At 66.7% G+C, this 452198-nt stretch carries 391 protein-coding genes, 3 rRNA genes, 1 other RNA gene, 6 pseudogenes and 3 riboswitches (2 of these 404 only partly in view); of the genes and pseudogenes, 227 read left to right on the forward strand and 174 right to left on the reverse strand.

Annotated elements, in window-relative coordinates; translation table 11 throughout:
- The 3 genes from ACZ75I_RS01635 to rrf (ACZ75I_RS01645) all read left to right on the forward strand — a co-directional run.
- Positions 1 to 2654: ribosomal RNA gene (locus tag ACZ75I_RS01635) — 23S ribosomal RNA — on the forward strand; it begins 224 nt to the left of the window's first position.
- A 125-nt stretch (positions 2655 to 2779) separates the two neighbouring features.
- A 5S ribosomal RNA gene (rrf, locus tag ACZ75I_RS01640) occupies positions 2780 to 2894 on the forward strand.
- A 131-nt stretch (positions 2895 to 3025) separates the two neighbouring features.
- Positions 3026 to 3140 (forward strand): 5S ribosomal RNA (gene rrf, locus ACZ75I_RS01645).
- Between the two features lie 315 nt (positions 3141 to 3455).
- Here rrf (ACZ75I_RS01645) and ACZ75I_RS01650 read toward each other — a convergent pair.
- Positions 3456 to 5165 (reverse strand): M28 family metallopeptidase, encoded by a 1710-nt coding sequence (locus ACZ75I_RS01650; protein ID WP_472958596.1) that lies wholly within the window; start codon positions 5163 to 5165, stop codon positions 3456 to 3458.
- 86 nt (positions 5166 to 5251) lie between these two features.
- Positions 5252 to 5914, reverse strand: a complete 663-nt coding sequence (locus ACZ75I_RS01655) for a DUF4097 family beta strand repeat-containing protein (RefSeq protein WP_134969460.1) — start codon at positions 5912 to 5914, stop codon at positions 5252 to 5254.
- 95 nt (positions 5915 to 6009) lie between these two features.
- Between ACZ75I_RS01655 and ACZ75I_RS01660 the strand changes: the two genes are divergently transcribed.
- Positions 6010 to 7308, forward strand: coding sequence for a murein hydrolase activator EnvC family protein (locus ACZ75I_RS01660; RefSeq protein WP_180869246.1), 1299 nt, complete (start codon positions 6010 to 6012; stop codon positions 7306 to 7308).
- 108 nt (positions 7309 to 7416) lie between these two features.
- A complete protein-coding gene (locus ACZ75I_RS01665) occupies positions 7417 to 8877 on the forward strand; it encodes a S41 family peptidase (RefSeq protein ID WP_134969257.1) in 1461 nt (486 codons plus the stop codon).
- Between the two features lie 60 nt (positions 8878 to 8937).
- Here ACZ75I_RS01665 and ACZ75I_RS01670 read toward each other — a convergent pair whose 3' ends face one another.
- Complete coding sequence (locus tag ACZ75I_RS01670) at positions 8938 to 9630, reverse strand: rhomboid family intramembrane serine protease (protein WP_005414994.1); 693 nt, start codon at positions 9628 to 9630, stop codon at positions 8938 to 8940.
- Positions 9631 to 9855: 225 nt separating this feature from the next.
- Between ACZ75I_RS01670 and ACZ75I_RS01675 the strand changes: the two genes are divergently transcribed.
- The 3 genes from ACZ75I_RS01675 to ACZ75I_RS01685 all read left to right on the forward strand — a co-directional run bounded on the left by ACZ75I_RS01675 (position 9856) and on the right by ACZ75I_RS01685 (position 13077).
- Positions 9856 to 11283, forward strand: a complete 1428-nt coding sequence (locus ACZ75I_RS01675; RefSeq protein ID WP_058981503.1) for an outer membrane protein transport protein — start codon at positions 9856 to 9858, stop codon at positions 11281 to 11283.
- Positions 11284 to 11417: 134 nt separating this feature from the next.
- Entirely contained in the window at positions 11418 to 12017 is a 600-nt protein-coding gene (gene pnuC, locus ACZ75I_RS01680) for a nicotinamide riboside transporter PnuC (RefSeq protein WP_061480368.1), read from the forward strand.
- Positions 12004 to 13077 (forward strand): AAA family ATPase, encoded by a 1074-nt coding sequence (locus tag ACZ75I_RS01685; RefSeq protein WP_180869243.1) that lies wholly within the window; start codon positions 12004 to 12006, stop codon positions 13075 to 13077. Before pnuC ends, ACZ75I_RS01685 begins: the two co-directional genes overlap by 14 nt.
- Before the next feature lie 118 nt (positions 13078 to 13195).
- On the opposite strand, the gene putA is transcribed toward ACZ75I_RS01685, so the two are convergent.
- On the reverse strand, positions 13196 to 16414 hold the full coding sequence (putA, locus tag ACZ75I_RS01690) for a bifunctional proline dehydrogenase/L-glutamate gamma-semialdehyde dehydrogenase PutA (protein WP_180869241.1): 3219 nt from the start codon (positions 16412 to 16414) through the stop codon (positions 13196 to 13198).
- Between the two features lie 272 nt (positions 16415 to 16686).
- Between putA and ACZ75I_RS01695 the strand changes: the two genes are divergently transcribed.
- From ACZ75I_RS01695 to ACZ75I_RS01720, 6 genes are read left to right on the forward strand one after another with little or no spacing between them, the layout of a single operon-like run.
- The gene (locus ACZ75I_RS01695; RefSeq protein WP_021202927.1) at positions 16687 to 17163 is read left to right on the forward strand and encodes a DUF2244 domain-containing protein; all 477 of its coding nucleotides are present in this window, start codon (positions 16687 to 16689) and stop codon (positions 17161 to 17163) included.
- A gap of 11 nt (positions 17164 to 17174) precedes the next feature.
- A complete protein-coding gene (coxB, locus tag ACZ75I_RS01700) occupies positions 17175 to 18131 on the forward strand; it encodes a cytochrome c oxidase subunit II (protein WP_472958597.1) in 957 nt (318 codons plus the stop codon).
- Positions 18132 to 18190: 59 nt separating this feature from the next.
- On the forward strand, positions 18191 to 19798 hold the full coding sequence (ctaD, locus tag ACZ75I_RS01705) for a cytochrome c oxidase subunit I (RefSeq protein ID WP_072169019.1): 1608 nt from the start codon (positions 18191 to 18193) through the stop codon (positions 19796 to 19798).
- An 8-nt stretch (positions 19799 to 19806) separates the two neighbouring features.
- Positions 19807 to 20043 (forward strand): hypothetical protein, encoded by a 237-nt coding sequence (locus tag ACZ75I_RS01710; RefSeq protein ID WP_180869238.1) that lies wholly within the window; start codon positions 19807 to 19809, stop codon positions 20041 to 20043.
- The gene (locus tag ACZ75I_RS01715) at positions 20040 to 20630 is read left to right on the forward strand and encodes a cytochrome c oxidase assembly protein (protein ID WP_180869236.1); all 591 of its coding nucleotides are present in this window, start codon (positions 20040 to 20042) and stop codon (positions 20628 to 20630) included. Before ACZ75I_RS01710 ends, ACZ75I_RS01715 begins: the two co-directional genes overlap by 4 nt.
- A gap of 13 nt (positions 20631 to 20643) precedes the next feature.
- Positions 20644 to 21519: a cytochrome c oxidase subunit 3 gene (locus tag ACZ75I_RS01720; protein WP_005407793.1), complete on the forward strand. Its 876-nt coding sequence runs from the start codon at positions 20644 to 20646 to the stop codon at positions 21517 to 21519.
- 20 nt (positions 21520 to 21539) lie between these two features.
- On the opposite strand, the gene ACZ75I_RS01725 is transcribed toward ACZ75I_RS01720, so the two are convergent.
- Positions 21540 to 21758: a twin transmembrane helix small protein gene (locus ACZ75I_RS01725; RefSeq protein ID WP_049416782.1), complete on the reverse strand. Its 219-nt coding sequence runs from the start codon at positions 21756 to 21758 to the stop codon at positions 21540 to 21542.
- Positions 21759 to 21815: 57 nt separating this feature from the next.
- Here ACZ75I_RS01725 and ACZ75I_RS01730 point away from each other — a divergent pair, with 57 nt between their 5' ends.
- The 4 genes from ACZ75I_RS01730 (at position 21816) to cyoE (ending at position 25269) form a co-directional block, all read left to right on the forward strand.
- On the forward strand, positions 21816 to 22532 hold the full coding sequence (locus ACZ75I_RS01730; protein WP_072169022.1) for an SURF1 family protein: 717 nt from the start codon (positions 21816 to 21818) through the stop codon (positions 22530 to 22532).
- 95 nt (positions 22533 to 22627) lie between these two features.
- The gene (locus ACZ75I_RS01735) at positions 22628 to 23197 is read left to right on the forward strand and encodes a hypothetical protein (RefSeq protein WP_069140018.1); all 570 of its coding nucleotides are present in this window, start codon (positions 22628 to 22630) and stop codon (positions 23195 to 23197) included.
- 10 nt (positions 23198 to 23207) lie between these two features.
- Complete coding sequence (locus ACZ75I_RS01740) at positions 23208 to 24371, forward strand: COX15/CtaA family protein (RefSeq protein ID WP_472958598.1); 1164 nt, start codon at positions 23208 to 23210, stop codon at positions 24369 to 24371.
- Positions 24372 to 24375: 4 nt separating this feature from the next.
- The gene (cyoE, locus tag ACZ75I_RS01745) at positions 24376 to 25269 is read left to right on the forward strand and encodes a heme o synthase (RefSeq protein ID WP_061480359.1); all 894 of its coding nucleotides are present in this window, start codon (positions 24376 to 24378) and stop codon (positions 25267 to 25269) included.
- A gap of 145 nt (positions 25270 to 25414) precedes the next feature.
- Here the strand turns inward: cyoE and ACZ75I_RS01750 are convergent, their stop codons facing one another.
- From ACZ75I_RS01750 to rpsU, 6 genes are all read right to left on the reverse strand, one after another.
- Entirely contained in the window at positions 25415 to 26386 is a 972-nt protein-coding gene (locus ACZ75I_RS01750) for a bile acid:sodium symporter family protein (protein ID WP_472958599.1), read from the reverse strand.
- Between the two features lie 28 nt (positions 26387 to 26414).
- Positions 26415 to 26915, reverse strand: a complete 501-nt coding sequence (locus ACZ75I_RS01755) for a protein tyrosine phosphatase family protein (protein ID WP_134968966.1) — start codon at positions 26913 to 26915, stop codon at positions 26415 to 26417.
- Positions 26916 to 26942: 27 nt separating this feature from the next.
- A complete protein-coding gene (gene dnaG / locus ACZ75I_RS01760; protein WP_346476680.1) occupies positions 26943 to 28682 on the reverse strand; it encodes a DNA primase in 1740 nt (579 codons plus the stop codon).
- 61 nt (positions 28683 to 28743) lie between these two features.
- The gene (locus ACZ75I_RS01765; protein ID WP_134968964.1) at positions 28744 to 29664 is read right to left on the reverse strand and encodes a YihY/virulence factor BrkB family protein; all 921 of its coding nucleotides are present in this window, start codon (positions 29662 to 29664) and stop codon (positions 28744 to 28746) included.
- A gap of 105 nt (positions 29665 to 29769) precedes the next feature.
- Entirely contained in the window at positions 29770 to 30213 is a 444-nt protein-coding gene (locus ACZ75I_RS01770) for a GatB/YqeY domain-containing protein (RefSeq protein WP_005415013.1), read from the reverse strand.
- A 133-nt stretch (positions 30214 to 30346) separates the two neighbouring features.
- Positions 30347 to 30562, reverse strand: a complete 216-nt coding sequence (gene rpsU, locus ACZ75I_RS01775) for a 30S ribosomal protein S21 (RefSeq protein WP_002808376.1) — start codon at positions 30560 to 30562, stop codon at positions 30347 to 30349.
- 166 nt (positions 30563 to 30728) lie between these two features.
- On the opposite strand from rpsU, the gene tsaD reads away from it, so the two are divergent.
- Positions 30729 to 31754, forward strand: coding sequence for a tRNA (adenosine(37)-N6)-threonylcarbamoyltransferase complex transferase subunit TsaD (gene tsaD / locus ACZ75I_RS01780; RefSeq protein ID WP_049426946.1), 1026 nt, complete (start codon positions 30729 to 30731; stop codon positions 31752 to 31754).
- Between the two features lie 33 nt (positions 31755 to 31787).
- Here the strand turns inward: tsaD and ACZ75I_RS01785 are convergent, their stop codons facing one another.
- Entirely contained in the window at positions 31788 to 32453 is a 666-nt protein-coding gene (locus ACZ75I_RS01785; protein ID WP_472958600.1) for a hypothetical protein, read from the reverse strand.
- A gap of 359 nt (positions 32454 to 32812) precedes the next feature.
- On the opposite strand from ACZ75I_RS01785, the gene folB reads away from it, so the two are divergent.
- From folB to ACZ75I_RS01805, 4 genes are all read left to right on the forward strand, one after another.
- Entirely contained in the window at positions 32813 to 33166 is a 354-nt protein-coding gene (gene folB / locus ACZ75I_RS01790) for a dihydroneopterin aldolase (protein ID WP_088496626.1), read from the forward strand.
- A gap of 91 nt (positions 33167 to 33257) precedes the next feature.
- Positions 33258 to 34529, forward strand: coding sequence for a mechanosensitive ion channel family protein (locus tag ACZ75I_RS01795; protein WP_472958601.1), 1272 nt, complete (start codon positions 33258 to 33260; stop codon positions 34527 to 34529).
- A 128-nt stretch (positions 34530 to 34657) separates the two neighbouring features.
- A complete protein-coding gene (locus ACZ75I_RS01800) occupies positions 34658 to 36832 on the forward strand; it encodes a glycoside hydrolase family 3 N-terminal domain-containing protein (RefSeq protein ID WP_472958602.1) in 2175 nt (724 codons plus the stop codon).
- 128 nt (positions 36833 to 36960) lie between these two features.
- Complete coding sequence (locus tag ACZ75I_RS01805) at positions 36961 to 37515, forward strand: hypothetical protein (protein WP_472958603.1); 555 nt, start codon at positions 36961 to 36963, stop codon at positions 37513 to 37515.
- Positions 37516 to 37579: 64 nt separating this feature from the next.
- On the opposite strand, the gene ACZ75I_RS01810 is transcribed toward ACZ75I_RS01805, so the two are convergent.
- Positions 37580 to 38749 (reverse strand): PQQ-dependent sugar dehydrogenase, encoded by a 1170-nt coding sequence (locus ACZ75I_RS01810; protein WP_472958604.1) that lies wholly within the window; start codon positions 38747 to 38749, stop codon positions 37580 to 37582.
- 168 nt (positions 38750 to 38917) lie between these two features.
- Here ACZ75I_RS01810 and yiaA point away from each other — a divergent pair, with 168 nt between their 5' ends.
- Complete coding sequence (gene yiaA, locus ACZ75I_RS01815; RefSeq protein ID WP_061478553.1) at positions 38918 to 39370, forward strand: inner membrane protein YiaA; 453 nt, start codon at positions 38918 to 38920, stop codon at positions 39368 to 39370.
- Between the two features lie 107 nt (positions 39371 to 39477).
- Here yiaA and ACZ75I_RS01820 read toward each other — a convergent pair whose 3' ends face one another.
- The 6 genes from ACZ75I_RS01820 to ACZ75I_RS01845 form a co-directional block, all read right to left on the reverse strand.
- The gene (locus tag ACZ75I_RS01820) at positions 39478 to 39801 is read right to left on the reverse strand and encodes a hypothetical protein (protein ID WP_472958605.1); all 324 of its coding nucleotides are present in this window, start codon (positions 39799 to 39801) and stop codon (positions 39478 to 39480) included.
- A gap of 110 nt (positions 39802 to 39911) precedes the next feature.
- Complete coding sequence (locus tag ACZ75I_RS01825) at positions 39912 to 41213, reverse strand: APC family permease (protein ID WP_061478555.1); 1302 nt, start codon at positions 41211 to 41213, stop codon at positions 39912 to 39914.
- On the reverse strand, positions 41210 to 41971 hold the full coding sequence (locus ACZ75I_RS01830) for a L,D-transpeptidase family protein (RefSeq protein WP_472958606.1): 762 nt from the start codon (positions 41969 to 41971) through the stop codon (positions 41210 to 41212). Before ACZ75I_RS01830 ends, ACZ75I_RS01825 begins: the two co-directional genes overlap by 4 nt.
- A 15-nt stretch (positions 41972 to 41986) precedes the next feature.
- On the reverse strand, positions 41987 to 42835 hold the full coding sequence (locus ACZ75I_RS01835) for a MurR/RpiR family transcriptional regulator (RefSeq protein WP_472958607.1): 849 nt from the start codon (positions 42833 to 42835) through the stop codon (positions 41987 to 41989).
- Positions 42836 to 43439: 604 nt separating this feature from the next.
- A complete protein-coding gene (locus ACZ75I_RS01840) occupies positions 43440 to 44534 on the reverse strand; it encodes a dipeptide epimerase (protein WP_012478950.1) in 1095 nt (364 codons plus the stop codon).
- A complete protein-coding gene (locus ACZ75I_RS01845; RefSeq protein WP_472958608.1) occupies positions 44531 to 45970 on the reverse strand; it encodes a C40 family peptidase in 1440 nt (479 codons plus the stop codon). Before ACZ75I_RS01845 ends, ACZ75I_RS01840 begins: the two co-directional genes overlap by 4 nt.
- A gap of 132 nt (positions 45971 to 46102) precedes the next feature.
- Between ACZ75I_RS01845 and ACZ75I_RS01850 the strand changes: the two genes are divergently transcribed.
- The 9 genes from ACZ75I_RS01850 to hglS all read left to right on the forward strand — a co-directional run bounded on the left by ACZ75I_RS01850 (position 46103) and on the right by hglS (position 57012).
- Positions 46103 to 47575, forward strand: coding sequence for a transglutaminase-like domain-containing protein (locus ACZ75I_RS01850; protein WP_472958609.1), 1473 nt, complete (start codon positions 46103 to 46105; stop codon positions 47573 to 47575).
- A gap of 51 nt (positions 47576 to 47626) precedes the next feature.
- Positions 47627 to 50650 (forward strand): TonB-dependent receptor, encoded by a 3024-nt coding sequence (locus ACZ75I_RS01855; protein WP_472958610.1) that lies wholly within the window; start codon positions 47627 to 47629, stop codon positions 50648 to 50650.
- Positions 50651 to 50706: 56 nt separating this feature from the next.
- A complete protein-coding gene (locus ACZ75I_RS01860) occupies positions 50707 to 52260 on the forward strand; it encodes a serine hydrolase domain-containing protein (protein ID WP_472958611.1) in 1554 nt (517 codons plus the stop codon).
- The gene (locus ACZ75I_RS01865; protein ID WP_346476669.1) at positions 52193 to 52906 is read left to right on the forward strand and encodes a M15 family metallopeptidase; all 714 of its coding nucleotides are present in this window, start codon (positions 52193 to 52195) and stop codon (positions 52904 to 52906) included. Before ACZ75I_RS01860 ends, ACZ75I_RS01865 begins: the two co-directional genes overlap by 68 nt.
- Before the next feature lie 209 nt (positions 52907 to 53115).
- Positions 53116 to 53487 carry a hypothetical protein gene (locus ACZ75I_RS01870; protein WP_049413267.1) on the forward strand — a complete coding sequence of 124 codons (372 nt, stop codon included), beginning with the start codon at positions 53116 to 53118 and terminating at the stop codon, positions 53485 to 53487.
- A gap of 232 nt (positions 53488 to 53719) precedes the next feature.
- Positions 53720 to 54136: an EF-hand domain-containing protein gene (locus ACZ75I_RS01875; RefSeq protein ID WP_019662197.1), complete on the forward strand. Its 417-nt coding sequence runs from the start codon at positions 53720 to 53722 to the stop codon at positions 54134 to 54136.
- An 84-nt stretch (positions 54137 to 54220) separates the two neighbouring features.
- The gene (locus tag ACZ75I_RS01880; protein ID WP_346476668.1) at positions 54221 to 54970 is read left to right on the forward strand and encodes an HAD family hydrolase; all 750 of its coding nucleotides are present in this window, start codon (positions 54221 to 54223) and stop codon (positions 54968 to 54970) included.
- A gap of 31 nt (positions 54971 to 55001) precedes the next feature.
- Positions 55002 to 55490 carry a hypothetical protein gene (locus ACZ75I_RS01885; RefSeq protein ID WP_061478564.1) on the forward strand — a complete coding sequence of 163 codons (489 nt, stop codon included), beginning with the start codon at positions 55002 to 55004 and terminating at the stop codon, positions 55488 to 55490.
- Positions 55491 to 55650: 160 nt separating this feature from the next.
- Entirely contained in the window at positions 55651 to 57012 is a 1362-nt protein-coding gene (gene hglS, locus ACZ75I_RS01890) for a 2-oxoadipate dioxygenase/decarboxylase HglS (protein WP_180869204.1), read from the forward strand.
- A gap of 136 nt (positions 57013 to 57148) precedes the next feature.
- Here the strand turns inward: hglS and ACZ75I_RS01895 are convergent, their stop codons facing one another.
- Positions 57149 to 58663 (reverse strand): acetyl-CoA hydrolase/transferase family protein, encoded by a 1515-nt coding sequence (locus ACZ75I_RS01895; RefSeq protein ID WP_021202957.1) that lies wholly within the window; start codon positions 58661 to 58663, stop codon positions 57149 to 57151.
- Positions 58664 to 59047: 384 nt separating this feature from the next.
- On the opposite strand from ACZ75I_RS01895, the gene glnE reads away from it, so the two are divergent.
- Positions 59048 to 61843, forward strand: coding sequence for a bifunctional [glutamate--ammonia ligase]-adenylyl-L-tyrosine phosphorylase/[glutamate--ammonia-ligase] adenylyltransferase (glnE, locus tag ACZ75I_RS01900; protein WP_472958612.1), 2796 nt, complete (start codon positions 59048 to 59050; stop codon positions 61841 to 61843).
- Between the two features lie 704 nt (positions 61844 to 62547).
- Here the strand turns inward: glnE and ACZ75I_RS01905 are convergent.
- The 6 genes from ACZ75I_RS01905 to ACZ75I_RS01930 form a co-directional block, all read right to left on the reverse strand.
- Positions 62548 to 63108, reverse strand: coding sequence for a queuosine precursor transporter (locus tag ACZ75I_RS01905; protein ID WP_005415040.1), 561 nt, complete (start codon positions 63106 to 63108; stop codon positions 62548 to 62550).
- A 76-nt stretch (positions 63109 to 63184) separates the two neighbouring features.
- On the reverse strand, positions 63185 to 63697 hold the full coding sequence (locus tag ACZ75I_RS01910; RefSeq protein WP_072169048.1) for a hypothetical protein: 513 nt from the start codon (positions 63695 to 63697) through the stop codon (positions 63185 to 63187).
- A gap of 32 nt (positions 63698 to 63729) precedes the next feature.
- Positions 63730 to 64233 (reverse strand): hypothetical protein, encoded by a 504-nt coding sequence (locus ACZ75I_RS01915; protein ID WP_072169049.1) that lies wholly within the window; start codon positions 64231 to 64233, stop codon positions 63730 to 63732.
- Between the two features lie 19 nt (positions 64234 to 64252).
- On the reverse strand, positions 64253 to 65104 hold the full coding sequence (locus ACZ75I_RS01920) for a DUF2145 domain-containing protein (RefSeq protein ID WP_472958613.1): 852 nt from the start codon (positions 65102 to 65104) through the stop codon (positions 64253 to 64255).
- Between the two features lie 48 nt (positions 65105 to 65152).
- Positions 65153 to 65383 (reverse strand): hypothetical protein, encoded by a 231-nt coding sequence (locus ACZ75I_RS01925; protein WP_005415044.1) that lies wholly within the window; start codon positions 65381 to 65383, stop codon positions 65153 to 65155.
- A gap of 209 nt (positions 65384 to 65592) precedes the next feature.
- Positions 65593 to 66582, reverse strand: coding sequence for a mitochondrial fission ELM1 family protein (locus tag ACZ75I_RS01930; protein WP_472958614.1), 990 nt, complete (start codon positions 66580 to 66582; stop codon positions 65593 to 65595).
- 126 nt (positions 66583 to 66708) lie between these two features.
- Here ACZ75I_RS01930 and ACZ75I_RS01935 point away from each other — a divergent pair, with 126 nt between their 5' ends.
- Together ACZ75I_RS01935 and ACZ75I_RS01940 are read left to right on the forward strand one after the other, a co-directional pair.
- Positions 66709 to 67299, forward strand: a complete 591-nt coding sequence (locus ACZ75I_RS01935; RefSeq protein WP_005415046.1) for a malonic semialdehyde reductase — start codon at positions 66709 to 66711, stop codon at positions 67297 to 67299.
- 86 nt (positions 67300 to 67385) lie between these two features.
- Positions 67386 to 68093, forward strand: coding sequence for a YceI family protein (locus ACZ75I_RS01940; protein ID WP_329889576.1), 708 nt, complete (start codon positions 67386 to 67388; stop codon positions 68091 to 68093).
- 197 nt (positions 68094 to 68290) lie between these two features.
- Here ACZ75I_RS01940 and ACZ75I_RS01945 read toward each other — a convergent pair whose 3' ends face one another.
- Positions 68291 to 68692 carry a hypothetical protein gene (locus ACZ75I_RS01945; protein WP_180869196.1) on the reverse strand — a complete coding sequence of 134 codons (402 nt, stop codon included), beginning with the start codon at positions 68690 to 68692 and terminating at the stop codon, positions 68291 to 68293.
- Positions 68693 to 68889: 197 nt separating this feature from the next.
- On the opposite strand from ACZ75I_RS01945, the pseudogene ACZ75I_RS01950 reads away from it, so the two are divergent.
- Positions 68890 to 69216 (forward strand): annotated as a pseudogene (locus ACZ75I_RS01950) (hypothetical protein); the annotation flags it as partial.
- 159 nt (positions 69217 to 69375) lie between these two features.
- Here ACZ75I_RS01950 and ACZ75I_RS01955 read toward each other — a convergent pair.
- Together ACZ75I_RS01955 and ACZ75I_RS01960 are read right to left on the reverse strand one after the other, a co-directional pair.
- On the reverse strand, positions 69376 to 70173 hold the full coding sequence (locus ACZ75I_RS01955) for a siderophore-interacting protein (protein WP_472958615.1): 798 nt from the start codon (positions 70171 to 70173) through the stop codon (positions 69376 to 69378).
- A gap of 60 nt (positions 70174 to 70233) precedes the next feature.
- Positions 70234 to 70794: a PadR family transcriptional regulator gene (locus tag ACZ75I_RS01960; protein WP_180869192.1), complete on the reverse strand. Its 561-nt coding sequence runs from the start codon at positions 70792 to 70794 to the stop codon at positions 70234 to 70236.
- Positions 70795 to 71341: 547 nt separating this feature from the next.
- On the opposite strand from ACZ75I_RS01960, the gene aceE reads away from it, so the two are divergent.
- Positions 71342 to 74029, forward strand: coding sequence for a pyruvate dehydrogenase (acetyl-transferring), homodimeric type (aceE, locus tag ACZ75I_RS01965; protein WP_012478970.1), 2688 nt, complete (start codon positions 71342 to 71344; stop codon positions 74027 to 74029).
- 69 nt (positions 74030 to 74098) lie between these two features.
- Complete coding sequence (locus ACZ75I_RS01970; RefSeq protein ID WP_472959037.1) at positions 74099 to 77083, forward strand: RNA-directed DNA polymerase; 2985 nt, start codon at positions 74099 to 74101, stop codon at positions 77081 to 77083.
- Positions 77084 to 77344: 261 nt separating this feature from the next.
- On the opposite strand, the gene ACZ75I_RS01975 is transcribed toward ACZ75I_RS01970, so the two are convergent.
- From ACZ75I_RS01975 to ACZ75I_RS01985, 3 genes are all read right to left on the reverse strand, one after another.
- Positions 77345 to 78229 carry an HNH endonuclease gene (locus ACZ75I_RS01975; protein ID WP_472958616.1) on the reverse strand — a complete coding sequence of 295 codons (885 nt, stop codon included), beginning with the start codon at positions 78227 to 78229 and terminating at the stop codon, positions 77345 to 77347.
- Positions 78230 to 78852: 623 nt separating this feature from the next.
- A complete protein-coding gene (locus tag ACZ75I_RS01980; RefSeq protein ID WP_472958617.1) occupies positions 78853 to 79221 on the reverse strand; it encodes a hypothetical protein in 369 nt (122 codons plus the stop codon).
- Positions 79222 to 79706: 485 nt separating this feature from the next.
- Positions 79707 to 79922, reverse strand: coding sequence for a hypothetical protein (locus ACZ75I_RS01985; protein WP_472958618.1), 216 nt, complete (start codon positions 79920 to 79922; stop codon positions 79707 to 79709).
- A gap of 170 nt (positions 79923 to 80092) precedes the next feature.
- Between ACZ75I_RS01985 and ACZ75I_RS01990 the strand changes: the two genes are divergently transcribed.
- The 10 genes from ACZ75I_RS01990 (at position 80093) to ACZ75I_RS02035 (ending at position 90342) form a co-directional block, all read left to right on the forward strand.
- Complete coding sequence (locus ACZ75I_RS01990) at positions 80093 to 80737, forward strand: DUF1629 domain-containing protein (protein WP_472958619.1); 645 nt, start codon at positions 80093 to 80095, stop codon at positions 80735 to 80737.
- Positions 80738 to 80835: 98 nt separating this feature from the next.
- Positions 80836 to 81477 carry a DUF1629 domain-containing protein gene (locus ACZ75I_RS01995; protein WP_472958620.1) on the forward strand — a complete coding sequence of 214 codons (642 nt, stop codon included), beginning with the start codon at positions 80836 to 80838 and terminating at the stop codon, positions 81475 to 81477.
- A gap of 87 nt (positions 81478 to 81564) precedes the next feature.
- On the forward strand, positions 81565 to 82209 hold the full coding sequence (locus tag ACZ75I_RS02000; RefSeq protein ID WP_472958621.1) for an imm11 family protein: 645 nt from the start codon (positions 81565 to 81567) through the stop codon (positions 82207 to 82209).
- Positions 82210 to 82582: 373 nt separating this feature from the next.
- Positions 82583 to 83215: a DUF1629 domain-containing protein gene (locus tag ACZ75I_RS02005; RefSeq protein ID WP_472958622.1), complete on the forward strand. Its 633-nt coding sequence runs from the start codon at positions 82583 to 82585 to the stop codon at positions 83213 to 83215.
- A 270-nt stretch (positions 83216 to 83485) separates the two neighbouring features.
- A complete protein-coding gene (locus ACZ75I_RS02010; RefSeq protein WP_353761487.1) occupies positions 83486 to 84115 on the forward strand; it encodes an imm11 family protein in 630 nt (209 codons plus the stop codon).
- A 422-nt stretch (positions 84116 to 84537) separates the two neighbouring features.
- Positions 84538 to 85170 carry an imm11 family protein gene (locus ACZ75I_RS02015; RefSeq protein ID WP_472958623.1) on the forward strand — a complete coding sequence of 211 codons (633 nt, stop codon included), beginning with the start codon at positions 84538 to 84540 and terminating at the stop codon, positions 85168 to 85170.
- 34 nt (positions 85171 to 85204) lie between these two features.
- Entirely contained in the window at positions 85205 to 85510 is a 306-nt protein-coding gene (locus ACZ75I_RS02020) for a hypothetical protein (RefSeq protein ID WP_472958624.1), read from the forward strand.
- 130 nt (positions 85511 to 85640) lie between these two features.
- The gene (locus ACZ75I_RS02025) at positions 85641 to 86288 is read left to right on the forward strand and encodes a DUF1629 domain-containing protein (RefSeq protein ID WP_472958625.1); all 648 of its coding nucleotides are present in this window, start codon (positions 85641 to 85643) and stop codon (positions 86286 to 86288) included.
- Positions 86289 to 86315: 27 nt separating this feature from the next.
- Positions 86316 to 89660 (forward strand): XVIPCD domain-containing protein, encoded by a 3345-nt coding sequence (locus tag ACZ75I_RS02030; protein WP_472958626.1) that lies wholly within the window; start codon positions 86316 to 86318, stop codon positions 89658 to 89660.
- 7 nt (positions 89661 to 89667) lie between these two features.
- Positions 89668 to 90342, forward strand: a complete 675-nt coding sequence (locus ACZ75I_RS02035) for a hypothetical protein (RefSeq protein ID WP_472958627.1) — start codon at positions 89668 to 89670, stop codon at positions 90340 to 90342.
- 236 nt (positions 90343 to 90578) lie between these two features.
- Here the strand turns inward: ACZ75I_RS02035 and ACZ75I_RS02040 are convergent, their stop codons facing one another.
- Entirely contained in the window at positions 90579 to 90920 is a 342-nt protein-coding gene (locus ACZ75I_RS02040; RefSeq protein ID WP_472958628.1) for a hypothetical protein, read from the reverse strand.
- A gap of 118 nt (positions 90921 to 91038) precedes the next feature.
- On the reverse strand, positions 91039 to 91329 hold the full coding sequence (locus ACZ75I_RS02045) for a hypothetical protein (protein WP_472958629.1): 291 nt from the start codon (positions 91327 to 91329) through the stop codon (positions 91039 to 91041).
- 335 nt (positions 91330 to 91664) lie between these two features.
- Here ACZ75I_RS02045 and ACZ75I_RS02050 point away from each other — a divergent pair, with 335 nt between their 5' ends.
- The 4 genes from ACZ75I_RS02050 to ACZ75I_RS02065 all read left to right on the forward strand — a co-directional run bounded on the left by ACZ75I_RS02050 (position 91665) and on the right by ACZ75I_RS02065 (position 95571).
- On the forward strand, positions 91665 to 92591 hold the full coding sequence (locus ACZ75I_RS02050) for an XVIPCD domain-containing protein (protein ID WP_180869166.1): 927 nt from the start codon (positions 91665 to 91667) through the stop codon (positions 92589 to 92591).
- On the forward strand, positions 92588 to 93223 hold the full coding sequence (locus ACZ75I_RS02055) for a hypothetical protein (protein WP_180869164.1): 636 nt from the start codon (positions 92588 to 92590) through the stop codon (positions 93221 to 93223). Before ACZ75I_RS02050 ends, ACZ75I_RS02055 begins: the two co-directional genes overlap by 4 nt.
- 2 nt (positions 93224 to 93225) lie before the next feature.
- Positions 93226 to 94239, forward strand: a complete 1014-nt coding sequence (locus ACZ75I_RS02060; protein WP_472958630.1) for an XVIPCD domain-containing protein — start codon at positions 93226 to 93228, stop codon at positions 94237 to 94239.
- 186 nt (positions 94240 to 94425) lie between these two features.
- On the forward strand, positions 94426 to 95571 hold the full coding sequence (locus ACZ75I_RS02065) for a YncE family protein (protein WP_472958631.1): 1146 nt from the start codon (positions 94426 to 94428) through the stop codon (positions 95569 to 95571).
- Between the two features lie 68 nt (positions 95572 to 95639).
- Here the strand turns inward: ACZ75I_RS02065 and ACZ75I_RS02070 are convergent, their stop codons facing one another.
- On the reverse strand, positions 95640 to 96032 hold the full coding sequence (locus tag ACZ75I_RS02070) for an XVIPCD domain-containing protein (protein ID WP_072167701.1): 393 nt from the start codon (positions 96030 to 96032) through the stop codon (positions 95640 to 95642).
- Positions 96033 to 96107: 75 nt separating this feature from the next.
- Complete coding sequence (locus ACZ75I_RS02075) at positions 96108 to 96587, reverse strand: nuclear transport factor 2 family protein (protein ID WP_472958632.1); 480 nt, start codon at positions 96585 to 96587, stop codon at positions 96108 to 96110.
- Positions 96588 to 96814: 227 nt separating this feature from the next.
- Between ACZ75I_RS02075 and ACZ75I_RS02080 the strand changes: the two genes are divergently transcribed.
- Positions 96815 to 97627, forward strand: a complete 813-nt coding sequence (locus tag ACZ75I_RS02080) for an alpha/beta fold hydrolase (RefSeq protein WP_472958633.1) — start codon at positions 96815 to 96817, stop codon at positions 97625 to 97627.
- A 293-nt stretch (positions 97628 to 97920) separates the two neighbouring features.
- Here ACZ75I_RS02080 and ACZ75I_RS02085 read toward each other — a convergent pair whose 3' ends face one another.
- Complete coding sequence (locus tag ACZ75I_RS02085; RefSeq protein ID WP_180869154.1) at positions 97921 to 98601, reverse strand: hypothetical protein; 681 nt, start codon at positions 98599 to 98601, stop codon at positions 97921 to 97923.
- 134 nt (positions 98602 to 98735) lie between these two features.
- Between ACZ75I_RS02085 and ACZ75I_RS02090 the strand changes: the two genes are divergently transcribed.
- Complete coding sequence (locus ACZ75I_RS02090) at positions 98736 to 99380, forward strand: hypothetical protein (RefSeq protein ID WP_346476650.1); 645 nt, start codon at positions 98736 to 98738, stop codon at positions 99378 to 99380.
- A 63-nt stretch (positions 99381 to 99443) separates the two neighbouring features.
- Entirely contained in the window at positions 99444 to 100412 is a 969-nt protein-coding gene (locus tag ACZ75I_RS02095; RefSeq protein WP_472958634.1) for a polysaccharide deacetylase family protein, read from the forward strand.
- A gap of 3 nt (positions 100413 to 100415) precedes the next feature.
- Here the strand turns inward: ACZ75I_RS02095 and ACZ75I_RS02100 are convergent, their stop codons facing one another.
- From ACZ75I_RS02100 to ACZ75I_RS02110, 3 genes are all read right to left on the reverse strand, one after another.
- On the reverse strand, positions 100416 to 101336 hold the full coding sequence (locus tag ACZ75I_RS02100; protein ID WP_346476649.1) for a class I SAM-dependent methyltransferase: 921 nt from the start codon (positions 101334 to 101336) through the stop codon (positions 100416 to 100418).
- Positions 101337 to 101543: 207 nt separating this feature from the next.
- Positions 101544 to 102182, reverse strand: a complete 639-nt coding sequence (locus ACZ75I_RS02105) for a hypothetical protein (RefSeq protein ID WP_346476648.1) — start codon at positions 102180 to 102182, stop codon at positions 101544 to 101546.
- Positions 102183 to 102317: 135 nt separating this feature from the next.
- Positions 102318 to 102737: a hypothetical protein gene (locus ACZ75I_RS02110; RefSeq protein ID WP_180869142.1), complete on the reverse strand. Its 420-nt coding sequence runs from the start codon at positions 102735 to 102737 to the stop codon at positions 102318 to 102320.
- Between the two features lie 90 nt (positions 102738 to 102827).
- Between ACZ75I_RS02110 and ACZ75I_RS02115 the strand changes: the two genes are divergently transcribed.
- On the forward strand, positions 102828 to 103112 hold the full coding sequence (locus tag ACZ75I_RS02115) for a hypothetical protein (protein ID WP_164262268.1): 285 nt from the start codon (positions 102828 to 102830) through the stop codon (positions 103110 to 103112).
- Positions 103113 to 103198: 86 nt separating this feature from the next.
- Here ACZ75I_RS02115 and dmeF read toward each other — a convergent pair whose 3' ends face one another.
- Positions 103199 to 104161: a CDF family Co(II)/Ni(II) efflux transporter DmeF gene (gene dmeF / locus ACZ75I_RS02120; RefSeq protein WP_472958635.1), complete on the reverse strand. Its 963-nt coding sequence runs from the start codon at positions 104159 to 104161 to the stop codon at positions 103199 to 103201.
- A 50-nt stretch (positions 104162 to 104211) separates the two neighbouring features.
- Between dmeF and ACZ75I_RS02125 the strand changes: the two genes are divergently transcribed.
- A complete protein-coding gene (locus tag ACZ75I_RS02125; RefSeq protein ID WP_061478603.1) occupies positions 104212 to 104496 on the forward strand; it encodes a metal-sensing transcriptional repressor in 285 nt (94 codons plus the stop codon).
- Positions 104497 to 104573: 77 nt separating this feature from the next.
- Here the strand turns inward: ACZ75I_RS02125 and ACZ75I_RS02130 are convergent, their stop codons facing one another.
- The gene (locus ACZ75I_RS02130; protein ID WP_180869129.1) at positions 104574 to 104945 is read right to left on the reverse strand and encodes a MerC domain-containing protein; all 372 of its coding nucleotides are present in this window, start codon (positions 104943 to 104945) and stop codon (positions 104574 to 104576) included.
- Between the two features lie 69 nt (positions 104946 to 105014).
- Between ACZ75I_RS02130 and ACZ75I_RS02135 the strand changes: the two genes are divergently transcribed.
- The gene (locus ACZ75I_RS02135; RefSeq protein WP_065197339.1) at positions 105015 to 106340 is read left to right on the forward strand and encodes a GTP-binding protein; all 1326 of its coding nucleotides are present in this window, start codon (positions 105015 to 105017) and stop codon (positions 106338 to 106340) included.
- Between the two features lie 187 nt (positions 106341 to 106527).
- Here the strand turns inward: ACZ75I_RS02135 and ACZ75I_RS02140 are convergent, their stop codons facing one another.
- Positions 106528 to 108135: an ABC-F family ATP-binding cassette domain-containing protein gene (locus ACZ75I_RS02140; protein WP_472958636.1), complete on the reverse strand. Its 1608-nt coding sequence runs from the start codon at positions 108133 to 108135 to the stop codon at positions 106528 to 106530.
- Positions 108136 to 108388: 253 nt separating this feature from the next.
- Complete coding sequence (locus tag ACZ75I_RS02145) at positions 108389 to 109288, reverse strand: LysR family transcriptional regulator (protein WP_346476645.1); 900 nt, start codon at positions 109286 to 109288, stop codon at positions 108389 to 108391.
- A gap of 227 nt (positions 109289 to 109515) precedes the next feature.
- Between ACZ75I_RS02145 and ACZ75I_RS02150 the strand changes: the two genes are divergently transcribed.
- Both ACZ75I_RS02150 and ACZ75I_RS02155 read left to right on the forward strand, forming a co-directional pair.
- Positions 109516 to 110694 carry a serine hydrolase domain-containing protein gene (locus ACZ75I_RS02150; RefSeq protein WP_346476644.1) on the forward strand — a complete coding sequence of 393 codons (1179 nt, stop codon included), beginning with the start codon at positions 109516 to 109518 and terminating at the stop codon, positions 110692 to 110694.
- Positions 110691 to 111875 (forward strand): MFS transporter, encoded by a 1185-nt coding sequence (locus tag ACZ75I_RS02155; protein ID WP_180869120.1) that lies wholly within the window; start codon positions 110691 to 110693, stop codon positions 111873 to 111875. The genes ACZ75I_RS02150 and ACZ75I_RS02155 overlap by 4 nt, the downstream gene beginning before the upstream one ends.
- A gap of 274 nt (positions 111876 to 112149) precedes the next feature.
- Here ACZ75I_RS02155 and ACZ75I_RS02160 read toward each other — a convergent pair whose 3' ends face one another.
- Positions 112150 to 113766, reverse strand: coding sequence for an EAL domain-containing protein (locus ACZ75I_RS02160; RefSeq protein WP_472958637.1), 1617 nt, complete (start codon positions 113764 to 113766; stop codon positions 112150 to 112152).
- Positions 113767 to 113994: 228 nt separating this feature from the next.
- Here ACZ75I_RS02160 and cycA point away from each other — a divergent pair, with 228 nt between their 5' ends.
- Positions 113995 to 115368, forward strand: a complete 1374-nt coding sequence (gene cycA, locus ACZ75I_RS02165; protein ID WP_005415083.1) for a D-serine/D-alanine/glycine transporter — start codon at positions 113995 to 113997, stop codon at positions 115366 to 115368.
- A 211-nt stretch (positions 115369 to 115579) separates the two neighbouring features.
- On the forward strand, positions 115580 to 116356 hold the full coding sequence (locus tag ACZ75I_RS02170; RefSeq protein WP_088496303.1) for a lytic transglycosylase domain-containing protein: 777 nt from the start codon (positions 115580 to 115582) through the stop codon (positions 116354 to 116356).
- A gap of 97 nt (positions 116357 to 116453) precedes the next feature.
- Here ACZ75I_RS02170 and ACZ75I_RS02175 read toward each other — a convergent pair whose 3' ends face one another.
- Positions 116454 to 117974, reverse strand: a complete 1521-nt coding sequence (locus ACZ75I_RS02175; protein ID WP_472958638.1) for a tetratricopeptide repeat protein — start codon at positions 117972 to 117974, stop codon at positions 116454 to 116456.
- Positions 117975 to 118140: 166 nt separating this feature from the next.
- Between ACZ75I_RS02175 and ACZ75I_RS02180 the strand changes: the two genes are divergently transcribed.
- Entirely contained in the window at positions 118141 to 120222 is a 2082-nt protein-coding gene (locus ACZ75I_RS02180) for an NHL repeat-containing protein (protein WP_180869114.1), read from the forward strand.
- Here ACZ75I_RS02180 and ACZ75I_RS02185 read toward each other — a convergent pair.
- A complete protein-coding gene (locus ACZ75I_RS02185; RefSeq protein WP_472958639.1) occupies positions 120200 to 120607 on the reverse strand; it encodes a YciI family protein in 408 nt (135 codons plus the stop codon). The genes ACZ75I_RS02180 and ACZ75I_RS02185 overlap by 23 nt on opposite strands.
- 745 nt (positions 120608 to 121352) lie before the next feature.
- Between ACZ75I_RS02185 and ACZ75I_RS02190 the strand changes: the two genes are divergently transcribed.
- The 13 genes from ACZ75I_RS02190 to ACZ75I_RS02250 all read left to right on the forward strand — a co-directional run bounded on the left by ACZ75I_RS02190 (position 121353) and on the right by ACZ75I_RS02250 (position 133809).
- Positions 121353 to 121766 carry a YciI family protein gene (locus tag ACZ75I_RS02190; protein ID WP_061478614.1) on the forward strand — a complete coding sequence of 138 codons (414 nt, stop codon included), beginning with the start codon at positions 121353 to 121355 and terminating at the stop codon, positions 121764 to 121766.
- A 67-nt stretch (positions 121767 to 121833) separates the two neighbouring features.
- Positions 121834 to 122256 (forward strand): VOC family protein, encoded by a 423-nt coding sequence (locus ACZ75I_RS02195; protein WP_061478615.1) that lies wholly within the window; start codon positions 121834 to 121836, stop codon positions 122254 to 122256.
- Positions 122257 to 122289: 33 nt separating this feature from the next.
- Complete coding sequence (locus ACZ75I_RS02200; RefSeq protein WP_005415091.1) at positions 122290 to 122700, forward strand: VOC family protein; 411 nt, start codon at positions 122290 to 122292, stop codon at positions 122698 to 122700.
- A gap of 22 nt (positions 122701 to 122722) precedes the next feature.
- Positions 122723 to 123079, forward strand: a complete 357-nt coding sequence (locus tag ACZ75I_RS02205) for a DUF1428 domain-containing protein (protein WP_134969091.1) — start codon at positions 122723 to 122725, stop codon at positions 123077 to 123079.
- Positions 123080 to 123124: 45 nt separating this feature from the next.
- The gene (locus tag ACZ75I_RS02210) at positions 123125 to 124390 is read left to right on the forward strand and encodes an RNA polymerase sigma factor (RefSeq protein WP_472958640.1); all 1266 of its coding nucleotides are present in this window, start codon (positions 123125 to 123127) and stop codon (positions 124388 to 124390) included.
- 106 nt (positions 124391 to 124496) lie between these two features.
- Entirely contained in the window at positions 124497 to 125693 is a 1197-nt protein-coding gene (locus ACZ75I_RS02215) for a hypothetical protein (protein ID WP_061478617.1), read from the forward strand.
- Positions 125684 to 126784: a hypothetical protein gene (locus tag ACZ75I_RS02220; RefSeq protein ID WP_061478618.1), complete on the forward strand. Its 1101-nt coding sequence runs from the start codon at positions 125684 to 125686 to the stop codon at positions 126782 to 126784. Before ACZ75I_RS02215 ends, ACZ75I_RS02220 begins: the two co-directional genes overlap by 10 nt.
- Positions 126785 to 126882: 98 nt before the next feature.
- Positions 126883 to 127560 (forward strand): hypothetical protein, encoded by a 678-nt coding sequence (locus tag ACZ75I_RS02225; protein ID WP_005415096.1) that lies wholly within the window; start codon positions 126883 to 126885, stop codon positions 127558 to 127560.
- A gap of 16 nt (positions 127561 to 127576) precedes the next feature.
- Positions 127577 to 129229 carry a CsgG/HfaB family protein gene (locus ACZ75I_RS02230; RefSeq protein ID WP_472958641.1) on the forward strand — a complete coding sequence of 551 codons (1653 nt, stop codon included), beginning with the start codon at positions 127577 to 127579 and terminating at the stop codon, positions 129227 to 129229.
- Between the two features lie 367 nt (positions 129230 to 129596).
- The gene (locus ACZ75I_RS02235; RefSeq protein ID WP_472958642.1) at positions 129597 to 131246 is read left to right on the forward strand and encodes a M28 family metallopeptidase; all 1650 of its coding nucleotides are present in this window, start codon (positions 129597 to 129599) and stop codon (positions 131244 to 131246) included.
- A gap of 164 nt (positions 131247 to 131410) precedes the next feature.
- On the forward strand, positions 131411 to 132670 hold the full coding sequence (locus tag ACZ75I_RS02240; RefSeq protein WP_061478621.1) for a sensor histidine kinase: 1260 nt from the start codon (positions 131411 to 131413) through the stop codon (positions 132668 to 132670).
- Entirely contained in the window at positions 132660 to 133430 is a 771-nt protein-coding gene (locus tag ACZ75I_RS02245) for a LytR/AlgR family response regulator transcription factor (protein WP_134968927.1), read from the forward strand. The genes ACZ75I_RS02240 and ACZ75I_RS02245 overlap by 11 nt, the downstream gene beginning before the upstream one ends.
- A 34-nt stretch (positions 133431 to 133464) precedes the next feature.
- Positions 133465 to 133809: a hypothetical protein gene (locus ACZ75I_RS02250; protein ID WP_472958643.1), complete on the forward strand. Its 345-nt coding sequence runs from the start codon at positions 133465 to 133467 to the stop codon at positions 133807 to 133809.
- A 39-nt stretch (positions 133810 to 133848) separates the two neighbouring features.
- Here the strand turns inward: ACZ75I_RS02250 and ACZ75I_RS02255 are convergent, their stop codons facing one another.
- A complete protein-coding gene (locus ACZ75I_RS02255) occupies positions 133849 to 134463 on the reverse strand; it encodes a hypothetical protein (RefSeq protein ID WP_005415104.1) in 615 nt (204 codons plus the stop codon).
- A 309-nt stretch (positions 134464 to 134772) separates the two neighbouring features.
- Here ACZ75I_RS02255 and ACZ75I_RS02260 point away from each other — a divergent pair, with 309 nt between their 5' ends.
- Positions 134773 to 135702, forward strand: coding sequence for an oxygenase MpaB family protein (locus tag ACZ75I_RS02260; protein WP_472958644.1), 930 nt, complete (start codon positions 134773 to 134775; stop codon positions 135700 to 135702).
- Between the two features lie 110 nt (positions 135703 to 135812).
- On the opposite strand, the gene ACZ75I_RS02265 is transcribed toward ACZ75I_RS02260, so the two are convergent.
- On the reverse strand, positions 135813 to 137924 hold the full coding sequence (locus ACZ75I_RS02265; protein WP_472958645.1) for a M13 family metallopeptidase: 2112 nt from the start codon (positions 137922 to 137924) through the stop codon (positions 135813 to 135815).
- Positions 137925 to 138100: 176 nt separating this feature from the next.
- Between ACZ75I_RS02265 and ACZ75I_RS02270 the strand changes: the two genes are divergently transcribed.
- A complete protein-coding gene (locus ACZ75I_RS02270) occupies positions 138101 to 141163 on the forward strand; it encodes a bifunctional diguanylate cyclase/phosphodiesterase (protein WP_472958646.1) in 3063 nt (1020 codons plus the stop codon).
- Between the two features lie 37 nt (positions 141164 to 141200).
- Here ACZ75I_RS02270 and ACZ75I_RS02275 read toward each other — a convergent pair whose 3' ends face one another.
- Complete coding sequence (locus tag ACZ75I_RS02275) at positions 141201 to 142082, reverse strand: LysR family transcriptional regulator (protein WP_472958647.1); 882 nt, start codon at positions 142080 to 142082, stop codon at positions 141201 to 141203.
- 96 nt (positions 142083 to 142178) lie between these two features.
- Here ACZ75I_RS02275 and ACZ75I_RS02280 point away from each other — a divergent pair, with 96 nt between their 5' ends.
- The 3 genes from ACZ75I_RS02280 (at position 142179) to ACZ75I_RS02290 (ending at position 145176) form a co-directional block, all read left to right on the forward strand.
- Positions 142179 to 142589: a DoxX family protein gene (locus ACZ75I_RS02280; protein ID WP_472958648.1), complete on the forward strand. Its 411-nt coding sequence runs from the start codon at positions 142179 to 142181 to the stop codon at positions 142587 to 142589.
- 31 nt (positions 142590 to 142620) lie between these two features.
- The gene (locus ACZ75I_RS02285) at positions 142621 to 143409 is read left to right on the forward strand and encodes a dioxygenase family protein (RefSeq protein ID WP_472958649.1); all 789 of its coding nucleotides are present in this window, start codon (positions 142621 to 142623) and stop codon (positions 143407 to 143409) included.
- 117 nt (positions 143410 to 143526) lie between these two features.
- A complete protein-coding gene (locus tag ACZ75I_RS02290; protein WP_472958650.1) occupies positions 143527 to 145176 on the forward strand; it encodes a Na+/H+ antiporter in 1650 nt (549 codons plus the stop codon).
- A gap of 148 nt (positions 145177 to 145324) precedes the next feature.
- On the opposite strand, the gene ACZ75I_RS02295 is transcribed toward ACZ75I_RS02290, so the two are convergent.
- Entirely contained in the window at positions 145325 to 145573 is a 249-nt protein-coding gene (locus ACZ75I_RS02295; protein ID WP_005415112.1) for a DUF3297 family protein, read from the reverse strand.
- Between the two features lie 90 nt (positions 145574 to 145663).
- On the opposite strand from ACZ75I_RS02295, the gene ACZ75I_RS02300 reads away from it, so the two are divergent.
- On the forward strand, positions 145664 to 146206 hold the full coding sequence (locus ACZ75I_RS02300; protein ID WP_061478630.1) for a DUF6630 family protein: 543 nt from the start codon (positions 145664 to 145666) through the stop codon (positions 146204 to 146206).
- 94 nt (positions 146207 to 146300) lie between these two features.
- On the opposite strand, the gene ACZ75I_RS02305 is transcribed toward ACZ75I_RS02300, so the two are convergent.
- From ACZ75I_RS02305 to msrB (ACZ75I_RS02325), 5 genes are all read right to left on the reverse strand, one after another.
- On the reverse strand, positions 146301 to 146576 hold the full coding sequence (locus ACZ75I_RS02305) for a DUF4031 domain-containing protein (protein ID WP_180866828.1): 276 nt from the start codon (positions 146574 to 146576) through the stop codon (positions 146301 to 146303).
- Between the two features lie 13 nt (positions 146577 to 146589).
- Positions 146590 to 147084, reverse strand: coding sequence for a hypothetical protein (locus ACZ75I_RS02310; protein WP_049440119.1), 495 nt, complete (start codon positions 147082 to 147084; stop codon positions 146590 to 146592).
- Between the two features lie 97 nt (positions 147085 to 147181).
- Positions 147182 to 148120 carry a flagellar motor protein MotB gene (gene motB / locus ACZ75I_RS02315; protein WP_308141428.1) on the reverse strand — a complete coding sequence of 313 codons (939 nt, stop codon included), beginning with the start codon at positions 148118 to 148120 and terminating at the stop codon, positions 147182 to 147184.
- 3 nt (positions 148121 to 148123) lie between these two features.
- Positions 148124 to 148978, reverse strand: a complete 855-nt coding sequence (gene motA / locus ACZ75I_RS02320; protein ID WP_005407915.1) for a flagellar motor stator protein MotA — start codon at positions 148976 to 148978, stop codon at positions 148124 to 148126.
- A 90-nt stretch (positions 148979 to 149068) separates the two neighbouring features.
- On the reverse strand, positions 149069 to 149536 hold the full coding sequence (msrB, locus tag ACZ75I_RS02325) for a peptide-methionine (R)-S-oxide reductase MsrB (protein ID WP_005415117.1): 468 nt from the start codon (positions 149534 to 149536) through the stop codon (positions 149069 to 149071).
- Between the two features lie 140 nt (positions 149537 to 149676).
- Here msrB (ACZ75I_RS02325) and ACZ75I_RS02330 point away from each other — a divergent pair, with 140 nt between their 5' ends.
- Positions 149677 to 150048, forward strand: coding sequence for a classical arabinogalactan protein 4 (locus tag ACZ75I_RS02330; RefSeq protein ID WP_180866822.1), 372 nt, complete (start codon positions 149677 to 149679; stop codon positions 150046 to 150048).
- Positions 150049 to 150191: 143 nt separating this feature from the next.
- Positions 150192 to 150371, forward strand: coding sequence for a lana protein (locus ACZ75I_RS02335; protein WP_180866820.1), 180 nt, complete (start codon positions 150192 to 150194; stop codon positions 150369 to 150371).
- A gap of 111 nt (positions 150372 to 150482) precedes the next feature.
- On the opposite strand, the gene ACZ75I_RS02340 is transcribed toward ACZ75I_RS02335, so the two are convergent.
- On the reverse strand, positions 150483 to 150962 hold the full coding sequence (locus ACZ75I_RS02340) for a winged helix-turn-helix transcriptional regulator (protein ID WP_472958651.1): 480 nt from the start codon (positions 150960 to 150962) through the stop codon (positions 150483 to 150485).
- A gap of 149 nt (positions 150963 to 151111) precedes the next feature.
- Here ACZ75I_RS02340 and ACZ75I_RS02345 point away from each other — a divergent pair, with 149 nt between their 5' ends.
- Together ACZ75I_RS02345 and alr are read left to right on the forward strand one after the other, a co-directional pair.
- A complete protein-coding gene (locus tag ACZ75I_RS02345) occupies positions 151112 to 152416 on the forward strand; it encodes a D-amino acid dehydrogenase (RefSeq protein ID WP_180866818.1) in 1305 nt (434 codons plus the stop codon).
- Positions 152395 to 153462 (forward strand): alanine racemase, encoded by a 1068-nt coding sequence (gene alr / locus ACZ75I_RS02350; protein WP_180866816.1) that lies wholly within the window; start codon positions 152395 to 152397, stop codon positions 153460 to 153462. Before ACZ75I_RS02345 ends, alr begins: the two co-directional genes overlap by 22 nt.
- Before the next feature lie 88 nt (positions 153463 to 153550).
- On the opposite strand, the gene ACZ75I_RS02355 is transcribed toward alr, so the two are convergent.
- Positions 153551 to 154114, reverse strand: a complete 564-nt coding sequence (locus ACZ75I_RS02355) for a DUF3016 domain-containing protein (RefSeq protein WP_472958652.1) — start codon at positions 154112 to 154114, stop codon at positions 153551 to 153553.
- Positions 154115 to 154358: 244 nt separating this feature from the next.
- On the opposite strand from ACZ75I_RS02355, the gene ACZ75I_RS02360 reads away from it, so the two are divergent.
- Complete coding sequence (locus ACZ75I_RS02360) at positions 154359 to 156347, forward strand: hybrid sensor histidine kinase/response regulator (protein WP_005415123.1); 1989 nt, start codon at positions 154359 to 154361, stop codon at positions 156345 to 156347.
- 43 nt (positions 156348 to 156390) lie between these two features.
- Positions 156391 to 156684, forward strand: a complete 294-nt coding sequence (locus ACZ75I_RS02365) for a DUF3247 family protein (protein ID WP_472958653.1) — start codon at positions 156391 to 156393, stop codon at positions 156682 to 156684.
- Between the two features lie 126 nt (positions 156685 to 156810).
- On the opposite strand, the gene ACZ75I_RS02370 is transcribed toward ACZ75I_RS02365, so the two are convergent.
- Positions 156811 to 157074, reverse strand: coding sequence for a hypothetical protein (locus tag ACZ75I_RS02370; RefSeq protein ID WP_005415125.1), 264 nt, complete (start codon positions 157072 to 157074; stop codon positions 156811 to 156813).
- A 158-nt stretch (positions 157075 to 157232) separates the two neighbouring features.
- Between ACZ75I_RS02370 and ACZ75I_RS02375 the strand changes: the two genes are divergently transcribed.
- Genes ACZ75I_RS02375 through ACZ75I_RS02385 form a run of 3 tightly spaced genes read left to right on the forward strand, consistent with a single transcriptional unit; the run spans position 157233 to position 159675 of the window.
- The gene (locus tag ACZ75I_RS02375) at positions 157233 to 158297 is read left to right on the forward strand and encodes a class I SAM-dependent methyltransferase (RefSeq protein ID WP_134968958.1); all 1065 of its coding nucleotides are present in this window, start codon (positions 157233 to 157235) and stop codon (positions 158295 to 158297) included.
- Positions 158294 to 158995, forward strand: coding sequence for a pseudouridine synthase (locus tag ACZ75I_RS02380; protein ID WP_111201840.1), 702 nt, complete (start codon positions 158294 to 158296; stop codon positions 158993 to 158995). Before ACZ75I_RS02375 ends, ACZ75I_RS02380 begins: the two co-directional genes overlap by 4 nt.
- Positions 158992 to 159675, forward strand: coding sequence for an HAD family hydrolase (locus ACZ75I_RS02385; RefSeq protein WP_061478640.1), 684 nt, complete (start codon positions 158992 to 158994; stop codon positions 159673 to 159675). The genes ACZ75I_RS02380 and ACZ75I_RS02385 overlap by 4 nt, the downstream gene beginning before the upstream one ends.
- A gap of 128 nt (positions 159676 to 159803) precedes the next feature.
- On the opposite strand, the gene fabB is transcribed toward ACZ75I_RS02385, so the two are convergent.
- Together fabB and fabA are read right to left on the reverse strand one after the other, a co-directional pair.
- Positions 159804 to 161012: a beta-ketoacyl-ACP synthase I gene (fabB, locus tag ACZ75I_RS02390; RefSeq protein WP_472958654.1), complete on the reverse strand. Its 1209-nt coding sequence runs from the start codon at positions 161010 to 161012 to the stop codon at positions 159804 to 159806.
- Positions 161012 to 161527: a 3-hydroxyacyl-[acyl-carrier-protein] dehydratase FabA gene (fabA, locus tag ACZ75I_RS02395; RefSeq protein WP_005415130.1), complete on the reverse strand. Its 516-nt coding sequence runs from the start codon at positions 161525 to 161527 to the stop codon at positions 161012 to 161014. Before fabA ends, fabB begins: the two co-directional genes overlap by 1 nt.
- Before the next feature lie 190 nt (positions 161528 to 161717).
- Between fabA and dinB the strand changes: the two genes are divergently transcribed.
- On the forward strand, positions 161718 to 162815 hold the full coding sequence (gene dinB, locus ACZ75I_RS02400; protein ID WP_472958655.1) for a DNA polymerase IV: 1098 nt from the start codon (positions 161718 to 161720) through the stop codon (positions 162813 to 162815).
- Positions 162816 to 162994: 179 nt separating this feature from the next.
- Here the strand turns inward: dinB and ACZ75I_RS02405 are convergent, their stop codons facing one another.
- From ACZ75I_RS02405 to ACZ75I_RS02415, 3 genes are all read right to left on the reverse strand, one after another.
- Positions 162995 to 164242, reverse strand: a complete 1248-nt coding sequence (locus ACZ75I_RS02405) for a chymotrypsin family serine protease (RefSeq protein ID WP_472958656.1) — start codon at positions 164240 to 164242, stop codon at positions 162995 to 162997.
- Positions 164243 to 164495: 253 nt separating this feature from the next.
- Positions 164496 to 165407, reverse strand: a complete 912-nt coding sequence (locus ACZ75I_RS02410; RefSeq protein ID WP_472958657.1) for an MBL fold metallo-hydrolase — start codon at positions 165405 to 165407, stop codon at positions 164496 to 164498.
- 65 nt (positions 165408 to 165472) lie between these two features.
- Positions 165473 to 166111 carry an NAD(P)-dependent oxidoreductase gene (locus ACZ75I_RS02415; RefSeq protein ID WP_180866796.1) on the reverse strand — a complete coding sequence of 213 codons (639 nt, stop codon included), beginning with the start codon at positions 166109 to 166111 and terminating at the stop codon, positions 165473 to 165475.
- A gap of 108 nt (positions 166112 to 166219) precedes the next feature.
- Here ACZ75I_RS02415 and ACZ75I_RS02420 point away from each other — a divergent pair, with 108 nt between their 5' ends.
- From ACZ75I_RS02420 to gph, 3 genes are all read left to right on the forward strand, one after another.
- Positions 166220 to 167149: a LysR family transcriptional regulator gene (locus ACZ75I_RS02420; RefSeq protein WP_472958658.1), complete on the forward strand. Its 930-nt coding sequence runs from the start codon at positions 166220 to 166222 to the stop codon at positions 167147 to 167149.
- Positions 167146 to 167937 (forward strand): class I SAM-dependent methyltransferase, encoded by a 792-nt coding sequence (locus tag ACZ75I_RS02425; RefSeq protein ID WP_061478644.1) that lies wholly within the window; start codon positions 167146 to 167148, stop codon positions 167935 to 167937. The genes ACZ75I_RS02420 and ACZ75I_RS02425 overlap by 4 nt, the downstream gene beginning before the upstream one ends.
- Before the next feature lie 64 nt (positions 167938 to 168001).
- On the forward strand, positions 168002 to 168670 hold the full coding sequence (gene gph / locus ACZ75I_RS02430; protein ID WP_472958659.1) for a phosphoglycolate phosphatase: 669 nt from the start codon (positions 168002 to 168004) through the stop codon (positions 168668 to 168670).
- Between the two features lie 91 nt (positions 168671 to 168761).
- On the opposite strand, the gene btuB is transcribed toward gph, so the two are convergent.
- Positions 168762 to 170603 carry a TonB-dependent vitamin B12 receptor gene (gene btuB / locus ACZ75I_RS02435; protein WP_472958660.1) on the reverse strand — a complete coding sequence of 614 codons (1842 nt, stop codon included), beginning with the start codon at positions 170601 to 170603 and terminating at the stop codon, positions 168762 to 168764.
- Positions 170604 to 170718: 115 nt separating this feature from the next.
- Positions 170719 to 170941: riboswitch (cobalamin riboswitch) on the reverse strand.
- Positions 170942 to 171098: 157 nt separating this feature from the next.
- Here btuB and ACZ75I_RS02440 point away from each other — a divergent pair.
- A complete protein-coding gene (locus ACZ75I_RS02440; RefSeq protein ID WP_180866780.1) occupies positions 171099 to 171677 on the forward strand; it encodes a histidine phosphatase family protein in 579 nt (192 codons plus the stop codon).
- Positions 171678 to 171766: 89 nt separating this feature from the next.
- Here ACZ75I_RS02440 and ACZ75I_RS02445 read toward each other — a convergent pair whose 3' ends face one another.
- On the reverse strand, positions 171767 to 172129 hold the full coding sequence (locus tag ACZ75I_RS02445; RefSeq protein ID WP_053498035.1) for a TfoX/Sxy family protein: 363 nt from the start codon (positions 172127 to 172129) through the stop codon (positions 171767 to 171769).
- Entirely contained in the window at positions 172126 to 172608 is a 483-nt protein-coding gene (locus tag ACZ75I_RS02450; RefSeq protein WP_004140850.1) for a GAF domain-containing protein, read from the reverse strand. The genes ACZ75I_RS02445 and ACZ75I_RS02450 overlap by 4 nt, the downstream gene beginning before the upstream one ends.
- A 68-nt stretch (positions 172609 to 172676) precedes the next feature.
- Here ACZ75I_RS02450 and bioD point away from each other — a divergent pair, with 68 nt between their 5' ends.
- Entirely contained in the window at positions 172677 to 173360 is a 684-nt protein-coding gene (gene bioD / locus ACZ75I_RS02455) for a dethiobiotin synthase (RefSeq protein WP_061478648.1), read from the forward strand.
- 78 nt (positions 173361 to 173438) lie between these two features.
- Here the strand turns inward: bioD and ACZ75I_RS02460 are convergent, their stop codons facing one another.
- The 4 genes from ACZ75I_RS02460 to msrB (ACZ75I_RS02475) all read right to left on the reverse strand — a co-directional run bounded on the left by ACZ75I_RS02460 (position 173439) and on the right by msrB (ACZ75I_RS02475) (position 178158).
- Positions 173439 to 174890, reverse strand: coding sequence for an aminotransferase-like domain-containing protein (locus ACZ75I_RS02460; RefSeq protein WP_180866778.1), 1452 nt, complete (start codon positions 174888 to 174890; stop codon positions 173439 to 173441).
- 171 nt (positions 174891 to 175061) lie between these two features.
- Entirely contained in the window at positions 175062 to 175799 is a 738-nt protein-coding gene (msrA, locus tag ACZ75I_RS02465) for a peptide-methionine (S)-S-oxide reductase MsrA (RefSeq protein ID WP_346476273.1), read from the reverse strand.
- A gap of 14 nt (positions 175800 to 175813) precedes the next feature.
- The gene (locus ACZ75I_RS02470) at positions 175814 to 177583 is read right to left on the reverse strand and encodes a cytochrome c biogenesis protein DipZ (protein WP_346476272.1); all 1770 of its coding nucleotides are present in this window, start codon (positions 177581 to 177583) and stop codon (positions 175814 to 175816) included.
- Positions 177584 to 177585: 2 nt separating this feature from the next.
- Entirely contained in the window at positions 177586 to 178158 is a 573-nt protein-coding gene (msrB, locus tag ACZ75I_RS02475; protein ID WP_005415145.1) for a peptide-methionine (R)-S-oxide reductase MsrB, read from the reverse strand.
- A 145-nt stretch (positions 178159 to 178303) separates the two neighbouring features.
- Here msrB (ACZ75I_RS02475) and ACZ75I_RS02480 point away from each other — a divergent pair, with 145 nt between their 5' ends.
- Together ACZ75I_RS02480 and ACZ75I_RS02485 are read left to right on the forward strand one after the other, a co-directional pair.
- Complete coding sequence (locus tag ACZ75I_RS02480) at positions 178304 to 179023, forward strand: response regulator transcription factor (RefSeq protein ID WP_111097235.1); 720 nt, start codon at positions 178304 to 178306, stop codon at positions 179021 to 179023.
- Positions 179020 to 180489, forward strand: a complete 1470-nt coding sequence (locus ACZ75I_RS02485; protein ID WP_154350184.1) for a sensor histidine kinase — start codon at positions 179020 to 179022, stop codon at positions 180487 to 180489. Before ACZ75I_RS02480 ends, ACZ75I_RS02485 begins: the two co-directional genes overlap by 4 nt.
- Here the strand turns inward: ACZ75I_RS02485 and ACZ75I_RS02490 are convergent.
- Positions 180486 to 181832 carry an ATP-binding protein gene (locus ACZ75I_RS02490; protein ID WP_346476271.1) on the reverse strand — a complete coding sequence of 449 codons (1347 nt, stop codon included), beginning with the start codon at positions 181830 to 181832 and terminating at the stop codon, positions 180486 to 180488. The genes ACZ75I_RS02485 and ACZ75I_RS02490 overlap by 4 nt on opposite strands.
- Complete coding sequence (locus tag ACZ75I_RS02495; protein WP_004141029.1) at positions 181829 to 182518, reverse strand: winged helix-turn-helix domain-containing protein; 690 nt, start codon at positions 182516 to 182518, stop codon at positions 181829 to 181831. The genes ACZ75I_RS02490 and ACZ75I_RS02495 overlap by 4 nt, the downstream gene beginning before the upstream one ends.
- Before the next feature lie 349 nt (positions 182519 to 182867).
- Between ACZ75I_RS02495 and asnB the strand changes: the two genes are divergently transcribed.
- Positions 182868 to 184769: an asparagine synthase (glutamine-hydrolyzing) gene (gene asnB / locus ACZ75I_RS02500; protein ID WP_472958661.1), complete on the forward strand. Its 1902-nt coding sequence runs from the start codon at positions 182868 to 182870 to the stop codon at positions 184767 to 184769.
- Positions 184770 to 185525: 756 nt separating this feature from the next.
- Here the strand turns inward: asnB and ACZ75I_RS02505 are convergent.
- Positions 185526 to 185873, reverse strand: coding sequence for a phasin family protein (locus ACZ75I_RS02505; protein WP_061480483.1), 348 nt, complete (start codon positions 185871 to 185873; stop codon positions 185526 to 185528).
- Between the two features lie 116 nt (positions 185874 to 185989).
- A complete protein-coding gene (gene queD / locus ACZ75I_RS02510) occupies positions 185990 to 186352 on the reverse strand; it encodes a 6-carboxytetrahydropterin synthase QueD (RefSeq protein ID WP_472958662.1) in 363 nt (120 codons plus the stop codon).
- A gap of 191 nt (positions 186353 to 186543) precedes the next feature.
- On the opposite strand from queD, the gene ACZ75I_RS02515 reads away from it, so the two are divergent.
- The 3 genes from ACZ75I_RS02515 (at position 186544) to ACZ75I_RS02525 (ending at position 192152) form a co-directional block, all read left to right on the forward strand.
- On the forward strand, positions 186544 to 189183 hold the full coding sequence (locus ACZ75I_RS02515) for a TonB-dependent receptor (protein WP_472958663.1): 2640 nt from the start codon (positions 186544 to 186546) through the stop codon (positions 189181 to 189183).
- A 74-nt stretch (positions 189184 to 189257) separates the two neighbouring features.
- Complete coding sequence (locus tag ACZ75I_RS02520) at positions 189258 to 191852, forward strand: M14 family zinc carboxypeptidase (RefSeq protein ID WP_472958664.1); 2595 nt, start codon at positions 189258 to 189260, stop codon at positions 191850 to 191852.
- A 96-nt stretch (positions 191853 to 191948) separates the two neighbouring features.
- Positions 191949 to 192152 (forward strand): hypothetical protein, encoded by a 204-nt coding sequence (locus ACZ75I_RS02525; RefSeq protein WP_346476267.1) that lies wholly within the window; start codon positions 191949 to 191951, stop codon positions 192150 to 192152.
- Between the two features lie 230 nt (positions 192153 to 192382).
- Here ACZ75I_RS02525 and ACZ75I_RS02530 read toward each other — a convergent pair whose 3' ends face one another.
- On the reverse strand, positions 192383 to 193804 hold the full coding sequence (locus ACZ75I_RS02530; RefSeq protein ID WP_049414254.1) for a DEAD/DEAH box helicase: 1422 nt from the start codon (positions 193802 to 193804) through the stop codon (positions 192383 to 192385).
- Between the two features lie 620 nt (positions 193805 to 194424).
- Here ACZ75I_RS02530 and ACZ75I_RS02535 point away from each other — a divergent pair.
- Together ACZ75I_RS02535 and maiA are read left to right on the forward strand one after the other, a co-directional pair.
- Positions 194425 to 195414 carry a fumarylacetoacetate hydrolase family protein gene (locus tag ACZ75I_RS02535; RefSeq protein ID WP_472958665.1) on the forward strand — a complete coding sequence of 330 codons (990 nt, stop codon included), beginning with the start codon at positions 194425 to 194427 and terminating at the stop codon, positions 195412 to 195414.
- Positions 195415 to 195428: 14 nt separating this feature from the next.
- Entirely contained in the window at positions 195429 to 196097 is a 669-nt protein-coding gene (gene maiA / locus ACZ75I_RS02540) for a maleylacetoacetate isomerase (RefSeq protein ID WP_346476265.1), read from the forward strand.
- Between the two features lie 44 nt (positions 196098 to 196141).
- Here maiA and ACZ75I_RS02545 read toward each other — a convergent pair whose 3' ends face one another.
- The 3 genes from ACZ75I_RS02545 to ACZ75I_RS02555 all read right to left on the reverse strand — a co-directional run bounded on the left by ACZ75I_RS02545 (position 196142) and on the right by ACZ75I_RS02555 (position 200124).
- A complete protein-coding gene (locus tag ACZ75I_RS02545) occupies positions 196142 to 197602 on the reverse strand; it encodes a UdgX family uracil-DNA binding protein (RefSeq protein WP_472958666.1) in 1461 nt (486 codons plus the stop codon).
- On the reverse strand, positions 197583 to 198866 hold the full coding sequence (locus ACZ75I_RS02550; protein ID WP_329844423.1) for a putative DNA modification/repair radical SAM protein: 1284 nt from the start codon (positions 198864 to 198866) through the stop codon (positions 197583 to 197585). The genes ACZ75I_RS02545 and ACZ75I_RS02550 overlap by 20 nt, the downstream gene beginning before the upstream one ends.
- A gap of 130 nt (positions 198867 to 198996) precedes the next feature.
- On the reverse strand, positions 198997 to 200124 hold the full coding sequence (locus ACZ75I_RS02555) for a PilT/PilU family type 4a pilus ATPase (protein WP_049416904.1): 1128 nt from the start codon (positions 200122 to 200124) through the stop codon (positions 198997 to 198999).
- A 121-nt stretch (positions 200125 to 200245) separates the two neighbouring features.
- On the opposite strand from ACZ75I_RS02555, the gene ACZ75I_RS02560 reads away from it, so the two are divergent.
- From ACZ75I_RS02560 to ACZ75I_RS02580, 5 genes are all read left to right on the forward strand, one after another.
- Positions 200246 to 200611, forward strand: a complete 366-nt coding sequence (locus ACZ75I_RS02560) for a DUF4398 domain-containing protein (RefSeq protein WP_005415160.1) — start codon at positions 200246 to 200248, stop codon at positions 200609 to 200611.
- Positions 200608 to 201492, forward strand: coding sequence for an OmpA family protein (locus tag ACZ75I_RS02565; RefSeq protein ID WP_472958667.1), 885 nt, complete (start codon positions 200608 to 200610; stop codon positions 201490 to 201492). The genes ACZ75I_RS02560 and ACZ75I_RS02565 overlap by 4 nt, the downstream gene beginning before the upstream one ends.
- Positions 201493 to 201816: 324 nt before the next feature.
- Positions 201817 to 202053 carry a YdcH family protein gene (locus ACZ75I_RS02570; protein ID WP_005407964.1) on the forward strand — a complete coding sequence of 79 codons (237 nt, stop codon included), beginning with the start codon at positions 201817 to 201819 and terminating at the stop codon, positions 202051 to 202053.
- Positions 202054 to 202354: 301 nt separating this feature from the next.
- Complete coding sequence (locus ACZ75I_RS02575; protein WP_049416902.1) at positions 202355 to 203725, forward strand: pyridoxal-phosphate dependent enzyme; 1371 nt, start codon at positions 202355 to 202357, stop codon at positions 203723 to 203725.
- A 123-nt stretch (positions 203726 to 203848) separates the two neighbouring features.
- Complete coding sequence (locus tag ACZ75I_RS02580) at positions 203849 to 205021, forward strand: cystathionine gamma-synthase (RefSeq protein WP_180866745.1); 1173 nt, start codon at positions 203849 to 203851, stop codon at positions 205019 to 205021.
- A 78-nt stretch (positions 205022 to 205099) separates the two neighbouring features.
- Here ACZ75I_RS02580 and ACZ75I_RS02585 read toward each other — a convergent pair whose 3' ends face one another.
- The 18 genes and pseudogenes from ACZ75I_RS02585 to ACZ75I_RS02670 form a co-directional block, all read right to left on the reverse strand.
- On the reverse strand, positions 205100 to 208048 hold the full coding sequence (locus ACZ75I_RS02585; protein WP_472958668.1) for an FkbM family methyltransferase: 2949 nt from the start codon (positions 208046 to 208048) through the stop codon (positions 205100 to 205102).
- Positions 208045 to 209361, reverse strand: a complete 1317-nt coding sequence (locus ACZ75I_RS02590; RefSeq protein ID WP_180866741.1) for an ABC transporter ATP-binding protein — start codon at positions 209359 to 209361, stop codon at positions 208045 to 208047. The genes ACZ75I_RS02585 and ACZ75I_RS02590 overlap by 4 nt, the downstream gene beginning before the upstream one ends.
- Positions 209351 to 210169 carry an ABC transporter permease gene (locus ACZ75I_RS02595; protein ID WP_180866738.1) on the reverse strand — a complete coding sequence of 273 codons (819 nt, stop codon included), beginning with the start codon at positions 210167 to 210169 and terminating at the stop codon, positions 209351 to 209353. Before ACZ75I_RS02595 ends, ACZ75I_RS02590 begins: the two co-directional genes overlap by 11 nt.
- Before the next feature lie 73 nt (positions 210170 to 210242).
- Positions 210243 to 210644 (reverse strand): GtrA family protein, encoded by a 402-nt coding sequence (locus ACZ75I_RS02600; protein ID WP_180866736.1) that lies wholly within the window; start codon positions 210642 to 210644, stop codon positions 210243 to 210245.
- Positions 210641 to 212527: a hypothetical protein gene (locus tag ACZ75I_RS02605; RefSeq protein ID WP_180866733.1), complete on the reverse strand. Its 1887-nt coding sequence runs from the start codon at positions 212525 to 212527 to the stop codon at positions 210641 to 210643. The genes ACZ75I_RS02600 and ACZ75I_RS02605 overlap by 4 nt, the downstream gene beginning before the upstream one ends.
- Positions 212527 to 213819: an NAD(P)/FAD-dependent oxidoreductase gene (locus tag ACZ75I_RS02610; RefSeq protein ID WP_180866731.1), complete on the reverse strand. Its 1293-nt coding sequence runs from the start codon at positions 213817 to 213819 to the stop codon at positions 212527 to 212529. The genes ACZ75I_RS02605 and ACZ75I_RS02610 overlap by 1 nt, the downstream gene beginning before the upstream one ends.
- A gap of 55 nt (positions 213820 to 213874) precedes the next feature.
- Positions 213875 to 215893: a hypothetical protein gene (locus ACZ75I_RS02615; protein ID WP_472958669.1), complete on the reverse strand. Its 2019-nt coding sequence runs from the start codon at positions 215891 to 215893 to the stop codon at positions 213875 to 213877.
- A gap of 93 nt (positions 215894 to 215986) precedes the next feature.
- Positions 215987 to 216931 carry an NAD-dependent epimerase/dehydratase family protein gene (locus ACZ75I_RS02620; RefSeq protein ID WP_180866728.1) on the reverse strand — a complete coding sequence of 315 codons (945 nt, stop codon included), beginning with the start codon at positions 216929 to 216931 and terminating at the stop codon, positions 215987 to 215989.
- 1 nt (position 216932) lies between these two features.
- Positions 216933 to 217175 (reverse strand): annotated as a pseudogene (locus ACZ75I_RS02625) (short-chain dehydrogenase); the annotation flags it as partial.
- A pseudogene (locus ACZ75I_RS02630) lies at positions 217172 to 217300 on the reverse strand (FAD-dependent oxidoreductase); the annotation flags it as partial. The pseudogenes ACZ75I_RS02625 and ACZ75I_RS02630, both read right to left, overlap by 4 nt.
- 125 nt (positions 217301 to 217425) lie before the next feature.
- Positions 217426 to 219558 (reverse strand): hypothetical protein, encoded by a 2133-nt coding sequence (locus ACZ75I_RS02635; protein ID WP_180866726.1) that lies wholly within the window; start codon positions 219556 to 219558, stop codon positions 217426 to 217428.
- A gap of 268 nt (positions 219559 to 219826) precedes the next feature.
- Positions 219827 to 220771, reverse strand: coding sequence for an NAD-dependent epimerase/dehydratase family protein (locus tag ACZ75I_RS02640; protein WP_180866725.1), 945 nt, complete (start codon positions 220769 to 220771; stop codon positions 219827 to 219829).
- Position 220772: 1 nt separating this feature from the next.
- A complete protein-coding gene (locus ACZ75I_RS02645; protein ID WP_180866724.1) occupies positions 220773 to 221504 on the reverse strand; it encodes an SDR family oxidoreductase in 732 nt (243 codons plus the stop codon).
- A 2-nt stretch (positions 221505 to 221506) separates the two neighbouring features.
- The gene (locus tag ACZ75I_RS02650; protein ID WP_180866723.1) at positions 221507 to 222820 is read right to left on the reverse strand and encodes an FAD-binding oxidoreductase; all 1314 of its coding nucleotides are present in this window, start codon (positions 222818 to 222820) and stop codon (positions 221507 to 221509) included.
- Positions 222817 to 224214: a UbiA family prenyltransferase gene (locus ACZ75I_RS02655; protein ID WP_180866762.1), complete on the reverse strand. Its 1398-nt coding sequence runs from the start codon at positions 224212 to 224214 to the stop codon at positions 222817 to 222819. Before ACZ75I_RS02655 ends, ACZ75I_RS02650 begins: the two co-directional genes overlap by 4 nt.
- Before the next feature lie 141 nt (positions 224215 to 224355).
- The gene (locus ACZ75I_RS02660) at positions 224356 to 225324 is read right to left on the reverse strand and encodes a lysylphosphatidylglycerol synthase transmembrane domain-containing protein (protein ID WP_180866720.1); all 969 of its coding nucleotides are present in this window, start codon (positions 225322 to 225324) and stop codon (positions 224356 to 224358) included.
- Positions 225324 to 226262: an electron transfer flavoprotein subunit alpha/FixB family protein gene (locus tag ACZ75I_RS02665; RefSeq protein ID WP_472958670.1), complete on the reverse strand. Its 939-nt coding sequence runs from the start codon at positions 226260 to 226262 to the stop codon at positions 225324 to 225326. The genes ACZ75I_RS02660 and ACZ75I_RS02665 overlap by 1 nt, the downstream gene beginning before the upstream one ends.
- The gene (locus ACZ75I_RS02670; RefSeq protein WP_014035896.1) at positions 226262 to 227008 is read right to left on the reverse strand and encodes an electron transfer flavoprotein subunit beta/FixA family protein; all 747 of its coding nucleotides are present in this window, start codon (positions 227006 to 227008) and stop codon (positions 226262 to 226264) included. Before ACZ75I_RS02670 ends, ACZ75I_RS02665 begins: the two co-directional genes overlap by 1 nt.
- A 263-nt stretch (positions 227009 to 227271) precedes the next feature.
- On the opposite strand from ACZ75I_RS02670, the gene rfbB reads away from it, so the two are divergent.
- The 5 genes from rfbB to ACZ75I_RS02695 all read left to right on the forward strand — a co-directional run bounded on the left by rfbB (position 227272) and on the right by ACZ75I_RS02695 (position 232258).
- Positions 227272 to 228327: a dTDP-glucose 4,6-dehydratase gene (gene rfbB, locus ACZ75I_RS02675; protein WP_180866716.1), complete on the forward strand. Its 1056-nt coding sequence runs from the start codon at positions 227272 to 227274 to the stop codon at positions 228325 to 228327.
- A gap of 14 nt (positions 228328 to 228341) precedes the next feature.
- Positions 228342 to 229229, forward strand: coding sequence for a glucose-1-phosphate thymidylyltransferase RfbA (gene rfbA / locus ACZ75I_RS02680; RefSeq protein ID WP_180866714.1), 888 nt, complete (start codon positions 228342 to 228344; stop codon positions 229227 to 229229).
- Positions 229226 to 229783, forward strand: coding sequence for a dTDP-4-dehydrorhamnose 3,5-epimerase (gene rfbC / locus ACZ75I_RS02685; RefSeq protein WP_180866711.1), 558 nt, complete (start codon positions 229226 to 229228; stop codon positions 229781 to 229783). Before rfbA ends, rfbC begins: the two co-directional genes overlap by 4 nt.
- Positions 229780 to 230670, forward strand: coding sequence for a dTDP-4-dehydrorhamnose reductase (rfbD, locus tag ACZ75I_RS02690; protein ID WP_164284186.1), 891 nt, complete (start codon positions 229780 to 229782; stop codon positions 230668 to 230670). Before rfbC ends, rfbD begins: the two co-directional genes overlap by 4 nt.
- Before the next feature lie 199 nt (positions 230671 to 230869).
- Positions 230870 to 232258 (forward strand): hypothetical protein, encoded by a 1389-nt coding sequence (locus ACZ75I_RS02695; RefSeq protein ID WP_180866709.1) that lies wholly within the window; start codon positions 230870 to 230872, stop codon positions 232256 to 232258.
- Positions 232259 to 232270: 12 nt separating this feature from the next.
- On the opposite strand, the gene ACZ75I_RS02700 is transcribed toward ACZ75I_RS02695, so the two are convergent.
- Together ACZ75I_RS02700 and ACZ75I_RS02705 are read right to left on the reverse strand one after the other, a co-directional pair.
- Positions 232271 to 233674 carry a mannose-1-phosphate guanylyltransferase/mannose-6-phosphate isomerase gene (locus ACZ75I_RS02700; RefSeq protein WP_164284183.1) on the reverse strand — a complete coding sequence of 468 codons (1404 nt, stop codon included), beginning with the start codon at positions 233672 to 233674 and terminating at the stop codon, positions 232271 to 232273.
- A 12-nt stretch (positions 233675 to 233686) separates the two neighbouring features.
- Complete coding sequence (locus tag ACZ75I_RS02705) at positions 233687 to 235033, reverse strand: phosphohexomutase domain-containing protein (protein WP_180866701.1); 1347 nt, start codon at positions 235031 to 235033, stop codon at positions 233687 to 233689.
- 139 nt (positions 235034 to 235172) lie between these two features.
- Here ACZ75I_RS02705 and ACZ75I_RS02710 point away from each other — a divergent pair, with 139 nt between their 5' ends.
- Genes ACZ75I_RS02710 through ACZ75I_RS02720 form a run of 3 tightly spaced genes read left to right on the forward strand, consistent with a single transcriptional unit; the run spans position 235173 to position 237175 of the window.
- Positions 235173 to 235907 (forward strand): CoA transferase subunit A, encoded by a 735-nt coding sequence (locus ACZ75I_RS02710; protein WP_095378653.1) that lies wholly within the window; start codon positions 235173 to 235175, stop codon positions 235905 to 235907.
- Position 235908: 1 nt separating this feature from the next.
- On the forward strand, positions 235909 to 236541 hold the full coding sequence (locus tag ACZ75I_RS02715) for a CoA transferase subunit B (protein WP_180866699.1): 633 nt from the start codon (positions 235909 to 235911) through the stop codon (positions 236539 to 236541).
- 46 nt (positions 236542 to 236587) lie between these two features.
- Complete coding sequence (locus ACZ75I_RS02720; protein WP_180866697.1) at positions 236588 to 237175, forward strand: alpha-ketoglutarate-dependent dioxygenase AlkB family protein; 588 nt, start codon at positions 236588 to 236590, stop codon at positions 237173 to 237175.
- A gap of 15 nt (positions 237176 to 237190) precedes the next feature.
- Here the strand turns inward: ACZ75I_RS02720 and ACZ75I_RS02725 are convergent, their stop codons facing one another.
- The 5 genes from ACZ75I_RS02725 to ACZ75I_RS02745 all read right to left on the reverse strand — a co-directional run bounded on the left by ACZ75I_RS02725 (position 237191) and on the right by ACZ75I_RS02745 (position 241803).
- Entirely contained in the window at positions 237191 to 238216 is a 1026-nt protein-coding gene (locus ACZ75I_RS02725; protein ID WP_180882374.1) for a glycosyltransferase family 2 protein, read from the reverse strand.
- Positions 238217 to 238284: 68 nt separating this feature from the next.
- On the reverse strand, positions 238285 to 238926 hold the full coding sequence (locus tag ACZ75I_RS02730; RefSeq protein ID WP_180866693.1) for an ABC-type transport auxiliary lipoprotein family protein: 642 nt from the start codon (positions 238924 to 238926) through the stop codon (positions 238285 to 238287).
- Positions 238923 to 239849, reverse strand: a complete 927-nt coding sequence (locus ACZ75I_RS02735; RefSeq protein ID WP_005415199.1) for an MlaD family protein — start codon at positions 239847 to 239849, stop codon at positions 238923 to 238925. The genes ACZ75I_RS02730 and ACZ75I_RS02735 overlap by 4 nt, the downstream gene beginning before the upstream one ends.
- A 3-nt stretch (positions 239850 to 239852) precedes the next feature.
- Complete coding sequence (locus tag ACZ75I_RS02740; RefSeq protein WP_180866691.1) at positions 239853 to 240680, reverse strand: ABC transporter ATP-binding protein; 828 nt, start codon at positions 240678 to 240680, stop codon at positions 239853 to 239855.
- 1 nt (position 240681) lies between these two features.
- Positions 240682 to 241803 carry an MlaE family ABC transporter permease gene (locus ACZ75I_RS02745; protein ID WP_180866689.1) on the reverse strand — a complete coding sequence of 374 codons (1122 nt, stop codon included), beginning with the start codon at positions 241801 to 241803 and terminating at the stop codon, positions 240682 to 240684.
- 92 nt (positions 241804 to 241895) lie between these two features.
- Between ACZ75I_RS02745 and ACZ75I_RS02750 the strand changes: the two genes are divergently transcribed.
- Positions 241896 to 243155: a threonine/serine exporter family protein gene (locus ACZ75I_RS02750; RefSeq protein ID WP_046428410.1), complete on the forward strand. Its 1260-nt coding sequence runs from the start codon at positions 241896 to 241898 to the stop codon at positions 243153 to 243155.
- 109 nt (positions 243156 to 243264) lie between these two features.
- Here ACZ75I_RS02750 and ACZ75I_RS02755 read toward each other — a convergent pair whose 3' ends face one another.
- The 3 genes from ACZ75I_RS02755 to ACZ75I_RS02765 all read right to left on the reverse strand — a co-directional run bounded on the left by ACZ75I_RS02755 (position 243265) and on the right by ACZ75I_RS02765 (position 246540).
- Positions 243265 to 243648: an H-NS histone family protein gene (locus ACZ75I_RS02755; protein WP_005415203.1), complete on the reverse strand. Its 384-nt coding sequence runs from the start codon at positions 243646 to 243648 to the stop codon at positions 243265 to 243267.
- Between the two features lie 221 nt (positions 243649 to 243869).
- Positions 243870 to 245573: a proline--tRNA ligase gene (locus tag ACZ75I_RS02760; RefSeq protein WP_180866687.1), complete on the reverse strand. Its 1704-nt coding sequence runs from the start codon at positions 245571 to 245573 to the stop codon at positions 243870 to 243872.
- A 589-nt stretch (positions 245574 to 246162) separates the two neighbouring features.
- Positions 246163 to 246540 (reverse strand): DUF4124 domain-containing protein, encoded by a 378-nt coding sequence (locus ACZ75I_RS02765; RefSeq protein ID WP_154350210.1) that lies wholly within the window; start codon positions 246538 to 246540, stop codon positions 246163 to 246165.
- 80 nt (positions 246541 to 246620) lie between these two features.
- Here ACZ75I_RS02765 and pssA point away from each other — a divergent pair, with 80 nt between their 5' ends.
- Genes pssA through rimI form a run of 3 tightly spaced genes read left to right on the forward strand, consistent with a single transcriptional unit; the run spans position 246621 to position 248391 of the window.
- The gene (gene pssA / locus ACZ75I_RS02770; RefSeq protein ID WP_134972900.1) at positions 246621 to 247397 is read left to right on the forward strand and encodes a CDP-diacylglycerol--serine O-phosphatidyltransferase; all 777 of its coding nucleotides are present in this window, start codon (positions 246621 to 246623) and stop codon (positions 247395 to 247397) included.
- Positions 247394 to 247897 (forward strand): hypothetical protein, encoded by a 504-nt coding sequence (locus tag ACZ75I_RS02775; RefSeq protein ID WP_180866685.1) that lies wholly within the window; start codon positions 247394 to 247396, stop codon positions 247895 to 247897. The genes pssA and ACZ75I_RS02775 overlap by 4 nt, the downstream gene beginning before the upstream one ends.
- The gene (gene rimI, locus ACZ75I_RS02780; protein WP_069139459.1) at positions 247894 to 248391 is read left to right on the forward strand and encodes a ribosomal protein S18-alanine N-acetyltransferase; all 498 of its coding nucleotides are present in this window, start codon (positions 247894 to 247896) and stop codon (positions 248389 to 248391) included. Before ACZ75I_RS02775 ends, rimI begins: the two co-directional genes overlap by 4 nt.
- Positions 248392 to 248436: 45 nt before the next feature.
- Here the strand turns inward: rimI and ACZ75I_RS02785 are convergent, their stop codons facing one another.
- The 4 genes from ACZ75I_RS02785 to ACZ75I_RS02800 all read right to left on the reverse strand — a co-directional run bounded on the left by ACZ75I_RS02785 (position 248437) and on the right by ACZ75I_RS02800 (position 254279).
- Entirely contained in the window at positions 248437 to 249258 is an 822-nt protein-coding gene (locus tag ACZ75I_RS02785) for an EamA family transporter (RefSeq protein WP_134709453.1), read from the reverse strand.
- Positions 249259 to 249391: 133 nt separating this feature from the next.
- On the reverse strand, positions 249392 to 252220 hold the full coding sequence (locus ACZ75I_RS02790; protein WP_472958671.1) for a valine--tRNA ligase: 2829 nt from the start codon (positions 252218 to 252220) through the stop codon (positions 249392 to 249394).
- A 72-nt stretch (positions 252221 to 252292) separates the two neighbouring features.
- Entirely contained in the window at positions 252293 to 252718 is a 426-nt protein-coding gene (locus ACZ75I_RS02795) for a DNA polymerase III subunit chi (protein ID WP_005415211.1), read from the reverse strand.
- 82 nt (positions 252719 to 252800) lie between these two features.
- Positions 252801 to 254279: a leucyl aminopeptidase gene (locus ACZ75I_RS02800; protein ID WP_180885670.1), complete on the reverse strand. Its 1479-nt coding sequence runs from the start codon at positions 254277 to 254279 to the stop codon at positions 252801 to 252803.
- 104 nt (positions 254280 to 254383) lie between these two features.
- Here ACZ75I_RS02800 and lptF point away from each other — a divergent pair, with 104 nt between their 5' ends.
- Positions 254384 to 255466, forward strand: a complete 1083-nt coding sequence (gene lptF, locus ACZ75I_RS02805) for an LPS export ABC transporter permease LptF (RefSeq protein WP_472958672.1) — start codon at positions 254384 to 254386, stop codon at positions 255464 to 255466.
- Positions 255463 to 256569, forward strand: a complete 1107-nt coding sequence (lptG, locus tag ACZ75I_RS02810; RefSeq protein WP_134972845.1) for an LPS export ABC transporter permease LptG — start codon at positions 255463 to 255465, stop codon at positions 256567 to 256569. The genes lptF and lptG overlap by 4 nt, the downstream gene beginning before the upstream one ends.
- Before the next feature lie 90 nt (positions 256570 to 256659).
- Here the strand turns inward: lptG and ACZ75I_RS02815 are convergent, their stop codons facing one another.
- Positions 256660 to 257151, reverse strand: coding sequence for an RDD family protein (locus ACZ75I_RS02815; protein ID WP_242893116.1), 492 nt, complete (start codon positions 257149 to 257151; stop codon positions 256660 to 256662).
- A 56-nt stretch (positions 257152 to 257207) separates the two neighbouring features.
- Between ACZ75I_RS02815 and xerD the strand changes: the two genes are divergently transcribed.
- Together xerD and ACZ75I_RS02825 are read left to right on the forward strand one after the other, a co-directional pair.
- A complete protein-coding gene (gene xerD / locus ACZ75I_RS02820; RefSeq protein WP_472958673.1) occupies positions 257208 to 258185 on the forward strand; it encodes a site-specific tyrosine recombinase XerD in 978 nt (325 codons plus the stop codon).
- Positions 258186 to 258285: 100 nt separating this feature from the next.
- On the forward strand, positions 258286 to 259071 hold the full coding sequence (locus ACZ75I_RS02825; RefSeq protein WP_180866671.1) for a thioredoxin fold domain-containing protein: 786 nt from the start codon (positions 258286 to 258288) through the stop codon (positions 259069 to 259071).
- Positions 259072 to 259192: 121 nt separating this feature from the next.
- On the opposite strand, the gene ACZ75I_RS02830 is transcribed toward ACZ75I_RS02825, so the two are convergent.
- Complete coding sequence (locus ACZ75I_RS02830; protein ID WP_472958674.1) at positions 259193 to 261292, reverse strand: glycosyl hydrolase family 18 protein; 2100 nt, start codon at positions 261290 to 261292, stop codon at positions 259193 to 259195.
- An 893-nt stretch (positions 261293 to 262185) separates the two neighbouring features.
- Between ACZ75I_RS02830 and purL the strand changes: the two genes are divergently transcribed.
- The 17 genes from purL (at position 262186) to pncB (ending at position 290840) form a co-directional block, all read left to right on the forward strand.
- Positions 262186 to 266070 carry a phosphoribosylformylglycinamidine synthase gene (gene purL / locus ACZ75I_RS02835; RefSeq protein ID WP_472958675.1) on the forward strand — a complete coding sequence of 1295 codons (3885 nt, stop codon included), beginning with the start codon at positions 262186 to 262188 and terminating at the stop codon, positions 266068 to 266070.
- Between the two features lie 439 nt (positions 266071 to 266509).
- Complete coding sequence (locus ACZ75I_RS02840; RefSeq protein WP_472958676.1) at positions 266510 to 274414, forward strand: ESPR-type extended signal peptide-containing protein; 7905 nt, start codon at positions 266510 to 266512, stop codon at positions 274412 to 274414.
- Between the two features lie 158 nt (positions 274415 to 274572).
- Positions 274573 to 276426 carry a S8 family peptidase gene (locus ACZ75I_RS02845; protein ID WP_472959038.1) on the forward strand — a complete coding sequence of 618 codons (1854 nt, stop codon included), beginning with the start codon at positions 274573 to 274575 and terminating at the stop codon, positions 276424 to 276426.
- 136 nt (positions 276427 to 276562) lie between these two features.
- Positions 276563 to 278284, forward strand: a complete 1722-nt coding sequence (gene gspE / locus ACZ75I_RS02850) for a type II secretion system ATPase GspE (RefSeq protein ID WP_053499707.1) — start codon at positions 276563 to 276565, stop codon at positions 278282 to 278284.
- Positions 278285 to 278308: 24 nt separating this feature from the next.
- Positions 278309 to 279529 (forward strand): type II secretion system protein XpsF, encoded by a 1221-nt coding sequence (gene xpsF / locus ACZ75I_RS02855; protein WP_472958677.1) that lies wholly within the window; start codon positions 278309 to 278311, stop codon positions 279527 to 279529.
- A gap of 49 nt (positions 279530 to 279578) precedes the next feature.
- Positions 279579 to 280022 carry a type II secretion system major pseudopilin GspG gene (gene gspG / locus ACZ75I_RS02860; protein WP_005415225.1) on the forward strand — a complete coding sequence of 148 codons (444 nt, stop codon included), beginning with the start codon at positions 279579 to 279581 and terminating at the stop codon, positions 280020 to 280022.
- A 6-nt stretch (positions 280023 to 280028) separates the two neighbouring features.
- Positions 280029 to 280523 carry a type II secretion system protein XpsH gene (gene xpsH / locus ACZ75I_RS02865; RefSeq protein ID WP_049417201.1) on the forward strand — a complete coding sequence of 165 codons (495 nt, stop codon included), beginning with the start codon at positions 280029 to 280031 and terminating at the stop codon, positions 280521 to 280523.
- Positions 280520 to 280939, forward strand: coding sequence for a type II secretion system protein XpsI (xpsI, locus tag ACZ75I_RS02870; RefSeq protein ID WP_061478437.1), 420 nt, complete (start codon positions 280520 to 280522; stop codon positions 280937 to 280939). The genes xpsH and xpsI overlap by 4 nt, the downstream gene beginning before the upstream one ends.
- Positions 280936 to 281568 (forward strand): type II secretion system protein J, encoded by a 633-nt coding sequence (locus tag ACZ75I_RS02875; RefSeq protein WP_180866655.1) that lies wholly within the window; start codon positions 280936 to 280938, stop codon positions 281566 to 281568. Before xpsI ends, ACZ75I_RS02875 begins: the two co-directional genes overlap by 4 nt.
- Positions 281565 to 282428: a type II secretion system minor pseudopilin gene (locus ACZ75I_RS02880; RefSeq protein ID WP_099486231.1), complete on the forward strand. Its 864-nt coding sequence runs from the start codon at positions 281565 to 281567 to the stop codon at positions 282426 to 282428. Before ACZ75I_RS02875 ends, ACZ75I_RS02880 begins: the two co-directional genes overlap by 4 nt.
- On the forward strand, positions 282425 to 283570 hold the full coding sequence (locus ACZ75I_RS02885) for a PilN domain-containing protein (RefSeq protein WP_061478434.1): 1146 nt from the start codon (positions 282425 to 282427) through the stop codon (positions 283568 to 283570). The genes ACZ75I_RS02880 and ACZ75I_RS02885 overlap by 4 nt, the downstream gene beginning before the upstream one ends.
- On the forward strand, positions 283545 to 284258 hold the full coding sequence (gene gspM, locus ACZ75I_RS02890) for a type II secretion system protein GspM (RefSeq protein WP_061478433.1): 714 nt from the start codon (positions 283545 to 283547) through the stop codon (positions 284256 to 284258). The genes ACZ75I_RS02885 and gspM overlap by 26 nt, the downstream gene beginning before the upstream one ends.
- Positions 284248 to 285036 (forward strand): hypothetical protein, encoded by a 789-nt coding sequence (locus ACZ75I_RS02895; RefSeq protein ID WP_472958678.1) that lies wholly within the window; start codon positions 284248 to 284250, stop codon positions 285034 to 285036. Before gspM ends, ACZ75I_RS02895 begins: the two co-directional genes overlap by 11 nt.
- A 9-nt stretch (positions 285037 to 285045) precedes the next feature.
- Positions 285046 to 287247 carry a type II secretion system secretin GspD gene (gene gspD / locus ACZ75I_RS02900; RefSeq protein WP_061478431.1) on the forward strand — a complete coding sequence of 734 codons (2202 nt, stop codon included), beginning with the start codon at positions 285046 to 285048 and terminating at the stop codon, positions 287245 to 287247.
- Between the two features lie 621 nt (positions 287248 to 287868).
- Positions 287869 to 288720 carry a glycosyltransferase family 2 protein gene (locus tag ACZ75I_RS02905; protein ID WP_061478430.1) on the forward strand — a complete coding sequence of 284 codons (852 nt, stop codon included), beginning with the start codon at positions 287869 to 287871 and terminating at the stop codon, positions 288718 to 288720.
- Entirely contained in the window at positions 288717 to 289556 is an 840-nt protein-coding gene (locus ACZ75I_RS02910; RefSeq protein WP_472958679.1) for a glycosyltransferase family 2 protein, read from the forward strand. Before ACZ75I_RS02905 ends, ACZ75I_RS02910 begins: the two co-directional genes overlap by 4 nt.
- Positions 289557 to 289661: 105 nt before the next feature.
- Positions 289662 to 290840 carry a nicotinate phosphoribosyltransferase gene (pncB, locus tag ACZ75I_RS02915; protein ID WP_019661015.1) on the forward strand — a complete coding sequence of 393 codons (1179 nt, stop codon included), beginning with the start codon at positions 289662 to 289664 and terminating at the stop codon, positions 290838 to 290840.
- Between the two features lie 10 nt (positions 290841 to 290850).
- Here the strand turns inward: pncB and ACZ75I_RS02920 are convergent, their stop codons facing one another.
- Complete coding sequence (locus ACZ75I_RS02920) at positions 290851 to 291216, reverse strand: hypothetical protein (protein WP_049414538.1); 366 nt, start codon at positions 291214 to 291216, stop codon at positions 290851 to 290853.
- Between the two features lie 459 nt (positions 291217 to 291675).
- Here ACZ75I_RS02920 and ACZ75I_RS02925 point away from each other — a divergent pair, with 459 nt between their 5' ends.
- The 8 genes from ACZ75I_RS02925 to ACZ75I_RS02960 all read left to right on the forward strand — a co-directional run bounded on the left by ACZ75I_RS02925 (position 291676) and on the right by ACZ75I_RS02960 (position 305345).
- Complete coding sequence (locus ACZ75I_RS02925) at positions 291676 to 292215, forward strand: fimbrial protein (protein WP_005415238.1); 540 nt, start codon at positions 291676 to 291678, stop codon at positions 292213 to 292215.
- Positions 292216 to 292300: 85 nt separating this feature from the next.
- On the forward strand, positions 292301 to 293029 hold the full coding sequence (locus tag ACZ75I_RS02930; protein ID WP_472958680.1) for a fimbrial biogenesis chaperone: 729 nt from the start codon (positions 292301 to 292303) through the stop codon (positions 293027 to 293029).
- Positions 293030 to 293121: 92 nt separating this feature from the next.
- Positions 293122 to 295686: a fimbria/pilus outer membrane usher protein gene (locus tag ACZ75I_RS02935; RefSeq protein WP_472958681.1), complete on the forward strand. Its 2565-nt coding sequence runs from the start codon at positions 293122 to 293124 to the stop codon at positions 295684 to 295686.
- On the forward strand, positions 295677 to 296711 hold the full coding sequence (locus ACZ75I_RS02940; protein WP_061478426.1) for a fimbrial protein: 1035 nt from the start codon (positions 295677 to 295679) through the stop codon (positions 296709 to 296711). Before ACZ75I_RS02935 ends, ACZ75I_RS02940 begins: the two co-directional genes overlap by 10 nt.
- 266 nt (positions 296712 to 296977) lie before the next feature.
- The gene (gene wecB, locus ACZ75I_RS02945; RefSeq protein ID WP_472958682.1) at positions 296978 to 298162 is read left to right on the forward strand and encodes a non-hydrolyzing UDP-N-acetylglucosamine 2-epimerase; all 1185 of its coding nucleotides are present in this window, start codon (positions 296978 to 296980) and stop codon (positions 298160 to 298162) included.
- The gene (locus ACZ75I_RS02950; RefSeq protein ID WP_472958683.1) at positions 298159 to 300360 is read left to right on the forward strand and encodes a hypothetical protein; all 2202 of its coding nucleotides are present in this window, start codon (positions 298159 to 298161) and stop codon (positions 300358 to 300360) included. Before wecB ends, ACZ75I_RS02950 begins: the two co-directional genes overlap by 4 nt.
- 6 nt (positions 300361 to 300366) lie before the next feature.
- On the forward strand, positions 300367 to 302514 hold the full coding sequence (locus tag ACZ75I_RS02955; protein WP_472958684.1) for a glycosyl transferase family protein: 2148 nt from the start codon (positions 300367 to 300369) through the stop codon (positions 302512 to 302514).
- Entirely contained in the window at positions 302511 to 305345 is a 2835-nt protein-coding gene (locus ACZ75I_RS02960; protein ID WP_472958685.1) for an NfrA family protein, read from the forward strand. Before ACZ75I_RS02955 ends, ACZ75I_RS02960 begins: the two co-directional genes overlap by 4 nt.
- Here ACZ75I_RS02960 and ACZ75I_RS02965 read toward each other — a convergent pair.
- From ACZ75I_RS02965 to ettA, 3 genes are all read right to left on the reverse strand, one after another.
- The gene (locus tag ACZ75I_RS02965) at positions 305339 to 306343 is read right to left on the reverse strand and encodes a DUF4434 domain-containing protein (RefSeq protein WP_472958686.1); all 1005 of its coding nucleotides are present in this window, start codon (positions 306341 to 306343) and stop codon (positions 305339 to 305341) included. The genes ACZ75I_RS02960 and ACZ75I_RS02965 overlap by 7 nt on opposite strands.
- An 83-nt stretch (positions 306344 to 306426) precedes the next feature.
- The gene (locus tag ACZ75I_RS02970) at positions 306427 to 307743 is read right to left on the reverse strand and encodes an NCS2 family permease (protein WP_061478420.1); all 1317 of its coding nucleotides are present in this window, start codon (positions 307741 to 307743) and stop codon (positions 306427 to 306429) included.
- 182 nt (positions 307744 to 307925) lie between these two features.
- Positions 307926 to 309590, reverse strand: a complete 1665-nt coding sequence (gene ettA, locus ACZ75I_RS02975; RefSeq protein WP_005415249.1) for an energy-dependent translational throttle protein EttA — start codon at positions 309588 to 309590, stop codon at positions 307926 to 307928.
- 252 nt (positions 309591 to 309842) lie between these two features.
- Here ettA and ACZ75I_RS02980 point away from each other — a divergent pair, with 252 nt between their 5' ends.
- The 6 genes and pseudogenes from ACZ75I_RS02980 to ribD all read left to right on the forward strand — a co-directional run bounded on the left by ACZ75I_RS02980 (position 309843) and on the right by ribD (position 314606).
- Positions 309843 to 310322 carry an RcnB family protein gene (locus ACZ75I_RS02980; RefSeq protein WP_346476234.1) on the forward strand — a complete coding sequence of 160 codons (480 nt, stop codon included), beginning with the start codon at positions 309843 to 309845 and terminating at the stop codon, positions 310320 to 310322.
- A 186-nt stretch (positions 310323 to 310508) separates the two neighbouring features.
- Positions 310509 to 311762: a serine hydroxymethyltransferase gene (gene glyA, locus ACZ75I_RS02985; RefSeq protein ID WP_057494411.1), complete on the forward strand. Its 1254-nt coding sequence runs from the start codon at positions 310509 to 310511 to the stop codon at positions 311760 to 311762.
- Between the two features lie 67 nt (positions 311763 to 311829).
- A complete protein-coding gene (locus tag ACZ75I_RS02990; protein ID WP_061478417.1) occupies positions 311830 to 312249 on the forward strand; it encodes a hypothetical protein in 420 nt (139 codons plus the stop codon).
- A gap of 27 nt (positions 312250 to 312276) precedes the next feature.
- Positions 312277 to 312728 (forward strand): annotated as a pseudogene (locus tag ACZ75I_RS02995) (hypothetical protein).
- A gap of 149 nt (positions 312729 to 312877) precedes the next feature.
- A complete protein-coding gene (nrdR, locus tag ACZ75I_RS03000) occupies positions 312878 to 313399 on the forward strand; it encodes a transcriptional regulator NrdR (protein WP_019661036.1) in 522 nt (173 codons plus the stop codon).
- A 121-nt stretch (positions 313400 to 313520) separates the two neighbouring features.
- Entirely contained in the window at positions 313521 to 314606 is a 1086-nt protein-coding gene (gene ribD, locus ACZ75I_RS03005) for a bifunctional diaminohydroxyphosphoribosylaminopyrimidine deaminase/5-amino-6-(5-phosphoribosylamino)uracil reductase RibD (RefSeq protein ID WP_180866633.1), read from the forward strand.
- Between the two features lie 35 nt (positions 314607 to 314641).
- Here ribD and ACZ75I_RS03010 read toward each other — a convergent pair whose 3' ends face one another.
- The 3 genes from ACZ75I_RS03010 to ACZ75I_RS03020 all read right to left on the reverse strand — a co-directional run bounded on the left by ACZ75I_RS03010 (position 314642) and on the right by ACZ75I_RS03020 (position 316790).
- Positions 314642 to 315016 carry a hypothetical protein gene (locus ACZ75I_RS03010; RefSeq protein WP_180866631.1) on the reverse strand — a complete coding sequence of 125 codons (375 nt, stop codon included), beginning with the start codon at positions 315014 to 315016 and terminating at the stop codon, positions 314642 to 314644.
- A gap of 114 nt (positions 315017 to 315130) precedes the next feature.
- A complete protein-coding gene (locus tag ACZ75I_RS03015; protein ID WP_180866629.1) occupies positions 315131 to 316015 on the reverse strand; it encodes a hypothetical protein in 885 nt (294 codons plus the stop codon).
- A 151-nt stretch (positions 316016 to 316166) separates the two neighbouring features.
- Positions 316167 to 316790, reverse strand: coding sequence for an outer membrane beta-barrel protein (locus tag ACZ75I_RS03020; protein ID WP_472958687.1), 624 nt, complete (start codon positions 316788 to 316790; stop codon positions 316167 to 316169).
- A 300-nt stretch (positions 316791 to 317090) separates the two neighbouring features.
- Positions 317091 to 317236: riboswitch (FMN riboswitch) on the forward strand.
- Between the two features lie 74 nt (positions 317237 to 317310).
- Here ACZ75I_RS03020 and ACZ75I_RS03025 point away from each other — a divergent pair.
- The 5 genes from ACZ75I_RS03025 (at position 317311) to thiL (ending at position 321213) form a co-directional block, all read left to right on the forward strand.
- Entirely contained in the window at positions 317311 to 317913 is a 603-nt protein-coding gene (locus ACZ75I_RS03025) for a riboflavin synthase (RefSeq protein WP_472958688.1), read from the forward strand.
- Positions 317910 to 319010 carry a 3,4-dihydroxy-2-butanone-4-phosphate synthase gene (gene ribB / locus ACZ75I_RS03030; RefSeq protein ID WP_472958689.1) on the forward strand — a complete coding sequence of 367 codons (1101 nt, stop codon included), beginning with the start codon at positions 317910 to 317912 and terminating at the stop codon, positions 319008 to 319010. Before ACZ75I_RS03025 ends, ribB begins: the two co-directional genes overlap by 4 nt.
- 171 nt (positions 319011 to 319181) lie before the next feature.
- Positions 319182 to 319649: a 6,7-dimethyl-8-ribityllumazine synthase gene (gene ribH / locus ACZ75I_RS03035; protein WP_005415267.1), complete on the forward strand. Its 468-nt coding sequence runs from the start codon at positions 319182 to 319184 to the stop codon at positions 319647 to 319649.
- Complete coding sequence (gene nusB, locus ACZ75I_RS03040) at positions 319646 to 320125, forward strand: transcription antitermination factor NusB (RefSeq protein WP_072167837.1); 480 nt, start codon at positions 319646 to 319648, stop codon at positions 320123 to 320125. The genes ribH and nusB overlap by 4 nt, the downstream gene beginning before the upstream one ends.
- A gap of 125 nt (positions 320126 to 320250) precedes the next feature.
- A complete protein-coding gene (gene thiL / locus ACZ75I_RS03045; RefSeq protein ID WP_472958690.1) occupies positions 320251 to 321213 on the forward strand; it encodes a thiamine-phosphate kinase in 963 nt (320 codons plus the stop codon).
- Between the two features lie 189 nt (positions 321214 to 321402).
- Here the strand turns inward: thiL and ACZ75I_RS03050 are convergent, their stop codons facing one another.
- The 3 genes from ACZ75I_RS03050 to ACZ75I_RS03060 all read right to left on the reverse strand — a co-directional run bounded on the left by ACZ75I_RS03050 (position 321403) and on the right by ACZ75I_RS03060 (position 323591).
- Complete coding sequence (locus tag ACZ75I_RS03050) at positions 321403 to 321813, reverse strand: hypothetical protein (protein WP_472958691.1); 411 nt, start codon at positions 321811 to 321813, stop codon at positions 321403 to 321405.
- Between the two features lie 485 nt (positions 321814 to 322298).
- Positions 322299 to 323021, reverse strand: coding sequence for a fimbrial biogenesis chaperone (locus ACZ75I_RS03055; RefSeq protein WP_472958692.1), 723 nt, complete (start codon positions 323019 to 323021; stop codon positions 322299 to 322301).
- A gap of 54 nt (positions 323022 to 323075) precedes the next feature.
- Entirely contained in the window at positions 323076 to 323591 is a 516-nt protein-coding gene (locus ACZ75I_RS03060) for a fimbrial protein (RefSeq protein ID WP_061478407.1), read from the reverse strand.
- Positions 323592 to 324010: 419 nt separating this feature from the next.
- Here ACZ75I_RS03060 and ACZ75I_RS03065 point away from each other — a divergent pair, with 419 nt between their 5' ends.
- The 6 genes from ACZ75I_RS03065 to ACZ75I_RS03090 all read left to right on the forward strand — a co-directional run bounded on the left by ACZ75I_RS03065 (position 324011) and on the right by ACZ75I_RS03090 (position 334574).
- Positions 324011 to 326545, forward strand: coding sequence for a fimbria/pilus outer membrane usher protein (locus ACZ75I_RS03065; protein WP_472959039.1), 2535 nt, complete (start codon positions 324011 to 324013; stop codon positions 326543 to 326545).
- A gap of 38 nt (positions 326546 to 326583) precedes the next feature.
- The gene (locus tag ACZ75I_RS03070; protein WP_346476229.1) at positions 326584 to 327093 is read left to right on the forward strand and encodes a fimbrial protein; all 510 of its coding nucleotides are present in this window, start codon (positions 326584 to 326586) and stop codon (positions 327091 to 327093) included.
- A gap of 32 nt (positions 327094 to 327125) precedes the next feature.
- Positions 327126 to 328121: a fimbrial protein gene (locus tag ACZ75I_RS03075; protein ID WP_346476228.1), complete on the forward strand. Its 996-nt coding sequence runs from the start codon at positions 327126 to 327128 to the stop codon at positions 328119 to 328121.
- Between the two features lie 125 nt (positions 328122 to 328246).
- Positions 328247 to 329161 (forward strand): fimbrial protein, encoded by a 915-nt coding sequence (locus ACZ75I_RS03080; RefSeq protein ID WP_472958693.1) that lies wholly within the window; start codon positions 328247 to 328249, stop codon positions 329159 to 329161.
- A gap of 254 nt (positions 329162 to 329415) precedes the next feature.
- A complete protein-coding gene (locus tag ACZ75I_RS03085; protein ID WP_472959040.1) occupies positions 329416 to 332358 on the forward strand; it encodes an autotransporter family protein in 2943 nt (980 codons plus the stop codon).
- Between the two features lie 194 nt (positions 332359 to 332552).
- A complete protein-coding gene (locus tag ACZ75I_RS03090; protein ID WP_180866612.1) occupies positions 332553 to 334574 on the forward strand; it encodes an acyltransferase family protein in 2022 nt (673 codons plus the stop codon).
- Positions 334575 to 334802: 228 nt separating this feature from the next.
- On the opposite strand, the gene ACZ75I_RS03095 is transcribed toward ACZ75I_RS03090, so the two are convergent.
- From ACZ75I_RS03095 to ACZ75I_RS03110, 4 genes are all read right to left on the reverse strand, one after another.
- Positions 334803 to 336188: an FAD-binding oxidoreductase gene (locus ACZ75I_RS03095; RefSeq protein WP_472958694.1), complete on the reverse strand. Its 1386-nt coding sequence runs from the start codon at positions 336186 to 336188 to the stop codon at positions 334803 to 334805.
- Positions 336185 to 336766, reverse strand: a complete 582-nt coding sequence (locus tag ACZ75I_RS03100; RefSeq protein WP_472958695.1) for a metal-dependent hydrolase — start codon at positions 336764 to 336766, stop codon at positions 336185 to 336187. Before ACZ75I_RS03100 ends, ACZ75I_RS03095 begins: the two co-directional genes overlap by 4 nt.
- A 109-nt stretch (positions 336767 to 336875) precedes the next feature.
- Positions 336876 to 337244 (reverse strand): YraN family protein, encoded by a 369-nt coding sequence (locus ACZ75I_RS03105; RefSeq protein WP_180866607.1) that lies wholly within the window; start codon positions 337242 to 337244, stop codon positions 336876 to 336878.
- Entirely contained in the window at positions 337234 to 338955 is a 1722-nt protein-coding gene (locus ACZ75I_RS03110; protein ID WP_188218669.1) for a penicillin-binding protein activator, read from the reverse strand. The genes ACZ75I_RS03105 and ACZ75I_RS03110 overlap by 11 nt, the downstream gene beginning before the upstream one ends.
- A gap of 81 nt (positions 338956 to 339036) precedes the next feature.
- Between ACZ75I_RS03110 and rsmI the strand changes: the two genes are divergently transcribed.
- From rsmI to rnpB, 4 genes are all read left to right on the forward strand, one after another.
- Positions 339037 to 339855, forward strand: coding sequence for a 16S rRNA (cytidine(1402)-2'-O)-methyltransferase (rsmI, locus tag ACZ75I_RS03115; protein WP_472958696.1), 819 nt, complete (start codon positions 339037 to 339039; stop codon positions 339853 to 339855).
- A 333-nt stretch (positions 339856 to 340188) separates the two neighbouring features.
- Entirely contained in the window at positions 340189 to 340893 is a 705-nt protein-coding gene (locus ACZ75I_RS03120) for a DUF6058 family natural product biosynthesis protein (RefSeq protein ID WP_472958697.1), read from the forward strand.
- A 118-nt stretch (positions 340894 to 341011) separates the two neighbouring features.
- Positions 341012 to 341821 carry a PDZ domain-containing protein gene (locus tag ACZ75I_RS03125; protein WP_346476222.1) on the forward strand — a complete coding sequence of 270 codons (810 nt, stop codon included), beginning with the start codon at positions 341012 to 341014 and terminating at the stop codon, positions 341819 to 341821.
- A gap of 79 nt (positions 341822 to 341900) precedes the next feature.
- Positions 341901 to 342252, forward strand: an RNA gene (gene rnpB / locus ACZ75I_RS03130) — RNase P RNA component class A.
- An 88-nt stretch (positions 342253 to 342340) separates the two neighbouring features.
- On the opposite strand, the gene ACZ75I_RS03135 is transcribed toward rnpB, so the two are convergent.
- Positions 342341 to 342820, reverse strand: a complete 480-nt coding sequence (locus tag ACZ75I_RS03135; protein ID WP_005415283.1) for a DM13 domain-containing protein — start codon at positions 342818 to 342820, stop codon at positions 342341 to 342343.
- A gap of 282 nt (positions 342821 to 343102) precedes the next feature.
- Positions 343103 to 343891: an NRDE family protein gene (locus ACZ75I_RS03140; protein WP_061478397.1), complete on the reverse strand. Its 789-nt coding sequence runs from the start codon at positions 343889 to 343891 to the stop codon at positions 343103 to 343105.
- A 369-nt stretch (positions 343892 to 344260) separates the two neighbouring features.
- Between ACZ75I_RS03140 and ACZ75I_RS03145 the strand changes: the two genes are divergently transcribed.
- The 15 genes and pseudogenes from ACZ75I_RS03145 to lpxC all read left to right on the forward strand — a co-directional run bounded on the left by ACZ75I_RS03145 (position 344261) and on the right by lpxC (position 361059).
- Positions 344261 to 344662 (forward strand): division/cell wall cluster transcriptional repressor MraZ, encoded by a 402-nt coding sequence (locus tag ACZ75I_RS03145; protein ID WP_008266948.1) that lies wholly within the window; start codon positions 344261 to 344263, stop codon positions 344660 to 344662.
- A 14-nt stretch (positions 344663 to 344676) separates the two neighbouring features.
- Positions 344677 to 345645 (forward strand): 16S rRNA (cytosine(1402)-N(4))-methyltransferase RsmH, encoded by a 969-nt coding sequence (rsmH, locus tag ACZ75I_RS03150; RefSeq protein WP_049468237.1) that lies wholly within the window; start codon positions 344677 to 344679, stop codon positions 345643 to 345645.
- Positions 345642 to 345905 carry a cell division protein FtsL gene (gene ftsL / locus ACZ75I_RS03155; protein WP_005415286.1) on the forward strand — a complete coding sequence of 88 codons (264 nt, stop codon included), beginning with the start codon at positions 345642 to 345644 and terminating at the stop codon, positions 345903 to 345905. The genes rsmH and ftsL overlap by 4 nt, the downstream gene beginning before the upstream one ends.
- Positions 345902 to 347746 carry a peptidoglycan D,D-transpeptidase FtsI family protein gene (locus ACZ75I_RS03160; RefSeq protein ID WP_069139504.1) on the forward strand — a complete coding sequence of 615 codons (1845 nt, stop codon included), beginning with the start codon at positions 345902 to 345904 and terminating at the stop codon, positions 347744 to 347746. Before ftsL ends, ACZ75I_RS03160 begins: the two co-directional genes overlap by 4 nt.
- Positions 347743 to 349251: a UDP-N-acetylmuramoyl-L-alanyl-D-glutamate--2,6-diaminopimelate ligase gene (locus ACZ75I_RS03165; protein WP_154350229.1), complete on the forward strand. Its 1509-nt coding sequence runs from the start codon at positions 347743 to 347745 to the stop codon at positions 349249 to 349251. Before ACZ75I_RS03160 ends, ACZ75I_RS03165 begins: the two co-directional genes overlap by 4 nt.
- Positions 349248 to 350642, forward strand: coding sequence for a UDP-N-acetylmuramoyl-tripeptide--D-alanyl-D-alanine ligase (locus ACZ75I_RS03170; protein WP_346476219.1), 1395 nt, complete (start codon positions 349248 to 349250; stop codon positions 350640 to 350642). The genes ACZ75I_RS03165 and ACZ75I_RS03170 overlap by 4 nt, the downstream gene beginning before the upstream one ends.
- Positions 350632 to 351717, forward strand: coding sequence for a phospho-N-acetylmuramoyl-pentapeptide-transferase (mraY, locus tag ACZ75I_RS03175; protein WP_061478394.1), 1086 nt, complete (start codon positions 350632 to 350634; stop codon positions 351715 to 351717). Before ACZ75I_RS03170 ends, mraY begins: the two co-directional genes overlap by 11 nt.
- Position 351718: 1 nt before the next feature.
- Positions 351719 to 353038 (forward strand): putative lipid II flippase FtsW, encoded by a 1320-nt coding sequence (gene ftsW, locus ACZ75I_RS03180; RefSeq protein ID WP_346476218.1) that lies wholly within the window; start codon positions 351719 to 351721, stop codon positions 353036 to 353038.
- Positions 353035 to 354123: an undecaprenyldiphospho-muramoylpentapeptide beta-N-acetylglucosaminyltransferase gene (gene murG, locus ACZ75I_RS03185; protein ID WP_346476217.1), complete on the forward strand. Its 1089-nt coding sequence runs from the start codon at positions 353035 to 353037 to the stop codon at positions 354121 to 354123. Before ftsW ends, murG begins: the two co-directional genes overlap by 4 nt.
- 40 nt (positions 354124 to 354163) lie before the next feature.
- Positions 354164 to 355600 (forward strand): UDP-N-acetylmuramate--L-alanine ligase, encoded by a 1437-nt coding sequence (gene murC / locus ACZ75I_RS03190; RefSeq protein WP_472958698.1) that lies wholly within the window; start codon positions 354164 to 354166, stop codon positions 355598 to 355600.
- Complete coding sequence (locus ACZ75I_RS03195) at positions 355597 to 356559, forward strand: D-alanine--D-alanine ligase (RefSeq protein WP_061478390.1); 963 nt, start codon at positions 355597 to 355599, stop codon at positions 356557 to 356559. The genes murC and ACZ75I_RS03195 overlap by 4 nt, the downstream gene beginning before the upstream one ends.
- Positions 356556 to 357233: pseudogene (locus ACZ75I_RS03200) on the forward strand (cell division protein FtsQ/DivIB); the annotation flags it as partial. The gene ACZ75I_RS03195 and the pseudogene ACZ75I_RS03200, both read left to right, overlap by 4 nt.
- A 68-nt stretch (positions 357234 to 357301) precedes the next feature.
- Positions 357302 to 358537 carry a cell division protein FtsA gene (ftsA, locus tag ACZ75I_RS03205; RefSeq protein ID WP_005408083.1) on the forward strand — a complete coding sequence of 412 codons (1236 nt, stop codon included), beginning with the start codon at positions 357302 to 357304 and terminating at the stop codon, positions 358535 to 358537.
- A gap of 169 nt (positions 358538 to 358706) precedes the next feature.
- Positions 358707 to 359942 (forward strand): cell division protein FtsZ, encoded by a 1236-nt coding sequence (gene ftsZ / locus ACZ75I_RS03210; protein WP_005415297.1) that lies wholly within the window; start codon positions 358707 to 358709, stop codon positions 359940 to 359942.
- A 205-nt stretch (positions 359943 to 360147) separates the two neighbouring features.
- The gene (lpxC, locus tag ACZ75I_RS03215) at positions 360148 to 361059 is read left to right on the forward strand and encodes a UDP-3-O-acyl-N-acetylglucosamine deacetylase (RefSeq protein WP_061478389.1); all 912 of its coding nucleotides are present in this window, start codon (positions 360148 to 360150) and stop codon (positions 361057 to 361059) included.
- 281 nt (positions 361060 to 361340) lie between these two features.
- On the opposite strand, the gene ACZ75I_RS03220 is transcribed toward lpxC, so the two are convergent.
- Complete coding sequence (locus tag ACZ75I_RS03220) at positions 361341 to 361790, reverse strand: DciA family protein (RefSeq protein ID WP_049413132.1); 450 nt, start codon at positions 361788 to 361790, stop codon at positions 361341 to 361343.
- A gap of 12 nt (positions 361791 to 361802) precedes the next feature.
- Between ACZ75I_RS03220 and ACZ75I_RS03225 the strand changes: the two genes are divergently transcribed.
- From ACZ75I_RS03225 to ACZ75I_RS03235, 3 genes are all read left to right on the forward strand, one after another.
- Entirely contained in the window at positions 361803 to 362759 is a 957-nt protein-coding gene (locus tag ACZ75I_RS03225) for a M23 family metallopeptidase (RefSeq protein ID WP_472958699.1), read from the forward strand.
- Positions 362760 to 363026: 267 nt separating this feature from the next.
- Positions 363027 to 365759: a preprotein translocase subunit SecA gene (gene secA / locus ACZ75I_RS03230; RefSeq protein ID WP_472958700.1), complete on the forward strand. Its 2733-nt coding sequence runs from the start codon at positions 363027 to 363029 to the stop codon at positions 365757 to 365759.
- 101 nt (positions 365760 to 365860) lie between these two features.
- The gene (locus tag ACZ75I_RS03235; RefSeq protein WP_346476215.1) at positions 365861 to 366814 is read left to right on the forward strand and encodes a Nudix family hydrolase; all 954 of its coding nucleotides are present in this window, start codon (positions 365861 to 365863) and stop codon (positions 366812 to 366814) included.
- A 102-nt stretch (positions 366815 to 366916) separates the two neighbouring features.
- On the opposite strand, the gene ACZ75I_RS03240 is transcribed toward ACZ75I_RS03235, so the two are convergent.
- Both ACZ75I_RS03240 and metF read right to left on the reverse strand, forming a co-directional pair.
- A complete protein-coding gene (locus ACZ75I_RS03240; protein ID WP_154350235.1) occupies positions 366917 to 367501 on the reverse strand; it encodes a DUF4124 domain-containing protein in 585 nt (194 codons plus the stop codon).
- A gap of 40 nt (positions 367502 to 367541) precedes the next feature.
- Entirely contained in the window at positions 367542 to 368369 is an 828-nt protein-coding gene (gene metF / locus ACZ75I_RS03245; RefSeq protein WP_005415304.1) for a methylenetetrahydrofolate reductase [NAD(P)H], read from the reverse strand.
- A 203-nt stretch (positions 368370 to 368572) separates the two neighbouring features.
- On the opposite strand from metF, the pseudogene ACZ75I_RS03250 reads away from it, so the two are divergent.
- The 3 genes and pseudogenes from ACZ75I_RS03250 (at position 368573) to ACZ75I_RS03260 (ending at position 371270) form a co-directional block, all read left to right on the forward strand.
- Positions 368573 to 369471, forward strand: a pseudogene (locus ACZ75I_RS03250) (alpha/beta fold hydrolase).
- Positions 369472 to 369495: 24 nt separating this feature from the next.
- Positions 369496 to 370542: a sensor histidine kinase gene (locus tag ACZ75I_RS03255; RefSeq protein WP_049413147.1), complete on the forward strand. Its 1047-nt coding sequence runs from the start codon at positions 369496 to 369498 to the stop codon at positions 370540 to 370542.
- Positions 370539 to 371270, forward strand: coding sequence for a LytR/AlgR family response regulator transcription factor (locus ACZ75I_RS03260; RefSeq protein ID WP_061478383.1), 732 nt, complete (start codon positions 370539 to 370541; stop codon positions 371268 to 371270). The genes ACZ75I_RS03255 and ACZ75I_RS03260 overlap by 4 nt, the downstream gene beginning before the upstream one ends.
- A gap of 6 nt (positions 371271 to 371276) precedes the next feature.
- Here the strand turns inward: ACZ75I_RS03260 and ACZ75I_RS03265 are convergent, their stop codons facing one another.
- On the reverse strand, positions 371277 to 372785 hold the full coding sequence (locus ACZ75I_RS03265) for an amidohydrolase family protein (RefSeq protein WP_180866587.1): 1509 nt from the start codon (positions 372783 to 372785) through the stop codon (positions 371277 to 371279).
- 136 nt (positions 372786 to 372921) lie between these two features.
- Here ACZ75I_RS03265 and ACZ75I_RS03270 point away from each other — a divergent pair, with 136 nt between their 5' ends.
- Positions 372922 to 373479, forward strand: coding sequence for a DUF3228 family protein (locus ACZ75I_RS03270; protein ID WP_005415306.1), 558 nt, complete (start codon positions 372922 to 372924; stop codon positions 373477 to 373479).
- Between the two features lie 75 nt (positions 373480 to 373554).
- Here ACZ75I_RS03270 and ACZ75I_RS03275 read toward each other — a convergent pair whose 3' ends face one another.
- From ACZ75I_RS03275 to ahcY, 5 genes are all read right to left on the reverse strand, one after another.
- Positions 373555 to 374040 (reverse strand): hypothetical protein, encoded by a 486-nt coding sequence (locus ACZ75I_RS03275; RefSeq protein WP_180866578.1) that lies wholly within the window; start codon positions 374038 to 374040, stop codon positions 373555 to 373557.
- Positions 374040 to 374513 carry a Cys-tRNA(Pro) deacylase gene (gene ybaK / locus ACZ75I_RS03280; protein WP_061478380.1) on the reverse strand — a complete coding sequence of 158 codons (474 nt, stop codon included), beginning with the start codon at positions 374511 to 374513 and terminating at the stop codon, positions 374040 to 374042. The genes ACZ75I_RS03275 and ybaK overlap by 1 nt, the downstream gene beginning before the upstream one ends.
- A gap of 110 nt (positions 374514 to 374623) precedes the next feature.
- Positions 374624 to 375985 carry a peptidoglycan-binding domain-containing protein gene (locus ACZ75I_RS03285; protein WP_258009404.1) on the reverse strand — a complete coding sequence of 454 codons (1362 nt, stop codon included), beginning with the start codon at positions 375983 to 375985 and terminating at the stop codon, positions 374624 to 374626.
- 49 nt (positions 375986 to 376034) lie between these two features.
- The gene (locus tag ACZ75I_RS03290) at positions 376035 to 376823 is read right to left on the reverse strand and encodes a lysozyme inhibitor LprI family protein (RefSeq protein ID WP_472958701.1); all 789 of its coding nucleotides are present in this window, start codon (positions 376821 to 376823) and stop codon (positions 376035 to 376037) included.
- 259 nt (positions 376824 to 377082) lie between these two features.
- A complete protein-coding gene (ahcY, locus tag ACZ75I_RS03295) occupies positions 377083 to 378528 on the reverse strand; it encodes an adenosylhomocysteinase (protein WP_049414067.1) in 1446 nt (481 codons plus the stop codon).
- A 36-nt stretch (positions 378529 to 378564) separates the two neighbouring features.
- Positions 378565 to 378648, reverse strand: a riboswitch (S-adenosyl-L-homocysteine riboswitch).
- Positions 378649 to 378768: 120 nt separating this feature from the next.
- On the opposite strand from ahcY, the gene ACZ75I_RS03300 reads away from it, so the two are divergent.
- Together ACZ75I_RS03300 and ppc are read left to right on the forward strand one after the other, a co-directional pair.
- A complete protein-coding gene (locus ACZ75I_RS03300) occupies positions 378769 to 381285 on the forward strand; it encodes a S9 family peptidase (RefSeq protein ID WP_472958702.1) in 2517 nt (838 codons plus the stop codon).
- A 247-nt stretch (positions 381286 to 381532) separates the two neighbouring features.
- On the forward strand, positions 381533 to 384244 hold the full coding sequence (ppc, locus tag ACZ75I_RS03305; RefSeq protein ID WP_472958703.1) for a phosphoenolpyruvate carboxylase: 2712 nt from the start codon (positions 381533 to 381535) through the stop codon (positions 384242 to 384244).
- 67 nt (positions 384245 to 384311) lie between these two features.
- On the opposite strand, the gene ACZ75I_RS03310 is transcribed toward ppc, so the two are convergent.
- Both ACZ75I_RS03310 and metK read right to left on the reverse strand, forming a co-directional pair.
- The gene (locus tag ACZ75I_RS03310; RefSeq protein ID WP_005415314.1) at positions 384312 to 384818 is read right to left on the reverse strand and encodes an acyl-CoA thioesterase; all 507 of its coding nucleotides are present in this window, start codon (positions 384816 to 384818) and stop codon (positions 384312 to 384314) included.
- A gap of 140 nt (positions 384819 to 384958) precedes the next feature.
- Positions 384959 to 386170 carry a methionine adenosyltransferase gene (gene metK / locus ACZ75I_RS03315; protein WP_005408103.1) on the reverse strand — a complete coding sequence of 404 codons (1212 nt, stop codon included), beginning with the start codon at positions 386168 to 386170 and terminating at the stop codon, positions 384959 to 384961.
- Between the two features lie 334 nt (positions 386171 to 386504).
- Between metK and olsF the strand changes: the two genes are divergently transcribed.
- From olsF to ACZ75I_RS03330, 3 genes are all read left to right on the forward strand, one after another.
- Positions 386505 to 388220, forward strand: coding sequence for a bifunctional ornithine lipid synthase OlsF (gene olsF, locus ACZ75I_RS03320; RefSeq protein ID WP_472958704.1), 1716 nt, complete (start codon positions 386505 to 386507; stop codon positions 388218 to 388220).
- Positions 388217 to 389017, forward strand: a complete 801-nt coding sequence (locus tag ACZ75I_RS03325; protein ID WP_180866568.1) for a UDP-2,3-diacylglucosamine diphosphatase — start codon at positions 388217 to 388219, stop codon at positions 389015 to 389017. Before olsF ends, ACZ75I_RS03325 begins: the two co-directional genes overlap by 4 nt.
- Before the next feature lie 119 nt (positions 389018 to 389136).
- A complete protein-coding gene (locus tag ACZ75I_RS03330) occupies positions 389137 to 390204 on the forward strand; it encodes a metal-dependent hydrolase (protein WP_472958705.1) in 1068 nt (355 codons plus the stop codon).
- A 57-nt stretch (positions 390205 to 390261) separates the two neighbouring features.
- On the opposite strand, the gene ACZ75I_RS03335 is transcribed toward ACZ75I_RS03330, so the two are convergent.
- The 5 genes from ACZ75I_RS03335 to ACZ75I_RS03355 all read right to left on the reverse strand — a co-directional run bounded on the left by ACZ75I_RS03335 (position 390262) and on the right by ACZ75I_RS03355 (position 395166).
- Positions 390262 to 391089, reverse strand: coding sequence for a methyltransferase domain-containing protein (locus ACZ75I_RS03335; protein WP_061478371.1), 828 nt, complete (start codon positions 391087 to 391089; stop codon positions 390262 to 390264).
- Between the two features lie 63 nt (positions 391090 to 391152).
- Entirely contained in the window at positions 391153 to 392148 is a 996-nt protein-coding gene (gene dusB / locus ACZ75I_RS03340) for a tRNA dihydrouridine synthase DusB (protein ID WP_111200860.1), read from the reverse strand.
- 147 nt (positions 392149 to 392295) lie between these two features.
- Positions 392296 to 392727, reverse strand: a complete 432-nt coding sequence (locus ACZ75I_RS03345; RefSeq protein WP_061478370.1) for a hypothetical protein — start codon at positions 392725 to 392727, stop codon at positions 392296 to 392298.
- A 149-nt stretch (positions 392728 to 392876) separates the two neighbouring features.
- Entirely contained in the window at positions 392877 to 393842 is a 966-nt protein-coding gene (locus tag ACZ75I_RS03350; protein ID WP_010481872.1) for a ribokinase, read from the reverse strand.
- A gap of 25 nt (positions 393843 to 393867) precedes the next feature.
- Positions 393868 to 395166, reverse strand: coding sequence for a NupC/NupG family nucleoside CNT transporter (locus ACZ75I_RS03355; protein ID WP_072167869.1), 1299 nt, complete (start codon positions 395164 to 395166; stop codon positions 393868 to 393870).
- Between the two features lie 193 nt (positions 395167 to 395359).
- Between ACZ75I_RS03355 and ACZ75I_RS03360 the strand changes: the two genes are divergently transcribed.
- From ACZ75I_RS03360 to ACZ75I_RS03380, 5 genes are all read left to right on the forward strand, one after another.
- Positions 395360 to 396331: an aldo/keto reductase gene (locus ACZ75I_RS03360; RefSeq protein ID WP_180866559.1), complete on the forward strand. Its 972-nt coding sequence runs from the start codon at positions 395360 to 395362 to the stop codon at positions 396329 to 396331.
- A gap of 287 nt (positions 396332 to 396618) precedes the next feature.
- Complete coding sequence (gene hemP, locus ACZ75I_RS03365) at positions 396619 to 396813, forward strand: hemin uptake protein HemP (RefSeq protein WP_005412278.1); 195 nt, start codon at positions 396619 to 396621, stop codon at positions 396811 to 396813.
- Between the two features lie 153 nt (positions 396814 to 396966).
- Positions 396967 to 399159 (forward strand): TonB-dependent hemoglobin/transferrin/lactoferrin family receptor, encoded by a 2193-nt coding sequence (locus ACZ75I_RS03370; RefSeq protein ID WP_472958706.1) that lies wholly within the window; start codon positions 396967 to 396969, stop codon positions 399157 to 399159.
- Positions 399160 to 399163: 4 nt separating this feature from the next.
- On the forward strand, positions 399164 to 399763 hold the full coding sequence (locus ACZ75I_RS03375) for a ChuX/HutX family heme-like substrate-binding protein (RefSeq protein WP_180866549.1): 600 nt from the start codon (positions 399164 to 399166) through the stop codon (positions 399761 to 399763).
- Positions 399764 to 399835: 72 nt separating this feature from the next.
- Positions 399836 to 400771: a DUF6607 family protein gene (locus tag ACZ75I_RS03380; RefSeq protein ID WP_346476207.1), complete on the forward strand. Its 936-nt coding sequence runs from the start codon at positions 399836 to 399838 to the stop codon at positions 400769 to 400771.
- A 101-nt stretch (positions 400772 to 400872) separates the two neighbouring features.
- Here ACZ75I_RS03380 and ACZ75I_RS03385 read toward each other — a convergent pair whose 3' ends face one another.
- Both ACZ75I_RS03385 and ACZ75I_RS03390 read right to left on the reverse strand, forming a co-directional pair.
- The gene (locus ACZ75I_RS03385) at positions 400873 to 403386 is read right to left on the reverse strand and encodes an ABC transporter permease (RefSeq protein ID WP_472958707.1); all 2514 of its coding nucleotides are present in this window, start codon (positions 403384 to 403386) and stop codon (positions 400873 to 400875) included.
- A complete protein-coding gene (locus tag ACZ75I_RS03390) occupies positions 403383 to 404030 on the reverse strand; it encodes an ABC transporter ATP-binding protein (RefSeq protein WP_088497863.1) in 648 nt (215 codons plus the stop codon). Before ACZ75I_RS03390 ends, ACZ75I_RS03385 begins: the two co-directional genes overlap by 4 nt.
- A 75-nt stretch (positions 404031 to 404105) precedes the next feature.
- Between ACZ75I_RS03390 and ACZ75I_RS03395 the strand changes: the two genes are divergently transcribed.
- The 3 genes from ACZ75I_RS03395 to ACZ75I_RS03405 all read left to right on the forward strand — a co-directional run bounded on the left by ACZ75I_RS03395 (position 404106) and on the right by ACZ75I_RS03405 (position 406976).
- Complete coding sequence (locus ACZ75I_RS03395; protein ID WP_180866534.1) at positions 404106 to 404750, forward strand: arylesterase; 645 nt, start codon at positions 404106 to 404108, stop codon at positions 404748 to 404750.
- Positions 404751 to 404837: 87 nt separating this feature from the next.
- The gene (locus ACZ75I_RS03400; RefSeq protein ID WP_002811889.1) at positions 404838 to 405551 is read left to right on the forward strand and encodes a response regulator transcription factor; all 714 of its coding nucleotides are present in this window, start codon (positions 404838 to 404840) and stop codon (positions 405549 to 405551) included.
- A gap of 153 nt (positions 405552 to 405704) precedes the next feature.
- Complete coding sequence (locus ACZ75I_RS03405; RefSeq protein ID WP_154350247.1) at positions 405705 to 406976, forward strand: sensor histidine kinase; 1272 nt, start codon at positions 405705 to 405707, stop codon at positions 406974 to 406976.
- A 93-nt stretch (positions 406977 to 407069) separates the two neighbouring features.
- Here the strand turns inward: ACZ75I_RS03405 and ACZ75I_RS03410 are convergent, their stop codons facing one another.
- Positions 407070 to 407771 carry an SGNH/GDSL hydrolase family protein gene (locus tag ACZ75I_RS03410; RefSeq protein WP_134969204.1) on the reverse strand — a complete coding sequence of 234 codons (702 nt, stop codon included), beginning with the start codon at positions 407769 to 407771 and terminating at the stop codon, positions 407070 to 407072.
- 212 nt (positions 407772 to 407983) lie between these two features.
- On the opposite strand from ACZ75I_RS03410, the gene ACZ75I_RS03415 reads away from it, so the two are divergent.
- From ACZ75I_RS03415 to ACZ75I_RS03455, 9 genes are all read left to right on the forward strand, one after another.
- A complete protein-coding gene (locus tag ACZ75I_RS03415; RefSeq protein WP_061478360.1) occupies positions 407984 to 408379 on the forward strand; it encodes a diacylglycerol kinase in 396 nt (131 codons plus the stop codon).
- A gap of 30 nt (positions 408380 to 408409) precedes the next feature.
- Complete coding sequence (locus ACZ75I_RS03420) at positions 408410 to 409159, forward strand: TerC family protein (protein ID WP_072167878.1); 750 nt, start codon at positions 408410 to 408412, stop codon at positions 409157 to 409159.
- 262 nt (positions 409160 to 409421) lie between these two features.
- Complete coding sequence (locus tag ACZ75I_RS03425) at positions 409422 to 410582, forward strand: MFS transporter (protein WP_472958708.1); 1161 nt, start codon at positions 409422 to 409424, stop codon at positions 410580 to 410582.
- A gap of 561 nt (positions 410583 to 411143) precedes the next feature.
- Complete coding sequence (locus ACZ75I_RS03430; protein ID WP_005415338.1) at positions 411144 to 411764, forward strand: LemA family protein; 621 nt, start codon at positions 411144 to 411146, stop codon at positions 411762 to 411764.
- A 3-nt stretch (positions 411765 to 411767) separates the two neighbouring features.
- Entirely contained in the window at positions 411768 to 412637 is an 870-nt protein-coding gene (locus tag ACZ75I_RS03435) for a TPM domain-containing protein (protein WP_472958709.1), read from the forward strand.
- Positions 412637 to 413131, forward strand: a complete 495-nt coding sequence (locus ACZ75I_RS03440) for a TPM domain-containing protein (protein ID WP_005415340.1) — start codon at positions 412637 to 412639, stop codon at positions 413129 to 413131. Before ACZ75I_RS03435 ends, ACZ75I_RS03440 begins: the two co-directional genes overlap by 1 nt.
- Before the next feature lie 51 nt (positions 413132 to 413182).
- Positions 413183 to 414070 carry a prolipoprotein diacylglyceryl transferase gene (gene lgt, locus ACZ75I_RS03445; RefSeq protein WP_180871116.1) on the forward strand — a complete coding sequence of 296 codons (888 nt, stop codon included), beginning with the start codon at positions 413183 to 413185 and terminating at the stop codon, positions 414068 to 414070.
- Positions 414067 to 414861: a thymidylate synthase gene (locus ACZ75I_RS03450; RefSeq protein ID WP_180871114.1), complete on the forward strand. Its 795-nt coding sequence runs from the start codon at positions 414067 to 414069 to the stop codon at positions 414859 to 414861. Before lgt ends, ACZ75I_RS03450 begins: the two co-directional genes overlap by 4 nt.
- 5 nt (positions 414862 to 414866) lie before the next feature.
- Positions 414867 to 415358: a dihydrofolate reductase gene (locus ACZ75I_RS03455; protein WP_472958710.1), complete on the forward strand. Its 492-nt coding sequence runs from the start codon at positions 414867 to 414869 to the stop codon at positions 415356 to 415358.
- Positions 415359 to 415444: 86 nt separating this feature from the next.
- Here ACZ75I_RS03455 and ACZ75I_RS03460 read toward each other — a convergent pair whose 3' ends face one another.
- The 10 genes from ACZ75I_RS03460 to ACZ75I_RS03505 form a co-directional block, all read right to left on the reverse strand.
- Positions 415445 to 416074 (reverse strand): DUF1287 domain-containing protein, encoded by a 630-nt coding sequence (locus tag ACZ75I_RS03460; RefSeq protein ID WP_180871109.1) that lies wholly within the window; start codon positions 416072 to 416074, stop codon positions 415445 to 415447.
- Positions 416071 to 417096, reverse strand: coding sequence for a symmetrical bis(5'-nucleosyl)-tetraphosphatase (locus ACZ75I_RS03465; RefSeq protein ID WP_180871107.1), 1026 nt, complete (start codon positions 417094 to 417096; stop codon positions 416071 to 416073). Before ACZ75I_RS03465 ends, ACZ75I_RS03460 begins: the two co-directional genes overlap by 4 nt.
- Before the next feature lie 15 nt (positions 417097 to 417111).
- Positions 417112 to 417495 carry a Co2+/Mg2+ efflux protein ApaG gene (gene apaG / locus ACZ75I_RS03470; protein WP_008268668.1) on the reverse strand — a complete coding sequence of 128 codons (384 nt, stop codon included), beginning with the start codon at positions 417493 to 417495 and terminating at the stop codon, positions 417112 to 417114.
- 13 nt (positions 417496 to 417508) lie between these two features.
- Positions 417509 to 418312: a 16S rRNA (adenine(1518)-N(6)/adenine(1519)-N(6))-dimethyltransferase RsmA gene (rsmA, locus tag ACZ75I_RS03475; protein WP_134969481.1), complete on the reverse strand. Its 804-nt coding sequence runs from the start codon at positions 418310 to 418312 to the stop codon at positions 417509 to 417511.
- The gene (gene pdxA / locus ACZ75I_RS03480) at positions 418309 to 419289 is read right to left on the reverse strand and encodes a 4-hydroxythreonine-4-phosphate dehydrogenase PdxA (protein WP_180871105.1); all 981 of its coding nucleotides are present in this window, start codon (positions 419287 to 419289) and stop codon (positions 418309 to 418311) included. Before pdxA ends, rsmA begins: the two co-directional genes overlap by 4 nt.
- Positions 419290 to 419292: 3 nt before the next feature.
- The gene (locus tag ACZ75I_RS03485; protein WP_111201127.1) at positions 419293 to 420636 is read right to left on the reverse strand and encodes a peptidylprolyl isomerase; all 1344 of its coding nucleotides are present in this window, start codon (positions 420634 to 420636) and stop codon (positions 419293 to 419295) included.
- Positions 420633 to 423113: an LPS-assembly protein LptD gene (gene lptD, locus ACZ75I_RS03490; RefSeq protein WP_472958711.1), complete on the reverse strand. Its 2481-nt coding sequence runs from the start codon at positions 423111 to 423113 to the stop codon at positions 420633 to 420635. The genes ACZ75I_RS03485 and lptD overlap by 4 nt, the downstream gene beginning before the upstream one ends.
- 89 nt (positions 423114 to 423202) lie before the next feature.
- Positions 423203 to 424141 (reverse strand): histone deacetylase family protein, encoded by a 939-nt coding sequence (locus ACZ75I_RS03495; protein ID WP_472958712.1) that lies wholly within the window; start codon positions 424139 to 424141, stop codon positions 423203 to 423205.
- 9 nt (positions 424142 to 424150) lie between these two features.
- Positions 424151 to 424705 (reverse strand): cob(I)yrinic acid a,c-diamide adenosyltransferase, encoded by a 555-nt coding sequence (locus ACZ75I_RS03500; RefSeq protein WP_061478346.1) that lies wholly within the window; start codon positions 424703 to 424705, stop codon positions 424151 to 424153.
- 8 nt (positions 424706 to 424713) lie between these two features.
- Complete coding sequence (locus ACZ75I_RS03505) at positions 424714 to 425298, reverse strand: hypothetical protein (RefSeq protein WP_005415353.1); 585 nt, start codon at positions 425296 to 425298, stop codon at positions 424714 to 424716.
- 109 nt (positions 425299 to 425407) lie between these two features.
- Between ACZ75I_RS03505 and ubiH the strand changes: the two genes are divergently transcribed.
- Together ubiH and ACZ75I_RS03515 are read left to right on the forward strand one after the other, a co-directional pair.
- Positions 425408 to 426616 carry a 2-octaprenyl-6-methoxyphenyl hydroxylase gene (gene ubiH / locus ACZ75I_RS03510; protein ID WP_472958713.1) on the forward strand — a complete coding sequence of 403 codons (1209 nt, stop codon included), beginning with the start codon at positions 425408 to 425410 and terminating at the stop codon, positions 426614 to 426616.
- Positions 426613 to 427794, forward strand: coding sequence for a UbiH/UbiF family hydroxylase (locus ACZ75I_RS03515; protein WP_180871096.1), 1182 nt, complete (start codon positions 426613 to 426615; stop codon positions 427792 to 427794). Before ubiH ends, ACZ75I_RS03515 begins: the two co-directional genes overlap by 4 nt.
- Before the next feature lie 68 nt (positions 427795 to 427862).
- On the opposite strand, the gene ACZ75I_RS03520 is transcribed toward ACZ75I_RS03515, so the two are convergent.
- From ACZ75I_RS03520 to ACZ75I_RS03545, 6 genes are all read right to left on the reverse strand, one after another.
- The gene (locus tag ACZ75I_RS03520) at positions 427863 to 428261 is read right to left on the reverse strand and encodes an EF-hand domain-containing protein (RefSeq protein WP_472958714.1); all 399 of its coding nucleotides are present in this window, start codon (positions 428259 to 428261) and stop codon (positions 427863 to 427865) included.
- A 64-nt stretch (positions 428262 to 428325) separates the two neighbouring features.
- Positions 428326 to 429393: a 23S rRNA (cytidine(2498)-2'-O)-methyltransferase RlmM gene (rlmM, locus tag ACZ75I_RS03525; protein WP_134969208.1), complete on the reverse strand. Its 1068-nt coding sequence runs from the start codon at positions 429391 to 429393 to the stop codon at positions 428326 to 428328.
- Positions 429377 to 429937 carry a nucleoside deaminase gene (locus ACZ75I_RS03530; protein WP_472958715.1) on the reverse strand — a complete coding sequence of 187 codons (561 nt, stop codon included), beginning with the start codon at positions 429935 to 429937 and terminating at the stop codon, positions 429377 to 429379. Before ACZ75I_RS03530 ends, rlmM begins: the two co-directional genes overlap by 17 nt.
- A gap of 97 nt (positions 429938 to 430034) precedes the next feature.
- A complete protein-coding gene (locus ACZ75I_RS03535; protein ID WP_346477209.1) occupies positions 430035 to 430757 on the reverse strand; it encodes a DUF6348 family protein in 723 nt (240 codons plus the stop codon).
- A gap of 48 nt (positions 430758 to 430805) precedes the next feature.
- Positions 430806 to 431459 (reverse strand): hypothetical protein, encoded by a 654-nt coding sequence (locus ACZ75I_RS03540; RefSeq protein WP_472958716.1) that lies wholly within the window; start codon positions 431457 to 431459, stop codon positions 430806 to 430808.
- A 43-nt stretch (positions 431460 to 431502) separates the two neighbouring features.
- Entirely contained in the window at positions 431503 to 433251 is a 1749-nt protein-coding gene (locus tag ACZ75I_RS03545; protein WP_111008393.1) for a glutamine--tRNA ligase/YqeY domain fusion protein, read from the reverse strand.
- A gap of 197 nt (positions 433252 to 433448) precedes the next feature.
- Here ACZ75I_RS03545 and ACZ75I_RS03550 point away from each other — a divergent pair, with 197 nt between their 5' ends.
- Both ACZ75I_RS03550 and msrA (ACZ75I_RS03555) read left to right on the forward strand, forming a co-directional pair.
- A complete protein-coding gene (locus tag ACZ75I_RS03550; protein ID WP_061478337.1) occupies positions 433449 to 433712 on the forward strand; it encodes a putative signal transducing protein in 264 nt (87 codons plus the stop codon).
- A gap of 30 nt (positions 433713 to 433742) precedes the next feature.
- A complete protein-coding gene (gene msrA, locus ACZ75I_RS03555; RefSeq protein WP_032953954.1) occupies positions 433743 to 434408 on the forward strand; it encodes a peptide-methionine (S)-S-oxide reductase MsrA in 666 nt (221 codons plus the stop codon).
- Between the two features lie 640 nt (positions 434409 to 435048).
- On the opposite strand, the gene ACZ75I_RS03560 is transcribed toward msrA (ACZ75I_RS03555), so the two are convergent.
- The 5 genes from ACZ75I_RS03560 to ahpC all read right to left on the reverse strand — a co-directional run bounded on the left by ACZ75I_RS03560 (position 435049) and on the right by ahpC (position 440012).
- Complete coding sequence (locus ACZ75I_RS03560; RefSeq protein ID WP_072167897.1) at positions 435049 to 436005, reverse strand: transaldolase; 957 nt, start codon at positions 436003 to 436005, stop codon at positions 435049 to 435051.
- A 50-nt stretch (positions 436006 to 436055) separates the two neighbouring features.
- Complete coding sequence (gene rnk / locus ACZ75I_RS03565; RefSeq protein ID WP_049414505.1) at positions 436056 to 436460, reverse strand: nucleoside diphosphate kinase regulator; 405 nt, start codon at positions 436458 to 436460, stop codon at positions 436056 to 436058.
- Between the two features lie 123 nt (positions 436461 to 436583).
- Positions 436584 to 437546: a LysR substrate-binding domain-containing protein gene (locus tag ACZ75I_RS03570; RefSeq protein ID WP_049414506.1), complete on the reverse strand. Its 963-nt coding sequence runs from the start codon at positions 437544 to 437546 to the stop codon at positions 436584 to 436586.
- Between the two features lie 85 nt (positions 437547 to 437631).
- The gene (gene ahpF, locus ACZ75I_RS03575) at positions 437632 to 439224 is read right to left on the reverse strand and encodes an alkyl hydroperoxide reductase subunit F (protein ID WP_061480131.1); all 1593 of its coding nucleotides are present in this window, start codon (positions 439222 to 439224) and stop codon (positions 437632 to 437634) included.
- Positions 439225 to 439448: 224 nt separating this feature from the next.
- Complete coding sequence (ahpC, locus tag ACZ75I_RS03580) at positions 439449 to 440012, reverse strand: alkyl hydroperoxide reductase subunit C (RefSeq protein WP_049436466.1); 564 nt, start codon at positions 440010 to 440012, stop codon at positions 439449 to 439451.
- Between the two features lie 355 nt (positions 440013 to 440367).
- Here ahpC and prmC point away from each other — a divergent pair, with 355 nt between their 5' ends.
- The 3 genes from prmC to ACZ75I_RS03595 all read left to right on the forward strand — a co-directional run bounded on the left by prmC (position 440368) and on the right by ACZ75I_RS03595 (position 443056).
- Entirely contained in the window at positions 440368 to 441225 is an 858-nt protein-coding gene (prmC, locus tag ACZ75I_RS03585; protein WP_061480130.1) for a peptide chain release factor N(5)-glutamine methyltransferase, read from the forward strand.
- A 48-nt stretch (positions 441226 to 441273) separates the two neighbouring features.
- Entirely contained in the window at positions 441274 to 442215 is a 942-nt protein-coding gene (gene pip / locus ACZ75I_RS03590; RefSeq protein WP_134970571.1) for a prolyl aminopeptidase, read from the forward strand.
- Positions 442216 to 442459: 244 nt separating this feature from the next.
- Positions 442460 to 443056, forward strand: a complete 597-nt coding sequence (locus tag ACZ75I_RS03595; protein ID WP_472958717.1) for a hypothetical protein — start codon at positions 442460 to 442462, stop codon at positions 443054 to 443056.
- 220 nt (positions 443057 to 443276) lie between these two features.
- On the opposite strand, the gene ACZ75I_RS03600 is transcribed toward ACZ75I_RS03595, so the two are convergent.
- Complete coding sequence (locus ACZ75I_RS03600) at positions 443277 to 444161, reverse strand: LysR family transcriptional regulator (RefSeq protein WP_472959041.1); 885 nt, start codon at positions 444159 to 444161, stop codon at positions 443277 to 443279.
- Between the two features lie 105 nt (positions 444162 to 444266).
- On the opposite strand from ACZ75I_RS03600, the gene ACZ75I_RS03605 reads away from it, so the two are divergent.
- Positions 444267 to 445679: an MFS transporter gene (locus ACZ75I_RS03605; protein ID WP_180868692.1), complete on the forward strand. Its 1413-nt coding sequence runs from the start codon at positions 444267 to 444269 to the stop codon at positions 445677 to 445679.
- 73 nt (positions 445680 to 445752) lie between these two features.
- Here ACZ75I_RS03605 and ACZ75I_RS03610 read toward each other — a convergent pair whose 3' ends face one another.
- Genes ACZ75I_RS03610 through ACZ75I_RS03625 form a run of 4 tightly spaced genes read right to left on the reverse strand, consistent with a single transcriptional unit; the run spans position 445753 to position 448607 of the window.
- The gene (locus ACZ75I_RS03610; RefSeq protein ID WP_180868694.1) at positions 445753 to 446550 is read right to left on the reverse strand and encodes an N-formylglutamate amidohydrolase; all 798 of its coding nucleotides are present in this window, start codon (positions 446548 to 446550) and stop codon (positions 445753 to 445755) included.
- Complete coding sequence (locus tag ACZ75I_RS03615; protein ID WP_061480126.1) at positions 446543 to 447097, reverse strand: NUDIX hydrolase; 555 nt, start codon at positions 447095 to 447097, stop codon at positions 446543 to 446545. The genes ACZ75I_RS03610 and ACZ75I_RS03615 overlap by 8 nt, the downstream gene beginning before the upstream one ends.
- Positions 447094 to 448029 (reverse strand): 5'-3' exonuclease, encoded by a 936-nt coding sequence (locus tag ACZ75I_RS03620; protein ID WP_180868696.1) that lies wholly within the window; start codon positions 448027 to 448029, stop codon positions 447094 to 447096. The genes ACZ75I_RS03615 and ACZ75I_RS03620 overlap by 4 nt, the downstream gene beginning before the upstream one ends.
- Positions 448026 to 448607 (reverse strand): nitroreductase family protein, encoded by a 582-nt coding sequence (locus ACZ75I_RS03625; RefSeq protein ID WP_061480136.1) that lies wholly within the window; start codon positions 448605 to 448607, stop codon positions 448026 to 448028. The genes ACZ75I_RS03620 and ACZ75I_RS03625 overlap by 4 nt, the downstream gene beginning before the upstream one ends.
- Before the next feature lie 331 nt (positions 448608 to 448938).
- On the opposite strand from ACZ75I_RS03625, the gene ACZ75I_RS03630 reads away from it, so the two are divergent.
- The gene (locus ACZ75I_RS03630; protein WP_472958718.1) at positions 448939 to 451260 is read left to right on the forward strand and encodes a DUF1631 domain-containing protein; all 2322 of its coding nucleotides are present in this window, start codon (positions 448939 to 448941) and stop codon (positions 451258 to 451260) included.
- A gap of 51 nt (positions 451261 to 451311) precedes the next feature.
- On the forward strand, positions 451312 to 452198 hold the 5' portion of the coding sequence (locus ACZ75I_RS03635) for an NAD(P) transhydrogenase subunit alpha (RefSeq protein ID WP_111201060.1). The gene runs 193 nt beyond the window's last position; 887 of the gene's 1080 nt are visible here — the first part of the coding sequence; the start codon lies at positions 451312 to 451314; its stop codon lies off the right edge, out of view.

Below are 452198 nucleotides of genomic sequence, written 5' to 3' on the forward strand. Positions count from 1 at the left end.
GAGATTCCGTAAGTAGCGACGAGCGAACGCGGACTAGCCCTTAAGCTGATTTGGTTCTAGGAAAACACTCTGGAAAGAGTGGCCATAGAAGGTGATAGCCCTGTATCTGAAAGGGCCATTTCAGTGAAGACGAGTAGGGCGGGGCACGTGAAACCCTGTCTGAACATGGGGGGACCATCCTCCAAGGCTAAATACTACTGACCGACCGATAGTGAACCAGTACCGTGAGGGAAAGGCGAAAAGAACCCCGGAGAGGGGAGTGAAATAGAACCTGAAACCGTGTGCGTACAAGCAGTAGGAGCTCCGCAAGGAGTGACTGCGTACCTTTTGTATAATGGGTCAGCGACTTACTGTTCGTGGCAAGCTTAACCGTATAGGGGAGGCGAAGGGAAACCGAGTCTGATAAGGGCGCATAGTCGCGGGCAGTAGACCCGAAACCGGGTGATCTAGTCATGCCCAGGGTGAAGGTGCGGTAACACGCACTGGAGGCCCGAACCCACTCCCGTTGCAAAGGTAGGGGATGAGGTGTGATTAGGAGTGAAAAGCTAATCGAACCCGGAGATAGCTGGTTCTCCTCGAAAGCTATTTAGGTAGCGCCTCATATGTATCCTCTCGGGGGTAGAGCACTGTTATGGCTAGGGGGTCATCGCGACTTACCAAACCATTGCAAACTCCGAATACCGAGACGGACTGTATGGGAGACACACGGCGGGTGCTAACGTCCGTCGTGAAAAGGGAAACAACCCAGACCCACAGCTAAGGTCCCAAATTTTGTGCTAAGTGGAAAACCATGTGGAAAGGCACAGACAGCCAGGAGGTTGGCTTAGAAGCAGCCACCCTTTAAAGAAAGCGTAATAGCTCACTGGTCGAGTCGGTCTGCGGGGAAGATTTAACGGGGCTAAGCACAGAACCGAAGCTTGGGGTGCATACTTTGTATGCGCGGTAGAGGAGCGTTCCGTAAGCCGTTGAAGGTGGATTGAGAAGTCTGCTGGAGGTATCGGAAGTGCGAATGCTGACATGAGTAACGATAATGCGGGTGAAAAACCCGCACGCCGAAAGCCCAAGGTTTCCTTGCGCAACGTTAATCGGCGCAGGGTGAGTCGGCCCCTAAGGCGAGGACGAAAGTCGTAGTCGATGGGAAGCAGGTTAATATTCCTGCACCTCGCGTAAGTGCGATGGAGGGACGGAGAAGGTTAGGTGTACCAGGCGTTGGTTGTCCTGGGGAAAGGCGGTAGGTTTGGATCTTTGGCAAATCCGGGATCCTTTAAGACCGAGCACCGAGACGAGCCTTTATGGCAAAGTCACTGATACCACGCTTCCAGGAAAAGCTCCTAAGCTTCAGCTTACGCAGACCGTACCGTAAACCGACACAGGTGGGTAGGATGAGAATTCTCAGGCGCTTGAGAGAACTCGGGTGAAGGAACTAGGCAACATGGCACCGTAACTTCGGGAGAAGGTGCACCCTTTTTGGTGGCTCGTGCGAGCTATAGCTGAAGAGGGTCGCAGTAACCAGGCCGCTGCGACTGTTTATCAAAAACACAGCACTCTGCAAACACGAAAGTGGACGTATAGGGTGTGACGCCTGCCCGGTGCTGGAAGGTTAATTGATGGGGTCAGCCGCAAGGCGAAGCTCTTGATCGAAGCCCCAGTAAACGGCGGCCGTAACTATAACGGTCCTAAGGTAGCGAAATTCCTTGTCGGGTAAGTTCCGACCTGCACGAATGGCGTAACGACAGCGGCGCTGTCTCCACCCGAGACTCAGTGAAATTGAAATCGCTGTGAAGATGCAGCGTTCCCGTGGCAAGACGGAAAGACCCCGTGAACCTTTACTATAGCTTTACACTGAACGTTGAGTTCGTCTGTGTAGGATAGGTGGGAGGCTATGAAACCATGGCGCTAGCTGTGGCGGAGCCATCCTTGAAATACCACCCTGTCGTGCTTGACGTTCTAACCTGGGCCCATTATCTGGGTCGGGGACCGTGTATGGTGGGTAGTTTGACTGGGGCGGTCTCCTCCTAAAGAGTAACGGAGGAGCTCGAAGGTACGCTCAGCGCGGTCGGACATCGCGCACTGTGTGCAAAGGCATAAGCGTGCTTGACTGCAAGATCGACGGATCAAGCAGGTAGGAAACTAGGACTTAGTGATCCGGTGGTTCTGTATGGAAGGGCCATCGCTCAACGGATAAAAGGTACTCCGGGGATAACAGGCTGATACCGCCCAAGAGTTCATATCGACGGCGGTGTTTGGCACCTCGATGTCGGCTCATCACATCCTGGGGCTGTAGTCGGTCCCAAGGGTATGGCTGTTCGCCATTTAAAGTGGTACGCGAGCTGGGTTCAGAACGTCGTGAGACAGTTCGGTCCCTATCTGCCATGGGCGTTGGAGATTTGAGAGGGGCTGCTCCTAGTACGAGAGGACCGGAGTGGACGAACCTCTGGTGTTCCGGTTGTCACGCCAGTGGCATTGCCGGGTAGCTATGTTCGGAAGCGATAACCGCTGAAAGCATCTAAGCGGGAAGCGCGCCTCAAGATGAGATCTCCCGGGGCACAAGCCCCCTGAAGGAACCATGTAGACTACGTGGTTGATAGGTCAGGTGTGTAAGTACAGCAATGTATTGAGCTAACTGATACTAATGATCCGTGCGGCTTGACCATATAACCTCAAGTTGCCTTGGCTTTACGACAGCGTCGTAAGAGCATCCAAGTGCACGCTACGTCACAAGAACTATGCGAGGCTGGCGCCTTGTCCCCAGGGACGAGTGCGACACTCCAAAAGCCTCCCTGGTGAAATTAGCGCTGTGGAACCACCCGATCCCATCCCGAACTCGGAAGTGAAACGCAGCTGCGCCGATGGTAGTGTGGCTCAAGCCATGCGAGAGTAGGTCATCGCCAGGGTTTACACCCAAAACCCCGCTGCTGACGCAGCGGGGTTTTTCTTATTAAGTGAAGGCATTGCTTTTCTGGATACCTTCCGCCCAAGGGCAAGATCGCGAAGCTGGCGCTGCAAGCGCTGCTGCAACCGTCTCCCTGGTGAAATTAGCGCTGTGGAACCACCCGATCCCATCCCGAACTCGGAAGTGAAACGCAGCTGCGCCGATGGTAGTGTGGCTCAAGCCATGCGAGAGTAGGTCATCGCCAGGGTTTACACCCCAAACCCCGCTGCTCGCGCAGCGGGGTTTTTCTTTGGGCGCAGGAATACAGGTAGTGCCGGCCGCTTGCCGGCAACCCGATGGCGTTACATCGCCCGCTAGATCCACGCCCTGCGTGGATGCCCTCTGCGAGGAAGCATGGCGCAACCAAGGTTGGCCGCTACGAATCGATTGCCGGCCAGCGGCCGGCACTACCGGCAGATCCACACCAATCGTGGATCTGCCGCCGACGGTATGCAAAAGAAAAGCGGCGCCCCGTGGGGCGCCGCTCTGCTCTCAGCAGTCCTCAGTCGAGCATGGCCCGACTTTACTTGGCCGAAGCCTTGTCCTTCATCATCGCGTCGCGGGCCGCCTTGAACGGGTTGCCTGCATACCAGTTCGGCCAACGATCACCACCGGCCAGTTCCTTGCCCACGCCGTACATCAGCTGCAGGTCTTCGACGGCGCCATCCAGTTTCCAGGTGGCCGCGTCGAACTCGTCCTTCGGGCCATGGTAGCGGTTGGCGCCGTAGTCCGCCGCGGCCTTGCGGCCCGCTTCCACGCCACCCTCGCGCAGGTCCTCGCCGCCATCGGCGTACAGGGCCGGCACACCGGCCTTGGCGAAGTTGAAGTGATCCGAGCGGAAGTAGAAGCCGCTTTGTACCGAGGTCTCACCGTGCAGCGTACGGTCCTGGGCGGCGGCCAACGGCTTGAGGATGTCCTCCAGCTCCGAGCTGCCGAAGCCGGTGACGGTCACGTCCTTGGCACGGCCGGCCACCGACATCGCATCGATGTTGATCACACCGGCGATCTTGTCCAGCGGGAAGGTCGGATGGGCGACGTAGTACTTCGAACCCAGCAGGCCGGATTCTTCCAGGGTCACGGCCAGGAACACCACCGAACGCTCCGGCTTCGGGTCCTGGTGGGCCATGGCTTCGGCCACTTCGAGAATACCGGCGACGCCGGTCGCATTATCGACGGCGCCGTTGTAGATGTTGTCGCCGGTCTCGCCCTCATGCTTGCCCAGGTGATCCCAGTGCGCCATGTACAGCACCGCCTCGTCAGCGCGCTTGCTGCCCGGCAGCACACCCACCACGTTGCGCGAATGCTTCTGTGCGATCTGGCTCTTCAGGTCGACCGCAGCGGTGGCCTTCAGCGGCACCGGCTTGAAACCGCGCTTGCTGGCGTCCTTGTAGGCCTGCGCCAGGTCCAGGCCGGCACCGGCGAACAGTGCCTTGGCCGCGTCGGCGCTCAGCCAGCCCTGCACCGGGATACGCGCTTCCGGGTCATCCTTGGCCGGCAGGTCGTACTGCGGGCCCGCCCAAGAGTTCTTCACCACGTCCCAGCCGTAGGAGGCGCCGGCGGTGTCGTGCACGATCAGTGCAGCAGCGGCGCCCTTGCGGGCGGCTTCCTCGAACTTGTAGGTCCAGCGGCCGTAGTAGGTCATGCGTTTGCCGTCGAACAGCTTCTCGTCCTCGACGTGGAAGCCCGGGTCGTTGACGAACATGACGACCGTCTTGCCTTTCCAGTCCTGGCCGGCGTAATCGTTCCACTTCTGCTCCGGCGCATCGACGCCATAGCCAACGAACACCAGGTCGCTGGCATCGACCTTTACCTCGGCCTGGCCGGTGCGGGTACCCACCACCATGTCGGTGCCGAACTTCAGCTCGGTGGTCTTGCCGCCCTGGGTGATCTTCAGCACGGTCGATTCGTCGGCCGTGGTCTCGGTCATCGGCACATCCTGGAACCAGCTGTCGCCGTTGCCGGGCTGCAGGCCGATGCGCTGCATCTGGTCGCGGATGTAGTTGACCGTCAGCTCTTCGCCCTTGCTGCCCGGCGCGCGGCCTTCGAACTCATCCGAGGCCAGCGTCTTGACCATCTCGGCGAAGTCGCCGGCATTGATCTCCGGGGAGAACGAATGGGCGGCCGGCTTCGCCGCAGGGGTGTCGGTGGCCGGCGCGGCGGCGGGCGTGTTTTCGCCTTTGCAGGCACTGAGCGCGGCCGCGGCGGCCAGGCACAGGAGGAGTTTGCGGGGCATCGTCGATTCCTGGAGAACAAAGGGCGGCCGCACCTGATGCGCGACCGGTAACAGTGAGTATTACCGAACCGGCAGGTCCGGCGGGTTCAGTCCGCCGGGGCGGTATCGGTGTCGAACGGGATTGGCTCGGCGCCGGTCACCGGGCCGATGCGAGCGGAGCGATGCACGTACAGCACCACTTCGCGTTCGAACTGCAGGGGGCCGGTGACCACCGCATTCGGGCCGATGATCACGCGCGGCTTGCGGCTGGCGGTCAGCGAGACACTGAAGTTCGGCTTGCGCACATGCACACCGCCGCTGACCTGCGAACCGATACCGACGGTGATGTCACCATTGACGGTCTCCACATCCTTGCCGACGCGGCTCTCGACCAGGCCGATGCCGCCGTTGACGGTCTCGACGCCGCCTTCGATCTGGCTGCCGCGATCGCTGAAGATGCTGCCATTGACCGTGCTGACACCGCCGCTGGCAATCACTTCGCGCCCCAGGCGCACACCGCCGTTGACCGTTTCGATCTTGCCGGTGCGGGCGCGGTCGGCGACCTTCACCCCGCCGTTGACGGTGTCGATGCTGCCGGTCTCGACGCCCTCGCCGACGCGGATGCCGCCGTTGACGGTGTCCAGCTTGCCATAGCGTTGACCGGGTTCGGCGCTGATGCTGCCGTTGACCTTGCTGATGTTCTCCTGCGCACAGACCGGCCCGGTGGCCAGCAGTACGCCCAACAGCAGCGGAATGGAAAGAGTTTTCATGGCGACCTCGATGGATGTGCGGCTGGCAGGCCGCGTGCGGAGATGTCACCATTCCCCGGTAGCCCCCGCAACTGCCTGAAGTCACTGGAAAGCCCTTGCGCGACAATGCCTTCCCATCACGCCGACATCACATCGCCGCTGCCCGCGGCGGTCGCTGCCTGCTGCTGGGGCTGGCGTTGGCGCTGGCCCTGCCGCTGCCCAGTGGTGCGCAGACCACCCGCGAGACCGAGCGCAAGCTGCAGAAACTGCGTACCGAACTGAAGGGCGTGGCGCAGGAGCGACGGCAGATCGAGGGCCAGCGCGGGCAGGCATCGCGGCAGCTGCGCGAGGCCGACGAGAAGGTCGCCCGCACCGGCCGTGCCCTTGCGCAGACGGAAGCCGCGCTGCGCGAGCAGGGCCGCGCCCTGGCCGAAGCCGAGCAGCGCCGCAGCGCGCTGCAGGGCAACCTGGCCCAGCAGCACCGCGAACTGGCCGGGCTGTTGCGCGCGGCGTATCAGCTGGGCAACCACGCACCGCTGAAGCTGCTGCTGTCGCAGGACACGGTGGCCGATGCCAACCGCGCCCTGGCCTACCATCGCTACCTGCAGCGCGAGCGTGCGCAGCGGATCACCACGCTGACCGCCGACCTGAAGGAACTGGAAGCGCTGCAGGCGCAGATCGCCGAGCGCAAGCAGAAGCTGCAGGGGACGCAGCAGGACCAGAAACAGCAGGCAGCCGCCCTGGAAGCGGACCGCCGCGATCGCGCAAAGACCGTTGCCTCGCTGGAAGAGCGCTTCAAGGACCAGCGCGAGAAGGAACAGGCACTGGGCCAGGACGCCAAGGCACTGGAAACGCTGCTGGCCAACCTGCGTGCCGCTGCCGCGCGGGCCGAAGCCGAGCGGCGCGCCGCTGCACGCCGGGCCGCCGCCGAGAAAGCCGCTGCCGAGCGCGCCGCACGTCAGGCCGCCGCGCAGGGCCGTCCACCGCCGCCCACCAAGGTTCCACCTGCGGTGGCGTCGGCACCGGCGCCGAAGGTCGGCGGCCTGGGTTGGCCGTTGTCCGGCAACCTGCTGGCCCGCTATGGCGGCAAGCTGCCCGATGGGCGCACCAGCAGCGGTGTGCTGATCGGCGCGCCAGCCGGCAGCACGGTCACGGCCGTGGCCGATGGCACCGTGGTGTTCTCCGACTGGATGACCGGCTACGGCATGATCCTGATCGTCGACCACGGCAACGGCTACATGAGCCTTTACGCGCATAACGACACCCTGCTGAAGGATGCTGGCGCGCGGGTCAGCCGCGGCGATGCCGTGGCCAAGGTCGGCAATTCCGGCGGCCAGGGCGTCACCGCGCTGTACTTCGAGCTGCGCCGTGGCGGGCAGCCGGTCAACCCGGACAGCTGGCTGCAGCGGCGCTGAATCCCGGCCCGCCGGATGCGGGCCGGATTCAACGGGAATTTAGCTGTGCTTCGCGCATAATCGGTGCATGTGCCTTGGGCACCATGCCACCGTCGACAGGAGTGATCCATGCGCGCAGCCCGTACCGCCACCCTCTTGCTGGCCCTGTTGCCAGCGCTGTCCTGGGCGCAGCAGACCGCGCCCGCCCCGAGCCAGGAAACCAGCGGGCAGGCAGCGAACAGCGAGGAGGCGGTGACCTCGAAGGTGCCGCTGGAGGAAATCCGCCGTTTCGTGGCCGTGTACAACGCGGTGCGCGCCGCCTATGTCGACCCGGTCGATGACAAGAAGCTGATGCAGTCAGCCGTGCGTGGCCTGCTGCTCGACCTTGATCCGCACAGCACCTACTTCAACAAGGAAGACGCGCAGGCCTTCGACGAGCAGGCCAACGGTGCCTACGAGGGCATCGGCGTGGAGCTGCAGCAGCAGCCGGACAACGCCAGCATGAAGGTGATCGCGCCGATCGACGACACGCCGGCAGCCAAGGCCGGCATCCTTGCCGGCGATTTGATCATTGCCATCGACGGCAAGCCGATCAGCGCGATCGATGCGAGTGAACCGCTGCGCGGCCCGGCCGGCAGCAAGGTGGTGCTGACCATCGTGCGTGACGGCAAGCCGAAGCCGTTCGATGTCAGCCTGACCCGCCAGACCATCCGCGTGACCAGCGTGCGCAGCCGCCTGCTCGAGCCGGGCTATGGCTATATCCGCCTGAGCACCTTCCAGGCCGATACTGGCTCGGACTTCCAGAAGCACGTGCAGCAGCTGCAGAAGCAGTCCGGTGGCCAGCTCAAGGGCCTGGTGCTGGATCTGCGCAGCAACCCGGGTGGCCTGCTGACCGCTGCGGTGCAGGTGGCCGACGATCTGCTCGACAAGGGCAACATCGTCAGCACCCGCGGCCGCATCAGCATCAGCGATGCCCGGTTCGACGCGACCCCGGGCGACCTGCTGAAGGGCGCACCGGTGGTGGTGCTGGCCGATGCCGGTTCGGCCAGCGCCTCGGAAGTGCTGGCTGGCGCGCTGCGCGACAACAAGCGCGCCCGCGTGGTGGGCAGCCGCACCTTCGGCAAGGGCTCGGTGCAGACCGTGCTGCCGCTGGACAACGGCGATTCGGTGAAGCTGACCACCGCGCGCTATTACACGCCCAGCGGCAAGTCGATCCAGGCCACCGGCATCGTGCCGGATGTTGAGTTGAAGCCCGCCGCTACGTCGGCGGAGGATGCCCTGCCGGCCAGCCTGAGCGATTACAGCGAAGCGACACTGCCGGGCCATCTGCGCGGCGACGACGAAGGCACCGAGGGCTACCACGCCGGTGCGGTGCTGCCGGGCGACGGCCCGATCAACGACGCGCTGGCCGAGCTGAAGAACCCGGGCTCGGTGGCCGCACGGTTGAAGGCCGAAGCCGCGAAGGCGGATGCCGCCAAGCCCGCGAAGGCCGCTGCGGCGAAGCCCGAAGCCAAGCCGGAGCCGAAGGTCGAACCGAAGGCAGACAGCACGCCGGAAGCCAAGCCCGCTCCTGTGCCGGCCAAGCCTTGATTCCTGGTCTACGAACGAGCGGGTGAGCGTGGAGCCGGCCAGCGGCCGGCTCTACCTGGATCAGAAGCCGTGCCGCTTGCGCAGGCGGCGCGCGATCGCGGCGCGTACATAGACCCCGTACACCACGCCGAACACGAAGCCGCCGATGTGCGCCCACCAGGCCACCATGCCGAAGCTGGGGCCGATGTGGGCGAACACCACCTGCAGCGCCGCCCAGACGCCGATCAGCAGGTACGCCGGGGCGCGCACGAACTCCAGGAACAGGCCGAGCGGGATCACCACGCCCAGCCGCGCGCCTGGGAACAGGGCCAGATACGCACCGATCAGGGCCGACACCGCGCCGCTGGCGCCGATGATGATCTGGTCCGGGCTGCCCATGGTGTAGATCGCGACCAGGTTCGACACTGCGCCGCCGACCAGGAACAGCAGCAGCAGCCGCCACGGCCCCAGCACCCGCTCGGCGGGCAGGCCGAAGATCAGCAGGAACACCAGGTTGCCCAGCAGGTGTGACCAGTCGGCGTGCAGGAACAGGGCGGTGAACAGGCGCAGCACGCTGCCGTCCTGCAGCGTCGCCCACCAGTCCAGCGGGCGGGTCAGGCCGGTGGACAGGGCGCCCCAGTCCAGCCAGAGGCTGCCGCGGGCATCGTCCGGACGCGAGATCGACCACAGGAACGCCAGCCACAATGACGCGAACAGCACGGGCGTGGCCCAGCGCAGGGCCGCCTTCTTGCGGGACGGGAGCGAGACGAACATGCCAATAGCCTAGCGTGCGGCCACTTTCAGTGGGGACGGTCCTGTTCAGCTTTTGAGACGAAAAAACCGCCTGCGCTGTTATTGTTTCATTAACAGCTCTGGGTAATACTCGCATACGGCGTCGTATGTCGGGAGGGGAATCCGGCGCGCTCCGATGGGTCCCAGGACCCGGCGGGCGCAGGCGCACTCAGAGCACCATCACCGCTTACCGGAGAGAGAACTACGATGCAAACTGCTTCCACCATTGCCCGACTGACCCTGCTGGCCGTCGGCGTTGCCGGTGCGCTGGCCGCCGCCGATGCCAATGCTGCCGCCTTCCAGCTGAAGGAAAACAGCGCCAAGGGCCTGGGCCGCGCGTTCGCCGGCTCCACCTCGACCGAAGGTGACGCCTCGGTCATCGCCACCAACCCGGCCTCCATGCGCCTGCTCGACGGCACCCTGGTCCAGGGCGACGTCAGCGCCATCAGCTTCGGCGCCAAGTTCCGCGGCCAGGGCCAGTACGGCAACGGCGCGCCGATTTCCGGTGGCAACGGCGGCGACGCCGGCATGATCGCCCCGGTTCCGGCCGCGTACTTCCACGTGCCGTTCGGCGAGAACGACAACATGCACTTCGGTGCGTCGCTGACCGTGCCGTTCGGCTTCAAGACCGAATACGACCGCGACTGGGTCGGCCGCTACAATGGCGTCAAGACCGAGCTGCAGGCGATCGACCTGGGCGTGGCGTTCTCCTATGACGTCAACCCGTACCTGTCGTTCGGTGCTTCGGTGTTCGCCGAGCGCCTGAACGTCGACCTGACCAGCGCTGTCGACACCGGCACCGCGATCAACGCCAGCGCCCAGCGCACGGCTGCGGCGCGTGTGCTGGCTGCCGGCGGCACCGCTGCGCAGGCCGCTGCTGCCTCGCGCCAGGCTGCCGTGGCCATGGCCCAACAGGGCTTCGCCCCGGGCACCGCCGATGGCTACCTGCGCATCAAGGGCGACGAAGTGTCGGTCGGCTACACCCTGGGCATGACGGTCACCCCGGTGGAAGGCACCAACATCGCCTTCAGCTACCGCTCGAAGGTCGAGCACAAGATCACCGACGGCAAGGCCGACTTCACCATCCCGCAGAACGCTGCCGCCTTCCTGGCCACTGCCGCCCCGGGTACCTTCATCGACAGCAACGGCCGCGCCACCATCACCCTGCCGGCCAGCGCCACCATGGGCTTCACCCATCGCGTGAACGACCAGTGGCAGATCATGGCCGAGGTCACGCGCACGGCGTGGAGCAAGTTCGACCAGGTCACCGTCGACTATGACTCCAACCAGCCGGACAGCGTGCTGCCGTTCCACTACCGCGACACCACCTTCGCGTCGATCGGTACCGATTTCCGCGTGAACGACAAGCTGACCCTGCGTGGCGGCCTGGCGTACGACCAGACCCCGACCACCGACGCCCACCGTGACGTGCGCGTGCCGGACACCACCCGCAAGTGGCTGTCGCTGGGCCTGACCTACGCCGCTTCGGACAAGATGGAATACAGCGTGGGTTACACCCACCTGTTCACCAAGGATCCGAACATCACCTCGACCTCGGCCACTGCCAACACCGTGACCGGCAAGTACAAGGTGAGCGGCGACGTGCTGGCGGCGTCGATGCAGTACAAGTTCTGATTCGGGCGATTGCCTGAAGCAGTACGAGGAGAGCCCCGCGCAAGCGGGGCTTTCTTTTTGCGGAGGGTATCCACGCATGGCATGGATCTGTTGGTCCGACGACGCAGGGCGTGGATCTACGCGACAATGGTGCGATGAACCTGTCCGACCCGAACTTCCAGCTGGAGCTGGCTGCCAACATCGCCGTCGCCGGCTCGATCCTGCTGGCTGGTCGCAACAACGTGCACACCTGGTGGTTGGGCATCGTCGGCTGCGCATTGTTTGCGGCCGTGTTCGAGCGCTCGCACCTGTATGCGGACATGGTGCTGCAGTTCTTCTTCATCGCCATCAGCGTACTGGGCTGGTGGCAGTGGCTGCGCGGCGACCATGGCGCGCCGCTGCCGATCACTGCGCTGCGGCCGCGTGCATGGGCCTGGCTGGCGCCGCTGGCGGTGGTGGCCACGTTCGGCTACGGCTGGATGCTGACCCGACTGACCAACGCCTATGCGCCTTACATCGATTCGGCGGTGCTGGTACTGAGCGTGATCGCGCAGATCCTGATGATGCGGCGCAAGCTGGAATCGTGGTGGGTGTGGCTGCTGGTGAACACCGTGGCAGTGCCGCTGTACTACAGCCGTGGCCTGCATCTGACCTCGATCCTCTACATCGGTTTCTGGATAAACGCGCTGGTCGCCCTGCGCCATTGGCGTCATCTGATGCGGACCGAGGCCAAGGCAGCCGATGCCGCCGCCTGAGCGCGTCGCGCGCGGCCTGGTGGTGGGCAAGTTCTGCCCGCTGCACCTCGGCCACGAACGCCTGATCGACTTCGCCGCTACGCGCTGCCGGCAGTTGCTGGTGATCGGCTGGTCGCAGCCGGGTTTCCCAGGCTACAGCGCCGAGCGTCGCGAGCGCTGGCTGCGAGCGCGCTTCCCGCAGGCGACGGTGGCGGTGCTTGATGACGCGCGGCTGGTAGCATTGTGCACGCAGCACGGTTTGCCCGTGCGCACGCTGCCGCACGACAGCGACAGCGAACACGTGCAGCGCGAGTTCACCGCCTGGCTGTGCCAGCACCTGTTCGGTGGCCCGGTGCAGGCGGTATTCACCGGCGAGGACTACGGTGACGGCTTCGCGCAGGCGCTGGCCACGCACTTCGGTGGGCCGGTACGCCATGAGCGGCTCGAACGCGCATTGGACGTCGGGCAGGCGTGCGGCACCCAGCTGCGCGCTGATCCGCATGCGCACCGCCATGGTCTCGCACCGGAGGTGTACGCCGGATACGTGCAGCGCGTGGCCTTCATTGGTGGCGAGTCCAGTGGCAAGACCACGCTGGCGCGGGTGATGGCCGAGCGCCTGCAGACCGCCTGGGTGCCGGAGTATGGCCGCACGCTCTGGGAGCAGCAGGGGGGCGACCTGATGCCGGACGATCTGCTTCGCATCGCAATGACCCAGCCGCAGCATGAAGACAAGGCTGCGCGGCGGGCGCATCGCTGGCTGTTCTGCGATACCACGCCGCTGGTGACGCTGGGCTACAGCGGCTGGATGTCTGGTACGGCGCCGGAGGCACTGCGGCAGGCTGCATTGCGGCCATATGACCTGCTGTTCCTGTGTGCGCCGGATATCCCTTTCGATCAGGACGGCACTCGGGTGGGCGAAGCCTTCCGGGCGCAGCAGCATGCGTGGTACGTGCGCGAGCTGCAGGCGCGGGGCGTCGAATACGTGCTGCTGGAGGGCGATCTGGAAGCGCGCACCGCGCGCGTGCAGGGCGAGCTGGCGAAGCGTGCGGACAACCGGTTCAGTGTCGCCCTGCCTCTGTAGCGCCGAGCCCATGCTCGGCTGCGCCAGGAAAGCCGAGCGTGGGCTCGGCTCTACAGGAAGCAAAACACAAGAAACCCCGCGTTCGCGGGGTTTCTTGTTTGCCGCACCAAGCAGGCGATCAGTCGCCCAGGGTCAGCAGCGAGGCGTTGCCGCCGGCGGCGGTGGTGTTCACCGTCACCGTCTTTTCGGTGGCAAAGCGCAGCAGGTAGTGCGGGCCGCCGGCCTTCGGGCCGGTGCCGGACAGGCCCTGGCCGCCGAACGGCTGCACGCCGACCACTGCACCGATCTGGTTGCGGTTGACGTACACGTTGCCGACGTGGACGCCGTTGCTGATGCGGTCAACGGTTTCGTCGATGCGCGAATGCACGCCCAGGGTCAGGCCGTAGCCGGTGGCGTTGATCTGGTCGATCACCGCGTCGAGCTGGTCGCCCTTCCAGCGGATCACGTGCAGGACCGGACCGAACACTTCCTTCTGCAGCTGGCCCAGGTCCTTCAGCTCGTACGCGCGCGGTGCGAAGAAGGTGCCGTGGGCGGTTTCGGCGGACAGCTCGGCGGCGGCGATCAGGCGCGCTTCGCGGTCCATGCGCTCGGCGTGGTCCTGCAGGATCTTCAGCGCGTCGGCATCGATCACCGGGCCGACGTCGGTGGACAGCAGGCCCGGGTTGCCAACCTTCAGCTCCTTCATCGCGCCGGCCAGCATGGTCATCACCTTGTCGGCGATGTCGTCCTGCACGAACAGCACGCGCGCGGCCGAGCAGCGCTGGCCAGCGGAGGTGAAGGCCGAACCGATCGCGTCCTTGACCAGCTGTTCCGGAAGTGCCGAGGAGTCGGCGATGAAGGCGTTCTGGCCACCGGTCTCGGCGATCAGCACGCCGATGGCGGCGTCACGCGCGGCCATCGCACGGTTGATCACACGGGCGGTCTCGGTGGAGCCGGTGAAGGCCACGCCGGCCACGCGCGGGTCGGCGGTCAGCGCCGCACCCACGGTGGCGCCGTCGCCCGGCAGGAACTGCACCACCTCGGCCGGCACGCCGGCATCGTGCAGCAGCTTCACCGCGTAGTAGCCGATCAGGTTGGTCTGCTCGGCCGGCTTGGCGATGACGCTGTTGCCGGCGGCCAGAGCAGCGGCGACCTGGCCCAGGAAGATCGCCAGTGGGAAGTTCCACGGGCTGATGCAGACGAACACGCCGCGGCCGTGCAGCTGCAGCTCGTTGGACTCACCGGTCGGGCTCGGCAGCTTCTCGGCGTGGCTGAACTGCTCGCGCGCCTGCTTGGCGTAGTAGCGCAGGAAATCCACGGCTTCGCGCACTTCGGCGATGCTGTCGGGCAGGCTCTTGCCGGCTTCCTTCACGCACAGCGCCATGAACTCCGGCATGCGCGCTTCCAGCTGGTCGGCGGCGTGTTCGAGGATGGCGGCGCGGCTGGCGGCCGGGGTGCGGTTCCAGGCCGGCTGCGCGGCTACGGCATTCGCCAGCGCCTTCTGCACGGTAGCGGCATCGGCGGCCATCCACTGGCCGACCACTTCGCGGGTGTCGGCCGGGTTGGTCACCGGCAGCGCGGCGCCGGCCGGGTTGGCACCCGGTACCAGCGGCGAGGCCTGCCAGGGCTTCACGGCGGCGTTGAGCTGCTCGGCCAGGGCGCGCAGTTCGTTGTCGTTGGCGAGGTTGGCGCCCATGGAGTTCTTCCTGTCGTGGTTCTGGCTGCGCAGCAGGTCAACCGGCAGCGGGATCTTGGGATGCGGAATCGATTCGAACGAGGCGACCATCTCGACCGGATCGCGGATCAGGTCGGCGATCGGCACGCGCTCGTCGGTGATGCGGTTGACGAAGCTGGAGTTGGCGCCGTTTTCCAGCAGGCGGCGCACCAGGTACGGCAGCAGGTCTTCATGCGAACCGACCGGGGCGTACACGCGGCAGGGCAGGTTCAAGCGGTCGGCCGGCACCACTTCGGCGTACAGGTCGTCGCCCATGCCGTGCAGCTTCTGGTGCTCGTACACGCCGCCGTTGGCGATGCTGCGCACCGCCGCGATGGTGTGCGCGTTGTGCGTGGCGAACATCGGGTAGATCGCGTCCGCATGGGTGAACAGCCGCTTGGCGCAGGCCAGGTAGGACACGTCGGTGTTCTGCTTGCGGGTGAACACCGGGTAGCCCGGATAGCCTTCGATCTGCGCACGCTTGATCTCGGCATCCCAGTAGGCGCCCTTGACCAGGCGCACCTGCAGGCGGCGGCCGGCGCGGCGCGCCATGTCGGCCAGGTGGTCGATCGTGTAGGGCGTGCGCTTCTGGTAGGCCTGCACGACCACGCCGAAGCCATCCCAGCCAGCCAGCGAGGCGTCGGAGAACACCTGCTCGATGATGTCCAGCGACAGTTCCAGGCGATCGGACTCTTCGGCGTCGACGGTGCAGCCGATGCCGTAGCTCTTGGCCAGCTGTGCCAGTTCCAGCACGCCCGGCACCAGGTCCTTCAGCACGCGCTCGCGCTTGGCGTGCTCGTAGCGGGGGTACAGCGCCGACAGCTTGATCGAGATGCCCGGGGCGTTGTTGACGTCGCCGTCCGGGCGGCCGCCGCGGGCCTTGTGATCACCGCCGATGGCGTGGATCGCGCGACGGTAGTCTTCCAGGTAGCGAAGTGCGTCCTTCATGGTCAGCGCGCCTTCGCCGAGCATGTCGAAGGAGTAGCGGTAGCTGGCGTTGTCGCCCTTGTGCGAGCGCGACAGCGCCTCGCTGATGGTGCGGCCCATGACGAACTGGTGGCCCATGATCTTCATCGCCTGGCGCACGGCCAGGCGCACCACCGGCTCACCGACGCGGCCGACCAGGCGCTTGAACGCGCTGGGCGCATCGGCGCGGGTGGCGTCGTTCATCTGTACCAGCTTGCCGGTCAGCATCAGGCCCCAGGTGGAGGCGTTGACCAGCACCGAATCGCTGCCGCCCAGGTGCTTTTCCCAGTCGGCATCGGCCAGCTTGTCGCGGATCAGCTTGTCGGCGGTGTCCTGGTCCGGAATGCGCAGCAGCGCTTCGGCCACGCACATCAGCAGCACGCCCTCTTCGCTGCCCAGGTCGTACTGGCGCATGAAGGCTTCGATCGCGCCCTGGTCCTTGGCACGCACGCGCACGCGGCCGACCAGGTCGGCGGCCAGCGCCTGCACCCTGGCCTGTTCCTCGGCGGGCAGGCGCGCCTGCGCCAGCAGCTCACGCACGTGGCTGGCCTCGTCCTTCAACCAGGCATCGGTGATGGCCTGGCGGAACGGGTTGGGGGGCGCCGGCAGTTCCGGCGACAGCAGCGCGCCCGGACGCGGGGCGTCGTGGGCGGCAGGGGAGGAGGAAGGTGCGTTCATGCCGGTCCGGCCAGTGGAAAACTTGGCGATTTTAATCATTTTTGCGGCCTTCGGAAGTGCCCTGCAGACCTTCATGAAGGGCTGATAGCTACTAACGGTGGTGGATTCGGCGTGTTCAGCAAACCCGGCAAGATTTGTGCTGAATTCGTCATTCGTGCCGCCGACCTCATGCTGTGTTGCAGCATCGGAAAAAGTGTGAATGCACCCTTGCTACCGGCGAGAGGGCGGGGCTACCATCGAGACGTTTCCCGCGGCAGGAACGCGGTTGCGACATGATCGAGGTGCTTCCAGCTCCGGATGGGTCAGGTACGCAGCTGCGGCTGCGTCCCCCACGGGCGCTCGATGCCCGGCAGTTCGTCCTGTTGTTCACCGTGTTGTCGGGTGCGATGTGGCTGGTGTCCGCCCTCGGGTGGTGGGCCGGCAATGCATTCGCCCCCCTGTTCGCGCTGCTGTACAGCCTGGTGCTGGCGGCGGCGCTGCGTGCCTTGTGGCGCAGCGGTGAACGGCAGGAGGAGATCCGGGTAGTGCCGGCGTACGTGGAGGTCATCCCCGTACCCGGTGGATCGCCGGTGTTCCGGGCCCACCCGCACTGGGTGCGCCTGCTCACCGACGATGAGAGGGTCCGGCTGGCATCCAGCGGCCGGCAGGTGGAGGTGGGGAGTTTCCTCGCGCCGGCCGAACGCCAGACGCTCGCAGAGACACTTGAAAGCTTGCTCGCCGCCAGCGATGGCGGCAACCGACGACGCTAAGGGTCTAGGCAATGAAGCAAAGCAGCAGGTGGGGCACGAAGTGCGTGAACGCGGTCGCCGCGATGCTGGCGACCGGGGGACTGATTCCGGCGTCGGCCTGGGCCCATGCGGCCGATCCCAAGCCGTGGCAGCTGAACATGGGCAAGGGGGTGACCCAGACCTCGCGCCTGGCCTGGGAATCGAACAACCTGTCGTTGATCATCTGCATGGTGATCGGCGTCATCGTGTTCGGGGCGATGGCCTACGCCATCTTCAAGTTCCGCAAATCCAAGGGCGCGGTCGCGGCCACGTTCAGCCACAACACCAAGGCCGAGATCATCTGGACGGTGATCCCGGTGATCATCCTGATCGTGATGGCATGGCCGGCCACGGCCAACCTGATCAAGATGTACGACACCCGCGATGCCGAGATGACGGTCAAGGTCACCGGCTACCAGTGGATGTGGAAGTACGAATACCTCGGCGAGAACGTCACCTTCACCAGCCGCCTGGATCGCGAGTCCGACCGCGTGCGGCAAAGTGGCATCGTGCCGACCCGTGAAAGCCATCCGCACTACCTGCTGGACGTCGACAACCGGCTGGTGTTGCCGGTCGATACCAAGGTGCGTTTCGTCATCACCTCCGACGACGTGATCCACGCCTGGTGGGTACCGGCGCTGGGCTGGAAGCAGGACGCCATCCCCGGCTTCATCAACGAAGCCTGGACCAGCATCGAGCAGCCCGGGGTGTACCGCGGGCAGTGCGCCGAGCTGTGCGGCAAGGACCACGGCTTCATGCCGATCGTGGTCGAGGCGGTGTCCAAGGAGGACTTCAAACAGTGGCTGGCGCAGCGCAAGCCGGCGCCGGCTGCCGAACCCGCTCCCCCTGCGGCACCTGCAGAACCGGCTGCCCCTGCGATCGAAGCACCGGCGGCACCTGCTGCTGCCGAAGCCGGCAACGCACCTGCGGTTGCGGCCAGCGGCGCGTGATGTAAAGCCCGCGGCCGCTGGCGGCCGTGGTGACAACCGATTCTGAGAGGTGTTTTGCAATGGCGCACTCGGCAGTTGGGCACGACGATCACCATCATCACCAGAGCTTCTTCGAGCGTTGGTTCTTCTCGACCAACCACAAGGACATCGGCACGCTGTACCTGGGTTTCAGCTTCATCATGTTCATCGTCGGTGCGGCGATGAGCGTGGTGATCCGCGCCGAGCTGGCGCAGCCGGGCCTGCAGTTCGTCAAGCCCGAGTTCTTCAACCAGATGACCACCGTGCATGCGCTGGTGATGATCTTCGGCGGCGTGATGCCGGCGTTCGTCGGCCTTGCCAACTGGATGATCCCGCTGCAGATCGGTGCGCCGGACATGGCGCTGCCGCGCATGAACAACTGGTCGTTCTGGTTGCTGCCGGTGGCTTTCAGCCTGCTGCTGCTGACCCTGTTCCTGCCCGGTGGTGCGCCGGCCGGTGGCTGGACGCTGTATCCGCCGCTGTCGCTGCAGGGCGGCTACAACGTGGCCTTCAGCGTGTTCGCCATCCACGTGGCCGGCATCAGCTCGATCATGGGCGCGATCAACATCATCGCCACTGTGCTCAACATGCGCGCGCCGGGCATCGACCTGCTGAAGATGCCGATCTTCTGCTGGGCCTGGCTGATCACCGCCTTCCTGCTGATCGCGGTGATGCCGGTGCTGGCCGGTGCGGTGACCATGCTGCTGACCGACAAGTTCTTCGGCACCAGTTTCTTCAACGCCGCCGGTGGCGGTGACCCGGTGATGTACCAGCACATCTTCTGGTTCTTCGGCCATCCCGAGGTCTACATCATGATCCTGCCCGCCTTCGGCGTGGTCAGCGAGATCATCCCGACCTTCAGCCGCAAGCCGCTGTTCGGCTACCAGGCGATGGTGTACGCCACCGCCGCGATCGCGTTCCTGTCGTTCATCGTCTGGGCCCACCACATGTTCACCGTGGGCATGCCGCTGGGCGGCGAGATCTACTTCATGTTCGCCACCATGCTGATCTCGATCCCGACCGGCGTGAAGGTGTTCAACTGGGTCAGCACCATGTGGCGGGGCTCGCTCACCTTCGAGGCGCCGATGCTGTGGTCGGTGGCCTTCGTCATCCTGTTCACCATCGGTGGCTTCTCCGGCCTGATGCTGGCCATCGTGGCGGCCGACTTCCAGTACCACGACACCTACTTCGTGGTTGCGCATTTCCACTACGTGCTGGTGACCGGCGCGGTGTTCGCGCTGATCGCGGCGGTGTATTACTGGTGGCCGAAGTGGACCGGGCGCATGTACAGCGAGAAGTGGGCCAAGGTGCACTTCTGGTGGTCGATCGTGTTCGTCAACCTGCTGTTCTTCCCGCAGCATTTCCTCGGCCTGGCCGGCATGCCGCGCCGCATTCCCGATTACAGCGTGGCCTTCGCCGACTGGAACCTGATCAGCTCGATCGGTGCGTTCGGCATGTTCGTCACGCCGTTCATGATGGCCGCGATCCTGCTGTCCTCGCTGCGCAACGGCGAGAAGGCCGAAGCACGCAGCTGGGAAGGTGCACGCGGGCTGGAGTGGACGCTGCCATCGCCGGCACCGGCGCACACCTTCACCACGCCGCCAACCATCCGTCCGGGGGATCTGGCGCATGACGACATCACGCATTGAGGTGAGGCATGCATAACGAAAGCCCACTGCAGGCCTGTAGAGCCGAGCCATCCTCGGCTGACGAAAAGCAGCCGAGCATGGCTCGGCTCTACAACTACGAAGAGCAGCCGACCAGCGGTCGGCTCTACCAGGGCGGAAGCATCGAACAGCAGCGCCAGCGTGCCCGGCGCACGGCGATGTGGGTCGGCGCCATCGCGGTGCTGGTCTACGTCGGCTTCATCCTCAGCGGGGTGATCGGCCGATGAGCGAGGCACCGGCCAGCACGCCGTCACCCAGTGCCGGGCTGCCGCGCCTGATCGGAGTGGCAGTGGCGGTGTTCCTGCTGACCTTCTCGCTGGTGCCGCTGTACCGCATTGCCTGCGAAAAGGTATTCGGCGTGCGCCTGGAACGCGGCCCGGGTGGTGAAGCCAGTACGGGTGCTGCAGCTGGCAAGCGCACCGTGCGGGTGGAGTTCGATGGCGGCGTCAATTCGCGCCTGCCGTGGTCGTTCCATCCCGAGCAGCTGACCATGGACGTGGTGCCCGGCGAGCTCAACGAGGCGCTGTACTTCGCCCGCAACGACAGCCAGCAGGCAGTCGTTGGCAGCGCGGTGCCTTCGGTGGCGCCGGCCCGCGCGTCGGGCTTCTTCAGCAAGACCGAGTGCTTCTGTTTCACCGCGCAGACGCTGCAGGCCGGCGAGAAGCGCGACATGCCGGTGCGCTTCATCGTCGATCCGGACCTGCCGCCGGAAATCAAGACGATCACCTTGTCCTACACCTTCTACCGCAACGACGCACTCTCGGACCGGTTGGCCCCTGCGGCCACGTCCGAAGGCGCGCACGCCGCACCCTGACCCGGATACCGACATGGCCCAGACACCGACCGACGCCAACGTGTACTTCGTCCCGGCCCAGAGCAAATGGCCCTTCGTGGGCTCCATCGCGATGATGGTGACCATGGTGGGCGTGGCCAGCTGGCTCAACGATGCCAGCTGGGGGCGCTGGACGTTCTACATCGGCATTGCGATGCTGGTGCTGACCCTGTTCTGGTGGTTCAGCGACGTGGTGCGCGAATCGCAGGCCGGCAACTACAACCACCAGGTCGATGGCTCGTTCCGGATGGGGATGATCTGGTTCATCTTCTCCGAGGTGATGTTCTTCGGTGCGTTCTTCGGCGCGCTGTTCTACACCCGCAACCTGGGCCTGTCGTGGCTGAGCGGCGAAGGCCGCGGAGTGATGACCAACGAGCTGCTCTGGCAGGGCTACTCCGCCGGATGGCCGACCAATGGCCCGGCGGCGATCGGTGGTGCCTTCCAGACCATCCCGGCCTGGGGCCTGCCGCTGATCAATACGCTGATCCTGCTCACCTCCGGCGTGACCCTGACCATCGCCCATCACGCGCTGAAGGCCGGCAACCGCCGCCAGCTGCTGATCTGGCTGGGCCTGACCGTGGTGCTCGGCCTCGGTTTCCTGACCCTGCAGGCGGAGGAGTACATCCACGCCTACAAGGAGCTGAACCTGACGCTCGGTTCGGGTATCTACGGTTCGACATTCTTCATGCTGACCGGCTTCCACGGCGCGCACGTGCTGCTGGGCACGATCATGCTGATCGTGATGTGGCTGCGTTCGGCCAAGGGACACTTCACCCGCGACAACCATTTCGGTTTCGAAGCGGCCGCGTGGTACTGGCACTTCGTCGACGTGGTGTGGCTGATGCTGTTCCTGTTCGTCTACGTGCTTTGACCACGCACGCATCGGTGGCCTCAGCCGCCGACGCCGTGCGGCTTGATCCAGCCCATGTAGATGCTCACGATCACCAGTACGATCAACGCCACCGACACCGCGATGCGACGTGTCAGTGCGTTGACCGTGCGCTTGGTCTGGCCGCGGTCGACCAGCAGGTAATACAGGCCGGCGCCCAGGTTCCAGACGATGACGATCAGAAACGCGATTACCAGCAGGGTCTTCAGCGAATCACTCATGCGCGGCTCGAGGGCAGGGTGGGTGCGCCTATCTGACCGCGTTTGCGCGGACTTGTCATGATGCGCCAGCACACACGCGTGATCGGATGGTTGCTGGCCGTGCTGGCGATGGCCGGTTTCACTGCATTGGGGCTGTGGCAGCTGCAGCGCATGCATGCCAAACAGTCAATGTTGGATGCGCAGGGGCCAGCGGTGGCTCAGGCGCTGCCGCTGGCACAGGCCCTGGCAGCCCCCGGCGCGTTGCACGGTGTGGCCGATCACGGTCGCTTCCTGCCTGGCGTGGTGCTGCTGGACAACCAGACCCGGCATGGCCGTGCCGGCGTAAAGATCTATCGCCCGTTCCGCAGTGACGAAGGCAGCGTGCTGCTGGTCGATCTTGGCTGGCGCGCGCTGCCGCCGGATCGCACGCTGCCGGACATACCGGCGCCGCCTTCGCCGGTGGCGGTGCGCGGGTTGCTGGCGCCACCGCCTTCGGCGGGGCTGGTACTGGGCCCGGCGTTCTCCGCCACCGGTGAGGCCGGGCGCTGGCTGGCCAGCCGCTTGCCGGCCGAGGGCCTCGCCGCAGCGCTGGGCCTGCCAACGCTGCCCGAGCGGGTCCTGCGACTGGACCCGGCGCTGCCCTTCGGCGACGAGCGCGATCTGGACCTGCTGCCGAACACGCTGCCGCCTCAGCGACACCTGGGCTACGCCGTGCAGTGGTTCGGCCTGGCCCTGACCGTGCTGGTGGTGGCGCTGGTGCTGGAGCGGCGCAGGAGACGGCCCATCGCCCGGTAGTGCCGGCCGCTGGCCGGCAATCCCCGGATTCCCGGATGCCGGCCAGCGGCCGGCACTACCGGCATCGTTTACCCAACCATGAGAAAATGCCCCGCATGAACACTGCTACGTCCCCGCAGGCGCGCGGCTCCGGCCGCCGGACCCTGGTGCTGCTGTTTGCCGTGTTCTTCGGGGCGATGGCGCTGGCCGCGGTATTGCGCTTCTCCGGCTGGCAGCCCACCGGCCACCGCAATGCGGGACAGCTGCTGAAGCCGCCGGTCGATCTGCGCCAGCAGGCGCCGACCCTGGCCAGCGGCCAGCCCTATCCTTGGAACCCCGAGGCCCGCACCTGGCGCCTGCTGGTGGCGCCGGCCGGTGCCTGCGACGCGCAGTGCGTCACTTTGTCGCAGGGGCTGGGCAAGGTGTGGCAGCTGTTCGGCCATAACGCCGATAATGTCGAGATCCTGTGGCTGGGTACGCCACCGGCGTCGATCGCCTCGCTGCCCGCGCTGCGGCCGCTGGCTCCGTCGCCAGCCCTGCGCGCGGCGTTGCCGGGCGTCGATGATCCGGCGGGACTGCCGGTCTACGTGATCGATCCGAACGGCTTCGTGATCATGCGCCATGCCCCCGGCAGTGACCTGGGTGGCCTGCGCAAGGACATGGCCACGTTGCTGAAACTGAAGTGAGTCCCGTTTGATGAGCCTTTCCGCGCGTCCGGCGCTGCACCGCAATTTCCACCGCCTGGCGTGGTTCGCCATGATCATGACCGCGAGCACGATCATGTTCGGCGCGTTCGTACGCCTGTCCGATGCCGGCCTGAGCTGCCCGGACTGGCCGACCTGCTATGGCCAGGCCACCTGGCCGCAGCACGTGGAAGAGACCATCGGCCACCCGGCGGCGGAGATCCGCCCGCTGGAGACCCACAAGGCCTGGCGTGAGCAGGTGCACCGCTTCCTGGCCGGCGCACTGGGCATCGAGATCCTGACCCTGGCCCTGCTGGCCGCGCGCAAGCGCCGCTTTGGAACCACGGCAGTGGTGACCGCCTGCGTGCTGGTGGCCGCTGGCATACCGCTGTACATGATGGGCTGGCATGGCACCGCCAGTGCATTGGCTCTGATCGGCGAGGCGATCCTGCTGATCGCCGCGCTGCGCTGGAGCAACATCGATCTGGCACGCGCTGCACTGCTGACCCTGGCGGTGGTGATCTTCCAGGCCCTGCTGGGCATGTGGACGGTGACCCTGCTGCTCAAACCCATCGTGGTGATGGGCCACCTGCTGGGCGGCATGCTGATGTTCGCCCTGCTGGCCTGGATGGCCTGGCGTGCGACGTACATGCCGATCACCCTGGCCGAGGCACCGAAGCTGAAGTGGCTGCTGCGCATCGGCCTGGCGGTGCTGGTCACCCAGATCGCACTCGGTGGCTGGGTCAGTGCCAACTACGCGGCGCTGGCCTGCGGCGGCGGCAGTGCATCGCTGGACAACTTCCCGCGCTGTGCCAACCAGTGGTGGCCGCAGCACAACTTCGTCGAAGGCTTCACCCTGTGGCGTGGCATCGGCGTGGACTACGAAGGTGGCGTGCTGGATGGTGCTTCCCGTATCGCCATCCAGATGGCGCACCGCCTGTTCGCGGTGGTGGTGGCCATCTACCTGCTGTGGCTGGGCGTGCGCCTGTTCCGGTTGCCGAGCATGCGCGGCTGGGCCAGCGCGCTGATCGCGCTGCTGGTGCTGCAGGTCACCCTCGGCATCCTCAATGTGAAGCTGGCGCTGCCACTGGAAGTGGCCGTGGCCCACAACGGCGTGGCCGTTGCCCTGTTGTTCGTGCTGGTCAGCCTGCTGGCCCGCCTGCGCGCCCCGGACTGATTCCATGTTTTCCAACTACCGCCAGTACTGGGACCTGACCAAGCCCAAGGTCGTCGCCCTCATTGTCTTCACTGCCCTGGTCGGCATGGTCCTGGCTATTCCGGGCGTGCCCAGCTGGGAGCAGGTGCGCGCCGGCCTGCTCGGCTTCCTCGGCATCTGGCTGGCCGCTTCGGCGGCCGCCGCGATCAACCAGTTGCTGGATGCGCACATCGATGCGCAGATGGCACGCACGTCGTGGCGCCCGCTGGTGGTCGGCAAGGTCAAGCCATGGCAGGTGCTGGTGTTCGCCGGCGTGCTGATCGTGCTGTCGATGACCATCCTGGTGCTGTGGGTGAACCTGATCACTGCAGTGCTGACCTTCGCCTCGCTGATCGGCTACGCGGTGATCTACACCGTGTACCTGAAGCGCGCGACCTCGCAGAACATCGTCATCGGTGGCCTGGCCGGCGCGATGCCGCCGATGCTGGGCTGGGCTGCGGTCACCGGCATGCAGGGCTCGTCGGACTGGGCGTACTCGTCGCTGCTGGTGCTGATCATCTTCATCTGGACGCCGCCGCACTTCTGGGCGCTGGCGATCTTCCGCCGCGAGGACTATGCCAAGGCCGAGATCCCGATGCTGCCAGTGACCCACGGCGTGGTGCACACCCGCAAGCAGATCATGGTGTATTCGGTGGTGCTGGCGCTGGTCTGCCTGCTGCCGTACCTGGTGGGCATGAGTGGTGCGTTCTACCTGGGCGGCGCGATCGTGCTCAACGCGGTGTTCCTCTGGTATGCCTGGCGCATGCTGAACCCGCCGGACGAGCTGTTCTCGATGAAGATGTTCTACTACTCCATCGTCTACCTGATGGCGCTGTTCGCCTTCCTGCTGGTCGACCACTGGATCCTGCCCTGGTTGTGAAGCGCCACCGGTAGAGCCGAGCCCATGCTCGGCTGAAGGGGGATTGGAAGAGCAGCCGAGCGTGGGCTCGGCTCTACAACAGATCCACGCCATGCGTGGAGTGTTCAAGCAGATCCACGCCATGCGTGGATGTCTCCAGGTCGGGTCAGGGCGCGCGCTTCGCATACCGCTGCGCGATCACGCCGCAGACGATCAGCTGGATCTGGTGGTAGATCATCACCGGCAGCACGATGGCGCCGAGGCTGCCGCCGGCGAACAGCACCTTGGCGATCGGCACGCCCGTGGCCAGGCTCTTCTTCGAGCCGCAGAACACGATGGCGATCTCGTCCTCGCGGTTGAAGCGCAAGCGGCGGGCGATGAAGGTGATCAGCGGCATGGCGATGCCGAGCAGCACGGCGGCCACGACCGCCACGGCCAGCAGCGAGAGCAGCGGCGTCTTGCTCCACAGGCCTTCAGTCACCGCTTCACCGAACGCCGAATACACCACCAGCAGGATCGTGCCCTGGTCGGTGTAACGCAGCAGCGCGCGCTGCTTTTCCACCCAACCGGCAATCCACGGCCGCAGCAGGTGGCCGGCCACGAACGGCACCAGCAGCTGCAGCATGATGCCGCCGATCGCATGCAGCGGGTCGTGCACGCCACCGGAGGTGCCCACCAGCGCGGTCAGCAGCAGTGGAGTCAGGAATACGCCGAGGATGCTCGACAACGAAGCACTGCACACCGCTGCGGGCACGTTGCCATGCGCCATCGAGGTGAACGCGATGGACGACTGCACGGTGGAGGGCAGGGTGCACAGGAACAGCACGCCCAGGTACAGCTCCGGGGTCAGCAGCCAGCCCGATAGCGGCTTGAACATCAGCCCCAGCAGCGGGAACAGGAGGAAGGTGCAGGCGAGGATGGTCAGGTGCAGCCGCCAGTGCAGCATGCCGCCAATGATCGACTCGCGCGGCAGGCGCGCGCCGTGCAGGAAGAACAGCGCGGCGATGGCGACGGTGGTGACGTCATCAAGGACGATGGCGGCGGCGCCCTTCATTGGCAGCAGCGAGGCCAGGCCAACCGTGCACAGCAGGGCGAGGGTGAAGTTGTCCGGTCGCAGGCGCGACCACCAGCGGGTCATGGTGGGCAGAGTCCTTGGTGCGGAGAGTTCAGGGCGAGATGACCGGCGTGGCCAGGCGTTGGCGGGTGGCGGCTTCCAGCGAGGTCAGGCCAGCACGCTGGCCCAGCTGAAGGGCCTGTTCGGGGCTGGCATGTTCGTAGCGTGCGTTGACCAGGCCGAGCACGGCGCCAGCGCGGTTGCCGGACGCACAGTGCAGCAGCACCGGCCCCTGGCTCTGCCGCAGGGCCTGGTGCACGGCGTGCACGTTGGCGGCATCGAGCCCCTCGGCACCGGCCACCGGAATGCGCACGTAGCGCAGGCCCAATGATTCGGCAACGCGCGTTTCGTCGAAACCCCGGTCCTCGCCGGGCTGGCGCAGGTCGATCACGGTGCGCACGCCCTGCGCGGCAAGTTCGCGCAGTTGTGCGGCGGAGGGCTGGCCGCCGGCATACAGGCCCGGGCGGACTTCATTGAGCGGGCCATCTGCGGCCAGGGCCGCCAGTGGCAGGCAGAGCGACAACAACAGCAGGCAGGGCAGGCGCAGCAGCATGGTCTTCTCCGTGAAAACGTCCTGCCGCTACAGGCGCAGTCCGGCGCGGGCCTTCAGCAGCTCGCGCAGTTCGTATTTGTCAGTATCGTCCAGGCCCTGCTGGCGCTGCTTTGCCAACAACTCCTCCAGACGTTGCACCAGCAGCTGTTTCTCCAGCTGCGCCACGGCATCGTGCAGTTCCTGGGTCCAGCTGGCCTCGGTGCCGGGCAGCGTCTGAGCGGCCAGCGTATGCAGCGACGCCTGTTCCTCGCGGCCGTCGAAGTGTTCCAGCAGGGCGCCGGTGCTGATGTCCGGGCGCTGTTCGACCAGCCCCAGCAGTTCCAGCAGCAGCTCCACGCCCGGCAGTCGCAGGCCCTGGAAGTGATGCTTGCCGCCCAGGGTCAGCGCCAGCGACGGCTGCTGCAGCAGCACGGCGATCGCGCCGCGCACCAGGCTGCGCTTGGCCACCGGCTGGATCGTCCGCTGTGGCTGGCGTTGCGGCATCGGCGCGCGCGTGGCCTGGGCAGTGCCACCGAGGCCGGTCAGCTGCGCCAGCTGCTGCTTCATCAGGTCGCCGAAGGCACCGTCGGGAATCTGCGCCAGCATCGGCTTTGCGCGTTCGGCCAGGCGCGCCTTGCCGTCCAGCGTGCCCAGGTTGATCTCGCGGGTCAGTTCATCGAAGAAGAACTGCGACAGCGGCGTGGCCTGCTTCAAGCGCTCGTTGAAGGCCTCGGCGCCTTCCTTGCGCACGATGGTGTCCGGGTCCTCGCCATCGGGCAGGAACAGGAAGAAGGCCTGGCGGCCATCCTTCATGCGCGGCAGCACCGACTCCAGGGCCTTCCAGCCGGCGCGGCGGCCGGCGGCGTCGCCGTCGAAGCAGAAGAACACGTCCGGTGCGTTGCGGAACAACAGCTCGGCGTGGTCCGGCGTGGTCGCCGTACCCAGCGTGGCCACCGCCTGGGTGACGCCGAACTGGAACAGCGAAACCACGTCCATGTAGCCCTCGACCACGATCAACCGCTCGATCTTCTGGTTGGCCTGGCGCACCTGCCACAGGCCGTACAGTTCGCGGCCCTTGTGGAACAGCGCGGTTTCGGGCGAGTTGAGGTACTTGGGGCCGTCGTCCTTCTCGAACACGCGGCCACCGAAGGCGATCACCCGGCCACGGCGGTCGAAGATCGGGAACATCACCCGGTCGCGGAACTTGTCGTAGACGTGGCCGCGGTCGTTCTTCGAGAAAAGGCCGGCGCGGTCGAGCAGCTTCATGCGGCGCTCGTCCTTGCCGAGCGCGTCGCGCAGGCCGCTGTAGCCGTCCGGCGCGTAGCCGATCTGGAAGCGCGCGCGGTTCTCTTCGTCCACGCCACGGCCATCGAGGTAACTGCGTGCCTTGTCGCTGCTTTCCAGGTTCTTCTGGAAGAACCGGGCGGCGGCATCCAGTGCCGAATACAGCTCGCGGCTGTCGTCCTGCTGCTGCGGGCTGCGCGGATTCTCGTTGCGCGGCACGTCCATGCCCGCGCGCTTGGCCAGTTCATCCACCGCGTCGAGGAACTCGAGGCGGTCGTAGTTCATCAGGAAGCTGATCGCGGTGCCATGCGCGCCGCAGCCGAAGCAGTGATAGAACTGCTTGGTCGGCGAGACCGTGAACGAGGCCGAGCGCTCGTCATGGAACGGGCAGCGTGCGGCGTATTCCTTGCCCTGGCGCTTCAACGGCACGCGGCTGCCCACCACCTCGACGATGTCGGTGCGGGCCAGCAGGTCGTCGATGAAAGCGTCGGGGATACGGGCCATGGGCAACAGGGCAGGGCGCGGTGCAGGACCACGCGACGGAACCGGGGGCGGTCGGCCTAGTTTACCCCCTGTCGGGCACCTGGCTGGCGGTTGCCGGATCAATGCCGGCGGCGGCCAGGTGATGACGCGCGCGCAGGCGCTCATCGATCACCGCCGTCATCAGCGCGCCAACAAAGAAGACCACAGTCGCGTAATAGATCCAGACCAGCGAGATCACCAGCGCGCCCATCGAGCCGTAGGCACTGCCGGGGGCCACGGTGGCGATGTAGACGCCGATGCCGTAGCGGCCCAGTGCGAACAGTGCCGAGGTGATGACGCCGCCGATGAAGGCCTGGCGCCACGCCACGCGACGGTCGGGCAGGTAGTGGTACATGAAGGCGAAGCCGACTGCATACAGCAGCAGGCTCGTGACGTACCCCAGCGCGGGGAGGATCGAGGGCAGTTGCGCGAAGGCCACCTGCAGCACCGTGGTGGCGGTCATCGACAGGATCAGCAGGAAGCCCAGGGCCAGCACCACGCCGAACGAGAACACACGCTTGCGCAGCCAGGCCTTGATGCCCTCCAGGCGCTCGCCACTGGTGCGGAAGATCAGGTTGAGCGCGTTCTGCAGCTGCGCGAACACGGCGGTGGCGCCGACGAACAGCAGCAGCGTGCTCCACAGCCCCGCCAACGAGCCGACGTCGGGCTGGTTGTCGGCGTTCTTCAGGACGGTTTCGGCCACCGTAGCCGCGCTGCTGCCAGCCACCGAGCTGATCTGGCCGATCAGCGCCTGCTGTGCCGGTGGGTACAGCGAGGCGGTCAACCACAGCAGCAGCACCAGCAGCGGTGCCATCGACAGCAGGGCGTAGAAAGAAACGGAGGCGGCCTGGGTCAGCACGTCGACGTCGATGAAGCGCTTGGCCACCGCCATCGGAAAGCTGTCCTGCAGGCGCTTGAGGTACTTGTGCAGGGACACGGGAACGTTGGGCTCGGGTTCAACCATGGGTGTGGTTGTAGCAGGCGGCCAACGAAGGTGCGGTGAAGCGGGTGCATCAATGGGGTCAGAGCCCTTTCGCGTTGCGAAAGGGATCCGACCCCGTGTGCCGGATTACGCCAGCTGCTGCTTGACCAGCTTGGACACCAGGCCCATGTCGGCCTGGCCAGCGAGCTTGGGCTTCAGTGCGCCCATCAGCTTGCCCATGTCGGCCGGGCCGGAGGCGCCGGTCTCGGCGATGGCGGCCTGGATGGCGGCCACGATCTCGGCTTCGCCCATCTTGGCCGGCAGGTAGGCTTCGATGACCACGATCTCGGCGCGCTCGATCTCGGCCAGGTCTTCGCGGTTGGCCGCTTCGTACTGGCTGACCGAGTCCTTGCGCTGCTTGACCATCTTGTCGAGCACGGCGATCACGGCGGTGTCATCCAGCTCGATGCGCTCGTCCACTTCGCGCTGCTTGATGGCGGCATTGATCAGGCGGATCACGCCCAGCTTGTGCTTCTCGCCCGCCTTCATGGCGGCCTTCATGTCTTCGGTGAGCTGCTGCTTCATGCTCATGAGGAACCTCGTGGTGGTAGGTGGGGCGGGGCGGATGCCCGAACCCGGAAACGCAAAAAGCCGGCGACGCTCGCGCGTGCCGGCTTCGGCTCCATCGCGACGGGCAGGCCCGCCGCAATGAAGATGCGTCCGATCAGTACAGGCGCTGACGCTTGGTGACGTCGCGCGACGAGCGGCGCAGCTGACGCTTCACAGCAGCGGCGGCCTTGCGCTTGCGCTCCTGGGTCGGCTTTTCGTAGAACTCGCGCTTGCGGGTTTCGGCCAGCACACCGGCCTTTTCGCAAGTGCGCTTGAAGCGGCGAAGAGCAAACTCGAAGGGCTCGTTCTCGCGGACTTTGACGCTGGGCATGGAATCTCCGGGACACAGTAGAACCGGGTCACGCCCGGCGAGCCGCACATTATAGCGGCGAATCGACAAACTGCAAGCGACCAACCCTGAATACGGGCCGGCGGTTCGATAGCAGTGAGATCTGCACGTTCCCCGAGGGGACGGCAGGGGCGTCATAATAGCAGGCATGCGAGTCCTTGGCATCGAATCTTCCTGTGATGAGACCGGCGTGGCGGTGTATGACACCGACCTGGCCGGCAGCGCGGCCCTGCGCGCCCATGCGGTCTACAGCCAGATCGCCCTGCACGCCGAATACGGTGGCGTGGTGCCCGAGCTGGCCAGCCGCGACCACGTCCGCAAGCTGCTGCCGCTGGTGCGCCAGACCCTGGCCGAAGCCGGTCTGGGTGTAGGCGACATCGACGGGGTGGCCTACACGGCCGGTCCCGGCCTGGTCGGCGCGCTGCTGGTCGGCGCCGGTGTGGCCCGGTCGCTGGCCTGGGCGCTGGAGGTACCGGCCGTCGGCGTACACCATATGGAAGGCCACCTGCTGGCTCCGCTGATGGAAGACGACCCGCCGGAAGCGCCGTTCGTGGCGCTGCTGGTGTCCGGTGGCCATACCCAGCTGGTGGCGGTGGATGCGATCGGCCAGTACCGCCTGCTGGGCGAGACCCTGGACGATGCGGCCGGCGAGGCCTTCGACAAGACTGCCAAGCTGATGGGCCTGCCGTACCCCGGTGGGCCGCAGCTGGCCAGGCTGGCCGAGCAGGGCACGCCGGGCGCGTACCGCTTCGCGCGTCCGATGACCGACCGCCCCGGGCTGGATTTCAGCTTCTCCGGCCTGAAGACCCAGGTCCTGATGGCCTGGCGCGACAGCGACCAGAGCGAGCAGACCCGCGCCGACATTGCCCGGGGCTTTGAGGACGCGGTGGTCGAAACCCTGTCGATCAAGTGCGAGCGCGCGCTGGAAGCGGCCGGGACCAACGTGATCGTGGTAGCCGGCGGTGTAGGTGCCAACAAGCGCCTGCGCGCCCGCCTGCAGCAGATGGCCGAGCGCCTCGGCGGCCGCGCCTGCTTCCCGCGGCCTGCACTGTGCACCGACAACGGCGCGATGATCGCCTTCGCTGGGGCGCTGCGGCTGCAGGCTGGCCAGCACAGCCCGCCGAAGGTGGATGTGACTCCGCGCTGGGACATGGCGACCCTGCCGGCGGTCTGAGCCGGTGGCGCCGGGCCACGCCCGGCGGACGCTTTACGGACGACCAGCCAACGGCGAGGCCGCCAATACCGTCGTTGCCCGCTCATGGCGCTGTAGCCACCCCAGGGTGTGCGGGCAGCGCGCATGGATCAGCCGCCCGATCGCGGCGAGGTCAGCGCCGATGTCGCGATCCAGGATGGGTTCGTGGTGGGCGATGCGGTTGCGCAGGTGGCGGATGCGTCCGATATCCGCATGGATGGCTTTCCTGACGGCACTGGGATGAGCAGAGGGAGCATGCTGCAGAACCCTGCTGAGCGCGGGTATCCAAAGCGTGGAGTCGAAGCGACAGGTGAAGAGCTGCTGCCAGAACACCATCGGCAGGTTGGCGACGATCCCAGGTGTATCGGTTACGCGGCTGGCAAGTTGTTCCAGTGCCGTGCGCGGAGAAGTACTGGATGAGGTTGGCAGCCTCCGTCGGAAGGCACCATTCCAAGGCCAACGCGGACCATGCTGCCTGGCGAGCACCGCTGCAGCGGCGTTGCGGGTGACCACTTCGCACAGATGGACCGGCATCATCAGAGCACTGCACATCCGCATGTTCCACAGGTACAGGGATTCGGCTGTGACGTCGGGGCCGCAGGTCGATGCGATTCTCTCGTAAGTGGACAGACGCTCCGCTGACAACGCGCGCCGCAGTACATCGTATGGAGCCATCGTCATGTGCGGTGGTGAAGGAGGGATCGATGTTCGCGAGAGTGGGCGGCGGCGACCATCAGGGAACGTCGTTGTCCGCGCGGCTGATTTCCTGCGTTTTGCCTCGGACGAATACCTGACCTGCCCTGTCGGAATTGGCCTTGACCGACGATCTGGTCCTTGCCTACTCTACGTGCCTGCGCCACCGGGACTCGCGGCTGGATTTCAGCTCCCCCCGGGGACAAACGGTAGTACCAAAGGGCCCTGCTAGTGGGGCCCTTTGTCTTTTCTGGAGCCGCGTCCCTGCCGGCCGCCCACCGCCCGTTCCGGGCAGGCTCACCGCCGTGCCGTTACCATGGCCGCCTGTATTCGTGCCGGTAACCGCAATGGACAAGGTTTTCATCGAAGGGCTGACGATCGACGCCCTGATCGGGATCTACGATTGGGAACGACGGATCCGCCAGGACCTGGTGTTCGACCTGGAAATGGGTTTCGACAACCGTCGCCCCGCGGCCACCGATGACATCGCCCACACCCTGAACTACAAGGCGGTGAGCAAGCGCCTGGAGCAGTTCGTGCGCGAGTCGGAGTTCGGCCTGGTCGAGACACTGGCCGAGCGCTGCGCGCAGATCGTGCTGGACGAATTCGACGTGAAGTGGCTGCGCCTGAAGCTGAGCAAGCCCGGCGCGGTGCGCGGCGCGCGCGCGGTGGGCGTGATCATCGAACGCACGCGGGAATGACCCGGTAAATCCGGCCGCTGGCCGGAAACCCCGGTTGTGCCGGCCGCTGGCCGGCAACCTTGGCAACAACGAAACAGACAGGAGACAACTGATGGTGGACGCGGTGGTGGCGGTACAGTGGCTGGAACGGCTGCAGAACACACTGGAACCCTATCCCGGCGCCTACCTGGCGTTGATGATCTCGGCGCTGCTGATCGCCGCTGGCCTGGCCAATTGGGTGACCAAGCGCATCCTGCTGCGTGGCCTGCGGCGCCTGTTGCAGCGCCTGCCAGGTGCCGAGTCCGGCCGCGGCAGCCACTTGATGCGGGTGATTTCGCGCCTGTCCAACGTGGTGCCCAGCCAGGTGATCGCCTCGGGCATCACCCTCATCCCCGACCTGCCGCCCAGCCTGGTCAACGTCATCATCAAGCTGTGCATCGTGTGGGCCGTACTGACGGTGTCGATGGCGTTCTCGCATGCGCTGGACGCGGCCAACAGCCTGTACGAGCGCAAGCCCGATGCGCGCAACAAGCCGATCAAGGGCTACCTGCAGGTGGTCAAGATCGTGGTGTTCGTGGCCGCCGGCCTGTCCATCGTCGCCACCCTGCTTGGGGTGAAGCTGGGCCCGCTGGTGACCGGCCTGGGCGCGGCCACCGCAGTGCTGATGCTGATCTTCCAGGACACCATCCTGTCGCTGGTGGCCAGCGTACAGATCAGTGGCGATGGTCGCGTGCGCATCGGTGACTGGATCGAGATGCCCAGCCAGAACGCTGACGGTGATGTGATCGACATCGCCCTGCACACCATCACCGTGCAGAACTTCGACAAGACCATCACCACCATCCCGACCAAGAAGCTGGTGACCGAGTCGTTCAAGAACTGGCGCGGCATGCAGGAGGCCGGTGGCCGCCGGATCAAGCGCGCGCTGTACCTGGACCAGCACAGCGTCGGTTTCCTCGACCACGGCGACCTGGCCTTCCTCGGCGAATTCGCGCTGCTGCGTGACTACCTGCGTGAAAAGGAGCAGGAACTGGGGCAGTGGAACGGGCGCCTGCGCGAGCAGGGCGTGGCCGAGGTCAACAGCCGCCGGGTGACCAACCTGGGTACCTTCCGTGCCTATGTGGAGCGTTACCTGCGCAGCCATCCGGGCATCCATACCGACATGACCCTGCTGGTGCGGCAGCTGCAGCCCACCACCGAAGGCCTGCCGCTGGAGCTGTACTGCTTCACCCGCAGCACCGCCTGGAGCGAGTACGAGGCCGTGCAGTCGGACATCTTCGACCACCTGCTGGCGATTCTGCCGGCGTTTGGCTTGCGGGTGTTCCAGGCCTCCAGCGACGCCATGTTGATGGCCGGGCAGCGCCAGTTGGCCGGCTCGGAGTAAGCTGCGGTGCCCCCAGCGGGACCATACGGGCCCCGCTGTTGGCTGAAACTGAACGAAGAAACCTCTCGCCAAATGGCTCGGGATCGCTAGAATGCCGGGCTTGTAAACGTTTTCATCAAGGACTGCCGGTGGCCTCCGATCGCATCGAATCCCTCATTGCCCAGATGACCGTCGAGGAAAAGGTCGGCCAGCTGGGTGTCTTCGCGGACATGGTCCGCCCGTTCGCCCCGGACGTGAACCCGGAAGCCAACGTGCGCAATGCCGACCAGGTGCTGCAGCAGGTGCGCGAGGGCAAGGTCGGCTCGCTGTTCAATGGCGTGGGCGCCGAGTTGGGCCGCCGCATCCAGCAGGTCGCCACCGAGGAGAGCCGCCTGGGCATCCCGGTGATCCTGGCCGCCGACGTCATCCACGGCATGCGTACCGTGTTCCCGATCCCGCTGGGCGAGGCCGCCAGCTTCGAGCCGGACCTGGCCGAGCGCACGGCGCGCGCCACCGCCATCGAAGCCACCGCTGCCGGCCTGCACTGGACCTATGCCCCGGCCGTGGACATCGCCCGCGACCAGCGCTGGGGCCGTGGCGCCGAAGGCGCCGGTGAGGACGTGGTGCTGGGTTGTGCGTTCGCCGCCGCCCGCGTGCGTGGCTTCCAGGGCAGCGACCTGCGCGCCGCCAATTCGCTGCTGGCCACGCCGAAGCACTTCGCCGCCTACGGCGCGGTGATGGCCGGCATGGAATACAACATGGTGGACATCTCGCCGCAGACCCTGCGCGATGTGCACCTGCCGCCGTTCAAGGCCGCCTTCGAGGCCGGCGCGATCACCGTGATGTCCTCGTTCAACGACATCAACGGCGTGCCGGCCAGCGCCAACGCCGAACTGCTGACCGACATCCTGCGCGGCGAGTGGAAGTTCCCGGGCGTGGTGATCTCCGATTACACCGCCGACATGGAGCTGGTCGCGCACGGCTACGCCGCCGACGACCGCGATGCCACCGCCAAGGCGTTCACCGCCGGCCTGGACCTGAGCATGCAGAGCGGCTTCTACGCCGAGCACCTGCCGGGCCTGGTCGAGAGCGGCGAAGTGCCGATGGCGGTGCTGGATGAAGGCGTGCGCCGCATCCTGTGGCTGAAGGAGACCATCGGCCTGTTCGACGACCCGTACCGTTCGCTGGACCCGGCGCGCGAAGCGGATACCTCGCATATCGCTGCGCATGACGAACTGTCGCGCGACGCCGCGCGGCGTTCGATCGTGCTGCTGAACAACCGTGACAACGTGCTGCCGTTGCAGAAGACCGGGCAGAAGATCGCGCTGATCGGCCCGTTCGTGCAGGACCGCGAGAACATCGAAGGCTGCTGGACGCTGTTCGGCGACAAGCAGCGTTACGTCGACCTGGAAACCGGCGTGCGTGCCGCCATCGGCGACGAAGCGCTGCTGGAAATCGTGCCGGGCTGCGAACTGGAAGCGGCCATTCCGGGCGGTACCGAAGCGGCGGTGGCTGCCGCGCTGCGCGCCGATGTGGTGGTGCTGGCGCTGGGCGAACCGCAACGCTACAGCGGTGAAGCACAGTCGCGTGTGGAGATCACCCTGCCGCCGGCACAGCAGGCACTGGCCGAGGCTGTGGCGATGACCGGCAAGCCGCTGGTGGTGCTGCTGCGCAATGGCCGCGCGCTGGCGCTGCAGGGCGCGGTGCGCAATGCACAGGCCGTGGCGGTGACCTGGTACCTGGGCACCCAGACCGGCCATGCCGTGGCCGATGTGCTGTTCGGCGACTACAGCCCGTCCGGTCGCCTGCCGGTCAGCTTCCCGCAGGTGTCCGGCCAGCAGCCGTACTTCTACAACCACCCGCGTACCGGTCGACCGGAACTGCCGACCATGTCGGAGTTCAAGGCCCGCTGGCGCGAGATTCCGAACGAGCCGCTGTACCCATTCGGCCACGGCATCGGCTACACCACCTTCGCCTACGGCGTGCCGCAGCTGAGTACGGCACAGCTCGGCTGGGACGACACGCTGACCATCACCACCACGCTGACCAACAGCGGTGATGTGGCCGGGGAGGAAGTCGTGCAGCTGTACATCCACGACCGCGTGGCCAGCCGCGTGCGTCCGGTGCGCGAACTGAAGGACTTCCGCAAGGTGGCACTGCAGCCGGGCGAGTCGACCGACGTGGTGTTCACCCTGACCCGCGAGCAGTTGGCGTTCACCGGCCGCGATGGCGTGCTGCGTGCCGAACCGGGCCAGTTCGACCTGTGGGTCTGCGCCTCGTCGGCCGCCGGCGAAGCCGTGCAGTTCGAACTGCTGAAGGCCTGATCAGAAAAAGGGGACGGAGGGGATTAAGTCGTTTGTGCCACTAACGACTTAATCCCCTCCGTCCCCTTTTTGTTGCCGTCACTGTGGCGGCGCTACCATCGTGTTTCCTGTTTCGACGGAGTACGCGTATGCGCCGGATGGCCTACCTGATTCCCGCTCTGCTGCTGGCGGCCTGTTCGCAGCCTGAGCCCCCGGCGCAGCCTGCGGCGGATGCGCCGCCGCCGATGGAAGCGAACGCGGCAGCGACGCCTGTCGCTGAACCGGCGGCGCCGGCTGCCGAACCTGCCGCCGCCGCACCGGCTGCACCGGCCGCGGAGGCGCCCGCCGAGGACGCGCGTGCGCGCATCGAATCGCTGCTCGGCGATGCGGCGCAGTTCGAGAAGGTCTTCAACGCGTTCAAGACCGCCGTGGTCGGCGGTGATCGTGCTGCGGTGGTCGAGCAAGTGCGCTTCCCGTTGAACATCAGCGACGGAAAGAAGATCACTGGCCCCGGTGAGTTCCAGCGGAACTACGAGAAGATCATTACCCCGGCGGTGGTCAAGGCAGTGTCCGGGCAGGACTTCGGCAAGGTCTTCGTCAACCAGCAGGGCGTGATGATTGGCGATGGACAGGTGTGGTTGAACGGAACGTGCCTGGACAAGGCCTGCACGCAGACCGAGGTGAAGGTCATCACCATCCAGTGAACGCAGACGGCCCCGCACGCGGGGCCGTCGCGGAAAAACGTGCCGGCCAGAGGCCGGCGGCACCTCATGCCTTCGGCGTCAGCTTCAGCAGGCGCGCCTTGCTGCCGTCTTCCAGCAGCCACAGGGCGCCATCCGGGCCCTGTTCCACTTCGCGGATGCGCTCGCCCATGTTGAAGCGTTCGGCTTCGCGCGCGCTGTCGCCATCAAAGGCCACGCGCACCAGCGAGGTCGACGACAGGCCGCCGATGAAGCCGCTGCCCTTCCACTGCGGGAACAGGCTGCCGCTGTAGATCACGAAGCCGGCCGGCGAGATCACCGGCGTCCAGCTCACCTTCGGGGCGGCGAATTCCGGCCGGGTATCGTGGTCGGGAATCGGGCGGCCGTCGTAGTGGTCACCGTTGGAAACGATCGGGTAGCCGTAGTTGGCGCCGCGCACGATCAGGTTCAGTTCGTCGCCGCCGGCCGGGCCCATCTCGTGCGCCCACAGCTTGCCGTTGGCATCGAACGCCATGCCCAGGATGTTGCGGTGGCCCAGCGACCACACCTGTGCGGCAACCCCGCCCTGTGAGGCGAACGGGTTGTCGGCGGGCAGGCTGCCATCGTCGTTGAGGCGGATGATCTTGCCGAGGTTGCCGCCCATGTCCTGGGCCGGATCGAACTTCTGGCGCTCGCTGGAACTGATCCACAGCTTGCCGTCCGGGCCGAAGGCGAGGCGATGCCCGTAGTGGCCCTCGCCGCTGACCTTGGGGCTCTGCCGCCAGATCACCTTCAGATCCTTCAGCTGGCCGGCGCCGTTGGCATCCAGCGCCAGCGTGGCCCGGGCCACGGCCGCACCGCGGGTATCCAGCGTGCCTTCCTCGGCATAGCTGAGGTAAACGACGTGATTCCGGGCAAAGTCGGGGTGCAGGATGATGTCGCCGAAGCCACCCTGGCCACCGTAGGCGACCTTCGGAACGCCGGTGATCTCATGCTTCTGGCCGCTGGCCAGATCCAGGTGCTGCAGCTTGCCGCGCTTCTCGGTGACCAGGAGGCTGTCGTCAGGCAGGAAGGTCATCGCCCAAGGCTGGTCAAAACGGCTGACTTCGGTGGCGGTGAACGGACGCTGGTCGGCGGCGGAGGAGGCTGCGGGCGCTGCGGTCTGGGCGCCGTTGGCGCCAGGATCGGCGGCGTTGCAGGCGGAGGTGGCGAGGATCGGCACGAGGCCGAGGGCGAGCAGCAGGGGCGTACGGGTCATGGGTATCTCCAGGGCGGGGATGCGGATGGCCGGGCTGCCCCTTGTATACCACCGCAGCCGTGACCGTCGTGGCCCGAAGGTCCTGCGCCCCCTGTGCGACGGCGGCGGGATCGTCTAGGGTGGGCACGCCCGGGCAAAGCATGCCCGTCTGCCTGCCAAGGACCTGCAATGAATACTGCCATGCCTCACAAGCCCTCCACCGCCTTCATCGCCGCCTCGTGGGTGGCCCTGCTGCTGGGTGCGGCGGCGTACCTGATCGGCCTGTTCAATGCCACGATGGCGCTCAACGAGAAGGGCTACTACCTGACCCTGCTGCTGTTCGGCCTGTTCGCGGCAGTGTCGCTGCAGAAGAGCGTGCGCGACCGCGTCGAAGGCATTCCGGTGAGTGGCCTGTACTACGCGCTGTGCTGGTTCGCGTTGCTGTCGGCGCTGCTGCTGCTGCTGGTCGGCCTGTGGAACGCCACGCTGGCACCCAGCGAGAAGGGCTTCTACGGTATGGCGTATGCGCTGTCGCTGTTCGGTGCAGTGGCTGTGCAGAAGAACACCCGCGACCTGATCGCCGCCGGTGGTGGCGAGCGCAAGCGCAGCGCGATCGTGCCGCCGCTGCCGGAACAGGAATGATCGATCCGGTGTAGAGCCGAGCCATGCTCGGCTCAGTCGAGCATGGCTCTACGTTACAGACGTGGTGCGGGAGCCGAGCGTAGGCTCGGCTCTACAGCAGCCTGACGCTATCGCTTCAAGCGCGGATCTGCCAGCTGCGCTTCGTCCCAGCCGCGGCGCACGGCGTTACGTGCCTGCGCCCAGTCCAGGCGACTGCGGCCACGTTCGTTGGCCCAGCGCGATTCCAGTTCGGCTTCGACCTGATCGTACGCGCGGATCATGTCCTGCGCCCGCGCGGCGTGGCCGATCCGGTAGGCCGGCTCGTAGTCCTCGAAGAACAGCTGGTCGTCGTAATACGGCTCGGCGGTGTAGCGCTCGCGCCAATAGTCGCTGACTGCGTCGCGCGGCGTGCTGTCGTCCGGTACGCGGCCGGGAATCTGGTACTCGGTCATGGAAGGCTCCGTTGTGGACGAAGCCTGATCGTGCCTGTGTGGCGGTTAACGGCCCGGTCCGGCAGCGTGATCGCCAGATCAATCCGCCGGGCCTGTTGCGGCGTTACCGATCATCCGGCGTCGGCGTCCTTGCGCGGCAGCTTGTAGATCACCGCGCCGATGGCAAATGCCACCAGTGCCGCGGCGATGTTCTGCCAGCTGGCACTGGCGAACAGGGCCAGGCACAGCAGCAGCGCCAGCACCGGAATCAGCGGGCCACCGGGCAGCTTCAACGCACCTGGGCGATCCGCGTAGCGCTTGGCCAGCACCAGGACGGCGGCAGCGGTGCCGATGTAGGCGAACAGGCGCGTGGTCATCGACAGCAGGGCGAGCTGCACGAACGAACCGGACAGCGCCAGTCCGAGCGCGATCAGGCCCTGGCACAGGATCGATGCGGCCGGCGTATGGAAGCGCGGATGCACCTGCGCCAGGATCTTCGGCCCGTAGCCATCGCGGGCCAGTGCGAACAGGAAACGCGGACCCATCATCATCGTGTTGCTGTTGGTACCCAGGATGGAGATGGTCGCGCCGATGGTGAGGATCAGTGCCAGGGCCTCGCCGCCGAAACCGGCTGCGGCGTCGGCCAGCGGCGTGGCCGAGCTGGCCAGGCCGGCCAGCGTACCCTGCGCCACCACCTGCACCGCGCCATAGATGACGGTGACGGTGATGATCATGGTGATCAGCGCGAACGGAATATCGCGGCGTGGATTGCGGTACTCGCCGGCGGCGGCCGGGATGTTCTCGAAGCCGGCGTAGGCGTACAGCAGCAGCAAGGCGGCCTCGCCCATCCGTTGCAGGTCATGCGGGTCCGGGCGCTGGCCGGAGAAGGCCAGCTGTGGATCGATATAGAACGCGCCGACAGCCACGAACAGCAGCAGCGGCAGCATCTTGCCGATCACCAGTACCACGCCGGTGCGCGCGGCCGAGCGCACGCCGATGATGTTGACGCCGGTCAGGAAGCCCAGCGACACCACGATCACCGCGATGCGGCCCATGCCGGCGCCGGCCCATGGCCAGAAGCGCGCGACCGCATCGGCCAGCGCGTTGCTGAGTGCGGCCGCCGAACTGATGCGGGTCAGCCAGATCATCCAGCCGATCTCGAATCCGGCGAAGCGGCCGAAGGCCTCGCGTGCGTAGAGGTAGCTGCCACCGGGTTCATCGAAGTAGCTGGCGGCCTGCGCGTAGCACAGCACCAGCAGCGCGACGACGATGCCAGCGGCGACCACGCCCCACAGACTGAAGGGGCCGAGCAGGGCGACGGTGGCGGCCGGCAGCAGGTAGATACCGCTACCGATCACATCGTTGATCGACAGGCCGACGATCTGCCAGCGGCTGACCGCGCGCTGCAGCTGTGGTTCGTCCTGCGCGCTCAACGGGCGTCTCCGCTCAGCGCGGGCAGCTGCCACTGGGCCTGCAGGCGTGTGTATTCGGCGCGCGGCAGCAGCACGAAGCGCGGCGTATCCTGCGGCCGCAGCCAGTCCAGCAGCGCCTGCATGCGTGCTTGTGGCATGGCGGTACAGCCGGCGGTGGCCTCGCCGGGCGTGCGCCACAGATGGGCGAAGATGCAGCTGCCCTTGCCGGGCTGGTTGTCCGGGTTGTGGGCGATGACGAAGCCCTCCCGGTAGCGCACGTCGCCCTTGTTGTGCAGGTCCAGCCGCATCGGCTCGGTGGAGCCCTTGACCGCTGCGCTGCCGACCTTCTTTTCATCAACGATGCGGTTATAGAACGGCGAGCTGGGCACGTCCATGCAGTAGTTGCTGTCCAGCATCGGCTGGTAAGGCATCGCGGTGCCGGGGCGTGTGACGGCATAGCCGAACGCGCTGCCGAGCGCGAACACGCCCGCCGGGCTGCGGCCATCGCCTTCCTGCTTCTGCGGGCCGTCGGCCTGCGCCGGGTGCAGGCCCAGGCCCCAGGCACTGCCGGTGCGGCCAAGCGCCACCGGGAACGCCTGTCCATGTGCGTGCCAGCCCTTGCCATCGCGCACATAGGCCTGCAGCTGCCCCTGGGTACTGTCCCAGCCCTCGCTGGTGACCACGATCAGCTGGCGCGCGCCATCCAGCGGCGCCGCGTGAACGGACACCGTCGCAGCAAGCAGCAGCGCAGTGGTAGCGAGGCGAACCAGCGATTTCATCAACAGGTGCTCCGGTCAGGAATCCAGCAGGTGGTCGATCCGCTCCAGGTTCACCGCCAGCTGCTGCTGGCGGTCCGGATTGGTGTGGCAGAGCAGCACGAACAGGAAATCGAGCAGGGCGTGCATGGCGCTACGGTACAGCAGCTGCGCGACCTGCGGCGTGCGGTCGTGCGCGCAGACCACCAGTGCCGCATCAGCATGCGCGCGTAGCGGATTGGCAGTGTGGCGGGTAATGGAAATCACCTTGCCACCCATGTCCTGGAACTGCCGCGACAGCTGCGAAAGCTGCGGCAGGTTGCCGAATTCGGAGAACACCAGCAGCACATCGCCGGGGCGTGCGGCCGACAGGTTGGCCAGCATCAGGATCGGGTCGGTGTGCGGCACCACCAGCAGCCCGAGCAGCGACAGCCGCATGGCGAACTCGCGGGCATACAGGCCATCGTCACCCAGGCCATGGACGAACAGCTTGGGTGCGCTGTCGAGCAGCTGTACGATGCGCTCGATCTCCCCGCGCGGATTGGCCTGGCGTGTTTCCTCCTCGGCCTGCGCCTTGCTGCGGCGCAGGGCCTCGCCCAGGCGCAGGTAGTCATCGCCGCTGTCGGGTTCGCTGGGCAGCTGTTGTGGATCGGCACCGGCGCGGGCCACGTCCTGGCCGATCGAGTACTTCAGGTCCGGGTAGCCCTTGAAGCCGAGCTTCTGGCTGAACTTCACCACGCTGGACTGGCTGATGCCCAGCGCACTGGCCAGCTGCTGCGACGAGTAGTCGCGCAGCAGGTGGGCGTTGTCGAGGATGAAGTCGGCGATGCGGCGCTCGATGGCAGACATCTGCCCGCGCTCGGTGCGGATCTTCAGCAGGGGCGGCATGCGGGGTGTCCGAGGGGCGTGCGTTGGAGCATAGGGGAACGCGTTGCGGTTGGCAGCGTAGAGCAGGTCATGGAGTGGGTCGGGCGGGTGGGGTTTGCAGGGGACGCCGTGAATCCGTCCATGGAGGCTTGGCCGCGCTTGCTCGTTTGCGCTGTCCTGCGCAAACGGCAAGACCGGGGTTGGGCGTCCTGCCCAACCCGCCCGAGGCATGCCTCGGGCCCATGGCGCGGACACCCCTGCAAGCCCCACCCGCCCGACCCCGGACAGATCGCGCGCGTGCCAGCCGCGAAGGGGATACGGGGTAGAGCAAAAGCACCCACGCATGGCGTGGATCCACGGGATGCAGTTGTTGCCTTTGACGTTGAGTCCGCCTTCAAGCGAGCCGAGCACCGCAGGTCCGGCGAGGGCGAAGAGGCGCGGGTGTCTGAGCGCAGCGAGTTCCGCGCCGTCCCTCGGCGGACCGAGGAGCGCAGGGCACCGACGTGCGCAGCACGTCGGCTCGCGGCCGGCGGAGCGTTTCTTTTGGTTACTTTTCTTTTCGCGAAAAGAAAAGTAACGCCCGAACCAAAGTCGGTTTTACGCCAGGCCAGCCGCAAGGCAGGGGTCACCCCAGCATCTCCAGCCCACGCACCTCAGTAATACCCAGCCCCGGCACGTCGCTGATGCTGATCTCCGATTCGTTGAAATGCACACCACCGCTGACCGGGTCGAACTGGCCCAGCGAGGGGCCGTCCAGATCAACCTTGGTGATCACATCGCTCTTGGCCACGGCCAAGTGCACAGCCGCAGCCACGCTGATGCTCGATTCGATCATGCAGCCGATCATGCACGGCACGCCGTAGATGCCGGCGATGTCGGCGATGCGGATCGCGTTGGACAGGCCACCGGTCTTCATCAGCTTGATGTTGATGATGTCGGCCGCGCGCTGCTGGATCAGGTCCATCACCTGGCTGGGGCTGAACACGCTTTCGTCGGCCATCACCGGCGTGTTGACGCGGTCGGTGACGTACTTCAGGCCGCTGATGTCGGCGGCCTTCACCGGCTGCTCCAGCAGCTCCAGTACCACGCCGGCTTCCTCCAGCGTGCGCATCGCATGCACCGCCTGCTTGGCGGTCCAGCCCTGGTTGGCGTCCAGGCGCAGCAGGGCGCGGCCTTCCACGGCGGCATGGATCGCCTTGACCCGTTCGATGTCCAGTCCGATGTCCTTGCCAACCTTGATCTTCAGCGACTCGAAGCCGCGCTCGATCGCCGACAACGAATCGGCCACCATCTTGTCGATGTAGTCCACGCTGATGGTGATGTCGGTGGTGATCACCGGGTCGCCGCCACCGAGCATCTGGTACAGCGGGGCACCGTGCAGCTGCGCCCACAGGTCGTACAGCGCGATCTCCACCGCGGCCTTGGCGCTGGTGTTGCGCTCCATCGCGGTCTGCACCAGCGTGCACAGGTGGTTGAGGTTGACCACGTCCTGGCCGATCAGGCGCGGTGCGATGAAGTGGCGGATCGCTTCGATGATCGAGCCGTGGGTATCACCGGTGATCACCGCTGTAGCCGGTGCCTCGCCGTAACCGGTGTGACCGGTGTCGGTGCGGATCAGCACCACCACGTCTTCCACGGTCTCCACCGTGCGCAGCGCGGTCTTGAACGGTGTCTTCAACGGCACGCGCAGCATGCCCAGTTCGATGGCGGTGATCTTCATTCAGGAGTCTTGGCCCGCAGGCGCTGGATGTTGGTGATGCGGTCGATGTAGCGGACGGTGTCGCTGGCCATCATCGGCTCCAGCGGCGTGACCGAAACACCATTGAGATGGGCCTGCACGCGCTTGCCGTCGGTACCGAACCAGCTGCCGCCTGCCGTATCGTGGATGACCCAGGTGCGGCCGTCGACGTGGCCGATGGCCATCATCACATGACCGGGAATGTAGACCAGGTCGCCCACCTGCAGGCGGGTGACGGCACGGTCGCGCACCGCCTTGCCGTCCTTGCCGGTGAACGGCAGGCGATCCAGCGCCGGACTGACCGCCTGCGCGCTGGTATTGCGTGGCAGCAGCACGCCGAAGCTGCGGTAGATCTCGGAGACGAAACCGCTGCAGTCGCGGGTGTCGTAGTCGTGACCCCAGCCGTAGCGCTCGCCCAGGAACTTGAAGGCCTGCTGCAGCAGCAGGCGCGGGGTCAGCGGCAGGTAATCGGCGGCGGTGTCCTGCGAGCGCGGCAGCAGCGCCGGCACCAGCTTCAATCGACCATCGGCTTCCCGCACCGGCAACTGCACCACCCACGAGGCGTGGGCCTGCTGGCCGTTCACCGGGTCGGCGGCGGGCCAGTCGGCCAGCACCGGCAGGCGCACGCCCATGTCCAGCTGCAGGCGCGAGACGCGCGGCTCCTCCGGGGTATAGGCGGTCTGTGCGGTGGCACCGGTGACGATCCGGTACGGTCCCTTCGCGCCGTAGCCGAGCACCGTGGCCTTGTCGCCGCGGGCAATCGCGTCGGCTTCGATCCACGCGCTGTAGCGCTCGCTGTGCACGAACAGCCAGCGGCCGTCGGCACTGCGATGGACCACGGCGACCTTGTCACCGGGGAATAGTGCCGATTCCTGGAAGCGGTCGATGTCAGTGTCACCGACGCTGCTGAAGACGCGCTCGCGGGTGGGGAAGGTGCGCAGCGCGGCACGCTTCACCACCAGCCCATACTGCGCTGCCACCTGTGTGGGAATCGCATCGAGGCCGAGGTTGGCTTCGATCGCGCTGCGCAGCGCGGGTGCGATCGCCTGGCCCTTGTCGTTGTAGAGGGCGCGGGTGGGCCAGCTCGACAGCGCGGCGATGCTGGCACGCACCGCCGCCGCATCAAGCTGGGCGGGCAGTGTGGCGATGTCCTGGATGTGGCTGTCCTGCGCCCGCATCCGCGCGTTCTGTGCTTCGATCTGCGCGCGATCCAGAATCGGCGCATCGGCGTTGTCCAGGCGCGCGGCCCAGTACTGCGGGGTCAGATAGGCCTCGTGCAGGCCGATCACATAGGGCAGCGGCGCACCCGGGTCGGGCGGTGGGGCCGCCTGTGCAAAGGCCGGAGCGGCCAGCAGGCACAGGGCCAGGGTCAAGCGGCGCGGCCAATGCCGGTGCCGTTCGCGGAAAGCCAGGCTCATGCGGTGCACACCCTCCTCGAATGCCTGTTGGAATATTTATTCCTTTTGGCCCCGAAAGCAAGAATAAATTATTGACCAACATCCCGGCCCGTGTTACACAGCCGTTACCACCCGCGCTGGGGAAGTGTCGCTGTGGATCCTGCCGTTCGCAAACCGCGTCTGACTGCCGCCGCCGGCCTGAGTGCCGCGCTGCTGCTGTGGGTGTCGGCCACGCAGGCGGCAGACGGGCGCAGCAACCAGCAGCGCGCGCGAGGAGTGCAGGTGATCGACCTGATCGACAGCGGCCGTTTCCGCGACGCCGAGGCGCTGCTGGCCACTACACCCGCCGCCACTGACGAGGCGTTCCAGCGCGAGCGCATGCGCCGCATCCGCCTGGATTTCGCCCTCGACGAAAACGCCGCCAAGGACGCCGTACGGCGCGGCATTCCCGATCTGACCGACGAGGAATTTGCGCGCTGGGACCAACTCGGCCTGATCGAGCATCTCGATATCGATGGCGAGCGTTGGTACTTCAAGCGCGCACCCTCGAACCTGTTCCTGCTCAGCGACGAAGCACGCGCGCGTCGCCGCGCGGATGCACCGATGCCGCCTCCGGGCCCCAACGAAGTGCTCAATGCCCACCACGCAGGCGTGGTTGCTGCGGCCGAACAGAGTGGCCAGGCGTCGGTTCTGCCGAAGCGCTATGAATTCACCCAGTCGCTCACGGTGAAAGCCGATGTGGTGCCCGCCAGTGAAACGATCCGCGCGTGGATTCCGTACCCGCGCGAGATCCCCGGCCAGCAGGAGCAGGTGCAATGGCTGGGCAGCACCCCGGGCAAGGCGCGCGTGGCTCCGGCCGATACCCGGCAACGCACCGCCTACCTCGAAGCCAAAGCGGTCGCCGGGCAGCCGACCCGCTTCGAGATCCGCTACGCGGTCACGATTTTCGCCCGGCATACCGCGATCAACCCGGCCGTAGTGCAACCGACCCCGGCCGATCCGGCCCTGAAGCCCTACCTGGCCGAGCAGCTGCCGCATGTGCGTTTCACTCCCGCGCTGAAGCTGTTCTCCGACCAGGTGCTGCAGGGTGAAACGCGCCCGTATGAAGTGGTGCGCAGGCTGTTTGCTGCGGTCGACCGCATTCCCTGGGCTGGTGCGCGCGAGTACTCCACGATCAGCAACATCAGCGATTACGCGCTGCGGGCCGGCCATGCCGACTGCGGGCAGCAGACCCTGCTGCTGATCGCGCTGCTGCGCCTGAACGGTATTCCTGCACGCTGGCAGTCGGGCATGGTGTTCTCCGGCGATGGCAGCGGCTACAACAACCTGCATGACTGGGGGCAGGTCTACCTGGCGCCGTATGGCTGGTTGCCGATGGACGTGACCACCGGCGCACTGGCCAGTGATGTGCCGGTCCTCCGTGACTTCTACCTGGGTGGCCTCGACGGCTACCGCATCGCCTTCAACGACGATTTCGGCCAGCCCTTCGTGCCGGCCAAGCAGCACTTCCGCTCGGAAACGGTCGACTCGCAGCGCGGCGAGGCCGAGTGGGCAGGCGGCAACCTGTACTTCGACCAATGGAGCTACGACTTCCAGTGGCGGGTACTGCCAGCCAGGCAACGCTAGCGCGACACATCGCATTCCACACCATTCAATTCTTGCAGGAGAGAGCAGGGGATGAAGGCTTACAGCATCAAGCGGGCGGCGTTGTGCGTCGCCCTTGGGGCGTGTCTGGGCGTAGTGCTGCCCGGCATCGCAATGGCACAGAACGTGAGCGGCGCAGTTGCCGGCCGTGCAACCGCGGGTGACCAGGTGACCGTGGTCAGCAACAGTACGGGTATGACCCGTACCGTCACCGTCGGCGCCGACGGCAGCTACCGCCTCGGCCAGCTGCCGGTAGGCGACTACCAGCTGCAGCTCAGCCGAGATGGCCAGAAGCTGGGCGATCAGGTTGCTGTCAGTGTGGCGGTAGGCGGTACCACCACGGTCAACCTGGCCAGTGGCGGCGGCGTCACCAATCTTGATGCCCTGCAGGTGGTTGGCACCCGAGTGGTAAACCGCGTGGACGTCTACTCCACCGAGACATCCTTCAACATCAACCGTCAGGAAATCTCGCGGTTGCCGGTGGCGCAGGACCTGTCTGCGGTCGCGCTGATGGCGCCGGGCGTGGTCGGCGGCAACTCGTCATTCGGCGGCCTGTCGTTCGCCGGTTCATCGGTGGCCGAGAATGCGGTCTTCATCAACGGCCTGAATGTCACCGACATGTACACCCGTCGCGGCTTCAGCACCGCGCCGTTCGCCTTCTTCAAGGAATTCCAGGTCAAGACGGGTGGCTACTCGGTCGAGTTCGGTCGCTCCACCGGTGGCGTGATCAATGCCGTGACCCGTTCGGGCAGCAACGAATTCGAGGGCGGCGTCGAAGTCACCGCCGAGCCCAGTGCATGGCGCGCCAGTGGCGGCGACCACTTCCATCGTGATGGAACCCCGCATTCGTATGGCAGCCGCGACAACAACTCGTTCCTGAAGACCAACGTCTGGGGCTCGGGGCCGATCGTCAAGGACAAGCTGTTCCTGTTCGCGATGTACGAAGACCGCAACGACAAGGGACACAACACCTCGTCCGACGGCAGCACTTGGTTCAAGAATGATTCCGGCAACGGCTTCTGGGGCACCAAGCTGGACTGGAACATCAACGACAACCACAGCCTGGCGCTGCTGGCGTTCTCCGACGAGGGAGACGTCACCAATGCCTCCTATGGGTACAACTGGAACGCAGACGAGCTCGGTGCATGGGGCGGTGATTCGGTCACCGAGACGGGGGGACGCAACTGGTCGGCGACCTATACCGGCCACTTCGGGCAGAACTTCACCGCGCGCGCCATGGTCGGCCAGAACAACCAGCGTGCCTTCACCAATTCATCGCTGGATCAGGCCTGCAGCCCGGTGTTCACCGACAGTACCTACGGCCCGCGCCTGGGCAAGCTGCAGGGCCTGCGCGCAGGCTGCCACCCCACGGGCACGGCAGTGGCCGAGCGTGACGATACTCGTGACGTGGCGCGACTGGACTTCGAATGGCAGCTGGGTGACCACCTGCTGCGCTTCGGTGTCGACCGTGAGCTGATGACCACAAAGCAGTCCACCCGCTACCCCGGCCCGACCGAACTGAGCTACACCGCCTACGTGGCGCGACCCGGCGATGAAGTCTGGGATGGTGCCAATGCCTACGTACCGGCTGGCGTTACCGAAATGCTGCGTGCGCGCAACCGCAAATCGGGCGGCACGTTCGAGACTGAAGCCAATGCCTTCTACGTGGAGGACATCTGGAACATCACGCCGAACCTGATGCTCAACCTCGGCGTGCGCTGGGACCGTTTCGAAAACCGCACCGCCGCCGGCAAGGCGTTCATCAAGATGGATGACCTGATCGCACCCCGTGTCGGCTTCTCGTGGGACATGCGTGGTGATGGCAGCACCAAGCTGTTCGGCAACGCCGGCCGCTACTACCTGCCGGTCACCAACAACATCAACGTGAATTTCGCCGGTGGCCTCACTGACGAATACAGCTACTACGTGCTCAACGGCTGGGAGCGGAAAACCTCGCCGACAGGCTCACCGTACATGGCACCGATCGTCGGCCAGCAGATCGGCCCGACCGACACCCGCATGAACACCGGCGGTGCCGATCTGCGCCAGAGTGTGGATCGCGACCTCAAGGCGGTCTACCAGGACGAGTACATCCTGGGCTTCCAGAACATGATCAACCAGGCATGGTCGTGGGGCGTCAACGCCACCTATCGACGGATGACCCGTGCGCTGGACGACATCCGCATCAATTACACCCCGTGCGGCCCGACCCCGAGCACGCTGTGGCCGATCGCCAACCCGGGCGAGAGCCTGACGATCTGGGGTGACAAGAGCATCGGCTGCGCCAACGAGGGCTGGATCACCATCGATACCGCCAACAGCGGCTATCGCAAGGGTGGCAGCGGCGAGGTGATCGGTTACTCCAAGCCCAAGCGCACCTACAAGGCACTGGAGTTCCAGATCGACCGTGCATGGGACGAGAAGTGGATGTTCAACGCGTCCTACCTGTGGTCGAAGAGCGAGGGCAACTTCGAAGGCCCTGTGAATTCCGATACCAACTACGGCGACACGGGCATGGTTCAGTTCTGGGACCATCCGGCCACCAACGAGCGCTATGGCGTGCTGTTCAACGACTTCCGCCACCAGTTCAAGCTGCGTGCCGCTTACGCGCTGAACAAGCAATGGTCGTTCGGAACCACACTGCAGGTGCAGTCCGGTGGTCCGATCACTGCCTACGGCGTGATGTGGCCAAACGATTCCATCGCCGGTGGCAGTACCTCCAGCGAAGGTAGCGGCGGTGGCACCGGCTGGCTGTGCGTGGCCAACTGTTCCGGCCCGTACAACCAGCGGCAGTTCGAGTACAGCCCACGCGGTGCGTTCGGTCGCCTGCCGTGGACCTGGACCATGGGCGCCAATGTGACCTGGCGTTTGCCGGTGGAGGGCATCGACCTCAGTGCACGGCTGTCGGTGTACAACCTGTTCAACAACCAGAAGACCATCAACGTGCACCAGCGCTATGAAGCGCAGCCCGGCCAGTACCGCGAGGCGACGTTCGCCACCGGGACGCGCTGGCAGGCCCCGCGCTACACCCAGCTGGTGGTGACCTGGAACTTCTGAGGCCACGATCCGCGCCGTCCACCGGTGACGGCGCGGGCAATGGAGGGGCTGCGCGCATGTACCACCTGCTGATCGTCGCGGCGGCACTGGCCGCACCGTCCGCTTCGGCGACCGACATCGCCTCCCTCGATGCCGACGTCGCCGCCGTGGTCCAGCACCAGCACCTGCCTGGGCTGGCCATCGCGGTGGTCGACAACGGGCAGGTGGTCTATCGCCACGCCGAGGGTGCGCGCGGCGACGGCGGCCGCATCGACCAGGACACGCTGTTCAAGATCGCCTCCAACAGCAAGGCGATGACCGCCGCGCTGCTGGCGCGGCTGGTGCAGCAGGGCAAGCTGCACTGGGATGATCCTGTGCAGCGGCACTTGCCCAACTTCCGCATGCACGATGCGTGGGTGGGCCAGCAGATGCAGGTGCGTGACCTGTTGATCCACAACAGCGGCCTGGGCCTGGGCGCCGGTGATCTGATGCTGTGGCCGGAGCCGAACACGTTCACCCGCGCCGACATCATCGCCGGGCTGGCGCACCTGAAACCGCTCAGCAGCTTCCGCAGCCGCTACGCCTACGACAACCTGATGTATGTGGTGGCCGGGGAAGTGGCGGCGGCGGCGGGTGGCAAACCGTATGACCAGCTGATGCGCGAGCAGGTGTTCGAACCACTGGGCATGACGCGCTGCCAGGTGGGGGCGTGGTCGGTGAAGCGGGTGGGCAACGTGGCGCAGCCACACGCTTGGCATGGCGACCACAATGCGGTGGTGAACGCCGATGGTGCGATCAGCCCGGATCTGCCCTCGATGGCGGCCGGGGGCATCCGCTGTTCGTTGCGCGACATGACGCGCTGGATGCAGGTGCTGCTCGATCCCGCCCTGGCACCTGGCTGGTTGGACGTTGAGCAGCGCCGTACGCTGTGGACCCTGCACATGCCGATGCCACTGGGCGAGCGCCAGCGGCGCTGGGACAACGCGCATTTCTACGGTTATGGGTATGGCTGGCGCGTGTCGGACATGGACGGGCAGTGGAAGGTGGCGCACACCGGCACGCTGTCGGGCATGTATTCGTCGCTGGCGCTGCTGCCCGACCGCAGGGCGGGCGTGGTGATGCTGATCAACGGTGAAGGCGAGGATGCGCGCACCGCATTGATGCAGGCCGCGCTGAAGCGCTTCACGGCCCCCGATGAGGCGCGTCCGGCGATGGAATACCTGGCCGAACTGAAGACGGACCAGGCCGCTCGTGCGGCAACCGGGCATCAGCGACCTGTGACTTCATCTGCGCAGCGACTCGCGGCTTCCGATCTGCCGCGCTGGCAGGGCCGCTACACCGATCCGTGGCTGGGGCCGGCCTCGCTTTGCCCGGGCAAGGACGGCCTGCGCTTCAGCGTGGACAAGTCGCCCCGGCTGCAGGGGGCTGTGCTGCAGCTGCAGGGGCGCTGGCTGCTGCGCTGGGATACGCTGGGCGAAGACGCGCAGGCGTGGCTGCAGCCGGGTGAGGGCCTGGCACCGACACTGGACCTGCGCGCCATCGATCCGGACATCGACTTCAGCTATGACTTCCAGGACCTGCATTTCACTCGTACTGGCGATTGCCCTGGCGGCGACCACCAGCGCCGCTGAGCCACCGCGCGTTTCACTGGCCACCGACGCGGCCAGCGCCGGGCTGGTGGAGATCCGAACGTTGTCGCCGCGCATCGACCTGGATATCCGCTATGCGGGTGCCAACAACTTCACCGGCGCGCGCGTGCCCGGCTACGAGGCGCCTTCGTGCTACCTGCTGGCGCCGGTGGCGAAGGCGCTGGCCCAGGTGGAGCAGGACCTGCGCGCCGATGGCTTCGGCCTGCGCCTCTACGACTGCTACCGGCCGGTGCGTTCGGTGCAGGCCTTCATGGCCTGGGTGAACGATCCGCGCGAGCTCTCGCGCAAGGCACAGCAGTATCCGGGCCTGGACAAGCCGCGCCTGCTGGCCGACGGCTACATCGCCGAGCGCTCCGGCCACAGCCGCGGTGCCACGGTGGATCTGGGCCTGCTGGATTGCCGCAGCGGTGCATGCACGCCGTTGGACATGGGCACTGACTTCGACTTCTTCGGGCCGCGTGCGCATACGCAGACGAGCGGGCAGAGTGAGAAGCAGCAGGCGAACCGGCGGCAATTGGTGCAGGCAATGGCACGGCGTGGTTTCGTGAACTACCCGCAGGAGTGGTGGCACTACACGCTCCAGCCGGAACCGGATCCCGGTACCGCGTACGACGTTCCGGTACGGTAGGGGTATCGGCAGGGCACCGCCCAGCCTCTGACAGTTTCCCGCGCGGTCCGTTGTAGGGCCGAGCCCATGCTCGGCTGCTCTTTGTTCAATCGTCGAATTATTCGATCTCGATGGAGACTCATCCACGCATGGCGTGGATCTACTGTGGCTGCCGATTGGGTCCGAAGTAGATCCCTTACACTGGCCGCCTCTTCATCCCTGCCCACCCGATGAACCTTCCCCTGCACTTCGGCCTGCTCGGCACCCTGGAAGCGGGCGCCATTGCCCTGCTGGTCGGCCTGCTCGTGTACCTCCTGTGGTCGCAGCTGTGCCGCCTGCTGCGGTGGTCGATGGGGCACGCGATCGGCTGGTCCTGCGTCATCGCCGTGATCATCGCCGCCGGCATCGATGCGTGGAAGCTGTTCTACATGGGCATCGTGCGGCTGGAATCGCCGCTGTACGCGCGCATCTTCCTCGCCACCATCCACGATCCGAACGAACTCGGCAGCCGTGTCGTTCTGGAAATCGCCGGTGCGCTCGCCGGTGTTGCTCTTGCATGGGTGTTGTTCAGTTCGCGGTCATCGGAAAAAACCGTCGACTGACGCAGGTTTTTCGTTGCCTGCCGGTTAAATGCAGAGGCGCTGAATGCGCATCTTATGAGCCACTCACTTCACCCTAACCACCGCGCTAAAGCATGCGTGGAGGCGAGTGGTTAATCGCCTGTGTGCGGGCCGGTCGCGGCGCAAAATCGATTCAGAAACGCGGTGGCAGGGTAGGTGCCGTGCGGAATCAACACGCCGCGCAACACCACCCAATCGGTAGGAGACACCCCTGATGACTATTCGCAACCGCAAGCCCCTGATCGCCCTGATCGTCGCCGCCGGCAGCGTGCTGGCCATCCCGGCGATGGCCCAGTCGGCCAAGCAGCAGGCCGCGCAGGCGCAGAACGAAGCCGCTCAGGCCCAGCAGGCGGCTGCACAGGCCGGCCAGGCCGCCGACCAGGCGACCAATGCGGCCGCAGCGGCATCGGCGCAGGCCAATGGCGGTGGCCAGACCTGGGCCAGCATCGATACCGATGGCAACGGCACCATCAGCAAGACCGAGGCGCAGGTGAACGCCGGCCTGGCCCAGGTGTTCGACCAGGCTGATACCAACAAGGACGGCGAACTGAGCGCCGATGAGTACAAGGCCTACGTGGCCGCCCAGCAGGCTGGTGCGGGTGGCGCAGCGCAGGGTGCGCAGGGCAGGTAAGTCCTGCATCGGGGCGTATGGGAACCCGGGCGGCTTCGGCCGCCCGGGTTTTTTTCGTCACCATGGCCCCTGTATCCTTGGGCGATGAACACCCCCACGCCTGCGCCGTCGCGCGCCATCGGCCTGGTCGGTTTTGACGGTGACGATACGCTGTGGAAGAGCGAGGACTACTACCGCAAGGCCGAGCAGGATTACCTTGACCTGCTGTCGCGCTATGTCGACGTGCATGACACCCAGACCGCCCGCCACCTGCTGGAAGTGCAGCAGCGCCACCTGGGCACCTTCGGCTACGGCGTCAAGAGCATGACCCTGTCGATGATCGAAGCGGCCATCGACATCACCGGCCAGCGCATCGAGGCCAAGGACATCCAGCGCATTCTGGAGATCGGCCACGACACCCTGCGCCACCCGGTCGAGCTGATCGATGGTGTACGCGAAGCGGTGGCGGCCATCGCCGAGCACTACCCGGTGGTGCTGATCACCAAGGGCGACCTGTTCCACCAGGAAGCGAAGATCAAGGTCGCCAACCTGGGCGAGCTGTTCCCGCGCATCGAGATCGTTTCCGAGAAGGACCCGGAGACCTACGCCCGCGTGCTGGCCGAATTCGACCTGCCGATGGAGCGCTTCGTGATGGTCGGCAACTCGCTGCGCTCGGACATCGAGCCGGTGGTGACGCTGGGTGGCTGGGGCGTGCATACCCCGTACGCAGTGACCTGGGCGCACGAGACCCAGCATGGCGTGGCCGACGACGAACCGCGCATGGTCACTGCCAATACCGCCCACGACTGGCCGGCCGCACTGGCGGCGATCGAGGCCAAGGCCGCTGCGGCCTGACAGGGCCCGTCGGCTGCGGCAGAATCGGGGCATGAACCACCGATTGCGCGCGCTGATGTTGTCCCTGCTGCTGGCGCCGGCCACCGTGCTGGCCCAGCAGACGGCTGAGCGTTCGGCCACCTATGAAGTGGACACCGGCGACAGCTGGGTCGATGCCCAGCTGCAGGACATCAACCACTACGCCGAACGCTACCCCGACGCCTTCCTCGACGAAGTGTCGCGCTATGCCGACGTGCCGCGCGGCTACATCAGCGCGCTGTTCACCACCCACGGCTGGCAGGCCGGAGACATCTATTTCGCCTGCTTCTGGGCCAAGGCCAGTGGCCAGACCTGCCGCGACAGCGTGCGTGCCTTCAGCCAGGACCCGGAGGGCGGCTGGGAGGCGGTGGTCAAGCGCATGCCCACCAAGCCGGACAATCTGCACTACCGGGCTGTGCGCCATGCCATCGTGGCCAGCTACCAGCACTGGGACCGGCCGATCACCCTGGATGCCACGCTGAAGCGCCAGTTGAAGCGGTAGTGCCGGCCGCTGGCCGGCAATTGCATCCTTTCCAGGCATCCGGGGTTGCCTGCCAGCGGCCGGCACTACCCTGTCATGTTGCTCTGCGTATCGCCGCCGCCGCGCGCTCCGGCGACAATACGGGTCCGAGCTGTTCCCCGTTCCCGTAATCGAGTGACTGATGAGCGCCTCTTTCGTTTCGCCTGATGTGATCCGCCGCCTGTTCGCGCAGGCCATGTCCCGCATGTACCGCACCGAAGTGCCGCTGTACGGCACGCTGGTGGAACTGGTGGAGCGGATCAACGCGCAGGTGCTTGCCCAGGACCCGGCGCTGGCCGCGCAGCTGCAGCGCAACGACGAGCGTGCGCGGCTGGATGAAGAGCGTCATGGCGCGATCCGCGTCGGTACCGTGCAGGAACTGGCGACGCTGCGCCGCCTGTTCGCAGTGATGGGCATGTACCCCGTCGGCTACTACGACCTGTCGGTGGCCGGCGTGCCGGTGCACTCCACCGCGTTCCGCCCACTCACCGGCGCAGCGCTGGCACAGAATCCGTTCCGCGTGTTCACCTCGCTGCTGCGCCTGGAACTGATCGAAGATGAAGCGCTGCGTGCCGAGTCGGCGAAGATCCTGGCACGCCGCCGCATCTTTACCGACGGCGCACTGGCACTGATCGAGCAGGCCGAGCGTGACGGCGGCCTGTCGCAGGCCGATGCCGAGCGCTTCGTCGATGAAGCACTGGAAACCTTCCGCTGGCATGGTGACGCCACGGTCGACCTGCCGACCTACCGCGCGCTGCACAACGCGCACCGGCTGGTGGCCGACGTGGTCAGCTTCCGTGGCCCGCACATCAACCACCTGACCCCGCGCACGCTGGACATCGACGCTGCACAGGCGGCAATGATCGAGCACGGCATGGCGGCCAAGGCGGTGATTGAAGGCCCGCCGCGCCGTGCCTGCCCGATCCTGCTGCGCCAGACCAGCTTCAAGGCCCTGGAAGAAGCCGTTCATTTCCCGGATGCCGAAGGGGGTGACGCCGGCACCCATACCGCGCGCTTCGGCGAGATCGAACAACGCGGCCTGGCGCTGACCCCGAAGGGCCGCGCGCTGTACGACCAGCTGTTGTCGCAGGCCCGCGACGCCGGTGGTGAAGGCAGCACCGGCGGCGACTACGGCCAGCGCCTGCAGGCGGTGTTCGCCAGCTTCCCGGATGACCATGACACCCTGCGCCAGGAAGGCCTGGGATATTACCGCTACCAGCTGACCGACGCTGGCCGCGCTGCGCCGGAGCGCGTGGCCGATCTGCCCGCTGAAGTGTTGGTAGCCGCCGGCCTGGCCACGGCCGACCCGATCGTCTACGAGGATTTCCTGCCGGTCAGTGCCGCGGGCATCTTCCAGTCGAACCTGGGCGGCGAAGAACAGCGCGCCTATGCCGCGCATGCCAACCGTGAGGCCTTCGAGCAGGCCTTGGGCGTGGCGGTGAACGACGAGTTCGAGATCTACGAGCGGCTGCAGGCCGAATCGCTGGCGGCGCTGCGCGGGTAAACCGCTTGCCGTGGAGCCGAGCGTGGGCTCGGCTCTACAGGGATTCTGCGGAGCGGCCCCTTTGTAGAGCCGGCCGCTGGCCGGCTGTTGGGGAAGCCGGCCAGCGGCCGGCTCTACCCGACGTCCGTAGCGGGCCTCAGCCCTTCATCGTGCCGGTATCCAGCCAGCGCTGGTGCCACGACAACGCTTCCGGCAGCAGGTGCGGGGTGTGCTTGCCGTAGCTCTCGCGGCTGGCACGGTCGAAGTAATCCTGCAGCTGCGGGCGGAAGTCCGGGTGGGCGCAGTTGTCGATCAGCACCTGCGCGCGCTTGCGCGGGGTCAGGCCGCGCAGATCGGCCAGGCCCTGTTCGGTGACGATCACCGACACATCGTGCTCGGTGTGGTCGACATGGCTGGCCATCGGCACGATCGCCGAGATGGTGCCGTTCTTGGCGGTGGACGGGCTCAGGAACGCCGACAGGAAACCGTTGCGGGCAAAGTCACCGGAACCGCCGATGCCGTTCATGATCCGCGTGCCCATCACGTGCGTCGAATTGACGTTGCCGTAGATGTCCACCTCGATCATGCCGTTCATGCCGATGCAGCCCAGGCGGCGCACCAGTTCCGGGTGGTTGGAGATTTCCTGCGTGCGCATGATGATGCGCTCGCGGTAGAAATCGATGTTCTCCTTGAACGTCTCATTCGCCTGCGGGCTCAGCGCGAAGCCGGTGCACGAGGCGTAGCTCAGCACGCCGTCGCGCAGCAGGTCGAGCATGCCGTCCTGGATCACTTCGGTGAACGCGGCCAGGTCGCGGAAACCGCTCTTGGCCAGGCCAGCCAGCACGGCGTTGGGGATGTTGCCCACGCCCGACTGCAACGGCAGCAGGTTCGGCGGCAGGCGGCCCTTCTTCACCTCGTGCTTGAGGAACTCGATCAGGTGCGAGGCGATCTGTTCGCTGGTCGCATCGATCGGGCTGAACGGGCTGTTGCGGTCCGGCCCGTTGGTACGCACCACGGCCACGATCTTGTCCGGGTCGCAGCGCAGCGCGGTATCGCCGATGCGGTCGTTGGCGTTCACCAGCGGAATCGGCTTGCGGTGCGGCGGCAGCGCGGTGCCGTAGTAGATGTCATGCATGCCGTCGACGCCGGCCGGCTGCCATTCGTTGACCTCGACGATCACCTTCCTGGCCAGGTCCAGCCAGGTCTTGTTGTTGCCGACCGAGGTGGACGGCACCAGCGAACCATCTTCGCGGATGGCCGAGACTTCGATGACGGCGGTATCGATCTCGCCATAGAAGCCGAACCACACGTGCTGGGCGACGTGGCTGAGGTGGATGTCGATGTAATCCAGCTTGCCCTCGTTGATGCGGTTGCGCGCATCCGGGTCGCTCTGGAACGGCATGCGCATGGCGATGCCATCGGCCTTGGCCAGCGCGCCATCGAGTTCCGGCGCGGTCGAGGCGCCGGTCATCAGCTTGATCTGGAAGGGATTGCCCTGGGCATGCACCGCTTCGATGCGGCGGGCCAGTTCGACGGGAACGGCCTTGGGATACCCGGAGCCGGTAAAGCCGCTCATGGCCACGGTTTCACCGGGCTGGATCAGCGCGGCTGCGGCCTCGGCGGAGACCACGCGGTCACGGAGACGCGCGTTGGCGATGCGATCAACAGACATGACGACAGTGTTTCTGGGGGGAATCCCGATTATCGGCCATCCTCATCCGTACGGGGGGTTCTACCTTCGTGGAATGGCTTTTCCCCCAGTGGCTCACCCATACCCACCGGTTCTGTTTTGCAGTGCAGCGTGCAAAGTGCTTTCGCAGCCCGCACGATGGCCCTGCATCCCGACGTGGGGGAGGGAGCAGAGCCCGCTGGCAGTTCGCTGCAAGCGGGCTTTTTTATTGCCTGTGGCCCAGTGTGAATACGCGGCCTCCATTATCGGTAGTGCCGGCCGCTGGCCGGCAACTGCAGCAACCTTCGGCAGAATCATGGGATCTGCCGGCCAGCGGCCGGCACTACCGGGTCCGTCGCGTCCCGACCGGGTCGATACAATCCGCCCATGACCCTCGCCCCCGCTGACCTGCCCGCCCCGCTGCAGCCCCTTGTCGACCGCGCCCTGGCGCGCCTGGCCCAGGTCCTGCCCGAGCCCGTTCCTGCCGAGCTGCTGCCGCTGCTGACCCGACTGGCGGTGGCCAGCGACTTCGCGCTGGACACCCTGGTGCGGCAACCGGCGCTGCTGGCGCAGCTGGCTACCCCCGGCTGCCCGCCGATCCCGCCACCGGTGCTCGATCCGCTGCAGCCCAGCGACTGGCCGGCGCAGATCCGGCGCTGGCGTACTGCCATGTCGACGCGGCTGATCTGGCGCGACCTGACCGGTCTGGACGACGTGGCACAGACCCTGGCTGGCGCCACCACCCTGGCCGAGGACTGCCTGCGGCTGGCGCTGGACGCGCTGCAGCAGGAATTCGCCCAGCGGCACGGTGTGGTCCGCGATGGCGAAGGCGCCGCGCAGCAGCTGGTGGTGTTCGGCCTCGGCAAGCTCGGCGGCGGCGAGCTCAACTTCAGTTCCGATATCGACCTGGTCTACGCCTATCCGCACGGCGGCGAATCCGACGGCCCGCGCGCGCTGGCCGCCGAAGAGTATTTCGCCCGCCTCGGCCAGCGCCTGGCCAAGCTGCTGGACGAAACCACCGTCGATGGCTTCAGCCACCGCGTCGACCTGCGCCTGCGCCCGTTCGGCAGCGCCGGCCGCGTCGCGCTGTCGTTCGCGGCGATGGACCAGTATTTCCAGCGCGAAGGCCGCGACTGGGAGCGCTATGCGTGGCTGAAGGCGCGCGCGGTCGCCGGTGATATCGAGGCCGGCGAAGCGTGGCTGCAGACCCTGCGCCCGTTCGTGTACCGCCGCTACCTGGACTTCACTGCGCTCGATGGCCTGCGCGAGATGAAGGCGGCGATCACCGCCGAAGTCGCGCGCCGCGAGCTGCACGAAGACATCAAGCGCGGCGCCGGTGGCATCCGCGAGATCGAGTTCCTGTGCCAGGCGCTGCAGCTGATCCGCGGTGGCCGCGAACCTGCGCTGCGCGAGCGCCGCCTGCTGGTGGCGCTGGACGCGCTGGTGGCTGCGGGGCAGATCGCGCCCGAGGACGGCAGTGCGCTGCGCGAGGCCTACCTGTTCCTGCGCCGCCTGGAGAACCGCCTGCAGATGCTGCGCGATGCGCAGACCCACGTGCTGCCCAGCGATGCACTGGACCGCGAGCGCATCGCCGTCGGCCTCGGCTACCCGGACTGGGACGTGTTGCGCGCGGCGCTGGCCGAACAGCAGCAGCGGGTCAGTACCGAATTCGCCGCGCTGCTGGCACCGCGCAAGGGCCAGGCCGCGCCCGACGCGCTGGCCAATTACTGGCGCAGCCTGCCCGAGGCCAGCAACGCGCCGTTGCTGGCCGAAGCCGGTTTCCTCGATGCCAATGGCGCCGACCAGTCATTGCGTGACTTCGCGCAGGGCACCGGCGTGAAGTCATTATCCGATGCGGCGCGTGCGCGGCTGGATCGCGTACTGCCCGCGTTGCTGCATGCGGCCACGCGTTCGCCGCAACCCGACGCCGCGCTCAGGCGCGTGCTTGGCCTGCTGCAGGCGGTGCTGCGCCGGACCAGCTATCTCGCGTTGCTGGACGAACAACCGAGCGCGTTGGCGCGTCTGGTCGATGTGCTGGCGCGCAGCGCGCTGCTGGCCGAGCGGCTGGCCGCGTACCCGCTGCTGCTGGACGAACTGCTGGACGTGCGCGTGTCCGGGCCGATGCCCGATGCGGCCGGTATGCTGGCCGAGTGCCAGCAGGTGCTGGCGGTGGAAGATCCCGAATCCGCACTGCGCTGGCTCAATGAGACGCGGCTGGCGCTCAGCTTCCGCATGGCGATGGCCACGCTGGATGGCCGCCAGGGTGCGGTGGACAGCACGCGGCAACTGGCCGAGCTGGCGCAGGCGGTGGTCACCACCGTGCTGGCGATGGCCGAGGCGGACATGCGCGCCGCGCACGGCGGGATTCCCGGTGGACGTTTCGCGATCATCGGCTACGGCAGCCTCGGCGGGCTTGAGCTGGGCTTCGGTTCCGACCTGGACCTGGTGTTCCTGCACGACCATCCGGCTGGCGTGGAGGCCAGCGACGGCGCACGTCCGCTGGAACCGGGGCGCTGGTATGCACGACTGGCACAGAAGGTGATGGCGCTGCTTGGTGCGGTCACCGCCGCCGGGCGCCTGTACGACATCGACGTGCGCCTGCGCCCGGACGGTGGCAAGGGTTCGCTGGTGTCTTCGTTGGCCAGCTACACCGAATACCAGCGCGAACGCGCGTGGACCTGGGAACACCAGGCCCTGGTGCGCGCACGCGGTGTGGCCGGTGATGCCAGCCTGCTGGCCGATTTCGAACAGGTGCGTGCACAGACGCTGGGCCGCGAGCGCGATGCCGGTGTGCTGTATGCCGATGTGCTGAAGATGCGCGGCCGCATGCGCACTGAACTGGACCGCAGCGATGCCGCGCGGCTGGACCTGAAACAAGGTGCCGGTGGCGTGGTGGACCTGGAGTTCCTGCTGCAGACCGGCGTGCTGGCGCTTAGTGCGCAGCATCCCGTGCTGCTGCAGCCACGCGACACGCCGTCGCTGATCGATGCGTTGGCGGTTGCCGGTTTCCTTCCGGAAGACACTGCGCAAGCACTGCATGGCGCGCATGCCACGCTGCTGGATGTCGGCCTGGCCTGCACGCTGGACCGGCGCCCGCGACTGGCACCGACCACGCCCGCGATTGACGACGCGTGTGCCGCGATTACGGCAGCGTGCAGAGCGGCAGAGTTGCCGTTCGCCTGAGTGCCGGATGGCGGAGGACTGCAGTTGGTAGATGCCAACCTTGGTTGGCATGAATGCCAAGCGCCAACCAAGGTTGACGACTACCGGCTCGATGGCCCTTCGATGGCCCGCCGTTGGTAGATGCCAACCTTGGTTGGCATGAATGCCAAGCGCCAACCAAGGTTGGCGACTACCGGCTCAATGGCCCTGCGATGGCCCGCTCCTGGTAGGTGCCGACCGTTGGTCGGCACAATCTGTCGGCAGCGATGAGTTCTGCAGGGCGTGCCGACCAACGGTCGGCACCCACCGGCTCGATGGCCCTTCGATGGCCCGCCGTTGGTAGATGCCAACCTTGGTTGGCATGAATGCCAAGCGCCAACCAAGGTTGACGACTACCGGATCAATGGCCCTGCGATGGCCCGCTCCTGGTAGGTGCCGACCGTTGGTCGGCACAATCTGTCGGCAGCGATGAGTTCTGCAGGGCGTGCCGACCAACGGTCGGCACCTACCAGCTCGATGGCCCTTCGATGGCCCGCCGTTGGTAGATGCCAACCTTGGTTGGCATGAGTGCCAAGCGCCAACCAAGGTTGGCGACTACCGGCTCAATGGCCCTGCGATGGCCCGCTCCTGGTAGGTGCCGACCGTTGGTCGGCACAATCTGTCGGCAGCGATGAGTTCTGCAGGGCGTGCCGACCAACGGTCGGCACCTACCAGAGCGTGTGCGGTCAGCTGGTCGCGCGCAGCGGCGCCATCTTCCACAGCAGCGCGCGGAATGGGGCCAGCAGGCACACGCCGATCGCCAGCTTCACCGCCAGGTCCCCGGCCGCCCAGCTCACCCACGGCAGGGTGGAACCGGCAAATGCGATCGACCAGAAAATCGTGGTATCCACCGTCGCGCTGCAGGTCGTGGCCACCATCGGTGCGCGCCACCAGCTGCCACGGCGCAGGCGGTCGAACACGGTGATGTCCAGCAACTGCGCCACGATGAAGGCCGAGCACGAGGCAACGGCGATGCGCGGCGTCGCCACCCAGATCGACAACAGCACCGCCACCGCGAAGCCGATCCACGCTACGCGGCGCGCCGGGCCCGGGCCGAAGCGGCGGTTGATCAGGTTGCTGACCAGGAACGCGACCGGATAACTGAAGGCCCCCCAGGTCAGCCAGTCGTTGATCGGGTACTGCACCAGCACGTTGGACAGCAGCACCACCGCGCCCATCGCCAATACCGCCAGCACCAGGGCGCGGGCGGTCAGCGGGGCAAACACAGGGGCAGGACGCACGGACATCGCGAGCCAGGGGGGACAAAGGGGATCGCGCATTATCCGCCCGGCCCGCGGCAAAGCCAAAACCGCTTGTTCAGCTTTACAGCGCTTCGCTCATCACATCGCCCGCGGCATAGGCGGTGGGGACGTAAGCCAGCGCCTGGCCCTGTGCGCTCTTCACGGTCCAGCCGGCACCGGCCTCGGTGGGGTCGAAATGCACCTGCTGGCCGACCACGAAGGCCGCCGTCTGGTCTTCATGCACGCGCGCCGGCCAGCGCAGGGTGGCGGTCTGATCGGCCTTGTCGGGCACCTGCAGCTGCACCTGGCGCTCGCCCGCCGCCGTGGTCTCCACCTTTTTCACTTCCATCGGTGGCAGCGGCACCGCCTTGGTGCGGGCAACCCTGCCATTGCGTTCGCTGGCCTTGAACGGCGCCTTGGACAGTTCGGACAGGCCCGCCGACGCAGCGAGCGGCACCGAGACCACGATCAGCGAGGTGATCAGCACGCTGGCTTCGCTGCTGTTCAACTCCGGCGCGGCACCGGCATGGACGGTGGGCACCAGCAGCGCGGAGAGCAGCAGGGCAGAAGCGGGAACGCGCAGGCAACGGAACATGGAGACCTCCTGGTCAGCGTGGGGACGGCGGCTCAGCGCCGGGTATCGAAGATATCGCGCGGGCCGGTGGCTTCGGGCAGGTATTCCAGCGGGCGGCCCTGGTTGTCCTTCAGCTGCCAGCCCTGGTCGTTGCCGGTCGGCTCGAAATTCACGGTCTGGCCTACGGTGAACTGCACGGCCGGGTCGCCGATGCCGCGCGGATACTGCATCGATGCGGTGTTCTGCGGATCGTTGGCATCACGCAGCAGCACTTCGCGGCGGCCATCGACGGTGGTGGCGATGGCACTCACCTCCATCTGCGGCAGCTTGATCTGCTGCGGGCGGGCCAGCGGCCGGCCGGCGTCGGCCGCGTCCTGGGCTTCCTTCGCTGCTGCGGCGCGGGCCGAGGCCACCATCTGCGTGGACATTTCCAGGCTCGGTCCCTGCGGGCCCGGGTCATGGATGATCACGATGCGGCGTTCGGCGTGGGCGGCCGTCGACCAGGCCAGGCCGGTGACGATCACCATCGACAACACAGAGGCAAGCAGCGGACGCATGTCGTTCTCCTAGCGGAATTCAGGGGGCGGCGGCAGTGGCACCGGCCACCGGTACATGGGGGATCACCAGTTCCTGCTGCAGCTGGCTGCGCTGGTGCAGGAAGTCGAACACCGATTCCACCGTCACCACCGAATAGTTGCCGGAGATGCGTTCGCCGGCCGGATGGTCGGTGGTGGTGGCGTTGGCCACGAACAGGCGCGCACCCACGCGCTTGCCGAGGCCGATATGCAGCACGCTGGGCTGGTACTTCTGCTGGCGCAGCCACTGCTGTGCCTGTTCGCGCTTGACGATGGCCGGCGCGCCTTCGGCCTGCGCCATCGCCGCCGCCAGCACTTCCAGCACCCACTGGTTGGAGTTCTGATAGTCGGTGACGAACGGGTAGGCGACCACGTTGTACTTCGCTTCGTGCAGCGCCTTGGGCTGGATCGAGGGCGGCACCAGCATCGCGCGCAGCGCCGCACGCAACGGCGCCGACGGCACGCCGATGCGCAGGTCGGTATGGCCGCCGCTCTCGCCGACGAAGTTGCCCAGGCCCTCGTGGTACAGCTGCGAGCGGTCAGTCTTGCAGCGGTTGAGCAGGTGCATCGCGCGCCAGCGGCCGTCGTCCTCGCGCAGCAGGAACGCCAGGTGGCTGTGGCGCAGGCCGTAGCGGCTCAGGTCCTGGCCACCGCGCGCGACCACCGCCACGTCCACCTCGGGCAGCGCGTCCAGGCGTTCGGCGGTGGTCCAGGCCACATCCAGCATCGCCGCCTGCGAGGCCACGCTCGGGTAGCGCTCGCGGCAGGCGGTGCTGTCGGCCCAGGCCGGTGCGGTCGCCAGCAGGCTGGCGATCAGCAGCGCGGCGCGGCGCAGGCGGGAAAAACGATCCATGTCGGTACCTTCAACGGCGGGCAGGCCCGCGCGCCGATCATACGCTGCTCAGCGCAGCGGGCGATCGACGCCCTTGCGCTGGAGTTCCCTGTCGCAGGCATCGCTGATCGGCGCGATCGGCAGCGGCGGGCGCTCGCCCGTCTTCGGATCGCGCAGCGCCGGCTGTTCGCGGTACGCGTCCAGCTGCTGCTGGCATTGATAGGAGATCGGGTCCAGCTCGGTGGGCGCGGTCGAACACGCGGCGAGCAGGGCCAGAGGCAGCAGGAGCAGGGTACGCATGAAGACGTTCAGCGTGATGGGGGAAGCTGGACTCTAACCGCACAGTCGGATCGAAATGTTCAGAAAATGCTGGGCGATCGGGTAACGGCGGGCCATGCCACGTCGCGGGGCTTGGGCCGCTGCGCGGTAGAGTCGACTGTTAGTCGACTATCGCGCGCAGCGCGGGGTTTTCAGCGGTATCGCCAACAGCAGTCGACTAACAGTCGACTCTACAACTCCTTCGCTGTTTTCCCGGGCTCTTGCGAAAAGCCAAGCCGCGCTTTCACTTCCGCGGCCACCCGCGCGGTCTCGCGCAGTGGCTCGATGCGGTCGTATTGCCAGTCCAGCCAGTGCGGCTGCAAGCGCCCGCGTTCGCGCAACTGCTGCTGGAAACGGGCCAGCCGGCCCTGCGCGGTATCGGCCAGCGCCACCATCACCGGCATGCGCGTGGCGCAGGCCTCAGAGAGCAGGTTCACCGAATCGGGCGAGACCACCACGCGGTTGGCCCAGCCGAGCAGGCCGCCATAGGGATTGGTGCCGTCGCCGCCGTCGCCCCAGATCACGTGCGGCAGGTCGGCGAACTTCGCGCGCAGGATCTCGGCCAATGCCGGCGGCGTGCGTCGCGAGGTGGTCGCCAGCAGGCTGCCGCCTTCGCTGCGGATCTGCTCGGCCAGCGCCTGGAATACGCCGACCATCGCCGTCTCGTCCCACGGCGCCAGCGGCGTCGGCCCGCCGACCAGCAGTGCGGTGCGCGGGCCGGGCAGGGTGCTGAAGCCGGCGAACGCGGCGCGGCCCCAGGCCAGCCAGTCGTCGTCCACCGGGTTGAGGCTGCCGAGCAGGGTCAGCACATTGCTGCCGCGCAGGGCATCGTGTTCCGGCACCACCACCACGTCCCAATGGCGGGCGCCGATGCGCGGGTCGAGGATCTGCACCACCTGGCTGCCGCGTGCACGCAGCACGCGCAGGGCACCGGCCGCCTGGCGACCACAGCCGATCGCCAGTACCGGCGCCTCAGCCGCCAGCGTCGCCAAGGCCTCGCCGTAGCCATTCACATCGCCGGGCAGGCGCCGCGGCGACAGCCAGCGCCAGGGTGCACGCGGTTGCAGGAGCAGCGGTCGGTGGGTGCCCTGGCGCAGTGCCGAGGCCAGCGCGACCGCTTGGCGGACATTGCCCGCACGGCCGTCAGTGACCGTCCATGGCGCGCTCGATCGTTTCACCATTGGCATTAATTCGTTTCAGCCCTGCTGGGTGTTGCAACAGTCGCGACACTCTACACTGCGGCTCGTCGTTTCGCCCCGCGCCGCCCGCGGGCACTGACTTCCTTTCGCCGCCCTGGAGATCCACCGATGTCCCACGCGCTCGACGCCGCCGCCCTTGATCAGCTGTTCCGTACGGCCCGCACCCAGAACGCCTTCCTCGACAAGCCGGTCCCCGAGAGCCTGCTGAAGGAACTGTACGACCTGGTGAAGTGGGGCCCCACCGCGGCCAACACCACGCCGGCCCGCTTCGTCTTCGTCACCTCGAAGGAGGCCAAGGACAAGCTGGCCCCGGCGCTGTCCGAAGGCAACCTGGCCAAGACCATGGCTGCGCCGGTCACCGTCATCATCGGTTTCGACCTGGACTTCCACGAGAAGCTGCCGTACCTGTTCCCGCACACCGATGCCAAGGCCTGGTTCGATGGCCCGCAGGAAGGCCGCCACGAAGCCGCCATCCGCAACGGCAGCCTGCAGGGTGCCTACCTGATCCTGGCTGCGCGCGCGCTGGGCCTGGATGCCGGCCCGATGTCCGGCTTCGACCCGGCCAAGGTCGACGAAGCCTTCTTCGCCGGCACCTCCATCAAGTCGAATTTCCTGGTCAACCTGGGTTACGGTGATCCGGCGGGCCTGTTCCCGCGCCTGCCGCGCCTGTCGTTCGACGAAGCGGCGCGCATCGCGTAAGTCGCTGTATCGGTTTCGGGCCCGCTGTTCCGCGGCGGACCATTGCTGCACCGTGTACCCACCCTACGATCCGGAGAGTTCCTCAGATGAGCGCCACCCGTAAACTGCTGCTGCCGCTGGCCCTGACCCTGGCCATCGCCGCCTGCTCCAAGCCGGCCGATACCGCTGCCCCGGCGGCCGATGCCGCCGCCCCGGCCACCACCGAGCAGACCGCCACCCCGGCCGCTGATGCCGCTGCTGCCGCGCCGGCCGCCGAAGCGATCAAGATCGCCTCGGGCACCTACAAGTTGGATCCGAGCCACACCGACGTGCTGGCGCAGTGGAGTCACTTCGGCTTCTCCAACCCCAGCGCGCACTTCGGCAACGTCGAAGGCACCCTGGTGTACAACGCCGAAGACGTGACCAAGTCCACCGTGGAAGTGAAGCTGCCGCTGAGCGGCCTGAACAGCTTCACCGCCAAGTTCGACGAGCACCTGAAGAGTGCCGACTTCTTCGACGCCGCCAAGTTCGCCGATGCCACCTTCAAGAGCACCAAGGTGGAAGCGGCCGGCACCAACAAGCTCACTGTCACCGGCGACCTGACCATCAAGGGCATCACCAAGCCGGTCACCCTGGACGTCACCGTCAACGGCGGCGGCGAGCACCCGATGGCCAAGGTTCCGGCCGCCGGCTTCGATGCCACCACCACCCTGAAGCGCAGCGATTTCGGCGTCGGCGCGTATGCCCCGAACGTCAGCGATGAAGTGAAGATCCGCATCACCACCGAAGCCACCGGCGAAAAGCCGGCCGCTTGATGCACCCCACTCACTCGTCGTGAGAAGGCAGAAGGCCCGCTGAAAAGCGGGCCTTCTTTTTGGGTTCCGGTAGAGCCGGCCGCTGGCCGGCTGCATGCGAGGTGCCGATGATGAGGGGTTGCCGGCCAGCGGCCGGCACTACCCGGTAGGTGCCAAGCGGCATCTGGTGGGTGCGGACCGTTGGTCCGCACGATCCCTCAGCGCAACGTACCCAACCATGCCACGCACGCTTCGCTCGGGCTCTGCTTGGCCTTCACCGTCATCCCGCTCATCCGCACGAACGTCTGCGCCGCCTGCGCCACCACCTGGCGTGCGATCAGCGCCGCCTGCTTGGTGGCAGCCTGCTGCTTGCGCAGCTGCACGATGTTGATCGAAGGCCGACCCACCGGCGCGTACTTCTGGTCGCGGCGCAGCACGTCGGCCACCTGCGCCACTTCGAATTCGGCCTGCAGGTAGCGGTGCTGTGCCTCCACCAGCTCACGCAGCGGCGCGCGCAGTGCAGCGGTATCGGCGAAGGCGGCCAGGGCCGCGTCGCAGGCAGCGTCATCAGCGAAGCGGGTACGCAGCGCATCCACGCTGGCCAGGGTCAGTTTGGCCATGTGGGCCTCGTTGCTGCAGGAAAGGAGCGCGATTGTCGCATTGCTTGCCGGCGGATGCGTTGAACCGGGCGATGGAATACCTGTAGAGCCGAGCCCACGCTCGGCTCATCGCGCGTAGCGCGAGGGTTCCCCGATCGCGGAACGAAGAGCAGCCGAGCATGGGCTCGGCTCTACAATGGCCCGCTGTATCACCCACGGAAGTGCGCGAAGGCCTGCTCCGCGGCATGGTGGAAGACACGCTGGTGGACAAGGCGGGCACCCTCGGCCTGGAGCCCAAGGTGGTGCGCGAGGCGCTGACCATGCACGTGGATGAGCTGCTGCATACCCGTGGCGTGCTGCGGCTGGTGAAGGCGCAGATCAACGGCATGATGCCCGGCGTGTACGTCGGGCTGCTGCTGCCGGTGCTGATCATCGCCCTGCTGGTGGCGCTGGAGATATGGGCCGCGAAGCGGTTCGGGTGGACGCGGCAGGGGGCGCCCAGTGCTCCTGTAGAGCCGAGCCCACGCTCGGCTCATCGCGCGTAGCGCGAGGGTGGATCGAAAAGCAGCCGAGCTTGGGCTCGGCTCTACATGGTCAAGGGCGTGCGGACCAACGGTCCGCACCCACCCAGGAAGGTGCGTCAAAGGCGTGCGGACCAACGGTCCGCACCCACCAAGCAGGGTCCGCACCCACCGGTTGCCCGGTCAATCGCCGTCGGTTTCGTCCGGGTGGGCCTTCCAGTAGCCGGTGGAACGAATCCAGTCGCGCGGCACGCCCAGGTGGCCTTCGATGAACTTGCGCATCATCCGCGCGCGGCGTGATTCGGTGGCGATCCAGTAGAAGACATCGCCGTCGGGCGCCTCGAAATCGGTCAGCATGTCTTCCAGCAGGGTGCTGCTGGCCGCCGGGAAGCCGTTGCGCTCCAGCCAGTGGATGCGCACGTTCTCGTACTGCGGCAGGTCCTGGCGCTCGTCCTCGTCGCGCACTTCAATGAAGGCCTGCACCTCGGCACCGTCCGGCAGCACGTCCAGCCATCGGGCGATGGCCGGCAGCGCAGTTTCATCGCCGATCAGCACATAGGCATCGTAGGTGTCGGCCACCACGAACGAGCCGCGCGGGCCGCCGATCACCAGCATGTCGCCCGGCTGTGCGCGTTCGGCCCACGACCCGGCAACGCCCTGGTCGTGCAGCACGAAGTCGATGGCCAGCTCGCCGCGCTCGTGGTCCCACCAGCGCGGGGTGTAGTCACGGGCGGGCGAGGGCTCCTTGCCGGCCGGGTAGCTGCGGCCTTCGGCGGTCAGCACCGGCAGCACCATCTCGCCCGCAGCGTTGGGGAAGAACAGCTTGATGTGGTCGTCGGCGCCGGGCGAATCGAAGCCGGCCAGGTCGTCGCCACCCAGCACGATGCGGCGCATATGCGGGGTGACCTCTTCGGTGCGCAGCACGGTCAGTTCACGGAAGCGCACATCCAGGCGCAGGCGCGTGTTGTTGTGTTCGGTCATGGGGGTTACCTGTAAAGGTGTCGCGCGGGGGCGCGCGGCGTAGGGGCGACCTGGCTGGATTCAGTCTGGCTGGGTCGTTGAAATCGGTGGTTGCTCGCTACCGGCCGTACCGTTGAGCAGGGCCGAGGCCCGCGTCAGCAGCGCCGCCACTTCGTCCGCCTCACCCTCGGCCCAGCGGCCGTGGTGATGCACCAGCGCCCGCTTGAACTCGCGCAGGGCGGTGGCCAGCGTCGGCGGCAGCGAAGCCTTGGTGATCTCGCGGGCACGGTCGAAGGCACGCCGCTGCGCCAGGCGCACCTGGGTGCGCTGCACCTTCAGCTCGAACTCGCCGGCGGCGGTGATGCGGAAGATCCGCTTGCCATCCACTTCCTCGGCCTCGATCCAGCCGGCCTGCTCGAAGCTGGCCAACAGCGGGTACATGGTGCCGGCGCTGGGCGTGTAGGCCTGCATGAACTGGTTGCTGATCAGCTGCATCAGCTCGTAGCCATGGCGTGGCTGCTCGCCGATCAGGGCCAGCACCAGCAGGCGCAGGTCGCCGCGGCTGAGCACCCGTGGCTGGCCGTTGCGGCGGGGCACCGCCGAATCGGTGGAACGGGTTCTGGGAGAGGAGGCACGGCTCATTTCGATATATCGGTAAACGAGTGTGCAAACGATATATCGATACGTCGAAAGCGACAACATCCGATCCGGCCACAAGCAGGTGCGATTTGGGCCACGGCCGGCCGCGTGCGCACAGCAAAAGGGGCGCCCCCTGTGAGGCGCCCCGGCGATGCTGTGGAAGGGAGCAGGGCCATCGGGCCCATCACTCGCGACCCACCCTGGGCCCGCGGCTGGCAGCGATCCAGAGGCAGGTGCGACATGTTGTCGCCGGTTCAGAACCGCTGCCCGGCGCCCACCTACGGCGGTGCCGGAGTTGCCCTACAACCGTCATCGGCAGCAGTAACACTGCGTCCTGCACATGGGCGCAGCGGCCCGCAAGCGACAGCCCGCGCAGCTGCCAAGGCCCGCCGCAGGGCCATCAGCGGGCCCGGCAAGCCCCTTGCGGACACTGGCCGGTTGCATCCATACGCCAGCGTAGCCAAGTGACGAAAGCCCTTGGTGCGCTACACTTTGCGGTCTAGAAATCTATACAACAGTCGCGCGCGTGCGTGCGGTTATGGGAGCGCTAATGAACTGGTTGAACGAGGTGCTGAACAACGACCCGAATCCTGTGGAAACCCAGGAGTGGATCGAGTCGTTGAAGGCCGTTATTGATGTCGAGGGCTCCGAGCGCGCGCATCAGCTGCTGGAAGGCATGGTGGAACTGACCCGTCGTTCGGGCGCCTACCTGCCGTTCTCTCCCACCACCGAATACGTCAATACCATCGAACCGCAGTTCGAGGCCAAGAGCCCGGGCAACGCCGAGCTGGAATGGCGCATCCGTTCGATCATCCGCTGGAACGCGATGGCCACCGTGGTGCGCGCCAATCGCAAGCCGGGTGACCTGGGCGGCCACATCGCCTCGTTCGCCTCCGGCGCCACCCTGTACGACGTGGGCTTCAACCACTTCTGGCGCGCCCCGAGCGAGAACCACCCGGGCGACCTGCTGTTCATCCAGGGCCACAGCGCCCCGGGCATCTACGCGCGTTCCTTCCTGGAAGGCCGCATCAGCGAAGAGCAGCTGGACAAGTTCCGCATGGAAGTGGACGGCGGTGGCCTGTCCTCGTACCCGCACCCGTGGCTGATGCCGGACTACTGGCAGACCCCGACCGTGTCGATGGGCCTGGGCCCGCTGGCCGCCATCTACCAGGCGCAGTTCATGCGCTACCTGGAAAACCGTGGCCTGATCGAGAAGTCCGACCGCAAGGTGTGGTGCTTCATCGGCGACGGCGAGAGCGACGAGCCGGAAACCCTGGGTGCCATCGCCCTGGCCGGCCGTGAAGGGCTGGACAACCTGATCTTCGTGGTGAACTGCAACCTGCAGCGCCTGGACGGCCCGGTGCGCGGCAACGGCAAGATCATCCAGGAACTGGAAGGCGTGTTCCGTGGCGGCGGCTGGAACGTGATCAAGCTGCTGTGGGGCGGTTACTGGGATGCCCTGCTGGCCAAGGACACCAACGGCGTCCTGAAGAAGCTGATGATGGAAACCGTCGACGGCGAATACCAGAACTGCAAGGCCTTCGGCGGCGCCTATACCCGCGAGCATTTCTTCGGCAAGTACCCGGAAACCGCTGCGATGGTCGCCGGCCTGAGCGACGACGACATCTGGCGCCTGAACCGTGGTGGCCACGACCCGCACAAGGTGTACGCCGCCTACCACCAGGCCGTGAACACCAAGGGCATGCCGACCGTCATCCTGGCCAAGACCGTGAAGGGTTACGGCATGGGCAGCGCCGGTGAGGCACTGAACCCGACCCACCAGACCAAGAAGCTGGACGACGAAGCGGTGCGCCACTTCCGCGACCGCTTCAACATTCCGGTGACCGACGCGCAGCTGGCCGACGGCCAGGTGCCGTTCTACCACCCGGGCCCGGATTCGCCGGAAGTGCAGTACCTGCAGGAACGCCGTGCCGCACTGGGCGGTTACCTGCCGCAGCGCCGTCGCAAGGCCGACAAGACCTTCGTGGCGCCGAAACTGGAAGCCTACGAGCGCCTGCTGAAGAGCAGCGGCGAGCGCAGCTACTCCACCACCATGGCCTTCGTGCAGAGCCTGAACATCACCCTGCGCGACAAGGAACTGGGCCCGCACATCGTGCCGATCGTGGCTGACGAAGCGCGTACCTTCGGTATGGAAGGCCTGTTCCGCCAGATCGGCATCTACGCGCCGTTCGGCCAGAAGTACAAGCCGGTCGACGCCGACCAGCTGATGTTCTACCGCGAAGACCAGAGCGGCCAGGTGCTGCAGCAGGGCATCAGCGAGCCGGGTGCGATCAGCTCGTGGATGGCCGCCGGCACCAGCTACTCGGTCAGCAACGTGCCGATGCTGCCGTTCTACATCTACTACAGCATGTTCGGCTTCCAGCGCGTGGGCGACATCGCCTGGCAGGCCGCCGACATGCGTACCCGCGGCTTCCTGCTGGGTGGCACCGCCGGCCGCACCACGCTGAACGGTGAAGGCCTGCAGCACGAAGATGGCTTCAGCCATCTGGTGGCCGGTGGCATCCCGAACGTGCGCAGCTACGACCCGACCTTCGGCTTCGAAGTGACGGTGATCCTGCAGCACGGCACCAAGCGCATGATGGAAGACCAGGTGGACGAGTATTACTACGTCACCCTGATGAACGAAAACTACACCCACCCGGAAATGCCGGAAGGTGCGGCCGAAGGCATCGTCAAGGGCATGTACCTGTTGACCGACGCCGGCAAGCCGAAGAAGGGCGAGCTGCGCGTGCAGCTGCTGGGTTCGGGCACCATCCTGCGCGAAGCCATTGCTGCCGCCGAGCTGCTGGACAAGGACTTCGGCGTGACTGCCGACATCTGGAGCTGCCCGAGCTTCAACGAACTGCGTCGCGATGGTTTCGACGTGGAACGTGCCAACCGCCTGCATCCGGAAGGTGAGCAGCGCAAGGCCTACGTGACCGAGCTGCTGGAAGGCCGCCAGGGCCCGGCAATTGCCGCCACCGACTACGTGCGTGCGTATGCGGACCAGATCCGCGCGTTCGTGCCGATGAGCTACACGGTGCTGGGTACGGATGGGTTTGGTCGCTCGGATACGCGTGCGAACCTGCGTCGGTTCTTTGAGGTTGACCGGTACTACATCGCCCATGCCGCGATTGCGGCGCTGGCGAAGGAAGGGAAGATGACCGCGAAGGATGTGGCCCGGGCGATCAAGCAGTACAAGATTGATCCGGAAAAGGCTAATCCTGTTGGGGTTTGATTTCTCTTAAGGGATTTGAAAAGGGCAGCTTAGGCTGCCCTTTTTTCTGACAGGATGATGGGGGTGAAAATGGAATTCTTGGAGCTTTCTGATCTCTATCTTGCGTATAAGAAGGCAAAATCAGATGCTTTCTTTGAGGCGATTCATTTTGACGCACTTGCCTTTTCTCGATATGAGGCTGATCTACATAAGAACCTGACGCGCCTACTCAAGAGGCTAAAATCAGGATCGTGGTGGGCCGACAAGTCTCGAGTAGGCGGCTATCTCTTCGCCCCAAAGGGAATTCTGCAACCTAAATCTTGGAAGAGCCAATCAGCGCATTTTTCGAGTCTTGATCCTTGTGAGGAGTGGCGCCAGAAGGCATTAACTACAGGGGATAACGCCGAGGCCGATTTCCGTCTGGTAATGTCTGCCTCAGTTGAATTTCAGGTGGTCAGTGCGCTCTGGATCCTCAAGGCAGGGCATGTTTTTGAAGAAAGTCTGAATAAAGATCTAAGCTATGGAAATAGACTTAGGCGTAGGCTTTCTTGGAGGGATGCTGTCGGAGAGGGAGGGCTGAACACAGACTCGCTGGGTCTGTTCACTCCGTACTTTAGTGCCTATAAAGCGTGGCGAGAAAATGGGCTAAAGGCAATCCGAGGAGCGGTCGAGAAGGGTAAGTCGGTGATCGCAGCTACGATGGATGCGAAGCGGTTCTATCACAGGATATCGCCAGAGTTTCTACTTCGTGATGACTACTTGCGAGCCGTCGACGTCTCTCTGAATGATGATCAGTTAAAATTCACAAGGCTTTTTATTGACAGCCTGAATGGATGGTATGAGCAGACCCCTGATTATTATTCAAGGAAAGCTGGTGCGCTTCCAGTAGGACTATCGGCGTCGAAGGTTATTGCGAACGTAGCTCTTTCAGAGTTCGATCAGCGGCTAAGTTCTGCAATAGCTCCTGAGTACTACGGTAGATATGTGGATGACATATTCATCGTGGTTGAAAAGCCGGAGGGGGTCTCGTCATCGAGCGAATTCTTCACCTGGATTGCGGAGAAATTTGGTGATGGGCTGATTTTTGACAGTGAGAGTTCGACCACTCGATTCGAGCCTAGCTACCTCAGTGACAGCCAGATAGAATTCTCGCAAGAAAAGCAAAAGGTTTTTGATGTTTCGGGGAAGTACGGTCTGGATCTGATTGGTCAGATTGAACAGCAGATACGTCAGCGATCAAGCGAGTATAGATTGCTTCCGTTGATTCCTGAGACAACGGAAGGGATGCTGTCTAGAGCGCTTCTGACTTCATCTGATGCCAGTCTTGAGGCGGATGCGCTAAGAAAAGCAGAGGCAGTTTCTGTGCGGCGACTGGGCTTTGCAATGTTACTTAGTGACGTTGAAGCATACGCCAGGGATCTAAATTCCGGAAGCTGGAAGCGCACTAGGACCACATTCTACGAAATGGTGGAACGGTACGTTATAACTCCAAGCGGAATATTTGATTATTTTAGCTATATCGTTCGTGTTTTTGGCGTGGCTGTTAGTTGTCGCGATTTTGAACAAGCGAATAGTTTGCTGGGAAAGTTCAGTTTCGTAATTGATCTCATCAGGCAGACTGTTAATTTTAGCGATGAAAAGCTAAATGGAATGCTGAGGCTGTATGCTAGGAACATTTTCCAGGTCTCCTTGCAATCGTCAACTGTTAGGGGGTTTAAGTTTTCCCCTTCTTATCTGAAGTTGATGAGGCGCATTAAGAAGATAAGCGAAATTCAAACGCCATCAATATCTTTGACTCCGCTCAAGGATGCATCAAGAAGGTTGCTGTTTTCCGACATGGGGCGTAGGCCCTACAAGGAAATGTGGATAAATGAGCCTGGCCTTAAAGCCCCCCGATCTCCGCGCGCACCTTCGGACCTCTCCGTACAAAGAGCGTTGCGTCTCGGAGGGTTGAGGCGCTTCACGGAAGTCGCGGATCGTGATTACAAAAAGATATATTGGCCAGGAGTTGCCTTTGCTACGAGACCATTGACGGTTTACGAGATGACAGCTGTGGCTCCCGATCTACTATCTTCACCAACGCTGCTGCGGAGCTCCATTTTTGCTTTGAGAGGCGCGAGGGCGAAAGAGAACGGCGCTCCATCACTATCTCTGGTAGACGGTCGAGAAAGTCAGATAATTCTGAACGTCCCTTCATTGTTGGGGAAAGACAAGATCCGTGTTGCGATAGTTAGTTACCTGACTAGAAACGAAGATTGGATGTCGGCTCTAGGTGGGCAGCCCAATAGAAGCGTTGAACGCTACAAAAGATTCAATGGAATAATTAACCAAATACTTCTAAATGATAAGCGCGTTGACTACGTCGTCTTCCCTGAGTCTTCTGTTCCACGGCGCTGGGCCTTTAGCGCTTCCTCGAAATTGGCGCGGTCCGGGGTGTCCTTCATGGCAGGGCTCGAGAATGAGGCCCGTAGCGGTCCCTACTATAATGACGCGCTTATAACGCTGCATACCCGATGGCCAGGGTATGACTCACACGTAATGTACATCCAGCCTAAGATGCTTCCCGCGCACGAGGAGCGACGCGCATTAGCTGCGGCGAAAAGGTCATTGAGGCAGGCTGATGTCATAAAGGCTCGCCCAATTTATCGTCACGGCGACCATTTCTTTGGAGTTTTGATCTGCAGTGATTTTACAAATATCGATAATAGAAGGTCATTCCAAGGGCATGTGGATACAATTTTTGCTCTTGAATGGAATAAGGATATAAATTCATTCTCATCTCTGGTTGAGGCCGCTGCACAGGATCTTCATGCCTACGTTGTTCAGGTTAATAGTCGGCAATATGGTGACAGCAGAGTTCGCGCACCCGCTAGCGAGAGCTACTTAAGAGATGTGGTTCAAGTCAGGGGCGGAGATGAGGATTACTTTGTGATCGCGCCACTGGATGTTAAGGGGATCAGGGAATTTCACAGCTCGAAGGGTAAGAAGAAGAGCTCTTGGAAGCCACTACCTATTGGCTTCGAGGTCTCAAAGGAGCGGAAGTCTTCGGTGACTAGGAGGCGCGCTAGGAAGTAGTCGAGAAGTGCGCAATAATATATGTGGAAATACCAAGTTGATTCCTTGGTTTTCATCTCATTATTCGTGATTAATCTATGTTGGCGAATGGGTGAAAAGCTAGTTGAAGGAGTGGGCGTAGTGGTGAGCGAAAGATTTGGCCCAGGCTTAGTTCGGCAAGGCCTCTCTCAGGCCGGCAAAAAGGCCTGTGTTCACCGGTTACTTTGTAAAATGTGATCGCTGTAACTGGACGTCCATTGTGTGTCGGCGTCGGTTGAGTTTTTAAGTATGCGAGCCTTGATGCATACAAAAAACAACATCACGGTGGAACTCGAGGAAGCGATGCTGCCGGTGTGAGAAGGCGCCGCGTCGAACCGATTCGTCTAGGTTTAGGCCCAGGCAAGCTTGTACATGGGAGGGGAGGCGATTCGAAACGAGTAAGAGACCGCTCGCCGAAAAGCTAATCCAACCCCGATCAAACAGCAGGTCCGCATGCGGAGCCAGCAGAAGACCATTCTCTCCATCAACACGCTCATCATGAGTGCTATTTGCCCATGGCTTGATGTGGCTCGCACGGAGAAATCTAAGGTCCTCAATGCCGGTCAGTCGGCAACCCTTTTCAACGCCGATCAGGCGCTCGCGAAACAGGCGTTGCTTCGTCCGCACTTCGGTTTCGCGTCTTGTGGTGGTCGAGCCGACGTCATCGATCTCAGCTTGATCCGTCTCACTTGCCGCGAGGCCCAGCGAAGCTTCCAGTGATCTCAAGCGGAACACGATCGCAGATCTAGGCTGCCCTTCTCGATCTGGCGTGCCAGGTTGAACGTAGGAGGACAGGCACATGAACCTACCAAGGTACCGGTAGGGTCGCCCCTTGCCCATCATCTGAAACACTACGAGCGTCTTGCCATCCTTGGCGTGCTCACCAATCGCTCGGTTGCCCGCCACATACTTCATGTCTCCGACTTGACCCTCGCCGAAGTAATGAAAGACTTCGTCGTCGTCCCAAAAGTCATGGTAGCCGTGAGACGCGCCGGCCTCGCCAGTGAACGCGATGACTAGCGGATGCTCCTTTGGTGTCGAAATGCCGCCCTGCTGTTGCCCGCCCAATACACCGTGGATCTGCTTTTGACGGTTGTAGAGCGCGCCCACCTCGAATGGGAGTTCCATCCTAGATCCCTGTCCCAGAAGCTAAGTGCCCAGGATTCTAGCCAGAACCACGTTGCTTGTGTCATTGGTTGACGCATTCGGCAGTCGGGGCAGGGTGCAAATGGGGGCTATTTGGACGAGAGTGGAGGGCAGCTGTTCTCAGGTGGGCTCAAGTTCCTCCTGCGTCTCTCTGGTGAGCCCCAACCATCCTTCCAGCGCTCTAGCTCTATTTCATCGCTTGCGACCGCAGGCATGGTGACTATCAGAAGACTCGGCCCAGAGTTGTCCACAAACAGCACGGCATCGCCGCGTACGCTGATATCAAAGAAGCGTCTACTGGAATCATGTTTTCCGATGGTGACGCCTTGGCAAGCCAACGCTTCGGCAAAGTTCTCGGCGTCGGCCTGGAACAAGGCAAACTCCGAGTCGGTGAGTCTTGGGTAGCTCTCAAAACTCATTGCGGTGGCCGGCGCGTACGTCCCTGCAATGATCAATCCCAATAGCGCTGCCGTTGTCAGGGCAAGCAAAGTCCGGCTCGGCATAGTGAGGCCAGTGTTGGAGGCTAAATGCTCAGACAGCGGAGAATGCTTCGGACCTTGCATATGATTCGGGGCGTTGCATTCGTTGTACGTAGCGAAGCGCGGTTACTCCCGCACGTGCAACCGCTCAGCCACCTGCGCAGTCAACGCCACACAAGCCATCTTCAACCCTTCCATCACCCGGTCCCCCAAGTACTCCTCGGGCGCACCGTTCTGCCGAGTCCGCTCCGCAGCCAGCATCAGCTCCGCCACCACGCGCAGCCCCGCCAGCGCGCAATCCGCATCCGCCAGCTGTAGACACCGTCCAGGCAATTGATGCCGCTCCGGCCAAGGCTGGCCGTCCGCAGCCGCACCGGTTCCGATGCGGTGCAGCGTGGCGACGAAGGCGTTGGGATCGACGGACGGTTCGCGCTCGGGTTCGGTGTTGTCCGGATCGTACTGCGCGTGCAGGGAACGGAAGTCCGATGTGTTCATGGCAATGCTCCGTACAGGACAGATAGCAGCGCCACCAATAAAGGTGGCGGACGGTGCGGGCTCGAAAACCGGTATGTACCAGACCGGCGGATCCGAAGATCCCCACGCACCGCCCGCCATGGAAACGCGAACGGATTGCCAGCCGGCGCCACACAAACGGTGGCGCCGGCTGGCAAGCGCATACATCTGGTACATAGACGGGTTTTCGAGTCCCGCGCCACCCTTCTCCGGTGGCACGCCAAGGTGTACTCGCATGGTTGCGAGATGCCAAGAAACCTTAGGCCGCAGAGGCCGCAAATGCTGACGCTTACGGCATTGTTGCATGGCGCGCGCGTGGCAGAACCCTTGCGGTGCAGCGGTTTGGGTCGTTGTTAAGCTACCGCCCGAACGCGCTCCAAAAAGCACGGTTTGCAGCCGTGTAGGATCCCAAAAGCGACACCTAGCCCGCTGGGCTGATACGCGCAGCGTGCCGATTGCGACACAGCTTAACTTTGCAGCGCCACGCCCGGCTGTGGCCACAGCGCATCGTCGCGCTCCAGGTCGTAGTCGCTGCCGAACGCCAGTGCCGCTTCGCGTGGCGGAAGGTCTGCGTAGCAGCCCAGCAGGTACTCATCCATGCCGGCATCGCGATGGTCGATGGCGAACAGGTAGAGGAGCTCCTTGTCGAAGGCTTCCAGCCATGTGGGGTCGATCTTGGTCATGTCATCCTCCAGAGGGGAAAGGGAGGATGGCTGGAGCGCATCTCAAGACGTGGGACGCATGCTTGACCAGGTTCCGAATCTCGCAGTGATCTGATTGCACGAGGTGGAAGGTCGGGGTAGAACGGGGCAGACTCGCTATGGCGCATCATAGCTAAAGAAGGTGAAAGAGCATGGAAGCATTGAAGTCGAACCAGCCTGTTCCTGGCGAGTTCTTCCTCCTGATGCCTGATTCCACGCGTGGGGGAAAGGGGCACGGCGTCGTGTTCGAGAACGCGAAGCGGCTGCGCATCCCACCTCGCCTGATCCTGCGACCTGAGGAAGGAGGTTTTCCGCCCATGGCGGACAAGCCCTTGCTGGTTCACTCAGCAAAGAAGGGGAGCCTCCCAGAGGATCTGGAGGGGGGCATGAGCGGCTACTGGATGGTCTCCGAACGATTACGCGGTGCTCTTGTGTCTGTAGATCCGGCTGGCTTCGAGTTTGTAGAGTGTGACTACCGCCTTGCCGATGGATCCAAGGGGCCGCGGTACTTCCTGTGTGATGTAACCCGTGAGCTCGATGCGGTGGACGAAGAAGCCTCGAAACTTCGGATCATCACTGACGCAGGCTATCGAGGTGGGAAGTTCTACGACCTTAGGGGCGGAGCCAGTCTGGCGTTCCGCAAGCAGGTCATCGGTCACGCCAGAATATTCCGGACGCCTTACTCGGGAAACCTCGTCTTCTGCGACAGAGAGCTCCGCGACGCTGTGTGGAACGCTGGAATCGGAGGGCCCCGCGTATCGCGGGGCCTCTGGTTCACCGACGCGGCCAGCATCTGAGTCAGACCTCTGAGGATCGGACCCTTGGGCGCCTTGTGGATTCGCTTCAACTGCGTACGAGCGACTTCGATTCACATTTACAGCGTGAGATGACAAGCATGGGATCAACTTCCACCCATCAGCCGCGCAAGGGCGAGTTCTTCAAGCTACGACCGGATGCTACCCGTGGAGGAAAGGGTCACGGGGTGGTCTTTGAAAACGAGGACGTGTTGCTTGCGACTCCCAGGCTGATCCTCTTACCCGAAGCCCGTGGCGTCCCCCCACTGCGTGAAGTCGCGCGCTTGGTCTATCAGGAGCGGCAGAGCGTCCCTCCACAGGATCTGGAAGGCGGGTTGAGCGGCTATTGGCTGGTCTCCGAGCGATTGCGCCAGGTCATGGAAGAGATAGACGCTGACGCGTTCGTTTTCGCTGATACCGACTATCGCTTGGAAGACGGTTCAAAGGGACCAACCTACTTCCTTTGCGACGTGGTCCGTGCGCTGGACGCCTTGGATGAAGAAGCCTCCCAGCTCAACATCGTGATCAGCGATGAGTACGAGGCAGGGAAATATTACCGCCTGACCGGTGATATCCGGTTGGCGTTCAAACGCGAAGTGCTGGGTTCGGCTCACGTGTTCAGATTGCCGTTCCATGGCGGGGTATTCTGCGACCGAACGTTCAAAGATGCGGTGGAAGCTGCCGGCATCGTCACGGCCAAGAGATCCAATGGGCTCTGGTTTGAGGATGTGGTGAACTGCTGAGTTGGTCCCACCGGCGCCGACTTCGCGACCGATGCTGCATGTATGCAAAGTGCGGTAGATGCCTCTAATTTGGAGAGGAACAAGTACATGCCAACGTTAGAACGTAATCCGCCTGTGCCCGGCGAGTTCTATCTGCTCATGCCTGACACGACCCGAAGGGGAAGAGGGCATGGCGTTGAGATCGAGAATGAAGACGCACTGCTGACGCCTCCCAGGCTGATCATCCGCCCCGAAGAAGGCGGTTTTCCTCATCTGTCGCAGAGACCGCGTCTGGTGCTCGATCCAAAGCTGGGGGATCCACCGCAGGACCTCGAAGGAGGAATGAGTGGCTACTGGTTGGTATCAGAGCGCCTCAAGATGGCCTTCACCGAAATAGATCCCGTCGCCTTTGAGTTCGTGGAGTGTGATTACGTGCTTCCGGACGGCACAGAGGGCCCAACGTACCACCTGTGCGAGGTTGCTCGCGAGCTGGATGCCGTCGATGAGGAAGCATCGAAGTTCCGGGTCATCGTCGATGAGGGCTATCCGGGCGGGAAGTTCTACGACCTTCGTGGCGGAGCAAGCTTGGCATTCAAGAGGGACGTAATTGGGGACAGTCATGTCTTCAGGAGCCCGTACTCCGGCGATCTTGTCTACTGCGATCGCATGTTCCGGGATGCCATACGCGCTGCGGGAATTGGAAGCGAGTGTGAAATGCGTGGCCTGAGGTTCAAGGACGCAGCCAATGTCTGATATGGCGCGCGTCATTCTAAGCATAATCCGCATGTAAAAATTGAAGACGGCTGCGGCGCGTCTCATGGAACGGGATCGGTAGTCGAACTTAAGATCGATTTCATTTTTGTCCGATTGCTTGCCGGTGCAGAACGGTTTAAAAAGCAGTCATGCCTATTCAGTGCTTGAGTTGAAGGCAGAGCGGTAAGAGGCAGGTCGCATCGGTACTTCAGAGCGGCCAGAGGAATTGGAGAGAAGCAGTAGTGCGCTATGTCGGTGGAGGGGACTTCAGGCTGAGAGCGCGCGGGGGTGACTCGAAGAAGGCATGGAAGGCTGACACCCTCTGATAAGCTCTTGGCACGCTTATTTAGATGATTCTGAGGTGAGACAAGCAATGAATTCGAATCTGCCAAAGAAGGGCGAGTTCTTCGAGTTGCGCCCAGATGCCCGACGGCGCGGCAAAGGGCATGGCGTCGTTTTTGAGAACGAGTCTTCCCTGAAGACGCCTCCAAATTTCCTCTTGCGTCCCGATCAGGGGGGCTTCCCGCCTCTGCGCGAGACCCCGCGCCTAGTGTATTACCCAAGCGAAGGGTGGCCACCGGAGGATCTTGAAGCTGGGATGAGCGGCTATTGGCTCGTTTCCGGGCGTCTCCGCGAGGTGATGGCGGCCGTGGACCCAGGAGCTTTTGCGTTCAGGGAGACTGACTATCGACTCGCTGATGGAGCAATGGGTGGCCCTTATTTCCTTTGCGATGTCATCAGAACCATTGATGCCTTGGATGAGGCAGCATCCCAGCTGAAGATCATCGTTAGTGACGACTATGAAGAGGGGAAATACTACGATCTGACTGGCGACGTCCGCTTGGCGTTCAAGCGGGAGGTCATCGGCGATGCTCACGTATTCCGGCTCCCTTACTACGAAGGTGTCTTCTGTGGCCACATTTTCAAGAGCGCGGTAGAAGGTGCCGGCATCGTAGCCGCCAGGGCATGCAACGGGCTTCGGTTCGAAGACGTTGTGAACTGTTGAGCCAGACGGCCCTCCGAAGATTGAGTAGTGCTGCGGTTTCGAGCCAAATATTTAATGTCAATGCGATTGGGTGTGTTCTCTAGTGGCCTCATGAGAGGCGCACCTATCAATCAAAGCTGAAGCGAGGACAGTCGATGCTGCGATTGGGACAGCGAAGGAAAGCCACGGCTGCTAGTGAAGACAACGACGGACTGTTCGATCTGTGTGTTCCGAACAATGTTCGCCTGAGCTCGCTGACACCAGTGAATAACGAGAATGAATGAGGACGACATGAGTAAAGTCGCCCCCCCTAAAGGTCGCTTCTACGTGCTTAGCCCCGATATGGGCGCACCTGGCCGTGGTCATGGGGTCGAATTGGACAATGAGGAGGAAGTCCCTTGGCCGACCTATATGAGCGAGCCTTCTGAGATGGGCGGGCTTGCATCACTGAGGGTTGTTCCCAAGCTTCGCTTCGATAGCCAAGTTGGTGATATGCCTTTGGATCTGCAAGGCGGATTCAACGGCTATTGGCTTGTTTCTCAACCCCTAAAGGATGTAATGGAGAACATCGATGCCGAAGGTTTTGTCTTTGCGAAGTGTGCATTTCAGCTCGAGGACGGTTCAGAAGGTGAGCCTCACTACTTGTGTGAGGTGATAAGAATTCTGGACGCGATTGACGAGAATGCATCGAGCGTGAAAGTTCTAGATGGCTACCAGAACGGCAAGTACTACAGCCTCTCCGGTGGCGGCAAGTTGTCCTTCAAAGAAGCAGAAGTGGCTGATGCGCATGTGTTCATGGATATCCATTCGGGCAGCCGTGTCTACTGTGACAGAGTGCTTCGCGACGCGCTCATCGAGCATGGATTTGGAACGGTGATCAATCCGCGCGGCGTGTGGATTGAAGACGCTGCAGGCTACTAGTTAAACAGCACTTTTCGCCCTCTTGGGAATGGAATCCTATGCCCGCAGAAAGCGTAATTCTACAAAGTCATCATGTCTTTGAGCAGGTCGTGTTCAGGGATCATCCTCCGTCAAGAGGCTTGCTGGGGCGTGGTGAACTAAGATGAATGAGGAAGTGATGAATAGAGTCGACTCTTCTACAGCTCGCTTCTGCGTGCTCAGCTCTTGTCCGGGTGCCCCGGCTTCGCGCCGTTTCACTGCTAACGTGTGCTGTAATTGAGTTGTGCGGGATGCGCTGATTGAGTCTGGAGTAGGCGTTGCGCCTGACACGCGTGACGTTTTCTCAAAGAAGCTGGGGGAACCTTGGTCGATGGCTGGACAATAAATCTGCTCCGAACGTTTGAATCTGGGAATCCATTCATTGCTGGAATCGAGGGTTTCTCATGGCAACTGAAAATACACCAGTGGAAGGTGAGTTCTATCTCCTCCGGCCGGACGTGCGCGGGGGCGGGCGCGGCCACGGAGTGGTGCTGGAGAACGAAAACGAGTTGCCGCTACCGGAGCATATAAGCGAACCACCATCGGCGAGCGGAATTGGCTCTATGAATGAAATCCCTCGATTGCGGTATGACAGCCGGATTGGCGAAATGCCGGAGGATTTGCAGGCGGGCTTCAAGGGCTACTGGCTGGTGTCGGAAGCGCTGAAATCTGCCATGCAAACCATGGATGCAGACGGCTTCTCTTTCATGAAATGTGAGTTCCGGCTCGAAGACGGCTCAGAGGCGGCGCCGCACTACTTGTGCGAAGTGGTCAGAGTGCTGGATGCGATTGACGAGGATGCGTCATCGATGAAGATCCTTACGGACGACTATCCGAATGAGAAGTACTACAGCATTGGCGGCGGGGCCAAGTTTGCATTCCGCAAGAGTATGATTGGCACGGCGCATGTTTTCAGAACGCCCTATACATCGAATGCTTTCTGTGATCGGGCCATGAGGGACTTCCTGATAGAGAGTGGGTTCGGCCGGCATCCTAATGCGCGCGGAGTTCGTCTGACCGGCGCTTCTGACATTTGAAGACCCAGCATCTCCTGGAGTGAGGTAGAAAGGGATGTCAACTGCCAAGACAATTCTCCAGAGCCATCACATCCTGGAGCAGGCGCTGTTCACCAGCAGTCCTTTGCTGAAAAAACTGGATCAATTCAACCTGCTGGGCAAGGATACATCGGCCAATCGGCTGTATCTGCCGGTGAAAGGTGATCTCGCCGATGATTTGGATACTTCACCTCACAGGGGCCGTACGCGTAGCTCCTACACGGATGGAGTGATGGACTACCTCGAAAGCCTGAGCGAGACTCGAGGGCGTGGTTCCGAATCTCATAGTGATCTGATTGCCCAGCGAAGTAGGCCGGGGTAGAACTAATTCCTGAACGCGCCCTGCCTCAGTGCTGAGGAGGCAGCGGGGTTGCCCAGAGCTCCTCATCACTTCCGATCGCACGCGTGTACCTCTAATCTACGCTCAGCCACAAACGGAAAAGACGCCACTCATGGAGTTGTCCAAATTGCCTGCGAATCAGCCCACGGCTGGAGAGTTCTTCAAGCTTCGCCCCGACGCTACCCGCGGAGGAAAAGGGCATGGTGTCGTCTTCGAGAACGAACAGTCTTTGCTTACTCCGCCCCGGCTGATTCTCCGCCCCGAAGCGGGGGGCTTTCCGCCGCTTGTCGAAATGCCTCGTCTGATTCTACATCCGGAGCTTGGGGATCCGCCGCAGGATCTGGAAGGTGGAATGAGCGGCTACTGGCTTGTGTCAGAGCGCCTTTTCCAAGTGATGGAACAAATTGATCCTGACGCATTCCAGTTCCATGCGGTGGACTATCGACTGGCCGATGGCTCTGAGGGGCCCGCGTATCGCCTCTGCGATGTGGTGCGCACCCTTGATGCATTGGATGAACAGTCATCCAAGTTGAAGATCATAGTGAGCGATGAGTACGTGAACGGGAAGTACTACCGGCTAACTGGCGATGTGAAGCTGGCCTTCAATCGCCAAGTACTGGGATCTGCGCATGTTTTCAGGCTTCCATTCCATGTGGGCGTATTCTGCGACCGCATCTTCAAGGACGCTGTTGAAGCGGCAGGCATCACTTCGCCTCAGCATTCGAATGGCCTGTGGTTTGAGGATGTCGTGAACTGCTGAGACCGAATCAAGGAATGAGTGACACGTATGGCGCACCGGACGCACTTCCAAGATCATCATGCAATAGAGCAGCAGACGCTGAAAAACAGCGAACTGCTCGCCACGCTGCAGCAGTCCGGAAGGTTCAACATCCACGCAGTGGAGAACAGAATCTTCCTGCCGGCGAGTCCTCAGCTGGCAGACGCGCTTGGAATCACTCCGCATAGCGGTGGTCCACTCCGGGCATATCAGGACGGAATGCTGGGATGGCTGGATGAAATCCAGGGAACGCGTGACGGCGAAGCAGCCATAGCGGGTGATCCCGCCGCCTTGGATAGGGTGGCCAAGCGGGTTGAGCAGCTGCGAGATACCGTGAGGGCTGGTTTGATCAATGGTGACCTGTACACCAATACGCCGCTTGGCCAGACTCCCGCCTCTACTTCGCAAAGTGTCCGCAATTTCTTTGATGAGGTGCCCGACTATCACAGGCTGAATATCCGGCAGGTACAGCTGCTACCGACGCTGTCCAGCGTCGACCAGGGTTGGGGGGCGGTTGCAGGTTCGGAAATGCGCATCGTGCGTACACTCGACCAGATCGATTCCGAACAAAAGGCCATCACGCGTGGTGGCAACGTTGAGCTCCAGCGCCACGGTTTGTCCGTTGCCATTTCAAACTCGCATCACGTTGGGCGTATCTCGCTCTCCGAACCCAGCATGCAAACTGTCGAGCGCGTTCTCGGTGAAGAAGCGGCGCATCGCATTCGATCTCCCTACGCTCAGGGTGGCAGTGCCTCACTCGACCTCCTCCTCGGCGAAGCCTCCACCAGCCAACTGATCCGCTCCGGCGGCCTGCTCGCCTCCGGCGCCGACGCTGTCATCACCGCCCGCCGAACCTCGCAGCTGCTGGAAGAAGGCAACGGCACCGCCGCTCAGTCCGAGCTCACCCACGCCCTGGCGCGCAACGGCGGTGGCTGGGTCGGTGGCATGGCCACGGCGTCGGTGATCGGCACCTCCAGCTTCGTCCCTGCGGCCATCGTCGCGGGCGATGCGCTGCTGATGAGCAAGGCGTTCGACAAGGGTGCCGATCTGCTCGACAACCGCGCCATCTACCGGCAGACCGACAAGGCCGATGTCACATGGCAGTTCGATGGCCGCAACTGGCAGCGCCAGGCGGTTATGGACAGCACAGGCGACGGCATGGGTACTCCGGCTGAGCGCAGTGTGGGCGCCAGTTACGAGAAGGCCCGCGAGCTGGGCGCATACGCCCATGTAAAGGCGGTAGAGCTGGCGCTGGGCAAGGCGCCGCCGCCGCAGGATCCTTTCAGCATCCCGGCGAAGGACGGCGAGGGCCGTCTGGACAATCCCAACTGGTACCGCGATGCGCAGGCCGAGCAGTGGACGCGGCAGGTCAAGGTTGGTGTGTCCGGTGCCAACGACCGGGGTGTGTATGAGACGCAGACCGCCAGCCCCGAGCGCGCCAACGAGTTGAACCGAGAGGCCGTGCAGCGCATCGAGAACAACATCGCCAACGGCAAGGCCGCGATTGCCGCCAGCTATCTGGAGACCTACGCCGCTACCCGTGCCAGCGACTTCGTGCCGTTGGTGCCGGAGGCGGTGGAGCAGGCCCGTGCCAGGCCCGACGCCATCCAGGGCTCGGACAACCAGCTTTACCAGCGCGATGAAGAAGGGCAATGGCACCACGCTGGCCAGATCGCGCAGGGGAACATGGCGCTGGAGTTGGAGCTGACCCGCACCATCCAGCAGCCGTCGCTCGATCAGTTCAACCAGACCATTGCCGCATTGGACGCGCGACCGTTGCCATCTGCGGCGGAAGTGAACCAGAACGAGGTGCGCCACAGCTACTACGCTGCGGGCATTGCGCTGTCACCGGCGTGGGAGCAGGCCATTGCCTTGGCCACGGCGCGCACGCGCGAGCAGCACGGCATTACGGGTCCCACGCTGCGGGAACTGGGGCCTGTCGCCGAGGGCAACGCGGGCGCGTCCCGGCCCATCACCCATTACCAGGTGGGTCAGGATGGCGTGGCGCGCGCCGTCGCGACCACCAGCACGCAGGAGCTGCAGGCCGCATGGAATGAGGTGCGCGCGCGTGCCAACGAGCAGGCGCCGTTGCCGGACTCGCCCGAGCTACGCATTGCAGCGCTGTCGGCGGGTGAGCAGGAGGTGTACCGGCAGGCAATGCAGGAGGCAAATCGGCTGGGTGCTGCGCAGGTGGATGCAGGGCAGGCTGCACGAGTAGCCGCGCAGGTGGCACATGGCGACAAGCCATCCGAGCAGGATGGGAGCGTGGAAGTGCGGCCTGAAGAGCCGGCGACTGCGCAACCCATCGCGCCTGCGGCGGTTGCGGCAGCGCCGCCCGCGATAGGGGTCACGCCACCGCCTACGCCCGCCCCACAGGACAAGCCCGCGCCTCAACGGCACGCCGAGCAGCGCGATCCGCCGCGGCGTGAGGCGGAGCCCCAACCTCAGCCCCATCCAAACAGCGAGGCGCCCACCGAAAACCGTACCGCCTCACAGACGCCAGAGCCCGCTGGGCCGATGCAGGCGCACCCGGCCGCACCTGAGCGCGCGACGCCACATGTCGCCGCGCCACTGGATGCGGCAACGCAGATGATGCCCGCGCAGCGCACAGAGCAGGCATCGGAGCCGGAGCGGATCGCCCCGGTGCCTGCGGTTGCTCCCACTCCAAAGCAGGACATGGCAGTGCAGGAGGTGGAACCGGTGCCCTTCAAGGAGCCGCTGCCTGCTGAGCCTGCGCGCGATTCATGGCCTTTGGAGCAGGAAGCGGCACAAACCGTGCCAGAGCCCGAACCGACTCCATTGGATGACCTCCAGCCCGTCACTGCGGCTGTCACTGTTCCTGCCGCGCCCACGATTGCGCCAAGCCCTGAGCCAGCCGAACCTGCACCGGATGAGGCATCGGCCCCGAGCCGGGTGGTGCAGGACCCCACCCAGCCCGGCCATCCCGATCATGCGCTGTATCAGCAGATCCGCGAGGGCGTGGAAGCGCTGGACGCCAAGCACGGCCGCAGCTTCGACGAAGTCAGCGAACGCATGACCGCCAGCCTTCTGGTACTGGCCAAGGACAACGACCTGGACCGGGTGGACCATGTTCTAGTGAGCAACGCCACGCGTGAACACCCGGCTGGGCACACGCTGTTCGTGGTGCAGGGCGAGCCAAGCAATCCGGCACATCAGCGCGCTGCGATGCCGACCGAGCTGGCGGCGCAGACATCGGTGGAGGAATCACTGCAGCAGTTCGATGCAGTCAGCCGTGAAGCGCACCAGCGTGCGCTTGCCAATCAAATGGACCAGCAGCTGGAAGACCAGCGGGTGCAGCACGACATACAGATTCGTGCGGCGAGCGGGGGATGAGTAGGGCATGCACTGCACTGGCGACCTGGACGGAGGACTGAAGATGACGCCACATGGAATGCGCCGGATATGCATGCTCGCAGCACTACTCGTTCTTCTGGCTACCGCGTGCCGGCCCGATGCGGCTCGCGACGAAGGCTCGATAGCAGAGGCCCATCGTCCGGATCTGGTGCCGCTTGTGCGAGCCATGCCCACCTCGTCAATGGATGCACCATTGACGGTCGAGTTCGATGTGGCTGCTCCCAGCAAAAATTCCTCTCCAACGCTCATGATCGGCATTCGCGTTGACCGCACGGATAACACCGCGGCGTTTTGGGCACTGGCCGATGTTCGGGCGTCCGGGTTCCAGGCGAAGGTTTCCATGCAGCGCCTGGAATCGAGTGGATGGAAGGACGTGCCCTTGCACCGGCTGGAATGGGTCATTGGGGAACCTGCCAGAACAATTCCCATCCCCGCTGATGGTCGAGTGACAAATGCGTGGCTGGACGATGTTGACGTGCTGGCGCTGCAGAATGCTGGGCTGGAACGACCCGATGATAACTATGCACAGCTGGCCTTCGCATGGGCACGCAATCCGTCGCCGGGCCGATACCGGGTTGAAGTGCAACTGCACTCCCCTCTGCCACAGCTTGAGCCGTACCAGCCGGAACTGCTGGTTGCTTACTTGCGCAGGCCTAAATAAGGCAGCCTCGCCACCGCCGGTACGCTGAGTGTCACGGGTAAGTCAGCTCGCCATTCTGCCGATAGACGGGGATCGTATTCATCGGTCTCCCTCTCCGAGCTGGACTGCGTAGACGCAGGCTCATGATGGAGGAGAGCTGCGCAGAAGCGTCTTTGGCTGTGATGACCCTCGGTGGGTCCCTGTCCGGGTTGAAGCCACTGTACGACCCGAATGAAGAGCGCCCGGACCTCCATCGTTCACGGCTGAACGCGATATCGTTCCAGAAGATCACGAACGCTGGTTTCCAGGCGCTGCCAGTCGCTCAGCATGACGCGTGCATAGTTCATCTCGATGGCGATGCTGTCGCCCGCGTCCACGATGGAATGGCGGCACATTGCGATCTGGCCTTCGCCGGCGCGTTCAAGTGTCTTTCCCTGAACTACAAGTCCGTCAGGAATGCGGTCTGCCGGGTCGCAGCTGATGAAGGTTGCCAGTTGGCCATCCGTGGCGCGCGCCACATACCAGTCTGGTTCCATCCCCGGGTTGTGCACGTAAGGCCTGCCCAGCGCAGCCTCCGAGTCCTTTGCATAGGCTGCCATCAACGATGGGTCAATCGCATACGGCGTCAGACCCCAGCGCTCGGGTTGTGCAACGCGCAGCGCAAGGTTCTCTACCGGGTCCCTTCGCTCGAGTGATCCCGGCGCGCTGGTGGCTTCGCTACTGGACCGACGTGCCAGATAGTTCTGGATGGGAACGCGATCTAAGCTCGACCAGTACCTGCCGCCGGCTGTCCTGCGTGCTGCGCACCGGGCGATCACCGGGAGGCGCTGCATCGAAATCCGGCCAGAACACCGTGAGCATGACGCCCCCATCGGCCAGGGGGCCCGTCTGGTTGTAGTAGAGGTTGGCCGGGAACATGAAGCGGCGCGGGCCAAGCCGAGCCTCTACCGGCTGCGTCGTGTAGGTCTGTCCGCCCACCGTGCGTGGGCCGGTTGCGGCTTCGGACATGGGGGTTCCGTTCGGGCCCGTTTCCGTGGATGGGGCTTTCGCGCAGGCGCTGGTGCTGAGCACGGTCACCAGGGCGAAGTAGGCAAGCCGGCAAGCCGGCAAGCCGGTGCTCTGCTCATGGGCGATTCCCTTGCATGATCGGAACGACTTATAGAACGGTGGAATGGCAAGCTCTAGTCGCTGCGGGGACCTTGCTCGCGCCAAGGCCCATTACTGCATGCTGGCTCACATATTCAGCAAGTCGTGATCGACGCCTTCTATCCCTCCACCTACCCCCGATCCCACCTATGCCATCATCCAGCCAGGACCGCAGTACCTATCAAGGCTGAACAGGCATGGAGCAGGCAACACGCTACACCGTAACCCTTTATCTGGCCGCGCCCGGCACCCCGCTGAAGAGTGGGGGCATCTCGCCGCGCGGCCACATGTACCTGCAGGTCGCTGCGGGCGACGAGGCCCACAGCTATGGCTTCGCACCACCGCGCCACGCGCCGGGCGAAGCCCGCTCCGGCGTGCAGTACGCGCAGGTGCGCCACGATGATGCCGACGAGCATCTGGACCCGTACTACAGCCGTACCCTGGAAATCACCGAAGAACACTACGGCTGTCTGCGTGATTTCGCCGAGGAGCCGGCCGAGTTCGAATTCGATGTGGATCGCCCGGCCTCCATCAATCGCTGCAGCGATTTCGTTTGGGCCGCCCTGCACTATGCCGGCCTGCATCCGCTGCCGGCGCCGCTGGATGGCGGCAGCAACCTCGGCGAGTTCGCGGTGCTGTTCAACCTGCCAGAGATCCAGTGCATTGCCGCGCCTTTCCCGGGCAGCGATCTGAATGCCGAAACCCACCACGCGATGCCCGAGCGCGAGGCCGAACATCATCGCCAGGGCGACCGCGCGATCGATGAACCGCCACCGACGCCGATTGAAGTGGCCGGCACGCTGCTGGACCCTTCGCATCCCGATCACCGCCTGTTCTCGCAGCTGATCCAGAAGGTGGCGGAGCTGGATGCCGCGCACGGCCGCCCGTTCGATGCGGCCAGCCAGCGCATCAGTGCCAGCCTGCTGGTGCTGGCCAAGCAGAACAATCTCTCGCGCGTGGACCACGTGCTGCTTAGCCGACCGACCCAGAACAGCCATGCCGCCGAAAGCATCTTCATCGTGCAGGGCGACCGCAACGATCCAGGGCACCGCCGCGCCAGCATCGCCACCGAGGTGGCGGCCAAGACCGATGTGGCCGATTCGCTGCGGTTGAAGGAGCAATGACGCGGTCACTGCGGCGGGGGCTGGTGGTACTGGCGATGCTGGGCGCGCTGGCGGCATGCCGTGCGTCACCAGCGCCTGAGGTTGCGCCGCCCCTGCTGACGCGCGCACAGGCCGAGGCGCGCACGGTTGTGCCGCTCACGCGGGCCGTGCAGTTGCAGAAGGCCGGTCGGATTGCCGAGGTCACGTTTGATTTGCCGGCGCCCCAGAAGCCGGCCATTCCGATCCTGAACATCGGGTTGCGGCTGCAGGATACCGATGCGCGACGGCTGCTGGATGCTTCGGAGAAGATCACGCTGGGACGGCTGCCAACGCGGCTGCGCCTGGAGCGTATTGATGGCGGTGCACCTGGTCCTGTGCAGCTCTGGCAGCGTACTCGCGATGGACGCGATTCTCAGAAAATCGGGGAGGATGGCGTGGTAACAGACCTGACGACGGGGAGCGTGGACATCAACAGCTTGGCCGAGGCCGGGTTGTACTCTGAAGAGGTGCTCTATCGCACGTTGCAGTTGGCGCAGGTCGGAGGCATTGCACCCGGGCGCTACGTTCTGCGGGTGGACCTTGTGGAGGATCGGCCCCGGCTGGAAGGCCTGAAAGCAGAACTGATCGTTGGCTACCAATCACTAGGAAAGTAGACATGCACAAGGACGATGCCGAACGCTACAGCGTAACCATTCATCTGGCGGCCCCCGGCACGCCGCGCTACGGCCGTGATGCTGAGGGAAACAGGTTTCTGCTGGAGCCATCGTTCGCGGGGCACATGTTCCTGTCGCTGCGCCGTTCGGGTGAACCCTTCCCGGAGAGCATGGGTTTCACCCACGCAGGCACCAAGGACGAGCCGAACAGGGGCAAAGTCGATGACATGGATGTGTTGGTCTACGACAAACCCCGCTTCGAGCGCACGATCGAGATCAGCAAGGCGCAGTACGACCGCATCCTCGAGTTCTCGGCAGACCCGAAGAAGCACGGCTTCGACATGGATTACGACTTCTTCTCCAACGCCTGCACCGATTTCGCTTGGGGTGCCCTGAACCACGCTGGGCTGCGCCCGGTCGGGCTGGCCGGGGAGATCACCAACTACGAGGGCGCTACCAGGGTCCTGGACAACATCCGCGCGATCAACGCCATTCCGCAGCAGGTGAAGGGCAGCGAGCTGGACAAGGTGCAGTGGAACCCGATGCCGAAGCAGACCTTCCGCGAGTGGATGTTCACCGAGAACGGCGAGCAGTGGCGCGGCAACAGTACGCTCGCGGCAAGCGGCACGCCCGCAGACCCGGCGCACGACGATCATGCCCGCCTCAACCAGATCCACCAGCAGGTGGCCGACCTCGGCGCTTTCGGGGCGCGCAACGGCAATGTCAGCGCCAGCCTGCTCGCGCTGTCGAAGGAGCAGCAGTTCTCGCGCGTGGACGAGGTGGTGCTGGGCGAGCAGCGCGGTGATACCGCACCGAAGCTGTTCATCGTGCAGGGGGACCGCAGTGACCCGGCACACCAGCGCGCCAGCATGCCGGCGGAGGTGGCTGCACAGGCACCGGTGGAGGCCTCGTTCGATCGGGTCGCGCAGTTGCAGCAGAATGAGCGGCAGCGAGACGCGCAGCGCCTGCAGGAGGAGCAGCAGCTTCAGCAGAGCCACGGTCCACGGATGGCATAGCCGCGGGCGCAGCATCGAGGTCGAGCGTCGGCCATGCCCGCGCCGGCGCACGCCACGCCCCCCACCTGCTACCATTCCCCCCGCAACCCCAGCCAGCCCACCCCGCGCAGACAGATGCGGGGCGGGCCGTCGAAGTACGGCCCAGCGAGCCAGGACACCTTCCCGTGCCCATTCAAGGACGCTCGCATGTTCCGTACTCCTCTCTTCCGCTCGGCCGCCCTGGCTGTTGCCGTTTTGCTCAGCCTCGGCGTGCCCTCCGCGTTCGCCGACAACGCGCCCGCCGCCAGCGCCACCACCGCCGTGCAGCGCCAGGCCGTGGCCAAGGGCCTGTATGAGCTGGCCTACAGCCCGAAACAGAACGCAGTCTTCGTCGCCTCGTCCGGCGGCTTCGGCGATGGCGCCGGCCCGGCCCAGGTGCTGCGCCTGAACCCGGCCACGCTGGCCGTGGAAACCCGCATTCCGCTGGAGCGCAAGGCCTTTGGTGTGGTCCTGGATGACGCCCACAACCGCCTGTACGTGGGCAACACCGTGGACCTGTCGGTGACCGTGGTCGATACCGCGCAGAACAAGGCCGTGGGCACCATCCAGCTGATGGAGAAGAAAGCCGGCAAGGACGGCAAGGCCGCCTACACCCACGACCTGCGCGAGCTGGTGGTCGACAGCGCGGCCAACCGCCTGTACGTGACCGGCCACAGCAGCCAGCCGGACGTGAGCAGCGTGCTGTTCGTGATCGATACCACCACGCTGAAGGTGATCAACACCATTGATGGCCTGGGCAATGCCAAGGCACCGGGCCTGGCGCTGGATGCGGCCAACAAGCGCGTGTACACCAGCAACCTGCTGGCCGAGCTGGTGGTAGTGGGTACCGATTCGAACAAGGTGGTGGCGCAGCACAGGATCGCCGCCGAGCAGCCGATGAACATCGCGCTGGACCCGGCGGGCAAGCGCCTGTTCGTGACCGACCAGGGCTCGGAATTCCTGCGTGGCTACCAGGCCAAGAGCGGTGGCCTGGTCAGCAAGCATCCGGGCCAGCGCGTGCTGGTGCTCGACCGCAGCACCGGCAAGGAGCTGGCCAGCATCCCGACCGACGCCGGCCCGCTCGGCATCCTGCTGGATGCACCGCGTAAGCGCCTGTACGTGACCAATCGCGAAGCCGGTACGGTGACCGCGTACAACAGTGACAGCTACCAGAAGGTGGCGACCTACACGGTGCCGACCCACCCGAACAGCCTGGCGCTGGATGCGAAGAACAACGTGTTGTTCGTGAGCATCAAGAACGGCGAGAAGGACGACAAGGGCGCTGACGAGAGCGTGGCGCGGATCCAGCTGTAACAGCGGTGCACAGGCTGTAAACGCAGGGGCAGGGCGCAACGCGCTGCCCCTATTTCATGTCGCAGCGTTTACCCCAGCCGCGGCGCGGGGTTCTGCATTTCCTGCGCCTGCGCCTCAACCTGCTGCTGCACACCCAACCCCAACTTCTGCATCGACTGCTCCACCGGCGTCTGCGCCGCTACCGCGGTCGGCATCATCGCGCGCAGGTGCGCCGGATTGGCCGGGTCGCCCTGCACCACGAAGATGTTGTGTCCGGCCGGGTGCTGGGCCGTGGCGTTGCTGACCAGCACGTGGTCGACCTGCTGCAGGCCCTGTTCGCGGGCGAGCACGGTCAGGCTGGCGGTCAGGCGTTCGCTGGTCTGGTCGAACGCACGGCCATGCTGGGCGTCCAGTGCGGCCACGCCCTGACGGATCTGCTGGTTGAGGCCGTAGTCGGGGTGGTTGGGGGTGATCTCTGCCATGGCGATCAAACGGTAGCGGTGGGTCGGGGTGAACCCCGCCAGTATAGATCCGGCCGGTGAAGGGCGCCGGAAAGGTCAGTCCGCCGGCCGATGGTCATAGCTGATCACCCGTTCGGCCAGCCAGTTCCCGTCCACGCGGCGCCAGACCTGGATGAAGCGGGCCTGGCCGGTCCAGCGTTCCACGCCGTCCTTGCCGCGCTCGTAAAAGCGGTGGTCGCCGATTTCGAGCGCCCGCTCATCGTGCAGCGGAAACACCTGCAGCGAAGATTCCACGAGCTCGCGGCGCAGCTGCCAGCCACCCTCGCGCGCGCTGCTGCACAGGTTGGCCACGCTGTGGCGGAAGTCCTCGCGGCTGCTGGCCGACTTGCCATCCTTGTCATGGAAGAACTCCATGTCGTCGGTGGTCATCGCCGCGGCCTTGCCGGCATCGCAGGCCTCGAAGGCCGCAGCGAAGAGCTGGGTATCGGCTTGGCGGATCTGCACGCGCAGGGTGTCGGCGGGCGCTGGCGTGGCAACGAGGCCGGCGGCCAGCAAGGGCAGGGTGAGCAGCAGCATGGTGAGGCTCCAGGGAGGGTTCACGCAGGCTCGCATGGCGTTTGGGCCACTGCAGCCGGCTTCCGACGAAACGGCCCTGCCACGGAATGAATGCCCATACTGGCGGCCCGGTTCCAGCCTTGAGGCCGTTGCCTGTGCAGGGGATGTCATGAGCGACCGGGATTCCCTCACAGCCGCCACAGGTGACGACCACTAGCCTGCACTCCTTCCCTTCCACAGGAGCGCCCATGCCTGCTTCCCGCATCCGCCTGCACGTTGAAGACACGGGTGGCGATGGCCGCCCGGTCATCCTGATCCACGGCTGGCCGCTGTCCGCCGATGCCTGGAAGACGCAGGTGGCGATCCTGCGCGACGCCCAGTATCGGGTGATCAGCTACGACCGGCGTGGCTTTGGCCGCTCTGACAAGCCGGCCGAAGGTTATGACTACGACACGCTGGCGGCGGACCTGGCGGGGTTGATCGAGGAACGTGACCTGCGCGATGTCACTCTGGTCGGTTTCTCGATGGGCGGCGGCGAGGTGGCGCGCTACGTGGCCAACCATGGCCAGGATCGCGTGCACAGTGTGGTATTCGCGGCCGCTGTGCCACCGTTCCTGCTGCGCAGCGACGACAATCTGGAAGGTCCACTGACGCAGGCCAAGGCCGATGAAATGCGCAGCGGATTGGAGAAGGACCGCGAAGCGTTCTTCGATGGCTTCACCCGCGACTTCTTCAGCGCCAACGGCCAGCTGATGGTCACCGAGGAGACGCGCCAGGCGGCGATCGCGCTGTGCCATCAATCCGACCAGGCGGCGGCGCTGGGCTGCATGAAGGCGTTCGCCACGACCGATTTCCGGGATGACCTGAAGAAGATCACGGTGCCGACCTTGATCCTGCACGGCGACAGTGACGCCATCGTGCCGTTCGAGGGCTCCGGCCAGCGTACCCACAAGGCCATCAAGGGCAGCGAAGTGGTGATCCTGGAGGGGGCGCCGCACGGCTGCAATACCAGCCATGCCGACCGCTTCAATCTGGCGCTGCTGAACTTCCTGAAGCGGTAAGCTGCGGCGATGCGCGAGCCAAAGACGCCCCCGTGGAAAAAGCCCAGGCCCAAAGTGCAGACGTCGCAACCGCTGTCGGATGCGCAGAAGGCGGCGGCACGGCAACGTGCCGAGGAAAACGGGCGGCGGTATCCGAACCTGGTGGACAACATGTGGGCGGCGAAGCTGCCGCGTGGGTCGTGATTCACAACCTGGGTATGGGCTTGATGTAGAGCCGAGCCGATGCTCGGCTGGCGCGCGCAGCGCGTGCCATCCGGGGAAGGGGCAAAGGGCAGCGGAGCATGGGCTCTCCTCTAAGGGCCGGGCAGTGGCTGCCAGTCCGCCTCCCTCCACGGCGCAACGTCGCGTTGCTGTACGTCAATGGCCTCGATTGGCAACCCGGCCAGCCGTGCCAATTCTGCGCGCAGCATTTCAGCGTCTACCGGTCGCGCGACGGCCACCTGCAGGCGATCACCCTGCAGCCGTACCTGCACGGGTACGACCGCATGGGCTTCATGCTCGCCGCCGGTGCGAGCAATCCGATAGCGCATCGCCACGGGCCTTCCCAGGTGTGCCAGTACAGGGCGCCATGCCTGCAGCACGACAGGCTGTGCCGCTGCGGGAACCCGCACCTCGATGATGGTTCCCGGGTAGCCCATGACATTGCCCACCAACACCTGGAAGCGCGCGCCATCGGGGATGGCGACCACAGTGGCGGCCAGCACGCCTATCGACAGGACAGCTGCGGCGAAGCGCCAACTGCGCGGCGCGGCGGCGGCGCGGGTCGCCGTGCGCAGCCCCGGCTTGCGCCGCAGCTTGCGCGCGTAGATGCGCCGATCCTTCCTGCGCGGGCTGCTGCTGTGCGCCGGCAGGTTCAACGGGACGCGTGGCAGCCGGGCGACGCGCGCGTCGATCAGGCGCGCGAGCAGGTACCACGCGAGCACGAATGCCAGCAGGGGCAGCAGCGTTCGTACGGTCAGGTACAGCATCACCATCGGGAATACCAAGGAAATTTCGCATTCAAACAACCGTGCCATCGTAACGGCGCTGCGTGGTGTGTGTCGCATCCGCCAGCCGACACGTGCGAAGCGCTTGGTTAGGATGGCTCTTTGCTGTCATGGATGAACCGATGAGCGCCGCCACCTCCCGAATCCGCCGCATCTGTGGGCAGGGGCCGATCCTGTTGATGCTGCAGTGGGTCGCGCTGCTGTCTGTGGTACTGGCTGCCGGCTTCTTCCATTACCGTGTGGAGCTGTTGCTGGAGCCGGTGACGGTGGCCTGTGGCGGCCCGGACGCGCAGGCGCGATTGAAGGTTGCCGAACAGGTGATGGCGCGTGCGGGCGCACTGGATGACTGGCAACCCCTGGGCTGGATTCCATGGGCAGGCGTGGTGCTGGCGTTGCTGGGGGCCATGGCGGTGTGCGCAAGCCGTGCGCTGTGGCTGCGCGATCGGCTGCGCACGGCGAACGTGGCGCTTATGGTGCTGCACGGTGGTGCACTGGCTTTGGCCGGTTGGGTGCTGCACCTGTACGAGAATGCATGGAGCAATGTGGCGCGGCTGTCACCCACGGCGTGCCTGGTGGAGCTGGTGTCGGAGGGTGATGTACCGCTGGAGCAGGCGCAGCGCGTGGTGTTCCACATCCTGACGCGCGTGAACGCGCCACTGCTGCGCAACCCGGATGATCTGGCGCTGGTGTTGACGGTGCTGTTGTTGGCCGCGATGGCCGGCGGCGTTGCCCTGTGGCGCGCGATCGCGTGGGCCCGGGCGGGCTGAGCACGCTCGGCGGCGCGCGGCAATCGCGCTACAGTCGAGCCCTCGCCACTCCAGGAAGACCCGATGCGCTTGTTGCTGCGTGCGTTGCCGTTGTTGCTGTGTTCGCTGGCGGTACACGCCGCCGAGGTGGACCGTCGTATCGCGGTGACCATCGATGATCTGCCATGGGCACGGCTGGACCAGATCGTGCCGCCGGATCTGCAGGCCCGGCACGAAGCGTTGATGGCCCAGCTGCGCGAGGCCGGCGTGCCGGTGGTGGGCTTCGTCAATGAGAACAAGCTTGAGGTGAATGGACAGGTGCAGCCGGCGCGGGTGCAGATGCTGCGCGACTGGCGCGATGCGGGCTATGTGCTGGGCAACCACACGTACTCGCACATGGATCTGAATGCGAAGGGCGTGGCGGCGTTCCAGCAGGATTTCCTGCGCGGCGAGACGGTGCTGCGGCCGCTGCTGGCCGAGAAGGGACAGGCGCCACAGTGGATGCGCCACCCCTACCTGCGCGCCGGGCGCACTGCGGATGAGCGCGTGCAGATGGATGCGTTCTTCAAGCAGCATGGTTACCGCGTGGCGCCGGTGACGGTGGACAACGGCGAGTGGGTGTGGGCGTTCGCCTATGCCAACGTGATGAACGAGCAGGCGGATTCGCCTGCACGCGAAGCGACGTTGGCGCAGCTGCGCAAGGGCTACGTGCCGTACATGCTGAACAAGCTGGATTACTACGAGAAGCAGTCGCAGGCGCTGCTGGGGTACGCGCTGCCGCAGGTGTGGCTGATGCACGCCAATGAGCTCAACGCGGCGACCTTTGCCGAACTGGTGGCGGCCACGAAGCGCCGCGGCTATCGCTTCATTTCACTGGACGAAGCGATGCGTGACCCGGCGTATGCGCGGGGTGCCGAAGGCTACAACGGCCGCTATGGCCCGAGCTGGCTGCATCGCTGGGCGATGGCGGAGAACAAGCCGAAGGACTTCTACGCCGGCGAACCGGAGGTGCCGGCGTGGGTGATGAAGCTGGCCAAGGTCGACTCGGAGTGAGGCTCAGCGCTTGACGGCCAGCACGCCGTCCAGCGCCAGTTCGGCCTTGAAACCCGCCTTTTCCAGGCGCTTGGCCACTTCACGCGGCACGTCGCGGCCGCTGGTCAGCTTGTTCGGCGCGCCGGTGTAATGGAACAGGCGACCGCCCTTGCGGATGACGCGGGCGAGGTGGTCGTAGAACACCTGCGAGTACAGCTCGCCGGCAATGCCGAAGCGCGGTGGGTCGTGCAGGATCGCGTCGACACTGTTGCTGGCCACCTGTTCGATCTGCTGCGAGACGTCACCGTGGCTGAACTGCAGGCGACCACCGGCGGCAGCAGAGTCTGGATCCGGCGACCACGGGTTGAGCGTGCGCAGCCACATCACATCGGCGTTCTTTTCGAACGAACGGATCTGGCCGACACCGGCCTCCAGCGCGCAGGCGGCGAAGTAACCGAGGCCACCGCAGGTATCGAGGATGACCTTGCCGGCGGGGGCGACCAGCTCCACCTTGCGGCGCGCATCCTCGAACGGCGACAGCTTGGAGGTCGGCAGCATCTTGATGCCGTCGATCTCGAAGGTCGGTGCGCCCCATTCGGTGGGCACCAGCTTGATCAGCGAGCCGCTGTAGCGCGAGATCGGCGCGAAGTCCTCGCCATCCCAGTAGTACAGCGTGCGGTCCTTCAGCTTGCCCGGCCAAGGATAGGGCTGGCCCCGGAAGTGGAAGCCGTCCGCATCGAGCGCCACGCTGTCCTGGCTGCGGCCGAGGTCGAGCGAGCCCTGCCAGTCGACGGCGCCCTTGTCATGGGCACGGCGCAGGGTGTCGGCGCTGTCGCGGGTCAGCAGGGGGCCGGTGTAATGGGGCACGGCGGGTACCGGGGCGGTTCGGGGGAGGGCATGGTACCGCAGCTGTTGTAGAGCCGAGTCGTCCCATGGCTCCACCATGCCTGCATCCACGCATGGCGTGGATCTACCGCAAAAGTAGCCGAGCGTGGGCTCGGCTCTACAGTTCAATTGCACTTCACCGCATACACCGGCTCGGCCCCGATCAGCATCAGCGACATGTAGTCGCTGTCGCTGGCCTTGTGCAGGGCTCTCGGGCCGCGCTGTCACTGGCCTTGGCGCCCTTTCCTCCGTGGCAGGAGCCTGGTATCAGTCGGCCCTGATGGAACCGCGATCGCTTGCGCAGGCGCGCGGTACGCACCCTTCCATCAACGTATTCATGGTCTGCGGAGTATGAGCGAAGCAGAGTACTCTTGCGGTGTGGTTTCCCACGGTATTCGGTGGGTAGTACTCGCTATAGAAGGTCCGGCACCTTCCGTTGTCGATTTGCGCGCTACCCTGGATGTTCCCACTGACTGAGCTGTTGAATCTTACGGTTCCGTAGGAAACGAAGTTCTGGCCAGCTGATACCTGTCCATTTGGTGCATAGGCGATTACATAGTCAGTACTTCTTGCGTCGCTAGCACTGTTCGGATCGATGCTTGAGCAATGCCATGCAGCGCTTCCTGGCCCCACTGTGATGGACTCGCCCTTGGCAGGGTTCATTCCAAGATCTGCGCAGGAAGCCTCGTGATACTGCTTCGTCGCTTCCGTTTGATCGTCGTAGCGATATACATATTGTCCCTTCGCGTTGCGGGTGAGGGACTGCTCCACACGGATCGTCCCCCCAATGAAGTCGGGCCATTCTGCGCTGCGAACGATTTTTTCCGGGATCTTTGCTTCGTCTGCGGTTTGTCCGACAGCTGGACTCCTGTCTCCTGCCTGCACGGACGCAGAGGCGATGAACATGATGATGGCTAGCTGCAATTTCACTTGGGCCTCTCAAATCTGGGTGAGGCTCCATCTTCGCTACTTGCCCAATGGTGCTTTTGGTTGCATTACGCAGTTCTTTGGATTTCAAACATTTCTCAAAAGTCTGTGTCGCTAATCGCACTTCACCGCATACACCGGCCCAGCACCGATCAGCATCAACGCCATGTAGTCGCTGTCGCTGGCCTTGCCCTTCAGCGTCGCGCCCTTGTTGAAGTGGAAGATGCCGAAGCCACCGGCCATGCGGACAAGCGCACTGTCGACCTGCTCGGCGTCGTCGCGGAAGTAGCGGCTGATCTCGCTGGAAGTGGCCTTGTGCAGGGCATTGGGTTCGCGCTGCCACTGGTCGCCGCGGCTGAAGGAGACGAAGTACTGGCCACCTTCCTTGTCGATGCGGAAGTCGGCGGGTTTGCGCGCGCTGGTGGCGAAGCAGCCCTGCAGCGGGTCGGCGGAGAAGGGAAGCCCGGCGTCACCGCTGCAGGCGGCGGTCAGCAGCAGGAGGGCACCGGGCAGCAGCAGGCGGAGCGTGCGCATGGGATGTCCCTACAGGGCAGGTGCGGCTAGTGTAGGCGGCATGCGGGCGTGGCCCGTACAGAAATTCGGCAAGGACACGGGGGTTTTCGGATGGCGCAGGGCAAGGCACCGTGGTGCGGCGTGGCCAGTTGGCTGGGTATTGCAGTGGGGTGGGGGGCAGGCACCGTGGCGGCACAGGCGGCGGTCGCTGCGGGTGGCAATGGCATGGCCGCAGGGCTGGGCGTGGGCGTGCTGGGTGCGGCGCTGGTGGGTGGCGGCCTGGCCGTAGCATCGCGCGTGCGCGGTGAGCGCTGGCCGTGGATCGGCATCGGCGGTGCAGTGCTGAGTGCGCTGCCGCTGCTGATGTACCTGCTGCGGATGATGCTGAATCTCTGACTGTAGAGCCGAGCCCGTGCTCGGCTGATGGCCTGCGACAGCCGAGCATGGCTCGGCTCTACAGATTCGACCGCAGTCGCGCAGGATCAGCTACGGTGGATCTCCACCGTTACGTGCACCAGCTCTTCATGGATCGCCAGCGCGTTGCGCACGGTATCGGCATCCAGCGTGGCGTCGCTGGTGACCACGCTGGCGCTGACCGCGTACTTGCCGCGACCCACCTGCCAGACGTGCAGGTCGGCCAGGCGTGCCGGCCACGGGCCCTGTTCGATCACTTCGCGCACTTCGGCCACCACCGGCGCGTCCATCTGCGCGTCGAGCAGGATGCGGCCGCTGTCGCGCAGCAGGCCGATCGCCCACACCGTGACCAGTACGGCGCCGACCAGGCCCATCACCGGGTCCAGCCAGGTCAGGCCAAGCAGCTTGCCGCCGAGCAGGGCGACGATGGCCAGCACCGAGGTGGCGGCGTCGGCCAGCACGTGGACGTAGGCCGAGCGCAGGTTGAGGTCGTGACTGTGCGCGTGGGCGTGATCGTGGTCATGGCCGTGATGATGGCCATGGTCATTCCCGTGGTGGTGATGCGCGTGGCCCGGGCTGTCGTGCAGCCACCAGGCGCACAGCAGGTTCACGCCCAGCCCGACCGCAGCGATGGCAATGGCTTCGTTGTAGTGGATCGGTGCCGGTACCCACAGCCGCTCCAGCGATTGCACCGCCATCAGCGCGGCGACGCCAAGCAGGGCGATGGCGCTGGTATAGCCGGCCAGGATCTCGATCTTCCAGGTGCCAAAGGCGAAGCGCGGGTCGTGCGCGTAGCGGCGCGCGCAGCGGTAGGCGAACACTGCCAGGCCCAGCGCGAGTGCGTGCGAACTCATGTGCCAGCCGTCGGCGAGCACGGCCATGGAGTTGAACCACCAGCCGCCGACAATTTCCACCAGCATCATGCTGACGGTGAGCCACAGGGCGCGGCGGGTATTGCGTTCGGCCAGCGGGTTGCCGTCGTCGAAGCGGTGTTCGTGGCGACGGGCGGCGGCGACGGCATCCAGGTGCATGGGAAGACCAGAGGGTGGAAGGATACCTCCATAGGGTATAGGATGCGCCCATGGCCCATGTACACACGAATCGAAAGCAGCTGCTGACCCGGGTACGCCGGATCGGCGGCCAGGTGGCGGCGTTGGAGCAGGCGCTGGACAGGCCGGAAGGTGAGGTCGGCGACTGTGCGGACGTGCTGGTGCAGGTTGCTGCGGTGCGCGGCGCCGCCCATAGCCTGCTGATGGAGCTGCTGCACGAGCACCTGCAGGAACATGTGGTCGGCGCCGACGACCCGCAGCAGCGGGCGGCCGAGGCCGAAGTGCTGGTCGAACTGCTGCGCCGCTACGGCAAATAGCAAGGGTAGTGCCGGCCGCTTGCCGGCACCTGCAGGTTGCGTGCGGCGTTCATGGGGTTGCCGGCCAGCGGCCGGCACTACCCGTGCCGGTGCCGCGCGTTCCAGATATGCGTGGCGGCCAGCAGCAGGCTGCCGATGACCGTCATCGGTGTCTCCCAGTCGTGCGAGGGCAGCGCCAACGCGCCGGCCAGCAGCAGGCCGAGCCCCGCGCCGGCGGTGGCCCAGGCCAGCACCGGCAACGGATGGCGGCGCTCGGCACGCCACAGCGCGTAGCCGGTCAACGGCAGGGCGATGGCCACGAACAGCAGGTGGACCCATTCCGCTTCGGCCCAGCTGCCGAACAGCGGCAGCGCGGCGGCAAGCAGGGGCAGCGCCAGGCAGTGCAGCAGGCACAGGCTGGACAGCGCGACCGCGCCGGCATCGAGCAGGACGGCAGACGGCGACTTCATCGGGGGACGTTCCTTGCGCAGATAGTGTTATACAGTAACATTTCCGCTCCGCAGCCAACCCGCTCCGACATGAACACTGTTTCCCGCGCCGACCGTCGCCTTCCGGTCACCGTGCTGTCCGGCTTCCTCGGGGCCGGCAAGACCACCCTGCTCAACCAGATCCTGCGCAACCGCGCGGGCCTGCGTGTGGCGGTCATCGTCAACGACATGAGCGAGGTCAACATCGACGCGCAGCTGGTGCGCGACGGCGGCGCCGAACTGCGCCGCACCGAAGAGACGCTGGTGGAGTTCAGCAATGGCTGCATCTGCTGCACGCTGCGCGATGACCTGCTGCAGGAAGTACGGCGCCTGGCCGACGCCGGTCGCTATGACTACCTCTTGATCGAGTCGACCGGCATCGGTGAGCCGATGCCGGTGGCGGCCACGTTCGCGGTGCGCGACGAGCAGGGCTTCAGCCTGAGTGACATCGCGCGCCTGGACACGATGGTGACGGTGGTGGATGGCAGCGCGTTTCTCGCCGACTTCGGCTCGACGTTGCGCCTGGCCGAGCGCGGCCAGCAGGCCGGGCCGGATGACGACCGCGGCGTGGTCGACCTGCTGTGCGAGCAGGTCGAGTTCGCCGACGTGATCGTGGTCAGCAAGGTCGACCAGGTGGATGACGAAGTGCTGCAGGACACGCTGGCCGTGCTGCGCGGCCTGAACCGCGACGCGAAGCTGCTGCTGTCCCGCTTCGGTGACGTGCCACTGGCCGAGCTGCTGGACACCGGCCGCTTCGACTACGAGCGTGCGCAACGTGCGCCGGGCTGGGTGAAGGAACTGCGTGGCGAGCATACGCCGGAGACCGAAGAGTACGGCATCGCCAGTTTCGTCTACCGCTCGCGGCGACCGTTCCATCCCGCGCGCTTCGCTCGTGCGCTGCAGTCGGGCATGCCCGGCGTGATCCGCAGCAAGGGCTGGTTCTGGCTGGCCAACCGGATGGACTGGGTGGGCGAGCTGAACACCGTGGGCGCCGCGACGCGGACGCAGGCGGCGGGGTTCTGGTACGCCGCGCGTGATCGCGTGCGGGCTGGGCTGGAGGACACCGCGCCACTGCTGCCGCCCACGCCGCTGCCGTACAGCGACTTGGGCTGGGCGCGGCAGCAGGCCGACTGCTGGAGCGCACCGTTGCCGGGTCTGGAAGACTTCCCGGATGCAGCCGCGCATTCGGCGATGCAGCGGCTGTGGCACCCGCTGTGGGGCGACCGCCGCCAGGAGCTGGTGGTGATTGGCGTGCACATGGATGAGCGCGCGGTGCGTGCGGAGCTGGACGCGTGCCTGCTCAACGACCAGGAACTGCGTGCGGGGCCGCTGCTGTGGCAACAGCTGCCGCAGGCCTTCCCGGTGTGGAAGCGGTGACGGTGCACTGAGGATCCATGGGTTGCCGGCCAGCGGCCGGCACTACCCCTGGTCGATTAGGCCATGCGTGGATGGATGCATGGCGGAGTCGAGCATGGCTCGACTCTACAGTGCGATCCGTCGCGGCCAATCCTGTAGAGCCGAGCCCATGCTCGGCTGCTGCAGTGGATCCACGCATGGCGTGGATCTACAAGGCGTCATGCCATTGCCAACCCCCGGTGCCCACCTGCAGCACGTGGGTCGGCCGCAACGCCTGCAGCAGGTGCCGGTCGTGGCTGACCATCAGCAGCGCGCCCGGCCATGCCGCCAGCAGTTCTTCCAGTGCCTGCAACGCGCTCAGATCCAGCGCGTTGCCCGGCTCGTCCAGCAGCAACAGCTGCGGTGCGGGATCGGCATACAGCACGCTGGCCAGCGCGCCTTTCACCCGTTCACCATCGCTGAGGCTGTGGGCTGCACGCTGGATGCGCTGTGCGTCCAGCCCGAGCAGGGCCAGTCGTGTTCGCAGTTCGCTGGGGTCGGCACGCGGGTTGGCGGCCTGCACGGTGTCAAGGATGCTGCACTGGCCGGACAACCCCAGCAGCTGCTGGTCGAGCAGCGCCAGAGGTGCATGGCGCTGCACGATGCCGCTGCGTGCAGGCAGCTGGCCGGCCAGCACGCGCAGGAGCGTGGACTTGCCACTGCCGTTGTCACCGACCACGGCGATGCGCTGGCCGCGGCGGATCTCCAATTGCAACGGTGCACTGCAACCCTGCGGCAGCACCAGCGACTCCGCCTGCAGCAGACGTGCGTTGCCGCGTTCACCGTCACCGGCGAACAGCGCCAGCTCCGGCGCGGCGTGAACTGCCGAAGCCGCTGCGCGCAGCTGGTCGGCGCTGGCCTGCAGACGATCGGCCTGTACCTGTTGCGCGCGCCCGCGGCTGGCCTCTGCACGCTGTTTCTGCCGGCCAAGCAGGATCGGTGCCTGGTTGGCCTGCTTCGCATCGCGATTGCCACGTGCCTGGCGCTGCAGCTGGCGTTCGTGCTGCTCGCGCGCGCTGCGCTGTTGCTGCCGGTGCTGGGCGCGGGCGTGGTCGAGCTGTGCGGCGGCCGCTTCGCGTTCGGCGGCTCGCGCGTCGGCGTAGTGCTGCCACGGGCCGCCATAGCGATGCAGCCCGCGCGCGTCGAGCTCGACGATCTGCTGCATCTGCGTCAGCAGCTCGCGATCATGGCTGATCACCAGCAGGCCGCCGCGCCACTGCTGCAACCGTTCGTACAACTGTTGGCGATGGCGGGCATCGAGGTGGTTGCTGGGTTCGTCCAGGATCAGCCAATCGGCGCCGCTGGCCCAGGCGCCGGACAGCGCCACCTGCATGGCCTGGCCGCCACTGAGACGCGCGGCGGGTTGGGCGGGATCGAGATCGTCGGGCAGGCGGAGCGCCTGCCATTGCTGCTGCAGGCGCTCGCGCAGATCCCAATGGTCGCCGACGCAGGCGAAGTCGGCCTCATCCACGCTGCCGGCTTCGATGCGTTGCAGTGCGGCCAGTTCCGCGCCGACGCCGGCCAGTTCACCGACCGTGCCGGCGGGTGGATAGCCGGGCGTCGGCAACAGGAACACGCGGCCGCTGCTGCGCACCTGCCCGTTCTCTGGCCGCACCCGACCGGCCAGCAGGCGTGCGAGCACGCTCTTGCCGGTGCCATTGGCACCGACCAGGCCGGTGGCGACCGGATCGAAGGAAAACGACAGATCGGAAAACAGCGGGCGGCCGTCGGCCAGCCGATACGACACGCGATCGAGCGTGAGGGAATGTGTGGTCATGCGACCTCCATGGATGCCGGGTTCTCCCCTGCGCGCAGGGGCGGGAAGAGTCAGGCCGTCTGTTGGGAAGACGGCGGCATCAATGGCGCATTGGTCGCGAGCCTCTGGGAGGAATGAGCGGGCAGTATAGCGGCGGTGGCTGAATGGCTGCGTGCAGCTGTAGAACCGAGCCACGCTCGGCTGATCTTCGCCTGGGTTCCGGTGAGTCGAGCATGGCTCGACGCTACAAGAAGCATCCATGCATGGCGTGGATCTACGGCACGGTGTCCAGGCGGGCGCCGACGAAGTCGATGAACACCCGCAGCTTCGGCAGTACGTGTCGGCCTGACGGCCACAGCAGGTGGAAGGTGCCGCAGGAGTGCACATGATCCTCCAGCACGGTGACCAGGCGGCCGTCGGCCAGCGCTTCGCGCACCGAGTGCACCGGCACGAAGGCCAGGCCGACATCACGCAGCGCCAGCGCCACCCGCGCCTCGATGGTGTTGGCCACCATGTGCACCGGCAGCTCCTGCGGTGTTTCGTGGTCGGGCCAGTGGATCGGCCACGGCTCCAGCTTGCCGGTGCTGGGGAAGCGATAGTGCAGCAACGTGTGCTGCAGCAGGTCGGCCGGCGTGCGTGGAACGCCGCGACGCTGCAGGTAGCCCGGCGAGGCGACGACACGCCGCGGGAACACCCCCAGCCGGCGCGCATTCATCCGCGAGTCGCTGGGTTCGCCAACGCGCAGCACCGCATCGAAACCTTCCTCGATGACATCGACCAGCCGGTCGCTGAAATCCAAGTCGAGGCGGATGTCCGGATACGCGGCCATGAATTCGGCCATCAACGGCAGGGTGAGGTCGCCTACCAGTGGCAGGCTGATCCGCAGCGTGCCGCTCGGTGCAGCGTGCGGTTGCGCCAGTTCGGTGCGCGCGGCATCGCGTTCGTCGAGGATGCGCCGGCAGCGCACCAGGAACAGCTGCCCCTCGGCGGTGAGGGTGATGCTGCGCGTGCTGCGGTGGAACAGGCGCACGCCCAGTGCGTGCTCCAGCCGCGCAACGCATTTGCCGGCGGCCGAGGCCGAGATGCCCTGCAGGCGCCCGGTCTCGACGAAGCTGCGGGTGTCGGCGGCGTGGACGAAGGTCTGCAGGTTGGCGAGGTTGTCCAGGACTGACATGGGCGTACCGGCAATGAAAACGGCAGGGTAGGGGCGGGTGATCGCGGCACGCGGCGCGGCCGTCGCAACACTGTGGTGCGGGGCCTCGGGCAGCCCTTGCGACCTTGCAGTTCCGGGCATCATGCCGATTGCGGACTGCACGGTCCATGATGCCCGGAGCGGCAACCGGCTTTTTGCGCCGCGTCGTGCTGCCTAACGTGGCGGGCCTCTCCCCACGGATCACCGCGATGAATGCCGCTCTTTCCCTTGAACCTGCACTGACGCTGCCTTCGGTGCAGCAGCTGCTGCAGCAGGTCCACCCGCTGCGCCTGGTCGGTGCGGTGGTGCTGGTGCGCGAGCACGGCGTGCTGCGCCATGCCAGCGCGACCGGGCTGGCCGATCGCGAGTCGGCCAGGCCGATGCAGCGCGACCAGCTGTTCCGGCTGGCCTCGGTCAGCAAGCCGTTGCTGACCACGGTGATCCTGCGCCTGGTGGCCGAAGGCGTGCTCGACCTCGACACACCGGTACAGCGCTGGCTGCCGGACTTCCGTCCGGCGCTGGCCGATGGCCGCACGCCGCCGATCAGCCTGCGCCAGCTGCTCAGCCACAGCAGCGGGCTGGGCTATCGCTTCCTGGAGGCTGATGCGGTGGGGCCCTACGCGCGCGCTGGCGTCAGCGATGGCATGGACGCCAACCCGCTTTCCCTGGCCGAGAACGTACGCCGGATCGCGCAGGCGCCGCTGCTGTTCGAGCCGGGCAGCCAATGGCTGTACTCGTTGGGCGTGGACGTGGCCGGTGCGGTGGCCGAAGCCGCGACCGGTGAAACGCTGCAGGTGCTGTTCGAGCGTTTGCTGGCCGCCCCCTTGCGCCTGCGCGATACGGCGTTCGCCACGCGCGATGCCGCACGGCTGGCCACGCCGTATGTGAGCGACACGCCGCGGCCGCATCGCCTGCAGGAAGGGGAGGTGGTCGCGCCGTTCGAAGGCACGGTGGGCATCGAGTACAGCCTTGCGCGTGCCCTCGATGCAAGCCGTTTCGCTTCGGCCGGCGCCGGCCTGGTGGGTACTGCCGATGAAGTGATGGCGGTGCTGGAGGCGCTGCGTGACGTGCAGCGCTCCGGCCTGCTGCCGCCCGCGCTGGCGGCAGAGATGGCCAGCCCGCAGGTGGGCGAGCAGGGGCCGCCGGAACCGGCCGGCTGGGGCTTCGGGCTGGGCTTTGCGGTACTGCGCGATACCGCCGCCAGCGGCACACCACAGCGCGAAGGCAGCTGGCGCTGGGGCGGTGCCTACGGGCACAGCTGGTTCGTCGACCCGTCGCGTGGGCTGAGCGTGGTGGCGCTGACCAACACCCTGTACGAAGGGATGGATGGCGTTTTTGTCGATGCACTGCGCGACGCGGTCTATGCCGACCTGGAGACTACGCGATGAGCGGCCATGCCATCGATGCCGCCAGTCCGGCTGGCGAGGCCACGCGCCTGCCGTGGGCGGGCCTGCTTGCCTTGGCCGGCGGCGGCTTCATCACCCTGTTGACCGAGACCCTGCCGGCGGGTGTGCTGCGGCCGATGGGCGAAAGCCTGGGCGTGAGTGATGCGGCGGTCGGCCAGCTGGTGAGCGTGTATGCGCTGGGTTCGGTGATGGCCGCACTGCCGATGACCGCGCTGACCCAGCGCCTGCCACGGCGTCCGCTGCTGCTGGCGGCCATCGCCGGCTTCGTGGTGGTCAATACGCTGACGGCGTTGAGCAGCAGTTATGCGCTGATCCTGGCTGCGCGCTTCCTGGCCGGTGTGAGCGGTGGCCTGCTGTGGTCGCTGGTGGCCGGTTATGCCGCGCGCATGGTGGTGCCGTCGCTGCAGGGACGGGCCATCGCGGTCGCAATGGTCGGTTCGCCGCTGGCGCTGTCGCTGGGGGTGCCGGCAGGAACGCTGCTGGGCCAGCAGATCGGCTGGCGCTGGTCGTTCGCGCTGATGAGCGTGCTGGGTCTGCTGCTGCTGGCCTACGCGCGCTGGGCGTTGCCTGCGCTGCCGGCCGCTGGGGCCGGGCAACGCACTTCGCTGGCGACCGTGTGGCGCCTGCCCGGTGTACGCAGTGCGTTGCTGGTGATGGCGCTGTACGTGCTGGCGCACAACGTGCTGTACACCTATATCGAGCCGCTGGCGGTCGACGCGGGTGCCGGTGCTTGGCTGGACCGGCTGCTGCTGGCCTTCGGCATGGCGGCGATTGCCGGCATCGCGATTGCCGGCTGGGGCGTGGATCGCCACCTGCATGCGCTGGTGTGGGCGGCGGTGATCGGCTTCATCGTGCCGGTGCTGGCCTTGCTGGTGTGGCCTGGCGTGGCGAGCGCACTGCTGCTGGCGACGATCCTGTGGGGCGTGGCGTTCGGCGCCGTGCCGACCCTGTTCCAGACCACCTTGGCACGGCGCGCCGGGGCCGCTGCGGACCTGGCGCAGTCGATGCTGGTGACCGGCTGGAACCTGGCCATTGCGGCCGGCGGCGTGGCAGGCGGCGTGCTGCTGCAGGCCAGCGGCCCACGCCAGCTGGGATGGCTGCCGTTGCTGCTGCTGGCGGTGACCGCCGCGTGGCTGCTGGCACGGCCGAAGGCCTGGGCGTAGGCGCAGGCCAAACGTGATGGAGGTGCCGGCCAGCGGCCGGCACTGCCGTGGTCCACGCCATCCACGCATGGCGTGGATCTACCGAGCGCAGCGACCCGCGTTTGCCTTTGCTTTCGCTTTCTTCCGTTGATTCCGTGGCGGGACGCCGCCGCAATGTGCCCATGGCCGGGTGGGTGGGTTGGGCAGGACGCCCAACCCCGGTCTTGCCCACCCGGCCCCACCTGATGGATCCACCGGGCGCGATCCTCCACGAGGGGCTCCGCCGTTCGCCGTCCTACTCCACTCCCTCACGCTCGATCGGCACGCTGCGCGGGTTCTGCATGTGTTCGCGTGCAGCGCCGTACTGCTGCTGCCGCTTCTGATGGAAGGCGACGAACTCATCGCGCGGCAGCGGCCGCGAGAACAGCCAGCCCTGTCCGAATTCCACATGCCGGCTGTGCAGGTAGGCCAGCTGCGCTTCGGTTTCCACGCCCTCGGCCACCACCCACAGGCCCAGCTCCTTGGCCATGTCGATGATGTGCGGCGTGACCGGGCTGGTGGCGCTTTCGGTGCCGATCGCATCGATGAATGATTTGTCGATCTTCAGCGCATCCAGTGGCAGCTGCTGCAGGTATTGCAGGCTGGAGAAGCCGACGCCGAAATCATCGATGGCCACGCTGTGGCCGGTGCGGCGGGCGGCGGCGAGCATGGTGCGCGCGCGGTCCAGATCGAGGAAGCCACGTTCGGTGGCCTCCATCCAGATCTGCTGCGGCAGGATGCCGCTGCCGGCCATGTGCCGGGAGATCATCTTCAGGGCGCGACCGCTGCTGATGTCTTCGGCGGCGAGGTTGATCGCGATGTGCGCGCTGCGGTCGGCGACCAGCAGCTCGCGCATGTCGCGCACCACGTTCTCGATCACCAGGTCGGTGACGTCGGCGATCATGCCGGCCTCTTCGGCCAGCGGAATGAACAGGTCAGGGCGCACCTGGGTGCCATCCGGGCGTTGCCAGCGTACCAGCGCCTCGGCGCCGACGCAGATGCCGGTGTCCAGCTCGATGATCGGCTGGTAGTGCAGGTACAGCTCGCGGCGGCGGATGGCGGTAGCCAGTTCGCCGCGCAGGGAAAGGCGGCGCCGCGACAGCCAGATCACCAGCCCGGCGCCGGCGGCGGCCAGCAGCAGACCCACCGGCACGTACAGCCAGGCCTGTTGGCGGAAGGCCGCAGCGAGCGCGGTGCGCGGTGTAGTGGCGACGGCCAGCCATTCCTCGTTGCGCGCGGTAGCGAACAGCGTGGTGTGGTCCAGGCCTTCGCCCGGGTCGCGCAGCAGTGCCTGCAGCAGGTCCGGATCCAGGCCGGGCTGTTTGGCCAGCAGGCGTCCATCGGGGCTGGCCAGTGCCAGCCGCACATTCGGGTCGGCGATGACATCAACGAAGCGGCGTGGGTCCACCAGTGCGTCGTAGGACCCATACAGGATCGCCAGCACCTGGCGTCGCCCGCTGATTTCCGGGCGCACGTCCACCGCGATGCCGGCGCCGTCGCTGGTGACGTGGTCCGGCCTGGGCTGATCCACATCCGACAGGAACGGCCCCCAGGAGGTGCAGCGCAGCTTGCCTCCTTCGAAGTAGCCCATCTGGTCAATCGATGAGGTGGTCATCACCAGGGTCTGCATGCGCCGGATGTGTTCGGGGCTGCAGGACACGTAGGTGCCGGCTTCGGCGGATTTCAGCGCCGCCAGCGCCTCCTGGTAGGACAGGTCGGAGCGGCGCAGGGTGCGATCGGCGATGTCGCGCAGGCGCTGCTGTTCGACGCTGACCGCGCGGTCCCAGGTGGCATAGGCCATGACCGCGATCGGCACCGCAGCGGCCAGCAGGGCCAGTGCGGTACCGCCGATGATGACGCGCAGGCGGCTCATGGCCGGGGCTCCAGCGGGGCGGGCGGGGCAGGGCGCATGGTCGGGCCGGTCCTTGGGCAGGTGCGGCTATCTGAGCATGGCACCGGGCCGGGCGGAATGGGATCAATACGGTATTCGGTCACATTGTGGTGAAAGCGGCCTGCTTTGACGCAATGGGGCCGTCTGGCGCTGGCGCTCGGCGCCGCGGAGGACTACCGTCGAACGCTTCGCCCGCCCCTTCCCGCGCCCATGACCGAGCCCGCCACGCCCCCCGAGCACCTGCGCCGCAGCCTGTCCAACCGCCACCTGCAACTGATCGCCATCGGCGGTGCCATCGGCACCGGTCTGTTCATGGGCTCGGGCAAGACCATCAGCCTGGCTGGCCCGTCCATCGTCTTCGTCTACCTGATCATCGGCGCGATGCTGTTCTTCGTGATGCGCGCGATGGGCGAGCTGCTGCTGTCCAACCTGCAGTACAAATCCTTCATCGACTTCTCCACCGACCTGCTCGGCCCCTGGGCCGGGTTCTTCTGTGGATGGACCTACTGGTTCTGCTGGATCGTCACCGCCATTGCCGACGTGATCGCGATTGCCGCCTATGCGCAGTTCTGGTTTCCGGGGCTTGAAGCCTGGAAACCGGCGCTGGCCTGCGTGATGCTGCTGCTGGCGTTGAACCTGGTGACGGTGAAGCTGTTCGGCGAAATGGAGTTCTGGTTCGCGCTGATCAAGATCGTGGCGATCTGCGCGCTGATCATCACCGGCGCCGGGCTGGTGGCGTGGGGCTTCACCTCGCCGAGCGGCCACACCGCGTCGCTGTCGAACCTGTGGAATGACGGCGGCATGTTCCCGATGGGCCTGGTCGGTTTCTTCGCCGGGTTCCAGATTGCGGTGTTCGCCTTCGTCGGCATCGAGCTGGTCGGCACCACCGCCGCCGAAACCGCCGACCCCGAGCGCAACCTGCCCAAGGCAATCAACTCGATCCCGGTGCGCATCATCATCTTCTATGTGCTGGCGCTGATCGCGATCATGGCGGTCACCCCGTGGCGGCAGGTGGTGCCGGACAAGAGCCCGTTCGTGCAGCTGTTCGTGCTGGCCGGCATTCCTGCCGCCGCCAGCCTGATCAATTTCGTGGTGCTGACCTCGGCCACGTCCTCGGCCAACAGTGGCATCTTCTCCACCAGCCGCATGCTGTACGGCCTGGCCGAAGAGGGCCACGCTCCGCGCGGGCTGTCGAAACTGTCGCGCGCTGCGGTGCCGGCCCGTGGCCTGCTGTTCTCGTGCCTGTGCCTGCTGGGCGGCACGTTGCTGATCTACCTGATTCCCAACCTGGTGACCGCCTTCACCCTGGTGACGACGCTGGCGACGGTGCTGTTCATCTTCGTCTGGTCGCTGATCCTGGTGGCCTACATGGCCTATCGCCGTCGCTACCCGGAGCGCCACGCTGCCTCGATCTTCAAGATGCCCGGCGGCGTCGCCATGTGCTGGGCCTGCCTGGTGTTCTTCGCCGCCGTGCTGGTGCTGCTGAGCCTGCAGGGCGACACCCGCCAGGCGCTGATCGCCAGCCCGGTGTGGTTCGTGCTGCTGGGCGCGGGGTATTGGGTGCGCCGGAGGGCCGCGAAGTGATCCAACGCCCCCGTTCCATCGATTGATCCATCGTCTCCAGAGAGTTTCATCCACGCATGGCGTGGATCTACTGTCAGCCGCAGGAAACCGGCCGCTGCCGTTGCCGTTGAGGTTGCCGGCCAGCGGCCGGCACTACCGCGGGTGCAGGGCGCAGCCCTGCCGACCCCCGTTCACCCAACATTCGCGGGCGCGGCCGGATCATCCGGCCGCCATGTCCCATCGACCTCTCCTGCTTGCACTGGTGCTGCTGCCCATCCTGTGGCCCGGGATGGCTGCCGCGCGCACGGTCTATCGCTGCGTGCAGGGCAACACCGTCAGCCTGGCCACCGCACCGGAGCCGGGATCGCGGTGCACGCCGAAGGAGATCGACGACAACGCCATCCAGGCCCCGAACCTGTGGGGCAACATGGGCGTGTTCAGTGGTGTGCTGTACGAGCGCGAGCAGGACGGCGTGCTGGTCTATTCCACCCGCAACCTGCCCGGCTCGCGGGTATTTCTGAAGTTCACCGTGGCCACGCCGCCGGGCGAGCCGGCGCATGAGGGCCTGGGCAAGGTCGGCACGCCGCAGCTCGCGCAGCACGCCAGGCAGTTCAAGGCCGCGGCCAAAGCCACCGGCGTCGACGATGCCTGGCTGCGCGCGATCGCCCATGCCGAAAGCAATTTCGATCCGCTGGCGGTCTCGACCAAGGGCGCACAGGGCGTGATGCAGTTGATGCCGGAGACCGCACAGGAATATGGCGTGCGCGATCCGTTCTCGCCACAGCAATCGATCGAGGGCGGCGCGCGCTACATGCGCGCGCTGCTGCGCCGTTACAACGGCGATCGCCCGTTGGCGGCGGCTGCCTACAACGCGGGCATCGGTGCGGTCACCCGCTACAAGGGCGTGCCGCCCTACGCCGAAACCCTGGCCTATGTGGACAAGGTGATGGCGCTGTACGCGCGCTACCGCGAAGCGATGGGCATCCGCACCGAAGTGCCGGCGCGCTAGCGGTAGGTGCTGCCTGCACGTGGCGTTGTAGAGCCGAGCCAATGCTCGGCTGCGCCAATTGCAGCCGAGCATCGGCTCGGCTCTACACAAAAGCCGCTCAGCGCGACGTGGAAGTGCTGACCAGGTCGTAGGGCTCGATGCGGCCGACGCGTGCCACCTCGGCCTGCACGTCGGCACGCTGCTTGAGTGCACGCCACGCGGCATCGATGCGCACATCGCCCGGCAATGACGGATAGGTGCGCATGTCCTGCAGGCTGGCCAGGGTTTCACCGCGTTCAACCGGCGAGCGCAGCTGTTCGATCAGCACGGCGGCGGCACCGTCCAGGTCGCCTTCTTCCAGCAGCATTTCGCGGTGGAACAGGCGGGCATCGTCGCGCTGGGCCAGGATCACCGCGCGTGCTGCATCGCGCGCCTTGGCATCACCGCGCTCGCGGGCCGCGGCGAACTGCAGCAGCGCCTGTGCGGCCTTGCCGTAACCGGCGAGGCCCGGCATGTCATTCACTGCCTGCGCAGCGTCCTGCATGCGTCCCAGCGAACTGAACACGAAGCCGACATTCATCTGGTGCTCGACACCATCCGGGCCGAGCGCGCCGATGCGGGCGGCCTGCTTCGCCGTGGCCAGTGCCTCATCGGTGCGGCCCAGCCGGCGCAGTGCGGTGAGCCGGCTGTTGAGCAGCCAGGCCACCCATTCCGCTTCTGTGGCGGCAGGCGATTCGCCGTTGCTGGCGGCAGCGGCCATGCCCGCGGTCAACGACAGCACTTCCTCGTTGCGGTCCAGCATCAGCAAGGTGGTGCTGAACTCGGCCATGCGCGCGTCCAGTGCGCGGTCGAGCAGGCCGGAAACACGTAGTTCATCGAGGTGGCGCTGTGCCGCCTGCACTGGATCGAAACGCGCGTCACCGCGATCGACATAGCGATCGAAGCGCTTGTCGCTGCGCAGGCGGATGATCTCGGCCGGGCTGTCGATGCGCGCCAGCGTGGCCGGAATGCTGTCGCCACGGCCGTAGTCGGCCTGCAGCGTGGCCAGCGCCAGCCACAGCCCGGTGGGTTCCAGGCCGCCACTCTTCCAGCCGTTGTCAAACAGCGCCTGCAGCAGGTCCATGCGCTTCTGTGGCTGGTCACGCAGGCGGTACTGCAGGTAGTTGACCGCGTGGTGATCGATCGGCAGCGGCGCGTCGGCGTGCTGCAGTGCCTTCACCAGCAAGGTGGTGGCTGCGGCCGGCTGGTTGTCCGACAGTTCCACTGACACCAGGGTGAGCAGGATCTGTGCATCCTCCGGCAGGGCCTCCTGCGCCCGCTGCAGGTAGCGGCGGGCCTGATCCGGCTTCTTCTGCATCAGAGCGGTCCAGCCGGCGACCTGCGAGGCGCGGCCGCGACGCTCGGCATCGAAGTCGTCCAGCAACGGATCCTCCATCAGCCGCTCCATGCTGATCAGTGCACCCAGCGTGTTGCCGCCGCGTGCCTGCTGGATGGCTTCATCCCAGCGCGTGGCGTACGCCGCGTGTAGTGCATCGGCGGTGGCCGATGGCTTCTGCGGGGCCACCGTGATCGAAGCGGAGGCGGGCGCACTGGCCAATGCGGCCAGCAGCAGTGCGGTGAGGGGGAGAGCGCGGGGCATGGAGAATCTCCATCCGTGGGAACCGCATTGAACCTGCTACGGCCAGCGAGGACAAGCACGACGAAGCGAATCCGGCCTTCAGCCGCATGATCGGCCGTGGCGGATCGCACGCGCAGCGTCTATTGTCGGTGCCTCTTCAAGCGGCAGGCAGAGGCAGCGCAACACGATGGCACGGTGGCAATGGATGGCGGCAGGGGTGGCGTTGGCAACGGCGGTGGGCTTGGCTGCAACCTGGTGGGACACCCCGCTGAAAACGCTGGCCGGCCCTGCAGGCCCGGTGCCCACGCCACTGGCCTGGACCGGGCAGATCGAGCCGCTGGCCGGCGATGGTCACCCCGGCGACCGCGACGGTACGTCCGCGCAGGCGCGCTTCGCCGACCCGTATGCACTGCTGCGCGGCACCGATGGCAGTGTCTATTTCACCGATGCCGGTGACAACAACCGGATCCGCCGCCGCCTGCCCGATGGCCGCGTTGAAACCGTGGCCGGGCAGGGTGAGGGCCGTGTCGATGGTCCTGCGCTGCAGGCCAGCTTCAATACGCCCTCAGGCATTGCCGGCGATGCGCAGGGCAACCTGTACGTGGCCGACACCGGCAACCATGCGATCCGCCGCATCGGCACCGATGGCCAGGTGACCACGTTGGCCGGTGGCGAACAGGGCCACGCCGACGGCCCGGCCACGCAGGCCCGCTTCGATGCACCGATGGGCGTTGCGGTGGACGCGCAGGGCCAGGTCTACGTGGCGGACACGTTCAATGACCGCATCCGGGTGATCGGTACCGATGGCAGTGTGCGCACCCTGGCTGGTGGTGATCGGCCAGGCTTTGCCGATGGCGTGGGCGCCGCTGCGCGTTTCGATACGCCAGTGGCGCTGGCCTTCGACGCGCAGGGTGCGTTGCTGGTGGCCGATCTGTTCAACAACGCCGTGCGCCGGGTGGGGGCCGATGGCACGGTCAGCACCGTGGTCGCCGCCGGTGGCGTGATCAATGGGCCGCTGTCGCTGGCCACCACCCACGACGGCGTGCTGTACGTGGGTGATCTGGATGGCCGCATCGTGCAGGTGACGCCGCAGGGCCACCAGATCGCGCTGGTCGGCAATGGTCGCCTGCCGCGCCTGGCCCGCCCCAGTGGATTGGCGATGGATGCCGATGGCAGCGTGCTGGTGGCCGACGCCGCAGGCTACCGCCTGCATCGCCTGCGCCCGCTGCCGGTGGGCGAACTGCCGGCACCGGCACTGGTCGGCCCGGCCGCTGATGCCGCGCTGCCGAAGACGGGGGGCCGTTGGCCGCTCGCACCGCAGGACGGCTGGCACGAAGTGGTCGGCACCCTGGGCGAAGTGCGCGGCAACTTCAGCGGTGAGAGCCGCCACCACCTGCATGGCGGCTTCGACGTGCGCGGTGATGTGGGCCAGACCGTGCTGGCGATTGCCGATGGCAAGATCAGCAGCCCGGTGGCGGCCTGGAACCTGGGCGAGCAGGCCGAGGGCCTTGCGGTGGACCGCCTCAAGTACATCCACATGCGCGTCGGCCGCACCCCGCGCGATGTGCCGTTCGACGCGCGCTGGCAGGCGCTGTACGACGAGCAGGGCAAGCTGCAGCGGATGCGCGTGCGCCGTGGCATGCGCATCCACGTGGGTGACCGCCTGGGCAGCATCAACAACCAGGCGCACGTGCACCTGGCGGTGGGCACCGGTGGTTTCGAGACCAATGCGGTGGCGCTTGGCTTCCATAACTACGCCGATCACTTCGCACCGCGCATCACTGATGTAGCACTGCTGGACGACAACGACCAGCCGATGGCCGCAGGCAGCGATGGCGTGGTGATGGTTGCGCGGCAGGGGCGTGGCGTGCAGATCGTGGTGGAGGCCTGGGACCAGGTCGACAACAATCTGCCACGACGCCGCCTGGGCATGTACCAGGTGGGTTACCAGATCCTCGATGCTACGGGACAACCGCTGCAGGGCTACGAGCAGCCGCGCTGGAACATCGTGTTCAACCGCATGCCGCCGCAGCGGGAAGCAGTGCGCGTGGCCTACGCACCGGACAGCGGCATCACCGTGCATGGCAGCGCGGTGACCCGGTTCCGCTACCTGGCCACCAACACCGTGCGTGATGGCCTGATGGAAACCGGACGCTGGCAGCCGGCGGCGTTGCCGCCGGGCGAGTACGTCGTGCGCGCCAGCGTGCGCGACTACAGCGGCAACGAAGGCGTCGGCCCGCGCGAGATCAGGGTACGGCTGCTGCCATAGCGGCAGCCGGGGTGCCGCAGCGTTCGCGCTCGGCGTCCATGTCTTCCAGCGGCCGCACTTCGATGCTGCCGAAGCGTGCCCACGGGAAGTCGCGGGCGATGCGCATGGCTTCGTCGCGGTCGCGGGCGACGATCAGGTTGAAGCCGGCCAGCAGTTCACGGGTTTCGGCGAACGGGCCATCCAATACGCGACTGTGGCCATCACGCACGCGCAGGGTCTGCGCGGTGTCGACCGGCTGCAGCTTCTGCGCGGCCAGCAGCGTGCCTTCGGCCTGCAGCTTGTCGGCATGGGCCAGGCAGTCGCGCATCAGCGCGTTGAATTCTTCGATGGGCAGGGCCTGCAGCAGGGCAGGCTCGATGTAGATCAGAAGCAGGTACTGCTGCATGGCACGATCCTGGCGGGGGCGGGGTGCCCATGATGGCGCAGGTCTGCGCGTGGGCATGTTGCAGCGCGGGAGGCGCGCCTTCGGCGGGGATCGGCGAACGGCGGAGCCCCTCCGTGGTGGGTTGGGTGGGTCGCTGAAAGCTGGGTTTCTGGCGATTGGCCGGGTGGGGAGGCAGGGCAGGGGGCGCTGCAAGTACGTCCATGTAAGCTCGGTCGCCGCATCCATGCGGCTCACGCCCCTGCCCTGCCTCCCCACCCGGCCTTGGACAGATCTCTGCGGCTGACCCACCACGGGAAATCAACAACAAGGGCAAAAGCGGGTCGCTTCGCTCGCAAAGCCGAGGCCGCCAGCCATCCGCCGTTGCTTTTGCCGTTGCTTTTGCCGTTGCCTTTGCCTTTGCCTTTTTTCTTGATCTTCCCGTGGTGGGTACCGCAGGCAGGAAACTGTCCAAGGCCGGGTGGGTAGGCGGGGCGGGGGTGTCCGCGGCATGGATGCCGCGGCCAAGCCCCCATGGATGGGTTTACGGCGTCCCCCGACCCGCCTACCCACCCGGCCAAACCCATGAACCCGAGCTTTCAGCGACCAACCCAAACCCGCCACGGAGGGGCTCCGCCGTTCGCCGCCTCCCGCCGAAGGCGTGCTTTCCACGCAGAAAAAAAATTTCCGGAAACGTGTCGATTCCGATGACCCTGGTTCGTTGTACCCAGTGAAGGGCACGCACCACGCGTCCCCACGGGAGACTGCAATGAAAGTGATGGTGATCGTGAAGGCCAACGCCGACTCCGAAGCCGGCCGCATGCCCAGCGAACAGGAACTGTCCGAAATGGGCGCCTTCAACGAACAACTGGTGGCCGCCGGCATCATGCTGGCCGGTGAAGGCCTGCACGCCACCCAGCGCGGCCGTCGCATTCATTTCGGCGCTGGGGCACCCAGGGTCGAGGCCGGTCCGTTCGGTCCTGCCAGCGAACAGATCGCCGGCTTCTGGCTGTGGGAGGTGCGGTCGCTGGACGAGGCCGTTGAATGGGCCAGCCGTGCGCCGTTCGGCGAGGGCGGCACGCTGGAACTGCGTCCCCTGATCTCCGCAGAAGACTTTGGTGAAGCCTTCACCCCCGAATTACAGCAGCAGGAACAGCGTCTGCGTGCACAGCTGGAAGGCTGACCCGATTCCTCTCCCAACCGGGCACGCCCCGGCACTACCACCCTGAACCGCACAACGGAGTATTGCCATGAGACTGATTCCCTTCCTCGGCTTCAGCGGCCAGGCCCACGAGGCAATGGCGTTCTATGCCAAGGCACTCGGTGGCCAGGTCACCTCGGAAATGAAGTACCGCGACATGCCGCCCTCCGATGGCTCGCCGGGCTGCAACGAAATGCCGCCGGAAACCCTCGACCACGTCGCGCACAGCCAGCTCGAGATCGGCAACGCCATCCTGATGGCAGCCGACGGCCCCGGCGGAGGCGAGGGCGGCTCGACCACCATCAATGTCGATGTCGACAGCATCGAAGAAGCCGAACGCGTGTTCGCCGCGCTGGCCGAAGGTGGCCAGGTACAGATGCCGATCGGCGAAACGTTCTGGGCACATCGCTGGGGCATGCTGATCGACCGTTACGGCAAGCCGTGGATGGTCAACTGCATGAAGCAGCCCTGATCCCGCCTCTGTCATCCACAAGGAGCTTCAACGATGAGTGCACCACAACCGCAGATGATCTTCGTCAACCTGCCCGTGCAGGACCTGGAGAAGTCGAAGGCGTTCTTCACCGCGCTGGGCTACAGCTTCAATCCTACCTACACCAACGACGACGCGGCCGGCATGGTCATCAGCGAAAGCATCTACGTGATGCTGCTGACCCAGCCCTTTTTCCAGCAGTTCACCAACAAGCCGATTGCCGACGCGCACACCCACACCGAAGTGATCAACGCACTCTCGGCACCCAGTCGCAAGGCCGTTGACGAGTTGGTGGACAAGGCCCTGGCCGCCGGCGCCAGCGAACCGCAGCCGGCGCGCGACTACGGCTTCATGTACCAGCGTGGCTTCCAGGACCTGGACGGCCATCTCTGGGAGATCGCACACATGGATGGCGAGCCGGGCTGACGGCCGCCGCAGGAGAATCCGTATGGCTTACGTGGACGCTTACGTGCTGCCGTGCCCGCAGGACAAGGTGGCGGCCTACCGCCGCCTTGCCCGCAAGGCCGGCGCGGTGTGGAAGGACCATGGCGCGCTGCAGTACATGGAATGCGTGGCCGACGATGTGGAGCCGGGCAAGAGCACCTCGTTCCCGCGCGCGGTCAAGGTGAAACCGGGCGAGACGGTGATCGTCGCCTTCGTGGTGTTCCGCTCGCGCGCGGCTCGCGACCGCATCAACGCAAAGGTGATGGCCGACCCGCGACTGGCGTCGCTGGGCCCGAAGGACATGCCGTTCGATACGAAGCGCATGTTCTGGGGCGGCTTCAAGCCGATTGTTGAAGCGTGAGCTGCGGCGCTTGTGCGGGCCGGGCGTGCGTGCTGTGATCGGCGCATGCTCGAGCCCGCACTGACGCAGCGTCTGGAAACCCTCTGGCGGATGGAGTCGCCAGTGCTGATCGCGCGCCTGGCGCGGCTGCTCGGTGGCGATGTCGGCCGTGCCGAGGAACTGGCCCAGGACACCTGGCTGGCCGCGCTGGAGCGTTGGCCGGAGCAGGGCATCCCGGACAACCCCGGAGCCTGGCTGATGACCACCGCGCGCAACCGTGCCATCGATGTGCTGCGCCAGCACCAGCGCGTGGCTCAGCAGCACGCGCAATGGGGCGAGGAACTGCATCCGGCGGCGCTGCCGGCACCCGATGACAGCCAGGCGCTGGAGGACGACCTGGGCGATGACCTGCTGCGGCTGATGTTCGTGGCCTGCCATCCCGTGCTGCCGGCCGATGCGCGCGTGGCGCTCACCCTGCGCCTGCTCGGTGGCCTGACCACCGTGGAGATCGCGCGCGCGTTCCTGCAGCCGGAACCGACCATCGCCCAGCGCATCGTGCGCGCCAAGCGCACCCTGACGCAGAAGCAGGTGCCCTATGAAGTGCCGCGCGCGGAGGCGATGCCGGAGCGCCTGGCCTCGGTGCTGGAGGCGATCTACCTGGTGTTCAACGAAGGCTATGCGGCCAGCGCCGGCGACGACTGGATGCGCCCGGCGCTGTGCGAGGAAGCGCTGCGGCTGGCCCGCATCCTGGCCCATCGGTTGCCGGTGCCGCCGGTACTGGGCCTACTCGCGCTGATGGAGCTGCAGGCCTCGCGCGCAGCGGCGCGGGTGGACGCGCAGGGCGTGCCGGTGCTGCTGGACCAGCAGAACCGCGCACGCTGGGATTGGCTGCAGATCGAACGTGGGCAGCAGGTGCTGGCGCGTGCGCTGGCCGCGGGTGGTGGCGACGATCCCTACGTGCTGCAGGCGCGCATTGCGGCCTGCCATGCAGCGGCGCGCCGCCCCGAGGATACCGATTGGCCGCGCATTGCTGCGCTCTATGCACAGCTTCTGCAGGTGCAGCCTTCGCCAGTGGTGGCATTGAACCGGGTGGTGGCGATCCTGCGCAGCGACGGTCCCTTTGCCGCCTGGGCGCAGCTGCAGCCCTTGCTGGTCGACGCGCGCCTGCGTGACTACGCGCCGCTGCAGGTGGTGCGTGGCGAGCTTTTGCAGGCACTGGGGCGCGAGCAGGATGCGCGTGACGCTTTTGGCGAGGCGGCTCGGCTCAGCCAGAACCAGGCCGAGCGCGGACTGTTGCGGCAACGGGCGGGCCTGCTGCCCCCCACGGACTGAGCCGACAAGGACAGCACTTGTCGCCGCGCGCCTTAGCGGCTATGTTTCGCGCCCAGCGGACGCATCAGCGCCCGCATTCCGTGCGTATTGACCGAGGAGCGGTTGGATGTATTCAAGGACGAAGAGCGCATCGCGCGCTTTTGCGCGCCTGCTTGCCTGTGCCCTGTGCCTGGCCGTATGGCCGATGGCCGTGCAGGCCGCGGACAAATCGCAGCAGGCCTATTGGGCCGGTTTTGCCTATACCGCTGATGCTGCCGCCGTGCAGGCGACCACCCCGCATGCGCATGCGGTGCTGGAACGGCGTGGCCTGGTCCCGCTGAACCAGACGCTGGCGCAGTCGCTCAAGCGCCGCGCACCGGCCCACCTGGAGCTGATCGACCAGCCGGTGGCGATGCTCGACGGCACCACCAGCGCCACCGTGCTGGCCGCCGCGCTGGACCGCGAACTGGTCTCGGTCGAGCCGATCGGCGACCAGTACAAGGTGCTGGTGGAAGTGGCGCTGCAGGCGTTGTTCTTCGACTTCCGCGAGCGCCAGGTGATCGCGTCCTATCCGCTCACGCTGCAGCGCATCGACGTGCAGGATTACCGACCGGACAACGACGATATCGACGCGATCGTCGCCGATCTGCTGTATGGCGGCGCCGATACCAGCCTGTCGCAGGTGCTGGCGGCCAGCCTTGCCCAGGCCAGGTTGCCCGACGCGGCGGTGCGCCGTCTGCAGGTCGGTGGTGTAACGCTGTCCGACGCGGTGCGCGCCAAGCTGCCCGACCCGAAGTGGGAAGCGCCGCTGCGCGCCACCCTGGCCCATGAACTGTCCAAGACGCTGTCGTCCAACACCGGCGTCGGGCTGCTGCCGCCGGCCTCGGGCCAGGCGATCGGTGGCGCGATGGCTGCCCGCTTTGCCGACGGCAAGGTCTACCAGCTGAAGATTCCCGAGCCCGACTACGTCATCAACCTGCAGGTCGATGCGCTGAAGAACGGCGTGATCCAGGAAACCCCGGCGATGAAGACGATGCTGTTCGGCGCCTTCTTCACCGCCAGGGTGACTGAGCCGTTCTCGGGGAAGGTCTATTTCGAACAGCCGCTGCGCAAGGGCGCCACCAAGGTGGTGCCGGCCACGCAGTGGCAGGTCGACCAGTGGTCGGCCAGCTACGAAACCCTGCTGGCCGGGCTCGACGCCTTCGCCGGCGCCGCCGCCAAGCGTGCCGATTCGCGCGCCTGGCTGGACGAACAGAAGCCGGGCGGCCGCCCGTTGCAACAGCAGACCCAAGCCCTCCAGGAGTTGATCAAGTCATGTCGTTGATGCGTACCATCCTGCTCATCCTCATCGCGCTGGTGGTGGCCTCGCCGGTCGCTGCGCAGACCGCGAGTTCGCGCGGCACCGGCTCGGCCAGCTACGGCCTGCGCCTGAGTGCCGATACCCGTGCCCAGGCCCTGAACAAGGCCAAGGTCAATGCCCTGGAGGCGTACATCGCCGAAACCGGTGCGGCCAAGCTGCGCCTGTTCGAAGCGCGTCGCGCCGAGTTCATCGGCGAGATCGACCGCTACGTGCTCAGTGCCGTGCCGCTGTCGGACACCGAAGACAAGAAGGCCAAGACCTACACCGTCACCGTCCGTGCCGAGATCAACACCACCCTGCTGCAGACCAAGCTGGATGCGGGTTCGGCCGTGGCCGGTGCCACCGCCGCGCAGCGCTCGCTGCTGACCTTCCTGTTCATGGCGCGCTCGCAGGACACCGTGCAGTCGTTCCAGGACAAGGAATACCGCCGCGTCGACGCCAGCAGCAGCTACAGCGAGAACACCCGTGAGGGTGACAGCTTCCGCGGCAACTCGGTCAGCACCAACGGCAGCATCAACCAGAATGGTTCGGTGTCGGTCACCAGCGGCGGCAGCACCACCGCGCGCGCCGACAACATCACCTGGAAGGTGGCCAACGCCGCCGAGGTCAACACCGCGATGACCGGGGCCTTCAGCGCCGCCGGCTACGAAGTGGTTGAAGCCGAATACGTGGAAGGCGAGTCGCGTGGCCTGCTCAGCATCGAGCGCATCCGCAAGGACTTCAGCACCGGCAACGACCTGGCCCCGGCCACCCTGCGCGACACCGCCAACGGCATCCGTGCGGCCAACATTCCGTACATCGCCGTCGGCACCCTCGACATCGGTATGCGCGACCGTGATCCGGCCAGTGGCAACACCCGCGTGTTCGTCACCGTCACCGGCAAGGTGCTGGATGTGACCGGTCGTTTCCCGCGCACCGTGTCGTCGGTCGGCCCGGTGCAGTTCTCCGGCACCGGCCCGAATGAAACCGTGGCCCGTACCAACGCACTGCAGCTGGCTGCCGAAAAGGCCGCCCAGCAGATGATCAACGAACTGAACGTCAAGGCGGTCCGCTGATCCGCCACCCCGGTGGGTACCGAGCGCGCTCGGCATCCACCGGGGTTACCGATTCCCCACGTGCCGCACCGCGGCCGTCTCTCCCAAAGGACTCTCACATGATCCGCAATACCGCTCTTGTCCTGGCCATCGCGGCCGCCACCCTGTCGATGCCGGCGCACGCTGGCCTGGGCAAGCTGAAGGACCTGGCCGGCGCCGCCACCGGTACCTCCAGCAGCAGCGCCTCCAGCGCCGCCGCACCGGATGAAGCCGCGCAGGAAGCACTGGTGCGTCGTTTCGTCAGCTCGCAGTCGCACTCGCTGCAGGCCCAGACCTCGTTCGCCCGTGCCTTCGGCCTGGCCGAGCAGGTGCAGCTGCTGGAAGCCGAGCGCCAGGCGCTGTCGTCGGGTTCGGTCAGCGTCGATGCGATGAAGAAGTCGGTGTCGGTCAGCGAAGCCGCCCAGGCCGCGATCGACGAGCGCCAGGCCGCGCAGCCGGAGCTGAACGCTGAATCCAAGCAGCACTACGCCGAAGGCCTGGTCTCGCTGCTGGCGTCGGCTGCCGAAGCGCAGAAGCTGGGCGGCGAAGCCAGCAACTTCACCGCCGGCATGAAGAACCTGGGCGCCACCCAGATGGCCACCGTCGGCCGCAAGCTGGCTGCCGGTGCATGGGTGGCCAAGGAATCGCCGGGCTTCATCCAGGGCCTGTACGGCTCGACCAAGTCGGCCGTGACCTTCGCCAAGAAGAGCAAGGTGAAGGTGCCGTCGAACGCCGATTCGATGCTCGACTCGATCTGATCCGAGGATCAACTCCATGCGTACGACCTCCCGTTTGATCGGCCTGGGCCTGGCTGCCGTGCTGCTTGCAGCCTGCGGCAAGCAGGACACCCCGGCCGCCGATGCGCCCACACCCGCCAAGGACAAGGCAACCAGTGCACTGGCCAGCAATGCGGTGGAAGCCGCGCCCCTGCGTGGCACGCCGGATTTCGGCGGCACCACCCAGGTCGCGCGCGAGGCCGACGGCATCGGCAGCACCCCGGAACTGGCGGTGCTGGCGGCGCTGCAGTCGGCGGTGGCGCAGGTCAACGGCGTACGCGTGGCCAGCCAGATGCAGAGCCTGCGCGCAGGCCTGCATGTGGACGTGGATGATGAACACGTCGGCGATATCCGCGCCGACGCGTTCACCCAGCAGATGATCGCCGGCTCGCAGGGCGCGGTGCTGGGCTATGAAATCCTGTCGCAGGACGAAGTGCGGCAGCTGGACGAGGAAACCATCGCCCGCGTGCGCGCCAGCGATGAAGGCTGGAGCTTCAAGGGTTCGGCCTCTGCCAGCGCCTCTGGCGAAGCCACGGCCAAGGGCGGCGGTGCCTCGGCCAGTGTCAAGGAGCGCTACGACGAGAAGGTCAGCGTCGATGCCAAGCGTGGCGCAAGCTCGTTCGATTCCGACGTGACCCACCGCAGCATGCGCAGCTACTGGAAGGTACGCGTGCGTGCCCAGATCGCCCAGTACCGCGCACCGGACGAGCAGGGCAAGCCGAAGATCGTGGTCGCGCTGCCGCGTACCAAGGCCGGCAGCTATGCCGTGGGCGATGGCCGCGTGAGCGCCGATGAAGTGGCCGACGCGATCCGCGCACGCCTGTCCGACACGCTGACCCAGACCCAGCGCTTCATCGTGCTGGATCGCGAGTTCGGCGACGAACTGCAGGCCGAGATCGACCACATCAACAGCGGCAACGTGCGTTTGCAGGACACTGCCCGCGTCGGCCAGCAGCTGGCGACCGACCTGATCCTGATCCCGACCATCGAACGCTTCGAGTACCCGCGCAGCGTGCGCAACCTGCGCATGTCCGACCGTCAGGTGACCTCGTACTCCGGTGGCGGCCGCATCACCCTGCGCCTGGTCAACGCCACCACCGGCCAGGTGGTGATGTCCGACAGCTTCGACCACCAGTTGGCCTCGACCGGCCCGAGCACGCTGCCGCGTGTGGTGAACGGCCGCAACATGGCCGCGGCGATGATGGAATCGCTGTCCGGCCAGATCGGCACCAGCATCGTCACCACGCTGTTCCCGGTATCGGTGGTGTCGGTGGACGGTGACCAGGTGGTGCTGAGCCAGGGCGGTGACACCGTGCAGGCCGGCCAGCGCTGGCAGGCCGTGCGCCTGGGCGAGGAACTGAAGGACCCGCAGACCGGCCGTTCGCTGGGCCGCAGCGAACACCCGTGCTGCACCATCCGCATCGACCGCGTGGCTGCGCAGACCTCGTACGGCACCATCGAAGATGGCGTTGACGCGATGCGCGGCGGCTTCCGTCCGGGCCAGATCGAACTGCGCCAGAAGCTGGGCAGCAAGCCGGCTGCCGCTGCTGCTGGCGCAACGGCCTCGGCAGCACCGGCTACCGCCGCGCGCCCGGTGGCCAAGCCGAAGCCCAAGCCTGCTGCCGCCCCGGCCGAAGACCCGAACTGGTAACACGCCCAAGCAACACACAGATGGGGTCAGAGCCCTTTCCTGCCGGGAAAGGGATCTGACCCCTTCTTGTTTCCGTTCGTGTCGACCAAGGCCGACACCCCACCAACAGCAGCGGGAAGCTGTCGAAGGCGGGGTGGGTCCGGTTGCGGGGGTGTCCGCGGCATGGATGCCGCGGCCAAGCCCCCAAGGACGGGTCTACGGCGTCCCCCGCAACCGGACCCACCCCGCCATCCCACCGAATGCCTGCTTCTGCTGTCGCTGTCGCTGTCGCTGTTGCTGTTGCTGTTGCCCTGGCATCGGCAGGTGCAGGGCGCAGCCCTGCCGAATCCCATTACACTCCAGAGAGATTTCCCTGCTGGAGAGAGCAATGAAGCGAGTAGCACTGGGCGTGCTGGCCCTGTCAGTGTCGAGCGCACTGATGGCCGCCACCCCGAAATTCGACGGCGCGCGGATCTCCGCCGACGTCAAGGAACTGGCCTCCGACGCCTACGAAGGCCGCTCCCCGGCCACCGCCGGCGAAGAGAAGACCATCGCCTATCTCAGCAAGCAGTTCGCCGATGCCGGGCTGCAGCCGGGCGGCGACCTGAAGGACGGCAAGCGCCTGTGGACCCAGGCTGTGCCGCTGCGCAAGGGCGATATCGTCGGCACACCGCAGCTGGCGCTGCACCAGGGCGGCAAGACCGTGCCGCTGGAGCAGGGCAAGCAGATTGCCGTGCGCGCCGCCATGAACGGCGCCAGCAACGTCGACATCAGCAAGGCCCCGCTGGTGTTCCTCGGCTATGGCGTGAAAGCGCCGGAGCGCAACTGGGACGACTTCAAGGGCGTGGACCTGAAGGGCAAGATCGCCGTCGTGCTGATCAACGATCCGGACTTCGAGACCGGCCAAGGTGATTTCGACGGCAAGGGCATGACCTATTACGGCCGCTGGACCTACAAGTACGAGGAAGGCGCGCGCCAGGGTGCACTGGGCGTGCTGATCGTGCACGAGACCGCACCGGCCTCCTATGGCTGGGCCACCGTTGCCGGTTCCAACACCAACACCATGTTCGACGTGGTGCGCGACAACCCGGCCGAAAGCCACCCGCTGCTGGAAGGCTGGATCCAGCGCGACCTGGCCGTGGAGCTGTTCCGCTCCGCCGGGCAGGACTTCGAGGCGCTGAAGAAGAAGGCGCAGCAGCGCGACTTCACCCCGGTGCCGCTGACCGGCGCCAGCCTGGACGCCAAGTACGCGGTGAAGACCGAAGTGATCACCTCGCACAACGTGGCCGCACGCCTGGAAGGCAGCCGCCACCCGGACGAGACGATCATCTACAGCGCGCACTGGGACCACATCGGCGTGGGCGAGCCGGACGCGCGCGGTGACCGCATTTTCAACGGCGCACTGGACAACGCCAGCGGTACCGCCTCGCTGATCGAGCTTGCCCGTGGCTTCGCCAAGGAAAAGCGCCCGCAGCGCTCGCTGCTGTTCCTGGCGGTCACCGCCGAGGAAAAGGGCCTGCTGGGGTCGGAGTACTACGCCACCCATCCGCTGTACCCGCTGGAAAAGACCGTGGCGGTGATCAACATGGACGGCATGGCGCCGTTCGGCCCGTCGCGTGACTTCGGCATCTACGGCGCCGCGCGCTTCGAGCTGCTGGACCAACTGAAGGACGTGGCCAAGGGCTGGGACATCCGCTACACGCCGGACCCGAAGCCGGAAGCGGGCCTGTTCTTCCGCTCCGATCACTTCCCGTTCGCCAAGCGTGGCGTGCCGGCGCTGTCCTGGTCGGCCGGCCAGGACTGGGTGGACGGTGGCGTCGCCGCAGGCAAGAAAGCCTCCGAGGACTACACCGCCAAGCGTTACCACCAGCAGGGCGACGAATGGCAGCCGGACTGGGTGTTCGCCGGTGCCGCCCGCGACCTGGAAGTGCTGTACACGCTGGGCAACCAGCTGGCCAACTCCCGTGCCTGGCCGAACTGGAGCAAGGACGAGTCGTTCCGCGCCGTACGCGACGCCAGCGCCGACCAGCGCAAATAAGGGAATGCGGGGCGCGCTGCCCCGCCAGCCCTGGTAGCGCCGGGCCATGCCCGGCGTTGCACTGAAGGCTTCCATCCCCGCTTTCGGGCCCTTCGTCGCAGCCCGCTTGCTTGCCCGGCGGGCCGCCCTATGCTCGGCTCACCCCCTTCCTCCAAGGCGCCGCCGTGTTCGCCAGCCTTTCACTCCTGTTCCGTCACCTGCTGGCCTGGGCTGCGGCGCTGTTCGTCGCTGGAATGGTCTGGAGCGGCATCTTCAGTGGCATGAACGATGGCCCAGGCTGGATTTTCGGCCTGCTGGCGATGTTCCTGATCATTTCCGCGCTGGGCAGTGCCATCACCCATATCCGCCGGGTCTGGCTGGTGGCCGGTCGCCTGGACGCCACCACCCTGTCCGGTCGCCAGCGCCGCCAGATCGAACTGCCGATGGACGCCGGCCACGCCTTCTCGGTGGTGGAGGCGGCAATCTCCGAACTACCCCGCGTGGAAGACGTGGAAAGCTCGGCCGGCAGCCTGCAGGTGCGCGCCTATGTGCGCCGGGTCGATCTCTGGAATGGCCGCCAGCCATCGCGCTGGAACCTGCCTGCGCGGCTGGCGATCAAGCGCAACAGCGTGCTGGCAACGGTCACGCCGGGGCAGGGCACCAGCACCGTTACCCTGCTGTTCGAACCCGATGCCGGCTGGTGGGCCGACCTGCTGGCGCTGGACGAGGGCAGCAACTTCGAGAACGCCGAAGCAGTCACCCGTGCGATCAGTCGCCGCGTCGCCGACCAGCGTCGCGACGAACAGGCTGCGGCCGAACAGACCCAGGTGGAAAAGGAACTGTCGGTGGCGCGGCTGAACCTGCTGCATGCGCAGGTGGAACCGCACTTCCTCTACAACACGCTGGCCAACGCGCAGGTATTGACCCGCACCGACCCGGCACGGGCCGAGCAGATGCTCGGCCACCTGATCCAGTACCTGCGCAGCTCGTTGCCACAGGTGGACGAATCGGTGTCCACGCTGGGCGTGGAGCTGGAACGCACCCGCGCCTACCTGGAGATCCTGCGCATCCGCATGGGCGCACGGCTGGCGGTGGAAGTGCAGGTGCCCAACGAACTGCATGGCGTGCACCTGCCGGCGATGGCGCTGCAGACGCTGGTGGAAAACGCGATCAAGCATGGCCTTGAACCCAAGCCCGGCGGAGGCACGATCTGGATCCTGGCGCGCGGCTTCGACGACCACGTGACGGTGACCGTGGCCGACGATGGGCTCGGCTTCGGCCAGGGCACGAGTGGTACCGGCATCGGCCTGAAGAACCTGCGCGAGCGCCTGCGCCTGACCTGTGGTGAGCAGGCCGGCGTAGCGATCGTCGCCAACTTCCCCAGCGGCGTGGCAGCGACCATGACCCTGCCGCAGTCGCACAAGGAGCGCAGCCATGCCGCTTGAGGCACTGATCGCTGAAGACGAAGAACTGCTGCGGCAGTCGCTGGTGGAGCAACTTCGCCGGCTGTGGCCGGACCTGAAGCTGGTGGCCGAGTGCGAGGACGGCGCCAGCGCGCTGGAGCAGCTGGCCGAGAAGCAGCCGGACATCGCCTTTCTCGATATCCGCATGCCTGGCATCAGCGGCATCGAGGTGGCACGCTCGCTGTCCGAGCTGAGCCCGCGCACCCAGGTAGTGTTCGTCACCGCCTACGACCAGTACGCCATCGATGCGTTCGAGCAGGGCGCGATGGATTACCTGTTGAAGCCGGTCAGCGACGAGCGCCTGCTGGCCACCCGCGAGCGCATCCTGTCGCGGCTGCCATCGACGCGCCAGGACGATGCCGTGCTGGAGCGCCTGCTGCAGCGGTTGGGCCCATCGCAGGGCGCAGCCGAGCGCCCGCCACTGGCCTGGATCACCGCCAGCAACGGGCGCGAGACGCAGCTGATCATGCTGGAAGACGTGGCGTACTTCCGCGCGGACAACAAGTACACCACCGTGGTCACCGCCAGCGGCGAAAGCCTGCTGCGCACGCCATTGCGCGAGCTGCTGGAAGTGCTTGATGCGCAGCACTTCCGCCAGATCCATCGTTCGACCATCGTCAACATGAAGGCAGTGGCGGCGGTCAGCCGCGACGATACCGGGCGCGGCGTGCTGCGCCTGCGCGGGCGGACGGAGACGCTGGTGGTCAGCCAGCCGTTCATGAGCCTGTTCCGCGGCATGTAGCCGCAGCCGCATCCCCCTGCACCGAGGAATGAACATGTCCCGTCTGCTGATTGCGTGCGTTGCCGTGCTGGCACTGGCCAGCTGCGAAAAATCCCGCAACACCTCGATCACCCGCACCCATGCCAACGGCGTGGACACGCTGTACAGCAAGAGTACGGTGGTCGATGGCGAGGCGCGCTTCCAGTGCATTGCCAGCAGCAGTGGCCACTGCCATCACCTGGTGCTGGACCCAGCGTGCAGCACCGATGCCGCGTGCACCACACCGCCGCTGCGCCGGTTCGCCGTTGCAGCAGGCAAGACCGAGGCCATGCGTGGGCTACCCGACGGCTTCCGCCAGTGCGTCAGCCAGGACCGGATAGAACACTGCCACCGTGAGTGATCACGGTGGCAGTGTGGGTCCCCCCGCTTCCCTGAAGGCTCAGTAGGCAGGTTGCAGTGTCAGGTCGTGATGGTGCTCGGTCTCGCCCACATGGTTGAGGCGGCCGACCAGTTCGGAGTGCTGCTTCATCCGGCCGATCTCGGTCATGATGCGGATGTCCTCGTGGCGCAGTTCGCGCTTGGCGGTGACCGCCTGCTTGTAGTCCAGCACTTCCGGGTAGTGCTCGGCCAGGTCCAGCGCCTCGGCCACGTGCTCCACGCTGTCGGCCTTGGAACTGATGCGGGCGCGGCTGTTGAACGCCTTCATCCAGCGCTCGAAGCCGGCCTGCTGATCGAACATGTTGGCCATGAACCAGATCACGAACAGGATCGACACCCACGAGCCGAACACGATCACCACGCGGGTGAAGGTGATATGGAAGTCGTCGCGCCACAGGTAGTTGGCGATCAGGCCCAGGATCAGCAGCGAGGCCGCCTGCCAGCCGACGATCGAGGCGATCAGCCACTGGCACTTGGCCTGGGCCAGCACAGCCACTTCATCGCGGATCTGCTGCTCGCTGAGGTTGCGCCAGTGCGCCACCTGTTTGTCGAACGGGCTGCTGTAGAGCTCGTTGTCGCGAAGCAGAATTCCCAAACCCTTGAACAAGGCAATCATGGCTGGCTCCTTGTGGAACGTGCGTCGATCAGCATTGGACGGTGTGGCGGATCCAGTTCTAGCACTTCCAGCGAGCCGTGCAATGGGGGCAATGCCAAGCGGCGCAAGGGTTTGACCGGCGGGAGTGAAAATTGGTGCGATGCAGCATCGCAGTCGCGGCCTGCGACAGGATGTCGCAGGGTGAAACGTGCTGCGGCCGCACATGAAACCGTCGCTGAGCGGGGAGGCTCGCCGCCGGAGGCGTGATCGCCGAGAATCGGAGCCAACCGCGCAAGACGCGACTGTTCTTCCGCCTCTCCTGGACCTGTGATGCCGGCTTTGCTGCAGCGACTCTCCCGCCCCGTCACCGCGCCGATCCGACGCTGGGTACTGGACGCCTTCCCGCGCGGCCAGGGTGGTATCGACTACGACCATCCGCAGGGCGACCCGGGCTGGTTCGGGCCGGACAGCGTCACCTGGCGGCTGCACGCCGAATTTCCCTCGATGCTCGCCGGTGGCCTGTGCGCGCTGATGCTGCAGACCCTGCACCCACGCGCGCTGGCCGGGGTCTATGACCACTCCAATTTCCGCCAGGACCTGGTGGGTCGGCTGCGCCGCACCACGGCCTTCGTTGCCGGCACCAGCTATGCGCCCAGCGGCGAGGTGGAGGCGCTGGTGGCCAGGGTGCGCCGCATCCATGCGCAGATCCGCGGCCAGACCGCGCAGGGCGAGCCCTACGCCGCCGACGATCCGCAGTTGCTGACCTGGGTGCACGTGACCGAAGCCTTCGGTTTCCTGCAGGGGTTCCGACGCTACGGGCGCGAGGTGCCGGCGCACATCGCCGATCGCTATTACGACGAGTACCGTTGCGTGGCCGAGGCACTGGGCGCGGTGGATGTGCCGCGCAGCGAAGCGGAAGTGGCGGCGTACTTCTGTGCACGTCAGCCGGAGCTGCGTGTGGATGAGCGCTCGCGCGAGGTGCTGGAGGTGCTGTCCGGCGTGCGCCTGCCGGTACCGGTGCCGGGGCTGTCGCGCGAGGTGTTCCTCGGTGCGGGCGCGGCGCTGCTGCCGGACTGGGCCGAAGGCATGCTTGAACGCAGTGGCCGTCAGCGCGCCCAGGCGGCGGCGTCTGCGAAGCTGATGCAGGGCATGGCGCCGCTGTTCCGCCGCGCACTGCCCGATGGCCTGGCCAGTCGCGCCTGTGCACGCATGGGCGCGCCGGTGGAGATCCTGCGCGAGTGGCCCGCAGTTGCCTGGTAGGTGCCAACCTTGGTTGGCACGCCTTTCACGCGGTGCCGCGGAAGCGCCAACCAAGGTTGGCAGCTACCCGCAAGTGAAACGGGCGCCTTGCGGCGCCCGTTCCGGTTACATCACCACACCTTGACCCGCTTGTCCGGGGCCAGGTACAGCTTCTGGCCTTCCTTCACCTCGAATGCCGGGTACCAGGCGTCGATGTTGCGCACGGTCAGTGCGCGGAACTGACCCGGTGCATGCACATCGGTCAGCAGCGAGTTGCGCAGCGCCTGCTCGCGGCTCTTGCTGCGCCACGCCTGGGCGAAGCCGAGGAAGAAGCGCTGGTCCGGGGTGAAGCCTTCCAGGGTCTGGCCCGGCTTGCCCTGCAGCGACAGCTGGTAGGCATCGTAGGCGGTGCCCAGGCCGGCCACGTCGGCAATGTTCTCGCCCAGGGTCAGCTTGCCGTTCACATGCACGCCCGGGAACGGCTCGTAGCTGCTGAACTGCGCGGCCAGCGCATCACCGGCGGCGTTGAACTGCTTCAGGTCCTCGGCGGTCCACCAGTTGTGCAGCTTGCCGGTTTCATCGAACAGCGCACCGGCGTTGTCGAAGCCATGGCTGATCTCGTGGCCGATCACCGCACCGATCGCACCGTAGTTCACCGCGTCGTCGGCGGCGCCGTCGAAGAACGGCGGCTGCAGGATCGCGGCCGGGAACACCAGGCGATTCTCCAGCGGTACGTTCATCGCGTTGATGGTCTGCGGCAGCATCGCCCACTCGCTGTGGTCGACCGGCTTGCCCAGCTTGGCGATGTTGCGCTGGTACTCGAACAGCTCGGCGCGCTGCGCATTGCCCAGCGGGTCATCACGGCGGATCTCAAGGCCAGTGTAGTCGCGCCACTTTTCCGGATAGCCCATGCCCACGGTCAGGCCGGCCACCTTCGCCTTGGCGCTCGCCTTGGTCTGCGGCGACATCCACGACAGCGCGTCGATGCGCTTGGCGAAGGCGGCAATGATGTTCTTTGCCATCTCGTCCGCGCGTTCCTTGGTCTTCGCGTCGAAGTGCTTCTCGACATAGCGCTTGCCGATGGCTTCGCCGACGGCATGGTTGGCATCATCGACGGCGCGCTTCCAGCGGTCGCTCTGCTGCGGCGTGCCGCTCAGCGCGGTGCCATGGAAGGCGAAGCGGGCATCGGCGAACTTCTTCGGCAGGTAGGCGGCGGCACGGTCCAGCGCGTGGAAGGCCAGGTAGTCCTTCCACACCTCCAGTGGCTCGGTGGCGACCAGCCTGGACAGGCCGGCCACGGCCTTGGGCTGCCACACGATGAAGTCCTGCTGCTTGCCCAGCGCGGCCGCGTCGAGGAAGGCGTTCCAGTCCATGCCCGGCGCCTTGGCGTTGAAGTCGGCCTGGGTCCACGGATTGGCACCCTTGGTCACATCATTGGTTTCTTCCTGGGTGGCATGCGCCTGCGCGATCTTCGTCTCCAGCGCCAGGATGCGTTGTGCCTTGCCGGCCGGATCGGCCACACCGGCCAGCTGCAGCATCTGCGCGATGTAGGCCTGGTACTGCTTGCGCAGCTCGGCCATGCGGCCGCCGCCCAGGTAGAAATCGCGGTCGGGCATGCCCAGCCCGCCCTGCACCAGGTACGGCGCGGTGCGGTCCGGCTGCAGCAGGTCCACCGACACCCACAGGCCGAACAGGCGGTCGGTGTAGAAGTTGGTGGCATTGAGCAGGTCGACGTCGGCGCGCAGGTCGCCGCCGAGGGCGCGGGCCAGGCCGGCCTTGTCGGCGATCGCATCGATCGCCTTCAGCTGCGGCTCCACGGGTGCAACGCCGCGCTGCTCGATGCCGGCTTCGTCCATGTAGGCGGCGTAGTAGTCGCCGATCAGCTTGTCGTCACCGCTGGCCTTGGTGTTGCCCGCCGCCCCTTCAAGGATGGCGCGGGTATCGGCCAGGGTCTTCTCGGCAATGACGTTGAAGCTGCCGAAGCGCGAGCGGTCGGCCGGAATCTCGGTGTTCTTCACCCAGGTGCCATTGGCGAAGCCGAAGAAGTCGTCGCCGGCGGCGATGCTGCGATCCATGCCGCTGGCATCGAAGCCGAAACTGCCCAGCATCGGCTTGGCCGCAGCGGGGGCGGCATCGGCCGGCGCGGTGGCACCGGCGGCCGGTTCGGCCGGGCGGTCACAGGCGGCCAGGGACAGGCTGGCAACGATGGCCAGCGCCAGGGTGGGACGGCGCAGCTTGGACATGGACTTCTCTTGCAGCGGAAAACCCCAAGTCTAATCCGCTCCGGCGCCACTGGCCGCGTCCTTGCGCCGCCCGTCCTGTGCAGGATCTGGCTGAACGCGCAGACGCGATCTTCACGCCGTCACCGGGGTGGTGCATGCTGGACCCTGGAGCCCTGCGCGGACACGGGGAGGTGGCCATGCGGGGGCGGGTCAGGCGTCAAGAATGGCGTCCACCGGCCGTTGAGGTCGGGGACGTGGAGGATTCGTTCGCGCATGAAGCCAGCCGACTGCACAAGGAACACCCGCCGATGCCCGCGCTGAAACGCGCGTTGGCCCGCCCGCTGCGCGCCATTACCTGGGGCGGAGTGCTGCTGGGCGTGCTGCTGGTAACCGGCCTGACCCTCATGCTGGTCAATGACTACCACCGCCGCCTGGAAGCGGCACAGCGGCAGAGCCGGGCGCTGGCGGTGGGCAGCGAGCGCCTGCTGGCGCTGGAACTGCGCAACCTGGAGCGCGCCATGTCCGGCATCGCCGCCGACGCCGCCGAGCTGTTCCGCAGCGTGCCGGCGCAGGCGCCGGCCTTGATGGATGCCTCCATCGGCGGGGTGCTGGGCCGGCATGCCGAACTGCACAGCATCGCCGTGCTCGACCGCCATGGCCGACCGTTGACGGCCGGCGAGGGCGACCTGCAGCTGCCGCTGTGGACCGACCCGCAGCGTCGTGGCCAGGGCAGCGCCCTGTACATCGGCCCGCCGCAGCGGGCCAGCGATGGCGGTTGGGTGGTGCCGTTGGCGCTGCCGATGGCCGGCGAACGCTGGCTGCTGGCACGGCTGCGCTGTGGCGAACTGCAACGCATCGTCGGCGGCCTCGATGTCGGCCCCAACGGACTGGTCTCGATCAGCGATGCCGAGGGTTACATGCTGGCCCGCGTGCCTGATCCGCACGGCACGGTGGGCCGCCGCTACGGCCTGCCGCGCCGTGACCTGCTCGGCACGCAGGCGGTGGTCGAGCTGGGCAGCGTGCCGGGTGTGGTCGACGGCGTACCGCGCATCATGACCATCAGCACGCTGGAACACAGCCCGCTGGCGGTGCAGGTCGGCCTGGCCGACGAAGACGTACTGGCGCCGTGGTGGCCGTACCTGCAGGCGTCGGTGGCGATCGTACTGGCTTACATCGCGGTGTTGCTGGTGCTGCTGTACGCCGTGCGGCGCAGCACCCGCAGCCAGCAGGCGATGGCCGAGGAGCTGAAAACAGGCCACGCCGAGCTGCGTCTTGCGCACCAGGTCGGTCGTGTCTGTACCTGGTACGTGGATGAGGACGCCGCATTGCTGCGCTGGTCGCCGCTGGCGCGCGAGATCTTTGGCGTGCAGACCGATGCGCTGCCGGTGGCCGATTTCTTCGCACGCGTGCACCGCGACGATGCCGCGCGCCTGCAGCATGCCTTTGACCAGGCATTCGCCGGCGGCGCCGTGCTCGACCAGGTGTTCCGCCTGGTATTGCCCGGGGGCGAGGTGCGCTGGGTGGGCGCGCGTGGGCAGCGGGTGGAAGTGGCCGACAGCGAGCGGCGCATGATCGGCGCGCTGACCGACCTGAGCGAGCGTTACCAGGCGCGCGAGCAGGTGAGCGAAGTGGAACGGCGCTTCCGGCTGCTGTTCGACCGCAATCCTGCACCGTTCTGGGTGTTCGACCCGGATACGCTGCGCTTCATCGAGGTCAACGACGCTGCGGTGCGCCAGTACGGCTACAGCCGCGACGAGTTCCTGGCGATGAGCATCCTCGACATCCGCCCGCGCGAAGGCTGGGACGAAGTGCGTGGTGCCATCCAGCGCGCACAGGTGGGCGATCCTCCGGACGCGACCGTGCGCCTGCACCGGCGCAAGGACGGTAGTGTGTTCGAGGTGCGCGCACACCTGTCCAAACTCGATTTCGATGGACAGCCGGCGTGCCTCGTGCTGGCCGAGGATGTCAGCGAACGGCTGGCCTACGAGCGTGACCTGGCCTATCGGGCACGGCACAACCCGGCCACTGGCCTGCTCAACGTGCGCGCCCTGACCGAACAGTTGGACGAGCAGCAGCGGGGCTACACCATCGCCTTCGTGCAGTTGCGTGGCCTGCAGCTTGTGGCCGATACGCTGGGCCGCGAGATCGGCGATGCGGTACTGCAGTCGATGGCGACCCGGCTCGGTGGACTGGGGGCGCGTTGCGGCACGCTGGCATTCCAGCCGGCGGAAGACTTCGTGTTCGCGATCGGGGCCGAGCACGATACCCAGCGCGTGCTGGATGACCTGCTGCAGATCGTGTCAGCGCCGATGCGTGGCAAGGATTCACTGCACCAGTTCGAACCGCGCATCGGTGTGGCCGTGCACACTGCCGGTGACGGCCACAGCGCCGAGCAGGTGATCGGCATGGCCGCACAGGCCGCGCACGCGGCGCGTGCCGAGGGCAACGTGGTGGTCTGGTTCGATGCGGCAGTGACCACGCGGCTGGCCGACCGGCTGCGCCTGGCCGGGCGTATCCACGCCGCCATCGACAACGAGTTCCAGCTGTACTTCCAGCCGATCCGGCACGCCAGCGATGGCAGCCCGGCCGCGCTGGAGGCCCTGCTGCGCTGGCCGCAGGCCGATGGCAGCTTCATCCCGCCCAACGAGTTCATCCAGCTGTGCGAGGACACCGGGTTGATCCTGGCACTGGGCCGCTGGGTGATCCGCGCCGCGGCGAAGGCACAGCGGCGGTTGGTCGAGGCCGGTTGGGGCGAGCTGCCGATCGCGGTCAACGTGTCGGCAGTGCAGTTCTTCAACAGCGACCTGGTGGCCGAATTCACCCGCGTCCAGCAGGAGTTCGGACTGGCCCGCGGCGCACTGCACGTGGAGCTGACCGAGAGCAGCCTGATGCGCAAGCCGGCGCAGGCGATGCAGACCATGCAACGCCTGCACGAGCAGGGCATCCGCGTGTCGCTGGACGATTTCGGTACCGGCTATTCCAGCATGTCCTACCTGCAGCACCTGCCGCTGGACATCCTGAAGATCGATCGCAGTTTCGTCGCCGACGTGGAAACCAACCCACGCAATGCCTCGATCTGCCGCGCGCTGTTGTCGCTGGGGCACAGCATGGGCCTGACCATCATCGCCGAGGGCGTGGAAACGCCGGGGCAGCTGGACTGGCTGGCCGCGCACGGCTGTGACCAGGTGCAGGGCTATCTGCTGGGGCGGCCGGCGCCGCTGGAGCGGATCATCGACGCGCTGGATGAAGTCCCTGCCTGATCGGGGCTTCGTATTTGCCGGCCAGCGCGAGACTCGGCTACACCCCGGCCTCCACCAGGTGGTCGATGAAACTGCGCACCTTCGGCGCCAGGTGGCTACGGCTGGCATACACCGCGAAGATGCCGATCGGCGAGGCCTCCCATTCCGGTAGCACGCGCACCAGGCGGCTATCGGCCAGCGCGTCTTCCAGCAGGAAGTCGGGTTGCAGGATCACCCCCATGCCGGCGATCGCCGCTTCGCGCAGCACGTCGCCGTTGTTGGCGTGCAGCAGGCTGTTCACCGCCACCTTCACTTCACCGCCGGGTCCCTGCAGCGGCCAGTGGTCGCCAGCGGCCCAGTAGCTGTAGCTCAGGCACGCGTGATTCTGCAGGTCCTGCGGCGTCTGTGGGGTACCTCGTGCAGCCAGGTAGGACGGCGCCGCGCACAGGCTCACCCGCGATTCGCCCAGCCGGCGCGCGATCAGCGCCGGGCTCGGCTCGCGGGTGATGCGGATGGCCACGTCGTAGCCTTCCTCGACCATGTCCACCAGGCGGTCGGACAGGGCCAGGTCCAGTTCCACCTGCGGGAAGCGCTCGCGGTAGCTGGCGAGCAACGGGCCAAGGCGGGCGATGCCCCAGCTGACCGGTGCGTTGATGCGCAGCGTGCCGGAGGGTTCCAGCGCCTGCGCGCCGATGCTGGCCTCCAGCGCGTCGAACTCGGCCAGCAGGCGCACGCACTGGGCGTAATAGGCGGCGCCGGTGCTGGTGGGGCTGACCCGCCGCGTGGTGCGGTGGAGCAGGCGGGTGGACAGGCGCTTTTCCAGTGCAGCGACCTGGCGGGTGACGCCGGCGGTCGACATGTCCAGGGCGTGTGCCGCGGCACTGAAGCCGTTGCGCTCGACCACCGCTACGAACACGCGCATCGCCTCGAGGGTGTCCATTGTTGCGTCTTCTGAAATAAATACGGTCAAGCGATCGTATTTATCGGCTCGTAAAGGCGCAATAACCTGTCTCCACTCCCTTCAAAGTGCTTTGCCATGCACACCACGACCGCTCCTGTCTCGCCGCTGGCCCCGTACGGTGCCACCCTGCTGCGCCTGGCCCTGGGCGTGCTGTTCCTGGTCCATGCGCTGATCAAGCTGCTGGTATTCACCCCGGCCGGTACGGCGGCATTTTTCGAATCGCTGGGCCTGCCCGGCGTGCTGGCTTACCTCACCATCGGCGCCGAGCTGGTGATCACCACTGCGCTGCTGCTGGGCATCTACGCGCGCTGGGTGGGCCTGGCCGGCGTCCCGTTGCTGCTAGGCACCATCGTCACCGTGCACGGCGCCAACGGCTTCGGTTTCGCCAATGCCGGCGGCGGCTGGGAATACCCGGCGTTCTGGGCGCTGGCGCTGGTGGTGCTGTTCCTGGTCGGCGATGGCAAGTGGACCCTGCGCTCGCTCTGATCGCCGCCTGACCCTGCAACCGGAGGATTCCATGTCCCGCCTGCCTTCGCTGTACATCTCCCATGGTTCGCCGATGACCGCCCTGCATCCGGGCCAGGTCGGCGTGCGCCTGGCCGAGCTGGCGCAGGATCTGCCAACCCCGCGCGCCATCGTGATGGCCTCGGCGCACTGGCTGGGCCGGCAGCCGCAGGTCGGCGCGCATCCGCAGCCGCCGACGATCCATGACTTCGGCGGCTTCCCGCGCGCACTGTTCGAACTGCAGTACCCGGCGCCGGGCGATCCGGCGCTGGCCGAAGAAGTGGCCGGTCGCATCGCCGCTGCCGGCCTGCCGGTGGCGCTCGACCCTCAGCGTGGCCTCGACCATGGCGCGTGGGTGCCGCTGCGGCTGCTGCGCCCGCAAGCCGACATCCCGGTGGTGCCGCTGTCGATCCAGCCGCTGCTCGGCCCCGGGCACCAGTTCGCGCTGGGCCGCGCGCTGGCGCCACTGCGAGAGCAGGGCGTGCTGCTGGTCGGCTCGGGCAGCATCACCCACAACCTGCACGACTGGGGCGACTACCAGGACGGCAAGGAAGCGCCGTACGTGCGGCCCTTCATCGAATGGGTCGAGCAGCGCCTGGCCGCCGATGATCGCCAGGCCCTGTTCGACTACCGCCGGCAGGCGCCGTTCGCCGAACGCGCGCACCCGACCGACGAGCACCTGCTGCCGCTGTTCTTCGCGATGGGCGCAGCCGGCGAGGACAGCTTCGGTGCGCGGCGCATCGATGCCGGCATCGACGCCGGCTTCCTCGCCATGGACCTGTACCGCTTCGACGGGGCATGAGCCGGGGCTGACGCGCGACCGCCCCGGCCGTCGCGCTCATGGCCGCATGTGGTAGTTTTTTCCGGGTTTCCGGCGCTGGCCTTCGAGCCTCCCCGCGCGCCGCTTCCTGGAAGAAGCATGCATACCATTGAAGTCGTCCTGGCGATGCTGGTGGCCGTTGTCGCCAGCGGCTACCTGGTTCGCGTCCTCCCGTTCTCGTTGCCGCTGCCGCTGGTACAGATCGGCCTGGGCGCGGTCATCGCCGGGGTGTTCAACCGCGGCCACGCGCTGGAGCCGGAAGTGTTCTTCCTGCTGTTCCTGCCGCCGCTGCTGTTCCTTGATGGCTGGCGCATCCCCAAGCAGGGCCTGTTCCGCGACAAGGGCGCGATCCTCGAACTGGCGTTCGGCCTGGTGGTGTTCACCGTCATCGGTGCCGGCCTGCTGATCCACTGGATGATTCCGGTGATGCCGCTGGCGGTGTGCTTTGCGCTGGCGGCCATCGTCTCGCCGACCGATCCGGTGGCGGTCGGCGCGATCGCTTCCAGGGCACCGATTCCCAAGCGACTGATGCACATCCTGGAAGGCGAGTCGCTGCTCAACGATGCGTCCGGCCTGGTCTGCTTCCGCTTCGCGGTGGCGGCGGTGATGACCGGTTCCTTCTCGCTGGCCACGGCCTCGCTGACCTTCGTGTGGGTGGCGGTGGCCGGCCTGGCCGTGGGCGTGGCGGTCACCCTCGGCGTGTCCACGTTCCAGCGCTGGCTGTGGCGCCGCTTCGGCGAGGAACCGGGTGCGGCGATGCTGGTCAACCTGCTGATCCCGTTCGCGGCCTATCTGCTGGCCGAAGAGATCCATGCCTCGGGCATCCTGGCTGCCGTGGCGGCCGGCATCGCGATGAGCTACGTCGAGCTGACCGGCCGTGTCTCCGGCAGCATGCGCGTACAGCGCGCGGGCGTCTGGAACATGCTGCAGTTCAGCTTCAACGGCATCATGTTCGTGCTGCTGGGCGAGCAGCTGCCCGGCATCGTCGAACGCGCCACCACCACCATGAACGAGTCCGGCCACCAGAGTGCATGGTGGCTGCTGGTGTACGTGGTGGTGATCAACCTGGCACTGATCCTGTTGCGCCTGCTGTGGGTATGGCTGTCGCTGCGCTGGAACCTGCTGCGTGCACGTCGCCGAGGCCTGGAACGCGGCGAGGCACCGAACTGGCGCATCGTGGTGGCGACCTCGGTGGCCGGCGTGCGCGGCGCGATCACCTTGGCCGGCGTGCTGACCCTGCCGTTGTTCCTGCCTGATGGCAGTGCGTTCCCGGCGCGCGACCTGGTGATCTTCCTGGCCGCGGCGGTGATCCTGTTCTCGCTGGTCGGCGCCAGCGTGGCGCTGCCGCAGCTGCTGAAGGGCCTGCAGCTGCCGGCCGATTCGGGCGAGCGCAAGGAAGAGGACCTGGCACGCCGGCTGTCGTCCAAGGCCGCGCTGGCCGGGGTCGAGCGCATGCGCCAGCAGCTGGTGATGAACCAGAACACCGAGAACGTGCAGCTGTACAACGACGCTGCCTCGCGGGTGAGCCTGCTGTACCAGCGGCACCTGGAGAAGGATAACGACGGGCCCGACGTGGACCCGGAGAAGGTGCGGCGCATGGAGCTGGGGTACCGCCAGCTGCGCAGCGCCGGCCTCAATGCCGAGCGCGAGGAACTGTTCCGGTTGACCCGGCGCGGGGTGATCTCCGACGAGATCTCGCGGCGCCTGATCCGCAACCTGGACCTGCTGGAATCGCGCAAGCGCGAATGACGCCTGGGACCGGGCGTTGCAGACGCTGACGCGGATTCCGCCCTGGCATGTAGAGCCGAGCCCATGCTCGGCTGCGCTTGCTTCAGGCGTCATGAACCCGGAACGAAAAGCAGCCGAGCACAGGCTCGGCTCTACATGCCGGTGCCGGTTATTCCGGCTTCTGGTCCAGGAAATACACCTCGACCTTGCCCTTGACCTTGATCGTCATCGGATTGCCGCGGCGGTCGCGGGCCTTGCCGGCCTGCACGCGGATCCAGCCTTCGCTGACCGAATATTCCTCGACGTTGTCGCGCTCGACGTCGTTGAAACGCACGCCGACGCCGCGCTCCAGCGCCTGTGCATCATGGAAGGGGCTGGCCGGGTTGATCGCCAGGTGGTCGGGAGGGGTATCGCTCATCGCTTCATTCACAGTGACGGCCACCAAGGCCGGCTTCAGCGGCACAGGATAAACCGTAGAATGCCGGCCTGCCCCAGAGGACGTTCCGCCATGCCCGACAACAGCGACTATTTCGACTTCGAGGAAGACATCCACGACTTCGACGAGGATGGATTCGAGGCGCGGGTCTGGAACCTGCTGGTGCTGATCAACCCGGGCGACGAAGAGTTGGCCCTGCAGCAGTTCAACCGCTGGCGCGAGCACCTGTCCGAGGACGGGCAGCCGCTGGAAGCGGACAGCGACTGGCTGCCGGCGCTGTTCACCGCCATCGCCTGGCAGTCCGGTTTCGATGTGGAGCGCGACGACCTGGAATCGCTGCAGTCGGCGGTCAACGAGCTGTCGGCGCGCTTCAACCTGCAGCTGGACTGGGGTGGCGACCTGGACGACGAGGACTTTGCCGAAGGCCTGGACGGCGTGCAGCTGATGGCCACCGCCTTCGACCGCCTGCGCGAGCACAACTACACGCTGTGGAGCGTGGATGCCGGCAGCGACGGCTTCACCGGCGTGATGGCGCTGACCCGTGACGACGACGCGATGCTGGCGCTGTGCTCGCTGCTGAACGTGGAAATCCGGCTGGGCAGCGACCCGTTCTGAGCGGGCCTGTAGAGCCGAGCCCACGCTCGGCTGCATTTCGCGTAGAGCAGCCGAGCATCGGCTCGGCACTAAAGGAGGCACACGGCAGCCGAGCCTACGGCCGGTACTGCGCCCGGGCGTTGGCGATCACCGCCTTGACCAGCTCGCGCTCGGTGTGCCGGGAAATCGCTCGCGCGCCAAGCGCGATCGCCTGCGCGCGCAGCTCGACCGTGACATCGTAATGGGCACCGCTGGCCTTGTTCTGGAAGGCCCGCGAGGGGATGCCGAGCTGCGCCGCCATCGCGTGCAGCTCGGCCAGGGTGTCGGCCATCAGGTGCGCCCAGCGCTGTCCGCGCCAGGGATGCACCGCGTCATCGACGTAGACCGTCACCGCCGCGGCCGGTTCAGGCCTGCGGCTTGCTGTCGCTGTCAGCGGCCGGGGTGGCCTCGGCGTCGGCAGCAGCTTCAACCACATCGCCTTCGGCGGCCTCAGCGGCTTCTTCGCCTTCTTCGGCTTCCACGGTCTCGAACTCGGACACCAGCTTGTCCAGATACTCGTCAGCGGTCTGGCCGGATTCAGCGGCCAGGGTGTCCAGCAGCTTCTGCAGCAGTTCGGAGTACTCCAGGTTGACCTTGCGGCCTTCCTTCTCCTGCACGTTGGACAGGTGTTTGAGCATGGCCAGCATCGGCACCGGGTTCTCGGCGTTGCCCATGGTCTGGCCACCAATGGCCAGCAGCCATTCGCGGCCCTGCAGGCCGATGGCGGCGACCACCTGGCCGTCTTCGTTGGTCAGCACGGCATGGTTCTGCACCTGCTGCTGGGCATTCAGGCGCAGGAACGGGCGCTTGCCCTGCTGCTTCTTGCGCTTGTCACGCTTGGCCTTGGAGGACTGGGACATGGGGTGGGGTCACCTGGAAACGGAAAGACCACCATTGTAGCGGCCGCGCGCAGGTGGGGTCAGATCCCTTTCCACGGGAAAGGGATCTGACCCCGGTTCAGTGCGCCTCACCCTGCGCGGCCTGCACGTCCGGGTCGGCGGTCGGCGCCGACAGCCCGACCTGCGGGCCGGCGCCGGCCAGGGCGGCCGCTTCGGCGGCCTGGGTCATCACCACGATGCTGATGCGGCGGTTGATCGGGTTCTGCGGGTCGGCCCTGTCGAACAGCACCGATGAAGACAGGCCGACCACGCGGGTGATCTTGTTGTCCTCCAGGCCGCCGTCCACCAGCGCGCGGCGGGCGGCATTGGCACGATCGGCGCTCAGTTCCCAGTTGCCGTAGCCACGTGCAGCCGAATAGGCGGTGATGTCGGTGTGGCCGGTCAGGCTGATCCGGTTCGGCACGTGGTTCAGGTAGTTGGCCAGCTCGTGCAGGATCTGCTGCGTGTACGGTTTCAGCGTGGCGCTGCCGAGGTCGAACATCGGCCGGTTCTGCTTGTCCACGATCTGGATGCGCAGGCCCTCCGGGGTCAGGTCCAGCAGCAGCTGGTCCTTGAACGGCTCCAGGGCCTGGCTCCTGCTGATCGCTTCCTGCAGCTCCTTCATCAGTGCTTCCAGCTGCTGCTTGTCGCGCTGCTGCTGGTCCACCGGCTGCGGTACCGCTTCCTTCTGGTTCTGGAAGGGGTCGTTGCTGTTGCCACGCGAAATGTCGGTGGCACCGCCCAGCTTGATCATCGAGGTGCTGGCGCCGCCCGGGCCGGCCATGCCGGGCGCCGGCGTGGCGCTCTGACCGCTCAACGGGCTGGGGTTGCGGAAGTACTCGGAAATGGCCGCACGGTCGTTCTTGTTGGTGGTGGCCATCAGCCACAGCACCAGGAAGAACGCCATCATCGCGGTCACGAAGTCGGCATAGGCCACCTTCCACGAACCACCATGATGGGCGGCGTGGCCGGCCTTCCTGACCCGGCGGACGATGACGGTGGGCTTGGTCTCGGCCATGGCTTACTTGACCGTCTTCAGGTGCTGCTCGAAATCGGAGAAGGCCGGGCGCACGTTCGACGGCAGCGTCTTGCGGGCAAATTCCAGCGCGATCTTCGGGTTGTAGCCGCGCAGGCAGGCCAGCAGGGCGGTCTTGACCGATTCGTAGATGCGGCTGTCCTGCTCGGCGCGCGCTTCCATGGCGGCGGCCATCGGGCCGACGAAGCCATAGCCCAGCAGGATGCCCAGGAAGGTGCCGACCAGCGCACCGGCCACGTGGCCACCGACCTCGACGATGTCGCCGCCGATCGAACCCATGGTGATGACGATGCCCAGCACCGCGGCCACGATGCCGAAACCGGGCAGTCCGTCGGCGACCTTGGTCAGCACCTGCGACGGCGCCATGGCTTCGGCGTGGTGCTTTTCCAGCTCAAGTTCCAGCAGCGGCTCCAGCTCATGCGGCTCGATGTTGCTGCCGATCATCAGGCGCAGGCAGTCGGTGATGAAGTCGATCAGGTGGTGGTCGGCCTGCACCTTGGGGTAGTTGCCGAACAGCGCGCTTTCGGCCGGGCGCTCGACATGGTCTTCCAACGCCATGAAGCCCTCGCGGCGGGCCTTGTTGAGCAGTTCATAGAGCAGGCTGAGCACATCAATGTAGTCCTGCTGCTTGTAGCGCGGGCCCTTGAACACACCCACCATGGCCTGCAGGGTCTGCTTGACCGTCTTGGCCGGGGTACCGACCAGGAAGGCGCCGAGCGCGGCGCCGCCGATGATGACCAGTTCGTAGGGCTGCCAGAGGGCACCCAGGCGGCCGTGGGCACCGAGGTAGCCCCCGATCACGCTGATGATGACGACCAGGAATCCAACGATGATGAGCATGGGGCGACGCAAGGAGAGGGGATATCTCCTTGTCGGCCCGTCGCCCGGTTTTCTGAAGAGGGAATCTGTGAAATCGGTCAGCGGGGTGTTTCAGCCCGCAACGCCGCTTTCGGCGCCGCCACGCTGCAACGGATCGGGCCAGGGCTCGCCATTGCCGGTGAACGAAAGTGAGACGGAGTTCAGGCAGTGGCGCTCGTAGGTGGGCGGCGGACCATCCGGGAACACGTGGCCCAGGTGGCTGCCGCAGCGCGCGCAGGTGATCTCGGTGCGCACCATGCCGTGGCTGGTATCACGGATCTCGCGCACGTGCGCCGGGTCAAACGGCGCAAAGAAGCTGGGCCAACCGGTGCCGGAATCGAACTTGGTGCTGGAGCGGAAAAGCGGCAGCGCGCACAGCCTGCAGCAGTAGACCCCCTCGCGCTTGTTGTCGAGGAACACGCCGCAGAACGGCGCCTCGGTGCCGTGCTGCAGCAGCACGCGGCGCTCCTCGCTGCTGAGGCCGGCGATCAGCGCCTCGGTCTGGGTGGCAGTGGGGGGCGTCAGGTCGAAGGCAGTCATGGCGGCGCTCCGTGGGGTCGATGGCCTGGGGATGGCGGAAAACGTGGGGGTGAAGACGCGACCTTGCAAGTGTGATGGCCGTTCAGGGGCGGCACACAGGGGCAGGCGCAAGGTGAACGCGATCCACGCCGGAGCGTGCCATGAAACCGATCCTTCCCCTGCTGCTGGCCCTGTTGCCCATCGTGGTGCTGGCGCAGGTGCCGACCGCCGATCCGACTGCGACCCGCAGCGCGACCACCGTGGCGCCGCAGCCCGTGGCACCACCGCCACAGGCCGCTCGCCCGCAACCGCAGGTGCTGCCGTCGCCGCAGCCGGCGCAGCCGATCAAGTCCACCGGTCCGGCCCGGGTCGCGCCGGCGCCGGCGCCGAAGCCGGCCGACAAGGTCTATGACCGCAATGGCCGCATCGTTCCGGGCGTGCGCCCGGCCGGCCCGAACCGCGTGTTCGATTCGCGCACCGGCCGCTATTACGACAGCGTGCCGGCCGGTGATGGGCAGCAGATCAAGCGCTGAGTCCTGGTGCCACCAAGGTTGGCTGCTGGCTGACGCTGAGCGGGCTGAACGCGCGAAAACAGCATCCAGTCGATCACTGCTTTTTCGCCTGCGATTAACCGTTGCGGGACCACCGTGGCCCTGCGCCGGCATTCCGCCGCCGCATGTCCTCCGTCCACTGGATCGCGACCATGAAAAACCAGCAGAACCGTCATCCCGGCAAGGAACCGCAGGGCCGTAACCCGCAGCAGCAACAGCAACAACAGCGGATGGAGCCGCAGCCGCCGCACAAGGGCGGCAAGCAGCAGGAACAGCGCACGCAGAAGCATCCGCAGCAGCGCTGACTGTCGCCATGACCGGGGCCAGAGCCCGCTGCGCGGGATCCGACCCCTTGCCAGATGCCGACCGGGGTCGGATCCCGCGCAGCGGGCTCTGACCCCAACCGGTTCCCAGCTTCAATCCGGAATCGGCAGGCTCAGCGTCTCTTTCACCTCTTCCATCACGATGTAGCTCTTCGACTCACGTACATGCGGCAGTGTCAGCAACGTGCTGCCGAGCAGCTTTCGGTAGGAGGCCATTTCACTGATCCGTGCTTTCAGCAGGTAATCGAAGTCGCCCGACACCAGGTGGCACTCCAGCACGTTGGGCAGCTTCAGCGCGGCGCGGCGGAATTCCTCGAAGATGTCGCCGGACTTGTAGGCCAGGCTGATCTCCACGAACACCAGCAGGCTGGCCTTTACCGCGGCCGGGTCGAGGTGGGCGTGATAGCCGGCGATCACCCCTTCGCGTTCCAGGCGGCGCACGCGCTCGGTGCACGGCGTGGTCGACAGGCCGACCCGCTCGCCCAGCTCGGTGAAGGAGATGCGGCCTTCGGCCTGCAGGATGCGCAGGATCTTGCGGTCGATCTTGTCCAGTTCGCGGGTACGGGTGGCCATGGCCGTCAACCTTGGGGAATGAATTGCAGGAGAACATCCTGCCGGTTGATTTCAATTCAGGCAAATCAACTGGTATTGGCTGTCTATACTTCCCCAATTATGGCCCCGGCACGCTCCAGTGCAGGGAATGATCGGGTTGGAGAAGTCCCATGCGAGTCCTAGTTCTCGGCAGCGGCGTGATCGGCACTACCAGTGCCTGGTACCTGCGACAGGCCGGGTTTGAAGTCACGGTCATCGACCGCCAGCCCGGCCCAGCGCTGGAGACCAGCTTCGCCAATGCCGGCCAGCTGTCGTTCGGCTACACCTCGCCGTGGGCGGCGCCGGGCGTGCCGAAGAAGGCGATCGGCTGGCTGTTCGAGAAACACGCGCCGCTGGCGATCAAGCCGGGCATGGACCTGGCCCAGTACCGCTGGCTGTGGCAGATGCTGCGCAACTGTACCCACGAGCGTTATGCGATCAACAAGGCGCGCATGGTGCGCATGTCCGAGTACAGCCGCGACTGCCTGAACGAGCTGCGCGCGCAGATCGGCATCGAATTCGAAGGCCGCGACCTGGGCACCACCCAGTTGTTCCGCACCCAGCAGCAGCTGGATGCCTCGGCGCAGGACATCGAGATCCTGGCCCAGTACGGCGTGCCGTACGAGGTGCTGGACCGGGCCGGCATCATCCAGGCCGAACCAGCCCTGGCCCACGTCGATGGCCTGGTCGGCGCGCTGCGCCTGCCGCGTGACCAGACCGGCGACTGCCAGCTGTTCACCCGCCGCCTGGCGCAGATGTGCGTGGATGCCGGCGTCGAATTCCGCTTCGACCAGGACATCACCGGCCTGGAATGCGATGGCGACCGCATCACCGGCGTGCGCATCGACGGCAAGCTGGAAACCGCCGACCGCTTCGTGGTTGCGCTTGGCAGCTACTCGCCAGCGCTGGTTGCACCGCTGGGCATGCGCCTGCCGGTGTACCCGCTGAAGGGCTATTCGCTGACCCTGCCGATCACCGACCCGGCAATGGCGCCGACCTCGACCATCCTCGATGAGAGCTACAAGGTGGCGGTGACCCGCTTCGACGACCGCATCCGTGTCGGCGGCATGGCCGAAGTGGCCGGCTTCGACCTGTCGCTGTCGCAGCGCCGCCGCGAGACCCTGGAACTGGTGGTCCGCGACCTCTACCCGAAGGGCGGCGACCTGTCGCGCGCGCAGTTCTGGACCGGCCTGCGCCCGGCTACGCCGGACGGTACGCCGGTGATCGGCGCCACGCCGTTCCGCAACCTGTACCTCAATACCGGACACGGCACGCTGGGCTGGACCATGGCCTGCGGCTCAGGCCGCTACCTGGCCGACCTGATGAGCGCGCGACAGCCGCAGATCAGCACCGAAGGCCTGGATATTTTCCGCTACGGCCAGTACGGTCACGCGCCGCAACTCGAGAACCGCACATGCGTCCTGCCCGCGCGCTGATCGATCTGGGCGCCCTGCGCAGCAACTACCGGCTCGCCCGTGAACTGGGCGGTGGCAAGGCCCTGGCGATCATCAAGGCCGATGCCTATGGGCATGGCGCGGTGCGCTGTGCGCAGGCGCTGGAGGGCGAGGCCGATGGATTCGGCGTGGCCACCATCGAAGAGGCACTGGAGCTGCGCAAGGCCGGCATCCGTGCGCCGATCCTGCTGCTGGAAGGCATCTTCGAGCCCAGCGACATGGCGCTGGTGGCCGAGCATGACTTCTGGTTCGCCGTCGGTTCGCCGTGGCAAGTGGAGGCACTGGCGGCGTTCGACAGCCCGCGCCCGTTGACGGTGTGGCTGAAGCTGGACAGCGGCATGCACCGCCTCGGCTTGGACGTGGACAACTTCCGCGCCGCGCATGCACGCCTGTCGGCGCTGCCGCAGGTCGAGCGCATCGTGCTGATGACCCACCTGGCACGTGCCGACGAACTGGACAGCGAGCGCACCCGCGAGCAGGCCGCAACCTTCGCGCGCGCCATTGATGGATTGGAGGGCGAGACCAGCGTGTGCAACTCGCCCGCGCTGCTGGGCTGGCCGGAGGTGCGCAGCGATTGGGTGCGCCCGGGCCTGATGCTGTACGGCGCCAACCCGCTGCCGGATGACACCGCGTTGACCGCGCGACTGCGCCCGGTGATGACGATGCAGTCCAAGGTGATCGCCGATCGCTGGATTGAAGCCGGTGAACCAGTGGGATATGGCGCGCGCTTCGTGGCCAAGGCGCGCACCCGCGTGGGCGTGGTCGCGCTTGGCTATGCCGACGGTTACCCGCAGTTCGCCCCGAACGGCACCCCGGTGCTGATCGACGGCCAGCCCGGCGGGCTGATCGGGCGCGTGTCGATGGACATGTTGACGGTGGACCTGACCGCGCATCCGCAGGCCGGCATCGGCAGCGTGGTGGAGCTGTGGGGTTCCGCGCCGACGCTGTCAGAGCTGGCGCCGCGCTGTGGCGTCAGTGCCTACCAGCTGCCGTGCGCGGTCAAGCGCGTGGCGAAGGTCTACGTGTAGAGCCGAACCCACGCTCGGCTTCCGTAGCGGCCGACCCTGGTCGGCGCTGTGAATCCGTGTCGACCAAGGTCGACACCTGCCGATGGGCCTACCGTGCGGCGGTAGCCTGCGTTGTCAGCTGCCGCTTCACCCAGTCGTCGATCAGGCGCTTCTCGTAGCGCAGTGGATCGCTGTCGCTCTTCAGGCCGATGTTGTGCAGGTAGCCGGTATCGCTCAGGCGCGCGTCGCCCTCGCTGACGATGCGGCCGCTGGCGTCCTTCAGCGTGTACTGCAGGCTGATCCGCGGTGGGTAGATGTCGCGCATGATCCGGATGTCGCGGCCGCGCGGGCCGTGCCACGGCTCGTAGTCACCGGCGCGCTTGATGTCGACCAGGGTCACATCAAGCGTCTGTCCCGGTTGCAGCGGTTTGGCGGCAGCGGTCTGCAGGTAGCGTGCCAGCTGCTGCACCCAGTCGCCACGCTCGGCTTCGAAACGGTTGGTACTCTGGCGGATCTCGGTGAATTTGGCCGGATCCTCCCACTTCACGCTGACCGGGCCATCGGCCTGCAATGCGCGGGGAGCTTCCGGGTCGGTCACGGTGCGCGGTCCCGCGCTGGCGCCGCCCGCCACCAGGGCGCCTGCCAACAGGGCAATCGCGAGTGAGCGTTTCATCACGGTCTCCTGCGTCCCCTCGATGGGGGCGATGTTGATCACAGATCGAGTGTGATCCTGCTTCCCGGTATCGGCAATGGCCGCATGCGTCGTCTGCAAGAGCGGTTGCCGCCAATTCATCGACGTCAACCATGACTGACGGCGCTTGACGCTGTGAATACGCCCTTTGGAAGATGCTGTGCCTCCAACCTGGCCTGCACAGACACCCTTGTCCACACTGCCGCCCCTCGTGGAGCGCCCACCGATGACGGTGCCGGCGCCCGAACCCGACCTGCATCATGGCGTGCTTGAGCGCATCAACGCCGGTTTCTGCGTGATCCAGGTGCTGTTCGAGGGTGATCGTGCGGTCGACTACCGCTTCATCGAGGTCAACGATGCCTTCGAGCGCCACACCGGGCTGAAGGATGCGCGTGGAAAGCGCATGACGGCGCTGGAGCCCGGCCATGAGCAGGACTGGTTCCGCATCTATGGCGAGGTCGCACGCAGCGGCCGCCCGGCCCAGTTCGAGATGGAGGCGCGTGCGCTGGGCCGCTCGTTCGCGGTGGATGCGGTGCGCGTGGGCCGGCCGGGTGAGGACAAGGTCGGCATCCTGTTCTTCGACATCACCGCACGCAAGCAGATGGAAGTGGAGCTGGGCGAAAGTGAAGCCCGCTTCAGTGCGCTGGCCGACGGCCTGCCGATGCCGGTGTGGGTCTTGGACGAGCGCGGCCATGCCCGTTTCGTCAACAGTGCCTTCAGCGAGTTCTTCGGCGGTGACGAGACGCGCGTGCCGGAGGACGTCTGGCGCGGCCTGGTGCATCCGGACGACGCATCGGTCTTCGAGTACGAACTGCAGGAAGCATTGAAGGCGCAGCGCTCGATGCACGCGCTCGTGCGCGCACGCCGTGCCGATGGCCAGTGGCGCTGGCTGGAGATGAACGCCCGCCCGCGCTTCTCGCGCATGGGCCGCTTCATCGGCCTGGCCGGCAGCAGCCCGGACGTGACCGAACGCCGCGAGATCGAGCTGGCCCGCGAGGAACTGCTGCAGTCCGAGCGTGCCGCGCGCAGTGCTGCGGAAAACATGGCGCGGCTGAAGGATGAATTCCTGGCCACGCTGTCGCATGAGCTGCGTACGCCGTTGACCACCATCCTCGGCTGGAGCGAATTGCTTCTGCAGCGCGTGGACAACACCAGTCCGCTGTACAAGGGCCTGAACGTGATCGCCAACAGCGCCGGTGCGCAGAAGCGGCTGATCTCGGACATGCTCGACCTCAGCAGCATGCTGCTGGGCAAGGTGCAGCTGGAGGTGGAAGTGCTGGACCTGTGCGCGGTGCTGGGTGAGGCGATCGGCGCGCAGGAACTGGTGGCCGAAGGCAAGGCGCTGGACGTGCACCTGCAGCTGCCCACGCAACCCAGCCTGGTGCTGGGCGACGCCACGCGCCTGCAGCAGGTGTTCTGGAACCTGCTCTCGAACGCGATCAAGTTCACCCCGGCTGAAGGCCGCATCGACCTGCAGCTGCGGGCCGACGGCAACTACTGGGAGATCACCGTGCGTGACAGCGGTGATGGCATCGCACCCGAATTCCTCAATCATCTGTTCAGCCGCTTCCGCCAGGCCGACGGCACCACCACCCGCCGCCATGGCGGCCTGGGCCTGGGCCTTGCGATCGTGCAGCAGCTGGTCGAACTGCATGGTGGCACGGTCACTGCGGCCAGCGAGGGCCACGGCCACGGCGCGACCTTCACCGTGCGCCTGCCCCAGCATGTTCCCGATGCCGAACGGCGGCCGCTGCGCGAAGTGATCAGCGGGCCGATCCTGGAGCCGGTGATCGTCGAGCCGTATCCGCTGCGCGGCATGCATGTGCTGGCGGTGGAAGACCAGCCGGAAGTGCTGGAGTACTTGCGGCGCATGCTGGAAGAGCAGGGCGCCAGCGTGTCTGCGGCCAGCTCGGCCGGCGAAGCGCTGGCATTGCTGGCCGACACCGGCCACCTGCAATACCACGTGCTGCTGACCGACATCGGCATGCCGGGCATGGATGGCTATGGGCTGGTGCGCACCTTGCGCGAGGACATGGGCGTGGATGCGGCGACCTTGCCTGCGGTGGCGGTGACTGCACTGGCGCGTGCCGACGACCGCCGCCGCGCGCTGGCCTCGGGCTTCCAGGAGCACGTGGCCAAACCCTATTCGGTAGCGCAGCTGGTGGCTGCCGTGCGCAAGGTGCAGGTGCCGCGCGCGGACAGCGCGCTGCACTGAACATTCACGGCCGATCGGCGACCCTGCAGTCAGGAGGTCGCCGATGTCCCGTATAGCTCCCCGCATCCATACCGATCCGGCGCAGATCGCACGCCTGGAAGCCCTGCTGCCGCAGCTGGAAGGCGAAACGCAGGTGGAACTGACCCTGCATGATGGTCGCCGCCTGCTCGGCACGGTGGCAGTGAGGCCGACGGTGCAGCAGTACCGCAACGAGGCCGGCGACGAAGGCAGCAACGGCCAGTTGCGCCTGGATGACTACGACACGCCGGTGCAGCAGCACCATGTCTGGCTGGATGAAATCGCCAGCATCAACCGCCTGCCACCCAAGGCGCCTTGATCCGAAACGCCGTCGGCGTGGCCTCGAACCGCCGGTTTGATCCTGATGTAGAGCCGAGCCCACGCTCGGCTGTGGTCTGCGCGGCTGCGCCGTCGCCCGAGCATGGGCTCGGGCGCTACAGGTGTGTCAATGCTCGAACAGCGTCGGCGTCGCCTCGAACCGCCGCGCATAGGCACGTTCCTCGGCCACCCGTGCCACCTCGTCATCAGCCAGGTCCGGCGCGCCGTACACCGCATAGGCCACGCTGCCGTCGGCACCATGACCGATCTGATGCAGCCGATAGCGCGAGTGGCCGCCGCCGGTATCCTCGGGGTAGTGCACGGGCGGATGGCTGCCTTCCAGGTCCATTTCACTGTTGTCGACCACGCCACCGACGAACAAGGCTCGCATGCAGGTTCTCCTGGGTTTCCGGGGGGAGCCTCTACCCTGAACGTTTCAATGTTTCTGGCGGATCAAGGCCCCGTTCGGGTTTCGCAAAGCGGGCCGCCGGGGCCGGCCCGGCCAAGCCGGTACAATGGACGGCCCTCACGCTTGAAGTACCCGCGCCGATGGCCTCCAGCGACGACGCCCCCCTGCAGACCCTGCTCCTGCCGTTCTCCCAAGGCGCCCTGCGCTGGCCGGAGGGCCCGGTGGCCTTCCTGCGTGCCCGCGATGGCTGGCCATTGCGCGAAGTGGCCGGCAACCGCGAGGTGCACTGCGAACAGAGCTTCGCCCCGTTCGCGCAACCGCTGCAGCAGGCTGCCGGCTGGACCGTCAGCGGCCAGCTGGATGACGCGGCCGGCAAGGGCCGCTACCCGTTGGTGCTGGTGCTGCCGCCGCGCCAGCGCGAAGAAGCCCGTGCGCTGTTCGCCCGTGCGCTGGCGCTGGTCGCCGATGGCGGCCGCATCGTTGCCTGCCAGTCCAACAACGAAGGTGCGCGTTCGGGCGAGGGCGACCTCAAGCAGTTGGCCGGCCTCGGTGGCTGCCTGACCAAGAACCACTGCCGCGTGTACTGGACCGCCCCGCTGCAGGGCCAGCACGACGTTGACCTGGCCAAGCGCTGGTCGGCGCTGGATGCGGTGCGCCCGATCGTGGGCGGTCGCTTCCTCAGCCGCCCGGGCGTGTTCGCCTGGGATCGCATCGATCCGGCGTCGGCGCTGCTGGCCGAGCACCTGCCGGCCGACCTGGCCGGACGCGCCGCCGACCTCGGCGCGGGCTACGGCTATCTGTCGCGCGAACTTCTGGAACGCTGCCCGAAGATCACCGCGCTGGACCTGTACGAGGCCGAGCAGCGCGCGCTGGCGCTGGCCGAGCTCAATCTGGCGCCGCCGCCGCGACCGCTGCCGCTGCGTTTCCTGTGGCAGGACGTCACCGCTGGCATCGAGCCGGGCTACGACGTCATCATCAGCAACCCGCCGTTCCACACGCCTTCGCGCGCTGACCGCCCGGACATCGGCCAGCGCTTCATCGCCGTGGCTGCGCAGGCGTTGCGCCCGGGCGGGCGCCTGTACGTGGTGGCCAACCGCCACCTGCCTTACGAGCACACCCTCAACGACAGCTTCGGCGCGGTGCGCGTGGTCGCCGAGCGCGACGGTTTCAAGCTGGTGGAAGCGGTGAAGGGGAAGGGCAAGTGAAGCTGGTCAAGCACATCGCCAACCTGGGCTATGGCAGCCGCAAGCAGGTGCAATGGATGTTCCGCGAAGGCCGCGTCACCGACGCCGATGGCGAGGTGCTGTATGCCGACGACCAGGTGCCGCATGACGCCATCCGGGTCGATGGCGAGCCGCTGGACCCACCGCCGGGGCTGTCGATCGCGCTGCACAAGCCGGCTGGCTACACCTGTTCGACCAAGGACACCGGGCGCCTGATCTACGACCTGTTGCCGCCGCGCTTCCGCGACCGCGATCCGGTGCTGTCCACGGTCGGCCGCCTCGACCGCGAGACCAGTGGCCTGCTGTTGCTGACCGACGATGGTGGCCTGCTGCACCGGATCATCTCGCCGAAGTCGAAGCTGCCGAAAGTCTATGAGGTCGAGTTGAGCGAGGACCTGCGCGGCAACGAGGTGGCGCTGTTCGCCAGCGGCACGCTGATGCTGGAATCGGAGAAGACGCCCCTGCTGCCGGCTGAACTGGAAGTGCTGGATGCGCGCCGTGCGCGGCTGGTGCTGCACGAAGGCCGCTACCATCAGGTACGCCGCATGTTCGCCGCTACCGGCAACCACGTGCAGGCCCTGCACCGCAGCCGCGTCGGCGGGCTGGACCTGCAGGGGCTGGACGAAGGGCAATGGCGGCAGCTCACCCCTACCGACCTGGATACGCTGTTCGCTCCATGACCCCCATCGCTGCGCTGCCGTTTCTTCCCGACGCCGTCATCTTTGACATGGACGGCCTGATGATCGACAGCGAGCGTGTCTCGCTGGCCTGCTGGGGCCAGGCCGCCGATGAATTCGGGCTGGGCCTGGACGAGGCGGTGTTCCTGCGCATGGTCGGCCTCGGCGACCGCGATTCGCACGCGCTGCTGCGCGCGCAGGGCATCGAGGACAGCGTGATCGATGCGGTGGCCGCACGTTGCCACGACCTGTATGAGGCACGCACACAGACCGGGTTGCCGTTGCGTCCGGGCATCCTGGAACTGCTGGAGCTGCTGAAAGTGCACGCGGTACCGCGGGCGGTGGCCACCACCACGCGGCAGCCGCGGGCCAACCGCAAGCTGGCCGCTGCTGGCCTGCTGCCGTATTTCGATGCGGTGATCACCAGTGGCGACGTGGCGCGGCCGAAGCCGGCGCCGGATATCTACCTGCTGGCCGCGCAGCGATTGGGGCAGGTGCCCGGGCGTTGCCTGGCGCTGGAGGATTCACCGGCCGGTACGCGCGCGGCGCTGGCGGCCGGCATGACCGTGATCCAGGTGCCTGACCTGGTGCATCCGGATGAAGAGCTGCGTGCCCTGGGACACCGCATCGTTGGATCCCTGGTGGACGCGCACGCGCTGCTGCTGCCGTTGCTGCCGGGGTAACGGTGGGTGCCGACCGTTGGTCGGCCCAGTGCCCCGGTAGGTGCCAACCTTGGTTGGCACTGAGCCGAGCATGGCTCGGCTCTACATCCGTGGGTAGGTGCCGACTGTTGATCGGCATACCTGTCCCATCACACCCGCCCGAACACCAGCGCGGCGTTGGTGCCACCGAAGCCGAAGCTGTTGGACATCACCGTATCCAGTTTCTGCTCGCGGCTCTCGCGCAGGATCGGGAAGCTCTCCACCTTCGGGTCCAGCTCGCCGATGTTGGCCGAACCGGCAACGAAGCCATCGCGCATCATCAGCAGGCAGTAGATCGCCTCGTGCACGCTGGCTGCACCGAGCGAGTGCCCGGACAACGCCTTGGTCGAGGACAGCGGCGGCACCGCATCGCCGAACACTTCGCGGATCGCGTTGAGCTCGGTGACATCGCCCAGCGGGGTCGAGGTGCCGTGGGTGTTCAGGTAGTCCAGCGGGCGATCGACACCCTGCAGCGCCATCTTCATGCAGCGCACCGCACCTTCGCCGGAGGGCGCCACCATGTCGGCACCGTCGGAGGTGACGCCATAGCCGATCAGCTCGGCATGGATGTGGGCACCGCGTTCGACGGCGTGGTCGTAATCCTCCAGCACCAGCATGCCGCCACCACCGGCAATGACGAAGCCGTCGCGGTCCTTGTCGTACGGGCGCGAGGCGCTGGCCGGGGTTTCGTTGAAGCTGGTCGACAGGGCACCCATCGCATCGAACATCACACTCATCGACCAGTGCAGGTCTTCGCCACCGCCGGCGAACATGATGTCCTGCGCACCGTGCCGGATCATGTCCGCAGCGGCGCCGATGCAATGCGCCGAGGTCGCGCAGGCAGCCGACAGCGAGTAGCTGACGCCCTTGATCTGGTAGGCCGTGGCCAGGCAGGCCGAGACCGTCGAACACATCGTGCGCGGCACCATGTACGGGCCGACCTTGCGCACGCCACGTTCGCGCAGCAGGTCGACGGCACCGATCTGCCATTCGCTGGAGCCGCCACCGGAACCGGCGATCAGGCCGGTGCGCAGGCTGCTGACCTGCTCGGGGCTGAGCCCGGCATCGACGATGGCATCGCGCATGGCCAGGTAGGCGAAGGCCGCCGCGTCGCTCATGAAGCGCTTCTGCTTGCGGTCGATCAAGGCGTCCAGGTCGAGGTCGACGCGGCCACCGACCTGGCTGCGCAGGCCTGCTTCGGCGTGGTCGGCCAAGGCGGTGATGCCCGAGCGTCCTTCACGCAGCGCGGCCGAAACGGTATCCAGATCATTGCCGAGGCAGGACGTGATGCCCATGCCGGTGATGACGACGCGACGCATCAGAAGCTCCCGGTTTCGGTGAACAGGCCGACGCGCAGGTCGCGCGCGCTGTAGATTTCGCGGTCGTCCACGTACATGCGGGCGTCCGACTGGGCCATCACCAGCTTGCGGTTGATGACCCGGCTGATGTCGATCTCGTAGCGTACGAGCTTGGCGTCCGGCAGTACCTGGCCGGTGAACTTCACCTCGCCACAGCCCAGCGCGCGGCCCTTGCCGGGTGCACCCAGCCAGGTCAGGAAGAAGCCGGTCAGCTGCCACATGGCATCCAGGCCCAGGCAGCCTGGCATCACCGGGTCGCCGATGAAGTGGCAGCCGAAGAACCACAGGTCCGGGCGGATATCCAGTTCGGCGCGTACCATGCCCTTGCCATGCGGTCCGCCGTCCTCTCGGATGTCGGTGATGCGGTCGAACATCAGCATCGGGTCGTTGGGCAAACGGCCGGCGGCGGTGCCGAACAGTTCACCGCGTGCGCTGGCCAGCAGCTGTTCGCGGTTGAACGCGTGGAGACGGGTCATGAAGCACAATCCTGGAAGCGGAGAACAGGGAAACAAGCGCCCGAGAATGCCCGTGGAAACTGTCCCGATCAAACATTTCAACCGTACGCAACCGTAGTGTTTTCAAGGGAATACGCGCATCCTGTTGATGTGCAACGACCATACTTCGGCGTGTGGCCCACCCGGCCCGGCCCCGCCTTTTCCACCTGACATGACCCGACTGCGCAAGATCATCCACGTTGACATGGACGCGTTCTACGCGTCGGTGGAGCAGCGCGACGATCCGTCACTGCGCGGCAAGCCGGTGGTTGTGGCATGGCGCGGCGCACGCTCGGTGGTGTGCGCGGCATCGTACGAGGCACGCGTGTTCGGTGTGCGTTCGGCCATGCCGGCAGTGCGGGCCGAACGCCTGTGCCCGGATGCGATCTTCGTGCCGCCCGACTTCGCACGTTACAAGGCGGTGTCACGCCAGGTGCGCGAGATCTTCCTGCGCCACACCGACCTGGTTGAACCGTTGTCACTGGATGAAGCCTACCTGGACGTGACCGAGCCGAAGAGCGGCATCGAACTGGCGACCGACATCGCCCGTACCATCCGCATGCAGATCCGTGAGGAGACCAACCTGACTGCTTCAGCTGGGATCGCGCCGAACAAGTTCCTGGCCAAGATCGCCTCGGACTGGCGCAAGCCCGATGGCCAGTTCGTGATTCCACCGCAGCGGGTGGACGCCTTCCTGCTGCCGTTGCCGGTAAGCCGGGTGCCTGGCGTCGGCAAGGTGATGGAAGGCAAGCTGGCCGCGCGCGGCATCGCCACCTGCGGCGACATGCGGCAGTGGGCACTGATCGATCTGGAAGAAGCGTTCGGCAGTTTCGGCCGCAGCCTGTACAACCGCGCACGCGGCATCGACGAGCGGCCGGTGGAACCGGACCAGCAGGTGCAGTCGATTTCCTCGGAGGACACCTTCGCCGAAGACCTGCTGCTGGAAGACCTGGGCGAGGCGATCGTGCAGTTGGCGGAGAAGACCTGGAGTGCCACTCGCAAGACCGAACGTGTCGGCCATACCGTGGTGCTGAAGTTGAAAACCGCGCAGTTCCGCATTCTCACCCGCAGCTTCACCCCGGAACGTCCGCCGGAGTCGATGGAAGAACTGCGCGACATCGCACTGGCCCTGCGCGCCCGCGTCGACCTGCCGGCGGAGACGCGCTATCGGCTGGTGGGTGTCGGGCTGGGTGGCTTCCGCGAAAAGGAACCGGTGGTGCAGGGGGAGTTGTTCGAGCACGGACCGAACGAGTCCGCAGCCAATCGTTGATAGGGCTAAGAAGGCTCTTGATTCCGGCCGGTCAAGCGGGCACGCACAAATCTCCCAGCTCAATCAGTTGCAGATCTCTTGAAGGTTCTGCGGAACAAGATTGCCCGAGCATTCAATAGGATAAGCCTAGCTCAGCGATGATGGCTGGTACAGGTCTGCGCGTGATGGTTCAATCGAGATCAACGAACAGTTACACCTATGGCGGAGTGAACCTTCGCAAGAGACATCGCTATCAGATAGTCGCAATCCCCGATTTCGCTGCCATTGGTCTTTGCAGACGTCACTATCGCCACAGCATCGAGATCCACCGAAACCAGAGGTCCGCCGCTGTCACCTGCATCACATAGCAAATCGTAAGGGCCGGCTAGATCCTCCACCCTAATCCAATCGCTCGTGCAGCTTTGGAAATTGCAGGTATTTGATTCAGGCTCTGTGTTCACGGAGGTGAGCGTGCCGCAGCTGTAGCCTGTCCGTGTTCCTGCATGACAGAGCACCAGGAGTCCTTCCAGGGTTTCCCGCAGTAGATCGGGTCTGACCTTTCCCAAGTAACCAATCGTGTTAAATCCATTCAATTTGGTGAAGGCCGTCCAAGACGCTTCAAAGCCGCTCGAGGCGGGGACGGGATGCCACTGCACGTCGTGACCTGCATCGAAGCGTCGTCGATCAGGATCTACATCAAGTACGACCGTGGCAGTGTCGCCAGATCCCGGGATCGGTTCGTACCGCAGGGTTGGCAGGCAATGTGCGGCAGTAATCAACCCGGGCTTTTCATCAGAATCATAGGCCCGAAATCCAAATGTGCAGTAAGAGTTGTTGGAAACAGCTCGCCCACCCGCACGAGTCTGTGGCGCTGACAGCAACTTGGAACGCCCTGAGGACTTCTTCAGTTCAATGGGTGCGGATAGAATGCGTCGCGCATTCTTTTCCTCGTCGACATAGATTTTTTCGAAATCTGTGCTGGGCAGCTCCACAACAATCACACCGCGCTGTCCGTCGATCATGATTCCCTGATGCTCCGGGAAAAGTTCTGCCACCTTTCCTGACCTCACTATCTGCTTCAATTGCGTCAGAGAGTGAGTTGCCCCGACCGTGAAGCGGTAGGTAATGGTGCCATAGACAGTGCTCACAGTTCGGGATGGCACTGGCTCGGTCCCGGTCAAACGGACCGTCACGATCATCGGGTTCTCACTGAAGCTCTTGCCAGCGAAGCGATCAGGCATTCCTTCCAGAATGCGCGCAAGCTCTTCCCCTGCCGCAATTCGGAGTCTGAGCCGCCTGTCGGCCTCTTGGGTGGACAATCCCTCATGCTGCGCAAAGGCTTGAACAACGGGGTCGGTGGAGGGCGTTACTTGTTGAGAGAACGCGGGGGGCGAGGCCAGTGCGGTGGTGGAAAGCAGCAGTTTGACCAAAGCATGTCTGATCATCATCGTGAATTCTCCGTTCCATCGGTTTAATCAACTACGCAATCCATCGTACAGCTGTTGACGTTCAGGTCTGTGATGTTGGTCCCGGCTTGATGTTCGGCAAGGAGTGGCAAATGTGGAATGACCTGCGCGTCGTCGATCTGGTGAGTCGAAGGTGGTCGTACTTATCAAGCAAGCTTAGGATGTTGGGGGTGCCGGCTAGCGGCGGCACTACTGCAGATGCAGAGCGCAGCGCTGCAAAAGACAACCTTCTGCCTCATGGCCACTGCATCTCGCCCTTGGCTACCTTCGCACTCAGCTCCAGCGATGCCACGCCGGCCAGCGTCGGGTAGCGCGCCTGCATCGCCTTCACCAGTGCCGCGCTGTCCTTGGCCTTTGCCGCCTCGGCGTCGAACGCGCGGATGTAGTCCGCAGTGAAGCGCAGCGCACTGGCATCCAGCGCCGCACCCGGCGCGTAATGCCCCGGTACCACCACCTTCGGCTTCAGTGCCTGCAACCGCTGCAGGGTCTGCAGCCAGTCAGTGTGCGACTTCGGCGTCTGCGTGTCGGCCATCCACACGTGCTCACCTGCTACCACCGGAATGCCGCCGACGATCGCGCGCAGCGACGGTACCCACAGCACCGTGCGGTCCGGGGTCGGGCCATCCAGGCCGATCAACGGCAGGCGCTGGCCTTCCAGCTGCAGGGCATCGCCGTCCAGTACCTGCGGCACCACGATGCGTGCCGGCACGTCGGCACCCATCTTCGGTCCCCAGTAGGCCAGCTTGCCGGCCTGGGTCTGCTGGATGTGGGCGACGGTCTGCGCAGTGGCGACGATGCGTGCCTGCGGGAAGGCATCCTGCAGGGTGGCCAGGCCGAAGTAGTAGTCCGGATCGCCGTGGCTGATGTAGATCGTGGTCAGCTGCTTGCCACTGGCGCGGATCCGTTCGACCAGCTTGCGTGCGTCGCTGGCGCCGAACTGCGCGTTGACCAGGATCGCGTCATGCCGGCCTTCGATCAGCACCGAGGATACCGAGAACATCGCCTGCGGGCCGGGATGGAAGGTCTGCAGGTGCAGTTGTGATTTCGTCGCAGTGGTCGGCGCCGCGGTGGCCGGTGCGGCCAGCAGCGGCGCACTGGTGAACGTGGCGGCCAGGGCGAGGGGAAGCAGCAGGGCAGCGGTACGCATGGGGAATTCCTTGTGTCGGATAGGGAGCCGAGCGTGGGCTTGGCCCTACAGGGCTCGCGCGTCGATCAGTACGCGGCCGTGATGATCTGCTTCGGGTACTGGTGCGCTTCCAGCTCGGCGACGAACGCGGCGCCGTAGTCGGCATAGCTGATGCGGCTGTGGCCGCTGGCGTCGGCCAGGAAGGCCTTGGGCTGCACACGGTACTGGCCGCGCTCTTCGCCCGGGCCGATTTCGGCGGCTGGCGAGAAGAAGGTCCAGTCCAGGTCGTCCACTGCCTGCAGGCGGTTGAATGCCTCACGGTGGGCCAGCGCGTACGGCTTGTAGGCCTCCGGGAAGGTGGGGGTATCGACCAGCTGCACGCCCGGCGCGACTTCCAGGCTGCCAGCGCCACCCACCACCACCAGGCGCGGTACGCCGGCCTTGCGCGCGGCGGCCGCCAGCTGCGCTGCGATCTCGCCCACGCGGCCGATGTCGTCGCCCGGGCGCGGGCCGTAGGCGCTGGCCAGTACGTCGTGGCCGGCGATGGCGGCGACCAGTGCGTCCTGGTCATCCAGCGAGGCGATCACCGGATGGGCACCGGCCAGTTCGGCCGGAAGGTCCTGCGCGCTGCGCACGATGACGGTGAGTTCGTGGCCGTGGGCCAGCGCGTGGCGGGCGATCTGGCGGCCGATGTTGCCGGTGGAACCAACGAGGGCGATCTTCATGGCAGGACTCCGTGGGGCGATGTGGGCTGGGAATGGGGCCACTCTAGGCCGCTGCAGTCGCTCGAAAAACAGCGTATAACGCGCTTGTTTGTTGCGTGGATCGAGCATATGGACCGATTGACCGCCATGGCCGTGTTTGTCGAGGTCGCCGAGCGCGGCAGCCTCACCGCCGCCGCAGAAGTGCTGGACATGTCGCGGGCGATGGTCAGCCGCTACCTGGCCGAGGTCGAGGGCTGGCTGGGCGCACGCCTGCTGCACCGGACCACACGCCGGGTCAGCCTGACCGGCCCGGGTGAGGCGGCGCTGGCGCGCTTCCGGCAGATGCTGGCGATCGGCGAAGAACTGCAGGGGGAGCTGGCCAGTGATGATCCCGAGCCGCACGGTACGCTGCGCGTGACCGCCAGCGTGTCGTTCGGGCAGAGCCACCTGGCACGGGCGGTGGCCGGTTTCGTCGCGCGCCATCCGGCGGCGCGCATCGAGCTGCTGCTGGTCGACCGCACGGTGAACCTGGTCGAGGAGCGCGTGGACCTGGCCGTGCGCATCGCGCGCCAGATCGACCCCAGCCTGATCGCGCGGCGGCTGGCTACCTGCCGCTCGGTGCTGTGCGCGACGCCGTCGTACCTGCAGGCGCGTGGCACGCCGACCGCGCCGGAGCACCTGGCCGCGCACAACTGCCTGACCCACCACTACGTCGGCAAGAGCCTGTGGCAGCTGCACCGCGATGGCCGTTCGCTGTCGGTGGCGGTGGGCGGCAACATCAGCGCCAACGAGGCCTCGCTGCTGCTGGAGGCGGTACGCGCCGGTGCCGGGATCGCCATGCTGCCGACCTACCAGGTGGCGCCACTGCTGCGCAGCGGCGAGCTGATCGAACTGCTGCCCGGATTCAGTCTGGACGAGCTCGGCATTCATGCCGTGTACGCGTCACGGCGCCAGCAGCCCGCTATCATGCGGCGATTCCTGGATTACCTGGCCGAGTGTTTCGCCAGCCCGGCCTTCCAGGATCTGGATTGGCACCCACCGGGCAAGGAGAACACATGAACCATGGACAGGCCTTGATCGACCACAACCGTGCTGCCTGGGACCGCCAGGCCAGCGAAGTGCGCGAATGGTCGCGCCCGGTGGAGAGTTCAACCATTGCCGCCGCGCGCGAAGGCCGCTGGCAGGTGCACCTGACCCCACGCGCGCTGCCACTGGACTGGCTGGGCGACGTGCGCGGCCGCCGCATCCTGTGCCTGGCCTCGGGTGGTGGCCAGCAGGCCCCCGTGCTGGCCGCTGCGGGCGCCGACGTCACCGTGTTCGACCTGTCCGACGGGCAGCTGGAACAGGACCGCCGGGTCGCTGCGCGTGATGGACTGCAGCTGCGCACGGTGCAGGGCGACATGCGCGACCTGCACGTATTCGCCAACGACAGTTTCGACGTGGTGTTCCATCCGATCTCCAACCTGTACGTGCCCGACGTGCGCCCGGTGTGGACCGAATGCCGCCGCGTGCTGGCGCGCGATGGCATGTTGATGGCCAGTTTCTACAACCCGGTGCTGTTCGTCGGTGCACGTGATCCGCAGCTGGATGCACAGGGTTTGATCCGGCCGCAGTACGCCATTCCCTATTCGGACCTGGAAGACCTGCCCGCCGCAGAGCGTGAGGCGAAACTCGCCCGCGGTGATGCGCTGGCCTTTGGCCACAGCCTGACCGAACTGATCGGCGGGCAGCTGGATGCCGGCTTCGTGATTGATCGGTTCATGGAAGACTGGCAGCCGAAGCCGCGCTTCCTGATCGACCGTTACCTGCCCACCTTTCTTGCCACCCGCGCACGCAGGATCGGCTGAGGCGGATTCCGGGGAAAGAGCGCGGCGTACAATGGACGGCCCCACGTTGTACAGGCGTCGTCCCTTGTCGTATCCCTATCCGCTGGTCGTATTCGATCTCGATGGCACGCTGGTCGACAGCGCAGCTGACATCGCCGAAGCGCTGAACCGCACGCTGGAAGCCATCGGCATGGCGCGCGTGCCGGAAGTCACCGTGCTCGGCTGGATCGGCGACGGGGTGCGCCGCCTGGTCGAACAGGCCGTGCACGCCGCCGGTCGTGAGGTCGACCTGGCCGAGGTGATGCCGGTGTTCATGGTGCACTACCGTGAATGCCTGCTGCGCAGCCCGCGCCTGTTCGATGGCGTGGCCGACGCACTGGCGCAGCTGCGCGCGCGCGACGTGCCACTGGCGATCTGCACCAACAAGCCCGAAGCACTGGTGCCGCCGCTGCTGCAGCACCTGGGCATCGGTGATGCGTTCGCGCTGGTACTGGGCGGCGATTCACTGCCACAGCGCAAGCCCAGCGGCGAACCGCTGCGGCACATCGCCACGCACTTCGGGCTGCCGGTGCAGGCGTGCCTGATGGTGGGAGATTCGTTGACCGACTACCGCGCCGCCGAAGATGCGGGCATGCCGATCGCGCTGGTGCGCTACGGCTATCCGCGCGGCCTGGACCTGGCCACCGCGCATGCGGTGGCGGTGATCGACGACCTGCGCGAACTGCCGGGGTTGACCGCCGGCGTCCCGGTGTAGAGCCGAGCCCATGCTCGGCTGCTTTGCTGCCTGAGCCGAGCATGGGCTCGGCTCTACAGAGAAAGCGCCGGGCAATGCCCGGCGCCTTCTTTCATTTCGGCTGGTAACGCACACTCAACTGGTACTCACGGCCCGGCTGGTTGAACCACGCCACCGTCTCATACCTGCGGTCGAACACGTTGGCGGCACGCGCCAGCAGCGACCACGACGGCGTCAGCGCGTACTCGGCGCGCAGATCCAGCGTGCCGTACCCCCCCACCTTCACCGCGTTGGCGGCATCGTCATAGCGCTTGCCCGCACCCTGAACCGTCAGGCCTGCGCGGAAGTCCCCGAAACGCCGGTCGATGTCAAAGCGCGCGGTGTGCTGTGCACGACGCGGCAGCCAGTTGTCGAACTGCGTGCTGCCGCCGGTGCGGTTGCGTGGGTCGGTGTAGCTCAGCTGGGCGTTGATGTCGAAGCCGGCCAGCAGCACGCCACCGGTCAGTTCGGCACCGCGGATGCGCGCCTTCTCCACCTGCTGCATCCTGAAGGTCGCCGCATCGTAGGTGATCAGATCATCGATGCGGGTTTCATAGACGTCCAGGCCCCAGTGCCAGCCCTGTGCCTGCTGCGAAACGCCCAGGTTGGCGCTCTTGGACTTCTCCGGGTTCAACGTCGGCACACCGCTCCACGGGTCATACAGGTCGCTGAAGGTCGGCGCCTTGAACGCGGTGCCGTAACTGGCATTGACACGCAGGCCGTGGCCGAGCTCCATCGCCCAGCCGAGGCTCCCCGTGGCGTGGTTGCCGAACTGCTGGTTGTCGTCGTTGCGCGCGCTGGCCTGCAGCTGGTGGCGGCCGAAGCGTCCCTGGTACTGCACGAACACGCCGGTGTTGCGGCGGCTGTCGACCCGATATCCGGCACTGCTGCCATCCAGGTTGTCTTCGCTCCAGTCCACGCCGGTGCTCAGCAGCTGGCCTTCGGCCAAGGCGAAGTCACCCTGCAGCGAGGCACTGTCGCGGTGGGTCTGAGCGCTGCCACGGGCACCGAAGTCACCGAAGTTGTCCGACTCGTTGTCACTGCGCCCGACATTGGCGGTGAACGCCAGGCGGTCGGACGGGGTGTAGCGCACCTTGCCGGCCAGCACCTGCTGGCGGGTTTCCGAATAGTTGTAGTAGCCGTCGTAATGGTTCTTTCCGTCGGCACGCAATGCACTGCCTTCCACGCTCCATTGGTCGTTGAAGGTGTAGCCACCGCGCAGGCTCTTGGACAGGTTGCGGTAGCCATCGCGGTCATGTTCGTCGGCAAAGCAGCCGGTGAACAGCGTTGCCGAGCCGCGGCAGGCATCGATGCCATCGGAATGCTGGTAGGCGATGTCGGCGCCGAACCAGCCGCGTTCAGTCCCGCCACCGATCCCGCCGCTGGCTTCGCGCAGGCCGTTGCTGCCGCCACCGAGCTGGAAGTGCGGGGCGAAATCACCCTGGTTGCGGCGGGTGAAGATCTGGATCACGCCGCCAATGGCATCGGCGCCGTACAGGCTCGACTGCGGGCCACGCACGATTTCCACGCGCTCGATCTGCGCCAGCGGCAGGTCCTGGTACATCGCCAGGCCGAGGTCGGCACTGTTGATGCGCACGCCGTCGACCAGCACCACGGTGTGGCCCGAGTTGGTGCCGCGCAGGAACAGCGAGCTCTGCTTGCCGAGCCCACCGGCATTGGTCAGGTTGATGCCGGCGCGGCCGCGCAGCAGTTCCTGCAGCGAGGTGGCCTGGCTGGATTCGATCTGCGCGCGGTCGATCACCTGGGCCGGCGCGATGCTGTCCTGCAGGGCGATCGGGGTGCGCGTGGCGGTGACCAGGATCTGGTCGAGCGCGGTGGTGTCATCGGCGGCCTGTGCCAGCGCGGGCAGGGCGGCCAGTACGGCCAGGGACAGCATTCGGGACTGCAGCTTCATGGGGGACTCCAGGTGCCACGCACGCCCGCGTGGCGAAGGGGAGGAGCCGCGAAGGCAGGCACGCGCCGATGCCGCAGCGCACGCCACGGTCATCCAGCGCCATGCCCACCGCATCGCGACCTGAGGCTTCCGGGCCGGTCTCCGGGCTTGCCGCCGGGTGGCGCGAGGCCACCGTCCAGGCGCCTTCCCATGCCTGCGGCACAGTGGCGGTGTTGCCTGGAACTGACGTGCTTACCGTTGCGGGGGCAGCGCCGGCCTGGCGTGGAATCACGCGTCACCGGCTTCCCGTTTCAACCTGCCGGCCACGGCCGCAGGTCACCTGGAAGTGCGCGCAGTCTACGGCATCGCAGGCCGTCCCGTTGCGTCGCGGCTGCGCGGCTGCCTTTGCTGTGCCTTTAGAGCTGTGCCTTTAGAATGGTTGCTCGATCCCGTGGTGCCGTTACCGATGTCTGCCCGTTCTCCGTTGTACCTGCGTCGCCCGTCCGGGACGCACGCATGATCCTCGACCTGGTCCGCCACGCCGGCAACGGTCGCGATGAGTTCCTAGATGGCCGCAGCGATCCACCGCAGCTGGCCGGCCTGCCACAGGAGCTGGTCGACGCCTATGCCGAGCAACGCTGGGAGCGGGTGATCAGTTCACCGCGATTGCGCGCGCTGCACACGGCGATGGCGCTGGCCACCCCACGCGGGCTGGACGTCGAAGCGGACGAGGAATGGGAAGAACTGGATTTCGGCGATTGGGACGGGCAGTCGCTGTTCGACCTGCCGGAAGATGCGCTGGCCGCCTTCCACGCCGATCCGCATGCGTTCCCGCCGCCGAACGGCGAGAGCTGGGGTCATTTCGAGCGGCGTATCGCGCGCGCGCTGGATCGCCTGCTCGATGATGATGATCCGGTGCCGACGCTGGTGGTCAGCCATGGTGGCCCGCTGCGCATGGTGTTGTCGCAGGTCTGCGGCCTGCCGATGTCGCTGTGCTGGGCCCTGCGCATCGACCACGGCACGCGCCTGCGGGTGTGGCTGGAGCGGGGCGAGGTCGGGCTGGTGGGCGAGCTGCTGGAACTGCAGCAGCCCTGAGCTGCTCTTGTAGAGCCGAGCCATGCTCGGCTGCACTTCGATCAGAAAGGCCAGCCGAGCGTGGGCTCGGCTATACAGGAGGGCGCGGCTCAATCCTCGTCCGCGCGCTCGGCCACGTTGTCCTCGGCGTCATCGTCGGCATCGAAGCGCTGCTCATGCACCGGGCCCGACGCCGGGCCGGCCGCCTTCAGCGGATGCGCGGCGATGCGCGCCTCATAGTCCTGCACCAGCGCTTCACGCTGAGGCTCGCTCAGCTCCTGCCAGTGGCAGTCCAGCAATGCGCCTTCCAGCGAGTACAGCAGGTTCAGGCTGGGCTTGAAGCCGGCCCGCTTGACCTTGACGAAGGCGCCGACTGCGCCGATCGCAACCAGGTCCTCGCGGCTGCGCAGCCCGACCTGGCGCAGCCAGGCTGCACTCTTCGGGCCGATGTTGCGCAGCTTCGGTGCGCTCATCCCAGTGCCTCGACGAACACGCGGGCGATGGCTTCCAGGCCGGCCTGATCGTCGGCGTCGAAGCGGCCGACCTTCGGGCTGTCGATATCGAACACGCCGATCAGTTCATCGCCGCGCAGCAGCGGCACCACCAGCTCCGAACGCGAGGCCGAATCGCAGGCGATGTGGCCGGGGAAGGCATCGACGTCGTCCACGCGCTGGGTTACGCGCTGGCTGGCGGCGGCACCGCACACACCCTTGTCCAGCGGGATGCGCACGCAGGCCGGCAGGCCCTGGAACGGGCCAACCACCAGTTCCTTGCCGTCATACAGGTAGAAGCCCACCCAGTTCAGGTCGGGCAGGGCGTGATAGACCAGTGCGGAGAGGTTGGCCGCGTTGGCGATGCGGTCGGACTCGGCGTAGACCAGGCCACGGGCCTGTTCCAGCAACTGGGCGTATTGTTCCGGCTTGCTGCCGGTGAGCGAGGCATTGGCGAACATGCCCGCAGTCTAGCAAGTGCACCGGGCCGGCGATAATGCACACACTGTTGCCCTGTTGGAGCCCATCGATGCCGTTGCCCGCTACGCTGCCGCCCGCCCTGTTCGTTACCGGCACCGATACCGAAATCGGCAAGACCGCGGCCAGCACCGCGCTGCTGCATGCACTGCGCCAGCGTGGCCTGCGTGCAGTGGGCATGAAGCCGGTGGCCAGCGGCAGCGAGGATCTGGGGCAGGGCCTGCGCAACGAGGACGCGCTGGCGCTGCAGGCGGCCAGCTGGCCGGTGCCGGACTATGCCGATCTGAATCCCTATGCGCTGCGGCAGCCACTGGCACCGGAGCTGGCCGCTGCCGAGGACGGCGTGCAGGTGGAGCTGGCGCCGATCGTGGCCGCGTTCGAACGCCTGCGCGCGAAGGCCGATATCGTCGTGGTGGAGGGCGTGGGCGGTTGGCTGGCGCCGGTCTCGGCCACGCTGGACCAGCTCGACCTGGTGCGTGCGCTGCAGCTGCCGGTGCTGCTGGTGGTGGGCATGCGGCTGGGCTGCGTCAACCACGCGCGGTTGACTGCGCAATCACTGCAGGCCAGCGGCGTGGACTGCCTGGGCTGGATCGGCAACCACATCGACCCGGCGATGCAGCGCCAGGACGAGAACATCGCCACGCTGCAGCAGCGCCTGCCGATGCCGTGCTGGGGACGGCTGCCGCATCTGCCGGGGGCGGATGGTCAGATCCTGAGTACGCACCTGCTCGACTGACCTGCTTCCTGTAGAGCCGAGCCCATGCTCGGCTCAGCGGGGACCGTCAGCGAAGGGCAGCCGAGCGTAGGCTCGGCTCTACAGGAGCTGGCGCACTGCCAGCTCCCGCGCGATCGCACCCAGCCGTTCCACCGCACCGATGAAGCGTGCATCCAGGCTCTGGCAGCACGACAGCCGCAGGCAGTGGCGATAGCGCGCGCCACGCGAATAGACCTGGCCGGGCATGAACACGATGTCCTCCTGCAGCGCTCGCTCGAACAGCTCGCGCGTGTCCACGCCCGGCAGTTCCAGCCACAGCAGGAATCCGCCCTGTGGTTCGGTGGCGCGGGTGCCTGCCGGGAAATGCTCGGCTACCAGCTGGCGCAGCCGTCCCACCTGTTCGCGGTACAGGCGGCGCATGCGATGCAGATGGTGCTCGTAGCTGCCTGCTTCCAGATACGCGGCCACCGCATCGCCGAGCAGCTGCGGCTCGCCGCCGGTGGACTGGAACTTCAGCAGCGCGATGCGCTCTGCGAAGCGGCCGCCATCCAGCCAGCCGATGCGGTAATCCGGCGCCAGTGTCTTTGAGAAGCCACCGACCACCATCACCCAGCCATCGCGATCGAAGGCTTTCAGCAAGGGTGCCGGCGGCTCGCAGAACTGCAGCTCGGCGTACACCGCATCCTCGATCAGGGGCAGCTGCCGTGCGTTGACCAGCTCGGCCAGGCGTTGTTTGGCGGCGGTCGGCATGGTGCAGCCGAGCGGGTTGTGCACGGTCGGCATCACCACCAGTGCGGCCAGCGGCGTGTGCTCCAGCAGCGCATCCAGTGCATCCACATCCAGCCCGTGCTGCGGGTGGGTGGGCAACTCGATGGCCTGCAGGCCGAGGTTGGCCAGCAACGGATACAGGTTGAAGTAGGACGGCGCCTCGATGCCCACTGCGTCACCGGGCTGGGTGACCGCGCGCAACGCCAGCTGCAGGGCCTCCATCGCACCATGGGTCAGCAGGAGTCGCTCGGCGTGGGTGTGCAGGCCCATGCGCGGACTGCGGCGCACGATCTGCGCCAGCAGCCGGGGGGAGCCGTTGGGTCTCGCATAGGTCTCCACCGTCTGCTGGCCGTGGCGCAGCACCTGCGCGGTATGCCGGGCCAGCTGCGCGCCGGGATAGAACTGGCGACCACGTGGGCCGGCGAAGGCCAGGTCGACCACACCCGGGCGGCGCTGTGCTTCCAGTACCCGGGCCATCAGCACCTGCTGCAGCGGCGCAGTGGGCGCGGACGGGGTGTCGCGCAGCGAACGCTCCGGCACCGACAGCCGCGGCGCGACTTCGAAGCCCGCCTTCGGCCGCGGAATCACCAGCCCGGCATCTTCCAGCTGGCGATATGCCGCGATCACCGTGTTGAGGCTGAGCCTGCGCTGCGACGCCATCTGCCGCAGTGAAGGCAGGCGGCTGCCGACCGGAAGGCGACCGCCGTGGATGGCCTCGGCCAGTTCGTCGGAGAGCCGCTGGTAGCGTGGAGGGATCATCGTGACCTGGTCATCTGTATCCATCGAACATCCCGCCATCTGATGCTGTACCCATGATGATGGCGAGCCTAGCATGTCGTCGTCGGCCGGGCCTGATCGGGGCGTGGCCGGCGCATTCCAAGCGCACGGCGGGACCGCCGTGCGTCTTTTTTTGTGTGTAGAGCCGAGCACCGATCAGCCCCAGGGGAAATGCCGTCAGCGCATCGGCACCAGCACCGCCTCGCGCCGGTACAGCGCCGGAAACTGCCTGGCCAGGGCCGCCAGCTTCGGTGCGTCGTAGTAGCGGATGTAGGCGGCCTGCGGGTAGTTGGTCATGTAGTTCTGGTGGTAGCTCTCGGCCGGGTAGAAGCGCTGGCCGCTGACCAGCTGGGTGACGATCGGTGCGCGGTAGCTGCCGGCCTGGCCGAGCTGGGCGATGTAGGCACGGCTGGCCGCCTGCTGGCGGGCGTCATCACTGAAGATCGCCGAGCGGTACTGGCTGCCATGGTCCGGGCCCTGTCGATCGAGCTGGGTCGGGTCGTGCACCACCGAGAAGAACACCTGCATCAGCTGGCCATAGCTGACCTGGCGCGGGTCGTAGTCAATCTTTACGGCTTCGGCATGGCCGGTCTGGCCACCGCTGACGCGCTCATAGCGGGCATTGGCTGCACTGCCACCGATATAGCCGGACACCGCATTGCTCACGCCCTTGACGTGCTGGAACACGCCCTGCACGCCCCAGAAGCAACCGCCGGCAAACACCACGCTGGCGTGGGTGGCGTCATCGCGGAACGCCGCATCGCCGGTGGGGGCCGGCAGTGCCTGGATCTGCGCGCTGGCTTCGAACGGCGCCGCAGCCGCGCCGTGATCGACCAGCAGCACCCCGGCAATCAATGCCATGGCCACCAGGCCGGCAACACCGGCGGCGATGCCCTGTTCAAAGGAGAGTTTCATCATGTGCTCCCGGTTCAACCAAAGGTGAAGGCATAGGCCTGCACGCCCGCATCGAGGAATTCGATCTCGAAGCGATGCGGGCCGACCGTGCCGCGCTGGCGTACCAGCTGGTACAGGCGATGCTCGTCGACCACGCCACTGCCATCGGCGCCGACATCACTACCGGCATCGGCAGCGGGCAGCGCCTTGCCATCCAGCCAGACGCGGAAGCGCACCGGCGTGCCGTCGCGGCTGGGCGCCAGCACCAGGTGCAGGTCACGCGCATGGAACTGGAAGGCAATGCGGCCACCGGCCTGCTGCAGCTGTGCGGCTTCATCGGTGACGGTCCAGCGCCCCGACAGTCCCCATTGGTTCAGCGCCAGGGTGGTCGGCAGCGTGTAGTCGAACGCGCTGTTGCTGCGCTGTCCGCCGGGCGAGGCGAACTGCTCGGCACGGGCGTGGCCCAGATAGGTTTCCGGCGAACGCAGGTTGCCCATGTCGGCCTGCACGGCCACGCCTTTCAGGTCGGCGGCCGCAGGATCGGCAGGCGGCGGCAGGTTGGCCTGCCCGGCTTCGGTCAGCAGGCGACGGATCATCTGTTCCGAACGCGCGTAGTTGCCTTCGCCGAACTGGTGGCCGCGGATGTTGCCCTGCGCATCGACGAAGTACTGCGCCGGCCAGTAGCGGTTGTTGAACGCGCGCCAGATCGTGTACTGGTTGTCGAGCGCCACCGGGTACTCGACCTTCAGCTGCTGCACCGCCTTCATGACGTTGCGCGGGTCACGCTCGAAGGCGAATTCCGGCGTGTGCACGCCGATCACCACCAGGCCGTGGTCGCGGTAGCGGCGCTCCCATTCGTGCACGAACGGCATCGCACGCAGGCAGTTGATGCAGGAGTAGGTCCAGAAGTCGACCAGTACCACCTTGCCGCGCAGCTGCTGGGCCGTCAGCGGTGGGCTGTTGAGCCAGCCGGTGGCCCCGCCCAGCGCGGGCAGGGTTCCCTCGACCGGCAGCGGTGCATCGCCAGCGGCGTTGGCACCGGCCATCATCATCATCGGTGGTGCCGCCGGCTGCGCGCCGGGTACCGCGTCCAGCAGGCCCTGCTCGATACGCGCAGTGCTGACCGTGGATAGACGGGTCAGCAGGCCGGTATCCCAGCCCAGGCCGATTGCCACCACCGCCAGCAAGGCGGCCACGCCCAGCACCTTGCGCAGCACATCGCCGAGGCCAAGCCGCGCCTGCAGCGCACGGAACACGCGGCCACCCACCCATACCGCCAGCGCCAGCGCAGTGATCGCGCCCAGCGCATACGCCAGCAGCAGCCCACTGGTGCCAGCGCTGGCACCATGCAGGGCGGCACCGGTCAGCACCAGGCCGAGGATCGGACCTGCACACGGTGCCCACAGCAGGCCGGTGGCGATGCCGATCAGCAGCGAGGTCCACGCGCCGCCGCGCCCAGCGGCATCCGCGGCATCGGCGCGCGCGCTCAGACGGGCACCCACGCGCTGGAACGGCGCCAGCAGATGGTCGGCCAGTCGTGGCCACAGCAGGGCGACCGCGAACAGCGCCATCAGCAGCAGGGCGATCCAGCGCCCGACCTGGTTGGCCTGTGCTACCCATTGGCTGCCCACCGCGGCCAGGCTGGCGACCACGGTGAAGGTGAGCGCCATGCCCAGCAGCAATGGCAGCGTGCTGCGCAGGAACGGACGGTCGGCACGCGCGAACACGAACGGCAGCACCGGCAGGATGCAGGGGCTGAGCAGGGTGAGCGCGCCCCCCAGGTAGGCAAGCAGCAACAGCAGCATCGTCAGGCTCCGGAAACAGGGGAAGAACCGACCGGCACCCGCCAGCCGTCGGCAGTGCCATCCGTGGCGCCGGGAACGAACACCATCGCTGCACCGTTCATGCAGTAGCGCAGCCCGGTCGGGCGAGGCCCATCGTTGAACACATGGCCGAGGTGGCCACCGCAGCGACGGCAGTGCACCTCCACCCGCAGCATCCCGAAGGTGACGTCGCGGTCTTCGCCGATGGCGTTGTGCAGCGGCGCCCAGAAGCTGGGCCAACCGGTGCCGCTCTCGAACTTGGTGGACGAGGAAAACAGCGGCAGCGCACAGCCGGCACACGCGAAGGTGCCCTGGCGGTGTTCCTTGTTGAGCGGGCTGCTCCACGGCCGTTCGGTGGCCTGCTGGCGCAGCACCGCGTACTGCGCCGGGGTCAGGCGCTGGCGCCAGTCGGCATCGCTGTGCATGACCTCGAACTGTCGCGACGGGCGCGCTTCGGCGGCGGCGGGGGCGGCGCGGCTGCAGGCCCCCAGGCCGAGCAGGCCGGCGGCGGTGGCAACACCGCCCAGGCCCAGCAGATGGCGGCGGGACAAGGACATGGCGGACTCCGGGAAGGGGGTGACGGGGCCATGCTGCGCCCGCCCGGGTCAACGAATCCTCACGCAGGATTCAATTTTTCGTGAGGTATCGGCGGCCGTCCCGCGCCACAATGCAACCCGCCTCCCCACTGGCCTTGAGCTGACGATGTCGACCAAACGCGTGCTGATCGTTGAAGACGATGCCCACATCGCCGACCTGCTGCGCATGCACCTGGGCGATGAGGGCTACGACGTCGCCCATGCTGCCAGCGGCGATGCCGGCCTGCGCCTGCTCGAGCAGGAAGGTCCCTGGGATGCGCTGGTGCTGGACGTGATGCTGCCCGGCGTGGACGGGCTGCAGGTGTGCCAGCGCGCACGCGCGATGGCGCGGTATGTGCCGATCATCATCATCAGTGCGCGCGGCAGCGAAACCCAGCGCATCGTCGGCCTGGAACTGGGCGCGGACGATTACCTTGCAAAACCCTTCTCGATGCCGGAACTGGTGGCACGCGTGCGCGCGCTGCTGCGCCGCGCCGAGGCGATGGCGCAGAGCGCACGCATCGATGCCGGCGCGATCGAGCTGGGGGGACTGCAGCTGGACCCGGTCGCGCGCACCGCCTCGGTGGATGGCAAACCATTGGAGCTGACCCCGCGCGAGTTCGACCTGCTGTTGTTCTTCGCCCGTCACCCGGACCAGGTGTTCGCGCGCATGGAACTGCTCAACCAGGTCTGGGGCTACCAGCACGACGGCTACGAGCATACGGTCAACACCCATATCAACCGCCTGCGCAGCAAGATCGAGCCCGATCCGGCCAATCCACGGCGGCTGCTGACGGTATGGGGCCGTGGCTACAAGCTGGTCGACCCGGCCGGAGCGGCGGCATGATCAAGCCGAACCTGTGGCAGAAGCTGGCAGTGGTGACCGCTGCGCTGATGCTGACGTGCTGCATGGCGCTGCTTGCACTGCAGATGCGTGCCAATACCCGCCACGAGCAGGAGGTGGTACAGCGGTTGTCGTTGGGCCTGGCCGAGCACATCGCCCAGCGCAGCGAGCTGATGGATACCAGCGGCATGCGTGATGCGGCGGTGCGGGCGTTGTTCGGCCAGTTGATGGCGGTCAACCCCAGCGTCGAGGTCTACCTGCTGGATGACCAGGGTCGCATCCTCGGCCACGATGCACCCAGTGGGCACCTGGTGCGAAACCGGGTGGACGTGGCGCCGCTGCGCCGCCTGCTGGCCGGTGCGCCGTTGCCGATCCTCGGCGATGACCCGCGCAGCGCGAATGGTCGCAAGGTGTTCAGCGCGGCACCTCTGATCGTGCAGGGCCGGCCGGCGGGCTACGTGTACGTGGTGCTGGTCGGCGAGCACCGGCAGATGCTGGCCGACGATCTTGCCGCCGGCAGCCAGTGGAACACCACGCTGTGGTCGGTGGTGCTGGTCGGTGGCCTCGGCCTGCTGGCCGGGCTGGTGGCGTTCTACTGGGTGACCCGTCCGCTGCGGCGGCTGACCCGGCGCATCCAGGCCTTCGACATCGACGCACCCACGCCGTTGCCACCGCCGGAGCCGCTGCGCCCCGGTGAGCGCGACGAGCTGGTGATCCTCGAACACGCGCACGCGCAGATGGCGCAGCGGCTGGGCGAGCAGTGGCAGCAGCTGCGCCAGCAGGACCTGCAGCGCCGCGAACTGGTCGCCAACATCTCGCACGACCTGCGCACGCCGCTTTCGTCGCTGCATGGCTACCTGGAAACGCTGGCGTTGAAGGACGCCACGCTGTCAGCGGACGAGCGCCGCCGCTATCTCGGCATCGCGCTGGCACAGAGCGCCAAGGTCGGACGGCTGGCGCGCGCGCTGTTCGAGCTGGCGCGGCTGGAACATGGCGAAGTGCGGTTGGAGTGGGAGGTGTTCGCACTACCGGAGCTGCTGCAGGACGTGCTGCAGAAGTTCGAACTGGCGGCACAGGCGCGGGGCCAGCAGCTGCACGCGGCGTTCCCGCCGGGCCTGCCGCTGGTGCGCGCCGACCTGGGCCTGGTCGAACGGGTGTTGACCAACCTGCTCGACAACGCGCTGCGCCATGCACCCGACGGTGGACAGATCGAGGTGCGCCTGCGTGCGACTCCCGACAGCGTGGAGGTCAGCGTGGCCGATGACGGCCCAGGGGTCGCGCCGGCGTTGCGCACCCAGCTGTTCCAGGCACCGGCCGCGTTGGGCGCGCGGCGCGGCGAGAACGGCGGATTGGGGCTGTTGATCGTGCAGCGCATCGTGCAGCTGCACGGCCGCCGCATCGAACTGCGCGACAGCGAGCGTGGCGCGCTGTTCGTGTTTGCCTTGCCGCGTGCGGAACCGGCGGCCTAGCAGGCCGCTTCGCATTCGACGATGCCGCCGTTCTCCAGCGGCAGGTGCAGGCGGATGCAGGCACCGCCGAGCGCCGAATCGGTCACTTCGACGTGGCCGCCATGCTTGTCGGCCACCACCTGCACCAGCGCCAGGCCGAGGCCGAAGCCGGGACTGCCCGGGTCCAGCCGGACGTAGGGCTGCAGTACCTGACCGCGCAGTTCGGGTGCGATGCCGGGCCCGTCGTCCTCCACCTGCAGGCATAGCCAGCCGTCATTGACGGTGCTGGCAATACGGATCTGCCGGCGCGCGTAACGCAGTGCATTGCCGAGCAGGTTGCGCAGTGCCAGCTCCAGCATGTGCCGGTTGACGTTGACCAGGCGCACCGGCGACAGCGCCTGCTGCACCGGCATCGGCAGCGGCGCGAACTGGGCGACCACGCCACGCACCAGCGCCGCCAGCTGCAGGCGCTGGCGGGTCGGCTGATGGCAGCGGCCCAGTGCGGCGTACTCGACGCCGGCATCGGTCAGGTGCTGCAGCCGATCCACATCGGCGCGCAATCCGCCCAGTGCATCGCGCTGCCCATCATCCAGCGCGGTGTCCTCCAGGTCGGCCAGGCCGAAACGCATCCGCGCCAATGGCGTGCGCACTTCGTGCGCCACCGCCTGCGCCAGCACACGCTGGCTTTCCAGCAGCTGCTGCAGCTGCTCGGCCATGTGGTTGAAGGCATTGGCCAGTGGCCGCACCAGCGCGGTGCCCGCACGTGGCGCTCGCGTGTCCAACTGGCCATCGCGCATCTGCCTGGCCGCCTGTGCCAGCTGCGAGACGTCGCGCCACAACCGATAGACCATCACGTACATCGGCAGTGCCACCGCCACCATCAGGATCAGCAGCAGGATCGCCACGCCGGACACTTCGCTGTCCTGCCAGCCCTCGTCCGGCAGCGCTTCGTCCAGCGGCCCCAGGATCACCGCGTAGTCGCTGTCACCGATGCGCTGCAGGCTGCGCATGTGCTCCAGGTCGATCTGCACGCGGCCGTTGTTGAACGGCGGACGTTGGCTGGCCGGCAACGCCCTCACTGCCTCAGCCAGCGGCACCATGCGCAGCGCGTAGGCGAAATCGGCGTCGAGTTCGCGTGCCAGCACCGGCCACTGGTCGCGCGGGGTTTCGGCGAAACGGTGCTGCAGCAGCGCATGGGTGCCACGCATCTCGGCCTGCAGACCAGCTTCCGTGCGGTCTTCCAGCAGGGCATCCCAGGCCCACAGGCCCAGCACGATCAACAACAGGTGGGCGACCAGGAAGCCGACGCCGTAGCGCAGGAAGTGGAAGGCGTGGCCGCGCATCGCCGAGGGCGTGCGCTTCATCCCCATGCCGAGCGGCTGAACAGGTAGCCGCGGCCACGGACGGTCTTGATCCGTTCCGGCTGCTCGGGGTTGTCGCCCAGTTTGCGGCGCAGGCGCGAGATGCGGGCATCGATCGAACGGTCCAGGCCGTCGAAGGCGATGCCACGCAGGCCGCGCAGCAGCGCGTCGCGGTCCAGGATCTGGCCGGCGTTGCTGGCCAGCAGGAACAGCAGGTCGAACTCGGCCGTGGTCAGCTCCAGCAGGCTGCCCTGCAGGTGCACGTTGCGTGTGGACGGGTCGATGTTCAGCTCGCCGAAGCGCAGGCTGCCGTCACGCGGTTCGACCCGGCGGTGGCGGCGCAGGTGGGCGCGCAGCCGCGCCAGCAGCACCCGCGGTTCGATCGGTTTGCCGATGTAGTCGTCGGCCCCCAGCTCCAGTCCCAGCACCTGGTCAATGTTGTCGGTGCGGGCGGTCAGCACGCAGATGATGCCGTCATAGTGAGGGCGGATCTGCCGACACACTTCGAAACCATCCTGGTCGGGCAGGCCGACATCGAGCAGCACCAGCGCCGGCTTTTCGGCCAGGATCCGGGCCACTGCCCGCTCGCCGCTGCGTTCATGGGCGACCTGGTAGCCATGCCGCTGCAGGTAGTCACTGACCATCGTTCCCAGGCGGGCATCGTCTTCGACCAGTACGATATCCAGCATTTCCAAGGCCTCCGTAGGCGCAGACGTACCGCCACGGCACGAGCGCGGCGATGCTATCCCAGCCATCGGGCCGCCCGGGTGCCGGGGGCGGGCGCCATTCAGCCGGGGTTGCTGGCGCACGGGCCGGGTCTCAGTCCCGGCAACGACTTGCCGCCCAGCATAGCCTGCCGCTGTTACAAAACGTTACCTTCGTGATACGGCGGGTGACGATCGCTGACAGCAAAGCGACTGACGCGACGGGGCCTGCGGCCGAGCATGGAGTCTTCTCCGCTCCGCGTGCCGTCCCCATGTCGCCCGCCGCCCCCTGCCTGCTGAACCCGTACCGCCGCCGCCAGTGCGGAGGCTCCCGATGAGCGGCGTGGTCGGGGCCTGGCTGCCGCCCGCCGAGGACGAGCAGCTGCTGCAGCAGCTGGCGCCAATGCTGCGCGCCCTGCAGCAGCGCGGCCGGGGGCGCATCGGCTACTGGACCGACGCCGAGGCCGGCCTCGCGCTGGGCCACTGCCGGGCGCCGACCGATACGCCGTTGCAGCCGCTCAGCTCGGACTGCGGTCGCTACGTGCTGTGCCTGGACGGCCGCCTGTACAACCGCGCTGACCTGCAGGCGCAGTTGCGCGATCTGCCACGCAGCTGCAGCGATGCACGGCTGCTGCTGCAGGCGATCGTCGAATGGGGCGTGCAGCGGGCGCTGGCGCGTATCGAGGGCGCCTTCGGTTTCAGTGTCTGGGACCGCGAGTCGCGCGTGCTGTGGCTGGCCCGTGATCCGGTGGGCGAGCGGCCGCTGTATTACGGCTGGTGCCAGGGCCGGTTTCTGTTCGCCTCGGAGTTGAAGGCGCTGCAGGCTTTCGCCGGGTTCGCCCCGAGCATCGACCAGGATGCGCTGAGCCTGCTGCTGCGCCACGACTATGTGCCGGCGCCGCACACCATCTACCGCGGCATCCACAAGCTGGTGGCGGGCGCGATGCTGCGCATCGATCTCAGCGACCATGCCGCGGGTTGCTCCAGCCAGGCCGCGCAGGGGGGCGCGCGTTACTGGTGCGCACGCGAAGCAATGCAGCGTGCATTGCAGGAGCCGCTGCAACCGGCGCCGAGCCTGGAACAGGCCACCGATCAGCTTGAGGCGGTACTTCAGAAAGCCATCGCTTCACGCATGCACTCGCCGCTGGCCTGTGGCGCGTTCCTGTCCGGTGGCACCGACTCCTCGCTGGTGACGGCGATGATGCAGGCCCAATCCACCCTGCCGATCGAAGCATGGACGGTCGGCTTCGACGATCCGGGACATGACGAGAGCGACTGGGCGTCGCAGGTCGCGCGCCATCTGGGTGTGCAGCATCACCTGCACCGCATGGACGCGCGCCAGGGCCTGGATCTGCTGCAGCGCCTGCCGCAGGTCTGGTGCGAACCGTTCGCCGACGCGTCGCAGCTGCCGACGCTGCTGGCCAGTGAACTGCTGGGGGCACGCAAGCCGGTGGCGCTGACCGGTGACGGTGGCGATGAACTGTTCTTCGGCCACCCCAGCTATGGCCGCGCGCTGCGCAATGCGCGCCTGTGCGGCGGCTTGCCGGACTGGGTACGCGACCTGGCGCGGCGCAGCGGCAACCGCATGAACGCTGAGCGTGGTCGCCTCGGAGGATGGCGTGCATTGGTGGCCGAGGTTGCTGCCAACGATGTGGAAGGCCACTACCTGCAGCGGGTGACCCGCTGGCGGCAGCCGGCGCAGGTGGTGCTGGGCGCGCGTGAACCGGTGACGATCTTCCAGCAGCAGGACACGGCGCTGCCGGCCGAAGCGCGCATCCAGTTGCTGGATTTCCGCATGGACCTGGCCGAGGGCATTCTCGCCAAGGTTGACCGTGCGGGCATGGCGGCGGGCGTTGAAACCCGTGCGCCGCTGCTGGACATGGAGGTGGTGCGACTGGCCTGGCGCCTGCCGCAGCACCTGAAATACCACGATGGCGAACACAAACTGATTCTGAAGCACCTGTTGGCACGCTACCTGCCCGAGCCGCTGGTGTACCGTCCCAAGCGCGGCTTTGGCCCGCCGATGGCGCGCTGGCTGGCCGGTCCATTGCGCGATTGGGCGGAGGCGCTGCTGGACCCGCAGCTGCTGCGCAACCAGGGCTGTTTCGATGCGGCGCGCGTGCGCGGCATCTGGGAAGCGTTCCTGCGCGGCGAGCGCAAGTGGCACACGCACCTGTGGAACGTGCTGATGTTCCAGGCGTGGCACCAGCACTGGCACGGTGGTCGCGGGCGCTGAGGTTCGTTCGCGGTTTGTTCTGCGGGGCGCAGGGCGGAGACCCTTGCGTACGAATGTCCTCCGGCGCCGGCCGTTGGCCGTCACCTCCCCCTCTACTTCGTACGCAAGGGCCTCCGCCCTGCGTTCGAAATCTATCGGCGCTTTATTGAAGGCAGCCTGCTCGGTGCCTTGGCCGCCGCAAGCCGAACCTCGTCGGGGCGGGCAGGGGTCTGGGCAAAGTAAAGGAGGAGGTGACGGCCAACGGCCGGCGCCCGGGGGACATTTGCCCAGACCCCTGCCTGCCCCGGCGGGGCCCTTCAATTCGCGGCGAATCGAAACGAAGGCACGCGTGCGGTGGGTTCATTCTGCGTGGCGCAGGGCGGAGGCCCTTGCGTACGAATGTCCTCCGGCGCCGGCCGTTGGCCGTCACCTCCCCCTTTACTTCGTACGCAAGGGTCTCCGCCCTGCGTTCGAAATCTATCGGCGCTTTATTGAAGGCAGCCTGCTCGGTGCCTTGGCCGCCGCAAGCCGAACCTCGTCGGGGCGGGCAGGGGCCTGGGCAAAGTAAAGGAGGAGGTGACGGCCAACGGCCGGCGCCGGCGGACATTTGCCCAGGCCCCTGCCCGCCCCGGCGGGGCCCATCAGTTCGCAGAGAGTCCAAGCGAGGAAGCGCTATTCAATCCAGAAGCCAGGCAAAAAAAGACCCGGCAGAGGGAGGGATCTGCCGGGTCCGGATTGCATGGGGGGAGGGACCCATGCAATGAGCGTTGCGTCGCGTCAGTGACTGTTCGCGTCCGCCGTTGATTCGTTGTAACCCTGCACCAGTTCGGACCAGGCCTTGCTGGCCTGCAGGCCGAGACCGACCACATCCTGCTGGGCCTGGCCCAGCCGCTGCAGGTTGTCCTGCCACAGCTGTGCGCCCCTGTTGAGCATCCCGGCCGCGTCGTCGCTGCGGGCCAGTTCACCCAGCCAGCCGCCGGTCGCGGTCAGGTTGCGCTCCATCGCCTTCAACTGCACGCCGAACATGCTTTCCGCGTTCTCCAACGCCAACCGGTTCGCGCGGGTTGCAGCGGCGGCGAGCTGGCGGGTGGCATCACTGAAGCGATCGCTGAAGGCGGCGGCCATGGGGCATCAGGGAGTGGCTTGATGCATTGCAGCATACGCCCTTGATGCGGCAATGCAACAAAAATAACAAAGGCGCTCAGGGCGCCTTTGAAAAACCTTTCAGATCAATGAGTTGATCAGGCCGTCGGACCGCGGTAGCGGCAGCCGGAGGTGCAGGTTTCGTGTACGGTGATCTCGCTCAGCGCCGGCAGGCTGGGCTTGAGTTCGTTCCAGATCCACACCGCCAGGTTCTCGCTGGTCGGGTTCTCCAGGCCGGGGATGTCGTTGAGGTAGTGATGGTCCAGGCGGTCATAGATGGGCTGGAAGGCCGCCTTGACGTCGCCGAAGTCCATGATCCAGCCGGTCTGCGCGCCGGGCTCGCCCTCGACCCTCAGTTCCACCCGGAACGAGTGGCCGTGCAGGCGCGCGCACTTGTGCCCCGGCGGCACGTTGGGAAGGCGGTGCGCCGCCTCGAGCATGAAGACTTTGAAGATTTCCATGGCGCAATTGTACGCCGCAGGTGGCCGACCATCCTGAGTGGATGTCGGGCTTTCGTGAAGTAACTCTTTCCATCCGGATGAAGAGATGATAGCTTCTCTTATATCCGTATGAAGAGATGTTATTGGCCGGACCCGGGCCAGGCATGGACTACTGCGGAACTTCGTCGTCCTTACCACCTCCCCACATCGTCATGCCCAAGCACACCCTGCTCGTGGCGGCCCTGGCCGTCGCTCTGGCCGCGCCTTTGTCCGCCGCCGCCGAAAACTCCGCCGACGCCGTTGGCGACGCCAATACCCTGGCCGCCGTGCGTGTCACCGGTTCCAATATCAAGCGCACCGATACCGAGGCCTCCAACCCGGTGCAGGTGATCGGTCGCCAGCAGCTGGAACAGACCGGCAAGGCCACCGTGGCCGACGTGCTGCGTTCGATCTCGGCCAACACCGGCAACGCCGCCAACGAAACCACCAACAACGGCTGGGCGTCCGGCTCGGCCGGCATCGGCCTGCGCGGCCTCTCGCAGAAGAACACGCTGGTCCTGCTCAACGGCCGCCGCCTGGCCAACTACGGTTTCCCGGCCGGTGGCCTGTCCGACACCTTCGTCGATCTCAATGCGCTGCCGCTGGTCGCGGTCGAGCGCATTGAAGTGCTCAAGGACGGCGCCTCGGCGGTATACGGTTCCGACGCCGTGGCCGGCGTGGTCAACATCATCACCCGGCAGAACTTCGAAGGCGCCGAGATCGGCGGCAGCTTCGGCGGTGCCGACCAGGGCGGCCTGCACGAGCAGAACCTGAAGTTCGTCGGCGGCCTCGGTGATCTGGACACCGACGGCTACAACATCCTCTTCAGCCTGCAGGGTTACAACCGCGAGCGTCTGGACCAGGACGAGCGCAATCTGACCCGCAGTGGCATCTACACCGACAAGCCCGGTGGCCGCTGGAACGGCTGGTCGGCCAAGGGCGCACGCTACCTGGTCAACGGCGTGTCGGTGCCGATGCTCGATGCCAACGGCAACTGCCCGGCCGGCACCACCCGCGTTGCCAGCGCGCCGATCGATGGCCTGTCCGGTAATACCTGCGGCTTCAACCAGGCACCGTTCACCACGCTGATCCCCTCGACCAAGCGTTACCAGGCCTACGCCAACGGTACTTTCCGCCTGAACGACAACGTCGAAGCCTTCGGCGAGGTGCTGTACAGCCAGATCAAGAGCGCCGCGTGGTTCGGCAGCAGCCCGTTCTTCACCCTGGAGAGCGGCCGCTTCGCACTGAACGCGGACAGCGGCCTGGCCGAGCCGGTGTCGTCGCTGCTGCCGGCCAGCAATCCGTATAACCCGTACCGCCGTGCGATCCCGATCGAGTACACCTTCTTCGACCTCGGCGGCACGATCAAGACCAACCGCTCAACCGCCTATCGCGGCGTGTTCGGCCTGCGCGGCACCACGGCCAACTGGGACTGGGAAGTGGCTGCATTCGGTGCGCGCAGCAGTGAGCGGGAGAGTGTGTCCGGCGGGTTCGCCAACCGCTGGGCGCTGGCCAATGCACTGTCCACGGGCAGCTACAACCTGCTTGACCCGGCAGCCACGCCGCAGTCGGTTCGTGATTCGATCAACATCGCCACGCTGCGTCCGGCCGAGTCCAAGCTGCAGGGCGTCGATGCGAAGATTTCCGGCAGCCTGGGCCGCACCTGGGCCGGCGAGATCGGCTTCGCCGCTGGTGCCGAGTGGCGCCGCGAGAAGCTCGATTCCAACAACCCGTGGCAGATCGATGCCGGCCTGCAGGTGCGCCCGGCCATCGCAGAAGTACATGGCCAGCGCCAGGTCAGTGCCGCCTACGCCGAAGTGAACGTCCCGCTGGCCTCGACGCTGGAGCTGTCCGCCGCTGCACGCGCCGATCACTATGATGATTTCGGCGATGCGTTCTCACCGAAGATCGGCCTGCGCTGGCAGCCGCTGGACTTCCTGCTGGTACGTGCATCGGCCTCGAAGGGCTTCCGTGCGCCGTCGCTGTCGGAAAACTCCAACAGCACCAGCATCGCCTATGGCAGCGTGGTCGATCCGCGTGATCCGGACGTGCCGGGCTCGCGGCAGAACCCGACCTTCTTCACCGTCGGCAACAACGCATTGAAGCCCGAGCGCACCAGGAGCGTGAACTTCGGCGTGGTGCTGTCGCCGTGGGCCAACACCAATCTGAGCGTGGACTACTACCGCATCCAGCTGGACAATCTGGTCGGCACCAACAACACCCAGACCCTGGTCAACGACAACGTGGCCGGTGCCGTGCAGCGCGACGAGCGCGGCAAGCTGCAGGCGGTCTACAACCGCTACCAGAACCTGAGCGAGCTGAAGACCTCGGGCATCGACGTCGAACTGCGCCAGCGCATCCCGACCGCGGTGCTGGGTGACTTCACCGTGTCCTCGGCCTACACCCACGTGGGCGACTACCGTCGCCCGACCGTGGTCGGTGGCCCGCTGGTCGACTACGCCGGCAGCAACCTGGGCGCGACGCTGCCCAAGGACAAGGCCACCACCACGCTGGATTGGAAGTACGGTGATTTCAACGCAGCCGTGACCTGGTACTACACCAGCAGCTACCGCCAGGAAGCCAGCACCGCCGCCAAGGCCGTGCAGCAGCGCGTTGGCAGCTACAGCCAGTACGACCTGTACCTGGCCTACACCGGCATCGACAAGCTGACGCTGTATGCCAAGGTGCAGAACCTGGCCGACAAGACGCCGCCGTACGACGCCTCGTTCCCGGGCATCCGCGCGCCATACGACTTCAGCCAGTACGACCTGCGCGGCCGCTACTTCACGCTGGGCTTCGATTACCGCTTCTGATCCATCCGCCGCGGCCGGCCACCTGAAGGGACCGGCCGCGCAACTGTCTGCCGTTGTGTTCCAGGGGAGTCACCGTGTCCTTGCATCGCCGTGCCGTTCTTCCGTTGCTGCTTGCCGCCGCCACTGTACTGTCCTGCCCGGAGCCGGCGCAGGCGCAGAGTGCCTATTTCTTCCCGCAGGCCACGGATGCGGAAGCCTTCGATGCAGCGGTGCCGACGCCGGCGCAGTTCCTCGGCTACCCGATCGGCAGCCGCTACACCCGGCACGACCAACTGGTGGCGTACTTCCAGGAGCTGGCCAGACGCTCGGACAAGATCAGCGTGCGCGAGATCGGCCGCAGCTACGAGGGCCGCCCGCTGTTGATCGCCACCGTCACCGCTGCAGGCAATCATGCGCGGCTGGAACAGATCCGCCAACAGCACGCGACCCTGGTCGATCCGGCGCAACCGCGCAGCGCGGCCGGTGGCAGCCCGGTGGTGGTGTGGCTGGGCTACAGCGTGCATGGCAACGAGACCTCCAGTGCCGAGGCGGCGATGCTGACCGCTTACTACCTGGTGGCCAACCGCAGTGCCGAAACCCAGCAGTGGCTGCAGCACGCGGTGGTGCTGTTCGATCCGGCACAGAATCCGGACGGCCGCGACCGTGCCGCCAACTGGCACAATGCCTGGGCCTCCGATCCGGCGTCGGCCGACCCCGCCGACAAGGAACATGTTGAGCCGTTCCCGCAGGGTCGCACCAACCACTATTTCACCGATCTCAACCGCGACTGGCTTGCCCTGACCCAGCAGGACTCACGGCCGAAGGTAGAGGTGTTCCACCAGTGGTACCCGAACGTGCAGATCGATTTCCACGAAATGGGCAAGGACAGCACGTACTACTTCGAGCCTTCGCCGAAGAGCATGCACAGCCCGTTGATTCCGGCGCCGTCGTACGAGTTCAACAAGACCCTGGCCAGGTACCACGCGCAGGCGCTGGATGCCTTGGGTTCGCTGTACTACACCGGCGAGAATTTCGACAACTTCTCGCCGGTGTATGGCTCGACCTATCCGGACTTCCACGGAGCGGTCGGCGTCACCGTCGAGCAGGCCAGTTCGCGTGGCCGCGTGCAGGAATCAGTGAACGGCCTGCTGACCTTCCCGTTCACCATCCGCAACCAGGTCGCCACCGGGCTGGGCACGGTGCGTGGCGCGGTAACTGAGCGCAGCGGCCTGTTCGACCTGCAGAAGCAGTTCTTCCAGAGCGCGCTGAAGCAGGCCGCACAGCAGCCGGTGAAGAGCTTCGTGTTCGGTGATGCGCATGATCCGGCACTGACCCGCCGCCTGCTGGAACTGTTGCTGCTGCATCGCGTCGAGGTACGCGCGCTGGAGCGTGCAGTCACCGTCGATGGGCAGCGCTTCGATGCCGGCAGCGCCTACGTGGTGCCGGTGCAGCAGGCGCAGTTCCGCCTGGTGCATTCGATCTTTGCCGAGACGCCGCCGATCAAGGGGGATGTGTTCTACGGCAGCACCAGCTATGCGATCGCACCGGCCTACGGTGTGGCGTTCGCCGGCAGCCGTAGCCGTATCGAGGGTGGCGCACGCGTGACTGCGCTGCCGGCGGAGCAGGGCGCGGTGCTGGGTGGCCAGGCCGGATTCGCGTACGCGATCGACTGGCGCGACTACAACGCCGGGCGCGCGCTGGCCGCGCTGCAGGGCAAAGGCGTGAGCGCACGTGCGGCATTCCAGCCGTTCACCACCGCGACCGTGCAGGGAGACGTCAGCTTCGCTGCCGGCAGCCTGGTGATTCCGGTTGCCGGGCAAACGCTGCAGGGCGCGGGGCTGCTTGAGGCAGTGACATCGGCCGCGCGCGAGGCGGGTGTGCAGGTGCACGCGCTGTCCAGTGGCCGCAGCCGCGAAGGCATCGATCTGGGCAGTGACGGCGTCAAGGCGCTGCGCAAACCCGCGGTTGCGCTGGTGATGGGGGAGGGCGTGGCCGCCACCGAGATCGGCTCGGCCTGGTTCCTGCTCGACCAGCAGTTGCACTTGCCCGCCAGCAAGCTGGACCCGCAGCAGCTGGGCAAAGTGTCCCTGGACCGCTACACCACGATCGTGCTGTCCGGGGGGACCTACACCGGCGTCGATACCACGGCGGTGGCTGCACTGAAGCGCTGGGTGCAGGCCGGTGGTTCACTGGTGACCTACGGCAGTGCTTCGAAGTGGGCGATCGAACAGAAGCTTGCCGACGGCGAGAAGCTCGGCAAGGAAGAAGAGACTGCCGACGAGAGCCGCCGTGCGTTCGGCGACCAGCGCGACATCGCCGCGATCGAGCGGGTCAGCGGCAACATCCTCAGCGCCGATGTGGACACCAGTCATCCGCTGGCGTTCGGCGTGCCGCGCCGGCAACTGGCGATCAACAAGGAGAACACAGTGACGCTGCAGCCGAGTGCGAACCCATTCTCCACGGTGGTACGCATCGACACGCCGCCGCGGGTGAATGGCTATCTTTCCGAGCGCAACCGTGCGCGGGTGGCGGGCAGCGCGTGGCTGCTGGTGTCGGCGCAGGGGCAGGGCAATGTGGTGCTGTTCGCCGACGATCCGGCGCACCGCAAGTACTGGCACGGGACGGATCGACTGCTGATCAACGCAATCTTCTTCGGGAATCTGGTGAATCCGAGTAAAGCGCGGGGTTGAGGTTTTACGCGCCTTGATTGATGCGTGTGGGGGAGGCCGGGCGGGCTGCGCAGGACACGCTGTAAATACGTCCATGTAAGCTCGATCGGCGCATCCATGCGCCTCACGGTCCTGCGCAGCCCGCCCGGCCTCCCCTCGACAGGTTCCTGCGGGCGCGGACGCATCGAACCCAAGGCGGGAGCAAAAGCAAAAGCAAAAGCGGGCACTGCGGCTTCGGCTTTTGCCTTTGAATTTGAATTTGAATTTGATCTTTCTTCTCCCGGCTACCCGGCGGGAGAAGAAGGCGCAGGCAATGCTTGAAGCGGATGGGCATGGGGGCAGCGCAGAACCGTTGGCGCCATGGATGGCGCCATCGAGCTTACATGGACGTATTTACAGCGTGTTCTGCGCTGCCCCCATGCCCATCCGCCCTCGGTACCGCCACCGCGTGCTTCATCACCCGGTAGCCAGCAACAAAAAAGGACGGCGCGTCAGCGCCGTCCCTCGATAGCCTCCCGCGCAACGGGAAGCACAACAGCTGTCAGCTGTGATCAGCCGGCGCGACCGCCGCCATTGCCTCCCTGGCCGCGGCCACGGCCGCCACCATTACCGCCACCGCCACGACGCTGGCCCTGACCGGCGCCTGCACCCGCACGCTGCTGGCCGTTGCCACCGCCCTCGCGACGGCCACCGCCGGCCTTCTTCGGGCCGGCATGCGCATGGCGCGGCGCATCACCGTGCGGACGGCGTGCGTGGCTCTTGCGCGGTGCGCGCTCGCCGGTATCGTGCTCGGCCTTGCCCGGCGCACTATTGCCCCAGCGGATCGGCGTCTGCAGCTCGAAGCCCGGCACATCGCGGATGTCCATGTCGCGGCCCAGCAGGCGCACGATCGCGCGAAGCAGCTTCACTTCATCCTGCGCCACCAGGGAGATCGCCTGGCCGGTGGCGCCGTTGCGGCCGGTACGGCCGATGCGGTGCACGTAGTCCTCGGCCACCATCGGCAGGTCGAAGTTGATCACCTTCGGCAGCTCGTTGATGTCGATGCCGCGCGCAGCGATGTCGGTGGCCACCAGCACGGTCACGCGGCCGGCCTTGAAGTCGCCCAGCGCACGCAGGCGCTGGCCCTGGCTCTTGTTGCCATGGATCGCCGCGGTCTTGATGCCCGACTTTTCCAGGAACGTGGCCAGCTTGTCGCTGCCGTGCTTGGTACGGGCGAACACCAGGGTCTGCTCGCGGCTGTCCTGCGCCAGCAGGTGCAGCAGCAGGTCGCGCTTGCGGCCGGCATCGACCGGGTGCACGCGGTGGGTGATGGTTTCGGCCACGGTGTTCTTCGGCGTCACCTGGATCTGTTCCGGGTTGCGCATGAACTCCAGCGCCAGCTGGCGGATGTTGTCCTCGAAGGTGGCCGAGAACAGCAGGGTCTGGCGGTTCTGCTTCGGCAGTTTGGCGAGGATGCGCTTGATCGACGGCAGGAAGCCCATGTCGAGCATGCGGTCGGCTTCGTCCAGCACCAGCAGTTCAATGCCGGACAGGTCGACGCTGCGACGCTCCAGGTGGTCGATCAGGCGGCCCGGGCAGGCCACCAGCAGGTCCACGCCACGGCGCAGGATGTCCAGCTGGTTGCCCATGCCGACGCCGCCGTAGATGCAGGCGCTGGGAATGCGCAGGTACTTGCTGTAGCCGCGCAGGCTGTCATGCACCTGGGTGGCCAGTTCGCGGGTCGGGGCCAGGATCAGCGCACGCGGCTTGCGCGGGCCGGCACGCACTTCCTGCGAGGCGGTGCCCAGGTGCTGCAGCAGCGGCAGGCCGAACGCGGCGGTCTTGCCGGTACCGGTCTGTGCGCCGGCCAGCAGGTCGCGACCGGCCAGCGCCAGCGGGATCGCCTGCTGCTGGATCGGGGTCGGGTTTTCGTAGCCCTGCTCGGCAAGCGCACGCAGCAGGAAGGGCGCCAGGCCCAGCGATTCAAAAGACATTGAGATTGCTCCAGGTACAAGAAACGCCTGTCCGAGCGGACAGACGGGGGCAGATCAAAGTGATCGGCTGACTCGGAGCGTTCCCGTGAACCGCGCTGCGAGAAGTTGGGTGCAGCCGGCACGAAGCGCAGGCTGGAATGCGTGACGAACGGCGTCGGAGTGGGGGCGGGCGAAGAGGGCGGACCCTGGTCGCCGGCGATCCCGGAGGGAAACGGACGGCCGCTGCAGACCTGCCTAGTCTAACCGATGGCTGAGACCTCGCGCAAAAAGCCCCGTTCAGGTAAGGGGTTCTCTCTGCAGGGCTGCGCCCTGCACCCGCAGAGGCGGGAGCAACGTCAAAGGCCGGGTTCCTGTGGGCAGGAGGGGTCGGTCCGGTGGCAGGGGACGCTGCAAGTACCCCTCAGGGGCCCGGCCCACCCGCACTGCCCCGCCATCCCTCGGAATGGACGCTGTTGCTGTTGAGGTTGCCGGCCAGCGGCCGGCACTACCGCAGGCGCAGGGCTGCAAGCCCTGCCGACCCCCACTACGGTAGGGTGGGCCGATGCCGCGCTGCAGCTTGGCGTCGCCGCAGATTTGATTACACTTGAAACTTGTTTGCCCACGACTCCGGACACCCACCCATGAAGCTTGGTTCTTTGAAGGAAGGCGGCCGCGACGGCACCCTGATCGTCGTCTCGCGTGACCTGCGCCACGGCGTGCGCGCCACCGGCATTGCCGCCACCCTGCAGCAGGCCCTGGAGGACTGGAGCCACATCGCACCGCGCCTGAACGCCCTGTACGAATCGCTCAACGCTGGCGACGCCGATGGCGTGTTCGACCTCGATCCGCAGGCGCTGGCCGCACCGATGCCGCGTGCCTATGAATTCGTTGACGGCAGCGCCTACCTGCCGCACGTCGAGCGCGTGCGCCGCGCCCGCGGTGCCGAGGTGCCGGAGAGCTTCTACACCGACCCGCTGATGTACCAGGCCACCAGTGCGGGGTTCTACGGCCCGCGCGATGCGGTCAAGGTGGTCAGCGAGGACTACGGCATCGACCTGGAAGCGGAGATCGTGGTGATCACCGACGACGTGCCGATGGCGGCCCCCCCCGAACAGGCCGCCGGCCACATCCAGCTGGTCGGCCTGGTCAACGATGTCTCGCTGCGCAACCTGATCCCGGGCGAGCTGGCCAAGGGCTTCGGCTTCCTGCAGTCCAAGCCGCGTTCGGCGCTGTCGCCGGTGTTCGTCACCCCCGATGAGCTGGGTGCTGCGTGGCAGGACAGCAAGGTGCACCTGCCGCTGCTGACCCACATCAACGGCCAGTGGTTCGGTGCGCCGGAGGCGGGCGTGGACATGCAGTTCAACTTCGCCCAGCTGGTCGCGCATGCGGCCAAGACCCGCCCGCTGGGTGCCGGCACCATCGTCGGCTCGGGCACCATCGCCAATGAAGACACCAGCAAGGGTGCCTCGTGCTTCGCCGAGCAGCGCGTGGTCGAGACCCTGCGTGACGGCAAGCCGAGCACGCCGTTCATGTCCTTCGGCGACGTGGTCCGCATCGAGATGCTCGATGCTGCCGGCAACAGCATCTTCGGTGCGATCGAGCAGCGCATCGAACAGGCGGCCAAGCCCTGAGCATGGAGGCGGCGATGGAGATTCCGGTCGACGACGGCATCGTGCTGTACACCTACTGGCGATCCAGCGCCGCCTACCGCGTGCGCATCGGCCTGGAGCTGAAGGGCCTGGCCTGGGAGGCGCGGCCGGTGCATCTGGTGCGCGACGGTGGCGAGCAGCACCATGAGGCTTATCGCGCGCTCAATCCGCAGCAGCTGGTGCCGACCTTGCTGCATGATGGGCACACGCTGACCCAGTCACTGGCGATCATCGAGTACCTGGAAGAGCGCTTCCCACAGGTGCCGCTGCTGCCGGCCGATGCTGCGGGCCGCGCACGGGTGCGGGCGCTGGCGCAGCTTGTGGCCTGCGATATCCATCCGATCAACAACCTGCGGGTGATGCAGTACCTGGAACGCGACCTGCAGCTGCCTGCCGACGCCCGCACGCAGTGGACCCTGCACTGGATCGCCGAAGGCTTTGACGCGATGGAAGCGATGCTGGCCAACAGCCGCGACACCGGCACCTTCTGCCACGGCGACCGTCCTGGCCTGGCCGACATCTGCCTGTTGCCGCAGCTGTACAACGCCCACCGCTTCGGCCTGGACCTGGCACCGTACCCGACCCTGCGCCGCATCGAAGCGGCGTGCCAAGCGCTGGACGCATTCGACCGCGCGCGCCCGGAACACCAGCCCGACGCCGCCTGAAAAAAAGGGGACGGAGGGGATTAAGTCGTATACGCACTTACGACTTAATCCCCTCCGTCCCCTTTCTGTTGCAATCGGGCCAGGTCATCGCGGAACAACCGGTAGGCCTCCTCGCGGTGGGCATCGCCGGCCTGTCGCAGCACCCACGCCGGGTGCACCGTGGCGTAGCCGCGGGTGCCGTCTTCGAGGGTGTGCCAGCGCCCGCGGTCGCGTGAGAGGTCGAAATCACGACCGAATACCGAGGCTGCCGCAGTCGCGCCGAGGCACACAATCACCTTGGGCCGCACGCGCGCGATCTCGCCCATCAGCCAGGGGCGGCAGGCCTGGATGTGGCGGCTTTCCGGTCGCTTGTGCAGCCGCACCTTGCCGCGCCGTTCATGGTGGAAGTGCTTCACCGCGTTGGTGAGGTACAGCGTGGCGCGATCGATCCCCAGTTCCGACAAGGCGCGGTCCAGCACTTGGCCGGCGGGTCCTGCGAACGGCAGCCCGCGCAGATCCTCGGTGTCGCCAGGTTGTTCTCCGACCAGCATCACCTCGGCCCCTGCCGGCCCCTGCCCGAATACAGTCTGCGTGGCCTGCTCCCACAACGGGCACTGGCGGCAGGCGCTGGCCTGTCCGCGCAGATTGTCCAGACTGCTGGCATCGGTTGCCGGCGCCGCAGCGTTCGCACGTGGGGGAATCCTGCGTTGCGTCGCCTGCGCAGGCCGGTCATGCATCTCCTGCACGCGGTCGGCCGCGTCGCGCACCAGGCGTGGCAGCAACTGTGCTTCAGGCAGGTGGCGCCAGTACTTGGCCGGCATCTCCTGCATCATCATCCGTGTGTTGAGCCGGGCCGGATTGAAGATGCTGGCGTAGTAGGTCTGCCACAGCGACTCGCGTGCATCCTCGGCCGGGGCATCCTCGCGCCGTGCACCGGGGCCGAAGGCAAGCGCCTGCCCATCCCAGGCGACGCTGCGCGAAGGCGTGAGGATGGCCCAGCGCATGCCGGTGAAACGGCGCGCGAAGAACGGCGCGACCCGGTCGACGATGTGGTGCTGCGGCTCGAACCAGGCGATGAACGCATCAGGCTGGCCAGGCACTTCGCGGAAGCGCACGAATGCCTTCATCTTGTGCGTGTCGCGACGGACCGCCTGTGCCATGGCCATCGCCCTCAGTACGTCGGCATCGGCAGGGTTTGACAGCACCGAGCGTTCGCCATGGGCGATGCGCCACAGCAACCGGTACAGGAGGGCCATGCGTTGTCCGTCGCGATGGAACAGGCAGGTGGCCGCCAGTTCCAGGAAGTCGCGCGGTACCGTCGGTGCGCCAGCATCGGCCTGTGCGGGCGCCGAGGTGACCGCGGGCGCGTCCAGCAGTGATGCGTCGCTGCCCTCGAGCCAGTCCAGCTGCTCCGGCGCGACGCCGCGCAGCAGGGCTTCGCGCGCACCGCTGCGCCAGGCCTCCAGCGACCATGGCGGATCCACCCGCAGCGACCAGCGCTGCGCGTCAGGCCGCAGACGGGGCATCGAACAGCGAACCCTGTCGCGGCGGCGGGGCCAGCTGCGCACGCAGCGCCGCCGGGTCGTCCAGTGCTTTGCGCGGGTGATGGTCGGCCAGCAGCACGAACGGCAGCAGCTTGCTCATCGGTGCCTTCAGGCGCGCGAGGTCGGCCACGCGCAGCCGCCCGTGACGGCGTGCCATCAGCACGCGCTTGACGTTGCGCACGCCAAGGCCGGGCACGCGCAGCAACATCTCCTTCGGTGCCCGGTTCAGATCGACCGGAAAGCGCTCGGGATGGCGGATCGCCCAGGCCATCTTCGGGTCGATATCCAGGTCGAGCATGCCGTCTTGGGTGGTATCTGTAATCTCATCCACGCCGTACCCATAGAAGCGCAGCAGCCAGTCAGCCTGGTAAAGGCGATGTTCGCGCTGCAGCGGTGGCGGCTGCAGTGGCAGCTGCCGGCTGGCGTCCGGAATCGGGCTGAACGCGGAGTAGTAGACCCGGCGCATGCGGTAGTTGCCGTACAGGCTGTCGGCGCTGGCCAGGATCTGCTGGTCGTTTGCCCCGTCCGCGCCGACGATCATCTGGGTGCTCTGCCCGGCCGGTGCGAAACGGGGAGGGCGCGGGCGAGTGCTGCGGCTGGCCGTCGGTGCCACCGCTGCGGGGGCCTTGCGAGCTTCCTTGGCTTCCTCGATGCGCCAGCGCAGTTCGCCCATCGCGCCACGGATGGAATGAACCGTCTTCTCCGGCGCCAAGGCGCTCAGGCCGGCTTCGGTCGGCAGTTCCACGTTGATGGACAGGCGGTCGGCATAGCGCCCGGCACTGGCCAGCAGTTCCGGCGAGGCCTCGGGAATGGTCTTGAGGTGGATGTAGCCGGCGTAGCGGTGTTCTTCGCGCAGCTGCCGGGCCACTTCCACCATCTGTTCCATGGTGTAGTCCGCATTGCGGATGATGCCGCTGGACAGGAACAGGCCCTCGATGTAGTTGCGCTTGTAGAAGTCCAGGGTGAGCGTGACCACCTCATCCACGCTGAAACGTGCACGGGGCACGTTGCTGGAAACCCGGTTCACGCAATAGGCGCAGTCGTAGACGCAGAAGTTGGTCAGCAGGATCTTCAGCAACGACACGCAGCGGCCATCGGGCGTGTAGCTGTGGCAGATGCCCATGCCCTCGGTGCTGCCGATACCGCCACTGGCGCGCGAATCGCGCTTGCCCGAGCCGCTGGAGGCGCAGGAGGCATCGTACTTGGCGGCATCGGCCAGAATGGCCAGCTTGCGGATGGTTTCCATTGAGGAAACCTACGCATGAGGGGTCTCATTGGATGAGACCGCCCCTGAATTCTTCAGAAGAAGGGGACGGAGGGGATCAAGTCGCAAGTGCACAAACGACTTGATCCCCTCCGTCCCCTTTTTCGTGGGATCAGAAGCCGTGGGTGATGCTGGGTGCGCCCGCCGAGAAATCCGCATACGGGTCGTGCTCGCCGCTGCTGCCTTCGGACAGGCGGAACTTCAGGGCCAGGCCATCGCGCGAGTCGGCTGCGCGCAGCGCTTCCTCCTGCTCGATGGTGCCGGCCTTGGCCAGCCGGAACAGGCACTGGTCGAAGCTCTCCATGCCTTCTTCCAGCGAGGCTTCCATCGCGGCCTTGATCTCGTGCACCTGGCCGCGGCGCAGCAGGTCGCGGATCATCGGCGTGTTGATCAGCACCTCGGTGGCCGGCAGGCGTCGGCCCTCCTTGTTCTTCACCAGGCGCTGGCTGATCACGGCACGCAGGTTCAGTGCCAGGTTCATCAGCACGTTCTTGTGCGCGCTTTCCGGGAAGAAGTTGAGGATGCGCTCGATGGTCTGGTCGGCGTTGTTGGAGTGCAGGGTGGCCAGGCACAGGTGGCCGGTCTCGGCGAAGGCGATCGCCGCCTCCATCGTCTCCGCATCCAGGATCTCGCCGATCAGGATCACGTCCGGTGCTTCACGCATCGCGTTCTTCAGCGCGTTGTGGAAGGCATGGGTGTCCAGGCCGACCTCGCGCTGGTTGACGATCGACATCTTGTGCTTGTGCAGGTACTCGATCGGATCCTCGATGGTGAGGATGTGACCGGTGGTGGTGCTGTTGCGGTGGTCGATCATCGACGCCAGCGAAGTCGACTTGCCGGAGCCGGTGGACCCCACCACCAGCACCAGCCCGCGCGGGGTCATGATGACGTCCTTCAGCACCTGCGGCAGGTTCAGCTCCTCAATGCTCGGGATGCGGCTGCGGATGGCGCGGATGACCATGCCGACCTCGCCCCGCTGCTTGAACACGTTGACGCGGAAGCGCCCGGCATCGGGCAGGGCGATGGCCATGTTGAGCTCCAGCTCGCGCTCGAACTGCGGCACCTGGCCCTCGTCCATCAGCGAGTAGGCGATCTTCTTGACCATGCCCGGCGGCAGGCCGGTGTTGCCCAGCGGATAGAGCTTCCCCTCGATCTTGATGTAGACCGGTGCCCCGGTGGTCAGAAACATGTCCGAAGCGTTCTTTTCGGTCATCAGCTTCAGGAAGTAGCCGATATCCATTGCGAATTTTCCCCAACGAAACGGCCGACGCCCGTTGCCAGCACGGTGTCGGCTTGACGACAATGGCCGTGAACCGACAACCGGTACGGCCTCCCCAATGAAACGACTTAGCTTCGCACGAATGCGCCATGGCCTGTATGTGATGGCGTTTGCATTCGCACTGTCTGCCCCCGCCTGGGCGCAGGACGCTGCCCTGGAACTGGCGCAGGCCCGGCAGGCGGTCGACAAGGCCACCCAGGCCGATGCCGACCAGTACGCCCCGGACCTGATCGGGCTGGCCCGGCAGGGGCTGGAGCAGGCCCAGCGCGCCGCCGGCGACCGCCGCGAGCGCAAGAACGCCCCGGCGATGGCCCTGCGCGCTGCCGCCGATGCCGATCTGGCCCGCGTCCGTAGTGAGGAAGCCACCGTCACCGCGCAGCTGCAGTTGCGCCGCAACGAGGTCAACCAGCTGCAGCGCCAGCTGTCGACCGGGGAGGACCGCCGGTGAAGCCGATGACCGCCGCAACCCTGGCCGCGCTGCTGGCGCTGCCGACCCTGGCCACGGCCGCCGACAACCCGATGGTGGCGCAGCTGAGCCAGCGCCTGGTGGCCATCCAGGCCAACCCCGATACCGCTGAGCTGGGCGCCTTCGAGCGCATGCAGGCGCAGCAGGCGATCGCCACCCTGGACAAGGCCAAGCGCCGCGACCAGGAGCTGGCCACGTACCTGGCCGAGCGTCGGGTGGAGATTGCCGAGACCGCCGTGCGCACCGCGCTGGCCGCGCGCGAGGTCGACCGCCTGGAACGTACCCGCAGCGACCTGCTGATCGAGGCCAGCCGCCGCGATGCCGCCCGTGCCCGCCAGGAAGCCGAGCAGCTGCGCATGCAGGCGCAGATGCAGGCCGAGGAGGCCGAACGCCTGCGCCAGGCGGCCGAGGCCGAGACCCTGGCCCGCCAGGACGCCGAGAATGCCCTGACCAGCGTGGCCGGCAAGCAGCAGCAGCGGCTGAGCGCTGCCCAGCAGAACGCTGCCAGGCTGGCCCGCGAGGAAGCCGAGCTGGTGTCCGGGCAGAAGCTGCCCGGTTCGAAGTTCGACGCTCGCGGTGAGGTCTTCACCTTCGGGGGTGACGCGTTCGCCGCAGGCGCCTCCAGCCTGTCCGGCGGCGCGCGCAACCAGGCCAAGGCCCTGGCCGAGTACCTGAACATCGGCAAGAAGGGGCGCCTGCGCATCGAGGCCTACGACAGTGCCAACGGCGTGGGCCAGAAGCGTGCCGAAGCACTGCGCGACGCCCTGGTCGCGGGTGGTGTCGCCAGCAACCGGATCCAGGTCAGCGGCAAGAAGGCTGCGTCCACCCGGGCGCGCTCGGCCGAGGTCATCATCGCGCCGTAATGCATTGATATTGTTTGTTTTTCGTTGTGATGAGCATTCAGCCTGAACCCCGCCCCGGCGGGGTTCGGTCTTTTTGTCGCAGGGGTCTTGTACCCCGCCCTGAGCAGGCGTAGGGTCAATCGTCCGGGACGCAATGCCGCGGACCGGACGATGGGAGGGCCGGGCCGATGCAAGCAGGGCGCGAACCGCAGCAGATCGACGTGCGCAGGCCAGTGCCGCAGGTCGTTGCAGGCGTCCAGGTGGCCATCGACCGGCACTCCTCCATGAACAACGCCCCGTGCCTTGCGGCCGGGGCGTTCGTGTATCTGTCGAAGGAGGTCCATCATGTTTGAAGATCAGCCCCAGAGCGAGATCGACGCCCGTCGCGCGCGTGATCCGGAGTTCAGGGCACTCCATGACCAGCACCGCAAGTTGAACAAGAAGTGCATGGACGCGGAGTTGGGTGTACTCCCGATCGATGATGTCACCCTGGGTCGCATGAAGCGTGAGAAGCTGCTGGCCAAGCAACGTCTTCTGCGAATGTACGAAACACCGCTCCCAACGACGTCCCCCACGCTTTGACGCACTCCGTCGCGCCCGGAACGGCGTGACCCGGCCATCGATGGCCCCGCCGGGCGCTCCTGCCCCGGCATCGCGGCACCGCCGATGAGGCGGCCGCGCCAAGGCACCACAGGCGGTGGTGCCTTGGCCTGCAGGCACCACTCACCGATGCGGGCGGTACCGGTCTCCTCGTCGATCCGGGGCCGCCCGCATCCCTTTACGGGGCCGGCGGGCGGCATCTCCGCGCCGACCTGACATTCAGGGCCATCCGTCGGATAATCATCGGTCCGGCCCTGCGTGGCGCGAATCGAAAGTCCTCCGAATGCCCATCCATTCTTCCGTCCTCGAACTCATCGGCCAGACCCCGATCGTCAAGGCCCAGCGCCTGGACACCGGCGTCTGCGAGCTCTACCTGAAGCTCGAAAGCGCCAACCCGGGCGGATCGATCAAGGATCGCATCGGCCTGTCGATGATCGAGGCAGCGGAGCAGCGGGGTGACCTGAAGCCGGGCGCAACCCTGGTCGAAGGTACCGCCGGCAATACCGGCCTGGGCCTGGCACTGGTGGCCCAGCAGAAGGGCTACAAGCTGATCCTCGTCGTTCCCGACAAGATGAGCCGCGAGAAGATCTTCAACCTGAAGGCGATGGGCGCCGAAGTGCGCCTGACCCGTTCGGACGTCGCCAAGGGCCATCCGGAGTACTACCAGGACCTGGCCAAGACCATCGCCGAGCAGACCCCGGGCGCCTATTTCATCAACCAGTTCGGCAACCCGGACAACCCGGCCGCGCATGAGTTCGGCACCGGCCCGGAGATCCTCGAGCAGATGGGCGGCGACCTCGACGCCATCGTGTTCGGCTGCGGCAGCTCCGGCACCATGACCGGCCTGTCGCGTGCGTTCGCCAGGCTCTCGCCGAAGACCGAGCTGGTGCTGGCCGATCCGGTCGGCTCGATCCTGGCCGAGTACATCAACGACGGCGTGCTTAACGACAAGTCGGGCAGCTGGCTGGTGGAAGGCATCGGCGAGGACTTCCTGCCCTCGATCTCCGACTTCAGCCGTGTCAAGAAGGCTTATGCCATCAGCGATGCCGAGAGTTTCCACACCGCGCGCGAGCTGCTGGGCAAGGAAGGCATCCTCGGCGGTTCGTCCACCGGCACCCTGCTGGCCGCGGCGCTGAAGTACTGCAAGGAGCAGACCACGCCGAAGAAGGTGCTGGTGCTGGTCTGCGACACCGGCAACAAGTACCTGTCTAAGATGTACAACGACTACTGGATGCTGGACAACGGCTTCCTGCAGCGCCCGCAGCATGGAGACCTGCGCGACCTGATCCTGCGCCCGTACGGCCAGCGCGACACGGTGGTGATCGGCCCGAACGACCTGTTGACCACCGCCTACCAGCGCATGAAGCTGTATGACGTGTCGCAGCTGCCGGTGATGGACGGTGACCAGCTGGTCGGCATCGTCGATGAAAGCGACGTGCTGCTGCATGTCTACGGCGACGAAGCGCGCTTCCGCGACACCGTGGCCACCGCGATGGTCAGCAAGCTGGACCGGCTGGACGTGAAGTCGCCGATCGAGGCCCTGCTGCCGGTGTTCGACCGCGGGCAAGTGGCGATCGTGATGGACGGTGACGCCTTCCTCGGCCTGATCACCCGCATCGACCTGCTGAACTATCTGCGCCGTCGCGTGCAGTAGGCCGCTGATCGCTGCCGTTCACCGCTGAATTCCGGTTTATTCGCGTCAAAGCTCGTTAAGGCCGCGCTGATAGACTCCCGATCCTTTGACGGCGCCGCACGTCGGCGCCATTCAGGAAACGACATGTCCAACTCCTCTTCGCCCGATCGCGCGCTGGCCCTGGCCACGCTGGCCATCCACGGCGGCCAGTCGCCCGATCCCAGCACCGGCGCGGTGATGCCGCCGATCTACGCCACCTCGACCTATGCGCAGTCCAGCCCGGGCGAGCATCAGGGCTTCGAGTACTCGCGTACCCACAACCCGACGCGCTTTGCCTATGAGCGCTGCGTGGCCTCGCTGGAAGGCGGTACCCGCGGCTTTGCCTTCGCTTCGGGCATGGCGGCCAGCTCGACCGTGATCGAGCTGCTGGACGCCGGCAGCCACGTGGTGGCGATGGACGATATCTACGGCGGTAGCTTCCGCCTGTTCGAGCGCGTGCGCCGCCGCACCGCCGGGCTGGACTTCAGCTTCGTCGACCTGACCGATCTGGCGGCATTTGAAGCCGCCATCACGCCGAAGACGAAGATGGTGTGGATCGAGACCCCGACCAACCCGATGCTGAAGATCGTGGACATCGCCGCGGTCGCTGCCATCGCCAAGCGCCATGGCCTGATCGTGGTGGTCGACAACACCTTCGCCTCGCCGATGCTGCAGCGTCCGCTGGAGCTGGGCGCGGACCTGGTCCTGCATTCGGCCACCAAGTACCTCAACGGTCACTCGGACATGGTTGGTGGCATGGTCGTGGTCGGCGACAACGCGCCGCTGGCCGAGCAGATGGCGTTCCTGCAGAACTCGGTGGGTGGAGTGCAGGGCCCGTTCGACAGCTTCCTGGCCCTGCGCGGCCTGAAGACATTGCCGCTGCGCATGAAGGCGCATTGTGCCAATGCGATGGCGCTGGCGCAGTGGCTGGAAAAGCACCCGGCGGTGGAAAAGGTGATCTACCCGGGCCTGCCGTCGCACCCGCAGCATGAGCTGGCCAGCAAGCAGATGGCCGGCTACGGCGGAATCGTCTCGATCGTGCTCAAGGGCGGTTTCGAGGCGGCCAAGCGTTTCTGCGAGAAGACCGAACTGTTCACCCTGGCCGAGTCGCTGGGCGGCGTGGAAAGCCTGGTCAACCATCCGGCGGTGATGACGCATGCCTCGATCCCGGTGGCGCGTCGGGAGCAGCTGGGGATCAGTGATGCACTGGTGCGGCTGAGCGTGGGGGTGGAGGAACTGGGGGATCTGCAGGTGGATCTGGAGAACGCACTGGCCTGAGCCAGCCATCCGGGCGCCAGGTCCGCAACGTGCAGATGACCGGGCGCCCATTGGCGCCCGGTTTGTTTCGCCCCTAGGTCAGCGGGCGACGCTGCGGTAAATACGCGCGGCCAGGCGCGCAGCAGGTGCCGCGCCCGGAATCCGCAACAGGCGGTCGATGATGCGACCGAGCCTGCGGCCGATACGTTGGCCCGAGGTTCCCATCTCTGCCGCCACGGTGGCAGGGTGCTTGAGTGCATCAAGGTTGCGCAGCACCTTGGCGACCTGGGGCGCGTTGGCCAGGTTCATGGCTGAGGTCAGCGCTTCATGGACCTCCAGCGCGGAGCGGTGCCAGCCGTCGGCTTCGCCCTGGCGTCGTTCGTCGGTCCAGGCCGGCATCGCCTCCTGCAGCCGCTGCACCAGCTCACGCGTGGTTTCGTAGGCGTGGATGTTGGCCGAGGCGGTGATGTGTGCAGCCAGCTCCCGGTTCAGGCCGCTGTCGCGTACCAGGACCGGCCGGCGATGGGCCAGTGCGTGCAGCACCGGGAAGCCGAAGCCTTCGTAATGGCTGGGGAACACCACGACGCGCGCATCGCGGTAGAACGAGCGGAAGGTGTCCTCATCGATGTTGCCGGCCTTGAACGACTGCACGTTGGCTGGCAATTCGACATCCTCGGGGTAGCCGATGGCGATGATCTTCTGGCCAGGAAGCGCAGTGGCCAGCGCGTCGGTCGTTGCCCGCACGAACTTGTGGGTGAAATGGTTGCCGATCACCAGGATGTGCGAACCCTCCGACTCGGTGGGCTCGTAGCTTGCGTAGTCGGCCGGATCCAGTGAATGCAGCGAAACCTGCTGCAGGGTCGAGCTGCCAATCGGGTAGCGCATGCGTATGCGATCAAGGGTGAACTGCGAGTTGGTGAACAACACGCTCATGTTCTCGAAGGCGAAACGCCACAGGCTTTCGTCGAAACCCAGCGCCAGGTAGCCGCAGTCGGTGGAAATGGTATCGAGCATGAAGATGCCGACAACCGGTGCGGTCTCGAACAGGTTCAGCAGGGTTTCCAGCTGGTAGGGTTGGCCAATGCGGACCACGGCGGCGACCCGGTTACGGTGGTCGCCGGGTTCCAGCCGGACGACTCCCGGCAGGCGATCCAGGCCGTGGAAAGCCCAGGCCTGTGCGCTGATGAAGACGCCGATGCGGGTGTCCTTGGGCCACGCACGCTGCGAGGCAGACAACAGCTTGACGCCCGACTCGAACGTGCCGTTGTGGAACGGCCCGAAGGACGAGAAGTCGAAGGCGATCGTTCGTTGCCCCTGCACCGGGTCCAGCGCCTCCAGCAGCCGTTCGGCGCGGTACTCTGGCGATGTGAAGTAGCGATAGATGAGCGGGGCGTACTCCGGGTAGCGCTGGCGTAGCACTGCACCATTGATCTCCTCGCGCTCGGACCGTTGCTGGCCCGTGGTCGAGAATGACTGTTCACCCTGGTGCCAGACGAAGGCATGGTTGGCCAGCGCGGCCCGATAGCCTGCGCGGTTGGCGCGCATGATCAGGTCGTTCTCTTCGTTGTAGCCCTTGCCGTAGACCGTGTCGAAGATGCCGAACTCCGCCAACAGCGTGCCGCGGATCCACAGCGCGAAGCCGACGGCAGTGGGGATGAACGAGAAACGGGGCAGCCGGCGCGCAAGGGGCAGGAACTTGGCAAGCGCCTGCTCGACGGTCACATCGGCGTGTTCCATGGTGTAGGGCAGCGTGGCCAGCGTCGCGTTGTTGCTGCGCGGGCAGACGAAGCCGATCATCGGGTCGATCGCGGCCACTGCCAGGATCTCTTCGATGGCACCTGCGGTGACTTCGGTATCGGAGTTGAGCAGGAAGACGTCGGCACCTTCCTCGATGGCGAGCTGGAAGGCGCGGTTGCAGGTGCCGATAAACCCGAGGTTCTCCTCGTTTGCCAGCGCATGCACCTCGACGCCGTCAAGACCTTCGGCGGCCGCTTTCTGCAGTGCTGCGCCCAGCGGAGCGTAGTCCGGGCTGTCGTTGTACAGCCAGACCGACGCGCCCGCACGCGCCAGTTCCCCAGCGACGCTGCGCAGGCCGCGCATGAACGGAGCTACCAGCTGCTCGTTGCGGTAGAACGGGGCGACCACATGCAGCGGGCGCTGCACGCGTGCCTCAGCAGGCGGCGGCAGCGGATGGCTGCGGCGGAGGGCCGGAACGGCCGGTGCATCGGGTAGCATTTCCGGCAGGTACTGCGGCTTTTCCAGCAGCAGCGCGACTACGTCTTCCAGCGAAGTGATGCGCCGCATTCCTTCAATCGCGTCCCCTTCCGCGCGTTCACGCGGCACCAGGAACAGACCGCATTCGGCATTGGCGCCGTGGAAGTTGTCCGGGCAGTTGTTGAAGTTGTCGGGATTGAAGGCCGGGTAGACCACTCCAAAGGCGGCGTAGTCCAGCTGTGCCACGGCGGCCAAGGTGGTCGCTGCGCCCTCCACCGAGTTGCATTCGGCAAACACGACCGGGCGGCAGCGCTGCAGCGTCTCCACGGCACCGGTAAGCACCTGCGCTTCCATGCCCTCCACGTCAACCTTCAGCAGATCCAGGCGTGTCAGCTGCAAGGAGTCGAGGGTGACGATGCGCACCGTGTAGCCGCGGCGGGCATCGATCAGGCTCAGGCCGCCCTGGTTCTGGGCTTCCTCGGCCGAATCGTCGAGCGAGATCGAGCCCGGATGGTCGGATAGGCCGGCATTGTGGACCGTGACCTGTCGGGTGAGTCCGTTGCGTTCGATGTTGCGTTGGAGGATGGCAAAGGCATTGCGACGCGGTTCGAATGCGTGGACATGTCCCAGGCTGCCGATGTTCCGGGCAAGGGCCACAGCATGGGTACCGATGAAGGAGCCTACGTCGGCAACGACGCTTCCAGGCGCAATGAAGCGGCGAAGCAACGCCAGCTCGTTCTCGGCCCACTCCCCATACCAGCGCAGCGAATCGGCGATGACGGTGTCACCGGGGAGCGTTTCGAAAACGCCGTGACGTCCAGTAATGATGATCATGAGCGATGAGATGTACGGAACGACACTGCCAGCGGCTGCGCGCCGGAAATGCCGTGGACCAGTTGTGGGTTGAGGGCCGTCAGGACGATGGCATCGTGCAGCCAGTGGTGCTGCACGTGGTCATCGCCGGGGCCCTCGGCGAGTGCGATATCCAGGCTGTATTCGCCGCGGATCAGGCGAGGGAGGCGCATCTGGAACGTTACGGTGAAGACGCTTCCCTGCTCGACGGCGATGGCCTCATCGCGAAGGTAGCTGTCGGAGCTTTCGGCCACCAGGTACTGTCCCTTACGGTCCTTCAGCATGAACCCGATGGCGGGATAGTCCAGGGCCTTGCCTGCCCGCGCGGTCACCACCAGGCGCACGTCGTCCTGCGAAGAGAACTCGGACACGATGTTGCCGTCGACGTCGGTGAACACTGCACTCTCGATGCGCGCGCCCCCTGCGCCGAAGCTGTCCACGTCCGGGCGGAAGGCGCCTGCATGGAAATGGGTCGCTTCCACGCTATCCGCATCGTAGCTGCCCTGGCTGAGGGCTGCGTTCGGCTTGGCCACAGCCGATTCCTGGCGGTCCGCATAGAGGTCGCGCAGATAGATGGCAGAGATCTCGCGTGCAGAACCGATATCGCACTGGTACTGCCCGTCCTGCCGTCGCAACAGCACGGCGGATGCACAGAGCGCGTTGACCGCGCCCATGTCATGGCTGACGAAGAGGAGGGTGCCACCGCCGCGCTGGAAGCCTGCAAGGAACCGCATGCACTTCTGCTGGAAGTAGGCATCGCCGACGCTCAGCGCCTCGTCGATGATCAGAATGTCTGCATCCACGTGGGCAATGACGGCAAATGCCAAGCGCACGTACATGCCGCTGGAATAGGTCTTGACCGGCTGGTTGATGAAATCGCCGATATCGGCGAAGGCGGCGATTTCGGCGAAGCGACGGGTTACCTCCTCCTTTTCCACGCCGTACAGCGACGCGGCAAGATAGACGTTCTCGCGACCGGAGAATTCGGGGTTGAAGCCGGCGCCCAGCTCCAGCAGTGCCGCCACCCGTCCATTGACGGTGATCGCGCCTTCGGTGGGAGTCAGCGTGCCGCAGATCATCTGCAGCAGGGTCGACTTGCCGGCACCGTTGCGGCCGATGATGCCCACCGTCTCGCCACGATGGATGGTGAAGCCCACATCGCGCAGTGCCCAGAATTCCCGGTAGTACTGCCGGCGGCCCCGCCACAGCATCTGCATCAGCCGGTGCGTCGGCTTCTCATAGACGTTGAAGCACTTGCCCAGGCCCTGCACCTGGATGGCGATGTCAGAGCACATCGGCAAACCCCTTGCGTGTGCGCTGGAAGAAGGCAAAGCCCAGGAAGAACACCGCCAGCGAGACCAGCAGGCAGGTCGGATAGACCACCGGGTCCAGCCCCTTGCCCCACATCAGGACATCGCGCATCTGCGCGACGATGGGCGCCAGTGGATTGATGTTCAGCACCGGCCGCAACGACGCCGGGATCGCATCAATCGGATAGAAGATGGGCGTCAGGAACATCACGGCGGTGGTGATGATCGCGGTGATCTGCGCGGTGTCACGCAGGAACACGCCCAGCGCAGAGAGCAGCCAGGCAATGCCGGTCATGAACAGGATCATCGGGACCATCACCAGCGGCGCCAGCAACGCGGTCATCGGCGGCAGACCGGTGGACACCAGGTAGAACAGCAACCAGACCACCAGGTTCACCGCCAGGCTGAACATCGCGGTGAGCACGCTGACCCACGGCAGGACCTCCAGCGGGAATACCACCTTTTTCACGTAGTTGGCGTTACCGACGATCAGGCCTGGGGCGCGGTTGAATACCTCGCTGAACAGGTTGAACACCAGCAGGCCGCTGAACAGCACCAGGGCGAATTCGGTGCGCGAACCGCTGCCGCCGGGCCAGCGGGCCTTGAAGACCTCGCTGAACACCAGCGTATAGATGGCGAGCATGAAGATCGGCTGCACGAGCGCCCACGCCAGTCCCAGCAAGGACCCGCGGTAACGGGCGGCGATTTCGCGCGCCGCCAGTGCGAGGACCAGTCGGCGGTTGTCGATCAGGGACCGGATCAGTTGGCCGGGGGAACTGGGGAAGGCTTCCATTCAATGAGGGCGAGGAGATTGACCAGATAGTCTACTGCGGGCGGGTGAGGCCCGCATGGAGGTCGTTCAGGCTTCACCCCGCCTTGCTGCGAGCAAAGGTGAAGTGCTTATGCCCAAGATAGGCAGTGAAGATCGGCACGGCCACACCGACCAAGTGGGCGCTGAGTGGAATATCCAATGGCCAGTTGAGCAGTGGCAGCAACCAGCGCTTGAGCAGGACGCTGATGGCCAAGGTCTGCAGCAGGCTGATGGCATTGATGGCGATGAACCACGCTGCCTGCTGTCCGATGGGACGGTCCGAACCCTTGAAAACCAGAACCCGGTTCAGAATGAATGCCGTCAGCATGCCCAGCCCGTAGGCCAGACAGACGGCAACCTCGAAGGGCACAGCAAGGCTGAACAGGATACGGCTACCCACGTTGACCGCAGCCGCTGTGCCGCCACAGATGATGAACAGGAGGAACTGGCGGCTCATGCAGGGGTCCTTGGGGGGGAGATCCGCGGTTGTGCCGCGGCATAGGTCAACAGCATCAACACCAGCACCAGTGCCGCGTACAGCAGTCGGCCAGCACGTTCTTCGGCCCAGAGCCGCAGTGCGCTGAGCCCCCCGATCCTCGAAGGTGGCGTTACGGCGATCCAGGTATGTGTATCGTTGTCGACGAGGTGCAACCGATAGTCGTCGGCCGGGAGCTGCGCGACGCGCGTGCGCCAGCGTTCGCCCTGGACGCCTTCGCGCACCAGGTCGACGCTATGGTGGCTGCCTTCCAGGCGTGCCGCCACCGCAGGCATGCCTGCGCCCGCATGTCGATAGGCGATCCAGCCGCCGTCGGTGCTGACCGCCGCACTGCGGCAGTCGGCCTGGTTGGCGTCGCCGGTGCCCGGTGCGTAGGTGCCGACCGCATAGGGCAGTACCGGAAGCGTGGTATAGGCACCGAAGGAGCTGATTCCGCTGCAGGCCTCCACCGAGAACGGCAGCGGCCGGCGAATCTCCAGCGGCATCATGTCCGCCGCGTCATCGGCCGCCAGGACCTTGGCGATGCGTTCGGAATCTGGATAGGGGAACCGTCCCGGTGCCGCGCGCAGGGCCTCCAGGTCACCATCGCGCAGGTAGTCGGACAGCAGGCGTTCCTGCCGCGCACCCGCCGCCGAGCGCTCTTCCATGCTGGCCTGTGCCATGACTAGGCTCGATTGCATGGACAGCGCAGTCCAGCCGATGAAGACTGCCGGCCCGGTGCCGCGCACCCAGGCAGGCCAGCGGCTGGCGCCGCGGAAGCTGGCGTAAAGGACCAGCCACAGGTTGTTGATCACGCCGATCGTCAGCAGGTCGGTGTAGCGCGACGACACGGCGTGTTCCACTTCGATTCCGCGGGAGTAGGCCATGGCCACGGCCTGCACCAGTACCCAGCCGGCAATGGCGAAGGCGAAGCGCTCCCCGCGCAGCACGCTGGAGCGGTTGAAGATCCGTCGCAGCATCAGGACCGAAAGCGCGGCCGTCGGCAACCACAGCACTACCACGCTGATCCAGAGGGGGCGCAATGGCCAGGCCAGGGTGTTCTTCAGCGCCTGCATGAACTGCGCAGCGGAGTGCGCATGGAACGTGTCGCCATGTGGTGCCTGCGGCATCATCAGCAGGCCTGCCATCGCCACTACCATCAGCAGTCCAAGGGCAAGTCCCCCCTGGCGGCGGTCCACGTCGCCGGACAGCAGGCGGTAAATCAGCAGGCCCGCAGCGGCGGCGGCGGCGAACACGCCAGAGGCCATCGTGAACAGTGCCAGCCCGGCGCAGGCCACCATGACGATGATGCGAGTGCGGCCGAGGACGTCGGCCGACGCCAGCCAGGCCGTTACCACTGACAGTAGCGCCAGGATGAAGAACTGGTTCTGGAACCCGGCGATCAGGTTCTCCCAGCCCAAGGGCGAAGCGGCCAGCGCGAAGGTTCCAAGCGCCAGCAGCGGACGCGCCGCGGCTGGCAGGGTGCGCATGCCGGCCCAGGCCATCGCACCGATGGCGGCTGCATGGGGGAGTACGTTGAACAGCATCTCCACCTTGGCGTCGAACTGGTTGCCGTTGAGGGCGAACAAACCCAACGAGATCAACCGGGTGAACAGGATGCGATGCTCATTGTGCGCAGCGAAGAAGTGGCCGATGTCCAGTTCGCCGCGCAGGTACGGCAGCAGAAGGTTGTCGAATTCCGCGTCCCATTGGTCCCAGAACGGGCTGCTGCTGCCATGGGTCAGGACCAGGTAAGCGCGCACCGCGATCATCGGGACCAGCAGGGCCGTCAACAGGAACACCGGATCCAGCGGCTGCATCCATCCGGTCAGCCGCGCACGGGCGGCGCCTACCCAGCCCTTCATCAGCGCAGTGCCTCGTCCACCAGTGCCTGGGCGGTGTTGATGCTCTCGTTGATCGAGCGGTCTTCCGGGTAGTAGTAGGCGGTGTCGGCCATGAAGAAGCCCTGCACCGGCGTGCGCATTGACGGCAGCATGTCCTGGAAGCCCGGCGGGCAGATCGTCTGCGCGAACTCATAGCGATGGCAGTGCGAAGCCAGGACCCAGTCCCGCTTGAAGGCCGGGTTGATCCGGGCCAGGTAGCCCAGCACTTCCTCGATCAGCTCGGCGTTGGATCGCTGCCACTTCGGGTGGGTCTTGGGCATGTAGTACGGTGCGTACAGGATCTTCTGGCCCGGATCGTGGCCCGGGTTGAGGTTGCTGTACTCGATCACGCCTGGGATCTCGATGCCCGGATCGCTGATATTCATCCAGAAGTTCTCGCTCACCGCATGCTTGAGCTTGAGGATGACGCAGGCCACTGGAATGTTCTGCACCGCCGCAACCTTGTCGCGGAAATCGGCCGGCAGGCCCGGCACCAGGGCTGGCACGTACTGGATCGGCGCGGTGGAGATCACGGCATCATATGCAGTGAACTCGCCGCCGATCGAGACGCCGGTGACCTTGCCGTTCTCGGAGACCACTTCATCGATGCCACGGGACAGTTCGATGCGGCCACCACGGGTCTGGATGTCCTGCACCATGCGTTCCAGCAGCGTCATCGAGCCCCCTTCCAGGTAGCCCATGCTCTCGTTCATCAGGTTGCGGCGGGACAGCGCCACGCGCTTGATGCGCGTGCCGATCCAACTGGCCGACAGGTTGTCCTTGAACTCGAAGAACTTCAGGCGGAAGGCATCCTTCCACATCACGTCATAGGCCTTCTGGCCGACCCAGCGCCGGATCCATGCGCCAGCCTCTTCCTTGTCCAGCGCCGTCCAGTCCTTGATGCCCTTGGTGTACATCACGTGCAGTGCATAGCGGAACTTGCTGATCGGTCCAAGGTGGGGGAAGGCCAGCAGTGCGAACGGGTTCCCCCACTTGTAGAGCTTTCCCTTGTAGAAATATCCCATCTTGGTGTCGGTCCAGCGCAGCGCCTTGGACAGGCCATAGCGTTCGAGCAGCGCGAAGAGGGGGTAATCGGTCTTGCAGATGAAGTGGTAGTAGCGTTCGATCGACAGCCCATCGAAATCGAAATTGGCCGACATGCCGCCAATGCGATCGTCACGCTCGTAGATCGTGACCGAGTGGCCCTGGTCGAGGAGTTTCACGGCGGCCATCAGGCCCATGGGGCCTGCGCCGATGATGGCGAATTTCTTCATATGGATGAACACGTAAGGTTGAAAAGGAAAAAAGAGGTTGGCGTCATTGATGCGATCAGTGCCTGGTCGGGTACTGATGCTTCTGCATTACGTACGGAGCGCCGATGGCCGTCCATTCACCCCAGCCGTTCCCGGAATCGGTCACGTTGATGGTGATCGTGCGCGGCTCGGACTGGGCAGACACGGGGACAGCCCATAGGCGCCAGTGTCCCAGGCCCGGGGAGTCGGACAGCTGGTCGATTGTCTGCTCGTTGTCGCTCACTTCAAAGCGGGCATGGGTCGCGGATGGGCCGGTCAGTACAGGCACTGCAATCGCATCGACACCGGCCGGCACCAGGAAGGACAGCGAAGCGTGGCCGATACCAGCATCGCCCTTGGCGGTCCACGAACCGTAGATGTCAGTCTTCAGCGACGGCTGGCCCACTTCGGCATTGTAGCCATCATGGGCGAAATCGCCGTGCAGGTCGACAGCGGTGACTTGCAGCGGGGCACCGGTATTGATCGATGACGTCTGGTTCAGTATCGGATCGGCCAGGCCGCGCATCTGTGGCTGTTCCTGCGCGTCCTGGGCCGGCACTGCCACGGCAGGCACGTCCGAGCGACGGTACAGCAGGAAGTGCCTGTCGATGTTGTGTTCGATCATGAAGTTGTTCACGGCGGCCGTGTTGCTGCGGAAGTTCCTGATCTCGATGTAGTGCTGTGCGATCCAGGGCGAACCCTTGCACTCGTATTCGCGCAGGGCGACATACTCAGGCAGGAAATCGCTCACCAGGGTGCACAGGCCGGCTGCGCGGTGCTCCTTGGTGTACGCAACCACATCGGGATTGATCAGCCCAGGGTAGTCTAGGATCACGTGACGCGAGTAATAGGAACTGTAGCCTAGCGGCTCCATGCCGACCTTGTCGGTCGGGCGCATCACGGCGCCCAGATAGCGGCCCATGGCCTCTCGGACCGGTGCTTCAATGTTCGCCTGGATATCGTGCTCGGCCTTGAAGGTGGTGGGTAGCACTGTGACCATGGCCGCGATGTACGCCACCGCCACCGTGATGGCTGCCTTGCGATTGCGGATCAGGCGGGCGAGGCCATAGCCGGCGACCAGGCTGGTTGCGGCCGAGACGGGCACCACGTACCAGCCGAACACGCCGTTCACCGCAAACACGTAGTACGCCCAGTAAACCAGCACGAAGGCGACCGGAACATACAGGGCCTTGGTGCGGTGGTGGACGACGCTGTACGCACTGAACGCGAACAGCAGGATGACGGCGATCGAAATGGCGCCGTGGTCCCACAGGCGCCAGTAGCCGGTGCCGTTACCGGCGAACGATGGGCCCATCGGGACCCAGAAGTCCAGCAGCTTCTGTACCAGCGAGACCTTCTGCGGCGCGTAGCCGTAAGCCTTGGCCAGGATGGTGTTGGGCAGCGGCGAGCCGTAGTAGAGGGTCGTGAAGATGAGCCAGGGCGCGTAGAGCGCGGCACCGATTAGCACGGACTTCACCGCTTGGCCCTTGCCAACGACGAAGTAGGTAAAGACAACGATGATGATGTTGAGGAAGGCGAAGTCCGGGCGGGCGTACAGCGCTAGCGCCAAGGCCAGGCCGATCAGCTTCGGATTGCCGGTGGTCGCGGCATAGAACGCGAACAGGATGGTCGCCACTACCATCTGCGTTTCCATGCCAGCCATGCCCCAGAGGATCTGGTGGTGCTCGAAGGCCAGGTAGACCAGCGTGAACACCATCCACGCGGTCTGGTTCGGCTCCTTGGCGCGGACGATCACGCGGTAGCCGAGCAGCACGGTCAGCGCGCCGGTCAGCGCGGAGATGAGCTGGATGAACGGCAGGGCGTAAGTTCCCTTCCAGTCCAATGCGCCGCCGATGATCGGCACCAGCACGCTGATCGGGCTGGTGAAGCCATGCACAACCTTGTCATCCACCCGGAAGTGGGAAAGCTTGCCCACCTGGAATAGGTTCTCCGCATGCAGCACCGTAATGAGCGCGTCTTCCCACACACGATCGGTGTAGGTCCAGAACGCCAGACGGATGACGACGGCAGCCACCATGAGCAGCAGGACGGCCAAGGGAAGATTCTTCCAGGCGGAATCCTGGTTGGGAGGCATAGAAGAAGTTCTCAGCATGATTGACGGGGCGTTGGCAAGTTGGAGAATGTCGGCTCAGCGCTGCAGTACGATGCGGGAATACTTGGGATCGATATAGCTCTCGCGAATCGCTTCTTCAAACGGCGTCTGCTTCACCCCGAAAACGGCCTCGGTGTCGATGCCCTTGAAGTCATCGCCGGCACTGAGTGCTTTCAGCTGGTCGGCGGTGAAGGGTGGCTTGCTGCTGAACAGGCTGTAGACCTTCAGCAGGAAGCCGAAGAAGCCGATCGGAATGTGCACGATCACGGTGTGCAGCTTCTTCACCCGCTTGATGGTGCGGATGATGTCCACGTAATCCACACGGGTGTCGCCGACGATGTCGAAGACCTCGCCGTCCGGTTCGGTTTCGATGCACTTGGCGATGCAGCGGCAGAAATCGCGTTCATACAGGGGCTGGCGCATGAACCTGCCATCGCCCGGGATCGGGAACACCGGGGTGCGCGCCATGAAACGCGACAACCAGCCCAGGTGCTTGGGGTCGAACCAGCCGAACATCAGCGTCGGGCGCAGCACGCAGTGGCGCTGGCCGCTGGCCACCACCATTTCTTCCTGTTCGCGCTTGGTATTGGTGTAATCGTCCTTGGCGACCGAATTCACCACCGACGAGCTGATGTGCACCATGTACGGCACAGCCGCGTCCTGGGTAGCCTTCAACACATGGCCTGTGGCGGTGATGTTGTTGCGCACGAACAGGTCGGTGGTCTTGCCGGTGATCTGTGCATGCAGTTGCACTACGCAGGCAGCCCCGTTGAACTCACCGGCCCAGGCACCCGGCTCGGCCAGGTCGGCCAGCACCACGCGGACATCCGGGTGCAGTTTCTGCAGGATGTCCAGGTTGTGCGCGTGCTTGTCGATGGCCACCAGCTGGGTGTAGCCCTGCTGCTTGAGCTCGACGATCAGGTTCTGACCGACCAGGCCGGCGGCACCGGTGATGACGATCTTGGCGTGCTTGTCGGTCATGTCAGAGCTTGATCCTGCGGAAAACGAATTCGGGAATGTTCTTGATGAACATCATGATGGCCCACCCGAAACGGGGAGGTAGGCCACGGCTTTGCGCTTGCCGATTGCCTTGAGGATGCCGGTGGCCACTTTGTCCGGTGTCGCCCTCAGCACGCCCTTGTTGAAGGTAGATGCCGGTCGGGCGCTGGCCCAGGCCGCGGCCGCTCAGGTAGACGATGGCCGCCTTGGCGCTGCCATACCAAAACTGGCCGACATGCCGCCAATGTGATCGTTACGCTCGTAGATCGTGACCGAGTGGCCCTGGTCGAGGAGTTTCACGGCGGCCATCAGGCCCATGGGGCCTGAGCCGATGACGGCATGATTGTTCATGTAACTCCTTGAATTTACTTCACTATCAGCAGGTGGTGTGGGCGGCTGGCAGGGTAGGGGCATGACGGCTTGCCCGCATGGGGACGCGCTGTCGGCAGGCACTATGCCGCAAGTCTGCGAGGGAATCACGTCTGCCGGTCAAGGCAGCTGGTGCTGTCCACGCTTCTGGTTGAAACAAACGAGGCTGCCAGCAGGGCGCCAGCCAGCAGCAGGGTTCCGCCGACGTAGGCCATTTGAAGACCTGGCAGGAATGTACGGTCGAGTGCGTAGATCGACAGTGCAGCAATGACATTGGCCGCACAGGCCGCATGGAAGAGTGGACGCATCGTCTTCCAGGTCGCCAGGAGTATCGACAATTGCAATAGGACTACTGCGGCGTATGACCCTTGATGGATGTTTGCCGATCCGCCCTGGAACAACAGGATCGCGCAGATGAGAAACGTGATCGTAGCCGTGGCCAGTGCCTGGAAAAGCGGCTTGTGAATCGACTCCGGTTGCTGTTGCCGCCTTTTGCGCCACATCATCAACGCAATGCATGGAAGCAGCAGCAATGGGGAGGTGAACCACATCGCGTGGAACGTGTGGAAGAAGCTTTCCTCCACGAAATGGGACCTTGCTGAAGGGGACCCGCCGAATATGACCTGCAGAGATTCGTAAGGTGCGGTAAACGCACCTGCGGTGATTTCCTTGACGTTTTCCAGGCGGGCCAGAAGCCACGTTGAAGGCGTGAGCTGGCCATATGCACTGGTCAGAGCCTGCATCGTGCCCTCGTCGCTAACTGGAATCTTTCCGGCAAAGTGCCACTTGATCAGCCGGTTGCCAGGTGGGTCGATCAGTCTCTGGTAGGCGATCCAAGGCAGGTAAATGAGAGCCGAAAGGGCACCGGCGCGGAGCAGCATGGACACACTCCGGCGTCGATACCACGCCAGATGGAGGAGTGAGGTACCTGCAAGAAAGAACAGCGCGCCGCCATGGGACAGCAGCGCGAGCGCGGCTGCGACACCTGCCTGGCCCCAGCGGGTGGGCGTGGCTCTTCCGGGGAACAAAGCCATGTAATAAATGAGGCAGAACGCTGCCGACAGCAGTTTGGGCCAGACCATCAGCGTATTGAGTAGAACCAGCGCGGACAGGCAAAGAGTGAAGAGCGCAATTGCGCGGCTGCGACGATCACTGATCAGCGTCAGCAGGCAGCCCAGCGGCACCAGCACGAGCGTCTGTGCCCATGTGGCTATGCCCTGATAGAGCAGTCCACGGCTTTCTGGAAGGAGTCCGCGAATCATCAGGTAGAGCCCGGCTTGCAGGGGAGGCCTATCGCTGCTGAGCCAATCGCCAGCCATTGGGCTGACCAGGTGGCCATCTGCAAGCATGTCGCCAAACATCAGAGGCAACCATCCATCCATCGCCAGTGGGAACCAGCGCTTGGCAGGCTCATCCCATTCATGACCTTGCCAATGGAACGGGAACAGGCCGATCCAAAGTACAAAGCATGCCAGCAGCACCCCCGGGAGAAGAATGCGTTGGACGCCCGTCACGTCTGCCGCGGACAGTCTGTGGCCGACCCTCGACATCAGCGCAAAGGGCAACGGCAGCAGAAGGGCGGCCAGTGAAACTATCGCTCCAGCTTGCACCGATACCACGTACGCACAGAAAACCATGAACCAAACACAGCCTGCGACCAGCAACCCCAACATGACCCGTTCGCTTGGTGTGCCGCGAACGGGCATGGCCAGTGACAGTGCAACCAGCCACACATTGCCGACGATCACGCCGACCAGCATGGGCCATGCACCAGCAATTGAGGCGATTGCTGGGTTGGACGTGGAGGCGCCCATCCCGGCCCAGCCGAAGGTTGATGAGGTCTGGTCCTGCAGGCGGATCCGGAATCCCGTGAGCGAAACTGCAGGAGGAATGTCAAACGCTTTGCGCTCCCAGTGTTCAGCCGGATTGGAGAACGTGGTCAATGGAACTTCACGTCCCTCCGGGGAGACCGCACTGAGCGACATGCCCGGATTGGCGGGATAGCCGGTGAGCATGAGCTCTACGCGCTGGGTACCTGCCGGATAGAAGCCTGAAGTGATCGAGCCGATCCACCCATCGCCTCCTTCACAATATGAAATCCGGCCCTCAAGCGACGGGGTTGCCGGCAGGAAGCTGGAGCTTGAGGGAGGACAGCCACCTTCTGTTTGCAGCGCGGGATCGACGTATGAGCTACAGCCGCCCAGGATCAGGAAGCAAGCGAAAAGCAGCGCGACCAGCACGCGAGCGAGCAAGGCTGAAGCGCCGTGAGACTTATGACGCACGACCCTTGGCAGTCGCATTGAACCAGGCATGGAGAGTCGACTTCCTCGTTGAATGGCTGTGCTGGCCTTTACCGTCTTCCTCTGAAGCAGGTAGTGCCGTATCTCCCCGTGGGAGACGGTGGACGCCTAACCGGCAACGACGCGCTTGCCTCACTCGATTGGAATTGAGGCTGCGGATAGGCATTCAGCAGAATTGATCATCTCTGGGCAGAGTGAGGGACGTGGCTCAGCGCTGCAGCACGATGCGCGAGTACCTGGGATCGGTATAGCTCTCGCGAATCGCTTCTTCAAACGGCGTCTGCTTCACCCCGAAAACGGCCTCGGTGTCGATGCCCTTGAAGTCATCGCCGGCACTGAGTGCTTTCAGCTGGTCGGCGGTGAAGGGCGGCTTGCTGCTGAACAGGCTGTAGAGCTTCAGCAGGAAGCCGAAGAAGCCGATCGGGATGTGCACGATCACGGTGTGCAGCTTCTTCACCCGCTTGATGGTGCGGATGATGTCCACGTAATCCACACGGGTGTCGCCGACGATGTCGAAGACCTCGCCGTCCGGTTCGGTTTCGATGCACTTGGCGATGCAGCGGCAGAAGTCGCGTTCATACAGGGGCTGGCGCATGAACCTGCCATCGCCCGGGATCGGGAACACCGGGGTGCGCGCCATGAAACGCGACAACCAGCCCAGGTGCTTGGGGTCGAACCAGCCGAACATCAGCGTCGGGCGCAGCACGCAGTGGCGCTGGCCGCTAGCCACCACCATTTCTTCCTGTTCGCGCTTGGTATTGGTGTAATCGTCCTTGGCGACCGAATTCACCACCGACGAGCTGATGTGCACCATGTACGGCACAGCCGCGTCCTGGGTAGCCTTCAGCACATGGCCGGTGGCGGTGATGTTGTTGCGCACGAACAGGTCGGTGGTCTTGCCGGTGATCTGTGCATGCAGCTGCACCACGCAGGCAGCCCCGTTGAATTCACCGGCCCAGGCACCCGGCTCGGCCAGGTCGGCCAGCACCACGCGGACATCCGGGTGCAGTTTCTGCAGGATGTCCAGGTTGTGCGCGTGCTTGTCGATGGCCACCAGCTGGGTGTAACCCTGCTGCTTGAGCTCGACGATCAGGTTCTGACCGACCAGGCCGGCGGCACCGGTGATGACGATCTTGGCGTTCTTGTCGGTCATGTCAGAGCTTGATCCTGCGGAAAACGAATTCGGGGATGTTCTTGATGATCATCATGATGGCCCACCAGAAACCGGGCAGGTAGGCAACGGCCTTGCGCTTGCCGATCGCCTTGAGGATGCCGGCGGCGACCTTGTCCGGTGTCGCCCACAGGGCGCCCTTCTTGAACGCGGCGGTCATCGGCGTATCGACGAAGCCGGGCTTGATGACCAGCACGTTGATGCCAGCCGGACGCAGGCGCTGGCCCAGCCCGCTCAGGTAGCCGGTGACTGCTGCCTTGGCGCTGCCGTACAGATAATTGCTGGCGCGGCCACGATCACCGGCCACCGAAGAAATGACGGCCAGGCTCGCACCGGACTGCAGGCGCTGTGCCAGGGCTGCTGCAAGGGCGATGGTGGACGTACCGTTGGTGGCGAACTCGCGCAGCGACAGGTCCACCGAGGCATCGCAGGCAGCCTGGTCGGGCAGGGTGCCGTGCGCGATCAGGACGGTATCGATGCCGCCCAGCGCGGCCCATGCGTTGTCCAGGAGGGCGCCATGGGCGGCCACATCGTTCACGTCCAGTACGCCGGTATGCACGTGCTGGGCGCCACGCACACGCAGGTCGGCGGCAATGGCGTCCAGCTTGCCTGCACTGCGGCCCACCAGGTAGAGCGCGGCGGCACGAGCGGCGTACAGGCGCGCAACCGATTCGGCGATGGCCGAGGTCGCGCCGATGATCAGGATCTTCTGCATGGTTACTCCATCACCCGGCGCCAGAAGCCGGATGAGAATCGAGGGTCGATGAAGCGGGAGAAGGCTTCCCAGGCCGGATAGGCCTGGCGGAACAAGGCGCCGGACATGCGGGCGTCCTTGGCCGGATACACGGCGCCACCCGCTTCGCTGACGATGCGGTCCAGGCGGTCGAGCATCTTCAACAGCTCGGGACCGTCATTGGGGAAATCCAGCGCCAGGGTGGTACCTGGTCGCGGGAACGACAGCAGCCCTGGCGAGGGCCGGTCGCCGAACTCCTTCAGCACCGCCAGGAACGAACCGCGCCCGCTGCGGGCAATTTCGCCCAGCAGCGCAGCGGTGGCGTCGCGCGCGGTGGCCGGCGGCAGCACGCACTGGTGCTGCAGGAAGCCGCGCGGGCCGTACATGCGGTTCCAGTGGTTGATGCCGTCCAGCGGATAGAAATAGCTCTGGTAGTGCGATACGTGGCGGGCCCGGCGCGCCGGCTGGCGCCAGTAGTACAGCGTGTTGAACGGACGCAGGGTGAGCGGATTGACCAGCGATACCGGAGGCACGATGGGCATGCTGCGGCGAGGGGCCGAACTGCGCGTGGCCGCCTGCGCATCGCCAGGGGCATGGTCACCACGCAGGAAATGGCCGCGACCGAGGTTTGCACCCTTGGCCAGGCAGTCGATCCAGGCCACCGTATATTCAAACCCTTCGGCCGAGTCACGTGAAAGCTCGAAGAACTCAGTGAGATTGCCGAAACGGATCGACTCGGTTTCGATCCAGGGGCCTGGTACCCGACGAAGCTGCAGCTCGACCCAGGTGATGAAGCCGGTCAGGCCCAGCCCACCTGCGGTGGCGGCGAACAGGCCGCTGCTGTCGTCCGGCGTGAGTTGCTGGCGCGAACCATCGCTGCGCAGCAGTTCCAGGCAACGCACGTGGTGGCAGAACGTACCGGCGCGATGGTGGTTCTTGCCGTGCACGTCGTTGCCGATTGCGCCGCCCACGGTGGCGTAACGGGTGCCCGGGGTGACCGGCAGGAACCAGCCGCGCGGCAGCGCGATGTCCAGGATGTCGGCCAGGGTCACCCCTGCCTCGCAGCGCACGATGCCCGTGGCCGGATCGAAATCGATGAAACGGTCAAGGGCGCGGCTGGTCAGCAGGGTCGCGCCTGGGTTCAGGCAGCTGTCGCCGTAACTGCGCCCGTTGCCGTGGGGCAGCACAGTGCCGCCCTCTGCGGGCAGCGGCAGGGCAGCAGCGCGGTCGAGCACCGGAAGGATCCGCTGCTCTACCCGCGGGTAGCGCCCCCAGGACTGGCCAACCGCTGCACTCATATGGCAATCAGGACGATCAGCACGCATAGGGCGATGACGATCTGGCTGCCGCGGTCCATCGCCGCGAACACGATCGGGTCGTCATGCATGTCGCCCCGGTGCGAGACGATCCACATCCGGCTGATCCAGTACAGCAGGATCGGGCACAACAGCCACAGCAGCTTGGGATTGGTGTACAGCTCCAGGCTTTCGGGACTGTTGATGTACAGCGCGAACACCGCGACGCCGATGTAGCCGGCGGCCGCGCCCAGCGACTGCACCAGCGGCAGGTCGGCCACCGAATAGCCTCGGCCGATTGCCATTTCCTTGCCGCTGGCCAGTGCCGAGGCCAGTTCGGTGTAGCGCTTGAGCATGGCCAGGCTGAGGAATACGAACATCGAGAACGCCAGCAGCCAGAACGACAACTCTGAGTTGATCGCCACCGCGCCGCCGATGATGCGCACCGTGTACAGCGCCGCCAGCATCACCACGTCGATCATTACAATGCGCTTGAGCTTGAGTGAGTAGCTCAGGGTCATCACGTAGTAGCACAGCAGCACGCCGGCGAAGGCGGGGCTGCAGGCCAGCGCCAGGGCGAAGCCGGCCAGCGTGATCAACGGCGCCACCAGCAGGCCATGCAGCAGCGGCAGTGTGCCCGCGGCAAATGGGCGCTTGCGCTTGCGCGGGTGCATGCGATCCGGGGTCAGGTCCAGCAGATCGTTGAGCAGGTACACGCCGGATGCGCACAGGCCGAAGGCCAGGAAGGCCACCCCCGCATCAATGATCGAGGTGAGATCGAAGAAGCGGTGGGCAGTCAGCAGCGGTACCAGCACCAGCAGGTTCTTCAGCCACTGGTAGACGCGCAGCGCCTTGATCCACGTGATCAGACCGCCGTTCTGCGAGGGCAGGTGGGCGAGCACTTCGGTCTGCTTGGCCGCGGCCTTGGCCAGCCCGGCCCCGTTGTTGACCACGATCGCACCGCCGGCATGGGCCCAGACCTTCAGGTCGACCTTGCCGTTGCCCATGTAATCGAAGCCTCGTTCGCCAAAGCGCGCTGCCAGTGCCTGCCCCTTGTTGCTGCCGGACAGGTTGGTCTGGCCGTCGCTGGCCATCACTTCCTCGAACAGCCCCAGATGGTCGGCGATGGGCTGGACCAGCAGGCGGTCGGAGGCGGTGCATAGCACGCGGGGGCGTTGGGAGGTCGTGCGCAGGATTTCCAGGACCCGCTCGTCATACGGAAGGGTCTCGGCGGGCAACTGCACGCGCGAGGCCAGCTGGCGCTTTACGTAGGCCTTGCCCCGCAGCAGCCAGAACGGCACCAGGAACAGGTATAGCGGGTTGTGGGCCAGCAGGGCCAGCAGCGATTCGTAGAGGATGTCCGAACGGAGCAGGGTGCCATCCAGATCGACGCACAGGGCACGTGATGAGGTCACAGCGGACGTGCCTCTTCGCAGAAAATGGCGTGATGCTGCATGTACTTCCTTTTCCACACGGTTGAATTCACCCTGAATGATAAGGGAACCGGCTGTGACGCGCAGCCATTCACCTTCTGAACGTCATGGCCTGGCTTTCAGCTCCAGAAACGCCATTGCAAGCATTCCCACAGCCACCGCCAGCCACAGGCTGACCAGGCGGATGCCGATGGCCACGGTCAGCGCGGTATCGACCGCAACGCCGCTGGCACCGAGCATGACCACGATCGCCGCCTCGGTGGTGCCCACGCCGCCGGGAACAAAGGACAGGGCACCGACCAACATGGCCAGCGGGTAGATGCCCAGCGCCAACGGCCACGGCAGGGCAATGCCCAGCGCCTGGCAGAGCAGGGCGAAAGCAGTGGCGGTCAACAACCATGCGGCAGCGCCCTGCAGGCTGGCGGGCAACAGCAGGCGTACGTGCAACAGCGGGCCAAGGGCGCCTGCGCCGCTGACCAAGAAGTGGCCCAGCCGCCGCACCGGCGAACCCGGCAGGTGCTCGATGATGCGATGCGCGGTGCGCGCCAGCGGCGGCCAGCAGCCCAGCAGGGCCAGCACCAGCAGCACGCCCAGAATGATCCCCGCCAGCGCGCCGAAGGCCGGAATCAGGTGGGCCGCACCGATCGCCAGCGCGGTGATCACCAGCAGGTCCAGCGCACGTTCGAAGATGAAGGTGGCCAGGGTGGCACTGGCTGGAATGCCCTGCCAGCCGAAATAGCGGATGCGCAGCAGTTCGCCGGCCTTGCCGGGCGAGGCGGTGAAGGCAAAGCCGGCCAGGTAGGCCAGTGCGCCCCGGCCCCAGCTGTGCGGGTGCAGCCCCTGTGCGGCGAGCACCGCGCGCCAGCGCTGGTAGCGGAACACATAGCTGGCCAGCACCAGGGCGCTGCACAGCAGCAGCGTGCTGGCCTGCGCGGCCAGCTGCAAAAGGATGTTGCGGTCGCGGTCGATGTACCAGAGGACCGCCAGGTAGGCCGCCGCCGTGGCGGCGACCCACAGGCCTGCGCGTCTCCGGCGAGCCGGCTTCACCGGCGCCGGGGACGAGCGGTCAGACATTACAGCGCAGCTTCCAGTTCCGGCAGGATCGCAAACAGATCCCCCACCAGGCCGATATCGGCAATCTCGAAGATCGGCGCGTCGCCGTCCTTGTTGATCGCGACGATCGTGCCAGCGTCCTTGATGCCGGTCAGGTGCTGGATGGCACCACTGATGCCGACCGCCACGTACAGTTCCGGCGCGATGATCTTGCCGGTCTGGCCGACCTGCAGGTCGCTGGGCACGTAGCCGGCATCGACCGCGGCGCGCGAGGCACCGACGGCGGCACCGAGCTTGTCGGCCAGCTGGAAGATGACCTTGAAGTTCTCTTCCGAACCGACACCACGGCCACCGGAGACCACGCGCTTGGCGCTCTGCAGGTCCGGGCGGTCGCTGGCGCCAGCGGCGAGGCCGACGAAGCGGGTGTGGGTCGGCAGGGCAGCATCGACGCTGGCCGCTTCGATGGCGGCGCTGCCGCCCTGGGCAGCTTCCGGCCACGAGGCGGCACGCACGGTGGCGACCACGATCTGGTCGGCCGGGGCTTCCACGGTGATGATCGCGTTGCCGGCGTAGATCGGGCGCTTGAAGGTGTGGCTGCCTTCGACGCTCATCAGGTCGGAGACCTGGTTGACGCCGAGCAGGGCGGCCACGCACGGCATCAGGTCCTTGCCGAAGGTGGTCGACGGGCCGAACACGTGGGTGTAGCCCTTGGCCAGCTGCGCGATCTGCGGCGCCAGCACCTGCGCGATGGCCTGCGCGTTGGCAGCGTTGGCCACGGTCAGGACCTTGGCGACGCCGGTGATCTTCGCGGCCTCGGCGGCGACGGCGGCCGGATCGGCGGCCAGCACCAGCACGTCGATGCTGTCCCCGCCGATGGCGGCAGCAGCGCTGACGGTCTTGGCGGTGGCGGCGTTGAGCTTGCCGTCGTGGTGCTCAGCGATGACGAGAATCTTGCTCATTACAGCAGCCCCTTCTGCTTGAGTGCGGCCACCAGTTCGGCCGCGTCCTTGACCATCACACCCTTGCTGCGCTTGGACGGTGCGGCGTACTGGGTGGTCTTGAAGGTGTCGGCGGCTTCAACGCCGAGGTCGGCCAGCTGCAGGGTCTCCAGCGGCTTGGCCTTGGCCTTCATGATGTCCGGCAGCTTGATGAAGCGCGGCTCGTTCAGGCGCAGGTCGGTGGTGACCACCGCCGGCAGGTCCACTTCCAGCGTTTCCAGGCCGGCGTCGACTTCGCGGGTCACCGTGGCCTTGCCGTCGGCAATGTCCAGCTTGCTGGCGAAGGTCGCCTGCGGACGGCCCCACAGCGTGGCCAGCATCTGGCCGGTCTGGTTGGCGTCGTCGTCGATGGCCTGCTTGCCCAGGATCACCAGGTCCGGCTGTTCCTTCTCGATCAGCTTGAGCAGGGTGCGTGCGGCGGTCAGCGGCTGGATGGCCTGGTCGGTGACCACATGGACCGCGCGGTTGGCGCCCATGGCCAGGCCGTTGCGCAGATGCGCCTGGGCATCTGCGGGGGCAATGGTGGCAACCACGACTTCGCTGGCGATGCCCTTGTCGCGCAGGCGCAGGGCTTCTTCCAGGGCGATTTCATCGAAGGGGTTGGGGGACAGCTTGACGCCGTCGGTGACCACGCCGGAACCGTCCGGCTTGACCTGAATGCGGACGTTATAGTCCACCACGCGCTTGTACGCGACGAGGATTTTCATCTGGTACGGGGTCCTTCAATAACGGTGAGAACGTCCGGTCCTCGCACAGCAACCGGTTCGGGGGTGGGATCCCGATTCTAGCTGGCTTGAGGGGACCATGCGAATGCGTATGGTTATGCTGCGGTGCGGCAGCACTCCCGGTTTCCGGGTGCGCCGTTCACGCCGCGCAGGCAGTCGTGAAGACCAACGGCATGTATCCTGTGCTGCTGTGCCGGGGCGCTTGATGGCGCTCCTTGGATGAATTTCGATCAGGAGAACAGGTAGTGCCCACATGGCTTGTCACCGGCGGTGCCGGATTCATTGGCGGTAACTTTGTTCTTGAAGCTGTCGCCCGTGGCATCAAGGTCGTCAATCTCGACGCACTGACCTACGCCGGCAACCTGAAGACGCTGGCCAGCCTGGAAGGCAATCCCAATCACGTGTTCGTGCAGGGCGACATCGGTGACAGCGCGCTGGTCGCCCGCCTGCTGGCCGAGCACCAGCCGGATGCGGTGCTGAACTTCGCCGCCGAGAGCCATGTGGACCGTTCCATCGACGGTCCGGGCGCCTTCATCCAGACCAACGTGGTGGGCACCCTCGGCCTGCTGGAAGCGGTGCGCGACTACTGGAAGGCGCTGCCGGCCGAACCCGGCGCGGCCTTCCGCTTCCTGCACGTGTCCACCGACGAGGTGTACGGCACCCTGGGCGAGACCGGCAAGTTCAGCGAAACCACCCCGTATGCCCCGAACTCGCCGTACTCGGCGTCGAAGGCGGCTTCGGATCACCTGGTGCGTGCGTTCCACCACACCTACGGGCTGCCGGTGCTGACCACCAACTGCTCCAACAACTACGGCCCGTACCATTTCCCGGAGAAGCTGATCCCGCTGGTGATCGCCAAGGCGCTGGCCGGTGAGCCGCTGCCGGTCTACGGTGATGGCAAGCAGGTACGCGACTGGCTGTTCGTGTCCGACCACTGTGAGGCGATCCGCACCGTGCTGGCCAAGGGCCAGATCGGCGAGACCTACAACGTCGGTGGCAACTCGGAAAAGCAGAACATCGAAGTGGTGCAGGCGATCTGCGCACTGCTGGACCAGCGCCGCCCGCGCGCGGATGGCCAGCCGCGCAGCAGCCAGATCACCTACGTCACCGACCGTCCCGGCCATGACCGCCGCTATGCGATTGATGCGTCCAAGCTGAAGAACGATCTGGGCTGGGAACCGGCCTACACCTTCGAGCAGGGCATCGCCTTCACCGTCGACTGGTACCTGGACAACCAGGACTGGGTCAACGGCGTGCTGGATGGCAGCTACCGCCTGCAGCGCATCGGCACCACGGCCTGAACCCAGGAGACACCATGACCCAGCGCAAGGGCATCATCCTCGCCGGTGGTTCCGGCACCCGGCTGTATCCGATCACCAAGGGCGTCAGCAAGCAGCTGCTGCCGGTGTACGACAAGCCGATGATCTATTACCCGCTCAGCGTGCTGATGCTGGCGGGTATCCGTGAGGTTCTGATCATCAACACCCCGCACGAACAGGTGTTGTTCCAGCAGCTGCTGGGCGATGGTTCGCAGTGGGGCATGGACATCCAGTACGCGGTGCAGCCGAGTCCGGATGGCCTGGCCCAGGCCTACCTGATCGGCCGCGACTTCGTCGCCGGCAAGCCGAGTTGCCTGGTACTGGGCGACAACATCTTCCATGGCCACGGCCTGCGCGAAGTGCTCCAGCGCGCCGATGAACGCGTTCGCGGTTCGACCGTGTTCGGCTACTGGGTGAATGATCCGGAACGGTACGGCGTGGCCGAGTTCGACAAGAGCGGCAAGGTGATCGATCTGGTCGAGAAGCCGGCAGCGCCACGCTCCAACTATGCGGTGACCGGCCTGTACTTCTATGACGGCAACGCCAGCGATTACGCGGGTGAACTCAAGCCGTCGCCGCGTGGCGAGCTGGAGATCACCGATCTCAACAAGCGCTACCTGGAAGAAGGCAACCTGCATCTGGAGGCGCTCGGCCGTGGCTATGCGTGGCTGGATACCGGCACCCATCAGTCACTGCTGGAGGCCTCCAACTTCATCGAGACCATCCAGACCCGTCAGGGCCTGCAGGTCTGCTGCCCCGAGGAAATCGCATTCGGGCAGGGATGGATCACTGCCGAACAGCTGGAAGCACTGGCGGCTCCGCTGATCAAGAATGGCTACGGCCAGTACCTGCATAAACTCGCTCTGCGTGGAGTCGTTCCGTGAAAGTGATTGAAACCAAGTTGCCCGGTTGCGTGGTGATCGAGCCGGCGGTGTTCGGCGATGCCCGCGGTTATTTCTTCGAAACCTGGAACGCCGAGCGCTTTGCTGCGCTGGGCCTGCCGGATCGTTTCGTGCAGAGCAACGTGTCGACGTCCGCGCAGGGCGTGCTGCGCGGCCTGCATTACCAGTGGCCGCGCCCGCAGGGCAAGCTGGTCAGCGTGCTCGAAGGCGAGGTCTATGACGTGGCCGTCGACATCCGTCGTGGCTCGCCGACCTTCGGCCAGTGGGAAGCGGTGGTGCTGAGCGCGGAGAACAAGAAGCAGTTCTGGATTCCGGAGGGCTTCGCCCACGGTTTCGCCGTGCTGTCCGAGCGTGCGGTGTTCAGCTACCTGTGCACCGAGGTTTACCTCAAGGACTTCGATGCTGGCGTGCGCTGGAACGATGCGGACATCGCCGTGGACTGGCCGATCAGCGCACCGACCTTGTCGGCCAAGGACGAGAACGCACCGTTCCTGAAGGACATTGCTGAAGACCGCCTGCCGGCCTACGTGCCATGACCGTGCTGGTGTTCGGTGGCAACGGCCAGGTCGGCCAGGAGCTGCTGCGCGCGCTGGCACCGCTGGGCAAGGTGGTCGCGACCACCCGCAGCGGCGTCCTGCCCGACGGAAGTACCTGCGAAACAGCCGATTTCGGCCAGCCCGACAGCCTGCCGGCATTGCTGGACCGCGTGCAGCCCTCGCTGGTGGTCAATGCGGCCGCCTATACCGCCGTTGATCGTGCCGAGCAGGAGGTTGAAGCTGCCTTCGCCGCCAATGCGCAGGCGCCGGGCGTGATCGCGCGCTGGTGTGCGGCACATGGCGTGCCGTTCGTGCATTACTCCACCGACTACGTGTTCGATGGCCAGGGCAGCGCGCCCTACCGCGAGGACGAGCCGACCGCACCGCTGGGCGTGTATGGCACCAGCAAGCGCGATGGCGAGGATGCGGTGCGTGCGGCTGGGGGCCATCACCTGATCTTCCGCACGGCGTGGGTGTATGCCTCGCACGGTGCGAACTTTCTGCGCACCATGCTGCGCGTGGGCGCCGAGCGCGATGCGTTGCGGGTGGTCGCCGACCAGATCGGTACGCCGACGCCGGCGGCGCTGATCGCCGATGTCACCGCGCAGGCACTGCAGCATCCGGGCCAGCTGTCCGGTACATGGCACCTGACCGCCAGTGGCCAGACCAGTTGGCACGGGTTCGCCGAGGCGATCTTCGCCGAAGCGCTGGCCACCGGCGTGTTGGCCAAGGTGCCGACGGTCGAGGCGATTCCCAGTTCCGAGTATCCGACCCCGGCCAAGCGCCCCGCCTGGTCGGTGCTGGACAATCGCAAGCTGCAGCAGGATTTCGGCATTGTGCTGCCGGAGTGGCAGGACGGTCTGAAGCGGGTGATCGCGCAGTTCTGATCGCCGGCCGCGCGGTGCGGCGGATGACGGAAGCCCGGCCTTGGCCGGGTTTCTGCTTTCTCGCGCTGTGCAATGTTTCGAACCAGGCCTTGTTGAGCGTGAGTACGCGCGAATCCGGTGCTGCTGCACTACCATGCGCAGCTGGGTTCTCCCCCGCAGTGCGTCGAAGGTGCTGCGCTCGCACCTGAAAGGACGCTCCATGAATCTGCCTGGTTTGCACGCCCGCGCATCGCGGAATCGGTCTCCACTCATGCTGGCACTGGGTGTTGGTGGGCTGGCACTGCTGGCACGACTGCTGTACGTGCAGTTCTTCGCTACGCCGATGCCCTACATGGATCAATGGGATGGGGAGTGGGCCTCTGCGCTCAAGCCATGGCTGGAAGGAACATTGCAGTGGCAGATGTTGTTGGCGCCGCACAATGAGCATCGCATCCTGCCCACGCGCATGGTCACTCTGCTGTCGTATGCAGTCACCGGGCAGTGGAACAATGTCTACGAAGCACGGGTCGCGGCCGTCGTGTTCTGCTGCATCCCCGCATTGCTGGTCTGGCACGCGCTTCGCGACGCGGGCGCTGCTGTGGGTCGCTGGATGCTGCTGCTGTTGGCGATTCTGCTGTCAGTTCTGCCGTTCGCATGGGAGAACTTCCTCGTGGGCTTCCAGTCGCAGTTCTACTTCCTGATTCTGTCCAGCATCGTGGCCATCGCGCTGGTGGCCAGGCATCATCAGAATATTGTAGCTTTGCCTGCTGCGATCGCACTGAGCGTGTTTGCCAGTGTCACCATGGCGTCGGGCCTATTGACCGCAGTGGCAACGGCTGCGACCTGTGTCCTGGCCTGCATCTGCCTTCCCGGCCGACGAGTGCCGGCGTTGTGCGCAACCGCAGTGCTGGCGGCCGTCGCGATGGTCGCCTACGCTCAGGTTCCCGTGATCGAGGTCAATACGGTCTTGCGTGCGCAGAGCGTAGGCGAGTTCATCTACGCCGCGTCCCGGGTTCTGGCGTGGCCCATGCGGTCAGGTGGGTTCGCGCTGATCATCTGGCTGCCTGCCACTGTGATGGTTGTGCGCATGGTGATCCGCCGGCAAGCGTCGCCGACCGATCTGGTGATGGCAGGACTCTGCATCTGGTCTGCGCTTCAGGCATTGGCCATCGCCTATGGTCGCGGGCATGACATGAGGGCGCCGATGTCCCGCTATACGGAACTGTTTGTGCCTGGCTTGTTTGCCAATGCGTGGTTTGCCATCCAATTGTGGGGCCTGGCGTCGAAGGGGCCGCGACTGCGCACGGCAAGGCGTGCAGCGGTGCTCCTGTTCGCGCTTGTCGTTGCATATCCATTGCTGGGCCGGATCGGAAAGGATGTTGCCAAGCTCCAGCATTTCAGCGCGGCAGCGCGGCTGCAGCAGGACAATGTCCGGCGTCACCTTGCGGGCGCTGATCTCCGTGCGCCGCAGGCGGGCGAGTTCGAGCTGCCATATCCCGACACGAACCGCCTCAAGTTGTATCTGGATGATCCGGCCCTTCGCCGGATCCTTCCTGTGGAGCGTGCCGAACCGGCGCCCCTGGAGGGCGCCGGAGCTCAGCGACGCTGAGGGTTGAACCCGTCAGCTACGCCCGTAGGTGTCCTCGAAGCGAACGATATCGTCTTCGCCCAGGTAACTGCCGGACTGCACTTCGATCAGTTCCAGCGGCAGTTTGCCCGGGTTGCGCAGGCGATGGGTCACGCCCAGCGGAATGTAGGTGCTCTGGTTCTCGCTCAGCAGGATGACTTCGTCACCACGGGTCACCTCGGCGGTGCCGCTGACCACGATCCAGTGTTCGGCACGATGGTGGTGCATCTGCAGGCTCAGCGTGCCGCCGGGCTTGACCGTGATCCGCTTCACCTGGAAGCGGGCACCGTTGTCGATCGAATCGTAGGCGCCCCACGGACGATAGACCTTGCGGTGCCAGGTCGCTTCGCTGCGGCCTTCGGTCTTCAGCTGTGACACCACCGTCTTGACCTCCTGCATGCGGTCGGCTTTGCCGACCAGTACGGCATCGTCGGTCTCCACCACGATCACATCGTCCAGGCCGACCATCGCCACCAGGCGCTGGCCATAGGCATAGGTGTTGCGGCAGTCGATGGCGATCACATCGCCCTGATGGGCATTGCCGTCGCCATCCTGCTGCGAGACATCGCGCAGTGCGGTCCACGAACCGACATCGTTCCAACCCGCGTCGAGCGGGATCACCACCGCATCGGCGGTCTTCTCCATCACCGCGTAGTCGATGGAATCAGAGGCAACGGCGGCGAAGGCGGCCTTGTCCAGGCGCGTGAAGTCGGTGTCGCGGCGGGCCTGCTGCCATGCGCTGCGGCTGCCGGCAAGCATCTCCGGCTGGAAGCGTTCCAGCTCCTGCAGGTAGCGCGATGCCTTGAACAGGAACATGCCGCTGTTCCAATAGTACTGGCCGCTGGCCACGTACCCGGTGGCGGTGTCCAGGTCGGGCTTCTCGACGAAGCGCTCGACGGCGCGAAGGCCCTGGCCGTCGGCGGCCTTGATGTAGCCATAGCCGGTTTCAGGGCCTGTGGGTACGATGCCGAAGGTCACCAGCTTGCCCGCCTCGGCAGCGCTGGTGGCTGCCTGGACGACGCTGCGGAAGGTGGCTTCATCGCTGATCACGTGGTCCGACGGCAGTACCAGCAGGAGCGCATCGGCGCCGTCGCGCGTCGCTTCCAATGCCGCTACCGCGATGGCCGGCGCCGTGTTGCGCCCCATTGGCTCGAGGATGATCGCAGCCGGCTCGGCACCGACCTGGTGCAGCTGCTCGGCGGCGACGAAGCGGTGTTCCTCGTTGGCGATCACCAGTGGCCCCCGGCTGGCAATGGGGGCCACCCGCTGCCAGGTAGCCTGCAACATGGTCTGCTCGCCGGCCAGTGGCAGGAACTGCTTCGGGTAGGACTCACGTGACAGCGGCCACAAGCGGGTGCCGGAGCCACCGGAGAGAATGACGGGCTGAATGATGCTCATGGTCTTCCTTGGTTATTGCTGAAGGAGGTGGGAAATTTCGTCGGTGCGCGCCTGCATCAGCGCAGCATCACCGCGGGCTTCGACATTCAGGCGCAGCAGCGGTTCGGTGTTGGAACTGCGCAGGTTGAAGCGCCAGTCGCCGAAATCGGCGCTGATGCCATCGGTGTAGTCCAGCGCGGGCGCCTGCGCGGCGAAGTGCTCCATCACCCGTGCCACGGCGGCCTTGGCATCTGCCACCTTGAAGTTGATTTCTCCGCTGCACGGATAGGCCGCCATGCGATCTTCGACCCAGTCGGCCAGTGAACGTCCGCTTTCCGAAATCAGCTGGGCGATCAGCAGCCAGGGGATCATCCCGGAGTCTGCATAGGCGAACTCGCGGAAGTAGTGGTGGGCGCTCATCTCGCCGCCATACACCGCATCTTCCGCACGCATCTTCTCCTTGATGAAGGCGTGGCCGCTCTTGCACAGCACCGGCACGCCGCCGGCGGCTTCGACCATTTCCACCGTGTTCCAGACCAGGCGCGGATCGTGTACGACCTTGCCACCGGGCTGGCGGGCGAGAATGGCCTTTGCCAGCAGGCCGACCAGGTAATAGCCTTCGATGAAACGGCCGGTGTGATCGAAGAAGAAACAGCGGTCGAAGTCACCGTCCCAGGCGATGCCAAAGTCGGCACCATGTTCGCGCACGGCCTCGGCGGTGGCGGCGCGGTTCTCCGGCAGCAGCGGGTTGGGGATGCCATTGGGGAAGTTGCCATCGGGTTCATGGCAGATACGGATGAATTCCAGCGGCAGGTGCGGCGCCAGCAGGTCGACGATGGCACCGGCGCCGCCGTTGCCGGCGTTGACCACCAGCTTCAGTGGCTTGAGCTTGCTGGCGTCCACGTAGCCCAGCAGGTGATCAATGTAGGCGCTCTTGTCGTGGCGCGCGGTCTGCGCCGCAACCGGTGGCTGTGCGCTGCCGGCATCGGCGGCCACGGCGTCGGAGATCGCGAACAGGCCGGTATCGGAACTGATTGGCCGTGCGTTTTCCTTGACCAGCTTCATCCCGTTGTAGTCCATGGGGTTGTGGCTGGCAGTCACCATCACGCCGCCCGCGGCGCCCAGGTGGTCGGTCTGGAAGTAGACCTCCTCGGTGCCGCACAGGCCGATGTCGATCACTTCGCGGCCCACGCCACGCAGGCCAGCCGCCAGCGCGTCCTGCAGTGCCGGGCTGGTCAAACGGACATCATGACCCAGGACCACGGGGCCCGGTGCGAGCTGAGTGGCCAGGGCGACGCCGATGCGGCGGGCGAGGTCTTCGTTCAGCTCTTCCGGCACGCGGCCGCGGATGTCATAGGCCTTGAAGGCGGGCAGGGGCATTGATCGGGTCCATTCTGGGCACAGCCGCTGATTGTACCGCCAGCCCCGTATGGGAATCGTTTCCATGCCGCAACGCCACGTGACCGGCCGGTGCGCTGCCCTAGAATGGGCGGATTACACCAACGAGGTGAGGGCGTAGATGAGCAACCCGGCAACGACCGGCGGTAAGCGCGGCAAGCGCTTCGCCAGTGCGGCGGAGGCCCTGCAGGGGGTGGTCGCCGATGGCCAGACCCTGGCCGTGGGCGGCTTTGGCCTGTGTGGCATTCCCGAGGCGCTGATCGCTGCGCTGCGCGACAGCGGCGCCAAGGGCCTGACCGTGATCTCCAACAATGCCGGCGTCGATGGTTTCGGCCTGGGCCAGCTGCTGGAAACGCGGCAGATCAAGAAGATGATTTCGTCCTACGTGGGCGAGAACAAGGAATTCGAACGGCAGTTCCTGGCCGGCGAGCTGGAGCTGGAGTTCAACCCACAGGGCACCCTGGCCGAGCGCCTGCGTGCCGGTGGCGCGGGTATTCCGGCGTTCTTCACTGCCACCGGCTACGGCACGGTGGTGGCCGAGGGCAAGGAAACCCGCGAATTCGACGGCAAGCACTACGTGATGGAGACCGCGTTGCGCGCCGACGTGGCGCTGGTCAAGGCCTGGAAGGCCGACGAGGCTGGCAACCTGGTGTTCCGCAAGACCGCACGCAACTTCAACCCGGCCTGCGCGATGGCCGGCAAGGTCTGCATCGTGGAAGTGGAAGAGGTGGTGCCGGTCGGCGCCATCGACCCGGACCAGGTGCATCTGCCGGGCATCTATGTGCACCGCATCGTGCACAACGCGCATCCCGAGAAGCGAATCGAACAGCGCACCATCCGCGCGGAGGGCAACTGACATGGCGTGGACCCGTGATGAGATGGCCGCACGCGCGGCACGCGAGCTGACCGATGGCGCCTACGTGAACCTGGGCATCGGCCTGCCGACGCTGGTGGCCAACCACATTCCCGAAGGCGTGGACGTGTGGCTGCAGTCGGAAAACGGCCTGCTCGGTATCGGTCCGTTCCCGACCGACGCCGAAGTCGACGCCGACCTGATCAACGCTGGCAAGCAGACCGTCACTGCACGTGCGGGCGCCAGCTACTTCGGCAGCCACGACAGCTTCGCGATGATCCGCGGTGGGCACGTCAACCTGGCCATCCTCGGTGCCATGCAGGTGACCGACAAGGGCGACCTGGCCAACTGGATGGTGCCCGGCAAGATGGTCAAGGGCATGGGCGGTGCGATGGACCTGGTCGCCGGCGTGCAGCGCGTGGTGGTGCTGATGGAGCACACCGCCAAGAACGGCGAGCACAAGATCCTGGCCGAATGCACGCTGCCGTTGACCGGCGTGGGCGTGGTCGACCGCATCATTACCGATCTGGCGGTATTCGACGTGACTGACAAGGGCCTGCTGCTGGTGGAAGCCGCGCCGGGTGTCAGCGATGAAGAGCTGAAGGAAAAGACCGGCGTCGCGTTCCTGCGCGGCTGATGGTGCAAGGGCGGCCCAGGGCCGCCCTGTTTGCTGAGGGATCGCCATGCTGTTCCCCCACGACCTGCCCGATGCCGATGTCCTGCACCTGCCGGGCTGGCTGGCCGCGGCCGACGCCGACCGGCTGATGGAGGCGATGCGGACCGAGGTGCCGTGGGAGGTCCACCGCATCCGCATGTTCGGCAACTGGGTGGACTCGCCACGGCTGAGCTGCTGGATCGGCGACCCGCAGGCCCGCTATCGCTATTCCGGTGCCGAGTTCGTGCCGCACCCATGGCCGCCCGTGCTGCGGGCCGTGCGCGGGCGCCTGGAAGCCGAGGGTCACGGCCACTTCAACAGCGTGCTGCTGAACCGCTACCGTGGTGGCGGTGATTACATGGGCTGGCACAGTGATGACGAGCCGGAGCTGGGGCCCGCCCCGGTGATCGCTTCGCTGAGCCTGGGCGCTACACGCCGTTTCCTGCTGCGCCGCCGCGATGATCCGGCGCGCAAGGCTGAATTCGAGCTGGGCCACGGTGACCTGCTGCTGATGGCCGGGCAGACCCAGCGCTTCTACCAGCACGCGCTGCCGAAGATGGCACGGGTGCAGGGCGAGCGGATCAACCTGACGTTCCGGTGGATCCAGCTCGGCTGATCCTGGGCCGACGTGTCAGGCGCGCAACAGATCGATGCCGGCAGACAGCACGCCACGGCCGAAGTGGCCATAGTTGCCGCGCAGCAGTTCGCCCACTACCGCCGGGATGCGCTGCAGGCGCGAACTCGGCAGGCTGGCGCGCACGTCGACATGACGTCGCTTGCGTTCGACCCAGGCCAGCTGGGCAGCAGGAAGGCCACGCGCCTGCGCGCGCTCCAGCAGCTGGCTGCATTCCACACGCTCGCTTTCCAACTGGCGCTTGCGTCGTACCCCGCGTGGCGTGGCATCGTTGCCACCAAGGCCCAACTGATTGTTGCTGTGCAAGCGGTAATCAATGAGTGTCTCGGAAAGGCTGTCGATCTCCCCGCGCATGGCAGCCAGTGTGCCGATCCAGGCGTCGTGCACCCAGTCCGATGCCGGCAGCGGAAGTGCATCGGCCAGGACCGACCGGTGCAATGCCATCGCAGCACCGGTCATCAGCTTGCGCTTGAGCATCAATCGGAACCCGCCGCCGGCATGCATTCGTGCCCGTTGCGCAGCTCCGTAGTGCAGTGCGCTGAACAGGGTCTGCGGCATGGGCTGACCTGCATCATCGATCAAACGTGCGTCGCAGTGCAGGACGCGCAATCCAGGGCGCGCATCGAACTCGGCACAGAACCGTGCGACCTTGTCGGGATGCCAGACATCATCCTGATCGCACAGGAAAATGAGCGTGCCGGTGCAGGCGCGCAGTGCGCCATCGAAATTGCGCCGATAGCCCATGTTCTGTGGATTGACCTGCAGGTCAACCGAGATGCCCGCAGCCTCGGCGCGCGGCACGAAGGCCCGCAGCAGCGCCAACGTACCATCGGAGGACACGTCGTCTCGGATCACGATCTGGTCCGGTCGGCGTGTCTGTGCCAGCAGGCTGTCGAGCTGTTCCTGCAGGAAGCGCTCACCGTTATACGTGCAGACGGCGATGGAAACGGATGCGGGCATCAGCGGGGGAATGGGCCGTGGCGTCTGATTATCGCATGGCCTTGCTTGGGTGCCGCCGGGCATGGCCCGGCGCTACCAGGATCGCGCGACGGTAGCGCCGGGCCATGCCCGGCGAGCGCAGTGGCTGCGATTCAACGCTTCGGCGTCGCCGTGTCGTTCTGCCCGCTCTGCAGTGTCCAGCCCACCACGTCCTGCGCCAGCTGCTGCAGGCCACGCTCGAAGGCTGCGGTCACCGCCGGTACGTCGGTGCTGCCGACCGGCTGCGCCTGGCGGAAGGTGCGGTCAGCCACCACGCGCTGGTCGGCGACGTGGATCAGCTTGGCGTTGACCTCGATCACCACGGTCGGCGTGGCTTGTCCCTGGTAATCCGATTCGAAGCGGCGCACGTCGGTGGACAGCTTGTAGTCGGCGCGGATGCCGGCAGTGCTGCGGGCCACGCCGCGGATGCGGCCGGAATCCTCGAAGCCACGCAGCAGGGTGTCCTCGATCATGTCGGTGGCCGGCTGCGCCCAGCTGGCCCCCTTGTAGATCTCAAGCTGGGACGGTGTCGGGCGCACATTGATGCGCGGGCTGTCGACCATGCGCGCGGCGCTGGGCTTGGCCAGCACCAGCTGCCAGCTGGCCTGCGGCCACGCCGGGTCCGCCTTGACCTGCACGGACGGCGAGTACAGCGTCACCGCGGTTTTCTCGCTGCTGCCGAGGATGGAGCAGCCGCCCAGCAGGGTGACCAGCGAAGCGGCCAGCAGCAGGCGCGGAAGGGTGGTCGGGCTCATTTGGGTTCGAACTCCTTCGGTGCGTCGCGGCCCAGCAGGTAGCGCGCGGGGTTGTTCTCGAGGCGGTCGCTGACCCGGCGCAGGTCGCGGATCAGGCCGCGCAGTTCGGTCAGCGTCGGGCCCAGCTGGCCAAGGCCATCGTTGGCAAAGCTGTTGATCGCGGCGCGGTTCTCGCCAAGGATCGAATCGGCGTTGCCGGCGGCCGAATCGAGCTTGGCCAGGGTCGTGTCGAGCTTGTCGATGATGCCGGGCAGCTGCTGCACCAGGTTCCTGTCCAGGCGCTCGATGGTGCCGTTGGTGGTCTTCAGTGTGGTGTCCAGGCTGCGCGCGGCATCGCGCGCGCTGAGCAGCAACGCCTGCGTGCCCTGGTCACGGTCGGCCAGGCCACCGCTGATCGTCTCCAGGTTGGCCAGCGTCGCGTTGATCGAGGCCACGTTGCGGTCGCTGAGGATCTGGTCCATGCGCTCGACGATGCGGTTGGCAACGTCGGTGATGTTCTGCAGCGCCGAGGGCGTGGTCGGGATGATCGGTGCCGGATCCTTGTTGACCGTGGTCAGCGCCGGCGACTGCGGCGTGCCACCGCTGAGCTGGATGATCGACGGGCCGGTCAGGCTGGTGATCGCCAGCTTGGCGCGGGTATCGGTCTTGACCGGCGTGTTGGAGTTCAGGCGGATGCGCGCGACCACCTGGCGCGGGTCGTCCGGCACCAGGTTCAGCTCGGTGATCGAACCGACCGCGATGCCGTTGTACTGCACCGGGCTGCCCACCGACAGGCCGGTCACCGCTTCGCGGAACACCACGCGGTATTCCTGCCACGTGCGGTCGGAGGAGTACTTGGCGGCCCACAGGCCGAAGGCCAGCAGGGCCAGGCCGGTGATCAGGGTGAACGCGCCGATCAGCACGTAGTTGGCTTTGGTTTCCATGGCTCAGGCACTCTCGATCTGTTCGCCACGCGCGGCGCGCGCGCGGGGTCCGTGGAAGTATTCCTGGATCCACGGATGATCCAGTTTCTCGATTTCCGGGAGGGGCGCGTTGGCCACCACCTTGCGGTCTGCCAGCACGGCGACGCGGTCGCAGATGGCGTACAGGGTGTCCAGGTCGTGGGTGATCAGGAACACGGTCAGCCCCAGCGCTTCCTGCAGCGTCTTGATCAGGCGGTCGAACGCGGCCGCGCCGATCGGGTCGAGGCCGGCGGTGGGTTCGTCCAGGAACAGCAACGGCGGATCCAGCGCCAGCGCCCGGGCCAGGCCGGCGCGCTTTCGCATGCCGCCGGAGAGCTGCGAAGGCAGCTTGTTGATCGCGTCGGCGGGCAGGCCGGCCAGTTTCACTTTCAGCAGCGCCAGTTCGTAGTGCCAGCGCTCGGGCAGTTCGCGGTGGTGTTCCTTCAACGGCACCTGGACGTTCTCACCCACGGTCAGCGACGAGAACAGGGCACCGTCCTGGAACAGCACACCGGTATTGCGTTCGATGTGCAGGCGGCTCTCGGCGTCGTCGGCACGCGCATCGCGGCCGAGGACTTCGATCTGCCCAGCATCCGGCACACGCAGGCCGAGGATCGAGCGCATCAGCACCGACTTGCCGGTGCCGGAGCCGCCGACCACGCCCAGGATCTCGCCGCGGCGTACGTCCAGATCCAGGTCTTCGTGCACGGTCTGGCTGCCGAACCGGTTGACCAGGCCACGCACGCGGATGGCCAGTTCGTGGCCCTGGTCGTCGCGCATGTCGATGGACTCGGGGAGGGCGGATGTGCTCATGTCACCAGTCCATGTGCATGAACCACAACGCCGCGAAGGCGTCGATGATGATCACCAGCGAGATCGTCTGCACCACGCTGGAGGTGGTGCGCTCGCCGACCGACTGCGCGGTGCCCTCGACCTTCAGGCCCTCCAGGCAGCCGATCAGGCCGATCACCAGGGCGAATACCGGCGCCTTCGACAGGCCCACCAGCAGGTGCCGCACTTCCATCGTCTCGTGCATGCGCGCGATGTACATCTGCGGCGGGATGTCGAGGTCGAACGCACCGACGGTGATGCCGCCGGCCAGGCCGGCGATCATCGCGATGAAGGTCAGCAAGGGCAGGGTGACCAGCAGCGCCAGCAAGCGTGGCAGCACCAGCAGGTCGACCGGGTCCAGGCCCAGCGTGCGCATCGCATCGATCTCCTCGCGTGCCTTCATCGCACCGATCTGCGCGGTGAACGCGCTGGCGGTGCGGCCGGCCAGCACGATCGCGGTCAGCAGCACGGCGAACTCGCGCAGGAAGGCGATGTTGACCAGCTCGACCACGTAGATCTCGGCGCCGAAGTCGCGCAGGATGGTCGAGCCGAGGAAGGCGATCACCGCACCGACCAGGTACGACAGCAGCGCCACCAGTGGCACCGCATCCAGGCCCACCTGTTCCATCTGGTGCACGGTGGCGGTGAGCCGGAACCGGCGCGGCTCCTTCACCAGGCGTGCGGCCTTGACCAGGTTCTCGCCGAGGAAGCTGCACAGCGCCTTGATATTGTGGCCGGTGGCATGGACGCTGACACCCAGCCGTTCCAGCGCGGCCAGCACACCGAAGTCGCGCTTGGGCTTGGGCCGGTCATCGGCCACTTCCTCGATGGTGCATACGAGCGCCTGGTGGTCCGCGCGGAACTGCAGTGCGTCTTCGTGGAGGTCGGCACGATGGGCCACGCGCAGTACCTGCAGCACACCGGCCGAATCGAGCTGCTCGATGCCGGTGGCATCGATGCCGGTCAGCTTTTCGGGAACGCCATGCAGGACCTCGGCCGCGGCCAGCGCGGTCTTCAAGGTCCAGGTGCCGGACAGGCGGATCAGGCCCGGGTCGTGGGCATCCTGTTCGAGCTGGGGGGCGAGGTTCGGGGTGACGTGGGCCATTCGGGTCGCAGCATAACCGTTCTGTATCGGGCTTCGCGTCGAACTTGGATGAATTTCTCCGGCGGGCCCCAGCGTAGGTAATACTACGGCGCATGTCCGCAGATGCTCACACGATCCCCACGCCCCAGGCCACCTACGCACAGCGCGTGGCCTTCGTTTCCGAGATCGCCGGACGCCTGCACAGCTATGGCACCACGGCCCAGCGCCTGGAAACGGCGGTGGTTGCCCTCGCCCGCCAGCTCGATCTGGATTGTGAACCGTGGTCGAATCCCACCGGTATCATCCTCAGCTTCAGCGACCCGGCCCAGGCGATCGGCTCCAGCGACATCACCCGCGTGATCCGCCTGGCACCGGGTGAGAACGACCTGCACAAGCTCAGCGTCGCCGACCACATCGCCGAAGAAGTGTCCAACGGGCGGATGAGCATCGCCCAGGGCCACACTGCGCTGCGCCAGCTGGACAAGGATCCGGGCCGGCGCGGCAAGCTGCGCACCATCCTGTCGTTCACCCTCGGCGCGGCGGGCGTGGCCGGCATGTGGAAGCTGCCGTGGCTGGACATCGCCACTGCCGGTGTCATCGGCCTGATGATCGGCCTGCTCGGCATGGTCACCGATCGCCGCCCGGCCACCCGCGAAGCCGCCGAGGCACTGGCCGCGCTGCTGGCCGGCATGGTCGCCACCCTGGTCGCGTCGTTCATTGGTGCGCTCAACCTCAATACGGTGATCATCGCCTCGCTGGTGGTGCTGCTGCCCGGCATGTCGCTGACCAATGCGGTCAATGAGCTGGCCAGCCAACACTGGGTATCGGGTACCGCGCGCTTTGCCGGCGCGCTGACCACCATCATGAAGCTCAGCGTCGGCGCGATGATCGCGGTGACCCTGGCCGATGTGCTTGGCCTGGATCCGGTGATCCGGGCCGCGCGGCCGCAGGGGCCTTGGGTGGAATGGGGCTCGCTGCTGACCGCCGCATTTGCCTTCGCGATGCTGTTCAAGGCCAATCGCCGCGATTATCCGTGGGTGATTGCCGCCTCGGTGGCCGGTTATGCGATCTCCAAGTTCGGCGGCCACGCCTGGGGCGCACCGGCCGGTATCTTCCTGTCGGCCATGCTGCTGACCGCCGGTGGCAACCTGTTCGGACGCCTGGTCGGGCGTCCGGGCGCGATCATCCGCCTGCCGGGCATCATCATGATGGTGCCCGGCAGCACCAGCCTGCGTGGCGTGCTGACCCTGGTCCAGCAGCAGGACGTGGGCGCCGGCCAGAGCGTGTTCCTCACCGTTCTGAACGTGGTGATGGCGCTGGTGGCGGGCCTGCTGTTCGGCAACCTGCTGATGCCGGCGCGCAAGACCCTGTAGAGCCGAGCCCATGCTCGGCTTTGCATATGGACAGCCGAGCGTGGGCTCGGCTCTACAAACAGGAAACGCCGGCTTTCGCCGGCGTTTTTCATTGCATCCCGATCCGGCCTCAGGCCTTCTTGATCAGGAAATCTTCCGGCTTCTTGTTGCCCTTGGCGGTCAGTTCAGCCATCCAGCGCGGCTGCTTGCCACGGCCGGTCCAGGTTTCCTTGGGGTTGGCCGGGTTGCGGTACTTCGGGGCAACCTTGCCCAGCTTGCGGCCGGCGGTCTTCGACGGTGCCTTGGCGACCTTGGCCACCTTGCGCGCGCGCGGGGCCGGGGCGTCGCCGAACAGTTCCTCGATGGTGTAGCCCTCGGTCTTGGCCAGCTTGGTCAGCTGGGCGCGCACCTTGGTGATCGGCCGGCGCTTGGCGACGATGGTCTGCTGCTTCTTCGCGGTACGGATCAGGGCGCCCAGCTCGCGTGCTGACAGGCCGGTCAGGTCAATGCTCATTTACGGTTACTCCGGAAACTAATGTGTGGACGGGACAAGCCAGTCCATGGCGTCGGCGGACAGAATAGAGATGAATTAATCACAGCACAAATGCAGGCAGGACATGCCGTGGCGGCATATCAGCACCGTGGCGGCGATTTTGACCGGATTATGTCCGCTGCAATATCGGCGAAGGCCGCGGGCAGAAAAAAAAGACCGGGGCAGGCCCCGGTCTTTCCACGTCAGCCCTGCAGTCGCTGCAGCAGCGTGGCCTTGTCCAGGCTCTCCGCCTCGCTGGCGCGGCGCGCGCGGTACTCGTAGGTGCCGGCGGCCAGGCCGCGTTCGCTGACCACCACGCGGTGCGGGATGCCGATCAGTTCCATGTCGGCGAACATCGCGCCCGGGCGCAGGCCGCGATCGTCGAGCGCGGCGTCCAGGCCGGCGTCGCGCAGCTCCTGCAGCAGGTTGGCTGCAGCGTCGGCCACGGCGGCATCGCCCTTCGGGTTGATCACGCACACCACGACCTGCCACGGCGCCATCGCGTCCGGCCAGATGATGCCGGCATCGTCATGGTTCTGTTCGATCGCGGCAGCCACCACGCGCGAGATACCGATACCGTAGCAGCCCATCGCCATCACCGCCGCCTTGCCGTTTTCATCCAGCACGGTCGCATCCAGCGCTTCGGCGTACTTGCGGCCGAGCTGGAACACGTGGCCGACTTCGATGCCACGGGCGATCTTCAGTTCACCGCCGTCCACAGCACGATCACCGGCACGCACGTTGCGGATGTCGGCCACTTCCGGTTCCGGCAGGTCGCGACCCCAGTTGACGCCGGCCAGGTGGAAACCGGCCTCGTTGGCGCCGACGACGAAGTCGGCCATTGCCGCCACTTCGCGATCGGCGACCACGCGGATGGCCTTGGCCGGCGCGACCGGGCCGAGGAAGCCTGGCACGCTGCCCAGGTGCTCGGCGATTTCCCCCTCGCTGGCGAAGCGCTGCTCGTCCAGCCCGGCCACCTTGGCCAGCTTGATCTCGTTGACCTCATGGTCGCCACGCACCAGCACCAGCACGAACTGCTGTGCCTCGCCTTCGCCGGCGATCAGTGCCACCGACTTCACCGTGCGCTGCAGGTCGATGCCGAGCAGGGCCGCGACGTCCTCGCAGGTCTTCTGGGTGGGGGTATCCACCTTGCGCATTGTTTCGGTGGCGGCCGCACGCGGTGCCGGATCGGCGGCGATCGCCGCCTCCATGTTGGCCGCGTAGTCCGAACCGGTGGAGAACACCAGTGCGTCTTCGCCGGAATCGGCGATCACGTGGAACTCCTGCGAAGCATCGCCACCGATCGCGCCGGAGTCCGCCTGCACCATGCGGAAATCCAGGCCGAGGCGGGTGAAGATGCGGCTGTAGGCCGACTTCATGTTCTCGTACTCGCGCACCAGGCACTCATCGTGCAGGTGGAACGAATAGGCGTCCTTCATCAGGAATTCGCGTGAGCGCATCACGCCGAAGCGCGGGCGGATCTCGTCGCGGAACTTGGTCTGAATCTGGTAGAAGTTCACCGGCAATTGCTTGTAGCTGGACAGCTCGCTGCGCGCGAAGTCGCAGGCGGCTTCTTCGGCGGTCGGGCTGTAGCAGAACACCTGGTCCTTGCGGTCCTTGATCTTCAGCAGCTGCGGGCCGAACTTCTGCCAGCGGCCGGTCTGCTCCCACAGTTCCTTCGGCTGGATGGTCGGGATCTGGAATTCCACCGCGCCGGCCCGGTCCATTTCCTCGCGAACAATGCGCTCGACCTTGCGCAGCACGCGCAGGCCCAGCGGCGACCAGGTGTACAGGCCCGATGCCAGCTTGCGGATCATGCCCGCGCGCAGCATCAGCCGATGGCTGGTCAGCTCGGCGTCGCTGGGGGTTTCCTTGGTGGTGTGCAGGTGGAACTGGGAGAGGCGCATCGTCGGCTTCGGATAACGGCAGAGACGCCTATTCTGCCAGCCCGGCCGGGGGGAGGGGTATCGGCAGGGCTGCGCCCTGCACCCGCCGTAGTGCCGGCCGCTGGCCGGCAACCTCAGAAGCAACAGCCGAAGCAACAGCGGGTTTCCCGTGGGATGGCGGGGTGGGTCCGGTTGCGGGGGACGCCGTGAATCCGTCCATGGATGCTCGGTCGCGCCATCCATGGCGCTCACGCCCCCGCAACCGGACCCGCCCCGCCTTCGACAGTCTCCTGCGAGCTGTCGGAATGGCTCCTGGGATCAGATCCGTTTTCCGCAGGAAAACGGATCTGACCCCGGATTCAATTCGAGATCCGACAGATTTCATCCACGCATGGCGTGGATCTACCACCGTCACCAGGAACCTGTCGGGGGTGGGGCGGTGTCGGATTGCGGGGTGTCAGCCGCATGGATGCGGCTGCCAAGCCTACATGGACGTACTTGCGGCGTCCCCGCAATCCGACACCGCCCCGCCATTCCACGGAATGCCCGCTTTTGACGTTGCCGTTGCTTGCAGCCTCTGCAGGTGCAGGGCGCAGCCCTGCCGATACCCTTAACCGGCCGGTGGGCAGTACGCCTTGATGGCGGCCTCCGCCAATCCCCTCTGCGCGGTGTGCTGCTCCGGGGTCAACGGGGTATCGGCCTTGCCATCACCGTCGGTGTCCTGCATCACCTGGCCACCGCCGTCCAGCAAGGCCAGGTTGGCCCGGGCCGTGCTGCACTGCTCGGGAACCGGCGCGGCCGGGGTCTCGGTGCTGGCCGCGGCCTGCGGGGTGCGGGCCTGCTCGCGGGTCTCGTACTTCTTGCCCGCCGGTGGGGTCTCCGAGTACTGGGTCACGCCATGGGCGTCCTTCCATTTGTACACGGGACCGGCCACGGCGTTGGCACTGGCCAACAGCAGCAGGCATCCAAGGCAGGACAGGGCACGCATGGCAAACTCCACGGAATGGGCGCAGAACGTCGATTGCAGCATTGGCGCCGACCGCTGGCAAGTCGATTAAACTGGATTCCATGGACCCGATCACACCGCCGCCGCGCTCGCGCACGATTTACCTGTTGCCCAACCTGTTCACCACCGCCGGCCTGTTCTCCGGTTTCTACGCGATCATCGCCGCGGCCAACGGGGATTTCGTCAACGCCAGCATCGCCGTGTTCGTCGCGGCGGTGATGGATGGCCTGGACGGGCGCGTGGCACGGCTGACCGGCACCAGCAGTGAATTCGGCGTGCAGTACGACTCGTTGGCCGACCTGGTCAGCTTCGGCATGGCCCCGGCGCTGGTGATGTACCACTGGTCGCTGTCGTGGCTGAAGTTCGACGATCCGCTGCTCGGTCGCGTCGGCTGGGCTGTGGCCTTCCTGTATGCGGCCTGCGCGGCACTGCGCCTGGCCCGCTTCAATACGCAGGTGGCGGTGGTCGACAAGCGCTGGTTCGTCGGCCTGGCCAGCCCGGCCGCAGCGGGCCTGATGATGTCCTTCGTCTGGGCGTTTGCCGACGGCAACCTGGGCTGGGATGGCAACCAGCTGCGTTACGTGGCGCTGGCGGTGACGATCATCGCGGCGCTGCTGATGGTCAGCCGTATCCGTTTCTGGAGCTTCAAGGGCGGTGATGCCAAGGGCACCCGTTCGGATCGCGTGCCGTTCCTGGTGCTGGCACTGGTGCCGGTGGCGATCGCGATTGCGGTCATCGACCTGCCGCGCGTGCTGTTCGCGGTCGGCATCCTGTACGCCCTGTCCGGCCCGGTGATGTGGGCCGTGCAGCGCCTGCGCAAGAAGCCCGAGGCCGCGTGAGCCAGGACCTGCCCGTGCTGTGGTCACCGGCCCAGCAGGCCTGGCTGCAGGCCATGGGTTACACCGTCTATCACGATGGCCAGCTGGCCGCCGGGCTGGATGCCGCATTGCAGTTGAGCGTGGCCGAAGCCGAGGCCAGTGTTGCCCCGCCGGAGCCGGTGCGGGCCGCTGTGCCGCCGCGCGACGCCCACGCCGCGCCCGCGACCGCAGTGCGCACGGAACGCCCGGCACCGCCGCGCCGCGAAACGCCGGTCAGTGCCCCGGATACTGCGCCGGCAGCTGAGCGCCCGCTGCCCAGCGGCAACGCACGCCAGCCGGTGGTACGCCTGCCCGATCGCCTGCAGATCGCACTGCTGCGCGCCTCCGGCTGCAACCCGAACGACCCGGCGACGCAGGTGCTGATGGACAGCTGGCCGCTGGACCAGCTGCGCCGTGACCCGGCCGCCAAGCGTGCGCTGTGGCCGCAGCTGCGTGCCCTGCGCAAGCGGGGTGCGCGGTGAGCGCGGTGACCCGGCCCGGTCCGGTCAGCCTGCGTGCGCTGCGCGAGAGCGACCTCAATGCCGTGATGGCGATCGAGCTGCGGGGCTATCCTTTTCCCTGGACCCGCGGCATCTTCATCGACTGCCTGCGCGCCGGCTATCCCGGCCTGGCGATGGAGCGCGATGGCCTGCTGGTCGGCTATGGCGTGCTCAGCATCGCCGCAGATGAAGCGCACGTGCTCAACATCTGCATCGACCCGCTGGCACAGTCGCGCGGGCTGGGCCGCCAGCTGCTGCGCGCGCTGGTGCGGCTGGCCGCCGACCGTGGTGCCCAGCGCGTCTTCCTGGAGGTGCGTCCGTCCAATACGCCGGCGCTGGCGCTGTATCACAGCGAAGGCTTCAACGAGATCGGCCGCCGCCCGCGCTACTACCCGGCCGCACAGGGCCGCGAGGACGCGGTGGTGATGGCGATCGAGCTGGTCGACGGCGACCTGCAGGTGATGCCGCCGCTGTAACGCAGACGGGTTGCCGGCCAGCGGCCGGCACTACCGATCCGCCGCTCACGCCAGCCGCAACGCCAGCACGCCACCGACGATGAGCGATGCCGCCAGCCAGCGCGCGCGTGGTATCCGTTCGCGCAGCAGGAACACCGAAATCAGCAGCGCGAACAGGATCGAGGATTCGCGCAGCGCCGAAATCATCGCCACCGGCGCCTGGGTCATGGCCCACAACGCCATCGCATAGGAGGCGGTGGTGCCGACGCCACCGGCCAGTCCCAGCGGCCAATGCCGCCGGGCATAGTCCAGCACCGCGCCGCCGCGCGTGTACAACGCCCACAGCGGCAGCGGAATGCCCGACAGCAGGAACAACCACAACGTGTAGCTGAGCGCGCTGCCGGACTGGCGCGCACCCTGCGCATCGACCAGCGTGTAGGTGGCGATCATCGCTGCGGTCAGCAGCGGCAGGCGCAGTTGGCCGCCACGCGCACCCACTGCCATGCACAGGATGCCGGTGCTCACCAGTACCACGCCCAGCCACGCTGCAGCGGGCAATGGTTCACCGAGCAGGGTGCCCGCCAGTGCGACCAGGATCGGCGCGCTGCCACGCATCAGCGGGTAGGCCAGGCTCATGTCGACCTGCTGGTAACAGCGTGCGACCAGCCCGTAATAGGTCACCTGCAACAGCACCGATGCGCCCAGCCAGGGCCAGCTGTGCGCGGCGGGAAAAGGCAGGAAGGGCAGGGCGGCGGCCGACAGCAGCGCGGCGCTGCCGGTGACCAGCACGGTGCCGAGGAACTTGTCCGGCCCGCGCTTGACGATCGCATTCCAGCTGGCATGCAGTGCCGCAGCGGCGAGAACCAGCAGGAAGATCGAAAGAGGCATCCGGCGATGATGCCATGCGGGGGAAATGGAAACGCTGGGCATCGCCCGGCGTTTCCCATTCCGCTTGGGTGGGTGCCAACCTCTCCCGCCGTGGTAGGTGCCAACCTTGGTTGGCACGCACCAGAGCGCGGCGTTACAGCTTCGCGCGCTGTTCGCGCAGGCCGGCCAGCTGGGTGTTCCAGTCGGCCAGGCGCACGCGCTCCTGCTCGACCACGGCCGGCGGCACCTTGTCGGTGAACCTGGCCAGCTTGGTCTCGCTCTTTTCCTTTTCGGCTTCGACGCGGGCGATTTCCTTGTCCAGGCGCACCCGCTCGGCATCAAGATCGACCAGGCCTTCCAGCGGCACCAGCAGCTTCAGCTCGCCCACGATCGCGGCGGCTGCCGGCGGTGCGCTTTCGCCTTCGGCCAGCCACTGGATGCTGTCCAGCTTCAGCAGGAACGACAGCGAAGCGCTGAAGCGTTCGATACGCACGCGGTCCTGTTCCAGGCCGGCCTGCAGGCGCAGCGGCACCAGCTTGGACGGCGCGACGTTCAGCTCACTGCGCACGCGACGCACCGCGCTGATCACCGCCTTCAGCCATTCCACGTCGGCCTCGGCCTGTGCGAAATCGCCGGCGAATTCGGCGGCGGTCGGGTAGGGGCGCAGCGACAGCGTGGTTTCGGCCAGGCCCAGGCGCGGGGCCAGCTGCTGCCACAGCTGTTCGGTGATGAACGGCGTAAGCGGGTGCAGCAGGCGCAGCAGTGCTTCCAGCACGTACAGCAGGGTGTGACGGGTGCTTTCGGCATCGGCGGCGTCGGCGCCGTTCAGTGCCGGCTTGCTCAGTTCCAGGAACCAGTCGCAGAACGCGTTCCAGGCGAACTCGTACAGGCACTGTGCCAGCAGGTCGAAGCGGTAGGCGGCGAAATGACCCTGTGCCTCGGCGGTGGTGGCGGCCAGGCGCGCGAGGATCCAGCGCTCGGCATCGGTGCGCGGCTTGGGCACGCCGGTGAACGCAGCGCCTTCGGTGTTCATCAGGGTGAAGCGGCTGGCGTTCCACAGCTTGTTGCAGAAGTTCTTGTAGCCCTCGGCGCGGTTCATGTCGAACTTGATGTCGCGGCCGTGGGTGGCCAGCGCAGCGATGGTGAAGCGCAGCGCATCGGCACCGTGGGCAGCAATGCCGTCCGGGAATTCCTTGCGGGTGGCCTTCTCGATCTTCTCGACCATCTTCGGCTGCATCAGGCCGCCGGTGCGCTTGGCAACCAGATCGTCGATCGTGATGCCGTCGATGATGTCCAGCGGGTCGAGCACGTTGCCCTTGCTCTTGGACATCTTCTGGCCCTGGCCGTCGCGGATCAGGCCGGTGAAGTAGACATCCTTGAACGGGATCTTCCCGACCAGGTTGTCGGTGGCCATGATCATGCGCGCCACCCAGAAGAAGATGATGTCGAAGCCGGTGATCAGCACCGACGACGGCAGGTAGCGGTCGAAGCCGCGCTCTGCCATGGCCTGCTCGTTCGGCCAGCCCAGGGTGGAGAACGGCCACAGCTGCGAGGAGAACCAGGTCTCCAGCACGTCGCTTTCCTGGTTCAGCACCACGTCGCTGCCCAGGTTGTGCTTGGCGCGCACTTCCTCTTCGCTGCGACCGACGTAGCAGTTGCCGGTGGCGGCATCGAACCACGCCGGGATGCGGTGGCCCCACCACAGCTGGCGGCTGATGCACCAGTCCTGGATGTTGTTCATCCAGTGGCGGTAGGTGTTGATCCAGTTCGGCGGCACGAAGGAAATGCTTCCGTCCTCGACGAGTTCCAGGCCACGCTTGGCCAGGTCGTCCATCTTCACGAACCACTGGTCGGTCAGGTACGGCTCGATCACCTGGCCGGTACGGTCGCCGCGCGGCACCTGCAGCTTGTGCGCCTTGGTCTCGACCAGGATGCCCAGGTCTTCCAGTTCGGCCAGCACGGCCTTGCGCGCTTCATAGCGGTCCAGGCCCTGGAAGCGTTCCGGTGCATTCTCGTTCAGCGCCGCCACCGGGGTGAACAGGTTGATCATCGGCAGGCTGTGGCGCACGCCCACTTCATAGTCATTGAAATCATGCGCCGGGGTGACCTTGACCACGCCGGTGCCGAACGCGCGGTCCACGTAGTCGTCGGCGATCACCGGCACGCGGCGGCCGGTCAGCGGCAGCACCACGCTCTTGCCGATCAGGTGCGCGTAACGCTCGTCTTCCGGGTGCACCATCACCGCGGTATCGCCCAGCAGGGTTTCCGGGCGGGTGGTGGCGACGACCAGGTAGTCGCGGGTTTCGCGCAGGGTTTCCACGCCGTCGGCATCGCGCTCGACATGCTCGTAGCTCAGGCCTTCGTCCAGTGTGTAGGCGATCGACCACAGGAAGCCGTCTTCCTCGGCGCTCTCCACTTCCAGGTCGGAAATGGCGGTCTTCAGCACCGGGTCCCAGTTCACCAGGCGCTGGCCGCGGTAGATCAGGCCCTGCTCGTACCAGCGCACGAAGGCTTCATTGACCGCCGCCGACGGCTGCGGGTCCATGGTGAAGGTGCTGCGCGACCAGTCGGCGGAGGTGCCAAGGCGACGCATCTGGCGTTCGATGGTGTCGCCGGACTGCTGCTTCCACTCCCAGACCTTGCCGATGAAGCCCTCGCGGCCCAGCGAATCGCGGGTCTCGCCCTTGCCTTCCAGCGCCAGGTTGCGGCTGACCACCATTTCGGTGGCGATGCCGGCGTGGTCGGTACCGACCTGCCACAGCGTGTCGTAGCCGCGCATGCGGTGGTAGCGCACCAGCGCGTCCATCAGGGTCTGCTGGAAGGCGTGGCCCATGTGCAGGGTGCCGGTCACGTTCGGCGGCGGCAGCAGGATGGTGTACGGCTCGCCCGTGCCGGACGGCTTGAAGTGGCCGGCCTTCTCCCAGGCCTCGTAGAGGTCGGTCTCGAAGGACGTCGGGTCGTAGCTGGAGGCGAGTTGGGTCATGCGGGGGAACCAGGAGGTAATCGTTGAAGGATCAGGGCGCGGCGGCGGCCCATCAAGGGGGCCGGGGCGCGCTTACATGTCGTGCTTGTTCAGGTCGTAACCGGCGGCCTTGTACTGGCGCCAGCGCTCGCGCAGCGGTTCGCGCGCTTCCGGATCGGCCGGCACCACTTCCAGCACGCGCTCGCACTGGCCCAGCCACGGCTCGTCGCGCAGGTTGATCACCAGCGGACGCGCCGGTGCCTCGGTGCCGGGTACCGCGATCAGTACCAGGGCCTCTTCCTCGTCCATGTCTTCGCCGGCGATCTGGTGCGGGATGTAGGCGTCGTTGTCGAACGCCCACAGCAGCTCGTCCAGCTCCTCGGCCTGGGCCTGGTCGCGGGCCAGCACCAGGGTGAACAACCCGGCGTCGTTGGCCTTGCGCGCCAGCTCGCAGACCAGGCGCAGCGGCTCGGTCAGGAAGCGGGGCTTGGCGATCAGGTAGAAGTCGGCGCGGGGCATGGCAGGGTCCGGGTCAGGCAGGGGCCCGGCAGTGCCGGGCGAGGCCCCGGCCGGCGTCTGCCGGCCAGGGTCGGGTACGGCATCAGGCGCGGGCGACCTGGTCCAGCAGCCACTGGCTCAGCAGGCCGACCGGGCGGCCGGTGGCCATGCCACGCTTGCCTTCATCGCTGGCCACGCCGGCGATGTCCAAGTGGGCCCAGCGCTGGCCTTCGGTGAAGCGCGACAGGAAGCAGCCCGCGGTGATCGCGCCGGCCCAGCGGCCGCCGATGTTGTAGACGTCGGCGAAGGTCGAATCCAGCATCGGCTGGTACTCGTCCCACAGCGGCAGGCGCCAGGCGCGGTCGAACACATGCTCGCCGGCGGCCAGCAGTTCATTGGCCAGGTCGTCGTGCTTGCTCATCAGGCCGGCGGTCTGGTGGCCGAGGGCGACCATGCAGGCACCGGTCAGGGTGGCGACGTCGACCAGCGCGGCCGGCTCGAAGCGCTGTGCGTAGGTCAGCGCGTCGCACAGGATCAGGCGGCCTTCGGCGTCGGTGTTGCCGACTTCGATGGTCTTGCCCGACATCGAGGTGATCACGTCGGACGGACGGTAGGCATTGCCATCGATGGCGTTCTCCACCGCCGGGACCACCACGACGAGGTTCAGCGGCAGCTTGGCCTTGACCGCAGCGACGAAGGTGCCGATGACGTTGGCGCCACCGCACATGTCGTACTTCATTTCCTCGATGCCGCCCTGGGTCTTCAGGTTGACGCCACCGGTATCGAAGGTGATGCCCTTGCCAACCAGCACGTACGGCTTGGCGTCACCGCCATTGTTCCACTTCAGCACGACCAGGCGCGGGCGGTTGGCCGAGCCACGGGCCACGGCCAGCAGCGAGCCCATGCCCAGCGCTTCCATCTGGTGCTCGTCGAGGATCTCGGCTTCGGCACCGTCGTGCTCGCCGGCGAACTTCACGCCCACGTCGGCCAGATAGGCCGGGGTGCAGTAGTTGGGCGGCAGGTTGCCCAGCTCGCGGGCGAACTCGACACCGGCGGCGATGGCCTGGCCCTGAGCCAGCGCCTGCGCGTCGTCACCGGCGATGGCCAGCTGGGTCAGACCGGCGTCGTCGGCCTTCTTCTTGCCCAGGGTGGCGGTGTAGCGGTAGGCGGCGTGATCGGCGGCGATCACCGCCTGACGGATCGCCCAGGCCGCGTCGCGGTCCTTCACCGCCACTTCGGACAGGGTGAACAGTGCGCTGCGGGCAGCACCGGCCTTCAGCGCGCGCACGGCGTCGCCCACGGCCTTCAGATACTGCGGCACGCCGAAACGGGCAGCTTCACCGAGGCCGACCACCAGCACGCGCGGGGCGGTCACGCCCGGCAGGTCGTGCAGCAGGGTGGTTGCGCCGGTCTTGCCGGACAGGTCGCCACGCTCGGCCAGGGCCGCCAGGCGGCCACCGCTTGCGGCATCCAGGGCCTGCGCGGCCGGGGTCAGGGTATGGTCGGCATACGCGCCGACCACCAGGCAATCAACGGTGGCGGCGGCCGGAGCAACGTGGTTCAGGGTGAATTCGAGGGCCATTGAGCAGATTCCATTGGCGAGTCCGTACAATCGCAGGCCGTTTACGCCCAGACAGTAGACTGGGCGGCACCGCGAACGAACCCCAGAGTTTAAACCACCGCCCCATGCTGAAGCTCGACCGATACCTGCTGGGCGATTTCGTCCAGAGTTTCCTGGCTACCCTGATCGTCCTGCTGGTGGTCAGCGTGGGCGGCGTGCTGGTGGACATCCTCGGCAACATCGCCGACGGACGCCTGCCGGCCAAGCTGCTGTTCTCCCAGCTGGGCCTGCAGTTCATCGCCTACCTGCCGCTGATCCTGCCGCTGGCACTGATGCTGGGCCTGCTGCTGGCCGTGGCGCGGCTGTACCGCGACTCGGAAATGGCGGTCATCACCGCCATTGGTGTCGGCCCCAAGCGACTGCTGCGACCGCTGCTGATGCTGGTGGTGCCGGTGGTGCTGGTGGTCGGCGCCTGCTCGCTGTGGCTGGGCCCGTGGGCAGGCCGGGTGGCCGAGCAGATGATCATCGAGGCCAACCGCAGCGTGCTGATGGCCGGCCTGGAGCCGGGCCGGTTCACGCCGCTGCCCAATGGCGGCGTGGTCTACCTGTCCTCGATCTCGCCTGACGGCACCGAGCTGGGCAAGGTGTTCCTGCAGCGGCAGAAGGACGATCGCCTGGAAGTGGTGTCGGCCAACAGTGGCCGCATGTACTTCGAGGGCACCCGCCAGCGTTTCCTGGAGCTGGATGATGGCCACCAGGTGGAAGGCCCGGTGGCCGCTGGGCTGGATTACCGGCTGGCGACCTTCGCCCGCAACGACGTGGCCCTGCCCGATGGCGCACAGACCCGCACCGAGGACGACCCGGAACTGATGCCGACCCTGCAGTTGATCGGTGATGCACGGCCGCAGGCGCAGGCGCAGCTGCATCGCCGGCTGGCACCGCCGCTGATCGCGCTGGCGTTCGCCCTGCTGACCGTGCCGTTGGGCCGCAGCTCGCCGCGCCAGCAGCGCTACGGGCGCATGATGCTGGCCCTGCTGGCCTACATGGTGGGCACCAACCTGACCTTCATCGGCGCCGGCTGGATCGCCGACGGCAGGATTCCCGGCGCGCTGGGCCTGTGGTGGCTGACCCTGCCGCTGCTGGCGTTCGCCATCTGGATGTACGCGCGCGATGGCCGCCTGGCCCGCCCGAAGGGAGGCCGCGCATGAAGCTGCGCCCGATGCGTTTCGATTTCTACCTGGGTCGTGCGGTGTTCACCACCGTGCTGCTCACCTGGGCGGTGCTGACCGGCCTGGACGTGGTGATGGCCTTCTCCGGTGAGTTCAAGGACATCGGCAAGAACGGCTATTCGCTGGGCCATGCTGCGGCGTGGGTGCTGTACACCGTGCCCCGCCGTGCCTACACCTTCTTCCCCACCGCCGCGGTGATCGGCGCGCTGATGGGCCTGGGCCAGCTGGCCGCGACCTCGGAGCTGACCGCGCTGCGCGCGCTGGGCCTGTCGCGCAAGCGCCTGAGCGTGTCGGTGGCGATTGCGCTGTCGCTGCTGACCGCGGTGATGGTGCTCAGCGCCGAGACGCTGGGCCCGTGGGGCCAGGACCGTGCCGATGCGCTGAAATCCAGCGCCAAATGGGGGCGGGATATTGCCACTACCCGTTACTCGGGGCTGTGGGCGCGCGAAGGCGACACCTTCCTCAATGCGCAGAGCGGCGAGGAGCAGCTGGTGGGCGACAAGGGCACGCGGCTGATCCTGCGTGATGTGCGCCTGTACCGGGTCGCCGAAGACGGCAAGATCGCCTCGTTGACCCACGCCGCCACCGCCGAGCACGACAAGGACGGCTGGGTGTTGACCGGCGTGCGCCGCGACACCTTTGGCGAGCGCTCGGCAACCCGTCAGGAAGTGGCACGTGAACCCTGGAACTCGAAGTTGGACCCGGCCGCGCTGGCCACCGGCATCGCCAAGCCGCGCAACCTCAGCGTGTCCGAGCTGAGCACCAGCATTGCCTACCGCGAACGCAACGGGCTGGACGCGCGCGATTTCGAGGATGTGTACTGGAGCCGCTGGTTCTATCCGGTGAACGTGCTGGCCCTGTGCCTGGCGGCGGTGCCGTTCGCGTTCGGATCGCTGCGCAGCGGCGGCATGGGCAAGCGCTTGTTCCTGGGCATCCTGTTCGCATTGGGCTTCTGGCTGCTGCAGCTGTTCTTCGGCCGCATGGCCGGCGCGCTGAAGTTCGATTACCGCATTGCCTACGCGTTGCCGCCGATCGTGATGCTGGCGGTATCCGGACTGCTGTTCCGGCGCAAGTCGGGCTGATTCTGATTGTTGTAGAGCCGAGCCTGTGCTCGGCTGTCACGTACAGTGCGGAAAGCAGCCGAGCACGGGCTCGGCTCTACAGACAGCGCCTTACCGTTTCGGCATGCGCACCATGCAGGTGGCGCTGGCGCGGTCGTGCCAGGTCAGGCGTTGGCGGTCGACCCACGCCCACCAGAATCCCAGTCCGCCCAGCAGCAGGGACAGCGTGCCTACCGCAAAGCGCAGCCACAACTGCCCGCGCCGCAAAGGCGTGCCATCGATTGATTGCACTTTCAGCCGCCACGGGCGCATGCCCAGGGTCTGTCCGCCGCGGCGCCAGCTGGCCGTGGCATACCACCCCGTGACCGCCCAGCACACCGCCCACAGCAGCCACTGCCAGGCACTGAACGGCGCGATGTTCTCGCGCTGTGCGTGGCCGCTGAAGGTGTAGGCGAGGGTGAACAGCGTGCCGGCCAGCATCCAGAGCGCCAGCACCGGCAGTGCGTCGTAGACCATCGCCAGCACGCGCCACAGCAGCAATGCGCGCGGATGGAGCATTTCGGTAGCGGCCGCAGGGGCCGTGTCGGTGGCAGGGCGGGACATGCGCCGAGCATACGCAAAGCTGGCCGTGCCCGCAGTGGCCCTCGTATCCTGCACGCATGGCCCTTGTCTCCACCCCCGCCGAACGCCGCCAGCTGGTCCAGCAACTGCCCGAGCTTCGCGCCGACGACAGCGTGCGCATCCAGCGCTTCCTCGATGCGATCTGGGCCGAGAACGGCCTGGCCCGTGCCACCCTCGACAGCTACCGGCGTGACCTGGAAGGGTTGGCGCGCTGGATGGATGGACGCGACGGTGGCCTGGCCGGCATCGAGCGTCCCGGACTGTTCGAGTATCTGGCCTGGCGCACCCAGCATGGCTGGTCGCCGCGCAGCAATGCGCGCCTGCTGTCGGCGTTGCGGGCGTTCTTCGCCGATGCGGTCCGCCGTGGCGAACGCAGCGAGGACCCGAGTGCGCTGCTGGATCCGCCGAAGCTGCCACGGCTGTTGCCCAAGGCGCTGGCCGAGAGCCAGGTCGATGCGCTGCTGGCGGCCCCGGACATCGACAGCCCACTGGGCCTGCGCGATCGCGCCATGCTGGAACTGATGTATGCCGCCGGCCTGCGCGTGAGCGAGCTGGTGTTGCTGCCGGCCACGGCGGTCAACCTGCGCCAGGGCGTGCTGCGGGTCACCGGCAAGGGCAGCAAGGAACGGCTGGTGCCGCTGGGCGAGGAATCCCAGCACTGGCTGGAGCGTTACCTGCAGCAGTCGCGCCCGCAGCTGGTCGGCAAGGGCAAGGTGCATGCCCTGGCGGATGGGCAGACCCCGTTGTTCGTCGAACCGACGCTGCATGCGCTGACCCGGCAGGCGTTCTGGCATCTGGTCAAGCGCCACGCACAGGTGGCCGGCATCGACCCGGCGCGAATCAGCCCGCATGGCCTGCGGCACAGCTTTGCCACGCATCTGCTCAACCGCGGTGCCGACCTGCGCGCGCTGCAGATGCTGCTTGGCCACAGTTCCTTGTCGACCACCCAGATCTATACCCTGGTCGCGCGCGAGCACCTGCAGAAGCTGCACGCCCGCCACCATCCGCGTGGCTGAGCGCCGGGCTGAATCGCTGCCCGGGGCGCTGCCGGCCGTCGCCGCCCGGTCGCGGTGGCTGTGTCAGAATCCGGGGTCTTCTTCTGTCGCGGACCGCTCCATGCTCCGATTTGCCATCGCCGCCGTGTTCGGTGCGCTCAGCCTGACCGCCTGCGCCCAGCCGGCTCCACCGGCCGCCAAGGCACCCGCCGCCGCTGCGGCCAAGGCCAGTCCGGCTGCGAATGCGCCCGCCGACCAGGCGGTACGCGCCGCACTGACCGCGTTGAACCCCGGTTTCCAGGTGGACTACATTGGCGCCGCGCCGTTCCCCGGCTTCCGCGAGGTCGTCGTTTCAGGCCAGCTTCTGTATGTGTCCGATGACGGCCGCTATCTGTTCCAGTCTCAGCCCTACGACACCCGCGCCAAGGGCCCGGCCAACAGCGAAGGCCTGCTCGGCTATCGCCGCGGCCTGCTGGCCAAGGCCAACCACGGCGATCGCATCGTGTTCGCCGCGCCGAACGCCAAGTACACCATCAGCGTGTTCACCGACATCGAGTGCGGTTACTGCCGCAAGCTGCACCAGGACATCGCCGAGCTCAACCGCAACGGCATCACCGTCGAGTACCTGGCGTTCCCGCGCATGGGCCTGGGCAGCAAGGACTACACCGACATGATTTCGGTCTGGTGTGCAGCGGATCGTCGCCAGGCGCTGACCAACGCCAAGCGCGGCGGCAACGTTCCCGCCAGGAACTGCACCAATCCGGTGGCGATGCAGTACGCGCTGGGACAGCAGCTGGGCGTGAACGGCACGCCGGCGATTTTCGCGCCGGACGGTACCCAGCTGGGCGGTTACCTGCCGCCGGCGCAGCTGCGCGCGGTGCTGGAAAAGCTGTCGGCCAAGCGCTGATCGCCGTTGACCTTTTCCTGTAGAGCCGAGCCCATGCTCGGCTGCGCAACCATCAGCCGAGCATGGGCTCGGCGCTACAGATCAGAGGCCGGGGGCGCAAAATGCGCCCCCGGCTTTTCCCTTATTTCAGGCCATCACTGACCGCCTTGGTCAGCGTGCCCTGCGCATCGTCACCGCTGAACTCCCAGACGAACGCGCCGCCCAGGCCCTGGGTCTTCACGTAACCCATCTTGCGGGTGATGTTGGCCGGGGTGTCGAAGCTCCACAGCGTGCTGCCGTTGTAGATCCAGGTGGCACCGGCGGTGTTGTCGGTGTAGCCCGGCCACGCCAGGTTCTTCAGCACCTTCCAGTCCTCGATGCCGGCTTCATACGTGCCCGGGGCGGCACCGCTGGCGGTCTGGTACAGGCCGTTGTTGGCATTGGCCACGCCGGTCCAGCCACGCCCGTAGTAGCCGATGCCCAGGTTGAGCTTGGCGGCGGGCACGCCACGGCTGATGAAGGCCTCGATGGCGTCGTTGCTGTTGTACAGCTTCTGGTCGCCGGTGGACGGATCATTCGGCGAATCGAACAGCGCCGACTGGTGATTGGTCTTCGCATCCCACGCGCCGTGGAAGTCGTAGGTCATCACGTTGATGTAGTCCAGGTACGGGTGGTACGCCGCCGGATCGGTGACGCGGATCTTGTCGATGCCGGCACCCACCGCCACCGTCAGCAACAGGCCCGGACGCACCGCATCGAGCTGGCGGCGGAACTCGGCCATCAGCGCGGTGAAGTTGGCGTTGTCTTCCGGCTTGCCGCATTCGATGCCGCAGGCCACCGGGTACTCCCAGTCGATGTCGATGCCGTCGAACACGCCCAGCGCCGCACCGGCGCCGCCGGCACCGTCGGTCACTGGCAGGTTGCCCTTGATGTACGCGTCGATGCACGAGGCAACGAAGGCCTGGCGGTTTTCCGGGCGCGCCGCGCTGGAGAAGCCGCGCGACCAGGTCCAGCCACCCAGCGAGATCAGTACCTTCAGGTTCGGGTACTTGGCCTTGAGCTGCTTGAGCTGGTTCCAGTTGCCGCGCAGCGGCTGGTCCCAGGTATCGGCGCTGCCGCTGACACTCTCGGCGGCACTGAAGGCCTTGGTGTAGTCGGCGAAGGCATCGCCACCGGCACCGCTGTTCGGGTCCGACGGCTGGGTGATGCCCACTTCGCAGCGGTTGTTGCGCACGTTGCCGAACGCGTAGTTGATGTGGGTCAGGCGCGCCGCCGAACCGCTGCTGTCGATGTTCTTGACCCGGTAGTTGCGGCCGTAGATGCCCCACTGGGTGAAGTAACCGATGACCCGCTTGCCGGTGGTGCCACCGTCACCGGCCAGCGTGGTGGCGCTGATCTCGGTGCCCTGCGCCGACGCGTTGCCGGCGTTGTCGCGCGCCCGCACGCGGTAACGGTAGGTGGTCGATGCGGTCAGCCCGCCATCGACGTAGTTGGCACTGGACGGCGAACCGACCAGGCTGCCGTTGCGATACACGTCATAGCCGGCCAAGCCACTGCCGCCGGTGTTGTCGGTGGACGGGCTCCAGCTGAGCGCGATGCTGTTGGCGGTACGGGCACCGACCGCCAGCCCGCCCGGCACGCTCGGTGCGGTGGTGTCGCCGCTGGCGGCGTTGACGGTAATGGTGATCGTCGCCGTGCTGGCGGTGGCATTGTTGTTGTCAGTGGCCACCGCGCGCAGGGTATGGCTGCCGGCGCTGGCGTTGGTCCAGCTGGCCGCATACGGCGCACTGGTGGCCACGCCGAGCGTGCTGCCGTCGCGGAAGAATTCGACCTTGGCGACACTGCCGTCCGGATCGCTGGCGGTGGCGGTCACGTTGACCGTGCTGCCGGCGCTGAAGGTGGCGCCGTTGGCCGGCGAGGTCAGGCTGACCACCGGCGGCTGGTTGGTGCCGCTGCCATCGCAGGCACCGAGGTTGGTGTAGTAGGGCGCACCGGCCGGATGGTCCGGCGGCGCGTTCCAGATGTCCTGGTTCGCCCGATAGAGGACGCCTCCTTTCTGCAGGGTATCGCCGGCCCGGTAGATCTTGGCCTGGTCCCACTGGGCCACGCCGGCACAGCTGGCGGCCTGGGCCAGGCCGGGCAGGGCGGCGCTGCCGGCGGCCAGGGCAAGCAACCAGGCCAGGTGGCGGGGACGACAGCTTCGGGTCGAACGTTCGGCACTGCGCACAATCGGGTCGTACATGGGTGGAGTCTCCGATCAAAGGGCGCGCGGGCCCCGATGGCGCCGCGCGTGACGCAGGTCCGGGCATCGCCCGGGAAGGCGACGGAGGGGCCGGACGGAGGCACCTGGGAGGCCGGGGAGAGAGTCCGACACCAGGTGGGGACAACGTTGTCATCAATTGCGTGGTCAATCCGTGAGCAAGCGCATGGTTCGAGGATTTGGGCGGAAAGCGGCGCTGCGCGCGGTCGGCGGCCAGCGGCGGAGCCCCCCGTGGCTGGGGCTTTCCGCGAAAAGCAGATTTCTGGGGTTGGCCGGGCGGGTGGGCTGCGCAGGGGACGCCGTGAATACGTCCCTGTAGGCTCGGGCGCGCCATCCATGGCGCTTACGCCCCTGCGCAGCCCACCCGCCCGGCCACGGACAGGTTCCTGCGTGGCCAGCCACGAAAGACAGAACAAAAAATCAAAAGCAAAAGCCGGTCGCTTCGCTCTCCGATGCCTGACTTCTGCGATTTCCCTGGTTGCCGGCCAGCGGCCGGCACTACCGGGGAGCATCCACGCATGGCGGCAGATCGCGGAAATCTGTCGGGGGCGGGGTGGTGGGGGCCAGCAGGACCGTTGGCGCCATGGATGGCGCCATCGAGCCCCCATGGGTGAGGGCGCTTTGTTTGCGAAGCACTGCTTCGCAAGCGCCCGAACGCCCAGCCGCCAGCGGCTGGGCCGGACCGCGGAGCGGGGTTTACGGCGTGTCCTGCTGGCCCCCACCACCCCGCCATCCCACGGGAACCCCGCTTTTGCTTGGGCCGTTGCCGTTGCTTCGGCCCTGGCCTCGGCGGGTGCCGGGCGCCGCCCGGCCAAAGCCCTCCCCCCGCTTCCGGTACAATGTCGGGCCCGTTTCCCAACTACGGTTCCCCGGACATGATGGTCCTCGAGGGCGCGCCCGCCCTGTCGCCGTTCCGCCGCGAACGTCTTGAATCCCGCCTGCAGTCCATCGCTCCCTCCCTGCGCATCAGCGGTGCCTGGCACGTCTACTTCGTGCAGCCCGAAGGCAGCGCCGCCCCCGACCTGACCACGCTGTGCCGCATCCTCGAAGCGGCGCCGCAGGCCGAAGCCGTGGCCGACGGCGCGGTCAGCCGCATCGTGGTGCCGCGCCTGGGCACGCTGTCGCCCTGGTCGAGCAAGGCCACCGAACTGGTCCGCGGTGCCGGCCAGCCGGTCAGCCGGGTCGAGCGTGGCCTGCGTATCGACGTGCAGGGCTGGCCGGCTGATGCCGCCGTGCAGCAGGCGCTGGTCAAGGCGCTGCACGACCCGATGACGCAGTCGGTGCTGGAGACCGTGGAGCAGGGCCAGGCGCTGTTCTCGGCGCCGGCCCGTGGCGAGCTGGAACGCGTGCCGGTGGACCAGCTGGAGGCCGCCAACCAGCGCCTCGGCCTGGCCATGGCCCAGGACGAGATCGACTACCTGCGTGAACGCTTCACCGCGCTGGGCCGCTCGCCGTCGGACGTGGAACTGATGATGTTCGCGCAGGCCAATTCCGAGCACTGCCGCCACAAGATCTTCAACGCCAGCTGGACCATCGATGGCCAGGAACAGGACCGCTCGCTGTTCCGGATGATCAAGAACACCCACCAGCAGACCCCGCAGCACACGCTCAGCGCGTACAGCGACAACGCTGCAGTGATCGAAGGCCATCCGGCGTCGCGCTACCGTCCCGATCCGGCCAGTGGCGAATACCGCCGCGAAGCGCAGGTGCCCAGTGCCTTCCAGATCAAGGTGGAAACCCACAACCACCCGACCGCGATCGCACCGTTCCCGGGCGCTTCGACCGGCGCGGGTGGCGAGATCCGCGACGAAGGCGCGACCGGCCGTGGCGGCAAGCCGAAGGCGGGCCTGACCGGCTTCTCGGTCTCGCACCTGCGCATTCCGGAATTGCCGCAGCCGTGGGAGGCGCCGCGCGCGCTGAACCCGCGCATGGCACCGGCGCTGGAAATCATGACCGACGGCCCGCTCGGCGGCGCCGCGTTCAACAACGAGTTCGGCCGCCCGAACCTGCTCGGCTACTTCCGCAGCTTCGAGCTGCCGGAAGGCGCCGACCTGGTGCGCGCCTACGACAAGCCGATCATGCTGGCCGGTGGCCTCGGTGCGATCGATCGCGTGCAGGTCGACAAGATCCCGCTGCAGGCCGGTGATGCGGTGATCGTGCTGGGTGGCCCGGCGATGCTGATCGGCCTGGGCGGCGGTGCGGCCAGTTCGGTGGCCTCCGGTGAAAGCGCTGAGGACCTGGACTTCGCCAGCGTGCAGCGCGACAACCCGGAAATGGAGCGCCGCTGCCAGGAGGTCATCGACCGCTGCGTGGCGATGGGCGCCAACAACCCGATCAAGTTCTTCCACGACGTCGGCGCCGGTGGCCTGTCCAACGCCATCCCCGAACTGCTGCACGACTCGAACGTCGGTGGTGTCATCGACCTGGGCAAGGTGCCCACCGATGATCCGTCGCTGTCACCGATGCAGCTGTGGTGCAACGAGTCGCAGGAACGCTACGTGCTGGGCGTGGCCCAGGAGCGCCTGGCCGAGTTCGCCGCGCTGTGCGCCCGCGAACGCTGCCCCTTCGCGGCCGTCGGCGTGGCCACCGCTGAAGAGCATCTGGTGGTGGCTTACGGCGCCGTGCCGGGCCACACCCCGGCCGATGCACCGATCGACCTGCCGATGGACGTGCTGTTCGGCAAGCCGCCGAAGATGCACCGCGATACCGCGCACCCGCCGGCACCGCGCTGGTCGGCGCTGAAGACCGGTGGCCTGGACCTGCAGGAAGCCGGCCTGCGCGTGCTCGCGCACCCGACCGTCGCTTCGAAGAACTTCCTGGTCACCATTGGTGACCGCAGCGTCGGCGGCCTGACCGCGCGCGAACAGATGGTCGGTCCGTGGCAGCTGCCGGTGGCCGACGTGGCCATCACCCTGGCCGACTTCGACGGCGTGGCCGGCGAGGCGATGTCGATCGGCGAGCGCACCCCGCTGGCCCTGCTCGATGCCGCTGCTTCGGCACGCATGGCGGTGGGCGAAGCGCTGACCAACCTGTGCGCGGCCCCGGTCGATGCGCTGGATGAGATCAAGCTGTCGGCGAACTGGATGGCTGCGGCCGGTCACCCCGGCGAAGACGCGCTGCTGTACGACGCGGTGAAGGCGGTGGGCATGGAACTGTGCCCGCAGCTGGACATCAGCATCCCGGTCGGCAAGGACTCGCTGTCGATGCAGGCGCAGTGGCACGACCAGGGCGAAGCGCACAAGAGCGTGTCGCCGGTGTCGCTGGTGATCTCGGCGTTCGCGCCGGTCGCCGACGTGCGCCAGCAGTTGACCCCGCTGCTCGACCGGGAGGTGGACAGCGAGCTGTGGCTGATCGGCCTCGGCGCCGGCAAGCAGCGCCTGGGGGGTTCGATCCTGGCCCAGGTGCATGCCGACCACGGCGACCTGCCGGCCTTCGCCGGCGCCGCCCCGGACCTGGACGATCCGCAGCGCCTGCGGGGTTTCTTCGAACTGATCCGCGATGCACGCCAGTCCGGCCTGCTGCTGGCCTACCACGACCGCAGCGACGGTGGTGCCTTCGCCGCGCTGTGCGAAATGGCGTTTACCTCGCGCCTGGGCCTGGACATCACCCTCGATGCCTGGGGCGATGATCCGTTCCGCAGCCTGTTCAACGAAGAACTGGGTGCGGTGGTTCAGATCGCACGCGAAGACCGCGCCGCGTTTGCCGACCTGGTCGAACGCCATGCACTGACCGAATGCGCGCAGCGCATCGCCAAGCCGACCACGGCACCGGTGGTGCGCGTGTCGCTGGGCGGCGAGAACCTGGCCGAGTGGCGCTGGGAGGCCTTGTTCGACGCCTGGTGGTCGGTCACCCACGCGATGCAGAAGCGCCGCGACAACCCGGCCAACGCCGATGCCGAGCGCGAGGTCGCGCGTGCCTTCAACGCACCGGGCCTGAAGCCGAAGCTCAGCTTTGACCTCAACGAAGACGTGGCCGCACCGTTCATCAGCACCGGAGCGCGTCCGCGCGTGGCGGTGCTGCGCGAGCAGGGCGTCAACGGCCAGATCGAAATGGCCAACGCCTTCGAACGCGCCGGCTTCCGCGCCTTCGACGTGCACATGAGCGACCTGATTGAAGGCCGCGTGGCCCTGCAGGATTTCACCGGCCTGGTGGCCTGTGGTGGCTTCAGCTATGGCGACGTGCTCGGTGCCGGCCGTGGCTGGGCCACCTCGATCCTGGAGCGCAGCGCACTGCGTGATGCCTTCGCCGCGTTCTTCGCGCGCGAAGACAGCTTCGCGCTGGGCGTATGCAACGGCTGCCAGATGATGAGCCAGCTGAAGAACATCATTCCGGGTGCCGAGCACTGGCCGCAGTTCCGCCGCAATGCCAGCGAGCAGTTCGAAGCCCGTACCGCGCTGCTGGAAGTGGTGGAATCGCCGTCGATCCTGCTGCGTGGCATGGCCGGCTCGCGCCTGCCGGTGGCGGTGGCGCATGGTGAGGGCCAGGCCGTGTTCGACAATGCCGTCGACCAGGCTGCTGCACGTGTCTCGCTGCGCTACATCGATGGCAATGGCAAGGTCGCCAGCCAGTACCCGCTGAACCCGAACGGTTCGCCGGACGGCATCACCGGCCTGACCAGCAGCGACGGCCGCGTCACCATCATGATGCCGCACCCGGAACGTACCCCGCGCGCGCTCAACCTGAGCTGGGCACCGGCGGAATGGCAGGGTGATTCGCCGTGGATGCGCATGTTCCGCAACGCGCGGGTGTGGTGCGGCTGATCGCATCGTTCCGCGCAGGCCGCAATGCCACCGCGTATGGAAAAACCCGCCGCTTCGTCGGCGGGTTTTTCTTTGCACGCGTGAAACCCTTGTCGCGCCCGCTAGTTACATCGGTTTTCATGCGCCAGCGGTCCGTCACGTGTACCTAACAAAATACTTTTATAAACACGCGAAATGGTGAACTGCTTCACGGCAATAGCATTTGTCGTGTCAAAGTCTTGACGATCTGCAAAGTTGCCGTTAACACTTGAACCCCGTTTCAGAACCATTCATTCCGCAGTAACCGCTCGGCGTACGTGCTCGGTTTTCTGTCGCTGCGCGCCGTTCGGCAATACCCCGCAGTAAATCACGCGAAAAAACGCCCCCAGGGGACGTTGGGCCAGAAGGCCCGGCGGTGGCGTTGCTTTGCCCAAAACCAGTCCAATCAGGAGCCGTACCGATGAATCGGATTTATCGCAAGGTCTGGAACAAAGCATTGGGTCAGTTGGTGGTGGCCTCGGAACTGGCCTCCTCCGACAGCAGCGGTGGTGTTGTCGACCAGCGCCGCGATACGACACCGGCCACGCCCGCGCTGTTGGCGGTGGCACTGGGCCTGGTATTGGGATTGGGCATGAGCGGTTACGCCGCTGCGCAGTCGGTGCAGATCGGCGGCAGCGCCACCTGCGTGGCATTCAGCGGCAAGCTGCTGGAAAAATGCCTGGTGGAAGGCTCCGCCAGTGCCAAGGGCAGCAACGCGGTGGCGATCGGCAGCAACAGCAGCGCCACTGCCGCCAACAGCGTGGCGTTGGGCGCTGGCTCCAAAGCAGCGCGGGCCAACACCGTGTCCGTTGGCGATGCCGGCAAGGAACGGCAGATCACCAACGTGGCTGCAGGCACCCAGGCCACCGATGCGGTGAACAAGTCACAGCTGGATGCGCAGGCGCGCGCCACGCAGGCCGCGCTGGCGGACGTCGCCGCAGATGGAAACCGCTATTTCAAGGCCGATGGCGCAGGTGATGACAGCGACGCGGCGAAGATTGACGGGCAGGGCGCGGTTGCAGCGGGCGCCGGTGCGCAGTCGTTGGCCAATGCCACCACCGCCATCGGTACCCAGGCGATTGCCGCCGGCCTGGGCGCCAGCGCGTTCGGCCAGGGCGCATTGGCAATCGGAGACGCCAGCGTGGTGGTCGGGCAGAGTGCTGCCGCGTTCGGTCTTGGTGACACCGCCGTCGGCGCCAGTGCCTATGCCGCAAGCGAGAATGGCGCGGCCACCGCCCTGGGCGCGTTGTCCGAAGCCACCGCCGATGGCGCCACTGCCGTCGGTGGCGGTGCCGTGGCGATGGGCCCGGGCAGTACCGCACTGGGCCGCGGCGCCACCGCCGCCAATGAAGCATCGATCGCGGTGGGTGCGTTCAGCACCGCCTTGGGTGAGTACAGCGCCGCGCTGGGGTCCAACTCGGCGGCGGTTGCCACCGGCAGCGTGGCGCTTGGCGCCGGCTCGCTGGCCGACCGTGTCGACACCGTGTCGGTCGGCGCCGCCGAATATGGCCTGACCCGTCAGATCACCAGCGTCGCTGCGGGCACTGAAGATACCGACGCGGTCAATGTCGGCCAGTTGAAGGACGTGGCCGCCGTGGCCGATGCCACCGCCAAGCACTTCCAGGCCACCGGCAGCCGCAACAGCGATGCGGGCGCGCTGGCCGAAGGTGACGAGGCACTGGCGGCCGGCGAGGCGGCCAACGCCATCGGCAATGGCACCACCGCCGTGGGTGCCGGTGCCACGGCCGTTGCGCAGAACGCCACCGCCGTCGGCAACAACGCGCTGGCGTCGGGCCAGAACAGCGCCGCGTTCGGCAACAACGCACAGGCGAACGGCCCGGGCAGCGTCGCCGTCGGTGGTGCTGCGGTGGATGCCGATGGCAATCCGCTGATCACCAGTGGTGGCGTGCCGGTCGAAACCGGCGCCACCAGCGCAGGCGTCGGTGGCACTGCAGTCGGTGCCAGTGCCGAAGCCAGTGGATTTGCGGCGTCGTCCTACGGCGTTGGCGCGTATGCCGCCGGTGCGCAGTCGTCCGCATTCGGTGCGGTCGCCAATGCAATCGGTGACTACTCCACCGCACTGGGTACGCAGAGCACCGCCACCGGTACCAGCAGCGTCGCCATCGGTGGCCCGGCCGACCTGATTCCGGGCCTGGGCTTCTTCGTGCAGACCCAGGCCAGCGGCGAAGCGGCGACGGCCGTCGGCGCCGGTGCCATCGCCAGCGGTGATCGTGCGGTGGCCAACGGCAGCCTGACCGAAGCGTCCGGTGCGGAATCCACCGCCGTGGGCTACTTCGCCTATGCCCCGGGTGAGAATGCCAGCGCGCTCGGTGCGCAGACCTGGGCCAGCGGCGCGCAGAGTACCGCCGTCGGTTATTACGCCACCGCTCGCGGTGCCAACAGCGTTGCACTGGGCGCGAACTCCGAAGCTGTCCGCGCCAACAGCGTAGCGGTCGGCAGCGCAGGCAACGAACGGCAGATCACCAGCGTTGCCGCGGGCAGTGAAGCCACCGATGCGGTCAATCTGGCCCAGTTGAAGGGCGTCGCTGCCGTGGCTGATGCCACCGCCAAGCACTTCCAGGCCACCGGCAGCAGCAACAGCGAGGCCGGTGCGCTGGCCGAAGGCGAAGATGCGCTGGCCGCTGGCGAGGCGGCCAATGCGATCGGCAATGGCACCAGTGCACTGGGTGCGGGCGCCGTCGCCATCGCGCAGAGCGCCACTGCCGTCGGCAGCAATGCGCTGGCTTCGGGGCAGGGCAGCGCGGCCTTCGGCGCGGCGGCCACCGCCAGTGGCAGCAACGCCACCGCCCTGGGAACGCAGAGCAGCGCCACCGGCGCCGGCAGCGTCGCCATCGGTGGCCCGGCCGACATCGTGCCGGGCATGGGCCTGTATGTGCAGACGCGGGCCAGCGGTGTGTCCTCCACCGCGGTAGGCGGCGGTGCGGTCGCCAGTGGTGACCGCTCGTTGGCCAACGGCAGCTTCACCGAAGCGGTGGGCGCGGAATCCACCGCGCTGGGTTACTTCGCTTATGCCGCAGGCGACAACGCCAGTGCACTGGGCGCGCAGACCTGGGCCATCGGCAAGGACAGCACGGCCATCGGTTACTACGCCACCGCTGGCGCCGAAAACAGTGTCGCGCTGGGCGCCTATTCGGGCTCCAACCGGGCCAATACGGTGGCCGTGGGCACCAATGGCAATGAACGCCAGATCGTCAGCGTGGCCGCGGGTACGCAGGCGACGGATGCAGTGAACAAGGCACAGCTGGACGCCGTGGCCAGCACCGCCGACGGCACCGCGCGCTTCTTCCAGGCACAGCCGGAAGCGGGCAGTGATGCCGGTGCGTTCGCCGAGGGCGAAGGCGCGGTCGCGGCCGGCTCCTCGAGCAACGCGATCGGTGCTGGTGCGGTTGCACATGGCGCTGCCGCGTCGGCGATCGGTGATGACAGCGTGGCGGTGGGTCGCAACAGCAGCGCCACCGGCAACGGCGGTGTTGCCATCGGTGGCCTCGGGCAGGCCTACGATGAGTACAACCAGCCGATCATCGGCCCCGACGGCAAGGCGCAGCAGGTGGGCACCACGGCGGTTGCCGATGCCTCGGCGGTCGGCAGCGGTGCACAGGCCACCGGGGCTGCCAGCAGCGCGTTCGGCAATGCCGCCAAGGCCAGTGGCGACAACAGCTTCGCGGCCGGCGGCAAGTCGCGTGCGACCGGCAGCTATGCCGTTGCGGTCGGTGACAGCGCCTTCGCCAGCAGCGATGACAGCACCGCTGTCGGCGGTTACAGCTGGGCGACGGCCAGTGGCGCAGCAGCGTTCGGTTCGGGTGCGTGGGCCACCGCCACCAATGCCTCGGCGTTCGGCAACGCGGCGTGGGCCAGCGGCAGTGGCGCAACCTCCATCGGCTACAACAGCTGGGCCAATGGTGCCAGCTCCACCGCGGTCGGCCGTGGTGCCTTCGGCTATGGCGACAACAGCGTGGCGCTGGGCTTCCAGGCGCTGGGCAACAGCCTCAACAGCATCGCCATCGGCACCAATACGGTGGCCGGCGGCGAAAGTGCGATCGCGTTGGGCGCCGGCAGCAACGCCAGCGCCAGCAATGCTGTCGCGCTCGGTGCCGGTTCGGTTGCCAGCCGTGCACGCACGGTGTCGGTGGGCAGCAGCGGCAACGAGCGGCAGATCACCAACGTCGCTGCCGGTACCCAAGCCACGGACGCGGTGAACAAGGCACAACTGGATGCGGTCGCGAGTACCGCCACCACCACCAGCCGCTTCTTCCAGGCCAGTGGCAGCGGCGACGACGTAGCCGGTGCGCTGGTGGAGGGTGATAACGCGCTGGCCGCCGGTGATGCGGCCAACGCCATCGGCAACGGCGCCACCGCGCTCGGCAGTGGTGCCAACGCGCTGGCCAACAACGCGCAGGCGATCGGTTTCAACGCGCTGGCCAGCGCCGCCAACGCCAGCGCCGTCGGTGCCAACGCCCAGGCGACCGGTGAGTACGCCACCGCGCAGGGTGCGGAAAGCGAAGCCAGCGGCGAGCAGAGCGCAGCGTTCGGTGCCGCCAGCATCGCCAGTGGTGCCGGCAGTACCGCCAACGGTGTGTTGTCCGAAGCCTCCGGCGAGGAAGCCGTGGCGGTGGGCTACTTCAGCAACGCCAGCGGCAGCGGCTCCACCGCGGTCGGCAGCGAGAGCGTCGCCAGCGGCACCGCGTCGGCAGCGTTCGGCATCGGCGCAGAAGCGACCGGTGGCTACAGCACCGCCATCGGTGGCTATGCGCAGGCCTCGGCGTTCAATGCCACCGCCTTCGGCAACTTCGCCAATGCCTCCGGTTCCAACAGCGTGGCGCTGGGCGGCGACTCCGAGGCGTCGGGTGCCTACAGCACCGCCACCGGCCAGGGCAGCCTGGCCACCGGCACCAACAGCGTCGCCGTCGGCGGTTCGCTGTTCGGCGTGCTGGCCACCGAAGCATCGGGCAATTACTCCACCGCCGTCGGTGGTGGCGCCTGGTCCGGTGGCATCAACAGCACCGCACTGGGCAACGCCGCCGAATCGCGCGCGGCCAACAGCGTGGCGCTGGGCGCCGATTCGATCGCGGACCGCGACAACACCGTGTCGGTGGGCGGTGGTGGCAATACCCGCCAGATCACCAACGTGGCCGCTGGCACGCAGGGCACTGATGCGGTCAACAAGAACCAGCTCGACGCCGTAGCGGCTGCAGCGGAAAAGACCAGCAGGCAGTTCCAGGCCAGTGGCAACGCCGATGGTGAAACCGGCGCCCTGGTCGAGGGCGACAACGCGCTGGCGGCCGGTGATGCGGCCAACGCCATCGGCAACGGTGCCACCGCACTCGGCAGCGGCGCCAATGCACTGGCGGCCAACGCCACGGCGGTCGGCATCGATGCGCTGGCCACCGGCAACAACGCCGCAGCACTGGGCAGTACCGCACAGGCCACCGGCGAAGACAGCCTTGCGCTCGGTACCGGCGCCAGTGCCAGCGAGCTGGGTGCCAGCGCCGCGGGTGCGCGTGCACAGGCCAGTGGTGCGTACAGCACCGCGACCGGCACCGAATCCAACGCCAGCGGCACGCAGGCACTGGCCAGTGGCTTCCGCAGTGCCGCCTCCGCCGATGGCACCACCGCGGTCGGTGGCTATGCTGAAGCCAGCGGTCGCCTCGGGACCGCGTTGGGCTACGGCTCGGCGGCCAGCGGTGCCAACACCACGGCAGTGGGCTTCGGCGCCGCCGCGGCCGGTAGCGGTGCCGTTGCGGTCGGCCAGTCCAGCGAAGCCAGTGGCGCTGAGAGCGTGGCCATCGGTGGCAGCACCTTCTTCGGCCTGATCCCGTCGCGTGCCAGCGGCACCGGCGCGGCGGCCTTCGGTGCCGGCGCCTGGGCGACCGAAGATTACGCCACCGCGATCGGCTGGAATTCGTGGGCGGATGCGGCAGATGCCACGGCACTGGGCGCCAGTGCCACCGCCAGTGGGTTGAACAGCGTGGCGCTGGGCGCCGGCTCCAAGGCCGAGCGCGACAATACCGTGGCCGTGGGCACCGCGGGCGGCGAACGCCAGGTGACCCATGTCGCAGCCGGCACCGAGGCCACCGACGCGGTGAACAAGGGCCAGCTGGACGCGGTTGCCAGCGTTGCCGACAGGACTGCCCGGCAGTTCCAGGCCAGCGGCAACGCCGATGGCGAAGCCGGTGCCCTGGTCGACGGCGACAACGCACTGGCCGCCGGCAACGCGGCCAACGCCGTCGGCAACGGCGCCACCGCGCTGGGCAGCGGGGCCAACGCCATGGCCGTCAACGCCACCGCCGTCGGCGTCGATGCCTTGGCCACCGGCAACAACGCCGCGGCTCTGGGCAACAACGCACAGGCCAGTGGTGTCGACAGCGTGGCGGTGGGCAGCGGCGCCAGCGCCAGCGAACTCGGTGCCACCGCCAGCGGCACCGGTGCCCAGGCCAAGGGTGCCTACAGCACCGCCAGTGGTGCGCAGGCCACGGCCAGCGGCACGCAGTCGCAGGCCAGCGGCTTCCGCGCCAACGCCTCGGCTGACGGTGCCTCCGCGCTGGGCAGCTATACCGAAGCCAGTGGCCGGCTTGGTACGGCGGTCGGCTACGGCAGCAAGGCCACCGGTGCGAATGCCACCGCGGTGGGTGTCAGCGCCAATGCGTCGGCAGCCGGCAGCATCGCACTGGGTGCCGGCTCGGTGGCTGATCGTGCCAATACCGTGTCAGTGGGCAGCAGCACCAGTGATCGTCAGATCACCCGTGTCGCCGCCGGTACCGAGCGCACCGATGCAGTCAATCGTGGCCAGCTCGATGCGGTCGCGGCGACCGCCGATGGCACCGCACGCTACGTCAAGGCCACTGGTGTGGGTACCGCCAGTGCCAGCGGCAGCGATGCCGCTGCGGTCGGTTCGGCCGCCAGTGCCAGTGGTGCACGCAGCAATGCGCTGGGTGCCAACGCGATGGCCATTGGCAATGGTGCGCTTGCACTGGGCAACAGCGCCGGCGCGTCCGGTGCGAACTCGGTGGCTCTGGGTGCGGGCTCGCGTGCGCTCGATGCCAACGTGGTGTCGGTCGGCGGTGGCAATGGCACCGATGGCCCGGCCACGCGGCGGATCGTCAATGTGGCCGACGGCCGCATCGCTGCCGGCAGCACCGATGCGGTCACCGGGTCACAGCTCAACGTCACCAACCAGCGCGTGGGCGCAGTGGAAACCCGCGTGGGTGATTTCGATTCGCGCATCGCGACGGTCGAGACCACGGCGGCCAGTGCAGTCGGCTATGACGACGCCAGCCGTGATCGCCTGACCCTGTCCGGTTTCCAGGGCACCACCATCGACAACGTCGGTGCCGGCAGCATCGCCGCCGGCAGCCGCCAGGCGATCAATGGCGGGCAGTTGTTCCAGTCGCTCAGTGATGCCGCCAGCTTCCTCGGCGGTGGCGCCAGCGTCGGCATGCAGGGTGTGTTCGTGGCGCCGAACTACGTGATCCAGGGCGCGACCTACAGCAACGTCGGCGATGCGCTCGGTGCGCTGGATCGCAAGGTCAGCGAGATCGATCGCCGCACCGCCGGAGGCACGCGTTCGGGAACGGCCAGCCTGCGTTCGATGAGTGCCTCGCTGGATGAAAGCCCGCTGGCCAGCGTTGCCGACGCACCGGCCACCGCCGACGCGGCACCGGCCAGCACCGCACGCGTGCAGGGCACGCCGACGGCCGCCGCCGGTGCCGGGATTCCGGTTGGCACCCCGGCCACGGGCTTCAATGCCGTCGCCATGGGTGAGGGCGCAGTGGCCAGTGGCGCCTCGTCCACCGCCATCGGCCAGGGTGCCAGTGCCACGGCTGCCAACGCGGTGGCTTTGGGCCAGGGCTCGGTTGCCGATCGTGCCAACACCGTGTCGGTCGGTAGCGAAGGCAACGAACGCCAGGTCACCAACGTCGCCGCAGGCACCACCGCCACCGACGCCGTCAACAAGGGCCAGCTGGACCGTGGCATGGCCACGGCGAACAGCTACACCGACAGCCGCGTGCAGGCCGTCGCCGACAGCTTCGATGTGTTCAAGGGCGAGATCGACGGGCGCCTGCGCCACATGGATCGCCGCATCGACCGCCAGGGGGCGATGAGTGCGGCGATGCTCAACATGGCCACCAGTGCCGCCGGTATCCGCACCCAGAACCGGGTCGGCGTCGGCATCGGTTTCCAGGGCGGCGAGTCGGCGTTGTCGCTGGGCTACCAGCGTGCGATCAGCGATCGCGCCACGGTCACCTTCGGCGGTGCCTTCAGCAGTGACGACAGCTCGGTCGGCGTTGGTGCTGGCTTCGGCTGGTAAGCCAAACCACTGCGCCGGCGGCCACCCACGCCGGCGCATCACCTGCAACGAGGGCCTGGGGGGAGGTCACGGCAATCCCGGCTGGGCCGGCCGGGAGTCGTCAAGGAATGATGGCCGCAGTGTTGGTTCGATCCATGACCCAGAAGAGGAATTTCGACGTGATCAAGAAGCAGAACCTTCGCATCAATGTGCTTGCCGCCGCCGTGCTGTCGATGACCGCGGTGGGTGCCGTCCACGCCGCCGGGTTGCCGACCCGTGAACCGGTGCGCCGGGCCAGCACCGCCGAGCCGGGCGCCGAGCGCATCATCGTCAAGTATCGTGCCGGCACCGCTGCGGCGGGCGACCGTTCGGCCAAGCTGTCCACCGTGCAGTCCGCGCTGACCCGCGCCAGCCTGTCCGGTGGCACCGCCCGCGCCAGCACGCTGGGTCCGCAGGTCGTGCGCAGGCTCGGCGTCGGTGCCGACCTGATCCGCCTGCAGGGGCGCCTGGCGCCTGCGGAACTGCAGCGCGTGCTGAAGGAACTGAAGGCCGACCCGGCCGTGCAGTACGCCGAAGCCGACGTGAAGCTGCGCCGAACCGAGCTGCGCGCCGGTGACGTGCAGCCGGCGCTGGCGCCGAACGATCCGTACTACCAGCAGTACCAGTGGCACCTGCACAACGCCACCGGTGGCATCAACGCACCGTCGGCGTGGGATGTATCGCAGGGCGAGGGCGTGGTGGTAGCCGTGCTCGACACCGGCATCCTGCCGCAGCACCCGGACCTGGTCGGCAACCTGCTGGAAGGCTACGACTTCATCAGCGATGCCGAGACGTCGCGCCGTGCCACCAACGATCGCGTGCCGGGCGCGCAGGACTATGGCGACTGGGTCGAGAACGACAACGAGTGCTACACCGGCTCCGTCGCGGAGGACAGCTCCTGGCACGGTACCCATGTGGCCGGCACCGTGGCCGAGCAGACCAACAACGGCGTCGGCATGGCCGGTGTCGCGCACAAGGCCAAGGTGCTGCCGGTCCGCGTGCTCGGCAAGTGCGGTGGCTACCTTTCCGATATCGCCGACGCCATCACCTGGGCCTCCGGCGGCACCGTGGCGGGCGTGCCCGCCAATGCCAACCCGGCCGAGATCATCAACATGAGCCTGGGTGGAAGCGGCAGCTGTGACGGAACCTACCAGGATGCGATCAATGGCGCGATCTCGCGTGGCACCACCGTGGTCGTGGCGGCCGGCAACGAGACCGACAACGCATCCAAGTACCGTCCGGCCAGTTGCGACGGCGTGGTGACCGTCGGCGCCACCCGCATCACCGGCGGCATCACCTACTACTCCAACTACGGCACCCGCGTGGACCTGTCCGGTCCGGGTGGTGGCGGCAGCGTCGATGGCAATCCGGGCGGCTACGTCTGGCAGTCCGGTTCCGATGCGGCCACCACGCCGGAGTCAGGCAGCTACAGCTACATGGGCATGGGCGGCACGTCGATGGCCTCGCCGCACGTGGCTGCCGTCGCTGCACTGGTGCAGAGCGCGCTGATCGCCAAGGGCAAGGATCCGCTGGCCCCCGCCGCGATGCGCACGCTGCTGAAGGAAACCGCGCGCCCGTTCCCGGTCAGCATCCCGGCCGCCACCCCGATCGGCACCGGCATCGTCGATGCCAAGGCGGCACTGGCCAAGGCACTGGAAGAGCCGTGCACCGAGAACTGCGGGCCGGTGGCGACGCCGCTGACCAACAAGGCCGCCGTGGGGGGCCTGAACGGTACGGCCGGCAGCAGCCGCCTGTACAGCTTCGAGGCAGCCGCTGGCAAGCAGCTCAGCGTGATCACCTACGGTGGCACCGGCAACGTGTCGGTCTACATCGCCCAGGGACGCGAGCCGAGCGCCAGCGACAACGATGGCAAGTCGACCCGTCCCGGCACGTCCGAAACGGTACGGGTGAACAAGCCGGTGGCAGGCACCTACTACATCAAGGTGGTGGGTGAAGCGGCCTACAACGGCGTGAGCATCCTCGCCACGCAGTAAGCCTGACGTGTCGTAGTTGAACGGCCGAGGCCCGTCATCCTGTGTGACGGGCTTCGTCTTTTTACGAAAGCTGGCCGCAGGGCGGCGGAAATCATGGCTTAACTGCTAAAGTCGGTCCGATTGACAGGAGAGTCACGTGAACGCGCTCGCTGCAACCGTTACCGACGATGCCGAAGGCCGCATCCTGGATGCGCTGCTGGCACGCGGCCGGCTCAAGGAAGGAGACCTGGCGCGCGCGCGGCCGCTGCACGCCGAGGCCGGCGGCAGCCTGCTGGGCCTGCTGGTGCGCCTGGGCCTGGTGTCTGAACGCGACCAGGCACAGGCCAGCGCCGAGGTGCTGGGCCTGCCGCTGCTGGAGGGCAAACAGGTGCCGGAGGCCCCGCCGCAGGCGCTGGCCGAGGGACTGCCGCTGTCGCTGCGTTTCCTGAAGCAGTTCCATGTGTGCCCGCTGGAGCTGAATGAACACGGGGTGCGTCTGTGGCTGGCCGATGCCCACGATGCCTATCCGCAGCAGGCCGTGCAGTTGGCGCTGGGGGTTCCGGTGACACCAGTGCTGGGCATGCGCGCGGAGATCGATGACCTGGTAGAGCGCTGGTTCGGCCAGGGCCGCAGCGCGATGGGCGCGATCGTGGAAACCGCCGATGGCGAGGGCGGCGCGGTCGACGATATCGAGCACCTGCGCGACCTCGCTTCGGAAGCGCCGGTGATCCGTCTGGTCAACCTGGTGATCCAGCGTGCGGTGGAACTGCGCGCTTCGGATATCCATGTCGAACCGTTCGAGAGCCGGTTGAAGGTCCGCTACCGGGTCGATGGCGTGCTGGTGGAGGGCGAAAGCCCGCCGGCCAACCTCACCGCCGCGGTGATCAGCCGCATCAAGATCATGGCCCGGCTCAACATCGCCGAGCGCCGCCTGCCGCAGGACGGCCGCATCATGTTGCGCGTGCAGGGCAAGGAGCTGGACCTTCGCGTGAGTACCGTGCCCACCGCGCATGGCGAAAGCGTGGTGATGCGCCTGCTGGACCGTGAAACGGTGGTCTTCGATTTCCACCGGCTCGGCTTCACCGACGCCTTCCTGCCGCAGTTCCGCAAGGTACTGGAACAGCCGCACGGCATCCTGCTGGTGACCGGCCCGACCGGCTCGGGCAAGACCACCACGCTGTACACCGCGCTGAGCCAGCTCAACACCGCCGACGTCAAGATCATCACGGTGGAAGATCCGGTCGAATACCAGATCGAGGGCATCAACCAGATCCAGGCCAAGCCGCAGATCGGCCTTGATTTCGCCAACGCGCTGCGCAGCATCGTCCGCCAGGATCCGGACATCATCATGATCGGTGAAATGCGCGACCTGGAAACCGCGCGCATCGCCATCCAGTCGGCATTGACCGGCCACCTGGTGCTGTCCACCCTGCACACCAACAATGCGGCCGGTGGCATCACCCGCCTGCTCGACATGGGCGTGGAGGATTACCTGCTCACCTCGACCATCAACGGCATCCTCGCCCAGCGCCTGGTGCGCCGGCTGGAGCCGACCCATGCCGAACGCTACGCAGCCTCGCCAGAGGAGATCGAACGCTTCGAGCTGCGCCGCCTGCAGCCGGAGGGACCGATCCACCTTTACCGTCCGAAGCCCTCGGCGCTGGCGCCGACCGGCTACCTGGGGCGTACCACCATCATGGAATTCCTGGTGATGAACGATGCGCTGCGGCGTGCGGTGATGCGTCGCGATGGCATGGGCGAGATCGAGCGCATCGCCCGCGAAGCCGGCATGCGCACCATGTACGAGGATGGCCTGTCCAAGGCGTTGAGCGGACAGACCACCATCGAGGAAGTGCTGCGCGTGACCGAGGAAAGCTGATGCGTGCAGGACGCCGGGGCTGACATGCCGAACTACCGCTACAAGGCGCTCAATCCGCACGGTGAGGTCTTCGACGGGCAGATGGAGGCGGCCAGCGAGGCCGAGCTGATCGCGCGCCTGCAGGACCAGGGCCACCTGCCGATGGAGACGCAGCTGGCCGACGCCGGCGCGATCGGCGGCAGCAGCTGGCGCAACCTGCTGCAGCAGCGCCCGTTGCAGGGCGCTGCATTGCTGCAGTTCACCCAGCAGCTGGCGACCCTGCTCGGTGCCGGCCAGCCGCTGGACCGCGCGCTGTCGATCCTGCTGGGGTTGCCCGAGGACGAACGATCGCGCCGCGCGATCACCGACATCCGCGACGTGGTGCGCGGCGGTGCACCGCTGTCCACCGCGCTGGAACGCCAGCATGGGCTGTTCTCGCGGCTGTACGTGAACATGGTGCGCGCCGGCGAAGCCGGTGGCAGCCTGCATGAAACCCTGCAACGCCTGGCCGACTACCTCGAGCGCAGCCGCGCGCTGCAGGGCAAGGTCATCAACGCACTGGTCTACCCGGCCATCCTGTTGGTGGTGGTGGGCGGCGCGCTGCTGTTCCTGCTTGGCTATGTGGTGCCACAGTTCGCGCAGATGTACGAGAGCCTGGACGTGGCGCTGCCGTGGTTCACCAATGCGGTGCTGCAGCTGGGCCTGTTCGTGCGCGACTGGTGGGTGCTGCTGCTGGTGGTGCCGGCGCTGGTGGCGCTGTTCTTCGAGCGCAAGGCGCGGCAACCCGCGTTCCGGCTGGCGCTGGATGGCTGGCTGCTGCAGCGCCGTGGCATCGGCCGTCTCGTCGGTGAACTGGAAACCGCGCGCCTGGCCCGCACGCTGGGCACCCTGCTGCGCAATGGGGTGCCGCTGCTGGGTGCGCTGGGCATCGCCCGCAACGTACTGGGCAACCGCGCGCTGGCCGCCGATGTGGAAGCTGCCGCGGATGAAGTGAAGAATGGTACCGGCCTGTCGCTGGCACTGTCGCGCGGCAAGCGTTTCCCGCGCCTGGCGCTGCAGATGATCCAGGTCGGCGAGGAATCCGGTGCCCTCGATACCATGCTGCTGAAGGCGGCCGACACCTTCGAACAGGATAGTGCCCGGCGCATCGACCGCCTGCTGGCGGCGATGGTGCCGGCGATCACCCTGGTGCTGGCCTCGGTGGTGGGCGCGGTGATCGTGGCCGTGCTGGTGCCGCTGTACGACCTGACCAATGCCATCGGTTGACGATGGCACTCCCTGCAACCCCGACACTCCGCAACTGAAAGGACCGTCCATGATTGCCCGTCGCCGACCGATCCGCCTTTCCTTCACTGCCGCGCGCAACCAGTCGGGCATGAGCCTGCTGGAAATCATCATCGTCATCGTGCTGATCGGCGCGGTGCTGACCCTGGTCGCCAGCCGCGTGCTGGGCGGTGCCGACCGTGGCAAGGCCAACATCGCCAAGGCGCAGGTGCAGACCGTGGCGTCCAAGATCGACAACTATCAGATCGACACCGGCAAGCTGCCCGGCTCGCTCAATGACCTGGTGACCGCACCGGCCGGTGTTGGCGGCTGGCTCGGCCCGTACGCCAAGCCGGCCGACCTGAACGACCCGTGGGGCCACGCCCTGGAATACCGCGCACCGGGCGAAGGCCAACCGTATGAGCTGGTCAGCCTGGGCAAGGATGGCAAGGCCGGCGGCAGCAGCGTCGACGCTGACATCCGCTACCAGCCGTAACCGCGCATGACGTATTTCCTGCCGCGCCGGTTGCCCCACCCGCGCCTGCACGGCAGGCGCGCGGCGGGACTGTCGCTGCTGGAAATGCTGCTGGTGATCGCACTGATCGCGGCGATCGGCCTGATCACTGCCGCCGGTCTGTCGCGCGGCTTCGCCGGCATGCAGCTGCGCAGCGCAGGCAAGGACATCGCCAGCCAGCTGCGCATGGTGCGCGCGCAGGCGATCGCCCGCGGTGAACCGCAGCGCTTCGTCATCGAGCCGGCGCGGCGGCGCTGGGAAGGCGCCAACCAGCGCCACGGTGAGGTGCCCGCACAGCTGCAGGTGCAGTTCGAAGGTGCCGCACAGCTGGCCACCGCGCCGGGGCAGGGTGTGATCGAATTTCATCCCGATGGTGGCTCCAGCGGTGGCCGCATCCGGTTGCAGCGCGACGGCGCCGAATGGCGCGTCGACGTCGGCTGGCTCACTGGCGAGGTCCGCTCCGGCCCCTGGCGGGCGCAATGAAGCGGCGCGCGCGTGGCTTCACCCTGCTGGAAGTGATCATCGCCTTCGCCCTGCTGGGCCTGGCGTTGACCCTGCTGCTGGGCAGCCTGTCCGGCGGCGCAAAACAGGTGCGCGATGCCGAGTTGCGCACGCGCGCGGTGCTGCACGCCCAGTCGTTGCTGGCCGAAGCCGGTGTCGACACACCGCTGCAGGTGGGCAGCCAACAGGGTGACTGGGAACAGGGGCGCTATCACTGGGAACTGCAGGTTCAGCCGTGGGTGGAGCCCCGCGCCGGCACTGTCGGGCAGGCGACGTCACCGGGTACTGCATGGCTGGCGGAGCTGCAGTTGCAGGTGCGCTGGGGCGACAGCGAACGCGAGCAGCTGCGCTGGCGCAGCCTGCGCCTGTTGCCGCCCGACCTGGAGAATGCCCGGTGAGGCGCCGCGCCGCAGGGTTCACCCTGGTCGAAGTGATGCTGGCCACCGTGCTGCTGGCCGGCGGCCTGGCGTTGGCCTTTGCCAGCGTGCGCTCGGCGATGGCGGTCAGCCAGCGCGGCGAGCAGATCGCCGCCGAAAGCGAACGCATGCGCGCGGTGGAATCGTTGCTGCGCAGGCAGCTGGCGGCTGCGCTGCGCACGCCGCTGGAAGTTCCGGATCCCACCCGCGAGCCGGTCTTCTTCCAGGGCGAAGAGCAGCGCATGCTGTTCGCCGCCGACCTGCCCGGCTACCTCGGCCGTGGCGGACCCTACCTGCACGCGCTGCAGGTCGACGGACGCGATGGCCGACAGCGCCTGCTGCTGGAGCTGGTGCTGTTGCAGGAAGGCGAGCGCATCGCCGAGAACCCGCCGCGCCCGCCCGAGGTGCTGGTGGAAAACCTGAAGTCGGTGCAGCTGCGCTATCGGGGTATCGATGCCAGCACCGGGCAGGTGACTGACTGGATGCCGCGCTGGGACGACACCCGCCGCCTGCCGATGCTGGTGGAGATCCAGATCGCGCCGGCCCGGGGTGCGCCGTGGCCGCCGCTGGTGGTGGCGCTGCGCGCCGGTGGCAGCGGAGGCGCGCGATGAGGCGTCAGGGTGGGGCGGCACTGGTGCTGGTGCTGTGGCTGATCGCGTTGATGACCGCGCTGGTCGGCGCATTCGCGCTGAGCGCACGGGTCGAACACCTGCAGCAGCGCGTGCTGGATGACGATGCACGCGGGCAGGAACGTGCGCGTGCCGGCCTCGAATATGCACTGCTGCGCCTGTCGGCCGATCCGCAGCGCGCGCCGTGGCGTGCCGACGGTCGGACCTATCGCTGGCAGTTCGACGACGCCAGCATCGAGATCAAGGTGCTGGACGAGAACGGCAAGATCAACCTGAACCTGGCCGATGCCGCGCTGCTGGCCGCCTTCCTCAAGGCACTGGGTGAAGACGATGCACAGGCCCGGCAGCTGGCCGGGGCCATCATCGACTGGCGTGACGAGGACAGCCTGCTGCAGCCGGGCGGTGGTGCCGAAGCGCAGGACTACGCCGCAGCTGGGTTGCCCTATGGCCCACGCAACAAGCGCTTCGAGACCCTGGGCGAGCTGCAGCGCGTGCTGGGCATGCGCGGCACGCTGTACCGGGCGATGTTGCCGCACCTGACCCTGTACAGCCGCCAGGCGCGCCCGGATCCCCAGTTCGCCAGCGCACCGGTACTGACCGCACTGGGCCTGGATGCGGATACCGTGCTGGCGCAGCGCGCCCAGCAGGAGCGTGATGCAGATTCCGCTGGTGGTACGACAACGCTTGCCAGCAGCAGCGGCACCTATAGTATCGAGTCCGCTGCCATCGACAGCAGTGGACGCAGGTCGGTGTTGCAGGCAGTGGTACGCAGTGGCTCGGGCGGGGTTCCCGGGCGGACCTACACAGTGCTTCGCTGGGAGCAGGGAATGACAGCAAGATGACGGCGTGGCAGGACAGTCTGCGGCAGGTGCAGGGCCGGATCGGCCCGGGCGCTGGCCGTTTCCTGCGCTGGTGGCGGCAGTCGCTGCTGGCCTGGGTACCGGTGCGCTGGCAATGGGCGTTGGGCTGGGGCCAGGCCCGCCTGTTGCTGCAGCCTGAGAGCGACCAGCTGCAGGTCTGGCGTGAGGCCGGTGAACGCCGCGAAGTGGTGGCGCGCCTGCCGTGGCCGCTGTCGCCGGTGGAACTGGACCGGGTACTCGAGCCGCGCCTGCGCAGCCTGCCCCGGGTGTGGCTGCTGCCCGCGGCGGATGTGCTGCGGCGCACGCTGCGCCTGCCCGCCGCGGCGGCCGACCGCCTGCGTGCCGTGGTCGGTTTCGAAATCGACCGGCAGACCCCGTTCGAAGCGTCCCAGGTCAGCTATGACGTGCGTGAACTCGGCGCGGGCGGCGAAGGGCAGTTGCAGGTCGAACTGGTAGCGTGGCCACTGCGGCAGCTGGAAGCATGGCGCACGCGGGTGGGCCAATGGGCCGATGCGCTGGCCGGCGTCGATGCCATCGATGCGCAGGGCAACGTGTTGCAGGTGAACCTGCTGCCGCCCGCGCAGCGCCAATTGCGGCCAGACCCGATGCGGCGCTGGAACCTGCTGCTGGCAGTGGCATCCGTCGTGATGCTGGTACTGGCCGCGGTGCAGCTGCTGGACAACCGCCAGGCCGCCGCCGACGAACTGCGTGCGCAGGTCGAGCGCAGCGCGCGCAGCGCGCGTGGCGTGGCCAGCGAACGCGCGCAGCTGCAGGCGCTGATCGATGGTGCTGCATTCCTTGAGAAGCAGCGCAGCCAGCGCGCCAGTACGGTGGAGATCTGGAACGAACTGACCCGGCGCCTGCCGGAAGGTACCTACCTGGAAAAGCTGGCGATCGAGAACAACAACCTGCAGCTGATCGGCCTGAGCCGCGAGGCATCGCAGCTGGTGCAGCTGCTGCAGGACGCACCGCAGTGGCGCAAGGTCAACCTGACCGGGGTGCTGCAGGCCGATGGCGCGGCCAGTGGCCGCGACCGCTTCACCATGACCGCCGAACTGCAGCCGTTGCCGGCCGCAGCACCGACCCCGGAGGCGGCCGATGCCGATGCCAAGCGCACGCCGTGATCGCTGGTTGGCGCTGGCACTGCTGCTGGCAGTGCTGGGCCTGGCCTATCTGCTGCTGGTGCACCCCTGGTTCACCCAGCCGCTGCGTGCGATCGACGCCGATGTCGCCGCCCTGCGCGAACGCGAGTCGCGCGTGCAGGCGCAGCTGCAGCAGCAGCCGCAGATCGAACAGCGCCTTCGCGCTACCCGCGAGGCACTGCAGCAGCGGCCAGGCTTCCTGCGCGAAGCCACCGCCGAAGCTGCCGCCGCTGCATTGGGCGCCCGGCTGCAGGATGCGGTAGCGATGGCCAGCCCGGGCAACCGCAGCTGCACCATCAGCAACCGCACGCCGCTGACCGACAACCGGCGCGATGCCGAGTTCGTGCGCGTCGCCATGCAGGTGCGCCTGCGCTGCGGCGTGGCCGAACTGGCCACCGTGCTGCACAGCCTCGAAACCGGCAGCCCCCGCCTGTTCGTCGACAACCTCAACCTGATCGCGCAGCGCTTCCAGCAATCGCCGAACGAATCGGGGCTGGGCCTGGATGTGTCCTTCGAGCTGGCCGGCTATCTGCTGCCAGGCGCCGCCGCCGATGGCACGGTTCCGGCGCCCGCTGCAGCGCCGACGCCGGCTGCTTCGCCGGCCGAGGCCACGCCGGCGCCCCAGCCGGCGCCCCCGTCCGAAGGGCAGGAGGTGGCCGATGAAGCTTGAGCAGATCAGCCTGCGTACCGGCTTCCTGCTGGCACTGGCCGGCTGGGCGGCGGCGGTCTGGCTGGCAACCGTCTTCGGGCTGGGCAGCCAGCTGCCGGGCGCCGACGGTGATGCCGACGCCGCGCCATCGCTGCCATCGTTGCCGCTGCTGGCTGCCGAGCGCATGGCCAGCGCCGACAGCTACAGCGCGATCGGAGAGCGCCCGCTGTTCGCCGAAGACCGCAGGCCGCGGCCCTATCTGCTGGGGGGCAGCGAACCGGCGGCCAGTGCCGAGTTACGCCTGACCGGCGTGCTGCTGACCGGCGATTTCGGCATGGCCACCTTCACCACCGAACAGAACCGCTCGCTGCGCCTGCGTCTCAACGGCGAAGCCGTGGATGGCTGGCAACTGGTGGCGCTGCAGCCGCGCCAAGCGACGGTGATCGGCCCCGGTGGCAACCAGGTCCTGGAACTGGCCGTGTTCAACGGCCAGGGCGGTGAGCCGCCGACGGTGCTGCGCGGTGCCAACGGTGTACCGCCTGCAGGTGCGATCGTTGTGCCGCCTTCGGCGGGTGCTCCGCCGGCGCCGTCCCCGGTCGCGGCAACCCCACCGACGCCGCCCGCCGGCAATGCCCCCACACCTGCGGCGTCAGCTGCAAAAACACCACCGGCCAACAACAACGGTCCCAGCGAAGCGCAGATGCAGGCCATCCGCGAGCGCATCCAGGCCCGCCGCCGCCAGCTGCAGCAACAGCAGCAACAACCGTCGCCGCCCCCGGGCGATGGCACCAACCGATAGAGTGAATGCATGAACCTGCGTTTTCTTCCCTGGTCCTTTGCCCTCGCGCTGCTGGTCGGCTGCAGTACGGTGTCCGCGCCGCACGTGCAGCGCAACGGCAACCTGTCGCCCAGCGCCGCTGCCGGCCAAGCGGCCGACGTCGCCGCTGATGCCGCCCGCGAAAGCCAGGGCGCACCGCAGGCGGTGATCCGTCGCGGCACCGGCACCATGATCAACCGTGAGGCCGCGCGCGCACCGGCCCCGGCGCTGCATGGCGCCAGCACCGGCGAGGCCACCTTCAACTTCGAAGGCGAATCGCTGCATGCGGTGGTCAAGGCCATCCTTGGCGACATGCTTGGCCAGAACTACGTGATTGCACCGGGCGTGCAGGGCACGGTGACCCTGGCCACGCCCAAGCCGGTCTCGCCGGCGCAGGCGCTGAACCTGCTGGAGATGGTGCTGGGCTGGAACAACGCGCGCATGGTCTACAGCGGCGGCCGCTACAACATCGTCGCCGCCGACCAGGCGCTGGCCGGCACGGTCGCGCCGAGCACCGCGCCGGCGGCCAGCGCACGCGGCTTCGAGGTCCGCGTGGTCCCGCTGCAGTTCATCTCCGCCACCGAGATGAAGAAGGTGCTGGAGCCGTATGCGCGTCCCAACGCCATCGTCAATGTGGACAGCGGCCGCAACGTGATCACCCTCGGTGGTACGCGCGCAGAACTGGAAAACTACCTGCGCACCGTCGAGATCTTCGACGTCGACTGGTTGTCGGGCATGTCGGTGGGCGTGTTCCCGATCCAGTCGGGCAAGGCTGAGCAGGTCGCGGCCGACCTGGAAAAGGTGTTCGGCGAAGAGAGCAAGACGCCCAGTGCTGGCATGTTCCGTTTCCTGCCGCTGGAGAACGCCAACGCCGTGCTCGTGATCACGCCGCAGGTACGCTACCTGGACCAGATCCAGCAGTGGCTGGATCGCATCGACACCGCAGGTGGCAGCGCCCGCCTGTTCTCCTACGAGCTGCGCTACATCAAGGCACGCGATCTGGCCGAGCGCCTCAGCGAGGCCTTCGCCAGCAGTGGCAACCGCGGCGCCTCCAGCCCGGCCTCGCTCGCGCCAGGCGCCATCCCGTCGCAGCTGGGCGGTGACGGCGATCGTGGCATGGACAACAACAGCAGCACCCTCGGCTCGACGCTGGGCGGGAGCAGTGGCAGTGGCAGCAGCAACGGCAGCCTGAACCTGCCGCAGCGCCAGCCCGGCAACGTCAGCGTCAGCTTGGAAGTGGAGGGCGACCGCGTCGGCGTGTCGGCGGTGGAGGAGACCAACACCCTGCTGGTGCGCTCGACCCCGCAGGCCTGGCGCTCGATCCGCGAGGTGATCGAGAAGCTGGACGTGATGCCGCTGCAGGTGCACATCGAGGCACAGGTGGCCGAAGTCGCGCTGACCGGTGACCTGAAGTACGGCGTGAACTGGTTCTTCGACAACGCCGTGGCCGGTCGCGCGCTGACCGGCGCACTGGCGGGCCTGACCCTGCCGCCGGCAGCGGGCGGTTCGTGGAATACCTTCGCCGGCGGTGTCACCGGCAACGATGGCGTAGGCTGGGCGTTCACCGGTCACAACGCGGCCGCCGTGGTCAGCGCGCTGGACAAGGTCACCGACCTGCGCCTGCTGCAGACACCGTCGGTGTTCGTGCGCAACAACGCCGAGGCCACGCTCAACGTTGGCGACAAGGTGCCGATCAACACCACCACAGTGAACACCGGCGTGGGCACCAGCACCTACAGCTCGGTGCAGTACATCGACACGGGCGTGATCCTCAAGGTGCGCCCGCGCGTGACCCGCGATGGCACGGTGTTCCTGGATATCGTGCAGGAGGTCAGCAGCGCCTCCGACGTGCCGGACGCCTGCAACCCGAACGAGCGCAACTGCAATCCGCGCATCTCGACCAAGAAGCTGTCCACCGAAGCGGCGGTACAGAGCGGCGACACCATCATGCTGGCGGGCCTGATCACCGACTCGGCCACCGATGGCAGCAGCGGCATTCCGGGCCTGAGCAGGATCCCGGTGGTCGGTGCGTTGTTCGGGCAGAAGACCCGCACCAGCCGTCGTTCGGAGGTGATCGTGCTGCTGACCCCGACCATCGTCCGCAACAACCAGGAATCGCGCAACCTGACCGATGAGTACAGCAAGCGCTTCCGCGCGATGGAACCGCTGAACCAGCCGCGCGCGAAGAAGTAAGGGGGTTACGGCCGGGCTGCGCCCGGCACCCGCAGAGGCTGAAGCTGGAGCAACGGCAACAGCAACAGCAACAGCAACAGCAACAGCAACAGCGGGTTTACTGAGGGATGGCGGGGCACTGTGGGTTTGCGGGGACGCCGTGAATACGTCCATGTAGGCTTGGTCGCCGCATCCATGCGGCTCACACCCCGCAAACCCACAGTGCCCCGCCTTCGACAGTTTCCTGCTGCTGTTGGTAGGTGTCGACCTTGGTCGACACGATCCACGCCATGCGTGGATGACTCTCCATCGAAATCGAATATTTCGAGATCCGAAACATCTGAGCCGAGCATGGCTCGGCTCTACAGAAGGTAGGGCCGACAGATCGCGGAAAACTGTCGAAGGCGGGGTGGGTCCGGTTGTGGGGGCGTGAGCCGCATGGATGCGGCGACCGAGCCTACAGGGACGTATTTACGGCGTCCCCCGCAACCGGACCCACCCCGCCATCCCCCAGGAACCCAGCTTTTGCTCCGGCTGTTGCTTCGGCTCTGGCTCTGGCTCTGGCCTCTGCGGGTGCCGGGTGCAACCCGGCCGATACCCTCCCGGTGCTACGCTGTGACCACCGACAACCACGGAGGCGGGATGGGGGCGATCGTGCTGTTGCCGCTGTGCGTGGACGATGCCGCGCTGGACCGCTGCCTGGCCGCACTGGATGCCGGCACCGCGCCGGGCACTGCGGTCTGGCTGGCCGATGACGCGCAGGCAGGGCCGCGTGCGCAGGCCGTGGTCGAGCACTGGTTGGCGCATACGCCGCTGCAGGCCGAGTACACCCGGCGCGCGCGGCCACTGGGCGAGGTTGCCCATCTGGATGAGATGCTGCGCGCCTGCGATGGCCTGGACGTGGCCGTGCTGGCGCCGGACAGCGTGCCGTCGCCCGGTTGGTTGCAGCAGTTGCAGGATGCCTTCGCCCGCGATGCCGCCATCGCCACCGCGACCCCCTGGTGCAATGCCGGCGAGACCGCGGCGTGGCCACGGCTGGGCGAGATCAATCCCGAACCCCATGACCCGGCCTTGCTGGCGCATACCTGCGCTACATTGCCGACGCTGCACCCGGAGTTGCCATCGGCGGTCACCCACGCGGTGCTGGTACGTGGCAACGCGCGCCGCCGTGCCGGTGGCCTGGACGTGGACAGCTATGCCGGCTGGAATGCCGCGCTGATCGATCTCAGCCTGCGCATGGCGGGCCTGGGGTGGCGCAATGTGTTGTGCGAGACCGCGTTCGTCGGCCGGGCAGGGGAGGCGGTCAGCCGCGATGGCGACCTGGAGGCCCTGGCGGCACGCTGGCCGGCCTGGGTGCCGCGGCTGGCCGATTTCCTGATGCACGATCCACTGCATGGTCTGCGTGCCGACCTGCAGCAGCGCATGCGGCAGGCGATAATGCCGAAGGAACAGGGCGACCTGTTTGTCCCGCCCGCGCCGGAGCCTCCCGTTTGAATGCAACCATTGCCGCCATCGTCGTCACCTACCAGAGTGGCAGCACCATCGATGCCTGCCTGTCGCGCCTGCGCCAGGCGCAGGACATCGCCGAGATCCGGGTGATCGACAATGGTTCGCTGGATGGCACGCTGGACATCGTGCAGCGGCATGCCAGCCATGACCCGCGCGTGCGCTTCGTCGGCAATCCGGACAATCCCGGCTTTGCCGCCGCCAACAACCAGGGCGTGGCCGACTCGCACAGCCCCTGGCTGGCCTTCATCAACCCGGACCTGATGATTGAGCCGGACACCCTGACCGAACTGCGCAGCCGTGGCGAGGTGCTGGGCGATTGCCTGCTGGGCGTGGAGCAGGTGGACGAGCACGGCCACGCCGATGAAGCGGTGCGCCGTCGCGATCCGGATTTCCTGCTGATGCTGCGCTCGCCGGGCAAGGGCTCGAAGCTGGCAGTTCCGCGCGATCCACACCAGGCCGTGCAGCCCGTGCCGGCGTTGTCCGGTGCGCTGCTGATGATGCCGCGTACCCTGTTCGAGCGCATCGGTGGCTGGGATGCGGGTTACCGCTTGCATGCCGAGGACCTGGATCTGTGCCGCCGCGCACGCGAGGCCGGCGCGGTGGTGGCGATCGCCAACGATCTGCATGTCATCCATGTGCGCGGCGTCTCCAGCCGCTCGAGGCCATTCTTCGTGGAATGGCACAAGCACAGGGGGCTGTGGCGTTACTTCCAGAAGTTCGAGGCCAGGCAGCGCACGCTGCCGGTACGCATTGCGGTGTGGGCCGCGATCTGGGCGCATGCGGCGATGCTGGTGCCGCGCCTGCTGCGCAGGTCGTTGTAGAGCCGGGCCACGCTCGGCTCAGGCAACAATCCAGCCGGGCGTGGCCCGGCTCTACGGAAGGCGGGCGCGACCACGGTTCACGCCGCCGGGCGCATAATCCGCTCCATGCCTATCATCCAGTCCCTGCTCGACACCGACCTGTACAAGTTCACCATGATGCAGGCGGTGCTGCACCAGCACCCCGGCGCCCAGGTGCAGTACCGGTTCAAGTGCCGTACGCCCGGCATCGACCTGGCCCACTACATCGACCAGATCGACGAAGAGATCGACCACCTGTGCAGCCTGCGCTTCAGCGACGCGGAGCTGGACTACATGCGTGGCCTGCGCTTCGTGAAGCCGGATTTCGCCGATTTCCTCGGCCTGTTCCACCTCGACCGCAAGTACATCCAGCTGCGCGCGTCGACGGCCGTGCCCGGCGAGATCGAACTGGACATTACCGGCCCGTGGCTGCACACCATCCTGTTTGAAGTGCCGCTGCTGGCGATCATCAACGAAGTCTGGTTCCGCAACACCACCACGGCCGACTTCGCCGAAGGCGAGCGCCGCCTGCAGGCCAAGGCCGCGCTGCTGCGCGATACCCCCGGCTTCGAACAATGCCGCATCGCCGACTATGGCAGCCGTCGCCGCTACTCGCGCGACTGGCATGCCCGGCTGCTGCCGCTGCTGCGCGACGCGCTCGGCCCGCAGCTGGTCGGCACCAGCAACGTCCACTTCGCGCGCCTGTACGGCATGACCCCGCACGGCACCATGGCCCACGAGTACCTGCAGGCGTTCCAGGCGCTCGGCCCGCGCCTGCGTGATTCGCAGGTGGCGGCACTGGAATCGTGGGCGCGCGAGTACCGCGGTGACCTCGGTATCGCGCTGTCCGACGTGGTCGGCCTGGATGCGTTCCTGCGCGACTTCGACATGTACTTCTGCAAGCTGTTCGACGGTGTGCGCCATGACTCAGGCGATCCGTTCGACTGGGGTGACCGCATGCTGGCGCACTTCCAGCAGCGTCGCGTCGATCCGCGCAGCAAGGTGCTGGTGTTCAGCGATGGGCTCGACATCGCCAAGGTCATGCGCCTGTACGACTACTTCCGCGGTCGCTGCCAGGTCGCGTTCGGCGTCGGCACCCACCTGACCAATGACCTGGGCCCGACACCGCTCAACATCGTCATCAAGATGGTCCGCTGCAACGGCCAGCCGGTGGCCAAGCTCAGCGATTCGCCGGGCAAGAGCATGTGCGACGACCCGGGCTACCTGGCCTACCTGCGCCAGGTCTTCGAGCTGCCGCCGGCGTAAATACGTCGGCTTACAGGTAGTCGACCACCACCAGGTAGGCGCCCTGCAGCGGCTGCTGCTTCGAAGCCTGCACGCTGTAACGCTCGGAGAAGGCGATATCGCCGGCGCGCATCGCGCTGGCCGACACCGACAGCTTCTGGCCCTGGCGCTTGCCATCGCGCAGCGTCGCGGCCTGGCCATCGGCCAGTGCCGTCACTTCCACCGTCGAGCCCTTGGCCGACGGCGGGCAGGCCGCCAGGCTCAGCTCACCCTGGGACAGGTTCGTCGTGCAGCCCGGCTCGGCGATGCGGCCGCTGAAACGGATGCTGCCGCTGCTGGCCTGGGCCAGCGCACTGACGGACATCAGGGCCACACACAGCAGAATGGAATTCCTCATGACACGTTCTCTGGTTCGGTGTGTCCTAGTTAGCGACAGGTTCGATCCGCCTTTAATAGGACAAATCCGAATCTGCTGGGGCCATCACCAAGAAAGAGTGATGCGCATCAAATAAGGTGATTTCCGCCTGAAAAATGCCTGTTTCCGCGCCTGCCGAACGCGCCTCTCAACGCGTCATCCACGGTTGTCCGCGACCTGGCGGCCCCGTCGTCAAATCTTCCACGCGTCCCAGGCGCTGATTCCGCTTATCACGTCACATTTAGGGCGTCAATGAATTGGCGTTCAGAAAAATAATGAGACTTTCATCACAGTTGTGCATATACTTGCGTCACGGATTCAGGGGAAGGTATGTCCGAGTCCGGCCACAGGTGAGACGCAAGGATGGGTCTTGTTAGCCCGGCAGTGCTCCTTGCTTCCTCCTCTACTTCTCATCTCTTCAGTAGGGTTAGGTAAAAGCGAATGCACAAGATCAACCTCATTGCCGCTCTGATGCTGGCCGCCGCTCCGCTGGCCGCCAACGCCGCCGACGGCACCATCACCTTCAATGGCAAGGTGACCGACAAGACCTGCACCATCTCGACCCCGGGCGGCAAGGACTTCGCCGTGACCCTGCCGACCGTGTCGAAGAACACCCTGGCTACCGCCGGTGCCGTTGCGGGCCGTACCCCGTTCGCCATCAACCTGACCAAGTGCAGCGCCGGCAACGTCGCCACCTACTTCGAGCCGGGTTCGACCGTCGACTTCAACAGCGGCCGCCTGGTCAACCAGGCCTCGGCCAACGCTGCCACCAACGTGCAGCTGCAGCTGCTGGGCTCGAACAACCAGTTCCTGCCGATCAAGGCTGCCGGCGCTGGCCTGGCCCAGACCAACTCGCAGTGGGTCACCGTCGGCACCGACGGCTCGGCCGACCTGAACTACTACGCTGAGTACTACGCCACTGCCGCCGCCACCCCGGGCGACGTCACCAGCAGCGTCAAGTACACGATCATCTACAACTGATCGTAGCCGTACCCGCATTGGCCGGCGTACACGCCGGCCAGTGCTCCGCGGCCCCTGGCCACACCCCTCGAGCGTAGTACTTCCGATGAAAGCACTCTTTCCCCGGGCGCTGCTGCTGGCAGCGTTCACGCTGCCCCTCTGCCAGAACGCACTGGCCGGCGTGGTGGTCAATGGCACGCGGGTGATCTACCCGGCACAGGCGCGCGAAGTCACCGTGCAGGTCGACAACGTGGGCGACTCGCCCGCACTGGTCCAGGCCTGGATCGACAGTGGCGACGCCAACCAGACCGCCGATACCAGTGATGCTCCGTTCGTGCTGACGCCGCCGATCGCGCGCGTCGAGCCGGGCCGCAGCCAGGCGCTGCGCCTGATCTTCTCCGGCGCACAGCTGCCGACCGATCGCGAGACGGTGTTCTGGCTCAATGTGCTGGACGTACCGCCGTCGCCGGACAACGCCGACAGTGGTGACCAGAATTACCTGCAGGTCGCGTTCCGTTCGCGCCTGAAGCTTTTCTACCGGCCGCAGGGCCTGAAGGGCGTCGCCAACGACGCACCGGCAGCGCTGCGCTGGACCCGCAATGGCGACCGCCTGCGGGTGGAAAACCCGAGCCCCTTCCACGTCACTCTGGCCGAAGTGCATGCCGTGACCGGCAGCAGCGAAAAGGCCGTCGAGGACAAGGGCGCGATGGTCGCGCCGAAGCAGAACCTGGAGTTCGCCGCACCGGCGGGCACGCAGCAGGTGCGCTTCATCACCATCAATGATTACGGCGGCCGGGTCGAGCACACCGTCCGCCTCGACAGCACCGGGGGCTGAACGCGCCGCGCCGGCCATGGGCCTGCGCATCCCGCCACCGCCGCCGTGCGGCGAATTGAAGGAATGTCAGTGTGATCGGAAACAGATTGACATTGTCGATCCATCAGGCGCTTTGCCTGCTGGTTGTTGGCGCGGCCTGCTCAGGATGGGCGCTGGCTGCGCCGGCCAATCTCGGCGAACAGGCGCTGATGGCGCAGAGTGGTGCGGCCAATGCGCGTGCACCGGAATCGGCCCAGTTCAATTCCAGCTTCCTGTCCGGCCAGGCCAAGCAGGTCGACCTGGCGGCCTTCAGCAATGGCAACCCGATGGTTGCCGGCAGTTACCGTGTCGATGTCTACGTCAACGGTGCCTGGCAGGGCCGTCGTGACCTGCAGTTCAAGGCCGATGCACAGGGCCGTGTCGACGCCTGCCTGCCGCTGCCGATGCTGGAGGAAATGGGCGTGGACAGCGAGGCCGTGCTGCTGCAGCAGGACCCGACGCTGCCGACCGACACGACCAGCTGCGTGCCGGTGCAGCAGCGCATGGCCAATGCCTATGGTGTCTACGACAGCGGCAACCTGCGCTACGACCTCAGCATCCCGCAGGTGTTCCTGCGCCGCGAGGCGCGCGGCTACGTCAACCCGGCGCTGTGGGACCGCGGCATCAATGCCGGTTTCGTCGGCTACAGCTTCAATGCCATCGACAGCAACAGCCGTGTCGAAGGTGGCCAGCGCAACCGCAGTGCCTATCTCGGCCTCAATGCCGGCCTGAACCTGGGCGGCTGGCAGTTCCGCCACGATTCCAACCTGACCTGGTCCGAGGGTGACGGCCGCCATTGGCAGAGCATCGCCACCTACGCACAGCGCGGCATCCCGCAGGTGCGCGGCATGCTCACCATCGGTGAGGCCTACACCACGGGCGAGCTGTTCGACTCGATCGGCTACCGCGGTGCCAGCCTGGCCAGCGACGACCGCATGCTGCCCGATTCGCTGCGCGGCTACGCGCCGGTGGTGCGCGGCATCGCCGAGACCAATGCGCGCATCGAAGTGCGCCAGAACCAGCAGCTGATCTACTCCTCCACCGTTTCGCCGGGCAACTTCGTCATCGATGACCTGTACCCGACCGGCTACGGCGGCGACCTGGAAGTGAGCGTGATCGAGGCCGATGGCCGCCGCCGCGAATTCAAGGTGCCGTTCGGCTCGGTGCCGCAGATGCTGCGCGAAGGCGTGTCGCGTTACTCGCTGACCGCCGGCCAGGTGCGCAACAAGCTGCTGGCCGACGAACCCTGGCTGGTGCAGGGCACCTACCAGCGCGGCATCGGCAACCAGCTGACCCTGTACGGCGGCAGCGCGCTGAGCGATGGCTACCTGTCGCTGCTGTACGGTGTCGGCCTGTCCACGCGGGTCGGTGCCTTCGCGGCAGACGTCACCCATGCACGCACCTCGTTCGACCACTACGGCAGCCACACTGGCGCCAGCGTGCGCTTGAGCTACAGCAACATGATCGGCGAGACCGGCACCAACCTGACCCTGGCCGCCTACCGCTACTCGACCGAAGGCTTCTACAGCCTGCAGGACGCGCTGTATGGCCGTGACTCGGACGCGCGCGGTATCGATCCGACCACCCGTGGTCGCCAGCGCAGCCAGTTCCAGGTGACCTTGAACCAGCCGCTGGGCCGGCGTGGCGGTGCGCTGTACGTGACCGGTTCGGTGCGTGACTTCTATGACCGCTCCGGCACCTCCAAGCAGTACCAGGTGGGCTACAACAACGCCTGGCGTTCGGTGAACTACGGCTTCTCGGCGCTGCGCACCGAAGAAGGCGTGCTCGGCCGTTCCGACACCCAGTACCTGCTGTCGATGAGCGTGCCGCTGGGCCGGGGTACCCACCCGGTGTCGTTCAGTGCCGATCTCGGCGTGCGCGACCGCGGTGGCTACGACAACAGCCGCGTCGGCATCACCGGTTCGGCCGGCGTCGACAACAACTTCAGCTACGGCGTGGCCCTGTCCGATTCCCGCGAGGGTGGCACCACGGCGGTCGGCAATGCCGAATATCGCAGCCGCTACTCCGCGTTGAATGCCACCTACAGCCACTCGCGTGATTTCCGCCAGGCCTCGGTCGGTGCCAACGGCAGCGTGGTGGTGCATCCGGGCGGCTTCACGTTCACCCCGCAGCGTGGCGACACCATGGTGCTGGTCGAGGCCCCGGGCGCGCGCGATGCGATCGTCAGCAACGCCCCGGGCCTGCGCGTCGATGGCCGCGGCTACGCCGTGGTGCCGTACGTGTCGCCGTACCGCCTCAACACCGTCACCCTCGATCCGCAGGGCATGGCCCACGACGTCGAGCTGGAAAGCACCAGCCAGTCGATCGCACCGTTCGCCGGTGCCATCAGCTACCTGCGCTTCGATACCCGCAAGGGCAACGCGTTGCTGATCCAGGTACGCAATCCGGATGGCCGCAGCATGCCGTTCGGCGCACAGGTCAAGGATGAGCAGGGCCAGCCGGTCGGCATGGTCAGCCAGGGCGGCCGCCTGTACGTGCGCAGTGAAAAGAACCAGGGTCGCCTGCTGGTGGAGTGGGGCGCCGGTGCCGACCAGCGCTGCACCATCGATTACCAGGTTCCGGCGGGCGCCGATGCGTCCAAGACCGGCTTCATCCCGCTGGAGGCAGCATGCCGATGATTTCTTCCCGTGGCCGCAAGGCGCTGACGGCCCTTGTACTGCTGGGTGGCGCACTGCTGGCACAGCAGGCCAGCGCGTCGTGCCGCATCCAGTCCAGCTGGTTCACCGCGCAGGACGTGACCATGGACATGGGCCAGATCGTGATCCTGCCCAGCACGCCGGTCGGTGGCGTGATCAAGGAGATCAGCGAGCCGATCAACCAGCAGAACAGCGTGGCACGTTGCGACTGGTCCGGTGGCCGTTCCATTGGCGAGTACGTCAACGCCGCGCAGAAGCGTCCGGTGGCCGGCTTCTCGAACGTCTATGAAACCGATGTGGCGGGCGTGGGTATCCGCCTGTACCGGGACTCCGGTGCGATCCAGACCTATTATCCGCACACCATCAATTTCGGCAGCAGCAGCACCATCTCGCTGGTGGGAGGCACCTTCCGCATCCAGCTGATCAAGACCGCTGCCCAGACCGGCTCGGGCGTGATCGCGCCGAACGGCCGCTTCACCACCTACTACTTCGACGGTGATGGCCCCGGTCGCCCGGTGCTGACCTCGACCTTCAAGGGCTCGGGCACCACCGTGGTCAGCCCGACCTGCGAAGTGCAGGCCGGCAGCCGCAACATCGCCGTCGACTTCGGCAGCGTGCCCAACACCACCTTCACCGGTGTCGGTTCGCGCGCGGTCGATCGTGATTTCGAGATCCGCCTGAACTGCCAGGGCAGCAATGTTGCCGCCTACCAGAGCAAGATCGGCATCCGTCTCGATGCCGACCAGGACAGCTCGAACATGCCGGGCGTGCTGAAGCTCAGCGCGGCCACCAACAGCGCCACCCGCATCGGCATCCAGATGGTCCAGCGCGTTGGCACCACCGAGCGCGAAGTGCGCTTCGGCCAGACCATCAACGTCGGCACCACCGCGCCGGGGACCAGCGTCATGGCGCTGCCGCTGCGCGCGCGCTATGTGCAGACCCAGGCTGGCACGGTGGGTGCGGGTGTCGCGAACGGCCAGGCCACGTTCACCATCCAGTACGAGTAAGGCCGCCCGGGCGGCTGCCCCTGCTGCGTTCCGCCGCAACGTCGCCCGTCCCACGGGCGGCGTTGACTGCGTCTTGATCTTCCAACGATGAAGATCACTGCCACGACGCACGTGCCATCAATCGATTGTGATGGACGTCGCGAATTTGGAGTTTCCTCATGAGGTGACCGTCTCCTGCCTGCGGGCATTGGACGGTAACGCCGAAAGGATCCAGACGTGGCTACAGCTCCTGGCATTGTCCAGCACCGGCCTTCCGGAGCACCCCGGTGAAGGTCCTGTCGGTGTTCGGCACCCGGCCGGAAGCGATCAAGATGGGGCCGCTGGTGCGCGCCCTGGCCCAGGCTGCGGATGTCGAATCGGTGGTCTGCATCACCGGCCAGCACCGGGCGATGCTCGACCAGGTGATGTCGCTGTTCGAGATCACCGCCGACCATGACCTGGATGTCATGGTGCCCAACCAGACCCTCAATGGCCTGTGTTCCAGGCTGTTCGAGCGGCTTGACGCGCTCTACACGCAGGTCCGCCCGGATCGCGTGCTGGTGCACGGCGATACCACCACGGCGATGACCGCCGCCCTGGCCGCGTTCCACCACCGCATTCCGATCGGCCATGTCGAGGCCGGCCTGCGCACCGGCGACATCAACCAGCCATGGCCGGAGGAGATGAACCGGCGGGTGATCGACGTGGTCGGTCATCAGCTGTATGCACCTACTCCCGGCTCGCGCGCCAATCTGGCCCGTGAGCATCTGGGCGGGCAGATCCTGGTCACCGGCAACACCGTCATCGATGCCCTGCAGCAGACCGTGCAGCGCCTGGATGCCGATCCGGCACTGCGTGCCCAGGCCGACGAACCCTTCCACATGCTCGACCCCGGGCGCCGCCTGCTGCTGGTCACCGGCCATCGCCGCGAGAGCTTCGGCCAGGGCTTCGAGGACATCTGCCGTGCGCTGGCCGAACTGGCCCAGCGGCCGGACCTGCAGGTGCTGTACCCGGTGCACCTCAATCCGAACGTCCAGGCACCGGTCAACGCACACCTGGGCAACCTCGACAACGTGCACCTGGTGCCGCCGCAGGACTACCTGCGCTTCGTGCGCCTGATGCAGCGCGCCGACGTCATCCTCACCGACTCCGGTGGCGTGCAGGAAGAAGCGCCGGCATTGGCCAAGCCGGTGCTGGTGATGCGCGACGTCACCGAGCGCCCGGAGGCGGTCGAGGCCGGTGTGGTGACGCTGGTCGGGACCACGCCCTCGCGCATCGTCGAGGGGGTCAATGCGGCCTTGGCACAGCCACCGCAGCCGACCCGTTTCGACCCCGATGGCAGTCCCTATGGCGACGGCCGCGCCAGCGCCCGCATCGTCGCCGCCCTGCGTGGCGCCCCCCTTCCCGAATTCTCGCCCGGCCTCCGCAGCGGCGGTGCCGCCCACTCCCATCCACGCGAAGTGACGCCATGACCCAGACCGGCCGCTGTCCCCTGTTTGTTTCCGCCGCCGCGTTCGTCCTGTCGTGCGCGGTTGGCAGTGCCCACGCCGCCGACAGCGTCGCCGGCCAGTTCGCCGAATGGAGCGGTGACAGCACGGTGAGCCGGCAGATGACCCTGCGCGAACTCGGTTTCCGCCAACCGTTGGTGCTCAGCGGGCAGGAGAGCCAGCGCGAGGTCTACCTGCCGGTGCCGGCGGGTGTTGCCACCCGCGATGCGCAGCTGCAGCTCGATGGCCGCTATGTGCGTGGCCACGCCGGGCGAACTTCAGGCCTGTGGTCGGTGGATGGCGATCCGATCGCCGCGCGCTCGATCACCGATGCCCAGGGCGATGCCAGCCAGCTGCTGGCCATCGATGGCGAACCCCGCCAGAACGGCTTCGTGCGGGTCGGTGTCGGCTGGTGGTCGATCGTGTCCGACTATCAATGTGCCGACCAGAGCGCGCCGGCCAATGTGCTGCGGTTGTCGCCGGATTCGCGCTTCAGCTACCGCTTCGATGGGCGTGCCGTGGATACCGTGGCCAAGGCCTGGGGCGCGCTGCCACCGCGGGTGCGCCTGCTGGTGGAGGGCAAGGCGCTGCAGGCGCCCACCTATGATGCCGCCTGGCGCATTGGTACCGCGTTGCAGGCCGGAGGCAAGCAGGTGCAGGTGGTGGCGCTGCCCAAGGTCGGCGACAGCGTCGACCTGGCCGGCATCAGCATCCCGGCCAGCCTGCAGGGCGTGCCGGCGTACGCCGCGCTGGCCGCGGGCGAGCGCGTGCACGCGATCAAGGACCTGGCCGAAGTGGGAGCGCTGCTGTCGTTGCGTGACAGCGGGCCGTTGGCCGCCGATGTGATGATCGGCAGCGATGCATTGCGCGTCGGCGTACGCGCGGCGCTGGATGCGCTGGCCGCACAGGTCGGCGCGGCGGGCACCGATGCGGGCGCAGCGTTTGCCACGTGGCGCGGTACTGACATGGGCGGCCTGGAGAAGCCCGCCGCCAACGCGTCGGTCAGCGTGGTGGCCGTTGCAGGCCGTCCGACGCTGGTGGTCGACCCGGCGGCAGCGGGCAAGGTTGCCGGACTGTTCGCCGAACAGTGGCGCAGCTATGCGCTGGGCCGCAGCCTGCAGGTCAGCGCAGCAGGAACGCCCAAACTGGACGGTGACCAGGTACTGCTGAGCCGGCTCGGAAACATCGCCGGAACCATGGATGTGGTGACCCGCGCCGACCGCAGCGCCAGCTTCGATCTGGGCACGCTGTCGGCCGATGGCCGCCTGCCCGGGCAAGTGGTGATCGATGTCTCGGCGACCCCCAATGCGGCGGGTCAGGGCGCGGTGGCCACGATCTACCTCAACGACTACCTGCTGGGCGGCAAGGTGCTGTCGGCCAACGGCCAACCGCAACGGCTGGTGGCCAAGGTACCGGCCTACGCGCTGTCGGCCCGCAACGAGATCCGTGTCAGCTTCCTGCGCCAACCGGCACGCCCCTACTGCCACGATCCGGCGACCGGCTATCCAGTCTCGATCCTGCCCAGCAGCCACCTGACCCTGGCCAGGCGCTCGCTGGGCAGTGATTTCGTCGGTGCCAGCAGCCAGCTGTCACGCGGCAACCAGGTGTTCGTGCCCGGCGCCTGGCTGCAGGATGCACCGGCCTCGCTGGGCAAGGTCATCGCGGTGGCCAGTGCAGTGGGCGCTTCGCCGGAGGCGTCGGAACTGAAGGTGGTCGACGCCGGTGCCGCGGTCAGCCCGGGCGCGCCATGGCTGGCCTTCGGCGTTGCACCGGCCGGTGTCGATGTGGCCGGCCTGAAGGATGGCCACCTGCGCGTCGGTGGCACGTCGCAACCGCTGCTGGATGTCAGCGGCCTGGATCGCGCCGCGGTGGTGCAGGTGGGGTCGTCCGGCGGCCAGCTGGGCGTTCTTTACAGCGACCTCGGCGCACAGGCACCGTCGTTCAGCGCACCGTTCCGGTTGCTGCGCGGCGATCTGGCCGTGCTTGACGGCACTGATGTCGTGCGCGAATTCGACCGCCAGGATCCCTATGGCACGCGCCTCGCGCACGACGGCAATCCGCAATCGAAGTGGGAACGGCACATGGTCTGGTTGCTGCTGCTGGTGGGCGTGATCGTATTCGCGCTGCTGGCCGCCCGCGTCACCCAGGTGCGCCGCCGCAAGTCCGCCAACGCAGGACATTGATCCACCGTGGACGGTCTGTTCTGGAACATCCAGCTGGCCAACTACTACGCCGCCCTGGAAACCACGGCGGCGGCGGTGGCCGTGCTGATCCTGATCTCCAGCCTCGATGACCTGTTCATCGATGTCTGGTACTGGGTGCGCGAGAGCTGGCGCGCGCTGACCGTCAAGCGCCGCGACGCGTACCGGCCGCTGACCCAGGAAGACCTGCTGCAGCGGCCGGAACAGCCGCTGGCGGTCATGGTGCCGGCGTGGATGGAGTACGACGTCATCGCGCAGATGGTCGAGAACATGATCAACGTGCTCGACTACCGCGAGTACGTCGTGTTCGTCGGCACCTATCCCAACGACCAGCAGACCATCGACGAAGTCGAGCGCATGCGCCGTCGCTACAAGCGCCTGCGCCGCGTGGAGGTGCCGCATGACGGACCGACCAGCAAGGCCGACTGCCTGAACTGGCTGATCCTGGCGATCTTCGACTACGAGAAGCGCCACGACATCGAGTTCGCCGGGGTGATCCTGCACGACAGCGAAGACGTGCTGCACCCGATGGAACTGCGCTTCTACAACTACCTGCTGCCGCGCAAGGACATGATCCAGCTGCCGGTCACCTCGCTGGACCGCGAATGGTACGAACTGGTGGCCGGTGTCTACATGGACGAGTTCGCCGAATGGCACGCCAAGGACCTGGTGGTGCGCGAGAGCGTGTCCGGCATGGTGCCGTCGGCCGGCGTCGGCACCTGCTTTTCGCGGCGTGCGCTGCTGGCGCTGAGCGCGCAGACCGACAACCAGCCCTTCAACACCGACAGCCTCACCGAAGATTACGACGTCGGTGCGCGGCTGGCAGCCATGGGCATGCAGTCGATCTTCGCCCGCTTCCCGGTGCAGTTCCGCGTGCGTCGGCCGTCATGGTTCGGCTGGGGGCCGGTGCGCGAGCGCACCCAGCAGATGGCGCTGTGCGTGCGTGAGTACTTCCCCGACAACTTCCGCGCCTCGTACCGGCAGAAGGCGCGCTGGGTGCTGGGCATCGGCCTGCAGAGCTGGGAGTCGCTGGGCTGGCGCGGTTCGCTGGCTACCAAGTACCTGTTGGCGCGCGATCGCAAGGGCATCATCACCTCGTTCGTCAGCATCATCGCCTACCTCATCTTCCTGCAGTTGCTGTTGTTCTGGCTGTTGAAGGCGACCGGGGTGTGGACGACGCAGTTCCCCAGCGTGTTCCAGGCCGGTACCTGGCAGATGAATGTCGCGCTGCTGACCACGGCGGCACTGGCGACCCGCGTCGTGCAGCGCTTCTACTTCGTCAACCGCCTGTACGGCTGGGAGCATGCGCTGATGTCGATCCCGCGCATGGTGGTCGGCAACATGATCAACTTCATGGCCACCGCCCGCGCATGGAAGGTGTTCCTGGCCTACCTGCTGTTCGGCAAGCGCATGGTCTGGGACAAGACCATGCACGACTTTCCCGATGCGGCACAGCTGGTGCAGACCCGCAAGCAACTCGGTGAGCTGTTGACCACTTGGCAGGCGGTGGAACCGGAGCGGCTGCAGCAGGCGCTGGCGCAGCAGCATGCCGGCCGGCGGCAGCCGCTGGGCCGCATCCTGCTCACCCAGGGCTGGCTGGATGATGAAACCCTGGCCGAAGCCATCGCCTTCCAGGGCGACCTGCCGCGTGCGGTCATCGACATCGATTACCTGCGCGCGGGCTCATTCCCGGTCAGCGCCGATGCCTGCGTGCAGTGGCGCATGCTGCCGCTACCGCCGCGGCAGCAGGAGACACTGCGGCTGGCCGTGGCCAGCCCATTGCCCGAAGACGCGCTGGCGTTGCTGAAGCAGGAAACCCGCAGCGCGCACATCGAACAGAGCATCGCCCGCGAAAGCGAAATCAACGCAGGCCTGCGCCTGATCGGCGGCGACCAGCACTGGCAGCTGGACGACGTGCCCTTGCTGGGCGACCTGCTGGTGGAGATGCGCCTGATCGACCACGCGCGCTTCGAGATTGCACTGGATGCGTACAAGCCGCAGCGCGATGGCCGCATTGGCGATTACCTGGTCAAGCAGGGCATCACCACCGAGGAGGCCGTGGCCCAGGCCATGCAGGAGCAGCGCCGGCGTGCGGCCGCGCTGCAGTCGCCGCCTCCCGGAGCCTTGCCGGCATGAAGACCACGCTGCTGTCCACCGTCATTGCCGTGGCACTGGCCACGGCCGCCGCGCCGGTACTGGCGCAGGCCGATGCGCCGCTGCCGTTGTCCGGTGCGGCCTACCGCGTCGCCGAGCAGGCCTTCGCCGCCTACGAGCGCGGTGATTACGCTGCGGCCTACCAGCAGTCCAGCGAAGCGATCCGGTTGCGCCCGGACGTGGTGCGGCTGCGCCTGCTGCAGATCTACGCACTGCAGAAACTGGGCCGGCCGGCGGAGGCGCAGCAGCAGGCGCGCCGTGCACTGGATGCCGGGTTGAAGGATCCGGCCTTGCCGGCCTTGGCCGCTGCCACCGCTGCGCGCAGCACGCCCCCGGATGCCCGGGGCGGGCGCGCACCCTCCCCACCGCGCGCGGCCGGCAGCGGCGCAGACCGCGCCAGGCAGCAGGCCTACACGCTGGCCACCGAGGCCTATGCTGCCTATGACGCCGGGCGCATGCGGGAAGCGGCCAGCAAGGCCGAGCAGGCCTTCCGCCAGCAGCCGAAGCAGGGTGCCTGGGCGATGCTGTGGGTGGCGGCGCTGGAAGCACAGCAACAGGCCGAACTGGCCGACGCGGCCATCGGCACGGCGCTGCAGCTGGGCGCACCGAACGTCGAGGAACTACACGCGCGGCGCGTGGCGCTGGCCCGCCAGCGCGCGCTGCTGCAGGCCCAGCAGGCCTATCAGTCGCTGTCCACGCAGAACGATGCGGCGGCCGTCGCGCAGGCGCGGGCCGCCGTCGAGCTTGCGCCGGATGTTGCTTCGTACCGGTTGCTGTTGATCACCGCGCAGCTGCAGCAGGGGCGGCTGGCCGACGCCGAGCGCAGCGCCGACCAGGCACTGCAGGCCGACGGCGGGGATCTCAATGCCCGGGTGATGCGCGGCTATCTGCGCCAGCGCCAGGGCAAGACCGTGCTTGCCAATGAGGACTTCGACACCGCGCTCGCCATGCCGGGGTCCACAACGCAGCAGCGCAACGTGCGCCTGCTGGCCGTGGATGCGGCCCTGGCCGCTGGGGATCGCGCACGTGCGGCTGCACTGCTGGCGCCGTTGCGGCCGGTATTGCCAGCCGATGCAGGCGATGCACGCGCGCAGCAGTTGCTGCGGCAGGGCATCGAGCAGCGCGCCAGCGCGACCGAATCCAGTCGCGAGCTTCCGCGCATGAGTGCGCAGGCCTATCCAGCGCCGTTCCAGCATTGCCAATCGGATGACACCGCCAATATCTGCGAGCTGATGCCGGCTGACCTGCAGGGCGACGGTGGCGCTGCACAGCGCGCATATGCAGCCTACGCGCGGCAGCACTTTGCCGAGGCCATCGGTGAAGCACGGCAGGCCGTGCAGCTCGCACCGGACGATGCAGACCTGCAAGGCCTGCTGACCACCACGCTGGCGGCAGGCAACCGCAGCCAGCAGGACGAAGCACGGCTGCGCCTGGACGCGGCACTGGCGCAACGCCCTGATGACGCCGGGCTGCTGATGCAGCGCGGCTATCTCAACCAGAAGGCCCACGAACCGGCGCGCGCACTGGCCGACTTCCGTGCCGCCGAGGCCACCGGCAAGGCACCCAAAAGCGTGGTAATCGACCAGGCGTATGCGAGTGCGGCCAACGGCGATCATCCTCAGGCGGTGTCGCTGCTGCGTAGCGCCATTGATCGCGCCGACGCCGGTGAGCTGCCTCTGGATGCGCATCAGCGCTACAACGTGCGCAATGCCATCGCCAACTATTCGCGCGAGTGGGGCGTGATCGCCTCGGCCGGCTTCCGCGGCGCGCGCCAGGCCGCGACCAATGTCGGCGGCGCGGCGATCAGTACGCCGGGCGATTCGGTGTTCAGCACGCTGGAAGCGTTCTGGCGGCCCCCGGCGTTCAACGACCAGCATGGCACGCTGGAGCTCTACACGCGGCTGCTCAACACGCTGTACGACGAGGGCGGCACCTACGAATCGATCCGCGCAGTGGACCCGTGCACCGGCGAATCGACACCCGACGCACGTGCACGCGCCGACCGTCTCAGCCGTTCGCGTTCCACCACCGGCTGGCCGTCCACCATCGCCTCGTTCGGCATGCGCTACGCCTTCGGCCAGACCGGCCTGAGTGCCGGCATCGAGCGCCGCCAGTTCCTCGGTAGCGCCACGCGCACGGGCGATGTCTATCCCGCCTCCGCGGCCGTCCAGTGCCGCCTGCAGCTGGCCCTGAACCCGCCACTGGAATCCAGCACCCTGGCCCGCTACCGCCTGGCCAGCGGTTCCGGTGGCTGGATGTCCTACCTGACCTACGGCTATTACCACGGTACCGACCTGCGCACCGACGTGAACCAGTGGTGGATGGTCAGCGGCTACGCGCAGGGCGGTTACACATGGGATGACAACAGCGCGCATTTCACCCTGGATGCACTCGATGCCAACGGCATACCGGTGCGGCGGATCGGTGATGCCAATGGGCGCCTGCATCGCGAACAGTGGTTCGCTGCCGGTGAACTGCGCGCCGGACGCAGTTTCCGTTTCGGTGACGGGCAGACCCATTGGGTGGTCACGCCGTATGCGGTGGTGGGGGCGGACTGGCTGGACCAGCGCTCGCGCGTGCGCGACATCCGCTACCCGCTGTTTCCGGGACAGTCGTTCGCGCTCAACGATACGCAGCGCAGCTGGTCACTGGGCGCGGGGCCGGGCCTGGGCGTGCGCTACTGGTTCCGCGAGGACCGCTACAACACGCCGCGTTCCTACCTCGACCTGACCGTGCAGTACCGCTTTGCGATCGGTGGCGGTGATACGCAGCGCGCCAAGGGCCTGTTCGCCACCGCCATCCTCTATTACTGAGGCAGCCCCCACCGCCGCCGCAGCGCCGCCGCCTGCGGCGTGTCCTGGGTCAGCCACGGCTCCAGCGCATAGACCAGCACGTGCTGTGCGCCGCTGTCGCGTGCCCACGCCAGCTGCCGTTGGATCCGTGCGGCATCGGCAGTCTCGCCCTTGAACCCGCTGCCATCAGCGGCGCTGCCGGGCAGTTCGCGGAACAGCTCGACGATCACGTCGAAGCCGATGTCGTGCACGTGGAAATGATCGAGCAACGGCTGAAGCTGCTGGACGTTGCCGGCGCCGGCAACGCCCACGCCGTCCTGCACCATCGGTCGCAGCGTGGCGTGGGCCAATATCGCCTGCCATAGCGTGACCAGGTCGCCATCGGACTGCAGGCGGCTGAAGTAACAGGAGATCGCGCAGTCACCGCCGCGCGCGCTGGCGGCCTGCACCAGCCCGTGCAGCCACTGCGCCAGCCATTGCTGGCGAGCCGGATCGGCCCAGTGGTACTGCTCCAGTTCGTAGGGTAGGTACCAGCCCCCGAAGGCCGGCTGCTCGGACCACGGCGCCTGTGCCAACCAGCTGCGCGCGTGCGCCAGGCTGTCGGCCAGAAACGCCTGCAGCGCGGCGTCGCCGGCGCCAATCGCCTGCCACCAGCGCTGCTGGAAGGGTAGGCCGACGCGGATGCGCAGGTTGTTCTGGCTGGCGGCAGTGAACAGCTGCTGCAGGCTGCCGTCGGGCAGTGACCAGTCGCCGTCACTGCCGCCGACGATGCCGGTCCATTGCAGCACCAGCTGGCGGCAGCCCAGCGTGTGTGCAAGCTTCAACGAGCGCTGCCAGTCGGCCAGTCCCCACTGCAGGTGGCTGCGCCAGGGCTGCAGGAAGGTGCCGTCGACCTGCACCGGCAGCGAGCAGCCGGGCAGGGTAGCGAGCGTACCGGCCAACGGCGCCAGCACGGCCGCGCGCAGCAGGCGGCGGCGCAATGGCGAAGACGGATCTGCGGGAAGGACGGGCGCAACCATGCCCGCATCATCCCAGAGCACCGTGCGCAGCAGGTGAACCCAGCAACGGGTAGTGCCGGCCGCTGGCCGGCACCACCGCGTGCTTACTCCAACGCGTAGCGCAGGGTGAACAGCACCGCCACCAGCCATACCGCCGGATGCACTTCGCGCCAGCGGCCGGTGCCGGCCTTCAGCGCCGCATACGCGATGAAGCCAAACGCCAGGCCATTCGCGATGGAGTAGGTGAACGGCATCGCCAGCGCACACAGTGCGGCCGGCACCGATTCAGTCAGGTCGCTCCAGTCCACTTCCACCAGTTCGCGCAGCATCAGGCCGGCCACGAACAGCAGCGCCGGTGCGGTGGCATAGCTGGGCACCATCGCCGCCAGCGGCGAGAACAGCAGCGCGGCCAGGAACAGCGCCGACACGACCAGCGCGGTCAGGCCGGTGCGCCCGCCCACCTGCACGCCCGAAGCACTTTCAGCGAAAGCGGTGGTGCTGCTGGTGCCGAGCACCGAACCGGCCACGATGGCAGTGCTGTCGGCCAGCAACGCGCGGCCGAAGCGCTTCTGCGCGCCCGGCAGCTTCAGCAGGCCGGCGCGGCCGACCACGCCGTACAGGGTGCCGGTGGCATCGAACACTTCCACCAGCACGAACACCAGCACCACCTGCAGCAGCACCGCGATCGGTGCGCCGCCGTCATGGTGCAGCAGGCCCGGCAGGTCCAGCTGCAGGAAGGTGGGCGCCAGGCTCGGCGGCAGCGAAACCAGGCCCTGGTACTGCACGTCGCCCAATGCCCAGCCCGCACCGGTCACCGCCAGGATGCCGAACAGGATCGCACCGCGGATGCGGCGCGCTTCCAGCACCGCGATCAGCAGGAAGCCGGCCAGTGCCAGCAGCGGCGGCGCCGTGTTCAACGGGCCCAGCGCCACCAGTGTGTCTTCATTGCCGACGATCACGCCGGACTTCTGCAGCGCGATGATCGCCAGGAACAGGCCGATGCCGGCCACGATCGCCGAGCGCAGCGACGAAGGGATGCCCGACACCAGCCATGCCCGCACACCGGTCAGCGACAACACCAGGAACACCAGGCCGGAGATGAACACCGCCCCTAGCGCCTGCTGCCACGGCAGGCCGGCAGCGCCGACCACGGTGAATGCGAAGAACGCGTTCAGGCCCATGCCCGGTGCCATGCCGACCGGGAAGTTGGCCGCCAGCGCCATTACCGCCGAACCCAGCGCGGCGGCCAGGCAGGTGGCCACGAACACCGCACCCGCATCCATGCCGGTGGTGCCGAGGATCTCCGGGTTGACGAAGACGATGTAGGACATCGTCAGGAAGGTGGTGATGCCGGCCAGCAGCTCGGTACGCACGGTGGTGCCGTGCTGCTGCAGCTGGAACATGCGCTCGAACAGGGACATGGAGATTCTCGCGACGATAAGGTGTCACGACCAACGGCCGTGACCTACCCGAATGCAGAACGTGGGTACCGACCGTTGGTGGTGGATACCGACCGTTGGTCGGTACGCTTCAAAGCGTCACCACCAACGTGGTGACCTACCGAAAGGAGAAAGGCCGCGCGAGCGCGGCCTTTCCGGTTGCCTTACTTCAGCGCCTTGAAGCGTAGGCGCTTGGGCGCAGCGTCATCGCCCATCCGGCGCTTCTTGTCTTCCTCGTACTCGCGGTAGTTGCCCTGGAAGAACTCCACGTGCGAGTCGCCTTCGAAAGCGATGATGTGCGTGGCGATGCGGTCCAGGAACCAGCGGTCGTGCGAGATCACGAAGGTGTTGCCCGGGAACTCCAGCAGCGCGTCTTCCAGTGCACGCAGGGTTTCGATGTCCAGGTCGTTGGACGGCTCGTCGAGCAGCAGCACGTTGCCACCCTGCAGCAGGGTCTTGGCCATGTGCAGGCGGCCACGCTCACCACCGGACAGCGAACCGACCATCTTCTGCTGGTCCTGGCCCTTGAAGTTGAAGCGGCCGATGTAGGCGCGCGACTGGATCTCGATGCCGTTGATGTTGAGGATGTCCAGGCCGCCGGCGATTTCCTGGAAGACGTTGTGGTTGCCTTCCAGCTTGTCGCGGCTCTGGTCCACGTAGGACAGCTGCACGGTCGGGCCGATCACGATCTCGCCCGAATCCGGCTTTTCCTGGCCGGTGATCATCTTGAACAGGGTCGACTTGCCGGCGCCGTTCGGGCCGATGATGCCGACGATCGCGCCCGGCGGAATCAGCATCGACAGGTTGTCGATCAGCAGGCGGTCGCCGAACTTCTTGGAGACGTTCTTGAACTCCATCACCATGTTGCCCAGGCGCTCGCCCGGCGGGATGAAGATTTCGTTGGTCTCGTTGCGCTTCTGGTAGTCCTGCGACTGCAGTTCTTCCAGGCGGGCCAGACGGGCCTTGCCCTTGGAACGGCCGCCCTTGGCGTTCTGGCGCGACCACTCCAGTTCCTTCTGGATCGCCTTCTGGCGGGCCTTTTCCTGGTTTTCTTCCTGCTTCAGGCGTTCATCCTTCTGCACCAGCCATTCGGTGTAGTTGCCCTTCCACGGAATGCCGCGGCCGCGGTCCAGTTCCAGGATCCACTCGGCGGCGTTGTCCAGGAAGTAGCGATCGTGGGTGACGGCCACCACGGTGCCGGTGTAGCGCGCCAGGAACTGCTCCAGCCATTCAACCGACTCAGCGTCGAGGTGGTTGGTCGGTTCGTCCAGCAGCAGCATGTCCGGCTTCTGCAGCAGCAGGCGGCACAGTGCCACGCGGCGCTTTTCACCACCGGACAGGTTGGCGATCTTGGCGTCCCACGGCGGCAGGCGCAGCGCATCGGCGGCCACGTCCAGCTGGTTTTCCAGGGTGTGGGCATCACCGGCGGCCAGGATCGCCTCCAGGCGCTCCTGCTCCTTGGCCAGCGCGTCGAAGTCGGCACCTTCTTCGGCGTAGGCGGCGTACACCGCTTCCAGCGCGGCCTGGGCCTGCAGCACTTCGCCCACGCCTTCCTCGACCGACTCGCGCACGGTCTTGTTCGGGTCCAGTTCCGGTTCCTGTGCCAGGTAGCCGACCTTGATGCCCGGCTGCGGGCGGGCCTCGCCCTCGAAATCGGTGTCCACGCCGGCCATGATCTTCAGCACGGTGGACTTGCCGGCGCCGTTCAGGCCCAGCAGGCCGATCTTCGCGCCCGGGAAGAAGGACAGCGAGATGTCCTTGATGATCTGCCGCTTGGGCGGGACCACCTTGGACACGCGGTTCATGGTGTAGATGTATTGCGAGGACATGAGGTCTCCGTAGGCGCGGCCCTGCGCCCGGCCCATCACGGGAACATCCCGTTGTGGCAGCGGGCACAGACTGGAAAGGAATACCGCCAATTATAGCCGGAACCGGTTCCGGGCCGCGCCCGTGGCAGGGGCGCTGGCTGGCCGTGGCCTGAATACTTCGTCACAGTCCTGCAGCGGGAAGCGTTTCCAGCCGGAAACGGTTCAGATCGGGTGCGCAATATGGGCTCACCACCACCCAAGCAGAGGTCTGACATGCGCATCAATCGAGTAATGGCCAGCGCCGTGGCCTCTGTGCTGGCGTTCGGCGCGGTGGCCCCGGCCTTTGCCGACAACGACCACCGTCGCGGCCATGACCGCCGCGAGTGGCGCGAGGACCGCCGCGAATGGCGACAGGACCGCCGTGACTGGGAACGCGACCGCCGCGAGGCACGCCGCGACTGGGAGCGCGACCGCCGCGACTGGCACCGCGACCACGACCGCTACTACCGCCCGGCCCTGCCGCCGCCGCGCGTGGTCTACCGCCCGGCCTACGGCCCGGGCTACGGCTGGAAGGTCGGCCACCGCTACCGCGATTACTACCGCGGCCCGATCTATGTGGTGAACGACTACCCGCGCTACCACCTGCGCCGCCCGCCGTATGGGCACCACTGGATCCGCGACGACCGCGGCAACATGCTGCTGGTGGCGGTGGCGACCGGCATCATCGCCGACTACATCATCAACAGTCGCTGAGGATCGCGGCCGGGGTCGGATCCCTTTCCAACGGAAAGGGCCCTGATCCCACAACATCCCTCGAAACCATACGGGGCCGGATTCCTTCGGGAGTGCCGGCCCCGGCCTTTTCGGCCCCGGCAGGCCGGTGCGGGGCTACAATCAGGGGCTGAGCCGTACCCCTTTCCCTGCCTGCTGGAGTACCCGATGTTCCCGCGTGACGTCCGCATCGAAACCTACGATCCCGAACTGGCCAAGGCCATCGCCGCTGAAACCCAGCGCCAGGAAGACCACGTCGAGCTGATCGCCAGCGAGAACTACACCAGCCCGGCGGTGATGGAAGCCCAGGGCAGCCAGCTGACCAACAAGTACGCCGAAGGCTATCCGGGCAAGCGCTACTACGGTGGCTGCGAATACGTGGACATCGCCGAGCAGCTGGCGATCGACCGCCTCAAGCAGCTGTTCGGCGCCGACTACGCCAACGTGCAGCCGCACAGCGGCTCGCAGGCCAACCAGGCCGTGTACTTCGCCCTGCTGCAGCCGGGTGACACCATCCTCGGCATGAGCCTGGCCCACGGCGGCCACCTCACCCACGGTGCCAAGGTCAATGCGTCGGGCAAGCTGTTCAACGCCGTGCAGTACGGCGTGAACGACCAGGGCCTGATCGACTACGACGAAGTCGAACGCCTGGCCCTGGAACACAAGCCGAAGATGGTCGTCGCCGGCTTCTCGGCGTACTCGCAGGTGATCGACTGGGCGCGCTTCCGCGCCATCGCCGACAAGGTCGGTGCCTACCTGTTCGTGGACATGGCCCATGTCGCCGGCCTGGTCGCCGCCGGCGTCTACCCGAGCCCGCTGGACCACGCCCACGTCGTCACCTCCACCACCCACAAGACCCTGCGCGGCCCGCGCGGCGGCATCATCATCGCCAAGGGTGCCGATGAGGACCTGGTCAAGAAGCTGCAGTCGATCGTGTTCCCGGGCATCCAGGGTGGTCCGCTGATGCACGTCATCGCCGGCAAGGCCGTCGCCTTCAAGGAAGCGCTGGAACCGGGCTTCAAGGCCTACCAGCAGCAGGTGGTGAAGAACGCCCAGGCGATGGCCAACACGCTGATCGCGCGCGGCTACAAGATCGTCTCCGGTGGCACCCAGAACCACCTGATGCTGGTCGACATGATCGGCAAGGACGTGTCCGGCAAGGACGCGGAAGCGGCGCTGGGCAAGGCGCACATCACCGTCAACAAGAACTCGGTGCCGAACGACCCGCGTTCGCCGTTCGTGACCTCGGGCCTGCGCCTGGGTACCCCGGCGGTGACCACCCGTGGTTACGTTGAACAGGACTGCGTGGACCTGGCCAACTGGATCGCCGACGTGCTCGACGCGCCGAACGATGACGCCGTGATCGCCCGCGTGCGCGACGCCGTCAGCGCGCAGTGCCGCAAGTACCCGGTCTACGGCTGATCGGGGAGTGGGGTCGGATCCCTTCCCGCAGGGAAGGGCTCTGACCCCAGCATTGGAGTAACCGCGCATGGATGAGCGCCACCTCAAGTATCTGTACACCGCCCTGGCGGTGCTGCTTGGCCTGCCCAGCCTGGTGATGGGCGGCGCGGCAGCGACCATGCTGCTGCTGATGGGGCTGGGCCAGTTCGGTCACGGCACGCTGGCCTCGGTGACGGTGATGCCGCTGTGGGGCCTGGCCGGCATTGCCGGCTGCCTGGCCTGGTTGTGGCTCAGTGCGGGTTTTCTGATGCAGGGGCGTGCCGGGCTGCACGTGCACCGTCTCTGGTGGTGGATGCTGCTGGCGGGCGGTCTCGCCGCCTTGCCCCCGCTGGGGCTGGCGCTGTGGTGGGGCGTCACCGTGCACGCCGAAGGCATCACCCTGTTGCTGCTGGGCCCGTCGATGCTGGTGCCGGCTGCGATGCTGGTGTGGATCAAACGCTGCGCATGACGTGGCCCATGGAAGGACATCGAACGCATGGATGATCGCCTGCACAAGCGCGGGATGGCCATTGCCGGCCTGCTGGTGGGCCTGCCCACCGTGGCAGCAGGCGGTACGGGTGCCGTGCTGGGGCTGATGGTCGTATGGGACGGCAAGTACCTGACGGGCGACGAGCACACGCTGTTGCTGCTGTGGTCGTCGGCGGGAATCATCGGCCTGCTGTCGTGGTTGTGGCTGAGCGGGCTGTTCTTGGGGCGTGGCCTTGTCGGCCTGCGCGATTCCCCGGTTGTCGCCTGGGTGGGGTTGGCGCTGGGGGGGGGCTGGCCGCATTGGCCGTGGTTGCCGCCACGCTGTACTTCACCTTCAAGCACGGGGAGATCTCGACATTGGCCTTCCTCGGCTTTGGCCCACCGTTGCTGGTGATGGCCGGGCACCTGGTGTGGCTGCGCTGGGCACGCGCAGCCTCGGTGCCGCCGACACCCGGTTGAGCGCACAGCGCTGACCGCGCTGGAGGCTCTGTTCGGCCGAAATGCAGGCACTTCCGCGCAGACAGCATTTGCTGCGGGGCCCTTTCTCAGGTACCTTTGCGACGCTGCCATGACCGTGGCAATAGGTACTTCCCTGAGCCAGGCGTTCCATGCATTGCCCCTTCTGCCAACATGCCGATACCCGGGTCATCGACTCGCGCGTCTCTGAAGACGGCGCGACGATTCGCCGTCGGCGGGAATGCGAAGCCTGCGGCGAGCGCTTCAGCACCCTGGAAACGGTCGAGCTGAAGCTGCCGGCCATCGTCAAGAGCGATGGCACCCGCGAGGCGTTCGACCAGCGCAAGGTCCGCGCGGGGTTCGATCGCGCGCTGCAGAAGCGCGCGGTGCCCGAAGAAAAGATCGAAGCAGCGGTACGTGCGGTGGTGCACCAGCTGCGTATCAGCGGCGAGCGCGAAGTGCCCTCGATCAAGGTTGGCGAGTTCGTCATGAACGAACTGCGCAAGCTCGACCACGTGGGCTACGTGCGCTTCGCTTCGGTCTACCGCAGCTTCGAGGACGTGGCCGATTTCCGCGAGGAGATCGAGAAGCTCGAGCGCGAGCTGCCGGCCAGTACCGAACAGCTGCAGCTGCTGGGCGATGTGATTGCCCTGACCAAGAAGAAGAAGGGCTGACCGCCTTTTCCCTGGTAGATGCCAACCTTGGTTGGCACCGATGGCCGCATTCACTGGTGGGTGCCAACCGTTGGTTGGCACTGACGGCATGGATCAACACCGGCGGCGTTACCATGGCCGCATGACCACTTCGTTCTCCGTCCTCGACCACCTGCACATGGCCAACGCACTGCGCCTGGCCGAGCGTGCCGCCTACACCACCCGCCCCAATCCGATGGTCGGCTGCGTCATCGCCCATGGCGAACGCGTGGTCGGGCAGGGCTGGCACCAGCGCGCCGGTGGCCCGCATGCTGAAGTGTTCGCGCTGCGCGAGGCCGGCAGCGAGGCCCGCGGTGCCACCGCCTACGTCACCCTGGAGCCCTGCGCCCACTACGGGCGCACGCCGCCGTGCGCACTGGCGCTGATTGAAGCGGGCGTGACGCGCGTGGTGGCGGCGATGCGCGATCCCTTCCCGAAGGTTGATGGCGGTGGCTTCGATCTGCTGCGCAATGCCGGCATCGAGGTTGCCGAAGGACTGATGGCGGCGCCGGCGCGCGAGCTCAACAAGGGCTTCCTGTCGCGCGTGGAGCGCAACCGCCCGTGGCTGCGGGTGAAGCTGGCCGCCAGCCTCGATGGCCGCACCGCGATGGCCGACGGCAGCTCCAAGTGGATCACCGGGCCGGCCGCGCGCGAGGACGTGCAGCACTGGCGCGCTCGCGCCGGTGCGATCCTGACTGGCGCCGATACCGTGCTGGCCGACGACCCGATGTTGACCGTGCGCCTGGCCGGTACCGAAGTGATGCCACCACTGCGCGTGGTGCTCGATTCGCGCCTGCGCTCGCTCGAATGCAGCCGTGTGCGCGAGGGCGGTGCGCCGACGCTGTACCTGCACGATGCGGCGGTGAGCGCACCGGATGCGGCCGACGCCGAATTTGCCAGCGTGCCCTGCGTTGAAGGGCGGCTGGACCTGGGCGCGGTGCTGGCGCTGCTGGCCGAGCGCGGCATCAACGAAGTGCATACCGAAGCCGGCGCGACGCTGGCCGGTGCGCTGCTGCGCGGCGGCTGGGTGGACGAACTGTTGCTCTACCAGGCCCCCACGTTGCTGGGCGACAACGGACGCCCGCTGCTGGCCGGCCTCGGCATCGATGCCATGGACCAGCAGCGCCGCCTGCACGTGGTTGACCAGCGCCAGGTCGGCGAGGACATCCGGCTGCTGTTGCGCCCGTGAGTCAATGGCGGGGCACTGGCCCCGCTCCGGCGCTGTCAGGTGCCCTCGTCCTCGTGGGCGGGGCACTGTTCTTTCCATTGCTGCTTCCACAGCACATGCAGGTCACGGCAGTAGGCACCGAGTGCTTCTCCCGTCAGTTGCGTTGACTTCCACCGCAGCCTGCGCCGGCTGATGCCCTGGTCGTACTCGTCCGGCAGTACCGACGGTGCGCACTGATCGTGGTACTGCAGGAACGCGCGGCAATCGTCGTTCTCGCTCAGTTGCGCGTCGATGTCGCGGTCGCGCAGCTGGGTCGACTCGAAGGCAACCGAAGGTTGCACGTAGAAGGTCCTGGGTTTGGACGCTTCGGCCTGCCAGCACACCATCAGCGCGACAAGAAGGGCCGTGGTCGAGGTTATGCGGTGCTTCATGCTGTTGCCCTCGTGGAAGAGGACAACAGCATTGATCACGCAGTGTGCGCAAGACCATGCAACGGTTCTGAAAGTGCCATTGATCCTGCTGCAGGCAACGGCGCTACATCGTGCTTATGTGCACTCGTCGGTCCACATCATCTCGGCGATCGGGCGCAGCGCCTTGCACTCCTGCGTCATCTCATCGGCTGACTTCACCTGCGCCTTGGCCTTCAGTTCCTCGGCCATCGCGTCCACGCCGCTGATCTGGTCGGGCGCGATCTTCGCCACGCAGGCGCGGTGCTGCTGCAGCAGCAGGTCGCAGCCGAGTACGCCGGTCACTTTTGGCGCGTTGGCCGCCTGCGCGTCCTGTATCCAGTCCTCGAACGGTGCCAGCGCACCGGCTACGGTGCCCACCAGGTCATCGAAGTTGCCGCTGTACCAGTAGCCGTTGTCCTTGGCCGGGTACAGGGTGAAGGTGCCGCTGACCGGCACGCGCGCGCCACTCTGCAGCGCCTGGCTGTAAGCGTCGGTGAACTGCTTGCGCGAAGCCGGGCTGGCGTCGGAGGCAAGGCTGGCGGCGAACAGCGGGCGGACCTTGCCCAGGTCGGGCAGCTGGCAGCTGTAGGTGATCCGCGCCAGCTTCTGGTCTTCAACGTATTCGTTGTCTTCGATCACGCTCTTGGTCGCGCGGCACTTCGAATCACGCAGCGCCTTGGCATACAGCGCTTCGGTGGCGGCCGCGTCGGCCTTTGCGCCGGTGCTGGCAAGCACGACCTGCCACGGCTCGGCCAGCGCCTTGGCCAGCGCCCCCGGGTTGGGGGTCACCGCGTCCTGGTCCTCGAACGCCGGCTTCAGTGCGTCGTTGAGCGTGCGCGTGGCGGTGGCATCGTCCTCCAGCAGCACGCGCGCATACAGGTCGAAGGCCTGCTCGGGTGCCAGTTGGGCCGGTGCAGCGCTGGCAATCAGCGGGGCGCACAGCAGCACGCTGGCCAGAAGGGTACGGGTGGGGGTCTTCATGACGGTGTTTTACTGTTCCAGAGGCGCGCAAGCCTAGCGCATCTACCCACACTTTCGACGGCGCGATGCAGCCAGGTGACGGTGTGCAGCGGACAAAAAACGGGCCCCTCGCGGGGCCCGTTCGATCGCACGACGAGGAGCGATCGTTGGATCAGAAGCTGGCGCGCACGCCAACCGAGTACTGGGTGACGTCGCGGTAGCCGGCGATCTCGCCCACCAGACCCCAGGTCTTGGTGAAGTTGATCTGGCCGCCGACGGTGCCGACCCAGGTGCCCTTGAAGTTGTTGCCGCCATCCATGTAGCCGGCCTTGGCCCAGGCTTCGGTCATGCGCGACGGCTTGCCGCGGATACCCAGGGTGACGCGGCCCAGGTTGGTGTGGTCCTTGTTGCGCAGGCGGCCGTAGAAATCGGAGTTGACGGTGATTTCGGCCTGCTGGCGGACCCAGGCCGCGTCAGCGGTGAAGTCCACGCGGTCGGTCCACGGCATGTGGTAGCCGATGCCCAGCTCGGGCTGGTTCAGCTTCAGCTTGTAGGAACCGTAGTCGTAGTTGTACGACTTGCTGGCGTAGGTCCAGCCACCGAACACATGAACCTGTTCGGAGAGTGCGACCGAACCGCGCAGGTAGCCACCGTCGACCTTCGGGTCGTCCAGCAGGTCGTCGTCAACCTGGACCTGGGTCCAGCCGCCTTCAACGTAGGTGTAGCTCAGGGCCTCGGCCGACGCCGAGAACGGGGCGGCGGCCAGCAGGGCGGCCACGATCAGGATCTTGCGCATGGAAATTCCTGTGAGTTTCAGTCCATTGGCGGGCCTGCCCTCGCGGCTGCCCGTGGCGACCTCATGTCGTCCGCTGCGGATTTTAATGAAAGTTTTACAAAATGCGAGAGACGGCCGTCACAGCCCAGGCAGGAGTGACCAGGGGTCGGATCCGTTTTCCACCGGAAAACGGCTCTGATCCCTCCGCCAATCCCACAGGCCCCGGGCCAGACCCTGTTCTGCGGAAGGGGCCCAGACCTTGAGCATCCCACCCCGTTCAGGCCGGGCTGGTACACTGACCAGGCCGGTTCGCCGGTACACAAACGTCTTCAGGGCGGGGTGCAATTCCCCACCGGCGGTAGGTGCGCAAGCACGAGCCCGCGAGCGCCCCGGCTCACGGCCGGGGGTCAGCAGATCCGGTCCAATGCCGGAGCCGACGGTCATAGTCCGGATGAAAGAAGACGGTGCTACAGGGCTCTTGCCCTGCGTGCACCTGTTTGCCTTGCGGCGTTTTTCGCTCACTTTTCGCGGAGAACGTTACTTGTTTACTGGAATCATCGAAGGCGTCGGCCGTCTGGCCGCACGTGAATCCATCGGCGGCGATGTCCGCTTCACCTTCAATGTCGGGAATCTGCCGTTCGACAACGTGCAGATGGGCGAGAGCATTGCCATCAATGGCGTTTGCCTCACCGTCATCGCATTCGACGCCCGCAGCTTCCAGGCCGATGCGTCCACCGAGACTCTGGGCCTGACCACGCTGGGCCAGCTGGGCGAGGGTGCGGTCATCAACCTGGAGCGCGCCATGCGCCCGACCGACCGCCTCGGCGGCCATCTGGTCAGCGGCCACGTCGACGGCCTCGGCCAGGTGTTGTCCATCCACGAAGATGCACGTGCCCAGCGCTGGCGCTTCGCCGCGCCGGCCTCGCTGCGCCGCTACATCGCCAAGAAGGGTTCGATCTGCGTGGACGGCGTCAGCCTCACCGTCAACGAAGTGGACGGTGAAGGCTTTGAAGTCGCCCTCATTCCGCACACCGTGGCCAACACCGCCTTCTCCGCCACCGGCGTGGGCAGTGCAGTCAATCTGGAAATCGATCTGGTCGCCCGTTATGTCGAACGCCTGTTGGGCGAAGGAGCACGCGCATGAATTTCGCCCCGATTCCGGAAATCCTGGAAGACATCCGCCAGGGCCGCATGGTGGTCATCGTCGATGACGAAGACCGCGAGAACGAAGGCGACCTGATCATGGCCGCCGAACTGGTCAAGCCGTCGGACATCAATTTCATGGTCACCCATGGCCGTGGCCTGGTGTGCCTGCCACTGACCCGCACCCGCGCCGCCGACCTCGGCCTGGCGCCGATGGTGCAGGCCAATACCGCGCAGTTCCAGACCAACTTCACGGTCAGCATCGAGGCCGCCGAGGGCGTTACCACCGGCATCTCGGCGCACGACCGCGCACACACCATCCGCACCGCGGTGAAGCCCAATGCCAAGCCGTCGGACCTGCACCAGCCGGGTCACATTTTCCCGCTGATCGCCCAGCCGGGCGGCGTGCTGACCCGCGCCGGCCATACCGAAGCCGGCGTCGACCTGGCCATGCTGGCCGGGCTGGAACCGGCCGGCGTGCTGGTGGAAATCCTGAACCCGGATGGCAGCATGGCGCGCCGCCCGGAGCTGGAAGTGTTCGCGCGCGAGCACGGCCTGAAGATGGGCTCCATCGCCGACCTGATCGCCTACCGCCTGGCCACCGAAAAGACTGTTGAACGTGTGGACGAGCGCGACATCGACACCGAATTCGGCCCGTTCAAGCTGGTGACCTACCGCGACCGCATCGCCCACGACCTGCATTTCGCGCTGGTCCGGGGTGCCCCGGATGCGGAGACCCCGACTTTGGTGCGCGTGCAGGTGGAAAACCCGCTGGCCGATCTGCTGCACTGGCGCCGTGACGACTTCGGCGTGGCCGCCACCGACGCCCTGCGGGCGATCGATGCCGAGGGCGCGGGCGTGATGGTGGTGCTGTCGGCCCCGCGCGATGGCGAAGCCCTGCTGGCCCGCCTGCGCCAGCAGCCGGCGCCGGTGGTGCCGGGCAAGGACAAGGATGTGGGCCAGTGGCGCCGCAACGGTGCCGGCGCACAGATCCTGTCCGACCTGGGCCTGGGAAAGCTGCGCGTGCTGGGCACCCCGCGCCGCCAGATCGGCCTGGCCGGTTACGGCCTGGAAGTGGTGGAGACGGTGACCCTGTAATGGGTAGTGCCGGCCGCTGGCCGGCAACCGCATCCCCGGGATTGCCGGCCAGCGGCCGGCACTACCGGTGGGGGCTGACCGTTGGTTGGCACACCCTGCAGGCCCCCGCCAGCCACGGCCGGGGCCCATCCACGCTAGAATTACCCCCTTATCGAGTCCCCCAAGCCGCATATGAGCCACTACGAAGGCGATCTTCGCACTCCCGAGTCGGCGCGCTTCGCCATCCTGGCCAGCCGCTGGAACGCCCGCATCACCGACGCGCTGGTCGCAGGCGCCCGCCTGAGTCTGGCCGGCAACGGCATCACCGAAGCCAACATCGACGTGATCCGCGTGCCGGGTGCCTGGGAACTGCCGCTGGTGGCTGCACGCCTGGCCGCCGCGCATGAACACGCCGCCATCCTCACCCTGGGCTGCGTGATCCGTGGCGACACCCGCCACTACGAACACGTGGCCGACCGCTGCGCCGAAGGCCTGATGCGCGTGCAGCTGGATTTCGGCGTGCCGGTACTGAACGGCGTGCTGGCGGTGGAACGCGTTGAAGACGCCGAGGCCCGCGCAGGCGGCAGCCACGGCAACAAGGGCGAGGAAGTCGCACTCGCCGCATTGGAAATGGTCAATCTGCTGGAGCAACTGCCATGAACAAGAACACCCAGGGCAAGCCCTCCGGTAAACCCATCCGCCGCGATGGCGTCGATCCGGTGCTGCGCTCGCGCGCCCGTCGTCGTGCCGTGCAGGCCATCTACGCCTGGCAGATCTCGGGCGGCAACGCGCAGTCGCTGATTGCCCAGTTCGCCCACGAGCAGGCCCGCGAAATCGCCGACCTGGCGTACTTCGAAGCGCTGGTGCATGGCGTGCTCGACAACCGTCGCGACATCGACGAAGCGCTCGGCCCGTACCTGGACCGTGGCATCGAGGAAGTGGACGCGATCGAACGCGCGGTGCTGCGCCTGGCCGCCTACGAGCTTCGCTACCGCCTGGACGTGCCGTACCGGGTGGTGATCAACGAGGCCATTGAGTCGGCCAAGCGTTTCGGTTCCGAACACGGCCACACCTACGTCAACGGCGTGCTGGATCGTGCCGCCGTGGAATGGCGCAAGGTCGAATCGGGTCACTGACCCGATTTCTGTAGAGCCGAGCCATGCTCGGCTCACCGTGCAGCGCACGGTTGCGTCCGGCGGTGCGGTGCGTGATCGAACTGCAGCCGAGCATGGCTCGGCTCTACAAGAAAGCAGAACGCCCCATGTCCCTGGCCGAATTCGCCCTCATCGACCGCATCCGCGCCCGCACCCTCGAGCGCGACGACATCCTGCTCGGCATCGGTGACGACGCCGCGCTGCTGCAGCCGCGTGCCAACGAGCAACTGGTGGTCACCGCCGATACGCTCAACAGCGGCGTGCACTTCCCGGTCGAAACCCCGGCCTTCGACATCGGCTGGAAGACCCTGGCGGTCAATCTGTCGGACCTGGCCGCGATGGGCGCGCGCCCGGCGTGGTGCACGCTGGCGTTGTCGCTGCCGGAAGCGTCGGAAGACTGGATCGAGGCTTTTGCCGATGGCTTCTTCGCTCTGGCCGACCAGCACGACATCGCGCTGATCGGTGGTGACACCACGCGCGGCCCGCTCTCGCTGTCGGTCACCGCGATGGGCCAGGTCGGGCGCGGCCAGGCCCTGCGGCGCGACCGCGCGCAGGTGGGTGATGATATCTGGGTCAGCGGCACGCTGGGCGATGCCGCCGGTGCGCTGCGGCTGTGGCAGCAGGGTGCACTGAGCGTGGCCACGGCTACCCTGCTGGCCGACTACGAATACCTGCGCCAGCGCCTGCTGCGGCCGACGCCGCGCGTGACCCTCGGCTTGCGCCTGCGTGCCTTCGCGCACGCGGCGGTGGATGTGTCCGACGGCCTGCTGGCCGACCTCGGTCATATCGCCACGCGCAGCAACGTGGCCGCACATGTCGATGCCGATTCGCTGTCGATCTCGCACGCACTGCGTGAACTGCTCGGTCGTGAGGCCGCACGCGACTGCGCACTGCGCGGGGGCGACGACTACGAGCTGTGCTTCACCGCCGCCGCCGACCAGCGCGACGCGCTGCACTACCTGGCCGAATCGCTGGACGTGCCGCTCACCCGCATCGGCCGTATTGCCGAAGGGCAGGGCGTGCACGTGGACGGCGAAGCCGCCGACGGCGGATACCAGCACTTCGCGTAGCCGCAGCGGTACTGCACTGCTGGGTGCCAAGCTTCGGTGTGGGGTCAGATCCCTTTGCGCCGCAAAGAGCTCTGACCCCAAGTGCGCACTATTCTGGTTGACGTGGCATTTGTAGAGCCGAGCCCACGCTCGGCTGCAATCCGATTGGATCGTGATGAGCCGAGCGTGGGCTCGGCTCTACAGATGCCATTACACCGCCCGCAACTGCACATCCACATACTCGGCCAGCCCACGGCAGGCCAGCAACAGCCCTTCGCGCGCGCCGTCATCCATGTGCTGGTCGATATCCCCGTCCACGCGCACGCGTTCGGTGGCGTGCAGCAGTTCCAGCAGGAAACTCAGCCCCGCATTGGCGCGGTCGATGCGCGCCAAGGCCAGGCGCTGCCCGGGTGTGCGGTTGCTGCCGGGCCACGGCTGGCCATCGGCGGCATCGCCCTGGCGGATATGCTGCAGGCAGGCCTGCAGGGTGATGGCGCCAGGGCTGTTACCGGTCTGCAGCGCAACGAAGGTGTCTTCCAGCGTGCGGGCCAGGTCATCGGGCAGGCGCGTGGCGGCCTCGCCCAGGGTGGCGAACAGGTGCGGGTAGGGGGAAGCGGTCATGGCGGCGTCCTTGTGCAAGCGGCAAGGGGCCACCCTGCTTAACAGCGGGGGTGGCGGACGGTGCATGGTTCCAATACCGGTGGTAACACTGCGAAACGCCGGCGGGCACGAGGCCCCCACGCACCGCCCGCCATAGGTGCGCGGACAGAATGCCTGCCGACGCCACCCAACAAGGAAAGGGTGACGCCGGCAGACAAGCGTAAACAACAGTGTTACCGATCGGGATTGGAAGCCCGTGCCACCCGTTGTCGGTGGCGCTACATGATTTGCATGAAGGGCCAGTGCTGCCAATGAGAATTGTTGGAAAGTTCGAAAGCGTTGCAAATGTTCCGCTCGCACGGGAGCGCGTCAATTACGACAAAGCATGTAGAGCCGAGCCCATGCTCGGCTCACAGCGCAATGCACGGGGTTCAGCCCGATCTGGCCGCACAGCAGCCGAGCATGGGCTCGGCTCTACAGAAGACGGCTCGCGCGTCAGGCTGCGCTCAAGGGGAGATCTTCGCCTCGGCATCGCGCGGAGTGCCGTAGTCGTCCAGCCACTGGAACGTCACCGTCGCGGGCATCGCCGCACCACTCGGAAGCGGCAGACGTACCTGCGCGCCCGGTGCGATCATCTCTGCTTCCACCTTGCGACCGTCAGGCAGCGTCAGCGTGCTTACGGTCACGTGATACGCGCTGGGGTTGCTCACCAGCAGAGCACCGGCCTGCGCACGCCATTGCAGTTGCCCGGCCGCATCACGCGGCTTGCCGGGCAGGCCGGCCGGGCGGTGGAACAGCTTCACCCGCGTGCGCACGGCGAACTGCAGCAGGTTCTTGCCGGCGGCATCGGTGGGTTTGGGCGGAATGTCCAGCAGGTTGAAGTAGAACAGCGATTCACGATCCGTCGGCAGCGGTGTCTCCGACGGGCGCGGCGCGTAAGTAATGCGGTACGCCTGCCCCTGGTGGGCCTGCAGCAGGCGCGGGTCGGCCGGCGTCAGGCGGAAGGGCGTGCGCACGTTCTCGGGGCGTGCATGGCTGTCGCCATCGTCAATCCAGACCTGCACCATCGCGGCCTTGTCGCCACCGTTGGTGGCCTTCACGGTTACATCGCGGCCTTGGGCCGCGTCATGCACGATACGCGTGCCCTGCAGCGTCACCGCTGCCGATGCCGGCAGCGCCAGGGCGCCAGCCAGCAGCGCGGTCATCCACGTCATTGCACGGATCTTCATCAGGTCGTCCTCCAATAAGGCGCGCCACCACGGGGTGACGCGCAGGGATATGCGTTACTTGTAAAGCACGACGAAATCGCCCGAGGCGTTGGCCGTGCCGGCCGTGGCGTTCTTGCCCGGCGAGGAATACCAGGCGCTGTAGTCCAGCTGGCCCTTGCCGGCGGCTGGAATGTTCACCCACTGCAGCGGGTCTTCGCCCAGCTTCTGGTGGTTGCCCGCGGCGTCGTACAGCGCCACGCCCACGTTTGTGGCCGTAGACGCAGCCGTCAGCGCCAGGTTGCCGGTGCTGCCGTCGGCCGTGCCACCAAAGCGCACACCCACATCCTGCGCGGCGCCGGAGCCGGTGCAGTCCAGCAGGATGCTGAAGTTCTTCATGCCGGCGCGCTCGGCTTCATTCACCCACGCCACGTCCACCTTGCCCATCGGCACGGTGATGGTGCCGCCGGTGGCATCCACCGAGCAGGTGCTGGTCATCAGCTCGCCGGTGATTTCCAGCTTCTCGGCGAATGCGGCGGGAGACAGGGCCAGCGCGAGCGCGCCGGCGGCAATCAGGTTCAATCGGTTCGACATGGGAATGTCCTCGGTAGGGAATCAGGGGGAATCCGCATTGGACGAACCAGCGGATGCGCACAGTGTTCCCAACTGGGCGGCACGTGGATATGCAATTAGTTGCAAGGTGCTTGCAGGACAGTTGAGTCCGTGCTTGCGGTACAGCGTCCGGTTAAGAAGCGTCATTTCCGACTGCGGCAAGCTGTCGCATGCAGCGTTGGGTGCATCTGCAATGCATTCGATTGACTGCCGTCATTTGTTGAAAACAAGCATGAATTGCGCCGAAACAGAGGCGTGGCTGGAAACCGCGTGGTTTCGTGGCGCGTTGTCGCTTTGCAACAAATTGCATGGGAAGCCGGCCGCACGCTGTCTACGCTTCGGCCCACTTCGACTACGAGCGATGTCGCCTTCGGCCTCATCGAGTGACGCTAACCATGCACATGCGCCTCCTTCATCTCCGCACGCCGCATCGTTTTGCCAGCCGTCCGCTGGGGCTGTCGATTGCCGCCGCCGTGGCAATGGCGATTGCCGGTCATGCCAGTGCCCACGGCGATGAGTCCCTGCAGTTCAGCGAGGGCTTCCTGATTGGTGGCCAGGCCATCGACATGCAGCGCTATGCGCAGGGCAATCCCATGGAGCCGGGCGTGTATCCCCTGGACGTGGTGGTCAATGGCCAGTTCCACGACACGCGAGATATCACCTTCGTGGCGGCGCCGGCGCCTCTGGGTGCAACCCCATGCCTGCCGGCCGGGCTGGTACGCCAGTTGCCGCTGAAGGAGATGTTCCTGGCCGAGCTGGACCAGGATGATGAAGGCTGCGTCGCGCTTCCCAGCCTGATCGACGGTGCCACGGTCGAGTTCGATGAGAGCAATCTGCAGCTTCTAGTGAACGTGCCACAGGCTGCGCAGGCACGCGATGCGCGCGGCTACGTGGCACCTGCACAGCGCGACCACGGCGTCACGGCAGCCTTCTTCGATTACAACATCAACCACAGCCGCCACCAGGGCCAGCAGTCGACCTATCTGGGATTGAACACGGGCGTGAACCTGGGCGCGTGGCGGCTGCGTCATCGTTCGTCCTTCAGCCAGGGCAGCCATGGCTCGCGTCACGATGTGATCAGCAGCACGCTGCAGCGTGATCTTCCGGCGTGGAATGCCCAGCTGCTGTTGGGGCAGGGTACGACCGGTGGCGAACTGTTCGAGTCGCTGTCATTTACCGGTGTGCGGGTGGCCAGCGACGAGCGCATGCTGCCGGACTCGCTGCGCGGCTTCGCGCCGGTGGTGCAAGGCGTCGCCGAAACCAACGCGGTGGTGAGCATCCGCCAGAATGGCCACGTCATCCACGAAGTAAGCGTGGCGCCGGGGCCGTTCTCCATCGAAGATCTGTACCCGACCAACTTCGGTGGCGACCTGGACGTCACCGTCACCGAAGCCGACGGCCGCCAGCAGCAGTTCACTGTCAACTTCTCCGCAGTGCCGCAGGCGCTGCGGCCGGGTGCCAGCCGCTTCAGCGTCACCGCGGGTGAACTTCGCGACGCACGTGGTGTGCGTGAAGCACTGCGCTTTGCCGAAGGTACCTACGCACGGGGCATCAGCAACCATTTCACCGCGCTGGGCGGGGTGCAGATTGCCGAAGACTTCCATTCCGCACTGTTCGGCGGTGCAATCAATACACCGCTCGGTGCGTTCGGTGCCGACATCACGCATTCGCGCGCGCGCCTGGCCAATGGCGAACAGGTGACCGGCAACAGCTTCCGGCTGAACTACCAGCGCTATATCACCGCAACGGGTACCAACTTCGGTCTGGCAGCGCTGCGCTACAGCACGCGCGGCTATCTCTCCCTGAATGATTTCGCCCAGGCGTACAACGACGACTGGGGAGTCAGTGGCCGTGCGCGCCAGCGCTTCCAGGTGAATTTCTCGCAGCGCATCGGCGAGCGCAGCACGCTTTCGCTCAATGGCGGACAGGTGCGCTATTGGGACAGCGCACAGCAGCACAACGATCTGCAGCTGCGCTTCCAGACCAGCATGGGCCGCGCCAACCTGAGCCTGTCTGCCATGCGCCTGCAGATGGGCGATGGCCGCCAGGACACCCGCTATGCGGCGACCTTCAGCATTCCGTTGGGCTCGGCCCCGCGCGCGCCGCGATTGAGCACCCAGGTAGCCCATTCGGCACGCGGCGATCAGGGCCAGCTGGGCCTGAACGGAACGCTGGGTGCCGATCAGCAGCTGAGTTACAGCGTGTCTGCCAGCGATTCCAGTGACGGGGCGGGCAGCGCCAATGCCTACGCGTCCTACCGGGGTGGGCAGGGCACGGTCACCGCCGGCTACAGCCGGTCGGGTGATTACAACGCCTTCAACGCCAGCGCGGCCGGTAGTGTGGTGGTGCACCGCGATGGCATCAACTTCGGTGCGCCGGTGGGCGATGGCTTCGCGCTGGTACAGGCCGATGGCGCGCAGGGCGCTCGCATCGGCTACGGCAGCGACGTGCGCATTGGTCGCAACGGCTATGCGCTGCTGCCGCACGTGAGCCCCTACCGCTGGAACCAGATCGAACTGGACCCGTCGGGCCTGCCGATGGATGTGGAGCTGCTGCAGACCTCGCAGCGGATTGCGCCGACGGCGGGCAGCATCGTGCGGGTTGCGTTCAATGCCAAGCGCGAACGCACATTGTTCATCGACGCCACCGATGCGCTGGGCCAGCCGCTGCCGTTTGCCGCGCGTATCGAAGATGAGACCGGTCGCAGCTATGGCGCGGTGGGCCAGGGCGGTGTGATCCAGCTGCGTGGCGCGCCCGAACAGGGCCAGCTGATCGTCGACCCGGACGGCCCGCATCGCTGCCGCTTGGAATACACCACCCCGGATGCCCCCGATGCCTATGGGATGTCGTGGAGCCAGGCGGTGTGCACGCCGCTGCCGGCCCCGAGTAATGGGCTGCAGGCCGCCCTGGATGCGGTCGAAGCCACGTCGTTCTGATGTCCTGATTTCATTCTTTCAACCCAAGGAATTCTTTCATGAACCTGTTCAACCGCATCACCCTGTGCACCACACTGCTGGCCGCCGCGCCGCTGGCTCTGGCTGACAGCGCCACCCTCACCATCAGCGGCAAGGTGCTTCCCGGTACCTGCACGCTCACCGCTGCGCCGATCACTCTGGACCCGGTGAAGGCCAACGACCTGACGCCCGGCGCCGATGCGCAGATCAAGGCCGGGGCGCTGCAGTTCGCGAGCTGCGTTGGCGTGAGCAAGGCCGTGCTGTCCTTCTCCGGTACCGCCGCCGACGGCGATGCCACGCGCTGGAAGAACACCGCTGCGAGCGATGCGGCCGACGGCGTGTCGATCTCGCTGCTGTCCGGTACCACCGGCAGCACCTATCTGAAGGATGGCGACACCGGCATTGATGTGCCGGTGACTGGCGCCACCGCGCGTTACGACCTGCGTGCCGCCTATTTCCTGCCCACCGGCGAAGCGCCGAGCGCAGGTGAGGTGTCTACCGAGATCGTGGTCACCGCGGATTACGAGTGAGCGTCCACATGCAGCCGCATCAGGAGAAGCAAATGAGTAACGTTCAACAAGGACCGGTCAAGGCTGTTCGGAAGCGATCCAGTAGTGTGTTGGCCCTTGTTGTGCTGGGCGCGCTGTTCTACGCAGCGAGTGCCACGGCCTGCGAGGAGTACGGCGCGCGTCCGGACCTGCTCCATGACAAAACTTATGACAGCTACCCGCCCGAGCGCGGCACACGGCTGGACGGAGGATTTGCCGTCAAGAGTTTCCACAAGTGTCTGGGGGGCGCGTGGGAGCCGGTAGTCATGACGCTTGATCTGCCTGGGTTCACCTACGAGGGGGATCTCACCTACAAGGGGCAGAGCTATCCGGCCTATGCAGCCGAGCCTGATTCACCGCTGATGATCTTTACCCACAAGCTTGCCTACGCGGATGAAGCTCCGCTTCGCCTTGGCGAGGATGTGCACGCCCTGTACGAGATACTCGATGGCGATGGAGTTCAGTACGCCATTGTTTACCGCGTGGAGTTCTTTTCCAGGGGCGGGCGCATGAGAACGCTGTCCACCCGGCACGGGTCGATCGACCTGCGAGCCCCAGGCAGGCCATCGCTCGACAGTCGTGCTCGCGTGGAATTGGCGTTGCAGTTCCCTGCTGCCACCTGCCCGTTGCAGGACAAGGCCGAAACCCTGCAGGACGTGCAGACTGCAGAGCTGTCCGTACCGGGCTCCACCGCAAAGGAAAAGCTGGTCGCCATCCGCATGGACTGCGGCGTGGACCCGCCGCGTGCGCGGATGACGCTCAGTGATGCTGGGGATGCGGGCAACACGGGAAGCCAGCTGACGCCTACAGCCGATTCGGATGCCGAAGGCGTGCGCGTGCAGCTGCTGCGGAATGGCTCTGAAGTGCAGTTCGGCCAGACTTGGGACTTTGATCCGGGGGTGGGCGGCGCGCATGACCATCAGTTCACCGCGCGCTATATCCGCACCAACGAACCGCTGGTGCCCGGCACGATCAAGGGTGAGGCAGTTCTGAACGTCGATTACTGGTGATGCACGACCCCGTGCTGCCATAGGGCGCACAGCGACGTACCGACCTTGCGTTGAACAGGAAAATGAAGATGCCCGATCACTCTCGCTCCCTCGTGCCCGTGTGCCTGCATCGGCGTAGCTGCCGCATGGCGCTGCTGGTATTGGTGGCGGCGCTGCTGCCGGGCCTGGCGCAGGCCTGTACCGCCACCATTACCTGGCCCATCGTTGAGGACAGGCAGAAGCCCGGTTACCGCGAGGAGATCCACATGCTGGTCGATGGCGGCACCAACGTCAGTTACAGCGGGTGTCCGGTGGGCGGCGATCTGCAGATGAAGGTCAACATCCACGGGCCGGGCCTGCGCTGGGTCATGGATCTGCCTGATGTTCCTGTCTGGCCGGTGGATGGCCCGTTGCCGTTGTACGAAACCGGGCCGGATTCCCCATTAATCGGCTTTGCTACCACCTATGACGGCCCACGATTGCCGCTGGCGTTGGGTGACAACACGTTGACTTACCCTATCCGCAACAGCGGCGACAGTTTCATCATCAATGCCTTTATGTTCAGCCGCGGTCAGAAGATGTGCGATACGCAGACACTGGCGTCGGTGCACATCGTGGGGCGCAACCATCCCACTTTCGATGTGACGAGGCCGGTGGACATCAAGATTGCGTTTCCGCCCACCACCTGCCGCATGCGCGACGTTTCCGAGGTGCTGCAGGATGTCGCCGCTGCCGACCTCATGAATCCTGGGGACTCTGCTCGGGAAAAACCCGTGTCGCTGCTGATGGACTGCGGCGTCGCGCGGCCACGTGCCGACATGGTCCTGATGGATGCGGGCGATGCAGGCAACACGGGTAGCCTGCTGACACCGAGCGCCGACTCCACTGCCGAAGGTGTGCGGGTGCAGCTCCTCAGTGCCGGCCGGGAAGTACAGTTCGGTACACCGTGGTTCTTCAACCCCGGAGTCGGTGGTGTCCATACATGCCATTCGCTCCGGCTGGCCCGGATACCTAACGGCACTTGTTTCTCAGGTTCTTCACGCCAGTATCATGTCATCTGAATGAATGTGGCGGCGCCCATTGCGGGGGCGGAGTTGTGTCCCATGTGCTCGATGGTGGGCAGCATCTCGGGGATGCACGGTGGACGCGTCAAACGGCGTACGGGTGGTAGAACGCTTTGACGCTCGAGAGGTCGCTTCACGAACACTAATGTCGTATGTGTGTCGCAATGTCGCATCTGACATTGCAACTAATTGCATGGTGGGTGTTCAACGCGACATCCACTATGCCGGTCTCGAAAAAAGGAGACCTCAACATGCGATCCCATCAGATCCAATACTCGGCGCTGGCCCTCGCCTTGACGGCGGCACTCGCCGTTGGCGTCCCCGTTTGTGCGCACGCACAGCAGGTCATTGCAGACGGTGACGCAGAGACCCCAGTAGCTGGGGATTACAGCGCCACCGGCGTGGGCAACCACGCCTTCCATGCGCTCAACGGCGGCAGCATCGTTCCGCTGGGTGCGGTCAACGTGAGTGCCGATGGCGATGGCGCATCCGCGGCCCGTGCCGAAGGTGCTGGCAGTCGTATCGAATTGAGTGGTTCGACCTTGGTCACTACCGGTTTCGGTGCCACCACCGCGCTGGCAACGACGGGCGGTGAACTGCATCTGACGGCGACCGACGTCATCAACAACGGCACCGGCATGGGCGTTGTGGCGCATACCGGCAGCCAAGCCACGCTGCAGGATGTGAACATCCGCATGGAAGGTGTGTCGTCGGTCGGCCTCGCCGGCGGCGGTGACATCAGCATGACCGGTGGCTCGATCTCGGCGATGGGGCTGGGTAGCCGCGCGGTGTCGGCCACCGGGGCGAACATGACCCTGACCGGCGTTTCGATTGAAGGCGAGTCGGGCATCTGGCTGGGTGATAACAACCAGCTCGATCTTTCAGGCAGCATCGTGAAGGCCAACGGCATCGCGTTGGACATCAATGGTCGCAACAATGCAGTCACTGTGGCGGACTCCAGCTTCCACAGCACCGGCAACGGAACCGCAACCGTCAAGATGTTCTCCGATTCGACGCTGGCAATGGCCCGCAGTTCCGTCATCAGCGAGGGGGACCGTGCGGTCGGCATCGATGCACGAACCAGTACGGTGGATCTGGACCGCGTGAATGTGACCACGTCCGGTGAGAGCAGCCATGGCCTGTATGCCGATTTCACTGGCATCGGCGCCGGCCCGATCATCACTGCGCGTGCGGCCCAGGTTCACACCACGGGTGCGGGTGCGATTGGTGCGGTTGCGCGCCAGGGCGGCAGCATCCATCTGGACGACAGCATCATCCGTACCGAAGGCCAGCAGGCCCATGGTGTGCTGACCGGGGGCAGCGGCGGAATGACGTTGACCGGTTCGCACATTCGCACCGAGGGCGAGGGCGCCTGGGCTGCGGTGATCAATGACAACGGCAGCCTGGGCATCGACGGCAGTGCGCTGGAAAGCGTGCAGCACAGCGGTGTGTGGGTTCGCAGCAGCCGTGACTCCCGTTTGACGCTGTCCAACAACGCCTACGTATCGGGTGGCAATGGCATTGCCATCGCACTGGATGCGGCGGTGGCGGGGCGTTTCGACGTGCTGCTGCAGGGGCATTCGCAGATGGTGGGCGACATCGCCATCACGCCCGAGGACGAGGATGCCGGTCTGGTGCCGCAGTCCGATGTGCACGTGCGCCTGGCAGACGGGTCGCTGTGGCAGGGCACGTCCAACCTGGTGCAGACGATGGCGATTGAAAGCGGAAGCCAGTGGACACTGACCGGTGATGGCACGGTGGGCGAACTGAGCGTACTGAACAGTGGTGTGGCGCTGTCCGACGGCAGTGGCCGATTCAACACGCTCACCGTGGACGGTGATCTGCACAGCGAGGGCGCGACGTTCCTGTTCCAAGGCGCCTTGGGCGGTGACGACAGCGCCTTTGATCGCCTGCATGTGCGTGGCGATACTTCGGGCGATGCAAGCATTGCGGTGAAGAACATTGGCGGCGTTGGCGCTCAGACCACCGATGGCATCCAGCTGATCGAAGTGGACGGTGCATCGTTGGCGACCTATGCGCTTGCCGGCCGCGCCGTGGGCGGCTCCTATGAGTACTTCCTGTTCAAGGGGGGCGTGACAGATCCCACCGATGGCAACTGGTATCTGCGTTCGCAATGGTTTGATGTCTGCAAGGACAATCCGGCCGCGCCGGGCTGTGTGGTGGACCCGGTTGATCCCATCGATCCGGTGGATCCCGTGGACCCGGTGGACCCCGTGGACCCGGTGGACCCCGTGGATCCGGTGGACCCGGTGCCGGTGCTGCGTCCCGAAGCCGGTGCGTACTTGGCCAACCAGTCGGCAGCCATCAACATGTTTTCGCATCGTCTGAACGACCGCATCGGGGCCGTCTCGCTGGATGAAGGCCGTGCCGCGTGGGCGCGCGTGGGCCGGCAGCAGGCGGACTTCAGCGCGGTCGGCGGTCAGCTGTCGATCGACGGCAACACCTCGGTGCTGCAGATCGGCAGTGACCTTGTTCGCCGGGGCAATGCGGCGTTCGGCGTGATGTTGGGTACGGGGCGTGCCGACAGCAGCACAGTGTCCGATCTGACCGGCTACAGCGCCAAGGGTCGGGTGCGTGGCAGCGCGCTAGGTGTGTACGGCACCTGGTTGCAGGCGGCTGACGGCACGCAGGGTGCGTACATGGATGCGAACCTGCAGTACGGCCGATTCGACAACCGGGTGCAGGGCATCGGCCTGGAACCGGAGCGCTACGACTCACGCATGGCCAGTGCGTCGCTGGAGACCGGCTACACCTTCACCGTGTGGCAGGGTGCCGCCAGCGCACTGTATGTGCAGCCGCAGCTGCAGCTGAGCCATGTCGACTTCCGCGCCGATCGCCACGTGGAGCGCAATGGCACGGTGATCGACCACGCCGATGCCGGTGGCCTGAGCGGGCGCGTGGGAATGCGTGTGTTTGGTCATGGCACTGCAGCCGGTAACACAGTGCAGCCGTACCTGGGCGTGAACTGGCTGCGTGGAAGCGGCACGAGCACATTGCAGTTCAACGGTGACACGCTGGGCGCAGACGTGCCGCGCAACCGTTATGAGGTGCAGGCCGGTGCCGAGTTGAAGCTGGGCCAGCGCTGGGGGGCGTGGGGTGGCGTGACCGTGCAGCGCGGCGACCACGGTTACCGCAACGTGGGCGGCCAGCTGGGCCTGCGCAAGGCCTGGTAAGCGGGCGTGCAGCGGGGTCGGATCCCATTGCCACGGCAATGGGCTCTGACCCCTGGCTGCTGCCGTAGAGCCGAGCCTATGCTCGGCTCATCGCGATCTGAACGAAGAGCAGCCGAGCATGGCTCGGCTCTACAATCGCGTCACTCCGGGACCGGACCTGAACGATGTCCATGTCTGTCGCGATCGTCCATTGAATGACTGCGCAAGCGGTGGCGATGCTGCCGGATCGCTCGCTGCCGGTCACCCGCATGTCTGCTCCCGAACGTTCCCACAACGCTGCCATCGATGGCCTGCGTGCATTGGCGGTGCTGGCCGTCATCCTGTTTCACACCAACGCAGCCTGGTTACCGGGTGGCTTCACCGGTGTGGACCTGTTTTTCGTGGTCTCCGGCTTTGTGATCAGCCAGTCGTTGGCCACACGCGTCCATGCGTCACTGGGCGCGATGCTGCTCGACTTCTACCGGCGCCGCGTGCTGCGCCTGTTGCCGGCGCTGCTGGTCATGCTGGTGGCCACCTTCATACTGTCTGCGCTGTTCATTCCCCGTGCGTGGCGCAATGAACAGTTCGACCAGACCGGCTGGGCCGCGCTGGTCGGCTTCAGCAACATCGTGCTGGCTGGCCAGCAGGACGATTACTTCTCACCCGGCGCCGAACTCAACCCGTTCCTGCACACGTGGACGCTGGGGGTGGAGGAGCAGTTCTACCTGGTCTTCCCGCTGCTGTTCTTCGTCTGGCTGCGCGGGCGTGAGCGCTGGCCGTGGTCGCGTTGGCTGTTGCCGGGGCTCACCGTGCTGTCGCTGGCGTGGGCGGGCTGGCAGGCGCAGACGGCACCAGCGGCAGCGTTCTATCTGCTGCCGGCGCGGTTCTGGGAGCTGGCTGCGGGCGCGCTGCTGTACCAGTGGATGCGTACGCGTACGCCGGGCCAGAACGGTGGTGCGGTTGCAGCGGCCGGCCTGACGCTGCTGGCCGCAGGCGTGGTGATCGCCCCGCAGCTGGCGATGCCGGTGCCGGGTGTGCTGGCCACCGTGGCCGGTACCCTGCTGCTGTTGGCAAGCGTGTCGGCGCCGGGGACATCGCGCCTCGCCCGCGCGCTGGGCTGCGCACCGCTGGCCTACCTGGGCCGGTTGTCCTATTCGCTGTACCTGTGGCATTGGCCGCTGCTGGTGCTGCTGCGCTGGACCTACGGCCTGCACGGTGCCGCGCTGTGGCTGTACCCGGTGTTGCTGCTGGCGGTATCGGCTGCGTCGTATCACTTCATCGAGCGTCCGCTGCGCAGTGCGGCGCCGCTGCTGCGCCTGGCACCGGCCAAGGTGCTGGCGATGGCGTTGCCGGTGGTGGCGCTGTGTGGTGCGGGTGCCTGGGCCACCGTGGAGTACCACGAGCAGGTCTCGCTGAGCGTTACCCGTGACGGCTATGCATGGCAGGCGCGTCGCTACCCCGCGTGGCGCCCATTGGAGCCGGTGAGTGCGCCGGCGCTTGAAGGACGGCGCCTGTTCGTGTCCGGCGATTCGCACGCGGCGGCGTATCGCACGATGACCAGCATGGTCGCGCGCCAGACCGGCATGGAGGCGCGCCAGCAGGATCGCGGCGGCTGCAGCTTCGTCAATCTGCTGCGGGCCAGTCCAGCCGATTGCCAGGACTTCATTGAGCACACGCTGTCGACCATCGAGCGCGAGGCACGCCCGGGTGACATCGTGCTGCTGGCGGCCTTGCGCATGCCGGAGCTGCGCGGATTCGACTGGCGGCGGCAGGATGCACAGGAAATCTATGGGCAACTGCTGGCCGAGCGCACGCCCGCGCATGCACAAGCTGCACGCGATGAAGCCGATCGAGTGCTGGGGCGTTTGCAGAAGCTGGGTGTGCACGTGGTTGTGGATGCGCCGCTGCCGTTGTTCAAGGCCGGTGCGTACCGCTGTTCGGACTGGTTCAACCGCCGCAACCCGGCCTGTGCCGGGGGCCTGAGCATGCCGCGCGCCGACCTGGAAAGGCTGCGCGCGCCGCAGATGGCGTTGCTGTCCGAACTGGCGGTGCGCTATCCATCGCTGACGGTATGGGATCCGCTGCCGCTGCTGTGCGGGCCAACGACCTGTTCGGCGGTGAAAGACGGGGAGCCGCTGTTCTTCGACAACGATCACCTGAGCGGGCATGGCAACCGCGTGCTGCTGCCCACCTTCCGGCAGACCCTGATCGATATTGCAGGCGACACGCCGGTGTAGAGCCGAGCCCACGCTCGGCTTGCCACGCGGTGCGGGCTTCATCGCGATGTGGCCGAAGAGGGGCCGAGCATGGCTCGGCTCCACAGGAGTGTGAGGGTGAACGACACGTGGTTGTAGAGCCGAGCCCACGCTCGGCTTGCGCGCGCAGCGCGGGCTTCATCGCGATCTGGTCGAAGAGCAGCCGAGCATGGGCTCGGCTCTACAGGAGTGCGAAGGAGTGCGCGCGGTCTATGCCGGCGGCAGTACCTTGCCCGGGTTGAGGATACCGTCCGGGTCCAGCGCGGCCTTGATCGCGCGCATCGTCGCCAGCGTAGCCGGTGTGAACGCCTGCGCCATGAAATCGCGCTTGGCCAGGCCGATGCCGTGTTCGCCCGACAACGTGCCACCCAGTGCCAGCGTCAGCTCGAAGATCTTCGGCAGCGCGGCATGCGCGCGCGTGTTTTCATCTGCATCCTCCGGGTGATAGAGGATGTTGACGTGCAGGTTGCCGTTGCCGGCGTGGCCGAAGGTGACGATGGTGAGCGCGTACTCCCGTGCCAGGGCCTGCACGCCGGCCACCAGTTCCGGAATGCGCGACACCGGAACCACCACGTCTTCATTGATCTTGCCCGGCGCGACGCTGCGCAGCGCAGGCGACAGCGCCTTGCGCGCCGCCCACAGCTGGTCGCGCGCGCGGCCTTCCATCGCCACGTCCAGCTCGATCATGCCGTCGCCTTCGGCGGCGCTGGCCAATGCCTGCAACAGATAGGGCAGGGTGTCGTGGTCACCATCGGCCTCGACCAGCAGCATCGCGCCTGCCTCCGGCACATCGGCACCATTCAGCCGCAGCAGCTCCAGGCTGCGCGCATCCATGAATTCCAGGCGGGTGGGTACCACTGGCTGCGACATCAACCGCGACACGGCGGCCGCGGCGGCATCGGCATCGCGGTACAACACGCGCAGGCCGGCCTGGCTGACCGGCAACGGGGTCAGTTTCAGCGTGGCTTCCACGATCAGTGCCAGCGTGCCTTCGCTGCCCACCAGCAGATGGGTGAGGTCATAGCCGGTGGCATCCTTGGTGTAGGCGCCGCCGCAACGGATCACGTCGCCGGTTCCGGTCACCGCCACCAGGCCCAGTACGTTGTCGCGGCTGGTGCCGTACTTTACCGCGCGCGGGCCGCCCGCATTGCAGGCCAGGTTGCCGCCGATGCTGCAGATCTCGGCGCTGGACGGGTCCGGCGCCCAGAACAGGCCGTGCGGCGCCAGCGCCTGCTGCAGCGTGCCGTTCAACACGCCCGGCTGCACGACCGCGCAGCGATCACCGGCGCGGATCTCGACGATGCGGTCCATGCGGGTGAACGAGAGTACGATGCTGCCCGGCTGCGGGACCGCGGCACCGGTGGTGCCGGTACCGGCACCGCGCGCGACCAGCGCCACGCCATGCGCGCGGCATGCACGCACCAATTCCTGCACCTGCTCGATGTCGGCGGGTAGCGCCACCGCCGCCGGCCGCTGATGGCGCCATGAGTTGTCCTGCGCATTCGCCTCCAGCGCGCCGTCATCCATGCGCCAGCCCTCCGTGCCCAGCAGGGTGGACAGTTCGGCAACCAGGGCAGCAGGCAGGGCAGGACTCATGACGGATCTCGTGGGGCAGCAGGAGCGGGTTGGATCAGTTTCCAGGCGACAACGGCGCCGGCCAGTGGCAGCCACACCCAGCGCAGTTCGGAGAGCAGGGTAGCCACGCCGCGTGCGCTGAAGAACTGTGGCGCGAACGGTGACACGCGGATGGGGCGCCACGGTGCGAAGAAGCGGTGTTCGCTCCACGGCCAGGCCAGCGCAACGCCCAGGCCACCGGAGGTCATCGCATCCAGCAGCGGATGGCTGGCGGCGCAGACGAAGACGAATACCGCGGCTTGTACGGTAGATGCCAACCTTGGTTGGCACACACCCGGCGACCAAGGTCGGCGACTACCCAAGAACGCCAACGCCGCGGCCAATGCTGCCAGCACGCCGGCAAACAGCAGCGAGTGGCTGGCGCCGCGATGGCCGAAGGCATCGGCATAGGGAATGTGCAGCGCAAAGGCCAGTACATCGGCATCGGGCAACATCGCTGCGATCGCGCCTGCCGCCAGCAGGCGCGGTGGAATGCGGCCACGATCCGCGGCGCACCATAGCGCCAGCGGCACAGCGGCATGGGTGATGATCGACGGCATCAGTCACGCACCGTGGTCGTGCCGGCCAGGCTGCGCTCTGGCGCTGCCAACCTTGGTTGGCACACAAGCGCCGACCAAGGTCGGCCTCTACCAGAGCGGACGGTACCCATCAGCAATCATCCAGCCGGAATGCATCCCGCAGCCACCGCAGCTGCGGCGGTTCGCCACTGGCTTCCACCACATCGAAGCGGCAGGGTGCATTGGCCAGCGCCGGGTTGTCCTGCAGGTACAGCTGCGCGGCATGGGCCAGGCGCCGGCATTTGCGCGCATCCACCGAAGCGGCGCCGCCACCGAAATCGGATCGCGCGCGATAGCGCACTTCGACGAACACCACGGTGCCGGCATCGTCCATCACCAGGTCCAGTTCACCGCCGCGATAGCGCACGTTGCGCGCACGCGGCCGCAGTCCGGCCTGTTGCAGGTGCTGCTCGGCGGCGGCTTCCACCGCCGAGCCCCGTTGGCTGCGCTCAGCGACCACCGATGATCGGCATCGGCCGGCCGCCATTGAAGGTGGACCAGGCCGGCTGGCGCAGGATGTTGCCGTTGCTGTCCAGGAACAGGGTGCCGGTGGCACCGTCCAGGCCGCCTTCGTTGGACAGCTTGTCCAGGTAGGCGGTGATCTTCCAGGCGTCGGCACCGAAGGCGAACAGGCGGCCGGCCGCACCGCGTGCGCTCGGCAGGGTGCTGGCCACCTGGCTGGCCGACGGCAGGCCGGACACACTGCGCACGTTCCAGGCTTCGTTCGGATAGACGATGCCGTCCAGCGCCACGTCTTCTTCCACCTTGCCGCTGCCAACGGTCAGCTGCGAGGTGCCAACGCGGGTCGCGCCGCCTGCACCGGCCAGCGCCAGCTGCGGCGCCAGCAGGCGCGCCTGCGGCGCACGCACAGCGAGGAATACGGCATCGACCTGGCCGGCGTTGCGCACCTGCGCGCCGACATCGCCGACGGCATCGGTGACGCCGATCGTGGCCACCACCTGGCCACCGCGCTGCGCAAAGCGCTGGGCAAAGGCGGCGGCGGCACGGCGGCCGGTGTCGTCAGCGCTGTTGATCACCAGCGCCTTGCCGCGCTCGCGGCCACGCAGGTACTCGGCGGCGACGATGCCATCGTCTTCCGGCGCCAGCGAGAAGCCGGCACTGCCGGCCGGCGGTGCGTCCTTGCCACGGTTCAGGGCCAGCACCGGCACCTGCAGCTGCTGGCGGCCGTACACCGCGTCCACTTCGTCGCGGCCCAGCGGGCCGACCACGAAGTCGGCACCGGAGGCGACGGCCTTGTCATAGGCGGCCAGGGCACCGGCCGGGGTGCCGGCGGTGTCGAAGAAGTTGATGTCCGGGCGGCGGCGGCTTTCACCGTAATAAGCGCTCAACAGGCCATCGCGCACCGGCTGTGCGGCGGTGGCCAGGCGGCCGCTGAGCGGCAGCAGCACGGCCAGCTTGGCCGGCGGGCGGTAACCGTCGCTCATCGCCGGCGGGCGCTTGCTGGTGTCGAACTGGGCCGCGCCATCGCGGTCGAACGGGCGCGGCAGCGGCAGGCCGCGCGCGATCAGCGCACGGCCGGCGAAGTTGTAGAGCGGGTCGTTGGCCGGCAGGGCGGCGGCACGGCTGCGCAGGGTGGCGTCGTCGAGGGTGCCGAGCAGGCCGGCAATGGCGGCCTGGTTCTCGCTGCGCGCGCTGCCGGTCAGGCTGGAATGGGCGCGGGCGCGCTCGGTGGCGGCGCCGAAGGCATCGCCGGTGCCCTGCAGGGCACTGGCGCGGGCCAGGTACCAGCGCGTACGCAGCGCCGGCAGCACGTTATCGCCGTGGTCCTTCAGCAGGGCCAGTGCCTGCGCCGGCTGCTTGTCGGCCAAGGCGAGCTCGGCACCGGTCAGCTGGTAGCGCTGCAGGCTGGCGCCGGACAGCTGGCGTGCGGTGAGCTGGCCGAGCAGGCTGCGCGCGCGGGCACTGTCGCCGGCCAGGTGCCAGGCCCAAGCGGCATCGGCCAGGGCGTTGCTGCGGGCGCCGCCGCGCAGCGTGGCGGCCAGGCCTTCCAGCTGCAGTGCGGCGTCGCGCGGCTTGCCCTGTTCGATCAGCGCCAGCGCCTGGCTCTGGGCCGGCGAATCGGGGGTGCTGGTCAGGCTGGTGGTGGCACAACCGGCCAGCAGCATCAGCGACAACGACAGGGCGGAGATCCGTGCGGCGGGCTTGTTCATGATCGGGTCCATGCGATGAGGGCAGCGGCCTTGGCCGGGTACACGCTACGATTCTACCCTTGCCCCGTGAGTACCGCTGAAATGAGTGTGCCAACCCTGTACGTCGTCGCCACCCCGATCGGCAACCTGGCCGATCTGAGCCCGCGCGCGCAGGAGGTGTTGCGTTCGGTGGCGGCCATCTGTGCCGAGGACACCCGCCGCAGCGGCCAGCTGCTGTCCCATTTCGGCATCCAGCAACCGCTGGTGGCCCTGCACGAACACAATGAAGAGGCCTTGGCGCAGCGCCTGGTTTCGCGATTGCAGGCCGGCGAGTCGCTGGCGCTGGTCAGCGATGCCGGTACCCCGCTGGTCAGTGACCCCGGTTTCCGCCTGGTGCGTGCCGCGCGCGCGGCGGGCATCAAGGTCAGCCCGGTGCCCGGCGCCTGCGCCGCCATTGCCGCGCTGAGCGTGGCCGGCCTGCCCAGCGACCGTTTCAGCTTCGAGGGTTTCCTGCCGGCCAAGGTCAGCGGCCGCCGCGACCGCCTGCAGGCGCTGGCCGGCGAAGTGCGCACGATGGTGTTCTACGAATCCTCGCACCGCATTGCCGAGTCGCTGGCCGACATGGCGGGGATCTTCGGCGGCGAACGCCCGGCGGTGCTCGCCCGCGAGCTGACCAAGCTGTTCGAGACCGTCCTTGATGGTGACCTGGCTGGCCTGCTGGCCAGGGTCGAGGCCGACGAGAACCAGCGCAAGGGCGAGTTCGTAGTGATGGTGCAGGGGGCGGGTGACGATGAGGAAGCGCAGCTGGCACACGGCCGTCGCGTCTACGCGAAGCTGAGCGAGCACCTGCCGCCGTCAACTGCCGCCAAGCTGGCTGCTGAGTTGACCGGCGCACCGCGCAAGGCGCTGTACGGTAGTTGATGGATCGCTCCGGGGCATGCCCGGGAGCGCGCGGCCCGAAATGCGAAACGGTTCGGATCCGCCGGAGGGGCGCCAACCTCTGGCGTGTGAACGTGCTCACGTGCGCAGCTGAGGGACGAATCAGGGGCCAGGCAATGTCGTGATGAGCAGCAATGATCGACCCACTGATGATCGTACGAACCCAGCAGCCTTTGGCATGACGGGACGTCCTGCAGAGCGACATTGAGATCAGTCGAGCCCGCGCGGATACTCCCGATGCGGAAGGGTGTCCGTAGTGTGACCCCATTTCCGAGGCCTCTGACGCGTGAGGACCGGTGCTCGGGATGTCTTCAAATGCCTGTCCTGGGCGAAGACGCTACGGCACACGCCTCTTCATCCCCCACTTGGGAGCAATTGTTCGAGATGGCATTGACAGCCTACCTTCAGGCTCATTTCCTGCCAAAGGATGTGTTCGCCGCATTCTGCAATGTGTCAGAAGAAAGGCTAAGTCGCCTGATTGCAGTGGGCGCGGTGCCGCAGCCCACCTACACCTGCGAGGAAGGCACCATCCGGTCTGCAGTGTTCGGCTCCATTCCCATCAGCGAAGACCTTGTGGGGGAGTACTTCCGTACCGATTGCGCACGCTGGACACGCATCGCCGATCATGCACCACCGGGCAGTGAGCGGGCGGCTGTGGTCGACGTTCTGCTGCAGGAGCTCGAGGGCTACATGGCAGGCGTGCTTGGGGATGCCAACGCTGCGCACGACAAGGCGCAACTGCTGCTCCCGCACTTCTTCAACGGGACCTTCGGTCTGTGTATCGCAGATCCGTCCACCGGCGCCGGCATCGCAAGAAAGGAGCTGCTCCAGGAACAACTGGTCGCACTCGCCAGTGACACCCACACGCCTCTCGATGCGCGTGTCGACAGGCAGGCGCTGCTGGCATTGATCGACGATTATGCGCGTGCGTCGATGCCGTTTTCGCCGGCCGAGTATGACCGTAGCAGCAGAAAGCGACTGGTCGACGATCTTCGCCGGGAGCTGGGCGAAAAGTCCTGAAAAGGCGTGCAGACCTGCATGGCTCGTTCACAGACTGGGACGCTGGAACACGGCAGCGGCCGAATTCCGGGGGGCTAAGGGGCGAAGCTCTCAAATCTCCTTCAGGGAGGAAAGACAGATGTTTGAAAAGGGACTGTTCCTGCTGTTCGCACTGGCCGATGTGCCAGCTCCTGCAGCTGAAGCGCCGCCACCTGCAGCCATTACCGAAGCCGATCTGGGCCCGGACTATGTCGGCTACCTGCTGTTCGATCCGGGGTTGGTCGAGTTCAATCGGCTGCAGTCGGTTCGCGATTACGGCAACTACCTGACCTACCGCGCGGCACGTGACGCGTTGGAGAGCTACGAGGCATGTCTGCAGGTGGGGGCCGACAACCACGCACAGATCGAGGCGGCCTACCAGCAGTTGGTGAGCAGCCAGCAGCGGTACGTCAGCGCGGCGCAATGGCGCGACCTGCGGCAGGCCCTGCGTGCGAGGCGCGAGCCGGTGCCCGAGCGCGCGTCGTGGCAATGCGCCGCATTCGTGGACAACGCGCCCTATTTCGATGCGGGGTTGGACGATGCACTGCTGGGCGCCACCGAATTGGCGCGCGAGCAGGCGGGGGAAGGGGATTCGCGTAGCGACGCGCTGCGCCCGGTCCTCGGCGTTCAGATGGGGGGCGCGACCGTGATCGAATCCGAGCCTGACGAGGGTCCGGCCCATCGCGCTGGCCTGCGCAAGGGGGATGAGGTGCTGGCCGTGGCGGGTACCCGAGTGAAGACCGTCTTCGGTGTCGGCCAAGCGTTGAAAGCCTACGCGCCGGGCGATCGCGTGGACGTGCGCGTTCGCCGCATTGAATGGGACGGTTCGCAACCGCAGGTGCGGGAATTGATCGTAGGTGTGGTGCTGGAGTCGCGGGCGGTGGTGATGGCGAGGGCGAAGGGCCGCTAGAGCCACGCTACGCGTGGATGAACCGGCCGCCGCGATCGGCACGGCAGGAAGGGCGTGCGTACGCTAGAATACGCGTGGCGGAGCCGGCCAGACAGTCGCGTCATCCCTTCGGGGGTGCCGAGGAAAGTCCGGGCTCCATAGGGCAAGGTGCCAGGTAACGCCTGGGCGGCGCAAGCCGACGGAAAGTGCAACAGAAAGATACCGCCTACGTCTTCTTCGGAAGGCCGGTAAGGGTGAAATGGTGCGGTAAGAGCGCACCGCGAGTCTGGCAACAGACCGGCACGGCAAACCCCACCTGGAGCAAGACCAAATAGGGATCCTTTGGCGCGGCCCGCGTTGGATCCGGGTAGGTTGCTTGAGCGTTGCGGTGACGTAACGCCTAGAGGAATGACTGTCCACGACAGAACCCGGCTTATCGGCCGGCTCCGCCTCTTTTTCCGGTAAGCCGAGCACGGCTCGGCTCTACAGTACAGCCGAGCCATGCTCGGCTGCTTTCCGTCCAGACGCTCGGGATGTTGTTCAGCCCGGCGTGCGGTACTGCCCGGCGGAAATGAACTGCGAGAAGCGCTCGCACCACACCACCACCGTGGTGTAGTCGTCCACGTCCACGTTCGCGGGCACCTCGACCAGGAAGCGGTTGAAGGTCTTTACCTCGCCGATGCGCTGGGCCTGCGCCTTGATCTTCAGGAAGTCGGCCTTGTTGTCGACGAAATCGCGAACCAGATAGACCTTGTAATCCGGGCCCGGTCCCATCTTCCCGTCGAAGGCGACCTGGGTGGCGCTGACGCTGACCTTGCCTTCGGCCCAGTGCACCGCATCGCTGCCTTTGAGGTCGCGGCGGAAGGTGGTGCGGTAGGTGGCGTCTTTCATCGCGGCCTGTACCTGAGCGACCGGCGGGTCATCGGGGGCGATCAGGATTGGCAGCAGATAGACGCCCAGGCCGAAGCCCAGGCCGAGGGTGAGCAGATGGGTGGCGAGCAGGATGAGGATGCGGCGCATGGGGCCTCCTTGTGGTTGCGGTCGATCGCGCGGCGTGATGCCGGGCGCGACCACCCTGGGAGGTCAGGGCCTACATTTATAGACACAGTGCCGAATGCGAAAAGGACACAGTGGGCAGGCTGCAATGCCGGGACCCCTGCGGCACGGGCGGATCGCGGTCGCCGCTGGAAGCTGAATGACGTTTCAGGCCTGTTGCGATGACGCCTGCCGCCGCGTCGATGGCGACAACGGCGTGCAGGTCGTGCCGGCAGGAGAACCCGGCCAGCGGCCGGCACGACCGGGTCAGAATATGACGTGGTTCTGTCCGCTGGAGACACCCTGAGGGCCGAAGCGGCGTTCGTGGATCTCGCCGTGGCCGTCGGCGTCGATCAGCAGCACGGTGCTGGCGCGGGTGCCGTAGTCGTCGCCGCGGATGAAGGCCGGGCTCAACCAGCGCTCGCGTTCCAGGCCGATGCCGGTGTCGGGCAGGTGGCTGTCGGCGGGGCGGTGTTCATCGGCCAAGGCATTCCAGAGCGGGGTCAGGTCCGGGGTCAGATCCCTTTCGCGTTGCGAAAGGGATCTGACCCCGTCTGCTTCCAGCCATGCCGACAGCGCGGCCATCAGCCGTCGGGTCTTCGGCCAGGGCGCGTCCAGCGCGCCGTTGGACATGCCGTGTACGCCCGGGCCAAGCGTCTGCCGTTCGGCGGGATGGTTGCCCAGGTACTCCAGGCTGTCGCCATCGGCCAGCAACAGATTGAATGGGGCGTAGGCACCGGCCACGGTTGCCAAGCGATCAATATGCACGGCGGCCGGGTCGCGGCCGCGCAGGAAGTCGGCCACCAGCGCGCCCCGCGACGGTCCGGTCTGGGCCACCAGCGGGTCGCGGACGTTGGTGACCACCGCCATCCGGCCCGAGGCGCCGACTCCGGCCCAGCCACCGCCGGAGCGCAGGTCGCGTCCCCCGATGACGGAAGTCTCATCCTGCCAGGGGGCCAGCGCCGCGGTGGGGCGGGCGTGGAACTCATCACGGTTGCCGGTCATCACCAGCCGCCAGCGCGGGTGGTGCATCCAGCCAAGAGCAAGCAGGCACATGGCCTCATTGTGCACCGTTTGCGCAGTCCGGCGCCGTTTCCGGCCCGGCTCTGATGAATGCGCGGCCGATGTTTCACGCCCCGTCCACGCCCCTGAACTTCCGTTCAATCTCAAAAATTGAGACGGATCAGCAACTTGTGGATAAGCCTTGAACAATTCTCTAAAGGTTGTTGCAAGCCATTGATGCGGCTGGCGATTTCCCTGCTGAAAAGTTGTTGACAACCCTCGGCCCGCTGCTAAGGTGGGCATCAGAGGGAAATCCGGGTGTTTTGTGGGTTTTCGTGGTTCAATGTTTCACCGGGCGAAGGACAAGGTGCAGGCGTCGTGTTCCAGGGCGAGACGGCCATCACAGTTGACGACAAGGGGCGCATGGCGGTTCCCACCGCTTACCGCGACCTCGTCGCGCGCGCCAGCAACAACCGTCTCGTGCTGACCTACAACCCGTTCGAAGCCGGCTGCCTGTGGCTGTACGCAGAGTCGGAATGGGAACGGGTCCGCGACGATGTGATGTCCAAGCCCAACACCCAGCGCGTCGTGCGCCTGTTGCAGCAGAAGCTGGTCGGCTCGGCCGCCCATCTGGAGCTGGACGGCAACGGTCGCATCAGCATCCCCGCCAGCCACCGCGGTGCGGTGGGCATTGAGAAGAAGGCGGTATTGCTCGGCATGGGCGACAAGTTCGAATTGTGGAGCGAGCAGGCACATCGGGCCCTGATCCAGCAGACGTTGTCTGACGAGGATCTGGGTGATGGGTTGCTCGACCTGAAGTTGTGAGCCGGGGTGCCCGGATGCGCCCAGAAGCGCAGGCCGGTCACCTTCCGGTGTCGCAGTCGCCGGCGGTGCACCTGCCGGTCCTGTACACCCAGGTCCTTGAAGGCCTGAGGGTGATCGAAAACGGACGTTATCTGGATGGCACGTTCGGTCGTGGCGGTCATGCACGTGGCGTGCTCACCCAGCTCGGTCCCGAGGGGCGCCTGCTGGTCATGGACAAGGATCCGGAAGCCATCGCCGTTGCCGAGCGTGATTTCGCGCCGGACCCGCGCGTGTCCATCTTCCGTGGCAGCTTCGCCCAGCTGCTGCAGTGGGATGCGACGGCCGAAGGCCTGGACGGCGTGCTGTTCGACCTGGGCGTGTCGTCGCCGCAGCTGGACGTGGCCGAACGTGGCTTCAGCTTCGGCAAGGACGGCCCGCTGGACATGCGCATGGACCCGGACAGCGGTGAAAGCGCTGCGCAGTGGATCAACCGCGTGGAAGAGCGCGAGATCGCCGATGTGCTGTGGACCTACGGCGAAGAGCGCCAGAGCCGGCGCATCGCCCGCGCCATCGTGGCCCGCCGCGAGAAGCAGCCGTTCTCCCGCACCGCCGAACTGGCCGAGCTGATCGCCTCGGTGATGCCGCGTGGAAAGGACAAGATCCATCCCGCCACGCGCAGCTTCCAGGCCATCCGCATCCACATCAACCGCGAGCTGGCCGATCTGGAAGCAGGGCTCGATGCGGCGGTGGAACGGCTCAAGCCCGGTGGCCGTCTGGCGGTGATCAGCTTCCACTCGCTGGAAGACCGCATCGTCAAGCAGTACATGAATCGCCTGGCCAAGGCGCCGCCGGCCAACCGCCGCCTGCCCGAGGCCGTTGCGTTCGTGCCGACGCTGGACCTGATCGGTGGGGCCATCAAGGCCACCGACGAAGAGCTGGCCGCCAACCCGCGCGCCCGCAGCGCCGTGCTGCGCGTGGCCCAGAAGCGGGAGGCCGACGCATGAGCCGACTGCTGCTGATCATCCTGTTGGCCTGCACCGTGGCCTCGGCGATCGGCGTCGTGTTCGTGCGTCACCGTCACCGGCAGACGTTCATCGAGCTGTCGCGCGCCGAGCGCAAGCGCGATGACATCAACCTGGAATTCGGCCGCCTGCAGCTGGAGCAGGCCACGTTGGCCGAAGCCAACCGTGTCGATCGCATCGCCCGCGAAAAGCTCGGCATGAAGTTCCCCGAGGCCGCCGACATCGTGGTGGTGCGCCCATGAGCAAGGCCGGTCGCAACCGTCCACGCAATGCCTTCAACCTGCGCCAGCGCCTGCGCTGGGTGGCGTTGGCGCTTGGCCTGTGCTCGGTGTCGCTGGTCGGTCGCGCGGCCTACGTGCAGATCATCAACAGCGACTTCTACCAGCGCCAGGGTGAGGCCCGCTACCTGCGCGAGCTGCCGATCAAGACCTCGCGCGGCATGATCACCGACCGCAACGGCGAGCCGCTAGCGGTGTCCACGCCGGTTGCCTCGATCTGGGTCAACCCGCAGGACCTGCTGCGTTCGCCCGAGCGCATCCCCGAGCTGGCCCAGGCGGTCGGCATGTCGGTGGATGAGCTGAGCAGCCGCCTGTCGCAGAAGTCGGACAAGGAATTCATGTACCTGCGTCGCCGGATCAATCCGGACGAGGCAGAGAAGGTGGTCGCGCTGAAGATTCCGGGCGTGGCGGCTCAGCGCGAGTTCCGCCGCTTCTACCCGCAGGGTGAGGCGATGGCGCACGTGCTGGGCTTCACCAACATCGATGATCGCGGCCAGGAAGGCCTGGAACTGGCCTTCGACGAATGGCTGCGCGGCAAGCCCGGTGCGAAGCGGGTGATCCGCAACCGCAAGGGGGAGACCGTCGAAAGCGATCTGCTGCGTGCCGCTGAGCCGGGCAAGGACCTGACCCTCAGCATCGACCGCCGCATCCAGTACCTGGCCTTCAAGGAACTGCGCAACGCGCTGGTGGCCAACAAGGCGGCCGGCGGTTCAATGGTGATCATGGACGTGACCACCGGCGAGATCCTGGCCATGGTCAACCTGCCGACCTACAACCCGAATTCGTTGACCGGCGCGATCCCTGATACGCGCCGCAACCGCGCGGTGACCGACCTGGTCGAGCCGGGTTCGACGATGAAGCCGCTGACCATCGCCACCGCGCTGCAGGCCGGTGTGGTGACCAAGGACACCATCATCGACACCAACCCGGGCTACATGACGCTGGGTCGCTTCACCATCCGCGACGTGCCACGCAACAACGGCGTGCTGAACGTGACCGGCGTGATCACCCGCAGTTCGAACGTGGGTGCAGCCAAGGTTGCGGCGAAGATGCCGGACCAGACCTTCTATGACGGCGTGCGCCGCTTCGGCTATGGTTCGGCGCCGCACAGCGGTTTCCCGGGTGAATCGGCCGGTGTGGTAATGCGTCCGGCGCGCTGGTCGGGGACCACCAAGACCACCATGTCCTACGGCTACGGCCTGTCGGTCACGCCGCTGCAGATTGCCACCGCGTACTCGGCGCTGGCCAACGGCGGGCGCCTGATCGCGCCGACCTTCGTCAAGGGCCAGCGCAACGAAGGCCAGCAGATCATCGACGAGAACGTCGCCAGGCAGGTGGTGGCGATGATGGAGACGGTGGTCACCCAGGGCGGCGCCAAGCAGGCGGCGGTGCTGGGCTACCGCGTGGCCGGCAAGACCGGCACCGCGCGCAAGGCCGGTCCGGGTGGTTACGAGCGCGGCCATTACAACGCGCTGTTCGCCGGCGTGGTGCCGGCCACCAACCCGCGCTTCGCCACCGTCATCGTCATCAACGATCCGCAGGCCGGCAAGTTCTACGGTGGCCTGGTGTCGGCGCCGGTCTATCACAACGTGATGGAAGGCACCCTGCGCTTGATGGACGTGCCGCTGGACGACCTGCAGTCGTGGCTGGCCGCACAGCAGTCGGGCAAGGTCGGCCATTCGGCCTCGATCCTGCCCGCACCGCCGGCCGAGACCGCGCTGCCGGTCGATGCCGCCGCTGAATTCGATGCCGCGCTGCCGAGCGCGCAAGCCCAGACGCCGCCCGCTACGGGAGGCACGCAATGAGTCCTTCGATGTTGCTTTCGCAGTTGCTTCCGGACGTGGCCCTGGCGGGCCATGATCCCGTTCTGACCGGCCTGGTGCTGGACAGCCGCGCCGTGCGCCCCGGCAATGCCTTCGTCGCCATCGCTGGTTTCGGCGCGCATGGCCTGGGCTTTGTCGAGCAGGCCCGTGCGGCCGGTGCCAGCGCCATCCTGTTCGAGCCACCGGCACCGGCCGAGCTCCCGGCGCCGGCCGATGCGATCGCCGTGCCGGGCCTGCGGGCGCGCATGGGGGCGATGGCCGACCAGTTCCACGGCGCGCCGTCGCGGGCGATGGCGATGGTCGGCGTGACCGGTACCAACGGCAAGACCTCCACCGTGCAGCTGCTGGCCCAGGCCTGGCACCTGCTCGGAACGCCCAGTGGCAGTATCGGCACGTTGGGCGCCGGACTTTATGGTGCAGTCGAGCCGACCGGATTCACCACGCCGCTGGTACTGCAGATGCATGCGCTGCTGGCACAGCTGCGCGACGCCGGCGCGCGCGCGGTGGCGATGGAAGTCAGCTCGCACGCGCTGGACCAGGGCCGCGTGGATGCCGTGCACTACGACGTGGCGGTGTTCACCAACCTCACCCGCGATCATCTGGACTACCACGGTGACATGGCCAGCTACGGCGCGGCCAAGGCGCGGCTGTTCCATCGCCCGGGCCTGAAGGCGGCGGTGGTCAACCTGGACGACGCCTTCGGTCGCCAGCTGTTCGCTGGCCTGCCTGCCGGCGTGCAACCGATCGGCCTGAGCTCGCGCGGTGCCGCTGACGCCAGCGTGCGCGCCGAAGCGCTGCAGCTGGATGGGCGCGGTATTGCCTTCGAGCTGGTCATCGACGGCCAGCATGCCGCGGTGCAGTCGCCGCTGCTGGGCCGCTTCAACGTGGACAACCTGCTGGCCGTGGCCGGCACCCTGCACGCGCAGGGCCAGCCGCTGCCGCGCATCGCCGAGGTGCTGTCGGCGCTGCAGCCGATCCGTGGCCGCATGAACCGCCTCGGCGGCGAAGACGGCCTGCCGACCGTGGTGGTCGACTACGCACATACCCCGGACGCGCTGGAGCAGGCGCTGGACAGCCTGCACGGCCATCTGCAGGGCACGCTGTTCTGCGTGTTCGGCTGCGGTGGCGAGCGCGATACCGGCAAGCGTCCGCAGATGGCGGCGATTGCCGAGCGCCTGGCCAACCAGGTCATCGTCACCGACGACAACCCGCGTGGCGAGGATGGCGACGTGATCGTGGCCGACATCCTGGCCGGCTTCCAGCACGCCGATGCCGTGACCGTGCAGCGCAACCGCGCGCGTGCGATCGGCCTGGCGGTGAAGCGAGCCGGTGCCGGCGACATCATCCTGATTGCCGGCAAGGGCCATGAGCCGTACCAGGAAGTGAATGGCGTGCGCCATGACTTCGACGACACCGAAGTGGCTGCGGCTGCACTGGCGGCCAAGGCCGGTGTTCTGCAGGCACAGGCCGGGGAGGGCGCCGCATGAAGCGCACCCTGCTTTCGCTGATCGCACACTGGGCCGGTGGCGAGATCCACGGCGACGACGTGGCCATCGATGCAGTCAGCAATGACACCCGCAACCTGGGCCCGGGCAGCCTGTATGTGGCGCTGCGCGGTGAGCGTTTCGACGGCCATGACTTCGCTGCCGACGCGCAGGCGCGCGGTGCCAGTGCGCTGCTGGTCGAGCGGCTGCTGCCGATCGAGCTGCCGCAGGTACTGGTGGCCGACAGCGAGCTGGCACTGGCGAAGATCGCCACCGGCATGCAGCGTGACCGTGGCACCGAGGTGTTCGCGATCACCGGCAGCAATGGCAAGACCAGCGTGAAGAGCCTGCTGCTGTCGATCCTGCAGCAGGTGGCCCAGCACGCGCACAAGGTGGTCTACGCCAACCCGGGTAACCGCAACAACGAGATCGGCCTGCCGCTGGCGGTGATCGACGCGCCGGAAGATGCCGACTACGCCGTCTACGAGATGGGCGCTGGCAAGCCTGGCGATATCGCCTACCTGACCGACATCGCCCGCCCGCGCTATGCGCTGGTCAACAACATTGCCCCCGCCCACCTGGAGCGGATGGGCAGCCTGCTCGGCGTGGCGGTGACCAAGGGCGCGATCTATGCCGCGCTGCCGGCCGATGGCGTGGCGGTGATCAACGCCGACGATGCCTACGGCCGCTGGTTCGAACAGCACTTCGTCGGCACTCCGGCGCGTTGCCGCGTGCTGCGCTATGGCCTGGAACACTCGGCGGACGTGACCGCGCGCGACATCCGCGCCGGTGCGCAGGGCAGCCAGTTCACCCTGGTCGCACCGACCGGCGAAGCCCGCGTGGTGCTGGGCCTGCCGGGTCGCCACAACGTCAGCAATGCGCTGGCCGCCGCCAGCCTGGCGCTGGCCGCCGGTGTCGATCTGGCGCTGATTGCGGCCGGGCTGGCCGAGGCCCAGCCGGTACCGGGACGCCAGATCGCCCATCAGCTGCGCAACGGCGCGGTGCTGGTGGACGACAGCTACAACGCCAATCCCGGCTCGCTCGCTGCGGCCATCGATGCCCTGGCCGCTGCCCCGGAAGAGGGCTGGCTGGTGCTGGGTGACATGCGCGAGCTGGGCCCGGACGCCGAGGCGCTGCATGCGCAGGCCGGCATCCGCGCACGCGCCGCCGGCCTCAAGCGCCTGTACGCGCTGGGCCCGCTCAGTGCCGCCGCCGCCACCGCCTTCGGCGACGGCGGCCGTCATTTCGCCACCCATGACGCGCTGTCGCAGGCGCTGAAGGACGAGCTGCACGCCGGCGTGCGCTGCCTGGTCAAGGGTTCCCGTGGCAGCGCCATGGACACGATTGTCAAAGCGCTGCTGGCGCAAGGAGAGGAATCCCCGCATGTTGTATGAACTGGCTCGATGGTTGCAGCAGTTGGAGAGCCTGTTCGGGCTGTTCAACTACCAGACGTTCCGCGCCATCCTTGCCGCGCTGACGGCCCTGTTCCTGTCGCTGTGGTTCGGCCCGGCGATGATCCGCAAGCTCGCCCAGTTCAAGGGCGGCCAGCCGATCCGCCAGGACGGTCCGCAGACCCATTTCTCCAAGGCCGGCACGCCGACCATGGGCGGTTCGCTGATCCTGCTCACCATCACCCTGTCGGTGCTGATGTGGGCGGACCTGCGCAACCGCTACGTGTGGCTGGTGCTGGCGGTGATGCTGTGCTTCGGCGCCATCGGCTGGTATGACGACTGGATCAAGATCGTCCGCCGTGACCCGAACGGCCTGAAGTCGCGCTGGAAGTATCTGCTGCAGTCGATCTTCGGCCTGGCCGCGGGCCTGTTCCTGTTCTACACGGCCGACGTGCCGGCAGCGCTGACCTTCTACATCCCGATGTTCAAGTCGGTCGCGCTGCCGCTGGCCGGCATCGGTTTCGTGGCCATCGCCTACTTCTGGATCGTCGGCTTCTCCAACGCGGTGAACCTGACCGACGGCCTGGACGGCCTGGCAATCATGCCGACCGTGCTGGTGGCCTGCGCGCTGGGCGTGTTCGCCTATGCCTCGGGCAACGTGGTGTTCGCCAACTACCTGCAGATCCCGCAGATCCCGGGCGCAGGCGAGCTGGTCATCATCTGCGCGGCCATCGCCGGTGCCGGCCTGGGCTTCCTGTGGTTCAACACCTATCCGGCCATGGTCTTCATGGGCGACATCGGCGCGCTGGCGCTGGGTGCGGTGCTGGGCACGATCGCGGTGATCACCCGCCAGGAACTGGTGCTGGTGATCATGGGCGGCGTGTTCGTCATCGAAACGCTGTCGGTGATGATCCAGGTCGCCTCGTTCAAGCTGACCGGCAAGCGCGTGTTCCGCATGGCGCCGATCCACCACCATTTCGAACTGAAGGGCTGGCCGGAGCCGCGCGTGATCGTGCGCTTCTGGATCATCTCCGTCGTGCTCGTGCTGATCGGCCTGGCCACGTTGAAGGTGCGCTGAGATGAACGACCTGTCCCGCCAGGCAACACGCCTTGAAGCCATCGAAGGCAGCTACGACAAGTGGCTGCTGGGCGCGATCATCGCGCTCACCGGCGTGGGCGTGGTGATGGTGGCGTCCAGCTCGATCGCCTTGATGAGCAGCCCGTTCTACTACCTCAACCGCCACCTGATCTTCCTGGCGGTGGGTATCGTGCTGGCGGTCATCGCCGCCCGCACCGAGCTGAAATCCATCGAGCAGTACAACCAGATGCTACTGCTGGGCTGCTTCGTGCTGCTGCTGGCGGTGTTTGCGCCGGGCCTGGGCAGCACGGTCAACGGCGCACGCCGCTGGATCAACCTGGGCATCTCCAAGTTCCAGACGGTCGAGGCGGTGAAGGTGCTGTACATCGTCTGGCTGTCCAGCTACCTGGTGCGCTTCCGCGACGAGGTCAATGCGACCTGGCCGGCGATGCTCAAGCCGCTGGGCGTGGCCGGTGCGCTGGTGGTGCTGCTGCTGTTGCAGCCGGACTTCGGTTCTTCGACCCTGCTGCTGGCGATCACCGCCGGCATGCTGGTGCTGGGCGGGGTGAACATGCCGCGCATGTCGATGCCGGTGGTCATCGGCCTGGTCGGCATGAGCGCGCTGGCGATCATCGAGCCGTACCGCATGCGCCGCATCACCTCGTTCCTGGACCCGTGGGCCGACCAGCAGGGCGACGGCTACCAGCTGTCCAACGCGCTGATGGCGGTGGGCCGTGGCGAGTGGACCGGCGTCGGCCTGGGCAATTCGGTGCAGAAGCTGTACTACCTGCCGGAAGCGCATACCGACTTCATCTTCTCGGTCACCGCCGAGGAATTCGGTTTCCTCGGTACCTGCGTGATCGTGGCGCTGTACGCGCTGCTGGTCGGCCGTACCTTCTGGCTGGGCATGCGCTGCGTGGAAATGAAGCGCCACTTCTCCGGCTACATCGCCTTCGGCATCGGCCTGTGGATCAGCATGCAGACCTTCGTTTCGATCGGCGTGAACCTGGGCATCCTGCCGACCAAGGGCCTGACTCTGCCGCTGATCTCCTCCGGCGGCTCGTCGGTGCTGATGACCTGCGTGGCGATGGGCCTGCTGCTGCGCGTGTCCTATGAGCTCAAGCGCGCCGAGCGCCGCCAGGCGGTGCGCATCGGCGGCGCCGAAGACGCCGCTGCCGAGCCGATGGACGGGCCCGCCGCGCCGGTGGCCGCCAGCGTGCCGATGAGCGCCGAGCCGACGGCTGCCGCTGCGGCGAACGCCGCGCGCGGCACCAGCCGCCTGCAGTCGCGCATCGAACCGACCTTCGGGAGGCTGTCATGAGTGCAGCCAACGAGAAGGCGCGCCCGGTGATGATCCTGGCCGGTGGTACCGGCGGTCACATCTTTCCCGGCCTGGCTGTGGCCCGCGTGCTGCGCGAGCGCGGCGTGCCGGTGACTTGGATGGGCGCCGACGGCGCGATGGAAACCCGCCTGGTGCCGCAGCACGACATCGCCATCGACACGCTGGCGATCACCGGCCTGCGCGGCAAGGGCAAGCTGGCGCTGCTGGCGGCGCCATGGCGGCTGATGCGTGCGCTGCGCGCGGCCGGCATGATCATCCGCAAACGCCAGCCGCGTGCGGTGGTGGCCTTCGGTGGCTTCGCCTCCGGCCCGGGTGGCATGGCCACGCGCCTGCATGGCCTGCCGCTGATCGTGCATGAGCAGAACCGTGCGCCCGGCCTGACCAACCGCATCCTGTCGCGTTATGCGCGCCGGCTGCTGACCGGTTTCCCGGGCACCTTCGCCCAGCGCGAGGAATTCGTCGGCAACCCGGTGCGTGCGGAGATCGCCGCCATCGCTCCGCCGGAACAGCGCTTCGCCGACCGCAACGGCCCGCTGCGCGTGCTGGTGGTGGGTGGCAGCCAGGGTGCGCGCGCACTCAATGCCGGCGTGCCGCAGGCGATTGCCGCGCTGGGTGCCGGCGTGCCGGTGCAGGTGCGCCACCAGAGTGGCGAGAAGATGCATGCCGAGGCGGTCGAGGCGTATGCCAAGGCCGGCGTGCAGGCGGAAATCACCCCGTTCATCGCCGACATGGCCGAGGCCTTCGCCTGGGCCGATCTGGTCGTGTGCCGCTCCGGTGCGTCGACCCTGGCCGAGCTGTGCGCGGCCGGCGTCGGCAGCGTGCTGGTGCCATTCCCCGCTGCCGTCGACGATCACCAGACCCGCAATGCGGAGTACCTGGTCGAGCGCGGCGCGGCGGTGTTGCTGAAGCAGGACGGAACGCTGGCCGACGGCATTGCCGCACTGCTGCGCGATCTGTCCGAAAATCCCGCCCGCCGCATGCAGATGGCGCAAGCCGCGCGTGCCCTGGCCAAGGTCGATGCCGCCGAGCGCATCGTCGATATCATTCTCGAGGAAGCTGTATGAAGAAGGCATGCCACCGCGCCTGCCCTGCGCGAGGCCGCGCATGATCCGTCGCCTGCACGACACCAACGACCTGGTGCGCGCGTTCCCGCGCGTGCATTTCGTCGGCATCGGCGGCACCGGCATGAGCGGTATCGCCGAAGTGATGCTGACGCTGGGCTACGAAGTGTCCGGCTCGGACAACGCCGACAACGTGGCAACCCGCCGCTTGGCCAGCCTGGGAGCGCGCATCATGCGCGGCCACTCGGCAGCCAACGTGCTGGGCACCGACTGCGTGGTGGTCTCCAGTGCCATCCGCGAAGACAACCCGGAACTGATGGAAGCGCGCAGCCAGCGCATTCCGATCATGCCGCGCGCGGCGATGCTGGCCGAGCTGATGCGCTTCCGCCGCGGCATCGCCGTGGCCGGTACCCATGGCAAGACCACCACCACCAGCCTGACTGCGGCGGTGCTGAGCGAAGGTGGCCTGGACCCGACGTTCGTGATCGGTGGCCAGCTGCTGGCTGCCGGTGCCAACGCCAAGCTGGGCGGTGGGCAGTGGCTGGTGGCCGAGGCCGACGAAAGCGATGGCAGCTTCCTGCGCCTGAACCCGCTGATGTCGATCATCACGAACATTGACGCCGACCACCTGGAAAACTACGGCAACGACTTTGCCCGCGTGCAGGCGGCGTTCGCCGAATTCCTGCAGCGCCTGCCGTTCTACGGCCTGGCGGTGCTGTGCATCGACGATCCGGAAGTGGCCACGCTGGCCGCCAAGACCCCGCGCCACGTGATGAGCTACGGCATGAGCCCGCAGGCCGACGTGCGCGCCGAGAACGTGGTGCAGGAAGGATCGCGCATGCGCTTCACCCTGCGCCTGCCGCAGGGCACCAGCCAGGAAGTGGTGCTGGCGCTGCCGGGCAGGCACAACGTACTCAACGCGCTGGCCGCCGCCGCGGTGGGCTGGCAGCTGGGCGTGGCACCGGACGCCATCGCGCGCGCGCTGGAAGGCTTCGCCGGTGTCGGTCGCCGCTTCAATGATCTGGGCGAAGTGACCACCGCCAGCGGTGCCAAGGTGCGCATCATCGACGACTACGGCCATCACCCGAGCGAGCTGGAGGCGGTATTCGCCGCCGCCCGCGGCGGCTGGGCTGACAAGCGCCTGGTGGTGGCCTTCCAGCCGCACCGCTACAGCCGCACCCGTGACCAGTTCGACAAGTTCGCCGCGGTGCTGTCCAGCGTCGACGCGCTGGTGCTGAGCGAGGTCTATCCGGCCGGTGAGGAACCCATTGCCGGTGCCGACTCGCATGCGCTGGCCCGCGCCATCCGCGCGCGCGGCCGCAGCGAGCCGGTGGTGGTGGGCAAGGCCGCCGAGCTGGCCAGCGTGCTGCCGGACGTGCTGCAGGACGGTGACCTGCTGCTGATGATGGGTGCCGGCGACATCGGTGCCGTGGCCACCCAGATCGCGGTGGAAGGCTTCCAGGCGGAGGGCCAGGCGTGAGCGCGCTGACTTTCCCGCCGCTGCGCGTGACCGACCCGGCCGTGTTCGGCCGCGTCGCCGTGCTGCTCGGCGGCAGTTCCAGTGAACGCGAGGTGTCGCTGGATTCGGGCCGCAACGTGCTCGAAGCCCTGCAGTCGCGCGGCGTCGATGCGTTCGCCGTCGATGGCATTCCGGCGCTGGCCAGCGCGCTCGCCGCCGGTGGCATCGACCGCGTGTTCAACATCCTGCATGGCCACAACGGTGGCGGTGAGGACGGCATCGTGCAGGGCCTGATGGACGCCTTCGGTGTGCCGTACACCGGCTCGGACGTGCTGGGTTCGGCGCTGAGCATGGACAAGATCCGCACCAAGCAGGTGTGGCTGTCGCTGGGCCTGCCGACCCCGCAGTACCGCAAGGTCGACGCGTCGAACGTGCATGCGCTGGCCGCCGAGCTGGGCCTGCCGGTGGTGGTGAAGCCGGCCAACGAAGGCTCCAGCGTGGGCATCAGCCGGGTCACCGACGAGGCGGGCCTGGATGAGGCCGTGGCCCTGGCCGCGCGCTACGACGGCCAGTTGCTGATGGAGCAGATGGTGGTGGGCGATGAGCTGACCGTGGCCATCCTTGGCGACGTTGCCCTGCCGTCGATCCGCATCGTGCCCAAGGGCCAGTGGTACGACTACAACGCCAAGTACATCGCCGAGGACACCCAGTACCTGTGCCCGGGCCTGGACGGTGGCGACGAAGACGAGATCCGCCGCATCGCGCTGGCCGCATTCCGCGCCGCTGGCTGCCGTGGCTGGGGCCGCGTGGACGTGATGCGTGACCGGGCCAGCGGCCGTTTCTTCCTGCTGGAAGTGAACACCGCGCCGGGCATGACCAGCCATTCGCTGGTGCCCAAGGCGGCCCGCCAGGCCGGCATCGGTTTCGAGGAACTGGTGTGGCGCGTGCTGGAACAGACCCTGGAGGCCGCGCACGCATGAACGCGCTGCTGCGCATCTTCGTCTGGCTGTTGGCACTGTCGGTGGTTGCACTGCCGGTGGTGGCCGTGGTCAATGGCTGGGTCGGCGCCGAGCGCTGGCCGCTGGCGAAGCTGCGCGTGCATGGCGAGTTCAAGCGGGTGCCCGCCGAACAGCTGCAGCAGGTGCTGCTGCCGTACGCGCGCGCCGGCTTCTTTGCGGTCAAGCTGCAGGATGCGCAGGACGCGCTGGAGAAGCTGCCGTGGGTGGAAAGCGCGCAGGTACGCAAGCAGTGGCCGGATGTGCTGGAAGTGACCCTGGTCGAGCACAAGCCGTTCGCACGCTGGGGCAACGACCGCCTGGTCTCCGAGCAGGGCAAGCTGTTCCCCACGCCGAAGAAACTGTCAGACCTGGAACTGCCGGAGCTGGATGGCCCGGACAGCCAGACCCAGGAAGTGATGAAGCTGTACAGCGACTCGCGTGCCTTGTTCGCACCGGCCGGCGTCGACGTGCGCCGGGTGACGATGGATGCGCGCGGCAGCTGGTCGCTGGTGCTGAGCAACGGCACCGAAGTGGTGGTCGGCCGTGACGACGCGCGCTCGCGCATGCAGCGCTTCGTCAAGGTGCTGCCGCAGCTCAACCGACAGGACGCGCCGATCGAGCGCGCCGACCTCCGTTACACCAATGGTTTCACGCTGAGCTGGGGTACCCCGGCCACGCCGGCGAAAACGCCGGCGACCCCGGCCAGAAGCACGCAGGAAAGGACATGAATCGCAAGGGTGACAAATCGCTGATCGTTGGCCTGGACATCGGCACCTCCAAGGTGGTGGCGCTGGTGGGCGAGTATTCGCCGGGCAACCCGATCGAAGTGATCGGCATCGGCTCGCACGAATCGCGCGGGTTGAAACGTGGCGTGGTGGTGGACATCGAATCGACCGTGCAGTCGATCCAGCGTGCGGTGGAAGAAGCCGAGCTGATGGCCGGCTGCGAGATCCGTTCGGTGTACGCCTCGATCTCCGGCAACCACGTGCAGTGCAAGAACTCGCCGGGCATCGTGCCGATCCGCGACGGTGAAGTGACCTGGGGCGACCTGGATCGCGTGCTCGACGCGGCCAAGGCGGTGGCGATCCCGGCCGACCAGAAGATCCTGCACGCGATTCCGCGCGAGTACGTGCTGGACGATTCGCAGGAAGGCATCCGCAACCCGGTCGGCATGACCGGCGTGCGCCTGGAAGTGCACGCGCACCTGGTGGTGTGCGCGCAGTCGGCGGCGGCCAACATCAGCAAGTGCGTGCAGCGCTGCGGCCTGCAGGTGGACGACCTGGTGCTGTCCTCGCTGGCCTCCAGCGTGGCGGTGCTGACCGCCGACGAGCGCGAGCTGGGCGTGGTGCTGGTCGACATGGGCGCCGGTACCACCGACATCGCGGTGTTCGTGCAGGGCGCGATCTGCCACACCGCCTCGCTGCCGATCGCCGGCGACCACGTGACCAACGATATCGCGCACATGCTGCGCACACCGACCCCGGAAGCCGAGCAGATCAAGGTGCGCTATGCCTGCGCCCTGGCCCAGCTGGCCACGGCCGAGGAGAGCATCCAGGTGCCGTCGGTCGGCGACCGCCCGCCGCGCCGCATGCCGCGCCATTCGCTGGCGCAGGCCGTGCAGGGTCGCTACGAGGAGATCTTCGAGATGGTGCAGGCCGAACTGCGCCGCTCCGGCTTCGAGGAACTGGTGCGCGCCGGCATGGTGCTGACCGGGGGCGCATCGAAGATGGAAGGCGTGGTCGAACTGGCCGAGGAAATGCTGCAGATGCCGGTGCGCGTGGGCATCCCGCAGCACGTCACCGGCCTGGGCGAAGTGGTCGGCAACCCGGTGCACGCCACCGGCGTGGGCCTGCTGCTGATGGGCAGCCAGATCGAGCACCCGCGGCGGCCGTCGCTGCCGACCGGGCGCGCTGGAAGCATGTTCAAGAAGCTCAAGACCTGGTTCCGCGGCGAGTTCTGACGCGGAACCCGTAACTCCGGGCCCGGCCCGGCGCAACACCCGCAGTACCCGCATCACAACGCAACAACGCACTACACAACCCACACAGCCGCAACGGCAACATGACACGCGAAGGCAGGAGGCCCGAACGTCCATGCCACCGACAAGCGGATACAACGAGGACACGGACATGGCGCATTTTGAACTGATCGAAAAGATGGCACCCAATGCGGTGATCAAGGTGGTTGGCGTGGGCGGCGGCGGCGGCAATGCCGTGGCGCACATGGTCAACTCGGCGGTGGACGGCGTGGAGTTCATCACCGCCAACACCGACTCGCAGGCCATCAAGAATTGTGGTGCCAAGCTGCAGCTGCAGCTGGGTACCAACGTGACCAAGGGCCTGGGCGCAGGCGCGAACCCGGAAGTCGGCCGCCAGGCCGCGCTGGAAGACCGTGAGCGCATCATGGACGCGCTGCAGGGCGCCGACATGGTGTTCATCACCGCCGGCATGGGCGGCGGCACCGGCACCGGCGCTGCGCCGGTCGTGGCGCAGCTGGCCAAGGAAATGGGCATCCTGACCGTGGCCGTGGTCACCAAGCCGTTCCCGTTCGAAGGCCGTCGCCGCATGCAGGTGGCGCTGAAGGGCATCGAGGAACTGAGCCAGCACTGCGACTCGCTGATCACGATCCCGAACGAGAAGCTGATCACCGTGCTGGGTCGCAACGCGACCATGATCCAGGCCTTCCGCGCCGCCAACGACGTGCTGCAGGGCGCCGTGCAGGGCATCGCCGACCTGATCGTGCGTCCGGGCCTGATCAACGTCGACTTCGCCGACGTGCGCACCGTCATGTCCGAAATGGGCCTGGCGATGATGGGTACCGGCACCGCACGGGGCGATGACCGCGCCCAGGCCGCTGCCGAATCGGCGATCCAGAACCCGCTGCTGGACGATGTGAACCTGGCCGGTGCCAACGGCATCCTGGTCAACATCACCGCCGGCGCGGACTTCACCATGGCCGAGTTCGACGAGATCGGCCGTACCATCGACGGCTTCGCTTCGGAAGACGCCACCGTCGTGGTCGGCACCGTGCTGGACCCGGACATGCAGGACGAAGTGCGCGTGACCGTGGTGGCCACTGGCCTCAACCGCGTCTCGGCCAGCAAGACCCAGCGTCCGGGCGAGCGTGCACCGATCAAGCTGGTCCGCAACGCCACCACCGGCCAGCCGGAGTTCGGCGAGTTCGACAACGGCGGCGACGCCGTGTCCAAGGCCGTGGGCGGCATGGGCCTGGGCCTGCGTCGCGCCAGCAGCGATACCGCGGCGGCTTCCGCCCCGTCGGCCCCGGCGGCTTCGGCCCCGGCAGCGGCGGAACTGCCGAACGACTACCTGGACATCCCGGCCTTCCTGCGCCGCCAGGCGGACTAAGCGGGGCGGCCCGGGGTTGTCCTCCCCGGGTTGCGCCACCATGTCCTGAAAATGCGGGCGCCGGGCCAGGATGGGCCCGGCCGCCCTGCTTCACGCGCTTTCCCAGCGGCGTGCCGGTGTGTCCTGCCGGTGGCTGTCACTGGCGTTTCAGCCAGGGTAGGGGAGTGCGCGTGTTAATCTAATGTGTCACTTCCGGTCCATCCCCATGATCCAGCAACGCACCCTCAAGAACACGATCCGCGCCACCGGCGTTGGCCTGCACAGTGGTGACAAGGTCTACATGACCCTGCGCCCGGCACCGGTCAACCATGGCATCGTGTTCCGCCGCGTGGACCTGGACCCGGTGGTGGAAGTGCCGGCCAAGGCCGAACTGGTCACCGAAGTGACCCTGTGCACCGGCCTGACCTGCAACGACGCCAAGATCCAGACCGTTGAACACCTGATGTCGGCGCTGGCCGGCCTGGGTGTGGACAACATCATCGTCGAACTGTCCTCGGCCGAGCTGCCGATCATGGACGGTTCGTCCGGTCCGTTCGTGTTCCTGCTGCAGTCGGCCGGCATCGTGGAACAGGATGCGCCCAAGCGCTTCATCCGCGTGCTGAAGACCGTGGAAGTGACCGAGGGCGACAAGGTGGCCCGCTTCACCCCGTACGAGGGTTACAAGCTGGGCTTCACCATCCAGTTCGACCACCCGATGATTCCGGCCAAGCAGTCGCGCCAGGAAATCGAGTTCTCGACGCTGGCCTATACCAAGGAAATCTCCCGCGCGCGTACCTTTGGTTTCATGCGTGACCTGGAGTACATGCGCGAGCGCAACCTGGGCCTTGGCGGTTCGATGGACAACGCCATCGTGCTGGACGAGTTCCGCGTGCTCAACGAAGACGGCCTGCGCTACGCCGACGAATTCGTGCGCCACAAGATTCTTGACGCCATCGGCGACCTCTATCTGGCCGGTGGCCAGGTGCTCGGCGCCTACGAGGGCTTCAAGTCCGGCCACGCGCTCAACAACAAGCTGGTGCGGGCCCTGATGGCCGACGCCAGCGCCTGGGAATGGGTCAGCTTCGACTCGCCGGCCACACCGGATCCGGTGGAATACGCCACCCCGGCGTATGCCTGATTCCATAGGCTGTTGAATTTAAAGATAAAAACGCCGCCTTCCTGGGCGGCGTTCTTGTTTCCGCCGTCGCCGACGCATTCAGCGTGCTTGAAAGACGTCAAGGCTGGTTCAAGGTCACGGTTTTGTGAACCTGTTGGATCAGAAGCCTGAATTTAACGCAGTTTTAACAACAATCTAACGACAGGCCCCCGGATGGCCGCTAGGATGCGACCCGGCCCCCGAAATGTTTCACGCCGTGGTGACACGCGCGACGGGGAGCGGAGCCGGATGCTCCGTTGCCATCAGGACCGTTTCTTCGGCTTCGAAGGAACGTCCTGCAGGCAAGCCAAGGCGTCGCGTAGCCCTTTGTGCGTGGCGGCTGAAACTGCGTGGGGTCCATTCCGGTTGTCGAGCGCTGGGGAGCGCGTGGGAGTGGGAGACGCAGTCTTGATGGTCACCCTGGTGGCCTTCAGCCCGATGGAACGGGCCGCGTCGAGCAGCTGGGCTTCGGCAAGCCGCAACTTGGCATGCCAGACCGGGGACTCGACGAGAAAAACGAGGTGTTCCCCGTCCACATTGGCCAGCCGGCAACGGCTGCGCAGAGGTGGCGGCAACTGGGGGCGCAACTGACGGTCCAGCGCGTCGAGCCACAAGGCACGCCGCAGCGGGTTGCCGCTTTTGTCCGCCATCACCGCATCCAGCGCCGGTTTCGGTGCCGACGCGGGGCGAACGCTGGATTTCGGCTCAGACATGAAAACTCACTGATGGCATTCAAGAAGATCGTAATCAAAACGCGTGAAGGACAGGCCAAGTCGTCGCCGATCGCGCGTTTGCGGTTCTATTTCGAGGACCGCCCCCGCGCCCTGCTGGGCAGCGTGCTCGGGGTAGGCTGCATTATCGGCCTTGCTGGCGGCATTGGCGCCAGCGCGCTGAATGATTCCCGGCTGCAGGCCAAGGTCGAGCGCCAGGATGCGGAACTGGCCAAGGTCAAGCGCGATGCGCAGACCCAGGTCAATGCGCTGGCGGCCCGCCTCGGGGAGCTGCAGGCCCAGGCGACCCGCCTCAACGCCCTCGGCGAACGGCTGACCCAGATGGGCAAGCTGGAGGACGGCGAGTTCGACTTCAACGAGACCCCGGGCCTCGGTGACGGTGACGCAGGCGGCCCGACCAGCGACATCCCGGTCAAGGACGTCAACGCCGACTTACAGGTGCTGGAGCAGCGCTTCGCTGCTTCAGGCCGCCAGTTGTCGGTGATGGAATCGCTGATGTTCGACCACCAGCTGCAGCAGAACGCCGTGCCGTCGCGCATGCCGATCCGCAACAGCTACGTGACGTCCGGCTTCGGCACCCGTGCCGACCCGTTCGGCCGCGGCGCCGCCACCCACAAGGGCATGGACTTCCACGCAAAGGTCGGTGACCCGGTGATGGCCGTGGCCGAGGGCGTGGTCAGCTTCGCCGGCGTGAAGGGCGGCTACGGCAATGTCGTCGATCTCGACCATGGCAATGGCTATGTCACCCGCTACGCGCACAATTCGCGCCTGGTGGTGAAGGCCGGCGACCTGGTCCGTGCCGGCCAGGAAGTGGCCAAGGCCGGTTCCACCGGCCGTTCGACCGGTGCCCACGTGCACTTCGAGGTGTGGGAGAACGGCAACGTGGTCAACCCGCGCAAGTTCCTCGGCGACGGCGGCAACACGCCGGTCGGCCGCGTCAGCCGCGGCTGATCCCAACGCCGGGCATGGCCCGGCGCTACCGGCACGCCGTCGGATCCCGGCGGTAGCGCGGGGCCATGCCCCGCGAGCGCGAAGCGCGGCCGCCAGGACCCCGGTCCCGGCCGCCTGGACGACCGCAAAGGGTTGAAACCCCTCGCGCCCGTCCCAAGCTACAATGGGTGTTGCCATCGACAGGGCGCCAGGCGCCCTGTTTCGTTTGCGGCGGACGGATCCCAAGGGGGAGGCCGGGCGTCGTGTCCATCCAACCCGGTTCCTTCAATGATCAACAGCCTGCTTACCCGCGTATTTGGCAGTCGTAACGAACGACAGCTGCGCCAGCTCAACCGCATCGTCGCCAAGATCAATGCGCTGGAGCCGGAGATCGAGAAGCTGTCCGACGAGCAGCTTCAGGCCAAGACGCCGGAGTTCAAGCAGCGCATCGCTGGCGGTGAAGCCCTGGACAAGGTGCTGCCGGAAGCGTTCGCGGTCTGCCGCGAAGCCGGTCGCCGCGTGCTGGGCATGCGCCACTACGACGTGCAGCTGATCGGTGGCATGGTGCTTCACCTGGGCAAGATCGCAGAAATGCGCACCGGTGAAGGCAAGACCCTGGTGGCGACCCTGCCGGTGTACCTCAACGCGCTGGAAGGCAAGGGCGTGCACGTGGTCACCGTGAACGACTACCTGGCCCGCCGCGACGCCGCGCAGATGGGCAAGCTGTACAACTGGCTGGGCCTGAGCGTGGGCGTGGTGTACCCGGGCATGCCGCACAGCGACAAGCGCGAAGCATACGCTGCGGACATCACCTACGGCACCAACAACGAATTCGGCTTCGACTACCTGCGCGACAACATGGCGCTGTCCAAGGCCGACCGCTACCAGCGCGGCCTGCACTACGCCATCGTCGACGAAGTCGACTCCATCCTGATCGACGAAGCGCGCACCCCGCTGATCATCTCCGGTCCGGCCGATGATTCCCCGGAGCTGTACATCCGTGTCAACCGTGTCGTGCCGCACCTGGTCAAGCAGGAAGCGGAAGACGGCGAAGGCGATTTCTGGGTCGACGAGAAGGGCAAGCAGGTGCACCTGTCCGAAGCGGGCATGGAGCATGCCGAGCAGCTGCTGGTCGAGGCCGGCATCCTCGATGGCGAGACCGAAGGCCTGTACGCGGCGCAGAACCTGACCGTGGTGCACCACCTCAACGCCGCCCTGCGCGCGCACGCGATCTACCAGCGTGACGTTGACTACATCGTGCGCGATGGCGAAGTGGTCATCGTCGACGAATTCACCGGCCGTACCCTGGCCGGCCGCCGCTGGTCCGATGGCCTGCACCAGGCGGTGGAAGCGAAGGAAGGCGTGCCGGTGCAGCGCGAGAACCAGACGCTGGCGAGCATCACCTTCCAGAACCTGTTCCGCATGTACAAGAAGCTGTCCGGCATGACCGGTACGGCCGATACCGAAGCGTTCGAGTTCCAGAGCATCTATGGCCTGGAAGTGGTGGTGATCCCGACCAACCGCCCGACCATCCGCAAGGACAGCCCGGACCAGGTGTTCCTCAACCGCAAGGGCAAGTTCAATGCGGTGCTGGCCGACATCGAAGAGTGCGCCAAGCGCGGCCAGCCGGTGCTGGTGGGTACCACCTCGATCGAAACCTCGGAAATGCTGTCCGAGCACCTGAGCAAGGCCGGCGTGAAGCACGAAGTGCTCAACGCCAAGCAGCATGACCGCGAAGCGACCATCGTCGCCAACGCCGGCCGTCCGGGCGCGGTGACCATCGCCACCAACATGGCCGGTCGTGGTACCGACATCGTGCTGGGCGGCTCGCTGGAAGCCGAGATCCACGCTCTGGGCGAGGACGCAACCGACGAGCAGAAGGCGGCGGTCAAGGCCGAATGGCAGAAGCGCCACGATGCAGTGAAGGCCGCTGGCGGCCTGCATATCGTCGGCACCGAGCGCCACGAGTCGCGTCGTATCGACAACCAGCTGCGCGGCCGTTCGGGCCGCCAGGGTGACCCGGGTTCGTCCCGTTTCTACCTGTCGCTGGAAGACAACCTGATGCGCATCTTCGCCTCCGACTGGGTGCAGAAGGCCATGCGCATGATGGGCATGAAGGAAGACGACGTCATCGAGGACCGCCTGGTCAGCCGCCAGATCGAAAAGGCGCAGCGCAAGGTCGAGGCCCACAACTTCGACATCCGCAAGAACCTGCTGGACTTCGACGACGTCAACAACGATCAGCGCAAGGTGATCTACGCCCAGCGCGACGAGCTGCTGGACGCCGAATCGGTGAAGGACAACGTCGACGGCATCCGTGACGACGTGATCTTCGACATCGTTGCGCGCTTCGTGCCGCCGAACTCGATCGACGAGCAGTGGGACCTGCGTGGCCTGGAAGCGACCCTGGAGTCGGACTTCGGCCTGCAGATGTCGCTGACCGACCTGGTCAAGCAGCATGAGGAACTGGATGCCGAGGCCATCGCCAGCAAGGTCCAGGAGCGCGTCAACCAGCACTTCGCCGAGAAGGAAGCCAGCCTGGGCGAAGAGACCATGCGCGCGCTGGAGAAGCACGTGATGCTGACCGTGCTGGACCAGAGCTGGAAGGAGCACCTGGCGCGCATGGATTACCTGCGCCAGGGCATCTACCTGCGTGGTTACGCGCAGAAGCAGCCCAAGCAGGAATACAAGAAGGAAGCCTTCGAGCTGTTCTCGGACATGCTGGAGAACGTCAAGCGCGAAGTGGTGACCCTGCTGGCCCGCGTGCGTATCCGCAGCGACGAGGAAGTGCAGGCCCTGGAGGCCGCCGAGCGCCAGCAGGCGCAGGCTCGCCTGAGCCAGTCGCAGTTCCAGCACCAGGATGCAGGCGGCTACAGTGCCGACGAGGAAGCCGCGCAGGTGCAGGCCGCCCAGCAGGGGGTGGCCACGCTGCAGCGCGACGAGCCGAAGATCGGCCGCAATGATCCGTGCCCGTGCGGCAGTGGCAAGAAGTACAAGCACTGCCACGGCCAGCTGAGCTGATCCCGAAGAGCCCCGCGAAAGCGGGGCTTTTCGTTTGTTGCGGGGGAGCTGCACCGGATCCGTGATTGCGCCGGCCGCCCTGTTCTGGGCATGCTTCCTCCATGCCTTCCCCCACCCGATCGATCCACGTCGTGGCCGCCGTCATCACCGACGCCCGTGGCCGCGTGCTGCTCAACCGCCGTACCGAGAACCGCGACATGGCCGGCCTGTGGGAGTTCCCCGGCGGCAAGCGCGAATCCGGCGAGACCTCCGAACAGGCGCTGGTGCGCGAGCTGCGCGAGGAACTGGGCATCGAGGCCGATGTCGGCGAGTGGCTGATGGACGTGCCGCAGCGCTATCCGGACAAGTATCTGACCCTGGAGGTGCGCCATGTGCGCAGCTGGAAGGGCACCCCGCGTGGCCGCGAAGGCCAGGCGATCACCTGGGTGGCGCAGGACAAGCTGGGCCGCTATTCGATGCCGCCGGCCGACCTGCCGGTGGTGGCCGCACTGCGTCAACCGGACCGCTACCTGATCACGCCGGCGCCGGCTGACGATGCCAGCGGCGTGCAGCACTGGCATGACTGCCTGCAGCGCGCGGTCGCGGCGGGCCAGCAGCGCATCCAGCTGCGCCTGCCACCGGAACACCCGCAACGGCAGGCGATGATCGAACAGGCCGTGCGCGCGCATCGTCGCGGCGTGCAATGGCTGCTCAACCGCGATGTGGCGCTGGCACGTGCACTGGGCGTGGGGGTGCACCTGGGCAGCGAGCAGCTGCAGGACCTGCAGGAACGGCCCTTGCCGGAAGGGCAGCTTGTCGCCGCGTCCTGCCACGACCTGGAGCAGCTGCAGGCGGCGCAGCGGCTGGGCTGCGACTTCGCGGTGCTCGGCCCGGTGCAGGCCACGGCCAGCCATCCCGATGCGGTGCCGCTGGGCTGGGAGGCCTTCGCCGCGCTGCGCGCGCAGGTGTCGCTGCCGATCTACGCGTTGGGTGGGATGGCCGCCGGCCATATCGCCGAAGCCCGTCGCCATGGTGGGCAGGGTATCGCTGCGATTCGTGGGCTGTGGCCGGCGTGAGCCGGCATGCGGGGTCCGATCCCTGCGCAGCAGGGCTCTGACCCCATCGCGGCAATCCGGGGCCGGAGCCCTTTCCGCTGGAAAGGGCTCCGACCCGTCCGGTTACAACGTGATCCAGAAACACCCATACTGCCGCCGCAACCCCAGCACCGTCGAAGCGCGCGACACGCTGCCGGGCAGCGTCTGTTCCAGGCGCAGGCCGACCGGATGCCGCACGGTCGGCGGCTCCGGGTCGGATCCCTGCGCCGCAGGGCCCTGATCCTCATCCTGCGATTGCGGCAGCGCCTGTGAGGGATACACAGGTACCACGTCTACCAGTGGCCGCCGCGCCAGCGATTCCAGTTGACCGAGGATGCGCTGCGCACCGGCATCGGAGACTGCGCCCCACAGGTATAGCGACGACAACCGGTTCACATCGTTGCTGAGGATGCCGACGCGCAGTGCGTCCACCAGCTCGCTCAGGCGACGTGGGCAGCGCGCCCCCAGGGTGTCGCGCGACAGGGTGCTGCCGGTGGGCGCGGGCGGTGGTAATCGCGATCGGGCGCCGACACTGTCGCAGGGGCGGTCGGTGTACACGCTCTGCCCCCGTGCATCAGTGCAGCGGTTCAAGCGTGGGGACTGCGCATGGACCACGCTCAACGCCGAGCACAATGACAGCAGCAACAGCAGGAAAGAAAGCCGGTTCATCGACGCAGGGTAGCGCCGATCGTGGTGGCATGGCGTGCTTTCAGCCGTGCAGCAGCTTCAGCACCGACGTGGTCGGCTTGGCCAGGTTCAGGGTGTAGAAGTGCAGGCCCGGCGCGCCGCCCTCGACCAGGCGCTGGCACAGCCTGGCGACCACTTCGGTACCGAACGCCCGCACCGATTCGGCGTCATCGCCATAGGCCTGCATCTTGCGGCTGATCCAGCGCGGGATTTCCGCACCGCACTGCTCGGAGAAACGGCGCAGCTGGCTGAAGTTGGCGATCGGCATGATGCCCGGCGTGATCGGTACCTGCACGCCGAGCCGGCGCACGGCATCGACGAAGTGGAAGTACGCATCCGGGTTGTAGAAATACTGGGTGATCGCCGCGTCGGCGCCGGCATCGATCTTGGCCTTGAAGTGCTTGAGGTCGGCCAGTGCATCGGAGGCCTGTGGATGGGTCTCAGGGTAGGCGCCCACTTCGATGCGGAACGCATCGCCGTGTTCGGCGCGGATGAACTCGATCAGCTCGGCGGCGTAGCGCATGTCGCCGGGAAACCCCATGCCGGAGGGCAGGTCGCCGCGCAGCGCGACCAGGCGATGGCAGCCGATGGCGCGGTACAGCTTGAGCAGTTCGCGGATCTCCTGGCGGGTGCCGCCGACGCAGGACAGATGCGGCGCCGCCTCGAAGCCATGGTGCTGGTTGAGATGGCGCACGGTCTCGGAGGTATAGCTCAGGGTCGAGCCACCAGCGCCGAAGGTACAGGACACGTACTCGGGGCCGTAGTCCTTCAGCTTGGCTGCCGCACGATCCAGCTGGCTGCGCTGTTCGTCGGTCTTGGGCGGATAGAACTCGAAGCTGATGGCGGTCATGGTACGGGCGGCAGCGGCGGGTGCGGATCAGTATATCGCTCCATCAAGATGGATGTTGTCAATTCGTACGGGTGTGCACCGTCCGTCGCCTGCGACCGTTCGCCCCGGCGATCGGCCGCTGCTCCGAAATCGCAACCCGGGTGCCGTGGTCGGCGCCACGCTGTTCCCATCCCGGCAACACCCACCCGACGAAGGAGCAAATGATGAAGATATTCCTGGCACTCTGGTATGCAATGAAGGCCTTGGCCCGGCTGGCGATGATCGGCATGGCGATGGCCGTGCTCGGTTCCGGCTCGGCGCACGCCGCCAGCGCCCCGGCGGCGGGTAAGGTGCAGGTCGAGGTGGTCGGCAAAGGTCGCCCGCTGCTGATGATCCCCGGCCTGAACAGCAGCGCCGGGGTCTGGCGCGAGACCTGCCTGGCCCTGAAAGCTGTGCAGTGTCATCTGGTGCAGCTGCCGGGCTTTGCCGGTGCGCTTGCGGCCGATCCGCGCCCGGCCGAGTTCCTGCCGGCGATGCGCGGGCAGCTGCTGGCCTACCTGCATGACCAGCACCTGGGGCCGGTGGTGGTGGTTGGCCACAGCCTCGGTGGCCTGCTGGGCCTGCAGATGGCGCAGACCGAGCCGAAGGCGGTCAGCGCGCTGGTGGTGGTTGACGCACTGCCGTTCCTGCCGGCCGCGCGTGACCCGAAGGCTACCGCTGACAGCGTGCGGCCGATGGCCGACCAGCTGCGCAATGGCAGGCGCAGCTGAAGGCCGGCCTGCCGGGGATGACCCGCGATCCGCAGCGGCAGGCCGAGCTGGGCCGCTGGGGCGAAGCCAGCGACCGCCAGACCACGGCCGATGCCATGCATGCGGTGATGACCACCGACCTGCGTGACAGCATCGCCTCGATCACCGCACCGACGCTGGTGCTGGGCAGCTGGGCCGGCTACCAGCCGATGGGCGGCACCGAGGACAGCACGCGCGCGGTGTTCCAGGCGCAGTACGCGAAACTGCAGGGTGTGCAGATCGCGATGAGCGCGCAGGGTTTCCACTTCCTGATGTGGGATGATCCGCGTTGGTTGCGCAGTCAGGTGCAGGCCTTCCTCGACCACCACCACTGAGTTTCAACACGCCTCGAAATGGACATGCCGGATTCCTCCTCGACGGTACGCTTCTGGCTGCTCAATGCGCTGGTGTGGGCGCTCTATGGCGTTGCCGGAATCGGCCTGCGCCAGGCCTATTTCAGCGATGCCGGAAGCGCAGGCGTGTTGATCACGCTGGGTCTGGCGTTGGCCTTGTTCGGGTGCAGCGGTGCCATCCGTGCGCTGGCGCTGCGTGCCGACTGGTGGGCGCGCGGCACGGCCGGGCTGTTGCTGCGGCTGGCGCTGTCGGTGGCATTGGGCGCGGCAGTGGCGCAGCTGCTGGTGAACATCGCGCTGCACTCGGCGCTGGCCTGGAACTGGGTGAGCCTGGGGCGGCAGACGGCCGACTTCAGCCCCAAGGCGCTGCTGCTCTACTGGTACACCACTGCGGTGATGCTGGCCCTGTGGGCAGCGCTCTGGGCAGGCCTGCACAGCCTGCGCCGGATACGCAGTGCGGAACTGGCGCGCCTGCGTGCCGAGGCCGAGCGCAGCGCGCTGGAGCGCGATGCACTGCGTGCACGGCTCAACCCGCATTTCATGTTCAATGCGCTGAACAACCTGCGCGCGCTGATCCTGGAAGACCCGGAGCGTGCGCGCGACATGGTCACCCGCCTGTCGCGCACGCTGCGCCAGGCGCTGGCACACAACCGCAGCGAGCAGGTCACCCTGGCCGAGGAACTGGTGGTCGTGGACGACTACCTGGCCATCGAGGCAGTCCACTTCGAACAGCGCCTGCAGGTGAACCGGCAGATCGATGCCGACGCCCTGCAGGCACAGCTGCCGGCGATGGCGCTGCAGCTGCTGGTGGAGAATGCGATCAAGCATGGCATCGCCAGCCGCCCGGGCGGCGGTGAGGTGCAGATCCGTGCCACGCTGGACAATGACGTGCTGCGTCTGCAGGTGGACAATCCGCTGGGCAGCGCCAACGAGCCCACCCATGGCCATGGCGTTGGCCTTGCCTACCTGCGTGCGCAGCTTGGCACGCAGGGTCGTTTCACCCTGCAGCCGGTCGGCGACCGCATGCAGGCCCTGCTGGAGATTCCGCAATGAGTGGCGTGCTGCGTGTGTTGATCGTTGATGACGCACGGCTGGCGCGCCAGGAGCTGCGCACGCTGTTGTCGGCGCTGCCGTGGGTGCAGTGCGTGGGCGAGGCCGACGATGTGCCGGCCGCGCGCGAGGCGATCGCCACGCTGGCCCCGGACCTGGTGCTGCTGGATGTGCAGATGCCCTCCGGCAGCGGTTTCGACGTGCTGGACAGCCTGGAGGTGGTGCCGGCCGTGGTCTTCGTTACTGCCTACGACACCTACGCGGTGCGCGCGTTCCAGGCCAATGCGCTGGACTACCTGGTGAAGCCGGTGGAAGCGCCGCGGTTGCTGGAGGCGTTGCAGCGGGCGCGCCAGCGCGAAGTGGTGGCGGCCGAAACGCCGGAGTCGCGCGGCACGCTGGGCGCGCAGGACCAGGTGTTCGTGCGCGAGGGCGAACGCTGCTGGTTCGTAGCGGTGTCCGAGATCCGCCGGCTGGTGGTGGATGGCAACTACACCCGGCTGTGGTTCCGCGACCAGAACGCCCTGCTGACCCGCAGCCTGAGCGCGCTGGAGGCACGCCTGCCACAGGATCTGTTCTTCCGTGCCAACCGCAACACGCTGGTCAACCTGCGCCGCATCCGCGGCGTGACGCCCAGCATCGCTGATGGTTATGACCTGGCGCTGGATGACGGCAGCGAGGTGGAGGTGTCGCGCCGGCAGGCGCGTGAACTGCGCGAGCGGATGGCGTTGTAGCTGCCGCTACAGCTCGGCACTGACGGGGCTGGTGAGGAAGCCCCACAACAACCGCGCCATCACGGCGGGCGAACGTGCCTGCTTGCGCGCATAGGCCAGCAGCGCATCCAGCCGCGGGCGGTCGTAGAGATGGCCGGCAAGCAGCACCGCGTGCACGCGGCGGGTACTGGCGGTTTCGTGCAGCGGATTGCCATCGAGCAGCACCAGATCGGCCACCTTGCCGACCTCGACGCTGCCATGCAATGCCTGCAGGTCCAGATGGCGCGCGGCCTGCAGCGTGGCTGCGCGCAGCACGTCGGCCTGGCTCAAGCCGGCCTGCCGCAGCCACTGCAGTTCATCGTGGTAGCGGAAGCCGCCCAGCCCGGTATCGGTGCCGACCAGCACGGTGACGCCCGCACGATGCGCGGTGCCGGTCAGCGCCAGCCCGTGCTCGAAGTAGGCCTTCAGTGCGTCTTCGCCGCGCAGGCCGGGGTAGCGCGCCACGGTGGCCTGCAGGTCATCACGCCATGCCCAGCGCGAGAGCGGATCCAGATAGGCCAGGCGCGGGTCGTCGACGAACGCCGGATCGCGCGCGCGTGCATCCTCTTCGCGGGTGACATGGGTTGGTACGAACGCGGCACCGCTGGCCTGCATCACACCGAACGCCTCGTTGCAGAGCGCGGGCTGGTAGCCGCCGACCATGCGTTCGGCCAGCGCGGTTGGATCCTCGCTGTCGAGCGTGCCACCGCGCCACGCCGCCGCGTTGTCGAAGCAATGGCGCACGAACAGATGGCCGTGCTCGAAGCTGCGCTGGCCCGCGTGCAATGCGGCTTCCAGCGGGACCGCCCTGGGCAGGTGTCCGACCAGGGGCAGATGCAGCTGCCGCGCTTCGCTGGCCAGCCGCTGGTAGGTCTCGGCGCGAAGGCGGTTGTAGACCTTGAACGCATCGACGCCGCGTGCGCGGTACGCGTGTGCACGTGCGGCCGCTGCATCTGGCGTCAGCGCCGGGTCTTCAAAATAGAAGCTGGCGATCTGTACGAAGCGCGGTGCAACCTGCTGCCCGGCAATGGCCTGTGCGGTCCAGCGGCGTTTGTCGGCCACGCAGGCGATCAGCGGATCGGTGGCCTGTGGGCAGTCCATCATGTCGCGGGTACCGGTAATGCCATTGGCCAGCATCAACGGAAACTGCAGTTGCGGTGACAGCTGCAGTGCATGGGTGTGCATGTCCCAGAAACCGGGCAGCAGCCAGCGTCCGCCCGCATCGAGAACCGGCAACGTGGTCTCCGGCGGGTCTTCACCGATGGCGGTGATGGTGCCGTTGCGCACGGTCACCGTGGTGGGTTCGCTGGCCTGGCCGCGGGCGATGTCCACCACGCGTGCGTTGACGATCACGTGACTGTTGCCGGGGTGGGGCAGCGGTGGTGCAGACAGCGGCCAGAGCAGGGCGGCGGTGAACAACAGGGGGGGGACCAGCAGGAGCAAGGCCAGCACGCGCGGCCAGCGGCGACGACGGGCGGAGCGGGGTAGTGCATCCATGAACCGGCAATCCTTGCATGGGGTCGCCTGCAGGGTGCGCCAACACGGTTGCCGATGCCAGTGACCATCGGCATCCCGCCCTCCATGCGGCGTGGGCAGGTACTCTGTGCAGCGGATTCCCTGATCACGCCGCGCCATGTCCATCGTTCTCACCGATTTCGCCCGTCCCCGCCTGTTCCCGCGCGTACCGCGTGGCAACACGATCCAGGACTGCACTGCCGAACAGTTCGAAGCGCACCTCAACGCGCACGCGCCGATGAAAGTACTGGACGGCTATGCGCCGTTCTGCAAACTGTTCGTCTACGAGAACTGGACCAGCACGCGCTGCCTGACCGTGCCGATCACCGAGGCCAACCGCCATCTGCTGCGCAGTGGTTACGAGGCACGCAATCGCGACGAACTGCCGGTGCTGGTGCGCTGGTTCGAGGGCGTGGAGTCGCCGCGTGCGAACTATCTGGTGGTGATCCTGTACAGCGCCGAGCAGCTGGCGAAGGAAGGCTCGCCGATCGAGGCCGACTGGGGCATCGTCGGCTGTATCTATACTGCCGAGCCGGCAGAGGTGCCGATGGCGCCGATCACGATGATGCGCAATGCGCTGGGCGTGGAAGAGGGCGGTTCCGGCGTGCCGTTGGACCGCGAGGCCTACCGGCGTTCTGTCGAGTTCTGGGAGAGCAACGCGAACTGGCGGCCGTGAGCGATATTGGTCATCCACGCATCGCGTGAGTGTACGGACCGCAGTAGAGCCACGCCATGCTTGGCTGCCTGGCCTTCAGGCAGCTTTCCATTCCCACCACGGGTAGTGGTACTCGCGGTCGATGGCCTGCCAATGCTGGGCGCAGTGCATGCAGGCAACGTTGTGGCAATCGCCCCAACCATCCTCGGCCTCCTGCAACGCGAGCAGCTGCATCTGCCCTTGTTCGATCAAGCGGCGCGGATCGAAGAACGGGTAGCCGGGATTGAGCGCGCACAGGCAGCCTGCGTGCGCCTGCCAGTGACGCAGCCGTTTCAGGGCCGCCTCCAGATGCGCCTGGTTGCTGATCAGCATGCCGCCGAGGGTGATGCTGTGGCAGCTACGTTCAATCAGGTCCACATGCGCGGCCAATGCGTCCAGCGACGGTGCACTGAACAGTCGTGCGACGATGCGGGCGGCGTCGGTGATGCGCGTCGCGTCGCGCGACAGCAGGTCCTGCAGCAGCACATCGGCCTGCGCGTCTTCCAGCCTGGGCGGCGGCGCCGCAGACCACGGCCAGCGCATCAGCGTGCCTTGCCGATGGCAGCGTAGTGGCCGGCGGTCAGGCGCAGCAGGTCGGCCGGCGCCAGTTCCACTTCCATGCCACGGCGGCCGGCGCTGACGTGCAGCGTGGGCAACACCTGCGCGCTGGCATCCAGGAACGTGCGCAGGCGCTTCTTCTGCCCCAGCGGGCTGATGCCGCCGACCAGGTAGCCGGTCGCACGCTGCGCGGCGTCGGCGGCGGCCATCTCGCACTTCTTGCAGCCGGCCGCTTCGGCCAGCGCTTTCAGGTCCAGGTGGCCGGCCACCGGCACGATCGCCACCAGCAGTTCATGTGCTTCAGTGCTGGCCAGCAGGGTCTTGAAGACCTGGGCCGGGTCGAGGCCGAGCTTGTCGACGGCTTCGCCGCCATACGATTCGGCGTGGGCGTCGTGCACATAGCTGCGCACGGTGTGGGCGATCTTCTCGCGCTTGAGCAGGTTGATGGCCGGAGTCATGGGCGCATCCTAGCGCGGGACAGGGGCGTTGCCTTGACCGAGACTCGCGCCTCAATGCAGAACGGGCGCCCAAGGGCGCCCGTCCCGGCTGCGATCGGCTGCATCCAGCATCAGCGCGACATCGATTGCTGCGTCTGTATCTGTTCCTGGGTCTGCCGCTGTGACAGCTCGTTGTCCAGCGCCTGGCTCTGCCGCGTGCTGTCCTGCAGGTTCTGGTTCACCGCCTGCGACAGGTCGACGTAGGTGCGGTGCATGGCGGGATCGCCGAGTTGGCCCTGCACCGCGAACACGCCCTGGTTGTCCGGCCGCGCCAGCACGGTATCGACCTGGCTCATGCCGGCCAACTTTGACTCGTAAGCCACCTGGCCTGCGGCGTTCTCGAGCTGGCTGCGGTCATTGAACAGCGGCGACAGGCCGCCCTGGCGACGCTGTTCTTCCAGTGCCTCCAGCTTTTCCACGACCTGCTGGTAGCGGGGGTGGTCGGCGTGGCCCGGGGTGGCCATGGTCGGCTCGGCCGCCGTGCGCTCCTGCTCGGCCGCCTGTGCATGCTGCTGGGTGGCCGCCTCCAGCGCCCCCAGGGTTGCGCCGCCGGCCTTGCCGTCAACGGTGAGCTGGTGGTCACGCTGGAACTGCTTGACCGCTTCCACGGTGCCGGGGCCGAAATCGCCATCGGCCACCAGCGGCTTGCCGTCCTTGCCCAGATAGCCCAGGTCGGACAGCTTCTGCTGCATGGCCTGCACCTCATCGCCCTTGCTGCCGTTGACCAGCACGCCGTTGCCCGCAGGCGTGCCCGGTGACCCGTGCGAGGGAGCATGGGTGGGGGTGATGCCGATCTGGACCATGGCCCGGTCGAAGCGCTCATCGCGGCTGGCTACGGCGGCCTGCGACTGGATGCCGTACTTGGTGGCATCGACGAAGTTCTGCACGTCGCCGCGCGTCGGCGGATTGCCGGCCTGGACGGTGCCGCCCTGCAGCTTTTCCGCATTGCCGGCCAGATAGCTGATGAACTGCGGGCCCATGCTGCCGAACTGGTTGTCATAGTCCGCCATGGCCAGCTGCAACTCCGGGTTGGCGGCGATGGCATCGGCCGCGGCCGGATTGGTTGCACGCACCTTGGCGATGGCCTGATCGACACGCTCGATGGCGCTGTCCAGCTTGGCGTTGGTGAGCTCGTCCATCCTGGCCTGCGGAATGGCCTGCAACTTGGCGTCGAGCGCCGCCAGCTGCTGGGTGCTTAATCCGCCCTGCTGGGACAACAGTGCGATGTCGCCATCGGTGAAGCCGTTGTCGCGCAGGAAGCGCCTGGCCTGCGGATTGCCGCCGACATCGAACTGCACCAGCCCGAACGAATAGGTGCTTGCGCCTTTCTGTGCGTATGAGAAGTGGTCCAGGTGGCGGGTGTTGCCGCCCAGCTCGGTGTTGAGGAACAGCGTGGACAGCTGTTCGCGCGTAAGGGTGGAATCCGTTGCCATGGTCATCGTCCTTCAATGAGGGTAAAGCGCCGGGCCTGCCCGGCGATTGTCAGCCGGCGCAGTGCTGCTGGGTGAAGCCGAGCAGCTGGCGGATGGCCTGGGTGCCGTAAGCAGCCGGCGCCGGTTCGAGGGCGAACTGGCCAACCATCTGGTTGCTGCACAGCTGCACGTTGCGCCTGCCGGTGGAGGTTTCCTGGGTGCAGTTGGCTGCGAGCAGGGCGTTGGGGCCGCCGCCCATGTTCGTGGCGGCCGTGCAGCCCAGCAGGCGGCCTTCCTGGCCGTTCTCACCCAGCAGCGTGTTGAAGTTCGCCAGCTGGCTGTTGGGATCGCGCAGCACCAGCAGGTCCACGCATTGCTGCTGGCCGTCAGGGGCTTCGCATGCATCCTGGTCGACCAGGCCGTCACGCGTAGCGGACAGCACCTTAAGGCGATCGGCGTACACCTGCTGCAGGCACTGCGCATCGGTGCACAGGTCGCGGGTGTGCTCCTGCCAGCGCTGCTGTTCGGCGTGCAGCTTGCTCTGCCCTGCTGCATCGAGTGTGGCCTGTGCGGCAGTGACCGCCTTGCCCACGTCCGCATCCAGGCCGGTCAGGGTCGGGTCCTTGCAGACCAGGGTCTGTGCCGGCGACGCTGCATCGGCGCAGCCAGCGCTCGTGTCGGCGACCGTGGCGGGCGCGTCGGCGGCCTTGCCTGCGGGGCTGGCCTGTCCGCTGGCCGCAGCCGGAGCCGTAGCGCCGGCTTCGCCGGCAGGTGGGGTGCAGGCGGCCAGCAGGGCCACCCAGCACAGGGGCATCAGGGGCTTCATGGCCCGGTTCAGTCGTTCACGGTTGCGCGGCATGTCCTTTCCTTTGGTGTCTGCGTCCCGGCGCATGGCCTGCCGTTGGCAGCCCACGCGGGCGTAAAGCCTAGCAAGCGGCTTCTTAGTGCTCCGTGACAGGGTGCGCGGATCGCTTGCCGGGTGCCGCAACGCAGAACGGGCGCCCGAAGGCGCCCGTCCTGTCTGCATCCGTTGCCGGGGTCAGAGCCCTTTCATGCGGACAGGGATCCGACCCCGCGTACGCCTGTAGTGCCGGCCGCTGGCCGGTACCCCGCAGGCATCAGTAGCGGTAGTGGTCCGGCTTGAACGGGCCTTCCACCGGCACGCCGATGTAGTCGGCCTGGTCCTGGGTCAGGGTGGTCAGCTTCACGCCGATCTTTTCCAGGTGCAGGCGGGCCACTTCTTCGTCCAGCTTCTTCGGCAGCAGGTAGACCTTCTTCTCGTAGCTGTCCTTGTTCGCCCACAGGTCGATCTGTGCCAGGGTCTGGTTGGCGAAGCTGTTGGACATCACGAAGCTCGGGTGGCCGGTGGCGCAGCCCAGGTTCACCAGGCGGCCTTCGGCCAGCAGGAAGATCGCGTTGCCGTTCGGGAAGATGTACTTGTCCACCTGCGGCTTGATGTTGACGTGCTTGATGCCCGGGTAGGACACCAGTGCGTCGACCTGGATCTCGTTGTCGAAGTGGCCGATGTTGCAGACGATGGCCTGGTCCTTCATCGCGCTCAGGTGCTCGATGCGGATGATGTCGCGGTTGCCGGTGGTGGTGACATACAGGTCGGCACGGCCCAGGGTCGACTCGATGGTGTTGACTTCATAGCCTTCCATCGCTGCCTGCAGCGCGCAGATCGGGTCGATCTCGGTGACGATCACGCGCGCGCCGTAGGCACGCAGCGAGGCCGCGCAGCCCTTGCCGACGTCGCCGTAGCCGCAGACCACGGCCACCTTGCCGGCCAGCATCACGTCCATCGCGCGCTTCAGGCCGTCAGCCAGCGACTCGCGGCAGCCGTACAGGTTGTCGAACTTGCTCTTGGTGACCGAGTCGTTGACGTTGATCGCCGGGATCAGCAGGGTGCCAGCCTGGGCCAGCTGGTACAGGCGGTGCACACCGGTGGTGGTCTCTTCGGAGACGCCCTTCCAGTCCTTCACCACGCGGCCCCAGTAACCCGGGCGCTCCTTGGCCACGCGCTTGAGCAGGTTCTTGATGACCTGTTCTTCGTGCGAGGCAGAGGGGGTGTTGACCCAGTCGCTGCCGTTTTCCAGTTCGTAGCCCTTGTGGATCAGCAGGGTCACGTCACCGCCGTCGTCGACCACCAGTTCCGGGCCGGTCAGGGTGCCGTCGGCCAGGGTGAAGGTCAGCGCGTCCAGGGTGCAGTCCCAGTACTCTTCCAGGGTCTCGCCCTTCCAGGCGAACACCGGGGTGCCGGTGGCGGCGATGGCGGCAGCCGCGTGGTCTTGGGTCGAGAAGATGTTGCACGAGGCCCAGCGCACATCGGCGCCGATGTCCTTCAGGGTCTCGATCAGCACCGCGGTCTGGATGGTCATGTGCAGCGAGCCGGTCACGCGCACGCCCTTCAGCGGCAGTTCGGCCTGGTACTTGCGGCGGATCGACATCAGGCCCGGCATTTCGTGCTCGGCGATGTCCAGTTCCTTGCGGCCCCAGTCGGCCAGCGTGATATCGCGGATCTTGTAATCACCTTCGGTGGAGAAGGTCTTGGCAACAGCGTTCATTCGTGTGCTCCGGTTGTGGGCGAGCGGGTGCTCGCATCTGGCCGGGCGCCGTTGTTACAAAGCCACCTTACCGAGCCTGGCCGGGCCTCATTGGATCCGGTCGCAGCGCCCCTCGGCAGGGGAGAACCCCCATTATATCGCGGCCCCGGCATGACATCCGGATGACCCAACCATCGGCAGATGGGGCGGCGTGCACGGCCTGTTAAGGTCGGTGTTTTCACGCATCACACAGGTGGAACGATGAGCATGCACGCGCGCCGCACACGGCGCTGGACCGGCCTGGTCCTGTCGATGGGGCTGCTGGCGGTGGCCCCGCTGGCCTGGGCGGCCGCCTCGCAGCCCGTTGCCGCGCAGGCGCAGGGCGTCAATGGCTACGAACTGCCATCGGCCGCACTGCAGGCGGTGGTCGACGCCCCGCGCGCGCCGTCGCTGTTCCTGTCGCCGCGCCGCGACGTGGCCGCGATGATGCAGATGCCGTCGCTGCCGTCGATCCAGGTGGTGGCGCAACCGGAACTGAAGCTGGCCGGCCTGCGCATCAACCCGCGCACGTTCTCCGACAGCCGCTTCAGCTTCGGCGAGAAGCTGTGGCTGATGAACGTTGCCGACGGCAAGGAGCGGCAGATCAGTGGCCTGCCAGCCACGCTGTCGATCGCCAGTGTGATGTGGTCGCCGGACCAGAAGTGGCTGGCGTTCAACCAGGTCGATGCCGCCAGTGGCGCCAATGAACTGTGGCTGGTGGATGTGGCCGGTGGCAGTGCCCGTCGCCTGGTTGCCGGCCTGAACACGGTGATCGGCAGCGGCTACCAGTGGCTGCCGGACAGCCGCGGGCTGGTGGTGTTCACCCGCCCGGCCAACCTGGGGCCAGCCCCGGCCGCCGACGGCGTCCCGACCGGCCCTGCCGTGCAGCAGACCAGCCAGGGCGGCGGCGTGGTGTCGATCCGCACCTACCAGGACCTGCTGAAGAACGAAGCCGACGCTCGCCAGTTCGATTACTACGCGACTACCCAGCCGATGGAAGTCGGCCTGGATGGCAGTACCCGCGCGATCGGTGCGGCCGGCATCTTCATGGGCTTCTCGGTGTCGCCCGACGGCCGCTTCGTACTGCGGCAGCCGGTGCAGCGTCCGTACTCCTACGTGGTGCCGGTAAGCAGTTTTCCGCGCCGCATTGAAGTGATCGACCGTGCCAGCGGCAAGCTGGTGCATACCGTGGCGGTGCGCCCGCTGGTGGAAGGCCTGCCGACGGGCAACGATGCCGAAGTGACCGGCGTGCGCGACATCAGCTGGCGCGGTGATGCCGATGCCACCCTGGTCTGGGCCGAAGCGCAGGACGGTGGTGATCCGAACCGGGAGGCCAAGGTGCGCGATGCGGTGCTGATGCAGGCCGCGCCGTTCGACAAGCCGCCGGTCACCCTGGCCCAGCTTGGCAGCCGCCTGAGCGGCATCAACTGGGGCCGTGGCGACCTGGCCCTGCTGACCGAGTCGTGGTGGAAGACCCGCAGGACCAAGACTTGGCTGATCGCCCCGGACAACGCCGGTGTCGAGCCGCGCCTGCTGTGGGATCGTGACGCGCAGGACCGTTACGCCGATCCGGGGCGGCCGCTGCTGGCCAGCGATGAACGTGGTCGCTCGCTGCTGCAGACCAGCCCGGATGGCAGCAGCCTGTACCTGGCCGGCGCCGGTGCTTCGCCGGAGGGCGACCGCCCGTTCGTGGACCGCTTCGACATCGCCACGGGCAAGGCGACGCGCCTGTTCCATTCGCAGGCGCCGAGCTATTCGCTGCCGGTGGCATTGCTGGATAACCAGGGCAATTCGCTGCTGCTGAGCCGCGAGAGCCCGGACGAACCGGCCAACTACTACGTGCAGTCGCTGGCCGATGCCGGTGCCGCACCGCGCGCGCTGACCCGTTTCGCCCATCCGCTGCCGCAGCTGAAGGGCGTGCAGAAGGAGCAGATCCGCTACCAGCGCAAGGATGGCGTCGACCTGACCGCGACCCTGCTGCTGCCGCCGGGCTACGACCCCAAGCGCGACGGCCCGCGCCCGCTGCTGATGTGGGCCTACCCGGGTGAGTTCAAGAGCGCGGCGGCGGCCAGCCAGGTGACCGATTCGCCGTATCGCTTCAATGCGGTCAGCTACTGGGGCCCGCAGGCGTTCCTGGCCAAGGGCTATGTGGTGCTGGCCAGCCCGTCGATGCCGATCATTGGCGAGGGCGACAAGGAGCCGAACGACACCTACATCGAACAGCTGGTGGCCAATGCGCAGGCGGCAGTGGATGAAGTGGTGCGGCGTGGTGTGACCGATCGCGAGCACATCGCCATCGGCGGCCATTCCTACGGTGCGTTCATGACCGCCAACCTGCTGGCGCACACCCGTCTGTTCAAGGCCGGCATCGCGCGCAGCGGTGCCTACAACCGCACGCTCACCCCGTTCGGTTTCCAGGCCGAGGAACGCAACTACTGGCAGGCGCAGGACGTCTACCAGAAGATGGCGCCGTTCAATTACGCCGACAGGATCAAGGATCCGATCCTGTTCATCCACGGCGTGGACGACAACAACTCCGGCACCTTCCCGATCCAGAGCGAGCGCATGTTCGCCGCGGTGAAGGGCCTGGGTGGTACCGCGCGGCTGGTGATGCTGCCGAACGAATCGCATGCCTACCGCGCACGCGAATCGATCATGACCATGCTGGCCGAGAGCGAGCGCTGGCTGGAGCAGACCATCGGCCCGGCCGAGCAGGGCAAGGCGAAGAAAAAGCGCTGATACCTGCATGAGGGCGGCCCCTGCAACAGGGGCCGCCTGTGCGGCTGCGCCGCCGCCCGAGCATGGGCTCGGGCGCTACACGGTATAGCGCGTGATGATGTCTGTAGAGCCGAGCCCACGCTCGGCTGCTTCTGCTGCAGATACGTGCAGATACGTGCAGATGAAACCATTTCCGCATCGCAGCATCGTGCGCAATCTGGTTTAGGCTTGGGGTCTGGATCCGTTGACCGAGGCCTGTGCGTCGCCGATGAACGAGTACCGCAGCAGCATCGAGTTTGCTTCTCCCGATCTTCCGCTTCGCGATGACGTGCGCCGGCTCGGCGCACTGGTCGGTGACCTGCTGGTCGAGCAGGTATCAGCGGCTTTCCTCGACGAGGTCGAGGACGTGCGCACCCGCGCCATCGCCCGCCGCGAGAACCAGGCACCACTGTCGGAGCTGGCCGAAGGGCTGGCCGGGCGCACGCCGCAGCAGGCCGAGACCATGGTGCGGGCCTTCAGCACGTACTTCCAGGTGGTCAACATCGCCGAGCGCGTGCATCGCATCCGCCGTCGCCGTGACTATCAGCGCGCCGGTACCGCAGGTGCGCAGCCCGATGGCCTGCAGGACGCGCTGCAGCACCTGAAGGCGCAGGGCGTGGGCCTGGACGAACTGGCGCAGTGGCTGCCGCGCATCGATATCGAACCGGTGTTTACCGCGCACCCGACCGAAGCGGTGCGCCGTGCGCTGCTGGAGAAAGAGCAGCTGATGGTGGCCAGCCTGGTCGACAACCTCGACGGCCAGCGCACGCCGGGGGAAGCGGCCGCCGATGCTGCGCGCTTCCGCATGGCGCTGACCGCGTCGTGGCAGACCACTGATTCCTCGCCGGTGCGGCCCACCGTCGATGACGAGCGCGAGCACGTCGGCTTCTATCTGGTGCAGGTGCTGTACCGCGTGATTCCGGTGCTGTACGAATCTCTGCAGCAGGCGCTGCGCGATACCTATGGTGAAGAGCTGCCACTGCCGCGCCTGCTGCGCTTCGGTACGTGGGTGGGCGGGGACATGGACGGCAACCCGAACGTGGATGCCCACACCATCCGCAGTACGCTGGATGCGCAGCGGCAGGCGGTACTGGCGCGCTACCAGAAGGAACTGCTGCAGCTGGCCAGCCTGCTCAGCCAGTCCACCGAGCGGGTGGGCGTGAGCGATGCGCTGCAGGCGCGCGTGGCGCACTACCAGCAGCTGCTGCCGCAGGTGCAGTCGCGCCCGCGCCATGCCGACATGCCCTACCGCCTGCTCAACGATCGCATGCGCGCGCGCCTGCAGGCCACGCTGGAAGACGGCGAGGGCGCTTACGCCGGCCCGGATGAACTGATCGACGACCTGCAGCTGATCCTCGACAGCCTGCGCGCGAACCGCGGCGAGCATGCCGGTGGCTTCGCCGTACAACGCCTGCTGTGGCGGGTGAAGACGTTCGGCTTCCATCTGGCGCGGTTGGACGTGCGCCAGGAATCGAGCGTGCATGCGCGCGCGCTGGCGGCGGTGCTGGGCGGCGACCCGGCGTGGGAGGGCCTGGATGCATTGGGCCGCGCGCGCCTGCTGGCACCGCATGCCAGCGGTGAGGTGCCGTTGCCGGAAGGCGACGACGAAGGCAACCGGCGGCTCGACGCCGTGTTCGCTGCATTGGCCGATGCCCGTGCGCGGCATGGCGGGGATGCACTGGGCAGCTACATCATCTCGATGGCGCACGACCGCAGCGACGTGCTGGCGGTGCTGGCGCTGGCGCGGCGTGGTGGCCTGGTCGATGCCGATGGCGGCGTGCCGCTCGATATCGCGCCGCTGTTTGAAACTGTGGACGACCTCAAGCGCGGCACCGCCACGCTGCGCGACCTGCTGGAGGATCCGGTGTACCGCGCGCACCTGCGTGCACGCGATGACGTGCAGATGGTGATGCTGGGCTATTCGGACAGCAGCAAGGATGGTGGCATTGCTGCTTCGCGTTGGGGCCTGCAGCGCGCGCAGGTGGAACTGCTGGAGGTGGCGGCCGAGGCCGGCATCCGCCTGACCTTCTTCCATGGCCGGGGCGGCTCGATCAGCCGTGGTGGTGGCAAGACCACCCACGCCGTGGATGCGTCGCCACGCGGCAGCATCGATGGCCGCCTGCGGGTGACCGAGCAGGGCGAGGTGATCCATCGCAAGTACGGCATCCGCGCGCTGGCCCTGCGCTCGCTGGAACAGGCCACCGGTGCAGTGCTGCGCGCCAGCCTGCGCCCGCGTGCCGCCGAGCCGCGCGAGGATGACTGGCGGCCGGTGATGGATGCGGTGGCTGCGGCCAGCAGCGAGGTGTATCGCGCGTTCGTCGGCCAGCCCGGTTTCATGGATTACTTCCGTACCGCCACGCCGATCGACGTGATCGAGCGGATGACGCTGGGTTCGCGGCCGTCGCGCCGGCTCGGCCAGGACGCAGCGCTGGGCAACCTGCGTGCGATTCCCTGGGTGTTCGCCTGGAGCCAAGCGCGTGCGGTGATTCCCGGCTGGTACGGCGTGGGCAGTGGCCTGCAGGCCGCGGTCGATGCCGGCCACGAACAGACCCTGCGCGATATGGCGCGGGACTGGCCGTTCTTCCGTACCTTCCTGGATGACATCGCGATGGTGCTGTCCAAGGGCGATATCACCATCGCCGAGCAGTTCTCGCTGTTGTCGGGTGAACTGCACGGGCGCTTCTTCCCGCAGGTGCAGCGCGAACTGGAGCTCACGCGGCGCTGGCTGCTGGCGTTGATGGACCAGAAGACGCTGCTGGACCACGACGCGCGGCTGGCGCTGTCGATCCGCCTGCGCAATCCCTACGTCGATCCGATCAGCGTGCTGCAGGTGGATCTGCTGCAGCGCTGGCGGGCCAGCGGGCGCGAGGATGACGATCTGCTGCGCGCCCTGGTGGCGTGCGTGAACGGCGTTTCGCAGGGTGTGCAGAACACCGGGTGATGCGTATCCGCCGGGCATGGCCCGGCGCTACCTGCCTCGGTGGGTGCGGGGCGTGCCCCGCACGCCCTCACTCCTCCGGCGACGGCGGATTCGACGCCAGCAGTTCCAGGTGCCGCTGTTCCATTTCCTGGCGCAGCTGGCGGCGGATCTGTGCGGCGGCCTGGCGGCGCTTCTCGTCGGAGGTGGCCGGTTGCAGTGGCGGTACCGGCGTCGGCCGGCCTTCCTCGTCCACCGCCACCATCGTGAAGAAGCAGCTGTTGGCGTGGCGCACGCTGCGCTTGAGGATGTCCTCGGCCACCACCTTGATGCCGATCTCCATCGATGAGGTGCCGGTGTAGTTCACCGAGGCCAGGAAGGTGACCAGCTCGCCCACCGCGATGGGCTGGCGGAACATCACCTGGTCCACCGACAGGGTGACCACGTAGCTGCCGGCGTAGCGGCTGGCACAGGCATAGGCGACCTGGTCGAGCAGCCGCAGGATCGCGCCACCGTGGACCTTGCCGGAGAAATTGGCCATCTCCGGCGACATCAGCACGGTCATGGACAGCTGGTGGGTTTTCAGTTCGGTCGACATGGGGCGATTGTATCGGCGTGGCGTAGCTCTTGTAGAGCCGAGCCCATGCTCGGCTGCTCTTGTCGCAGGAAAAAGAAAGCCGAGCATGGGCTCGGCTCTACAGAAAGCAGAAGGGCCGCGTGAGCGGCCCTTCGTGTTGCTTACTTCAGCTTCGCATCGGCGCGCAGGGCGGCGGCGCGGTCGGTCTTCTCCCAGGAGAAGGCCGTGGCGTTGACGGTCTCGCCTTCGCCGTTGAGGTAGCTGAACTCCTTCGGCTTGCGGCCGAAGTGGCCATAGGCCGCGGTCTGCTGGTACATCGGGTGGATCAGGTCCAGCATCTTGATGATGCCGTACGGGCGCAGGTCGAAGTGCTTGCGGATCAGCTTCTCGATCTTGTCGTCGCTGATCTTGCCGGTGCCGAAGGTGGTGACCGAGATCGAGGTCGGCTCAGCCACGCCGATGGCGTAGGAGACCTGCACTTCGCAACGGTCGGCCAGGCCGGCGGCAACCACGTTCTTGGCGACGTAGCGGGCCGCGTAGGCGGCCGAACGGTCGACCTTGGACGGGTCCTTGCCGGAGAAAGCACCACCACCGTGACGGGCCCAGCCGCCGTAGGTGTCGACGATGATCTTGCGGCCGGTCAGGCCGCAGTCGCCCACCGGGCCGCCGATCTCGAACTTGCCGGTCGGGTTGATGTGGAACTTGGTGCCCTTGTGCAGCCACTTGGCCGGCAGCACCGGCTTGATGATCTCTTCGCGGACGGCCTCGATGAGGTCCTTCTGCTTGATGCCCGGGGCGTGCTGGGTCGACAGGACCACGGCGTCGATGGCCGAGACCACGCCGTTTTCATAGCGCAGGGTGACCTGGCTCTTGGCGTCCGGGCGCAGCCACGACAGCGGCGAGTTCTTCTTCTTGCGGATCTTGGCCTGCTGCTCGACCAGGCGGTGCGACAGGTGGATCGCGGCCGGCATGTAGCTGTCGGTCTCGTTGGTGGCATAGCCGAACATCAGGCCCTGGTCGCCAGCGCCCATTTCTTCCGGCTTCTTGCGGTCCACGCCCTGGGCGATGTGCGGCGACTGCTTGCCGATCAGGTTCAGCACGCCGCAGGTGGCGCCGTCGAAGCCGACGTCGGAGCTGTCGTAACCGATGTCCGTGATGACCTTGCGGGTCAGCGCTTCCAGGTCGATCCAGGCGCTGGTGGTGATTTCACCGGCCACGATGGCAACGCCGGTCTTGACCATGGTCTCGCAGGCCACGCGGGCGCGCTGGTCCTGGGTCAGGATCGCGTCCAGCACCGCATCGGAGATCTGGTCGGCAACCTTGTCCGGATGGCCTTCGGAGACCGACTCGGAGGTGAAGAGATAGCTGGACATCAGGCGTAATATCCCTTGATTCGGATGGAAAGATGGGCGCGCATGATACACGGGGTGCGCCGCCTGTGCATTGTGAACCCGTACCGGTTGCCGGTGGTTAAGCCCGCGTAGGCCCGGCAGGGGCCGTCACGACGGGATTGGGGGCCGGCCTCGAGGCCCAGTGTTCCACCAGCGTGACAACAGACGGGGCTGCCCAACCCCCGACCGCGCAGGCCGCGACCCGGCCGTCAAGAGGGCCGGCCGTCATCGTTCTGCCCCGAAACCGCCATCTGGCTGCCGCCTGCCGGGCGCAGGCTGTCGGCCAATCCGGCCGCCGGGCATCAGTGGATCCGCCATGCAGGAACTCGAACAGCGTCTCCAGCAACGTTTCCCCGATTGGTTCCATGGCCGCCGTGGCCAGCTGGCACGGCCGCTGCTGCGCAGCGTCGGCCGCTGGTCGCGCCTGGACCAGATCGAAGCCTTCCTGCAGCGCAGCTCAGGCCTGCGCGGCTTCGGTTTCGTCGCCGCCGGCCTGGAGTTCATCGGCGGCCAGTACCAGGTAGATCCGGCTGCGCTGGCGAAGATTCCGGCCACCGGCCGCCTGCTGATTGTCGCCAACCACCCTTCCGGGGCGCTTGACGCATTGGCCTTGCTGGACGCAGTCGGCCGTATCCGGCGCGATGTGCGGATCGTGGCCAACGACCTGCTGGGGGCGATCGCTCCGCTGCAGGATCTGCTGTTGCCGGTGCGCATCCTGGGCGGCAAGGCGCAGCGCGGCAGTCTGCATGCGGTGGAGCAGGCGTTGGCCGCCGAGCAGTGCGTGATCGTGTTCCCGGCTGGCGAGGTCTCGCGCCTGTCGCTGCGCGGCATCCGCGATGGCCGCTGGCAGCGGGGATTTGTCCGTTTTGCCCGCGCCGCCGGTGCACCGGTGCTGCCGGTGCGGGTGGAAGCGCGCAACTCGGCACTGTTCTATGGCGCCTCGACCCTGTTCAAGCCGGCCGGTACCGCGCTGCTGGCGCGCGAGATGTTCACCCGTCGTGGCCGCCCGCTGCGGCTGAGCATCGGCGAGCCGATGCGGCTGGGCGATGGCGGTGACCCGGGTGCCCAACTGCTGGCGGTACGCCGCGCACTCTATGCGCTGGGCCGCAATGGCGCGGCCGGCAATGCCGCTGCCTGCGCGGGCCCTGAGCCGCTGGCCGCCCCGGTGCCACCTTCGCAGGTCGCCGCTGGCATTGCTGCCGCCACCCAGCTGGGCCAGACCGCCGACGGCAAGCAGATCCTGCTGGCCACCTGCACTGCCGATTCGCCACTGCTGCTGGAACTGGGCCGCCTGCGCGAACTGACCTTCCGCCAGGTGGGTGAGGGCACCGGCCGCAGCCGTGACCTCGACAACTACGACCTGCAGTACGAGCACATCGTGATCTGGGACGCCGCCGCGCAGCGCATCGCTGGCGCGTACCGGATCATGCGTGGTGCCCACGCGTTGGCCCGGCACGGCCTGTCCGGGCTCTACAGCGCGTCGCTGTTCCGCTATTCCGACGATGCCATCACCCACATCGCCGAGGGCCTGGAACTGGGCCGCAGCTTCGTGGTGCCCGATTACTGGGGCAGCCGCAGCCTGGACTACCTGTGGCAGGGCATCGGTGCCTACCTGCAGTGCCGGCCGGGGATCCGCTACCTGTTCGGCGCGGTGTCGATCAGTGCGGCGCTGCCGCGCGACGCACGCGAGCAGCTGGTGGCGTACTACCAGCGCTATTACAGCGGTAGCGCGGGCCTGGCCGAATCGAACCGCCCCTTCCAGTACTTCGCTGCGCCGCCCAGTTTCGGTGAGCTGGATGCAAGCGCTGCGTTCGACGTGCTGAAGGCCAACCTGAACGCACTCGGCACCGGCGTGCCGACGCTGTACCGCCAGTACACCGATCTGTGCGAACCCGGAGGCGCGCGCTTCCTCGCCTTCGGGGTGGATCCGGACTTCAGCGATTCGATCGACGGCTTGATCGAGGTGGACCTGTGCGCGGTCCGGCCGAACAAGCGCAAACGTTACCTGCGCGACGCGGGGACGCCGGCATGAGCACGCTGGCGAACCTGTCGCCGCGCCGGCGCGCAGTGTTCGTCTCCGACGTGCACCTGGGCTCGCGCCATTGCCATGCCACCGAGCTGGCGCGATTCCTCTCGCAGCTGCGCTGTGAACGGCTGTACCTGGTGGGCGACATCATCGACCTGTGGTGGATGGCGCACCGCCGTGCCACCTGGCGGCAGTCGCACAGCGAGGTCATCCAGGCGCTGCACGCGCTGCGCCGTGCCGGCACCGAGATCATCTACATTCCGGGCAACCACGATGCTTCGCTGCGCCAGGTCTGCGGTCTGATGCTGCCGGCGATGCAGGTGCGCCGCCGCGCCATCCACGTGACCGCCGATGGCCGCCGGCTGCTGGTCGCGCACGGCGACGAGTATGACGGCGTGACCCACTTCGGCGGCCTGCAGGAAAAATTCGGCGACTGGCTGTATTACCGCATCCTCACCGGCAACCAGGCCTTGAATGCAGTGCGGCGGCGGCTGGGCATGCGCTACTGGTCGCTGTCGGAGTTCCTGAAGAAGCGCAGTGGCGCCGCTGAACGCTACATCGAGCGTTTCGTGCAGGCCGGGCTGGACGACGTGCGCCGACGCGGCCTGGACGGCATCGTCTGCGGGCATATCCACCGCGCCGCGCTGGTCGAACGCGATGGCCTGGTCTATGCCAACGATGGTGACTGGGTGGAAAGCCTGACCGCGCTGGTCGAAGACCACGACGGCGCGCTGCGCCTGCTCGACCACAATGGCCAGACCCTGGTGGAACTGCCGGGCGCGCGGGTGTCGCAGGCGGCGTAACCCGCGTCTGTCCTACTGTAGAGCCGAGCCCATGCTCGGCTGACGTGGCGCCGAACGAAGCGCAGCCGAGCATGGGCTCGGCTCTACATACACCGCGCGCAAGCCGCTAGCATCGGCCCATGGATTCATTGACCCAGATCGTGCTCGGTGGCGCAGTCGCTGCTGCCATCGCTCCGCCCGGCCATCGCCGCGCGGCCCTGCTGGCCGGTGCCGCGCTCGGCACCCTGCCGGACCTCGACGCCCTGTGGCTTGGCTTCACTGCGGCCGACCCGGTGGCGAACATGACCGAACACCGCAGCTTCAGCCATTCGCTGCTGGTGCTGCCCTGGGTGGCCGCACTGATCTGGTGGTTGTTCAAGCGCTTCGGCAACGGCCGGGTCGCGCATTCACCGCTGCGCTGGTTCTGGGCGATCCAGCTGGCGCTGGTTACCCATCCCGTGCTGGATGCGTTCACCGTCTACGGTACCCAGTTGTGGTGGCCGCTGCGGCCACACCCAACCATGGGCTCCAGCGTCTTCATCATCGACCCCGGCTACACGGTGTGGCTGCTGCTGGGCTGCGTGCTGGCCTGGTTCGGTCGTGCGCGGCCCTGGGCGGGCAAGGTGCTGGGCGCGGCGTTGCTGCTCAGCAGTGGCTACCTGGGCTGGGGGCTGATCGCCAAGGCGCAGGTCGATCGGGCCGCGCAGCAGAGCCTGGCCGCGATGGGCCTGGGCGATGCGCCGCGCTTCTCGGTGCCGATGCCGTTCAACACCCTGCTGTGGCGGGTGGTGGCGATGACACCCAGCGGCTACGTGGTGGCTGACCGCTCGCTGCTGGCCGACCATGGGCCGATGCACTTCGAGGGCCGTCCGTCCAACGTGCAGGCACTGCGCGAAGCGTCTGCAATTCCCACCGTGCAGCGGCTGCAGTGGTTCAACCGAGGTTTCATGCGTGCGCAGGTCGTGGACGGCCGGCTGGTGCTGAGTGACCTGCGCATGGGGCTGGAGCCGGACTACACCTTCAACTTCGTGGTGGCTGAGCAGGCCGACGGGCAGTGGCGGCCGATAACACCCGAGCAGGTGCGAGTGGATTACAGCAGCCCGGCCGCGCGCGCCGACGCAGGTCGCCGGCTGGCCGCGATGTGGCAGCGGATCTGGCAGGAGCCGGCGGCGGCGCCGGGCGCGGCCGACCACACCGCCGTGCATTGATCAGTGGATCCACGCATGGCGTGGCTCTACGCCCTCAATCGGCAGCAGAACACCGGCTCAATACACCGTGGCGCGGCCCTGCACGAACGAGTAGAAGAACACCGCATTCGGGTCGTTCTGCACCAGGCGGAACTCGCGGCGCATGCCTTCCACGGTGTCCTCGTCCACCGAGCCGGCCTGCAGCAGCTGGTCGGCCGCCGACAGCAGCAGCTGCTCCCAGAACGCGATCATGGTCTTGCGACGCGCCGGTTCGCGGTTGTCCAGGTGGATGGTCTTGATCTCGGTATGCACGTCGCGGAAGCCACCGGCCAGCAGCAGGTTGCCCAGCTTGGCGCCGACGAACGGATCGCCGCCATGGTCGTACTGGAAGTCATTGAAGGCCATCCAGTAACGCCAGATGTGCGGCGAGTACGGGTCGAGCAGGAACGAGGCATTCATCACTTCGGTGATGTAGACCGGCGAACCCGGTGCCAGCACGCGGCGCACTTCGCTCAGCACGCGGGCAGGGGAGGGGACGTGTTCCAGCACCCAGCACAGGAAGGCCGCATCGAAGCTGCGGGCCTCGAACGGCAGTTCGCCGGCATCGGCCTGCTGCAGGGTGTAGCGGTCGCTGCACCACGGGGTGCGCGCCAGGTTCTCGCGCGCGGTGGCCAGCTGGGTCTCGCTCAGGTCCACGCCGGTCACGTGCAGCTCGGGGAAGCGGCGCAGCAGGATCTCGGTCTGCGCACCGACGCCGCTGCCGACTTCCAGCAGGCGCCGTGCACCGCTGTAGTCGATCTGGCCGAAGATGCTCGATTCCAGCAGGCGCGCCTGGGTCATCAGGCGCTGCTGTTCGGTGCCGGAAAACCCGTGCAGGTAGGTCGGAGAGGAGATCGGCGGGGTCATGGAGGCGGGCTCTGGGAGTTCAATTCGGTCGAGCAGGCTCGACGTTGTGACGCGGCAGTGCGGTCAGGCCGCCGAAGGCAGCGCCGGTTCCCCGGCAATCAGGCGGTCGAAGTACTCGGTGGTCAGCGCGATCTGGCTCTGCGGGTCTTCGGCACGGTTGACCACCGCACGGAAAGCGGCATTCTCCGGCCGGTCCCTGGCATACCACCCCAGGTGCTTGCGCGCGATGCGCACGCCCTGCGGTTCGCCGTAGAACGCGTGCAGCGCATGCAGGTGGCCGAGCAGGATGTCGCGCACTTCCGCCAGCGATGGCGGCGGCAGTTCCTCGCCGGTGGCCAGGTAATGCGCCACTTCGCGGAAGATCCACGGCCGGCCCTGTGCGGAACGGCCGATCATCACCGCGTCCACGCCGGTCTGCTGCAGCACGTAGGCGGCCTTCTGCGGCGAATCGATATCGCCGTTGGCGATCACCGGAATGCGCAGCGCGGCCTTGATCTCGGCAATGGTGCTGTATTCGGCCTGGCCGGTGTAATGCTGGTCGCGGGTGCGGCCGTGCACGGCCAGCGCGGCGATGCCGCTGTTTTCGGCAATGCGGGCAATGACCGGGCCATTGCGGTGGTCGCAATCCCAGCCAGTACGGATCTTCAGCGTGACCGGCACGTCCACCGCGTTGACCACGGCTTCGAGGATGCGCGCCACCAGCTGCTCGTCGCGCATCAGCGCCGAGCCGGCCCAGGCGTTGCACACCTTCTTGGCCGGGCAGCCCATGTTGATGTCGATGATCTGCGCGCCGTGGTCGACGTTGTAGCGCGCGGCCTCGGCCAGCTGCTGCGGCTCGGTGCCGGCGATCTGTACGCTGATCGGTGCCGGTTCGCCGTCATGGTCCATGCGGTGGATCGACTTGCGCGTGTTCCAGAAGCGCGGGTCGCTGATGGTCATTTCCGAGGCGGCCAGTCCCGCGCCCAGCCGTTTGCACAGCAGGCGGAAGGGCTTGTCGGTGACGCCGGCCATGGGCGCCAGCACGACGTTGGGGGCAATGGTGTACGGGCCGATCTGCATGCGCCCATTGTAGAGCGCGGGCGCGGCCTGGGCGGTGTCGGCGGGCCCCGGGTTCAGGCCGATCGGCACCGACCTCATGCCGTACCGGCATCAGCAGATGCTTGACGGTTGCTTCCGCCGCCCCCAAGGGCGGGCGATGGTAGGTGGCTAACCCAGGCTCTGCCAGGCCTGGCGGGTACCCAGGGCGAAGGCCAGCCCCAGGCCCAGGCAGGCCAGCGAACTGACCACCCAGAAGCGCCGGCCGTTGTACCCCGGCCGGAACAGCGCCAGGCCGAAGCCCATCGCGGCGCGCAGCAGCAGCAAGGCAGCGATGGCGGGCAGGACCAGGCGGCTGGCCGGCAGCGGCGAATGCCAGCCCGCGGCGGCCAGTGCGTACAGGGTCCAGGCCACCAGCACGGCAGTGATGCCGGCGGTCATCAGCGGTGGCCACCAGTGCCCCGCATGCGCGAGCCGGACCACGCGCTGGCCGGCACCGAAGTACCTGTACCACGCGGCGCCGAAGGCGATGCAGCCGATATGCAGCAGCGCCGCAGCGGCACTGCCTGCGGCCGCGACCAGCAACCAGGGGAATCCGTCCATGTCCTGCCCGTGCAAGGAAGCTGCGCGGATCGTGAGCGAGGGGCAGGATGTGGGCAATGCGACAGGCGGTCGCAGGGGCTGGGCAATGTGCAAAAGAAAGGCCCAGGTGCCTGTGCACCCGGGCCTTGTCATCCACGCGTGGCGTGGAATTACTTGGCTTCGGCGTCGGCCGGGGTGAAGCGCGGCATCGCCGCTGCAGCGCCTTCCTTCTCGGTCGAGCGACCGGCGAACTGATTGGCAAAGCGCACGTGGCGGGCGAACGGGGCGTCGGCCACCTGCGCCAGCGACGCGGCCAGCGCACCGTTGAAGGCATCACCGGCACCGGTGGTGTCGATCGCCTGCACCTGCTCGGCGCCGACGCGGTAGTACGGCTGGGTATCGCCGCGCAGGTTCTCGTCGGCATGCGAGACGAACACGCCCACCGAACCCAGTGTCACCACCACGGTACCGTTGCCGACCAGCTTGCGGCACAGCGCATGCAGGCTGGCGCCATCCAGCGCGGCGACATCGTTGGCATCCACGCGCTCACCGACATGGCGGCCGAGCAGCGCGGCGAACTCGGTCTCGTTCGGGGTGATCACATCGGCCAGCTTGAGCAGGCCGATGGTCGAGGGCGCGTCGGCCGGTGCGGTGTTGAGCACGGTGGTGACACCGGCCTCGCGGGCCGTGGCCAGCGCCGCTTCGATGGTCTGCACCGGCGATTCCAGCTGTACCAGCACCACCTTGGCGCCGGTCAGCAATGCCTGCTGCTGTTGCAGGAAGTCGGTGCTGAGCGCGGCGTTGGCGCCCGGGCCGATCACGATGGTGTTACGGCCGCGCGCGTCCACATAGATGCCCGCAGTGCCGGTCGGCTCGCTGCTGGCTTCGGCAATCAGGCCGAAGCCATCCTGCGCGGCCAGTTCGCGCGCGGTGGCGCCACCGGCGTCATCGCCCAGCGCGCACACGAAGTGCGTGTCGGCGCCGGCGCGGCAGGCCGCGACCGCCTGGTTGAAGCCCTTGCCACCGGGGCCGGTGCTGTAGCGGCCGGCAATGGTCGCACCCGGTGCCGGCAGCGACTCGCACCGCCACACGTGATCGACATTGAAGGAACCGACGACAACGACACTGCTGCTCATAGGAAATCTTTTCTCAACCAGGGGTTCAACTGAAGTGCGTCAGCACGCCGGCGATGGTCGCCGTCATGAAGGTGGCAATGGTACCGCCCAACACCGCGCGCAGGCCGAACTTGGCCAGATCGTGGCGACGTTCCGGCGCCAGGCCGCCGATGCCGCCGATCTGGATCGCGATCGAGCTGAAGTTGGCAAAGCCGCACAGCGCGTAGGTGGCGATCAGGCGACCTTCGTCGGACAGGCTCACGCCCGCCACCTGGCCGTTCACGATCTGCGACAGCTCGGTGTAGGCCACGAACTCGTTGATCACGACCTTCTGGCCGATCAGCGAACCGACGGTGGTGGCATCAGCCCACGGGGTACCGATCACCCAGGCAATCGGGGCCAGCACGTAACCGAAGATGGTCGACAGGTTGGTCGGCTTGCCGATGGCAGCGGCCAGGCCGGTCACATCGCCGATCCAGGTCAGCGGGGCGTTCAGCAGTGCGATCAGGGCGATGAAGGCCAGCAGCATCGCGCCGATGTTCAGCGCCAGCTTCAGGCCGTCACCGGCACCGGCAGCGGCCGCGTCGATGATGTTGCTGGAGGTCTTCTCGACTTCCATCTTCACCGTGCCGCGGGTCAGCGGGGTGCCGGTTTCCGGAATCAGCAGCTTGGCCACGACCAGGGTGGCCGGTGCGGCCATGATGCTCGCCGCCAGCAGGTGCTTGGCGTAGAAGGCCTGCTGCACCGGGTCGCCACCGCCGAGCATGCCCACGTAGGCCGCCAGCACGCCGCCGGCGATGTGGGCCATGCCGCCGATCATCATGGTCAGCAGCTCGGACTGGGTCATCCTGGCGATGTACGGGCGCACGGTCAGCGGCGCCTCGGTCTGGCCGATGAAGACGCTGGCGCAGACGCTGGTGGTTTCCGCGCCGGACACGCGCATCACCTTGGTGATCGACCAGGCCATCACGCGCACGATCGCCTGCATGACGTTGAGGTGGTACATGACCCCCATCAGCGCCGAGAAGAAGATGATGGTCGGCAGCACCTGGAAGGCGAAGATGAAGCCGTAGTTCTTGGTGTCCATCAACGAGCCGAAGATGAAGCCCGAACCCTCGTTGACGAAGCTCAGGACCTTGACGAAGCCCTTGCCCAGCGCATCGAACACGTCGCGCCCGCCCGGCACCAGGATCACCAGCGCCGCGAAGGCGATCTGCAGGGTGATACCGGTGGCAACCAGCTTCCAGTCAACCGCACGCTTGTTGTTGGAAAACAACCAGGTGATGCCGATCAGCACCGCCAACCCGAACAGGCCGAAGCCGATCCTGCCCAAACCTTCGACCATGTGAGTGACTCCCCTGGGGCGTCGCGAAAAACGGGAAGCCTAGTGCAGGGCAGGGGCCGGGGCAAGAAAAAGCAGCGTGCGCGCGCCCATCGGTACCGATCAGGCCAGCAACGGCAAGGGCTTGCGGCCGGCGGCGGCAGGTAGAATGGGGCTCGATCCCGGCCCGGATGCGGGCCCGCAGCAGGAGATTCGCATGCAATACCGCCGCCTGGGCTCCACCGGCCTGCCGATTTCCGCCCTGTCCTTCGGCGCCTGGGTGACCTTCGGTGACCAGATCCCACGCGACGAGGCCCGCAACCTGGTGGCTGCCGCCTGGGACCACGGCGTCAACTTCTTCGACAACGCCGAGGGCTATGCCAACGGCCGCGCCGAACAGGTGATGGGCGATGTGATCGCCGACCTGCGCCTGCCGCGCGACGGCATCTGTGTCTCCAGCAAGGTGTTCTTCGGCAGCGCCAGGGACCCACGGCCGACCCAGCGCGGCCTGTCGCGCAAGCATGTGACCGACGCCTGCCATGCCGCGCTCAAGCGCCTGCGGGTGGACTACCTGGACCTTTATTACTGCCATCGCCCGGATCCGGACGCGCCGATCGCCGAGACCGTGCACGCCATGGATACCCTGGTACGGCAGGGCAAGATCCTTTACTGGGGCACCTCGGAGTGGTCGGCGGCGCAGATCCAGCAGGCGCTGGACATCGCCGAAGCGCGCAACCTGCAGGGCCCGTCGATGGAGCAGCCGCAGTACAACCTGCTGCACCGCGAACGCGTCGAGGTCGAGTATGCGCCGCTGTATGCCGGTGCCGGCCTGGGCACCACCATCTTCTCGCCTCTGGCCTCGGGCCTGCTGACCGGCAAGTACGACCAGGGCATTCCGGCCGATGCGCGGCTGGGCCGCGAGGGCATGGAATGGCTGCAGGCGCTGGTGCTGGGTGACGACTCCGAGGCCCGCCTGGCCCAGGTGCGCCGCTTCAGCGAAGCAGCGCGTGAGCTGGGCCACGCCCCGGCCACGCTGGCGATTGCCTGGTGCCTGCGCAATCCGAACGTCTCCAGCGTGATCCTCGGCGCCAGCCGGGTCAGCCAGCTGCTGCAGAACCTGCAGGCGCTGGAGGTGCTGGAGCAGGTCGATGCGGCTGGCTGGGCGCAGGTCGAGGCCGCCTTCGCCTGACAGCCCTTTGCGGAGTCGAGCCATGTTGGACTTCAGGTTGACCAGGTCTTTGTAGAGTCGAGCCATGCTCGACTCCGCGCGCAGCGCGTGCGTTTCCAGGCGACGGTGCCAGGAGCAGTCGAGCATGGCTCGACTCTACAAAAGCGCCGCGCCATCTTTTGATTGATGACACCTATTGAATTTTCGAATTCGATCATCAATCACGTCAATCAAATTGAGAATGGTTGTTGATTGTAAACTGAGAATCATTATCATTTGACTCGTCCCTCGCACGAGTCCAGATGCTCATGAATGCTCAACCTGTACTGCTGCGCCCCGAAACGCTGACCCTCCGCGATCGCCCGGTCCGTGTCGTTCCGCCGGAAGAGGTGATCGACAGCGAAGCCCTGCTCAAGGGCCGTCGTGAAATCCTGATCCAGCACGGCGACCGCTTCTACCGCCTGCGGCACACCAGCAACGACAAGCTGATCCTGACCAAGTAACCGCGGCCTGGTCGCCCGCCTCCCTCCCTCCTGCCGGCAGCGCCGGCAGGGTGGGCGACCCGTCCGCGCCCGCTCTCTCCCCCTCGGTCTATCGCGTGCACCTCCCGGGTGCGCCGGTAACCGGGGGTTCCCCTGCCTGACCGAACGAACCCGATGACCCGCCCTACCGCCCTTTGCCTCGCCGTCTGGATGGCCCTCCCGCTGTCCGCCCATGCTGCCGCCGCGGCCACCGCCGCGCCCGATGCGCGCGACTTCGACCGCGTGCAGGTCACCGCCACCCGCACCGAGCGGGCAGTGAGTGACGTGGCGGCCACCGTCGATGTCATCGACCGCGAGCAGATGGACCGGCACCTGGTGCAGGACATCAAGGATCTGCTGCGCTACGAGCCGGGCCTGTCGGTCAGCCGCAGCGCCGCGCGCTTCGGCCTTGGCAGCATCCGTATCCGTGGCCTGGACGGCAACCGCGTGCGCGTGCAGACCGATGGCATCGCCATGCCCACCAGCTTCAACATCGGCTCGTTCTCCAACGCCAACCGCAACTTCACCGATCTGGACACGCTCAAGCGCGTGGAGATCGTGCGCGGTCCGGCCAGCTCGCTGTACGGTTCCGACGCGCTCGGGGGGGTGGTGGCCTTCGTCACCAAGGATCCGGCCGACTACCTGAAGGATGGCAAGGACAGCTACGTCGGCCTGAAGTTCGGCTACGACGGTGAGTGGAAGGGCCTGCTCGGCGGCGTGACCGGCGCGTTCGGCGGCGAACACTGGAGCGGCATGGTCAACATCAACCATCGCCAGGGCCAGGAAACCGGCAACAAGGGCGATGTGCGCAGCCTCGACAACACCCGTACCGCGCCCAACCCGCAGGACCGCGACGGTCGCAGTGGCCTGGCCAAGCTGGTGTATGCACCGAGCGAGGACCAGCGTTTCCGCCTGACCGTGGAAGGCAACGAAGACAACACCGATACCAACGTGCTGTCCTCGATCGACCGCACCACCACCACCGGCATGAAGGCGCGCGACACGCAGAACCGTACCCGCGTGTCGTTCGCCCATGAAATGGATGCGCTGGACAAGGGCTTCGCCGACAGCCTGCATTGGCAGCTGTATACCCAGCACAGCGAGACCAACCAGATCACCGACGAAGACCGCGCCAACCGCAGCCGCCGCCACCGCGAGTTCAATTTCGACCAGCGCGTGTACGGCCTGCAGGCACAATTCAACAAGGCGTTCAGCACCGGCAGTGTCGAACATGCGCTCACCTACGGCTTCGAAGGCGCGCGTACCGAGATCCGCCAGAAGCGCGATGGCTATCAGGTTCTGGCCAATGGCCAGACCAGCACCACCATCCTGCCCGACGCCTTCCCGGTACGCGATTTCCCGATCAGCAAGACCACCGAGCTGGGCCTGTATGCGCAGGATGAAATGCGCATGTCCGGCGGCAAGCTGTCGCTGGTGCCGGGCGTGCGCGTGGATCGCTACGAGCTGAAGCCGGAAGTGGACAGCATCTTCGCCGACGACAATCCCGGCGTTGCGGTGGCCAGGCTGACCAAGACCAGCGTCTCGCCGAAGCTGGGCATGGTCTATCGCTTCACCGACGAATGGTCGCTGTTCGCCGGCTACTCGCATGGTTTCCGTTCGCCGCCGTACAACGACGTCAACCTGGGCTTCACCAACTTCGCCTTCGGTTACACCGCCATCCCCAATCCGGACCTGAAGCCGGAAACCAGCGACGGCCTGGAGCTGGGCCTGCGCTTCCTGTCACCGGCCGCCTACGTCAGTGTCAGCGGCTACTACAACGAGTACAAGGACTTCATCGAGTCGCAGTCGCTGGTCGGTACCAACGCGCAGGGCCTGATGGTGTTCCAGTCGCGCAACATCGCCGATGCGCGCATCTACGGTGCTGAACTGAAGGCTGGCGTTGACTTCGGCCAGATCAACCCGACGCTCCAGGGTTGGGCGCTGCGCAGCTCGGTGGCCTGGTCGCGCGGTGACAACAAGACCGAGGACACTCCGCTGGATTCGGTCGACCCGCTGCGCGGCACCGTCGGCCTGATGTACGACACCGACGCCTGGGGCGTCGAACTGGCCGGTACCCTCGTCAAGCGCAAGGACCGCGTCACTGCAGCGGCGGTGTACCGCCCGGCCGGCTACGGCGTGGCCGACCTGATGGCGCACTGGAACTTCGCCCCGGGCGCGACATTCAACGTCGGCGTGTTCAACCTGGGCGACAAGCGCTACATCGATTGGTCCAACGTGGGTTCGACGCTGTCGCCGACCAGCCGCGTGCTGGATCGCTACACCAGCCCGGGCCGCACCCTTTCCGCCAGCCTCGCCGTTTCCTGGTGACCTCATGAGCCGAGCCTTGTCCGCACGCAGGAATGACGCCATCGCCGTGCAGGGCAGCGCGGCCTGGCCGACCCCGGCACAGCTGGCCACGCTCGGCACTGTGTTGTGCCTGTACCACGCCGACGGCAACGAGCTGGGTGGCTGGCGCCAGGCGGTGCGCGTGCACGCCTGCCAGGGCGTGGACAGCGAGGGCATACGCGAAAGCCTGTGTTTCCTTGATGCCCGCGGCCGCTGCGTGTGGCGCCTGTACCTGATGCCCGACAGCGATTTCCTGGCCTGGGACCGGCTGGTCGCGGCGCTGCCGCCGGGCCCGCAGCACGACCGCGATGGCAGTGTCGGCGAACGCCTGTGGCGTCGCCTGGCCGGGCACCTCGGTGGCCAGCGCTGGCGCCTGTGCACGCTGCGCCTGCATGCCGCGGACGAGGGCCGCACCCTGGCGGCCAGCCTGTCGACCCTGTCCTCGCTGGGCGCGGCCACCGCGCGTCGCATCGCACGGTTGGAAGGTGCCGAAGGCGAGCTGGCGATCGACGATTGCTGCTGCGCCGACGCCGCGCGCCGGCCGGCACCGCGTATCCCCGGCGACCTGCCGCTGATCCGCCTGTGACCCTCTCCTGATGGAACGCCCGTTGGCCCTGGACGGCCTCTCAACGAACCTGCAACCCCGAAGGAAGACCCGATGAAGTTCCAGACAGCCAGCGTCATGCTGCTGCTCGCTGCCAGCGGCGTGGCCAGCGCGCAGCCCTCCGACATCGCCCGCGACCACGACAGCATCCTGGCCATGCAGGGCGAGTACACCGTCGACTTCGCGTTCGACGAGACCGTGCTGCTCAAGCCCGGCTACGAGCGTGCGCCGGCGATGCGCAGCGGCGGCAGCGAAGTGGTCATCGTGGTCGAGGACACCCCGCAGCGCATCGTGCTGCAGCACCTGTTGCTCGATGAGAAGAGCGGCCACATCACCAAGCACTGGCGCCAGGACTGGGTCTACGAAGCGCCCAGCCGTTTCGAGTTCAGCGCCGGCCAGACCTGGCAGGTACGCCGCATTCCCGCAGCGGTGAACCAGGGCGCCTGGACCCAGTGCGTGTATGAAGTGAGCGATGCACCGCGCTACTGTGGCACCGGCAAATGGACGTACACCAACAACGTGCCGAGCTGGACCAGCGACCTGAGCTGGCGCCCGTTGCCGCGTCGCGAGTACACCAAGCGCAGCGACTACAACGCGCTGGCCGTGGTCAACCGCCACACGCTCACGCCCAATGGCTGGACCCACGAGCAGTTCAACACCAAGGTGCAGCGCAACGCCGACGGCAGCCAGGTGGAGATCGCCCGCGAGTTCGGCTTCAACGACTACGTCAAGACAACCGAGGTCGACTTCACCCCGGCGCGCAGCTACTGGAAGGCTACTGCCGGCTACTGGGCCAAGGTGCGCCAGCGCTGGGACGGCTTCCTCGGCCAGGCCCCGGGCGTGCACCTGAAGACCAAGCTCGATGGCATGGCGATGATCATTCCGCTGTTCACCCAGGCCGAAGCGATCCAGTCCGGCAAGCAGGTGAAGGACGCGCAGATCGACGAGGTCTTCGCCAAGTACGTGGAAAAGGCGCCGAAGGAAGGCTGATCGCCGCGATGGAGATGGGTGCCGGGCGTACCCGGCACCGCATCCACCGGCTGCCGGTGGGGCCGGGCTTGCTCGGCACGCCATCCGGAGGCGCAACCGCCTCAGGCCTCGCGCAACGCCAGTGCCGGCGGCGTATGCAGGATCGCCCGCGTACCCCACCAACCCGCCAACAGGCTCAAACCGATGCCGACTACGCCGCCGATCAGCAGCCCTGGCCACGGCGGCAGCAATGGCAGCTCGAACACCTTCTGCGAGACCGCCACGCCGATCGCAGCGGCCGCGCCCACTGCCAGCATCGCCGCCAGCGTGCCCAGCGCGCCGAACTCCACCAGTACCGCACCGCGCAACTGGCGCCGGGTCGCACCCAGGGTGCGTAGTACCGCGCTGTCGTAGCGGCGCTCGCCGGCGGTGGCCTGCAGTGCGGCCAGCAGCACCAGCACGCCGGCCAGCAGGCTGAACACCATCACCAGCTGCACCGCCTGCGCCACGCGCTCCATCACATCGCGCACCTGCGAAATCACCGCATCCACGTCCAGCAGCGACAGGTTCGGCTGCGCGCGTACCAGTTCGCCCAGGCCCGCCGCCTTGCCGGCCGGCAGATGGAAGGCCGACAGCAGGTTGTGCGGGGTGTCGCCCACCGCATTCGGGTTCAGCAACACGAAGAAGTTCGGCCGGAAGGTGTTCCAGTCGGCCTTGCGCACGCTGGTGACAGTGAACTCGCGTTCCTGCTCGCCCACTGCAATGGTGATGCGATCGCCCGGGTACACGCCGTAACGCTTGGCCCAGCCGATTTCCACCGAAGCTTCCGGCGCGGTGCTGTCGGCTTTCCAGAACGTGCCATTGACCAGCGTATTGGCCGGCGGGAAGGTGCTGCGCCAGCTGAAGTTCAGTGGCCGGTTCTCGTCATCGTCATCGCGCTGGCCGCCCTGGGCCGGTTGCCCGTCCTGTCCTGGCTCGCGGTCTATGCGCAGCGGCGGCTTGCCGTTGATCGCGATCAGGCGGCCGGTCGCCATCGGTTCGATGCTGGCGTCGCCGGCGCCCAGTCCACGCAATGCGGCCAGCACACTGTCGCGCTGTTCGGGCTGGATGTTGATCAGGAAGTAGTTGGGCGTATCCGCAGGCAGTCGCTCGCGCCATTGCTGCAGCAGGCCGGGGCCGGTCACTGCCAGCAGCAACAGCGCGCACAGCGACAGCGACAGCCCGACCAGCTGCATCACCGCGAGCAGCCGGCGCCGGGTCAGCGCGGCCAGGCCGAGCCGCCAGTGGCCGTGCAGGCGGTGCTGCAGGCCGCGCAGCAGCTGCAGCAGCACGAAGCCGACCACGCCGGCGGCCAGTGCCAGCGTGGCCAGGCCGCCGAGCACCCACAGCGCCAGCTTCAGGTCGCCGGTGACTTGTACCGCCAGCAGCAGGCTGGCCGCCAGCGCTGCCACATAGGCCAGCAACGACGCCGGCGGCAGGGCGGCGAAGGAACGGTTGAGCACGCGCATCGGCGGTACCCCGCGCAGGCGCAGCAGTGGCGGCAGGCCGAAGCCGAACAGCAGCAGCAGGCCGATGCCGGCGCCGGTCAGCGCAGGCATCGCCTCGGGCAACGGCAGGCGCTGCGGCACCAGGCTGCCCAGTACCTGCACCAGGCCTTCCTGCGCGGCCATGCCCAGGCCGATGCCGAGCGCACAGGCCGGCACCGCCAGCATCAGCAGTTGCAGTGCCAGGCCCAGCAGGATGTCGCGTTGGCGCGCACCCAGGCAGCGCAGGATCGCCACCTGGTCGATGCGGCGCAGGGCGAAGCGGTTGGCCGCCAGCGCCGTGGCCACGCCGGCCAGCAGTACCGCCAGCAGCGCGCTCAGGCCGAGGAAGCGCCCGGCCAGGTCGAAGGCCTGGCGCACGCCGCGCTGGGTGTCATCCACGCTCAGCAGGCGCAGGCCTTTCACCTGCGGCAGCAACCACTGGCGCAGCGCGGCAACCTGATCGGCTGGTCCGGCGAACATCAGCCGGTAGTTGATGCGGCTGCCCGGGCCGAGCAGTCCCGTACCGTCCACGTCGGCGCGGTTGACCAGCAGGGGGGGGGAGAGCGTCAGCAGGTCGCCACCGGTGTCGGGCTCGGCCTCGATGATGCCGGCGATGCGCAGCGTGCCGGCGCCGAACTCGAGATCATCGCCGGCCTTCAGCCCCAGCCCCTGCAGCAGGCGTGGGTCGGCATAGGCCTGGCCCTTGGGTGGCATGCCGGCATCGGTGATCAACGTACCGCCGGGCGTGGCCCGTACCCGCAGCGTGCCGCGCAGTGGATAGCCCGCCTGAACCGCCTTGATGCTGGCCATCTGGCTGGCATCGCCGTTGAACAGCACGCTGCCGAAGCTGGCGATGCGGGTGTAGGCCAGTCCACGCCGTTGTGCCTCGTCGGCGAATGCCTGCGGCGGGTCATCACGCCCGGCGATGCCGAGATCGCCACCGAGCATTTCCGCCGCGCTACCGGTCAGCGCCAGGTTGACCCGGTTCACCAGCGTGCCCACCGCGGTCATCACCGCCACGCCCAGCACCAGTGCGGCGAACACGGTCAGCAGGTCGCCGGCCAGCGCCTCGCGGCGCAGTGCGCGCCACGCGTGGCGCAGCACGTTCATGCCTGTGCCCCACGCTCGACCGGCAGCAGGCGGCCGTCATCGATGCGGTGAATGTACTGGCAACGCTGCGCCAGGCGCAGGTCGTGGGTGACCAGTACCAGGGTGGTGCCGCTGCCGGCGTTGAGTTCGAACAGCAGGTCGCTGACGTGCTGGCCGGTGGCATGGTCCAGCGATCCCGTCGGTTCGTCGGCGAACAGGATGCGCGGGCGGGTGACGAAGGCTCGCGCCAGTGCCACGCGCTGCTGCTCGCCACCGGACAGCTGGCGCGGGTAGTGGCGGGCACGATGGGAGAGGCCGACCTGGGCCAGCACTTCATCGACCCGCGCGCGATCCTCGCGCCCGGCCAGCTCCAGTGGCAACGCGACGTTCTCGGCGGCGGTCAGCGCCGGCAGCAGATGGAAGCTCTGGAACACGAAGCCAACCTCGCGCGCGCGCAGCTGGGCCCGCGCTTCTTCATCGAGGCCGCCCAGGTCCTGGCCCGACAGCGCAATGCGGCCGCGGCTGGGCAGGTCCAGCCCGGCCAGCAGGCCGAGCAGGGTGGTCTTGCCCGAACCGGAGGCGCCGACGATGGCCGCGCTGGTGCCTTCATGGACGGTCAGGGTGATGTTGTCCAGTATGTGGACTTCACCCTCCGGGCCCTGCACGGATTTGCCGACCTGGTCGACGGCGATGGCGACGGGCGCGCTGCGGGGGGACAGGCTGTCGATGAGGAGACTCCAATGTGCAAGACGGGATGGAGCCGGCGAGCCGGCGCGATGATGGTGCTGCTGCTAGGGTTCCTGCTGTTGCCGGGGCTGGCCTGTGCCAAAGGTCCGGCCGGCACCGTGCTGGTGCTCGGCGACAGCCTCAGTGCCGCCCACAATATCCCTGCCGACGCCGGCTGGGTCAGCTTGCTGCAACAGCGGGTCAGGCAGCAGTCGAAAACCCCGGCGCGCATCGTCAACGCCAGCATGAGCGGGGAAACCACCGCCGGCGCGCTGACCCGCCTGCCGGGCCTGCTGGCCAGGGAGAAGCCGACCGTGGTGGTGATCGCGCTGGGCGGCAATGACGCGCTGCGCGGGCTGACCCCGGCGCAGGTACAGGGCAACCTGGGAAAAATGGTGCAGGCCAGCCAGAAGGCCGGCGCCAAGGTGCTGCTGCTGGGCATCGACGTGCCCCCCAACTACGGACCGGCCTACCGCCAGCGCCTGGCCGCGGCCTACAAGGCGCTGGCCACGCAGTACAAGGTGCCGCTGCTGCCGTTCCTGCTGGAGGGCGTGGCCCTGCAGCCGGGCATGATGCAGGCCGACGGCCTGCACCCCACGGCGCAGGCGCAGCCGAAGGTGCTGGACAACGTCTGGCCGCTGCTCAGGCCGCTGCTCTGAACCGTTTGTGTACCTCTTGACGGAACTTCACATCGCGTCCACCGTCGATCCGGCATGTTTCACAAAGCTGAAGTTAGAGGGAATCACATGCGTCAGACGAAGGAGACCTCCGGCTTGGTGCTGGTGGTCGAAGACAACCGCAACATCTCCGAGATGATCGGGGAATACCTGGAAGGTCGCGGCTTCGAAGTCGACTATGCACAGGACGGCCTGGATGGCTACCGCCTCGCGGCGGAGAACAGCTATGACGTCGTGGTGCTCGATCTCATGTTGCCGCGCCTGGATGGCATCGAAGTGTGCCGTCGCCTGCGCAACGATGCGCGCAAGTCCACGCCGGTGCTGATGCTCACGGCACGCGACACGCTGGACGACAAGCTCACCGGCCTCGGGTTCGGCGCCGATGACTACCTGACCAAGCCGTTCGCGATCCAGGAGCTGGAAGCCCGCCTGCGCGCGCTGATCCGTCGCGAACGCCGCCAGGTCGGTTCGGAGGTGCTGAAGGTCGCCGACCTGGTCCTTGATCCGGTCAGCATGCGGGCTACCCGTGCCGGCACCGAGCTGCAGCTGTCGCCGATCGGCCTGCGCCTGCTGACCATCCTGATGCGCGAATCGCCGCGCGTGGTCACCCGCCAGGAGATCGAACGCGAGATCTGGGGCAATGGCCTGCCGGATTCGGACACCCTGCGCAGCCATCTGTACAACCTGCGCAAGATCATCGACAAGCCGTTCGACCGTCCGCTGCTGCACACCGTGCAGAGCGCCGGCTACCGCATTGCCGATATTGCCCAGCCGATGGCCTGATCGGGGCCAGGCCTGTGCAGCATCAGGCCCGGCCGGGCAACGACCCCGCACCGGGCACGGATGACCGGCCGGCGTTGCCGCCGGTCATCCTCCGTGCACGACGACGGCGCAGCGCGCTGCCTATAATCGCAGCGCTCTGACCGGGACCCCGCAATGCCGCACGGCCTGCCGCGCAAGATCCGTATCGCCTTCATCCTGCAGGCAGTCCTGGCCAGCCTGGGCATCCTGCTCGGTGCCTGGCTGGTCTCGCTGGTGATCAAGCACAGCCTGGTCGGCGCCGCCCTGCGCGAGGAAGCGGCCTATTACTGGACGCTGCACGAGGCGTCGCCGGTGCAGCCGCCGCCCAACACCCACAACATCCGCGGCTACCTGCTGGAAAGCGGGCAGTCGGCACTGTCATTGCCGGCCAACCTGCGCACCCTGGAGCCTGGCTTCCACGAGCTGCCCCAGGACGACCAGCTGGTGCTGGTCGACGTGCGCCCCGCCGGTCGCCTGTACCTGGTGTTCCTGCGCTCGCGCGCGGAGATGCTGGCGTTCTGGTTCGGCATCGTGCCGGTGCTGCTGACCCTGTTGGCGGTGTATGGCGCCAGCTGGGTCACCTACCGTGCCTCCAAGCGACTGGTGTCGCCGGTGAACTGGCTGGCGCGGCGCGTCTCGCGCTGGGACCCGGGCCACCCCGAAGCGGCCGATCTGGAGCCGAACAAGCTGCCAGCGGACATGCAGGGCGAGACCCGCCAGCTGGCGGCCGCACTGCATTCACTGGCCAACCGGGTCAGCGCGCACGTGGCGCGCGAGCGCAACTTCACCCGTGATGCCAGCCATGAGCTGCGCACGCCGTTGACCGTCATCCGCGTGGCCAGCGACATGGCCCTGGGCGATGAAACCCTGCAGCCGCGCCTGCGCCGCAGCCTGCAGCGCATCCAGCGTGCAGGCCGTGACATGGAAGCGGTGATCGACGCGTTCCTGATCCTGGCCCGCGAGGCCGATGTCGAACCGCAGATCGAGCTGTTCGACGTCAACGACATCGTCCGCTACGAGGTGGACAACGCCAACGAGCTGCTGGGCAACCGGCCCGTATCGGTGCACCTGCACGGCGAAGGCCCGGTACAGCTGCACGCACCGCCGCGGGTGCTGCAGGTGGTGGTCAGCAACCTGGTGCGCAATGCCTGCAGCTACACCGACGAAGGGCGTATCGACGTGCACGTGCTCAATGACCGGGTGGTGGTGCGCGATACCGGCATCGGCATGTCCGCCGAGGCGCTGTCGCGCGCGTTTGAACCGTTCTACCGCGCCGAGCCGAGCCGTCCGCAGGGCACCGGCCTGGGCCTGTCGATCGTGCGCCGGCTGTGCGACCGCTTCGGCTGGAAGGTCAGCCTGGCCAGCGAGCCGGGCAAGGGCACCGAGGCCACGGTGGTGTTCCGCTGATCCTCCGACCCCATTGCCCGTGATTCAGTAGATCCACGCCATGCGTGGATGGGGTTGCAGTAGCGCCGGGCCATGCCCGGCGTCCGCAGTCCCTCAGTTGCAGTTGACCTTCGGCGCCAGCGCCCTGGTCCAGATCGCATAGCCGGCCGGGGTCATGTGCAGCATGTCCTCGCGGAACAGCGTCGCGTCCGGCTGGCCATCGGCGCCGAGCATCGGCGTGTAGATGTCGGTGAAGCCGGTATTGGGCAGTCTCGCCAGTGCAGCCTTGATCAGCGTGTTGGCTTCGTTGATCGCCGGCAGCAGGTGCGCGCGCGACGGGCTCGGCTTGATCGACAGGTACTCCACCCTGGTCTTCGGCAGGTCGCGATGCACGCGCTGCACGAAGGCAACCACGTCGTCGCGCACCTGCACGGGGCTGCGACCGCTGTTGAGGTCGTTGTCGCCCGCGTAGAAGAACACCTTGCAGGGCGCATACGGCACCACGATGCGGTCGGCGTACCAGGTGCTGTCGCGCACTTCCGAGCCGCCGAAGCCGCGGTTGAACACCGGCTGGCCAGGGAAGTCGGTGGCCAGGCTTTCCCAGAAGCGGATCGAGGAGCTGCCGATGAACTCGATGCCACCGCGCGGCGGCGGGTTGGACTGGTCGGCGCCGGCGAAGCGGGCCATGTCGCCGGCCCAGGCCACGTTGGAAACCTGTTCGGGCACCCGCGGCGACTCGGCCGGGCTCAGCGCCTGGGCCAGCGGTGCGGCAGTCAGCAGGCCCAGCATCAGCAGGCAGGTACGGCGACGGGACATCAGGCGCTCCAGCAGGCAAGGGGGCATCCATCATAGGAGCATGCCCGGGCCGTTGCTTGCCCCTGGCAGGCCGTTCAGCGGGCCGGCACGGGCTGCGGTTGGCGGCCTTGTGGCAAAATGGCCGCCATCTGCCTATTCCTGTGCACCCATGATTCCCTGCCGTGCGTCTGAGCGGTCGCTGCGCCGCGCCCCCGTTGCTGGATATTCCATCCGTGGCTGATCAGTTCGGCCATCTGCCGCGCGGCCCGCGCCGCATCTTCCAGGCCGCCCGCTGGTCCTGGCAGGGCCTGCGCGCTGCCTGGCTGCACGAGTCCTCGTTCCGGCTTGAGGTCTACCTGCTGATCCTGCTGACGCCGATCGCGATCTGGCTGGGCCAGACGCCGGTCGAACGCGCGCTGCTGATCGGCTCGATGCTGCTGGTGCTGGCGATGGAACTGGCCAACTCGGCCATCGAAGCGGTGATCGAACGTTACGGTAGCGAGATCCATGAGCTGGCCGGCCGCGCCAAGGACATGGGCTCGGCGGCGGTGTTCGTGCTGATGATGAACGTGCTTCTGTGCTGGGCGCTGGTCGTGGTCCCGCATGCAATGGCCGGCAAATACGGCTGATCCCCCATTCCCCCTTGTTGAAGACTTCCCATGTCCCTTGAGTTTCTTGCCGATCCGAATGTCTGGTTGACCCTGTTCACGCTGAGCGCGCTGGAAATCGTGCTCGGCATCGACAACCTGGTGTTCATCTCCATCGCCGTCAGCAAGCTGCCAGAGCACCGCCGCCCGTTCGCGCGTCGGCTCGGCATCGCGGTGGCCTGTATCACCCGTATCGGCCTGCTGGTATCGCTGGCGTACCTGGCGCACATGCAGGCGAACCTGTTCACCGTGGCCGGCATGGGCATTTCCATCCGCGATCTGGTGCTGATCGTTGGTGGCCTGTTCCTGATCATCAAGGGTTGGATGGAGATCAAGGAAATGATCACCGGTGGCGAGGATGAAGATCCGAGCACGACCAAGACCTCGGCCGTGTTCGGCTACGTGATCGCGCAGATCGCGGTCATCGACATCGTGTTCTCGCTGGACTCGGTGATCACCGCGGTCGGCATCGCTGACCACGTGCCGGTTATGGTCGCCGCGATCCTGCTGTCGGTGGCGGTGATGCTGCTGGCCGCCAACCCGCTGGGCCGCTTCATCGACGCCAACCCGACCGTGAAGATGCTGGCGCTGGCCTTCATCCTGCTGATCGGTGCGGTGCTGATCCTGGATGGCCTGGACGTGCACATTCCCAAGCCCTACATCTACGCCGCGATGGGCTTCTCGGTGCTGGTGGAGTGGCTGAACCTGCTGATGCGCCGCCGCGCCCGCGAACACCACGTGCCGGGCGCCGGCGACTGGTAAGCGCATGACCCCGAACCCCCGGCCAACGCCGGGGGTTCTTCGTTCTGCCTTGTAGAGCCGAGCCCGTGCTCGGCTGACCGGCAGGAAGCAGCCGAGCATGGGCTCGGCTCAACACCGGAACCGCGGTTTTTGCACTTGTGGCTGCGTTCCGGCCTCCACTTGTGAACCAGGATCAACAGTGTTTTCCCGGGGCGAGGCTTAATCCGGCGCAGCAAAGCGCGCAGGCTACGCACTCCCGATTCCCGCCCCCCAGGACTCCCCCATGAATTCCAGAGCCGCCTTGCTGGCGCTTGCCGTTGGCGCCTTCGCCATCGGAACCACCGAGTTTGCCCCGATGGGCCTGTTGCCGGTCATCGCCGACGGCGTCGGCGTTGGCATCCCCACTGCGGGCATGCTGATCACCGCCTATGCCGTGGGCGTGATGCTGGGCGCGCCGGTGATGACCCTGCTGATGGGGCGTTTCGGCAAGCGCACCGCGCTGATGCTGCTGATGTCGATCTTCGTGGTCGGCAACCTGCTGTCCGCGCTGGCGCCGAACTACGGGCTGCTGCTGCTGTCGCGCCTGGTCACCAGCCTCAACCACGGTGCCTTCTTCGGCATCGGTGCGGTGGTCGCCGCCAGCCTGGTGCCAAAGGAAAAGCAGGCTGCTGCCGTGGCCACCATGTTCATGGGCCTGACCATTGCCAACATCGGTGGCGTGCCGCTGGCGACCTGGGTCGGCCAGCAGCTGGGCTGGCGCCTGTCCTTCGCCGGTACTGCGGCGTTGGGCCTGATCGCGATCACTGCGTTGGGTTTTGCGCTGCCGGCGTCCGCGCCGGGACCGCGCCCGGACGGGCGCCGCGAACTGAAGGCGATCCTGCAGCCGCAGGTGCTGCTGGCCATGGCCACCACCGTGCTTGGTGCGGGTGCGATGTTCACGCTGTACACCTACGTCGCACCGGTGCTGACCGAGTTGACCGGCGCTTCCAATGCCTTCATCGCGGTGTCGCTGGCCCTGATCGGCATCGGTTTCACCCTCGGCAACGGCATCGGTGGGCGCATGGCTGACTGGTCGCTCGATGGCGCCACCCGTATCCTGCTGGCTGCCCTGGCGGTGCTGATGTTCGTGCTGCCGCTGGCCTTCATGAGCCACGCCACCGCGGCGCTGGGTGTACTGCTGTTCGGTGCGGCGACTTTCGCCCTCGTGCCGCCGCTGCAGATCCGGGTGATGCAGGTGGCCAGCGAGGCGCCGGGCCTGGCGTCGTCGATCAACGTGGGTGCATTCAACCTGGGCAATGCGGTAGGTGCCGCGCTGGGTGGTGCGGTGATCAGCTCGGGCCTGGGCTACGCCGCCATTCCGGTGGCCGGTGGCCTGCTGGCCGCGTCGGGCCTGCTGCTGGCATGGTTGGGGCGTAGCCGCACTGCGGTGGCTGAGGCCTGCTGAGTGATATGGGGTTCCGGCAGGGCTTGCAGCCCTGCACCCGCTAAAGGCGAAGGCAACCGCCGAAGCAACAGCAACCGCAACAGCCGGCGCTGGTTTTCTGAGGGTTGGGCGGGGCGGTGTGGGTTGGCAGGACACGCCGTGAACCCATCCATGGGGGCTCGATGGCGCCATCCATGGCGCCAACCGTCCTGCCAACCCGCACCGCCCCACCTCCGACAGATTGCCGCGATCGGTCGGAACGGCGTTCTGCTTTGGTAGGTGTCGACCTTGGTAGACACGAATGCCTGAAGAACCGGCTTTTGCTTTTGATTTTTCTTTTGATCTTCCCGCGGTGCGCAGGAAATTGTCCGTGGCCGGGAGGGTGGGTCGGCTGGGGGCGTGAGCCGCATGGATGCGGCGACCGAGCTTACATGGACGTACTTGCAGCGGCCCCCAGCCGACCCACCCTCCCGGCCCACCCCGAGCTGGCTGGACCACACCGCGGAGGGGGCGGCGCCCGATGGCCGGTCTTTCACCCGAACCATGGCATGCTCAGCGCCAAGCCCACCCGGAACCTCCGCCATGCGCCTGTTCACCCGTGTCCTGCCCCTGATGCTGCTGGCCTCCCTGCTGTCCGGCTGCGGCTACAACGCCATCCAGCAGAAGGATGAGGCGGTCAAGGCCAGCTGGTCGGAAGTGCTCAACCAGTACAAGCGCCGCGCCGACCTGGTGCCCAACCTGGTGCAGACCGTGAAGGGCTTCGCCAGCCAGGAAGAGCGCGTGCTGACCGAAGTCACCAACGCCCGTTCGCGCGTCGGCCAGATCAACGTCAACGCCGATGACGAAGCCTCGCTCAAGCAGTTCCAGCAGGCCCAGGGTGAACTCGGCAGCGCGCTGTCGCGGCTGCTGGTGGTGACCGAGAACTATCCGGTGCTGAAGTCCGACCAGAACTTCCGCGACCTGCAGGCCCAGCTGGAAGGCACCGAGAACCGCATCACCGTTGCCCGCGGCCGCTACATCCAGCAGGTGCAGGACTACAACACCTACATCCGCTCGTTCCCGCAGGTGATCACCGCCAAGATCTTCGGCTACAAGACCAAGCCGAACTTCACCGTGGACAACGAAGCGCAGATCTCCAACGCGCCGGCGGTGGATTTCGGCAACGCGCCGCAGCAGCAGCCGGCACCGCAGCCGGGCCACTGACCCATGCGCCTGGCCACTGCGCTGCTGGCCCTGCTGCTATGGCTGCCGCTGGCATCGCACGCCCAGCAGCTGGCGCCGGTTCCGGCGCTGGACTCGCCGGTGGTCGACACCACCGGCACGCTGGAGGCTGCGCAGAAGCAGGCACTGGTGCAGCAGGCGCTGGACCTGCAACAGCGCAAGGGCAGCCAGCTGCAGGTGCTGGTGGTACCCACCACACAGCCGGAGGACATCGCGCAGTACACCACGCGGGTCTTCGACCAGTGGCAGATCGGCCGCAAGGGCGTGGATGACGGCGTGCTGCTGGTGGTGGCCAAGGACGACCGGCGCGTGCGGATCGAGCCGGGTTACGGTCTTGAAGGCGCGATTCCCGATGCCATCGCCAACCGGGTCATCCAGGAATACCTGGTGCCGCGTTTCCGCGCCGGCGACTACGCTGGTGGCATCACCGATGCAACTGCGGTGCTGGTCAAGCTGATCGATGGCGAAGCGTTGCCGGCCCCGGTCAGCGGTCATCGCGGGCGCGAGCCCGGCGGTGGCGGCGACACCTGGTTCCTGGCGCTGTTCATCGGCGTGTTCGCCGGCAGCATCCTGCGCGGCGTGTTCTCGCGCGTACCGCGACCGCTGCGCGGCCTGCTCGGCGGTGCCGGTGCGGCGCTGGCGGCGTTCCTGTTCACCTCCACCCTGATGGCCAGTGGCCTGGCCGGCGTGGTTGGCCTGATCCTGGCGATGCTGTCCGGCCACCCGGGGCGCTTTGCCGGCGGTGGTGGCTGGGGCGGCGGCAGCTGGGGCGGGGGAGGCGGCTTCGGCGGTGGTGGCGGCTGGGGCGGCGGCGGTGGCCGTTCCGGTGGCGGTGGCGCTTCGGGAGGCTGGTGATGATCCAACGTCTGTTCCGCCATGTATGTTCGCCGTCGGTACGTCGCGCGTTTCCGCCAGCCACGCTGCAGGCGATCACCGAGGCCATCGCGGCCGGTGAGCAGCGCCACGGCGGTCAGGTGATGTTCGCGGTGGAGGCCGATCTGCCGCTGGCCGCGTTGTGGCACAAGGTCACCCCGAGGCAGGCCGCCGAGCATGCCTTCGCACGCCTGCGCACCTGGGACACCGCTCACAACAACGGGGTGCTGATCTACCTGCTGCTGGCCGACCATGCCATCGAGATCGTCGCCGACCGCGGCCTGCATGGCCGGGTCAGCCCGGCGCAGTGGCAGCGGGTCTGCACCCATCTGCGCGAGGGCCTGCGTGGTTCCAATCCGGTGGAAGCGCTGCAGGATGCCATCGACGAGGTCTCCAGCCTGATCGAAGGGCACTTTCCGGCCTCGACCCGGTCGAACGATGACGCGTTGCCGAACTCGCCCCAGCTCCTTGGTTGAGCCGGGGCGGCACTGGCCCGAGAATAGGCGTTCAACCGCAAGGCACCTTCCATGATCTATTTCCACGACATCGACCCCATCGCCCTCTCGCTGGGGCCGATCAAGGTGCACTGGTACGGCATCATGTACCTGCTCGGCTTCACTGCGGCCTGGCTGCTGGGCCGCACGCGCATCGCCGCCGGGCGCCTGCCGGGCGTCGATGCCAACGGCTTCTCCGACCTGTTGTTCTACGCCATGCTCGGCGTGGTGCTGGGCGGCCGCATCGGCTACATGCTGTTCTACGCGCTGGGCGATTTCCTGCACAATCCGCTGCTGCTGTTCAAGGTCTGGGACGGCGGCATGAGCTTCCATGGCGGCCTGCTGGGCGTGCTGGGTGCCTGCTGGTGGTGGTCGCGCAAGCACGCGCTGCACTTCTTCGACACCATGGATTTCATGGCGCCGCTGGTACCGCTGGGCCTGGGCTTCGGCCGCATCGGCAACTTCATCGGCGCCGAGCTGTGGGGCAAGTACACCGACGGCACGTGGGGCGTGGTGTTCCCGTCCGGCCTGCCGGCGCCGCTGAACCAGTTGGACCACGCGACCCTGCAGGCGCAGTTCGCCACCGGCGCGCTGAACCAGTTCGCCCGCCATCCCTCGCAGCTGTATGAAGCGTTCCTGGAAGGCCTGGTGATGTTCGTGGTGCTGTGGACGGTGTCGGCCAAGCCGCGCCACCGTTACCTGATCGGCGGCCTGTTCGCGCTGATGTACGGCCTGTTCCGCTTCGCCGTCGAATTCGTACGCATGCCCGACAACGGCGTCTATGTGGCCTTCGACTGGCTGACCCGTGGCCAGATCCTCAGCCTGCCGCTGATCGCTTTCGGCCTGGTGCTACTGGTGATGTCGCGCCGCGCGCCGGTACTGCAGCCGCAGCTGCCGGTGGCTGCCGAGGGCAAGGCATGAAGGCTTATCTGGACCTGCTCTCGCACGTGCTCGAGCACGGCGCCGAGAAGAACGACCGCACCGGCACCGGTACCCGCAGCGTGTTCGGCTGGCAGATGCGTTTCAATCTGGCCGACGGCTTCCCGCTGGTCACCACCAAGAAACTGCACCTGCGCTCGATCATCCATGAGCTGCTGTGGTTCCTGAAGGGCGACACCAACATCGGCTACCTGAAGGACAACCAGGTGCGGATCTGGGACGAGTGGGCCGACGAGAACGGCGACCTCGGCCCAGTCTATGGCAAGCAGTGGCGCAGCTGGGCCACCGCCGATGGTCGCGAGATCGACCAGATGCAGTGGCTGGTGGACGAGATCAAGCGCAACCCCGATTCGCGCCGGCTGGTGGTCAGCGCCTGGAACGTGGGCGAGCTTTCGCAGATGGCGCTGATGCCGTGCCACAACCTGTTCCAGTTCTACGTGGTGGACGGCAAGCTCAGCTGCCAGCTGTACCAGCGCAGCGGCGACATCTTCCTCGGCGTGCCGTTCAATATCGCCAGCTATGCGCTGCTGACCCACATGGTGGCGCAGGCCACCGGCCTGGGGGTGGGCGACTTCGTGCATACGCTGGGCGACGCGCACCTGTATTCGAACCACTTCGAGCAGGCGCGCGAGCAGCTTTCGCGTGAACCGCGCGCGCTGCCGAAGCTGTGGTTGAACCCGGAGGTGACCGACCTGTTCGGTTTCCGGTTCGACGACATCCGCATCGACGGCTATGACCCGCACCCGGCGATCAAGGCGCCGGTGGCGGTGTGAGTGCCATGAAGCTCTCGATGATCGTGGCGTTGGACCGCAACCGTGGCATTGGCCAGGGCAATGCAATGCCCTGGCACCTGCCGGATGATTTCAAGAACTTCAAGGCGCTCACCCTGGGCAAGCCGATCCTGATGGGGCGCAAGACGGCCGAGTCGATCGGCCGCGTGCTGCCGGGGCGGACCAACCTGGTGCTGACCCGCAGCGGGCAGGTGCCGTTCGAGGGCATGCGCGCGGTGGCGTCGCTGGATGAGGCGAAGACGATTGCCGAACGCGAGGGCGCCAGCGAGCTGTGCATCATCGGCGGCGGCGAGATCTTCCACCAGCTGCTGGACCAGGCCAGTGACCTGTACCTGACCTGGGTGGATGCCGAAGTCCCCGCCGATACCCATTTCCCCGAGGTGGATGCGCAGCACTGGCGGGAAGTGAGCGGCGAGCCGCACCCGGCCGATGACCGCCACGCCTATGCGTTCCGTTTCGTGCATTACGTGCGCCGCTGAGGATGGTTTCCTGTAGAGCCGAGCCATGCTCGGCTGCTGTTGCCTGACACCTCCCGTAGCCGAGCATGGCCCGGCTCTACAGGGGCCTACGGCATCCGGTAGTGCCCGATGATCGCGTGCTGGAACAGCAGGTTCTCTTCACGCGTGCCGCGTGCGATGTTGTGCAGCACCAGCGGTGTGCCATTGGCCAGCCTCCGGTCGGAGACGATGCCGACATGCAGCAGACCGTTGCCGTTGAGCTTCCAGGCCACGATGTCACCGGCCGCATAGTCGGTGGCGAGAGCGGTGACCGGTTGCTGCCAGCCCTGCCGTTCGAACCAGCGCATCAGGTTCGGCACACGTCGATGATCAATGTTGCGGTCCGGCCGTGACAGGCCCCAGATCGCCGGATACGCGCTGAAGTTGCCGCGCATGTCTTCATGCACGCGCGCCTGCAGGTCCAGGCCCTGGCTGCGCAGGGCGCGCACCACCACGTCGGTGCACACGCCGCGATCAAGCGGGACGTCGCCGCCGGGATAGGACAGGACCTGGTAGGCGGGATCGTAACGGGTGGTGACGCCGATCTGCGCGCGCGCGGCAGCCACCAGTGGCGGCGATGGCGTGGGGGCGGCATTTCCGCCGCCGGTGGGAGCCGGAGCCGAAGCAGGCTGGCAGCCGCTGGCCAGGGCCAGCGTCAGCAGCAGCGCCCTCCATGGTGCCCAGCCGCGCCGCGTCATGCCTGCGGCGCGGCGCCGTTGTTGTGGGGTCCACCGGAACCTCCACCACCACCACCACCTCGACGGCGACGACGGCGCGGACCACGGTTGCCCGGGCTGGCAGCAGCGGCGTTACCGCCGCCCTGTTCCTTGCCCTGCACCGCAGCGGAGGGGCGCTCGTGCGCCGGTCGCGCCGGCGGGCGGGCGTGAGGTACGGGTGCCGGTACATCGCGGCCCGGCACCTGCACCACGCGCAGCTCGTCGGTATCGAGCTGGATCGCGGTCAGCTTGCCGCCCCAGACTGCGCCGGTGTCGATGGCGTGCACGCCCTGGGTGATGGTCAGGCCCAGCGCCGACCAGTGGCCGCAGACGATCTTGAGGTCGCGCTCGACCCGGCCCGGTACTTCGAACCAGGGGTAGAGTCCCTGTTCCTGCGTGCCGGGGGTGCCCTTGTCCTCGATGCCGATGCGCCCGCGCGGGGTGCAGTAGCGCATGCGGGTGAGCACGTTGATGATCGCGCGCGAACGGTCGTAGCCGGACAGGTTCGGCGCCCAGCTTGGCTTGTCGCCGTACATGTTGCGGAACAGCTTGCGGTAGCCGGCGCCGTGCAGCTGCACCTCGACTTCGGCAGCGTGCTTCTCTGCCATCTGCGTTGTCCACTTCGGCGCCAGGCCGGCGTGCACCATCATCCAGCCCAGCTCGCGATCCACATGCACCAGCTTCTGCAGGCGCAGCCAGTCCAGCAGTTCGTCGCGGTCCTCGGCCTGCACGATGCGCAGCAGGTCCGGGTTGACCTTGCGCTGCTCCTCTTCGGTGCGTGCACCGACGGCCAGCAGCGAAAGATCATGGTTGCCCAGTACCACCACGCTGTGCTCGCGAAGCGAATGCACCAGCCGCAGCGTTTCCAGCGACTGGCCGCCACGGTTGACCAGGTCGCCGCAGAACCACAGGGTGTCCTGGGCCGGGTCGAAGCGGATCTTCTCCAGCAACCGCTGGGTAACGTCGTAGCAGCCCTGCAGGTCGCCGATCGCCCACACACTCATCGTTCGGCCTCCGTGTCAGTGCAGGGTACGCGGCACGGCCAGCACGAACGGTGCGACCGGCGCGGCAAATTCGGTGCCATCGTCGGCGACCATGTCGTAGTGCCCCTGCATGGTCCCGTGATCGGTTCCCAGCATGACACCGGACGTGTAACGGAAGTCTTCACCGGGGCGCAGCCGCGGCTGCTCGCCGATCACCCCGTCGCCATCGACATGCTCGACACGGCCATTGGCATCGGTGATGCGCCAGTGGCGTGCGACCAGGCGTGCGGCGACCCGCCCCTGGTTGTGGATGCGGATCGTGTAGGCGAACGCAAAGCGACCGTCTTCCGGCGCGGATTGATCGTCGAGGAAGCGCGGCGCGACTTCGACGGAGATGGCATATACGTCAGCGTCTTCCATACCGGCAGTGTAATCAGGAGGCATTGGCCAAAGCGATGAATTCGGCCACGTCCAGCTGTTCGGCGCGGGCATCGGGACGCACGCCGGCGGCGATGAACTGCTCGGCGGACACCACGTTGTTCAGGGCATTGCGCAGGGTCTTGCGGCGCTGCCCGAAGGCGGCCTTGACCACCTCGGCGAAGCGCGTGTGGTCGTTGATGCTGATCGAGGCCGGGTCACGCGGCACCAGCCGCACCACGGCGGAATCGACCTTCGGCGGCGGCCGGAACGCGCCCGGCGGCACCACGAACAGGGAGGTCACCTGGCAGTAGGCCTGCAGCATCACGCTGAGGCGGCCATACACCTTGCTGCCGGGGCCGGCGGCCATGCGGTCGACCACTTCCTTCTGCAGCATGAAGTGCATATCGCGGATCACCGCGGCATGCTCCAGCGCATGGAACAGGATCGGCGAGGAGATGTTGTAGGGCAGGTTGCCGACCAGGCGGATCGGCTGGCCGTCGGCCAGTTCGGTGAAGTCCACGCGCAGCACGTCGCGGTGGACGATGGTCAGCTCGCCCAGCGGCTCGGCGGCGGCGGTCAGCGGCGCGATCAGGTCGCGGTCGAACTCGATCACCGTCAGCTTCGGGTGCACGCGCAGCAGCGGCAGGGTGATGGCGCCCTGGCCGGGTCCGATCTCGACCAGGCGGTCACCCTCTTTCGGGTTGACCGCCATCACGATCTTGTCGATGTAGTGGCGATCGGCCAGGAAATGCTGGCCAAGCTGCTTCTTGGCCGGTGCGGTGAACACCGGGCCGGAGGGGGAATGCGGGGAATTCATGCGCTCAGTGTACGTTGCCGCGCCAGCTGCGCACACAGCGTCGTTGCCGCCTGCAGGCTGGAAGGATCGGCGATGCCGCGGCCGGCCAGGTCCAGCGCGGTGCCATGGTCGACCGCCACGCGCGGGTAGGGCAGGCCCAGGGTCAGGTTCACCGCCTGCTCGAAGCCGGAATACTTCAGCACCGGCAGGCCCTGGTCGTGGTACATCGCCAGCACGGTGTCGAAGCCGGCCAGCTTGGCCGGCAGGAAGGCGGTGTCGGCCGGCAGCGGGCCGACCAGGTCCATGCCCTCCGCGCGCAGGCGCTGCAGCAGCGGGATGACCAGGTCCAGTTCCTCGCGTCCCAGATGGCCGTCTTCGCCGGCATGCGGGTTCAGCCCGAGCACCGCGATGCGCGGCGCAGGCAGGCCGAACTCGCGGCGCAGCGCGGCATGCACCGTACGCAGGGTGTGTTCCAGACTGGGCGCGGTGATCGCATCGACCACCTCGCGCAGCGGCAGGTGGGTGGTGGCCAGGGCCACGCGGACAATGTGATTGGCCAGCATCATCACCACCTTCACTCCGGCCTGGTCGGCCAGCAATTCAGTGGTGCCACTGTAGGCAATGCCGCCTTCGTTGATGACCGCCTTGTGCACCGGGCCGGTCACCACACCGTGCAGCTCACCGGACAGGCAGGCCTGGCCGGCGCCGAGCAGGGCACCGATGACCGCGCTGGCATTGGCCGGATCGGCCTGGCCGAAGTGGCTGGGCGCCGCGTTGCGGACGGCGCGCAGGCGCAGATCGCCCGGGGCGCGTGCTTCGGCGTCCTCGGGCAGCAGTTGCAGGGGCAGGTTCAGCGCGGCCGCGGCCGCGCGCAGGGTGTCCGGGTCGGCGAAGGCCAGCAGCCGGCAATCTTCACGCGGCTGCTGGACGAGGCGGACACACAGCTCCGGGCCGATCCCGGCGGGCTCGCCCGGTACCAGAGCGAGCTCGGGGCGCATCGGTCAGGACTGCGGCGGAGTGGCGGTGTTTTCCGCGCGGTCGCCGCTGCGGAAACTGACGTAGGCTTCGCCACGCAGTTCCTGCAGGAAGCGGTTGTACTCGTCTTCCAGCTTGCGACGGCCGATGGTTTCGCGGACCTGGGCACGCTGGTTGTCGGTGGTCACGTCGGTCTGGCGGGTCGCCACGCGCTGCACGATGTGCCAACCGGCGTCGGTGCGGAACGGCTGGCTGACGCCACCATCCTGCAGGCCACTCACCTGCTGGCCGAAGGCCGGACCGAACGCGTCAGCCGGGAACCAGCCGAGATCACCGCCCTGGCCCTTGCTGTTGTTGTCCTCGGAGGACTCCCTGGCAACGGTCTGGAAGTCGGCGCCGCCAGCAATGCGGGCGCGCAGGGTATCGATCTTGGCCTTGGCAGCGGCATCGGTCTGGTGGTCGTCCACGCGGACCAGGATGTGGCGGCCGTGGTACTCGGTGACCGTCTGCTCACCGGCGGCGGAACTGCTGTCACGCACTTCCACCAGCTTCAGCAGCTGGAAGCCGCTCGGGCCGCGGATCGGGCCGACCACCTCGCCCGGCTTCATCTTTTCCATCAACTGGGCAAAGGCCTGCGGGATTTCATCCAGGCTGCGCCAGCCCAGATCGCCGCCTTCCAGTGCGTTCGGGCTGTCCGAATAGCGCACGGCCGCCGCGTTGAAGTCCAGCTCGCCCTTGTCCAGCAGGGCCTTCACGCCATCGGCCTTCTTCTGGCCGGTGGCGATCTGGTCGGCGTTGGCACCGTCGGGCAGGGCGATCAGGATGTGCGCCAGGTGGTACTGGTTGCCTACCGTGGCCTGCTGCTTCAGCGCGGCGTCGACTTCACCCTCGCTGACGCTGATGCGGCTCTGCGCGAAGCTCTGGCGCAGGCGCTGCACGGTGATCTCGTCACGCACCGACGCACGGAAATCGTTGAAATCGATACCGTCATGGGCCAGGCGCTGGCGCAGCGCGTCCAGGTTCGAACCGTTCTGCTGGGCAATGGCGTTCATCGCCTGGTTCAGCTCCTGGTCGCTGACACGGATCCCGCTGCCCTGGGCGCGGGCCACCTGCAGCTTGACCAGCACCAGGCGTTCGAGCACCTGGCGGCTGAGCACGTCTTCCGGCGGAAGCTGGTTTTCGCGGCCAGCGTATTGCGCCTTGATGTTGGCGATCGCACGCTGGAGCTCGCTCTGCAGGATCACGTCCTCATCGACGACGGCAGCGATGCGGTCAAGCGGCTGCGCCTCCTGGGCAAGTACCTGCAGGGGGGCGGACACGCTGGACACCGCCAGCAGCGAGGCGAGAAGAACGGGGAAGCGCTTGGTCATGGGATCAGGTTCGGATCGTAGTCATCCCGGGTCGCCCCGGTGTTGCTCGGCGGCACGAGATAGAGGTCGTCGCGGTTGTAGCCGAGGATAGCACGGCGCAGGGTACGGTCCGTGTCCTGCCCCAGGGAGCTCAGGCCCTTGAGCACGAACTCCAGCTGGATGGCGTTGTTCATCTCGCCTTCGCGGTTGCGGACGTAACGGCGGGCGACCGCACGCACGGCCAGGCAGCAGCTGTCCCACTGGACGCCGGCGATGATTTCCAGCGGTTCCTTGTCCTGCAGCGAGTAGTAGTAGCGACCGACCAGGCTCCAGCGCGCATTCAGCGGGTACAGGAACGACAGGTCGGCCTGTTCCAGCAGGGTACGGTCGTGCTTGTTGGCGGTGGCCGGGGCGCCCGAGTTGATGCGGTAGCGGTAGCTCAGGTTGATCACGCCATCGTTGGGCATCAGGTAGCGGGCACGGACGCTGGCCAGATCCTCGCGCTTGTACTTCGGGTCCCACTGGTAGGTGGCACCCAGGGTCCAGCGGTCGTTGATCATGTAGTTGCCGTCGGCGATCCACGCCGACTTGCCCTTTTCCACCGGCGCGCCGCCCGGGTTGACGGTCACCCGCGACTCGTCGAAATACTGGATCTGGCCGATGGCAGCCGAGAAGCGTTCCTTGCCGGTGGTCTGGTCGATGAAGCGGGTGCCCAGTGCCAGGGTCAGCTGGTTGGCATCGTTCTGGCGGTCGGCGCCGGTGTAGCGCGAGTCGCGGAACAGCTGGCCCCAGCTGAACGTGAAGTCACGGGTGTCGAAGATCGGCAGCTCGTCCTGGTTGCGGTACGGCGTGCGCAGGTAGAACAGGCGCGGTTCCAGCGTGTGCAGGAATGACTTGCCGCCGATGGTGGTCTCGCGATCGAAGAACAGGCCGGCGTCGATGCTACCGATCGGCAGGCTGCGGCTGGGCGATTTGTTGCCTCGCAGCTGTTCCGGCGTGGCGGTGTTCGGGTCGATCCCCTGCGAGGCCAGCACGTTGCGGCGGACGCTGTCAGCCAGTCCCTGGTCCAGGTCGTAGCCGGTGTAGCGGTAGGCCAGAGTCGGGGTGACGTACCAGGCCGCGCCACTGATCGGGAACGACACGTACGGCTTCACGTCCAGGCGCGAGCCGCCGTACATGCGTTGGGTCTGGCCGTTGCGCGTGTACTGCAGGTCGGGTCCCGCATCGGCGCCGTACTTGAAGTTGATGTCGTCGTGGGTGAAGCGCACGGCTTCGGCATAGATGCCGGTTTCCAGCCACGGCAGGACCGGCTTGTCCCAGTTGAGGTACAGGCGCGGCTGGCGGTTGTACGGCAGCGCGCTTTCATTGAGCGTGTAGTCGGTCAGCTGCCAGCGGTCGGCCATGATGCCGGCCGTCCAGTTCCGGCCGGTGCCGTACAGGCCCACGGTGCTCTGCAGGTTCGAGGCAGTCACCCCGACCAGGCGGTTGGCGAAGTCCTCGACATAGCGCTCGTCGCTGACCCAGGCCAGGTTGGCGCGGGCCTGCCAGTGGCTGTCCACGTTGTGGTAACCGCTGAACATCACCCGGCCGCGGTCGCGGTCGCGCAGCTTGTCGTTGGGCATGAACGCGGTCAGCAGTTCACCGCGGCCGCCGTTGTAGAGATAGCGGAACTCGTTGTCGAGCATCAGGCCGCGCCGGCTCATGTAGCGCGGGGTCAACGTGTCGTCGTAGTTCGGCGCCAGGTTGAAGTAGATCGGCTGTGCGTAGTCGAATCCGTTGCGCCCGGACATGCCCAGCTGCGGGAACAGCAGGCCGGTCTTGCGCCGGTCATCGATCGGGAACTTGAAGTACGGCGCCCACAGCACCGGCACCTTGCCGATCCGCAGCACGGCATTGCGGGCAGTGCCGAAGCCCTCGTCGTTGTCCACTTCGATCTGCGGCGCCGACAGTTTCCACACCGGCTGTGACGGGTCGCAGGTGGTGTAGGTGGAGCGGTGCATCTGGCCGACCGCGCCCTGCAGGTCGACCGACTCGGCATCGCCGTTGCCGCGGCGCGACACCAGCTGGTACTTGATGTCGGTGATCTTGTGGGTGTCGCTTTCCTGGTTGCCCTCGGCGCGCTTGGCGACCATGCGGATCGAGGAGTCCTGGTAGCGGACATTGCCGTCGGCGATGTAGTTGCCGCTCTCGGTATCGAAGCTGAGCTTGTCGGTGCCGACGAACTGGTCGCCGCGGCGCAGGGCCACGTTGCCTTCGTACTGCGGCACGGTGGTCGTGCCCAGCAGCTGGTCACCCTCGATGTCGGTCGGCTGCTGCTCGCGCGCAGCGCTGGCGGCGGCCTTGTCCTGCCCCGGGACCGGGGTGGGGGCATCGGTGAACGCGGGAATCACGTCGGTAGCCGGGCACAGGCCCCAGTTGAGCGGCTTTTCATCGGCCATTGCCGGCAGGCAGATGGCGATGCTCAGAGGCAGGGGAAGCAGGCGGAGGGCTCGGCGCACGCGGTTCGGATTCGGGCGAAAACGGACGGTAGCTTGCCCCATCCCTTGCATAGGGGCAATGAAGGACGCCGGAGCCTGCCGGCTCGGGTTCATCCGGAGACGCTGCCGGGAGGGGGCAGCAGCAGGGCCCGGACATGGGCCACGCTGCACTCGGCAAGGGTCTGCAGGTCATAGCCGCCTTCCAGCATCGAGACCACCCGGCCGGCCGCATGGCGGCGCGCCAGCGCATGCAGTTCCCGGGTGATCCAGGCGAAATCGTCGGTTTCCAGCATCAGGTCGGCCTGCGGGTCGCGCAGGTGGGCATCGAAGCCGGCCGAGATCAGCAGCAGCTGCGGGCGGAAGTCGTCGATGGCCGGCAGCATCTCGTCGGCCCACACGTTGCGGAAGCGGAAACCGCCACTGCCGGGGGGCAGCAGGATGTTCATCAGGTTGCCGGCACCGCGGTCGCGGCGCAGGCCCGAATTGGGGAACAGCCCGGCCTGGTGGGTACTGTAGTAGGAGACCCGGGCGTCGTGCTGGAAGATGTCCTGGGTGCCGTTGCCATGGTGGACATCGAAATCGACCACCGCGATCCGCTCCAGGCCATGGCGGTCGCGGGCATGGGCCGCGGCAATGGCAATGTTGTTGAGCAGGCAGAAGCCCATCGCGGTGCTGCTGGTGGCGTGGTGGCCCGGGGGCCGCACCGCGCAGAAGGCCAGCGGGTCCTCGCCCAGCATCACCGCATCGACCGCGGCCACCCCGGCGCCGGCGGCGTGCACGGCGGCACTGGCCGAGCCCGGTGAGGTCCAGGTGTCCATGTCCAGCTGGCGCAGCGGCGCGGTCTGCGGCTGCAGCACGAAGTCGAGCAGGGCACTGTCGTGGACCCGGGTCAGTTCGCCGAACTTGGCCGGCGGCGCCTCGCGCCAGTCCAGCTGGCCGGGGAACGCGGTGTGCAGGGCATCGAGTACCTGCTGCAGGCGTTGCGGGCACTCCGGATGGCCGGGGCCAGGATCATGCAGCAGGCAGGACGGATGGGTGAAGACCAGCATCGTGCCGACTCAGCGCTGGCGCTGCTGTGGCTGCCACAGCGCTTCGCCATGGCCGTCGGCGCGGGCCAGTACGCGGGCCAGCACGAACAACAGGTCCGACAGCCGGTTGAGGTACTGCAACGCCTCGCTGCGCACGGCTTCGTGGCGGGCCAGGGTGACCGTCTCGCGCTCGGCGCGGCGGACGATGGTGCGGGCCAGGTGGCAGCGTGCGGCGGCCTCGCCACCGGCCGGCAGGATGAACTCCTTCAACATCGGCAGGTTGGCGTTGTAGTGGTCCAGCTGCTGTTCCAGTGCCGAGACATCGGCGGCGTGGATGGCGGCGTGGCCGGGGATGCACAGCTCGGCACCCAGGTCGAACAGCTGGTGCTGCAGATGCACCACCAGCGCGCGGACATCCTCGGGCAGCGCGGTGGCAAGCAGCAGGCCAAGCGCAGCGTTGGCTTCATCGACGGTGCCGTAGGACGCCACCCGGGCGTCGTCCTTGGCGACGCGCTGGCCGTCGCCGAGGCCGGTACTGCCGTCGTCGCCGGTGCGGGTATAGATGCGCGAGAGGCGATGACCCATGGCGCGGCTCAGTGCCGGATGTCGCGGCGGGCCTGCTGGAGCTTCAGTACCTGCTCCACGGCCAGCTGCAATGCCGCCGCCAGCGCCACGTAGATCGCGGTGGTGCGCAGGTAGGGGCCGAACCATTGTGCGTAGTTCTGCGCCCAGCCGGCCAGCGTCGGCTCGGCCACGTTGCGGGTGGTCCAGTAGAAACCGCCCTGCGCCAGCAGGTGGCAGACCGCCACCGAGGCCACCAGCAGCAGCGCACCCTTGGCCAGCACCGGCCAGCGTGCGCCCTGGTAGTTGCGGCCCAGCAGCATGCCGCCGGCCCACAGCGAGAAGTACGCCGGCAGCAGCAGCCAGTAACCCGGCGACACGCAGTAGTGCTGCCAGAAATCCAGGCCGCTGCTGCGGATCACGATCCAGTCCACCAGCACGGCGAACACCATCAGCAGCGGAAACGCCCAGCGTGTCCACGTGGCCAGGTAGAAGCCACCGATGAAGAACACCGCCCAGGAGGCATCGGGGATCGCCGCGAAGTGGTTGACCCGGGTCGCTGCCAGCAACAGCACAAGGACGGACAGGACGAAGGCGCGGTTGGCGGTGGCGGACATGGCAGCGGGCCCGGAGCGGATTCAGGTTTCATTCTAGCCCGCCGCGCCGGTTGGCGCAGGTCGGGTGGTGTTGGGTGTTCGGGCAGGGCGAGCGCGTATCATGAACACCATGAGTGAACGACATGACGTGCTGATCGTCGGTGGTGGCCTGGTCGGTGCCAGCCTGGCCATCGCCCTGGACCGCCTGGGCCGCGATGTGGGCCTGCTCGAGGCCAGCCCGGCCGGCGAGCTGCCGGCGGTGTTCGACCAGCGCAACCTCAGTTTTGCCGCTGCCACGGTCAATGCGCTGACCGCGCTGGGGGTCATGCAGAAGCTGGCGATGGCGCCGGGCCCGATCCGCCGCATCCACGTCAGCCGCGCCGGCGATTTCGGCCGGGTGCAGCTGGAGGCTTCCGACTACGACCGGCCGTGGTTCGGCCAGGTGGTGGTGGCGCGGGACTTCGGCCAGGCGCTGGAAGCGCGCCTGCAGGAGCTGCCGCGGCTGCGGCGCTACCGGCCGATGCGTTTCCTGGGCCTGGGCGAGGTGATCGACGGCTACCGCCAGGTGCGGGTGGCCGACGAGACCGGCGAGCGCGTGCTGCTGGCCCGGCTGGTGGTAGGGGCCGATGGCACGACCAGTGGCGTGCGCGGCGCGCTCGGCATCGAGGTCGACCGCCATGATTTCCAGCAGACCCTGTTCGTGGCCCGCGTGCGCAGCCAGCGCGCGCCGGACGGCACCGCCTGGGAGCGCTTCACCGATACCGGCCCGACCGCCCTGCTGCCGCGTGGCGATCGCCACTTCGGCACCGTGCACGGTGTGGCGCGCGACCAGGCCGATGCGGTGATGGCGCTGGACGATGCGGCTTGGCTGCAACGCCTGCAGAACGCGATCGGCTGGCGCGCAGGCCGGCTGCTCGAATCCGGCCCGCGCAGTGCGTATCCGCTCATCCAGGTGCTGGCGCGCGCGCTGGCCGGAGAGCGCGCGGTGCTGCTCGGCAATGCCGCGCAGACCATCCATCCGCTGGGTGCACAGGGCTTCAACCTGGGCCTGCGCGATGCGCTGACCCTGGCCGAACTGCTGGAGGATGCGCATGAGGATGCCGGCAGCGATGCACTGCTGCAGGCCTATGTCGCGCGCCGCGAAGAGGACCGCCGGCAGACGGTGGCGTTCTCCGGCGGGCTGGCGCGCCTGACCAGCAACCCGGCGCCGCTGATGCGGCCGCTGCGCAGCCTCGGCCTGGTGGCCGCGCAGCGCGCCTCGGTGCAATCGATGCTGGTCGGTGGTGCGATGGGCTTCCGCGGCGAGGTGCCGCGGCTGTGCCGTGGAGAAGCGGCATGAGCCGGCGCGCGCGTCTTGATGTGGCCATCATCGGCGGTGGCGTGGTCGGTGCCGCGTGTGCGCTGGCGCTGGCTGATGCCGGCCTGTCGGTGGCGCTGGTGGAAGGTCGCGAACCGGCGCCGTGGCAGGCTGCACAGCCGGACCTGCGCGTGTTCGCCTTCGCTGCCGACAACGTACAGCTGCTGAACCGCCTGGGCGTGTGGCCGGCGATCGCGCAGGCCCGTGCATGGCCCTACCGGCGCATGCAGGTGTGGGACGCGGCCGGTGGCGAGGATCTGCTGTTCGACGCCGATCGCTTCGGCCGTCGCGAACTGGGCTACATCGTCGAGAACGGGCTGCTGCAGGACCGCCTGTGGTCGGCGCTGCCGGCGGCGGGTGTGCAGCTGCACTGCCCGGCACGAGTGGACGCGCTGGAGCAGGACGAGGACGGCGTGCGCCTGCGCCTGGATGACGGGCGCCGCCTGGAAGCGGCGTTGGCGGTGGCCGCCGACGGTGCCGAATCGACCCTGCGCCAGCTGGCCGGGATCGAGGTTGAAAAGCATGACTACCACCAGCGCGGCGTGGTGGCCTACGTGGACAGCGATCTTCCCAATCAGGCCACGGCCTGGCAGCGCTTTCTGCCAAGCGGGCCGCTGGCGTTGTTGCCGGTGGCCGAACGCCGCAGCTCGATCGTCTGGACCCTGCCCGAGGACGAGGCGGCGCGTGTTCTGGCGCTGGACGAGGACAGCTTCAACCGCGAACTGACCCGCGCCTTCGCGGCACGCCTGGGTGAGCTGCGGTTGGCCTCATCGCGTGCGGCATTCCCGCTGCGCCGCCAGCTGGCCCGTCACTACGTGGCCGGTCGTGTGCTGGCGTTGGGTGACGCGGCGCATGTGGTGCATCCGCTGGCCGGGCAGGGCGTGAACCTGGGGCTGCGTGATGTCGCCGCCCTGCAGCAGTGGCTGGCACCCTCGGCAGAGCGACGCGGCCAACCGCGGCTGTCGCCGCAGCGCCTGCAGCGCTGGGCACGCGAACGGCGGAGCGACAACCACGTCGCCGCCTACAGCTTCGATGCGATCAACCGCCTGTTCTCCAACGACGAGATGCACCTGACCCTGGCCCGGGGCCGTGCGCTGGGCTGCGTCGGCCGATGGCCGCCGCTGGTGCAGGCGTTCTGGAAGCGCGCCGCCGGCGTCTGAAGCAAAAAGGGGACGGAGGGGATTAAGTCGTATGTGCACATACGACTTAATCCCCTCCGTCCCCTTTTTCAATCCACCAGCCAGCCGGCCAGGTCGGCACGGTCCAGCTTGCCGCGACGCTTCACGTCCAACGCATTGAACTCATCGGCCAGCGCCGGGTTGGCCTGTGCTTCCTCGCGGCTGATGAAACCGTCGCCATTCACGTCAAGGTCGCTGAAGCGGATGCGGTACTGGCCAACCACGCTGCTGGGTTCCAGCGAGCGCACGGTCACCTGTGCCTCGCCGGCCGGCTGCGGAATATCGACACTGCCGGTGACCCGGGCGGCATCCAGCGGCTGCTGACGGATGGCGCCGCCGGTCGGGCCCAGCGGCTGGCTCTGCGCAGGGGTGGACGGGCCATGCTGGGCCATCGCCGGTACCGAAGCCAGCAGGGTGGCCACCAGCACGGCGGAACGGGGAAGGTTCATGACAGGCTCCTTGCCAGAGGGTACCGGGAGCGTACTCCCGGCAACCTGTGCCGCCGATGACGGATCAGCGCAGCGGCGAGGCCAGCACGGTGATCTCTTCACGATCATGATAGAGCTGCTTGGCGCGCACCTCCAGCGGCTTGCCGGCCTGGTCCTGGAACAGGTCCAGGCACAGCCGGGTCTCGTCCCAGCGCTTCTTCATCGGCAGCTTCAGATTGAAGATCGCATGCCTGCACCAGCCTTCGCGGAACCAAGTGGCCATGCGTTCGGCGACGCGGCGCGGTTGCTCGACCATGTCGCAGACCATCCAGTCCAGCGGCTGCTCCGGATGCCAATGGAAGCCATCGGCGCGCAGGTGCTCGACCAGGCCGGTGTCCAGCACGTGCTGGCGCAGCGGACCATTGTCGATGCTCAGCACGTGCATGTGCTGCCGGGTGAGCACCCAGGTCCAGCCACCTGGGGCGGCGCCAAGGTCGGCCGCGCGCATGCCGGGCTTGGCCAGCGTCTCGCGTTCTTCCGGCGTCAGCAGGGTCAGCAGCGCTTCGTCCAGCTTCAGCGCCGAACGCGAAGGCGCTTCGGGCAGCAGCTTCAGGCGCGGAATGCCCAGTGCCCACGGCGCGCTGTCGGCCGGGTCGGCCACGCAGACGAAGGCGTGGGTACCGTCGACGAACACCACATGCAGGCGCGGCAGGCGGGTGTTCGGCTTGTCGCTGAGCTTGCCGGCCTTGCGCAGCGCCGGGCGCAGCGCGTTGCCGAAGGCACGCGCCAGCCCGGACAACGGCTTGCCAGCGTCGGAATCGGGATGCTCCACCCACAGGTCGCCGAAGCGGGGCGCATCGGCCAGCACTTCCAGCATCGGGGTGATCCGGTCCGCCGGGTCCAGCTGCGGCAGTTCGGCCAGCACCACCAGCTTCTGCCGCGCGAAGATCAGCTCGCGCCAGCGCAGGCGCGGCGCCAGCGCGGCGGCTTCGTCGCACATGAAAAGCACGTAGCCGTCATTGCGCTGGGTACGCGCATAACCTGCGAAACCGGCTTCGCCGGCGCGGAACTGCAGCTCGCCGGCCAGCTCGGGCTCGAAGCCCTGCCGGCACAGGCACAGCAGGCCGATGCCGGTCTCAGTAACGGGCGCCATCGCTTTCCCCATAGGCACGCAGCACGCTGCGCGCGGCGTCGCGGTCCAAGCCCTGCACCACTTCGATGCCACGCTTGTTGAGCTCGCCGACCCAGTCGGCCGGCAGCGGGCCTTCATCGAACGGGGTCAGTTCCTCGACGTCGGCCGAGTTGGCACCGATCAGCAGACGGTCGATGCCGGCCCACACGGTAGCGCCATAGCACTGGCAGCATGGCTGCGAACTGGTGGCCAGGGTGACCGGCGACAGCACCGCGTTCAGGCGCGGGGTCTGCAGGCGCTGCTGGGCCAGCATGTAGGCCATGTTCTCGGCGTGCGCCAGCGAGGTCGCGTGCGGCATCACCCGGTTCACGCCCGCGGCGATCACCTTGTCATCCGGACCGAACACCACCGCACCGAACGGGCCGCCACTGGCGTGCTCGACGTTCAGCCGCGACAGCTCGATCGCCAGCGCGACCTTGGCCTCATCGCCCGGATATCGACGATCCAGGTCGATCTGGTCGTGGATCCAGGCGGGAAGGGTCAGGTGGACTTGCGCGTACAGCATCGCGGGGGTGCCTCGTAGGGAATGGAAGAAGGTGCGGTTGCTTGGGAAACCGGCGCGCAGTGTAGCCGCACCGGCCTGTACCGGGTGTGGCGGTGGGTCAGCCGGGCGAGCCGGTGCGGATCACCACGTACTGCTTGCGGAACTCCAGCCCGGCCTGCGGCCAGCTGGCGGCATACGCGCGCAGCAATGGCAGGGCAGCGGCGAAGTCGTGGCCATTGACCCGGCAATCGGCCTCGCACAGGCCATCGGCATCGCGCGAGGCGAACAGGCGGATGGCCAGGAACGGGCGCGCTTTCAGCAGCTCGTCGAAGGCGTCCATGCTCCTGGTGAACAGGCAGCACGGACAGGACCCATGGTCGTCCTCGCTGCAGGTGCTGGCGTCCACCTCGTGCTCGCGGTAATGCGCCAGCGGACCCAGCACCACGGTGCGCTGGTGTTCCTGGCCGTCATCGCCGGCCGGATAGATCAGGCCCATCATCGGCAGGCCCTGTGCGTCTTCGGCGCCGATCGCGGTCTGCAGGGTCACCAGGTCCACCCGTGCCCAGGCCTGGAAGCCGGCCAGCAGCGATGCCTGTTCATCGGTACCGTTGGCGTGCTGGTACTCGAACAGGCCGTCAGCGAACAGCAGCGGATGCTGGCTTTCGATGACGGTGGAGGTCTGCCAGCCGCCGTTGTCGCGCGCGTGTGCGGCCATCGCATGCGGGGTCAGGCGCAGTCCGCTGTCCAGCAGCAGCGCGTTGCCGTCGATGCGGCTGGCGACGCTGGCGTCCTGCAGCGCCTGCTGCAGCAGTGGGAGGAGGGCGGTGGACGTCGTGGTCATGTCGGGCCTGTGGATGGATCGGGTGGAGCATCCAGGCCGGGCCTGGTGCTAGCGGTCGAGCGCGTCAAGTTCGGCGCGATAGCGCTGCGCGTCGGACTGCTGCTGCGGGTCGTTGCCGTGGTCGCGCAGCCAGCTTTCGAGTTCGCGGCGATAGTCCGCGCGGAACTCGGCATTGCCCGGGCTGAAGTGCAGCTTGCGTGCCGCCACCTCCACGCGCTCGCGCGCGCTGGCCCGGGCCTGGGCCAGCCCGTGCGGGGATTCGTTGGTGAGGATGACGAAGTTGCGCGGGAAGCCCGGCGTGTACTTGACCACGAACGGCTGGTCGCGCGCCGGGATGCGGATGGCGTTTTCCAGCGGCCACAGCGAGGCGGTGTTGGTGTGGAACACCACTTCCACATCGCGGCCCTCGGCGGTACGCAGCACCCCTTCGTAGCGCCAGATGTACTGTTCGTTGAGCGTCGAGCTGGTTCGCTCGGCCTTGACGATCACCGCTTCACCACGCTCGCCCACCACGTTGAGGAAGGTGGCGTTGAGGAAGTGGCCGAGGAACATGTTGAGCATCGCCAGCGGGAACACCACGATGGCGTAGCCCGGAAAGCGCCGCCACCACGAGACCAGCCCGGCCAGCACCATCGCTGCAAAGAACGTCAGCAGCGGATGCTGCGAGATGAACCAGAACAGGACGGAGAGGGCGGTGATCATTGTCGATGGCGTGCGGGCGCCATGCTGGCGCCCGCGCAGGTCCTCAGGCCGACCAGGTATCGCGCAGGGTCACGCTGCGGTTGAAGACCGGCTTGGCTTCGGTGTGGTCGCGGCGGTCGGCGACGAAGTAGCCGGTACGTTCGAACTGGAACGACTGCTCCGGCGCGGCGCTGGCCGCGGCCGGCTCGACATAGCCGGTGACGGTGCGGCGCGATTCCGGATTGAGGTAATCGCGGTAGGTCTTGCCTTCCGATTCATCATCCGGGTTCGGCACCGAGAACAGGCGGTCGTACAGGCGGATCTCGGCCGGCACGCCGTGCACGGCGCTGACCCAGTGGATGGTTCCCTTGACCTTGCGGTTGGCGCCTTCCATGCCCGGACGCGATTCCGGATCGAGCCAGCCGCGCAGTTCGATGATGGTGCCGTCGGCATCCTTGATCACTTCGTCGCAGCGGATGATGCCGGCGCCACGCAGCCGCACTTCGCCGCCCGGCACCAGGCGCTTCCAGCCCTTCGGCGGCACTTCGGCGAAGTCCTCGCGGTCGATCCACACTTCGCGTGCGAACGGCACTTCGCGGCTGCCGAAGCTCTCGTCCTTCGGGTGGTTGCTGAAGGTCAGCAGTTCTTCGTGGCCTTCCGGAAGGTTGGTCAGCACCAGCTTGACCGGATCGACCACCGCCATGCGGCGTGGTGCGGCGCTGTCGAGGTCCTCGCGCAGTGCGCCTTCCAGCACGCTGAAGTCGATCAGCGAATTCTGCTTGCTGATGCCCACGCGCTCGGCGAACAGGCGCATCGCGGCCGGGGTGTAGCCACGGCGGCGCAGGCCCTGCAGGGTCGGCATGCGCGGGTCTTCCCAGCCGTCCACCAGCTGCTCGGTGACCAGCGCCATCAGCTTGCGCTTGCTCATCACCGTGTAGTTGATGTTCAGGCGCGAGAACTCGATCTGGCGCGGCTTGGCCGCTTCGCGTGGCAGCCCGGCATCGACCAGGGGCTGGGTCAGCGCGTCGTCATGGGCGAAATCGACGTTGTCCACGCACCAGTCGTACAGCGGGCGGTGGTCTTCGAATTCCAGCGTGCACAGCGAGTGGGTGATGCCCTCGATCGAATCACCCAGCGCATGGGCGAAGTCGTACATCGGGTAGATCGGCCACGCGTTGCCGGTGTTCTGGTGCTCGACGTGCTTGATGCGGTACAGCGCAGGATCGCGCAGGTTGATGTTGCCGCTGGCCATGTCGATCTTCGCGCGCAGGGTGCGCGCGCCATCCGGGAACTCACCGGCGCGCATGCGGCGGAACAGGTCGAGGTTTTCCTCGACGCTGCGGTCGCGCCATGGCGACGGACGGCCCGGCTCGGTCAGGGTGCCGCGGTAGGCGCGCACTTCCTCGGCCGACAGGTCGCAGACATAGGCCTTGCCCTGTTCGATCAGCTTCTCGGCGGCCAGGTAATAAGCCTGGAAGTAGTCCGAAGCATGGCGCAGCTCGTTCCACTCAAAGCCCAGCCAGCGCACGTCGTCCTGGATCGCGGCCACGTATTCCGGATCTTCCTTGGCCGGGTTGGTGTCGTCGAAGCGCAGGTTGCAGACGCCGCTGAACTCGCCGGCGATGCCGAAGTTCAGGCAGATCGACTTGGCATGACCGATGTGCAGGTAGCCGTTCGGCTCCGGCGGGAAGCGGGTCTTGATCGCCTGGTGCTTTCCGCTGGCCAGGTCCTCGCGCACGATCTGGCGGATGAAATCGCGCTTCTCGTGGCTGTCGGCGGGGGTCTCGGGGCTGGCGGGGGTGTGCTCGGACATGAGTCGGCGAAAAGAAAGGCAGAAAGACCAACAGTCTAGCGCGTACCGGGCAGAACTGCCGGGGTTGCCGGCCAGCGGCCGGCACTACCCGGCGTCTTCCGGTAGTGCCGGCCGCTGGCCGGCAACTCTCGGATCCCGCCCTCTCCACCATTCAGCCCCCAGGCGTATGCTGGACCCTTGTCCCGAGGAGCCGCCGCATGCACATCGTGTACAAGGCCGACAATCTGTTCGACGCCCATCTGGTCAAGCACGCGCTGGAAGACGCCGGTATCCCCGCGTTCGTGTTCGGAGAGCAGCTGCTGGGTGGGATGGGCGAGCTGCCGCTGTTTGGCGTGCTGCGGGTCGGCATCCCCGATGCGGCGCGGCCGCAGGCCGAGGGCATCGTGGCGGCGCTGGACTTGGGCCAGGCCCCGTCCGACCCCATTTCCGATGCAGACGACATTGCCGGCCTTCCGGCGTAGGAGCGCATCATGTTGGGAATTGGGCAGGGCATCCTCGGCATCGGCGCCTTCAAGCAGCGCCTGCCGCGCCCGGAAGAGGCGCTGCCGGGGCGTGACCAACCGCTGCCGCTGCACAGCAACCAGCACTTCGTGAACAGCCATCCGCTGAAGGACCGTTTCGCCGGCCTGCAGCAGATCCGCTTTGCGCTGGGCTGTTTCTGGGGCGCCGAGCGCAAGTTCTGGACCGAGCCGGGCGTGTACAGCACCTCGGTCGGCTATGCAGGTGGCATCACGCCGAACCCGACCTATGAAGAGGTCTGCTCGGGCCTGACCGGCCACACCGAAGTGGTGCAGGTGGTGTTCGACCCGGCGGTGGTGAGCCTGGAGCGGCTGCTGCAGCTGTTCTGGGAAAGCCACGACCCGACCCAGGGCATGCGTCAGGGCAACGACACCGGCACCCAGTACCGCTCGGCGATCCATGCCACCGACGAGGCCCAGTACAAGGCCGCGCTGGCCAGCCGCGAGGCCTACCAGGCGCAGCTGGCTGCGGCCGGCTACGGCCCGATCACCACCGAGATCGTGTACCCGGCACCGGCGTACTACTACGCCGAGGACTACCACCAGCAGTACCTGGCGAAGAATCCGAACGGCTACTGCGGCATCGGCGGCACCGGCGTGAGCTGCCCGATCGGGTTGGATGTGGAGGCGCCGCGCTGACGCGCGGTGGTCCGCCTGCGGCGGGCAACGTCAACATCAACAGCCAAAGCGGCTCTGGGTTGCTGATGGTTGGGCGGGACGGGGGCGGCTGGCAGGACACGCCGTAAACCCGTCCATGGGGGCTCGATGGCGCCTTGCTCGTGTGCGCTGTCCTGCGCACACGGCAAGACCGGGGTTGGGCGTCCTGCCCAACCCGCCCGAGGCATGCCTCGGGCCCATGGCGCCAACGGTCCTGCCAGCCGCCCCCGTCCCACCTTCGACAGTTTCCCGGTGACGGTGGGCGAGAGCATGGGTTACTGACGAACTGAAGAAAAACAAAAAGGACGCGGCGTTTGCCGCGTCCTTTTTGTTTGATCCTGCAGTGCTTTCTGTAGAGCGGAGCCATGCTCCGCTCCAAGCAAGCGAAGCGCGCGACCCGCTGTTGCTCTTCTTTCTTTCTTCCGTGGCGGGCGGCCGCAGGAAACTGTCAGAGGGCGGGCGGGTTGGGTTCGCGGGAGTGTCCGCCGCATGGATGCGGCGGCCAAGCCTCCAGGGATGGATTCACGGCGTCTCCCGCGAACCCAACCCGCCCGGCCCAGCGCGGCTTTTTGCTCTTCGCGACCAACCGACCCGCCACGAGGGGCTCAGCCGTTGGCCGGAATCACAGTGCCGCGCGGATCCGCTCGCGCAGCGCTTCCAGATCCTTGGCAAACGCATCGATGCCGGTCGCCAGCTTCTCGGTGGCCATCGGATCGGCCGCCAGGTCCGCCGCGAACTTGGCCGCATCGATCGGCGTCACCGCCGCGCCATCGGCGGCACCGGCCACCAGCTTGCGCGGCAGCTCGCCGTGGTCGGCGTCCAGCTTCTCCAGCAGGTCCGGCGAAATCGTCAGGCGGTCGCAGCCGGCCAGTGCTTCGATCTGCGCGGTCGAACGGAACGAGGCGCCCATCACCACCGTCGGCGAACCGCGACGCTTGAATTCGGCATACACGCCGCGCACGAACTTCACGCCCGGGTCTTCATCGATGGTGGCCGGGGCCTGGCCGTTGGCCACGTACCAGTCCAGGATGCGGCCGACGAACGGCGAGATCAGGAACGCCCCGGCTTCGCTGCAGGCCAGCGCCTGGGTCGGGTTGAAGATCAGGGTCAGGTTGCAGTCGATACCCTCGGCCTGCAGGATGCGCGCGGCTTCGACGCCTTCCCAGGTCGCGGCGATCTTGATCAGGATCTTCTCGCGCGGCACGCCGGCATCGGCGTACATCTGGATGAACTGGCGGGCCTTGGCCACGGTGGCAGCGGTGTCGTGAGCCAGGTCGGCATCCACCTCGGTGGACACCCGGCCCGGCACCAGCGTGCTCAGCAGCGCGCCGACGCCGATGGTCAGGCGGTCGGCCACGGCGTGCACCACGGCTTCGCGGTCGCCCGTCTGCTGGCGGCCCCAGGCCAGTTCGCGTTCGATCAGCTCGGCGTAGACCGGCAGGTCCAGCGCCTTCTTCACCAGGGTCGGGTTGGTGGTGCAGTCTACCGGCTGCAGGCGCTTGATCGCCTCGTAGTCACCGGTATCGGCAACAACCACGGACAGTTCGCGCAGCTGGGACAGTTTGGACGGGGTACTCATTACGGCTCCTGGGACAGGGGGATCGAATCGCGCGCGGTGCGCAGCGGTAATCAGGGGCGGTCGTTGTGGACCGCGGTCACGCGCAGGCGCAGCTTGCGGCCGCCGGGCGCGGTCCAGTCGATGCTCTGGCCGATCGAAAGGCCGAGCAGGGCACTGCCGACCGGGGCCAGCACGGAAACCTTGCCTTCATCGACGTTGGCTTCGCGGGGGAAGACCAGGGTCAGGACGTGCTTTTCGCCCGACACTTCATCTTCGCACTCCACGCGCGAATGCATCATGACGATGCCTTCGGGAATCTGGTCCGGTGCCAGCACGGTGGCCCGGTTGAGTTCTTCAGCAAGCGCGAGCGCGGCAGGCGTCTGGCTCAGCGCGGGAGATTCGAGCATGGCGTCCAGGCGGTCCATGTCGAAGGTAGAAACGGTGATCGACGGCGGCAGGCCGCTGGCGGTGTTCATGGTGACGCTCCTTGGTTGAAAGCCATGCAAAAGGCGGCACCTGCTGGCGCCGCCTGTCTGTATTGTGGGGACAAATGCGGCCGGAATCGACTCCTGCCGATTCCAGGCCGGTACGGCGGGGGCTCAGCCGTTCAGCGCGGGGCCGGGCAGGGCCGGTGCATCGCTGCCGGCATCGAGCGCCTCCAGCGTGAACAGCGCCTGCGGCAGACGCTTGAACTGGTCGGCCAGGTCCATCAGGAAGTCGTTCATGGCCGAGCTGCGGCGCCAGATCATGGCGATGCGGCGGCTGGGACGGCCCTCGCCGGTGAAGTCGAGCAGGCGGATGTTGTTCGAGCGCGGCACCGGCGGCTGCACCGACAGGCTCGGCAGCAGGGTGATGCCGACGTCGGCGGCGACCATCTGCCGCAGCGTTTCCAGGCTGGTGGCGCGGAATTCGGACTTCTCGTTGGCGCCGAACAGGCGGCAGACTTCCAGCGCCTGGTCGCGCAGGCAATGCCCGTCTTCCAGCAGCAGCAGCTTCTGCGTCGCCAGTTCCTGCACGTCCAGATGTTCGCGACGGGCCAACGGGTGGCGCCCGGAGACAGCCAGCAGGAACGGCTCCTCGAACAGGAATTCGGCATGCAGCTGGTCGTCGATCACCGGCAGCGCCAGCAGTGCGGCGTCGAGCTTGCCTTCGCGCAGGCGGTCCAGCAGCACGTCGCTCTTTTCCTCGACCAGCAGCAGTTCCAGCTCCGGGAAGCGCTCGCGGATGCGCGGGATCACATGCGGCAGCAGGTACGGGCCGAGGGTCGGGAAGATTCCCAGGCGCACCGTGCCGGCTTCCGGATCGCGGCTGCGTCGCGCCGCTTCCTTCAGCTGTTCCACTTCGGACACGATCACCCGCGCCCGTGCTGCTGCTTCCTGGCCCGCCGGGGTCAGCATCACCTTGCGCGGTGCGCGTTCCACCAGCGGCAGGCCGAGCTCTTCCTCCAGCTTGCGGATCTGCGTGGACAACGTCGGCTGGCTGACAAAGCAGGACGCGGCAGCCCGGCCGAAATGCTTGTGGTCGGCCAGGGCTACCAGGTACTTCAGATCACGTAGGTTCATCCTTACACCCCAGGGGTAACGGACCGGCTGACGGCGTGGTTACCCGACAGGCAGACAATGTTCCCGGTGATCTGGGAACGGTGGATCAGGCCGCTTCAGCAACGGCACCGCTGCTGTTGCTCACCGACGAGCGGATCAGGTGGTCGAACGCGCTCAGTGCGGCGGTGGAACCGGCGCCCATGGCGATGATGATCTGCTTGTAGGGCACCGTCGTGCAATCGCCAGCAGCAAACACACCCGGCAGGTTGGTCTGGCCGCGGTCATCGATGACGATCTCGCCACGCGGCGACAGCGCCACCACATCCTTCAGCCACTCGGTGTTGGGCAGCAGGCCGATCTGCACGAAGATGCCTTCCAGCTCGACGCGGTGGGCATCGCCGCCGATGCGGTCCTTGTAGACCAGGCCGGTGACCTTGCTGCCGTCGCCGAGCACTTCGGTGGTCTGTGCGCTGGTCAGCACGGTGACGTTGCCCAGGCTGCGCAGCTTCTTCTGCAGCACTTCGTCGGCACGCAGGCTGGAATCGAACTCCAGCAGGGTTACATGCGACACGATGCCGGCCAGGTCGATGGCCGCTTCCACACCGGAGTTGCCGCCGCCGATCACCGCCACGCGCTTGCCCTTGAACAGTGGACCATCGCAGTGCGGGCAGTAGGCCACGCCCTTGTTGCGGTACTGGTCCTCGCCCGGCACGTTCATCTGCCGCCAGCGCGCGCCGGTGGACAGGATCACCGAACGCGACTTCAGTACCGCGCCGTTTTCCAGCTGCACCTGCACCAGGCCGTCTTCGCCGGCCGGCACCAGCGCACTGGCGCGCTGCAGGTTCATGATGTCCACCTCGTACTCGCGCACATGCTGCTCCAGCGCCGTGGCCAGCTTCGGGCCTTCGGTCTCCTTCACCGAGATGAAGTTCTCGATCGCCATGGTGTCCAGCACCTGGCCACCGAAACGCTCGGCGGCGATGCCGGTGCGGATGCCCTTGCGTGCGGCGTAGATCGCCGCTGCGGCGCCAGCCGGGCCACCACCGACCACCAGTACGTCGAAAGCATCCTTGGCGGCGATCTTCTCGGCATCGCGCTTGCTGGCATTGGTGTCCAGCTTGGCCACGATCTGCTCCAGGGTCATGCGGCCCTGGTCGAACACTTCACCGTTGAGGTACACGGTCGGCACCGACATGATCTCGCGCTTCTCGACTTCGTCCTGGAACAGGGCGCCATCGATGGCCACGTGCTGGATGCGCGGGTTGAGCACCGCGGCCAGGTTCAGCGCCTGCACCACGTCCGGGCAGTTCTGGCAGGACAGCGAGAAGTAGGTTTCGAACCTGTACTCGCCTTCCAGGTTTTGCACCTGCTCGATCAGCTCGGCGGTGGCCTTGGACGGGTGGCCGCCGACCTGCAGCAGGGCGAGCACCAGCGAGGTGAACTCGTGGCCCATCGGCAGGCCGGCGAAGGTCAGGTGGATGTCCTGGCCCGGCGTGCCCAGGTCGAAGGACGGCACGCGGCCCTGGCCATCGCGCAGGACCTGCAGCGAGATCTTGTCCGACAGGCTTTCCAGGGTCTGCAGCAGTTCCAGCATTTCCTGCGACTTGGCGCCGTCGTCGGCGTGCGCGGTGATCTGGATCGGGCGGGTCACGCGCTCCAGATAGGTCTTCAGCTGCGACTGCAGGTTGGCGTCCAACATCGGGTCATCTCCTGGCTTCAGGCAAACAGGGGGCGTGGCACCGCTGTAGAAGGTAGCGGACCAGCAGGGGGTAGGGGTGAACCCAAGACAGCGACCGTGGAAGGGGCTGGCTGGCCAAAGCTGGCGCGCGTTGGCTGTCTTGGGTTCACCCCCACGCCGGCGGGGGGACCGGCACGGGGATGAAGGCGCGTCGTGGCGTAGGGCCACGGCAGGCCGGTACTGCCTTAGATCTTGCCGACCAGGTCCAGCGACGGGGTCAGGGTCTTCTCGCCTTCCTTCCACTTGGCCGGGCAGACCTGGTTCGGGTTGGCGGCGGTGAACTGGGCAGCCTTCAGCTTGCGCAGGGTCTCGGACACGTCACGGGCGATCTCGTTGGAGTGGATCTCCAGGGTCTTGATCACGCCTTCCGGGTTGATGATGAAGGTGCCGCGCAGGGCCAGGCCTTCTTCCGGAATGTGCACGCCGAAGGCGTTGGTCAGCTGGTGGGTCGGGTCGCCGACCAGCGGGAACTGGGCCTTGCCGACGGCCGGCGAGGTTTCGTGCCACACCTTGTGCGAGAAGTGGGTGTCGGTGGTGACGATGTAGACCTCGGCGCCGGCCTTCTTGAACTCGGCGTAGTGGTCGGCCGCGTCTTCGATCTCGGTCGGGCAGTTGAAGGTGAAGGCGGCCGGCATGAAGATCAGGACGGACCACTGGCCCTTCAGGCTGTTGTCGGAAACCTTGATGAACTCGCCATTGTGGTAAGCGTTGGCTTCGAACGGCTGGATCTGGGTGTTGATGAGGGACATCATTTTTCCTCTGGTGAAGGGGAGTGGGTGAATCGACAGGAGCTAGGTTACCGACTCGCTGGCGATAAGAACAATCCATTGATTGCATCTATTTGATAGATGGAGTCTATCAAAAGGCCATGAGCCAGCACTGAACCATGCCGCTCCCATCCTGTAACTGCTTGTGTGGCAAGGAAAATCGCCCGGGATGTGTGAAGAGGGCTGATAGCCCCTCCTTATACCCTCTGGCGAAACCTGAACGGATTCCAGCTTTTTTGTAGCGTCGAGCCATGCTCGACGGTGGATCTGTAGAGCCGAGCCGATGCTCGGCTGTTCCAGCAGCAGCCGAGCATCGGCTCGGCTCTACAATTGAGACATGTCTTTCCAACCCGAACCCACTCTGCGTCAGGTCGTAGCCGACGCCAGTGCCCGCTTGGGCGGTGTCGACGCCCGCCACGAAGCCGAACTTCTGCTGCTGCATGTACTGGACCGCCCGCGCAGCTGGCTGTTCGCCCATGCCACCGATCCGCTGGCCGCCAATGACCAGGCCGCCTTCGAAGCCTTGCTGGCCCGCCGTGTGGCCGGTGAGCCGGTTGCCTACCTGACCGGGCGCCGCGGTTTCTGGACGCTGGACCTGGAGGTCGACCCGGCCACGCTGATCCCGCGCCCGGAAACCGAGCTGCTGGTCGAGTTGGCGCTGGAGCGACTGCCGCCGGACCAGGCGTTGCAGCTGGCCGACCTCGGTACCGGCAGCGGTGCGATCGCACTGGCACTGGCCAGCGAACGGCCCCGGGCACAGGTGCTGGCCACCGATGCCAGCCCGGGCGCGTTGGCCGTGGCCGCGCGCAATGCCGCCCGCCATGAACTGCGCAACGTGCGTTTCGCCGAGGGCGGGCACGACTGGTATGCGCCGCTACGGGGGGCACGCTTCGACCTGATTGCCAGCAATCCACCCTACATCGCCAGCGATGACCCGCATCTGGAACAGGGCGACCTGCGCTTCGAACCGTCTACCGCGCTGGCCTCGGGCATGGACGGCCTGGATGACATCCGCCGCATCGTCGAGGGTGGCCAGGCCCACCTGCGGCCCGGCGGTTGGTTGCTGATCGAGCACGGTTGGGACCAGGGCGCCGCGATCCGGGCACTGTTCGAGGCGACGGGATTTGCCGAGGTGCAGACCGTGCAGGACCTGGAGCAGCGCGACCGCATCACCCTGGGCCGGCGTCCGGCCTAGAATGGAGGTTCTCCTGCCCCGGCAGGGCATCACCCTGGAGCTGCAAGCATGCGTACGCTGTACCCCGCCATCACCCCCTACGACGTCGGCACCCTGAAGGTCGACGACCGCCACACGCTGTACTTCGAACAGTGCGGCAACCCGGAAGGCAAGCCGGTGGTGATGCTGCATGGTGGCCCGGGTGGCGGCTGCAGCGACAAGATGCGCCAGTTCCACGACCCATCCAAGTACCGCATCATCCTGTTCGACCAGCGCGGTGCTGGCCGTTCCACCCCGCACGCGGATCTGGTGGACAACACCACCTGGGACCTCGTCGCCGATATCGAGAAGCTGCGCGAGCACCTGAAGGTCGATCGCTGGCAGGTGTTCGGTGGCAGCTGGGGCTCGACCCTGGCCCTGGCCTACGCCGAAACCCACCCGCAGCGCGTGACCGAACTGGTCCTGCGCGGCATCTTCATGCTGCGTCGCTGGGAGCTGGAGTGGTTCTACCAGGAAGGCGCCAACCGCCTGTTCCCGGATGCGTGGGAGCACTACCTCAAGCCGATTCCGCTGGTGGAGCGTCATGACCTGATCTCGGCCTTCCACCGCCGCCTGACCAGCGACGACGAAACCACCCGCCTTGAAGCGGCCAAGGCGTGGGCGGTATGGGAAGGGGCGACCAGCTTCCTGCACGTGGACGATGACTTCATCAACAGCCACGAAGACCCGCATTTCGCGCTGGCGTTTGCCCGCATCGAGAACCACTACTTCGTCAACGGCGGTTTCTTCGAGGTGGAAGACCAGCTGCTGCGCGACGCGCACCGCATCGCCGACATCCCGGGCGTGATCGTGCACGGCCGCTACGACGTGGTCTGCCCGCTGGCCAACGCCTGGGACCTGACCAAGGTGTGGCCGAAGGCGAAGCTGGAAATCACCCCGGCCTCGGGCCACTCGGCGTTCGAGGCCGAGAACGTGGACGCACTGGTGCGCGCCACCGATAGCTTCGCGTAATGCCCCGGGGTCAGATCCCTTTCCCACGGAAAGGGCTCTGACCCCAGCCAGGAACCCATCCACGCATGGCGTGGATCTACTGCACCCGGTAGTGCCGGCCGCTGGCCGGCAACGCCTCACCGGTAGCGCCGGGCCATGCCCGGCGGCGATTCTCTCCCTTGTTCAAGGCTGTCGCTATTGGCCTTGAACCGGGGCGAGGCGCGCTGGCACCGTGGACGTCCGTGCAGTTTTCGGCGACCCCACCATGTACACCCGCCTGCTGTTGACCAAGGAAAAGGCCTCTCCAACCGATGCATACGTTGGCGGCGGTGCGTTTCTTCCAGAGAACATACCTTGGCCAGCCTGTGTTGAAGGCCGTGCGCTCTTTCACCTGATGGCACTCCCTGCACATTGGTTCTATCCGCAGGGCGTTGCTGAGGATTTCTGGTTATCAGTCTTCATCCCCACCGATACGCGGGATCATTCCCACTTCCGTCGGCTGCGCGCGGTGCAGGGAACTAGCGACGCAGTTGTGCTCGCATACAGGCGTGGGGCCGCATCCAGAAGCCGATGCATGAGCGACTCGCATGAGCGCGGCCGTATCGAGCGTGTGGAGTGTTTGGAACCTGACGATGATGAGAACCTGGATTCCAAGCTGGATGGAGTCGATGCATGGCTGCAATCAACTTTGACGTGGAATGGCGGTCGCCGTCGCTTGATGCTCTACGGCGCGGACATCGACGGCATTCTGCCTTCGCACAAAGGCGTACTGTCCGACGGCATGGCGTATCTGTTCCTCCCGGATAAGCCTGATTTTTCTCCGGTAGGACGCGCCGGTGCGTTCTTTCTCCAATTGGGCTGAATCAGTTTTTGCTGCGTCGCGCGCTGGCTCTGCACCGAAGTCCACATCCACGCGCGGCGTGGATCTACCGCACCCGGTAGTGCCGGCCGCTGGCTGGCAACGCCCTACCGGTAGCGCCGGGCCGTGCCCGGCGGCATTCCGTTCCGTCGCCGCGATGCGGCTCGCCGGGCATGGCCCGGCGCTACCGCGAAGCCGAACTCCATCCACGCATGGCGTGGATCTACCAGTCCCCCGCCAGCAACGCGTCGGCCAGTACCTGCAGCTTCGGCGAATGCTGGCGCGACGGTGGGTAGATCAGTGACAGCGCGCGGCTGCGGCCTTCAAACGGCTGCAGCACGCGCAGCAGGCGGCCGTCGGCCAAGGCGTCGGCCACCGCGAAATCCATCACCTGCACGATGCCGATGCCGGCGATCGCCGCTTCCACCAGCGGATCGCCGCTGTCGAACACCATCCGCGTCGGTGGCGTGAAGTCGTGAAGCTGGCCGTCCTGCAGGAACTGCCAGTCCACCAGCCGGCCACTGCGCAGGTTGCGCACCGCCAAGCAGGCATGATCCCGCAAGGCGGCCACATCGTCGGGCGCGCCACAGCGGTCGAGGTAGTCCGGGCTGGCCACCGTCACCCAGCGCAGCGGCCGCAGTGGCCGCGCGACGATGCGCTGGTCGGCGATGACGCCGGTGCGCAGCGCGGCATCGAAACCTTCCTCGACCAGATCGACCAGACGGTCGTTGAGCACGGCTTCCACCTGCAGTTGCGGGTGCTGCTGCAGCATCGGCCCCAGCAGCGGTACCAGCACCTTGCGCCCGAACATCGAGGGCGCACTGATCTTCAGGGTGCCCGAGGGCGTGCACGGACGGTCGGCCAACTGGCGTTCGGCATCCTCGAGACCGCACAGCAGGGGCGCGATCTGATCGACGAACTGGCGACCATCCGGGGTCAGTGCCACGTTGCGGGTGTTTCGCTGCAGCAGCTTCACCCCCAGCGTGGCCTCCAGCCGACTGATCGCTCGCGACAGGCCTGACTGGCTCAGGCCCAGCTGCCCGGCGGCGACGGTGAAACTGCGTGCTTCGGCCACCTGCACCAGCATGCGGACGGCATTGAGGTCCATCGAGGTTCCATTCATGCTGAAAATCATGACAGATATGGCCGGAAAGGGGTTTATTGATAGCTCTGCATCAATGAGACTGCGCTCCCCCACAGCACCGGACCGTCGATGCCTCCCCTCAAGTACCCGCGCTGGGCGCTGGCCCTGCTGGCCACCGCCCAGCTGATCATCGCCCTGGACGCCACCATCATCTTCGTCGCCCTGCATGACATGGGGCGCGCGCTGGAGATCAATGCACAGCAGCTGCAATGGGTGGTCAGTGCCTACACCGTGGCCTTTGGCGGCAGCCTGCTGCTGGGCGGGCGTGCCGCCGACCTGATCGGCCGCCGCCGCTTCTACCGGCTGGGCATGCTGCTGTTCGCACTGGCATCGCTGCTCGGCGCGCTGGCGCCGAACGCCACCCTGCTGATCATCGCGCGTGCGGCGCAGGGCATCGGCGCGGCATTGCTGTTCCCTGCCACGCTGGCGCTGATCAACACGTTGTATGCGGAAGGTCCGGTGCGCAACCGTGCACTTGCGATCTGGAGCATGGCCAGCGCGGTGGGCCTGGCGCTGGGCACGCTGCTCGGTGGCGTGCTGACCCAGGCGTTCGGCTGGCCGGCGGTGCTGGCGGTGATCGTGCCGCTGGCCACCACCTGCGCGGTGGCTGCGGGTGCGTGGTTGCCGGCCGATGGCCCGCGTGCGCAGGGCCGCTCGTTCGATCTGGCCGGCTGCATCACCGTCACTGCCGGCGGCAGCCTGTTGGTCACTACCCTCGTGCAAGGGCCGGAGTGGGGCTGGACTGCGCCGGCCACGCTGGGCTGCCTGCTGCTGTCGGTGCTGCTGCTGGTGGCGTTCGTGCAGATCGAACAGCGCAGCCGCGATCCGCTGATGCAGTTCGCGTTGCTGCGGCTGCCCGGACTGCGCGCGGCACTGGGCCTGACCTCCGCCTTCATGAGCAGCTATGGGGTGCAGTACTACTTCATGGCGCTGTACTTCCAGGACGGCTACGGCTGGAGCCCGCTGCAGGCCGGCCTGGCGTTCCTGCCCGCCACTGCGGTGTGCACGGTCGGCATCCAGCTGGCCGAGTGGACGCTGCAGCGCTGGAGCGCGCGCAAGGTGCTGGTGATCGGGCAGCTGGCCGGGGCCATCGGTATCGCCTGGGTGGCCGCGACGCTGCCGCACGGCGCGAACTTCTGGCCGCTGCTGCCGGGCGTGGTAGTGCTGAGCATCGGCCAGGGCATGACCTGGACCTCGATGTGGATCGTGGCCGGGCAGGGAGTGCCGTCCGCACAGCAGGGTGTTGCATCTGGCATGGCGGCGACCGCGCAGCAGATCGGTGGTGCGCTGGGCCTGGCCGTGCTGGTGATGGTGGCCAATGCCGATGCCGGTACAGCCGGTTCGCCGAGTGCACTGGCCGGGCTGGTGCGCGCCGAATACGGTGCCGCCTTGTTTTCACTGTTCGGCGTGGTGATCGCGCTGGGCCTGCGCCCGGCACCGGCCGAATCGGCCGGTGCCGTCTGCCCGGCCAACGAGGCATGATTGAAGGGGTTGCCGTGGAAGGATGTGCCGGCCAGCGGCCGGCACTACCGGTTCGGCATGGATGCACGCGCGTTCAACCCAGCGCCAGCAACTCCGGTTGCAGCGCGCTGAAGATCCGCGCCAACCGCTCGGCCCACGCCTGCTGCCCTGCCATATCGGCAATGAGGTCCTGGCGGATCTCCAGTTCCACGTGCACCAGCCCGCGACCTTCGCCATGCACCGGCACCGCGTAGTCGCTGGTACTGCTGACCGAATACGGTTCGTTGTCCCCCACCACCAGGTCGCCTTCTTCGCGCAATGCCTGCAGCAGGGCATGGGCAAAACGCATGTCCTGGTGGTACAGCACGCCGGCGTGCCAGGGCCGCTGCGTGCCGTTCATCACGGGGGTGAAGCTGTGCATCATCACCAGCAGGGTGGGCTGGCCGGCATCACGGCGCGCATCAAGCTCGGTCTCGATGCGTGCATGGTACGGCGCGTGGATCGCATCGATGCGCTGCTGGCGCTGCACCGCCGACAGCCCGGCATTGCCCGGCACCACGGTGCGGTCGCTCACCTCCGGGATCAGCGTCGGTGAGGCCAGTGGGCGGTTGCAGTCGATCAGCAGCCGCGAGTACGTCTGTTCGATCGCCCAGGCATCGAGCCGTTCGGCCAGTGCACGGGTGGTGCCGGCGATGCCGATGTCCCAGCCGATATGGCGGTCCAGCTCGGCCTGGGGCAGGCCGAGCCCGGTCAGCGCACGCGGCACCTGCTGGCCGGCGTGGTCGGCCAGCAGGAGGTAGGGCGAGACGCCCTGCGCCCGGTGGATCGTGTAGATCGCCGGGTCGTCGGCGCCGAGCAACGCAGGCAGCCTGTGCAGGTCCGCGTCAGCCACGCGGGCGCCCGTCCAGGTGGTGCTCGATCATCCACAGCCCGGCCCAGAGCTTGGCGTCCAGCTCGTATCCTTCGCCCATCTTCTGCACCAGCCACGCTGCAGCCTCATTGCGTGGAATCTCGTGCACGGTGATGTCCTCGCTGTCATCACCGCCCCCTTCGCCGATGCGGCGCAGGCCGGTAGCGCGCACGAAGGCGATCTTCTCGCTGCTGGCGCCGGAAGACGTCGGGCCGATCATCAGCACTTCGGCGTGATCGGCGGTCCAACCTGTTTCTTCTTCCAGTTCACGCACCGCCGAGACTTCGATCGATTCGCCGGCGTGGATGTCGCCGACCAGGCCGGCCGGCATTTCGATGGTGGGCGCCTGCAGCGGTACACGGAACTGTTCGACGAACAGCACCTTGTCCTCCGGGGTGACGGCGATGATGATCGCGGCCAGGCCACCGGCATGGGTGCGTTCGCTGTATTCCCAGGTACCGCGCACCAGCATGCGCTGGTACTTGCCTTCGTAGACGACGCGCGGGGCTTCGGTATTGCGCTGGCTCATGCGGGCTCGCTGTGGGAGGGAAGAGGATCGGCCACGCCGGCGGCGTCGAACAGCCGGCGGCGGGTCATCGGGCCGAAGCGCAGGGTCTGGCACAGGCCACCGAGCAGCTCTGGATCGGCCGATTGGCGCAGCAGCCCGGGCTGGCTGCCCTCCAACGGCGCGTCCAGCGCGATGGTGGTCAGCTGGCGCCAGAGCTGGGCGTGCTCGCGCTGCTCGCGCAGCCGCACTGCCATCTGTGCAGCGCCACGCAGGCGCAGGAACGGCACTTCGTCCAGTCGTTCGAACAGCGCATCCATGCTGCCGAAATGGGCCAGCAGCACGGCGGCCGATTTGCTGCCGACGCCACTGATACCGGGAATGTTGTCCACCGCATCGCCACACAGCGCCAGGTAGTCGGCGATCTGGTGCGCGTGCACGCCGTGCCGCGCCTTCACCCCGGCCACGTTCCAGCGCTGGTTGCGGGCGTAGTCCCATTGCTCGTCATGGTCGACCAGCAGCTGCGACAGGTCCTTGTCGGCGGAGATGATCACCCCGCGATGGCTGCCCCGGTGCACGTGCAGGGCGCTGCCGATCAGGTCGTCGGCCTCGTATTCGTGGTGGGCCAGGACCGCAAGGCCCAGCGCCGCGCACAGCGCCTTGCAGTGCACGAACTGGCGTTTGAGCGCCTCCGGTGCCGGCTCGCGGTTGGCCTTGTAGGCCGGATACAGCCGGTGGCGGAAACCGCTGTCGAGCGCTTCGTCGAAGGCGATGGCGATGTGCCGCGGGCGCTCGCGCTCGAGCAGGTCCAGCAGGAAGCGGGCGAAGCCGTGCACCGCATTGGTGGGCCAGCCCTGTGCGTCCTGGAACTGGTCTGGCAGTGAATGCCAGGCACGGAACACGTAGATGCTGGCATCAACCAGGTACAGCGACGGCGGGGCGGCCGGCGGGGTCATGCTGGGGGCGTCCAGTCGCGCAGCAGGGCCGCCGGGTCGGGGCGCTCGCGCTCGGGTACGTCGGCCTTGGGCGTACCGATGTGGATGAAGCCGGCGATGCGTTCGCCGTCGACCAGGCCCAGGTGGGCCTGCACGGCCGGATCGAAGGCCATCCAGGCGGTCAGCCACTGCGCGCCGAAACCCAGCGCCTGCGCGGCCTGCAGCAGGGCGAAACAGACGCAGCCGGCGGTCATCAGCTGTTCCTGTTCGGGCACCTTCGGGTCCGGCCGCGGGCTGGCCACCACCACGATCACCAGCGGTGCGTGGCTGAAACGCTGGCGGTCCTTCTCGAACACGGCCTCGCCCGCATGTGGGTCGCGCTGGCGGCTGCGTTCAGCCAGGAACTCGCCCAGAGTGTGACGTGCATCGCCTGCGATTTTCAGGAAGCGGAACGGCACGCGCTTGCCGTGGTCGGGCACGCGCACCGCCGAGGCCAGCATCCGCTGCAGGGTGGCCGGGTCCGGCCCGGGCTCGCCCAGTTGCCGCGAGGGCACCGAGCGGCGGGCATCCAGGGCGAGCAGGGCAGCAGGATCGGGCATGGAGTCTGAACCGGTCATCACGGGCGTTTGATTATAGTCGGGGTGGTCAATGACGCCGTTTGTGTCGCGTCCGGCCCTTGAATACCAAACTGTGATGAACATCATGCCACTGGCGGGAAACGGACAGCCGCTTCCCCTCGCCTCGTGGGCCTCGCACGGCTTACGATATCTGTCTTGCCGGGCCGCCGGTCATGAGGTTTGAAGTGAGGACTGTTTCACTGTCCGTGACGGGCTGGCCGGCCTACCATCGACGTTCCGGTACATGGGGTGTGCCGGAAGCCGCGATGTCCATGCTGTCTGTCGTACCAGAGAAGGTGGGGAGCCTTCCCGAATGATGAGCGTGCCCACACCGATGGGATCGCCGGGCCCTGACCCGGCCCAGCTCCAGCGTGCCCGGGACATGGTCCTGCCCGCGCTGTGCCAGGCCTTCGGGGCGGCACTGGCGCGTTTCGACGATGCCCTGTTCGACCGCGCCGGCAATGCCGGCTCGTCGCAGTTGCTGTTCCTGGACGCGATGCGCGAACTGCGCCGGCGCCGTGAGGACATCGCGGCCGCTTTCGCAGGCCACCTGCAGCAGGCCTGGGCCGCATTGGAGGCTGGTGAGCCGCTGTCAGCCGAGGCGACCCTGTCCGGGCCGGCCGAGGATGGGCTCAGCCTGCTGGCCGAGCATGTGCTGGAATCACGGTTGGCGGTGCGCAATTTCGCCACTGTGTTGCTGCGTGACTTCAAGCCGGTGCTGGCGCGGCTGGATCGCCGCCTGGGCCGGTTGATCGGCGGCGCGGAACTGGACGCCGACCATAATCCGATCAGCCCCGAACACCTGGGCGTGGCCATCCACGAAGCCTTTGCCGGCTGTGAACTGGCCCCGGAAGTGCATCTGGTGCTGATCAAGCTGTGCGAGCGCGACCTGCGTGCACCGGTCGGTCGCATCTACGAGAAGCTGGACGAGCAGCTGGCCGCAGCCGGCGTGATGTCGCAGATGGGGGCTCCGCAGCGCCCACAACCGCCGGCACCGGATCCGCGCATGGCCGGGATGCTGGATGAGCTGGTCGAGCGTCGCCAAGGCGCGGGCGTCGATCCGGGGTTCAGCGATGACGAGCAGGCCGCACCGGCCTGGGCGCAGCGCTTCGCCGCCCGCTGGTCCGAGCGCCGCGGGCATATGCAGCAGCACCTGGGCGGCGATGACGGCGCCACCGGCGAGGCCTACGCTGGCCAGCAGGGCATGCTGCTGGAAGCGCTGCACGAACTGCTGCAGCAGACCCGCCACGTGCGTGAGGACGCCACGTCTGCGGCACAGGTGGCGGTTGGCCAGCAGCGCCCGCTCAGCCAGCGCGAAATGATGTCGGTGCTGTCGCTGCTGCAGGCCACGCCCAGCGCCACCCTGCGCGCGGCCATCGGCGAGGACGGCGAATCGCTGGCGCAGCGCCTGAAGAGCGAAGTGCTGTCCAGCGCCACCCAGCTTGGCGTCGATCCGGGCCAGACCCGGCTGGACCCGCAGGATGAGGACGCCATCGACCTGGTCGGCATGCTGTTCGACGTGATGCTGGACGAGCGTGAACTGGAAGGCCGCTCGCGCGAACTGATCGGCCGCCTGGTGGTGCCTTTCGTCAAGGTCGCCATGCTCGACCGCCGCATGTTCGTGCAGAAGACCCACCCGGCGCGCAAGCTGCTCAACTCGCTGGCCGAGGCCTGCGAGGGCAACACCGGCGAGAGCCAGGCCGAGCGCATGCTGATGGCCAAGGTCGAAGAGATCATCGAGCGCCTGGTGGCCGAGTTCAACGAGAACCTGGCGATCTTCCTGACCCTGGAAGAGGAATTCCGCGAGTTCCTGGTGCAGCATCGCCGCCGCGTGGAAATCGCCGAGCGCCGTGCCGCAGAAACGCAGCGCGGCCAGGAAAAGCTGGAAATGGCCCGCAGCCGGGCCGGTGCGGAACTGGACCGCCGCATCGGTGACGCCACGCTGCCGCCGGCCATTGCCGAGTTCCTGCGCCAGCCGTGGCAGCATCATCTGACCCTGGCGCTGCTGCGCGAGGGAGAAGAAGGCGCGTCGGTGGCCGAGGCATTGAGCCTTGGCGATGGCCTGCTGGAGGAAGTGGCCGAGGCCCGCCGCCAGATCGTCGGCAAGCCGTGGCTGCAGGCCTGGCAGCCGGTGCTGGCCAAGGTGTTTGCCAGCGTCGGCGTGCACGGCGATGCGGCCACCGCCGCCATTGATGCCCTGCATGACACCCTGCAGGGCATCGCCGAATCGCGGCCGGAACTGCAGCGTGCGCTGCCGGAGCTGCCGCAGGTTGCCTTGCCCGCGCCGCCAGTGGCTGAATCGCCGGCGGTTGAGCTTGGCGGGCAGATTGACGCCGACGATTTCGACAACGCCGATGCCGACCGCTTCCGCCGCATGGAAATCGGCAACTGGCTGGACTTCGTCGACAAGGATGGCAAGGTGCAGGCGGGCAAGCTGTCCTGGGTCAGCCCGATTTCCTCGCGCCTGCTGTTCGTCAACCGTCGCGGCGTGCGCTTCTGCGTGGCCTCGCCGGAAGAGCTGGCGGTGATGATGCGGCTGGGCCGCCTGCGTGCCCACGTTGATGATGGCGCCTTCGACAGCGCCATGCAGGGCGTGATCGATCGCCTCGACCCGGGCAGCGCCACGCTGCACTGAGCGGGGGCTGCCTGCTAGGATCGGGAAACTCACCGATCAGCGGGGACCTGCATGGCCGTGGCGTTGCTGGGTATCAAGGAGACCGCGCCGGGCGAACGGCGCGTGGCACTGACGCCGGAGACCGCGCGCAGGCTCGGGGCCTTGGGCATTGCCGTCTGGTATGAGGCGGGCGCGGGTTTGGCCGCTGGTTTCACCGACGCCGCCTATGACGATGCCGGTGCACGCGTCTTCGACGCGGGCCGCTGGGCCGAGATCGATATCCTGCTGTGCGTGCAGGCCCCCCCTGCGGCGGTGCTGGAACAGCTCAAGCCCGGCGCCAGCGTGGTCGGCCTGCTGGCCCCGGCCAGCGATCCGGCGCTGGCCGCGCTGGCGGCCGATGGTCGCCTGCAGCTGTTCCCGCTGCAGCAGCTGCCGCGCACCACCCGTGCGCAGGCAATGGATGTACTCAGTTCGCAGGCCGGCATGGCCGGCTACAAGGCGGCGCTGATCGCCGCCGAACGCGCGCCGCGCTTCTTCCCGATGCTGACCACTGCGGCCGGCACCGTGCGGCCGGCCAAGGTGCTGGTGATCGGTGCCGGCGTGGCGGGTCTGCAGGCCATCGCCACTGCGCGCCGCCTCGGTGCACAGGTGGAAGGCTTCGACGTGCGCCCGGAAACCCGCGAGCAGATCCAGTCACTGGGTGCACGCTTCCTCGACCTCGGGGTCAGCGCGGCGGGCGAGGGAGGCTATGCGCGGGCGCTGACCGATGACGAGCGCGCCGAGCAGCAGCGTCGGCTGGCCGACCACCTGCGCAGTGTGGACGTGGTGATCTGCACGGCTGCGGTACCCGGCCGCCCGGCGCCGACCATCGTGACCGCTGCGATGGTGGAAGGCATGGCCAGCGGCAGCGTCATTGTTGACCTGGCGGCGGAAAGCGGCGGCAACTGCGCACTGACCCT

The organism is Stenotrophomonas sp. X (assembly GCF_055721025.1).

Excerpts from the sequence above, each read along its gene's own strand:
- ACZ75I_RS01650 (WP_472958596.1), bottom strand. The coding sequence starts at position 5,165 with ATGCCCCGCAAACTCCTCCTGTGCCTGGCCGCCGCGGCCGCGCTCAGT.
- ACZ75I_RS01655 (WP_134969460.1), bottom strand. The coding sequence starts at position 5,914 with ATGAAAACTCTTTCCATTCCGCTGCTGTTGGGCGTACTGCTGGCCACC.
- ACZ75I_RS01665 (WP_134969257.1), top strand. The coding sequence starts at position 7,417 with ATGCGCGCAGCCCGTACCGCCACCCTCTTGCTGGCCCTGTTGCCAGCG.
- ACZ75I_RS01670 (WP_005414994.1), bottom strand. The coding sequence starts at position 9,630 with ATGTTCGTCTCGCTCCCGTCCCGCAAGAAGGCGGCCCTGCGCTGGGCC.
- ACZ75I_RS01675 (WP_058981503.1), top strand. The coding sequence starts at position 9,856 with ATGCAAACTGCTTCCACCATTGCCCGACTGACCCTGCTGGCCGTCGGC.
- pnuC (WP_061480368.1), top strand. The coding sequence starts at position 11,418 with ATGAACCTGTCCGACCCGAACTTCCAGCTGGAGCTGGCTGCCAACATC.
- ACZ75I_RS01685 (WP_180869243.1), top strand. The coding sequence starts at position 12,004 with ATGCCGCCGCCTGAGCGCGTCGCGCGCGGCCTGGTGGTGGGCAAGTTC.
- putA (WP_180869241.1), bottom strand. The coding sequence starts at position 16,414 with ATGAACGCACCTTCCTCCTCCCCTGCCGCCCACGACGCCCCGCGTCCG.
- ACZ75I_RS01695 (WP_021202927.1), top strand. The coding sequence starts at position 16,687 with ATGATCGAGGTGCTTCCAGCTCCGGATGGGTCAGGTACGCAGCTGCGG.
- coxB (WP_472958597.1), top strand. The coding sequence starts at position 17,175 with ATGAAGCAAAGCAGCAGGTGGGGCACGAAGTGCGTGAACGCGGTCGCC.
- ctaD (WP_072169019.1), top strand. The coding sequence starts at position 18,191 with ATGGCGCACTCGGCAGTTGGGCACGACGATCACCATCATCACCAGAGC.
- ACZ75I_RS01710 (WP_180869238.1), top strand. The coding sequence starts at position 19,807 with ATGCATAACGAAAGCCCACTGCAGGCCTGTAGAGCCGAGCCATCCTCG.
- ACZ75I_RS01715 (WP_180869236.1), top strand. The coding sequence starts at position 20,040 with ATGAGCGAGGCACCGGCCAGCACGCCGTCACCCAGTGCCGGGCTGCCG.
- ACZ75I_RS01720 (WP_005407793.1), top strand. The coding sequence starts at position 20,644 with ATGGCCCAGACACCGACCGACGCCAACGTGTACTTCGTCCCGGCCCAG.
- ACZ75I_RS01725 (WP_049416782.1), bottom strand. The coding sequence starts at position 21,758 with ATGAGTGATTCGCTGAAGACCCTGCTGGTAATCGCGTTTCTGATCGTC.
- ACZ75I_RS01730 (WP_072169022.1), top strand. The coding sequence starts at position 21,816 with ATGATGCGCCAGCACACACGCGTGATCGGATGGTTGCTGGCCGTGCTG.
- ACZ75I_RS01735 (WP_069140018.1), top strand. The coding sequence starts at position 22,628 with ATGAACACTGCTACGTCCCCGCAGGCGCGCGGCTCCGGCCGCCGGACC.
- ACZ75I_RS01740 (WP_472958598.1), top strand. The coding sequence starts at position 23,208 with ATGAGCCTTTCCGCGCGTCCGGCGCTGCACCGCAATTTCCACCGCCTG.
- cyoE (WP_061480359.1), top strand. The coding sequence starts at position 24,376 with ATGTTTTCCAACTACCGCCAGTACTGGGACCTGACCAAGCCCAAGGTC.
- ACZ75I_RS01750 (WP_472958599.1), bottom strand. The coding sequence starts at position 26,386 with ATGACCCGCTGGTGGTCGCGCCTGCGACCGGACAACTTCACCCTCGCC.
- ACZ75I_RS01755 (WP_134968966.1), bottom strand. The coding sequence starts at position 26,915 with ATGCTGCTGCGCCTGCCCTGCCTGCTGTTGTTGTCGCTCTGCCTGCCA.
- dnaG (WP_346476680.1), bottom strand. The coding sequence starts at position 28,682 with ATGGCCCGTATCCCCGACGCTTTCATCGACGACCTGCTGGCCCGCACC.
- ACZ75I_RS01765 (WP_134968964.1), bottom strand. The coding sequence starts at position 29,664 with ATGGTTGAACCCGAGCCCAACGTTCCCGTGTCCCTGCACAAGTACCTC.
- ACZ75I_RS01770 (WP_005415013.1), bottom strand. The coding sequence starts at position 30,213 with ATGAGCATGAAGCAGCAGCTCACCGAAGACATGAAGGCCGCCATGAAG.
- rpsU (WP_002808376.1), bottom strand. The coding sequence starts at position 30,562 with ATGCCCAGCGTCAAAGTCCGCGAGAACGAGCCCTTCGAGTTTGCTCTT.
- tsaD (WP_049426946.1), top strand. The coding sequence starts at position 30,729 with ATGCGAGTCCTTGGCATCGAATCTTCCTGTGATGAGACCGGCGTGGCG.
- ACZ75I_RS01785 (WP_472958600.1), bottom strand. The coding sequence starts at position 32,453 with ATGACGATGGCTCCATACGATGTACTGCGGCGCGCGTTGTCAGCGGAG.
- folB (WP_088496626.1), top strand. The coding sequence starts at position 32,813 with ATGGACAAGGTTTTCATCGAAGGGCTGACGATCGACGCCCTGATCGGG.
- ACZ75I_RS01795 (WP_472958601.1), top strand. The coding sequence starts at position 33,258 with ATGGTGGACGCGGTGGTGGCGGTACAGTGGCTGGAACGGCTGCAGAAC.
- ACZ75I_RS01805 (WP_472958603.1), top strand. The coding sequence starts at position 36,961 with ATGCGCCGGATGGCCTACCTGATTCCCGCTCTGCTGCTGGCGGCCTGT.
- ACZ75I_RS01810 (WP_472958604.1), bottom strand. The coding sequence starts at position 38,749 with ATGACCCGTACGCCCCTGCTGCTCGCCCTCGGCCTCGTGCCGATCCTC.
- yiaA (WP_061478553.1), top strand. The coding sequence starts at position 38,918 with ATGAATACTGCCATGCCTCACAAGCCCTCCACCGCCTTCATCGCCGCC.
- ACZ75I_RS01820 (WP_472958605.1), bottom strand. The coding sequence starts at position 39,801 with ATGACCGAGTACCAGATTCCCGGCCGCGTACCGGACGACAGCACGCCG.
- ACZ75I_RS01830 (WP_472958606.1), bottom strand. The coding sequence starts at position 41,971 with ATGAAATCGCTGGTTCGCCTCGCTACCACTGCGCTGCTGCTTGCTGCG.
- ACZ75I_RS01835 (WP_472958607.1), bottom strand. The coding sequence starts at position 42,835 with ATGCCGCCCCTGCTGAAGATCCGCACCGAGCGCGGGCAGATGTCTGCC.
- ACZ75I_RS01840 (WP_012478950.1), bottom strand. The coding sequence starts at position 44,534 with ATGAAGATCACCGCCATCGAACTGGGCATGCTGCGCGTGCCGTTGAAG.
- ACZ75I_RS01845 (WP_472958608.1), bottom strand. The coding sequence starts at position 45,970 with ATGAGCCTGGCTTTCCGCGAACGGCACCGGCATTGGCCGCGCCGCTTG.
- ACZ75I_RS01855 (WP_472958610.1), top strand. The coding sequence starts at position 47,627 with ATGAAGGCTTACAGCATCAAGCGGGCGGCGTTGTGCGTCGCCCTTGGG.
- ACZ75I_RS01860 (WP_472958611.1), top strand. The coding sequence starts at position 50,707 with ATGTACCACCTGCTGATCGTCGCGGCGGCACTGGCCGCACCGTCCGCT.
- ACZ75I_RS01865 (WP_346476669.1), top strand. The coding sequence starts at position 52,193 with ATGACTTCCAGGACCTGCATTTCACTCGTACTGGCGATTGCCCTGGCG.
- ACZ75I_RS01870 (WP_049413267.1), top strand. The coding sequence starts at position 53,116 with ATGAACCTTCCCCTGCACTTCGGCCTGCTCGGCACCCTGGAAGCGGGC.
- ACZ75I_RS01875 (WP_019662197.1), top strand. The coding sequence starts at position 53,720 with ATGACTATTCGCAACCGCAAGCCCCTGATCGCCCTGATCGTCGCCGCC.
- ACZ75I_RS01880 (WP_346476668.1), top strand. The coding sequence starts at position 54,221 with ATGAACACCCCCACGCCTGCGCCGTCGCGCGCCATCGGCCTGGTCGGT.
- ACZ75I_RS01885 (WP_061478564.1), top strand. The coding sequence starts at position 55,002 with ATGAACCACCGATTGCGCGCGCTGATGTTGTCCCTGCTGCTGGCGCCG.
- hglS (WP_180869204.1), top strand. The coding sequence starts at position 55,651 with ATGAGCGCCTCTTTCGTTTCGCCTGATGTGATCCGCCGCCTGTTCGCG.
- ACZ75I_RS01895 (WP_021202957.1), bottom strand. The coding sequence starts at position 58,663 with ATGTCTGTTGATCGCATCGCCAACGCGCGTCTCCGTGACCGCGTGGTC.
- glnE (WP_472958612.1), top strand. The coding sequence starts at position 59,048 with ATGACCCTCGCCCCCGCTGACCTGCCCGCCCCGCTGCAGCCCCTTGTC.
- ACZ75I_RS01905 (WP_005415040.1), bottom strand. The coding sequence starts at position 63,108 with ATGTCCGTGCGTCCTGCCCCTGTGTTTGCCCCGCTGACCGCCCGCGCC.
- ACZ75I_RS01910 (WP_072169048.1), bottom strand. The coding sequence starts at position 63,697 with ATGTTCCGTTGCCTGCGCGTTCCCGCTTCTGCCCTGCTGCTCTCCGCG.
- ACZ75I_RS01915 (WP_072169049.1), bottom strand. The coding sequence starts at position 64,233 with ATGCGTCCGCTGCTTGCCTCTGTGTTGTCGATGGTGATCGTCACCGGC.
- ACZ75I_RS01920 (WP_472958613.1), bottom strand. The coding sequence starts at position 65,104 with ATGGATCGTTTTTCCCGCCTGCGCCGCGCCGCGCTGCTGATCGCCAGC.
- ACZ75I_RS01925 (WP_005415044.1), bottom strand. The coding sequence starts at position 65,383 with ATGCGTACCCTGCTCCTGCTGCCTCTGGCCCTGCTCGCCGCGTGTTCG.
- ACZ75I_RS01930 (WP_472958614.1), bottom strand. The coding sequence starts at position 66,582 with ATGGTGAAACGATCGAGCGCGCCATGGACGGTCACTGACGGCCGTGCG.
- ACZ75I_RS01935 (WP_005415046.1), top strand. The coding sequence starts at position 66,709 with ATGTCCCACGCGCTCGACGCCGCCGCCCTTGATCAGCTGTTCCGTACG.
- ACZ75I_RS01940 (WP_329889576.1), top strand. The coding sequence starts at position 67,386 with ATGAGCGCCACCCGTAAACTGCTGCTGCCGCTGGCCCTGACCCTGGCC.
- ACZ75I_RS01945 (WP_180869196.1), bottom strand. The coding sequence starts at position 68,692 with ATGGCCAAACTGACCCTGGCCAGCGTGGATGCGCTGCGTACCCGCTTC.
- ACZ75I_RS01955 (WP_472958615.1), bottom strand. The coding sequence starts at position 70,173 with ATGACCGAACACAACAACACGCGCCTGCGCCTGGATGTGCGCTTCCGT.
- ACZ75I_RS01960 (WP_180869192.1), bottom strand. The coding sequence starts at position 70,794 with ATGAGCCGTGCCTCCTCTCCCAGAACCCGTTCCACCGATTCGGCGGTG.
- aceE (WP_012478970.1), top strand. The coding sequence starts at position 71,342 with ATGAACTGGTTGAACGAGGTGCTGAACAACGACCCGAATCCTGTGGAA.
- ACZ75I_RS01970 (WP_472959037.1), top strand. The coding sequence starts at position 74,099 with ATGGAATTCTTGGAGCTTTCTGATCTCTATCTTGCGTATAAGAAGGCA.
- ACZ75I_RS01975 (WP_472958616.1), bottom strand. The coding sequence starts at position 78,229 with ATGGAACTCCCATTCGAGGTGGGCGCGCTCTACAACCGTCAAAAGCAG.
- ACZ75I_RS01980 (WP_472958617.1), bottom strand. The coding sequence starts at position 79,221 with ATGAACACATCGGACTTCCGTTCCCTGCACGCGCAGTACGATCCGGAC.
- ACZ75I_RS01985 (WP_472958618.1), bottom strand. The coding sequence starts at position 79,922 with ATGACCAAGATCGACCCCACATGGCTGGAAGCCTTCGACAAGGAGCTC.
- ACZ75I_RS01990 (WP_472958619.1), top strand. The coding sequence starts at position 80,093 with ATGGAAGCATTGAAGTCGAACCAGCCTGTTCCTGGCGAGTTCTTCCTC.
- ACZ75I_RS01995 (WP_472958620.1), top strand. The coding sequence starts at position 80,836 with ATGGGATCAACTTCCACCCATCAGCCGCGCAAGGGCGAGTTCTTCAAG.
- ACZ75I_RS02000 (WP_472958621.1), top strand. The coding sequence starts at position 81,565 with ATGCCAACGTTAGAACGTAATCCGCCTGTGCCCGGCGAGTTCTATCTG.
- ACZ75I_RS02005 (WP_472958622.1), top strand. The coding sequence starts at position 82,583 with ATGAATTCGAATCTGCCAAAGAAGGGCGAGTTCTTCGAGTTGCGCCCA.
- ACZ75I_RS02010 (WP_353761487.1), top strand. The coding sequence starts at position 83,486 with ATGAGTAAAGTCGCCCCCCCTAAAGGTCGCTTCTACGTGCTTAGCCCC.
- ACZ75I_RS02015 (WP_472958623.1), top strand. The coding sequence starts at position 84,538 with ATGGCAACTGAAAATACACCAGTGGAAGGTGAGTTCTATCTCCTCCGG.
- ACZ75I_RS02020 (WP_472958624.1), top strand. The coding sequence starts at position 85,205 with ATGTCAACTGCCAAGACAATTCTCCAGAGCCATCACATCCTGGAGCAG.
- ACZ75I_RS02025 (WP_472958625.1), top strand. The coding sequence starts at position 85,641 with ATGGAGTTGTCCAAATTGCCTGCGAATCAGCCCACGGCTGGAGAGTTC.
- ACZ75I_RS02030 (WP_472958626.1), top strand. The coding sequence starts at position 86,316 with ATGGCGCACCGGACGCACTTCCAAGATCATCATGCAATAGAGCAGCAG.
- ACZ75I_RS02035 (WP_472958627.1), top strand. The coding sequence starts at position 89,668 with ATGCACTGCACTGGCGACCTGGACGGAGGACTGAAGATGACGCCACAT.
- ACZ75I_RS02040 (WP_472958628.1), bottom strand. The coding sequence starts at position 90,920 with ATGGCAGCCTATGCAAAGGACTCGGAGGCTGCGCTGGGCAGGCCTTAC.
- ACZ75I_RS02045 (WP_472958629.1), bottom strand. The coding sequence starts at position 91,329 with ATGTCCGAAGCCGCAACCGGCCCACGCACGGTGGGCGGACAGACCTAC.
- ACZ75I_RS02050 (WP_180869166.1), top strand. The coding sequence starts at position 91,665 with ATGGAGCAGGCAACACGCTACACCGTAACCCTTTATCTGGCCGCGCCC.
- ACZ75I_RS02055 (WP_180869164.1), top strand. The coding sequence starts at position 92,588 with ATGACGCGGTCACTGCGGCGGGGGCTGGTGGTACTGGCGATGCTGGGC.
- ACZ75I_RS02060 (WP_472958630.1), top strand. The coding sequence starts at position 93,226 with ATGCACAAGGACGATGCCGAACGCTACAGCGTAACCATTCATCTGGCG.
- ACZ75I_RS02065 (WP_472958631.1), top strand. The coding sequence starts at position 94,426 with ATGTTCCGTACTCCTCTCTTCCGCTCGGCCGCCCTGGCTGTTGCCGTT.
- ACZ75I_RS02070 (WP_072167701.1), bottom strand. The coding sequence starts at position 96,032 with ATGGCAGAGATCACCCCCAACCACCCCGACTACGGCCTCAACCAGCAG.
- ACZ75I_RS02075 (WP_472958632.1), bottom strand. The coding sequence starts at position 96,587 with ATGCTGCTGCTCACCCTGCCCTTGCTGGCCGCCGGCCTCGTTGCCACG.
- ACZ75I_RS02080 (WP_472958633.1), top strand. The coding sequence starts at position 96,815 with ATGCCTGCTTCCCGCATCCGCCTGCACGTTGAAGACACGGGTGGCGAT.
- ACZ75I_RS02085 (WP_180869154.1), bottom strand. The coding sequence starts at position 98,601 with ATGGTGATGCTGTACCTGACCGTACGAACGCTGCTGCCCCTGCTGGCA.
- ACZ75I_RS02090 (WP_346476650.1), top strand. The coding sequence starts at position 98,736 with ATGAGCGCCGCCACCTCCCGAATCCGCCGCATCTGTGGGCAGGGGCCG.
- ACZ75I_RS02095 (WP_472958634.1), top strand. The coding sequence starts at position 99,444 with ATGCGCTTGTTGCTGCGTGCGTTGCCGTTGTTGCTGTGTTCGCTGGCG.
- ACZ75I_RS02100 (WP_346476649.1), bottom strand. The coding sequence starts at position 101,336 with ATGGTGGAGCCATGGGACGACTCGGCTCTACAACAGCTGCGGTACCAT.
- ACZ75I_RS02105 (WP_346476648.1), bottom strand. The coding sequence starts at position 102,182 with ATGTTCATCGCCTCTGCGTCCGTGCAGGCAGGAGACAGGAGTCCAGCT.
- ACZ75I_RS02110 (WP_180869142.1), bottom strand. The coding sequence starts at position 102,737 with ATGCGCACGCTCCGCCTGCTGCTGCCCGGTGCCCTCCTGCTGCTGACC.
- ACZ75I_RS02115 (WP_164262268.1), top strand. The coding sequence starts at position 102,828 with ATGGCGCAGGGCAAGGCACCGTGGTGCGGCGTGGCCAGTTGGCTGGGT.
- dmeF (WP_472958635.1), bottom strand. The coding sequence starts at position 104,161 with ATGCACCTGGATGCCGTCGCCGCCGCCCGTCGCCACGAACACCGCTTC.
- ACZ75I_RS02125 (WP_061478603.1), top strand. The coding sequence starts at position 104,212 with ATGGCCCATGTACACACGAATCGAAAGCAGCTGCTGACCCGGGTACGC.
- ACZ75I_RS02130 (WP_180869129.1), bottom strand. The coding sequence starts at position 104,945 with ATGAAGTCGCCGTCTGCCGTCCTGCTCGATGCCGGCGCGGTCGCGCTG.
- ACZ75I_RS02135 (WP_065197339.1), top strand. The coding sequence starts at position 105,015 with ATGAACACTGTTTCCCGCGCCGACCGTCGCCTTCCGGTCACCGTGCTG.
- ACZ75I_RS02140 (WP_472958636.1), bottom strand. The coding sequence starts at position 108,135 with ATGACCACACATTCCCTCACGCTCGATCGCGTGTCGTATCGGCTGGCC.
- ACZ75I_RS02145 (WP_346476645.1), bottom strand. The coding sequence starts at position 109,288 with ATGTCAGTCCTGGACAACCTCGCCAACCTGCAGACCTTCGTCCACGCC.
- ACZ75I_RS02150 (WP_346476644.1), top strand. The coding sequence starts at position 109,516 with ATGAATGCCGCTCTTTCCCTTGAACCTGCACTGACGCTGCCTTCGGTG.
- ACZ75I_RS02155 (WP_180869120.1), top strand. The coding sequence starts at position 110,691 with ATGAGCGGCCATGCCATCGATGCCGCCAGTCCGGCTGGCGAGGCCACG.
- ACZ75I_RS02160 (WP_472958637.1), bottom strand. The coding sequence starts at position 113,766 with ATGAGCCGCCTGCGCGTCATCATCGGCGGTACCGCACTGGCCCTGCTG.
- cycA (WP_005415083.1), top strand. The coding sequence starts at position 113,995 with ATGACCGAGCCCGCCACGCCCCCCGAGCACCTGCGCCGCAGCCTGTCC.
- ACZ75I_RS02170 (WP_088496303.1), top strand. The coding sequence starts at position 115,580 with ATGTCCCATCGACCTCTCCTGCTTGCACTGGTGCTGCTGCCCATCCTG.
- ACZ75I_RS02175 (WP_472958638.1), bottom strand. The coding sequence starts at position 117,974 with ATGCCCCGCGCTCTCCCCCTCACCGCACTGCTGCTGGCCGCATTGGCC.
- ACZ75I_RS02180 (WP_180869114.1), top strand. The coding sequence starts at position 118,141 with ATGGCACGGTGGCAATGGATGGCGGCAGGGGTGGCGTTGGCAACGGCG.
- ACZ75I_RS02185 (WP_472958639.1), bottom strand. The coding sequence starts at position 120,607 with ATGCAGCAGTACCTGCTTCTGATCTACATCGAGCCTGCCCTGCTGCAG.
- ACZ75I_RS02190 (WP_061478614.1), top strand. The coding sequence starts at position 121,353 with ATGAAAGTGATGGTGATCGTGAAGGCCAACGCCGACTCCGAAGCCGGC.
- ACZ75I_RS02195 (WP_061478615.1), top strand. The coding sequence starts at position 121,834 with ATGAGACTGATTCCCTTCCTCGGCTTCAGCGGCCAGGCCCACGAGGCA.
- ACZ75I_RS02200 (WP_005415091.1), top strand. The coding sequence starts at position 122,290 with ATGAGTGCACCACAACCGCAGATGATCTTCGTCAACCTGCCCGTGCAG.
- ACZ75I_RS02205 (WP_134969091.1), top strand. The coding sequence starts at position 122,723 with ATGGCTTACGTGGACGCTTACGTGCTGCCGTGCCCGCAGGACAAGGTG.
- ACZ75I_RS02210 (WP_472958640.1), top strand. The coding sequence starts at position 123,125 with ATGCTCGAGCCCGCACTGACGCAGCGTCTGGAAACCCTCTGGCGGATG.
- ACZ75I_RS02215 (WP_061478617.1), top strand. The coding sequence starts at position 124,497 with ATGTATTCAAGGACGAAGAGCGCATCGCGCGCTTTTGCGCGCCTGCTT.
- ACZ75I_RS02220 (WP_061478618.1), top strand. The coding sequence starts at position 125,684 with ATGTCGTTGATGCGTACCATCCTGCTCATCCTCATCGCGCTGGTGGTG.
- ACZ75I_RS02225 (WP_005415096.1), top strand. The coding sequence starts at position 126,883 with ATGATCCGCAATACCGCTCTTGTCCTGGCCATCGCGGCCGCCACCCTG.
- ACZ75I_RS02230 (WP_472958641.1), top strand. The coding sequence starts at position 127,577 with ATGCGTACGACCTCCCGTTTGATCGGCCTGGGCCTGGCTGCCGTGCTG.
- ACZ75I_RS02235 (WP_472958642.1), top strand. The coding sequence starts at position 129,597 with ATGAAGCGAGTAGCACTGGGCGTGCTGGCCCTGTCAGTGTCGAGCGCA.
- ACZ75I_RS02245 (WP_134968927.1), top strand. The coding sequence starts at position 132,660 with ATGCCGCTTGAGGCACTGATCGCTGAAGACGAAGAACTGCTGCGGCAG.
- ACZ75I_RS02250 (WP_472958643.1), top strand. The coding sequence starts at position 133,465 with ATGTCCCGTCTGCTGATTGCGTGCGTTGCCGTGCTGGCACTGGCCAGC.
- ACZ75I_RS02255 (WP_005415104.1), bottom strand. The coding sequence starts at position 134,463 with ATGATTGCCTTGTTCAAGGGTTTGGGAATTCTGCTTCGCGACAACGAG.
- ACZ75I_RS02260 (WP_472958644.1), top strand. The coding sequence starts at position 134,773 with ATGCCGGCTTTGCTGCAGCGACTCTCCCGCCCCGTCACCGCGCCGATC.
- ACZ75I_RS02265 (WP_472958645.1), bottom strand. The coding sequence starts at position 137,924 with ATGTCCAAGCTGCGCCGTCCCACCCTGGCGCTGGCCATCGTTGCCAGC.
- ACZ75I_RS02270 (WP_472958646.1), top strand. The coding sequence starts at position 138,101 with ATGCGGGGGCGGGTCAGGCGTCAAGAATGGCGTCCACCGGCCGTTGAG.
- ACZ75I_RS02275 (WP_472958647.1), bottom strand. The coding sequence starts at position 142,082 with ATGGACACCCTCGAGGCGATGCGCGTGTTCGTAGCGGTGGTCGAGCGC.
- ACZ75I_RS02280 (WP_472958648.1), top strand. The coding sequence starts at position 142,179 with ATGCACACCACGACCGCTCCTGTCTCGCCGCTGGCCCCGTACGGTGCC.
- ACZ75I_RS02285 (WP_472958649.1), top strand. The coding sequence starts at position 142,621 with ATGTCCCGCCTGCCTTCGCTGTACATCTCCCATGGTTCGCCGATGACC.
- ACZ75I_RS02290 (WP_472958650.1), top strand. The coding sequence starts at position 143,527 with ATGCATACCATTGAAGTCGTCCTGGCGATGCTGGTGGCCGTTGTCGCC.
- ACZ75I_RS02295 (WP_005415112.1), bottom strand. The coding sequence starts at position 145,573 with ATGAGCGATACCCCTCCCGACCACCTGGCGATCAACCCGGCCAGCCCC.
- ACZ75I_RS02300 (WP_061478630.1), top strand. The coding sequence starts at position 145,664 with ATGCCCGACAACAGCGACTATTTCGACTTCGAGGAAGACATCCACGAC.
- ACZ75I_RS02310 (WP_049440119.1), bottom strand. The coding sequence starts at position 147,084 with ATGTCCCAGTCCTCCAAGGCCAAGCGTGACAAGCGCAAGAAGCAGCAG.
- motB (WP_308141428.1), bottom strand. The coding sequence starts at position 148,120 with ATGGCCGAGACCAAGCCCACCGTCATCGTCCGCCGGGTCAGGAAGGCC.
- motA (WP_005407915.1), bottom strand. The coding sequence starts at position 148,978 with ATGCTCATCATCGTTGGATTCCTGGTCGTCATCATCAGCGTGATCGGG.
- msrB (WP_005415117.1), bottom strand. The coding sequence starts at position 149,536 with ATGACTGCCTTCGACCTGACGCCCCCCACTGCCACCCAGACCGAGGCG.
- ACZ75I_RS02330 (WP_180866822.1), top strand. The coding sequence starts at position 149,677 with ATGAAACCGATCCTTCCCCTGCTGCTGGCCCTGTTGCCCATCGTGGTG.
- ACZ75I_RS02335 (WP_180866820.1), top strand. The coding sequence starts at position 150,192 with ATGTCCTCCGTCCACTGGATCGCGACCATGAAAAACCAGCAGAACCGT.
- ACZ75I_RS02340 (WP_472958651.1), bottom strand. The coding sequence starts at position 150,962 with ATGGCCACCCGTACCCGCGAACTGGACAAGATCGACCGCAAGATCCTG.
- ACZ75I_RS02345 (WP_180866818.1), top strand. The coding sequence starts at position 151,112 with ATGCGAGTCCTAGTTCTCGGCAGCGGCGTGATCGGCACTACCAGTGCC.
- alr (WP_180866816.1), top strand. The coding sequence starts at position 152,395 with ATGCGTCCTGCCCGCGCGCTGATCGATCTGGGCGCCCTGCGCAGCAAC.
- ACZ75I_RS02355 (WP_472958652.1), bottom strand. The coding sequence starts at position 154,114 with ATGAAACGCTCACTCGCGATTGCCCTGTTGGCAGGCGCCCTGGTGGCG.
- ACZ75I_RS02360 (WP_005415123.1), top strand. The coding sequence starts at position 154,359 with ATGACGGTGCCGGCGCCCGAACCCGACCTGCATCATGGCGTGCTTGAG.
- ACZ75I_RS02365 (WP_472958653.1), top strand. The coding sequence starts at position 156,391 with ATGTCCCGTATAGCTCCCCGCATCCATACCGATCCGGCGCAGATCGCA.
- ACZ75I_RS02370 (WP_005415125.1), bottom strand. The coding sequence starts at position 157,074 with ATGCGAGCCTTGTTCGTCGGTGGCGTGGTCGACAACAGTGAAATGGAC.
- ACZ75I_RS02375 (WP_134968958.1), top strand. The coding sequence starts at position 157,233 with ATGGCCTCCAGCGACGACGCCCCCCTGCAGACCCTGCTCCTGCCGTTC.
- ACZ75I_RS02385 (WP_061478640.1), top strand. The coding sequence starts at position 158,992 with ATGACCCCCATCGCTGCGCTGCCGTTTCTTCCCGACGCCGTCATCTTT.
- fabB (WP_472958654.1), bottom strand. The coding sequence starts at position 161,012 with ATGCGTCGCGTCGTCATCACCGGCATGGGCATCACGTCCTGCCTCGGC.
- fabA (WP_005415130.1), bottom strand. The coding sequence starts at position 161,527 with ATGACCCGTCTCCACGCGTTCAACCGCGAACAGCTGCTGGCCAGCGCA.
- dinB (WP_472958655.1), top strand. The coding sequence starts at position 161,718 with ATGACCCGACTGCGCAAGATCATCCACGTTGACATGGACGCGTTCTAC.
- ACZ75I_RS02405 (WP_472958656.1), bottom strand. The coding sequence starts at position 164,242 with ATGATGATCAGACATGCTTTGGTCAAACTGCTGCTTTCCACCACCGCA.
- ACZ75I_RS02410 (WP_472958657.1), bottom strand. The coding sequence starts at position 165,407 with ATGCGTACCGCTGCCCTGCTGCTTCCCCTCGCCCTGGCCGCCACGTTC.
- ACZ75I_RS02415 (WP_180866796.1), bottom strand. The coding sequence starts at position 166,111 with ATGAAGATCGCCCTCGTTGGTTCCACCGGCAACATCGGCCGCCAGATC.
- ACZ75I_RS02420 (WP_472958658.1), top strand. The coding sequence starts at position 166,220 with ATGGACCGATTGACCGCCATGGCCGTGTTTGTCGAGGTCGCCGAGCGC.
- ACZ75I_RS02425 (WP_061478644.1), top strand. The coding sequence starts at position 167,146 with ATGAACCATGGACAGGCCTTGATCGACCACAACCGTGCTGCCTGGGAC.
- btuB (WP_472958660.1), bottom strand. The coding sequence starts at position 170,603 with ATGAAGCTGCAGTCCCGAATGCTGTCCCTGGCCGTACTGGCCGCCCTG.
- ACZ75I_RS02440 (WP_180866780.1), top strand. The coding sequence starts at position 171,099 with ATGATCCTCGACCTGGTCCGCCACGCCGGCAACGGTCGCGATGAGTTC.
- ACZ75I_RS02445 (WP_053498035.1), bottom strand. The coding sequence starts at position 172,129 with ATGAGCGCACCGAAGCTGCGCAACATCGGCCCGAAGAGTGCAGCCTGG.
- ACZ75I_RS02450 (WP_004140850.1), bottom strand. The coding sequence starts at position 172,608 with ATGTTCGCCAATGCCTCGCTCACCGGCAGCAAGCCGGAACAATACGCC.
- bioD (WP_061478648.1), top strand. The coding sequence starts at position 172,677 with ATGCCGTTGCCCGCTACGCTGCCGCCCGCCCTGTTCGTTACCGGCACC.
- ACZ75I_RS02460 (WP_180866778.1), bottom strand. The coding sequence starts at position 174,890 with ATGGATACAGATGACCAGGTCACGATGATCCCTCCACGCTACCAGCGG.
- msrA (WP_346476273.1), bottom strand. The coding sequence starts at position 175,799 with ATGAAACTCTCCTTTGAACAGGGCATCGCCGCCGGTGTTGCCGGCCTG.
- ACZ75I_RS02470 (WP_346476272.1), bottom strand. The coding sequence starts at position 177,583 with ATGCTGCTGTTGCTGCTTGCCTACCTGGGGGGCGCGCTCACCCTGCTC.
- msrB (WP_005415145.1), bottom strand. The coding sequence starts at position 178,158 with ATGTCCTTGTCCCGCCGCCATCTGCTGGGCCTGGGCGGTGTTGCCACC.
- ACZ75I_RS02480 (WP_111097235.1), top strand. The coding sequence starts at position 178,304 with ATGTCGACCAAACGCGTGCTGATCGTTGAAGACGATGCCCACATCGCC.
- ACZ75I_RS02485 (WP_154350184.1), top strand. The coding sequence starts at position 179,020 with ATGATCAAGCCGAACCTGTGGCAGAAGCTGGCAGTGGTGACCGCTGCG.
- ACZ75I_RS02490 (WP_346476271.1), bottom strand. The coding sequence starts at position 181,832 with ATGAAGCGCACGCCCTCGGCGATGCGCGGCCACGCCTTCCACTTCCTG.
- ACZ75I_RS02495 (WP_004141029.1), bottom strand. The coding sequence starts at position 182,518 with ATGCTGGATATCGTACTGGTCGAAGACGATGCCCGCCTGGGAACGATG.
- asnB (WP_472958661.1), top strand. The coding sequence starts at position 182,868 with ATGAGCGGCGTGGTCGGGGCCTGGCTGCCGCCCGCCGAGGACGAGCAG.
- ACZ75I_RS02505 (WP_061480483.1), bottom strand. The coding sequence starts at position 185,873 with ATGGCCGCCGCCTTCAGCGATCGCTTCAGTGATGCCACCCGCCAGCTC.
- queD (WP_472958662.1), bottom strand. The coding sequence starts at position 186,352 with ATGGAAATCTTCAAAGTCTTCATGCTCGAGGCGGCGCACCGCCTTCCC.
- ACZ75I_RS02515 (WP_472958663.1), top strand. The coding sequence starts at position 186,544 with ATGCCCAAGCACACCCTGCTCGTGGCGGCCCTGGCCGTCGCTCTGGCC.
- ACZ75I_RS02525 (WP_346476267.1), top strand. The coding sequence starts at position 191,949 with ATGCGCCTCACGGTCCTGCGCAGCCCGCCCGGCCTCCCCTCGACAGGT.
- ACZ75I_RS02530 (WP_049414254.1), bottom strand. The coding sequence starts at position 193,804 with ATGTCTTTTGAATCGCTGGGCCTGGCGCCCTTCCTGCTGCGTGCGCTT.
- ACZ75I_RS02535 (WP_472958665.1), top strand. The coding sequence starts at position 194,425 with ATGAAGCTTGGTTCTTTGAAGGAAGGCGGCCGCGACGGCACCCTGATC.
- maiA (WP_346476265.1), top strand. The coding sequence starts at position 195,429 with ATGGAGATTCCGGTCGACGACGGCATCGTGCTGTACACCTACTGGCGA.
- ACZ75I_RS02545 (WP_472958666.1), bottom strand. The coding sequence starts at position 197,602 with ATGCCCCGTCTGCGGCCTGACGCGCAGCGCTGGTCGCTGCGGGTGGAT.
- ACZ75I_RS02550 (WP_329844423.1), bottom strand. The coding sequence starts at position 198,866 with ATGGAAACCATCCGCAAGCTGGCCATTCTGGCCGATGCCGCCAAGTAC.
- ACZ75I_RS02555 (WP_049416904.1), bottom strand. The coding sequence starts at position 200,124 with ATGGATATCGGCTACTTCCTGAAGCTGATGACCGAAAAGAACGCTTCG.
- ACZ75I_RS02560 (WP_005415160.1), top strand. The coding sequence starts at position 200,246 with ATGCGCCATGGCCTGTATGTGATGGCGTTTGCATTCGCACTGTCTGCC.
- ACZ75I_RS02570 (WP_005407964.1), top strand. The coding sequence starts at position 201,817 with ATGTTTGAAGATCAGCCCCAGAGCGAGATCGACGCCCGTCGCGCGCGT.
- ACZ75I_RS02575 (WP_049416902.1), top strand. The coding sequence starts at position 202,355 with ATGCCCATCCATTCTTCCGTCCTCGAACTCATCGGCCAGACCCCGATC.
- ACZ75I_RS02580 (WP_180866745.1), top strand. The coding sequence starts at position 203,849 with ATGTCCAACTCCTCTTCGCCCGATCGCGCGCTGGCCCTGGCCACGCTG.
- ACZ75I_RS02585 (WP_472958668.1), bottom strand. The coding sequence starts at position 208,048 with ATGATCATCATTACTGGACGTCACGGCGTTTTCGAAACGCTCCCCGGT.
- ACZ75I_RS02590 (WP_180866741.1), bottom strand. The coding sequence starts at position 209,361 with ATGTGCTCTGACATCGCCATCCAGGTGCAGGGCCTGGGCAAGTGCTTC.
- ACZ75I_RS02595 (WP_180866738.1), bottom strand. The coding sequence starts at position 210,169 with ATGGAAGCCTTCCCCAGTTCCCCCGGCCAACTGATCCGGTCCCTGATC.
- ACZ75I_RS02600 (WP_180866736.1), bottom strand. The coding sequence starts at position 210,644 with ATGAGCCGCCAGTTCCTCCTGTTCATCATCTGTGGCGGCACAGCGGCT.
- ACZ75I_RS02605 (WP_180866733.1), bottom strand. The coding sequence starts at position 212,527 with ATGAAGGGCTGGGTAGGCGCCGCCCGTGCGCGGCTGACCGGATGGATG.
- ACZ75I_RS02610 (WP_180866731.1), bottom strand. The coding sequence starts at position 213,819 with ATGAAGAAATTCGCCATCATCGGCGCAGGCCCCATGGGCCTGATGGCC.
- ACZ75I_RS02620 (WP_180866728.1), bottom strand. The coding sequence starts at position 216,931 with ATGACCGACAAGCACGCCAAGATCGTCATCACCGGTGCCGCCGGCCTG.
- ACZ75I_RS02640 (WP_180866725.1), bottom strand. The coding sequence starts at position 220,771 with ATGACCGACAAGAACGCCAAGATCGTCATCACCGGTGCCGCCGGCCTG.
- ACZ75I_RS02645 (WP_180866724.1), bottom strand. The coding sequence starts at position 221,504 with ATGCAGAAGATCCTGATCATCGGCGCGACCTCGGCCATCGCCGAATCG.
- ACZ75I_RS02650 (WP_180866723.1), bottom strand. The coding sequence starts at position 222,820 with ATGAGTGCAGCGGTTGGCCAGTCCTGGGGGCGCTACCCGCGGGTAGAG.
- ACZ75I_RS02660 (WP_180866720.1), bottom strand. The coding sequence starts at position 225,324 with ATGTCTGACCGCTCGTCCCCGGCGCCGGTGAAGCCGGCTCGCCGGAGA.
- ACZ75I_RS02665 (WP_472958670.1), bottom strand. The coding sequence starts at position 226,262 with ATGAGCAAGATTCTCGTCATCGCTGAGCACCACGACGGCAAGCTCAAC.
- ACZ75I_RS02670 (WP_014035896.1), bottom strand. The coding sequence starts at position 227,008 with ATGAAAATCCTCGTCGCGTACAAGCGCGTGGTGGACTATAACGTCCGC.
- rfbA (WP_180866714.1), top strand. The coding sequence starts at position 228,342 with ATGACCCAGCGCAAGGGCATCATCCTCGCCGGTGGTTCCGGCACCCGG.
- rfbD (WP_164284186.1), top strand. The coding sequence starts at position 229,780 with ATGACCGTGCTGGTGTTCGGTGGCAACGGCCAGGTCGGCCAGGAGCTG.
- ACZ75I_RS02695 (WP_180866709.1), top strand. The coding sequence starts at position 230,870 with ATGAATCTGCCTGGTTTGCACGCCCGCGCATCGCGGAATCGGTCTCCA.
- ACZ75I_RS02700 (WP_164284183.1), bottom strand. The coding sequence starts at position 233,674 with ATGAGCATCATTCAGCCCGTCATTCTCTCCGGTGGCTCCGGCACCCGC.
- ACZ75I_RS02705 (WP_180866701.1), bottom strand. The coding sequence starts at position 235,033 with ATGCCCCTGCCCGCCTTCAAGGCCTATGACATCCGCGGCCGCGTGCCG.
- ACZ75I_RS02710 (WP_095378653.1), top strand. The coding sequence starts at position 235,173 with ATGAGCAACCCGGCAACGACCGGCGGTAAGCGCGGCAAGCGCTTCGCC.
- ACZ75I_RS02715 (WP_180866699.1), top strand. The coding sequence starts at position 235,909 with ATGGCGTGGACCCGTGATGAGATGGCCGCACGCGCGGCACGCGAGCTG.
- ACZ75I_RS02720 (WP_180866697.1), top strand. The coding sequence starts at position 236,588 with ATGCTGTTCCCCCACGACCTGCCCGATGCCGATGTCCTGCACCTGCCG.
- ACZ75I_RS02725 (WP_180882374.1), bottom strand. The coding sequence starts at position 238,216 with ATGCCCGGCGGCACCCAAGCAAGGCCATGCGATAATCAGACGCCACGG.
- ACZ75I_RS02730 (WP_180866693.1), bottom strand. The coding sequence starts at position 238,926 with ATGAGCCCGACCACCCTTCCGCGCCTGCTGCTGGCCGCTTCGCTGGTC.
- ACZ75I_RS02735 (WP_005415199.1), bottom strand. The coding sequence starts at position 239,849 with ATGGAAACCAAAGCCAACTACGTGCTGATCGGCGCGTTCACCCTGATC.
- ACZ75I_RS02740 (WP_180866691.1), bottom strand. The coding sequence starts at position 240,680 with ATGAGCACATCCGCCCTCCCCGAGTCCATCGACATGCGCGACGACCAG.
- ACZ75I_RS02745 (WP_180866689.1), bottom strand. The coding sequence starts at position 241,803 with ATGGCCCACGTCACCCCGAACCTCGCCCCCCAGCTCGAACAGGATGCC.
- ACZ75I_RS02750 (WP_046428410.1), top strand. The coding sequence starts at position 241,896 with ATGTCCGCAGATGCTCACACGATCCCCACGCCCCAGGCCACCTACGCA.
- ACZ75I_RS02755 (WP_005415203.1), bottom strand. The coding sequence starts at position 243,648 with ATGAGCATTGACCTGACCGGCCTGTCAGCACGCGAGCTGGGCGCCCTG.
- ACZ75I_RS02760 (WP_180866687.1), bottom strand. The coding sequence starts at position 245,573 with ATGCGCCTCTCCCAGTTCCACCTGCACACCACCAAGGAAACCCCCAGC.
- ACZ75I_RS02765 (WP_154350210.1), bottom strand. The coding sequence starts at position 246,540 with ATGCGTGCCCTGTCCTGCCTTGGATGCCTGCTGCTGTTGGCCAGTGCC.
- pssA (WP_134972900.1), top strand. The coding sequence starts at position 246,621 with ATGGACCCGATCACACCGCCGCCGCGCTCGCGCACGATTTACCTGTTG.
- ACZ75I_RS02785 (WP_134709453.1), bottom strand. The coding sequence starts at position 249,258 with ATGCCTCTTTCGATCTTCCTGCTGGTTCTCGCCGCTGCGGCACTGCAT.
- ACZ75I_RS02790 (WP_472958671.1), bottom strand. The coding sequence starts at position 252,220 with ATGACCCAACTCGCCTCCAGCTACGACCCGACGTCCTTCGAGACCGAC.
- ACZ75I_RS02795 (WP_005415211.1), bottom strand. The coding sequence starts at position 252,718 with ATGCCCCGCGCCGACTTCTACCTGATCGCCAAGCCCCGCTTCCTGACC.
- ACZ75I_RS02800 (WP_180885670.1), bottom strand. The coding sequence starts at position 254,279 with ATGGCCCTCGAATTCACCCTGAACCACGTTGCTCCGGCCGCCGCCACC.
- lptF (WP_472958672.1), top strand. The coding sequence starts at position 254,384 with ATGCTGAAGCTCGACCGATACCTGCTGGGCGATTTCGTCCAGAGTTTC.
- lptG (WP_134972845.1), top strand. The coding sequence starts at position 255,463 with ATGAAGCTGCGCCCGATGCGTTTCGATTTCTACCTGGGTCGTGCGGTG.
- ACZ75I_RS02815 (WP_242893116.1), bottom strand. The coding sequence starts at position 257,151 with ATGTCCCGCCCTGCCACCGACACGGCCCCTGCGGCCGCTACCGAAATG.
- xerD (WP_472958673.1), top strand. The coding sequence starts at position 257,208 with ATGGCCCTTGTCTCCACCCCCGCCGAACGCCGCCAGCTGGTCCAGCAA.
- ACZ75I_RS02825 (WP_180866671.1), top strand. The coding sequence starts at position 258,286 with ATGCTCCGATTTGCCATCGCCGCCGTGTTCGGTGCGCTCAGCCTGACC.
- ACZ75I_RS02830 (WP_472958674.1), bottom strand. The coding sequence starts at position 261,292 with ATGTACGACCCGATTGTGCGCAGTGCCGAACGTTCGACCCGAAGCTGT.
- purL (WP_472958675.1), top strand. The coding sequence starts at position 262,186 with ATGATGGTCCTCGAGGGCGCGCCCGCCCTGTCGCCGTTCCGCCGCGAA.
- ACZ75I_RS02840 (WP_472958676.1), top strand. The coding sequence starts at position 266,510 with ATGAATCGGATTTATCGCAAGGTCTGGAACAAAGCATTGGGTCAGTTG.
- xpsF (WP_472958677.1), top strand. The coding sequence starts at position 278,309 with ATGCCGAACTACCGCTACAAGGCGCTCAATCCGCACGGTGAGGTCTTC.
- gspG (WP_005415225.1), top strand. The coding sequence starts at position 279,579 with ATGATTGCCCGTCGCCGACCGATCCGCCTTTCCTTCACTGCCGCGCGC.
- xpsH (WP_049417201.1), top strand. The coding sequence starts at position 280,029 with ATGACGTATTTCCTGCCGCGCCGGTTGCCCCACCCGCGCCTGCACGGC.
- xpsI (WP_061478437.1), top strand. The coding sequence starts at position 280,520 with ATGAAGCGGCGCGCGCGTGGCTTCACCCTGCTGGAAGTGATCATCGCC.
- ACZ75I_RS02880 (WP_099486231.1), top strand. The coding sequence starts at position 281,565 with ATGAGGCGTCAGGGTGGGGCGGCACTGGTGCTGGTGCTGTGGCTGATC.
- ACZ75I_RS02885 (WP_061478434.1), top strand. The coding sequence starts at position 282,425 with ATGACGGCGTGGCAGGACAGTCTGCGGCAGGTGCAGGGCCGGATCGGC.
- gspM (WP_061478433.1), top strand. The coding sequence starts at position 283,545 with ATGCCGATGCCAAGCGCACGCCGTGATCGCTGGTTGGCGCTGGCACTG.
- ACZ75I_RS02895 (WP_472958678.1), top strand. The coding sequence starts at position 284,248 with ATGAAGCTTGAGCAGATCAGCCTGCGTACCGGCTTCCTGCTGGCACTG.
- gspD (WP_061478431.1), top strand. The coding sequence starts at position 285,046 with ATGAACCTGCGTTTTCTTCCCTGGTCCTTTGCCCTCGCGCTGCTGGTC.
- ACZ75I_RS02905 (WP_061478430.1), top strand. The coding sequence starts at position 287,869 with ATGGGGGCGATCGTGCTGTTGCCGCTGTGCGTGGACGATGCCGCGCTG.
- pncB (WP_019661015.1), top strand. The coding sequence starts at position 289,662 with ATGCCTATCATCCAGTCCCTGCTCGACACCGACCTGTACAAGTTCACC.
- ACZ75I_RS02920 (WP_049414538.1), bottom strand. The coding sequence starts at position 291,216 with ATGAGGAATTCCATTCTGCTGTGTGTGGCCCTGATGTCCGTCAGTGCG.
- ACZ75I_RS02925 (WP_005415238.1), top strand. The coding sequence starts at position 291,676 with ATGCACAAGATCAACCTCATTGCCGCTCTGATGCTGGCCGCCGCTCCG.
- ACZ75I_RS02930 (WP_472958680.1), top strand. The coding sequence starts at position 292,301 with ATGAAAGCACTCTTTCCCCGGGCGCTGCTGCTGGCAGCGTTCACGCTG.
- ACZ75I_RS02940 (WP_061478426.1), top strand. The coding sequence starts at position 295,677 with ATGCCGATGATTTCTTCCCGTGGCCGCAAGGCGCTGACGGCCCTTGTA.
- ACZ75I_RS02950 (WP_472958683.1), top strand. The coding sequence starts at position 298,159 with ATGACCCAGACCGGCCGCTGTCCCCTGTTTGTTTCCGCCGCCGCGTTC.
- ACZ75I_RS02960 (WP_472958685.1), top strand. The coding sequence starts at position 302,511 with ATGAAGACCACGCTGCTGTCCACCGTCATTGCCGTGGCACTGGCCACG.
- ACZ75I_RS02965 (WP_472958686.1), bottom strand. The coding sequence starts at position 306,343 with ATGGTTGCGCCCGTCCTTCCCGCAGATCCGTCTTCGCCATTGCGCCGC.
- ACZ75I_RS02970 (WP_061478420.1), bottom strand. The coding sequence starts at position 307,743 with ATGTCCCTGTTCGAGCGCATGTTCCAGCTGCAGCAGCACGGCACCACC.
- ettA (WP_005415249.1), bottom strand. The coding sequence starts at position 309,590 with ATGTCCTCGCAATACATCTACACCATGAACCGCGTGTCCAAGGTGGTC.
- ACZ75I_RS02980 (WP_346476234.1), top strand. The coding sequence starts at position 309,843 with ATGCGCATCAATCGAGTAATGGCCAGCGCCGTGGCCTCTGTGCTGGCG.
- glyA (WP_057494411.1), top strand. The coding sequence starts at position 310,509 with ATGTTCCCGCGTGACGTCCGCATCGAAACCTACGATCCCGAACTGGCC.
- ACZ75I_RS02990 (WP_061478417.1), top strand. The coding sequence starts at position 311,830 with ATGGATGAGCGCCACCTCAAGTATCTGTACACCGCCCTGGCGGTGCTG.
- nrdR (WP_019661036.1), top strand. The coding sequence starts at position 312,878 with ATGCATTGCCCCTTCTGCCAACATGCCGATACCCGGGTCATCGACTCG.
- ribD (WP_180866633.1), top strand. The coding sequence starts at position 313,521 with ATGACCACTTCGTTCTCCGTCCTCGACCACCTGCACATGGCCAACGCA.
- ACZ75I_RS03010 (WP_180866631.1), bottom strand. The coding sequence starts at position 315,016 with ATGAAGCACCGCATAACCTCGACCACGGCCCTTCTTGTCGCGCTGATG.
- ACZ75I_RS03015 (WP_180866629.1), bottom strand. The coding sequence starts at position 316,015 with ATGAAGACCCCCACCCGTACCCTTCTGGCCAGCGTGCTGCTGTGCGCC.
- ACZ75I_RS03020 (WP_472958687.1), bottom strand. The coding sequence starts at position 316,790 with ATGCGCAAGATCCTGATCGTGGCCGCCCTGCTGGCCGCCGCCCCGTTC.
- ribB (WP_472958689.1), top strand. The coding sequence starts at position 317,910 with ATGAATTTCGCCCCGATTCCGGAAATCCTGGAAGACATCCGCCAGGGC.
- ribH (WP_005415267.1), top strand. The coding sequence starts at position 319,182 with ATGAGCCACTACGAAGGCGATCTTCGCACTCCCGAGTCGGCGCGCTTC.
- nusB (WP_072167837.1), top strand. The coding sequence starts at position 319,646 with ATGAACAAGAACACCCAGGGCAAGCCCTCCGGTAAACCCATCCGCCGC.
- thiL (WP_472958690.1), top strand. The coding sequence starts at position 320,251 with ATGTCCCTGGCCGAATTCGCCCTCATCGACCGCATCCGCGCCCGCACC.
- ACZ75I_RS03050 (WP_472958691.1), bottom strand. The coding sequence starts at position 321,813 with ATGACCGCTTCCCCCTACCCGCACCTGTTCGCCACCCTGGGCGAGGCC.
- ACZ75I_RS03055 (WP_472958692.1), bottom strand. The coding sequence starts at position 323,021 with ATGAAGATCCGTGCAATGACGTGGATGACCGCGCTGCTGGCTGGCGCC.
- ACZ75I_RS03060 (WP_061478407.1), bottom strand. The coding sequence starts at position 323,591 with ATGTCGAACCGATTGAACCTGATTGCCGCCGGCGCGCTCGCGCTGGCC.
- ACZ75I_RS03065 (WP_472959039.1), top strand. The coding sequence starts at position 324,011 with ATGCGCCTCCTTCATCTCCGCACGCCGCATCGTTTTGCCAGCCGTCCG.
- ACZ75I_RS03070 (WP_346476229.1), top strand. The coding sequence starts at position 326,584 with ATGAACCTGTTCAACCGCATCACCCTGTGCACCACACTGCTGGCCGCC.
- ACZ75I_RS03075 (WP_346476228.1), top strand. The coding sequence starts at position 327,126 with ATGAGTAACGTTCAACAAGGACCGGTCAAGGCTGTTCGGAAGCGATCC.
- ACZ75I_RS03080 (WP_472958693.1), top strand. The coding sequence starts at position 328,247 with ATGGCGCTGCTGGTATTGGTGGCGGCGCTGCTGCCGGGCCTGGCGCAG.
- ACZ75I_RS03085 (WP_472959040.1), top strand. The coding sequence starts at position 329,416 with ATGCGATCCCATCAGATCCAATACTCGGCGCTGGCCCTCGCCTTGACG.
- ACZ75I_RS03090 (WP_180866612.1), top strand. The coding sequence starts at position 332,553 with ATGACTGCGCAAGCGGTGGCGATGCTGCCGGATCGCTCGCTGCCGGTC.
- ACZ75I_RS03095 (WP_472958694.1), bottom strand. The coding sequence starts at position 336,188 with ATGAGTCCTGCCCTGCCTGCTGCCCTGGTTGCCGAACTGTCCACCCTG.
- ACZ75I_RS03100 (WP_472958695.1), bottom strand. The coding sequence starts at position 336,766 with ATGCCGTCGATCATCACCCATGCCGCTGTGCCGCTGGCGCTATGGTGC.
- ACZ75I_RS03110 (WP_188218669.1), bottom strand. The coding sequence starts at position 338,955 with ATGAACAAGCCCGCCGCACGGATCTCCGCCCTGTCGTTGTCGCTGATG.
- rsmI (WP_472958696.1), top strand. The coding sequence starts at position 339,037 with ATGAGTGTGCCAACCCTGTACGTCGTCGCCACCCCGATCGGCAACCTG.
- ACZ75I_RS03120 (WP_472958697.1), top strand. The coding sequence starts at position 340,189 with ATGCCTGTCCTGGGCGAAGACGCTACGGCACACGCCTCTTCATCCCCC.
- ACZ75I_RS03125 (WP_346476222.1), top strand. The coding sequence starts at position 341,012 with ATGTTTGAAAAGGGACTGTTCCTGCTGTTCGCACTGGCCGATGTGCCA.
- ACZ75I_RS03135 (WP_005415283.1), bottom strand. The coding sequence starts at position 342,820 with ATGCGCCGCATCCTCATCCTGCTCGCCACCCATCTGCTCACCCTCGGC.
- ACZ75I_RS03140 (WP_061478397.1), bottom strand. The coding sequence starts at position 343,891 with ATGTGCCTGCTTGCTCTTGGCTGGATGCACCACCCGCGCTGGCGGCTG.
- ACZ75I_RS03145 (WP_008266948.1), top strand. The coding sequence starts at position 344,261 with ATGGCGGTTCCCACCGCTTACCGCGACCTCGTCGCGCGCGCCAGCAAC.
- rsmH (WP_049468237.1), top strand. The coding sequence starts at position 344,677 with ATGCGCCCAGAAGCGCAGGCCGGTCACCTTCCGGTGTCGCAGTCGCCG.
- ftsL (WP_005415286.1), top strand. The coding sequence starts at position 345,642 with ATGAGCCGACTGCTGCTGATCATCCTGTTGGCCTGCACCGTGGCCTCG.
- ACZ75I_RS03160 (WP_069139504.1), top strand. The coding sequence starts at position 345,902 with ATGAGCAAGGCCGGTCGCAACCGTCCACGCAATGCCTTCAACCTGCGC.
- ACZ75I_RS03165 (WP_154350229.1), top strand. The coding sequence starts at position 347,743 with ATGAGTCCTTCGATGTTGCTTTCGCAGTTGCTTCCGGACGTGGCCCTG.
- ACZ75I_RS03170 (WP_346476219.1), top strand. The coding sequence starts at position 349,248 with ATGAAGCGCACCCTGCTTTCGCTGATCGCACACTGGGCCGGTGGCGAG.
- mraY (WP_061478394.1), top strand. The coding sequence starts at position 350,632 with ATGTTGTATGAACTGGCTCGATGGTTGCAGCAGTTGGAGAGCCTGTTC.
- ftsW (WP_346476218.1), top strand. The coding sequence starts at position 351,719 with ATGAACGACCTGTCCCGCCAGGCAACACGCCTTGAAGCCATCGAAGGC.
- murG (WP_346476217.1), top strand. The coding sequence starts at position 353,035 with ATGAGTGCAGCCAACGAGAAGGCGCGCCCGGTGATGATCCTGGCCGGT.
- murC (WP_472958698.1), top strand. The coding sequence starts at position 354,164 with ATGATCCGTCGCCTGCACGACACCAACGACCTGGTGCGCGCGTTCCCG.
- ftsA (WP_005408083.1), top strand. The coding sequence starts at position 357,302 with ATGAATCGCAAGGGTGACAAATCGCTGATCGTTGGCCTGGACATCGGC.
- ftsZ (WP_005415297.1), top strand. The coding sequence starts at position 358,707 with ATGGCGCATTTTGAACTGATCGAAAAGATGGCACCCAATGCGGTGATC.
- lpxC (WP_061478389.1), top strand. The coding sequence starts at position 360,148 with ATGATCCAGCAACGCACCCTCAAGAACACGATCCGCGCCACCGGCGTT.
- ACZ75I_RS03220 (WP_049413132.1), bottom strand. The coding sequence starts at position 361,790 with ATGTCTGAGCCGAAATCCAGCGTTCGCCCCGCGTCGGCACCGAAACCG.
- ACZ75I_RS03225 (WP_472958699.1), top strand. The coding sequence starts at position 361,803 with ATGGCATTCAAGAAGATCGTAATCAAAACGCGTGAAGGACAGGCCAAG.
- secA (WP_472958700.1), top strand. The coding sequence starts at position 363,027 with ATGATCAACAGCCTGCTTACCCGCGTATTTGGCAGTCGTAACGAACGA.
- ACZ75I_RS03235 (WP_346476215.1), top strand. The coding sequence starts at position 365,861 with ATGCCTTCCCCCACCCGATCGATCCACGTCGTGGCCGCCGTCATCACC.
- ACZ75I_RS03240 (WP_154350235.1), bottom strand. The coding sequence starts at position 367,501 with ATGAACCGGCTTTCTTTCCTGCTGTTGCTGCTGTCATTGTGCTCGGCG.
- metF (WP_005415304.1), bottom strand. The coding sequence starts at position 368,369 with ATGACCGCCATCAGCTTCGAGTTCTATCCGCCCAAGACCGACGAACAG.
- ACZ75I_RS03255 (WP_049413147.1), top strand. The coding sequence starts at position 369,496 with ATGCCGGATTCCTCCTCGACGGTACGCTTCTGGCTGCTCAATGCGCTG.
- ACZ75I_RS03260 (WP_061478383.1), top strand. The coding sequence starts at position 370,539 with ATGAGTGGCGTGCTGCGTGTGTTGATCGTTGATGACGCACGGCTGGCG.
- ACZ75I_RS03265 (WP_180866587.1), bottom strand. The coding sequence starts at position 372,785 with ATGGATGCACTACCCCGCTCCGCCCGTCGTCGCCGCTGGCCGCGCGTG.
- ACZ75I_RS03270 (WP_005415306.1), top strand. The coding sequence starts at position 372,922 with ATGTCCATCGTTCTCACCGATTTCGCCCGTCCCCGCCTGTTCCCGCGC.
- ACZ75I_RS03275 (WP_180866578.1), bottom strand. The coding sequence starts at position 374,040 with ATGCGCTGGCCGTGGTCTGCGGCGCCGCCGCCCAGGCTGGAAGACGCG.
- ybaK (WP_061478380.1), bottom strand. The coding sequence starts at position 374,513 with ATGACTCCGGCCATCAACCTGCTCAAGCGCGAGAAGATCGCCCACACC.
- ACZ75I_RS03285 (WP_258009404.1), bottom strand. The coding sequence starts at position 375,985 with ATGGCAACGGATTCCACCCTTACGCGCGAACAGCTGTCCACGCTGTTC.
- ACZ75I_RS03290 (WP_472958701.1), bottom strand. The coding sequence starts at position 376,823 with ATGCCGCGCAACCGTGAACGACTGAACCGGGCCATGAAGCCCCTGATG.
- ahcY (WP_049414067.1), bottom strand. The coding sequence starts at position 378,528 with ATGAACGCTGTTGCCAAGACCTTCTCCACCGAAGGTGATTACAAGATC.
- ACZ75I_RS03300 (WP_472958702.1), top strand. The coding sequence starts at position 378,769 with ATGAGCATGCACGCGCGCCGCACACGGCGCTGGACCGGCCTGGTCCTG.
- ppc (WP_472958703.1), top strand. The coding sequence starts at position 381,533 with ATGAACGAGTACCGCAGCAGCATCGAGTTTGCTTCTCCCGATCTTCCG.
- ACZ75I_RS03310 (WP_005415314.1), bottom strand. The coding sequence starts at position 384,818 with ATGTCGACCGAACTGAAAACCCACCAGCTGTCCATGACCGTGCTGATG.
- metK (WP_005408103.1), bottom strand. The coding sequence starts at position 386,170 with ATGTCCAGCTATCTCTTCACCTCCGAGTCGGTCTCCGAAGGCCATCCG.
- olsF (WP_472958704.1), top strand. The coding sequence starts at position 386,505 with ATGCAGGAACTCGAACAGCGTCTCCAGCAACGTTTCCCCGATTGGTTC.
- ACZ75I_RS03325 (WP_180866568.1), top strand. The coding sequence starts at position 388,217 with ATGAGCACGCTGGCGAACCTGTCGCCGCGCCGGCGCGCAGTGTTCGTC.
- ACZ75I_RS03330 (WP_472958705.1), top strand. The coding sequence starts at position 389,137 with ATGGATTCATTGACCCAGATCGTGCTCGGTGGCGCAGTCGCTGCTGCC.
- ACZ75I_RS03335 (WP_061478371.1), bottom strand. The coding sequence starts at position 391,089 with ATGACCCCGCCGATCTCCTCTCCGACCTACCTGCACGGGTTTTCCGGC.
- dusB (WP_111200860.1), bottom strand. The coding sequence starts at position 392,148 with ATGCAGATCGGCCCGTACACCATTGCCCCCAACGTCGTGCTGGCGCCC.
- ACZ75I_RS03345 (WP_061478370.1), bottom strand. The coding sequence starts at position 392,727 with ATGGACGGATTCCCCTGGTTGCTGGTCGCGGCCGCAGGCAGTGCCGCT.
- ACZ75I_RS03350 (WP_010481872.1), bottom strand. The coding sequence starts at position 393,842 with ATGAGCAGCAGTGTCGTTGTCGTCGGTTCCTTCAATGTCGATCACGTG.
- ACZ75I_RS03355 (WP_072167869.1), bottom strand. The coding sequence starts at position 395,166 with ATGGTCGAAGGTTTGGGCAGGATCGGCTTCGGCCTGTTCGGGTTGGCG.
- ACZ75I_RS03360 (WP_180866559.1), top strand. The coding sequence starts at position 395,360 with ATGCAATACCGCCGCCTGGGCTCCACCGGCCTGCCGATTTCCGCCCTG.
- hemP (WP_005412278.1), top strand. The coding sequence starts at position 396,619 with ATGAATGCTCAACCTGTACTGCTGCGCCCCGAAACGCTGACCCTCCGC.
- ACZ75I_RS03370 (WP_472958706.1), top strand. The coding sequence starts at position 396,967 with ATGACCCGCCCTACCGCCCTTTGCCTCGCCGTCTGGATGGCCCTCCCG.
- ACZ75I_RS03375 (WP_180866549.1), top strand. The coding sequence starts at position 399,164 with ATGAGCCGAGCCTTGTCCGCACGCAGGAATGACGCCATCGCCGTGCAG.
- ACZ75I_RS03380 (WP_346476207.1), top strand. The coding sequence starts at position 399,836 with ATGAAGTTCCAGACAGCCAGCGTCATGCTGCTGCTCGCTGCCAGCGGC.
- ACZ75I_RS03385 (WP_472958707.1), bottom strand. The coding sequence starts at position 403,386 with ATGAACGTGCTGCGCCACGCGTGGCGCGCACTGCGCCGCGAGGCGCTG.
- ACZ75I_RS03395 (WP_180866534.1), top strand. The coding sequence starts at position 404,106 with ATGTGCAAGACGGGATGGAGCCGGCGAGCCGGCGCGATGATGGTGCTG.
- ACZ75I_RS03400 (WP_002811889.1), top strand. The coding sequence starts at position 404,838 with ATGCGTCAGACGAAGGAGACCTCCGGCTTGGTGCTGGTGGTCGAAGAC.
- ACZ75I_RS03405 (WP_154350247.1), top strand. The coding sequence starts at position 405,705 with ATGCCGCACGGCCTGCCGCGCAAGATCCGTATCGCCTTCATCCTGCAG.
- ACZ75I_RS03410 (WP_134969204.1), bottom strand. The coding sequence starts at position 407,771 with ATGTCCCGTCGCCGTACCTGCCTGCTGATGCTGGGCCTGCTGACTGCC.
- ACZ75I_RS03420 (WP_072167878.1), top strand. The coding sequence starts at position 408,410 with ATGTCCCTTGAGTTTCTTGCCGATCCGAATGTCTGGTTGACCCTGTTC.
- ACZ75I_RS03425 (WP_472958708.1), top strand. The coding sequence starts at position 409,422 with ATGAATTCCAGAGCCGCCTTGCTGGCGCTTGCCGTTGGCGCCTTCGCC.
- ACZ75I_RS03430 (WP_005415338.1), top strand. The coding sequence starts at position 411,144 with ATGCGCCTGTTCACCCGTGTCCTGCCCCTGATGCTGCTGGCCTCCCTG.
- ACZ75I_RS03435 (WP_472958709.1), top strand. The coding sequence starts at position 411,768 with ATGCGCCTGGCCACTGCGCTGCTGGCCCTGCTGCTATGGCTGCCGCTG.
- ACZ75I_RS03440 (WP_005415340.1), top strand. The coding sequence starts at position 412,637 with ATGATCCAACGTCTGTTCCGCCATGTATGTTCGCCGTCGGTACGTCGC.
- lgt (WP_180871116.1), top strand. The coding sequence starts at position 413,183 with ATGATCTATTTCCACGACATCGACCCCATCGCCCTCTCGCTGGGGCCG.
- ACZ75I_RS03450 (WP_180871114.1), top strand. The coding sequence starts at position 414,067 with ATGAAGGCTTATCTGGACCTGCTCTCGCACGTGCTCGAGCACGGCGCC.
- ACZ75I_RS03455 (WP_472958710.1), top strand. The coding sequence starts at position 414,867 with ATGAAGCTCTCGATGATCGTGGCGTTGGACCGCAACCGTGGCATTGGC.
- ACZ75I_RS03460 (WP_180871109.1), bottom strand. The coding sequence starts at position 416,074 with ATGACGCGGCGCGGCTGGGCACCATGGAGGGCGCTGCTGCTGACGCTG.
- ACZ75I_RS03465 (WP_180871107.1), bottom strand. The coding sequence starts at position 417,096 with ATGAGTGTGTGGGCGATCGGCGACCTGCAGGGCTGCTACGACGTTACC.
- apaG (WP_008268668.1), bottom strand. The coding sequence starts at position 417,495 with ATGGAAGACGCTGACGTATATGCCATCTCCGTCGAAGTCGCGCCGCGC.
- rsmA (WP_134969481.1), bottom strand. The coding sequence starts at position 418,312 with ATGAATTCCCCGCATTCCCCCTCCGGCCCGGTGTTCACCGCACCGGCC.
- pdxA (WP_180871105.1), bottom strand. The coding sequence starts at position 419,289 with ATGCGCCCCGAGCTCGCTCTGGTACCGGGCGAGCCCGCCGGGATCGGC.
- ACZ75I_RS03485 (WP_111201127.1), bottom strand. The coding sequence starts at position 420,636 with ATGACCAAGCGCTTCCCCGTTCTTCTCGCCTCGCTGCTGGCGGTGTCC.
- ACZ75I_RS03495 (WP_472958712.1), bottom strand. The coding sequence starts at position 424,141 with ATGCTGGTCTTCACCCATCCGTCCTGCCTGCTGCATGATCCTGGCCCC.
- ACZ75I_RS03500 (WP_061478346.1), bottom strand. The coding sequence starts at position 424,705 with ATGGGTCATCGCCTCTCGCGCATCTATACCCGCACCGGCGACGACGGC.
- ACZ75I_RS03505 (WP_005415353.1), bottom strand. The coding sequence starts at position 425,298 with ATGTCCGCCACCGCCAACCGCGCCTTCGTCCTGTCCGTCCTTGTGCTG.
- ubiH (WP_472958713.1), top strand. The coding sequence starts at position 425,408 with ATGAGTGAACGACATGACGTGCTGATCGTCGGTGGTGGCCTGGTCGGT.
- ACZ75I_RS03515 (WP_180871096.1), top strand. The coding sequence starts at position 426,613 with ATGAGCCGGCGCGCGCGTCTTGATGTGGCCATCATCGGCGGTGGCGTG.
- ACZ75I_RS03520 (WP_472958714.1), bottom strand. The coding sequence starts at position 428,261 with ATGAACCTTCCCCGTTCCGCCGTGCTGGTGGCCACCCTGCTGGCTTCG.
- rlmM (WP_134969208.1), bottom strand. The coding sequence starts at position 429,393 with ATGGCGCCCGTTACTGAGACCGGCATCGGCCTGCTGTGCCTGTGCCGG.
- ACZ75I_RS03530 (WP_472958715.1), bottom strand. The coding sequence starts at position 429,937 with ATGCTGTACGCGCAAGTCCACCTGACCCTTCCCGCCTGGATCCACGAC.
- ACZ75I_RS03535 (WP_346477209.1), bottom strand. The coding sequence starts at position 430,757 with ATGACCACGACGTCCACCGCCCTCCTCCCACTGCTGCAGCAGGCGCTG.
- ACZ75I_RS03540 (WP_472958716.1), bottom strand. The coding sequence starts at position 431,459 with ATGATCACCGCCCTCTCCGTCCTGTTCTGGTTCATCTCGCAGCATCCG.
- ACZ75I_RS03545 (WP_111008393.1), bottom strand. The coding sequence starts at position 433,251 with ATGTCCGAGCACACCCCCGCCAGCCCCGAGACCCCCGCCGACAGCCAC.
- ACZ75I_RS03550 (WP_061478337.1), top strand. The coding sequence starts at position 433,449 with ATGCACATCGTGTACAAGGCCGACAATCTGTTCGACGCCCATCTGGTC.
- ACZ75I_RS03560 (WP_072167897.1), bottom strand. The coding sequence starts at position 436,005 with ATGAGTACCCCGTCCAAACTGTCCCAGCTGCGCGAACTGTCCGTGGTT.
- rnk (WP_049414505.1), bottom strand. The coding sequence starts at position 436,460 with ATGAACACCGCCAGCGGCCTGCCGCCGTCGATCACCGTTTCTACCTTC.
- ACZ75I_RS03570 (WP_049414506.1), bottom strand. The coding sequence starts at position 437,546 with ATGAACCTACGTGATCTGAAGTACCTGGTAGCCCTGGCCGACCACAAG.
- ahpF (WP_061480131.1), bottom strand. The coding sequence starts at position 439,224 with ATGTTGGACGCCAACCTGCAGTCGCAGCTGAAGACCTATCTGGAGCGC.
- ahpC (WP_049436466.1), bottom strand. The coding sequence starts at position 440,012 with ATGTCCCTCATCAACACCCAGATCCAGCCGTTCGAAGCCAACGCTTAC.
- prmC (WP_061480130.1), top strand. The coding sequence starts at position 440,368 with ATGTCTTTCCAACCCGAACCCACTCTGCGTCAGGTCGTAGCCGACGCC.
- pip (WP_134970571.1), top strand. The coding sequence starts at position 441,274 with ATGCGTACGCTGTACCCCGCCATCACCCCCTACGACGTCGGCACCCTG.
- ACZ75I_RS03595 (WP_472958717.1), top strand. The coding sequence starts at position 442,460 with ATGTACACCCGCCTGCTGTTGACCAAGGAAAAGGCCTCTCCAACCGAT.
- ACZ75I_RS03600 (WP_472959041.1), bottom strand. The coding sequence starts at position 444,161 with ATGGACCTCAATGCCGTCCGCATGCTGGTGCAGGTGGCCGAAGCACGC.
- ACZ75I_RS03605 (WP_180868692.1), top strand. The coding sequence starts at position 444,267 with ATGCCTCCCCTCAAGTACCCGCGCTGGGCGCTGGCCCTGCTGGCCACC.
- ACZ75I_RS03615 (WP_061480126.1), bottom strand. The coding sequence starts at position 447,097 with ATGAGCCAGCGCAATACCGAAGCCCCGCGCGTCGTCTACGAAGGCAAG.
- ACZ75I_RS03620 (WP_180868696.1), bottom strand. The coding sequence starts at position 448,029 with ATGACCCCGCCGGCCGCCCCGCCGTCGCTGTACCTGGTTGATGCCAGC.
- ACZ75I_RS03625 (WP_061480136.1), bottom strand. The coding sequence starts at position 448,607 with ATGCCCGATCCTGCTGCCCTGCTCGCCCTGGATGCCCGCCGCTCGGTG.
- ACZ75I_RS03630 (WP_472958718.1), top strand. The coding sequence starts at position 448,939 with ATGATGAGCGTGCCCACACCGATGGGATCGCCGGGCCCTGACCCGGCC.